This is a genomic window from Psychrobacillus sp. FSL K6-4046 (genome assembly GCF_038624605.1).
GTDB lineage: Bacteria > Bacillota > Bacilli > Bacillales_A > Planococcaceae > Psychrobacillus.
This window is the reverse complement of sequence record NZ_CP152020.1, coordinates 1210724-1672096: the sequence shown is the minus strand read 5'-3', so window position 1 is coordinate 1672096 and position 461373 is coordinate 1210724. Positions and strand designations below refer to the sequence as shown.

The 461373-nt window shown below is 37.4% G+C and carries 434 protein-coding genes, 22 tRNA genes, 3 rRNA genes, 1 other RNA gene, 2 pseudogenes, 2 riboswitches and 10 other annotated features (1 of these 474 running past the window's edge); of the genes and pseudogenes, 86 read left to right on the top strand and 376 right to left on the bottom strand.

The window, feature by feature from the left end; genetic code table 11:
- The 4 genes from MKY09_RS08170 to MKY09_RS08155 all read right to left on the bottom strand — a co-directional run.
- Positions 1-2206, bottom strand: partial view of a penicillin-binding protein 2 gene (locus MKY09_RS08170; RefSeq protein ID WP_342568038.1) — the 5' portion only. The gene continues 35 nt to the left of window position 1, outside the view; 2206 of the gene's 2241 nt are visible here — the first part of the coding sequence; its start codon is at positions 2204-2206; its stop codon lies beyond the left edge, outside the window.
- 116 nt (positions 2207-2322) lie between these two features.
- Complete coding sequence (locus MKY09_RS08165; RefSeq protein ID WP_169358095.1) at positions 2323-2931, bottom strand: superoxide dismutase; 609 nt, start codon at positions 2929-2931, stop codon at positions 2323-2325.
- Positions 2932-3047: 116 nt separating this feature from the next.
- Positions 3048-3527: a DUF456 family protein gene (locus tag MKY09_RS08160; RefSeq protein WP_342568223.1), complete on the bottom strand. Its 480-nt coding sequence runs from the start codon at positions 3525-3527 to the stop codon at positions 3048-3050.
- Positions 3527-5158, bottom strand: a complete 1632-nt coding sequence (locus MKY09_RS08155) for a Na/Pi cotransporter family protein (protein ID WP_342568037.1) — start codon at positions 5156-5158, stop codon at positions 3527-3529. Before MKY09_RS08155 ends, MKY09_RS08160 begins: the two co-directional genes overlap by 1 nt.
- Positions 5159-5332: 174 nt before the next feature.
- On the opposite strand from MKY09_RS08155, the gene MKY09_RS08150 reads away from it, so the two are divergent.
- The 5 genes from MKY09_RS08150 to MKY09_RS08130 all read left to right on the top strand — a co-directional run bounded on the left by MKY09_RS08150 (position 5333) and on the right by MKY09_RS08130 (position 8779).
- A complete protein-coding gene (locus tag MKY09_RS08150) occupies positions 5333-5833 on the top strand; it encodes a DUF1189 family protein (protein WP_342568036.1) in 501 nt (166 codons plus the stop codon).
- A 48-nt stretch (positions 5834-5881) separates the two neighbouring features.
- Positions 5882-6217 (top strand): hypothetical protein, encoded by a 336-nt coding sequence (locus MKY09_RS08145; protein ID WP_342568035.1) that lies wholly within the window; start codon positions 5882-5884, stop codon positions 6215-6217.
- Positions 6218-6310: 93 nt separating this feature from the next.
- Complete coding sequence (gene ispG, locus MKY09_RS08140; RefSeq protein WP_342568222.1) at positions 6311-7429, top strand: flavodoxin-dependent (E)-4-hydroxy-3-methylbut-2-enyl-diphosphate synthase; 1119 nt, start codon at positions 6311-6313, stop codon at positions 7427-7429.
- Positions 7430-7441: 12 nt separating this feature from the next.
- Complete coding sequence (locus tag MKY09_RS08135; protein WP_169358090.1) at positions 7442-8020, top strand: hypothetical protein; 579 nt, start codon at positions 7442-7444, stop codon at positions 8018-8020.
- 141 nt (positions 8021-8161) lie between these two features.
- A complete protein-coding gene (locus tag MKY09_RS08130) occupies positions 8162-8779 on the top strand; it encodes an NAD(P)-binding oxidoreductase (protein ID WP_251555561.1) in 618 nt (205 codons plus the stop codon).
- A gap of 269 nt (positions 8780-9048) precedes the next feature.
- Here the strand turns inward: MKY09_RS08130 and MKY09_RS08125 are convergent, their stop codons facing one another.
- The 3 genes from MKY09_RS08125 to MKY09_RS08115 are packed head-to-tail and all read right to left on the bottom strand — an operon-like array spanning position 9049 to position 11068.
- Positions 9049-9459, bottom strand: coding sequence for a Fur family transcriptional regulator (locus tag MKY09_RS08125; protein ID WP_342568034.1), 411 nt, complete (start codon positions 9457-9459; stop codon positions 9049-9051).
- Entirely contained in the window at positions 9456-10304 is an 849-nt protein-coding gene (locus tag MKY09_RS08120; RefSeq protein WP_342568033.1) for a metal ABC transporter permease, read from the bottom strand. Before MKY09_RS08120 ends, MKY09_RS08125 begins: the two co-directional genes overlap by 4 nt.
- Positions 10301-11068 carry a metal ABC transporter ATP-binding protein gene (locus tag MKY09_RS08115; protein WP_169358086.1) on the bottom strand — a complete coding sequence of 256 codons (768 nt, stop codon included), beginning with the start codon at positions 11066-11068 and terminating at the stop codon, positions 10301-10303. Before MKY09_RS08115 ends, MKY09_RS08120 begins: the two co-directional genes overlap by 4 nt.
- A gap of 102 nt (positions 11069-11170) precedes the next feature.
- Here MKY09_RS08115 and MKY09_RS08110 point away from each other — a divergent pair, with 102 nt between their 5' ends.
- Positions 11171-11431 carry a hypothetical protein gene (locus MKY09_RS08110; protein WP_169358085.1) on the top strand — a complete coding sequence of 87 codons (261 nt, stop codon included), beginning with the start codon at positions 11171-11173 and terminating at the stop codon, positions 11429-11431.
- Positions 11432-11458: 27 nt separating this feature from the next.
- Here MKY09_RS08110 and MKY09_RS08105 read toward each other — a convergent pair whose 3' ends face one another.
- Together MKY09_RS08105 and MKY09_RS08100 are read right to left on the bottom strand one after the other, a co-directional pair.
- The gene (locus tag MKY09_RS08105) at positions 11459-12346 is read right to left on the bottom strand and encodes a deoxyribonuclease IV (protein WP_342568032.1); all 888 of its coding nucleotides are present in this window, start codon (positions 12344-12346) and stop codon (positions 11459-11461) included.
- 12 nt (positions 12347-12358) lie between these two features.
- Positions 12359-13657, bottom strand: a complete 1299-nt coding sequence (locus MKY09_RS08100) for a DEAD/DEAH box helicase (protein ID WP_342568031.1) — start codon at positions 13655-13657, stop codon at positions 12359-12361.
- A gap of 107 nt (positions 13658-13764) precedes the next feature.
- Between MKY09_RS08100 and vrrA the strand changes: the two genes are divergently transcribed.
- Together vrrA and MKY09_RS08090 are read left to right on the top strand one after the other, a co-directional pair.
- A complete protein-coding gene (vrrA, locus tag MKY09_RS08095; protein ID WP_342568030.1) occupies positions 13765-14463 on the top strand; it encodes a VrrA/YqfQ family protein in 699 nt (232 codons plus the stop codon).
- A gap of 68 nt (positions 14464-14531) precedes the next feature.
- Positions 14532-15509, top strand: a complete 978-nt coding sequence (locus MKY09_RS08090; protein WP_169358081.1) for a 4-hydroxy-3-methylbut-2-enyl diphosphate reductase — start codon at positions 14532-14534, stop codon at positions 15507-15509.
- Between the two features lie 117 nt (positions 15510-15626).
- On the opposite strand, the gene MKY09_RS08085 is transcribed toward MKY09_RS08090, so the two are convergent.
- The 9 genes from MKY09_RS08085 to MKY09_RS08045 form a co-directional block, all read right to left on the bottom strand.
- Positions 15627-16745 (bottom strand): Nif3-like dinuclear metal center hexameric protein, encoded by a 1119-nt coding sequence (locus MKY09_RS08085; protein ID WP_342568029.1) that lies wholly within the window; start codon positions 16743-16745, stop codon positions 15627-15629.
- Positions 16746-16747: 2 nt separating this feature from the next.
- On the bottom strand, positions 16748-17440 hold the full coding sequence (locus MKY09_RS08080) for a tRNA (adenine(22)-N(1))-methyltransferase TrmK (protein WP_342568028.1): 693 nt from the start codon (positions 17438-17440) through the stop codon (positions 16748-16750).
- A gap of 83 nt (positions 17441-17523) precedes the next feature.
- Positions 17524-17907 (bottom strand): cytochrome c550, encoded by a 384-nt coding sequence (gene cccA, locus MKY09_RS08075; protein ID WP_169358078.1) that lies wholly within the window; start codon positions 17905-17907, stop codon positions 17524-17526.
- Between the two features lie 141 nt (positions 17908-18048).
- A complete protein-coding gene (locus MKY09_RS08070) occupies positions 18049-19188 on the bottom strand; it encodes an acyl-CoA dehydrogenase family protein (RefSeq protein WP_169358077.1) in 1140 nt (379 codons plus the stop codon).
- 296 nt (positions 19189-19484) lie between these two features.
- Positions 19485-20054 carry a hypothetical protein gene (locus tag MKY09_RS08065; RefSeq protein WP_342568027.1) on the bottom strand — a complete coding sequence of 190 codons (570 nt, stop codon included), beginning with the start codon at positions 20052-20054 and terminating at the stop codon, positions 19485-19487.
- A 175-nt stretch (positions 20055-20229) separates the two neighbouring features.
- Positions 20230-21357 (bottom strand): RNA polymerase sigma factor RpoD, encoded by a 1128-nt coding sequence (gene rpoD, locus MKY09_RS08060; protein WP_169358075.1) that lies wholly within the window; start codon positions 21355-21357, stop codon positions 20230-20232.
- Positions 21358-21385: 28 nt separating this feature from the next.
- Positions 21386-23227, bottom strand: coding sequence for a DNA primase (gene dnaG, locus MKY09_RS08055; RefSeq protein WP_342568026.1), 1842 nt, complete (start codon positions 23225-23227; stop codon positions 21386-21388).
- A gap of 215 nt (positions 23228-23442) precedes the next feature.
- Positions 23443-24252, bottom strand: coding sequence for a pyruvate, water dikinase regulatory protein (locus MKY09_RS08050; RefSeq protein ID WP_169358073.1), 810 nt, complete (start codon positions 24250-24252; stop codon positions 23443-23445).
- Between the two features lie 11 nt (positions 24253-24263).
- Positions 24264-24902 (bottom strand): helix-turn-helix transcriptional regulator, encoded by a 639-nt coding sequence (locus MKY09_RS08045; protein ID WP_169358072.1) that lies wholly within the window; start codon positions 24900-24902, stop codon positions 24264-24266.
- A 341-nt stretch (positions 24903-25243) separates the two neighbouring features.
- Here MKY09_RS08045 and MKY09_RS08040 point away from each other — a divergent pair, with 341 nt between their 5' ends.
- The 3 genes and pseudogenes from MKY09_RS08040 to MKY09_RS08030 all read left to right on the top strand — a co-directional run bounded on the left by MKY09_RS08040 (position 25244) and on the right by MKY09_RS08030 (position 27715).
- Positions 25244-26626, top strand: a complete 1383-nt coding sequence (locus MKY09_RS08040; RefSeq protein ID WP_342568025.1) for a glycine--tRNA ligase — start codon at positions 25244-25246, stop codon at positions 26624-26626.
- 87 nt (positions 26627-26713) lie between these two features.
- Positions 26714-27003, top strand: a pseudogene (locus MKY09_RS08035) (IS1595 family transposase); the annotation flags it as partial.
- 187 nt (positions 27004-27190) lie between these two features.
- Positions 27191-27715: a hypothetical protein gene (locus tag MKY09_RS08030; protein ID WP_342568024.1), complete on the top strand. Its 525-nt coding sequence runs from the start codon at positions 27191-27193 to the stop codon at positions 27713-27715.
- 200 nt (positions 27716-27915) lie between these two features.
- Here MKY09_RS08030 and recO read toward each other — a convergent pair whose 3' ends face one another.
- The 22 genes from recO to hemW all read right to left on the bottom strand — a co-directional run bounded on the left by recO (position 27916) and on the right by hemW (position 50585).
- A complete protein-coding gene (recO, locus tag MKY09_RS08025) occupies positions 27916-28698 on the bottom strand; it encodes a DNA repair protein RecO (protein ID WP_169358070.1) in 783 nt (260 codons plus the stop codon).
- Between the two features lie 32 nt (positions 28699-28730).
- Positions 28731-29651 carry a GTPase Era gene (gene era, locus MKY09_RS08020; protein WP_251555575.1) on the bottom strand — a complete coding sequence of 307 codons (921 nt, stop codon included), beginning with the start codon at positions 29649-29651 and terminating at the stop codon, positions 28731-28733.
- Positions 29635-30045 (bottom strand): cytidine deaminase, encoded by a 411-nt coding sequence (locus MKY09_RS08015; RefSeq protein WP_169358068.1) that lies wholly within the window; start codon positions 30043-30045, stop codon positions 29635-29637. The genes era and MKY09_RS08015 overlap by 17 nt, the downstream gene beginning before the upstream one ends.
- A gap of 14 nt (positions 30046-30059) precedes the next feature.
- On the bottom strand, positions 30060-30425 hold the full coding sequence (locus MKY09_RS08010) for a diacylglycerol kinase family protein (protein ID WP_298472930.1): 366 nt from the start codon (positions 30423-30425) through the stop codon (positions 30060-30062).
- Entirely contained in the window at positions 30412-30897 is a 486-nt protein-coding gene (ybeY, locus tag MKY09_RS08005) for an rRNA maturation RNase YbeY (RefSeq protein WP_298472855.1), read from the bottom strand. The genes MKY09_RS08010 and ybeY overlap by 14 nt, the downstream gene beginning before the upstream one ends.
- 19 nt (positions 30898-30916) lie before the next feature.
- Positions 30917-33025 (bottom strand): HD family phosphohydrolase, encoded by a 2109-nt coding sequence (locus MKY09_RS08000; RefSeq protein ID WP_298472858.1) that lies wholly within the window; start codon positions 33023-33025, stop codon positions 30917-30919.
- A gap of 415 nt (positions 33026-33440) precedes the next feature.
- Positions 33441-34394 (bottom strand): PhoH family protein, encoded by a 954-nt coding sequence (locus MKY09_RS07995; protein ID WP_298472861.1) that lies wholly within the window; start codon positions 34392-34394, stop codon positions 33441-33443.
- On the bottom strand, positions 34391-35500 hold the full coding sequence (locus MKY09_RS07990) for a sporulation protein YqfD (RefSeq protein ID WP_169358064.1): 1110 nt from the start codon (positions 35498-35500) through the stop codon (positions 34391-34393). Before MKY09_RS07990 ends, MKY09_RS07995 begins: the two co-directional genes overlap by 4 nt.
- A gap of 289 nt (positions 35501-35789) precedes the next feature.
- Positions 35790-36257, bottom strand: a complete 468-nt coding sequence (locus MKY09_RS07985; protein ID WP_298472864.1) for a hypothetical protein — start codon at positions 36255-36257, stop codon at positions 35790-35792.
- 27 nt (positions 36258-36284) lie between these two features.
- Positions 36285-37271: a flotillin-like protein FloA gene (gene floA / locus MKY09_RS07980; RefSeq protein ID WP_298472933.1), complete on the bottom strand. Its 987-nt coding sequence runs from the start codon at positions 37269-37271 to the stop codon at positions 36285-36287.
- A gap of 11 nt (positions 37272-37282) precedes the next feature.
- Complete coding sequence (locus MKY09_RS07975; RefSeq protein ID WP_298472866.1) at positions 37283-38611, bottom strand: nodulation protein NfeD; 1329 nt, start codon at positions 38609-38611, stop codon at positions 37283-37285.
- Positions 38612-39009: 398 nt separating this feature from the next.
- On the bottom strand, positions 39010-39993 hold the full coding sequence (locus MKY09_RS07970) for a phosphotransferase (protein WP_298472869.1): 984 nt from the start codon (positions 39991-39993) through the stop codon (positions 39010-39012).
- A 403-nt stretch (positions 39994-40396) separates the two neighbouring features.
- Positions 40397-40570: a 30S ribosomal protein S21 gene (gene rpsU, locus MKY09_RS07965; RefSeq protein ID WP_004227078.1), complete on the bottom strand. Its 174-nt coding sequence runs from the start codon at positions 40568-40570 to the stop codon at positions 40397-40399.
- 113 nt (positions 40571-40683) lie between these two features.
- Positions 40684-41355 (bottom strand): deoxyribose-phosphate aldolase, encoded by a 672-nt coding sequence (gene deoC / locus MKY09_RS07960; protein ID WP_169358060.1) that lies wholly within the window; start codon positions 41353-41355, stop codon positions 40684-40686.
- A 105-nt stretch (positions 41356-41460) separates the two neighbouring features.
- On the bottom strand, positions 41461-42801 hold the full coding sequence (gene mtaB / locus MKY09_RS07955) for a tRNA (N(6)-L-threonylcarbamoyladenosine(37)-C(2))-methylthiotransferase MtaB (RefSeq protein WP_251555584.1): 1341 nt from the start codon (positions 42799-42801) through the stop codon (positions 41461-41463).
- A gap of 15 nt (positions 42802-42816) precedes the next feature.
- Positions 42817-43557, bottom strand: a complete 741-nt coding sequence (locus MKY09_RS07950; RefSeq protein WP_298472890.1) for a 16S rRNA (uracil(1498)-N(3))-methyltransferase — start codon at positions 43555-43557, stop codon at positions 42817-42819.
- 13 nt (positions 43558-43570) lie between these two features.
- On the bottom strand, positions 43571-44515 hold the full coding sequence (gene prmA, locus MKY09_RS07945; protein ID WP_298472893.1) for a 50S ribosomal protein L11 methyltransferase: 945 nt from the start codon (positions 44513-44515) through the stop codon (positions 43571-43573).
- Positions 44516-44528: 13 nt separating this feature from the next.
- Positions 44529-45650 carry a molecular chaperone DnaJ gene (gene dnaJ / locus MKY09_RS07940; RefSeq protein WP_298472896.1) on the bottom strand — a complete coding sequence of 374 codons (1122 nt, stop codon included), beginning with the start codon at positions 45648-45650 and terminating at the stop codon, positions 44529-44531.
- Positions 45651-45801: 151 nt separating this feature from the next.
- The gene (dnaK, locus tag MKY09_RS07935) at positions 45802-47631 is read right to left on the bottom strand and encodes a molecular chaperone DnaK (protein WP_169358055.1); all 1830 of its coding nucleotides are present in this window, start codon (positions 47629-47631) and stop codon (positions 45802-45804) included.
- A gap of 87 nt (positions 47632-47718) precedes the next feature.
- Positions 47719-48300, bottom strand: a complete 582-nt coding sequence (gene grpE / locus MKY09_RS07930) for a nucleotide exchange factor GrpE (RefSeq protein WP_342568023.1) — start codon at positions 48298-48300, stop codon at positions 47719-47721.
- A 17-nt stretch (positions 48301-48317) separates the two neighbouring features.
- On the bottom strand, positions 48318-49355 hold the full coding sequence (hrcA, locus tag MKY09_RS07925) for a heat-inducible transcriptional repressor HrcA (protein ID WP_298472902.1): 1038 nt from the start codon (positions 49353-49355) through the stop codon (positions 48318-48320).
- A 96-nt stretch (positions 49356-49451) separates the two neighbouring features.
- Entirely contained in the window at positions 49452-50585 is a 1134-nt protein-coding gene (hemW, locus tag MKY09_RS07920) for a radical SAM family heme chaperone HemW (protein WP_298472905.1), read from the bottom strand.
- 256 nt (positions 50586-50841) lie between these two features.
- Between hemW and MKY09_RS07915 the strand changes: the two genes are divergently transcribed.
- Positions 50842-51174, top strand: coding sequence for a DUF3889 domain-containing protein (locus MKY09_RS07915; RefSeq protein ID WP_342568022.1), 333 nt, complete (start codon positions 50842-50844; stop codon positions 51172-51174).
- A gap of 337 nt (positions 51175-51511) precedes the next feature.
- Here MKY09_RS07915 and lepA read toward each other — a convergent pair whose 3' ends face one another.
- The 3 genes from lepA to gpr form a co-directional block, all read right to left on the bottom strand.
- The gene (gene lepA, locus MKY09_RS07910) at positions 51512-53341 is read right to left on the bottom strand and encodes a translation elongation factor 4 (protein ID WP_169358050.1); all 1830 of its coding nucleotides are present in this window, start codon (positions 53339-53341) and stop codon (positions 51512-51514) included.
- A gap of 61 nt (positions 53342-53402) precedes the next feature.
- Positions 53403-54257, bottom strand: coding sequence for a stage II sporulation protein P (gene spoIIP / locus MKY09_RS07905; protein WP_342568021.1), 855 nt, complete (start codon positions 54255-54257; stop codon positions 53403-53405).
- 54 nt (positions 54258-54311) lie between these two features.
- On the bottom strand, positions 54312-55322 hold the full coding sequence (gpr, locus tag MKY09_RS07900; RefSeq protein WP_342568020.1) for a GPR endopeptidase: 1011 nt from the start codon (positions 55320-55322) through the stop codon (positions 54312-54314).
- 159 nt (positions 55323-55481) lie between these two features.
- Between gpr and rpsT the strand changes: the two genes are divergently transcribed.
- The gene (gene rpsT / locus MKY09_RS07895; RefSeq protein WP_169358047.1) at positions 55482-55730 is read left to right on the top strand and encodes a 30S ribosomal protein S20; all 249 of its coding nucleotides are present in this window, start codon (positions 55482-55484) and stop codon (positions 55728-55730) included.
- Between the two features lie 194 nt (positions 55731-55924).
- On the opposite strand, the gene holA is transcribed toward rpsT, so the two are convergent.
- Positions 55925-56929 carry a DNA polymerase III subunit delta gene (holA, locus tag MKY09_RS07890; protein WP_342568019.1) on the bottom strand — a complete coding sequence of 335 codons (1005 nt, stop codon included), beginning with the start codon at positions 56927-56929 and terminating at the stop codon, positions 55925-55927.
- A gap of 154 nt (positions 56930-57083) precedes the next feature.
- Between holA and MKY09_RS07885 the strand changes: the two genes are divergently transcribed.
- Positions 57084-57218, top strand: a complete 135-nt coding sequence (locus tag MKY09_RS07885) for a YqzM family protein (RefSeq protein WP_169358045.1) — start codon at positions 57084-57086, stop codon at positions 57216-57218.
- 50 nt (positions 57219-57268) lie between these two features.
- Here the strand turns inward: MKY09_RS07885 and MKY09_RS07880 are convergent, their stop codons facing one another.
- From MKY09_RS07880 to MKY09_RS07825, 12 genes are all read right to left on the bottom strand, one after another.
- Positions 57269-59419, bottom strand: coding sequence for a DNA internalization-related competence protein ComEC/Rec2 (locus MKY09_RS07880; protein WP_342568018.1), 2151 nt, complete (start codon positions 59417-59419; stop codon positions 57269-57271).
- Positions 59420-59532: 113 nt separating this feature from the next.
- Positions 59533-60114, bottom strand: coding sequence for a ComE operon protein 2 (locus MKY09_RS07875; RefSeq protein WP_169358043.1), 582 nt, complete (start codon positions 60112-60114; stop codon positions 59533-59535).
- Between the two features lie 68 nt (positions 60115-60182).
- Positions 60183-60803 (bottom strand): helix-hairpin-helix domain-containing protein, encoded by a 621-nt coding sequence (locus MKY09_RS07870; protein ID WP_342568017.1) that lies wholly within the window; start codon positions 60801-60803, stop codon positions 60183-60185.
- A gap of 79 nt (positions 60804-60882) precedes the next feature.
- Positions 60883-61623 (bottom strand): class I SAM-dependent methyltransferase, encoded by a 741-nt coding sequence (locus MKY09_RS07865; RefSeq protein ID WP_298470412.1) that lies wholly within the window; start codon positions 61621-61623, stop codon positions 60883-60885.
- Positions 61623-61976 (bottom strand): ribosome silencing factor, encoded by a 354-nt coding sequence (gene rsfS, locus MKY09_RS07860; protein WP_169358040.1) that lies wholly within the window; start codon positions 61974-61976, stop codon positions 61623-61625. The genes MKY09_RS07865 and rsfS overlap by 1 nt, the downstream gene beginning before the upstream one ends.
- The gene (yqeK, locus tag MKY09_RS07855; RefSeq protein WP_169358039.1) at positions 61973-62548 is read right to left on the bottom strand and encodes a bis(5'-nucleosyl)-tetraphosphatase (symmetrical) YqeK; all 576 of its coding nucleotides are present in this window, start codon (positions 62546-62548) and stop codon (positions 61973-61975) included. The genes rsfS and yqeK overlap by 4 nt, the downstream gene beginning before the upstream one ends.
- Positions 62538-63110, bottom strand: a complete 573-nt coding sequence (locus tag MKY09_RS07850; RefSeq protein ID WP_298470408.1) for a nicotinate-nucleotide adenylyltransferase — start codon at positions 63108-63110, stop codon at positions 62538-62540. The genes yqeK and MKY09_RS07850 overlap by 11 nt, the downstream gene beginning before the upstream one ends.
- The gene (gene yhbY / locus MKY09_RS07845; RefSeq protein WP_169358037.1) at positions 63107-63412 is read right to left on the bottom strand and encodes a ribosome assembly RNA-binding protein YhbY; all 306 of its coding nucleotides are present in this window, start codon (positions 63410-63412) and stop codon (positions 63107-63109) included. Before yhbY ends, MKY09_RS07850 begins: the two co-directional genes overlap by 4 nt.
- Position 63413: 1 nt before the next feature.
- Complete coding sequence (aroE, locus tag MKY09_RS07840; RefSeq protein ID WP_342568016.1) at positions 63414-64229, bottom strand: shikimate dehydrogenase; 816 nt, start codon at positions 64227-64229, stop codon at positions 63414-63416.
- Positions 64230-64241: 12 nt separating this feature from the next.
- On the bottom strand, positions 64242-65345 hold the full coding sequence (gene yqeH / locus MKY09_RS07835; RefSeq protein WP_342568015.1) for a ribosome biogenesis GTPase YqeH: 1104 nt from the start codon (positions 65343-65345) through the stop codon (positions 64242-64244).
- On the bottom strand, positions 65342-65863 hold the full coding sequence (locus MKY09_RS07830; protein ID WP_169358034.1) for a YqeG family HAD IIIA-type phosphatase: 522 nt from the start codon (positions 65861-65863) through the stop codon (positions 65342-65344). Before MKY09_RS07830 ends, yqeH begins: the two co-directional genes overlap by 4 nt.
- 37 nt (positions 65864-65900) lie before the next feature.
- Positions 65901-66683: a phosphatidylserine decarboxylase gene (locus tag MKY09_RS07825; protein ID WP_298470401.1), complete on the bottom strand. Its 783-nt coding sequence runs from the start codon at positions 66681-66683 to the stop codon at positions 65901-65903.
- Positions 66684-66773: 90 nt separating this feature from the next.
- On the opposite strand from MKY09_RS07825, the gene pssA reads away from it, so the two are divergent.
- Together pssA and sigK are read left to right on the top strand one after the other, a co-directional pair.
- Positions 66774-67313, top strand: a complete 540-nt coding sequence (pssA, locus tag MKY09_RS07820; protein ID WP_169358032.1) for a CDP-diacylglycerol--serine O-phosphatidyltransferase — start codon at positions 66774-66776, stop codon at positions 67311-67313.
- 115 nt (positions 67314-67428) lie between these two features.
- Positions 67429-68166 (top strand): RNA polymerase sporulation sigma factor SigK, encoded by a 738-nt coding sequence (gene sigK, locus MKY09_RS07815; RefSeq protein WP_169358308.1) that lies wholly within the window; start codon positions 67429-67431, stop codon positions 68164-68166.
- Here sigK and MKY09_RS07810 read toward each other — a convergent pair.
- The 18 genes from MKY09_RS07810 to MKY09_RS07725 form a co-directional block, all read right to left on the bottom strand.
- Positions 68163-68291 (bottom strand): hypothetical protein, encoded by a 129-nt coding sequence (locus tag MKY09_RS07810; RefSeq protein WP_340883194.1) that lies wholly within the window; start codon positions 68289-68291, stop codon positions 68163-68165. The genes sigK and MKY09_RS07810 overlap by 4 nt on opposite strands.
- 62 nt (positions 68292-68353) lie before the next feature.
- Positions 68354-69046: a 5'-methylthioadenosine/S-adenosylhomocysteine nucleosidase gene (mtnN, locus tag MKY09_RS07805; RefSeq protein WP_342568014.1), complete on the bottom strand. Its 693-nt coding sequence runs from the start codon at positions 69044-69046 to the stop codon at positions 68354-68356.
- Between the two features lie 84 nt (positions 69047-69130).
- The gene (locus MKY09_RS07800) at positions 69131-69802 is read right to left on the bottom strand and encodes a YrrS family protein (RefSeq protein ID WP_342568013.1); all 672 of its coding nucleotides are present in this window, start codon (positions 69800-69802) and stop codon (positions 69131-69133) included.
- A gap of 481 nt (positions 69803-70283) precedes the next feature.
- Entirely contained in the window at positions 70284-70757 is a 474-nt protein-coding gene (gene greA, locus MKY09_RS07795) for a transcription elongation factor GreA (protein WP_251555598.1), read from the bottom strand.
- Between the two features lie 112 nt (positions 70758-70869).
- Positions 70870-71508: a uridine kinase gene (gene udk / locus MKY09_RS07790; RefSeq protein WP_251555599.1), complete on the bottom strand. Its 639-nt coding sequence runs from the start codon at positions 71506-71508 to the stop codon at positions 70870-70872.
- Positions 71508-72782: a U32 family peptidase gene (locus tag MKY09_RS07785; RefSeq protein ID WP_169358307.1), complete on the bottom strand. Its 1275-nt coding sequence runs from the start codon at positions 72780-72782 to the stop codon at positions 71508-71510. The genes udk and MKY09_RS07785 overlap by 1 nt, the downstream gene beginning before the upstream one ends.
- A 55-nt stretch (positions 72783-72837) precedes the next feature.
- Entirely contained in the window at positions 72838-73767 is a 930-nt protein-coding gene (locus tag MKY09_RS07780; protein ID WP_342568012.1) for a peptidase U32 family protein, read from the bottom strand.
- A gap of 5 nt (positions 73768-73772) precedes the next feature.
- Complete coding sequence (locus MKY09_RS07775) at positions 73773-74405, bottom strand: O-methyltransferase (RefSeq protein ID WP_169358027.1); 633 nt, start codon at positions 74403-74405, stop codon at positions 73773-73775.
- 186 nt (positions 74406-74591) lie between these two features.
- The gene (gene mltG / locus MKY09_RS07770; protein WP_298470387.1) at positions 74592-75710 is read right to left on the bottom strand and encodes an endolytic transglycosylase MltG; all 1119 of its coding nucleotides are present in this window, start codon (positions 75708-75710) and stop codon (positions 74592-74594) included.
- A 97-nt stretch (positions 75711-75807) separates the two neighbouring features.
- Positions 75808-76101, bottom strand: a complete 294-nt coding sequence (locus tag MKY09_RS07765; protein ID WP_251555603.1) for a DUF1292 domain-containing protein — start codon at positions 76099-76101, stop codon at positions 75808-75810.
- An 11-nt stretch (positions 76102-76112) separates the two neighbouring features.
- Positions 76113-76532, bottom strand: coding sequence for a Holliday junction resolvase RuvX (gene ruvX / locus MKY09_RS07760; RefSeq protein ID WP_169358024.1), 420 nt, complete (start codon positions 76530-76532; stop codon positions 76113-76115).
- Positions 76533-76534: 2 nt separating this feature from the next.
- A complete protein-coding gene (locus MKY09_RS07755) occupies positions 76535-76801 on the bottom strand; it encodes an IreB family regulatory phosphoprotein (protein WP_053588802.1) in 267 nt (88 codons plus the stop codon).
- Positions 76802-76877: 76 nt separating this feature from the next.
- Positions 76878-79511: an alanine--tRNA ligase gene (alaS, locus tag MKY09_RS07750; RefSeq protein ID WP_342568011.1), complete on the bottom strand. Its 2634-nt coding sequence runs from the start codon at positions 79509-79511 to the stop codon at positions 76878-76880.
- 85 nt (positions 79512-79596) lie between these two features.
- Positions 79597-79813: a binding site (T-box leader), on the bottom strand.
- 37 nt (positions 79814-79850) lie between these two features.
- Positions 79851-82295, bottom strand: coding sequence for an ATP-dependent RecD-like DNA helicase (locus MKY09_RS07745; protein WP_342568010.1), 2445 nt, complete (start codon positions 82293-82295; stop codon positions 79851-79853).
- 20 nt (positions 82296-82315) lie between these two features.
- Complete coding sequence (locus MKY09_RS07740) at positions 82316-82975, bottom strand: tetratricopeptide repeat protein (protein WP_169358021.1); 660 nt, start codon at positions 82973-82975, stop codon at positions 82316-82318.
- Positions 82976-82989: 14 nt separating this feature from the next.
- The gene (gene mnmA, locus MKY09_RS07735) at positions 82990-84105 is read right to left on the bottom strand and encodes a tRNA 2-thiouridine(34) synthase MnmA (RefSeq protein WP_298470374.1); all 1116 of its coding nucleotides are present in this window, start codon (positions 84103-84105) and stop codon (positions 82990-82992) included.
- A gap of 18 nt (positions 84106-84123) precedes the next feature.
- Positions 84124-85257, bottom strand: coding sequence for a cysteine desulfurase family protein (locus MKY09_RS07730; protein WP_298470372.1), 1134 nt, complete (start codon positions 85255-85257; stop codon positions 84124-84126).
- 17 nt (positions 85258-85274) lie between these two features.
- Positions 85275-85697: an Rrf2 family transcriptional regulator gene (locus MKY09_RS07725; RefSeq protein WP_169358018.1), complete on the bottom strand. Its 423-nt coding sequence runs from the start codon at positions 85695-85697 to the stop codon at positions 85275-85277.
- Positions 85698-86183: 486 nt separating this feature from the next.
- Between MKY09_RS07725 and MKY09_RS07720 the strand changes: the two genes are divergently transcribed.
- A complete protein-coding gene (locus MKY09_RS07720) occupies positions 86184-87470 on the top strand; it encodes a replication-associated recombination protein A (protein ID WP_342568009.1) in 1287 nt (428 codons plus the stop codon).
- A 77-nt stretch (positions 87471-87547) separates the two neighbouring features.
- Here the strand turns inward: MKY09_RS07720 and MKY09_RS07715 are convergent, their stop codons facing one another.
- From MKY09_RS07715 to ssrS, 3 genes are all read right to left on the bottom strand, one after another.
- Complete coding sequence (locus MKY09_RS07715; RefSeq protein ID WP_169358016.1) at positions 87548-87742, bottom strand: hypothetical protein; 195 nt, start codon at positions 87740-87742, stop codon at positions 87548-87550.
- 69 nt (positions 87743-87811) lie between these two features.
- A complete protein-coding gene (locus MKY09_RS07710) occupies positions 87812-88573 on the bottom strand; it encodes a tRNA threonylcarbamoyladenosine dehydratase (protein WP_298470366.1) in 762 nt (253 codons plus the stop codon).
- Between the two features lie 724 nt (positions 88574-89297).
- Positions 89298-89484, bottom strand: a non-coding RNA gene (gene ssrS, locus MKY09_RS07705) — 6S RNA.
- 235 nt (positions 89485-89719) lie between these two features.
- Between ssrS and MKY09_RS07700 the strand changes: the two genes are divergently transcribed.
- On the top strand, positions 89720-90349 hold the full coding sequence (locus MKY09_RS07700; protein ID WP_340883184.1) for a LysE family transporter: 630 nt from the start codon (positions 89720-89722) through the stop codon (positions 90347-90349).
- 123 nt (positions 90350-90472) lie between these two features.
- Positions 90473-91681 carry an MFS transporter gene (locus tag MKY09_RS07695; protein ID WP_340885926.1) on the top strand — a complete coding sequence of 403 codons (1209 nt, stop codon included), beginning with the start codon at positions 90473-90475 and terminating at the stop codon, positions 91679-91681.
- Positions 91682-91827: 146 nt separating this feature from the next.
- On the opposite strand, the gene MKY09_RS07690 is transcribed toward MKY09_RS07695, so the two are convergent.
- From MKY09_RS07690 to hisS, 3 genes are all read right to left on the bottom strand, one after another.
- The gene (locus MKY09_RS07690; RefSeq protein WP_340883183.1) at positions 91828-92103 is read right to left on the bottom strand and encodes a YqhV family protein; all 276 of its coding nucleotides are present in this window, start codon (positions 92101-92103) and stop codon (positions 91828-91830) included.
- A gap of 358 nt (positions 92104-92461) precedes the next feature.
- Positions 92462-94234 (bottom strand): aspartate--tRNA ligase, encoded by a 1773-nt coding sequence (aspS, locus tag MKY09_RS07685; RefSeq protein WP_340885924.1) that lies wholly within the window; start codon positions 94232-94234, stop codon positions 92462-92464.
- Positions 94234-95511, bottom strand: a complete 1278-nt coding sequence (hisS, locus tag MKY09_RS07680; protein WP_340883182.1) for a histidine--tRNA ligase — start codon at positions 95509-95511, stop codon at positions 94234-94236. The genes aspS and hisS overlap by 1 nt, the downstream gene beginning before the upstream one ends.
- A gap of 54 nt (positions 95512-95565) precedes the next feature.
- Positions 95566-95799: a binding site (T-box leader), on the bottom strand.
- A gap of 113 nt (positions 95800-95912) precedes the next feature.
- On the opposite strand from hisS, the gene MKY09_RS07675 reads away from it, so the two are divergent.
- Positions 95913-97472, top strand: coding sequence for an SH3 domain-containing protein (locus MKY09_RS07675; protein ID WP_342559650.1), 1560 nt, complete (start codon positions 95913-95915; stop codon positions 97470-97472).
- Between the two features lie 125 nt (positions 97473-97597).
- Here MKY09_RS07675 and dtd read toward each other — a convergent pair whose 3' ends face one another.
- The 6 genes from dtd to MKY09_RS07645 form a co-directional block, all read right to left on the bottom strand.
- The gene (gene dtd, locus MKY09_RS07670; RefSeq protein WP_340883180.1) at positions 97598-98035 is read right to left on the bottom strand and encodes a D-aminoacyl-tRNA deacylase; all 438 of its coding nucleotides are present in this window, start codon (positions 98033-98035) and stop codon (positions 97598-97600) included.
- A gap of 42 nt (positions 98036-98077) precedes the next feature.
- Positions 98078-100270 carry a bifunctional (p)ppGpp synthetase/guanosine-3',5'-bis(diphosphate) 3'-pyrophosphohydrolase gene (locus tag MKY09_RS07665; protein WP_169358008.1) on the bottom strand — a complete coding sequence of 731 codons (2193 nt, stop codon included), beginning with the start codon at positions 100268-100270 and terminating at the stop codon, positions 98078-98080.
- A gap of 150 nt (positions 100271-100420) precedes the next feature.
- Complete coding sequence (locus MKY09_RS07660) at positions 100421-100933, bottom strand: adenine phosphoribosyltransferase (RefSeq protein WP_340883179.1); 513 nt, start codon at positions 100931-100933, stop codon at positions 100421-100423.
- Positions 100924-103278: a single-stranded-DNA-specific exonuclease RecJ gene (gene recJ, locus MKY09_RS07655; protein WP_340883178.1), complete on the bottom strand. Its 2355-nt coding sequence runs from the start codon at positions 103276-103278 to the stop codon at positions 100924-100926. Before recJ ends, MKY09_RS07660 begins: the two co-directional genes overlap by 10 nt.
- Positions 103279-103393: 115 nt before the next feature.
- Positions 103394-105664 carry a protein translocase subunit SecDF gene (gene secDF, locus MKY09_RS07650; RefSeq protein WP_340883177.1) on the bottom strand — a complete coding sequence of 757 codons (2271 nt, stop codon included), beginning with the start codon at positions 105662-105664 and terminating at the stop codon, positions 103394-103396.
- A 157-nt stretch (positions 105665-105821) separates the two neighbouring features.
- Positions 105822-106136: a post-transcriptional regulator gene (locus MKY09_RS07645; protein WP_169358004.1), complete on the bottom strand. Its 315-nt coding sequence runs from the start codon at positions 106134-106136 to the stop codon at positions 105822-105824.
- Positions 106137-106174: 38 nt separating this feature from the next.
- On the opposite strand from MKY09_RS07645, the gene MKY09_RS07640 reads away from it, so the two are divergent.
- Positions 106175-107755: an oligosaccharide flippase family protein gene (locus MKY09_RS07640; RefSeq protein ID WP_340883176.1), complete on the top strand. Its 1581-nt coding sequence runs from the start codon at positions 106175-106177 to the stop codon at positions 107753-107755.
- 63 nt (positions 107756-107818) lie between these two features.
- Here MKY09_RS07640 and MKY09_RS07635 read toward each other — a convergent pair whose 3' ends face one another.
- The 8 genes from MKY09_RS07635 to MKY09_RS07600 form a co-directional block, all read right to left on the bottom strand.
- The gene (locus tag MKY09_RS07635) at positions 107819-108457 is read right to left on the bottom strand and encodes a DUF421 domain-containing protein (RefSeq protein WP_340883175.1); all 639 of its coding nucleotides are present in this window, start codon (positions 108455-108457) and stop codon (positions 107819-107821) included.
- Positions 108458-108525: 68 nt separating this feature from the next.
- Positions 108526-108792, bottom strand: a complete 267-nt coding sequence (yajC, locus tag MKY09_RS07630) for a preprotein translocase subunit YajC (RefSeq protein ID WP_169358002.1) — start codon at positions 108790-108792, stop codon at positions 108526-108528.
- Positions 108793-108834: 42 nt separating this feature from the next.
- The gene (gene tgt / locus MKY09_RS07625; protein WP_340883174.1) at positions 108835-109974 is read right to left on the bottom strand and encodes a tRNA guanosine(34) transglycosylase Tgt; all 1140 of its coding nucleotides are present in this window, start codon (positions 109972-109974) and stop codon (positions 108835-108837) included.
- On the bottom strand, positions 109975-111015 hold the full coding sequence (gene queA, locus MKY09_RS07620; protein WP_340883173.1) for a tRNA preQ1(34) S-adenosylmethionine ribosyltransferase-isomerase QueA: 1041 nt from the start codon (positions 111013-111015) through the stop codon (positions 109975-109977). It abuts the gene before it with no gap.
- Between the two features lie 18 nt (positions 111016-111033).
- A complete protein-coding gene (gene ruvB / locus MKY09_RS07615) occupies positions 111034-112044 on the bottom strand; it encodes a Holliday junction branch migration DNA helicase RuvB (RefSeq protein WP_298470340.1) in 1011 nt (336 codons plus the stop codon).
- Between the two features lie 17 nt (positions 112045-112061).
- Complete coding sequence (ruvA, locus tag MKY09_RS07610; protein WP_340883172.1) at positions 112062-112682, bottom strand: Holliday junction branch migration protein RuvA; 621 nt, start codon at positions 112680-112682, stop codon at positions 112062-112064.
- A 91-nt stretch (positions 112683-112773) separates the two neighbouring features.
- Entirely contained in the window at positions 112774-113622 is an 849-nt protein-coding gene (locus tag MKY09_RS07605) for a phosphotransferase (RefSeq protein WP_169357997.1), read from the bottom strand.
- A 2-nt stretch (positions 113623-113624) separates the two neighbouring features.
- On the bottom strand, positions 113625-114830 hold the full coding sequence (locus MKY09_RS07600; RefSeq protein ID WP_342568008.1) for a LysM peptidoglycan-binding domain-containing protein: 1206 nt from the start codon (positions 114828-114830) through the stop codon (positions 113625-113627).
- A gap of 136 nt (positions 114831-114966) precedes the next feature.
- Here MKY09_RS07600 and MKY09_RS07595 point away from each other — a divergent pair, with 136 nt between their 5' ends.
- A complete protein-coding gene (locus MKY09_RS07595; protein ID WP_342568007.1) occupies positions 114967-115497 on the top strand; it encodes a transcription repressor NadR in 531 nt (176 codons plus the stop codon).
- 43 nt (positions 115498-115540) lie between these two features.
- Here the strand turns inward: MKY09_RS07595 and pheA are convergent, their stop codons facing one another.
- The 29 genes from pheA to MKY09_RS07450 all read right to left on the bottom strand — a co-directional run bounded on the left by pheA (position 115541) and on the right by MKY09_RS07450 (position 140196).
- Positions 115541-116419, bottom strand: coding sequence for a prephenate dehydratase (gene pheA, locus MKY09_RS07590; protein WP_342568006.1), 879 nt, complete (start codon positions 116417-116419; stop codon positions 115541-115543).
- A gap of 13 nt (positions 116420-116432) precedes the next feature.
- A complete protein-coding gene (locus tag MKY09_RS07585) occupies positions 116433-116888 on the bottom strand; it encodes an ACT domain-containing protein (protein ID WP_169359905.1) in 456 nt (151 codons plus the stop codon).
- 15 nt (positions 116889-116903) lie between these two features.
- On the bottom strand, positions 116904-118193 hold the full coding sequence (obgE, locus tag MKY09_RS07580) for a GTPase ObgE (RefSeq protein WP_169359904.1): 1290 nt from the start codon (positions 118191-118193) through the stop codon (positions 116904-116906).
- Between the two features lie 5 nt (positions 118194-118198).
- On the bottom strand, positions 118199-118732 hold the full coding sequence (locus tag MKY09_RS07575; RefSeq protein ID WP_169359903.1) for a Spo0B domain-containing protein: 534 nt from the start codon (positions 118730-118732) through the stop codon (positions 118199-118201).
- A 518-nt stretch (positions 118733-119250) separates the two neighbouring features.
- Positions 119251-119541 carry a 50S ribosomal protein L27 gene (rpmA, locus tag MKY09_RS07570; protein WP_144535725.1) on the bottom strand — a complete coding sequence of 97 codons (291 nt, stop codon included), beginning with the start codon at positions 119539-119541 and terminating at the stop codon, positions 119251-119253.
- 12 nt (positions 119542-119553) lie between these two features.
- Entirely contained in the window at positions 119554-119889 is a 336-nt protein-coding gene (locus MKY09_RS07565; RefSeq protein WP_298470325.1) for a ribosomal-processing cysteine protease Prp, read from the bottom strand.
- A gap of 1 nt (position 119890) precedes the next feature.
- Positions 119891-120199 carry a 50S ribosomal protein L21 gene (gene rplU / locus MKY09_RS07560; RefSeq protein WP_142538629.1) on the bottom strand — a complete coding sequence of 103 codons (309 nt, stop codon included), beginning with the start codon at positions 120197-120199 and terminating at the stop codon, positions 119891-119893.
- A 14-nt stretch (positions 120200-120213) separates the two neighbouring features.
- Positions 120214-120293 (bottom strand) — a sequence feature (ribosomal protein L21 leader region).
- 51 nt (positions 120294-120344) lie between these two features.
- Complete coding sequence (locus tag MKY09_RS07555; protein ID WP_169359901.1) at positions 120345-120941, bottom strand: site-2 protease family protein; 597 nt, start codon at positions 120939-120941, stop codon at positions 120345-120347.
- A complete protein-coding gene (locus MKY09_RS07550; protein ID WP_298470317.1) occupies positions 120931-121479 on the bottom strand; it encodes a hypothetical protein in 549 nt (182 codons plus the stop codon). Before MKY09_RS07550 ends, MKY09_RS07555 begins: the two co-directional genes overlap by 11 nt.
- Before the next feature lie 391 nt (positions 121480-121870).
- On the bottom strand, positions 121871-122236 hold the full coding sequence (locus MKY09_RS07545) for a histidine kinase (protein WP_251557263.1): 366 nt from the start codon (positions 122234-122236) through the stop codon (positions 121871-121873).
- Between the two features lie 227 nt (positions 122237-122463).
- Positions 122464-122802, bottom strand: coding sequence for a hypothetical protein (locus tag MKY09_RS07540; protein ID WP_342568005.1), 339 nt, complete (start codon positions 122800-122802; stop codon positions 122464-122466).
- A gap of 610 nt (positions 122803-123412) precedes the next feature.
- A complete protein-coding gene (minD, locus tag MKY09_RS07535) occupies positions 123413-124213 on the bottom strand; it encodes a septum site-determining protein MinD (protein ID WP_298470315.1) in 801 nt (266 codons plus the stop codon).
- A 1-nt stretch (position 124214) separates the two neighbouring features.
- Positions 124215-124886, bottom strand: a complete 672-nt coding sequence (gene minC, locus MKY09_RS07530; RefSeq protein ID WP_169359898.1) for a septum site-determining protein MinC — start codon at positions 124884-124886, stop codon at positions 124215-124217.
- 37 nt (positions 124887-124923) lie between these two features.
- Complete coding sequence (gene mreD / locus MKY09_RS07525; RefSeq protein ID WP_169359897.1) at positions 124924-125451, bottom strand: rod shape-determining protein MreD; 528 nt, start codon at positions 125449-125451, stop codon at positions 124924-124926.
- Entirely contained in the window at positions 125448-126359 is a 912-nt protein-coding gene (gene mreC / locus MKY09_RS07520) for a rod shape-determining protein MreC (protein ID WP_298470313.1), read from the bottom strand. Before mreC ends, mreD begins: the two co-directional genes overlap by 4 nt.
- A 13-nt stretch (positions 126360-126372) precedes the next feature.
- Complete coding sequence (locus tag MKY09_RS07515) at positions 126373-127392, bottom strand: rod shape-determining protein (RefSeq protein WP_169359895.1); 1020 nt, start codon at positions 127390-127392, stop codon at positions 126373-126375.
- A gap of 92 nt (positions 127393-127484) precedes the next feature.
- The gene (radC, locus tag MKY09_RS07510; RefSeq protein WP_342568004.1) at positions 127485-128183 is read right to left on the bottom strand and encodes a DNA repair protein RadC; all 699 of its coding nucleotides are present in this window, start codon (positions 128181-128183) and stop codon (positions 127485-127487) included.
- Entirely contained in the window at positions 128180-128782 is a 603-nt protein-coding gene (locus tag MKY09_RS07505; RefSeq protein ID WP_342568003.1) for a Maf family protein, read from the bottom strand. Before MKY09_RS07505 ends, radC begins: the two co-directional genes overlap by 4 nt.
- 93 nt (positions 128783-128875) lie before the next feature.
- A complete protein-coding gene (locus MKY09_RS07500) occupies positions 128876-129532 on the bottom strand; it encodes a hypothetical protein (protein ID WP_342568002.1) in 657 nt (218 codons plus the stop codon).
- An 86-nt stretch (positions 129533-129618) separates the two neighbouring features.
- Positions 129619-130374 carry a prepilin peptidase gene (locus MKY09_RS07495; RefSeq protein ID WP_342568001.1) on the bottom strand — a complete coding sequence of 252 codons (756 nt, stop codon included), beginning with the start codon at positions 130372-130374 and terminating at the stop codon, positions 129619-129621.
- Between the two features lie 9 nt (positions 130375-130383).
- Complete coding sequence (locus MKY09_RS07490) at positions 130384-131943, bottom strand: sensor domain-containing diguanylate cyclase (protein ID WP_342568000.1); 1560 nt, start codon at positions 131941-131943, stop codon at positions 130384-130386.
- Positions 131944-131985: 42 nt separating this feature from the next.
- Positions 131986-132708: a hypothetical protein gene (locus tag MKY09_RS07485; protein WP_342567999.1), complete on the bottom strand. Its 723-nt coding sequence runs from the start codon at positions 132706-132708 to the stop codon at positions 131986-131988.
- Positions 132705-133292: a hypothetical protein gene (locus MKY09_RS07480; RefSeq protein ID WP_251553470.1), complete on the bottom strand. Its 588-nt coding sequence runs from the start codon at positions 133290-133292 to the stop codon at positions 132705-132707. The genes MKY09_RS07485 and MKY09_RS07480 overlap by 4 nt, the downstream gene beginning before the upstream one ends.
- Before the next feature lie 2 nt (positions 133293-133294).
- Positions 133295-134272 (bottom strand): pilus assembly protein PilM, encoded by a 978-nt coding sequence (gene pilM / locus MKY09_RS07475; protein WP_251553469.1) that lies wholly within the window; start codon positions 134270-134272, stop codon positions 133295-133297.
- Positions 134273-134390: 118 nt separating this feature from the next.
- Positions 134391-134915, bottom strand: coding sequence for a type II secretion system protein (locus tag MKY09_RS07470; protein WP_251553468.1), 525 nt, complete (start codon positions 134913-134915; stop codon positions 134391-134393).
- Positions 134916-134946: 31 nt separating this feature from the next.
- On the bottom strand, positions 134947-136152 hold the full coding sequence (locus MKY09_RS07465; protein WP_251553467.1) for a type II secretion system F family protein: 1206 nt from the start codon (positions 136150-136152) through the stop codon (positions 134947-134949).
- A complete protein-coding gene (locus MKY09_RS07460) occupies positions 136152-137192 on the bottom strand; it encodes a type IV pilus twitching motility protein PilT (protein WP_342567998.1) in 1041 nt (346 codons plus the stop codon). The genes MKY09_RS07465 and MKY09_RS07460 overlap by 1 nt, the downstream gene beginning before the upstream one ends.
- A 10-nt stretch (positions 137193-137202) precedes the next feature.
- Positions 137203-138867: an ATPase, T2SS/T4P/T4SS family gene (locus MKY09_RS07455; RefSeq protein WP_342567997.1), complete on the bottom strand. Its 1665-nt coding sequence runs from the start codon at positions 138865-138867 to the stop codon at positions 137203-137205.
- 21 nt (positions 138868-138888) lie between these two features.
- On the bottom strand, positions 138889-140196 hold the full coding sequence (locus MKY09_RS07450; protein ID WP_342567996.1) for a VanW family protein: 1308 nt from the start codon (positions 140194-140196) through the stop codon (positions 138889-138891).
- A gap of 251 nt (positions 140197-140447) precedes the next feature.
- On the opposite strand from MKY09_RS07450, the gene MKY09_RS07445 reads away from it, so the two are divergent.
- Genes MKY09_RS07445 through MKY09_RS07435 form a run of 3 tightly spaced genes read left to right on the top strand, consistent with a single transcriptional unit; the run spans position 140448 to position 143029 of the window.
- The gene (locus MKY09_RS07445) at positions 140448-140849 is read left to right on the top strand and encodes a prepilin-type N-terminal cleavage/methylation domain-containing protein (protein WP_251553461.1); all 402 of its coding nucleotides are present in this window, start codon (positions 140448-140450) and stop codon (positions 140847-140849) included.
- A complete protein-coding gene (locus MKY09_RS07440) occupies positions 140842-141339 on the top strand; it encodes a hypothetical protein (protein WP_251553460.1) in 498 nt (165 codons plus the stop codon). Before MKY09_RS07445 ends, MKY09_RS07440 begins: the two co-directional genes overlap by 8 nt.
- 1 nt (position 141340) lies before the next feature.
- The gene (locus MKY09_RS07435) at positions 141341-143029 is read left to right on the top strand and encodes a hypothetical protein (protein WP_251553459.1); all 1689 of its coding nucleotides are present in this window, start codon (positions 141341-141343) and stop codon (positions 143027-143029) included.
- A 94-nt stretch (positions 143030-143123) separates the two neighbouring features.
- Here MKY09_RS07435 and MKY09_RS07430 read toward each other — a convergent pair whose 3' ends face one another.
- Positions 143124-144830: a sensor domain-containing diguanylate cyclase gene (locus MKY09_RS07430; protein WP_251553458.1), complete on the bottom strand. Its 1707-nt coding sequence runs from the start codon at positions 144828-144830 to the stop codon at positions 143124-143126.
- 97 nt (positions 144831-144927) lie between these two features.
- Complete coding sequence (locus tag MKY09_RS07425; RefSeq protein WP_342567995.1) at positions 144928-146091, bottom strand: folylpolyglutamate synthase/dihydrofolate synthase family protein; 1164 nt, start codon at positions 146089-146091, stop codon at positions 144928-144930.
- Between the two features lie 144 nt (positions 146092-146235).
- Between MKY09_RS07425 and MKY09_RS07420 the strand changes: the two genes are divergently transcribed.
- Together MKY09_RS07420 and MKY09_RS07415 are read left to right on the top strand one after the other, a co-directional pair.
- Positions 146236-147114: a RimK family alpha-L-glutamate ligase gene (locus tag MKY09_RS07420; RefSeq protein WP_342567994.1), complete on the top strand. Its 879-nt coding sequence runs from the start codon at positions 146236-146238 to the stop codon at positions 147112-147114.
- Complete coding sequence (locus tag MKY09_RS07415) at positions 147111-147920, top strand: ATP-grasp domain-containing protein (protein ID WP_342567993.1); 810 nt, start codon at positions 147111-147113, stop codon at positions 147918-147920. Before MKY09_RS07420 ends, MKY09_RS07415 begins: the two co-directional genes overlap by 4 nt.
- Positions 147921-148071: 151 nt before the next feature.
- On the opposite strand, the gene MKY09_RS07410 is transcribed toward MKY09_RS07415, so the two are convergent.
- Together MKY09_RS07410 and MKY09_RS07405 are read right to left on the bottom strand one after the other, a co-directional pair.
- Complete coding sequence (locus tag MKY09_RS07410; RefSeq protein WP_342567992.1) at positions 148072-148263, bottom strand: hypothetical protein; 192 nt, start codon at positions 148261-148263, stop codon at positions 148072-148074.
- Between the two features lie 235 nt (positions 148264-148498).
- Positions 148499-151141, bottom strand: a complete 2643-nt coding sequence (locus MKY09_RS07405; RefSeq protein ID WP_342567991.1) for a valine--tRNA ligase — start codon at positions 151139-151141, stop codon at positions 148499-148501.
- A gap of 45 nt (positions 151142-151186) precedes the next feature.
- Positions 151187-151413 (bottom strand) — a binding site (T-box leader).
- Positions 151414-151486: 73 nt separating this feature from the next.
- On the opposite strand from MKY09_RS07405, the gene MKY09_RS07400 reads away from it, so the two are divergent.
- Complete coding sequence (locus tag MKY09_RS07400) at positions 151487-151678, top strand: hypothetical protein (protein WP_169359874.1); 192 nt, start codon at positions 151487-151489, stop codon at positions 151676-151678.
- Here MKY09_RS07400 and MKY09_RS07395 read toward each other — a convergent pair.
- The 23 genes from MKY09_RS07395 to MKY09_RS07285 all read right to left on the bottom strand — a co-directional run bounded on the left by MKY09_RS07395 (position 151658) and on the right by MKY09_RS07285 (position 180553).
- Positions 151658-152344: a hypothetical protein gene (locus tag MKY09_RS07395; RefSeq protein ID WP_298470269.1), complete on the bottom strand. Its 687-nt coding sequence runs from the start codon at positions 152342-152344 to the stop codon at positions 151658-151660. The two genes, MKY09_RS07400 and MKY09_RS07395, sit on opposite strands and share 21 nt — an antisense overlap.
- Before the next feature lie 217 nt (positions 152345-152561).
- On the bottom strand, positions 152562-153854 hold the full coding sequence (gene hemL / locus MKY09_RS07390; RefSeq protein WP_342567990.1) for a glutamate-1-semialdehyde 2,1-aminomutase: 1293 nt from the start codon (positions 153852-153854) through the stop codon (positions 152562-152564).
- The gene (hemB, locus tag MKY09_RS07385; protein WP_342567989.1) at positions 153854-154837 is read right to left on the bottom strand and encodes a porphobilinogen synthase; all 984 of its coding nucleotides are present in this window, start codon (positions 154835-154837) and stop codon (positions 153854-153856) included. Before hemB ends, hemL begins: the two co-directional genes overlap by 1 nt.
- Before the next feature lie 5 nt (positions 154838-154842).
- On the bottom strand, positions 154843-155598 hold the full coding sequence (locus MKY09_RS07380; protein ID WP_342567988.1) for a uroporphyrinogen-III synthase: 756 nt from the start codon (positions 155596-155598) through the stop codon (positions 154843-154845).
- Positions 155591-156520: a hydroxymethylbilane synthase gene (gene hemC / locus MKY09_RS07375; protein WP_342567987.1), complete on the bottom strand. Its 930-nt coding sequence runs from the start codon at positions 156518-156520 to the stop codon at positions 155591-155593. Before hemC ends, MKY09_RS07380 begins: the two co-directional genes overlap by 8 nt.
- Before the next feature lie 16 nt (positions 156521-156536).
- Positions 156537-157367, bottom strand: a complete 831-nt coding sequence (ccsA, locus tag MKY09_RS07370) for a cytochrome c biogenesis protein CcsA (RefSeq protein ID WP_169359868.1) — start codon at positions 157365-157367, stop codon at positions 156537-156539.
- 83 nt (positions 157368-157450) lie between these two features.
- Positions 157451-158815: a glutamyl-tRNA reductase gene (gene hemA, locus MKY09_RS07365; protein WP_169359867.1), complete on the bottom strand. Its 1365-nt coding sequence runs from the start codon at positions 158813-158815 to the stop codon at positions 157451-157453.
- An 817-nt stretch (positions 158816-159632) separates the two neighbouring features.
- Positions 159633-160214: a ribosome biogenesis GTP-binding protein YihA/YsxC gene (gene yihA / locus MKY09_RS07360; protein WP_169359866.1), complete on the bottom strand. Its 582-nt coding sequence runs from the start codon at positions 160212-160214 to the stop codon at positions 159633-159635.
- Complete coding sequence (gene lon / locus MKY09_RS07355) at positions 160215-162530, bottom strand: endopeptidase La (RefSeq protein WP_169359865.1); 2316 nt, start codon at positions 162528-162530, stop codon at positions 160215-160217.
- Between the two features lie 160 nt (positions 162531-162690).
- Entirely contained in the window at positions 162691-163962 is a 1272-nt protein-coding gene (gene clpX, locus MKY09_RS07350) for an ATP-dependent protease ATP-binding subunit ClpX (protein ID WP_251553451.1), read from the bottom strand.
- 240 nt (positions 163963-164202) lie between these two features.
- Positions 164203-165483 carry a trigger factor gene (gene tig / locus MKY09_RS07345; protein ID WP_169359863.1) on the bottom strand — a complete coding sequence of 427 codons (1281 nt, stop codon included), beginning with the start codon at positions 165481-165483 and terminating at the stop codon, positions 164203-164205.
- 956 nt (positions 165484-166439) lie between these two features.
- Positions 166440-167624: an anhydro-N-acetylmuramic acid kinase gene (locus tag MKY09_RS07340; RefSeq protein WP_298471562.1), complete on the bottom strand. Its 1185-nt coding sequence runs from the start codon at positions 167622-167624 to the stop codon at positions 166440-166442.
- Positions 167625-167664: 40 nt separating this feature from the next.
- Positions 167665-168612 (bottom strand): GNAT family N-acetyltransferase, encoded by a 948-nt coding sequence (locus tag MKY09_RS07335; RefSeq protein ID WP_342567986.1) that lies wholly within the window; start codon positions 168610-168612, stop codon positions 167665-167667.
- Between the two features lie 9 nt (positions 168613-168621).
- Positions 168622-169599, bottom strand: a complete 978-nt coding sequence (locus MKY09_RS07330) for a BadF/BadG/BcrA/BcrD ATPase family protein (RefSeq protein WP_342567985.1) — start codon at positions 169597-169599, stop codon at positions 168622-168624.
- Positions 169600-169659: 60 nt separating this feature from the next.
- Complete coding sequence (locus MKY09_RS07325; RefSeq protein ID WP_251553447.1) at positions 169660-170526, bottom strand: MurR/RpiR family transcriptional regulator; 867 nt, start codon at positions 170524-170526, stop codon at positions 169660-169662.
- A 58-nt stretch (positions 170527-170584) separates the two neighbouring features.
- On the bottom strand, positions 170585-172429 hold the full coding sequence (locus tag MKY09_RS07320; RefSeq protein ID WP_342567984.1) for a metallophosphoesterase: 1845 nt from the start codon (positions 172427-172429) through the stop codon (positions 170585-170587).
- A 14-nt stretch (positions 172430-172443) separates the two neighbouring features.
- Entirely contained in the window at positions 172444-173364 is a 921-nt protein-coding gene (gene murQ / locus MKY09_RS07315) for an N-acetylmuramic acid 6-phosphate etherase (protein WP_298471575.1), read from the bottom strand.
- 10 nt (positions 173365-173374) lie between these two features.
- The gene (locus tag MKY09_RS07310) at positions 173375-174523 is read right to left on the bottom strand and encodes a DUF1343 domain-containing protein (RefSeq protein ID WP_342567983.1); all 1149 of its coding nucleotides are present in this window, start codon (positions 174521-174523) and stop codon (positions 173375-173377) included.
- Between the two features lie 16 nt (positions 174524-174539).
- Positions 174540-175157 (bottom strand): YesL family protein, encoded by a 618-nt coding sequence (locus MKY09_RS07305; protein WP_169359856.1) that lies wholly within the window; start codon positions 175155-175157, stop codon positions 174540-174542.
- Positions 175158-175314: 157 nt separating this feature from the next.
- Positions 175315-176205, bottom strand: a complete 891-nt coding sequence (locus tag MKY09_RS07300) for a carbohydrate ABC transporter permease (protein WP_298471584.1) — start codon at positions 176203-176205, stop codon at positions 175315-175317.
- Between the two features lie 12 nt (positions 176206-176217).
- The gene (locus MKY09_RS07295) at positions 176218-177174 is read right to left on the bottom strand and encodes an ABC transporter permease subunit (RefSeq protein WP_298471586.1); all 957 of its coding nucleotides are present in this window, start codon (positions 177172-177174) and stop codon (positions 176218-176220) included.
- A 79-nt stretch (positions 177175-177253) separates the two neighbouring features.
- Positions 177254-178855, bottom strand: a complete 1602-nt coding sequence (locus MKY09_RS07290; RefSeq protein ID WP_169359853.1) for an extracellular solute-binding protein — start codon at positions 178853-178855, stop codon at positions 177254-177256.
- Positions 178856-178957: 102 nt separating this feature from the next.
- Positions 178958-180553: a glycoside hydrolase family 3 N-terminal domain-containing protein gene (locus MKY09_RS07285; RefSeq protein WP_342567982.1), complete on the bottom strand. Its 1596-nt coding sequence runs from the start codon at positions 180551-180553 to the stop codon at positions 178958-178960.
- Between the two features lie 459 nt (positions 180554-181012).
- Between MKY09_RS07285 and MKY09_RS07280 the strand changes: the two genes are divergently transcribed.
- Positions 181013-182371, top strand: coding sequence for an IS1182 family transposase (locus tag MKY09_RS07280; RefSeq protein WP_342568221.1), 1359 nt, complete (start codon positions 181013-181015; stop codon positions 182369-182371).
- A 145-nt stretch (positions 182372-182516) separates the two neighbouring features.
- Here the strand turns inward: MKY09_RS07280 and MKY09_RS07275 are convergent, their stop codons facing one another.
- The 7 genes from MKY09_RS07275 to MKY09_RS07245 all read right to left on the bottom strand — a co-directional run bounded on the left by MKY09_RS07275 (position 182517) and on the right by MKY09_RS07245 (position 190069).
- Complete coding sequence (locus tag MKY09_RS07275; RefSeq protein ID WP_342567981.1) at positions 182517-184046, bottom strand: family 10 glycosylhydrolase; 1530 nt, start codon at positions 184044-184046, stop codon at positions 182517-182519.
- Between the two features lie 422 nt (positions 184047-184468).
- Positions 184469-185464, bottom strand: a complete 996-nt coding sequence (locus MKY09_RS07270; RefSeq protein ID WP_342567980.1) for a DUF3196 family protein — start codon at positions 185462-185464, stop codon at positions 184469-184471.
- 697 nt (positions 185465-186161) lie between these two features.
- The gene (locus MKY09_RS07265) at positions 186162-186329 is read right to left on the bottom strand and encodes a hypothetical protein (protein ID WP_298471596.1); all 168 of its coding nucleotides are present in this window, start codon (positions 186327-186329) and stop codon (positions 186162-186164) included.
- A 115-nt stretch (positions 186330-186444) separates the two neighbouring features.
- On the bottom strand, positions 186445-187002 hold the full coding sequence (locus tag MKY09_RS07260; protein WP_298471598.1) for an integrase: 558 nt from the start codon (positions 187000-187002) through the stop codon (positions 186445-186447).
- Positions 187003-187506: 504 nt separating this feature from the next.
- Complete coding sequence (locus MKY09_RS07255; RefSeq protein WP_298471600.1) at positions 187507-187722, bottom strand: KGG domain-containing protein; 216 nt, start codon at positions 187720-187722, stop codon at positions 187507-187509.
- 141 nt (positions 187723-187863) lie between these two features.
- Entirely contained in the window at positions 187864-188094 is a 231-nt protein-coding gene (locus MKY09_RS07250; RefSeq protein ID WP_298471603.1) for a KGG domain-containing protein, read from the bottom strand.
- A 118-nt stretch (positions 188095-188212) separates the two neighbouring features.
- Positions 188213-190069, bottom strand: coding sequence for a DNA ligase D (locus MKY09_RS07245; protein ID WP_342567979.1), 1857 nt, complete (start codon positions 190067-190069; stop codon positions 188213-188215).
- Positions 190070-190155: 86 nt separating this feature from the next.
- Between MKY09_RS07245 and MKY09_RS07240 the strand changes: the two genes are divergently transcribed.
- Positions 190156-190986 (top strand): Ku protein, encoded by an 831-nt coding sequence (locus MKY09_RS07240; RefSeq protein WP_342567978.1) that lies wholly within the window; start codon positions 190156-190158, stop codon positions 190984-190986.
- Between the two features lie 122 nt (positions 190987-191108).
- On the opposite strand, the gene MKY09_RS07235 is transcribed toward MKY09_RS07240, so the two are convergent.
- Positions 191109-191399: a hypothetical protein gene (locus tag MKY09_RS07235; protein ID WP_342567977.1), complete on the bottom strand. Its 291-nt coding sequence runs from the start codon at positions 191397-191399 to the stop codon at positions 191109-191111.
- A 310-nt stretch (positions 191400-191709) separates the two neighbouring features.
- Here MKY09_RS07235 and MKY09_RS07230 point away from each other — a divergent pair, with 310 nt between their 5' ends.
- Positions 191710-192105 carry a pyrimidine dimer DNA glycosylase/endonuclease V gene (locus MKY09_RS07230; protein ID WP_342567976.1) on the top strand — a complete coding sequence of 132 codons (396 nt, stop codon included), beginning with the start codon at positions 191710-191712 and terminating at the stop codon, positions 192103-192105.
- A 121-nt stretch (positions 192106-192226) separates the two neighbouring features.
- Here MKY09_RS07230 and MKY09_RS07225 read toward each other — a convergent pair.
- The 8 genes and pseudogenes from MKY09_RS07225 to MKY09_RS07190 all read right to left on the bottom strand — a co-directional run bounded on the left by MKY09_RS07225 (position 192227) and on the right by MKY09_RS07190 (position 201587).
- Positions 192227-193026, bottom strand: a pseudogene (locus MKY09_RS07225) (transposase).
- A 304-nt stretch (positions 193027-193330) separates the two neighbouring features.
- Positions 193331-194791: an amino acid carrier protein gene (locus MKY09_RS07220; RefSeq protein WP_342567975.1), complete on the bottom strand. Its 1461-nt coding sequence runs from the start codon at positions 194789-194791 to the stop codon at positions 193331-193333.
- A gap of 20 nt (positions 194792-194811) precedes the next feature.
- Entirely contained in the window at positions 194812-196407 is a 1596-nt protein-coding gene (locus MKY09_RS07215; protein ID WP_342567974.1) for an amidohydrolase, read from the bottom strand.
- A gap of 138 nt (positions 196408-196545) precedes the next feature.
- Positions 196546-197151 carry a YitT family protein gene (locus tag MKY09_RS07210; protein ID WP_342567973.1) on the bottom strand — a complete coding sequence of 202 codons (606 nt, stop codon included), beginning with the start codon at positions 197149-197151 and terminating at the stop codon, positions 196546-196548.
- Between the two features lie 147 nt (positions 197152-197298).
- On the bottom strand, positions 197299-198525 hold the full coding sequence (locus tag MKY09_RS07205; RefSeq protein WP_342567972.1) for an ATP-binding protein: 1227 nt from the start codon (positions 198523-198525) through the stop codon (positions 197299-197301).
- A gap of 436 nt (positions 198526-198961) precedes the next feature.
- Positions 198962-199399, bottom strand: a complete 438-nt coding sequence (locus tag MKY09_RS07200) for a tetratricopeptide repeat protein (protein ID WP_342567971.1) — start codon at positions 199397-199399, stop codon at positions 198962-198964.
- A gap of 23 nt (positions 199400-199422) precedes the next feature.
- The gene (locus tag MKY09_RS07195; RefSeq protein WP_342567970.1) at positions 199423-199875 is read right to left on the bottom strand and encodes a hypothetical protein; all 453 of its coding nucleotides are present in this window, start codon (positions 199873-199875) and stop codon (positions 199423-199425) included.
- An 806-nt stretch (positions 199876-200681) separates the two neighbouring features.
- Entirely contained in the window at positions 200682-201587 is a 906-nt protein-coding gene (locus tag MKY09_RS07190; RefSeq protein ID WP_342567969.1) for an HNH endonuclease, read from the bottom strand.
- Between the two features lie 223 nt (positions 201588-201810).
- Here MKY09_RS07190 and MKY09_RS07185 point away from each other — a divergent pair, with 223 nt between their 5' ends.
- Complete coding sequence (locus MKY09_RS07185) at positions 201811-202815, top strand: hypothetical protein (RefSeq protein ID WP_342567968.1); 1005 nt, start codon at positions 201811-201813, stop codon at positions 202813-202815.
- A 75-nt stretch (positions 202816-202890) separates the two neighbouring features.
- On the opposite strand, the gene MKY09_RS07180 is transcribed toward MKY09_RS07185, so the two are convergent.
- From MKY09_RS07180 to MKY09_RS07170, 3 genes are all read right to left on the bottom strand, one after another.
- The gene (locus MKY09_RS07180) at positions 202891-204123 is read right to left on the bottom strand and encodes a dicarboxylate/amino acid:cation symporter (protein WP_342567967.1); all 1233 of its coding nucleotides are present in this window, start codon (positions 204121-204123) and stop codon (positions 202891-202893) included.
- A gap of 416 nt (positions 204124-204539) precedes the next feature.
- Positions 204540-205721, bottom strand: coding sequence for a nucleoside transporter C-terminal domain-containing protein (locus MKY09_RS07175; protein ID WP_342567966.1), 1182 nt, complete (start codon positions 205719-205721; stop codon positions 204540-204542).
- 614 nt (positions 205722-206335) lie between these two features.
- A complete protein-coding gene (locus tag MKY09_RS07170) occupies positions 206336-207559 on the bottom strand; it encodes a DUF819 family protein (RefSeq protein ID WP_342567965.1) in 1224 nt (407 codons plus the stop codon).
- Between the two features lie 171 nt (positions 207560-207730).
- Here MKY09_RS07170 and dhaK point away from each other — a divergent pair, with 171 nt between their 5' ends.
- Positions 207731-209482: a dihydroxyacetone kinase subunit DhaK gene (dhaK, locus tag MKY09_RS07165; protein WP_342567964.1), complete on the top strand. Its 1752-nt coding sequence runs from the start codon at positions 207731-207733 to the stop codon at positions 209480-209482.
- A gap of 74 nt (positions 209483-209556) precedes the next feature.
- On the opposite strand, the gene MKY09_RS07160 is transcribed toward dhaK, so the two are convergent.
- From MKY09_RS07160 to MKY09_RS07040, 25 genes are all read right to left on the bottom strand, one after another.
- Positions 209557-210048, bottom strand: coding sequence for a glycosyl-4,4'-diaponeurosporenoate acyltransferase (locus MKY09_RS07160; protein WP_342567963.1), 492 nt, complete (start codon positions 210046-210048; stop codon positions 209557-209559).
- A gap of 34 nt (positions 210049-210082) precedes the next feature.
- Positions 210083-211207, bottom strand: coding sequence for a glycosyltransferase (locus MKY09_RS07155; protein WP_342567962.1), 1125 nt, complete (start codon positions 211205-211207; stop codon positions 210083-210085).
- A gap of 15 nt (positions 211208-211222) precedes the next feature.
- Positions 211223-212725 (bottom strand): phytoene desaturase family protein, encoded by a 1503-nt coding sequence (gene crtI / locus MKY09_RS07150; RefSeq protein WP_342567961.1) that lies wholly within the window; start codon positions 212723-212725, stop codon positions 211223-211225.
- Complete coding sequence (locus tag MKY09_RS07145; protein ID WP_342568220.1) at positions 212725-213609, bottom strand: phytoene/squalene synthase family protein; 885 nt, start codon at positions 213607-213609, stop codon at positions 212725-212727. The genes crtI (MKY09_RS07150) and MKY09_RS07145 overlap by 1 nt, the downstream gene beginning before the upstream one ends.
- Before the next feature lie 120 nt (positions 213610-213729).
- Complete coding sequence (gene crtI / locus MKY09_RS07140; protein WP_298471648.1) at positions 213730-215283, bottom strand: phytoene desaturase family protein; 1554 nt, start codon at positions 215281-215283, stop codon at positions 213730-213732.
- Between the two features lie 218 nt (positions 215284-215501).
- Entirely contained in the window at positions 215502-215639 is a 138-nt protein-coding gene (locus MKY09_RS07135) for a YfhE family protein (RefSeq protein ID WP_251553420.1), read from the bottom strand.
- A gap of 140 nt (positions 215640-215779) precedes the next feature.
- Positions 215780-216745, bottom strand: coding sequence for a tRNA-dihydrouridine synthase (locus MKY09_RS07130; protein WP_169361004.1), 966 nt, complete (start codon positions 216743-216745; stop codon positions 215780-215782).
- 377 nt (positions 216746-217122) lie between these two features.
- A tRNA-Arg gene (locus tag MKY09_RS07125) sits at positions 217123-217196 on the bottom strand.
- A 161-nt stretch (positions 217197-217357) separates the two neighbouring features.
- Positions 217358-218509 (bottom strand): Ger(x)C family spore germination protein, encoded by a 1152-nt coding sequence (locus tag MKY09_RS07120; protein ID WP_340830137.1) that lies wholly within the window; start codon positions 218507-218509, stop codon positions 217358-217360.
- Positions 218490-219956 carry a spore germination protein gene (locus MKY09_RS07115; protein WP_342567960.1) on the bottom strand — a complete coding sequence of 489 codons (1467 nt, stop codon included), beginning with the start codon at positions 219954-219956 and terminating at the stop codon, positions 218490-218492. The genes MKY09_RS07120 and MKY09_RS07115 overlap by 20 nt, the downstream gene beginning before the upstream one ends.
- Positions 219895-221067, bottom strand: a complete 1173-nt coding sequence (locus MKY09_RS07110; protein ID WP_342567959.1) for an endospore germination permease — start codon at positions 221065-221067, stop codon at positions 219895-219897. The genes MKY09_RS07115 and MKY09_RS07110 overlap by 62 nt, the downstream gene beginning before the upstream one ends.
- A 267-nt stretch (positions 221068-221334) precedes the next feature.
- Entirely contained in the window at positions 221335-221667 is a 333-nt protein-coding gene (locus tag MKY09_RS07105) for an antibiotic biosynthesis monooxygenase (RefSeq protein ID WP_169361001.1), read from the bottom strand.
- A gap of 45 nt (positions 221668-221712) precedes the next feature.
- On the bottom strand, positions 221713-222030 hold the full coding sequence (locus MKY09_RS07100) for a hypothetical protein (RefSeq protein WP_205964137.1): 318 nt from the start codon (positions 222028-222030) through the stop codon (positions 221713-221715).
- A 286-nt stretch (positions 222031-222316) separates the two neighbouring features.
- Positions 222317-223612, bottom strand: a complete 1296-nt coding sequence (locus tag MKY09_RS07095) for a cation:dicarboxylase symporter family transporter (protein ID WP_342567958.1) — start codon at positions 223610-223612, stop codon at positions 222317-222319.
- 676 nt (positions 223613-224288) lie between these two features.
- Positions 224289-224362: transfer RNA gene (locus MKY09_RS07090), tRNA-Arg, on the bottom strand.
- Between the two features lie 77 nt (positions 224363-224439).
- Positions 224440-224946 (bottom strand): metallophosphoesterase, encoded by a 507-nt coding sequence (locus MKY09_RS07085; protein WP_342567957.1) that lies wholly within the window; start codon positions 224944-224946, stop codon positions 224440-224442.
- Between the two features lie 16 nt (positions 224947-224962).
- Positions 224963-225556 carry an XTP/dITP diphosphatase gene (locus tag MKY09_RS07080; RefSeq protein ID WP_342567956.1) on the bottom strand — a complete coding sequence of 198 codons (594 nt, stop codon included), beginning with the start codon at positions 225554-225556 and terminating at the stop codon, positions 224963-224965.
- A gap of 7 nt (positions 225557-225563) precedes the next feature.
- The gene (rph, locus tag MKY09_RS07075) at positions 225564-226313 is read right to left on the bottom strand and encodes a ribonuclease PH (protein WP_342567955.1); all 750 of its coding nucleotides are present in this window, start codon (positions 226311-226313) and stop codon (positions 225564-225566) included.
- Positions 226314-226379: 66 nt separating this feature from the next.
- Positions 226380-227177: a glutamate racemase gene (gene racE / locus MKY09_RS07070; RefSeq protein ID WP_169360996.1), complete on the bottom strand. Its 798-nt coding sequence runs from the start codon at positions 227175-227177 to the stop codon at positions 226380-226382.
- 9 nt (positions 227178-227186) lie between these two features.
- Complete coding sequence (locus MKY09_RS07065) at positions 227187-227645, bottom strand: MarR family transcriptional regulator (RefSeq protein WP_169360995.1); 459 nt, start codon at positions 227643-227645, stop codon at positions 227187-227189.
- Positions 227646-227718: 73 nt separating this feature from the next.
- Positions 227719-227943 carry a LuxR C-terminal-related transcriptional regulator gene (locus MKY09_RS07060; protein WP_225215939.1) on the bottom strand — a complete coding sequence of 75 codons (225 nt, stop codon included), beginning with the start codon at positions 227941-227943 and terminating at the stop codon, positions 227719-227721.
- 61 nt (positions 227944-228004) lie between these two features.
- Positions 228005-228457 carry a thioesterase family protein gene (locus tag MKY09_RS07055; RefSeq protein WP_298471671.1) on the bottom strand — a complete coding sequence of 151 codons (453 nt, stop codon included), beginning with the start codon at positions 228455-228457 and terminating at the stop codon, positions 228005-228007.
- A gap of 532 nt (positions 228458-228989) precedes the next feature.
- On the bottom strand, positions 228990-229766 hold the full coding sequence (sdhB, locus tag MKY09_RS07050; protein ID WP_205964149.1) for a succinate dehydrogenase iron-sulfur subunit: 777 nt from the start codon (positions 229764-229766) through the stop codon (positions 228990-228992).
- Positions 229767-229768: 2 nt separating this feature from the next.
- Positions 229769-231529, bottom strand: a complete 1761-nt coding sequence (gene sdhA / locus MKY09_RS07045) for a succinate dehydrogenase flavoprotein subunit (RefSeq protein ID WP_298473104.1) — start codon at positions 231527-231529, stop codon at positions 229769-229771.
- Between the two features lie 46 nt (positions 231530-231575).
- Positions 231576-232187 (bottom strand): succinate dehydrogenase cytochrome b558 subunit, encoded by a 612-nt coding sequence (locus MKY09_RS07040; protein WP_277347138.1) that lies wholly within the window; start codon positions 232185-232187, stop codon positions 231576-231578.
- A 284-nt stretch (positions 232188-232471) separates the two neighbouring features.
- Here MKY09_RS07040 and MKY09_RS07035 point away from each other — a divergent pair, with 284 nt between their 5' ends.
- Complete coding sequence (locus MKY09_RS07035) at positions 232472-232885, top strand: YslB family protein (protein WP_169361113.1); 414 nt, start codon at positions 232472-232474, stop codon at positions 232883-232885.
- 456 nt (positions 232886-233341) lie between these two features.
- Here the strand turns inward: MKY09_RS07035 and MKY09_RS07030 are convergent, their stop codons facing one another.
- From MKY09_RS07030 to zapA, 13 genes are all read right to left on the bottom strand, one after another.
- Entirely contained in the window at positions 233342-234559 is a 1218-nt protein-coding gene (locus MKY09_RS07030; protein WP_169361112.1) for an aspartate kinase, read from the bottom strand.
- Between the two features lie 203 nt (positions 234560-234762).
- Positions 234763-234940, bottom strand: a riboswitch (Lysine riboswitch).
- A 43-nt stretch (positions 234941-234983) separates the two neighbouring features.
- A complete protein-coding gene (gene uvrC / locus MKY09_RS07025) occupies positions 234984-236774 on the bottom strand; it encodes an excinuclease ABC subunit UvrC (RefSeq protein ID WP_169361111.1) in 1791 nt (596 codons plus the stop codon).
- A gap of 52 nt (positions 236775-236826) precedes the next feature.
- Positions 236827-237141: a thioredoxin gene (gene trxA / locus MKY09_RS07020; protein ID WP_053588706.1), complete on the bottom strand. Its 315-nt coding sequence runs from the start codon at positions 237139-237141 to the stop codon at positions 236827-236829.
- A gap of 131 nt (positions 237142-237272) precedes the next feature.
- The gene (locus tag MKY09_RS07015; RefSeq protein ID WP_169361110.1) at positions 237273-238250 is read right to left on the bottom strand and encodes an electron transfer flavoprotein subunit alpha/FixB family protein; all 978 of its coding nucleotides are present in this window, start codon (positions 238248-238250) and stop codon (positions 237273-237275) included.
- Positions 238251-238328: 78 nt separating this feature from the next.
- On the bottom strand, positions 238329-239102 hold the full coding sequence (locus MKY09_RS07010) for an electron transfer flavoprotein subunit beta/FixA family protein (protein ID WP_169361109.1): 774 nt from the start codon (positions 239100-239102) through the stop codon (positions 238329-238331).
- Positions 239103-239123: 21 nt separating this feature from the next.
- Positions 239124-239897: an enoyl-CoA hydratase gene (locus tag MKY09_RS07005; protein WP_169361108.1), complete on the bottom strand. Its 774-nt coding sequence runs from the start codon at positions 239895-239897 to the stop codon at positions 239124-239126.
- Between the two features lie 16 nt (positions 239898-239913).
- Positions 239914-240495 (bottom strand): TetR/AcrR family transcriptional regulator, encoded by a 582-nt coding sequence (locus MKY09_RS07000; RefSeq protein WP_169361107.1) that lies wholly within the window; start codon positions 240493-240495, stop codon positions 239914-239916.
- An 88-nt stretch (positions 240496-240583) separates the two neighbouring features.
- The gene (locus MKY09_RS06995; protein WP_169361106.1) at positions 240584-242281 is read right to left on the bottom strand and encodes an AMP-binding protein; all 1698 of its coding nucleotides are present in this window, start codon (positions 242279-242281) and stop codon (positions 240584-240586) included.
- A 370-nt stretch (positions 242282-242651) separates the two neighbouring features.
- Positions 242652-243062, bottom strand: a complete 411-nt coding sequence (locus tag MKY09_RS06990) for a DUF350 domain-containing protein (protein WP_169361105.1) — start codon at positions 243060-243062, stop codon at positions 242652-242654.
- A gap of 192 nt (positions 243063-243254) precedes the next feature.
- A complete protein-coding gene (locus tag MKY09_RS06985) occupies positions 243255-245618 on the bottom strand; it encodes an endonuclease MutS2 (protein ID WP_342567954.1) in 2364 nt (787 codons plus the stop codon).
- Positions 245619-245629: 11 nt separating this feature from the next.
- A complete protein-coding gene (gene polX, locus MKY09_RS06980; RefSeq protein WP_342567953.1) occupies positions 245630-247336 on the bottom strand; it encodes a DNA polymerase/3'-5' exonuclease PolX in 1707 nt (568 codons plus the stop codon).
- 103 nt (positions 247337-247439) lie between these two features.
- Positions 247440-247982: a CvpA family protein gene (locus MKY09_RS06975; RefSeq protein ID WP_342567952.1), complete on the bottom strand. Its 543-nt coding sequence runs from the start codon at positions 247980-247982 to the stop codon at positions 247440-247442.
- Positions 247983-247986: 4 nt separating this feature from the next.
- Positions 247987-248247, bottom strand: a complete 261-nt coding sequence (gene zapA / locus MKY09_RS06970) for a cell division protein ZapA (RefSeq protein WP_169361101.1) — start codon at positions 248245-248247, stop codon at positions 247987-247989.
- 78 nt (positions 248248-248325) lie between these two features.
- On the opposite strand from zapA, the gene rnhC reads away from it, so the two are divergent.
- Both rnhC and MKY09_RS06960 read left to right on the top strand, forming a co-directional pair.
- Positions 248326-249267: a ribonuclease HIII gene (rnhC, locus tag MKY09_RS06965; protein ID WP_251553402.1), complete on the top strand. Its 942-nt coding sequence runs from the start codon at positions 248326-248328 to the stop codon at positions 249265-249267.
- Positions 249268-249282: 15 nt separating this feature from the next.
- On the top strand, positions 249283-249807 hold the full coding sequence (locus MKY09_RS06960; RefSeq protein WP_342567951.1) for a GNAT family N-acetyltransferase: 525 nt from the start codon (positions 249283-249285) through the stop codon (positions 249805-249807).
- A 490-nt stretch (positions 249808-250297) separates the two neighbouring features.
- On the opposite strand, the gene MKY09_RS06955 is transcribed toward MKY09_RS06960, so the two are convergent.
- Genes MKY09_RS06955 through MKY09_RS06935 form a run of 5 tightly spaced genes read right to left on the bottom strand, consistent with a single transcriptional unit; the run spans position 250298 to position 253704 of the window.
- A complete protein-coding gene (locus MKY09_RS06955; RefSeq protein WP_342567950.1) occupies positions 250298-251371 on the bottom strand; it encodes a nitronate monooxygenase in 1074 nt (357 codons plus the stop codon).
- Positions 251372-251389: 18 nt separating this feature from the next.
- Positions 251390-252385 carry a GrpB family protein gene (locus tag MKY09_RS06950; RefSeq protein ID WP_342567949.1) on the bottom strand — a complete coding sequence of 332 codons (996 nt, stop codon included), beginning with the start codon at positions 252383-252385 and terminating at the stop codon, positions 251390-251392.
- A 14-nt stretch (positions 252386-252399) separates the two neighbouring features.
- A complete protein-coding gene (locus MKY09_RS06945; RefSeq protein WP_298470255.1) occupies positions 252400-252942 on the bottom strand; it encodes a DUF402 domain-containing protein in 543 nt (180 codons plus the stop codon).
- Positions 252943-252954: 12 nt separating this feature from the next.
- Positions 252955-253284, bottom strand: a complete 330-nt coding sequence (locus MKY09_RS06940; RefSeq protein WP_342567948.1) for a hypothetical protein — start codon at positions 253282-253284, stop codon at positions 252955-252957.
- Between the two features lie 6 nt (positions 253285-253290).
- Positions 253291-253704, bottom strand: a complete 414-nt coding sequence (locus MKY09_RS06935) for an NUDIX hydrolase (RefSeq protein ID WP_298470251.1) — start codon at positions 253702-253704, stop codon at positions 253291-253293.
- 263 nt (positions 253705-253967) lie between these two features.
- Between MKY09_RS06935 and MKY09_RS06930 the strand changes: the two genes are divergently transcribed.
- Positions 253968-254159 carry a hypothetical protein gene (locus MKY09_RS06930; RefSeq protein ID WP_169361093.1) on the top strand — a complete coding sequence of 64 codons (192 nt, stop codon included), beginning with the start codon at positions 253968-253970 and terminating at the stop codon, positions 254157-254159.
- A 50-nt stretch (positions 254160-254209) separates the two neighbouring features.
- On the opposite strand, the gene MKY09_RS06925 is transcribed toward MKY09_RS06930, so the two are convergent.
- A complete protein-coding gene (locus tag MKY09_RS06925; RefSeq protein ID WP_342567947.1) occupies positions 254210-254926 on the bottom strand; it encodes a Fe-S oxidoreductase in 717 nt (238 codons plus the stop codon).
- Positions 254927-255055: 129 nt separating this feature from the next.
- Positions 255056-256477, bottom strand: a complete 1422-nt coding sequence (locus MKY09_RS06920; protein ID WP_342567946.1) for a sodium:solute symporter family protein — start codon at positions 256475-256477, stop codon at positions 255056-255058.
- Positions 256478-256972: 495 nt separating this feature from the next.
- Here MKY09_RS06920 and MKY09_RS06915 point away from each other — a divergent pair, with 495 nt between their 5' ends.
- Positions 256973-257404: a cytidine deaminase gene (locus MKY09_RS06915; protein ID WP_342567945.1), complete on the top strand. Its 432-nt coding sequence runs from the start codon at positions 256973-256975 to the stop codon at positions 257402-257404.
- Between the two features lie 633 nt (positions 257405-258037).
- Here MKY09_RS06915 and MKY09_RS06910 read toward each other — a convergent pair.
- The 5 genes from MKY09_RS06910 to MKY09_RS06890 form a co-directional block, all read right to left on the bottom strand.
- Positions 258038-258601: a hypothetical protein gene (locus tag MKY09_RS06910; RefSeq protein WP_342567944.1), complete on the bottom strand. Its 564-nt coding sequence runs from the start codon at positions 258599-258601 to the stop codon at positions 258038-258040.
- Between the two features lie 118 nt (positions 258602-258719).
- Positions 258720-259223 carry a hypothetical protein gene (locus MKY09_RS06905; RefSeq protein ID WP_342567943.1) on the bottom strand — a complete coding sequence of 168 codons (504 nt, stop codon included), beginning with the start codon at positions 259221-259223 and terminating at the stop codon, positions 258720-258722.
- 670 nt (positions 259224-259893) lie between these two features.
- Complete coding sequence (gene pheT, locus MKY09_RS06900; RefSeq protein WP_342567942.1) at positions 259894-262305, bottom strand: phenylalanine--tRNA ligase subunit beta; 2412 nt, start codon at positions 262303-262305, stop codon at positions 259894-259896.
- Positions 262306-262317: 12 nt separating this feature from the next.
- The gene (gene pheS / locus MKY09_RS06895; RefSeq protein WP_169360282.1) at positions 262318-263355 is read right to left on the bottom strand and encodes a phenylalanine--tRNA ligase subunit alpha; all 1038 of its coding nucleotides are present in this window, start codon (positions 263353-263355) and stop codon (positions 262318-262320) included.
- A gap of 47 nt (positions 263356-263402) precedes the next feature.
- Positions 263403-263635 (bottom strand) — a binding site (T-box leader).
- A 55-nt stretch (positions 263636-263690) separates the two neighbouring features.
- Positions 263691-264455: an RNA methyltransferase gene (locus MKY09_RS06890; protein WP_342567941.1), complete on the bottom strand. Its 765-nt coding sequence runs from the start codon at positions 264453-264455 to the stop codon at positions 263691-263693.
- 179 nt (positions 264456-264634) lie between these two features.
- Here MKY09_RS06890 and sspI point away from each other — a divergent pair, with 179 nt between their 5' ends.
- Positions 264635-264844 (top strand): small acid-soluble spore protein SspI, encoded by a 210-nt coding sequence (gene sspI / locus MKY09_RS06885; RefSeq protein ID WP_169360284.1) that lies wholly within the window; start codon positions 264635-264637, stop codon positions 264842-264844.
- Positions 264845-264870: 26 nt separating this feature from the next.
- Here the strand turns inward: sspI and MKY09_RS06880 are convergent, their stop codons facing one another.
- Positions 264871-265209 carry a DUF3221 domain-containing protein gene (locus MKY09_RS06880; RefSeq protein WP_342567940.1) on the bottom strand — a complete coding sequence of 113 codons (339 nt, stop codon included), beginning with the start codon at positions 265207-265209 and terminating at the stop codon, positions 264871-264873.
- A 16-nt stretch (positions 265210-265225) separates the two neighbouring features.
- Positions 265226-265816, bottom strand: coding sequence for a DUF2441 domain-containing protein (locus MKY09_RS06875; protein WP_169360286.1), 591 nt, complete (start codon positions 265814-265816; stop codon positions 265226-265228).
- Positions 265817-266005: 189 nt separating this feature from the next.
- Here MKY09_RS06875 and MKY09_RS06870 point away from each other — a divergent pair, with 189 nt between their 5' ends.
- Entirely contained in the window at positions 266006-267400 is a 1395-nt protein-coding gene (locus MKY09_RS06870) for an FAD-linked oxidase C-terminal domain-containing protein (RefSeq protein WP_342567939.1), read from the top strand.
- A gap of 1 nt (position 267401) precedes the next feature.
- On the top strand, positions 267402-268385 hold the full coding sequence (locus MKY09_RS06865) for a bile acid:sodium symporter family protein (protein ID WP_342567938.1): 984 nt from the start codon (positions 267402-267404) through the stop codon (positions 268383-268385).
- 254 nt (positions 268386-268639) lie between these two features.
- Here MKY09_RS06865 and argF read toward each other — a convergent pair whose 3' ends face one another.
- The 4 genes from argF to dut form a co-directional block, all read right to left on the bottom strand.
- On the bottom strand, positions 268640-269605 hold the full coding sequence (gene argF, locus MKY09_RS06860; protein ID WP_342567937.1) for an ornithine carbamoyltransferase: 966 nt from the start codon (positions 269603-269605) through the stop codon (positions 268640-268642).
- Between the two features lie 143 nt (positions 269606-269748).
- Positions 269749-270837: a M42 family metallopeptidase gene (locus MKY09_RS06855; RefSeq protein WP_251553378.1), complete on the bottom strand. Its 1089-nt coding sequence runs from the start codon at positions 270835-270837 to the stop codon at positions 269749-269751.
- 103 nt (positions 270838-270940) lie between these two features.
- Complete coding sequence (locus tag MKY09_RS06850) at positions 270941-272863, bottom strand: DUF2207 domain-containing protein (protein WP_342567936.1); 1923 nt, start codon at positions 272861-272863, stop codon at positions 270941-270943.
- Between the two features lie 496 nt (positions 272864-273359).
- A complete protein-coding gene (dut, locus tag MKY09_RS06845; RefSeq protein ID WP_169360294.1) occupies positions 273360-273794 on the bottom strand; it encodes a dUTP diphosphatase in 435 nt (144 codons plus the stop codon).
- A gap of 146 nt (positions 273795-273940) precedes the next feature.
- Between dut and MKY09_RS06840 the strand changes: the two genes are divergently transcribed.
- Positions 273941-274327, top strand: a complete 387-nt coding sequence (locus tag MKY09_RS06840; protein WP_251553376.1) for a sigma-w pathway protein ysdB — start codon at positions 273941-273943, stop codon at positions 274325-274327.
- Positions 274328-274557: 230 nt separating this feature from the next.
- On the opposite strand, the gene MKY09_RS06835 is transcribed toward MKY09_RS06840, so the two are convergent.
- The 17 genes from MKY09_RS06835 to hflK form a co-directional block, all read right to left on the bottom strand.
- Positions 274558-275100, bottom strand: coding sequence for an AAA family ATPase (locus MKY09_RS06835; RefSeq protein WP_342567935.1), 543 nt, complete (start codon positions 275098-275100; stop codon positions 274558-274560).
- Positions 275097-275867: a hypothetical protein gene (locus tag MKY09_RS06830; RefSeq protein ID WP_342567934.1), complete on the bottom strand. Its 771-nt coding sequence runs from the start codon at positions 275865-275867 to the stop codon at positions 275097-275099. The genes MKY09_RS06835 and MKY09_RS06830 overlap by 4 nt, the downstream gene beginning before the upstream one ends.
- A gap of 581 nt (positions 275868-276448) precedes the next feature.
- Positions 276449-276733: a DUF1294 domain-containing protein gene (locus tag MKY09_RS06825; protein WP_342567933.1), complete on the bottom strand. Its 285-nt coding sequence runs from the start codon at positions 276731-276733 to the stop codon at positions 276449-276451.
- 358 nt (positions 276734-277091) lie between these two features.
- Entirely contained in the window at positions 277092-277451 is a 360-nt protein-coding gene (rplT, locus tag MKY09_RS06820) for a 50S ribosomal protein L20 (protein WP_169360298.1), read from the bottom strand.
- Between the two features lie 47 nt (positions 277452-277498).
- Complete coding sequence (gene rpmI / locus MKY09_RS06815; protein ID WP_053588661.1) at positions 277499-277699, bottom strand: 50S ribosomal protein L35; 201 nt, start codon at positions 277697-277699, stop codon at positions 277499-277501.
- A 30-nt stretch (positions 277700-277729) separates the two neighbouring features.
- Positions 277730-278251 carry a translation initiation factor IF-3 gene (gene infC, locus MKY09_RS06810; RefSeq protein WP_251553479.1) on the bottom strand — a complete coding sequence of 174 codons (522 nt, stop codon included), beginning with the start codon at positions 278249-278251 and terminating at the stop codon, positions 277730-277732.
- Between the two features lie 81 nt (positions 278252-278332).
- Positions 278333-278479: a sequence feature (ribosomal protein L20 leader region), on the bottom strand.
- Positions 278480-278550: 71 nt separating this feature from the next.
- Entirely contained in the window at positions 278551-280479 is a 1929-nt protein-coding gene (gene thrS, locus MKY09_RS06805) for a threonine--tRNA ligase (protein WP_342567932.1), read from the bottom strand.
- A gap of 119 nt (positions 280480-280598) precedes the next feature.
- Positions 280599-280825, bottom strand: a binding site (T-box leader).
- Positions 280826-280875: 50 nt separating this feature from the next.
- Complete coding sequence (dnaI, locus tag MKY09_RS06800) at positions 280876-281817, bottom strand: primosomal protein DnaI (RefSeq protein ID WP_342567931.1); 942 nt, start codon at positions 281815-281817, stop codon at positions 280876-280878.
- 9 nt (positions 281818-281826) lie between these two features.
- Entirely contained in the window at positions 281827-283182 is a 1356-nt protein-coding gene (locus tag MKY09_RS06795) for a DnaD domain protein (RefSeq protein WP_169360329.1), read from the bottom strand.
- 30 nt (positions 283183-283212) lie between these two features.
- Positions 283213-283677, bottom strand: a complete 465-nt coding sequence (gene nrdR, locus MKY09_RS06790) for a transcriptional regulator NrdR (protein ID WP_169360301.1) — start codon at positions 283675-283677, stop codon at positions 283213-283215.
- 118 nt (positions 283678-283795) lie between these two features.
- Positions 283796-284179: an adenosylmethionine decarboxylase gene (speD, locus tag MKY09_RS06785; RefSeq protein ID WP_169360302.1), complete on the bottom strand. Its 384-nt coding sequence runs from the start codon at positions 284177-284179 to the stop codon at positions 283796-283798.
- Positions 284180-284455: 276 nt separating this feature from the next.
- Positions 284456-285460, bottom strand: a complete 1005-nt coding sequence (locus tag MKY09_RS06780; protein ID WP_169360303.1) for a glyceraldehyde-3-phosphate dehydrogenase — start codon at positions 285458-285460, stop codon at positions 284456-284458.
- 124 nt (positions 285461-285584) lie between these two features.
- Positions 285585-286172: a dephospho-CoA kinase gene (gene coaE, locus MKY09_RS06775; protein WP_342567930.1), complete on the bottom strand. Its 588-nt coding sequence runs from the start codon at positions 286170-286172 to the stop codon at positions 285585-285587.
- 13 nt (positions 286173-286185) lie between these two features.
- Positions 286186-287061: a bifunctional DNA-formamidopyrimidine glycosylase/DNA-(apurinic or apyrimidinic site) lyase gene (gene mutM, locus MKY09_RS06770; protein ID WP_342567929.1), complete on the bottom strand. Its 876-nt coding sequence runs from the start codon at positions 287059-287061 to the stop codon at positions 286186-286188.
- A gap of 12 nt (positions 287062-287073) precedes the next feature.
- Positions 287074-289701 carry a DNA polymerase I gene (polA, locus tag MKY09_RS06765; RefSeq protein WP_342567928.1) on the bottom strand — a complete coding sequence of 876 codons (2628 nt, stop codon included), beginning with the start codon at positions 289699-289701 and terminating at the stop codon, positions 287074-287076.
- A gap of 427 nt (positions 289702-290128) precedes the next feature.
- On the bottom strand, positions 290129-291100 hold the full coding sequence (locus tag MKY09_RS06760; RefSeq protein ID WP_169360307.1) for a protease modulator HflC: 972 nt from the start codon (positions 291098-291100) through the stop codon (positions 290129-290131).
- The gene (gene hflK, locus MKY09_RS06755; RefSeq protein ID WP_342567927.1) at positions 291100-292089 is read right to left on the bottom strand and encodes an FtsH protease activity modulator HflK; all 990 of its coding nucleotides are present in this window, start codon (positions 292087-292089) and stop codon (positions 291100-291102) included. Before hflK ends, MKY09_RS06760 begins: the two co-directional genes overlap by 1 nt.
- 294 nt (positions 292090-292383) lie before the next feature.
- On the opposite strand from hflK, the gene MKY09_RS06750 reads away from it, so the two are divergent.
- On the top strand, positions 292384-293058 hold the full coding sequence (locus MKY09_RS06750) for a permease (protein WP_342567926.1): 675 nt from the start codon (positions 292384-292386) through the stop codon (positions 293056-293058).
- A gap of 590 nt (positions 293059-293648) precedes the next feature.
- On the opposite strand, the gene MKY09_RS06745 is transcribed toward MKY09_RS06750, so the two are convergent.
- From MKY09_RS06745 to citZ, 8 genes are all read right to left on the bottom strand, one after another.
- The gene (locus MKY09_RS06745) at positions 293649-295025 is read right to left on the bottom strand and encodes an IS4 family transposase (protein ID WP_169360310.1); all 1377 of its coding nucleotides are present in this window, start codon (positions 295023-295025) and stop codon (positions 293649-293651) included.
- Positions 295026-295381: 356 nt separating this feature from the next.
- Positions 295382-296596: an ATP-grasp domain-containing protein gene (locus tag MKY09_RS06740; RefSeq protein WP_298471395.1), complete on the bottom strand. Its 1215-nt coding sequence runs from the start codon at positions 296594-296596 to the stop codon at positions 295382-295384.
- 12 nt (positions 296597-296608) lie between these two features.
- Positions 296609-298141 carry an ATP-binding protein gene (locus MKY09_RS06735; protein ID WP_251553364.1) on the bottom strand — a complete coding sequence of 511 codons (1533 nt, stop codon included), beginning with the start codon at positions 298139-298141 and terminating at the stop codon, positions 296609-296611.
- Positions 298138-298848, bottom strand: coding sequence for a response regulator transcription factor (locus MKY09_RS06730; RefSeq protein WP_169360330.1), 711 nt, complete (start codon positions 298846-298848; stop codon positions 298138-298140). Before MKY09_RS06730 ends, MKY09_RS06735 begins: the two co-directional genes overlap by 4 nt.
- Before the next feature lie 71 nt (positions 298849-298919).
- Positions 298920-299351 (bottom strand): MaoC/PaaZ C-terminal domain-containing protein, encoded by a 432-nt coding sequence (locus MKY09_RS06725; protein ID WP_342567925.1) that lies wholly within the window; start codon positions 299349-299351, stop codon positions 298920-298922.
- A 280-nt stretch (positions 299352-299631) separates the two neighbouring features.
- The gene (mdh, locus tag MKY09_RS06720) at positions 299632-300570 is read right to left on the bottom strand and encodes a malate dehydrogenase (RefSeq protein ID WP_298471387.1); all 939 of its coding nucleotides are present in this window, start codon (positions 300568-300570) and stop codon (positions 299632-299634) included.
- An 82-nt stretch (positions 300571-300652) separates the two neighbouring features.
- On the bottom strand, positions 300653-301918 hold the full coding sequence (icd, locus tag MKY09_RS06715; RefSeq protein ID WP_169360315.1) for an NADP-dependent isocitrate dehydrogenase: 1266 nt from the start codon (positions 301916-301918) through the stop codon (positions 300653-300655).
- Between the two features lie 81 nt (positions 301919-301999).
- Positions 302000-303115 (bottom strand): citrate synthase, encoded by a 1116-nt coding sequence (gene citZ, locus MKY09_RS06710; protein ID WP_169360316.1) that lies wholly within the window; start codon positions 303113-303115, stop codon positions 302000-302002.
- Positions 303116-303306: 191 nt separating this feature from the next.
- On the opposite strand from citZ, the gene MKY09_RS06705 reads away from it, so the two are divergent.
- Positions 303307-304281 (top strand): AI-2E family transporter, encoded by a 975-nt coding sequence (locus MKY09_RS06705; protein ID WP_342567924.1) that lies wholly within the window; start codon positions 303307-303309, stop codon positions 304279-304281.
- Here MKY09_RS06705 and MKY09_RS06700 read toward each other — a convergent pair.
- From MKY09_RS06700 to MKY09_RS06675, 6 genes are all read right to left on the bottom strand, one after another.
- Positions 304259-304651: an FxsA family protein gene (locus MKY09_RS06700; protein ID WP_342567923.1), complete on the bottom strand. Its 393-nt coding sequence runs from the start codon at positions 304649-304651 to the stop codon at positions 304259-304261. The genes MKY09_RS06705 and MKY09_RS06700 overlap by 23 nt on opposite strands.
- Before the next feature lie 94 nt (positions 304652-304745).
- Positions 304746-306506, bottom strand: coding sequence for a pyruvate kinase (pyk, locus tag MKY09_RS06695; protein ID WP_342567922.1), 1761 nt, complete (start codon positions 306504-306506; stop codon positions 304746-304748).
- 37 nt (positions 306507-306543) lie between these two features.
- Positions 306544-307503, bottom strand: a complete 960-nt coding sequence (gene pfkA / locus MKY09_RS06690; RefSeq protein ID WP_169360320.1) for a 6-phosphofructokinase — start codon at positions 307501-307503, stop codon at positions 306544-306546.
- Between the two features lie 71 nt (positions 307504-307574).
- Positions 307575-308540: an acetyl-CoA carboxylase carboxyl transferase subunit alpha gene (gene accA, locus MKY09_RS06685; protein WP_342567921.1), complete on the bottom strand. Its 966-nt coding sequence runs from the start codon at positions 308538-308540 to the stop codon at positions 307575-307577.
- Complete coding sequence (gene accD / locus MKY09_RS06680) at positions 308534-309403, bottom strand: acetyl-CoA carboxylase, carboxyltransferase subunit beta (protein ID WP_169360322.1); 870 nt, start codon at positions 309401-309403, stop codon at positions 308534-308536. The genes accA and accD overlap by 7 nt, the downstream gene beginning before the upstream one ends.
- Positions 309404-310021: a GntR family transcriptional regulator gene (locus tag MKY09_RS06675; RefSeq protein WP_298471398.1), complete on the bottom strand. Its 618-nt coding sequence runs from the start codon at positions 310019-310021 to the stop codon at positions 309404-309406.
- Between the two features lie 401 nt (positions 310022-310422).
- Here MKY09_RS06675 and MKY09_RS06670 point away from each other — a divergent pair, with 401 nt between their 5' ends.
- The gene (locus tag MKY09_RS06670) at positions 310423-310827 is read left to right on the top strand and encodes a hypothetical protein (RefSeq protein WP_342567920.1); all 405 of its coding nucleotides are present in this window, start codon (positions 310423-310425) and stop codon (positions 310825-310827) included.
- A 373-nt stretch (positions 310828-311200) separates the two neighbouring features.
- Here MKY09_RS06670 and dnaE read toward each other — a convergent pair whose 3' ends face one another.
- Entirely contained in the window at positions 311201-314254 is a 3054-nt protein-coding gene (gene dnaE / locus MKY09_RS06665) for a DNA polymerase III subunit alpha (protein WP_342567919.1), read from the bottom strand.
- A 10-nt stretch (positions 314255-314264) separates the two neighbouring features.
- Positions 314265-315197, bottom strand: a complete 933-nt coding sequence (locus MKY09_RS06660) for a bifunctional oligoribonuclease/PAP phosphatase NrnA (RefSeq protein ID WP_342567918.1) — start codon at positions 315195-315197, stop codon at positions 314265-314267.
- Positions 315198-315288: 91 nt separating this feature from the next.
- Here MKY09_RS06660 and MKY09_RS06655 point away from each other — a divergent pair, with 91 nt between their 5' ends.
- Positions 315289-315597, top strand: coding sequence for a YtpI family protein (locus MKY09_RS06655; protein WP_169360326.1), 309 nt, complete (start codon positions 315289-315291; stop codon positions 315595-315597).
- Positions 315598-315919: 322 nt separating this feature from the next.
- On the opposite strand, the gene MKY09_RS06650 is transcribed toward MKY09_RS06655, so the two are convergent.
- Together MKY09_RS06650 and MKY09_RS06645 are read right to left on the bottom strand one after the other, a co-directional pair.
- The gene (locus MKY09_RS06650) at positions 315920-317227 is read right to left on the bottom strand and encodes a DRTGG domain-containing protein (RefSeq protein ID WP_169360952.1); all 1308 of its coding nucleotides are present in this window, start codon (positions 317225-317227) and stop codon (positions 315920-315922) included.
- 61 nt (positions 317228-317288) lie between these two features.
- Positions 317289-317972 carry a metal-dependent hydrolase gene (locus tag MKY09_RS06645; protein WP_340883031.1) on the bottom strand — a complete coding sequence of 228 codons (684 nt, stop codon included), beginning with the start codon at positions 317970-317972 and terminating at the stop codon, positions 317289-317291.
- Positions 317973-318087: 115 nt separating this feature from the next.
- On the opposite strand from MKY09_RS06645, the gene MKY09_RS06640 reads away from it, so the two are divergent.
- Positions 318088-319179 carry a Xaa-Pro peptidase family protein gene (locus MKY09_RS06640; RefSeq protein ID WP_251557230.1) on the top strand — a complete coding sequence of 364 codons (1092 nt, stop codon included), beginning with the start codon at positions 318088-318090 and terminating at the stop codon, positions 319177-319179.
- A 278-nt stretch (positions 319180-319457) separates the two neighbouring features.
- On the opposite strand, the gene MKY09_RS06635 is transcribed toward MKY09_RS06640, so the two are convergent.
- Both MKY09_RS06635 and MKY09_RS06630 read right to left on the bottom strand, forming a co-directional pair.
- On the bottom strand, positions 319458-319913 hold the full coding sequence (locus MKY09_RS06635; protein WP_169360949.1) for a hypothetical protein: 456 nt from the start codon (positions 319911-319913) through the stop codon (positions 319458-319460).
- 158 nt (positions 319914-320071) lie between these two features.
- Positions 320072-320659 carry a hypothetical protein gene (locus MKY09_RS06630; RefSeq protein ID WP_169360948.1) on the bottom strand — a complete coding sequence of 196 codons (588 nt, stop codon included), beginning with the start codon at positions 320657-320659 and terminating at the stop codon, positions 320072-320074.
- A gap of 596 nt (positions 320660-321255) precedes the next feature.
- On the opposite strand from MKY09_RS06630, the gene MKY09_RS06625 reads away from it, so the two are divergent.
- The gene (locus tag MKY09_RS06625; protein ID WP_251557253.1) at positions 321256-322491 is read left to right on the top strand and encodes an IS110 family transposase; all 1236 of its coding nucleotides are present in this window, start codon (positions 321256-321258) and stop codon (positions 322489-322491) included.
- Positions 322492-323071: 580 nt separating this feature from the next.
- On the opposite strand, the gene MKY09_RS06620 is transcribed toward MKY09_RS06625, so the two are convergent.
- From MKY09_RS06620 to ald, 4 genes are all read right to left on the bottom strand, one after another.
- Entirely contained in the window at positions 323072-323626 is a 555-nt protein-coding gene (locus MKY09_RS06620; protein WP_342567917.1) for a type II toxin-antitoxin system HicB family antitoxin, read from the bottom strand.
- Between the two features lie 178 nt (positions 323627-323804).
- The gene (locus MKY09_RS06615; RefSeq protein ID WP_169360946.1) at positions 323805-324158 is read right to left on the bottom strand and encodes a CrcB family protein; all 354 of its coding nucleotides are present in this window, start codon (positions 324156-324158) and stop codon (positions 323805-323807) included.
- Positions 324155-324511, bottom strand: a complete 357-nt coding sequence (crcB, locus tag MKY09_RS06610; protein ID WP_342567916.1) for a fluoride efflux transporter CrcB — start codon at positions 324509-324511, stop codon at positions 324155-324157. The genes MKY09_RS06615 and crcB overlap by 4 nt, the downstream gene beginning before the upstream one ends.
- Before the next feature lie 68 nt (positions 324512-324579).
- Complete coding sequence (ald, locus tag MKY09_RS06605; RefSeq protein ID WP_342567915.1) at positions 324580-325695, bottom strand: alanine dehydrogenase; 1116 nt, start codon at positions 325693-325695, stop codon at positions 324580-324582.
- A gap of 199 nt (positions 325696-325894) precedes the next feature.
- On the opposite strand from ald, the gene MKY09_RS06600 reads away from it, so the two are divergent.
- Entirely contained in the window at positions 325895-326350 is a 456-nt protein-coding gene (locus tag MKY09_RS06600) for a universal stress protein (RefSeq protein ID WP_298473291.1), read from the top strand.
- Between the two features lie 422 nt (positions 326351-326772).
- On the top strand, positions 326773-327471 hold the full coding sequence (locus tag MKY09_RS06595; protein WP_342567914.1) for a GIY-YIG nuclease family protein: 699 nt from the start codon (positions 326773-326775) through the stop codon (positions 327469-327471).
- 6 nt (positions 327472-327477) lie between these two features.
- Here MKY09_RS06595 and MKY09_RS06590 read toward each other — a convergent pair whose 3' ends face one another.
- From MKY09_RS06590 to sppA, 5 genes are all read right to left on the bottom strand, one after another.
- On the bottom strand, positions 327478-328668 hold the full coding sequence (locus MKY09_RS06590; protein ID WP_342567913.1) for an acetate kinase: 1191 nt from the start codon (positions 328666-328668) through the stop codon (positions 327478-327480).
- Between the two features lie 65 nt (positions 328669-328733).
- Positions 328734-329663, bottom strand: coding sequence for a class I SAM-dependent methyltransferase (locus tag MKY09_RS06585; RefSeq protein WP_342567912.1), 930 nt, complete (start codon positions 329661-329663; stop codon positions 328734-328736).
- A gap of 70 nt (positions 329664-329733) precedes the next feature.
- Positions 329734-330237, bottom strand: a complete 504-nt coding sequence (gene tpx / locus MKY09_RS06580; protein WP_169360937.1) for a thiol peroxidase — start codon at positions 330235-330237, stop codon at positions 329734-329736.
- Between the two features lie 35 nt (positions 330238-330272).
- A complete protein-coding gene (locus MKY09_RS06575; RefSeq protein ID WP_342567911.1) occupies positions 330273-330854 on the bottom strand; it encodes an RDD family protein in 582 nt (193 codons plus the stop codon).
- A gap of 12 nt (positions 330855-330866) precedes the next feature.
- Positions 330867-331880 (bottom strand): signal peptide peptidase SppA, encoded by a 1014-nt coding sequence (gene sppA / locus MKY09_RS06570; RefSeq protein WP_342567910.1) that lies wholly within the window; start codon positions 331878-331880, stop codon positions 330867-330869.
- A gap of 157 nt (positions 331881-332037) precedes the next feature.
- On the opposite strand from sppA, the gene MKY09_RS06565 reads away from it, so the two are divergent.
- Entirely contained in the window at positions 332038-332838 is an 801-nt protein-coding gene (locus MKY09_RS06565; protein ID WP_169360935.1) for an NAD kinase, read from the top strand.
- A 7-nt stretch (positions 332839-332845) separates the two neighbouring features.
- Here the strand turns inward: MKY09_RS06565 and rarD are convergent, their stop codons facing one another.
- The 7 genes from rarD to ezrA all read right to left on the bottom strand — a co-directional run bounded on the left by rarD (position 332846) and on the right by ezrA (position 341091).
- Positions 332846-333754, bottom strand: a complete 909-nt coding sequence (gene rarD / locus MKY09_RS06560; RefSeq protein ID WP_342567909.1) for an EamA family transporter RarD — start codon at positions 333752-333754, stop codon at positions 332846-332848.
- A gap of 117 nt (positions 333755-333871) precedes the next feature.
- Positions 333872-334429 carry a 2'-5' RNA ligase family protein gene (locus MKY09_RS06555; RefSeq protein ID WP_251557239.1) on the bottom strand — a complete coding sequence of 186 codons (558 nt, stop codon included), beginning with the start codon at positions 334427-334429 and terminating at the stop codon, positions 333872-333874.
- Between the two features lie 503 nt (positions 334430-334932).
- Positions 334933-336513 carry an acyl--CoA ligase gene (locus MKY09_RS06550; RefSeq protein WP_342567908.1) on the bottom strand — a complete coding sequence of 527 codons (1581 nt, stop codon included), beginning with the start codon at positions 336511-336513 and terminating at the stop codon, positions 334933-334935.
- Between the two features lie 164 nt (positions 336514-336677).
- On the bottom strand, positions 336678-336881 hold the full coding sequence (locus tag MKY09_RS06545; RefSeq protein ID WP_251557218.1) for an alpha/beta-type small acid-soluble spore protein: 204 nt from the start codon (positions 336879-336881) through the stop codon (positions 336678-336680).
- Positions 336882-336963: 82 nt separating this feature from the next.
- A complete protein-coding gene (gene thiI / locus MKY09_RS06540; protein ID WP_251557217.1) occupies positions 336964-338166 on the bottom strand; it encodes a tRNA uracil 4-sulfurtransferase ThiI in 1203 nt (400 codons plus the stop codon).
- 5 nt (positions 338167-338171) lie between these two features.
- The gene (locus tag MKY09_RS06535; protein WP_298473271.1) at positions 338172-339305 is read right to left on the bottom strand and encodes a cysteine desulfurase family protein; all 1134 of its coding nucleotides are present in this window, start codon (positions 339303-339305) and stop codon (positions 338172-338174) included.
- A gap of 85 nt (positions 339306-339390) precedes the next feature.
- Positions 339391-341091, bottom strand: a complete 1701-nt coding sequence (gene ezrA / locus MKY09_RS06530) for a septation ring formation regulator EzrA (protein WP_169360930.1) — start codon at positions 341089-341091, stop codon at positions 339391-339393.
- Positions 341092-341247: 156 nt separating this feature from the next.
- Here ezrA and hisJ point away from each other — a divergent pair, with 156 nt between their 5' ends.
- Both hisJ and MKY09_RS06520 read left to right on the top strand, forming a co-directional pair.
- Positions 341248-342045: a histidinol-phosphatase HisJ gene (hisJ, locus tag MKY09_RS06525; protein ID WP_342567907.1), complete on the top strand. Its 798-nt coding sequence runs from the start codon at positions 341248-341250 to the stop codon at positions 342043-342045.
- Positions 342046-342059: 14 nt separating this feature from the next.
- On the top strand, positions 342060-342539 hold the full coding sequence (locus MKY09_RS06520) for a GAF domain-containing protein (RefSeq protein WP_342567906.1): 480 nt from the start codon (positions 342060-342062) through the stop codon (positions 342537-342539).
- A 64-nt stretch (positions 342540-342603) separates the two neighbouring features.
- Here the strand turns inward: MKY09_RS06520 and megL are convergent, their stop codons facing one another.
- Together megL and MKY09_RS06510 are read right to left on the bottom strand one after the other, a co-directional pair.
- Entirely contained in the window at positions 342604-343776 is a 1173-nt protein-coding gene (megL, locus tag MKY09_RS06515; RefSeq protein ID WP_342568219.1) for a methionine gamma-lyase, read from the bottom strand.
- A gap of 90 nt (positions 343777-343866) precedes the next feature.
- Positions 343867-345726 carry a sensor domain-containing diguanylate cyclase gene (locus MKY09_RS06510; RefSeq protein ID WP_342567905.1) on the bottom strand — a complete coding sequence of 620 codons (1860 nt, stop codon included), beginning with the start codon at positions 345724-345726 and terminating at the stop codon, positions 343867-343869.
- A 369-nt stretch (positions 345727-346095) separates the two neighbouring features.
- Here MKY09_RS06510 and rpsD point away from each other — a divergent pair, with 369 nt between their 5' ends.
- Positions 346096-346698: a 30S ribosomal protein S4 gene (rpsD, locus tag MKY09_RS06505; RefSeq protein WP_169360926.1), complete on the top strand. Its 603-nt coding sequence runs from the start codon at positions 346096-346098 to the stop codon at positions 346696-346698.
- Between the two features lie 140 nt (positions 346699-346838).
- Here the strand turns inward: rpsD and dnaN are convergent, their stop codons facing one another.
- The 11 genes from dnaN to tyrS all read right to left on the bottom strand — a co-directional run bounded on the left by dnaN (position 346839) and on the right by tyrS (position 357581).
- Positions 346839-347969 carry a DNA polymerase III subunit beta gene (gene dnaN, locus MKY09_RS06500; protein ID WP_342567904.1) on the bottom strand — a complete coding sequence of 377 codons (1131 nt, stop codon included), beginning with the start codon at positions 347967-347969 and terminating at the stop codon, positions 346839-346841.
- A gap of 518 nt (positions 347970-348487) precedes the next feature.
- Positions 348488-349765 carry an IS110 family transposase gene (locus tag MKY09_RS06495; RefSeq protein ID WP_342566872.1) on the bottom strand — a complete coding sequence of 426 codons (1278 nt, stop codon included), beginning with the start codon at positions 349763-349765 and terminating at the stop codon, positions 348488-348490.
- 401 nt (positions 349766-350166) lie between these two features.
- A complete protein-coding gene (locus MKY09_RS06490; protein ID WP_169361298.1) occupies positions 350167-350394 on the bottom strand; it encodes a hypothetical protein in 228 nt (75 codons plus the stop codon).
- A 157-nt stretch (positions 350395-350551) separates the two neighbouring features.
- Positions 350552-351298 (bottom strand): alpha/beta fold hydrolase, encoded by a 747-nt coding sequence (locus MKY09_RS06485; RefSeq protein WP_342567903.1) that lies wholly within the window; start codon positions 351296-351298, stop codon positions 350552-350554.
- Between the two features lie 89 nt (positions 351299-351387).
- Positions 351388-351996, bottom strand: a complete 609-nt coding sequence (locus MKY09_RS06480; RefSeq protein ID WP_251556294.1) for a response regulator transcription factor — start codon at positions 351994-351996, stop codon at positions 351388-351390.
- 12 nt (positions 351997-352008) lie between these two features.
- Positions 352009-353049, bottom strand: coding sequence for a sensor histidine kinase (locus MKY09_RS06475; RefSeq protein WP_342567902.1), 1041 nt, complete (start codon positions 353047-353049; stop codon positions 352009-352011).
- 58 nt (positions 353050-353107) lie between these two features.
- Positions 353108-354232 carry a DUF418 domain-containing protein gene (locus MKY09_RS06470; protein WP_342567901.1) on the bottom strand — a complete coding sequence of 375 codons (1125 nt, stop codon included), beginning with the start codon at positions 354230-354232 and terminating at the stop codon, positions 353108-353110.
- 181 nt (positions 354233-354413) lie between these two features.
- The gene (locus MKY09_RS06465; protein WP_342567900.1) at positions 354414-355235 is read right to left on the bottom strand and encodes an alpha/beta hydrolase; all 822 of its coding nucleotides are present in this window, start codon (positions 355233-355235) and stop codon (positions 354414-354416) included.
- Positions 355236-355252: 17 nt separating this feature from the next.
- Complete coding sequence (locus tag MKY09_RS06460; RefSeq protein WP_342567899.1) at positions 355253-355630, bottom strand: VOC family protein; 378 nt, start codon at positions 355628-355630, stop codon at positions 355253-355255.
- Between the two features lie 124 nt (positions 355631-355754).
- Positions 355755-356003, bottom strand: coding sequence for a hypothetical protein (locus tag MKY09_RS06455; RefSeq protein WP_169361292.1), 249 nt, complete (start codon positions 356001-356003; stop codon positions 355755-355757).
- 312 nt (positions 356004-356315) lie between these two features.
- Positions 356316-357581 (bottom strand): tyrosine--tRNA ligase, encoded by a 1266-nt coding sequence (gene tyrS / locus MKY09_RS06450; RefSeq protein ID WP_342567898.1) that lies wholly within the window; start codon positions 357579-357581, stop codon positions 356316-356318.
- An 80-nt stretch (positions 357582-357661) separates the two neighbouring features.
- Positions 357662-357856 (bottom strand) — a binding site (T-box leader).
- 98 nt (positions 357857-357954) lie between these two features.
- On the opposite strand from tyrS, the gene MKY09_RS06445 reads away from it, so the two are divergent.
- Entirely contained in the window at positions 357955-360876 is a 2922-nt protein-coding gene (locus MKY09_RS06445) for a transglycosylase domain-containing protein (RefSeq protein WP_342567897.1), read from the top strand.
- Between the two features lie 430 nt (positions 360877-361306).
- Here MKY09_RS06445 and acsA read toward each other — a convergent pair whose 3' ends face one another.
- Positions 361307-363025 (bottom strand): acetate--CoA ligase, encoded by a 1719-nt coding sequence (gene acsA / locus MKY09_RS06440; protein ID WP_342567896.1) that lies wholly within the window; start codon positions 363023-363025, stop codon positions 361307-361309.
- A gap of 172 nt (positions 363026-363197) precedes the next feature.
- On the opposite strand from acsA, the gene MKY09_RS06435 reads away from it, so the two are divergent.
- Genes MKY09_RS06435 through MKY09_RS06425 form a run of 3 tightly spaced genes read left to right on the top strand, consistent with a single transcriptional unit; the run spans position 363198 to position 365689 of the window.
- Positions 363198-363830 (top strand): GNAT family N-acetyltransferase, encoded by a 633-nt coding sequence (locus MKY09_RS06435; RefSeq protein WP_342567895.1) that lies wholly within the window; start codon positions 363198-363200, stop codon positions 363828-363830.
- A 39-nt stretch (positions 363831-363869) separates the two neighbouring features.
- Positions 363870-364517, top strand: coding sequence for an acetoin utilization AcuB family protein (locus MKY09_RS06430; protein WP_342567894.1), 648 nt, complete (start codon positions 363870-363872; stop codon positions 364515-364517).
- Positions 364487-365689, top strand: a complete 1203-nt coding sequence (locus tag MKY09_RS06425; protein ID WP_342567893.1) for an acetoin utilization protein AcuC — start codon at positions 364487-364489, stop codon at positions 365687-365689. Before MKY09_RS06430 ends, MKY09_RS06425 begins: the two co-directional genes overlap by 31 nt.
- Before the next feature lie 47 nt (positions 365690-365736).
- On the opposite strand, the gene MKY09_RS06420 is transcribed toward MKY09_RS06425, so the two are convergent.
- From MKY09_RS06420 to MKY09_RS06400, 5 genes are all read right to left on the bottom strand, one after another.
- A complete protein-coding gene (locus MKY09_RS06420; RefSeq protein WP_251556309.1) occupies positions 365737-366156 on the bottom strand; it encodes a hypothetical protein in 420 nt (139 codons plus the stop codon).
- Between the two features lie 72 nt (positions 366157-366228).
- Complete coding sequence (locus MKY09_RS06415) at positions 366229-366936, bottom strand: DNA alkylation repair protein (RefSeq protein WP_342567892.1); 708 nt, start codon at positions 366934-366936, stop codon at positions 366229-366231.
- Between the two features lie 1747 nt (positions 366937-368683).
- Positions 368684-369157: a GNAT family N-acetyltransferase gene (locus MKY09_RS06410; protein ID WP_342567891.1), complete on the bottom strand. Its 474-nt coding sequence runs from the start codon at positions 369155-369157 to the stop codon at positions 368684-368686.
- Positions 369158-369391: 234 nt separating this feature from the next.
- Entirely contained in the window at positions 369392-370390 is a 999-nt protein-coding gene (gene ccpA, locus MKY09_RS06405; RefSeq protein WP_342567890.1) for a catabolite control protein A, read from the bottom strand.
- A 119-nt stretch (positions 370391-370509) separates the two neighbouring features.
- Positions 370510-371595 (bottom strand): bifunctional 3-deoxy-7-phosphoheptulonate synthase/chorismate mutase, encoded by a 1086-nt coding sequence (locus tag MKY09_RS06400; protein WP_169360027.1) that lies wholly within the window; start codon positions 371593-371595, stop codon positions 370510-370512.
- A gap of 166 nt (positions 371596-371761) precedes the next feature.
- Between MKY09_RS06400 and pilM (MKY09_RS06395) the strand changes: the two genes are divergently transcribed.
- The gene (pilM, locus tag MKY09_RS06395; RefSeq protein WP_342567889.1) at positions 371762-373897 is read left to right on the top strand and encodes a pilus assembly protein PilM; all 2136 of its coding nucleotides are present in this window, start codon (positions 371762-371764) and stop codon (positions 373895-373897) included.
- 111 nt (positions 373898-374008) lie between these two features.
- Here the strand turns inward: pilM (MKY09_RS06395) and MKY09_RS06390 are convergent, their stop codons facing one another.
- From MKY09_RS06390 to MKY09_RS06345, 10 genes are all read right to left on the bottom strand, one after another.
- The gene (locus tag MKY09_RS06390; RefSeq protein WP_342567888.1) at positions 374009-374602 is read right to left on the bottom strand and encodes a YtxH domain-containing protein; all 594 of its coding nucleotides are present in this window, start codon (positions 374600-374602) and stop codon (positions 374009-374011) included.
- A 20-nt stretch (positions 374603-374622) separates the two neighbouring features.
- Positions 374623-375081: a DUF948 domain-containing protein gene (locus tag MKY09_RS06385; protein ID WP_169360024.1), complete on the bottom strand. Its 459-nt coding sequence runs from the start codon at positions 375079-375081 to the stop codon at positions 374623-374625.
- A gap of 142 nt (positions 375082-375223) precedes the next feature.
- A complete protein-coding gene (gene murC / locus MKY09_RS06380) occupies positions 375224-376525 on the bottom strand; it encodes a UDP-N-acetylmuramate--L-alanine ligase (protein WP_169360023.1) in 1302 nt (433 codons plus the stop codon).
- Between the two features lie 112 nt (positions 376526-376637).
- Positions 376638-379292 carry a DNA translocase FtsK gene (locus MKY09_RS06375; protein WP_342567887.1) on the bottom strand — a complete coding sequence of 885 codons (2655 nt, stop codon included), beginning with the start codon at positions 379290-379292 and terminating at the stop codon, positions 376638-376640.
- Positions 379293-379417: 125 nt separating this feature from the next.
- On the bottom strand, positions 379418-380023 hold the full coding sequence (gene ytpR / locus MKY09_RS06370) for a YtpR family tRNA-binding protein (protein ID WP_342567886.1): 606 nt from the start codon (positions 380021-380023) through the stop codon (positions 379418-379420).
- The gene (locus MKY09_RS06365) at positions 380020-380835 is read right to left on the bottom strand and encodes a DUF1444 family protein (RefSeq protein WP_169360020.1); all 816 of its coding nucleotides are present in this window, start codon (positions 380833-380835) and stop codon (positions 380020-380022) included. Before MKY09_RS06365 ends, ytpR begins: the two co-directional genes overlap by 4 nt.
- A 139-nt stretch (positions 380836-380974) precedes the next feature.
- Positions 380975-381286 (bottom strand): thioredoxin family protein, encoded by a 312-nt coding sequence (locus MKY09_RS06360; RefSeq protein ID WP_169360019.1) that lies wholly within the window; start codon positions 381284-381286, stop codon positions 380975-380977.
- 10 nt (positions 381287-381296) lie between these two features.
- The gene (locus tag MKY09_RS06355) at positions 381297-381809 is read right to left on the bottom strand and encodes a hypothetical protein (protein WP_240949727.1); all 513 of its coding nucleotides are present in this window, start codon (positions 381807-381809) and stop codon (positions 381297-381299) included.
- A gap of 93 nt (positions 381810-381902) precedes the next feature.
- The gene (locus MKY09_RS06350; protein ID WP_342567885.1) at positions 381903-382454 is read right to left on the bottom strand and encodes a DUF84 family protein; all 552 of its coding nucleotides are present in this window, start codon (positions 382452-382454) and stop codon (positions 381903-381905) included.
- A gap of 74 nt (positions 382455-382528) precedes the next feature.
- Positions 382529-383602, bottom strand: coding sequence for a M42 family metallopeptidase (locus MKY09_RS06345; RefSeq protein WP_169360018.1), 1074 nt, complete (start codon positions 383600-383602; stop codon positions 382529-382531).
- 170 nt (positions 383603-383772) lie between these two features.
- Here MKY09_RS06345 and MKY09_RS06340 point away from each other — a divergent pair, with 170 nt between their 5' ends.
- Positions 383773-384087 carry a hypothetical protein gene (locus MKY09_RS06340; RefSeq protein WP_251556320.1) on the top strand — a complete coding sequence of 105 codons (315 nt, stop codon included), beginning with the start codon at positions 383773-383775 and terminating at the stop codon, positions 384085-384087.
- 70 nt (positions 384088-384157) lie between these two features.
- The gene (locus MKY09_RS06335) at positions 384158-384322 is read left to right on the top strand and encodes a hypothetical protein (RefSeq protein ID WP_169360016.1); all 165 of its coding nucleotides are present in this window, start codon (positions 384158-384160) and stop codon (positions 384320-384322) included.
- A 518-nt stretch (positions 384323-384840) separates the two neighbouring features.
- Here MKY09_RS06335 and MKY09_RS06330 read toward each other — a convergent pair.
- From MKY09_RS06330 to pepV, 9 genes are all read right to left on the bottom strand, one after another.
- Positions 384841-385491, bottom strand: a complete 651-nt coding sequence (locus tag MKY09_RS06330) for an HAD family hydrolase (RefSeq protein ID WP_342567884.1) — start codon at positions 385489-385491, stop codon at positions 384841-384843.
- On the bottom strand, positions 385475-386416 hold the full coding sequence (locus tag MKY09_RS06325) for an alpha/beta hydrolase (RefSeq protein WP_342567883.1): 942 nt from the start codon (positions 386414-386416) through the stop codon (positions 385475-385477). Before MKY09_RS06325 ends, MKY09_RS06330 begins: the two co-directional genes overlap by 17 nt.
- Positions 386417-386561: 145 nt before the next feature.
- Positions 386562-387410, bottom strand: a complete 849-nt coding sequence (locus MKY09_RS06320) for an MBL fold metallo-hydrolase (protein ID WP_298468273.1) — start codon at positions 387408-387410, stop codon at positions 386562-386564.
- A 31-nt stretch (positions 387411-387441) separates the two neighbouring features.
- On the bottom strand, positions 387442-388092 hold the full coding sequence (trmB, locus tag MKY09_RS06315; protein WP_342567882.1) for a tRNA (guanosine(46)-N7)-methyltransferase TrmB: 651 nt from the start codon (positions 388090-388092) through the stop codon (positions 387442-387444).
- Between the two features lie 4 nt (positions 388093-388096).
- Positions 388097-389035 carry a YegS/Rv2252/BmrU family lipid kinase gene (locus MKY09_RS06310; RefSeq protein ID WP_342567881.1) on the bottom strand — a complete coding sequence of 313 codons (939 nt, stop codon included), beginning with the start codon at positions 389033-389035 and terminating at the stop codon, positions 388097-388099.
- The gene (locus MKY09_RS06305) at positions 389028-390008 is read right to left on the bottom strand and encodes a nuclease-related domain-containing protein (RefSeq protein WP_342567880.1); all 981 of its coding nucleotides are present in this window, start codon (positions 390006-390008) and stop codon (positions 389028-389030) included. Before MKY09_RS06305 ends, MKY09_RS06310 begins: the two co-directional genes overlap by 8 nt.
- Positions 390009-390023: 15 nt before the next feature.
- Entirely contained in the window at positions 390024-390557 is a 534-nt protein-coding gene (gene thpR, locus MKY09_RS06300; RefSeq protein WP_342567879.1) for an RNA 2',3'-cyclic phosphodiesterase, read from the bottom strand.
- Positions 390554-391405, bottom strand: a complete 852-nt coding sequence (gene dat, locus MKY09_RS06295; protein WP_342567878.1) for a D-amino-acid transaminase — start codon at positions 391403-391405, stop codon at positions 390554-390556. Before dat ends, thpR begins: the two co-directional genes overlap by 4 nt.
- Before the next feature lie 17 nt (positions 391406-391422).
- Positions 391423-392814: a dipeptidase PepV gene (gene pepV / locus MKY09_RS06290; protein ID WP_342567877.1), complete on the bottom strand. Its 1392-nt coding sequence runs from the start codon at positions 392812-392814 to the stop codon at positions 391423-391425.
- A gap of 432 nt (positions 392815-393246) precedes the next feature.
- Between pepV and MKY09_RS06285 the strand changes: the two genes are divergently transcribed.
- Positions 393247-393468, top strand: a complete 222-nt coding sequence (locus MKY09_RS06285; RefSeq protein WP_169360007.1) for a DeoR family transcriptional regulator — start codon at positions 393247-393249, stop codon at positions 393466-393468.
- Between the two features lie 111 nt (positions 393469-393579).
- On the opposite strand, the gene MKY09_RS06280 is transcribed toward MKY09_RS06285, so the two are convergent.
- From MKY09_RS06280 to MKY09_RS06270, 3 genes are all read right to left on the bottom strand, one after another.
- Positions 393580-395151, bottom strand: a complete 1572-nt coding sequence (locus MKY09_RS06280) for an IS1182 family transposase (RefSeq protein WP_342566927.1) — start codon at positions 395149-395151, stop codon at positions 393580-393582.
- A gap of 158 nt (positions 395152-395309) precedes the next feature.
- Complete coding sequence (locus tag MKY09_RS06275; protein WP_169360006.1) at positions 395310-396011, bottom strand: pseudouridine synthase; 702 nt, start codon at positions 396009-396011, stop codon at positions 395310-395312.
- Entirely contained in the window at positions 396012-397637 is a 1626-nt protein-coding gene (locus MKY09_RS06270) for a polysaccharide biosynthesis protein (RefSeq protein ID WP_251556329.1), read from the bottom strand.
- A gap of 104 nt (positions 397638-397741) precedes the next feature.
- On the opposite strand from MKY09_RS06270, the gene MKY09_RS06265 reads away from it, so the two are divergent.
- The 3 genes from MKY09_RS06265 to MKY09_RS06255 all read left to right on the top strand — a co-directional run bounded on the left by MKY09_RS06265 (position 397742) and on the right by MKY09_RS06255 (position 401319).
- Positions 397742-399001: an NAD(P)/FAD-dependent oxidoreductase gene (locus MKY09_RS06265; protein ID WP_340882964.1), complete on the top strand. Its 1260-nt coding sequence runs from the start codon at positions 397742-397744 to the stop codon at positions 398999-399001.
- A 69-nt stretch (positions 399002-399070) separates the two neighbouring features.
- Positions 399071-399296, top strand: a binding site (T-box leader).
- Between the two features lie 65 nt (positions 399297-399361).
- A complete protein-coding gene (trpE, locus tag MKY09_RS06260) occupies positions 399362-400750 on the top strand; it encodes an anthranilate synthase component I (protein WP_342567876.1) in 1389 nt (462 codons plus the stop codon).
- Positions 400747-401319, top strand: a complete 573-nt coding sequence (locus MKY09_RS06255; protein ID WP_251556333.1) for an aminodeoxychorismate/anthranilate synthase component II — start codon at positions 400747-400749, stop codon at positions 401317-401319. Before trpE ends, MKY09_RS06255 begins: the two co-directional genes overlap by 4 nt.
- 482 nt (positions 401320-401801) lie before the next feature.
- On the opposite strand, the gene leuS is transcribed toward MKY09_RS06255, so the two are convergent.
- The 8 genes from leuS to MKY09_RS06215 form a co-directional block, all read right to left on the bottom strand.
- Positions 401802-404213: a leucine--tRNA ligase gene (gene leuS, locus MKY09_RS06250; protein WP_342567875.1), complete on the bottom strand. Its 2412-nt coding sequence runs from the start codon at positions 404211-404213 to the stop codon at positions 401802-401804.
- Positions 404214-404304: 91 nt separating this feature from the next.
- Positions 404305-404518: a binding site (T-box leader), on the bottom strand.
- Between the two features lie 86 nt (positions 404519-404604).
- Positions 404605-405258, bottom strand: a complete 654-nt coding sequence (locus MKY09_RS06245) for a 3-oxoacid CoA-transferase subunit B (protein ID WP_169359999.1) — start codon at positions 405256-405258, stop codon at positions 404605-404607.
- 13 nt (positions 405259-405271) lie between these two features.
- Complete coding sequence (locus MKY09_RS06240) at positions 405272-405961, bottom strand: CoA transferase subunit A (RefSeq protein WP_169359998.1); 690 nt, start codon at positions 405959-405961, stop codon at positions 405272-405274.
- A 179-nt stretch (positions 405962-406140) separates the two neighbouring features.
- Positions 406141-406536, bottom strand: coding sequence for a hypothetical protein (locus MKY09_RS06235; protein ID WP_342567874.1), 396 nt, complete (start codon positions 406534-406536; stop codon positions 406141-406143).
- Between the two features lie 67 nt (positions 406537-406603).
- Positions 406604-407170: a DUF4256 domain-containing protein gene (locus MKY09_RS06230; RefSeq protein WP_342567873.1), complete on the bottom strand. Its 567-nt coding sequence runs from the start codon at positions 407168-407170 to the stop codon at positions 406604-406606.
- Between the two features lie 239 nt (positions 407171-407409).
- Positions 407410-407667, bottom strand: coding sequence for a DUF2691 family protein (locus tag MKY09_RS06225; protein WP_342567872.1), 258 nt, complete (start codon positions 407665-407667; stop codon positions 407410-407412).
- A gap of 147 nt (positions 407668-407814) precedes the next feature.
- A complete protein-coding gene (locus tag MKY09_RS06220) occupies positions 407815-408126 on the bottom strand; it encodes a hypothetical protein (RefSeq protein ID WP_342567871.1) in 312 nt (103 codons plus the stop codon).
- Positions 408127-408680: 554 nt separating this feature from the next.
- Complete coding sequence (locus tag MKY09_RS06215) at positions 408681-409865, bottom strand: MFS transporter (RefSeq protein WP_342567870.1); 1185 nt, start codon at positions 409863-409865, stop codon at positions 408681-408683.
- A 123-nt stretch (positions 409866-409988) separates the two neighbouring features.
- Between MKY09_RS06215 and MKY09_RS06210 the strand changes: the two genes are divergently transcribed.
- The 4 genes from MKY09_RS06210 to MKY09_RS06195 are packed head-to-tail and all read left to right on the top strand — an operon-like array spanning position 409989 to position 413187.
- Positions 409989-410945, top strand: a complete 957-nt coding sequence (locus MKY09_RS06210; RefSeq protein ID WP_342567869.1) for a TIGR01212 family radical SAM protein — start codon at positions 409989-409991, stop codon at positions 410943-410945.
- Entirely contained in the window at positions 410942-411511 is a 570-nt protein-coding gene (locus MKY09_RS06205) for a class I SAM-dependent methyltransferase (RefSeq protein WP_342567868.1), read from the top strand. Before MKY09_RS06210 ends, MKY09_RS06205 begins: the two co-directional genes overlap by 4 nt.
- Positions 411512-411557: 46 nt before the next feature.
- Positions 411558-412640, top strand: coding sequence for a 3-oxoacyl-[acyl-carrier-protein] synthase III C-terminal domain-containing protein (locus MKY09_RS06200; protein WP_342567867.1), 1083 nt, complete (start codon positions 411558-411560; stop codon positions 412638-412640).
- Position 412641: 1 nt separating this feature from the next.
- Complete coding sequence (locus MKY09_RS06195; RefSeq protein WP_169359989.1) at positions 412642-413187, top strand: isoprenylcysteine carboxylmethyltransferase family protein; 546 nt, start codon at positions 412642-412644, stop codon at positions 413185-413187.
- Positions 413188-413216: 29 nt separating this feature from the next.
- Here MKY09_RS06195 and MKY09_RS06190 read toward each other — a convergent pair whose 3' ends face one another.
- Complete coding sequence (locus MKY09_RS06190; RefSeq protein WP_342567866.1) at positions 413217-414533, bottom strand: malic enzyme-like NAD(P)-binding protein; 1317 nt, start codon at positions 414531-414533, stop codon at positions 413217-413219.
- Between the two features lie 198 nt (positions 414534-414731).
- Between MKY09_RS06190 and MKY09_RS06185 the strand changes: the two genes are divergently transcribed.
- Positions 414732-414920 (top strand): DUF4083 family protein, encoded by a 189-nt coding sequence (locus MKY09_RS06185; protein ID WP_342567865.1) that lies wholly within the window; start codon positions 414732-414734, stop codon positions 414918-414920.
- A gap of 317 nt (positions 414921-415237) precedes the next feature.
- Here MKY09_RS06185 and MKY09_RS06180 read toward each other — a convergent pair whose 3' ends face one another.
- Positions 415238-416029 (bottom strand): alpha/beta hydrolase, encoded by a 792-nt coding sequence (locus MKY09_RS06180; protein ID WP_342567864.1) that lies wholly within the window; start codon positions 416027-416029, stop codon positions 415238-415240.
- 110 nt (positions 416030-416139) lie between these two features.
- Here MKY09_RS06180 and MKY09_RS06175 point away from each other — a divergent pair, with 110 nt between their 5' ends.
- Complete coding sequence (locus MKY09_RS06175) at positions 416140-416655, top strand: gamma carbonic anhydrase family protein (protein WP_298469684.1); 516 nt, start codon at positions 416140-416142, stop codon at positions 416653-416655.
- A gap of 212 nt (positions 416656-416867) precedes the next feature.
- Here the strand turns inward: MKY09_RS06175 and metK are convergent, their stop codons facing one another.
- On the bottom strand, positions 416868-418064 hold the full coding sequence (metK, locus tag MKY09_RS06170) for a methionine adenosyltransferase (RefSeq protein WP_169359984.1): 1197 nt from the start codon (positions 418062-418064) through the stop codon (positions 416868-416870).
- 191 nt (positions 418065-418255) lie between these two features.
- Positions 418256-418373: riboswitch (SAM riboswitch) on the bottom strand.
- 217 nt (positions 418374-418590) lie between these two features.
- On the opposite strand from metK, the gene pckA reads away from it, so the two are divergent.
- From pckA to MKY09_RS06145, 5 genes are all read left to right on the top strand, one after another.
- Positions 418591-420177, top strand: coding sequence for a phosphoenolpyruvate carboxykinase (ATP) (gene pckA / locus MKY09_RS06165; RefSeq protein ID WP_342567863.1), 1587 nt, complete (start codon positions 418591-418593; stop codon positions 420175-420177).
- A 268-nt stretch (positions 420178-420445) separates the two neighbouring features.
- Positions 420446-420646: a hypothetical protein gene (locus MKY09_RS06160; RefSeq protein WP_342567862.1), complete on the top strand. Its 201-nt coding sequence runs from the start codon at positions 420446-420448 to the stop codon at positions 420644-420646.
- Positions 420647-421277: 631 nt separating this feature from the next.
- A complete protein-coding gene (locus MKY09_RS06155; protein WP_342567861.1) occupies positions 421278-421754 on the top strand; it encodes a hypothetical protein in 477 nt (158 codons plus the stop codon).
- A 64-nt stretch (positions 421755-421818) separates the two neighbouring features.
- Complete coding sequence (locus MKY09_RS06150; RefSeq protein WP_342567860.1) at positions 421819-422337, top strand: RDD family protein; 519 nt, start codon at positions 421819-421821, stop codon at positions 422335-422337.
- Between the two features lie 10 nt (positions 422338-422347).
- Complete coding sequence (locus tag MKY09_RS06145; RefSeq protein WP_342567859.1) at positions 422348-422731, top strand: hypothetical protein; 384 nt, start codon at positions 422348-422350, stop codon at positions 422729-422731.
- A gap of 86 nt (positions 422732-422817) precedes the next feature.
- Here the strand turns inward: MKY09_RS06145 and MKY09_RS06140 are convergent, their stop codons facing one another.
- The 8 genes from MKY09_RS06140 to MKY09_RS06105 all read right to left on the bottom strand — a co-directional run bounded on the left by MKY09_RS06140 (position 422818) and on the right by MKY09_RS06105 (position 426567).
- On the bottom strand, positions 422818-423267 hold the full coding sequence (locus MKY09_RS06140) for a hypothetical protein (RefSeq protein ID WP_342567858.1): 450 nt from the start codon (positions 423265-423267) through the stop codon (positions 422818-422820).
- Positions 423268-424059, bottom strand: coding sequence for a prolyl oligopeptidase family serine peptidase (locus tag MKY09_RS06135; protein WP_342567857.1), 792 nt, complete (start codon positions 424057-424059; stop codon positions 423268-423270).
- Positions 424037-424510, bottom strand: coding sequence for an NUDIX domain-containing protein (locus MKY09_RS06130; RefSeq protein WP_342567856.1), 474 nt, complete (start codon positions 424508-424510; stop codon positions 424037-424039). Before MKY09_RS06130 ends, MKY09_RS06135 begins: the two co-directional genes overlap by 23 nt.
- A 114-nt stretch (positions 424511-424624) precedes the next feature.
- Positions 424625-425266, bottom strand: a complete 642-nt coding sequence (locus tag MKY09_RS06125) for a type II CAAX endopeptidase family protein (protein ID WP_342567855.1) — start codon at positions 425264-425266, stop codon at positions 424625-424627.
- A 60-nt stretch (positions 425267-425326) separates the two neighbouring features.
- Complete coding sequence (locus tag MKY09_RS06120; RefSeq protein ID WP_340882927.1) at positions 425327-425494, bottom strand: hypothetical protein; 168 nt, start codon at positions 425492-425494, stop codon at positions 425327-425329.
- Positions 425494-425817 carry a transposase gene (locus MKY09_RS06115; protein ID WP_342567854.1) on the bottom strand — a complete coding sequence of 108 codons (324 nt, stop codon included), beginning with the start codon at positions 425815-425817 and terminating at the stop codon, positions 425494-425496. Before MKY09_RS06115 ends, MKY09_RS06120 begins: the two co-directional genes overlap by 1 nt.
- Positions 425818-425890: 73 nt before the next feature.
- A complete protein-coding gene (locus MKY09_RS06110) occupies positions 425891-426067 on the bottom strand; it encodes a putative motility protein (protein ID WP_169359974.1) in 177 nt (58 codons plus the stop codon).
- A 50-nt stretch (positions 426068-426117) separates the two neighbouring features.
- Positions 426118-426567, bottom strand: coding sequence for a DNA starvation/stationary phase protection protein (locus tag MKY09_RS06105; RefSeq protein WP_342567853.1), 450 nt, complete (start codon positions 426565-426567; stop codon positions 426118-426120).
- A gap of 100 nt (positions 426568-426667) precedes the next feature.
- Here MKY09_RS06105 and MKY09_RS06100 point away from each other — a divergent pair, with 100 nt between their 5' ends.
- The 3 genes from MKY09_RS06100 to MKY09_RS06090 all read left to right on the top strand — a co-directional run bounded on the left by MKY09_RS06100 (position 426668) and on the right by MKY09_RS06090 (position 428164).
- Complete coding sequence (locus MKY09_RS06100) at positions 426668-426793, top strand: hypothetical protein (RefSeq protein WP_342567852.1); 126 nt, start codon at positions 426668-426670, stop codon at positions 426791-426793.
- A complete protein-coding gene (gene yidD / locus MKY09_RS06095; protein ID WP_169359972.1) occupies positions 426790-427023 on the top strand; it encodes a membrane protein insertion efficiency factor YidD in 234 nt (77 codons plus the stop codon). Before MKY09_RS06100 ends, yidD begins: the two co-directional genes overlap by 4 nt.
- Positions 427024-427126: 103 nt before the next feature.
- Positions 427127-428164 carry a zinc ABC transporter substrate-binding protein gene (locus tag MKY09_RS06090; protein WP_342567851.1) on the top strand — a complete coding sequence of 346 codons (1038 nt, stop codon included), beginning with the start codon at positions 427127-427129 and terminating at the stop codon, positions 428162-428164.
- Between the two features lie 230 nt (positions 428165-428394).
- On the opposite strand, the gene MKY09_RS06085 is transcribed toward MKY09_RS06090, so the two are convergent.
- The 6 genes from MKY09_RS06085 to MKY09_RS06060 all read right to left on the bottom strand — a co-directional run bounded on the left by MKY09_RS06085 (position 428395) and on the right by MKY09_RS06060 (position 435236).
- Positions 428395-428949 (bottom strand): AAA family ATPase, encoded by a 555-nt coding sequence (locus MKY09_RS06085; protein WP_298469645.1) that lies wholly within the window; start codon positions 428947-428949, stop codon positions 428395-428397.
- Between the two features lie 66 nt (positions 428950-429015).
- Positions 429016-430434 (bottom strand): o-succinylbenzoate--CoA ligase, encoded by a 1419-nt coding sequence (locus MKY09_RS06080; protein WP_342567850.1) that lies wholly within the window; start codon positions 430432-430434, stop codon positions 429016-429018.
- 108 nt (positions 430435-430542) lie between these two features.
- Complete coding sequence (gene menB, locus MKY09_RS06075) at positions 430543-431361, bottom strand: 1,4-dihydroxy-2-naphthoyl-CoA synthase (protein WP_169359968.1); 819 nt, start codon at positions 431359-431361, stop codon at positions 430543-430545.
- The gene (gene menH, locus MKY09_RS06070; RefSeq protein WP_342567849.1) at positions 431358-432182 is read right to left on the bottom strand and encodes a 2-succinyl-6-hydroxy-2,4-cyclohexadiene-1-carboxylate synthase; all 825 of its coding nucleotides are present in this window, start codon (positions 432180-432182) and stop codon (positions 431358-431360) included. The genes menB and menH overlap by 4 nt, the downstream gene beginning before the upstream one ends.
- Positions 432170-433882: a 2-succinyl-5-enolpyruvyl-6-hydroxy-3-cyclohexene-1-carboxylic-acid synthase gene (gene menD, locus MKY09_RS06065; protein WP_342567848.1), complete on the bottom strand. Its 1713-nt coding sequence runs from the start codon at positions 433880-433882 to the stop codon at positions 432170-432172. Before menD ends, menH begins: the two co-directional genes overlap by 13 nt.
- Positions 433875-435236, bottom strand: a complete 1362-nt coding sequence (locus MKY09_RS06060; protein WP_251557224.1) for an isochorismate synthase — start codon at positions 435234-435236, stop codon at positions 433875-433877. Before MKY09_RS06060 ends, menD begins: the two co-directional genes overlap by 8 nt.
- A 152-nt stretch (positions 435237-435388) precedes the next feature.
- Here MKY09_RS06060 and MKY09_RS06055 point away from each other — a divergent pair, with 152 nt between their 5' ends.
- Positions 435389-436300: a 1,4-dihydroxy-2-naphthoate polyprenyltransferase gene (locus MKY09_RS06055; RefSeq protein ID WP_251557222.1), complete on the top strand. Its 912-nt coding sequence runs from the start codon at positions 435389-435391 to the stop codon at positions 436298-436300.
- A 441-nt stretch (positions 436301-436741) separates the two neighbouring features.
- Here MKY09_RS06055 and MKY09_RS06050 read toward each other — a convergent pair.
- The 23 genes from MKY09_RS06050 to MKY09_RS05940 form a co-directional block, all read right to left on the bottom strand.
- Positions 436742-436813 (bottom strand) — tRNA-Glu (locus MKY09_RS06050).
- A 7-nt stretch (positions 436814-436820) separates the two neighbouring features.
- A tRNA-Ser gene (locus MKY09_RS06045) sits at positions 436821-436911 on the bottom strand.
- 7 nt (positions 436912-436918) lie between these two features.
- Positions 436919-436993 (bottom strand) — tRNA-Asn (locus MKY09_RS06040).
- Positions 436994-436997: 4 nt separating this feature from the next.
- Positions 436998-437074, bottom strand: a tRNA-Ile gene (locus MKY09_RS06035).
- 6 nt (positions 437075-437080) lie between these two features.
- Positions 437081-437154, bottom strand: a tRNA-Gly gene (locus tag MKY09_RS06030).
- An 8-nt stretch (positions 437155-437162) separates the two neighbouring features.
- Positions 437163-437238, bottom strand: a tRNA-Phe gene (locus MKY09_RS06025).
- Between the two features lie 143 nt (positions 437239-437381).
- Positions 437382-437457, bottom strand: a tRNA-Asp gene (locus tag MKY09_RS06020).
- Between the two features lie 3 nt (positions 437458-437460).
- Positions 437461-437537 (bottom strand) — tRNA-Met (locus tag MKY09_RS06015).
- Positions 437538-437731: 194 nt separating this feature from the next.
- Positions 437732-437824 (bottom strand) — tRNA-Ser (locus MKY09_RS06010).
- Positions 437825-437836: 12 nt separating this feature from the next.
- Positions 437837-437913, bottom strand: a tRNA-Ile gene (locus MKY09_RS06005).
- A gap of 6 nt (positions 437914-437919) precedes the next feature.
- Positions 437920-437993 (bottom strand) — tRNA-Met (locus MKY09_RS06000).
- A gap of 27 nt (positions 437994-438020) precedes the next feature.
- Positions 438021-438096, bottom strand: a tRNA-Ala gene (locus MKY09_RS05995).
- A gap of 17 nt (positions 438097-438113) precedes the next feature.
- Positions 438114-438190 (bottom strand) — tRNA-Pro (locus tag MKY09_RS05990).
- Positions 438191-438199: 9 nt separating this feature from the next.
- Positions 438200-438276: transfer RNA gene (locus MKY09_RS05985), tRNA-Arg, on the bottom strand.
- Positions 438277-438292: 16 nt separating this feature from the next.
- Positions 438293-438381, bottom strand: a tRNA-Leu gene (locus MKY09_RS05980).
- A gap of 15 nt (positions 438382-438396) precedes the next feature.
- Positions 438397-438471, bottom strand: a tRNA-Gly gene (locus MKY09_RS05975).
- 17 nt (positions 438472-438488) lie between these two features.
- A tRNA-Leu gene (locus MKY09_RS05970) sits at positions 438489-438573 on the bottom strand.
- 22 nt (positions 438574-438595) lie between these two features.
- Positions 438596-438668: transfer RNA gene (locus MKY09_RS05965), tRNA-Lys, on the bottom strand.
- Between the two features lie 6 nt (positions 438669-438674).
- Positions 438675-438750, bottom strand: a tRNA-Thr gene (locus MKY09_RS05960).
- A gap of 12 nt (positions 438751-438762) precedes the next feature.
- Positions 438763-438838, bottom strand: a tRNA-Val gene (locus tag MKY09_RS05955).
- A 36-nt stretch (positions 438839-438874) separates the two neighbouring features.
- A 5S ribosomal RNA gene (gene rrf / locus MKY09_RS05950) occupies positions 438875-438990 on the bottom strand.
- A 121-nt stretch (positions 438991-439111) separates the two neighbouring features.
- Positions 439112-442040 (bottom strand): 23S ribosomal RNA (locus tag MKY09_RS05945).
- A 205-nt stretch (positions 442041-442245) separates the two neighbouring features.
- Positions 442246-443799, bottom strand: a 16S ribosomal RNA gene (locus tag MKY09_RS05940).
- The 16S, 23S and 5S rRNA genes sit together here with 20 tRNA genes alongside, the layout of an rRNA operon.
- 560 nt (positions 443800-444359) lie before the next feature.
- Between MKY09_RS05940 and MKY09_RS05935 the strand changes: the two genes are divergently transcribed.
- Complete coding sequence (locus tag MKY09_RS05935) at positions 444360-445082, top strand: MgtC/SapB family protein (protein WP_298473744.1); 723 nt, start codon at positions 444360-444362, stop codon at positions 445080-445082.
- Positions 445083-445099: 17 nt separating this feature from the next.
- Complete coding sequence (locus MKY09_RS05930) at positions 445100-446092, top strand: cation diffusion facilitator family transporter (RefSeq protein WP_342567847.1); 993 nt, start codon at positions 445100-445102, stop codon at positions 446090-446092.
- A gap of 668 nt (positions 446093-446760) precedes the next feature.
- Here the strand turns inward: MKY09_RS05930 and MKY09_RS05925 are convergent.
- The 4 genes from MKY09_RS05925 to pruA all read right to left on the bottom strand — a co-directional run bounded on the left by MKY09_RS05925 (position 446761) and on the right by pruA (position 452139).
- A complete protein-coding gene (locus MKY09_RS05925; protein ID WP_251556593.1) occupies positions 446761-447924 on the bottom strand; it encodes an iron-containing alcohol dehydrogenase in 1164 nt (387 codons plus the stop codon).
- A 75-nt stretch (positions 447925-447999) separates the two neighbouring features.
- Positions 448000-449244: a Glu/Leu/Phe/Val dehydrogenase gene (locus MKY09_RS05920; protein ID WP_169359682.1), complete on the bottom strand. Its 1245-nt coding sequence runs from the start codon at positions 449242-449244 to the stop codon at positions 448000-448002.
- Between the two features lie 82 nt (positions 449245-449326).
- A complete protein-coding gene (locus MKY09_RS05915; RefSeq protein WP_169359681.1) occupies positions 449327-450520 on the bottom strand; it encodes an ornithine--oxo-acid transaminase in 1194 nt (397 codons plus the stop codon).
- 74 nt (positions 450521-450594) lie between these two features.
- On the bottom strand, positions 450595-452139 hold the full coding sequence (gene pruA, locus MKY09_RS05910) for an L-glutamate gamma-semialdehyde dehydrogenase (protein WP_342567846.1): 1545 nt from the start codon (positions 452137-452139) through the stop codon (positions 450595-450597).
- Positions 452140-452275: 136 nt separating this feature from the next.
- Here pruA and MKY09_RS05905 point away from each other — a divergent pair, with 136 nt between their 5' ends.
- Positions 452276-453586, top strand: a complete 1311-nt coding sequence (locus tag MKY09_RS05905) for a sigma 54-interacting transcriptional regulator (protein WP_240949710.1) — start codon at positions 452276-452278, stop codon at positions 453584-453586.
- A 125-nt stretch (positions 453587-453711) separates the two neighbouring features.
- Here MKY09_RS05905 and MKY09_RS05900 read toward each other — a convergent pair whose 3' ends face one another.
- From MKY09_RS05900 to MKY09_RS05885, 4 genes are all read right to left on the bottom strand, one after another.
- Positions 453712-455283 carry an IS1182 family transposase gene (locus tag MKY09_RS05900; RefSeq protein WP_144542062.1) on the bottom strand — a complete coding sequence of 524 codons (1572 nt, stop codon included), beginning with the start codon at positions 455281-455283 and terminating at the stop codon, positions 453712-453714.
- A gap of 162 nt (positions 455284-455445) precedes the next feature.
- Complete coding sequence (gene yugI / locus MKY09_RS05895; RefSeq protein WP_169359679.1) at positions 455446-455820, bottom strand: S1 domain-containing post-transcriptional regulator GSP13; 375 nt, start codon at positions 455818-455820, stop codon at positions 455446-455448.
- A 196-nt stretch (positions 455821-456016) separates the two neighbouring features.
- Positions 456017-457243 (bottom strand): hypothetical protein, encoded by a 1227-nt coding sequence (locus MKY09_RS05890; protein ID WP_342567845.1) that lies wholly within the window; start codon positions 457241-457243, stop codon positions 456017-456019.
- Positions 457233-457790 (bottom strand): RNA polymerase sigma factor, encoded by a 558-nt coding sequence (locus MKY09_RS05885; RefSeq protein WP_298473765.1) that lies wholly within the window; start codon positions 457788-457790, stop codon positions 457233-457235. The genes MKY09_RS05890 and MKY09_RS05885 overlap by 11 nt, the downstream gene beginning before the upstream one ends.
- 193 nt (positions 457791-457983) lie before the next feature.
- On the opposite strand from MKY09_RS05885, the gene MKY09_RS05880 reads away from it, so the two are divergent.
- Positions 457984-459321 (top strand): sodium-dependent transporter, encoded by a 1338-nt coding sequence (locus tag MKY09_RS05880; RefSeq protein ID WP_298473768.1) that lies wholly within the window; start codon positions 457984-457986, stop codon positions 459319-459321.
- A 122-nt stretch (positions 459322-459443) separates the two neighbouring features.
- The gene (locus MKY09_RS05875; RefSeq protein ID WP_169359675.1) at positions 459444-459656 is read left to right on the top strand and encodes a helix-turn-helix transcriptional regulator; all 213 of its coding nucleotides are present in this window, start codon (positions 459444-459446) and stop codon (positions 459654-459656) included.
- 86 nt (positions 459657-459742) lie between these two features.
- Here MKY09_RS05875 and MKY09_RS05870 read toward each other — a convergent pair whose 3' ends face one another.
- Positions 459743-460003: a DUF1871 family protein gene (locus tag MKY09_RS05870; protein WP_169359674.1), complete on the bottom strand. Its 261-nt coding sequence runs from the start codon at positions 460001-460003 to the stop codon at positions 459743-459745.
- Between the two features lie 76 nt (positions 460004-460079).
- Here MKY09_RS05870 and MKY09_RS05865 point away from each other — a divergent pair, with 76 nt between their 5' ends.
- Positions 460080-461249: a MalY/PatB family protein gene (locus MKY09_RS05865; RefSeq protein WP_342567844.1), complete on the top strand. Its 1170-nt coding sequence runs from the start codon at positions 460080-460082 to the stop codon at positions 461247-461249.
- Positions 461250-461373 lie beyond the last annotated feature (124 nt).

The following is a 461373-nucleotide window of genomic DNA, read 5'->3' as shown; positions in this document are numbered from 1 at the left end:
CATCAATTTGGTCATTTGTGAATGCCGGTTTGATAGGAGGTGTTGCCGTAGATTCGTTATTTTCTAACGTACTTTTCTTTTTCTGTATATTAAAGTAAGTATCTACAACCTCACGAGCCATTACACTCGTATAATTTGTTTTATAAGAGGATTCAGTGAATGCATGCGGTACAACAATCGCATAAGCAATTTCTGGGTTATCATAAGGTGCAAAACCTACATGAGTTAAATTAACTGTCCTAACTGATTCTTTCATCGTGTCATCCTTATAATATGACTGGGCCGTTCCTGTTTTACCTGCTGCTGTATAAGGTGCGTTACCAAAAGCTCTAGCACCTGTACCTTGCTTTCCAAAATAAACTCGTTGCATCCCTTTTCGAACATGATTGATCTCTTCCTGCGAATTATCTACCACATTTAAAACGGTCGGTTTAATTTCTTTTACTAACTTCCCTAGAGTGACTCCATCCTCTGATGGCTCACGAATTTCTTTTACGACATGCGGTTTAATGCGTTTACCACCGTTAGCAATAGTGGCAGTATATTGTGCTAACTGTAATGGCGTGTATGTATCATACTGACCAATACTTAAATCTAGTAATTTACCTGACTCTGTTTTACCGATAACACCAGTAGATTCTCCTGGTAAGTCTATGCCTGTTGGGACACCTAAGCCAAACTGAGCATACCCATTACGCATCTTCAAAAATGCATCTGCTCCAAAGCTAACCGGTTGATTTGGCTGATATGTCTTGCCGGCCAAAGCGTATGCTATTTTGAACATATACACGTTGGATGAGCGTTCTAAAGCTGTTAAATCGTTTAAGCGTATTCTTGAGCCTCTATTAAATACAGAGCTTTTTGGCGCTGAACCCTTAATACGAATAGGCTCATCTACCATATAATCCCCTACGCTAATTGCATTTTCTCTATAAGCTGTTAAAACAGTAGCAGGCTTAACAGTAGACCCAAGCTCATAGCCAGTTTTAAATGACCCATAGGCATAGTCTTGTACAGCCCATTTGCCATTCTCTTTTACTAGCCTTTTACCTACTAAAGATAAGACATCTCCCGTATATGGATCTAATATAACTAAGAATGCACTGTTTAAATAATCTGTTCCTGCATTATTATTTTTCATTTGAAGAAGCTGTCTTTCAATAATTCCTTCCATTTCTAGCTGAACTTGACTATCGATTGTCAATACGAGCTCATTTCCTGGCTTCCCATCATAAATGGTACTTACATCAATGACTCGACCTTTACCGTCTGTTATATTTTTTACTACCGTTTTTTGTCCTTGTAGTATTTCTTCATATTGTTGTTCGATATAAGAAGTTCCTACTCGATCATTACGAGTGTAGTCTCTAGATAAGAAATAATTTAGTCGCTCATTTGGAAGTCCTTTTTTAGGAGAGGATACGCTTCCTAATACTGCTAAGGTTGAGTTTTTTACACGTCTCCAGTCAGTTGTCGTGTTTACCCCGACCATATCTGGATCTCCCAGTCTCTCGGAAACTCTAGCAAATTCCTCAGCTGTAACCTCTTTTATGTCTCCTTCTTCCTTGTTCATTTCATCACCTTTAATAATTTGTGGTGATAAGGCATAGCCTGCAGCCATCTCTCGATAGATCGCAATAATTTCCTCTTCCTCGGGGGTAAAGGAATTGAGCTGTTCTTCAGTTAGCTTACTTCTTTGTAAACGGTCGATTGCTCTGTTCTTTTCGCTCGTCGTTAACTCTTCGTTAGATTCGATTTTATTTCGTTCTTTATCTGTCACGAGGTTTTTAGCTTCTTCTGCATTCTCTCTTAACCAATAGTCTTGACGATCACTTTTTGTAATATTGTCTGTATCCTTTTCAATTAACTTACTCAATTTCTTTGCAGTTTCTAACATATCCTCGGATTTCGTGGTCTGCATTTTTGTATAAGTTATAACCTTTTGTGGTTTATTATCGACTAGTATACGTCCTTCACTATCATATAATCGTCCTCTTGGAACGCTAGTGTTTACAGATGTCTCTTCCGTACTCTCCAGTTTTTTGACATACTCTTCCCCTTTTACAATTTGAAGATATCCTAGTCTTAGGATTAAAAGGGTGAACAAAAGAAATATGGAAAAGAAAAGAATGTTCATACGAAAAGTAATGTTTTTCCTTTGTTTTGCTTTTATACTTTGTGCACGTTTTTTTGAAATTTTTCGCATGATATCACCTACTTGTTAAATAATTTTCTTTACTTACAGTGTAACATAAAAAGCACACACTTTTAGACGAAAAAGTGTGTGCTAAGTTTCTTTTTATTTACTTTTTATAATAATAATTATTTTGCTGAAGCGTAACGTTTTGAAACTTCATCCCAGTTTACAACATTCCAGAAAGAAGAAATGTAATCAGGACGACGGTTTTGGTAATTTAAGTAGTAAGCATGCTCCCAAACATCTAATCCTAATAATGGAGTTTTACCTTCCATGATAGGTGAATCTTGGTTTGCAGTCGAAGAAATTTCTAACTCTCCGTTTGATACAGATAACCAAGCCCAGCCAGAACCAAAACGAGTTGTTGCTGCTTTAGCAAACTCTTCTTTGAAAGCATCAAAGCTACCGAATTTTGCATCAATTGCTTGAGCTAAATCTCCAGTTGGAGTACCACCACCATTTGGTGATAATAGTTGCCAGAATAATGAGTGGTTAGCGTGCCCACCACCATTGTTACGAACTGCTGTTTTAATGTCTTCTGGAAGAGCGTCAATATTAGCAATTAGTTCTTCTACTGATTTGTTTTCTAAATCAGCTTTACCAGCTACCGCATTGTTTAAGTTTGTTACATAAGTATTGTGGTGTTTCGTGTGATGAATGTTCATCGTTTCCTTGTCGATATGTGGTTCAAGTGCATCGTAAGCGTAAGGTAATTGTGGTAATTCGTATGCCATTATAGTTTCCTCCTAAAGAATAATATAGTAATTTTCTACCCATTTATTAGCGTATCAAAATATGATCAAACGTTCAATTAAAATAACCTATTATTGTTCTCCTACTTTTGACTGAGTTATACAAAGAGAACAAATACCACTAGCATTACAGTTAATATTACCACTTTAGCAATGGAAGAAGTTAAGAACCCGATTAAAGATCCTATACCAGATTTAATCGCATGTTTTAATCCTTCTCTTGTCACGATTAGCTCAGCTATTACAGCACCAAGGAATGGTCCAATTATGATACCAGCGACAGGAATAACAAAAGGTCCAATCAACAAGCCGATTGTACTGCCCCAAACTCCGGCCTTCGTTCCACCAAATTTTTTAACACCAAGCGCATTGGCAGCCATATCCGCTCCAAACAAAAGAATGACAAATAATATTTGTATTGTCCAGAACAGCCAAGTCAATTCAGTAAAAGAAAAGAACAATCCATACAAAATATAACCAAGTAGCATGAATACTACTGAAGGAATAATAGGATAAAAAGTACCGATATAAGCTATTACAAAACTTGCTATTATTAAAATCCAGCCAATAACCTCTATCATGTGCGTCTCCCCAATACGGCTTCTGCCACATTACAAGCATGGTCTCCGATTCGCTCTAAGTTACTTAAAATGTCGACGAACATTATACCTGCTTGACCTGAACATTTACCTTCGTTTACTCGTAGAATGTGATTTTTTCTAAATTGTCTTTCCATTTTATCTATAACATTCTCTTGTTCTGCTACTTCTTGTGCTAATTTTACATCATTAGTATTCAGAGCTTCTATTGCTTTTTCTACTGTTTTTATCGTTAACTCAAACATCTCAGAAACATCCTCTATTGCATCTGGAGTTAAAACTATTCGGTGAACTTCTTGGTATTCTATCAGTTCCAAAATGTTCTCAAAATGATCTCCAATTCTTTCAATATCCCGAACAGTATCCATTAGCATATTATGTCGGCTAGAATCTTGATCAGACAGCGGCTGCGAAGAAATTTTTACTAAGTAATCTGTAATTTTTTGATCTAAATTATTTAATGCGTCTTCTACTTGATAAGCCAAATCTGAATCACGCTTGCTCTTTGTTTTTAGGTAAGCATATGTTTTCTCTAATCCTTGTATACTTAGAGCTCCCATACGTAAAATTTCCTCTTTAGCCTGTCCGATAGCAATCGATGGTGATTGTTCGATAAAGTTAACATCTAAATGTTTAGGCTTATATTCTATGGAAACATCGTCTCCAGGTATTAACTTAGTGACAAGATACGCCCAAGCCCCAATCAGTGGAAACTGTATAATTGTATTTGCTACGTTAAAGGAACCGTGAGCAAAAGCTATTTGCATTTTGCTTTCTAAATCTAGCACTCCAGAAATCCATTCTATATAAAGAGTGAATGGGACCAATAAGATTAAGAAAATCACTGAGCCAACTACGTTAAATAATACATGGGTTGCCGCCGCTCTCTTTGCAGCAACAGATGCACCTAAAGACGCTAGTATTGCTGTAATAGTAGTTCCTATGTTATCTCCAAATAATACTGGTAATGACCCTTTTAAAGATAAAAGATCTTCTGCATATAGTCCTTGTAATATAGCAACAGTTGCACTGGAGCTTTGTACTATTAACGTAAAAATTGTTCCTGCCAATAAACCAAGGAATGAATGATCACTCATTGCGAGAGTGAAATCAGTAAATGCTTCTAACTCTCTTAAAGGCTTCATACCGCCACTCATTAGTTCAAGTCCGAGGAATAATCCACCAAATCCAAATATAACTTCCCCTACATTTTGTACAATATGTTTCTTAAAAAAGAAAATTAAAAAAGCTCCTACTGCCATAATTGGAAGTGCATAGCCTCCCACATCAAAACCGATAATAAAAGCAGTTATTGTAGTTCCTATATTTGCTCCCATTATTACACCAATAGCCTGACGCAGTTTCATAAACCCTGCACTTACTAGACCTACTGTAATTACAGTTGTCCCAGAACTAGATTGAATTAATACAGTTACAATGATTCCGACTAAAACTCCCATAAAAGGATTAGTAGTATAACGATCTAAAATATCCCTTAGTCGATCCCCCGCCGCTTTCTGCAACCCATCACCCATATACTTAATAGCGAACAAGAATATACCCAGTCCTCCAAAAAATTCAAACAACATTTGCTGCCAGTTCAATTCCACGATAACCTTCAGCCCCATTTCGACAAATTAATTCAACTTCTATTATGGTTAAATTATTAAGGTGATGTAAACACTTACTCACTATTCTTTACAATATCTTAACAAAGTAAAATTAAATTTACTTTGGTTACTTCATTCTGATGATGATAATATAGAATAGAAAGGGTGAAATTTATGAATTTATTTCAGCTATTTAAAGCAAGCCTACATAGCCCTAAAAAAATTGCTGCATTTCGACTTATTCCAATCGGAAAGGTAATGCAATACGTCTTTATCTACGTATTTTTCATGACTGCAATCTCCTTTTTCGGATTTATAAACGGTATTTCAGAACAACAACAAAATGTAGAAGGACTAATCGAATACTTTTCCGATATTCAATGGTTAATCTATCCCTTTGCATTTCTATTTTTATTTGTTTTAAATACTATGTTTATATTTGTCCGTATTAGTATCTTTGCCTATTTAGGTACCCTAATACTTCTCCTTTTAAAACGACGTGGAGAATATCGACACCTTTGGAGAACTACGCTGTTTGCTAGCACGGTGCCTATGGTCATTTCTATTGTCGTTGCAATCCTGCAATGGTCTAACGATTGGATTCAGCTAGGAATCTATGCTGTTACCTTTGTCTATTTATATATTTCTTTAAAATATTATCCTATAAAGAAATAGCATAATGTCCCCTCCTCCGACATAGAGTTGGTTAGGGGGGATTTTTTTATGAAACTATTTATAGCAACCATTATACTTTTTATATCGTTTTATATTATTAAGGTAGATTTGTTTGAAGGAACAATCCCATTAGCTTATTCAAGTGAAGTCTCAATAGAAGAATGTATGGAATCTCCAGAATATATAGTTGCTGAGATTATGCCCGGAGAAACAATCTATTCGTTGTTTGCCATTTACCCAACTAGTGAAGAAATTTCTTTTACTAAACGATTAAATGATTTTTACGAGCTTAATCCACACTTAAAAAAGCAATCATTTCATGTCGGAGAAAAAGTACTTTTACCTGTTTATACATCACAATCAAACTGTAAAAAAGAAAATTAGAGGTTTCTTCCTTGTCAATTCGTTTGAAAGACTGATAAAATGGTGGATAGTGACGGCATAAAGCCTCAAGAAGGAGAGAATTTCATGAGTGAAATAATTCATCGTTCCAAAACTCGTCCTGTACGAGTTGGAAACTTAACTATAGGTGGCAGTAACGAACTTTTTATTCAAAGTATGACAACAACTAAAACACATGATGTGGAAGCAACCGTAGCGGAAATATTACGTTTAGAGGAAGCTGGTTGTCAGGTTGTTCGTGTAGCTTGTCCAGATGAACGTGCTGCTTATTCGATCGGCGAGATAAAAAAACGTATTAATATTCCATTAGTAGTGGATATACATTTTGATTATAAATTAGCACTAATTGCAATCGAGCAAGGTGCCGATAAAATTCGTATTAACCCAGGTAACATTGGCCGTAAAGAAAAAGTAGAAGCTGTAGTTAATGCAGCTAAAGCAAAAGGTATTCCAATTCGTATTGGAGTTAATGCAGGTTCATTAGAGAAAAAAATCTTAGAGAAATATGGCTATCCTACTGCAGACGGTATGGTAGAAAGTGCTCTACACCATATTAAAATCCTAGAAGACTTGGATTTTCATGATATTATCGTTTCGATGAAGGCTTCTGATGTTAATCTTGCAGTCGAAGCATATCGTAAGGCTTCTGAAGCATTTGACTATCCGTTACACTTAGGGATTACTGAGTCAGGAACTTTGTTCGCTGGATCTATTAAGAGTGCTGCCGGCCTAGGAACACTCTTAGCCATGGGTATCGGAAACACATTACGTGTATCGTTAAGTGCAGACCCAGTGGAGGAAGTAAAAGTAGCTCGTGAGCTGCTAAAAGTATTTGGTCTTTCTTCTAATGCGGCTACATTAATTTCTTGCCCTACATGTGGACGTATTGAAATAGACTTAATTTCTATTGCAAATGAAGTGGAAGAGTATATCTCCCATATTAAAGCACCTATTAAAGTAGCAGTACTAGGCTGTGCAGTAAACGGCCCTGGAGAAGCTCGTGAAGCTGATATCGGAATTGCTGGTGCACGTGGCGAAGGTCTATTGTTCCGTAAAGGAAAAATAGTTCGCAAAGTGCCAGAGGAAACTATGGTAGATGAACTGAAGATTGAAATTGATAAAATCGCAGCTGAATATTTTGCGAAACAAGAGTTAGAAAAGCAACAAAAGGAAATTGAAGCTCAACAAGCTTAAGGAGAGATATAAATGACGAATGTACGTTTCGGCATTGATATAGATGGGACAGTAACTTGCCCTACTTCTTTGCTACCTCATATAAATGAAGCATTTAAATGCAACTTGCAATTAGAGGATATTAAAGAATATGACTTAACCAAAGCTTTTGAAGTAGACCAAAAGGAATTTTATGAATGGTTTAAATCCTCTGAGCCAGTCATTTACGCTACATCCCCTATCCAGGCTGATGCGAAAGCTGTTTTATCAGCATGGAAGGAAAAGTATGAGCTATACTTCATCTCAGCTCGTGGAGAAAACGTGATGGATGTAACGCTAAACTGGTTTAAAGAGCAAGAGCTCCTATATGACCATATCGAATTGATTGGTACGCATAACAAAATTGAAACTGCAAGAAAGCATGGGGTTCATGTATTTTTCGAAGACAAGCATGACAATGCTGTTGAAATAAATGAAGAGCTAGATATACCTGTATTATTGTTCAATACCCCATATAACCAGCAGCCAGCTCCTAAGGGAGTCATTCGAGTGAATAACTGGATTGAGGCTAACAATTGGATTGAAAAGGAATTTTCGATGACAATTAAATAAAAAGTTGAAGGGGTAACCTGTTAAGGGTTACCTCCTTTTTTTAGATATAAACCAACTTCATGACTTTGCATAAGATTGCAGAATGTTAATGGCTACAAAAAGCAAAACATTAACCAAAACAAATGAAAAGAGGAATTACGAATGGACATTATTATATTTGGAGCTAGCGGTGGAGTAGGTAAACATTTTACTAAATTGGCATTAGACAACGGTCATTCTGTCACTGCTTATATTCGTACACCTTCCAAGCTAGAGATTAATCACGAGAATCTAACTATTATTCAAGGAGATGCTTTTGACAAGCAAGCTGTCGAAGCTGCTATAAACGGAAAAGATGCCGTTGTTTCGTGTTTAGGCTCCACAACCGGGATGAAAAAATCAACGCAACTAGAGAATATGATGAAAAATGTAGTTGATGGAATGGTAGCAAATAATGTAAGCCGCATTGTTTATACTGCTTCGGCAGGTGTAGAAAATGAAATACCTGGATTAATGGGCAAGATGATGATGAAGATGCTTGGTAACGTGTTAGCCGATCATAAGAATGCGATTGAATATATCAAATCCAATAATTTAACGTATACGATTGTAAGACCTATGGGACTAACGGACAAAGCATTTACTGGGAATTACAAAGAGTCTGCTACAAGCGTTCCTAGTTCCGGAAAATCAATTTCAAGAGCAGATGTAGCTGATTTTATCTACAAGGCGTTAACGGACAGCTCGTATGAAAATACTTCTGTAGGAATTAGCAGCTAATATATATTTTAGCATAAGTAACTCTTTTTAAAGATTTGCCCGTCGACTCCTGGGAAATAGACCGAGCTGAAAGCCTAAGCAGGAGCAAAGCGACGAGGAGATTGATGTCGTGCCAAGCAGATAGCGACCTGTAAAGGAAAACAACTACAGGAATGCAAATAGAAGCCCCGAAAACTTTACTAGGTCGTAGAGTTTTCGAGGCTTTTTATGTGGAGGATAGTTTTGTCCAAACCTCATTTTGTTAGCGCTCTGCCTAACAGATTAAATGTTTAATGACACTCTGGACAGTTGCCGTAAATCTCGAACTTGTGATTTTCAATTTCATATCCTGGAATCGAATTTTGGAGCGTTTCCATCGGGCAATAATTAATTTCTTTAATGTTGCCACATCTTAAGCAAATAAAGTGATGGTGATGATGGTCTACTTCACATTGCATACGAAAGTTCTTTTCGCCGGCAAGCTCTGTTTCTTCTAAAATACCAAGCTCAACAAAAGTGCTAAGATTACGGTAAATAGTATCATAGCTCATGCCTGGATGCTCCTCCATCATGACGTCTAATATATCTCTAGCAGTAATATACTTGGTTGTTTTAGAAAAAATATCAAGAATTTGTTCTCGCTTGTCTGTTTTTTTAAAACCCTCTTTTTTAAGAATATCCCATGCTTTATCTATATTCACGTTGCCACCGCTCCCTTTCTACCCATCTTTTTAACAAAAATAGCTCCAAGTAAAATGACAATAGATGTAACTACAATGGTACCTCCCGGGGCTAAATCAAGGTAAAATGCACTTACTAATCCAATAAGGACAGCTAGCTCACCAAATACTACTGAAAGAATGAGCGCCTGTTTGAAGCTTTTTGACAATCTCATAGCAGCTGCTACAGGTAAGGTCATTAAAGAGGAAACAAGTAAGATCCCCACAATTCGCATAGAGGCAGCTATTACTAGAGCTGTGACGATCATAAATAGCATATGAATCCATTTAGCAGGAAGGCCAGATGCCTTTGCATACTCTTCATCAAAGGATAGTACAAATAGTTCTTTAAACAATAATCCTAAAAACAAGAAGACAACCGCTGCTATACAAATAACTATCCAAAGATCTTGTCTACTAACAGCAGACACCGATCCAAATAAATAACTAAACAAGTCAGAGCTGAAACCTTCGGCTAAGGAGATAAATATTGCACCAAAGCCTAAACCTGCTGACATAATTATTGGAATCGCTAATTCTTCATAGTGTTTATATAAACGACGAAGCCTCTCTATAAAAAGAGAACCAGTAACAGAAGCCACAATGCCTAAATATAATGGGTTTAGTAGCGCAAGTGCTCCTACAGATTGACTAAGGTAAAGACTGCCTGCTATTCCGGCAAGGGTTACGTGACTCAGTGCATCAGCGATTAAGGATAATCTTCTGACAACAATAAACACACCTAATAATGGAGCAATAATTCCAATAATCAACCCGGAAGCAAATGCATTTTGTAAAAACTCATATTGAAAAATAGACTCTATCATGACTGTACCTCACCCTGGTGTTCTACTTTACGGACCGAATGACCGTACCACGACTCTAATTGTTCCTCGCTCATCGATTCCATATCTTTTTTAAAGCCATGAAAATGAATTCTCTGATTTAGGCAAGCTACATGGCTAATACTTGTTGATACTGCGTCCACATCATGTGTAACTAATACGATGGAAATGTTATGTTCACGATTTAAGTGTACTAACATATTATAAAATGAACGAACATTTTTACTATCAATTCCAACGGTAGGCTCGTCTAGTATTAACACTTTTGGATTACTTATCAAAGCCCTTGCGATAAATACGCGCTGTTGCTGGCCTCCAGAAAGCTCTCCAATATTTTTTTGAGCGAAGTCTTCCATTCCTACTGCTTTTAACGCTTGACGAACTTGTATTTTAACATCATCCGGAAAACGCTTAAACAGACCTATTTGTTTAACCACTCCACTTCTAACGACTTCACTTACGGTTGCTGGAAAGCCAGTATTGAACGAATTGGACTTTTGGGAAACATATCCGATCCATTCTCTTTCCTTAAACTGATTAGCTGGCTTCCCAAAGAGAAGTACATTCCCGTTTGATGGCTTCAATAAGCCCAACATTATCTTTAATAAGGTTGATTTCCCAGAGCCATTGGGACCGATAATAGCTAGAAAATCGCCTTCCTTAATAACTAAATTTATATCGATTAAGGCTTGTGTTTGTTCATACTTGTATGAAATATTATGTAATTGAATTAATGGTAAGGCCAATTTATTTCCTCTATTCTAATTAAGAATGATTACGATTTACAAAATAAAAGTATAGAGGATAAATCGTATAGTGTAAATAAAAATGCTTGAAAGGATGTTCTAGTGGATATTGCTAAGTTTATTATTCAGCTACAAACCTGTTCAAAAAAAGAGTTTAAGAAAATACTCAAAGGGTTTGATGTGAAATTATCAGATAAAGAAATAGAGGGCGTCTACCCCTTACTGCAAGAAATATCTATTACTTGGTTGGTATTAGGTGTACCTAATGCTATTCAGCAAAAACTTATAAGCATTTTAGGAGAAAAACGTGCAATTGCTTTATATGAGCAATTGAAAGAAAAAGGCCCCTCTTCTTTTCAATGAAAAGAGAGGGTCCTAAATTGATTATATTTAAACAGTTAGTAGTTCTAATGCATTTGGGTCAAACATTTTCGAGCGTAGCATCTCAATCTCCATTTTATATGGAGCTTTCTTTGATTTGGCATCCACACCAACGAAAGGAGTCTCTAAAATTTTTGGGATATTTATCAGCTGTGGATGATGCACTACATATTGCAATGCCTCAAAGCCAATTTCCCCAAACCCTATGTTTTCATGACGATCTTTAGCTGCTCCACAAATATTTTTACTATCATTGATGTGTAGAACTTTTAATCGGTCAATTCCAACCAAATGATCAAAATGATTTAAGACGCCATCAAAATCGTTTACAACATCATATCCGGCATCATGTATATGACACGTATCCATACAAACCGACAAGCGATCATTATTTTTCACACCATCAAAAATTTGTGCAAGCTCTTCAAAAGTCTTACCACATTCAGAGCCTTTTCCTGCCATTGTTTCTAAAGCAATTTGGACAGGATAATCAGAGCTTAATACTTCGTTTAAGCCTTCGATAATCTTTTGTATACCAGCATCAGCTCCAGCACCAACATGTGCACCAGGATGCAATACGATTTGTGTAGCTCCTATAGCTGCAGTGCGCTCTACCTCTTTTTGTAGAAAGTCTACACCTAAAGCAAACGTTTCTGGCTTCGTTGTATTGCCCAAATTAATAATATAAGGTGCATGAACGACAATATTATTTATGCCGTTTTCCTTCATGTGCGCAAGGCCAGCTTCAATGTTTAACTCATCTATTGGTTTTCTGCGCGTATTCTGTGGTGCACCCGTATAAATCATAAATGTATTGGCACCATACGACGCTGCCTCTTTACTAGAAGCTAGCAACATTTCTTTTCCACTCATGGAAACATGTGATCCTAGTAGCATGGAAGTTCCCCCTTATTTCTTACGGTTTTTGATGCGACGTTCTCTTTTCTTAACTTTATCCATTTCCCATTTCATGTTTCGTTTATATCCTGGTTTAACCTTTTTAGGCTTTCTAACCAACGCTTTTGCTTTTGCATCTATCTCATTTTCGACTTTAGTTCTATTTTTTCTAGCATGTCTCTCTTTCAATTCAGACCATTCGCCATTACTTACATCTTTATGCTCAAATGTAATCCCCATCTTTTCAATACGGTTTAAAGCATCTTCATCAGATGGTTCAAATAAGGTAATAGCTGTTCCAGTTAGTCCTGCGCGGGCAGTTCTACCAACTCGGTGAATGAAAAATTCAAGGTCATCGGGTATTTCGTAATTAATGACATGGCTTACTCCTGGAATATCGATTCCACGAGCTGCTAAGTCAGTAGCCACAATGTATTGATATTCTAATTCGTGTATTTGCTTCATCACTCGTTTACGATCACGTGGAGAAACATCTCCGTGAACAACGCCAACTTTTATGCCGTTTCCTTGTAAATAGTGTGCTACTTCATCCGCATTCTGTTTCGTATTAGCAAAGATAATCGCTAAATAAGGATTAATACCTTCAATAACGTCTAATAATCTTTTTTTACGAGACTTACTACGTACAGGGACAACAGTAAAGTCAATTCCATCAGCGACCGGACGTTTGTCACCTATTTTAATATGCACAGGTGAATCCATGTATTTCTTAAGGAATGGTTGTAGTTTTTCTGGTATGGTCGCAGAGAATACGAACATTTCTAATTCATCTGGCATTTTTGATGCAAACTGATCGATTTCATTGATAAAACCTAAATCAAATGCAAGATCGGCTTCATCCACCACTAATATTTTTGCGGTATGAACTAAAAGTGCCTGCTCAACTGTTAAATCACGAAGTCGACCTGGAGTACCAACGACTATTTGAGGCTGTGTCTTTAACTTTTCGATTGAACGAGCTTTGTCAGTTCCTCCGATAAATAGCTTAGTTTGGATTTCAGTACCTTCCACTAATTTGTTCAACTCTTTATATATTTGAGTTGCGAGCTCTCTAGTCGGAGAAGTAATTATTGCTTGAACTGCTTGCTTACTAGCATCAATTTTTTCAACAATTGGTATTAAGAAACTATGTGTTTTCCCAGTTCCTGTATGCGCTTGACCAATTGCACTTTTACCTTTCAAGACAAGTGGAATCATTTCTTTTTGGATTGGTGTTGGTTCTTGGAAGCCTAATTTATTTATAGCTTCTAGTAAAAACGGTTGAAAATTATAATCTGTATATTTGGACATTTTAGTCCCTCCCTATCATACCTATATTGTAACATGATTTGTACATAAAACCGATAATTTGCATAGAATAGAATAGTCTGTTTGTTCGAAAGGAGATGAGAAATAAATTGCGCTATGAATCATTTTATCCATTTGCTCAGAGAAGAAATAATTTCTCTAATTTTGGCAATCCAAATTCTTTCCAAAACACGCCCCCTCCTCCACCCAATTTCAATCAAGCACCAAGTGGGCAAGCGAGTGGACCAATTTCAAATTTTATAAGACAATTCCAAAGTAATGGTGGTTCTGCAAATCCTGTTCCTACTCCACCAATTGGTGGATTTAACCAAGGAGGTCCACCGGTTCCGAATGATTTTGGTCAAGGCCCTCCACGTGCAGGAGGATTTAGTCCAGGAGGCCCGCCTAATTTCAGTCCTGGGCCGCAAGGGTTCGCTCAAGGTGCCGCTACAGCAGGTGCCGCAGCTACAGCGGGTGCGGCAGCAGCAAGTGCTGGAGGATTAAGCAGTAAAACCATGTCTTATTTGCAAACTGCTGATAAGTTTATAAATACTGCACAACAAATCACACCGATGGTTAAACAATGGGCTCCAATGCTTCAAAATGTACCTGCTCTTTTAAGACTTTACCGTGGATTCTCTGCAGCCCCTGCTGCAGGTGCCGCAGCTAGCGCAGCAACTACAGCGGCTACCGCGGCTACCGCTACTACAGCAGCTTCAGCGGCGGCTCCAGCTGTTGCCCGAGCAGCTAGTACCGTAGCATCTACTGGCGGTGTCTCTTTACCGCGAATTTTCCAGCCACCATTTTAATATTTTGTAATCATCTCTTTCCTCCGCTATAATATGAGTATGCTCGTATTGAAGGGAGTTTCTTAAAGATGATTGTACAAAAAATTTCGCCTAGAGGATATTGTTATGGTGTGGTGGATGCAATGGTTATTGCAAGGAATGCAGCAATGGATTCATCTCTTCCACGTCCAATTTATATATTAGGAATGATTGTTCACAATAAACATGTAACAGATGCATTTGAGCAGGATGGTATTATTACTTTAGATGGAGAAAATCGCTTAGATATTCTATCAAAGGTCGATACAGGAACGGTCATTTTTACAGCGCATGGAGTTTCACCAGAGGTAAAGGAATTAGCTCGCAAAAAAGGATTAGTTTCCATTGATGCCACATGCCCTGATGTTACCGTTACCCATGATTTAATAAAAGAAAAAACAGCAGAAGGCTATGATATTATTTATATCGGAAAAAAAGGGCATCCTGAACCTGAAGGAGCAATCGGGGTTGCCCCAACTAAAGTCCATCTTGTTCAAACAAATGAGGATATTGAAAGTCTTTCCCTTTCTAATACAAAATTATTAGTCACAAATCAAACTACTATGTCACAATGGGACGTTGTTCATCTCATGGAAAAGCTGAAAGAAAAGTTTCCTCACATTGAGGTACACAAAGAAATTTGTCTTGCCACTCAAGTTAGACAAGAAGCGGTTGCGGAGCAAGCAGGAGAAGCTGAGCTACTAATTGTTGTTGGTGATCCAATGAGTAATAACTCTAATAGACTTACACAAGTTTCAGAGGAAATTGCTGGCACTCCATCTTACCGAGTCGGCGATATATCTGATCTTAAATTAGAATGGCTAGACAATGTTAACCATGTAGCAGTGACTGCCGGAGCTTCCACACCAACACCGATTGTTAAGGAAGTCATCCAGTTTTTAGAGAAATACGATCCAAATGATCCTACAACTCATGATACAACAAAAAAAGTACTTCCCGAGAAAATTCTACCTAAGATTAAAGTTCCTAAACCAGTTACTAAAATAGAGCCTTATACAGTTAACTAACAAAGTAACTTAATTATGTAGAGGTCGATATAGAAGATACTCTAAAATAAGCTTCGAAAATTTACTAATAGTAAAATTTTCGAAGCTTTATTTTTTTGGTAGAATAGCACGTTATAGTCAAATAAGTTTAAAAGGTTCTGTAGATATCTTAGAAGCGATGAATTCACAGTCCAGTTTTTTATTTAGGCACTCCGCTTGCATATATTTTGCAACGCCAATTTTCATAATTTGTTCGATATGGTGGCCAGGATCAATAACAGCAAGTCCCATCGCTAATGCATCTTGTGCAATATGAAAATATAAGTCCCCGGTTATAAAAACATCTGCCCCTGCCCTTTTAGCAATCGAAATATATTTGTTACCATCTCCGCCTAGTACTGCCACCTTTTGAACGGGTTTATCAAGCGGTCCAACTACTCGAACAAAAGGTACGTTTAGCAATGATTTAACGGTATTTGCATAATCCGCCAAAGAAACTTTCTTTGGTAATAACCCTATTCTTCCAAGCCCCATTTCGTTGACCTGAGTATCCAAACTCATCAAATTGTATGCAGGCTCTTCATAGGGATGATTATTTAACAGGGCTCTTAATACTTTGTTTTTCTTAGATTCAGGTAATACTACCTCTATTTTTTCCTCTTTTACAACCGCTAACTCATTTGGCTTCCCGATATAAGGCTCTGCACTTTCCTCAGGCTTAAACCGGCCTTCTCCAGAGGTTGTAAAGCTACAGCTATTATAATCCCCTATATTACCTGCTCCAGCCTCTGCTAGAGCCTTTCTAACGGTTTCAGTAGCTTCTTTAGGAGTAAATACTTCAAGCTTCATTAAGTTTTCGGAGGTAGTTGGTTCTAATATAGAAATATTCTCTAGCTTCAGTGCTTCAGCTAATAGATCATTAACCCCTCCAGTAGCTATATCCAAATTCGTATGAGCAGCGTATACAGCAATATCATGCTTAATCAGTTTTTCAAACAGACGTCCTTGTGGCATATCTGTACGTATATTCTTAAGCTTACTGTAAATAGGAGGATGATGAGCAATGATTAGCTGACACCCTTGCTCAATTGCTTCATCAACCACTTCGTCGTTCACATCTAATGTCACAAGCACCTTCGTAACCAGCTTATCTAATCTACCGATTTGAAGACCTACCGAATCTCCCTCTACCGCTAAGGAGCGTGGTGCCCATTCTTCAAAGATAGAAATAAGATGTTGTCCATTGGTTTGCTTCATGTTTACAACAGCTCCTTCACTAACGAGATTTTATTCTCTATTTCCTCTACTTTTTGTAAAACTTCCGGAGATGGTGGAATATTTTTTAATTGAGTCAGTATTCTTTCCCATTCTTTCATTTCAACTGACCATTTTTTCTGAAATACACTTGTACAGCTTTGCATTAAAATTGGTCCTAATAAAAGCTCCTGTTCAGTAAGCACCATTTTTCCTTTTTTAAGTACAATTACTTCATAAATTTTGGAATGCTCCTCCAAAATTGTTTCTTGATCAATATTCCAGCCTTCTTTAATCGCCCATTCTCTAATTGCTTTTGCGTGAATGTTCGGTTGAAGAATGAGCGTGTGAACGTTAGTAAGTTTATGCTTACCTGCTTCTAGTATGGAAGCAATTAACGGACCACCCATCCCAGCAATTGTAACGGTGCCCACTTGGTCCTCGTCTTCAATCACTTGCAGACCGTCGCCAAAACGCACTTCAATTTGCTTATCCAGGCCTTCACTTTTCACTTGTTTCACTGCAGATTCAAATGGTCCCTTTACTACCTCTCCAGCAATTGCTTTAGAGATTATGGATTGGTGGACCAAGTAACATGGAAGATAAGCATGGTCACTTCCTATATCCGCTAAAATTGTATCCTGTTCGACAAAGGATGCCACAGTTTTCAGTCTATCTGATAAGTTTTTCGCATTCATTCTATACACCTCACCATTATTATAACAAAAATAAAAAAAGACCTCGATTCTTAGAAAGAATCTAGAGGTCTTTTCTTAAAATCTTATTCACCTAGAGATTTGACCCAAGCAGCCATTTCATCCAGGTTTGCTTCTGGTACTAAACCACCAGGCATTGAACCTTTACCATTAGCTAAAATGTCTTTAATTTCATCTTCAGACAATGCTGTACCCACTAATGATGGCCCCATTCCGCCTTCATAAGTGTTACCGTGACAGCTGATACATTTTCCTTGAGCAAGTGCTTCAGGATCGAATTCACCAGCAGTAGCTTCTTCTCCACCTTCAGCAGATTCTCCGCCTTCAGCAGCTTCATGTTCAGCCGTAATTTCTGCTTTATTACCTACTCCATCGATAGATAGGAAGAAAATTAAACCGATACCAAATGCCATAATAAGTATAAATGGGATAATTGGATTCTTTTGCATAGTTAACCCTCCTTCTTTTATACATTCTTTTCTAATATAGAATTAGTCAACACTCATATTGTACTCCATTGTGTCGAAAACGAAAAGTGTTATTGAAGAAAGTTTTATAGCTTTGTGACAAAATCGACATATTTTTAATGTTTAACAACCAATATGTCTAGCTATTACCATTCGTTGCACCTCGGAAGTACCTTCTCCAATTTCAAGAAGTTTCGCATCTCTCATATAGCGTTCTACTTCATATTCTTTCATATATCCATATCCGCCATGAAGCTGAATCGCTTGATCAGCAACCTCCATTGCAATTTCAGAAGCATATAGTTTACACATAGATGCCTCTTTACCAAACGGTCGTCCTTGGTCCTTTAACCAAGCAGCTTTATGCACCATCGTTCTTGCTAATTCAATCTTCATTGCCATATCTGCTAGTTTAAACTGTGTAATTTGAAACTCTGATAATGTTTTTCCAAACTGTTTACGTTCCTTGGAATATTGGAGAGCTCGGTCAAATGCAGCTTGAGCAATCCCTACTGCCATTGCACCTATTCCTATTCTTCCACCGTCTAACGTAACAAGAAATTGTCTGAAACCATTTCCTCGTTTACCTAATAAGTTTTCTTGAGGTACTCTAACATTTTCTATCACTAATTCAGTCGTGTTAGAGGCATTTAACCCCATTTTTTCATAGTTATCAATTACTGTAAAACCATCTGCATCAGTTGGAACTATAATAGCAGAAATCTCTTTTTTACCATCTGACATACCTGTAATAGCAGTCAGTGCAAGATGTTTTGCATAACTAGCGTTTGTAATAAACGCCTTGCTTCCATTTATAACAAAATCATTACCTTCTTCTTTTGCAGTTGTTTGAGTTCCCCCAGCATCTGATCCAGCATTTGGCTCCGTTAATCCAAAAGCACCTAAAGATTCTCCTGTACAAATTGGAACTAAGTACTTTTGTTTTTGTTCTTCTGTTCCGAACAAGCTTAGCGGTGCTCCGCCTAGTGATATATGAGCTGAATAGGTAATACCAGTTGATGCACAGGCACGACTCAATTCTTCAGTCACAATAGCAAAGCTAACTGTATCAGCTCCTGCTCCACCATACTCCTCTGAAAACGGTAAGCCCATCATCCCCATGTCGGCTAACTGTTTAAAGATTTCTTTTGGAAATTCCTTCGTTTTGTCTCGCTCAATTGCTCCGGGAGCTACAACCTCACTAGCAAACTCTCGAATCGTTTTACGAATCATTTGGTGTTCCTGCGTTAAATCAAAATTCATTTTATTCCATCCCCTTTGTAAATAAAAACGCTTACTTTTTTATTATACAAAAGATTATGTAAATAATCATATTAAAACGAATTTGAATCTATTTTTCTTTATTAATCTTTTAATTCCAATAGAGAAATATAAAATCTACATACATTTAAAGAAAGTACATCCACTCCTGTCAGAAGCTTTCTATGGAGCACTCTCTAAGCCATTATCCACCGCTTATGCGCATGTGTAGGTTCATTAACTCAAAAAAAAAGAAATTCCACTGGTCACGTGAAATTTCAATCATTAAAAATTGTATTCTATGTAAAAAATGTAATAGAGATGTATATAAATATCAATAATAGTCCCACAATACCAGAAATAGTAAAATAAATTAGCTTCAAACGTAAGCCAGAAAATAACCATAATATGCAGTTAACTGCAATCATAATTACTAATGTAGTAGGCTCCGTTATGAAAAAAGCTTCCCATATTTTAAAAGTAATTCCTAATAGTAATAACGCAGAAAATACTAATAGTAAGGGTGATAAGATTGAACTTTGACTAAACTTTTTAATAGATATGTACGTAAAAACTAGAATTGCAATTCCCGATAAAATAATAGGTATTATAATGGCCGTTGTTATGAAAACTAGTGAGCCTAAAAGTGCGAGCGTAATGAGACTTATAATAGAAGTAGTCGAGATTACTTTCAGCTTCGACTTTTTCGCTTCCTTTGCTAGTATACCTTCGTTGGTTCCTTTAGTTCCCTCTCCTTCCCCTTGAGCATAAAGAGCTGTAAGAAAATCACAGTAATGCTCGGGAAGTAGCTTATTTTGCTTCCAAAAAGCAATTTCATTCAATATTACTTTTTTTCGTTGAATAGACATATCCATCCTCTTTTCCCTATATCTCTTTATACTAATCTTTTCGGCTAGTTTCAAGTGCATTTTTACGAACACTTTGAAATAAAAGAAAAGTGAGATGGGTAATCCCACTTTTCAGAAGAAAAAAGGCACTAAAAAAAACTGTAAAAAAGACACCCTTTATCAGGATGTCTCTTGATTATTCTAAGAAATCTTTTAAACGTTTGCTTCTAGAAGGATGGCGTAATTTTCTTAATGCCTTCGCTTCAATTTGACGAATACGTTCACGAGTAACACCAAAAACTTTTCCTACTTCTTCAAGTGTTCTTGTACGACCATCATCTAAACCAAATCGTAAACGGAGTACATTTTCTTCACGGTCAGTTAAAGTGTCTAGTACATCTTCTAATTGCTCTTTAAGAAGCTCATATGCTGCATGATCCGATGGTGACTGTGCATCGGCATCTTCAATAAAATCACCTAAATGTGAATCATCTTCTTCTCCAATAGGTGTTTCTAAAGAAACAGGCTCTTGAGCAATTTTCAAGATTTCACGAACTTTTTCTGCTGGAAGATCCATTTCTTCTCCGATTTCTTCTGGAGAAGGCTCACGGCCTAAGTCTTGAAGTAATTGACGTTGCACACGAATCAGTTTGTTAATTGTTTCGACCATATGCACTGGTATACGAATAGTTCTTGCTTGGTCTGCAATTGCACGAGTTATGGCCTGGCGAATCCACCAAGTTGCATACGTACTGAATTTAAAACCTTTTCTGTGATCGAATTTCTCTACTGCTTTAATAAGACCCATATTTCCTTCTTGAATTAAATCTAAGAAAAGCATACCACGACCAACGTATCGCTTCGCAATACTTACAACTAAACGTAGATTCGCCTCTGCTAGACGCTTTCTCGCTTCTTCATCACCTTGCTCTATTCTTTCAGCAAGTGCAATTTCCTCTGATGCCTTTAAAAGGTCTACTCGACCAATTTCTTTTAAGTACATGCGTACAGGATCATTGATTTTAACACCTGGGGGAACACTTAAATCATTAAGGTCAAAAGTTTCTTCTTCCTTACCCTTCATCAAACGATCTAAATCTTCCTCATCTCCAGCTTTACGCCCAAGTTCAATACCCTTGCCTTCTAGCTGATCAATGAATTCCTCGATTTGATCTGATTCTAAATCGAAAGACGCTAATTTATCTGCTATATCATGATAAGTTACCTCACCATTCTTTTTACCTAACTCAATCAGTTGTTTCTTTGCTTCTAATAATGATAATTCGATGTCCGTTTCTTTTGTACGTTCAGACTTGTCCGCCATAAGAATTCCTCCTTTTACTACCGGATGATTATTGAAAATTTACTAAAGATTTTTTTAACTGAATGGCCTCTTGTGCCAGTTGGAGCGCTTTAGTTATATCCGTCATTTTTTCAGCCTCTTTAGCTTCATGTAACTTTTGCCCAATTTGCTGCTCTATCCGGTATTTTCTAATATGGCGCAAACAGTCCATGACTTCTTCAGTTTCATGTTCTGGATCACGTTCTGAGAGCGCAGCTTCCATTACTATTTTCCTTAATTCACCGTCGTTTAATACTTCTAAAAACCGTTGATAGTCACCTTCCGGATAATCTTCGTAATACCCCATCAAACGAACGTACGCAGCTTCGTATGCGTCCCTTATAAAACATGGGCCATCACTTATAGTTCTAATTGCAATGTCAATTACCTGCGGATTATGGAGCATATGTGCTAATAAAATTCTTTCTGCTCTTTCATCAGCTGAAAGAGTTCGTTTCTTTTTAGGCAGCTCTTGAGGAGCAGCTAAAGGAATGGAATTGTTGCTATGATTACTACTTTTAGTGTCTCTTGCTTTTTTCCCCTGTATTTTCCGTAAATGTTGATAGATAGCTTCTTCGGATACATTTGTTTCCTGAGAAAGCTGTCGAACATACAGATCCCTTTCTACAGAAGAGTTTCTCTCACTCAGTATTTCCAATATTTCTTGAATATACTGAAGGGTATCATTTTCGTTATTAAAATTCTTATCTCTTTTGGAAACAATCATCATAAATGAAAGATAAGAATGGGGCTTTTCAATAATTTTCTCCTTAAAAGCTTCTTCCCCATAATTCTTAATATAATCATCTGGATCCATGGCATCCGGAATAATCGCAACCTCTGTCTGAATATTTTGCCCTTGTAAAGAGATTGCTGCTCTTTTTGCTGCTTCCATCCCTGCCTTGTCTCCATCGAAACAAAGGGTAACATTGGAGGTTAATCTATTCAGCTTGGTTATATGTTGAGACGTTAATGCTGTTCCCATTGTTGCAACACCATTTGTTATACCCGCTTTAGACGCCGATATAACATCTAAAAAGCCTTCAAAAATAACCACGTTGCGTTTTTTCCTAATGTCTAGTCGCGCTTTATCTAAGTTATAGAGTATCTGGCTTTTTTGAAACATAGGGGATTCAGGACTATTTAAATATTTGGCTTCATTTTCTTTCTTACCAAGAATCCTTCCAGAGAACGCAACTACATGGCCAGTTTCGTCGAAAACAGGAAACATAATTCTTCCACGAAAGCGGTCAAAATACTTCAATTCATTTTCTTTTCTAATAATAAGTCCAGTTTTCTCAATTTCTTGCAAATCCATACCTTTTCTCTCTAATAAGGTAGTTAGGGCATCCCAGCTAGGCAATGACCATCCTATTTTATACTTTTCGATGAGTTCGGTAGAAAACCCTCTTTCTTGTAAGTAATGTAATGCATTTTCTCCTTCCTCCGTGTGAAGTAAAAGATGATGAAAATATTCGCTAGCAAATTCATGCGCTTTTTTCATAAGAGATACTTCTTTGGAGACCGGTGCTTTCTCTTCAGAAACTTCGGTTGCCTTATGTTCAATCTGCATTCCAAGACGGCTACCTAATTTACTAACAGCTTCATGGAATGAGAGATTCTCAATGTCCATTAAAAACGTAATTACATTTCCACCAGCTCCACAGCCAAAGCAATGAAAAATTTGCTTTTCTTGAGTGACAGAAAAAGATGGGGTTTGTTCACCATGAAATGGACAGAGACCGAAAAAGTTTCTACCTCTTTTTGTAAGCTGAACAAATTCACTAATTACATCAACTATGTCTGTATTATTTCTAACTTGTTCGATTACTTCTTCTTCTATACGATTCATGAATTCACCATCTTTACTTACTACTTAGTATTAATTCGAGAGACTTAAGAAAAATCCTGCAAGAATCGACAAAATATTTACATGATAATACGAAAAATTTCTTTTTTCCACAAATAAATATTATAAAACATTTCAATATATTAATCTATACATTTAATTCGCTTTCGTACATAAAAAAACCTTTTCACAATTGTGAATCGGTCCAAAATTTCAAATTATTTTTGTTGAATTTGAGTTATTACTAGATTTGCTGTTTCTTCTACCGCTCGATTTGTCACATCAATAACCTTACAGCCAATTCTTTCTACCACTTTTTGAAAATGCGCAATTTCTTCATTAATACGTTCCACTTTGGCGTAAGAAGCATCATCTTTAAGACCAATTGCGATTAGTCTTTCTCTTCTAATGGAGTTTAATTTGTCAGGAGTAATGATAAGACCGAAGCATTTCGAAGGATCTATTTGGAAAAGTTCTTCTGGCGGCTCTACTTCTGGTACTAATGGTACGTTGGCAACCTTATACCGTTTGTTTGCCAAGTATTGCGATAAAGGTGTTTTAGAAGTGCGGGAGACACCTATTAGTACAATATCCGCCTGCAATAACCCTCTTGGATCTCTACCATCGTCATATTTTACAGCAAACTCTACTGCTTCAATTTTTTTAAAGTAATCTTCATCCAGCTTTCGAACGAGACCAGGCTCTTCAAAAGATTTTTCATCTAGTTTCTTTTCGAGTAGATTAATTACAGGGCCGATAAGATCTACACACTCTAAGTCATATTCTTTGCAATACTTAACAATAGCTTCTCTCATTTCCTGTTGAACTAATGTATATAAGATACTTGCATTCTGGTCTTTAGCTAAAGCAGTAATTTCTTTTATATGATCCAAAGAATCGATATGGGTAAATCTTTTTAGTTTGGTATGCTGCAGACCTGGTCTAAATTGGCTTACTGCAGCTCTAGCTACTAGCTCGCCAGTTTCCCCAATGGAGTCTGAGACAATAAATAGGTTTAACATTTTCATTCTTTCACTCCTCATAAATCATGGTCATCAGCTAAAGATAAGAAGGCACGTGTAATATTTGTTTTAGTTATTCTTCCAACAATCTCTAGACCGTCTTTCGACTCTTTTACTACCGGTAACGAATCTATTTGCCGACTCATTAATTTATTAGCTACCTCAATTAATGTATCTTCCTTCAGACAATACGTAATATTTGGCATCCTAGTCATAATCATATGTACCGGCATTTTGGTTAAGTCTTGGTTTCCGATACTTGTTCGTAAAAAGTCTTTCCTAGAAAGCACACCGGATAATACTGATTTTTTATCAACGACAAACAAAGAGCCAACATCCTCTAAAAACATATGGCATATTGCATCGTAAACCGACATACTTTCTTCTACAACAACGGGGATAGACTGAAAATCCTTTACGAGCATTTGTGCAATGCTATCAGAGATTGCCTGACTGGTTTTCTTACCTGAGTAAAAATAACCTACACGAGGTCGAGCATCCAGAAAGCCAGCCATCGTTAATATCGCAAGATCAGGTCTTAGAGTTGACCTAGTCAGATTAAGTCGTTCTGCAATTTGTTCACCAGTAATAGGTCCATTCCCTTTTACAATGTCCAAAATTTCGACTTGCCGTTTGTTGAGTTCGATTGGACTCACCGCCTCAAAGTTTATACTTAGTTATACTTATTCTAAATAATTATATACCATTATCCATCACATTGCTAAATAAAGAAGCATATGATACAATCATCAATAATATTAAAGCGTTGAAGAGCATTATAAGTACTGTAACATAAAGCGAGTGGTGACAGTGAAAGACCACATCTACAGGAAACGGCAGCTTGGAGCTTAAGTTTTTAAAGAGGGTTGTCATACATACAACCAATCGGGGTGGAACCGCGGGTTATAAACTCGTCCCCGGGCTATTGAGGCCCGGAGACGAGTTTTTTTGTTTCATTTTTTCTTTAAAAGCTTTTATCAAAATGGAGGTATGTCAAATGGAATTTTCAATGGAAAATGTAGTAAGTTTAGCAAAACAAAGAGGCTTTGTATTCCCTGGCTCTGAAATTTATGGAGGTTTGGCAAATACATGGGATTACGGTCCACTTGGAGTAGAGCTTAAAAACAACGTAAAAAAAGCTTGGTGGAAAAAATTTGTACAAGAGTCACCATATAATGTAGGTTTAGATGCTGCTATTCTTATGAACCCAAAAACATGGGTCGCTTCAGGTCATATTGGTAACTTCAATGATCCAATGATCGACTGTAAAAAATGTAAATCACGTCACCGAGTGGATAAAATCATCGAGGATGCATTAGATAAAAAAGGAATTGAAATGGTAATCGATGGCCTTTCCTTTGAGAAAATGGAAGAAATCATGAAGGAGCATAATGTAGTTTGTCCTTCTTGTGGTGCATATGATTACACGGAAATTCGTCAATTTAACTTGATGTTCAAAACGTTCCAAGGTGTAACGGAATCTTCTACGAACGAAATCTTTTTACGTCCAGAAACAGCACAAGGTATTTTTGTAAACTATAAAAATGTACAGCGTTCTATGCGTAAAAAAATGCCATTCGGTATTGCCCAAGTAGGAAAAAGTTTCCGAAATGAAATCACTCCTGGTAACTTCACTTTCCGTACGAGAGAATTTGAACAAATGGAGCTAGAGTTTTTCTGTAAACCTGGTGAAGACATGGAATGGTTTGAGTTCTGGCGCAATTATTGCCGCGAATGGCTACTTAACTTAGGTGTTTCGGAGAATAGCATTCGTTTAAGAGACCACTCTGACGACGAACTTTCGCATTACTCGAATGCAACAACAGACATTGAATATAAATTCCCATTCGGTTGGGGTGAACTATGGGGTATTGCCGATAGAACTGACTTCGATTTGAAGCAGCATATGGAACACTCTGGTGAAGATTTCAATTATATCGACCCAGTAACCAATGAAAGATATGTACCATATTGCATCGAGCCATCTCTAGGTGCTGACCGTGTAACATTGGCATTCTTATGCGAGGCTTATGACGTGGAGCAGCTAGAAGGCGACGACCAACGAACAGTTTTACGCTTCCACCCTGCTCTAGCTCCGGTAAAAGCAGCGATCTTGCCTTTATCGAAGAAGCTATCTGAAGGTGCAACTGCTTTATTCTCTGACCTTAGCAAGCATTTCATGGTGGACTATGATGAGTCTCAATCGATTGGTAAACGTTACCGTCGCCAAGATGAAATCGGTACACCATTCTGTATCACGTATGACTTTGATTCCGAAACGGACGGTCAAGTTACAGTGCGTCATCGTGATTCAATGGAACAAACAAGAATGCCTATTTCAGAAGTAAAAGCTTATATTGAAGAGCAAATACAATTTTAATTAGAAGTATATTAATTTAAGCCTGCCTGCAAAACAAATCCAATTTCGGATACAATTTGCAGGCTTTTTTTGTTTATATTTTTTCCCAAAACGTATGCCACTGAAAAAGGGATAGAACACTACCGTATTAAATCAGATGATGGAAAACATGTTATCAAAGGTTTGTATCATATCCAAAATGATTAAAAAATTGGATAAATCGTTTTAATGAGGTAGCGTCAAAATATCTTGATAATTACCTAGCTTGGTTCTTATTCGTAGATGACCATAATAATGAAAGTACAAAACACAATATCAAAGAATTTCTATTGACATCTTTTATTTTTGAAATGACAGAAACCTATCAAAGTTTACGTTTATCGAAATACAATCTGTAATGCTCGTTTAGTTGTTAGGAATTTCATCCGGCAACGAGACTTACAGCGTTGGCCGAAATAAAATTACCAATCATCGCTTTGGGTATGATCTGGTTCATTTTCAAAGTTTCATTTGAATGAAACTATAATGTCAATGGAACGTATAAGAAGTACAACTTTAGAAATATGCTTAGAGAGGATATTTTCAATGCATACATATACATATCAATTGCCGTTAACAAAAGCGAGTACGAAAGCTATTCATATTTTTAATGCTGAACATGAACCTATATATACAATGAAACGAACTTATAAAACAATTTTCCATCAACTCTTTGATGCGTGGATTGGTAAATTTAAATTAATCTGTGAATATGAAGGTAGAAATCAAAATGGAGATGTTATTGTAAAATCAGGAGTTAAGCACGCCTTAATTAAACGTTCAGAGTCGATTTTAATAATGAAATCTGATGTAATTCGAGCACAAATTGAACTTGGGGATATGATTACACCAACTTACAATATAGAGAGTAAGAATCTTCAAATGAAGGTAAAAATAGACTTTAATAGATTCGTTCAATTTTATGAAAACGGCACCGTTATAGCGAAAATACAACTTAATTTCTTAAATAATAAAGAGAGCGAGTTAGTCATAGATGAACTAGCAACCATTCAATGTCCACTATTTTATACGATATACGCTCAAATGTTTTATTTTGTAGGTGAATACTAAAGGTTTATAGAGGGAGTTATTTAACTGGAGCGAATAAAGTATACAAAATAAACCTAATAAACGTTCCCAAATGCAAGTTTGGGGACAATATAAAGGCGCAATCGTTGATTCAACAGCGTTTCTCGCACTTTTTTTGAACATTTTAAAAAACCAACAATTAAATTTAACAGAGCCTTTCCAATAAAAAAACTCATTCGGAATTATTCTTCCGAATGAGAATCTTTTTTAGGCTGGAAAAACTCAGGTGTTTTTTCCATTTGGTCTAGAAACCCTTGAGATTTTAAACGAACTCCAACCTGCTCATTGTATATGGTACGGACGATTTTTTTTATAAAGCCCTTCGTCTCTTTTTTCAAAGTTAGCTTACCAACCTGGTCAATAGGAACAGTATAAAATGTTCGGATTAACTTCACCTGTGAGGGTGTTAAACGAATTAAATAAGGGTCAATTGTAAAACATCGATGACATAAAAAACCGATTTGAGCAAAAGAGAATGCAAATTCCCCATCTGTTGCTCCACAATTGGCACACTGATGAAGTACCGGATATATTCCAGCTACGGATAACATCTTCCACTCAACAAACAAGCTAATGGCTTCTGGATCATAGCCCTCTGATATTGCCTCTAATGCTTGCTGTAAAATTGTAAACACATGCGGTTTAGGAGATTCATCATCAATTAGTTTATCTACTAGCTCCATAATAAAACTAGCATAAGCTGTAGTAAAAATATCTTCTCGAATAACACGCATCGAGTCAATTATTTCACCTTGTTGAAGAGACCCCATCCCTCTCCCTTGTTGTATTAAAAAATAAGCATACGTAAAAGGCTGGGAGATTGAAGACAGACGGCTAGTTGGCTTTTTAGCTCCACGAGCCATCGCAGCCCTTTTACCAAGCTCTCGAGAGAATATAGTTACTACTTTATCTGTTTCTCCGTAGGAGGAGGTTCGTAAGACAATCCCTTCTACTTTTTGAAGCAAAAGCCTTCCCTTCCTTCTATGCTTCCTCTATATTAATATTCGTCTTCTCTAAATCCATAATCTTTTAGGTGGGCAGATTTATTGCGCCAATCCTTTTGAACCTTCACCCAAAGTTCTAGGAATACTTTAGTTCCTAAAAGCATTTCAATATCATGACGAGCTCTTGTCCCAACTTCTTTTAGAAGTGCACCTCTTTTACCGATTACAATACCTTTTTGAGAATCACGTTCTACAATAATAGTAGCCATAACACGGATCATATCTTTATCTGTATCTTCTTCTTTTTTTATCTTGTCAATTACAACTGCAATTGAGTGTGGTATTTCTTCTCTAGTCAAGTGCAATACTTTCTCACGGATCAGTTCAGAGATGATAAATCTCTCTGGGTGGTCAGTTACTTGGTCCGCTGGATAATATTGTGGACCTTCCGGTAAATATGATTGGATTGTTTCTAATAGTCTTTCTACATTATTACCTTGAAGAGCAGAAATAGGAACGATTTCAGCAAAGTCATATTTATCTTTATAAGACTCAATTATTCCGATTAAATCATCTGGATGTACTTGGTCTATTTTATTGATCACTAAAAATACTGGAGTTTCGTTTTTTTCTAAGAGATCAATGATAAATTCATCACCTTTACCTCTTGGCTCTGTAGCATTTACCATAAATATAATTACATCTACTTCACGTAGCGTATTTTTTGCAACTTTTAACATAAAGTCACCTAATTTATGCTTAGGCTTATGAATACCCGGGGTATCAATAAAAATCATTTGACTTTGATCTAAAGTAAGAACTCCTTGTACCTTGTTGCGAGTCGTTTGTGGCTTATCACTCATTATTGCTATCTTTTGCCCTATTACACGGTTTAGAAATGTAGATTTACCTACATTTGGTCGTCCGATTATTGATATGAATCCTGATTTATATCCTTCATTGTTTTGCAGCATAATTTAAATCCTCCGTTGTAAAAGCTCCAGGCAATAATTCTGATACCGTCGTTTCTGTTACATTTCCTTTTAAGTTTGTTAAATATACGGGCATATTAGGCTCGCAGAACTCCGCTAAAACTTGTCTACATGCTCCGCATGGTGAAATTGGTCCATCTGTATCTCCAGCGATAGCTATTGCTGTAAAGTCTTTTATACCTTCTGACACAGCTTTAAAAACGGCAGTTCGCTCCGCACAGTTTGTTAACCCAAAAGATGCATTTTCAATATTACAGCCTAATATAACTTCTCCACTTTTAGTAAGTAAAGCTGCTCCCACAGGAAATTTGGAATACGGAACGTATGCTTTTTCCATGGCTGTGATAGATGCTTTTAGTAATTCTTCTTTCTTCATATAAAATCACACCTTTAAAATAAGATTACCGACCATTTCGGTATGAATATAATTAAACCTACTATTACTGTGCAGAGCGCATAGATTAGACATGCGCCTGCAGCAAGATCCTTAGCCTGTTTGGCTAAAGGATGGAAGTCCGGAGAAGCAAGGTCTACAATTCTTTCTACGGACGTATTAACTAATTCTATCATGAACATCCCAAAAATGAGCATAACAACGATTATCCACTCCCATTTAGAGAGGCCAGTTAATAAACTTGCAAGGAATACTATACCTGCAGCAAGCAAATGTAGCCGGAAATTCTGCTCTGTCTTTATAGCATGTATAACTCCCTGTGTAGCATAGACAAAGGACTTCCCAAACTTATGAAAGTTCATGGCCTTCACGCTTCAAACCAAACTCCTGCAAAATTTTCTCCTGTAGACCAAACATTTCTTTTTCTTCTTCTTCTGTCCCATGATCATACCCTAATAGGTGTAAAAAACCATGGACGGCTAAAAAAGCAAGCTCGCGTTCAAAGGTATGCCCGTATGCTTGCGCTTGTTCAATCGTACGTTCTACAGAAATAATGATATCTCCAAGCAATGTGGGTATGTCAGCGTCTTTAATTTTTATTTCCCCTTCACCCATTTCTTCCATAGCAAAAGATATTACATCTGTAGGCATATCTTTGTTCCGATAATTTTTATTGATTTCTTGAATTTGATCATTTGTAACAAACGTAACACTTACTTCGCTCTCATTTTTTACATTCAATTGCCCTGCTGCAGATTGGAGTACTTTTTCTACTAGTGCAATAGCTTCTTTAGTTAAAGTATTTGTTTCGTCCATTAAATCTAGTTCTAACATATTATTGACTCCTTACTATTTATTTAGGGTATTCTATTCTCGAATGAAATGTGCCATTCATAGTAGAGCAGAAGCTTTCTTCAATTTTCTTTATTTCTTTGAATGATAAGTCGCATTCGTCTAATTGTCCATCAATTACCTTATCTTTAATAATGGATTTAATCAGACTGTGGATTTTCTCTCCATTTGGTTCCTTCATGGACCTTACAGCAGCTTCTACGCTATCTGCAATTGAAATAATTGCAATTTCTTTCGTCTGTGGCTTTGGCCCAGGATATCTATAGGACTCCTCAGTAGTATTAGGATTACTTTCTTTCGCTTTATAATAAAAGAATTTCAACAAACTAGTGCCGTGGTGCTGTTCCGCCACATCTACGATTTCTTTCGGCAGCTTATGTTTCTTTAAAATATTTGCCCCATCTGTTGCATGAGAAATAATAATATCCCTGCTAGCTTCTGGAGAAAGGTTATCATGTGGATTATAGCCGTTCACTTGGTTTTCTATAAAGAACCCAGGTCGATTGGTTTTTCCGATATCATGATAATAACATCCAACTCTAGCTAGCAAGCCATTCGCTCCGATTGCCTCACAAGCTGCTTCTGCTAAGTTTGCCACCATCAGACTGTGATGATACGTACCTGGGGTTTCAGTTAAAATTTTCTTAAGTAATGGATGATTTGGGTTAGAAAGTTCTATGAGCCTCATTGTGGATAAGATTCCAAAAAGCGACTCAAAGAAAGGCAAAATACCAAGTGTAAGAGCCCCGGATAATATACCAGATATTAATGCAGCGCCAATATAGAAAGCTACATCAACAAACTCATAAGTTGTCTTTGTCATTAACAGATAAAATAAGATAAACGTTAAATTTATAGACGCAACAATTAAGCTTGAACGTAAAATTTGAGAATTATTGTACATACGCTGTACGGCAAAAACCCCTGCTATACCACCAAAGAGTATGTATAAAGCAACTTCCATTTGAAAGATATTCGTATATCCTTCTTGAAAAATAATCCCTGCATAGGCCGCTACGACAAAGCTAGATATAAAAGCCGCTCTTTCATTGACTAGAATATAAACTAACATGGATACCATTGCAGTAGGAAACAAAAATGCAATAACAACATCAAAATTGTACGCTACTGATTGTAGCACTTTCATCATCAAGACGGATACAATAACACTAAAAGCCACAACAATCAGATTTTTCACGTTGATAACATTAGGGTCTTTGAAACGAATGGTTTGTCCGAAAAGCACCCACATTGTCATCAATACAAAAAGAGCTACACCTATATATTGTTTATAAGATGATTTATCAGTCAGCATTCCTAATAGCTCTAGTTGACGATACACATCTTTACTGACAATTTCCCCTTTTTGAACGAGTATTTGACCTTGTAATATTCTAGTTGGTTCAACGCTAGCTCTAGCTTGTTCCATGCGTAGCTCCGTTAGTTCATCGTTTTTTGTTTCTGTAGCTATAATGGAGCCCCGAGCAATAGATACTAAAACGCTCATAAAATTATCTGGATAATTAAAAGTAGTTCGGACTTTCTGAACAACCTTATCTCTTTCTGTACCTAAATTTTCATTCCTAATCGGTTCACTTAATGTTTCTTCTACTAGGATCGGAAGCTTTTCTTTAACATCATTTATAGTTGCTATGTTTTGACTTAATAATATACTCAGTGCATCGTCAGTTAACGGTACAAAGCTAGCATTTTCTGCTAGAACGTTCATTTCTTTTTTTAGTCTTTGAAGACTATCTGTTGCTGCTTCAGGCTCATCACTTGTGATAGATTGCTTAATCTCTATTACACTATCGAAAATAGACTCAATGATAGTCGCCTGATTTTCAGCTGTTTCATCCTGAAATTGATAGACGGGATTTACTTCTGAAGCAGCCTGGTCTTTTTCTTCTTCAGTTTTTATTGGGTCTTCCATCGTTTTAACTGAACGGATGGTTTCAGGTGCTAAGTTCATTAAAGATATATCATATGTATTTTCTTGCACGCTTCCCTTAACCAATAGAAACATACTTATGGAAGTTAGAAGGATAATAATTAAAGGGAGATATTTACTTTCTCGCCATTTTCTCCACTTGATCATTAAAGACTTCATCCTATCATCCCCTCGTCTACTATTCTCTTTATTATACCTTATATTTTCAAAATTTGACCAATTTATCTGAAATGACTGGTTTATAGTTAGAATGATGACGTTATCTGGCGGTAATTGGTTCATGTTCTATGCGAGGAAAATAAAAAACCTTAAAAATTCTACGATGAGATAAAGTTTTCGGGGCTTCTATTCCAATTATATGGTTGTTTTCCTTTTGGTAGGATACTTCCCTAGGGGCACGCCTTCCAAATTTTCGTGGCTTTTGCTCCTGCTTTGGTTTGGAGCTTGAGCTATCCCCCACAGAAGTTCTCTTCCTCACAAACAGCTAGTATGGAGAGGTTCTAAGAAATTAACTGCCTTTAAAAAGAAATAAAAACGTGAAATCAAGTTGATGATTTCACGTTTAACTTATTGACTACTGCTCTTCATATGCAGATATAATTTTAGCAACTAATGGGTGACGTACTACGTCGCCTTGCTCTAAATATTGGAAGTGTATGCCAGAAACTTGTTGTAGTATTTTTTCTGCTACTATGAGACCTGACTCTGCACCTTTTGGTAAATCTATTTGAGTTTTATCTCCAGTTATGACCATTTTTGAACCAAAGCCTAATCGTGTTAAGAACATTTTCATTTGAGCTTTTGTAGTATTTTGGGCCTCGTCCAGAATAACAAAAGCATCATCTAACGTTCTGCCGCGCATATAAGCAAGAGGAGCAATTTCTATTGTACCACGTTCCATAAGGCGATCCGTTTGCTCTGTTCCTAATACATCATGTAATGCATCATACAAAGGACGTAAATAAGGGTCTACCTTCTCTTTTAGATCTCCTGGTAGGAATCCTAGACTTTCCCCTGCCTCAACTGCTGGACGTGTTAAAATGATTCTCTTAACGTGTGCATTTTTTAAAGCTTGTGTAGCCATTACTACAGCAAGGTAAGTTTTTCCCGTACCGGCTGGTCCAATTCCAAACGTTAAATCAGTATGTCTAATACCGTGGACATACTCTCTTTGTCCAATGGTTTTTGCCCGTATTGCCTTCCCTTTAGTATTTCGAGCTATTTCTTCATCATAAAGACTTGCAAAATATTCAATTGTTCCATTTGCACTCATTTCTATAGCTGTGGTTACGTCTCGAAGGTTAATATTAATACCTTTTCGAATTACAAGTAGAAGTTGTATGATTAGCTGCCTTGCATCTTCTACATTTTGTTCTTCACCAGCAATTTGTATTAGTTCTCCTCTGGTGATCAACTGCACCTTCAACTCTTCTTCAATCAGTTTAATATTCTTATCTGAAATACCAAGCAGCATTACTGCTTCAGTTGGATCCTGTAGATTAATATCTAATTGTTTTTGTTGGCTCATGTGTCGTCTCCTTGGGGTATAACTTGTGGTGTTGCAATATTTTCATTTATTAGTAATAATATCTTTCCTTTAACTTTATCATTTTCTATAGACATCTGTAAAACTTTATCTTCTAAGATTTGAGTGCCCCTCGGTAAATCATTCATAATTTTTTGAAATAATAAAGGTCGAACTAAATGCTCTACCGATTCTTCATCTAAGTCATAGGTAACTTTTTCACTGCCCTGTACATAGCCCGCTTTAAAATATGGCTGTAAGAATCTAGGCATAGCTATTTCCTTCCAATATTCATTGCTGTTATTGGATTTTTTCTCAATCAGCACTTCTCTAGTAGTCGGCTTTACAATGGTCACTTTTTTGGGAAGTTCGAAGTTAAGCTCTATCCAATAACTTGCATAGACCTTGCCCTCTGCGCTAGTTATAATTCGTTTCTCTCCCTGAGTAACAAAGCCGTTTACAAGTATGTCACCTTTTTTTACAGCAGCATTCTTCTCGACTGCTCTAACTCCTTTTACTAACTCAAAGTCTGTAACAACGCCGCTTCTTTTAGCAATAAGATGAGATGCAGGAGCATTTTTCACTTCTCTCTCCTTCGTGATTGGAGCAAGCATCGGAGTCACTGTTAAAGTGGAACCTGATTGCGTGAAGTGTATCCAAGAGAACTCCTTATGCTTTAAAAGTAACTTTTGCCGAATTTCTTGTTCTGACGGTAAAGAAGAAATACGTATACGTTCTTTAATTTTCATTTCTTTCAGTTGTTCTGTAATTAGAATATTGCTTTCTGGCGTATAAGAGTCAATATTGATCTTCCATATAAATTGTGCCAAAACCACTGGTATTATGAAAAAAAAGATTACCCCGATTATGGAATATGAATATAAAGAAATCGTACGATTTTTTGTCTCATCTTTTAGATGCACAGGAATCTTCAATGTTTTCCTTATCTTTCTAAACTCTTTAAGATCCTTACGTTTGATAGAAAAGAACAAGCTTTCTTCTGTGCTATACACCCGATATACTTCAATTTGTTGTGATAACAGCTTTTGAAATAATAGAAACTGATCAGTAGAGCTTGGCAATTGGATCCTAATTAATTGTTGTGGCATCAGCTGCTTTCCTTCCTAATTAATTTAAAGTGAAGGAGTTTGTCTACCTGAAGATGAAGGCGCTCCATCGACATGGACTTTATAGACAAACGGTCTGCTTTTATTTCTAGAAGATAATGGTTGTAGGAACAGACTAACTCCGTATCTGTTAACCGAAGAAGAGAAATTTCATAATCTAATATAATGTCATCAAAGTTATCAATCATAATACTCGCATGGAGTGGAAATAATTGTTTGATAAAAAACACCCCTTTACATGAATTTATGCATGTAAAGGGGTGTTCATGAGTTATCTTTTAGATTTTGGCGGAGCTAATATCTCTGATAAGACAATGGCGCGCATTAGCTCTTCTTTTGTATCGGGCATTATTTCTTGAACGACCGATTTTTTTGTTATATTTGTAGGTCCCACTTGATGGACAGAAAGACGGCCTGTTGACCTCGGTACACCTTGATCTCTCCCTACTTCTCTTCCGACTTTTTCAACAATAGGAGGAGCTGCTGCCTGTACTACTTGTTTTGGAGCTTGCTTTCTAGGTGTTTGTTTTCTTTCGGGTCTAGCTTGTTGTTGCTCCTGCTGAAACTCTTTTGCTAAATCCCCTAAGCTTTTAAAGGGATTTGGGTTAACAGGTTTTTGCTGTGGAGCATTTTGGGTGTTACGAGGTGCAGGTTTGGGAGCCGGCTTTTCTTCCGGCTTCTTTCTGCCAAACAATGAACTAAGGATAATAATTATTAATGGTATTATTAAACCTTCCAAGGAGAAGTCCTCCTTCCTGAGCTAATACTAGTCTTTCAACTCATCCGTTGAAGGCTTGTCATTTCCTACCTTGCTAATTGAGTCTCTCATACCAGTGTCCGCTTTAATGTTGTTATAATTCATGTAATCCATGACACCCATGTTACCTTCACGAAGTGCTTCAGCCATTGCGCGAGGAACCTCTGCCTCTGCTTCAACAACTTTAGAGCGCATTTCGACAACTTTTGCTTTCATCTCTTGCTCAGATGCTACAGCCATTGCACGACGTTCTTCCGCTTTAGCTTGGGCAATTTTCTTATCTGCTTCAGCTTGTTCCGTTTGTAGTTCTGCACCAATATTTTTACCGACATCAACGTCCGCAATATCAATCGACAGAATTTCAAATGCAGTACCAGAGTCTAATCCTTTAGATAACACAGTTTGCGAAATTAGGTCAGGATTTTCTAATACACGTTCATGGCTAGTACTAGAACCTATTGTAGATACAATCCCTTCCCCAACACGTGCTACAATTGTTTCTTCACCAGCACCACCGACTAAACGATCGATATTGGCACGAACGGTAATACGTGCTTTTGCTTTTACTTCAATACCATTCATAGCTACACCGGCGATAAACGGTGTTTCAATAACTTTAGGGTTAACAGACATTTGTACTGCTTCTAATACGTCACGACCTGCTAAGTCAATAGCTGCTGCACGCTCAAACGTCAACTCGATGTTTGCACGATGTGCAGCGATTAATGCATTAACAACTCGGTCAACATTACCACCTGCTAAGTAATGGCTTTCTAATTGATTGATCGTTACATTTAATCCAGCCTTATGTGCTTTAATAAGCGGGTTTACGATACGTGACGGAATTACTCGACGTAACCTCATCCCTACTAATGTGAAAATACTAATTTTAACTCCTGCAGCCAATGCTGAAATCCAAAGTGCTATCGGGAAAAATGTTAAAAATACCGATAACAAAATGAATGCAATGACAATAATAACTATAGTACCAATCATGCCTGAAGAAATCATTGTGTTGCCTCCCCTTCTCTTGCTTCTCGAACAACAATTCGAGAGCCTTCCACCTTGATAATTACTACTTTCTTATCTTTGCCGATAAAACTACCATCAGATACCGCATCGATACGTTCATTCTCAATACGTATAGTCCCTGAAGGTCTAAGCTGTGTCATTGTCTCTGCTATTTTTCCAACTAAATCTAAACGATTTTGATTAGAAACGTACCCTTGTTCAGTAGTAGTAGCATCCGTCAAAATCATTTTATTTAACAATCTCACTCTTTTACCAAAGAATTTCACAATAATCACCATTCCTAATATAGCTACTGTTATTGCAATTAAAACAGCAACACTCATGTAAAAAAGATTACCACCTGCTAATATTATACTAAATAAAACAGCTGCTAAACCTATTATACCAATAATTCCTCCTGGTACAAAAAATTCAGCGATAATTAATATAATACCTAAAACCAATAAAATAATGGATTCATACCCTGCCAATCCTGCTACAAGATGCCCGTAAAAGAAAAGACCTAATGAAAGTAATCCTACCGTCCCAGGAAGACCAAAACCTGGTGAATATAACTCTAGGACCAAGCCAAGACTTGCTAGAGATAATAAAATAGGAACTACTACTGGATTTGTAACAATACGCGCGAGAGTTTCTACAAAAGCTTGCTCTGTTTCCACTACTTTTGCACCTTCAAGATTGCTTGCAGTTAGTAACTCAGCGAATGTCGCAACAGTTCCCTCGGAATAACCTACTTCTATGGCCTCATTTGCTGAAAGCGTTAACAATTCTCCCTTTCCTGCTCGGTACTGAGGAAGATCTACGGATTCATCAGCCATTGCCTGTGCATAAATAGGATTTTTCCCTGTTCTTTCCGCTGCGTTTATCATTTTAGCCTTCCAAGCACTCGTTGCTTTCATGTCTGCAGCATTTCCTGCATTGTCAATGACAGCTGCAGCTCCCATAGAACCATTTGGTGACATATAAATTTCATCTGTGTGCAGTGCTAAGTAAGCCCCTGCCGATAATGCCTCTGAATTAATATAGGCTATTTTGCGAATATCGGTAGAATCTAACAAGTTCACGATACTTTCTGCAGAATTTACAAACCCTCCTGGCGTGTTTATATCGAAGATGATGGCATCTGCTCCTGCTTCCTCCGCTTCCTTAATAGATCGCTTTAAAAAAGCATACAGACCATTCTCTACTTCCTTATAAACGGGAACTTTATAGACTAGCTTGGAGTCTGCAGAAAAAGCTGGAGTCAACATAGCAAAAGCGGCAAGCAGCAAACAAAAAGAAATTAACAGCCGCGATAATTTCACACTTAAACCTCCCTTCATCTATATGTATATTATTGTTTACGGATGAAAATCTTAAAAGTTTCATTTTATTAAGAAAAATATTTTGATTATGAGATAAATTTAATTGTTTATGTTCATGTCAATTGATTTGAAGACGAGATTACAGTGGTCCAAGAGTATAGTCTTAATACCTGGTGCAAGCCAAGAGAACGTGATTCGAAAAAAAATGCCCAGGCATAAAAGCCTGGGCATTTTCCTTGTTTTTTATACTGTTAATTCGGTTGCAATTCATATGCTAATACAGTTGTTAGTTACGTTTTCGTGTTTTCTCTCCATCAACCGAAACCACAGGCATAATATCCAGTCTCCTTTTTCGATTCCTACTAAATCATACCTTTATTTGTCCTACAACACTATATTTACCATGGTTTTTGAAAGGTCATTCTTAAGTCATCTTTCACGCGCATTAACTTTCCCCTTAACCCATCATACCAAGACGGAGCATCCATGATGACTTCATGATCTAGCGAAATCGATAACTTGTAGAATTTATATAAATTCGCATATCTTTGAAACCGTGGAAATTGAGCCACTATATCATTTTCTAGATTCATTTTAGAGCGATAACCATTCAAAAAAGACTGCATTAATACTTTTGAAGAAGGATTTTCTTCTCCAATAAAATCATCAAGGGCTATTACAATATCAATCGCATACCAATGGTACATTGCATCATCAAAGTCGATTACATGGAAACAATTTTTATTCTCTTCAAAAAAGATATTATCCAGCTGGAAATCATAGTGTATGAGTCCATACGTATCATTATCCTTCGGTAGCGATTGAAGCCATGACGTAACTTTATTTAGCTCCTCTAGGGCAATACGATCCGAAGGGTGCCTTTGAAACACACCTTCCATGAGCTCCACTGTGTCCAACCAACTTTTTCTTCTTACAAATCCAGGCTCGAATTTTTTCGACAGAGTGTGTAGTGAGCCAAGGGATTTTCCCCACTTCTCCATCTGTATTTCAGTAATATCATCCGAATCCATGTTAATCCCATTTGCTTTACTAAACACAACAGCCATATACGTTCCTTCAGGAGCCATTAGTGTTTCAATTAATTCTCCATTCTTTGAACGAATTGGTACGACAGATGGAAAACCATTTAAGTATACATATTGCATATACTCTAACTCAGCTTTTATTTGGTCCATAGTTTGATCCTGTTCAAAACTAAATCGTAAAAAATATTGATTTTGATTTTGTTTAAAAGCATATACAAAGTTTGAACTTGCGCGCCATAGTTCTAATGAACCCTCATCATTTTCCCACAATTCAACGAGGTTTTGAGCGACGGTATTTGAAGCTAATACGTGTACCATGTTTTCTAAATTCATCATCTCTTGTTTTTCCTCCCATTACCTTGAGAGGTTAATACCCTAGTTAAAAAGTAATGCCTCTCATTAGTATACTGTTTTGAAATTCTTTCATTTTCAATATGTCACCCCTTCCAGAAGTTTCGGCTATAAGAATTCAATAGCCATATATCTTCTTTACATTCTAGATATAATTACAAATCCCTTTTTTACGCAGAAAAGCAAAAAAAGCACTTGAACGATAATCGTTCGAGTGCTCAATTCTATTCGTTTATGGATTTTTTCGGTGCTCCCTATATTACATACAGCTAATCTCTTTTAAACTATAAATTAAAATAAACCGAGAAAATAAATTTTCTCGGTTTACATAATTGTAAATGTTAATCATACAGTACGTGTTTTGAACGTAGGGATGGTTGGGATTAAATTACCACTTACGTTTACGTGCAGCTTCTGATTTCTTTTTACGTTTCACGCTTGGTTTTTCATAAAACTCGCGCTTTCTAACCTCTTGAATTGTACCACTTTTAGATACAGTACGTTTGAAGCGGCGAAGAGCATCTTCAAGCGATTCGTTTTTGCGAACGACAGTTTTTGACATCTCTCTTTCCCTCCCTCCGAACACACGTCAGTACATAACCAAGTGTTATGTACTAAAAAATTATACCGTATATTATAGACTTGGTCAATACTTTGGTTTTAAATATTCACCAATTAATAATCTGACTTACTTTCTAAGCCATTTACAATATCTACACCAGAACTTGCACCAATTCTAGTAGCTCCTGCTTCAACCATAGCTTCTAAATCAGCAAGACTTCTAACTCCTCCAGAAGCTTTCACACCTAGCTCAGGACCTACTGTTTCGCGCATTAATTTAACTGCTTCGACAGTTGCTCCTCCAGTTGAAAAACCAGTAGAAGTTTTGACAAAATCTGCCCCAGCTAATTTAGATAGTTCGCTAGCTTTAGCTATCTGCTCATTTGTTAATAAACAAGTTTCTAAAATTACTTTTACAATAGCTTTGCCTTTAGCTGCTTGTACTACTGCTTCAATATCCTTTTGAACATAATCAAAATCGCCGTCTTTTAAAGCTCCAACGTTTAAAACCATGTCTATTTCATCTGCACCTTTTTCAATAGCATCCGTAGTTTCAAATGCTTTTACTTCGCTTGTGCTAGCCCCTAATGGGAATCCGATTACTGTACATACCTTAACCGGTGAGTCTTTTAATAGAGAAGCACTTAGGCTAACCCAAGTCGGATTAACGCAAACAGATGCAAATACATGTTGTTTTGCTTCCCCACAAAGTTTTTCAATTTGATTTTTAGTAGCATCTTGCTTTAATAACGTATGATCTATAAGTGCTGCTATATTATTTGTCATTTTAAAATCTCCTTCTTAGTTGTACGTACCTCTTAATATTACTAGTAAACATAAGAAAAGCCAAGCAACTATGTTTCTTCCAACAAAAAAAGCTAGTGACCTAAGTCAAACTAGCTCTTTAACTTCTTCTAACACACGAACAAATTGACCAATATTTTGAGGATAGCCTGCTCGCGTTATTTTTACTCTTACTAATTTTCCGATCAGTTCCTCAGAGCCAGGTATAGCAACTTTTAAATAATTATCCGTATAGCCTTCTACCATGGTTTCTCCCGTTTCTGAAGTGATAACTTCCTCTGGGATGATTTCAAGAACCTCTCCCTCGAAGCGAGATGCATATTCTACAGCCAGCTGATCATTTAAACTAATAAGTCTGTGTACTCGTTCGTTTTTAATTTCTTCATCCACTTGATTTTCCATTCTAGCAGCAGGGGTACCTGTACGTTTTGAGTAAGGGAAAACATGTAGTTCAGAAAATCTTTGGTCACGAATAAAGCTATATGTTTCCATAAATTCTTCTTCTGTCTCTCCCGGAAATCCTACAATTACATCTGATGTAATCGCCAAATCAGGAAGTGCATCTCTTAAACGGTCTAAGCGATTTGCAAAAAATTCCATTGTATATTTTCTACGCATTCTTTTTAGTACAGTATCAGAGCCTGACTGAATTGGTATGTGTAAATGCCTTACAACTATATTCGATTGCTTTAAAACATCGATTACTTCATCTGATAGCTGACTAGCTTCTATTGAACTAATTCGAAGACGTTTAAGTCCCTTTACATTTGTTTCAATATCTCTTAATAGTTGAGCAAGATTATAATCCTTTAAATCTTCTCCGTATCCACCAGTATGTATACCAGTCAAGACGATTTCTAGATAACCAGCATCAACTAACTGTTGTGCTTGTCTAACTACTTCTTGTGGGTCTCGGGATCTCATCAAGCCACGTGCCCAAGGAATGATACAAAAAGTACAGAAATTGTTACATCCTTCTTGTATTTTAAGAGAAGCACGTGTACGGTCAGTAAAAGCAGGTACATCCAGCTCTTCATATACACGATTTTTCATAATGTTTCCTACCGCATTAATAGGTTTACGCTCCATTTTGTATTGTTCAATGTAACCAAGCATTTTTGTACGCTCTTGGGTACCAACGACAATATCAACACCAGGAATCGCCATTATTTCTGCAGGAGAGGTTTGTGCGTAACAGCCGGTAACACAAATAACAGCATCAGGGTTTTGACGAATAGCTCTTCGTATAACCTGTCTACTCTTTTTATCACCAGTATTTGTTACAGTACATGTATTAATTACATAAACGTCTGATTTTTTTTCGAAGTCTGTACGTTCATAACCATTTTCTTTAAACAGTTGCCAAATGGCCTCTGTTTCATAATGATTTACCTTACAGCCTAATGTATGGAATGCAACGGATGACATATCCTTACACCTCTTTCATTCATATTCATAGGAAATAGCAGCAAGCGCATACAACGGCGCAGTTTCAGTTCTTAATATTCTAGGACCAAGTGCAATGGGTTGAAAATCATTGTCTAAAAGTTGCTTAACCTCATGTCTATCTAGTCCACCTTCTGGACCAAAAACAATCAGTATCGATTGTTTATCATACACCTTTTTTAATTGGTCAGCAAACTTTTGTCGCTCAGTTAATTTTGCATCCTCTTCATCAGCAACAAATTTAACGTCATATTGCTTAGAGACTTCTATTAGGTCTTTCAAGCTCTTAGGACTATGTATGTGAGGAATAGATGAGCGATGGGACTGTTCCGCCGCTTCTTTTGCAATCTTTTGCAGTCTTGCTATTTTTTTCTCGTTTTTTTGCTTGTCCCATTTCACGATAGAGCGCTTTGCTTCAAAAGGAAAGAGGGAATGCATACCAAGTTCAGTGGCCTTCTGTGTGATTAGTTCTAGTTTGTCACCCTTTGGTAATCCACAGGCAATAGAAACCTTAATTGGCATTTCATTTGTTTTTAACACTTTTTCTTTTGTTTCTAAAATGACTTCTTTGCTAGTTCCAGAAAGAATAGTCATAATATACGTTTCTTTAGCGGCCACTATATAAACTTCATCACCAGGTGACATGCGCATCACTTGAATCATATGATGCGCATCGTCTCCAAGAATTTTTATAGTAGAATTCTCATCTAACGGTTTTTCTGTAAAATAACGTTGCAAGACAACTACTCCTTTACTTAACAGGCTTTCTTGAAATGATAGTTACCCAATCTTCCATCATCATTATTTCATCTATTTCAAAACCAGAATTTTGAAGAGCAGTTTTCACATCATCTTTTTTAGTCGAAATTATTCCAGAAGTTATGAATAGCCCACCAGACTTAACAATAGTATAAGCGTCATCGGTAAATGTCATAATGATTTCAGCTAAAATATTGGCAACAACTATATCTGCTTGTTCTGTAATATTGTCTAATAGATTACCATGAGTAACTTTTACAATATCGCTCACTCTATTAATCGCGATGTTTTCTTGTGCAGATCTTACTGCAACTTCATCTAAATCAAGTGCGTGAACTGTAACTGCCCCTAGTTTAGCTGCTCCAATAGATAACACACCAGAACCAGTGCCTACATCGACAACTGATAGGTTAGGCTTCACTGTTTTTTCAAGTGCCTGCAAGCACATAACGGTAGTAGGGTGTGTCCCTGTACCAAACGCCATACCTGGATCTAACTCTATAATTAATTCATCAGAGTTCACTCTATTATATTCTTCCCAAGTAGGAACAATTGTAAATCTGTTAGAGATTTTAACTGGGTGATAGTACTTTTTCCAAGCAGTCGCCCAATCTTCTTCGTCTACTTCGGTTACGGTTATAATATTATGTCCAAGGTCAATATTAAAATTTAGTAAGTTGTTGATCGCAAGTTTGATCTCTTCCACCGTTTCTAATAGAAAGCTTGTTTCAGCCAAATAAGCTTTAATACGCACTCCGTCTACTGGAAAATCATCTGGATTTAAGCTGTAGATCTCTCCAAAAACATCTTCTCTATCTCTAGCCAACTCTTCTGAATCCTCAATTACTACTCCACTAGCACCAGCTTCATGCAAAATATTGCTTACTGCTTCCACTGCCTCATTAGTAGTATGAATGGATAGCTCAGACCATTTCACTTGCTCCAACTCCTTATTCGCCTTTTATCGTTCTCTTGATTTTGTCAAATAATGTACTACCTTGCTCTTCCGGTATATCACCGCTGATTTCTGCAAACTCACGTAATAATTGTTTTTGTTTTTCAGTCAGTTTCTTAGGCGTGATTACTTTTACGATTACATGCTGATCTCCCATGCCATAGCCATGCACATTTTTTACACCTTTTCCTTTAAGACGGAATTTCGTAGAAGACTGCGTGCCCGCTGGGATTTTTAATTTTACTTTTCCTTGGACAGTTGGAATCTCTACTTCATCCCCAAGTGCCGCTTGTGCGAATGTCAAAGGTAATTCGTAATAAATATCGTCACCATCACGTTCAAATCTTGGATCGGCTTTCACTCTAAATACAACGTATAGATCTCCTGCTGGACCACCATTTACACCTGGTTCACCTTGACCGCTAACTCGTAATTGTTGACCATCATCTACACCCGCTGGAATAGTGATTTTAATCTTCTTGCGCTTATTAACTGTTCCATTACCATGACACGTTGAACATTTATCTTTGATAATTTTCCCAGTTCCTTCGCAATAATTACATGCTCGTTTCGTTTGAATTCTTCCGAAAGGAGTGTCTTGCGTAACATTAACTTGACCGTTTCCGTTACAGTGTGTACATTTTTCTGGATGTGTGCCTTTTTTAGCTCCAGTACCATTACACGTATCACAAGTTTCTTCTTTAGCTACTTCAATCTCTTTTTCCATACCAAATACTGCTTCTTCAAATTCTATAGTCATAGAGTACTGAAGGTCATTTCCTTTTCTAGGAGCATTCGGGTCACGACGACGCGAACCTCCTCCTCCAAAGAACGAGCTGAAAATATCTTCAAATCCAAATCCATCCGCGCCACTAAATCCGCCACCAAAACCTTGGTTAGGACCTGCATGACCGAATTGATCGTATTGTGCACGTTTTTGATCGTCGCTTAATACTTCATATGCTTCTGAAATTTCCTTAAATTTATCTTCAGCGTTAGCTTCCTTATTGATATCTGGGTGATACTGTTTAGATAATTTGCGATACGCCTTTTTTATCTCATCTCCAGAAGCTCCCTTGGCTACTCCAAGGACTTCGTAATAATCACGTTTGCTCATAGTTCACTCTCCTGCTCTGTTAACTTACACATAAAGATAATTGTAACATGGATAAATTCCTAATAGCAAAACAAATAGCGTATTTCTCCATGCTACTAATTACATGGAAAAAGCCAAAGCCGAAAACGGTCTTTGACTTTTCCTGTTGACATTACTTGTCTTTATCGTCCTTTACTTCTTCAAACTCTGCATCGACTACACCGTCATCAGATGGCCCGTCTTCTTGTTGTCCGTTAGCCGCTGCATCCGCTTGTGCTTGTTCATAAAGCTTCATAGTCAGCTGTTGAACGATTTCGTTTAATTTATCTTTTTTCGCTTTAATATCTTCTAAATTTCCAGCTTCTAGAGCTGCTTTTAACTCTTCTTTTGCATCTTCAGCAGATTTTTTCTCATCGTCTGAAACTTTGCCTTCCAAATCTTTTAGTGTTTTTTCAGTCATAAACACTAATTGGTCCGCTTCATTCTTAACTTCTGCTTCTTCTTTGCGTACTTTATCCGCGTCAGCATTTGCTTCTGCTTCTTTTACCATACGTTCAATTTCTTCATCCGATAAAGATGAATTAGATTGAATTGTAATTGTTTGCTCTTTTTGTGTTCCAAGATCTTTCGCCTTAACATTTACGATACCATTTTTGTCGATATCAAACGTCACTTCGATTTGTGGTACTCCACGAGGTGCTGGTGGAATATCCGCAAGTTGGAAACGACCAAGCGTTTTATTGTCAGCTGCCATTGGACGCTCACCTTGTAATACATGAATATCTACTGCCGGTTGGTTATCAGCAGCTGTTGAGAAAGTTTGAGATTTAGAAGTTGGTATTGTCGTATTACGTTCAATTAACTTCGTAAATACTCCGCCCATTGTTTCAATCCCTAAAGAAAGTGGTGTTACGTCTAAAAGTACTACGTCTTTTACGTCACCAGTTAAAACTCCACCTTGTACTGCTGCTCCCATTGCTACTACTTCATCTGGGTTAACACCTTTATGTGGCTCTTTACCTGTTTCTTTTTTAATCGCTTCTTGTACAGCTGGAATACGAGTAGATCCACCAACTAAGATAACTTTGTCAATTTGTGAAGAAGATAATCCAGCATCTTTTAATGCTTGACGTGTTGGAACCATTGTACGCTCTACTAAATGAGCTGTTAAATCATCGAATTTAGCACGAGTCATAGTAACTTCTAAGTGAAGTGGACCTGCCTCACCAGCAGTGATGAATGGTAATGAGATTTGTGTTGAAGTAACACCTGAAAGATCCTTTTTAGCTTTTTCAGCAGCATCTTTCAAACGTTGCACTGCCATTTTGTCTTTAGAAAGATCAATACCGTTATCCTTTTTAAACTCTTGTACTAGGAAATCCATAACTACTTGGTCAAAGTCATCCCCACCAAGACGGTTGTCCCCAGCTGTAGCTAGTACTTCAAATACACCATCTCCAAGTTCAAGAATAGATACGTCAAAAGTACCTCCACCTAGATCATAAACAAGGATTTTTTCATCGTGATCCATTTTATCTAAGCCGTAAGCTAGCGCTGCAGCAGTAGGTTCGTTAATGATACGCTCAACTTCTAGCCCTGCGATACGCCCAGCATCTTTTGTAGCTTGGCGTTCTGCATCATTAAAATATGCAGGAACAGTGATTACTGCTTTTGTAACTTTTTCTCCAAGGTATTCTTCTGCGAAACCTTTTAAATATTGAAGGATCATTGCTGATACTTCTTGAGGAGTATAGTCTTTTCCTTCAGCACTTACTTTTTCACTAGTTCCCATTAAACGTTTAACTGAAGAAATTGTATTTGGGTTTGTAATAGATTGACGTTTAGCTACTTCCCCAACCTGTTTTTCGCCATTTTTAAAAGCTACTACAGATGGAGTTGTACGATTTCCTTCTGGATTTGGAATTACTTTTGGCTCTCCGCCTTCTAGTACAGATACACATGAGTTTGTTGTTCCTAAGTCAATACCGATAATTTTTGACATACAATTTTCCTCCTAATAAATACTGTTATATGCAATTTATATTATAACTGGCAACCTAATGGACACCAATAAAAATCAGTTTATATTTTATTCGTTTACTTTTACCATTGCTGGTCTAAGAATTCGATCCTTCAATTTGTAGCCTTTTTGTAGTTCTTGAAGAACAATACCTGAATCTTGGCTTTCGTCTTTTTCCTGCATAACTGCATGGTGAAGATTTGGATCAAAAGGTTTTCCCTCTGACTCAACTGATTCCAATCCTTCTTTTTCAACAGCTGCTACAAGAGAACGATAAACCATATCTACACCCTTAGTTAAAGAAATCGCTTCTTCAGATGTAGCTTCAACAGCAAGTGCTCGTTCTAAGTTGTCTAATACAGGTAACAAATCGCTAAGTAAAGATTGGGCACGATATTTATAGTCTGCTTCTTTATCCTTTTGAACACGACGTTTGTAGTTTTCAAAGTCAGCACGCAGTCTTACCGTACGATCTTGTTCTTCTTCTAATTGTTGTTTCAAAAGCGTTAGTTCGTCTACTTCTTCTGCTTCAGTAGCTTCTTCTGATACATCTGCTTCTTTAATTTCGATCGCTTCTTCAGTTACCATTTCTTGTTCTGCTGATTCTTCTTCAGTCGATACATCTTTTACTTCTTCTTTTTGATTTTCCATTTAGCAGCAACTCTCCTTTATTCGTGTTGACCTCGTAATATTCTAGACAACTCTCTAGATAAGTCCCCACTCATTACATCCAACAAAGATACTACACGTTTGTAATCCATTCTCGTGGGACCTATGATGGCAATAGAACCACTTTGCTCTTCTCCAATATCATAAGAAGCTGTGATTATACTGCAATTATTCATTCCAAATTGGTTATTCTCAGAACCAATACTGATATTGATGCCTTTTTTGTTCAAATGGAAAAGTCCAGGGAATTCATTGACGTGTTCCATCCAATACATAATGCTTTTTGCTTTTTCCACATCATTAAATTCAGGCTGGCTTAACAATTGCATTTTTCCACCATAGTACACTTTATCCTCATGCTCAATTATCATCGCTTGGTTTAGAGAACCAAGTAGGTCATTTAACCGACCGTTATTCTGACGTAAGACGAACTGAGTGACAGCTTCTAACTTCATTTGTAGCTCGTGTAAATATACACCAACTAAATGTTCGTTTATGATATTGACCATTTTTTCAATATCGGAAGCAGTAAAGGCCTCAGGAATAGAAAAAACTCGATTTTCAACATGACCACTGTCCGTAACGATTATAGCTACTGCAGAATCGTCTGTAAGAGGAACAATTGAAAATCTTTTGACTCGATGCTTTCTCACATCTAAGCCTAACATAATAGAGGTATAGCTCGTTAGTTCAGACAAAATATTAGCTGACTTACGAATTATTTGCTCCGTCTCAACCTTTCTTTCCTCGAAAACGGAACGAATTTGTTTAATCTCTTCTTTTGAAACCATTTGTGGAGTTAGTAAGTTGTCTACATAGTAACGATAGCCTTTTTCTGATGGCACACGGCCAGAAGAGGTGTGAGTTTTTTCTAAATAACCCATATCTTCTAAATCTGCCATTTCGTTTCGAATCGTAGCAGGACTAAACGGTACTTCCTCCTTTTTCGAAAGTTGACGAGATCCAACTGGCTGAGCGGTATCAATAAAATCATCTACCGTTACTTGCAATATTAATAATTGCCTGTTAGTTAGCATGATTATCACCTCTGTTAGCACTCATCTGTAGAGAGTGCTAATACTCATATAAAACTTATCAAATCTAAAGAAAACTGTCAACGATTATGCGCCAAATTATTTAAGGAAATATTGAAATACTTCATTACCTACAAAACGTCCTCGAGTTGTAAGGAAAATGTGGTCTTCTTCTAAAGCCACAAGCTCTTTATGAATTAACTCTTCGATTTCTTTCCCGTATACCTCATGCAAAGTCTTGCTGTATTTTTGTTCGAAGACGGTTAAAGAAACTCCTCTGTTTTTTCGAAGACCTAAAAACATCTCTTCTTCCATTTTTTCTTCATAAGTAACCTCTTTTTGCATCATAATAGGCTTTTCACCTAAATCTAACTGCTGCATATACTTTTTAAGAGGGCCATGATTAGAATATCGTATTCCATTTACATAACCATGGGCGCCAGCCCCTAATCCAACATATTCGTCATTGTTCCAATATAAAAGATTATGCTCGGAGGCTTTTCCCTCATGAGAAAAATTACTAATCTCATATTGGTGATATCCGTTCGCTTTCATTTCATCCATTAAGAATCCATACATTTCAGCTTCTAAATCTTCACCTGGTAATGATAATTTCCCTTTTGAAAGAAGGTTATAGAATATGGTCTTAGGCTCAACTAGTAACGAGTATGCAGAGATATGAGGTATCTTCAGCTTAAAAGCCTCTTGGAGAGATTCCTTCCATTGCTCCATCGTTTGATTTGGCAATCCATACATTAAATCAATGCTTATAGAGGGGAAATTTGTTTCCTTCGCATATTCAATTACTTTATATACATGTTCATTGGAATGGGTTCTACCTAATATTTTTAACAAGTCTTGATTGAAAGTTTGCACTCCCATGCTTAATCTATTCACACCAAATTTTCGCATGAGCTGCATTTTTTCCAGGGTAAGCTCATCTGGATTAGCTTCTGATGAGAACTCCTTTACATGATCCAGTGGAATATGCTCTTGGATAAGTGTTAACAACCGATCTAACTGTTCAAGTGATAAAGAAGTTGGAGTTCCTCCACCAAGAAAAATAGTTTCTATATGACCTTTCGATAAGTCGTCTTTCCAAAGAGCCATTTCTTTTCCTAAAGACTCAATATACTCATCTACTGGCTGATTATGAAAATAGAATTTATTAAAATCACAATAATTACATATTTGATGACAAAAAGGGATGTGTATATATACTCCGCGTACCATTAATAAGCCTTCTTTCTACGTTCTTTTATAAATACGAAGAAGGAGGCAAATAGTGCCTCCTTCTCCTAGTTATTTATCAAGCATCAAATATTGCACTAATTTGAATACTGTTTTCCGTAATTACCTACATAAATTATAGCTTATAATTCATGTTCCTTCAAACTATTGAAATTACACAGGGTTTTCCGATTTATTTATTAAGTTGGAATGATTTTAAGCAAGATAACCATCTTAAAGAAAAGGAGATGGTATGAAGATGATTAAAAAAGTGTTTATAGCCATAGGTATATGTATGTTAGCAACCACTGTGTCCATGAATATGTATTCAAGCACATATGCTCAAGACCAAGTTCCAGCATATGCGAAATGGGGAAAGCTAGCGGTAAAGGAGACACAAACTAAATATCCAAATGCGACTATTATTGACTACTTGCATATAGGAAGTGAAACAAAAGAGGATTCAACCATTGAAAGGTTTAAATTGTGGATGAAGGATGGCAATAAGGAATTTGGAGTTTTTATAAATATTAAATATACAACGGAAACAGGCAAATTAGTTAATATTGAATTTCAAGAAACTTCTCGATAATAAGAAAAGCGAAACCGCCTATGTCTGCCCCGACAGGCAAATGGAGAAAAGCGAGGAGGCAGTTCCCCAGCCACCGGAGCTTTTATCCATTTGACCCCGAGGGGCAAGGCGGTGGAGCTAGACATCTAGAAAAGCGAAACCGCCTATCCCTGCCCCGACAGGCAAATGGGGAAAAGCGAGGAGGCAGTACCCCAGCCACCGGAGCTTTTATCCATTTGACCCCGAGGGGCAAGGCGGTGGAGCTAGACATCAATTTCTCAATAGGTCCGAGTTTTATAATTTCCTAAACAAATAAAAGCCATGGAGGGTTTAAAAACCTCTCCATGGCAAACTAATATTATTTATTCGGCTCATCCATTTTAAGGACTGCCATAAACGCTTCTTGAGGTACTTCTACAGAACCTACTTGTTTCATACGTTTCTTACCTTCTTTTTGTTTTTCAAGAAGTTTACGTTTACGTGAGATATCTCCCCCGTAACATTTAGCTAAAACGTTTTTACCCATGGATTTAATCGTAGATCGTGCAATAATTTTTTGTCCGACTGCTGCTTGAACTGGTACCTCAAACTGCTGTCTCGGAATTAGTGCTTTTAGTTTTTCAACAATAAGCTTCCCGCGCTCGTATGCAAAATCTCTGTGCACGATAAAGCTTAAAGCATCTACTTTTTCCCCGTTCAATAAAATATCCATCTTTTGTAGTTTAGATTCCTTGTAACCGATAAGTTCGTAGTCAAAGGAAGCATAACCCTTAGTGCTGGATTTTAATGAATCAAAGAAATCATAGACGATCTCGGATAGTGGAATTTCATAGATAATATTTACACGAGCAGAAGATAAATAATCCATTGTGATGAAGTTACCACGCTTACGTTGGCAAAGCTCCATAACAGATCCAACATAATCCTCTGGAACCATGATAGAGGCTTTAACATAAGGCTCCTCTATTGCGTCTACCTTTTGAACGTCTGGCATCATAGAAGGATTATCAACTTTTAAAGTCTCTCCACTAGTCAACTTTACATTATAGATAACGCTTGGTGCTGTCGTAATAAGATCAATTTTAAATTCACGCTCGATACGTTCTTGAATAATCTCCATATGGAGCAATCCAAGGAAGCCACAGCGATATCCAAAACCTAGGGCTTGGGAAGATTCAGGTTCAAACTCTAGTGCAGAGTCATTTAGCTGCAGTTTTTCTAATGCATCTCGAAGATCATTATATTTAGAGTTATCAATTGGGTACAATCCACAGAACACCATTGGATTCATCTTACGGTAACCCGCTAATGCCACTTGTGCCGGATTATTCGCCAAAGTAATAGTATCCCCAACACTCGAATCGCCAACATCCTTCATAGAGGCTGTTAAGAAACCAACATCTCCGACAGTCAATTCATCACGTTGAGTAGTTCTAGGTGTGAAGACCCCTGTTTCTACAACATCAAATTCTTTGCCCGAAGACATCATTTTAATGCGATCTCCAGGTTTTACGGTTCCTTGCATAATTCGAATATAAACAATTACACCACGGTATGGATCAAATAATGAGTCAAAAATCAATGCTTCTAAAGGTGCTTCTGGATCACCAGTTGGCGCAGGAACTTTTTCCACGATTTGCTCTAAAATTTCTTCTATACCAATACCAGCTTTTGCTGAGGCATGAACAGCTTCTGAAGCATCTAAACCAATTACTTCTTCCACTTCTTTTTTTACACGCTCTGGATCAGCTGCAGGTAAATCAATTTTATTGATAACTGGTAAAATCTCTAAATCGTTATCTAATGCAAGATAAACGTTAGCTAACGTTTGTGCCTCAATTCCTTGTGCAGCATCAACAACTAAAATAGCACCTTCACAGGCTGCTAAGCTTCTAGATACCTCATAAGTAAAATCGACATGTCCAGGAGTATCGATTAAATGGAAAATATATTCTTCCCCATCTTGTGCCAAATACTTTAGCTGAACTGCATTTAATTTAATTGTAATTCCACGTTCTCTTTCAAGATCCATAGAGTCTAACAATTGGTCTTTCATTTCTCTAGATGTTAACGTCTTTGTTTTTTCTAAAATACGGTCAGCAAGCGTTGACTTCCCATGATCTATATGGGCGATTATAGAAAAGTTTCGTATCTTTTTCTGTCGTGCCAGTCTCTCTTCATTATTCATGCTTGTTCACTCCTAATTAAACTATTATGAATTATAGCAGTGAACAAGCGATACATCAATGTTAGGATGCATTTTGTTGATCAAAAACATTTGAAACTGCTTTCGCTAAGATTGCAATTGTCCTATTTAGTTCGACTTCTGTACTGTCAATGCCACCTAATTCAATAAGTATAGTGTTTTTATTTAGGTCTTGATTGTAGACTCCATCTACACCTTTTCCAGTTTTCAAGAAAACGCCTCTTGATATACCTGGCACTATTGTATTCATTTGTTCCGATAGTTTATTAGCTAGTTGCTCATTCCATTTATAGTTCGCATGCTCGCCGCCTACAACAAGCATGATTTTTGCATAGCTCTCTTCTCCAACTTTTAACGTAGTCACTTTTGCTTTTGCAGAGTCTCGGTGAATGTCTAGTACAATATCATAATTGTTTTGAGATAAGGCTTTCTGGACTAGAGGTCTAACCGAGTGATAATCTTTTGTACCATGTGGATTGTCGCTTGTTAGAAAATCAGTTTCTACATTATGAAAAGCAAACTGAGCAGTAATTTGCTCTTGAAAATTAGTAATATTTTTTTCTGGATGATAGATTTCAATTTTTTCTCCGCTGGCAGCTAATATTGGTTTAAAAGCTTCTTGCCAATGGGTAAAGTACACGAAAGCTTTTCTTGGCGGTTGCAAAATTTCTGCTACCGGATCGGCTATAGCTTCCGTTTCAGTTTCAGTTTCGGTCTCAGTTACCGGCGGTGTTTCAATTTGTGCCGCATAAACAACTGGGATATCCTCTTTTTTCTTTTCTACTGCTTTTTCAGTTGTTGCGTCCATGCTTAGAGGTGTTTGGACTGTTGCAATAATAATAGGCGCCAAAAATAAGAGTAATAAAATCGTAGTTAGCTTCTTTAACGTATTAGTCATAGGTTCCACTCTCCTCACACAATCGTATGAGAAGAGAAGGATTTTTAGAACGACTTATTTACTTACAAGCCAGGTTTCAATACCCGTAGAAAGCATGTAAGCATACTGTTCCACCCATAAATCTGTTTCCTTTGGCGTAACAAATAAGGATGGATTTTTTCCAACAAATACTTCCTCAAATAATTTTCTTTTTTCATCAGTTGACCAGCCAACCCATTCACCAAAGATAGGCTGTAGGACCTTTTTATCAATGTTCGTCTTATTAGAAACCATAGGAGTAACTGCTAAGGCAGAGGAAGGTTTCCCTTTTTCCTCTACACGTGCTGCAACATGATGAATAACCTGCTCTACCGCATCTGCATATAATACAGGTCCATCTACCACCATAGGTATACCAATTGCAGTAACCGGCACATTATATACCTCTTTAGAAATTTCCTTACGCTGGTTACCTACTCCTGACCCTGGATGAATACCTGTATTAGTTATTTGGATTGTCTTACATAAACGTTCGCTATTCCTTGCAGCAAGAGCATCCATCACTATAATTAAATCAGGTTGAAATGCTTCACTAATCGCACTAACAAAATCGCTAGTTTCGAAACCAGTCTGACCAGTAACACCCGGCGCATACATAACTACCTTTACTCGTTCATTGTTGGTCAAGGATGAATTTTGAAGATACTCGATTGCCTTGGGACCAATTGCATCAGGAGTAATAGTTGCATTTCCAAGTCCAATGATTAATATTTTAGATTGATCTGTGAGTTTAATTTCTTGATGCATATTCCGAAGATGGTCGACAAAGGCCCTGGCAATATTCTCAAAGCTCTTCTCATCATCTGGACTTAAGGTTAGATCGGTCAAGGTAATGTATTTCCCTTGTTTTTTACCTATTTGTTTCTCCCCTTCTGCATCCACTTCGATCGATGTAACCAATACGGCTCCATTCCTTGATTCCTCAAATTTTATACCTTTTGATTTTGCCAATGTATCTTTTTGATTTTCCGATCGGTGCTTTACCATTTCATCCGATTCATCGATTAAATCAGTTCTTCCCCACATAATTATCACCTCTGAAATAGTTTGTTCAAAGTGTCAAGTAAATATTCTTTGCATTTATATATTGCAATTTGTTTTTTCGTTTGTTAAAATAATGCTTGTTGTATAAATTCAGTTACCAACAAAATGTATCATCTCAGACCTTACTAGGAGGTGAAAGGTATGCCAAACATTAAATCTGCAATCAAACGTGTTAAGAAAAATGAGACTTTAAACACTCAAAATGCAAAGGCAAAATCAGCTATGCGTACTGCTGTCAAAAAAGCTGACACTGCTGCACTTAATAACGATGAAAACGCAAAAGAACTTATTAAAACTGCGATTCAACAAGTTGAAAAAGCAGCTTCTAAAGGTTTAATTCATAAAAACGCAGCTTCTCGTAAGAAAGCTCAATTAATGAAAAAAGCGTAAATAAAAAAGACTGTTCCGATGTCAAACTCGGTCAGTCTTTATTTTTTTTCATTAAATCATATTTTCTAAGAAGTTTCAGGAATAGAAAAAGAGCTTGGAGAACAATTTCCAAGCTCTCTATTATTTTTGTCTTAAAAATAATTCCTTATACTCCCTCGTCGAACTGACAAGTTAATCTTTCAAACCAGATGCCATTATTTTAACAAAAATAATTCAAGAATACGGTCTCTATTTGTATTCAAGGACTTTAACTGCAAATCTACTGTAGCCAAATCATTTAATGTATTTAAGAGCTTTTCCTCTTGATGTAACAGTGGATTGTCGAATAGTAATTTTACTCTGTAAGGGTGCACTTTTAATTGAGACGCAATTTGTTGCGCATGATAGCCTTTTTTCTTTAGATGACTCACCTGAATCATTAATCGCACTTGAGAAGCGATCAAGGCATTTAGCTTCAAAGGATCTTCCTTACGCTTAAGTAAATCATGATAAATCGCCATTGCTTCACTCTTTCGTCCAGATAAATACGCGTTCCCTAAAGTGAAAACGTCCTCCTCTAGCGTTCTAACAAGTAAAGATTTGACGGTATCTGCATCAATCTCATTCTCTTCTCCAATATATGTCGAAATTTTAGCAATTTCTGTTCTTAGGTGAACTAAATTTGTTCCTCCACTTTCAATTAGTCGTTCAACACCTTCATCTGTAATCGTTTTTCCTTCATTTGAAACTTCATGTAACACCCAGCTTTTTAAGTCATGAATTTGTAGACCCGCAGCTTCAATCACATTTGCTGTTTGCTTTATTGCCTTTGTTATCTTTTTGCGCTCATCCAGCTTTTCATAAGGTGCTACAAACACAACAATGGCAGTAGAAGAAGGATCTTTAAGCCAACTTTCTAGTAGAGCTGTATCGTGAACAATTTTTTCTTTGCCTTTTTCCGAGGCTTTTAAGAAAAATGCATTTTTTGCGATTATTAACTTTTTCTCAGAGAAAAAAGGAAGTGTGTCTGCCTCGTAAATGACATGTTCAATATTTTTTTCTTCTAGATCGAAGTAAATGACTTCTGCCTCTCCATCTTCTTCGAGTTTATTCTTTAATTTTTTTATTGTTTCTTCGATAAAATAAGCTTCCGTGCCATATAATAAATAGACGTTTGATATTTTACCATTAGAGATTTGCATCCATTTTTCTGAAATCATTTTGAATCTCCTTGCTCATCATTAGTATATTTATTATAACGCAATTGTAGTGAAAACTTTGTGACAATATGTATTAATACTGAAAAAGAAAAGTTTGTATGTAGATTTTTTTTTCGCTATCCTATATAATTATGTGGAAATAGGAGGGGTAACAATGAATGAATTTGAGCAAAATGTACAGTCGAAGCGTAATGACGCGATCGATTCTGGCGTAGGCTTTGTAGTCTCCTTTGGATTTTTTACAATTATGTTTGTAATTGCAGTAGTTATTGAGTTTCTTGCTCGATAATTCATGAGAAGGGTTTTGTCTAGTATATAGACAAGACCCTTTTCTCTATTCTAATGTGGAAAAATAGTTACTTCCCCTTTTTTCGTTATTATAACCTCAATAGACCCATCCTTCCCTGTTTGAAAATAGGGTATGTCCAATTTGTTAAGACGCTCTACAACTTCAGGGTGCGGATGTCCATAACGGTTATTCAACCCGGCAGAAACTATGGCAAATTTAGGATTAGCTCTCTCCAAAAAAAGCTGCGTACTAGAAGTTTTACTTCCATGGTGGCCAAGCTTAAGTATGGTTTGTCCCTCAATCTGCTTGGAATACTCTGTAGCTAACACTTGCTCTCCTTTGCTCTCTAAATCTCCTATAAACAACCCTCTAAAATATGCATTTTCCATAGAAAGCACTAAAGAATCATCATTCCCTTCATAGTTTACATCCTTTGGATATAAATAAATAAGCTGATAATAGGACGACTCAATCACTTCTCCCGCCCCTTTCTCAAAAACTGAGATTCTTTGCTTATTAATTTCTTCTCTTAAATCTGTCATAGCATCTTCTTCATAAGAACCTGGAGTAATATGTACTTCCTCAACTTTTATCTCTTGAAGAATTTCCTCTGCTCCCTCCATATGGTCTGCATCGGCGTGAGATAAAATCATTACGTCAATTTTACTGATACCTCTCCCTTTTAAAAAAGGGACGACGACTTGTCTACCAACCTCATACACATTTTTGTTTTCCATCCATTCTTCCTGATCAAATCTTAATAAACCACCAGCATCAATTAAAATAACCTTCTCCCTTTTCGGCATTTCGATAAGAATAGAGTCCCCTTGCCCTACGTTTAAATAAGTTATTCTAGTCTTAGTATCAAAATAGGGAGATAAATGGAGTATAACGATTGGTACAAAAAGAATGCAGAGTGATAGAGAAACCTTACATTTGTTCTCTACTAAAATGAAAAAAGTAAAAATACTTATATAAGCCATCACGACTAACCAAAGCTCAGGCTGTCCAGGATTCCACATTTGAAATGGCAATGCACCTAAAAAAATGATGAAATCATCTAGCCAAATTCGTAGTGGCTCATAGATTCGAAAGAAAATATTGCTGATTATGGGAGAAAGAAAAGTCAACGGGAGCATAAAAATATTAATTGGTAGTATAACAAATGAAAATAGAGGAACAAACAAAAGGTTGGCTAAAAAAGAAGAAAGAGAAATCTCATAAAATTGATAGATTAAGAGAGGGTATACCATCAGCTGACAAATAGCTGTAATAAGAAAGGACTGAGCTAAAGGATTATTGCTTAATCTTAACAAGCTTGAGGAAAATATAAGTGAAAATGCAGCTAAGTAGGATAATTGGAAGCCTGTTTGATAAACAACCCAAGGAGAGGAAAACAAAAATAAAATGAAACTTAAAGAAAATGCATCTGATATGATTAACTTATTTTTTATTAGACTACTGATCAACAAAATTTCTGTTACAGATACAGCTCTCCACACCGAGGGAGCTCCTCCTGCAATAAATCCGTATAAGGGTAATGCTAAAATTAGAAGCCAATTTGCGGTTTCTCTTCTCACACCTAGACGCACCATTACTTCATAGAGCAGCATAACTACTAATGCCACATGTAAACCAGAGATTGCAAATAAGTGAGTGATACCTAGTGTCAGATATGCATCCTGAAGATCTAGAGGCAAACTTTCTCTGCTCCCTATTAGTAAAGCCTCTGCTTCTGCTTGGAGGCTTGCTGGAAAAGTAAGTTGGATATGCTGCTTAAGTATGAAGCGTTGTTTAGCCATATAAGTACTAAATCCAGTCTTCAGAGTTAACATTTTATATTCTTCAACGGTTATTTGACCAATAGCTCCATGACTCTTTATATACTTTTCTATGTCAAAAGCATATTTATGAGAAGTTGGTCTTTCTATAGCCTTTTCTACCTTAACTTGTAACTCCATACCAGTTAAAGAGTTATTAGAAAAGTAGTCTTTATCGTCTTCGTTTAATATTTTTAGCTGAACATACCACTTTTGGTTTGTATCTGAAGTAGCAAAGCCTCTTATAAATCTCCCATTAATACGATAGTTATCCGTCCAAGTAATCGTTTTTACGTCGTTATGTTCGACCTTTTCTGGATTAATATGATCTACATAAAAAAAAGTAAAGAAGCCTATAGAAATAATAGTAATAGTTAACATTAACGAAATTTGCCTATAAATAAACCAACAGAATAATAGCACGAACAAGATTAGTAGCCTTGTCGATTCAAATGCTGCTAGAGTAGCAAGTAAAATGGACAAGGCTACATATATTACATTACCTTGGATTCCTCCAAACCGAATAATTCTGCCACCTTCCTCTCATAAGGCAGAAGTTCCTCCTCACTTGCTCCCTTGTCCCTTAGCTTCGTTATAAGCTCCATATAAAGGGTTACCTTCTCGTCACTAAGGAAATCAATCTTACGCTCGTCAAAGGGCACGTGAATGGTCTCTACGCCTGCTTTGTTCAGTAATTCTATTGCATAGGAATTATTTTTATAGTCTTGCGCATAGTACAATCTTGCAATACCAGCTTGAATGATTGATTTCGTACAAGGTAAGCATGGGAAATGGGTCACATATAAGTCTGCTCCACCGACTGTAATACCATATTTTGCACATTGTAAAAGTGCATTCATCTCAGCGTGCACCGTTCTAACACAATGGTTATCAACTACATAACATCCATCATCGATACAATGCTCCCCACCCGATATGGACCCATTATATCCTCCAGCCATGATTCTTCTATCTCTTACAATGGTAGCTCCAACTGCTAAACGCGTACATGTGCTTCTTAGTGCTAATAAGTGGCTTTGTGCCATGAAAAATTGATCCCATGTAATTCTCTCCATATTAAATACCCCCTAAATAATACTTCTTTTAGTTTAAATCTTTCATGGATAAACTTCAATCAAGCCTATTATTTAACAGTGATATAAGTTTCAAGCTTTTCAAAAGTCTTTTGACCGATTCCAGTAACCTCCATTAAATCCTGAACAGATTTAAAACCACCATTTTCCTCTCTATAAGAAATAATGGCTTCAGCTTTTGCCGGACCTATTCCTGGTAAAGAGGTCAAGCCTTGTATATCTGCTTTATTAATGTTGATCAGCTGATCTTTTGATGAACTGGTAGCGGAATTAGCAGGGGTTACAACCTCTTCACCAACTAAAGGGACATAAATTATCATCTCATCTTCTACTTTTTGAGCATGATTAATTGTTTTACTATCACCTTCAGGCAAATACCCACCCGCTAGTTCTATAGCAGTTAACACCCGATCACCATTTTCGAGTTCATAGACTCCTGGATTTTGGACAGCTCCTTTAACTTCTATAAATATGGAGTTATCTTCTTCAATGTTTATTATTTCTACAGTTTCTTGTAAGTTTGTATCGTCTAAAAGGGAGGGTTGTATTGGTTCAGCCGAGGGGACAGCTGAAAAAAATTGCTTTTGAAGAAATAGAAACACTAGGAGAGTTAATACTCCAATAGGGAGTATCAGCTTTTTAAGCTTACTAGATTTAATCTTGGGGATCATGCATCAGCCTCTTTTCTTAAAGAGGTAAATGATATGGAGATGTACAAAATATACCAAATTTACCTCTTCTTGAAAAGAGTTATTTCACTGCACGTATAAAATATCTTTCAATTTCATCGGTGGGCTGTTCGTCAAAAATATTTGTTTCCGTATAAACTTGCGAAAATCCTACACGCTCTAAAAGTTTTATATAAACTTCAAGAGGAAAACTTCTTTGATAATGGGATTCCTCAAATCTTTCGTAATAGCCTGATGCAGCATCACGGACGAAGAAAGTAATATCGTGGTAAATAGAATGTTCTTCTTCTCCTTGCTCCGTGTTCCATATATAAGCTACCTGCTCATCTTCATATGTAAATGGTCCATCAGGAAATATATGATTCATTTTATATTCCGAATGAATGTCAAAGAATAACTGACCTTCTTCATTCAATGTAGAATAGACCTGTAGAAAGGTTTGTTCTACCTCTTCTAAAGTTTCCAGATAGTTTAATGAATCTATCGCTATCACTGCAACGTCTACATCGGAAACACCATCTATATCGGTCATAGACTGGCACACAAACGTTATATCTGTATTCTGCTCGGTGCTTCTATTTTGGGCAACTGTCAGCATTGACTCAGATAAATCAATGCCGATCACTTCATACCCAGCTTTTGCAAAGCTGACACTTAGTACACCTGTGCCACAGCCTATGTCCATTAAACGTTTATTTTTCAAAATAGGTGCTTTAGCCAGCACCCATTCTGCATATTTATCATATGGTATATCTGACATCAACGAATCGTAGATGAAGGCGAACTGGTCGTAAGTAGACATTATGCGTCATGTCCTACTTCAATCATTGGAGCATCGCCCCATAGACGTTCTAGGTTATAATAAGAGCGCTCATCTTTATGGAATACATGTGCTACCACATCTCCCATATCAACTAATATCCAACGAGCCTCATCGAAGCCTTCCATACGTTTTACATTGAATCCAGCTTTATCTGCTTGTTCAAACAGTTCCTTTGCAATCGCTTGAACTTGACGATCTGAGTTAGCGTGACAAATTAGAAAGTAATCCGCAAGTAAAGATACGCCTTGCATATTTAAAATTACAATATCCTCCGCTCTTTTGTCGTCTGCCGCTTTATAAGCTATTTCTACTAATGATTTGTTTGAAGTCATTCTTTCACTTTTCCTCTCTTTTGTATCAAGTCATTATAACAATGAAATGAATCCGGAAAAACCGGCTGTCTTTTTTTGATCAAAAATGTCATGCTGTGCTGGACGCAACTAAGCATCCCTTCTTCTAAATCTTGATTTGCAATTTCCCTTAATACTTCTACTCCAGGGAAACTTCTACTAGGTTCAATCATATCTGCAATATAGACGATTTTTTCTAAGTTAGACATCCCTGCCCGGCCCGTCGTATGATACTGAATAGCATTAAGAATATCCGCGTCTTCAATATTAAACTCCTGCCTTGCTACATAGCTTCCCACAGGAGCATGCCATAATTCATGATGAAAATTTAAAAGCATCGGGTCCATTTGCTCTGAGATAATTATTTCTTTCAGCCAGGACTTTTCTGCATATTTTACACTGTCATGTAATATGCCAGCAATTTCAGCTTTTTCTATATCCTCACCGTATTTAGCTGCAAGCTGTGTAGCTGTCTCGGCTACACCTCTCGTATGGATAAAACGGCGCTCCGGCATTCTGTCTTTCATTTGAAGAAGCATAGATTCAAATTTCATACAGATTCTCCTTTTGAATGTATTCTCTAACCTGAGCAGGAATTAGAAATCTTGTTGTTTCTCCATTCTTCAGTCGTTCCCGTATGACAGTAGAAGAAATATCGATTTGGGGAATATCTAAGGTAATAATAGGATATGCAGACACGATAGAGGTATTTGGTCTTGCAACACCAACCAAACGCACTAATTTTAAAAGATCGTCAATACGGTGCCAGTTAGATAAATACTCTACCTGGTCTCCGCCAATAATGAAATAAAATTCGGTGTCTGCTTCTTGTTCTGTTAATATTTGCATCGTATCAACAGTATATGAGGTTCCCCCTCGAATAAGCTCAATCGTTTCAATAGCCATATATGGCACCTGTTCAATAGCAAGCTTTAGCATTTCTAATCGCTGTTCGGAAGTCACTCTTGTATCCTTTGATTTATGTGGAGGAATAGCATTCGGCATCAGTCTTACTTCATCTAAATGAAGTGCATGAAACACTTCATTTGCAATGATTAAGTGGCCAATATGTGGAGGGTTAAAAGTCCCCCCCAATATCCCTACTTTTTTTGTCATGCACGATTCACTTTTGGAAGCTCAATTCGTTTGTTGTTTTTAGACTGCTTGTACAAAACAACCGTTAAACCGATTAACTGGACAAGCTCTGCTCTAGTGCCTTTTGCAAGTGCTTCTGCCACCTCGTGCTTTTCATCCTCACAGTTTTGTAAAATACTGATTTTGATCAATTCACGTACTTCCAACGCTTCGCTAATTTGCTTAGTCATTGCATCGTTAACGCCACCCTTACCTACTTGAAATATTGGTGACAAATGGTGAGCTTGACTACGTAAAAATCTTTTTTGTTTACCTGTTAACATATTATCCTCCTAATTGCTCTGTCAATCGTTGAATCATATCATCTGTATTCGGATAACTTCCGTTCCAATATGAAAAAGCTAAGGCACCTTGATGTACAAGCATACCTAAACCGTTAATTGTTCGAACATTGTACTTTTCTGCTTCCTCTAAAAAAGGGGTAACTAAAGGATTATATACAATATCAGCAACAATTGTATACTCTTTAATACCTTTTAGTTGAATAGGAAGCTCTTTACTATTACTTTTCATACCAAGAGGAGTTGTTTGAACAACCACATCAAACGATTGTAATTGTTCCTCTGCCTCTAGGTATGTAATTGCTTGACCAAATTGAAGCTCATCTACAAGTTTTTTTGCATTTTCTAATGTACGATTTGCAACGGATAGATTTTTATATCCAAGCTGCTTAAAAGCAAATATAATTCCTCTAGCTGCCCCGCCTGCACCGAGCATCAATATATTATTGGAATGGTCAGTTTCTCCAAGCGAACGGATAAACCCTAATCCATCCGTATTATAGCCCACGAATTCCCCTTCATCTGTTTTGACGACTGTATTTACAGCCCCAATTTTGGCAGCTGATTCATCCAGACGGTCCAAAAAAGGAATGATGGCTTCTTTATACGGGACCGTTACATTCCATCCACTACACCCCAGAAGCTTTAAACCTTCGATAGCGTCCTTGAGCTTCCCTTCCTTCACATGAATAGGAATGTAGCTTGCATTGATATTTTGCTCCTGTAGCCAAGCATCATGCATATAAGGCGATAAAGAATGGGCAATTGGATTACCTATGACTGCAAACCATTTTTTCAAACTTACTTCCCCCTAAATAAGAGATGGACGAATAGAAACCTCTACACCAGCAGGAGCATGAGCTGCTATCACAACTCCGCCTTTTTGCACAGTTATCCAACCAAGTCCTGAAAATACGATATCCGTTTTATCATCTTTTATCTTAAATTCATGTCTTACTAAAGGTGGTAATAGGTCTATAAATTTCTCAGAAGGTGGTGACAACAATTGACCGCGATGTTCTTGCCATAAAGTATCAGCATTCTCAAGCTTCGTACGATGAATTGGAATATCGTTTGCTATATGACAAGTAAAGGCAGATCGTTCGCCCTTTATAAAATCAAATCGAGAAAGTCCTCCAAGATAGAGAGTTTGCTCACTATTTAGTTGGAAAACCTTTGGCTTCACTTCTTTTTTAGGTGTAATATATTTTAGCTCCGATGGATCTAAGAAATGGGCCATTTGATGATGATTAATGATTCCTGGAGTATCATATAGAGCTTTTTTATCGTCTAATGGTATCTCAATCATGTCTAAGGTTGTCCCAGGAAAATGAGAAGTAGTGATAACTGCTTCTACTCCGGTAGCCTGTTTAATAATCCTGTTTATAAATGTAGATTTACCAACATTGGTACAGCCTACTACGTAAACATTTTCACCTTTACGATAATGCTCTATGGCCTCCATAGCTTCTGGCATACCAGTACCTTTATGTGCACTGACAAATAGAACATCAATTGATGATAAGCCAAGTTTTTTTGCTTCTTGCTTCATCCAATTGATTACTTTGTTTTTCTTCACTGATTTCGGCAGTAAATCAGCTTTGTTTGCTACTAATAGTATCGGATTATTACCAACAAATCGGTGTAGGCCTGGTAGCCAGCTTCCGTTAAAATCAAAAATATCTACAATCTTCACAATTAGTCCTTTTTTTGTTCCTAAACCATTTAAGATTTTCAAGAAATCATCGTCGGTTAAAGATACCGGCTGCAACTCATTGTAATTTTTTAAACGAAAACAACGCTGGCAAATAATATCCTCTTTTTCTAACGAAGAAACAGGAGCATATCCTGGATCTCCAACTACCTCGGTTTGGATTACTGTTCCACAACCTATACATTTTGGTGCTTCTGTCACGCTTCTTCCTCCCATGTAACTTGTCCTTTTTTGTCCAAGTAACTAAAAATTCTTCTCTCCACCATACGATTGAACTTCGTCACGAAACCATCTGATTTTGCGACAGGTATCACTAGAATGGTATGGAGCTTTTGTCTATTTCCGCCAAAGACATCCGTTAATAGCTGATCACCAATAACTACAACTTCCTCTTTTTTAACGGACATTATACTAAGAGCATGACGAAAAGCCTTTCCTAAAGGCTTTTTTGCTTTATATATAAAAGGAATCCCTAATGGATCTGCAAATGACTTAACACGTAATTCATTGTTATTGGATACAATGGTTACTTGAATACCTGCTTCTTTCATATTAGTGAACCATTCTATTAGCTTAGGGGTTGCATCTGGTCGATCCCATTCAACTAATGTATTATCCAAATCTGTAATAATTGCCTTTACGCCTTTTTCCTTTAACATTTCCGGTGTAATATGAAAGACACTTCTAACAAATTCACTTGGTATAAAATTTGAATACAAAGACAAACACTCCACTTCGACACTTTTTCTTTAACGATTATAGCATATTTGCGACTCTCTCACCCATTCGAATAAACTTTCCGGGAGTTATTTCTCTTGAAAACTCTATACTGTCTTCTTCAAATAACAAAACTACTGTTGAACCGAAAGAAAAGTAACCTACCTCTTCTCCTTTTTTCCATTCTAACTCCCTGTTAGTGAGTTCAATGGAATTCACGAACATTGCCCCCACCTTAATGTGAAAACATCGTTTCTCATTAGGCATCAAAAGCTCTGTTAATAGCCGATAGTTGCCACTAATTGTTTCTTTGCCATAAGCTAGGCCCCATTTGTTCACTGGATAGGATTTCTTTCCTAGCACATACTGTCGAGTAACCTTACCATCAATTGGAGAATGGATTCGGTGATATTCCGCCGGGCTTAAATATAAAATGATAAATTTACCTTTTTCATATTCTTTACCTATTTTGTCGGAGCCGAGCATATCATATAGCGTGTATGGTTTTCCTTTTACATGAAAAATTCCATCATACGTTATATCCCCGAAAGTTTCAATAGTCGCATCTACTGGACTTATAATTCCGTTGACAGCAGGGTCTATATTTCTACTATTTTGTTTTAATGGGCGAACAAAAAAATCATGCAATGTAGAAAATTCATGGAGATGACATGGCATTTCAGAAGGATCTATATTAAAATGTTTCATATAGGCAGGTATTATTTTCTTACTGAGATTAGACTGAGCAAAGCCTTTGATTAAAGATGATGACCACCTACCATTGGTCAGCTCAATCATAGATTGATATATTTTTTCTTTCATTTCTTAGTCTCCCTATAAAAATTTACTTACAATTTTTGTTTACTCGAAGTATAATGAACAAATATGTTATTTGTAAAGGAGTGATTTGCAATGTATTTACAAAATGCTATGACTCAAACAATAAAAAAACTAAAAACGCAGGCTGCTAATATGATAACAATTGGTAATTTAGCATTCGGTGGAGCAGCAATTATGGCTACAGTAAATGAATACTACACGTTTAGCGTGTTATTTATATTTATAGCAGGCTTGTTAGATCGTTTTGATGGCATGGTTGCCAGAAGATTCAACTTAGAGTCAGAGCTTGGTAAACAATTAGATTCGATGAGTGATATTATATCATTCGGAATTGCACCTGCTCTTTTAATGTACTCCTTAGTTTTACAGGAATTTAGTATTGCAGGAATGATTATTACTGTTATATATATAGCTTGTGGCGCATTTAGATTAGCCCGCTTTAATATTTCTGAGTCAAATGGATTTTTTACAGGACTACCAATTACGGTTGCCGGAGTAATTTTAACATTATCATACTTCGCTATTAATTTTGTTCCGCCAGTTACGTACATGTTTTTATTTATTATTCTTGCATTATTAATGATTAGTACTTTTACTTTAAAAAAGGTCTGATATGCTTTAAGCAATTATATATTTCTTAAAAGGCGACTGCAAATGCAGTCGTTTTTTTCATATTTTGTCGTAATTCCACATATATTGAAAGTATAACTAGATGGAGGTGAACATAATTTCCGGTCTTCTAACCGCATTTATAAACATGGTCATCGATTTGCCACTTGTGCTTGGTTATTTAAAAGGGCAGGCGTTCCATCAGCCCCTTTCTCCGGAGGAAGAACAAGTAATGATTCAACGTTTTCTAGATGGAGACCTCACAGCAAGAGATGAACTTATCGAACGTAATATGCGGCTTGTTGCACACGTAGTTAAGAAATTTCACCCGAAGCATGAGCTTTTAGATGACTATATATCTATTGGAACAATTGGGCTGATGAAAGCTGTTAATAGCTATACACCTACCAAAAAAACAAAATTAGCAACATATGCTGCTCGCTGTATTGAAAATGAAATTCTTATGTATTTGCGTTCATTAAAAAAAGTTCAAAAGGATATTTCTTTACATGAGCCTATTGGAATGGATAAAGATGGACATTCTTTAGAAATCACCGATTTACTACAAGGGCTAGATAAAAGCTCGGACGAACAGCTAGTGGAAGAAGAAGATACCAATCGTTTATATAAACACCTATCCCAACTCGAGAAACGAGAGCTAGATATCATCGTTCGTAGATATGGATTATTAGGCCATGAACCAATGACTCAAAAAGAAATTTCTAAGCAATTAAAAATTTCAAGAAGCTATGTTTCTCGTATTGAAAAACGTGCGCTTGTAAAGCTCTATCAGTATTACATCCATGAAAAAAACTCTCTTGATGGATCAAACACCAAGAGAGCTAGAGAAAATTAATCTTCACTTGTTTCGGCAATCATTACAAATGCTAATACAGCTGTAACCAAAACAGACATAGCCATGATAAAAACCATCTGATCTCCCCCTAGACTATTGTGAAAAGCTTTTAATACTTTCATCATAGCACATATAGGAAATACTAATTACATGCATTCTATGCTATAGTTTGTCCAATTAATGACAACTAAATGTTTTCAATTACACGAAGCACTATTTGTGTGGAATGCTTAGCTGCAACTGGCAGAAACTCATCAAAGCTAATCGAGGATTCTTTTCCTGCTATATCGGAAAGAGCACGAATAACTACAAATGGTACTGAAAATTGATGACAAACCTGCGCGACGGCAGCAGCTTCCATTTCACAGGCTTTCATAGAAGGAAAATAACTCCGAACTAGTTCTACTCGTTCTGGATTATGCATAAAGGTATCACCAGTAGCAATTAAGCCTGTTGAGGCCTGATGCTCACCAATTTCATTTACCGCATCTTCTGCAAGCTTCATTAAACGCTCGTCAGATTTAAATGCAGGTGGCATTTGAGGAACCTGCCCCATCTCATATCCAAATGCAGTTACATCTACGTCATGATGTCTTACTTCATCTGAAATGACAATTGCTCCTACTTCTAGCTTAGGATCATATCCACCAGCAGATCCTGTATTAATGACATAATCTGGCTTATACTCATTTAAAAGAATAGCAGTAGACATGGCTGCATTTACTTTGCCAATTCCACTTTTCAACAGGATTATTTCATGGCTTTTATATGTACCAGTTGTAAACTCACTATTTGCAATTTCTATAGTCTTTGCATTTTCAACCGCATTTCTTAATAATTCTACTTCTTCTTCCATTGCTCCAATTACGGCAATCTTCATTATTAAAAACCCCTCTCTAAAAGTACTTCTTTTAAAGTAAAGGAGAGCGGCACTTTAGTCAAGTACCGCTCCCACATTGTATATTTATTTTGCTGATAACAGCTTTTCTTTTTTAGTTGGCTTCCACCCTTGACCGTCGACCCATTCTAAAGATATACGATAAATTTCTTTTCCATCTTTAGAAGTAACAGTTCCTATAGACTTTTGTGGACTTCCACCATTACCTAGAAATTGGACAATCATATTAGATGGGTCTAAGTTTGCCGCGTAAGCTAATGCGTCAACCTTCTCTTCCCAATCTACTGTTTCCTTCGTATAGCTAGAGACATGTTCTCCTACTTGAGCTGTCCCTATTGGTTCCCACGAAGGGTCTACTACAACAGCCTCCACATTTGGATCATCGGATTCTTCTATAATTTCATTTGAGTCGTTAGAAGATGTGCCTGACTCTGTGGTCGAATCATTTTCTTCAGTGGCTGTTTCGTTTTGTTCGTCCTCTTCGGCTATTTCCTCAGTAGTCAATTCAATATCTTCTGATTCCTCTTCTTCGACTTCACTACTCTCTGAAACGGATTCAGTTTCTTTTGGTTCTTGTGCAATATCTTTTTCCTCTTTATCACCTGTCACTAAATTAACAACAACTATAATGATTAACAGAAGTACTACTCCAATTAAGACATTCAGTATTGTATTAGTTTTTTTCTTGCGATTATTTTTGTTTAAACGTGAGTTAATTTTTTGATTTTGTTCTGACATACTCTTCCTCCTTTTAAAGATAGAGAACTATAAATAATAGACGTGATAATAGAAACTAAGTTTCAAAACTTTAGGTGCTAACTAATTTAATACATAAAAATGCTTTTAGCAAGTCTCATTTTTATTCCAAATATTATATCATAGGGATATAAAGAGAATGATACACTAATATCTACGATAATAGCTTTTTCCCACTACAGCGGACGATTTCATGAGAGCATATGAGCTAAGACATTACCTCCCTCTAGCGCTTGTCCTCAGGATTTTATAGCATTTCTGCCCTATCATTAATATGCATAGAAGAAAGAGTGAGTCCATCCACTTATACCCTTAGGAATATCAAAAATACATTACAGTTATAAAAATGAATAAACAATATGACAAAGGTCTTAACTATTTATACTTAAATTCTTTGTAAATTTAAAATGAGGAGCAAACATATAAATGTCTACTCCTCATTTATGAAAATATATTGTCCGTCTTATGAAATAGAAATAATTTCTACATCCATTTCTCCGCCTGGAGTAAGGATTTTCACTTTATCTCCGGTTGTCTTTCCAAGTAAGCCTTTAGCAATAGGAGAATCGTTTGAGATAAGCCCTTCTAAAGGATCAGCTTCAGCAGATCCAACGATAGTGTAGCTTTCTTCATCTCCATCTGGAATTTCAACAAATGTCACTGTTTTACCTAAAGAGACAACATCATTATTATCTTCCTCTTCGATAATCACAGCATTTCGAATCATGGATTCAATTGTAGAGATTCTTCCTTCAACAAAAGCTTGGTCTTCCTTAGCAGAATCATACTCCGAATTCTCCGATAGATCACCGAAGCTACGAGCGATCTTAATACGTTCTACGACTTCTTTACGTTTTACAGTTTTTAATACTTCTAATTCTTCTTCTAGTTTACGTTTACCTGCTACAGTCATCGGAAATTGTTTCTCTGTTGACACTTCCATACACTCCTTTAAAATCCCTCTTTATAAACATATATTTCCTATTCATATGCTTCGAGTTAAAATGATATGAATTTAATGAAATATTTGTAAATCTTTCATCATCATATTATACAATAGCATTAGTTTCAAGAATAGTTTTTATTTTTGTAACCATTAAATCGATTGCTACCTCATTTTGACCGCCTTCAGGAATAATTACATCTGCGTATCTTTTAGTAGGCTCTATAAACTGATTATGCATCGGGCGAACGACTGTTAAATATTGTTCTACTACAGATTCTACAGTACGGCCCCTCTCATGAATATCACGTAAAATTCTTCGAATAATACGTAAATCCGAGTCTGTATCTACAAATAATTTTATATCCATGAGGTTTCTTAAACGCTCGTCCTCTAGCACTAGGATACCTTCTAAAATAATTACATCCTTTGGTTGGATCAGGACTGTTTCACTTGAACGCGTGTGTTGTGCATAATCATAAATTGGTTTTTCAATTGCTTTGTCGTTCAGCAAATCATTTACATGCTGAATAAGTAGGTCATTGTCAAAAGCAAAGGGATGATCGTAATTTGTATTCAATCTTTCTTCAAAAGCTAAATGGCTTTGGTCTTTATAGTAATAATCTTGTTCAATAACTACTACAGAATGGTCTTTAAAAACTTCACTAATTGCTTGGGTAACGCTGGTCTTTCCTGAACCGGAACCACCAGTGATGCCTATGATAAGCGGAGTACGTTTAGCCATTAGTTTAACCCCTTTCTCATCATGTTGTTTGGATATAATTTAGTCGGACATGTAAATTGAACTATTTCTAAGGGATGTCTTGCTGCATCTAGAACTTTTCCCTTTTCATTTTTAAGTTCGCCAATTACTAATCGAACGTTGTCGATTTCGGGTCCAAAGAATTCTACTTCATCTCCTGGCTTGAAGTAGTTTCTCTGTTGTAATGTTACTACTTGTGTTTCATCGTTATAGTCTAGAACTAGCCCAACAAAGTCGTATCCCAGTTTTTTGTCATGAACGCCATACATTTGTTGTTCAACACCAGGTTCACCCTCAAAGAATGCTGTATCTGCTTCTCGGTTTGCACACTTTTCAAGCTCTTCCAACCATTCCTGCTTCATAACAAAGTTTTCTGGGTCCGCACAATAAGCATCGATGACTTTACGATATACACTAATAACTGTAGCTATATAGTGAATAGATTTCATACGACCTTCTACTTTTAGAGAATCAATTCCCATTTCAATCATTTTAGGAATAGATTCAACTAGCTTCAAATCTTTTGGACTCATAGCAAAAGGAGTATCTTCTTCTTCAAATAATGCTTTCTCTTCTCCATTAGAGCTTGCTTCATAGAGATCGTAGTCCCATCGGCATGATTGGCAGCAACCACCGCGGTTAGAATCGCGAGCAGTCATATGATTAGAGAGTGTACATCTACCGCTATATGCTATACACATAGCTCCATGGATAAATGTCTCAATCTCTATATCCACTTTTTCTTTCATTAGCTTTATTTCTTCACCGCTTGTTTCTCGAGCTAAAACAACTCGGTGTAAGCCTTCTTCCTTCCAATATTGGACTGCTTTCCAGTTAGAAAGGGATTGTTGAGTACTTAGATGAATTTCTAGCTTAGGAGCTGCCTCCCTACAGGTTTCTATAATTAAAGGATCTGCAACTATAATTCCAGTTACTCCTGCAGCCTCTATTGACTTTAAATACTCCTCTAGCCCGTCCATATTTTCGTTATGAGCAAAGATATTAGTTGTAACATAAATTTTTGCTCCGTATCGATTGGCAAACTCGACACCCTCACGCATTTCATCAATGGAGAAATTACCTGCGTTTGAACGTAAGCCAAACTCTCTACCACCTATAAATACTGCATCTGCACCATAATGAACAGCAATTTTTAATTTTTCTAGACTACCGGCCGGAGCCAATAACTCAGGCTTTTTCGTAATGACACGTTTGCCGTCGACTAATTCACTTATTTCATCTATTTTCGTGTTTATCACATGAATTCTGTCCTTTCTGAACCGAAAATAATTTCAGCTAAGAGCTACGCAATTAGTATACTGTTTCTTTAAAATAGAATCCGGTATCCAAGGGTCTAAGTGGAGGTTGAATAGCTTCAATTTTCTTAAATAGTTCCTTTTTAATCTCTTTATAGGCGGAACGTGATTCATAGTATGCATCAATTGCCTGACGATAGTAGCTAGTGACTTCCGTTACATATGACGTTTCATGGAGAATGCCATCAATCTTTAAGCTATCCACTCCTGCATCTAAAAACTCATCTAACTCATCAATCATACAAATATCATTCGGACTAAAAATATGGGTTCCATTTTGATCCTCGAAGATAGGGTACTTATTCGATCGCTCTTTATCATGTAAAAACATATTTTTATTTTGACAGCGGTTTTCCACTTCCATTGCTTTATCTTGAAAAAGAAAATAGTTGCCGATTAAAGATCGCTTAGACTGGAACATACACGTCATTCCGTGCACCTGTGCCTCTACTTCGACTTCTGCATTTTCTTTTATATCTATCACTTCTTCTAAGCTAAGCTCACGAGCTAAAACAGCTCTTGTAGAACCACGTTTTCCCCAATAGTTTGCTGTAAAGTAATTAGTAGCTGTTTGTTCAGTATTCCAATGAAGAGGTAGTGTAACTCCCGCCTCTCTCCTAGCAATAATTACCGCCGGGTCACCAAATACAATTGCATCTACACCAATTTCTTGTATTTTCTGCATATAAGGGCCAAGTTCATCTACTTTGTCATTGTGAAAAATGCCGTTCATGGCAACGTAAATTTTTTTATTATGTTCTTTTACTAGCTTTGTCGCTGCTTGAATATCATCTAGTGTAAATTCTCCTGCTAGCCTTAACCCAAAATACTGTTCGCCTACTAAAAAAGCATCTGCACCCGCCTGTATAAGCTCTCGAATGTGCTCTACATTTTTAGGTGTCACTAGTAATTCTGCTTTTTTCATGCTTGTCACCTCTTTATACTTACTAGCATTCCGTCTCCCACAGAAAAGAATGCTGTGTCATAGTCTGGATGCTGCATTAACCATTCCATAAACTGATGCTGGTTTCGCACCATGGTTCTTTTCCTTCTTGGAACCTCTTCTATTGGAAGCTCGGAGAGACCGTTTAACAATATATTATCACAGTAAATAACGCCCCTATCGTTTAACAAAGGTGCGTACTTTTCAAAGAATTTTTTATATTGTCCTTTTGCAGCATCAATAAAAATAGCATCAAATCTTTGATTATTCAAAGTATCCTCGTCTAACTCTAAGGCGTCTCCAATAATGACTCTGATGCGTTCCTCCAAGTTGGCTCGGTTAATATATTCCTTAGCTAACATCGCTTTTTGCTCATCACGCTCTACTGTGACAATAGAAGCATCTAGTTTGTCGGCCATGCGCATAGAAGAATAACCGATTGCTGTTCCAAGTTCTAAAATAGAGGTTGGCTTCTGTAAAGAGAGTAACTGTAGCAATACTTCCATTCCCGACAGTTGCATAATTGGTACATGGTTTTCTTTTGCATAGCTCTCCATTTCAATAAAGATAGGTTCTCTTGGCTTAATTAGATTTTTCATAAAATCTTCACTGATGTTCATAGCTTAACTCCTTTTAGATGCAAGGTTATTTCGTTATGTAAACTGGAGATATCTCTGCTTCCCGAAATTCTACTCCTAAGTACAAGGATAATCAACAGACAAATATAACCTGATACGTAAAAAACCCATCTTATAATAACATAGCAGGAGAAGGAAAGCGATAACCTTCCTTCTCCTGCATGCTAATTATTTTAAATGTTCGTCTATTTTTTGAAGATGTTCATCATATGTTTTAGAAAAATGATTTTTTCCTTCTTTATCAGCTAGGAAATAGAAGTATTCTGTCTTTTCAGGATCTAAAGTTGCCTCTATGGACATTTTCCCTGCATTTGCAATCGGACCTGGTGGTAATCCTTTGTTTTGGTAAGTATTATATGGATTATCAATTTCTAAGTCCTCAAATAATACACGATCTTTATGGCTTCCTAAAGCATAAAGTACAGTCGGGTCGGTTTGTAATGGCATATCAATTTCTAAACGGTTGAAAAAGACGCTAGCTATCTTTTCACGGTCTGTTTGAGCAGTTGCCTCTTCTTCCAATAAGGAAGCAAAGGTTAAAAGCCAATGAACAGACTTTTCTTCTGCTTGTAGCAATTCATAATAAGGTGCCAATGCTTTGTCCGTTTGAGCCAATAACATTTCTGCTATTTCTTCATTTGTCGGATTTTCCTCGTAAAATGGATATGTCGATGGATATAAATAACCCTCTAATGCGTAACGGATATTTTCCCCTTTGATTTCTTCTGTTAACAATGTAGGGTACTTACTCATCATGCGATCAACAAATTCAGCGTTCGTAACTAGTTCAAAGAATTCCTTGGAAGAATTTCCAGTCTTCTTCTCCACTACATCTCCAATTTGCTCTAGAGTCAATCCTTCTGGAATGGTTAAGGTTAGTAGTGGTTCCCTATAAATTTTACCAGTTTTAAGACTTTCGATAATTTCATCTAAAGTCATATCCTTAGACAAATCATATGTACCTGCTTGAAAATCAGATTGGTTATTAAACTTAACATAGTATTTAAAAATCTTTGCATTTTTAATTATTCCATTTTTTTCAAGAGTCGAAGATATGCTATCGATACCTGAGCCAATTGGAATTTCAACAGTCACTTTCTCAGTAGAGTCGGGATCCATTGGTTCAAGAGCCCCTTTCACATAGTTATAACCAGTGAATCCAGCTATAGCAATAATGATCAAGAGAACCAATGCTATTATCATTACTATTTTTCTAACAAGTTTTACTTCTTTTTTTTTGTTTTTCATCTGATCAAACATGATCTCTTTTTTTGATTTGTTTTCCACGGGCTTTCCCCCTTTATTCTCCCTTATTATACATGATGCTTCACAAAAAGAAAAAGGATGGAATGAGAATACTCAGTCCACCCTTTTTAGATTTGAATTAGTCTTCGTCTTCTTCTGTTTCATCTAAAAATGTGTTTAACATTTCTTCGATCATATCCCATTCAGCATCTGTCTCGATTGGATGTAAATCTCCATCTTCTCCGTTTTCATTTGGAGTGAAAGAAGAAGCATGAATTTCTATTTCTTCGTTCTCATCTTCTTCAGCACCGATAGGGTAGTAAAGTACATATGATTTACCGAATTCATCTGATTCAAATGTAAATAATACGTTACAAAGCTGTTCATTTCCGTTGTCATCAACGATTGTGATATTTTCTTGTCCGTGGTCCATTTGTGGTCACCTCATCTGTTTTTTCTATCAAGATATCCTTGTAAAATCATTACAGCAGCCATTTTGTCAATAACTAGCTTGCGTTTTTTACGACTAACATCCGCATCTATTAACATACGTTCTGCAGCCATAGTTGTCAATCTTTCATCCCATAATGTTACTGGAAAGTTATATTTGTCAGTTAACAGCTTGGCAAATTGTTCCGAAGCTTCTGCACGCGGTCCGATAGAATTATTCATGTTTTTAGGAAAGCCTACAACGAACTCACTCACTTGATGTTGTTTTACCAATTCATCAATTCGTTCCATCCCAAATTCTTGTGCATCTTCGTTAATTTTGATCGTTTCAATTCCCTGGGCTGTCCAACCGAGGGCATCACTTATTGCAATGCCCACGGTGCGAGAACCGACATCTAAACCCATTATTCTCATAATTACGCCTCATTATTCTTTTTAATATAGAACTTAACTAGCTCCTCTAAAATTTCATCTCGTTCTAATTTACGGATCATATTTCGAGCATCTTGATGGCGAGGAATATAAGCTGGATCACCAGAAAGTAAATAGCCAACAATTTGATTTATAGAGTTATATCCTTTTTCCTCTAATGCAGAGTGAACCTGAAGCATCACATGTTTGACTTCTTGTTCCATCGATTCCTCTGGGAAATTGAATTTCATTGTTTTATCAAATGAACTCATGATCAGCACCTCGCTTTCAAATTGGTAATAATGTTTGCTTAGTTATTTGTTAAGTATACCCTATTTTTGAAATAGTTTAAACTGATTTGATGTATTCGTAAACGGAGTTAAGTGCAAGCTCTAGCTTACTTGCGTCTTTAGCCCCAGCCATGGCAAAGTCCGGACGGCCCCCACCTTTACCTCCACATTGTTCAGCGACTAGTTTGACAATATTTCCAGCATGGTAGTTCCCACCTACTAAATCCTTAGTCACTCCAGCAGAAATCATTACTTTTTCCTCGTCTACTGCGCCTAAAACTATGACAGCATTATCCATTTTTTGTTTTAAATCATCCATCATTTGTCTTAGCTGATTATTATCCTTAGCCTCTACTTTTACAGAGAGCACCGTAATGCCATTAATAGTTTGAGCTGATGATAAAACGGAAGATGCCTGACTATTAGCGATTTTAGCAGATAATGATTCATTTTCTCTTTGAATGTTTTTCAATTCACCTAACAATTGAGAAACCTTCATAACTAAATCCTTTGGTTGAGCTTTTACTAGTGAAGCAGCTTCCGTAAGAAGCATTTCTTCCTCTTTAATAACCTCAAATGCACCTTTTCCAGTAACTGCTTCAATACGACGTGTTCCTGCACCGATACCGCCTTCAGAAAGGATTTTAAAGTAGCCTATCTCGGACGTGTTTTTCACATGCACTCCACCGCAAAGCTCTAATGAATAAGCTCCCATTTGAACTACTCTCACAATATCTCCATATTTTTCTCCGAAAAGAGCCATGGCACCCATATTTTTTGCCTCTTCAATATTGTGATATCCAGTTACTACCGGGATATTATCCCACACCTTCTCATTAACTATACGCTCAATTGTTTCTAGCTCTTCTTTCGTTACTTGCCCAAAATGAGAAAAGTCAAAACGTAAGCGATCTGGTCCAACATATGAGCCAGCTTGGTTTACATGTGTTCCTAGAACGTCTTTTAAAGCTTGATGTAGAATATGTGTTGCCGAGTGATTTTTTATAGTGTGACCTCTTAATGTTTGATCTACTGTAGCTACTATGTCAGCCCCAACCGTCATTTCTCCAGACTCAATAATAACAGTGTGTAGATTTTGACCATTTGGAGCTTTTTGAACATCCTTTACAAACCCACGGAAATTATCATTTTCAATTGTTCCATGATCTGCTATTTGACCCCCACTTTCCGCATAGAAAGGTGTCTGGGTTAAAATAATTTTCACTTCATCGCCTTCTTGAGCAGATTTAACTAATTCTTGCCCAAGTACAATAGAGGTAACCTTTGTAGTGACACTTAGCGTATCGTAGCCAACAAACTCACTTTCATCTTGTAAGTTACTAAAAACAGCAGATTGCACCTGCATAGAATCTACATTCTGACGAGCAGCACGTGCTCTAGAACGTTGAGCTTCCATTTCAGCTTTAAAGCCCTTATGATCAACTGTCATATTTGCTTCTTCTGCATATTCCTCTGTTAACTCAATCGGGAAGCCGTATGTGTCATAAAGTGTAAAAGTCGTTGTTCCAGGTATAAATGACTCGCCTTTTGAACGTTGCTCCTCAATTACTTTTTCTAAAATGCTAAGCCCATCGTGTAGTGTTTCATGGAATCTTTCTTCCTCTGTTTTAATAACACGCATGATGAAGTCTTTTTTCTCTGTAACTTCTGGATAGAAATCCTTCATGATTTCCCCTACTACAGGTACAAGCTCAAATAAAAAAGGCTGATCGATACCTAGTTGTTTTGCAAAACGGACAGCTCTGCGAAGAAGTCTTCTCAGTACATAGCCGCGTCCTTCATTGGAAGGTAAAGCCCCATCTCCAATAGCAAATGCAACGGTACGAATATGGTCAGCAATTACTTTGAAAGCTACGTCATTCTCCTTGTTTTGGCGATACTTCTTACCTGCAATTGTTTCAGTTTGCTCGATAATCGGCATGAATAGGTCTGTATCAAAGTTAGTTGGAACATTTTGTACAACACTAGCCATACGCTCCAAGCCCATTCCAGTATCGATGTTTTGCTTTGGTAATGGTGTATATGTGTGATCTGGATTATGGTTAAACTCAGAGAAAACTAAGTTCCAGATTTCTAAATATCGATCATTTTCTCCACCTGGATAAAGTTCTGGATCATTTACATCATTACCATAGGTTTCACCACGGTCATAGAAAATTTCTGAGTTAGGTCCACTCGGTCCTTCTCCAATATCCCAGAAGTTTCCTTCTAAACGAATAATACGCTCTTCTGGAATACCAATTTCATCCTTCCAGATAACATATGCCTCTTCATCTTCTGGATGAATGGTAATAGATAGCTTTTCAGGTTCAAAGCCCATCCACTTTTCATCAGTCAAAAACTCCCAAGCCCAATGAATTGCTTCTTTTTTAAAATATTCACCGATTGAGAAGTTTCCTAGCATTTCAAAGAACGTATGATGTCTAGCTGTCTTTCCTACATTTTCAATATCATTTGTACGAATAGATTTTTGTGCATTTGTGATTCTTGGATTTTCTGGAATTACACGTCCATCAAAATATTTTTTTAACGTAGCAACTCCACTATTGATCCAAAGAAGTGAAGCGTCATTAATCGGTACAAGTGGAGCAGATGGTTCTTGTGAGTGACCTTTTTCTATAAAAAAGTCTAAATACATTTGTCTAATTTGTGCACCAGTTAAATGTTTCATTTTTTCATTCCTCCTAATAATATTATTCCTCTTTAACAAAAGATTTGACGCTATGCAAAATAAAATAAAAAAAGCCTTCATCCCAAAAAGGGACGAAAGCTATTATTTCGCGGTACCACCCTAGTTACATAATAAAATACAACCTTATTATGTCTCTTAAGAATCCTTAACGCAGATTTACGGCAGGTATTAGCTGCACTCAGGAGTAGCTTTCCTAATTGTTATACGCTGGGGATTCTTTCAGCCAAAGGAATCCTTCTCTCTTCAGGTAACAACAGTACTTTCTCCGTCATCATGTTTTATATGCAATTTTGATTATAATTAACAATTTGTACTATGTCAATCGGTATCTAAGAACTCATATGGGGTAATACCCTTCATACCTATAAGAGGATCGATTAAATGATAATTATCTGCTGACAAATATGTTGAGTCCACTTCATCCGCCTCAACAGACAACGTCACTTCAGTACTACTTTTTTCTGTAGATACAGATGATGTAGATTTTGTCTCTATTTCTTCTTTTACTTCATCTGCTAAACGTTCTTTTAATGTAGTTAAACGCTGCAAGTCATCTGTTCGTTCAACGCCAAATTTAAATACCTCTGGATCTCCACAAAGAATTAAGAAATTTTTAGCACGAGTAATTCCAGTGTAAAGCAAGTTACGTCTAAGCATTTTCATATAGCTTCTCGTAACAGGCATAATGACTGTTTGGAACTCACTACCCTGTGATTTATGAACGGAGCAACAATACGCTAGAGTAATTTGATTTAAGTCATTCTTTTCATACGTAACTTCATTGCCATCAAAAGAGACAACAAGCATCTCTTTCTTCTCAACCGTTTCATTGGCTCTAAAAATAGCAACAACTTCCCCCATATCACCATTAAAAACGTTACTTTCCGGTTGATTTACTAGCTGAAGTACTTTATCGCCTATCCGATAAATTGTATCTCCAAAGGTCATTTCCTTACGTGTTCCATCGGTATTCGGATTGACCATCTCTTGAATCATTTTATTTAACGCATCTATTCCAGCAGGCCCTCTATACATAGGAGCTAGCACTTGTATCTCTCGAATGGATTGACCTTTAGACAATGCCGCCTTTAACACTTGTTCTACTACTTTAGGGATTTGTTCAGTCGTTGCCTTGATAAAGGATCGATCTTTTGTTTTAGCGGTAAGTGTAGCAGGTACACTTCCTTGTTTCATTTCATGTGCTAATTCTATAATGGAGGATCCCTCTGATTGTCGATAAATATCAACCAGTTCTACTGTTGGAATTCTTTTAGATGCCAGTAAGTCCTTTAATACCTGACCTGGACCAACAGGCGGGAGCTGGTCTTGGTCACCAACAAAAATAACCTGAGCATCCTTAGGGATAGCTTTTAAAAGCTGATGACCTAGCCAAGTATCTAGCATAGAGGTCTCATCAATAATAACTAGCCTTCCTTCAATTTCTTTACCTTCTGTATCGGTGTCCTCTTGGCCATTAAAGCCAAGTAATCTATGAATGGTCATTGCAGGCAGATCTGTAGATTCACTTAATCGCTTAGCTGCTCTACCGGTAGGTGCAGCCAGAACAATTGGAAAGGGCTTTTGCTCCTTCGCCCATTCCTTTGGATCTAAGGACAGCCCGTGCAGTTCAGAGTATAGTTCTACAATTCCTCGTACAACGGTTGTTTTTCCCGTCCCAGGTCCTCCCGTTAATAAGGTAATATTCGAATTAAGAGCTGTTTCAATAGCCTTGATTTGTGTATTGGCATATTTAACGCCAAGACGCTTTTCTAAAGGACCTAAATGCTTCTTAATTTCTTTTAAAGGAAATTGGTGAATATCTTTATCCATTAGTAAAGTTTCTACCTTGGAGCTGATTCCTACCTCTGAAAAGTATAGAGATGGGATATAAAATTTATTTACCTCACCAACAATCCTACTTTCCTCAGCTAGCTCTATACAACATTGTGTTATTGACTCGTAAGAGATTTCTTCTCTTTGTGCATTTTCAAGCATTCTTTTAACGTCTTCTAAAAGCTGCTCAGCATATTGAAAGACATGACCCTCACTAAGTGAAGAAGTTTGAAGTAAATGGTATATCGCTGCTTTTATACGATCCGGATGATTTCCTTTTATCCCGAGCTTATAACCTAACTCGTCGGCACGTACAAAACCAACCCCCTCTACATCTTCTATTAAACGATATGGGTTTTCTGTTAACTTAGCAATTGTTTCTTCTCTATATGCCTGATAGATTTTCATGGCAACTTGGGGACCAAAACCCCACTCGTTTAACTGAATCATCACTTTTTCTAATCCTAAATTTTGTTCTAATGTGGCTCTAATAGTTTGTTTTTTATCTTCACCTAGCTTTGGAATAATATCTAGAGACGCTGGATCATCTAAAATTCGATTAATCGCATTTTCTCCTAGTTTTTTAACAATAAGCTCCGCTGTCTTCCTACCTATCCCAGGAAACATATCACTAGATAGATAATGAACAATCCCTGTCTCTGTTGCTGGGACCTCCTTTTGGAACGTTTCGACTTGAAACTGTATCCCATACTTTGGGTGATTTTTAATAACACCTGTAAATTTATACGCTTCTTCTAAAACTAACTGGGGGAAATAACCTGTAACAATTATTTCTTTATCTGTGTATGTAGTATTAGTGGATTTTATCTTTAGTTTAATAATGGAGAATAGATTTTGTGGATTATGAAAGATAGAGACGATTGGTCGACCTGATATAAATTGTTTTTCGTTATTTATTTCATTTGTCATTTCAATCGTCTCCTAACTTCCTAATTGCGTAGTGAAATCATATCGTATACATATCTAGCTTGATCATAGTTTGGTTGTATTGTAAAAGCTGCTTTTAAATGTTTAAGAGCGCTTTCTGTGTCAGATGTAGACACTGCATATAAAACTCCCATGTTGTAATGGGCATCCGCGTTTTCTGGGTCTAGCTCTAATATTTCCTTAAAAATTGGTTCTGCCACATCGAACATTTCAAGGCTTGCCAGAGCGATACCATACGTTAATTTAATCTGAATATCTTGTGTCTCGTCTAATTCGTAAGCTCTTTGAAGATATGGAAGTGCAAGCTTCGTTTGATCAATCTTCTGAAAGCTTTTTCCTAGCATGAAATAAGCATCTGGACCTTCAATACCATTTGTAATTGCTTTTTCATAAAGCTTTGCTGCTTCTTCAAAGCGCTCTGTATTATAATACAAATTAGCTAGGCTATAAAAGGCTGTTGCAGCTTTTTCGTCTAATGTGATCGCCTTTTGAAAAAAGCGTTCTGCACGTTCATTTTCATTCATAGAAGCTAGTAGGTTTCCAAAGTTGATAAATCCGATTGATTCTTCTGGGTTTTCTTCAATTGCTTTGTTAAACCATTCTGCTGCTTTTTCATAATTTTCTTCTTGTATTGCTTGTATCCCTAGTTCATTGTAATTCAAATCCAATACCTCCATTAACCAACGTAATCCAATTTAAGTCCATCTTTAAAAACCTCGTCTATCGTCGCTCCACCAAGACACTCATCTCCTTGATAGAAAACAACTGCTTGTCCTGGAGTGATAGCGCGAACTGGCTGATCAAATACTACACGAACACGATTTTCAGACAGTAGCTCTACGTGAACTCCGACATCTTCCTGACGATAGCGGAATTTCGCTGTACACGTAAAGGAAGATGGTTTGTCTAGCGTAGTTGTAAATGATAAATCAGTAGCTGTAAGACTCGTAGAGAACAAGGCGTCATTATTAATATTCTGACCGACTAATAAAACATTTCTTGCTAGGTCTTTTCCGATAACAAACCAAGGGTCTCCAGCTCCACCAATACCTAAACCATGGCGTTGTCCAATTGTGTAATACATTAAGCCATCATGTTTGCCCATTACTTGACCGTCCATTGTTTCCATAGTACCTTGCTTAGCTGGTAAGTACTGACTTAAAAATTCTTTAAAGTTTCTTTCACCTATAAAGCAAATACCAGTAGAGTCTTTCTTAGTTGCAGTTGCTAGACCTTGTTCTAATGCTATCTCACGGACTTTTTTCTTCTCTAAATGACCGATTGGAAACATAACCTTTTCTAATTGCTCTTGGTTAAGTTGATTTAAGAAATAGGTTTGGTCTTTGTTATTGTCCTTACCACGCAGCATTCTCGTTTGGCCTTCTTTAACTTCTACTTGTGCATAATGTCCTGTTGCAAGATAATCAGCTCCAAGTGCCAATGCATACTCTAAAAATGCTTTAAATTTAATTTCCTTGTTACACATTACATCAGGGTTTGGCGTTCTGCCCGCCTTGTATTCTTCTAAAAAGTATGAAAATACTTTATCCCAATACTGTTTTTCAAAGTTAACGGCATAATAAGGGATACCAATTTGATTACAAACCTTTATAACATCTTCGTAATCCTCTGTTGCTGTACATACACCGTTTTCGTCGGTGTCATCCCAGTTTTTCATAAATATACCGATTACATCGTAACCTTGCTCTTTTAGCAGATAAGCAGCTACGGAGGAATCAACTCCTCCAGACATACCTACTACTACTCTTGTATCTTCTTTTTTCTTCATCATTTAACTCACTCTTTTCAGTTATCCAAGAATAATTTTACTTATTTTATTGGCCGCTTCTATTGCTTCTTCTTTTGTATTGTTTAATCCAAAACTGAATCGCACTGAATTTCTCAGTTCAGGTGTTTTTTCACCATACATCGCTACTAGGACGTGCGAAGGGTCAATGGAGCCAGCGGTACAAGCAGAACCACTTGACGCATCAATCCCAGCTAAATCTAACTGTACGAGAAAAGTCTCCACATCTGTTTTGGGGATACTTACATTTACTACATGAGGTAGTAAATTTTCTAGTGAGCCATTTATTTTAAACTCTACTCCATTTGTTTGTAATTGCTCAACAAATGTATCTCTTAACGTTCGATAATGCTCGTTGCTTTTTTCAATGTTTTGCTGCTTAATTTCCACTGCTTTTGCAAAGGCAACAATTGCCGGAACATTTTCTGTACCTGCACGTTTTTTGCGCTCCTGTTGACCCCCATACAATAATGGTTTAAGGTAAATATCCTTATTTTGATATAGAAAACCAATCCCTTTTGGTCCGTTAATTTTATGGCTGGAGACACTCAGCAAATCGATATAGGTCTCTTTTACATCAATTGAAACACTTCCGTATGCTTGTACTGCATCTGTGTGGAAATATGCTTGATGATCCTTTAATAGGTTGCCAATTTCTTTTATAGGTTGAATCGTTCCTACCTCGTTATTGGCAAACATAATGGAAACTAAAATAGTATCTTGTCTTAAAGCGTTTTTCAAGTCATCTATACTGATTAAGCCTGTTTCATCAACCGGTAAGTATGTTATTTCAAAGCCTTCTTTTTCAAGCTGCTGACATGCATGCAAGATTGCATGATGCTCAATCTGTGTCGTAATAATATGTTTACCTATAGCTTTACGGGCATAGGCAGTACCAAATAATGCGTAGTTGTCTGCTTCTGTCCCACCACTTGTTATAGTTATTTCAATTTCTTGTGCTCCAATTGATTGAGCTAATATTCTACGAGCATCATCTAATTTTTTTCGAGCAATTCTTCCTGTTTGATGGATACTTGATGCATTGCCATAAACATTATTCATCTCTTCTACTAAAGTATGAACAACTTGCTCTGCCATAGGTGTTGTTGCAGCATGATCTAAATATATTCTATTCATAATGAACTCTTAACTCCTTATATATAAAACATGTACCCTTCCAAATCAGGGTTTTCTTCAGTGTATTTGGACAAATCTTCAATCGTTGTCGTATCAAGCACATTTTTAACTGCATCACGAATTCTTAACCAAAGCTCGCGCTGTGGCGCTGCTTCCTCATCTATACCTTCTACAATTTGAATTGGACCCTCTAATACACGAATAACGTCGCCAGCAGTTATCTCATTTGGCGCTTTAGATAGCATATAACCACCATACGCTCCTCTAACACTTTTTACTAAGCCAGCATTACGTAAGGGTGATACAATTTGTTCTAAGTAAGCTTCAGATAAGGAGTGCTCCGTAGCAATTTGTCGTAAAGCATGTGGACCTTCTCCATACTGTTTCCCTAAAGCTACCATGATGGTAAGTCCATACCGACCCTTTGTTGAAAATTTCAACGTTTTCACCTCATTTTAATTTAACAAATTACTTATTTAATCATTCTTAAGTATAATTTTTGCGTTTAATGTTATATTCATCAGGGTATAAAAAATTCTTTCCCTAGTATAGCATAACTCATAGTGCTAACGACTTCAAAATGACTTTTCGTCCTATCTTCTATATAATAAAGGAACAAATGTACGTTTTAAAGCACTAAAAATCATTTGTTTCTTAAATGGCTGAGTTAAAATAATAAAAATGCAACTAGCCGAAGCTTTTAATTTACTGAAATAGCCAAATATATTCTAAAGTCAAAATAACTTTTCTCTTACAATACTTGGTTTTATCACCTTTCGGAGAGATTTTTCACTGTTCAGCGGGGTTTATCACCATTCACTGTACGATTATCTCCGTTCGTGCAGTTTTATCACCGCTTAGGCATAGCCCTGATCCACAAAAAAGAAAAAATCTAGATAAATACATAGAAAAAGGAGAGATTCATTTTGCAAAATGAACCATTAGCCTATCGAATGAGACCACAAACAATAGATGAAATTGCAGGACAGCAACATGTAATTGGGAAGAATACAGCCTTATATAAAATGATTATCAATGGGCATGTTCCCTCCATGCTTCTGTACGGAGATCCAGGTGTAGGCAAAACCTCTTTGGCTTTTGCCATAGCTGGAACAACCAAGCTCCCTTTTGTCGCCTTAAATGCAACTAAAGCTGGGAAGAAAGACGTGGAGGATGTTGTGGCCGACGCAAGAATCAGTGGAAAGATTATATTATTTTTAGACGAAATTCATCGATTCAACAAACTACAGCAAGATACTCTTTTGCCACATGTTGAAAATGGTTCTATCATTCTGATCGGTGCAACAACGGAAAATCCTTTCCATGATGTCAATCCAGCGATCCGCTCCCGTTGTGGAGAGATTAAACAGTTGAAGCGGCTTACTACGGAGGATGTAGACGTTCTTCTAAAAAGAGCTTTAGAGGATAGCGTTAAAGGTCTCGGTAAAACCCCTATTAAAATAACAGAAGAACAACGATTAAAGATTGCAGATGCCTCGAATGGTGATGCTCGTAAGGCTTTGACTCTATTAGAATCAACTATTTTTGCAAGCTTTGAAGAAGATGGTATTACCGTAGTAGAAGATTCTACGCTGGATAGCCTTATTGATCGCGTAGGTGTATTTGGAGATAAAAAGGGCTCTCACTTTTATAACTTATTATCAGCCCTTCAAAAATCAGTGAGAGGTAGTGATACGGACGCAGCTTTATATTATCTTGCACACCTTTTAGAAAATGGGGATTTGGTAGCTGTCAGTAGAAGACTTTTGGTAATGAGCTATGAGGATATTGGACTTGCCAATCCTGCAGTAGGACCACAAGTATTAGCAGCAATTCAATCAGCAGAAAGACTAGGGCTTCCAGAAGCGCGTATTCCCCTCGCTAATGCAGTAGTTTTAATGTGCTTATCCGAGAAATCCAACTCTGCATATGTAGCACTCGATAAGGCGATTAGCAGTATCCACGCAGGTAAAACCGGGGATATTCCAAGTCATTTAAAGGATACTCATTACGCTGGTGCGAAGGAACTTGGGCATGGGGGCTATGTATATCCTCATGATCATAAAATAGGAACGTTCGGCGGTTGGGTGAAACAAACCTATCTTCCAGATAGTTTAGTCGGTACAAGATTTTATGATCCGATAGATGCTGGAGAAGAAAAGCGATTGGCAGCTATTTATAATCGTTTGGAAAACTTTAAGAAGGAAAAATAAAGTCAAAAGAACACGAGTCATAAAAATTTAAAACGCTACCGAAAAACATCGGTAGCGTTTTGCTTTGCTTATAAGGATTATACACCCATTTTTCTGCGTGTATTGCTTACCTTTTTAGTTTGTTGACTTTTCATTTTTTGGTTAGCTGCTGGACCAGTTCCTTTTAAGTTACCACCACCAGCTTGGTTTTTCTTTTCTTCTAGCTTTTGTTTCACAGCTTCTTGAAGAGTCATTTTTTTCTTTGGCTCTTCCTGATTTTTTGTTTCAGTCATTTTAGATTCCACCTCGTTTGAAATGTGATTAGTTTTAGTATAAGTGATGTAAAAAAAACTGCAACCTATTTACTGCACTCTATTAATTGTAATATTTTTTGTAATGTCATTTATTACCCAACTAGCACAAATTAAGCCAACGACAGAGGGCACAAATGCATTAGAGGATGGTGGCATCTTAGCTTTACGGATAGCAGCATCTGGCTTTCCAACTGTTTCTACTACGTCTTCTCTTACTACAATGGGACTTTCATCTGAAAATACAACTGGAATTCCTTTAGTGATCCGATCTTCCTTACGTAACTTTGTACGGATTACTTTAGCAAGTGGATCGGTATGTGTCTTAGAAATATCAACAATTTTAAATCTAGTTGGATCTGTTTTGTTGGCAGCTCCCATACTAGAAATTATTTTAATGCCACGCTTTAAACATTCTTTCATCAAATGAATTTTATATATTATTGTATCCGATGCATCTATAACATAATCAATTTTCATATCAAAAAATTGTTCATACGTTTCTTCGGTATAGAACATATGCATATCAATTACTTCACAATCTGGATTAATGTCTGCGATTCTTTCTTTCATTACCTCAGACTTTGATCGTCCTACAGTAGACATGTAAGCTACTAATTGACGATTAATATTTGTTATATCCACATTGTCCTTATCTACTAAAATAATTCTACCCACACCACTTCGGGCGCATGCTTCCGCGGCAAATGACCCAACGCCTCCTACACCCAAAATAGCTACTGTTGTATTCTTTAACAGCTCTACTCCTTCTCTTCCTATCGCAAGTTCATTTCTAGAAAATTGATGTAACATAAAAAACACTCCATTTATATAAGATTAGTTGGTTTTATCTTTTCACTACTCAAATATTATCACATTAGTTCCAGTCGGGTACTATTCTATTAATATTTTACCCTCGAAAATTTATTATAAACGATGGAGTGTACTATGGTACACAGATAAAGTATTTACTAAATTCACTAATTTTATAGCGTTAGGAAATGCTAAATTGCATTAGAGTAACTCTAATTTCCAGTTGATTTATGATGCAAAGAAATCTTTAATCAGAGAGTAGAATTGATTTTTCGCCCCAGCTGGACGCTTTCCTCGGGGTGAGCGATAAGCCATCACCCATCGCTTACGCGCGTGGTCGTGATTTCTTATCTGTCTCACTCATCCCGTAGGAGTCGCCGTCTGGGCTCCAATCAATAAATGGGAACAGATTTAGCATCGATAAAGCGCTAATCAATTTACTCGCATAAGCGAAGCTGAAAAACTGACACCAACCCAATTTCGTCATCTATTTATGTTCTGAATAGCCATTTGAAAGTTCCTTTGTTTATGTTTACAGTCACTATAAAAAAGAATGGTTAGTCAAAATCAACCAATAACTTTAACAAAGCTTATTTTTATAAGAATAATGGAATCTAGATGCTTTAAATTATGAAAATATAATCAAGTTTTGTAAGAGCAAATGTATTTATTATTCATTCCACTAAAAAAGTCCCCTGCAAATACAGGGGACTTTTTTAAATAGACGAATCCCAATCGTGCCGACTAATAGTGCTTATCGTTTTGAACCCGCACAGAGCAGGTGGGTGTCCTCTTTACTGTCTTTGAAGTCCCTAACTAGAGGGCATGTCATCAACAATAAAAGTCAGACTCCCGACGATATAATTGTTCGGTCAAAACTGATTGGCGTTTCGCGAACACATCAGGATTCGTATTACTTGTATAATAGCATATCCCTTTTAAAACTTCAATGAATATACCATGATATTATTTGACTATTCAGAATCATGAAGGTTAGTAGATATATCATATATAACACCTTTCTTCCATATCCTTACCCTTCTTTCACACTTACAAACGTCGATAAAAATACTCTATAAAACTAGTCCTAGATATCCTTGTCTATGAATAATATACATAGACAAGACTTTAAACGGAGGGCTCTATGTGAATTCACTAACCACTTATTTTATATTAGGTATATCGTTGGCTGCACCAATCGGCCCTGTAAAGGCAACCTTGCTGAACACTGGCATAAAAAATGGGTTTTTTCATGCTTGGTTTTTTGGTTTAGGAGCAATTGCAACTGACATTCTCTACATGTTAATGGTGTACTTTGGTGTCGGACAATTTATTGACAATCCAATGATGAAAACGTTTCTTTGGTCTTTTGGATTTTTTGTCCTCATGTACACAGGGATTGAAAACTTGTTAACGGTAAATAATATTTCTATGGATGCAAAATATCGAAAGGTCGTAAGGTTAAGACATTCCTTTCTATCTGGGTTACTTATGGCTCTATTGAATCCTTTGACTATTTTATTTTGGCTTGGAATTTATGGTTCCATACTTGTTGGAGGAGCAAGTGGATCTTTATCAGGGATTGAGGTTATTTTGTATAGTATTACTATCTTATTAGGAATTACACTTGTCGATCTGACGATGGCTACTATTTCTAGTGGGTCTAGAAAATTACTATCTACGCCTCTTTTAAAAACTGTATCCATCATCTCTTCTATTTCCATGATAGGTTTTGGTATATACTTCGGAATTCAGGCTTACTATTCTTTATTTTAAACAAGAAGTCAATTCTTATAAACATATGCATAAAAAAATCCCTATAGGAGAACATACCTTTATTCTATAAAAATTGAGGTGTGTAGGTTGGGGAAGAAAGATGAAAATCTTATCGTAAGCAAGATGACTATTATTAGTATAGCTTCGATTCCATTAGTGATGACACTGGGGAACTCCATGCTTATTCCCGTGCTTCCAATACTGGAGAAAAAGGTAGATATTAGTTCTTTTCAATCAAGTATGATTATAACTAGCTACTCAATTGCTGCCATCATTCTTATTCCAGTCGCTGGCTATTTATCTGATCGATTTGGGAGAAAGAAAATTATATTGCCTTGCTTACTTTTAGCATTGATCGGTGGTCTTATAGCTGGAATGGCCTCCTGGAAAATGGACAGTCCTTACATGATGATCATTATTGGTAGGGTTTTGCAAGGTATGGGTGCTGCCGGTGCTATGCCGATTGTCTTGCCTCTAGTAGGTGATTTGTTTAAAGATGACCCCGAGAAGACAAGCTCCACCTTAGGTCTGATTGAGACATCCAATACTTTTGGTAAAGTTTTAAGCCCTATCCTAGGTTCAGCTATAGCTGCTGTATTATGGTTCTTCCCATTTTTCTCTATCTCTATTTTTAGCGCCATCGCCTTCATACTCATATTATTTTTCGTTAAAGTTCCTAAAGGAGATAACGAAGAACCAGATAAACTTAAGGAATTCTTAAACAAGGTCAAGGAAACATTTAAAGCTGAAGGTAAGTGGTTAACCTCGGTATTTTTAAATGGAATATTTGCGATGTTCGTTCTTTTCGGGGTTCTATTTTATCTATCAGAAATATTGGAGAAAATTCATGATATTAAAGGAATTAAAAAAGGGTTTGTATTAGCCATTCCTTTATTATTCTTATGTATTGCATCCTTTATTACTGGCAGAAAGATCAAGGGACAATTAAAAACGATTAAACGTCTAATGATTATTACACTCATCGTTGCTTCGGCAAGTGTTGTATTTATAGGATTTGTAAAAGACAGCATCTTTTTGTTAATCGCCGTTTCCAGCATTCTTGGAATCGCAATTGGTGCCATCCTTCCTGTTTTAGATGCGATTATTACTGAAAACATAAAAAAAGAAGAACGAGGAACCATTTCTTCCTTTTACAGCTCTGCTCGTTTTTTAGGAGTAGCAGCAGGACCACCTATCCTATCATTAGTCATGAAAAACTATATCAATCCTTTTTATATAGGCTGTGGTGTTCTAGGAATTATACTCACGTTTCTTGTCTTTAAGCTGGTTAAAGTTAGTGAAATCGAAAAAAAAGATGAAAAGCCCGCTTAAAATATTGTTAAATATAAAAATAAAACCGATAATGCCTTCAAGTTATCGGTTATTTAATAAATCCTCAAAAAAATTAGCACCAACTTCCATTCTCACTATTGAGAAGGAAACATGTGCTAGTTTTTTTAGCTTATAATTTGATAAACTCATTTTGAATTTACACTAAAGAGTATTAATAAAATACCTGCGAATAGGCATACGATTCGAGTCATAGATATTTTATCCGCTAATCCCATTAAACCTATACCTGTCGTAACGATCAAAATGCAAGGCCCTACTAGTGCAAGCATTGAATTAATATAGAATGCTTTTTCTAAGTCATTAAACTTTAGCATAAACATGGCTGCAGTAATTTCTATGCTACCAGATGCAAGTCTTAATAAAATTATAAAGAGTAATGCCTTTTCAATAACTCCAATCATCCTCCCAATTATGTATAATCTCTTAAAAGTATATGTGACCTCATCTTAAATTATTTTAGTTAGATTTTGTTATCTTCCAATTTTTATTTAGTTTTAGTATTTGGAAGAGTGTTTTAGGTATTACTTTCTCTACTTTTAATTGTGTCTTCACTTATTAGGTATCACTTTCTCTTCTTTATGTTGCACTTCCCTCCCTCTTACGTGCGGCGCCTCATTGTGATTTAGGTGTCATTTCCTCTACTTTTAGGTGCGATTCCCGCTGTTTTAAGAGGAACTTCCTTCCATCCCCTATATTTAAACTCACAAATAAAAAAACACCTTTTAAGCATAAATTTCATGCTTAAAAGGTGGTAACTATTTATTGTTCTTTTTTATTTAAGCTTAACTGTAGTTCATCAAGCTGTGCTTCTGCTACTGGACTTGGTGCTTGTGTCAGTAAGCAGCTAGCACTTGCTGTCTTAGGGAAAGCAATTGTATCACGAAGATTTGTTCTTCCGGATAGAAGCATAACTAAACGGTCTAATCCGAATGCTACTCCACCGTGAGGAGGTGTACCATATTCAAACGCCTCCATTAAGAATCCAAACTGAGCTTTTGCCTCTTCGTCAGAGAATCCAAGAATCTCAAACATTTTTTCCTGTACTTCTCTTGAATAAATACGAAGAGATCCGCCACCTAGCTCATAGCCATTTAAAACAAGGTCATAAGCTTGTGCTTTTACTTGGCTTGGATCAGTTTCCATTAACGGCAGGTCTTCGTCAGCAGGACGTGTAAATGGATGGTGGGCTGCGTAATAACGTCCTTCTTTTTCATCATACTCGAATAGTGGCCAGTTCACGACCCATAGGAAAGCATAACGACTTTCATCGATTAGCTTTAAATCTTTACCAAGCTTCAAACGTAACGCTCCAAGTGCATCTGCAACTACTGATTTCTTGTCAGCTACAAATAGCAATAAATCTCCTGCTTCAGCAACTAGAGTTTGAATAAGCGTACTTGCCGCTTCACCTTCAAAGAATTTTGCAATAGGCCCTTTAATGCCTTCCTCGTCAACTTTAAGCCATGCAAGACCTTTTGCACCATAACGAGATGCATATTCTCCAAGGGCATCAATATCTTTACGTGAATAGTTATCTGCTGCTCCTTTGACGTTAATAGCTTTAACCTGGCCGCCAGCTTCTACTGCAGATGCAAATACTTTAAAGGAGCTATCCTTCACTTGCTCTGAAAGATCTGTTAACTCTAAACCAAAACGAACATCTGGTTTATCTGATCCGAATCTTGCCATTGCTTCGTCATAATCCATTCGTGGGAATGGAATGCTAACATCTACTTCTTTAACATCCTTCATGATCTTTTGCATCATGCGCTCATTCATCTCAAGAATTTCATCCATGGACAGGAAGCTCATTTCCATATCAATTTGTGTAAATTCTGGTTGACGATCAGCACGTAAATCTTCGTCACGGAAACAGCGAGCAATTTGATAGTACTTTTCAAATCCTCCAACCATCAGCAACTGTTTAAACAATTGTGGAGACTGAGGTAAAGCGTAAAACTCTCCTCCATGTACACGACTTGGTACTAGGTAATCTCGAGCTCCCTCTGGCGTAGATTTTGTTAAGATTGGTGTCTCTACTTCAAGGAATCCTTCATCGTCTAAGAAACGTCTAACTGTTTTTGTAATATCTGAACGCATTTTAAACGTGTCATACATCACTGGTCTTCTTAAATCTAGATAACGATATTTTAAACGGACATCTTCCCCTGCGTCTGTTTGATTTTCAATTGAAAAAGGAGGATTTTTTGCCTCGTTGATAACGGAAATTTCATTTGCTTGAACCTCAATTGCACCAGAAGGGATGTTGCGGTTTATTTGATTTTCTGCACGTGCAACGACATTCCCTTTAATTTCAATGATAAATTCGTTTCGTAACGTATTTGCCACCTGTAGAGCAGTTTCTGAAATTTCTGGATTAAATACAACTTGCACAATACCAGTACGGTCTCTCACATCAACGAAAATTAGTCCGCCCAAATCTCTTCGTTTTTGAACCCAACCGATTAGTTGAACCGATTCACCTATATGTTGTTCGTTTAGTTGTCCACTTGTATGCGTTCTGTTCATGATTATTTTGCCTCCGTTAATTTTTTAACTTCATCTATTAAGGATGTAAATGGTACTAGCTGTTGAGTCCCGGTAGTTAAATCTTTCAACATAACACTTTGTTTTTCGAGTTCATCTTCACCGATTACAATCACTGCTTTTGCTTTTAATCGGTCCGCTGATTTCATCTGAGCCTTTACTTTACGGTCTAAATAGTCCATATCAGCAGAAATTTTGTTTTGACGCAGCTCAAAGGTAAGCTCCGTCACTTTTTTCTTAGCTTCCTCACCCATAGCCACTAGGTAAACATCTAGTGAAGTATGGTCTGGAAACGCAATTTTTTCTGCCTCCATCGCCAGTAGAAGTCTTTCAATACTCATCGCATAACCGATACCCGGAGAATCTGGCCCACCTAGCTCCGCTACTAAGCCGTTATATCTTCCTCCACCAGCTAGCGTAGTGATTGCACCAAATCCCTCAGCAGTACTCATAATTTCAAATGCAGTGTGATTATAATAGTCTAGTCCTCGTACTAAATTAGGATCTACCTCGAACTCAATATTTAACGTGGTTAAGTATTGTTTTACTTTTTCAAAATATGCTGCAGATTCTTCATTTAAAAAATCTGTTAAAGATGGTGCTTTTGCCATCAAAGGATTGTTACGATCTACCTTACAGTCTAAAATTCGCAGTGGATTTTTTTGCAATCTATTTTGGCAATCAGAGCAAAATTCCTCGATATGCGGTTCAAAATGGTTCACTAAAGCTTCTCTGTGAGCGATTCGGCTTTCTGTATCCCCTAGTGAGTTAATCACTAGTTTCAAGCTTTTTAAACCAGCTTTTTTATAGATCGACATAGCTAGAGATATTACTTCAGCATCGATTGCTGGGTCAGCACTACCGATTGCCTCCATACCAAATTGAACAAATTGACGATACCTACCAGCTTGTTGACGCTCATAGCGGAACATAGGTCCCATGTAATATAGCTTTACTGGCTGATCAGGATATCCGAACATCTTATGTTCTACAAATGATCGTACAACTGATGCTGTTCCTTCAGGTCTTAACGTAAGTGATCGATTTCCTCTGTCCTGAAACGTGTACATTTCTTTTTGGACGATATCAGTTGTATCTCCTACTCCTCTAGTAAATAGTTCAGTATGCTCAAAGACAGGTGTTCTAATCTCTTTGTAGTGAAACATACGACACTCGTCTCTTATTAAATCTTCTACTATCTGCCACTTTGCTGTTTCAGATGGCAAAATATCTTGTGTTCCTCTTGGTAATTTAATATCCATTATGTTGGACTCCCTTCAAATACAAATAAAAAAAGCCCTCATCCCTTGCATATAGCAAGGGACGAGAGCTTTTAAGCTTCCGCGGTTCCACCCTAGTTGGTTAATATAATTAACCCTCTCAACGCTGGATAACGGCCAGATCCGTTTTTGCCTACTAAAGAATACTCTTTCGACAAAAAACCTCTCGAATGTTGTTCACTGTAGGGGTCTGTAGGAAAGATTGCAGCCACGTCTTTCCCTCTCTTGTCATTCCTTATAAACAGTTACTTTTTCGGTCAATGGTTTGTTTAAATTTTTAATTATACTTTATCATAATAACGTAAATGAAATAAGTCAACCTTTTTAAATAAATGGTAGTAATTTTTTGTTAGACTATTTACAATAAAGAGAGAGGTGATCCAATGAATAACAAAATAGTCCACAAATTGGTAACATTATTACTAGTATTTTCGCTCTTCATACCTTTTGTTAATATACAGGTTCAAGCTCAAGAACAAGAGGCTGTAGTAAGTGTATCATCTTTAAAGGTGCGTAGTGGTCCGGGATTAACATATGACACAATTGGTTCAGTACATAAAAATGATAAACTCACAGTAGTTGGAAAAGAAAATGATTGGTTAAAAGTTAAATACAAAAATACTACTGGTTGGGTTGCTAGCTGGTATGCAACTATTGAAACGGAAGGATTAGACAATAAGCAAATTGTCTCCAAAGTAAATAATTTAAACGTTCGTACAGCTCCTTCAGTTTCTTCAGCCGTTATCGGTAAATTAAATGAAGGAGAAAAGTATGTTGCACATCAATCAGAAGATGAATGGGTTGAAATTGATTACAATGGACAAAAGGGATGGGTAAATAATACATATGTGACTATAGTTGAACATACGGCAACAAAAACCCCATCACCGGCATCATCGATAAAAGAAAGAAAGTTTGTTATTTCTGTGGATGCTTTAAATGTACGTGCTAAACCTGACTTATCTTCAAAAAAAATAGGTCAAGTTAACAAAGGAGACCAATTTAACGTACTTGCTACGGACCACCAATGGGTTCAAGTAGAACTTGAAACAGGAAAAAAGGGATGGCTTTACAGCTTTTATGGTAGTTTTACAAATGCAGTAGGATCTAGTTCAAAGACCACTTCATCAGAGTCCATTACTGTGCTATATAGTGGAACAAATATCCGCGCTGAGAGTAATACTAACAGCGAAGTAGTGAAAAGAGCTGCGGCCGGTGAATCATTTAAAGTCATTGAGACAATTAATGACTGGTTTAAAATCGATTTAGGAAACGGAAAAAATGGGTATATCGCTAACTGGGTAGTATCCTCCTCAGAAGAAACAAATACTCCGGAAACTTCAAAAGAAACAGAGAAAGAGCAAAAGAAAGAAAAAGTTACAAGAAAAAAAGGGACATTAAAAGGAGCAACAATTGTAATTGATGCCGGCCATGGTGGAAATGATCGTGGGACAACCGGTGCTTTAGGGACCGATGAAAAAGATATAACGCTTAAAACAGCTGAATTGCTCTCCTCTAAACTGCAAGCTGCAGGTGCTAATGTTAGGATGACCAGACAATCGGATGAATATGTAGACTTACGTAAAAGAGTTTCTATAGCGCATCAAGTGAATGCCGATGCTTTCATAAGTCTCCATTACGATGCCATTAATAATAGTTCCGTACGAGGCTATACAACGTACTACATGAATAGCCATCAAAAAGAGCTTGCTAACTACGTTCATAAAGGACTCGGTGACATGATTTCCTTAAAAAATCGTGGTGTTCAACCAGGTAACTATTTAGTACTTCGAGAAAATAAGCAGCCTGCTATTCTCATAGAATTAGGATATTTGAGCAATCCAACAGAAGAACAGCATGTGACTACACGAGCATTTAGGGAACAAGCAACTCATGGAATATATAATGGTATTATCGACTACTTTGATAGTCAATTGAAATAATTAAAAAGCTAATTGTCTTTTAACATTCATGAAGTAAACAAAATAAGTCCTGAAAATTTTACTGTTCGTAAAATTTTCAGGACTTTTAATATAAAGTAGGATTTATTTCAGTCTCGTTTTTAAGACTAAGCCTCAAGCACGATAGTTACTGGGCCATCATTAGTGAAAGTGACATCCATCATGGCTCCAAAAACCCCTGTTTCCACTTGGATTTCCTTTGCCTGTAACTTGCTATTGAACAGCTCCCAAAGTGGCTTAGCTTGTTCTGGTCTAGCGGCCTCTATAAAACTAGGACGTCTTCCTCTTTTAGTATCTGCATAAAGTGTAAATTGAGAGACAGAAAGAATGGAACCATTCATTTCTTGAATGGAATGGTTCATCTTACCATCTTCATCCTCAAATAACCGTAGACCCGCTATTTTCTCTACTAAATAATCGACTTCTTTTTCAGTATCTGTAGTTGTAATTCCTACTAATAACATATATCCACGATCTATCTGACCAGTAATTTCGCCATCTACTGTTACTTTTGCATTTTTACATCTTTGTAGAACTACTTTCATCTAAATTTACTCCCTTTAACTAAATTCAGTTTATAGTTTGTATTAGTTAATAATACGCTGAACAGAATAGACATCTGATAGCTGTTTAATTCGATCCACAACTTTGTGCAGATGTGCAATATTAGAGATTAAAATAGACAGATGGATGGAAGCTATATCATTATCTGATTTGCCACTAACTGCAACTATATTGGTTTTAGATTCGTTTACTACTTGGAGTACTTCGTTTAGCAAGCCTGTCCGATCAAAAGCAGATACTTCGATATCTACTTGATATTCCTTTTTCGACGGGCTATCTGATTGCTCCCACTCAACTTCAATGATACGAGAATGGGCATCGTCATTTTGAACATTCGGACAGTCCGCTCGATGAACAGAAACTCCTCTACCTTTCGTGATAAATCCAACAATCGCATCTCCTGGCACTGGACTACAGCAGCGGGAAAGACGAATAAGCAGATTATCGATACCTTTTACTACAACGCCAGATTCTGTTGTTTTCTTAATCGTAGGCGTTTGCATTTCTGTATTAATCTTTTCAAGCGCCTCTTCTTGGTCACGAATTTTGCGCATTTTTTCCGCTAAACGGTTTACTACCTGTTGAGCAGTTATTCCACTAAAGCCGACAGCTGCATATAAGTCTTCTTCCCCGGCAAAAGCGTATTTTTCGCATACTCTTTTAATGTTCTCAGAAGTAAGAACTTCCTTTATATCAAACTCTTGAGCTTTTATTTCTTTTTCAACAGCTTCTTTACCTTTTATAACATTTTCTTCTCTGAGCTGTTTTTTAAAGAATTGCTTAATTTTATTTTTTGCCTGCGATGATTGAGCAATTTTTATCCAGTCCCTACTCGGTCCAAAAGATTGTTTAGACGTCAGAACTTCAATAATATCTCCAGTTTGTAGCTTGGTATCCAGCGGTACCATTTTTCCGTTCACTTTAGCACCAATCGTTTTGTTACCGACCTCCGAGTGGACTCGATACGCAAAATCTATTGGAACAGAGCTAGCGGGAAGCTCAATTACATCGCCCTTTGGAGTGAATACGTACACCATATCAGAAAACAAATCGAATTTGAGGGATTCCATAAATTCTTCAGCATTTGATGATTCCTGCTGAAATTCTAAGATTTCTCTAAACCAAGTAAGCTTGGAATCAACGTTTTGCTTGCCTGCCTCTACCTTTTTGCCCTCTTTGTAAGCCCAATGCGCTGCAACCCCATATTCAGCAATATTATGCATTTCCTCAGTACGAATCTGAACCTCTAAAGGTTCTCCGTTAGGTCCGATTACCGTAGTATGGAGGGATTGGTACATATTTTGCTTAGGCATAGCGATATAGTCTTTAAATCGTCCGGGCATTGGCTTCCAAAGTGTATGAATAACCCCTAAAACGGCGTAGCAATCCTTAATACTATTTACAATGATTCGCATTGCTAATAAGTCATAGATTTCATTGAACTGCTTGTTTTGAACGACCATTTTGCGATATATACTGTAAATATGCTTCGGTCTCCCAGATATATCCGCTCCTACTTCCATTTCATCTAGCTGATTTCTTATATCATCCATAACATCCGTTAAATAAAGCTCTCGCTCAGTACGCTTCTTCTTCATAAAATTAACAATTCGATAATATTGCTGCGGATTTAAATAACGCAATGCTGTATCCTCTAGCTCCCATTTCACTGCTGAAATCCCTAGTCTGTGGGCAAGAGGTGCAAAAATCTCTAATGTTTCGTTAGATATACGTCGTTGTTTTTCCTCAGGTAAATGCTTTAATGTACGCATATTATGTAAACGGTCAGCAAGCTTAATCAAGATAATTCGAATATCCTGTGCCATTGCTATAAACATCTTCCGATGATTTTCAGCCTGCTGTTCTTCTTTAGACATATATTTAATTTTACCTAATTTCGTTACCCCTTCTACTAACAGGGCAACCTCTTCGTTAAATTCACGAACAATATCTTCTCGTGTATATTCAGTGTCTTCTACAACATCATGTAGAAAACCAGCGGCAACAGTCTCGGGATCCATTTGAAGATCAGCAAGAATTCCTGCTACTTGTATGGGATGTAGAATATATGGCTCCCCAGAATTACGGAATTGTTCTCTATGAGCATGCTCTGCCAATTCGTATGCTTTCTTAACGAAGTCAACATGTTCTTTATTCATATAAGTGGAAACTGTTTCAAAAACATCTTCTGCTGTCTTCACCTGATCTTTTGCCATGTTAACTCACCTGATTTCGTTATTTTTCAAAAATAGTATATAAGCTATATTTTATAAAAAAAAAGAGGGACTTGTAAAGTCCACCCTTATCTTGTATAGTCAATTACTTTCTTATTATGCACAATTTGTGTCAATAAAGAAAGAAGAATATTAGTATTGCATCAACGTGCGGATGTTATAGTCCTTAAGCTTGTCACGTCCATCTAAATAAGACAATTCGATTAAGAATGCACAACCTACTACTACACCACCAAGTTCTTCTACTAATTTGATAGTAGCCTCAATTGTACCACCTGTAGCTAACAAGTCATCTACAATTAGTACACGTTGCCCTGGTTTTACAGCATCTTTATGCATTGTCAAAACATCTTTCCCGTATTCTAATCCGTACTCAGCACGAATTACTTCCCGAGGAAGCTTGCCTTCCTTGCGAACTGGTGCAAAACCTATGCCTAAAGCATAAGCAACTGGACATCCAATGATAAATCCACGTGCTTCCGGTCCAACGATTATATCTACACCCACTTCTTTGGCATATTCCACAATTTGGTCAGTTGCATATTTATATGCTTCCCCATTATCCATAATTGTTGTAATATCCTTGAAACGAATACCTGGTTTAGGCCAGTCCTCTACAATTGTAACATATTTCTTTAAATCCATTTTTGCTCCTCCTCAGGAACGGTTTGTACTGCTCTTCGCTCTTCAAACCATTGTTTCAGCTCTTTATATGGTGCGTACAATAGCTTCTGCTCTAAATCAATTTGCTTTGTACGCTGTTGATAGATTGGTGCTTCCGATAAATCTCTTTTAGGTAGATTTTCATTCAACACCAATGTGCCACCCTCTATTCTAACAAAATTCAATTCAAAAAACACCTTTGACATAAAATTAATTGTATTTTGGCTCCATCCAGTATGCTTAGATAGCTGTTGTATATGCTGTTTTAAGGCAAATGTTTTTCTTTTTGCGATGAAAGAATAGTACCATTTAAACTGTTCTCGCGTAGGTAAGCCCTCAAAGTAAGTCGACTCCGATGCAAAAAAGTGAGCATAGATTCTTTTCCAATCGTGGTATTGTAATAAATTCATCAATTGCTCTTCATCTTCAGGCAAGTCTAAGAGACATAAACAGTTTGCTTTGACTTTTTCTTTTATCAAGCTATCCCATGACCATATATTTTCAGAAACAACGGATTCAAAATGGGAAATAGATTCTTTGTTAAAACAAACAAAAACAGTCTGAGAAACGGGAATGGTTGGTAACCATCTATTTACTTGTCTCACACCACGTATATCAAACAACTGCCATTCATTTGTTCTAGCATCCTGAATCATAAGCTGAGGTTTCTTACGACCATTCCACTCGTTAATTTGCAAGTCCCCTATAAAAGATAACTTCGTAGCTGGTGCTATCTCATCAGCTAGCTCTCCTTTTCCAAAACCAACCGCATCTAACAAGACTGCTCCCTGCATTAGCTCCATTTTGACATGATTTTGAGCAGACCCAATCTTTTTTACCGAATTTACTTGTATATTTTCTATACAATACACTGGCTTAGCAAACCCCATTCCAAATGGAGAAAGACGTTGAATAGACTCTATGGACTCGGTAGAGATTTCATCCATTTCTAATGGTACGTCTATGGATACTACAGGTATTAACTGTTCCTCTGTTAAGCATTCTCTTGCCTGCTCATTGAGCCTCTCTCTAAACTCATCTACATGTTCAAGTGGAAACGTCATACCTGCCGCCATCGGGTGACCACCAAAATGAGAAACAATATCGCTATTCTTAGCTAGTTCATTGTACATATGGAAGCCTTCGATACTGCGTGCAGAGCCTTTAGCAATTTGCTTATCCGGATCAAATCCAAGAACAATTGTAGGACGATAATATTTCTCTACTAATTTCGAAGCGACTATTCCTAAAACACCAGGGTTCCACCCTTCCTTACCAACTACGATGACACTTGGACCCTCGATAGTATGGTTTTGCTCTAGGAGTTCCACCGCTTCATCTGTGATTTGCTTAACAATGGCTTGTCTTTCCTTATTTTTATCATTCAGCATATTGGCAAGTGCAAGTGCTCGATTCGAATCTTCAGTTATGAATAACTCAACCCCTGGGGCTGCTTCACCAAGGCGACCTACAGCATTAATACGTGGTCCGAACATAAAACCTATTGTTTCTTCATTGATCGTGTTTATTTCTACGCCACTCACATTTGCTAAAGCTTCTATCGCTATGTTGGTAGTTTTTCTCATTTGCTTAATACCTTCTTGTACGAAGTATCGATTTTCTCCCTTAACCGATACAAGGTCAGCAATTGTACCGATAGCTACTAAATAAAACAAGTCTTTAGGTATTTCACCAAGTAATGCATGAGCCACTTTAAAAGCTACTCCTACGCCTGCTAAATGAGAAAAAGGATATCTTGTATCTTTTAAACCAGGATGTATGATAACATCTGCCGCTGGAAGCACATCTCCTGGTTCATGGTGATCCGTAACAATGACATCCATCCCTAAATCTTTTGCAAACTGAATCTGCTGGATCCCTGATATCCCATTGTCGACTGTAATGATAAGTTTTACACCCTCATCATAAGCTTGTTGGAATAAACGCTCACTTGGTCCGTAACCGTCTATAAACCTGTTTGGAATCTTAAAAATAACATCGGCACCAAGGGCCTCCAATGTTTTTATCATGACAGTAGTACTTGTTATTCCATCAGCATCGTAATCGCCATAAATCATTATTTTTTCATCAGCGTCTATTGCTTGATGTACTCTTGCTACCAATTTCTCCATTCCTTCAAAGAGAAATGGGTCATGTATATGTTCTTCCGTTATATATAAAAAGTTTTTAGCATCTTCTACACTATTAAAACCTCTGGAAACTAGTACTTTTGCACAGACGCGAGGTATGGTCAGCTCTTTTTCAAAAGAATTTACTAATTCGTCATTGGGTCTAGATATTCTCCATCTTTTTTGTGATTGGATCATTTTTCTTCACTTCCTTAATAGTTATTATAACGTATAAAACAAGAAAGGATGAATATATTACTGCAAAGAAAAAAGGGGCAGAGTATAAAATACCCTGCTCCCTTATTTTGTTTCATTATACTACAGGCTCATCTGAACCCCATTTTTTCTCTTCTTTTTCCACTTTAATACCACCAGTTTTACGAAGCTCTTTGGCTTTCAGATCATACCATAACTGAGCTGCGATAAATAATGATGAATATGTTCCTGCTAATAAACCAATTAACAGTGCAATAGAGAAGTTTCTAATACCTTCAGCACCAAATAATAATAAGGCTACTACTACAAGAACCACTGTCAACACAGTGTTGACTGAACGTCCTAATGTTTGGCGAAGAGACTTATTAACGATTGTTGCAAGTTCTTCTTCTGTAGTAATCGCTTTACTACGATGAAGGTTTTCTCGAATTCTGTCAAAAGTTACAATTGTATCATTTATCGAATAACCTACTATCGTTAATATAGCTGCGATAAAGGTAATATCAACTTCCAAACGTAAAATACTAAAAATAGCTACCATTAGGAAAACATCGTGGAGTAAGGAAGCTATAGCTGCAAGACCCATACGCCACTCAAAACGAAACGCCACATAAATTACTATACCCAACGCAGCGAAAAACAATGCTTTCATTGCATTTGCAGCAAGTTCCGTACCTACCGTAGGTGAAACTGTACTTACTTGTGGTTCCGCTCCAAATTGTTCTTTCATATCTGCTTTTAAATTTTTAATCTCTTCTTGAGAGAATTCATCCTTATAACGGACAACTGCTCCTTCGCTATTGTCACCTGAAATGACGATATCTTCAGTAGACAATCCAATAGCATCCAATTTCTCGGCAACTATCTCCTGAGTCAATGGTGTAGTGGAGTCAATCTGTACGCGTGTACCAGAAGAGAAATCAATTCCTAGATTTAGCTTAAATACACTTAATATGACAATTCCGGCAACTGTCAAAATAATAGAAGCTGTATAATAAATTTTTCGGTTATGAACAAAGTCTACTCGATCAAACTTCGTTGTTAAATCTAACGTATCTACTTCCTCTTCAGGAGAGTGAACACGTTTTTTTGAAATCCCAAACCAGCCTGGTTTATTGTCAAAGTATCCACTATGAACTAGCAGTCCTAAAAGAATACGTGACGCAAAAACTGCAGTTATAAATACAACCAAAATACTAATTATCAAAAGTGTCGCAAATCCTTTAACAGAACTTGTACCAAAATAGAATAATACAACTGCTGCTAAAAGGGTGGTGACATTCGCATCAAAAATCGCTGAGAATGAAGATTTCGCTCCGGCCTCAAATGATTTTTTCACCGATTTTCCAACTCTTAGCTCTTCCCTTATCCGTTCATATGTTAGGATGTTGGCATCGACTGCCATCCCTACCCCAAGAACGATGGCTGCTATACCTGGGAGAGTAAGAACCCCATTAATCCAATCAAATATGACTAGGATTAAGAAGATATATACGACTAAGGAAATTACTGCTACCAGACCTGGCAAGCGATAATAGAAAATCATAAATATGAAAATAGCCGCAACACCTATAATACTAGCAAGAATAGTGCTGTCTAATGCTTGCTCACCGAATTGCGCACCAACTGAAGTAGAGAAAATTTCGGTAAGTTTAACAGGTAATGCTCCCGCATTTAAAATACCAGAAAGATTTTTTGTTTCTTCTACTGTAAATGATCCTGAGATTTCCACACTATCTGAACTAATTCGTTGAGATACTCGCGGATTAGAAGTAAATTTAGGATCTTCCTTTAACACCTCTGCAGCATAGGAATCTACGCCTTCTTCAAAATCTAACCAAATTACTAATACATTGTCTGGAGCTGGTCTTGCTGCTATTTGCTCCGTTACTTCTGCAAATTTGCTTGCCTCTTTCAACTCTAATGTAACGATTGGTTGGCCTTGCTGGTTGAATGCCGCTTTAGCACCGCCCTCTTTAAGGTCCATACCATCTAGCATTATATTATCGTCAGAATCTCGGAATGTTAGATTAGCTTGAGTAGATAGCAATTCCCTTGCAGACTCCTGATCCTCTACACCCGCTAGCTGTACCCTGATTCTGTGATCATTCTCAATTTGAATACTAGGCTCACTTACACCAAGCACGTCGATGCGGCTAGTTAAAGCTGAAGCCGTATCTGCTACGATCTCATCTGTAATCTCTTGTCCATCCTGAAGTTCCTCAACCTGATAGAGAACCTCGAAACCACCTTGTAAATCTAGCCCTAATTTAATATTATTTAAAACTCCGCTAACTGTAGGGCTTATTGTCCCTGCAAAAATTACAAGAAGCAGTAAAAACGCAACTATGCGTCCTCTTGTTTTCATATGTACTTCCTCCTAAGAATAACCACAGACTTCCTTCGTCAGAAAGACTATTGCTAAAAACAATTATGAAATAGAATATTCCATCTATTTCAATTCCAAAAAAATGCAACACATTTATTATGAAACACGATGCCCTTACTGTCAAATGACTGTTTGCTTATTTTTTCTCATTTTGAGGATTTAATAAGACTTGTAATTCCTCTTGGTTAATGTCTGCAAACCAATTAGATGTTCGAGAGTTTTGAATTTGCTCGTAAGTCATATACTCTGCTGGTGTAATAGAAAGAACGTCATTGACAATCTGATGAAGAGATAAGGAAAGAACATCTAGCTTCCTCCATTTCTTTTCCACACAATACTTCCAAATATCTTGTTCTGTTACTGTTTCGTACTGATAAACTTTAAATTCACTCTTTTTGCTCTCTAAAGCTGGTAGCACGTGTAGAAAGATATGATTGTATGAGTTTTCCAAAATACTGCACCTCTTTATAGAATAATGTGGTAAGTGGCTTGCATATTATTATTGTAAACGAAGTTCCTGCATTTGAGAAGGAAGTGTTTAATTTGTCAACGTATTTAAGAGGGTCCATTGTATTAATGTTTGCCATTTTTTTGTCCAAGTTCTTAGGCTTTATTTACCGCATGCAGTTTGTTCGGTTGACTGGAGAAGAGGCAGTTGGTATTTACAGCACGGCGTATCCAGCCTTTATCTTCTTCTTATCCCTTATCCAATTGGGTATACCGATTGCTATAACTAAAATTATAGCTGAGCTTCGAACGAGAAACGCTATATCTGATTATTTCACAGTTATGCGAACTTCCGTAATTGTAACCGTAGTATCTATGATTATTTTTACACCAATCTTTATTTTTGTCACTCCGCTTATTTCTAGTAATCTTTTGAAAAACGATGCAATCACGATGACTCTCTATGTATCTATTGCTATTGTCCCGATCGCAGCGGCTGGTGGAATCTTAAGAGGATTTTTACAAGGAATTGCTAAATTAGAAGAAACAGCAATAGCCCAGCTAATTGAACAAATAGTTCGTATCTTACTAATCACTTTTGCCTTGCCTTTATTTTTAACATCTTCATCTCCACAGGAAGCTGCTGCATACGCCATGTTCTTAGCTTTGGTTGCAGAGGCAGCATCATTGCTTTATCTCAAATGGAGATATGAAAAGTGGAAAAAACAACAAACATATACAAAGTCTAAAAAGGCCTACCCACTACCACCTTTATTCGCTATAGCCCTACCTTCTTCTGGCAGTAAGCTTTTTGGTTCATTCACATGGTTTTTGGAGCCTATCATTTTTATCAAGGCTTTAGCTATTACGGGTATAAGCGCTGTTGCTGCTACAACGCTATATGGGGTAATTTCAGGCGTTTTAGTACCGTTACTACTCTTCCCATCCTTTATACCCTTTGCACTCTCTATCGTCCTTATACCTGCTGTAAGTGACGCTTATGCTAGAAAGAACTATAGTCTGCTTAAAGAGAGAATCCATTTATCTTTAAAATTTTCTACGCTAACGGGCTGTTATGCAGCTACCTTGTTCTATTTACATGGTGGTGAGCTAGTCTATGAACTGTTTCATGTTGAAAACGCAGAAGTCTATATGAAAATTCTATCTCCAATTTTTTTCTTTTACTATATTCAAAGCCCTTTGTTCTCTATCTTGCAGGCTCTCAATAGCTCTAATAGCGCATTTCTCAACTCGCTTTATGGCGGGGTAGGTAAACTACTATTACTATTTTTCTTAGCATCTCAGGCTGGCATCCAGGAGAAGGGTGCAATTGTTGCGATAGGATTTGGTGTTCTGATCACTTCATTTCTACATATCGCTTCACTTAAACAAAAGAAAGAAGCTCAAATTGGGTTCTCTTTCTTCGCTTTACCTTATGTCGTATTTCTTTTGACTATTATTACTCGACCAATGTTAGTGTCCATAGGTAGCCAATCATTGATAATAGATTGTTTACTTACTCTAGCTTATTTAACAATCGGCCTATTACTATTTGGACAAATCCGACGAAAAGAGCTAAGTGTGATTTTTAAAATAGCTAAAAGCTCTAAAAATAGATTTTAAGTCCAACAGTTAAAAAGTAAGAGTCCAAGATCCCCTTCAAAAGGGTGGTTTTGGGCTTTTTAATTAAAAAGATGTCTTGAGTTGAATATATAATTCTTCTTCCTCATAGGAACAATAGAATACTTTTTTATAATCATAAAGCATTTTCTTATTCAGTTCGTCCAATAACCATTCTTTACTTTTTCCAATTCGAATAAGATGATCCATTTGTATATCTCCATCAATAATTAAAGGAAATATAAACTGCTCCTCTTTCTTTTTGAAAACTGATAAGTTTCCCGATGGCTCTAAAAAGGCGTAGGAAACTGAACGAATAGAACCAATCTGCTGTTCTCTAAGCTGTTGGAGCAAATCATCTAGATTATATCTCTGTTTCCTCATCTCTTTTTCCACTATCACACCATCTTTTATAATAATGGATGGATGGCCCTCCATCATATCTCTAAATTTTTTACTCTTTAAGGAAGTATACGAGGCAATCAGTTGAATAATCAGCAAGATTCCCATTGGTAAAAAAGCATGCCAGAAATTACTTTCCGGATTATCAATTGCAACTGAACCCACTTCTGCAATCAACAAAAAGACAACTAAGTCAAAAATACTTAGCTCGCCGACTTCTCTTTTTCCCATAATTCTTAAAATAGCTAATATAATCCAATACAATGCTATTGTACGCAAAATGATTATGAGAGTATCATTCATAGAATTCACCTCAATTTTATATTGCCCACAAAAAAAAAACTTACTCATTAGAGAGTAAGTTCTTTTACTTAAATTGTAGAATCTGTAACCACTCGTCCAACTGCAACACGTTCAAATTGTAAACGAGTACCATCAGCTACGACTACATAAATTGTTTGATCATCCACTGCATCTACCTTACCGTGTAATCCACCTACTGTAATAATATGATCTCCACGCTTTAGATTACTTTGCATTTCGGCAGTGCTTTTCTGTCTCTTTTGCGCTGGTCGAATGATAAAAAACCACATAACGACGAACATAGCAATAATTGGCAATAAACCTACTAAATCCATTAATATTTCCCCTCCTTTGCCTCTTTATACAGTATACAAGAATCAGAAGTTTTTTGCATTTGGTTTGTTGTACCCATACTCTTCAAAAAACTCTTCTTTAAAATCTAACAGTCGATCTTCTCTTATCGCCTGACGTACATTTTCCATTAATTTCATCAAGAAATGGAGATTATGGTAAGATGCTAAACGCAGTCCAAAGGTTTCGTCTGCTTTGAAAAGATGACGAATATATGCTCTAGAATAGTTTTTACACGTATAACAATCACACTTCTCATCGATTGGTCCAAAATCTCTAGCAAATTTAGCTCCTTTAATCACTAATCTACCTTTGTGAGTAAAGAAAGTTCCGTTACGAGCAATTCGTGTCGGCAATACGCAATCAAACATATCCACTCCACGAATAGAGCCATCGATTAATGAGTCTGGAGAACCTACTCCCATTAAGTAACGAGGCTTGTTATCAGGCATTAAAGGAGTTGTGAAATCTAATACTCGATTCATAACGTCTTTTGGTTCACCTACAGATAAACCACCAATTGCATAACCAGGGAAGTCTAATGAAATTAAATCCTTCGCTGACTGGCGACGAAGCTCTTCATATTCTCCACCTTGAATGATACCGAACAAGCCCTGTTTATCAGTATTTGTATGAGCAGTTAAGCATCGTTCTGCCCAACGAGACGTACGCTCTACAGATGCTTTCATATATTCGAAAGTAGCTGGATAAGGAGGACATTCATCAAAGGCCATCATAATATCAGAGCCTAGTGCATTTTGTATCTCCATCGACTTTTCTGGACTTAAAAATAGCTTGTCCCCATTCAAGTGATTGCGGAAATGCACACCTTCTTCTTCTATCTTACGCATATCGCTTAAACTAAATACTTGGAAGCCACCTGAATCTGTTAAGATTGCTCGATCCCAATTCATAAATTTGTGTAATCCGCCAGCTTCACGAATAATATCATGTCCAGGTCGAAGCCACAGATGGTAAGTATTACTTAAAATTATTCCTGCGTCCATCTCTTTGATTTCTTCTGGAGCCATTGTTTTAACAGTTGCTTGTGTTCCAACCGGCATAAAGGTGGGTGTCTCGAATGACCCGTGAGGTGTATGTACAATACCAAGACGGGCTCCTGTTTGTTTATCTTTTTTTATTAACTCATACGTAATTGCAGTCATTTAATAGTTCCTTCCTTTTATAAACATCGCATCTCCAAAGCTAAAGAAGCGATAACGCTGCTCGATTGCTTCGTGGTATGCGGACAATATAAATTCCTTTGATGTTAAAGCACTTACTAGCATTACAAGTGTGGACTTCGGTAAATGGAAGTTAGTAATCATTCCATCGATACATTTAAATTCATATCCTGGATAAATGAAAATGGATGTCCATCCGCTATCTTCTTTTAATGTACCATCAAATTTTGTAGCGACAGTTTCCAATGTTCTTGTGGAAGTGGTACCAACTGCTACTACCTTACCGCCAGCTTCCTTCACTCCATTAATCAGTTCAGCAGTTTCCTGTGTAACACGGTAGAATTCCGAATGCATCTCATGGTCATCTATGGAATCAACGCTTACTGGTCTGAATGTACCCAATCCTACGTGAAGTGTTACAAATGCGATTTTAATACCTTTCGCTTTTATCTCCTCTAGTAGTTCGTTTGTGAAATGTAAGCCTGCCGTTGGAGCAGCAGCTGAACCTTGTTCTTTTGCATAAACCGTTTGGTAACGATCCTTATCTTCCAATTTTTCATGAATATAAGGTGGTAATGGCATCTCGCCGAGCTTGTCCAATACCTCAAAGAATACTCCAGTATACTCAAAACGGAATATTCTTCCTCCGTGATCTTTTAATCCGGTACATACTGCTGTCAATAATCCTTCACCAAACACTATTTTTGTGCCTATTTTCACTCGTTTAGCTGGTTTGACAAGAGTTTCCCATTCATCCCCTTCCAACTGAGTTAACAAAAGCACCTCAATATTGGCACCAGTATCCTCTTTAGTTCCCATTAGTCGGGCAGGCATTACCTTAGTGTCATTTAGTACCAAGCAGTCACCTTCATGCAATTCATCAATTATTTTCGAAAAATTTGTATGTGTCAGCTTTTGGTTCGCATAATCGGTAATTAATAGCTTACTGCTTGTCCGATCAGCTAACGGTACTTGTGCGATTAACTCTTCTGGTAAATTAAAATCAAAATCTTCTACTCTCATTTATAAGGACATCCTTTATTAATTGTTTCCATCGATTGGCAATGGTTTTCCTAAATGTTCATAAGCAAGTGGAGTTACAATTCTTCCACGAGGAGATCGTTGTATAAAGCCTATTTGCATTAAATAGGGCTCGTAGACATCCTCAATAGTTGTAGATTCTTCTCCAATACTCGCTGCAATAGTATCTAACCCTACGGGGCCACCTCTAAAACGCTCAATCATTGCATTAATCAGTTTATGGTCAATATGATCCAACCCTCTAGGGTCAACCTGTAATAGTTCCAACGCTTCTTTGGCAATAGTTATCGTAATGTTACCATTACCTCTCACTTGAGCATAATCCCTAACCCTTTTTAACAAACGATTGGCAATACGGGGGGTGCCTCTAGAGCGACGGGCAATTTCACCAGCTGATTCATGATCTATTGCTGCATTGAATAGCTCTGCGCTTCTTAATACAATTGACGTAAGGGCTTCTTCATCATAGTAATCCAAACGAAGCAGTACTCCAAAGCGATCTCGTAAAGGGGCAGATAGTGCGCCTGCTCTTGTTGTTGCTCCAACTAACGTGAAGGGAGGAAGATCAAGTCGTACACTTCTTGCCGAGGGACCTTTTCCTACTACAATATCTAAGCAGAAATCTTCCATAGCTGGATAAAGAACCTCTTCAATCGAGCGGTTTAAACGATGGATTTCATCAATGAATAATACATCGCCAGGCTCCAAAGAGCTAACGATTGCTGCCAAATCACCTGGACGCTCAATTGCGGGACCACTTGTCATCCTCATTTGAACATTCATTTCGTTAGCTATGACAGCAGCAAGTGTGGTTTTACCAAGACCCGGTGGACCATAAAGTAAGCAATGATCCAAGCTCTCATTTCTCATTTTTGCAGCTTCAATAAATATAGCCAAATTATGCTTTATTTTATCTTGCCCAATATACTGAGTTAATAACTGAGGACGGAGGGATTGCTCAAAAGGTTCATCATAGGAAGAAATTTCACTGGAAATAACACGTTCTGACAAACAAAACTCCTCCTTTCTTACTTACCAGAGAATAGTAGCTGCAATGATTTTTTCATGAATTCGTCAGTTGTAGTCAATTCATTATTTGCCTTAAGCTTAGGACGGATTTTGGATAATTCTTTTTCTGAATATCCTAGAGCTGTTAGTGCGAGCATAGCCTCTTCCATTTCATGAACAGTATCATGCTCAGTGAATAGGCTTGGCTCATCGTCCTCAAATTCTAGCTGTTCGATATCTATTAGGTCATTTAATTTACCTTTTAAATCTAGAATCATTTGTCTTGCAGTTTTTTTACCTACTCCGGGAAACTTGACCAAGAACGATTCATCTTCTCTTTCAATCGCTTGTATCACATGTGTCGGCTCACCACTTGCTAGTATGGCTAGTGCACCTTTAGGTCCAATTCCAGATACAAGGATCAATTTTCGAAATAGCTCTCTTTGTGCCAGGTTAGGAAAGCCCATTAATTGTTGGGCATCCTCTCTTACATGTAGATAAGTAAAGACTTGCGTTTCTTCCTCACTTCTTTGAAAGGCGAACGGATTAGGCGTAAACAATTGATAGCCAATTCCCTGTTGTTCTAACACAACGTATTCAGGTGTCACTCGAGTGACCTGCCCTTTTATGTAATCATACATACTTTATTTCCCACCAATCCTTCTAATCATTATAACATATCAAACAAAGAGGGCCGCCCATGTTCTTTGAGCGACCACTACATGTAAACTATTATAGCTGACTTAAATTATAGCATAAAATAGGCCAATTTGTTAAAGCTTTGTTCGTATACGGAATAAGCTGATTTATAAACTTCTGTTTACGTTCTTCTGGTAAGGCAAATGCATATAACCATTCTCTATACAATTCATTCGGATACATGATTGCTTCTTTGTATTTGGACATTATTTTTTCTAGTTCTGGAAACTCATTTAAAAATAACTCAATATTGTAGTCCATTTCAGGTAGTACTCGATGAATCCATAGGATAAACTCCATTTCCTTTGGACCTAGCACCGCTAAATCAAAATCAATCATCTTATACGTATCATCTCTTACTAGAAAATTATGATGAACGACATCACCGTGTAAAAGGGTTAAATTCTTCAAACTAAATGGTCGAATTTCACTAAGAGCAATCTCCCCATAATGTAAAAGCAATTTAGTCTGGTTATACCCAATATACGATTCTATAAATGGCACAATCTCTGATACCTTGAAGTACCTAGCTTGCCATTTAGAGATAAGGTTAAACGGATAAAGAAACGGGCTCTTTTCCCATTCTATTTTCCTTCTCGTTCCATGCATTCTTTTCAGTAACGTGTACGTCGCTAATCGATCTTTTTTATCTTTGTAGCTTACTGCACGACTATTTTCGAACCACGGCTGAATGATATACCCTTTTTGGGTAGTCGGGATAATTGGTAGGACAAATGGTTTTTTTAGTGCAGACAGTTCATCATGAATATAGCCTATCTTTGCAGCCTGTTCCTGGGAAGCATATTTCTTAACTGAAAAAATACCGTCTTCCTTTTTCCACTTCCACACATTCTTTTTGATTTGCTTTATATAAGTATCCACATTTAAAAGTGTCTATGAGGATATGGTGGGCAATGAAAATTTGGTTGGTAAAAATGTTGTGGAGGGCAAGGATAGCCACCTAGATATTGGTGATGTGCATACATTTCTGGCTGTGCATGGTTAGAGCCTCCACATGATGAACATTGGACCTGATTATATGCAGGATACTGTTGAAATTCCGGCTGAGCATATGTTTGGTGAGCTTGTGGCTGCTGAGTATGTTGCATATAATCATAAGCCATTTCCATTGCAGACGATGGATCCTCTACAAACATTTGCATTACCTGTTCATGAACATTTTCTTCCACTTGCATACGTGGATGACTAGGTGTTGCACTAAAGTCTACCTGACCCTCCGCTTCCATAGTCGTCGATTCAATTAGCATCCAGCTATTTGGCGATGGCATTTCAAATTCAGGCTTAGTCATCATATGCATTGGAGCGGGTGTCGTTGGTTGAACAGCCATTGGTTGCATATGCGGCAAATAGTGTACCGGATAATCTGGCGGACATGGCATCGGTGGGCAAGGCATTGGTGGACATGGCATTGTGTATACTGGTTGGTGCATTGGTGGACATGGAATTGGTATAGGCATTGGCATCGGTACTGGCATCGGTTGTACTTGAATTGGTTGTACCGGTTGTTGTTGAACTGGTTGAACTGGTTTTGGAGCTGGAGTTGGTTTAGGTTGAGCTATTGGCTTAGGTGCTGGTGTAGGTTTCGGCGCAGGTTTTGGTACTGGTTTCGGCGCGGGAGCTGGTGTGGGTTTGGATTCGCGAATTGGAATCGGAATTGGGATCGGGATTGGAATCGCTTTTTGTTCCGCCTTAGGTTGAATTGGTGGCATGGTAGGCATAGTCTGAATAGGTTCCGCTTTTTGAATTGGTGGTACTTGTGGTGCTGGTTGAGCTTTAGGTGTCGGTGCTACTTGAGCTGGTTGAGCTTTTTGCATATTTTTAAGATTTCCATCGTATGGCTGCGCCGTTCCATCCCCCATCATCCCCTTTTTGTTTGGACGATTATCTCCGTACGGATGAACCATAGTCTCTGCCTTTTTAGTTTCTGGGATGAAGATTTTCATGCCAGGTACTATATATTCTGGATTTGCTAAATGAGCGTTAATCTTTTTTAAATCATCAAAAGAAACTCCATACTCTCTGGAGATTTTCCAAAGGGTGTCACCCTTTTTGACAATATGAATTTGCAAAGTCTTCCTCCTTCCTTCACATTAAAATATGTGTAACATCAAAAATTGGTCACAGATTTTAAAACAATGTTACTTCCCTTCATGATAAACTTATGAATAGTAACTATACCGTTATGCAAGATTGGAGTGATTTACATTGAAAAAATTAAAAGGAGCAGCGAGAAGAGAATGGATTTTGACTTATTTAAAGGAACAGGACTCCCCAATCACTGGAGCTGATCTTGCGAAGTTAACTAATGTAAGTAGGCAGGTTATCGTCAGTGACATCACGTTACTAAAAGCTATTAACCATCCTATTTTGTCTACCAGTCAAGGTTACATCTTACTTCCCAATCAAGAGGAAAGTAATTTTATAAAAAGAAAAATTGCCTGTAATCATAAGTCAGAAGATACAAAAGACGAGTTACTGACATTAGTGGATGCAGGTGTCACAGTGGAAAGTGTAACTGTAGAGCATCCGGTTTATGGAGAAATCACCTCCTCTATCATGGTTTCTAATCGTCATGATGTTGAAAACTTTTTAAAAAAAGTCCAAGAAACAGAGGCGTCTTTTTTATTAGAGCTAACTGCTGGCCTTCATATTCATTTGTTATCTGCCCCAAATGAAGAGATATTACAACGAGGAATCGAAGCAATCCGAAAAAAAGGCTATGTGTTCGAGGGTTAATATTTAAATTTTGAAGAAAACAAATTAAAAAAGCGGAAGCATCTCAGTTAGAGGATGCTTCCGCTTTTGTTTCATATGTATAGTAGGAGCCGAGTGATTTTACTTCACACCCTAAAGCTATTAGCTCTTCCATCGCACCTTTCATCATAGGTGCTTTTTCATTTTCAAGCACATCGATAATAAAAAAGTACTGTCCTAGCCCCGTCTTCAAAGGACGAGATTCAATTTTACTTAAGTTCAGCTGACGCCAAGCGAATACGGATAGAACTTGATGTAAAGCACCAGACCGGTCATCTTTTGGCAATGTAATCATAACCGTCGTTTTAATTTGTCCGTTATGACCTATTTCTTCAATACTTGTTTTCGTCTTTGAAAGGACAAAGAAACGAGTATGGTTAAAATGGAAATCATGTATATTTTGTTCAACGATTTTCAGCCCATATTCTTCAGCAGCTGAAGTATTAGCAATTGCAGCAATACATTGATCACTGTGCTCCGATACATATTTGGCTGCGGCTGCAGTTGAGGATGCTTGCTCAAGTGGCACCTTACCAAATCGGTAATACAAATATTTATGACACTGGGCCAAAGCATGAGGATGGGAATAAATGTTAGAGATTTCTTCCCATCTTTTTTCATTATTTGGATGAACCATTAAATGTTGTGCTATCGGCGATAGAATTTCTGCAATCACAAAGACGTTAGCTTCGTGAAACAAATAATCTATTGTTAAAGGGACTGTCCCTTCTAGCGCATTTTCTAATGGCACTACTGCTATTTCAATTTGACCGTTGCTCACCATCTCAATACACTCTGGAATCGTACGGATAGGTAACAATGATGCCTCTGGAAATAATGCCTGTGTTGCTAAGTGGGTAAAAGATGCCTCAGGTCCAAGAAAAGCAACTTGGTGATTAATCATACACAAACACTCCTTAAAAAGCACCAGAACTAATTATTTCTGCTGATTCTACAAAGTCTAGTCGCTTCATTTCGTTTATAAACTCGTCTAATTCCTTTGCCATGGCTGTTACATCCAATGACAATGTCACGCTAGCTCGTCCCTGTATCGGGATTGTTTGGTGAATTGTTAAGACATTGCAAGCATAATCAGCCACTAGGGATAATAATCGTGCAAGCGTTCCTTCTCGGTCCTCTAACTGTAAAAAAACAGTTAAGATTCTTTCTTGTACAATAGAATGGAACGGAAAAACCGCATCACGATATTTGTAAAAAGCACTACGCGATAAATCGACTTCTTTCACAGCATCCCAAATCGAGGAAACTTTCCTCGATTGAAGGAGATGCTTAGCTTCTAAAGTTTTTTGCATTGCTTCTGTCAACACATCTTCTCTCACTAGAAAAAATCGTTGGCTTGTAACATCCTTCATGCGGTTCCCATCTCCCTATTCGATAAATTCAAACTCGAATTGTAATAGTCGTACAGTATCTCCATCTTTTGCACCACGTGTACGAAGAGCATCATCGATACCCATTCCACGTAATTGTCTAGAGAATCTGCGGATAGAATCTTCTCGACTGAAGTCTGTCATTTTAAATAATCTTTCTACAGTACCACCAGAAAGTACAAATGCACCATCGTCATCTCTAGAAATAACAAAGTCATCCTTAGAAGCTTCATGCTTGTACATGACAGATGTTTCTGTTTCTTCTTCTTGCATATGCTCTAATGGATACTCAGGAGCATCTTCTAAGATATCAGCAATAGCAAAGAGTAATTCCTGTAATCCTTGACGAGACACTGCAGAAATAGGGAATATTTTTGCATCTGCTCCCACTTTTTCTTTAAATGCTTTTAGGTTTTCTTCTGCTTCAGGCATATCCATTTTGTTTGCTACTATAATCTGAGGACGTTCTGTCAATCGTAAATTATATTGTCTTAACTCCTCATTAATTGTTACATAATCCTCGTAAGGCTCGCGACCTTCCATGCCAGACATATCAATAACATGTACAATTACACGAGTACGTTCGATATGACGCAGGAATTGATGCCCAAGGCCTACACCTTGATGAGCACCTTCGATAAGTCCAGGTAAATCAGCCATTACAAAGCTACGGTGATCTTCCGTTTCTACTAACCCTAAGTTAGGTACGATGGTTGTAAAATGATACGATGCTATTTTAGGCTTAGCAGCTGATACTACAGATAGTAATGTAGATTTACCAACGCTTGGGAAGCCTACTAGTCCTACATCAGCTAACACTTTTAACTCTAAAACAACGTTTAACTCGTTTCCTGGTTCTCCTTTTTCGGATAACTCAGGTGCTGGATTCGCTGGTGTTGCAAAACGTGAATTTCCGCGTCCGCCTCGTCCACCTTTAGCGATAACAGCTCTTTGTCCATGCTCCACTAGGTCAGCGATAACTTGTCCAGTTTCCTCATTCATCACTACAGTGCCTTCTGGTACTTTAACAATTAAATCATCCGCGTTTGCACCGTGCATATTCTTACTACCACCGTGTACTCCTCGGTTCGCTTTAAACTGTCGCTTATATCGGAAATCCATCAAAGTACGTAATCCTTCATCTACTTCAAAGACTACGTTACCTCCATTTCCTCCATCGCCCCCAGCGGGACCTCCCATAGGAACATACTTCTCACGACGGAAACCAACCATACCATCTCCGCCATCTCCACCTTTTACATACACCTTTACGTGATCGACAAACATTTATTTCACTCCAATCTTTCCTTTGCAACTAACTTAAATTGCAGGTATCCTACTGTGTTGTTCAGTCTTTCCATAGTAAATAATTCATGATTCGAATATTCTATCCAAGAGAATGGAGACCAATCTCCATTTACTTCAATTATAACTTCAAGTAATTCATTTGAATGGATATGAACCTTTAGAATCTGTTCTTGATAGCCTTGCAGCTTAGGATAAATTGTTTGCACAAAGCAATCGAGAATATTTTCTAATTCATAATCGAACATTTCTAATCCACGTTTGGACACAGATGTTTGAATTTCTAAAGTCATCTGACCATACGTTATAGGAAACGTTTGCAGCCATTCATTCGTCTTTAACAATCCTAAATTGTTTAAATCGAAGAATTGGGCGCACTTCTTTGAATACCTATGAATTAATTGTTTAGCCTCTTCGGGTCTACCGATATCCAAATTCATTTGAATTAAATGCATCTGATTTAAAAAATCATGCATGGAATGACGAAGTACTTCGTTAATTGATATATTTTTAGGATTCATATTAGTATACACGCTCCAACGTTTACTATCCTTCTAGTATAACAGGTATAGAATTATTTTGTGCAGGAGTATGATTACTTTTTTGTTATTTAAGAAGGTTATGTTAAAGTAGATTGATTTATAATGCAAATAAATCTTTAAATCAGAAAGTAGAATTGATTTCCGCACCAGCCGGACGCTTTCCGCGGGGTGAGCGATAAGCCATCACCCATCGCTAGCGCGCGTGGTTGTGATGTCTGATCTGTCTCACTCATCCCGCTGGAGTCGCCGTCTGTCGCTCCAATCATTAAATGGAAATGTAATTCATCGGTAAAGCGCTATTATAAAATTACTCGGATAAACAAAGCACAAAACTTTCTACATCCACATCATAATCTACTTATGTTCTTAATAGTCAACTTTTGTAATGTTTGCAGTCACTATAAAAAAGATTTTAGTCCAAATCAACCAATAACTTTAACAAAGCTTTTTAGAAAATAAAAAAGGACTGCATAAATGCAGTCCTCTTATTTTGTAAATTAAGCTTCTTGAGCTACAGGATATACACTTACTTTTTTCTTGTCGCGGCCGAAACGCTCAAAGCGCACTACACCGTCAACTTTCGCGAAAAGTGTGTCATCTCCACCACGGCCAACGTTTTCACCTGGGTGAATTTTTGTACCGCGTTGACGGAATAAAATTGATCCGCCTGATACGAATTGTCCATCAGCACGTTTAGCGCCTAGACGTTTCGATTGAGAGTCACGACCATTTTTAGTCGAACCTACTCCTTTTTTCGATGCGAAAAACTGAAGATCTAATCTTAACATATGTTCCACCTCCTACTTTTTGAAGGTTATTTTTATATACTTAGCGTAATCTTGCTCAATCGTTTGTAAAGATACAATCATTGCCTCCAATATTAACTGCATGCTTGCAGCTTTTTCAGAGCTTTCAATGCTAGGTACTTCCACGTATAAATACCCTCCGTCACCCTTTTGCTTAATAATAGGAGTAATTTTTGTAAGTGAGATAATGGCATTCACTGCACCAAATGATACAGCAGAAGCTCCTGCACAAACTAAATCCTTCCCATGTTCAGCAAAATCAGCATGTCCTTTCATTTCAAAGGAATGAATAAGACCTGATTGATCTCGTGTAACAGTCACTTTAATCATATTATAAGCTAATAGATTCTACTACTAATTTAGTATATGGTTGACGGTGACCTTGTTTTTTACGATAGTTCTTTTTAGCTTTGTATTTGAAAACGATGATTTTTTTAGCTTTGCCGTTTTTTACAACTTTCGCTGTAACTTTAGCACCTTCCACGAATGGAGCACCAACTTTAACATCATTCCCACCTACGAATAAAACTTTATCAAAAGTTACAACTTCATCAGCGTTTACATCTAATTTTTCAATATAGATTTCTTGCCCTTGTTCAACTTTGATTTGTTTACCACCAGTTTCAATAATTGCGTACATTTACCTGCACCTCCTCTTAGACTAAGACTCGCCTTACAAAAGGTGATTCGATCACTCGAATGCTTGAACCTTTTCAGAGCGGTTGTAGCAACGGGTGCTGCTACAAACAATAACATTAAAATGTTAACACATATAAAAAATCGAGTCAAGCGTTTTTCGTCATTCGATCAAATGCTAGCTTGTACTTTCTAAATCTCCAAGAAGAATAATTTTGTATAGCAATAAACAAAAAGATTAGCGATACAAATAAACCTTTAGGAAAGTAGTACAGACTGGTATAAAAGATTAGCATACTGATCCATAGAGAAAAACTGACTAACTCGATATAAAAGTTCGGAAATATTGAATAGATAACGCGTCCGCCATCAAGTGGATAAATAGGAAGTAAATTTAATCCTAGAATTACTAGCTGCGTATAGGTAAGTAGCTCCACCTGTGGAAAATGCAAAATTAGGCTTAATAAAAGAAGTAACAAAGTAACAAAGGGTCCTCCAAAAATAACAACAAGTTGCTCTCTCTTTTCCCATTTAGAAAATTGTTCGATTTTAATTTCTCCTCCATACGGGAGAATCGTACATGAATATATTTTCCCGCCAACTAGCTTTGCAGCTCCTAAATGACCTAATTCATGCAAGATGAGAGAGCCGAAAACGATAGCATAAACTGCAATCTCTCCAGATAAATAGAAAAAAAGAAGAAAGGGGATCATAATCGGATGTATACGGAAAAGCCTATTCTTCATAGTTTAAAGCTAGCCAGTCAACGATTTCCGTCGTATCTAATACTTCCCCATCTTTCTCTACTTGCACATACAGTATATCTCGCTTTACTGATGCAAATATTTCTCCAGCGCTTACAGAAGTATAGGGTAGCTGGAAGAAATCCTCCACAAATCCATAAGTAACTGTTTCTCCATTGTCGTACAAAATAGATATAGTCTTGCCAGTTTTCTTTTTGTAGCCAGTAAATATAATCAGACCATTTTCAGAAGCTCCAATTTCCTGTGAAGCAGAGAGCGACAGAACTGCCCCCTCACTATATGGTTGTATAGTGCTATACTCCAGTACTGGATTTTCTAAAAGCGGTCCACTCACTGTGACTACTTCCTCGTTTGGGGTAATCCATTCTCTTACTTTTTGATACATTTCGGTAGGCTTTTGAGGAGCTAAAAGTGTAGAAGCATAGTTAGTAGACAGTGCATCATTTTCTTCTAATTTGTCCATCGCGATAAAAGTAAATACTAATAGAAATGCAAGAACCCATTTTCTTTTCGATAGCATAACATTCCCCCTAAAAAAATATATGACTATCTGTCCCATTTCATGATAGAAAAATGGAATTGCTTATTAATTTAACCGTTCTTGTTTAAGAGATAAAGGTTATTTATGAAATTAATAGGGAGTAGACATTGATTTACGTTCCAGACGGGCGGTTTCCGCCGGCATGGCCTCAGCCTCCTCGTCGCTGTGTTCCTGCGGGGTTTTCACCTCATGCTTTTCCAGCTGGAGTCGCCGTCTTCCACTGCAATCAAGAACTAGGGAGGTTTTTGATGGCTATGTTAAAGGTAGAGGTTGATTTAAGACAAAAAATGAGCTGGGAGATCTCCTCCAAGCTCATTTTAATTTGATTTTCTCTTTACTAAAGCACCCGTAGTTGATGAAGAAATACAATTTATTCGACTTCTGCATCAAGTAGAAAACCAATAAATTCTTCGTGTAGTGCGATGTCGTCTTGCAACGATTCTTTGGTTTCTCTATCTATTAAATCAACCAACAACTTGTCTGCTTGGTCATCCCCGCCATCGACCATCACTAATATAGAATGAATAACTCCTTCTATAAGTTCATTTTGTATTTTTCGAAAGGCAAGCAGTTCTTCGTCCGAAGTGATTTTGTTTGCCAGCAACTGATACTCCTCTTCACAGTTAGAAGCGATTAAATCAGCGTCAGGACTTAAATGTTCAACCGCAGTGTGTGTCCAATAATCTTTAATGTTCTTTAAGTTTTCAAAAAGTAATTTCTGTTTATCGGTAAGCATTATGAGTTCTCCTTGATTAAATTAGTTCTTAAAATAATTATACTCACTCTTCAACTAAACTGCTGGTTTAGTTTAATTGTAACATTTCACAAAGCATGTCTGAGATCAACTTAAGAACAACTTAATGTTTTGAACATAAAAATAGACCATCGAAATGATGCCCACATTTTGTTAAAGCACCCGTTCATAATTTAAGGTTAGCCAGATTTTTCTGGTTGACCTTTAGCTTAATAAGAATAATCCGTTTCTATAGTTTCTGAGACACATCTTATCTCGTCCCCAGAGTTTAATGTAATTGTAGTCTTAATATATTCATCTTCTACTTCTAAATCAATTGAGTTGATATAAAAGCCACTTCCCCATGGTTCTAGCATTGGAACGTGTAAATTTCTTACCTCATTGAAATACAACTTAATTTCCCTTGTATTTGTGTCTTGGTTCGTCGCTGTAATTAGATTTATTTCTATTTCCTTTTTACTGTAATTAACCAATATATTTTGAAGTTCGGAATCGTGTAAATAAATGTCTTTTAATTTTTCGTAATTATTTATTGAATAAATAGCCACTTTGAACCCCTTTCTCATAACATTCTCAGATAAAAATATAGTACTTTTAACAAATTTTCTTATTGAACTAAACTGCACCTTCAGCTTAAGTGTAATATTTCACAAACTACATCGCTTCACGAATAAACAACCCTAGCCTTTAACATAGCCTTTTTAATTAGAGAAGCTTCTATTTATTAATTTCTATTTCATATACTTAAAGAGATTAATAGCGAGTATACTTTGATTTTGTTCCAGACTACGCTTTCCGCCGGCGTGGCTTCAGCCTCCTCGCTGCTGTGCTCCTGTGGGGTCTTCACCTCATGCTATGCCGGCTGGAGTAGCCGTCTTCCGTTTCAATCAATTAATATCATCCTTTTAGATCATTAAACATAAGGTACTTTCTATATAAGATAAAAAAGGCTACCAGGAGAAGTATAATGAGATAAGAAATAGCACAAAGTCGAAACATTTTCTTTACACTTTTTTCACGTAGAGAGATTAAGAACCACTATGATATAAGCAGTGAATCTTTAGCCAATTATGAAGTAAATCAAAAACAAAGAAGGCACTTCCTATTCAAAATAGAACAGAAAGTGCCTTCTTCTAATCACTTGAAGCTATTATTATCTTATTTAGCAAAAATAGATTTTATTTTAGAGATAACGCCTTTTTTAGGGGTATCCATTGACATAAGTGGTACGGATTCTCCTAAAATGCGTCTTGCAATGTTTCGATAACCAAGTGCAGCACGGTTAGATGGGTCCATTACTACAGGCTCACCCTTATTAGAAGATGTAATAACATTCTCATCATCCGCTATGATCCCTAATAAATCGATGGATAAATGTGTTGTGATTTCATTAATATCTAAAGCGTCTCCACTTTGCATAAGATGCTGGCGGATTCGATTGATAATTAATTTTGGAGGATCGATAGCTTCCTCTTGCTCTAACAAGCCGATTATACGGTCTGCATCACGCACAGCTGAAATTTCAGGTGTAGTGACAACAATCGCTTTATCAGCACCTGCAATTGCATTCTTATATCCTTGTTCAATACCAGCAGGGCAATCGATTAATACATAATCATAATCTCGTTTAAGCTCTGTAACCAGTTCTCTCATCTGTTCAGGATTGACTGCATTTTTATCCGTTGTTTGTGCTGCTGGCAAAAGGTAAAGTTTATCCTCAAAACGTTTATCCTTTACTAATGCTTGGTGAATCTTACAGCGACCTTCCACAACATCTACTAAATCATAAATAATTCTATTTTCTAGTCCTAGAACAACGTCTAAGTTTCTAAGACCTATGTCTGTATCCATTAAACAAACTTTCTTACCTTGCAAAGCCAATGCAGTACCAAGGTTAGCAGTGGTCGTCGTTTTACCGACTCCTCCCTTACCTGAAGTTATTACGATTGCTTCTCCCACATTAGCTTCCTCCTTTAAATGTCGATAAATTTGGTCTTATTAATCTAAGCTCCTGTAAACGGTCAATTGCGATAGAGCCATTAGTATGTAAATAAGCACATTCCATTTCGGGTTGCTCCGATAAGACACTTAACTCATCCGTCATCGTTTCTATAACATTATCAATTATTAGATGGGTTGCCTCTAGCCAGGAAGCTGCGATGACTGCATTTTTGTTGCCATTTGAACCAGCATGTGCGATGCCCTTTAGCCTTCCAAGAACAAACACATTTCCTCCAGCTACTACTCGTCCATTCGGATTGACATCTCCAATGACCACGAGGTCGCCCACTGCTTTGATGACTTGTCCAGACCTTACAATCCCAACATATGTCTCCGACTGATTTTCTAATAATCTTCTATTACAATCTTCAACGGTCATTACTTCACTCTGTATTTTAGAAACACGGAGATGTGCCGTCTGTTGTACACAATTTATAATTTCTTTTGCCTGTTCGTCATTACAATATCGATATCCAAGTTGTAAGAGTACTTCTGCCTGGCCTTCAAAACCTTCATCAGAAACCTTTTTCGTTAATTCTTCTAAAAGTTCTGTGTATGAACACTGATCGTCTAAACGTAATACAAGGCCCTCTTTCGTTCCTTTAATCGATATTAACTGCTTTTTCGTCAATCAAGTCACCTCAGATCTACTGTGAAACCAAAAAATATTATTTTTGAAGAAGTAATGCTTTTTGATTAAAACGGTATAGAAGAATATATTTAAATAACCATCCGAACATCAATATAAAGATGAGGTTCGCCAACATTGTTGGTAAAAGATTATGTTCATAAAAACTACTAAATGTCATGATTTTAATACCAATTGCTGTATAGAAAAAGAATAGCAATGTCTCTACTACTGCCACTAAAACTAGCGACAAGATAGTAGCTACCAGCAAGTGTTGGTGTATAAATTTTACTATAAAACTTGCTACCAAGCACATTAATGGGTAAATAAAAGAATATAATCCAATAATATCAATGAAAAAGACATCGTACAAGAGCCCAAACAACAATCCATATAACATTGCTCTTTTTTTATCATAATAAATAGAAACAAAAATCAAATATATAATTAAAAACCTTGGTACTAGTGTATAAAGTTCATTATTTAGCTCAATTGGCGAGAAAAGACCAAAAATCGGTTCCATATAAAATAATAGAACCGAAATGAGCACTACTAGATATCGCATCATGAGCCATCCCCTGCCTCTTTCTCGGCAGCCAAGTCAGCCTCCGTATTAGCACCATCAGAACCATCTACTACGTTCATAGAACGATTTGCGATGATTACATGGTCCAATATAGAGAAGCTTGCCTCTGGTTTAATGTAAGCGAGTTTAGTCAAACCATAATCATCAGTGGTAACCTCGGTTACCTCACCAACTAAAATTCCTTTTGGGAATATTCCACCCAAGCCTGAGGTAGTGACTTTCTGTCCTTTTTTCACCTCAAACTCCGAATCAATTCTCTTCAGAACTAATTCTTTTCGTTCTTCGTCAAAGCCTTCTATTAATCCGAACACTTCTCCCTCTTCGCTTGCAATGACAGCTGATACACGATAATTCGGGTTTTGTGTAGATAAAAGCTCAACCGTAGAGGTATATGGAGTAGTTAATATAACCTTACCAATTAGACCTTTGGCAGTCATTACGGCCATATTAGCTTCTACTCCATGAATCTCTCCCCGATTAATGATTATTTTCTCTTCCCATTGATCGGGATTACGAGCAATAACCGTTGCTTGGATAGGGTTGAAATCACGAAGGTCTTCTTTTTTATCAACTATTTCTTGTAATTCTTTTTTTTCGAGCTTTAAATCATTTACTTCTGCTTGTAAGGAGGCATAATCTTCTAATCTTGCTTTCAATCTTTTGTTCTCATCATATGTATTAAGTAAAGAATCTATATTATTAAAAACACCCGTTACATACTGAGTCGGTTTGGAAAACAACGTTTGTCCAAAACCGACTACATCTTTTACTAATTGTTCTGGCAATGATGCATGATTTCGATCGCGCAATGTAAAGCTGATAAGTGCCACAAGAAAAATCATCCCTACAAGTAGCAAGATTAATCGCTTATTTGAAAAAAACTGTGGCATATCTCACTTCCCCTTAACCTTTTGTTTGTTGACGTTTCAATAATCCCATATGATCTAACGCTTTACCAGTTCCGATTGCAACACAATCTAATGGGTTTTCAGCGATAAATACAGGCATATTCGTTTGATCACTAATCACTTTGTCCAGGTTACGAAGTAAAGCTCCCCCACCTGTAAGCATAATGCCGCGCTCCATTACATCTGCTGAAAGCTCTGGAGGAGTCTGTTCTAATGTTTTCTTCACTCCATCAATGATAGACGCAATAGATTCGCGCAATGCATTTGCGATCTCTTTTGATGATATTTCAATTGTTTTTGGTAACCCCGTCACAAGGTCACGACCACGAATATCCATAGACTCTTCTGCTTCCATAACACGTGCAGATCCAATTTCCATCTTGATTGCCTCTGCAGTACGTTCACCAATTGTTAGATTGTACGTCTTACGAACATAGCTTGTAATCGCTTGGTCCATTGCATCCCCGCCAACACGAACGGATTCACTCGTAACTACTCCACCAAGAGAAATAACAGCAACTTCTGTAGTTCCTCCACCTATATCAACGACCATACTTCCTGTAGGTTCCCAAACTGGAAGATTAGCTCCGATCGCAGCTGCAAACGGCTCTTCAATAGTCAATGCTTCACGAGCTCCTGCTTGCTTTGCAGCATCAATTACAGCGCGTTGTTCTACTGAAGTAATACCAAAAGGTACGCAAATCATGACATTGGGCTTGCTCCAAGACATGCCTGATGACTTCATCGCATTTTTCAAATAGTATTCTATCATGGCTGAGGTCGTATCAAAATCTGCGATAACCCCATCCTTCATTGGACGAATCGCCACAATAGAACCGGGAGTACGGCCAATCATATTTTTTGCATCGTTACCTACTGCAACAATGTCACCGTTTTGTACGTTTTTTGCTACTACGGAAGGCTCTCTTAAAACGATGCCCTTCCCTTTGATGAAAACAAGCGTATTCGCTGTTCCTAAGTCTATTCCTACATCTCTTGATCCAAATCCAAACACTATTTTTTACTCCCTTTCTAATCTAAACAAGTTTCACTTATTTTTTAAGTAATAACACTTATTATAACGGAAAGAAAGAAAAATGCACAGTGTCACATATACCCCTTTTCTTTTAAACTTATAAATTGATGGTCTCCTATGATTACATGGTCAAGAAGCTCAATACCCATAAGCTTTCCCGCCTCCATCAACCGTTTCGTTACATCTATGTCTTCAGTCGAAGGAGAAGGGTTTCCTGAAGGATGGTTGTGAGCACAAATAATGGATGCAGCGGAACGTTTTACCGCTTCTCTAAATATTTCCCTAGGGTGAACAATGGAAGCGTTTAAAGACCCGATAAATATCGTTTGCTTGTGTAGTATTTGATTTTTTACATTTAGGAATAAAGTTACGAAGTGTTCTTGCGTGAGGGAGGTCATATCTGGCATTAAATAAGTGGCTGCATCATTTGGGGACCTTATGGTAAACTTTTCATTCGTTTTTTGCTGTGATAATCTTTTTCCTAGCTCGACAGCTGCTAGAATCTGGACAGCCTTTGCTTGGCCAATTCCTTTAACCGTCATCATTTCTTCCAGTGTAGCATTTTTTAACTCTTGAATCTGTTCAAAAAAACCCAATACTCGATTGGCAAGATGAAGAACAGACTCTTGCTTCGTTCCAGTACGAAGCAAGATTGCAAGTAGTTCTTGGTTTGATAAACTTGAGGCGCCTTGTCTAATTAGTCTCTCTCTTGGTCTGTCCGCTATATGTACATCTCGGATCATGAGAGCGGGAGGAATTTTAACATTCATTCCGAAGTCTCCTTCTCTAATTGGATGACTTTCAATGTTAAAAGCGTCTGGAACAAACGGCCTAGTGGTAATCCGACTACATTGTTGTAATCGCCATTGATTTTTTCAACGAACATTCCACCCATTGTTTGTATACCGTAAGCGCCTGCCTTATCGAGTGAATCTCCGCTAGCAACATAAGCATCTATCTGTTCTTCTGTCAGTTCGTAAAATTGCACGGCAGTAGTTTCGGTAAAGCCAATAGAAATACCTGCTCCTTGGATGGATACTCCTGTGATTACCCGGTGCTCTTGACCAGATAGTGCTTGAAGAAACTCTTTTGCCTGATTAGAATCAACTGGCTTACTTAATAGCTTTTCGCCTAAATATACAGTAGTATCCGCCGCTATAACGATGGCATCCTCATTTCCTTGTACTACTTCATCTGATTTTTTGGTCGCTATCGCAAGTGTAAATTCCTCTGGAGATAGCTCCTGTTCAACTTCCTCGGATACACCAGAGGCTTGTATCTCAAATGGGATCCCTAATCTACCAAAAAGCTCTTTTCTTCTTGGCGACTCGCTTGCTAGAATAATTCTGTTATTTGTTGTTATTTTCATTGAAATTCCCCCTTTTTCTAAGCATACAAAAGAATGGAGAAAATGAAAATTGTGTTAAAAACGTGACTATTTGATTTTGAGCTGTTTTCTTATTTAAAAATTTAATTTTATACAATCGTTCTGTTCTAAATAGTGCGTAAAAACATGCAGTCGAATGACTGATGGACTGTCCGAAAACGTTGTGATAGCTTGAACAATTGTTGCTAGATCATCAGGATATTTCTCTTTACTGGCAATAGAATCAAAAAAATTTTTAGACAAATTTTCCTCGGTTAATAATGTCATCATGTTTTTAACTTTTGGATTCTCACAGCTACTAGTAGACACGTAAAAATTTTTTATAAAGGATGGCAATGCTTCTGTACTAACAGCAGCAGTTTCTTTTACATATAAATCACTCCAAATATAAAACTGCCCTTCTGCCTGAACAATACCGGCACGCTCTAGTGAGGGTTCAACTGCCATAAAAGAAATGGCACTCTCTTTTGTAGAGAACATTCCATATTGCTTGGCCTTGAAAGTTAGGGACGGCTCCGCAGATGTCTCTACCTTTTCTCCTCCCGTTTCCTTTCCATTTTCGGTAGCCGGCTTTTCCGTATTCTTACCTCCACTTGCTTCCCCTTCTACCTTCCGATCATTAGCTATATTTAATAACAAACCAAACAATAAAACCCCGACAACTCCTATAACAAGCCCTTGTAGTCCAGCCATTAAAATCATTTTCTTAGGATTTTTTTTTCGAAATGGCATAAATTCACCTCTTTTTTCACCACTTTACCATTTCCCAATTAAAAAAGGACAAGACCTTTGTCGGCTTGTCCTAAAAACTTATCGAGCTAAAAAAACAAATTAATGTACAAGTCGACAATTGCTTGACCATAGAAAAAAGAAATGATCGCTGCGATTGCTATAGAAGGTCCAAATGGAATAGGAGTTTTCCTTCCCTGCTTTGATATTTTCAACATAATAATACCCACTACCGTTCCTATAACTGAGGCTAAAAATAATGTCACTAAGGTGGATACCGTTCCTAACACGACACCAATAACAAAGAACAGCTTGATATCACCACCACCCATGCCACCTTTCGACACCATAGCGACTAAGAGTAATATTCCAAATCCAACAATTGCTCCGACTGCACTGTCCCACCAAGAAGTTAAAGGTGAGATAATGCGACCAATAATTAGTGGAATTAAAAAGAATAAAAGTATTTTATCAGGGATGAGCATATACGCAATATCGGAAACTGTAATGATAATCAATAAAGAAATAAACAATAGCGAAACAAAGAACTCCCACGAAAAACCTAGTTGGAAGTATGCAAATGTGAATAATACGCCTGTAGTTAGCTCGATGACTGGGTAAACCCAATGGATTTTAGTATCACATCCTCGGCACTTCCCCTTCAAAAAAACATAGGATAAGACCGGCACCAAGTCTTTAGCCGTTAAATTGCGATCACATGTCGTGCAATGAGAAGGCGGGCGAACAATAGATTCACCTTTCGGCACCCTTAGTCCCACTACATTATAAAAAGAGCCAAGCACTAAACCATATATAAATACAAATATTGCGATTACGATTTCCACTCAAACACCTTATTTCCTACTTTTTAAACTTTCTTTATCTGCATACATATTGAGGTCAGCTACATGAAAAAGATCCTCAAAGGAATCTCCCTGCTCAGGGCAGTAGGCTATCCCAATACTTGGTATTACCTTGATATGGATATCGTTATAAATAAAGTTTTTTTCCTCAAATGTCATTCTTAATTGAGATAGCCATCCTTCAAAGTCTTCACGGGTATTAAAGTCATCTAAAAATAAAACAAACTCATCTCCACCAAAACGGGCTACCAAATCGTTTTTATTCGTTGCATCTTTCAAAACTTCAGCAGTATATTGCAGTACTTGATCCCCCACCGAATGACCAAAGCTATCGTTAATAATCTTAAATTGATTTAAATCTAGTAAAACAAAGTATGCCTCTCCAGCTTCCCTCTGCGACAGTTCTACTAATTTTTTATTAATATGCGTGACAAAAAAAGCTCGATTATGTAAATCGGTCAGGACATCATGATAGGCCATATGCATAATCATCTTTTCCTTTTCCACCTCGCTCGTGACATCTCTAAGCATAGCGTAGAAGATTCTTTCCTTTCCAGTAACCACGTACTTGGCATCTATGGAGATGTGTATTCGGCCATCAAGGTATAGATTGTCTAGCGCCAAAGAATAGTCTCGTAAAGTACCTTTTAGCTGAAGTTGTTCGATAAGTTTCCGGAGAAGCTTTTTATTATGCTTGGTCCGCGCATATTTCATCAAATTCATATCTGTAGGATCACTGATATTCAACAGAAACTTACCTTGCTTGTTTATTTCTAAAATATCCAAGTTATTATCTAATATCATGATTGGTATGGGACTGATATCAAATAAGGTTCGATACCGCCGAGAGATGTTTGGCAGTAAATCGTTATGCAGGAAGGAAAAAGATATAAAAATAGAGAAAACAATTCCTTCGATAAGAAATGTATAGGGAGGTATATGTTCACCGAAATTTAGATAACCCATAGAAGCCTTTAAAGTAAACACAACCAAAGTACAAACCATTAAAAACTTTAATAGCTTGCGTTGCTGTAAATTTACGGTCTTTCGCAAGCCCATAATTAAAATAAAAACCATTATAAGGGTCAATATAGCTGATATCGTTAAAATGAAATAATATTCCTCATTATAAATAGGCACGTACCAGAAGCCCCTTGGCTCGTGTAAAATAAATGGAATAATCCTCCATTGTAAAATTTGAGCCACTAGAACAATCAAAAAAGGTACATAAAAGACGCTAGGATATACGATACGAGGGATATATATGTACAAGCTGGAAACGTGTATATATAAATGGAGAGTAAGACTCACCACTAACAAACTAATTAAACCAAGTCCAATACCAGAAACGGCTGAACTATATTCAATCGGTAACAGGTGCCGAAAAAACTCCCCAAAATAAAGGAAACTGTAGGCGACTAAAATAGCCGTAATCAATCTATTTTCCAATCTCCTGGACTGCTGTATTAGCACCACACAAGCTAAGCCAAACAAATATAAAGCCGGCAGCACATACACGGCTAGATACATACACAAATGAGATATCGACATAGATAGACTCCCTATCTAGTTATATTTTAAATGTTAGATGAATCATTCCTTATGAAAGAATGTAGTCAATTGAATAGTAGCTGAGGTAGCAGTCGGTGATTCTTCATTTAGCAGCTCTTGTTCCCCAGGAGCATTCATCGTAATTTGATCTACTCTCACTACTCGCTCTAAATTTTCAATTTCTTCTATTAAAAGAACTAAATGCTCATAATTTTTAGTTTGGACAGATACATTAAAGGTAATCAATTTCAGATTAGCTGGTAAAGGCGCATCAGCTACAGGTGAACTAGGAGGCTCCTCCACTGTGCCTTCAGTAACTTCCGCTGATTCTGATTCTTCTTCAGCTTCAATACCCTCTTCTGAATCCGTTACTTCTTCTTCCACACTACCTTCTTGGTATATCTCTAGCTGCATTTGGTCAAGTATCCCATCATAATTATTAAATTCTATAGCTTCAATTTTAGAATCACTAATTAATTCCACTTGTTCCAATGATAGCAAAAGCTCATCTAATTCACGTTCATATGGAACTTTAGACTCTAACGCAAATATATTATCAACCTTTACATCTGAAGCTTGAAACGAATTATATTGTTCTTTTAATGAAGCCACTTCCCCCTGAAGTACTTCGACAGAGATCTCTTTCGAATATTTTTCAGCCTTTAGTGGAGAAATAATAAAATAATAGATAGCAAATAACAATAACAAGACAAGGGCCCCTATTATTAAATAAGCATTTCTTTTATTGCTAACTAATTCATTCAAGGAGTTCCACCCCCATTTCTTAAGTAACCTGTATCTATTTCTAAAGTTAATGTAGCTGAATACCTAGGAATTATATTAAAATGTACTTCATTGTTTTCAGTATCATTACTTGGGTTGAAGTTAGCGATGCTTTCAATTTTCGCATCTGTAAAATACTCACTATTTAATAGATTGGTAACTAAATAGGAAAGAGAACTTAATGTTTCAATATCGACTACTAAAGTCATTCCTTGTTCTAAAAATCCATACTGTCGTAAGTATGTATGCTCCTCTATTAACGTATCTACTTCTATAAGTAAAGGGCTAACAGGATAAGAAATTGTTTCTGCAAAAGCAACAGAAGAAGGGAAGTCCCCTTCCGATGAAAGATCTACATTAGACATATAATCTGCTAGATCCGTCTTTTCTTCTATGGAGTAAATTTCTTCATTTTCTAAAAGCTCTATGTCACCCTTTAAACTCATGTATTGAATAAAAAACCACAAAAGAACTGTCACAATTAAAATAATTCCAATAACTAATACTAGTATGGAATTACTTTTTCTTCTCTCCATTTGAGGTAAGAGGTTTATATTTGGAACCATGGTTATACCTCCCTATAAATAAGCCCAATTAACGGAATATCTCTTGAATTAAAATTCGTATACTTGTTTTTTACCTTTGTGTCATCAAAATACTGGATAGGGGTAACTAAATTAGCTACCATTTCTGAATAGATATATTCCATTTCAGGACTGTCTCCAAATATAATAATCTCATCAACCGCTTTTTCTCCTTTGTACAAAGAAAAACGATAAAAGTTTAAAATGCGGTCAATTTCAGCAATTTGATCAATGAGTTGGCCCCGATATTCTTCAGGGTCTCCGGTATATTCATATATAAATTCCTCATCTTTAGTCTCGATAATCCATTTAGAACGTTCTGTTTCGATTGATTGATAACGCAGAAATTCAACTTTACCACCCGAATAAATACTGATAGAAACTCCAGCAATAGACCATTCCATTATTAAGTAGCTCTTAGTACTTTCTATATTCATTACTTCCTCAAAAAATCGTATAGAAGCCAATGCTCTTATTTCTGCAACAGAAGGATGTAAAGATAAATCATCTAATAGACCAGCCACTTTAATAATTTCTTCTGAGGGAGCAGCAAAAAGAGTAGCCTCTCCATCCCCTTGCTTAAAATCATAAACATCGAGTAAAGGCTGAGAATATGGTAGATGAATAGATCTCCCAAGCTCCATTTCTACAAATCCCTTTAAATTCTCAGTTGCAATATCATCTGGATGCTCAAAAGTTTTCATCATAACTGTACTTTCAGGGACAAAAAAACGAACATCTAAACGCTTCAACCCCCATTTTTCTAAGAGTTCCTTCATTAGCTCATAGAACGCCATCTCGTCTACTAATGTATCTCCGTCAAATATGCCATCCTCTAAAGGAGATTGATAAATTACAGCATTTTCAATTTGGTTTGTGTTTAACACAACAGCTTTAATTAAAAACTCATTGATATCCATAACGACAAATCGATTGGATTTTTTTTTGAATCGATCAAACATGACATTCTCCCCTATGTATAAGAATTAGTAACACTTTTCAATGAACGAAGATCGTTTGCTCAAAAGTTTTACTAAAAGCTACAGCAGCGCAGGGCTGCTGTAGTATCCAGATATCTAACTATTTTTTAGTTCCTACTATAGGCTTAATATCCCCGCTACCTTTTTGTGTATCTTTATTGATATCATCTAAAGTTGCATCAGTAAAAGTAATAGATTTACTTCCCGAGAATGTTATAGGGCCTGCACTGATAGTATTTGGACTTCCCTTCGTAACTGTACCGGTTTCAATTTTACCAGACGATTCTAAATAGTTTTCTTTTTTTAGTGTAGCTACATCTACTGTTAAAGTACCTGTTTTAGTTCCTCCATCAGTAACCTTCTCTTCCGGATTATCGATAAAATACATCTTCGCTGCATTCAATACATTTGTTGCATCTGCTTTTACTGCGCTATATCTACTATTTTCTATAATTCCACCGATTGCTGGAACTGCGATTGCTGATACGATTGCTAGGATTACAATAACTGCTAGTAACTCGACAAGCGTTAAACCTTTTTGATTTTTTAATAAGTGCTTCATCTTTTTCATTGAACTATCCCCTTTGTTTGTCATTTCATTTGATACATGTTGATTTATATCCATGACTTTTTCACCTCCTTTAAATGAGTTGTTTTTATATTTGTTCATACATGCTAAACATTGGAATCATGATGGCCATAACGATTGTTCCTACAATTCCTGCTAAAAGAAGGATCATTAATGGCTCGATAAGAGATTTTAAACTATCAACTGTTCTGTCAACGTCATCCTCATAGAAATCGGCTATTTTTTCCAACATATAGTCTAATGAACCGGTTTGCTCACCTATTGCAGTCATTTGTGACACTAGTGGAGGGAAAATCCAGCTTTTAGAAAGTGGAGCAGATAATGTACCCCCTTTTTCTAGGCTCGATCTTGATTCTTTTACCACTTTTCCTACTACTGGATTACCAATTACTCTTTCAACAATCGTTAACGCCTGAAGGATTGGAACGGCACTACTGAATAATGATGATAGAGTCCGTGTCATTCTCGCTATGGCGGATTTTTGTAGCAGCTTACCGAATACTGGAACTCTTAAAAGAAACAAATGTACGGAATAGTTAAACCTCTCATTGTTTTTAAAGAAGTAATGAAAGATAAAAACTACTAATATAATAAGTAATAAATAGATATACCACGATGCTTGGAGAGATTCACTTAACCCCATTACCGCTTTAGTGATCCACGGCAACTCTGCTCCCATGTCATCAAACATCGTCACGAATTGAGGGACAATCGTTAGCATTAAAAAGACCGAGACAATTAAGGTTAAACATAAAAGAATAATAGGATAAGCTAATGTCGATTGAACCTTTTTCTTTAAATTGAATTGTTTTTCGTAGGAAAACGCTAAACGATCTAATGCTGAATCTAAGTTACCGGTAGCCTCTCCAGCCTTAATCATGTTGACAAATAATGCAGGAAAAACTTTTGGATTTTTTGAAGCTGCATCAGAGAAGGAAATACCAGAGCGAACATCTTCCTCAATTGCTAGCAGCCCATTTTTTAAAGGCTTGCTTGAGGTCTGCTCGGCTAAAATTTTCGTAGATTCAAGTATCGATACACCTGCACGGATAAGTGTTGCAAATTGTCTGCTATAAATAACAAAATCTTCATTCTTCACCTTGCCGCCAAGCGATAATTCTTTATGAAGAATACTCTTCGATTCGTCAATCTCTCTAGCATTGATTCCTTGAGAACGCAGTTTGACAACGGCATCTTGTTTATTTGGTGCATCCACGATTCCTTTTTTAATGGTTCCTGTCGTGGTTCTCCCGACATATTTGTATACAGTCATTAAAATTCACCTGCATTCATAAACGGCTTCGCAGCCTCCAAAGTAATTTGTTTAGTGACTAGGAGCTGCTGAATAGATGATTCAAGGGTATGCATTCCTAACGCTCGACTAGTTTGCATCACATTTTTGATTTGATGAATTTTCTCGTTGCGTATAAGGTTAGTAACCGACGGCGTTTGGATTAAGATTTCAGTCGCTACAGCTCTGCCTGCTCCATTAACCTTAGAGAAGAGACGTTGGGACACAATTCCCTGTAGGACATTTGCAAGCTGGATTCGAATTTGACCTTGCTGATGCGGAGGAAACACGTCAATAATGCGGTCTATGGTAGTTGGTGCGCTACTCGTATGTAATGTAGCCATTACTAAATGACCCGTTTCAGCTGCTGTGATTGCTGTAGAGATAGTTTCTAAATCTCGCATTTCTCCTACTAGAATTACATCGGGATCTTGACGCAGTGCTGCACGCAATCCATTGGCAAAACTTTGAGTATCCGAACCAACCTCTCTTTGATTGACGATAGATTTCTTATGTCTATGAACATATTCAATCGGATCTTCAAGCGTAATAATATGTTTTGATTTAGTTGCGTTAATATAATCGATCATAGCAGCTAAAGTTGTAGACTTTCCTGAACCAGTAGGTCCTGTCACAAGAATTAGACCTTGAGGTTTATCGGCAAGTGAGTAAAGGACGTTAGGCATTCCCAAATCTTCAACTGAAGGTATGCTCGATTCAATTATTCTTATAGCAATGGCAACGTTATTTTGTTGGAGATACGCATTGATCCGAAATCTACATAAGTCCTCTAGAGCAAAACTAAAGTCCAGCTCTCCTTTTTGTGAAAACTCATGCAGAGCATCCGTATCTAACAGATCTTCCAGCATTTTTTTAGTGTCATTATTCTGCAACTGGTAATCTCCAAAGTTTTCAAGCTTCCCATGAACTCGAAAAACCGGCGCCAGGCCAACTGTTAAATGAAGATCAGAGGCTTTATCTTGATATGCTTTTTCTAATAAGTCAAAAATATTTAAATCCATCTCATTCACCTCAGTTAACAGTTGCTACTCTCAATACTTCCTCAGTAGTAGTTAGTCCGTCTCTAACCTTCATTAACCCGTCATCTAAAAGGCTAAGAAAACCAGTTTCTTTCATATGACTTTTTAAAACAGATGGGCTTTTCCCAGTTAAAATAATATCTTTGACGTATTCATCTACCCGTAGGACTTCGTGGATTGCGAGTCTGCCCCGATAGCCAGTTTGATTGCAGGCTGGACAACCTTTCCCACGTCGGATCTTGTCTATCTCTATTCCTCTTTCCATGAAAATCTCTTTTTCTCTTCCACTCGGAACTACACTTTCTCTACAATCTCTACATACTTTTCGCACAAGCCTTTGAGCTACTATACCTACTAGCGAAGAAGATAATAAAAATGGCTCGATTCCCATATCCTTTAAGCGGGATACCGACTCTACCGCACTATTAGTATGTAGAGTGCTTAAAACTAAGTGACCAGTCAAAGAAGCTCGAACAGCTATTTGAGCAGTCTCAAGATCTCGAATTTCTCCTACCATTACTACATCGGGATCTTGTCGTAATATAGATCTTAATCCGACTGCAAACGTTAAATCTACTTCTTCGCGGACTTGAATTTGATTTATCCCATTTAATTGATATTCCACTGGATCTTCAACCGTAATAATATTAATATGCTCATCGTTCAGCTTGTTAAGTGCTGCATAAAGAGTGGATGATTTCCCTGAACCTGTTGGGCCAGTTATTAAAACGATTCCGTTTGGATGTTCAATCATTTTCTTAAATGCAGCTAAATTTTTATCGCTAAAGTTAAGTTTAGTCACATCATTTAAGGCATTTGACATATCTAGTATCCTCATTACTACTTTCTCCCCGTAAATTGCTGGAAGAGTAGATAGACGAATATCAATCGACCTCATATTAACTGTTATTTTAATACGGCCATCCTGAGGTATACGATTTTCAGTAATATTAAGATTTCCCATAATTTTAATACGGGCCAGTACGACATTTTGCATGTATTTAGGAAGTGAGCGCTCTGTTTTAAGCATCCCATCCACACGATAACGTACTCGCAATTCCGTCTCTTGAGGATCAAAATGTATATCGCTAGCTCTTTGAGCAACACCATTAGCTATGATTTGATTGACTAGGCGAACTATTGGCGAATCCTCGTCCGTTATTTGCGTATCGTTTTCCATTTCCTTTGGAGACATATCAATTAACGCTTGCTCCATGGATTCCTGAAAATCATAATACTTTGTAATCGTGCGATATAAATCATCCTTAGCTGCAATGGCTGTCTCTATTTGACATCCAGTGGCCATTCGTATTTCTTCGATAGCGAAATAATCCATAGGGTCTGCCATAGCAATCAATAATTTATTTTTCGTTTTTCTTAAAGGCATTACATTAGTTCGCTTTGCTAATTCCTTAGGAACCAATTGGATGAGTTCAGGATTTATAGAAAACTGGTTTAAATTCACATGTGGAATACCTAATTGAAATTCTAGAACTTCTATTAATTGTTGCTCTGTAATTAAGTTCTCACTAATTAAATAATCTCCAAGCTTCTCTTCTCGTTTTTTGTTTTTTAACGCATGATCAAGTTGAGTTGAAGTTATAACATGTGATTCAACTAGTAGGTCTCCTAATAATTTACGAGTCTTGCTTTTCATTTTTTCTCACCTCGTATTTCTTTATTTCGGTGTAATAATATTTCCAGCCTTATCGTAATAGCTACCTTCTGGTAATTCACCAGTTTGCTCTGAATTAGGTGAATCTGGAGTGTTAGATGGACCTTTATCTGTTTCTTCTATATCTGGCAACCCATCTCCATTTAAATCTATGTCAGTCAAAGTATTAGATCCAGCACTTACTGAAGTTTTAATAGACGTAAGTACGATTCGATGCTTTGGTGGATAATAATCCTTGCTAATTACTTCTTGTAGTTCATAAGGGCCTATCTTATCCGCTACTGTACGATATACAGTAACTCTTAAACCTGGCTCCCCCTCCTGAACTAACTCCTCTTCTCCCTCTTTTAAACTGTTAGAGTAACGGTAGATTGTACGAGGATTAACAATTTCCTTTTCTAAAACTTCATAAGTGCCTTTTATTTCAGATTGAGCTATATAAAATTCAACTAATATTTCGTTTCCTTTTATACCAACCTTCAAGACAACCGGTAGTTGAATAGAATTTATAAATTTAAAGTCTTTACTAAAATCACTTTCTACATCAGCCTCAATACCAGGCTCTAAGTACGAAGGAATTATTCCTTGCGAGTGTCTCTCGACGATTTCAAAATTTGTTTGAAGGACAGTCGCATATAAGAGCGAAGCAATGAAGTCCATTGTGGCATCGTTATATGGAACATTTGACTCCTGTAGCTTAGTTAATAACGAAAAAGTCTGACCTTCGGGTATGACCACATCATTCAATGCTTCAATAATATCTGCCTGTCCCACTAAATTTTGAGTTACACTTTCAAGACTAAAGGCGATTCTCTCGGATTCTAAAATAGTATAATCGAGCTCTACAGCTTCAATTGGCGTTGATACTAGATTCTCTACACTTCTTTTTATATTTTCAATCGTTTTCTCTATATTTAGTGATGGATATTGAGCTAGCATTTCTATTAAAGATTCATCTATTTCAACTGTTAAAGGAAGATTCACCTCAGCATCTTTCTTCCAAAATTTAAACCAAGCATTGGAAGTTGCATCGATATAGGATTGAGAACTATATTCCACATTAAAACTAAAGCTATTTGGATCAAGTACAATTTCCTTGGCTAGAGTTTTTAAGATTATTGGTCGTTCTTTCCACTTTGCTATTTCTTCATTTAAAAGAGCAATGACCTCTTCACGATCTTTAGTTTCTATAGTTACGCCACCAATAGTGGAGCTACCACCATCTGTTTTCTTCTCGGCATTTGCCACACCGTTAAGGATAACTATTGAAAATAAGACAAATACTATAGATATTAAAATAATCTTCCTCATATTATTCACCCACTTCTTAATTCACTTATTATTACCTTTTTTAACCTATAAAATGGATTTTTTTCTTAAAAATAAGAGTATATTAAAGATAATAACGTAATTTAAGTAAAATTACACATGACTTTAGTAGCTATTTTTTCATAATTCTTCTAAAAACTCTATATTTGTATCTATTTATTCGAATTTTTTATGATAATATTGGAAGTATAATAGATTACTTTAAATATTAATAGGTCAAAGAGGGTGTTTTTTTGGTAAATCAAAAGGGGTTAACACTTGTTGAAGTTCTTGCATCATTAGCTATCATATCAATAGTTCTACTTTCGTTTTTTCAATTATTTATAAATACTAGTGTCAATACTGTTAAAAATAATGAGAAATTAGTCATGATTTATTTAGCTGAGGCTGAATTGGAAAGATTAAAAATTAACCCATTTGAACACATAGATAAGATTGAAAAAGACTCAAATTTGTTATACAACACGTCTTTTACTCGTGAAATAAAATTAAACGATGAAAATTACAAAATAGTAACTTATACATTTCAAGATATGAGAGAAAAGGAACTGCAAATTTTTAACGCCAAAGTCGAAATAAAATCTTTATCTAGTCAAAACAATAGCTCAGTAGAAGGGTATGTGGTTTATGAGTAAGTATCTATCTAATTCAAGTGGATTAACACTTTTAGAGTTATTAGCATCTCTACTTTTATACACTACAATAGCAATTTTTTCTTTTTCCTTAATAACAAAAGGAGTAGAGCATTATGAAAATATAAAAGTTTCTAATGCAATGAGAGATGAAGCTGATTTTCTAATAGCTACATTAACAAAAGAAATATATACAACAAAAGAAACACAAATCGAATCATTGCCCGATAAAGTCTCAAATAAAAATTATTTTTTAATAAAAAAAGATAATTCCCCTCCCAGAAAAAGTGGTTTTGACAATGATCAAATTGTTATAGAAGACAGTTACATTCGCCCTGAAAATAAACATATTGGTATCTCATCCAAATCATATATCCAAAAAACTGATAACAGTCTCTATAAAGTCATTCTCGTTCTAACTAATAAAAAAAATAATCAAGAGAAGATGTTTGAAACTCAAGTAAAAACTATAAATGATAGAGAGGAAGAATAAAATGGATGTTATTAAAAACAAAAAAGGAAATACCTTTATAATCACTATTGTTCTTCTCTTAATTTTTAGTATATTAGGCCTTAGTTTAATATCTTTAACTTTAAGTGGAGCAAGTAAAAATGAGGTAAGACAAGATGAGGTAAGAGCTTCTGCTTTAGCTGAAAAAGGTATAGACAGAATGACTCAAGAGATTAATTCAGAATTGATTGAAGGAATTGGAGATGGCGTTGAAAGGAAGATTTTTGAAAGTAATTTAAATAAAATTCCGTATATGCCCGATTTTAATAATTGTGAAACAGAAGAAAATTTAAAAGCAAATACTTATACAGCATGTATAACCAACTCAGCCCCTGTAGTTGAAGTAACCAATGGAATAGAAAAAAAGAATAACTTACGAAAACTGATAACAATTAAAAGTATAGGAAAATCAGGTGACCTTTCAAGGATTATCTACACAGATATTGAAATCGGTGCCGAGGTTTCACCAGAAGTTTTAAATTATGCTGTTGGAACAAATTTAAATAAAAAAGATGGAATTGAAGACGGAGAAGGAAATTTATTTCTTCATGGGGGCGTGTCTATAACAGGTGACGTGAAAATAGATGGAAATCTCATCACTTCTGAAAAAACATACTTGTACTTGCCTACTTGGGCACGAGATGAATTACCGACTATATCACCAACTAAGGGAAAAGAAAAATCTAAAATAATTCTTGCAGGGAACTCTTACAAGATACATGAATGGTTTAATATTAATTACAATAAACATATCAATAAAAAAGATTTTTTAGATAAAAGTTATTATACTAAAGAAAGAGACCTTAATAATCTTTTCTCTAAGTCTCAAGCCGAGTTTATAAAAAAAGAACCTTCTAGTAGTTTCATTAATATCACCGACCAAAAAAAGAACTTTATGATTAATTCACAAGGGAATTATTCGACGGGTAGATTTAATCTACCAATAAATCCTTCGACAAAAGAGATAGATACTCTCATACCTACAGTAACAAAAGACAGATGCTATTTTGAAGGTCTTCTTTTAAAATGTAGAGAAATAGAGGACCCAAACGCTTCCTTTAGTTTAACAGGAAATCATATTTTCAATAAATTCTCTACGATAGGTGATCTTCATATATATAATTCTGATATTACCTTTAAAAATGGTCTACATGTAGGTGGTAACCTACATGTAGGCAGTAAAGCTATCTTACTACCAGTTAATAAAAATATTTTAGATGGACCAATATATGTTGGAGAAAATGTCAATATTCAAGGAGCAGAATTAACGAGTAACTTACTAATATATGCAGAAGGTGATGTAGATATTCACTTTTCAAAAATTAAAGGAAAGCAATTAACTGATGACAAAATGGGAAATCTCATAATTTTTTCCAAAGGAAAAATCAGAATAAATTTTAACTCTGTATTAGAAAATACCCCTAGTGAAATAAATGGCTTCTTCTACTCAGAAAAAGATCTGGAAATTTTCGGTGTACTTTCTAATTTAAAAATTAAAGGAGGAGTTTCAGCACCTAAGGTTATTTTGAATGGCAACAAAGAAAGAAACGGAAACTCTAGACTTCAGATTATATACGACGAGGATATAATTGAAACCTTCTCTAACCTTAAACAACCTGAACCTATTATATATAAAGTCGAACCTCCTATAGTTAAGGATAGAGAACTATAAGTAAACTTGACCACCCTAATAGTACAGTTCAAAATGTTATAACAGATAAAGGCGAGTATGCTAGTTAACAGCATACTCGCCTTTATACTTGTTATTAAGACTTCACATACTCCGCAACCCTATTCCTACCTGCCTGCTTCGCTCCGATATACAGTGCCCGATCGGCATTACGGATAAGAGAGTTGCCCTCGTCGCTGTCCTCTGGAGCAGTCGAAACGCCAATACTAGCTGTAATAAAGATGATTTCTTCTCTTGTTACATCAGCTAGGTCTAGCTCGACCATAAATGGCGTTTGCTCGATTTTTAATCGCAGCTGCTCGGCGAGATTCATGGCTTGTAGCTTGGTGTAATTAGGAAGGATGACAACGAACTCTTCTCCACCGTATCTTCCTACAGTGCCTTCCTTGCCAATTTCACTTTTTATGAGCTGAGCAAATTCCTTAAGAATTAGGTTTCCACTATGATGTCCATACGTATCATTCACGGCTTTAAATTTATCTATGTCCAGCATGATTAATGACAGAGATTGATAAGCCCCTACCTCCATTTTTGCCATATCGCGCGCTATTTGTTTGTCTAGATATCTATAGTTAAAGAGTTTTGTAAGCTCACAAATTTCACTTTGTTCAACAGCTTCGCGAACAAATCTTGCTTTTTCAAGGGAAACAGCAAAATAGGAGCATAATAAATGAACTATATTTAACTGATATGGCTCAAATGCGAACTTACTCTTTGTTGCTAGAACCAATACTCCCTCAATTTTTTTGTTGCGGTAAATTGGTACACACATGACACTTTGCATTTCTGTTGATAAAAATGGAGGCTTTTGTGAAGTCCATTCTACCTGTTTATTAAACAGGGTTGGCTCCCCTTTATCGTAACACGCACCTACAAAGCTATTTTGAATTTCTTCATGAGGGAATTCTAGCTCTTTCATACTTCCATCTACCATTGCGCGTAAAATAATAAATTTGCCATTTAAATTATCAACAATAAAAGCACTATCAATAGGGAACATGTTAGAAACTCTTTCCACAAAAATATCTAGTATTTCATTAGATGTTAAACGTTCCGCTAACTCATGTCCAAATTCACTAGCCTTATTCAAATCATTATTGACTTTTTCTGAATCACTATATAAACGAACGATCACAGTTATTGTCATTAACGGGATTCCCATTAACAATAAAGCAATGGGACCTATTGCAGCTTCAAATAAATATAAGCTTAGCCCAAAAGGCAATGTCATTAAAAGACATGCAGTTTCCCAATAGAAATCTTTTGTAAGAAAAAGTGGTTTAAAGCCGCAAATTACTTCTCGCCCATATAATATAATATGGTTTATGAAAATATAAGAGATGGCATATAAGGAACCAAAAATAATAACGTCCATTATATTCACACTACCCACTTCAAATCCAAGTCCAATAATAAGACTTCCGCATATTACGGAAAGAAAGAAAAACATAGATGAGTTGAAGAAGTATTTAAATAACGTTTCACGTGTTATTTTCATGTGGTAGATAATAGGAAACATGCATAATTGCATCGAAATTAATTCTGCTAGTATACCGAACTGCATGAAAATTGCTACATTGACCCAAAGGACTAGAACAATGGTGGATCCGGCTATCACAAAAGGAAATACACTAGATAACAAGGCTAAAAGCAAATAGTAGCCGTAGTTTTCCCATTCGGTAGGTTTTGTTGGGGAATTTATATACACTAACAGAGTACCTAGTGGAACAAAGATAAACCATACGGCTATCATTATATTTTTTGCTCTCTGAGTGAATTCCATAGACCTTTAGACCTCCCTTCAACATATCTATTAATTTTACATATATTTGTATTATAAAGATTATAACATATATAAACTGAATAATTAAAATTACATTTTAACTGTTTATTCCTTTTAATTCGGTAATTAGATACAATGACCCTGATACAATAGTCACGCTTTCTTGTTTAGGTTTATGTAGGTCTATCAAATGTATATCTTTAGTTACACGTTTATCACTATGGGAACAGTGGTTAAATAATGTAGTAGCGGCTAAAGCACGTTCATGTTTGAAGTCAACGAATTCAAAGCTAGTCGCAACTTCTTCTAGTCTACTTAATATATATTTATAATCTTTATCTTTTAAAATACCAATAATAAAGTGAATATGTTCATTAGGGAAATACTGCTTAATGGTATCAACGAGTGCATCTATACTAGCTTGATTGTGTGCACCATCCATGTAAACATGGTCATTCCACTTTTCCATGCGACCAGGAAGTGAAGCTTTTATAACAGCTTTTCTAACGTTCTCTTCATTTAATATAAAACCAGTTTCTATCATTGCAGTGATGGCAAGGGCCATATTAGAAAGCTGATGCTTCCCTAGCATCTGAGGGGTTAGTTCGTCAAATGCATAGTTTTTATAATTATAGCTGTTTTTACGGATTTGAAAATCTTTATTTATCTCTATCAGCTCTGCATTTTGACTATTTACTTCTTTCCATATAACTTCTTTAGAAGACTGTAAAGTATCACCTAATATCAATTTGCCATGTTCCTTAATAATTCCTGCTTTGTGCCAACTAATTTCTTCGATTGTTTCCCCAAGGAAATTAGTATGATCTATAGAAATACTCGGTATTACCCCTACTGATTGTTTAATCACGTTTGTGCTATCAAATCTTCCACCCATACCGGCTTCTATGAATACTACATCCAATTCTTGTTCTGCAAAGACTATAAACGCAACAACTGTTAACAGTTCGAAGTCAGTAAGCATTCCACTAATACCCACATTCACTAGTTGTTCAAACGCGTGATCCATTTGAGCCTCTGTCACATTATTACCATTCAGTTGAATTTGATCATGTACGTCAATTAAACAGGGAGATGTGAAACTTCCGTACTTGAGTTTATGTTCAGACGCGATCGCTCTCATAAAAGCAATCGTTGAACCTTTTCCATTTGTTCCTGCAACATGAATTATTTTTTGTTTATCTTGAGGATTTCCAAGCAAATCCAAAGCCTTTTTTATCCTATCCAAGCCAGGTTTAATCATAGTTTCACTATTAATATTCCACTTTATCTTATAATTGTTAAATTTTTTTATTTCCAAGTCATTCACCCTATTCCGTCTTGGTTACTTTTCTGCTAAACTTCTTGTGAACACATTATAACACGTACCCGTGGAGGTCATTTAATTATGCAAACTTGTTGGATCATTTACAATGGTAGTCTTACACATGATAAGTTTCTCGATCAGGCTCTCCTCCTTAAAGAAGCCGCAGAGAAAAAAGGCTTACAAGCTATTTTAGTAAAGAATTATGAACTTCTGATGAACGTTCATGAAAGCTTATCAGCGAGGCCTGATTTTGTCGTCTTTCTTGATAAAGATATTTTGCTTGCGAAATATCTGAAGAATGCGGGCATACCAGTGTTCAATGATCCTAGTGTAATTGAGATTTGTGATAACAAAGCACATCAATATCTCGAGCTAGCAACAGCTGATGTACCAATGCCTATAACGATCATAGCACCAAAAGTTTATCCTGAATTCACTATTTTGCATACAGGTTATTACGAACAAGTGCTACAAATACTTCAACTGCCAATGATCATTAAAGAAGCGCATGGCTCCTTTGGTCAGCGTGTATACCTAATTGAAACAAGAGAGCAGTTCTTTGATAAAGTAGAAGAACTTAAGGGTGTAGAGTATGTCTTCCAGCAATTTATTGCATCTAGCAGAGGAAGAGACATACGGGTGAATGTGGTAGGTGGCCAAGTCGTTGCTTGCATGCATCGCCAATCAGCTACAGATTTCCGCGCTAATATTACTAATGGTGGAACTGCAACTGAAATTATTTTAACAGAAAGACAAAAGGAAGTAGCTATTCAAGCTGCTACTGCACTGAATGCTGAGTTCGCAGGAGTAGATCTTCTATTTGGGGAAAATGAAGAGCCCTTAGTATGTGAAGTTAACGGAGTAGCCCATATACGTAACATTTATAACGTCACAGGCATTAACGTAGGAGATGCGATGATCAACTACATTTTATCTAAAATTGGTGCTGTTGTTATATGAACGGCCTATTGATATATGAATATAAAGAGATTGAGCGAAATCAAAGCTTTATAGATCGGCTAATCCAAGCAGCAAAAATGCATGGCCATTCTCTTACCGTTATAGATGATAATCAAATCGAATTTCCTGATTGTGATTTCATTTTCTTCCGAGCAAGGAATCCTGAGCTTTCAAAAAAGCTAGAGCAACGGGGTGTTCCCATGTTCAACCGATCAGAGGTCAACGTCATTGCTAATGATAAGTGGAAAGCAATCCAGCTAGTCCAAATGCTTGGTATCGCTACAGTTCCAACCTATAAAATTAACGACGTTCAAGACATACGAGATTATCCGGTTGTACTTAAGACCACTGGCGGACATGGGGGAATGCAGGTAGAAAAGTTTACTGAGGCACAAGATGCTGATGTATTTCTAAATGACTTTTCATCCCAGACCATTATCGCCCAAGCCTATGTAGAAACGAATGCTACCGATGTAAGAGTATTTATGCTAGGTAGCGAGGTAATTGGAGCAGTAAAAAGAATCGGTGCTCCAAATAGCTTTAAATCCAATTTCACGCTAGGTGGAACCGTAGAAAAATATGAGCTCTCTGCAACTCAAGAAGCAGATGTAATTAAAATAGCAAAAGCCATTAAAAGCGATTACGTAGGAATTGATTTCTTACTTCTACCCGACGGCAGATGGCTTTTCAATGAATTAGAGGATCCAGTTGGAGCAAGATCATATTATCAAACAACCCAGACGGATATCGCTATACCGATAATGGAGTATATCGATGAGCAGCTAAGAGAGTACATTGAGCGATAAGCTTGATGTGCTTTTTTATAGAGTTATACCTTTGACTTTCCTTAAACTATCTCTACTCTGCTATATTTTCTGCAACACTTTGCCACGTCCCCGCAACACTTCTTCTCTTTCACGCAACACTTTCTCTATTTCCCGTAACACTCTCTACTGTCTACGCAACACTTTGCCTCATCTCCGCAACACTTTCTTCTATCTCTGCAATACTTTCATACCTTACTTCTAAAAACATGTCACTTGCAAGGTTCTCTCTCATCTCCGCAAGGTTTCTCCCCGTCTCCGCAAGGTTCTTCCCCGTCTCTGCAAGGTTCTTCCCCATATCCGCAAGGTTTCTCCGTCTCCGCAAGGTTTTCCTCCGTCTCCGCAAGGTTTTCCTCCGTCTCCGCAAGGTTCTCCTCCGTCTCCGCAAGGTTTCTCCGTTTCCGTAAGATTCTACCTCATCTCCGCAAGGTTCTTCCTCGTCTCCGCAAGATTCCCCTCTTTCCCCGTAAAAATCACTCCCCATCTATGCAACACCTCCCAATCCCAATAAAAAAAGTGTAGCCAGATACCTCATCGGTTCTGGCTACACTTACTTTGTTTTACAAGCTATTTAATTCCTCGATACGTTTTAGAACGGTTGCGTGTTTTTCCAGGTAGTCCTGTTCTTTTGCACGCTCTTCGGCTACTACTGCCTCAGGAGCTTTTGATACGAAGCGTTCATTGGATAGTTTCCCTTGAACTAGCTTCACTTCTTTTGCCCATTTTTCTAATTCTTTTTCTAGACGTGCTTTTTCAGCCTCAATATCGATTAAGCCTTGTAATGGAAGGTATAAAAGAGCACCTGTTACTACTGCTGACATCGATTGGCCCGGATCATCTAGGTCTTGACCGATTACTAGAGGCTCTGGGTTACAGAAACGCTCTAAGTATTTTGCGTTTGCTTCTAGTACTGCTAGCGTATCTGCATCTTTTGCAGAAATGTATAACGGTACTTTTTTGCTCATCGGTGTTTGTACCTCTGAACGGATGTTACGAACAGAGCGAATAATCTCTGCAAGTAGCTTCATGCTTGCTGCTTGGCTTTGATCAGAAAGCTCTTCGTTTACTGTCGGCCATGCCGCTACTGTAATGGATTCGCCTTCATGCGGTAGGTTTTGCCAAATTTCTTCTGTTATGAAAGGCATAAATGGGTGCAATAAACGCATTGTGTTGTCTAATACGTATGCTAGAACCGAGCGAGTCATATGCTTCGCTTCTTCGTCATCTCCGTTTAGTGGAAGCTTAGACATTTCGATATACCAGTCACAGAAATCATCCCAGATGAAGTTGTATAGGGCACGACCAACTTCGCCAAACTCATATTTCTCTGAAAGTCTTGTAACTTGCTCGATTGTTTCATTTAAACGAGTTAGGATCCAAGCATCTGCAACGGATTTTTTCCCATCTAAATTAATTTCCTCGTATTTCAATCCATCCATATTCATCAACGCAAAGCGTGAAGCATTCCAGATTTTATTGGCAAAGTTCCAAACGGCCTCTACTTTTTCTACTGAGAAACGTAAATCTTGTCCTGGAGAAGAACCAGTGCTTAAGAAATAGCGTAGTGAATCTGCTCCGTACTTATCAATTACGTCCATTGGGTCGATACCATTGCCAAGGGATTTAGACATCTTACGTCCATCTTCTGCACGAACAAGACCATGAATTAATACATCATCGAATGGGCGAGTTCCTGTAAATTCTACTCCTTGGAATATCATACGTGACACCCAGAAGAATATAATATCATAACCTGTAACAAGGGCATTTGTTGGGTAATACTTCTTCATTTCTTCGTTTTCTACATCCGGCCAGCCTAGCGTAGAGAAAGGCCATAAAGCAGAGGAGAACCATGTATCTAGTACATCTTCATCCTGCTTCCAATTTTCTTCGTCTGCTGGAGCCTCATGCCCAACATACACTTCGCCAGTTTCTTTATGGTACCACGCTGGAATTCTGTGTCCCCACCAAAGCTGACGTGAAATACACCAGTCATGTATATTTTCCATCCATCGTAAATACGTTTTTTCAAAGCGATCCGGTACAAAATTAACCTTACCCTCTGATTCTTGCAACTTAATCGCTTCTTCTGCAAGTGGCTGCATTTTTACAAACCACTGAGTAGAAAGGTAAGGCTCAACTACTGCTCCGCTTCGCTCAGAGTGGCCTACAGAGTGTGCATGCTCTTCAATTTTAAATAAAACACCTGCATCTTGAAGATCTTTTACGATTTGTTTACGGCATTCAAAGCGATCCATTCCTTCATATTTAGCTGCATTCTTGTTCATTGAACCATCTTCATGCATAACTAAAATACGCTCTAGGTTATGACGATTACCTATTTCAAAATCATTTGGGTCATGTGCAGGAGTAATCTTAACCGCGCCACTACCAAACTCCATATCTACGTAATCATCTGCTACGATTGGAACTTCACGGCCAACGATTGGTAATTTCACCGTTTTTCCGATTAAGTGTTTGTAGCGCTCATCTTCAGGATGTACTGCAACCGCTGTATCCCCTAGCATTGTTTCTGGTCGAGTTGTTGCAACATCGATTGAACCAGTACCATCTGCAAGTGGGTAATGCATATGATAGAATGCACCCTGTATATCTTTATGAATTACTTCGATATCAGAAAGTGCTGTTTTTGTAGCAGGATCCCAGTTGATAATGTATTCCCCGCGGTAAATCAAGCCTTTGTTATAAAGCTTAACAAATACTTCCTTTACTGCATTGGAAAGACCCTCATCTAAAGTGAAGCGTTCACGAGAATAGTCTAAGCCTAGACCTAGTTTTGACCATTGCTTGCGAATATGTCCTGCATATTCATCTTTCCATTTCCAAGTTTCTTCCACAAATTTTTCACGACCTAGGTCATATCTCGAAATATTGTCAGCACGTAATTTTTCTTCTACCTTTGCTTGTGTAGCGATACCTGCATGGTCCATTCCTGGTAGCCATAGAGCGTCATATCCTTGCATACGCTTCATGCGAATAATAATGTCTTGAAGAGTTGTATCCCAGGCGTGACCTAAATGTAGCTTCCCTGTTACGTTAGGCGGTGGAATCACAATGGTATATGGTTCCTTTTCACTTTCTGGATGCGCCTCAAAATATTTACCTTTTAACCACCATTCATAGCGGCCTTTTTCGATTGACTGCGGATCATACTTGGTTGACATCGTTGTCTCATTTGTCATATCGTTTCCTCCTTAAAAAAGAATATAAAAAAACTCCTATCATCACTAAAGGACGAAGGAGTTTGTTCGCGGTACCACCTTTATTCGCAGATGCAATATAACACATCACGCTCTCAATTAGATAACGGCTTCAAACCGGCAATTGCTACTGTTAGTTCACAAAAGCTGCTCTTGGGCTACCTTCAAATGGTGGCTAACGGAAACATTTCAGCAAATTGTTTCCTTTCTTTAGATAACCGTGTCATTTTACTCTTCCCATTCATAGCATCCATATATAGTTGTTTTTATTGTATAGGATATTATTATATGCCGTCAAGCATAGTCTTGTGAAAGGAGGAAAACACTATGAAAAGAGGATACAACCCCTATTTACTGCCCGACTGGTTACGAAGAACTCGTTTTTACGTGAAAGGAATCATTATACCAATCGGTTGCTTTCAACTTGTTCGTGTTTTAATTGTTCCAACAACATGGGATTTTCTCTTGCTAGTATTTCTAGCATTTCTTGGTTTTCTATTATTTAAGGACATTATTTGATGGAAAGGAAAGCTTGGTATAACCATCCTCCAAATTAAATATAAACTGTAGCTCAGAATCATCCTCAGCCGGGCTTTCCACTTCTCTATTTTTAATCGTCACATTAGTCTGCTCCTGAACTGGTTCCTGTACCGTACGTGGGGACTGCTGTTCATTACTTACAAAGGCCTCTCTATGGCTACTAGACTCTAATACTAGGGTTTCTTCTACTTCTTCAATCATTTCTTGTCTTACTTCTGCTACTACTTCCTCCGTTTTAGGACGATGCGTTTCATATTCACAATTGACTAGCCATACGATTTCAATACCATCTGACTCTGCCTTGCAATTTATAGTTTCTATACTTACTGTCGGTAACGTTTCGGCTTGTATTCTATCTTTACTAATCTCTACACTCATCGGTACCGCATATTCAAAATAACCAAGCTCACCGTTTAAATCTAGGTCTTCGATTTCCGTAAATTCACTTGTTGCGTGATGCTCCACTTCACCTTCCTCAAACTCCACGTGACAAGTAATATGATAAATACCGTTGATATGCACCATGTTGTCCATTTCCTCATGAAAATACTGAGGGGTTACATTAATTGTCTTTACTTCCTTAGGCACTCCAAAGCTTTGCGGAAAACAGAACTGTTCCTTAACTTCCCAACTTTTAACTTCCATTTTTCATCCTCCTTCATATAGGACAAATTATGTTTCAACGTAAGAAAATATGAAAAATACCATACGAATATGCCAGCTTTTCAAAAGTTTTACCCCCAGTCTTCGCTTTCTTTCAAGGAGTTTCGCCTCTTCTTACAGCTATTTGTAAATATAAAAGAGAATAAAAAAACAGACAAGCCATTCTAATTGCTTAGAACGTTTGTCTGTTCAATATTTATTATCGAGCTAACTTTTCAAACACTGTATGGAAGGCTTGAATTGTTTTTTCAATATGCTCCTCGGTGTGCGCAGTGGAAAGGAACATTCCTTCAAATTGAGAAGGTGGTAAATAGATTCCTTCCTCAGCCATTAGACGATAGTATTTTGCGAATAAGTCTAAGTCTGCTGTTCTAGCTACGTCATAATTCACTACATTTTCATTAGTGAAGAAGAAGCCGATCATAGAACCAGCACGATTTACTGTATGAGGAATGTTGTATTTGCTTGCAGCTTCTCTGAACCCTTTTTCAAGCATGTCACCAAGCTTTACGAAATACTTATACGTATCCTCGTTCAAGCGTGATAATGTCTCATAGCCTGCTGTCATCGCCAGAGGATTCCCTGATAGGGTACCTGCTTGATATACAGATCCTGCTGGTGCAATCATTTCCATGATTTCGCGTTTCCCACCGAAAGCTCCTACTGGTAGGCCACCTCCGATTACTTTACCTAGACAAGTCAAATCTGGAGTAATACCAAAATGTCCTTGTGCACAGTTATAATCTACACGGAAACCAGTCATTACTTCGTCAAAGATTAAAACTGTTCCATTTTTCTCTGTTAATTCACGCAATGCTTCGAGGAATCCTTCAATTGGAGGTACAACTCCCATATTACCTGCCACTGGCTCCACAATAACTGCTGCTAAATCGTCACCAAAGTTTTCAAACACATAGCGAACACTCTCAATGTCATTATAAGGTGCCGTAATCGTATTTTTAGCAATCGACTCAGGAACACCTGGGCTATCTGGAAGACCTAGTGTAGCAACACCAGAACCGGCTTTAATAAGCAGGCTGTCTCCATGTCCATGGTAGCACCCTTCAAATTTTAAAATCTTGTTGCGGCCAGTGTAACCACGAGCTAATCGCAAAGCACTCATAGTAGCCTCTGTACCAGAGGAAACCATACGGACCATTTCAATAGATGGCACTCGCTCCATAACTAATTTTGCAAGTTTGTTTTCAACTAACGTAGATGCTCCAAAGCTAGTCCCAGTTGCAGCTACATCTTGAATTGCCTTCACGACATTAGGCTCCGTATGACCTAAAATAAGTGGTCCCCAAGAAAGTACGTAATCAATGTATTCATTACCATCAATATCTTTCAAGATAGCGCCTTTTCCACTTTCCATGAAAATCGGATCCATGTCGACCGATTTAAACGCACGAACCGGACTATTTACGCCACCTGGCATTAAGTCCTTTGCTTCTGCATATGCTTCTTTAGATAATTTGTATGATTTAGACATTATTTCTCCTCCAACCAACGCGCTACATCTTTAGCATGATACGTTAAGATGATATCTGCTCCAGCACGTTTCATTCCTGTTAACGTTTCTAAAACTGTTTCTTTTTCGTTTATCCAGCCATTGATGGCAGCAGCCTTCACCATTGCATATTCTCCGCTTACGTTATATGCCACAATAGGGGCGTCGAAGCTATTTCTAACATCACGAATAATATCCAAATACGCTAATGCTGGTTTTACGATTAAGAAATCTGCTCCTTCTTCGATATCAGAAGTGGCTTCGCGTATAGCTTCCATTCGGTTAGAATAATCCATTTGATAAGTTTTACGGTCTCCAAATTTAGGAGCTCCATCTGCCGCTTCACGGAATGGACCGTAATAAGCGGATGCGTATTTAACTGCATACGACATAATTGGTACATCGTGAAAACCAGCTCTGTCTAATCCTTGACGAATAGCAGTTACAAATCCATCCATCATGTTAGAAGGTGCAATAATATCTGCTCCAGCTTGAGCCTGACTTACAGCTGTCTTTGCTAACAAGTCTAATGATGGGTCATTCAGTATTCTTTCATGCTCATCTACTACTCCACAATGACCGTGATCCGTAAATTCACATAGGCAAGTATCAGCTATAACAACTAAGTTTGGATGACGCTCCTTGATCAAGCGAATTGCCTTTTGCACTATTCCATGATCGTGATACGCTTGAGTTCCCTCCGCATCCTTTGTTGCAGGTAAACCAAATAAAATAACGGATGGGATTCCTAAAGAAACGACCTCATCTACTTCTTCACCTAAACGATCTAATGAAAATTGGAAAACTCCCGGCATGGAGTTAACGGGATTTTTAATATTCTCTCCATCCATAACGAAAATCGGATAGATTAAATCCTCTTTATGTAAGTAAGTTTCTTTTACCATTGCTCTAATACCAGCCGATTGTCTTAAACGGCGGTGACGTTGAAAATATAAGTCTGTCATTACATTCATCCCTTCCATTGAGCTAGCGCATTTACTACCTCTGTTAAAGTATAGGTTTTAGGCATTACCTGCACGGTAACACCTAATGATTTTAAATGGTTTTTCGTTATATGACCAATAGCACACACGGTAAAGCTATTATAGCCTAGATCCTTGCCAATCGTTTGATGAAAGGCATTCACCGAAGAAGGACTTGTGAACACTACCGAGCAGCTTTTCCCACTAGTTAAAAGCTCCTTCACCATCTCTACATTATCTTCTAGCATCACGGTCTCATAGACTGTCCATTCATCAACTGAATTGACCAGACCCTCTGTAATTGTATTTTTTGCAAGATTCCCTCGGAAATACAAACATGTATCTTCCGGTGCTGCTACGCGTGGAAATTCTTTAATAAAAACATCTGCACTGAAGGTAGTCGGCATAAAATCTATTTTAAATCCAATTTTCTCGAGAGCTGACGCCGTTTTTGAACCGACAGCGGCCATTTTAACCTGAAAAGCTTCTACACCTAAATGATAGGTAAGCATCTTTTGATGAAAAGCAGCTACACTAGCCTGACTCGTAAATATAAACCATTGGTAAGTTTTACTGTTTAAGAGTTTATCTTTGTCTTCGGGCTCCACAATTTCCTTAGTAGCTATGAAGGGTGCCACATAGGGAACCCCTCCTAAACTAGCTGTAAGGTTTGCTGCCTCATCTGATCTATTCACCCCTGTAAAAATGATATGCTCATTTTGTAGAGGTGAATTTTTAAACATTTAAATCAGCCTTAACCTTTTGGATTAAATCGAAAGCTCCTTGTTCCGTTAAAATTCGTGCCGCTTCTTTCCCTACTGTTACTGGGTTTGTTCCAGATACTACTTCTTTGTACACAACAGACGCATCTGGTGCTGCAATAAGTCCAGTGAACGTAATCTCATTGCCATTCATAACAGCATGCCCTGCTATCGGAACCTGACATCCGCCATCCATAGCAGCTAAAAATGTACGTTCAGCAAGAACGGTATCCCAAGTTTCTTTGTCTGAAAGTTTTTGAAGCTCATTTAGAAGCTCCTTGTCATCTTCACGACATTCAACTCCCAATGACCCTTGCCCTACCGCTGGAACACAATCCTCAACGGAAATATACTCTGTTACTACTTCGTCACTCCAGCCAAGTCGTTTAAGTCCAGCTGCTGCTAAGATTATAGCGTCATATTCTCCATCTTGAAGCTTTTGCAGCCTTGTATCCACGTTGCCTCGTATCCACTTAATCTCGATATCTGGACGTAATAATAGTAATTGAGCGCTTCTGCGTAGACTACTTGTCCCTACAATAGCTCCCTTAGGTAAATCCATTAGCTTCACATGTCCTGTAGAAATGAAAGCATCACGTTCATCGATACGCTTAGGAGTACATCCCATTACTAAGCCAGGAGGCAAGACTGATGGCATATCCTTCATGCTATGTACGGCAAAATCTATTTCCTTGTCAAATAACGCTTGCTCAATTTCCTTAACGAATAGACCTTTCCCTCCAACTTTGGAAAGTGTTACATTTAAGATTTGATCTCCCTTTGTAACAATCTCTTTTATTTCAAACTCAAATGGTGCGCCCATATCTTTCATTTGTTGAATAAACCATTTCGTTTGTGTTAGAGCTAATTTACTTCTTCTTGAACCTACAATAATTTTACGCATAAACACGCTACCTTTCTTAATACCAAAAATGGAATTGTGATAATTGACTACCTAGTAAAAAATTAATTATAACAAATAAAAATGCATATACGTGAATCCACGCATAATTCGTTCCTTTATATCGTACACCCTTTCTTATTAAAAGAACGACAATATATAGAACTAATAGAATAAAGGAATTAACAATCTTAAAATCAAATATAGAAAACTCATTTAAAGATATATAAGCCCATTGTAACCCAAGAACGAGACTTACAAACAATAAAGGTATTCCAGTAATAATAGACAGAGTCATTCCTGTTTCCGCATGCTGTAGTGAAGGTAATCTACTAAATTGCTTTGTCCACTTTTTCTTCTTCAACACTCTATACAATATCAAATAAAGAATAGAAAAAACAAACGATAAAGCAAATGCTGCGTATGCTAAAAATGCAAATGTAATGTGAATGAATAATAACTCCGATCGGAGTGCATCACCTACTGGAGATTGCTCCAATTGACTCGGGGCAAATGTATGGATAGTCATAAATATGAAACCAATAATATTTAAAAAGAATCCAGGCAAATCTGATTTGAAAACTAGCTGCATGACTAAGGAAAGCAAAATGATGAGCCATGCATAAAAGTAAATCCCTTCAAACAACGATAAAATTGGAAAGCGCTTCATTTCAACCATATACAACACTAAAAACACCGTTTGAAGTAGCCAGACGATGGAAAGAAGCCCTACCGCCAAGCGATGAACTTGCCGATCCTTATTAAGATAATCTATAAAATAGAAGACAAGGCTAACGGATTGAAGGACGACCATAATCTCGTGGAGCCGTGTCATCGTCAAATCAGCCATATAAATTTCTCCCTTTGTACAACAAAAAAGGCGTTTTTATATCTCTCTAGTTTCCATAAAGATACAAAAACACCTCCTTTAGATTAATTGAACGTTAAGTTCTCTTTTAAATCTTGATGCATTAACGCTTGCTTCAAATTAATTTTTGCTTTTTCAGCTTGGCTTTCTACTTCCTTCTTTACATCATCCTCAATACCAAAGATCTGTTGGAATAATTGAAGCTGTTCACCTGGATTTTTAGAAGTAGAAAGCTCTTTAGCTTGTAGTATTGGCTCTTTTAAAAGCTGATTAACAATTGATTTCGTATGTTTATTTAATATTTTTCGTTCACGATCAGATAAGTTCGGCATCTTGTTTTCAATAGAACTCATTGTTTCCATTTGAATTCTGTTAGCTTTTTGACGTAATGCAGATATGATTGGCACTACTCCAAGCGTAGCTACCCATTCATTAAACTGATCAATTTCTGTCTCAATCATTTTATTGATTTGGACTGCAGCACGTTCTCTTTCTGCAAGATTCGCTTCTACAATTCCTTGAAGATCATCAATATCATATAAGAACACGTTTGGTAAATCACCGATACGTGGATCTAAGTCTCTCGGTACAGCAATGTCTACCATGAATAAAGGCTTCCCTTTACGTAAACGGTCTACGAACTGCATTAGCTCCAGGTCAATTACATATTCAGTAGCACCTGTAGAGCTGATAAGAATATCCGCCTCTAATAATGCACATTGAAGTTCGTCCATCGGCTTAGCATTTCCAGCAAATTTAGAAGCAAGCTCCTTTGCTTTCTCATACGTACGATTTATAACGGTTACCTTTTCAGCCCCGCTACCATGTAGGTTTTGGATAGCTAACTCGCCCATTTTTCCGGCACCTAGAATGACCACGTGCTTATGATTTAACGAACCAAATATTTTTTTACCTAACTCAACTGCCGCATAAGAAACAGATACTGCATTTTCACCAATAGATGTCTCCGCATGAGCACGTTTCGCAAACGTCACTGCTTGTTTAAATAATTGGTTAAATATCGTGCCAGTTGTCCCATTTTCTTGCCCATTTAAAAAGCTCTTCTTCACTTGTCCCAAAATTTGAGTCTCGCCTAGAACCATGGAGTCGACTCCAGCAGTAACACGGAATAAGTGATTATTTGCTTCATTATCTTCATGAATAAATAAATATCTAGAAAGGTTCTCCATTGGGATATCGAACCAATTTGCTAGAAATTGTTTAACGTAGTATCTTCCTGTATGCAATTGATCTACAGTAGCGTAAATTTCAGTACGGTTACATGTAGACACAATAACGTTTTCTAAAATACTTTTCTGTTCTTGTAACGCCTGCATCGCATTTGGAAGCTCAGCTTCAACAAAAGAAAGCTTTTCACGAATCTCAACAGGTGCAGTACGATAATTGACACCTACCACTAGTGTGTGCATGGAGTCATGTCACCCTTTCACGTTCATTTCATAAGACCTATTATAGCATAGGTTCACAAGTAGAGAATTCGACATTTGTGAACAAGCTATGAAATCTTATTTAGAATTATTATAAATTAATAATAGCAAAAAAGATTGGCCAATACAAACATTCTGTCCAAGTTTATAAAAGATTAACTATTCAATTTTAATTTTTGACCATTATCATAATTCCTATTTTTAATTAAATCACGATAATTAATACTTTTTAATACTTTTAGCTTTGTTAAAGTTATTGGTTGATTTTGCTAACTATTCTTTTTTATAGTGACTGTAGACATAAACAAAAGAACTTTCAAATAGCTATTAAGAACATATATAGATGATGAAATTGAGATTGGTGACATTTTTTGCTATGTTTCTGGGAGTAAATTTGTTAGCGCTTTATGGATGCTAAAGCTGCTCCATTTATTGATTGGAGCACCAGACGGCGACTCCTACGGGATGAGTGAGACAGATAAGACCTCACAACCACGCGCGTAAGCGATGGGTGAGGGCTTATCGCTCACCCCGAGGAAAGCGTCCGGCTGGGGCGGAAATCAATTCTACTCTCTGATTTAAAATTTCTTTGTATTACAAATCAACCCTTTTGTTTAAGCTCTCGGCGGATGCCTTCCGCTCATCTAAACGACGCTTGCTAGTAATTGGTGCTTTATTAGATTAACTATTCGCACAAAAAAAGATTAACTAAGGATGGTATTCCCCAATTAATCTTTTTTAATCTTATCTAGACTTATTAACGACTTAATTTAAGGCAAAAAAAGTGTATATGAAAATACTACATTCTAGTTTCGATTTCCTTCCAAGCTGCATCGAATCCTAGCCCAGTTTCGGAAGAGAAAACAATTAGTGGATCGCTTTTATCCATTTGAAGTTCGTCTTTAACAATCTTCTTATGTTTGTCCCATTTTCCTTTAGGAATTTTGTCCGCTTTTGTAGCGATTACGATACATGGAATGTTGTAATGCTTCAAGAAATCATACATCATACAGTCATCTTTAGTAGGTGGATGTCTTAAATCCACTATTAATAGCACACCTTTTAGAACCTCACGAGAGGTAAAATAAGTTTCGATCATTTTACCCCACGCGGCACGTTCCGATTTTGATACCTTTGCATATCCGTATCCAGGTACATCGACAAATAGCAGATCTTCTTCTAGCTTATAAAAGTTCAGTGTTTGTGTCTTACCTGGCTTGGAAGAAATACGAGCCATGCTTTTTCTCCCAATCATCTTATTGATGAACGAAGATTTTCCAACATTGGAGCGCCCAGCAAGCGCAAATTCCGGTAAGTCACCTTCTGGATATTGCGCTGGCCTTACGGCACTTATTAATAGTTCGACGTTATGAATTTTCATTTATTTTGCCTCCTCTAATGCAAGTTGAAGCACCTCTTCAGCATCGGAAACAAAATGGAATGTTAATACTTCGCGAACACTTTCTGGAATATCTTCAATATCACGCTCGTTGTCTTTTGGACAAATAATTGTCGTCAAGCCAGCGCGATGAGCACTTAATGTTTTTTCTTTTAAACCACCGATTGGCAACACTCGACCTCTTAATGTAACCTCACCAGTCATCCCGACCTCACGTAAAATTGGTCGTTTAGATAGTGCAGAAACAAGTGCCGTCACAATCGTTATACCTGCAGATGGGCCATCCTTTGGAACAGCACCTTCTGGTACGTGAATATGAATATCCTTATTTTCATGGAAGGTAGGATCAATTCCGAAATCAGCTGCCTTAGAGCGAACGTAAGATAAGGCGGTTTGAGCCGATTCCTTCATAACATCTCCAAGTTTACCTGTAAGCTGTAATTTACCTGATCCGGCTGATAAGGAGACCTCTATTTGAAGTGTATCCCCACCAACTGTTGTATAAGCAAGACCAGTTGCAACGCCTACTTGATTTTCCGATTCAGCTTGTCCATAACGGAATTTTCGCTTACCAATAGTATCTTCCAAATTCTTTGTGGAAATAGTAACTCGTTTTTTATCACCTGAAACAATGAGCAGAGCTGCTTTACGGCAAATATTAGCTAATACTCTCTCTAAGCTACGAACACCCGCCTCACGAGTATAATAACGAATGACATCTATAAGTGCATCGTCCTTCACTTGAAGCTGAGTTTTCTTTAATCCATGCTCTTTAAGCTGCTTTGGTAGCAAGTGATTTTTAGCGATAGACAGCTTTTCAATTTCTGTATATCCCGCAATTGATATAATTTCCATACGGTCTCTTAATGGACCTGGAATTGTGCTTAAATCATTAGCAGTAGCAATAAACAATACATTGGATAAGTCATAGGTCTCCTCAATGTAGTGATCACTAAAGGAGTTATTTTGCTCTGGGTCTAGCACTTCTAGCATTGCAGCTGCAGGATCACCACGGAAGTCATTGGACATCTTGTCAATTTCATCTAAGAGAATTAACGGATTGATCGTTCCTGCCTTTTTCATCCCTTGAATAATACGACCAGGCATAGAGCCTACATAGGTTCTTCTATGTCCACGGATTTCTGATTCATCTCTTACCCCTCCAAGAGAGATACGAACGAATTTTCTACCAAGTGACTCTGCAATAGATTTAGCTAATGAGGTTTTCCCGACTCCTGGTGGCCCAGACAGACAAAGAATTGGTCCTCTTAGTGATTTAGTCAATTGACGAACTGCTAAATATTCTAGTACACGTTCTTTAACAGTTTCTAATCCATCATGATCGCGATCTAGAATTTGCTCTGAGCGTTTAATATCTAACTGGTCTTCTGTAGAATTAGACCATGGAATAGAGACAATCCATTCAATATAGTTACGAATTACTCCACTTTCTGGAGCTTGAGTTGGCAGCTTTTCATAACGGTCTAATTCCTTCAGTACATTCTTTTTAGTAGACTCAGGTAAGCCTGCTTTTTCAATTCGTTTTTTTAACTCGGCAACCTCGCCAGTCTTACCTTCTTTATCACCAAGCTCTGTTTGAATCGCCTTCATTTGCTCACGGAGGTAGAACTCTTTTTGTGTTCTTTCCATCGCATTTTTAACTCGATTGTTAATTTTTTTCTCAAGATTCAAAATTTCTTGTTCATTATAAAGCTGCACGATTAAAGTTTCCATGCGCTCTTTAACATCCATAATTTCCAAAATCTCTTGTTTGCCTGAAATCTTTAACGGCAGAGCTGCTGCAATCATATCAGCTAATCTACCTGGTTCTTCAATATCAGCTACTGAACGATATGTTTCCTCCGATACGTGCTTCGAAGCTTTAGAATACTTTTCGAAATTATGTAATAGAGTACGCATTAAAGCTTGATCTTCTTGATCAGCGTTTTTAGGCTCAATATAAGCCGATACAGTAACTTCATCAATTGTATCCGTCACTTTATATTCATCCCAAATTGCACGCTGTAAACCTTCCACTAAAACTCTCATCGTTCCGTTAGGTAGTTTAACCACTTGTTTTATGTGTGCAATTATTCCCACATCATAAATATCCTCTTGCACTGGCTGTTCAATACCTAAATCCCTCTGAGCAGAAAGAAATAGTTTTTCCTCACGTTCCATTGCTGTATTCAAAGCGGCGATGGAGCGCTCGCGACCTATATCTATATGAAGCACCATGGTAGGAAATATAAATAATCCACGAAGGGGTAATACCGGGTAATACGTCTTTTCTGCCATCTTGGAAGTCACCTCCATCATATTGTATCCTTTATATATCCTAATAATACAGTAAATCCTCTGGATAAAAAGAGGTAGATTTCACGTTATAAAGAGAAATAGCTGACATCCTTGCTCGCGCCTGTGCACGTAGTTTGGAAGCCAGCTTTTTCAATGGCTATTAAGCCGATGTTTTTTCGTTGTCTATTTCTTTAAGTTCAGACCCATCTTCCAATAAAAGCTTAGGACGAGAGTGTTGTGTAATTGTTTCTTTCGTAATCACACATTCCACAATATCTTCACGAGATGGTAATTCATACATAACGTCTAGCATTGTATTCTCAATGATAGAACGTAATCCACGAGCACCAGTCTTACGCTCAATAGCTTCTTTCGCAATCTCCACTAAAGCTTCATCTTCAAATGTTAACTTAACATTATCCAACTCAATCATTTTTTGGTATTGCTTCACTAGTGCATTCTTAGGCTCAGTAAGAATCTGTACTAATGCATTGTTATCCAATTGCTCTAAGCTAGCCAATACTGGAAGACGACCTATAAATTCTGGGATTAAACCAAACTTTAGTAAATCCTCAGGAATTAATTGGGATAATACTGATTTTACATCTACTATTGCTTTATTTGGATCTGCACCGAAACCAATTACTTTTTCACCTAAACGGCGTTTAATAATTTGTTCGATTCCATCAAATGCTCCTCCAACGATAAACAATATGTTTGTTGTATCAATTTGAATGAATTCTTGATGAGGATGCTTACGTCCGCCTTGTGGTGGAACGCTTGCAACAGTTCCTTCTAATATTTTTAGAAGTGCTTGTTGTACCCCTTCACCTGAAACATCTCTAGTAATAGAAGGATTTTCAGATTTTCGAGCTACTTTATCTATTTCATCTATATATATAATACCTTTTTCTGCTCTTTCAATATCATAGTCTGCTGACTGAATAAGCTTTAACAGGATATTCTCAACATCTTCTCCAACATACCCAGCTTCTGTTAATGAAGTCGCATCTGCAATAGCAAAAGGAACATTCAGAATTCTAGCTAAAGTTTGAGCTAGTAAAGTTTTACCGCTCCCTGTTGGTCCGATTAAAACTATGTTTGATTTAGATAATTCAACTTCATCAATTACGCTATTGGAATTAATACGTTTGTAATGGTTATAAACAGCTACTGCAAGTGATTTTTTTGCTCGCTCTTGGCCAATTACGTATTCATCAAGAATAGCTAAAATTTCTTTTGGTTTTGGAACTTCTTTGAACTCTACTTCTTCTTCTGTGCCAAGTTCCTCTTCCACTATTTCAGAACATAGATCTATACATTCATCACAAATGTAAACTCCAGGTCCTGCAACAAGTTTACGAACTTGTTCTTGTGGCTTGCCACAAAAAGAACATTTTAAGTTCCCTTTTTCATCATTGAATTTGAACAAAATATTCACCCCTATTCAAGCCATTATCTTACAAGATTCTTTGTCCAGAATCAAATAATAAGTTTGCTTAAGATTTATTCTATATACGCTGTAACATCGGATTGCATTACTCAAGGCAGTATTCAGACTAGATACAAGTGACAACGATAGCAACAGCGCCATACTAAAAAAGTTATGTATGTATAAAACAAGGCACAGACAGATGCTGTACCTTGTTATATTATAACGCGTTATGTGTAATTATGAAATTTTAGCGTTTTCTACTAAGAATTCCACAGTTTTTTGGAAGCGAAGGTCTTTTTCAAGAACTTCCGTACCACCAAGTGCACGTTTAATATCATCAGCTGACATATTGAATTGAGCACTCATTTTTTCTAGTTCAGCATTAACCTCTTCTTCAGAAGATTGAAGCTCTTCTTTTTCTGAGATAGCTTCAATAGTTAATTGTACTTTTACACGCTTTTTAGCATCTTCTGTCATTTGCTCACGTAAAGCAGCTTCGTCTTGACCAGAGAACTGGAAGTAAAGCTCTAAGTTCATACCTTGTTGCTCTAGACGTTGACCAAATTCTTGTAGCATGCGGTCTACTTCTGTTTCGATCATAGCTTCTGGGATATCGATAGTAGCGTTTGCTGCTGCAGCTTCTACTAGATCATCACGAAGGTTTTGTTCAGACATTTGTTTTTTCTCTTCAGTTGCTGCTTCTTTTAGCTTAGTGCGTAAAGCTTCAAGACCTTCAACCTCAGCATCAATTTCTTTAGCAAGCTCGTCATTAAGTTCAGGAAGTTCTTTTCCTTTTACTTCTTTAACTGTAACTTTGAAAGTTGCTGCTTTACCAGCTAATTCTGCTGCATGATATTCTTCTGGGAATGTAACTTCTACGTCTTTTGATTCGCCAGCTTTAACGCCAACTAATTGACCTTCAAAGCCTGGGATGAAAGAGTTAGAACCGATTTCTAAAGGATAATCTTGTCCTGCTCCACCTTCAAATGCTTCTCCGTCTACAAATCCTTCAAAGTCGATTACTGCAGTGTCACCTTCAACGATTGCATCTTCTTTTACAACTAATTCAGCTAAACGAGCTTGATGCCCTTTAAGTTGCTCTTCGATTTCTTCGTCTGTAACTGTTTGATCTAACTTAGTAACTTCAAGACCTTTGTAATCGCCAAGAGTTACTTCTGGTTTTACTACTACATTAGCAGTAAACACTAAAGGTTGACCTTTTTCCATAGTTACGATGTCGATTTCTGGACGATCTACTGGATCGATTCCAGCCTCATCAATTGCTGAAGCATATGCTTCAGGAAGAATGAAATCTAATGCATCTTGGTATAAAGACTCAACTCCGTACATTTTTTCGAAAATTGGGCGTGGCATTTTTCCTTTACGGAAACCAGGTGCATTAATTTGCTTAACCACTTTCTTAAAAGCTTGGTCTAAACCTTTGTTCACTACATCAGCAGCAACTTCAACTGTTAAAAGACCATTATTTCCTTCTTGTTTTTCCCATTTAACTGACATTTATTCTACCTCCAATAAATAAATTACAATAATTTAGTAGCCTGTATATTAAAAGTTTGAAACTTAACAGGACAGTTTTTCACTAATTATATTGACAACTTGTATATTATAGCATAACTGACTAGACTTTCAACATTATTGATATACAAGTAAGCTCGCCTATTTTCCTAGTAAACTATTTTCTATATGCTATGTAAAGGTTTTAAAACTATTACCTAACAGATAACCTTCATTACTTATAATCCTTTAATCCTTATAGGGTTGTCAACTATAAAATCGGAATTACTGTCTTTCCTATTCATAAAATGAATTGAATTTATAATTTGGCTATGTAAAAGGTTAGGAGAAATCTTAAATCAGAGAGTAGAATTGATTTTTCTTCCCGGTCGGACGCTTTCCTCGGGGTGAGCGATAAGCCATCCACCATCGCTTACGCGCGTGGTTGTGATGTCTTATCTGTCTCCCTCATCCCGTAGGAGCCGCTGTCTGGCGCTCCAATCAATAAACGGTAACAGCTTTAGCATCGATAAAGCGCTAACAAATACTAACATAAACAGCTGAAAAACTGTCACTAACCCCAATTTCATCATCTATTTATGTTCTTAATAGCCATTTGAAAGTTCCTTGTTTATGTTTACAGTCACTATAAAAAGAATTGTTAGTAAAAATCAACCAATAACTTTAACAAAGCTTATATTTTTTATTTTGATTTGCTAACGCAAGCTACAAATATAAGAATTATGACATTTAGAATGCTTTTATATTTATAGAGTAGAATTGATTATCCTTTATTCGGACGCATTTCACGTGGTAAGCGATAAGTCATCACCCGTCATTAACACGCGCAATTTTGATGTGTTAGCTGTCTCTTTCATCCCTACTTATATAGCACATGCAACTTTCGCAATCCGTACAGAAGAAATGCTTTTTGGTTACGATCCCTGTATTAAATCCACTTACACAATCGAATTTCCCCAAGCTATTTTGCCCATAACAACTGCTTTTTTAGCTCCGGTAGCTGAAGGGAGGTTATTTGTTTTTTTCTTTAAGCATTGATAGCCTAATAAAGCGAAAATTACCGCCTCTTTAGCATCTGCGCTTATTTCATATGCTTCCATTCCAACCACAGAAACACGATCTGACATATAAACTTGCAGGCTGTTGAAAAGGGTCAAATTATGTCTCCCCCCGCCACTAACAATTACTTCTTCTATCTGTGCAGATTCAATGAATTTCAAAATCTCTGTAGCAATCGTCCGTGCAGTTAATGCAGTAATGGTAGCAATCCGATCATCCAGACTAATAGCTAAATGTTCAGCTTCGTCCCACAGCATTCTCGCAAATTGACTTCCAAACATCTCTCTACCGGTGCTTTTTGGGTAATCCTGATGGAAGAACGGATAAGCAAGTAGCTTAGTTAGCCATTTTTCATTCACATTGCCGCTTGCTGCGATAGCCCCTTCGCGATCATAGTCACGCTTCCCATTTGTTGCCCAATGGACAAATGCATCAATGATCATATTTCCTGGACCGGTATCGTATGCAATAACCTCCGATGCTGTAGCTCCTTTCGGAAGGACAGTTATGTTAGCTATTCCTCCTATATTAACGAGCACTCTCCCATGACTCTTATTCGTATAAAGCATATGATCAGCATAAGGGACTAACGGAGCTCCCCCTCCCCCTACAGCCATGTCTCGTGTCCTAAAATCACCAACAGTTGTAATACCGGTACGTTCAGCAATTACTGCTATGTCCCCTATTTGTAGAGTAGATGTAACATCTCTTCCTTCAATGTTAATGGAAGTCGGCTGGTGAAAGATAGTTTGACCATGGGAGCTTACAAGTAAAATATCTTTCGGCGTTAAATTTGCTTGTTGAATAATAGATAAGGTAGCCTCAGAGAAGATTTCTGCTAAATACATATTCATCCCACTAATGTCTGCTACTTTTGCTATTTCAGGAGTGCAAATTTCTCTAAGCCTTTCTTTTAGTTCCCTTGAGTAAGGGACTGACAAATACGTTACTAAATCTATTTGCAAATTGTCATTAATATCAATAATGTTGATGAGAGCTGCATCTACCCCATCCAGTGATGTTCCGGACATAAGGCCAACTACATAGCTTGTTTGCTCTTCCAAATACATCTCTCCCTATAAAGAAATTTATAATAAAAGCATATTAGAGTACTTTTCTATAAGAGGTATAGCCTTTCCAAACCTTATAATCTAATTTACGATAAAAATCGACAAGCCCTGTCCAATCAATGACAATATGATTAATGTCTCTATTTCTTAGAAAAGCTATAGCAGCTTGTACGATTGCTATACCGTAGCCATTCCCGCGTTCCGCAGAATCGACCCCTAAAGGTCCTACCCCGCCTAATTCTTGGCTGAATAGCGGTGCCCAGTACACGTTTTGAGCGATTAAGGGCGAGCTATTATCGTTAATTCTTGAAAACCCAATAATCTTATTTTCTTTTTTAAGAACGGCAAATTCCCTACCATTCCCACCCTTTTGGAAATATTGATGAGCCTCGTATTCCCATCGTCCTGGGAAGCATCGATGTAAAAATGCAAGGAATGCCTCTTTTTCCTCATGCTTTAATATCGAAAACTCAACATTAGGAAGGGCAGGTAATTCTTTCGCTACCTCCCCTTCATATTTACAGAGCATATCGAACTCTTTTCCAAAAGAATGATAGCCTCTTTTTTCAAACCAATCTTCATAGCTATCTAATGGGACGCCAGGGAAATAGTGCCATGGGTCTTTTCCTAATAATATTTCCTGCATTCCAGCTAATTGAAAAGCGTCCTCTGCATGCCTTAATAGATTAGAGCCGACTCCCTTGTTTCGGTACTCATGATGAACAAGGATTACTTGAATCCAGCCTGTTTTATCCTTCATCGGTATCTCTAATTCTTCCTGCCACCTTTTACCTACTACAAACCCGATAATTTGACCTTGCTCATTTACAGCTATTCGCGAAGCATCATAGCAAATATTTTCATCCTTAAAACTATTTTGCTCAAATAGCTCCTTTCGCATTGGAAAATCTCTACCTAGCTCTTGATTCCACAAACTCACCAATTCATCTAGTCTATCTAACCGCCATTCTATCAACTGCATGCTTTCACCTCAATTATCATAGTTTGTTCTATTAAATGTTTCTAAAAAATACTCATCTATTTCTATATTTTCTTCTAAAAGAGCAGCAACTACTGCCCCACCAGCCGGTAATATTTTTGGAAAGATTATATCTACATGAATACCTTCATTTTTAATCGTTCTTTCGATTGATTCTTTCAAAATGTCATATCTATTAAAAAGTCCACCTACTAAAACAACTCGTATAACATCATTCCCTTGGCTGAATAGCTGTTTTACAATAGCAGATATCGCCATTCCAAGCTCTGCTCCATTATGATCGATGATATGCTTAGCCAATAAATCATTACGTTCTACCGCCTTCATAACAAGTACCGTGAGCGAGGATATCAGCTTTTTCGGATTGTCTGCCTGATAAATAACCGGAATAATATCCGGTAATTCTTCTTTATTGAAATGCTGGATAAGTAGGTCAGACAATAATGTTTGTTCCATGAGACCATCCCTCGCTTTAAAGGCAGCTTCTAATGCATCTCTACCAATGGCATATCCACTACCTTGATCTCCAAACAGATGGCCCCATCCTCCTACACGCGCTCGATCAGAGGCTTCATTCACACCGTATGTGATTGCTCCAGTTCCAGCAATTTGGACTATCCCTGGTTTTCCTATTGTCCCGGAATAAAGTGCTGTAATCGCATCATGGTCTATAGTAATACTTACCTCTGAAGAAAATAGAGGTTGTAGTATGGCTTTTAAGGCGTCTTGGTTGGTTATATTGCCCGCTCCTGCCATACCAGCAAATACACGCTTTACTAGTAAGAAATTTTGTGGTGCCAATTCTTTTAGTTCCCTTATAAGCTTTTGCAGTTCTGATTGGACAGCTATTTTCCCCATACTATTAATATTAGTTCCACCAACCGTCGCTTTTGCTACTACTTCACCTTTAGATGTAGCAATGATTCCAGTAGTTTTCGTTCCTCCGCCATCAATCCCTAACACATACATTCTCTACACCCCTTTTGACAATAAACAAGCCAACTCATAGAAGAGTCAGCTTATGAATAATTATTTCTTTGAATCCTTTGATAGAAAATTGACCGCATCTCGGGTAGCATCTAAATACTTAACCGTTTCTTCATATTGCAGAGAAGCAACTCCCATAAACAAAATATCCACCACTTGCAGCTGTCCAATTCGAGACGAGGTAGCGCCACTACGAAACGTTGATTCTCTAGTGGCAGACGTATATAGCTTAATGTCTGCAATTTTAGAAACGATGGAGTTACCATATTTCGTAATACTGATAATAGAGATACCTTTTTCCTTAGCAAGCTCTAAAACTCTAGCAACTTCTGATGTCTCTCCAGAAAAGGAAATTGCCACAACCACATCCCCTTTTTCCGCAGTAGCTACGAGTGTCATTGCTAAATGCATATCTGGAAAGGCATAAGAGTTCTTGTTAATGCGTAAAAACTTTTGTTGAGCATCTTGTGCAATGATATTAGAAGCACCTACGCCAACAAAATGGATTGTATTTGCCACTCTAAGCAGGTCAATAGCTTTTTCTAATTCTTCGGTATTTAGCATTTCTGCCGTTTCTCGAATCGTTTTAATACTATTGTTTGTCATCTTATCTATTATCGACATAATCGGTTCGTTCGGTTCAATATCTCTAAAACCATGCTCTGTTGTCTTTTGTAAATCTCCTGCAATTCTGAGCTTCAGATCTTGTAAGCCTTTTAAATCTAATGACTTACAAAGCCTGATGACTGCCGCCCCACTAGTAGAGCTTCTTTTCCCTAATTCAACTGCAGTTAAAGAAATTGCCTCTTGAGGATGATTTAATATATATCTTGCAATTTTCTTCTCAGAGGGTGGCAATGTATTCACCATTTCATTTAGCATAACTAGTCCACCGTTGGCAGATGACATAATTTATCCACTCATTTCTTCCTTGAAATAGCTTTTTAACTATACCTCTCCCTTTTTACTAGGTCACCGGAGGTATTAAGTTAAAAGGCTTGTATTCATAATACATACCGTTAGATTGTATATGGAGTAGTCCGTAACCAATGTTATTCTCCTGCTTCATTACATATTTTTTTGGTGAGGCATTGCCTGTAATAATGTATCTCACTCCGCTAACTTCCCATTGGTCTTGCGTATGTAAATGTCCAAATAAAACTACAATGTCTCTAGAAGGTAATTCACTTTTGTGTTCGGTAAGTATTTCTACTAATTGAACGGAATCTTCATATACCATTTCATGTGCAGTTCCAAAATGGTCCTTAGTAGGTACATGAGTAAGTACTACAATATGCTTTTGCTCATGGGTAGATAATACTTCCTTCAGGTAAGTTAATTGGGTTGAGTCTGAAAGCGTGAGACTTTGCCCTAAAGCACTATTTAAAATGATAAACAGTACTTTCCCATACGTAAAATGATAGGATGGTGAACCCATAAAGCTCTGATATAGCGTTAAGTTCCCTCGAAATGCTTCATGATTCCCAGCAAGCGTTAATATGGGTATATGTTTCTTCATATCCGAAAATAGAGATGTCTTCGCTAACTTAAATTCCTCTTCTGTTCCTTGATCTACAAAGTCACCCATATGTATGATAAACTCAGGTGCTTCCTCCAATAAATGTACTAAAGCAGCTTTTCCATGCTCCAGCGTATGTGTATCTGGAATTATGCCTACTATAAAGTTGTCCTCGTCTATTGGCCCTTTTATAGAGTGAACAACAAAATTTTGCTGATATGGGTCCATTTCATTTCCCGCTCGATCCTTTGTATGAATAGAAAGGTGATGTGGACCATCTATTAAATGACTACTAGATATTGCAAATCCCCAGCCGGTTTCTTCATCATAGAACACTTTTTGCTTTTCATTATTAATAGTAAGAATTATATCGTTCTTTTCAATCCCACTATGTTCATCACAAAGTCGAAAGCCAATTCGCGGTGTAGCTGTATGAATTACAGCGGAATCACTTGGTGTGACATCAGATATAATAGGACATTCATGATCTTCATTTAAATCTATTAAATAATTTTTTTCTAGATGCGGTACCGACCAATTACCAGCCAAATCTTTTACTTGGATGCTAACTTTACAATTTCCCTCTTGAAGCTCTTTTACATGATAAGATATTTTGTTCGCTTGAACAGAAGGAACAACCAATTTATTATTGATTTTCATGATTAAAGAATCGAAATCTACACCTGACATGTCATCGCTCACTACTGCAGAGAAGACAAAGGAATTTCTATATATCTTCTCATTTTGCGGTAATATGTCACTAAAAATTGGTCCCGTTAAGTCTTGATCATCTACATATACAAATGTAATATGATCCAAATAGAACTTTCCATTAATACTGGAGTCTTTTTGATTAACCAAATTTGTTTCAACTGCATATATTTGCTCCAACCTTAATGGAAGCTTCCAGTTTTGCTCCAACTCTACATCTAAGTATTTCCATCCATTCCAGCTTATATTTCCATTAGTTAAGTTAATTATCTTCCGTTCATTATCTCCATCAATTATGGTTGCTCGTAGCCATGGTGTTTTTCCATCACTATGGACCCACACTGCCAGCTTTTTTGGCATCTGCTGTGTCACTAACTTCTTTTTAAACTTGATATACATAGCTCCATTTCCTTTAACCCAACCTCCGTAATTAAAGCTAACCTCTAAGCTATACTTTCCATGCTTGACGTAATCTTTGTTTAAAGATAAATAATAGGAGGAGACAAAGGAATGATTGGTTTCATAGTCACTAAGATTGGCATTATTGAAATCGTCCAAGATTAGCATCTTATGTTCATTCATCCTTTTCCCTCCTCTTATAAATTCCTATCCGCCAATTCAATAGCCTTTCTTACAAAACCGTTTGCCTGTTTAATATAATCTATTGCCTCTTCATAATTCACATTAGCTTTCATCATTACTATCGCAGGTTTTACTTCATTATTTGCAAGTTCTAAAAATTCTTCTGCCTCTTGATATGACTGGTTAGTAATCGTTTGAATAATACCCTTCGCTCGCTCTTTTAGCTTTTCATTGCTAACGGATACATCTACCATTAAGTTTTCATAAACCTTACCTAGCTTAATCATAACCGTTGTTGAGATCATATTTAAAATGAGCTTATGTGCAGTAGCTGCTTTCATCCTTGTAGACCCCGTAATTACCTCTGGTCCAGTCTCTACTTCAATTTTAATAGTAGCATGTTCACTAATGGAGGAATTTTTGTTTGCAGTTAAACTGATCGTTTGTGCACCCACCTCATTAGCGTATTCTAATGCCCCAATTACATATGGCGTTCTTCCACTCGCTGCTATTCCTATCACTACATCATAACTAGACAAAGCTCTTTCTCTTAAATCTTCTTTACCTTTCTCTGGACTATCCTCGGCGCCCTCTACCGCTTTTTCGAAAGCTGAAAGGCCACCTGCCATAACAGCCTGCACTAAATTGGACGGTGTCCCAAAGGTGGGTGGACATTCGACCGCATCTAAAATACCTAGTCTCCCACTTGTTCCCGCTCCAACATAAAATAGTCTTCCACCAGATTTCAATGAGTTGAATACAGCCTCTGCAGCCCTTTCAATATCATCTATTTCATCCTGTACACATTCAGCGACACGTTTATCCTCTTCATTAATCATTGCTAAAATGCTTTTAGTAGACATATGATCAATGTTTATGGAATGGCTATTTCTCTGTTCGGTTGACAGTTTATTCAAATTAGATAAATCATTCATTTTAATCATCCTAGTTATATATGTCGTATATTTTCTTTTCTTTTTGAAAGCCTTCTATTAAAGATAGACAATTCTCTATATATTCTTTTGTCGTTCCATTCCAAATACGTTCCCTCATACTTTTAGATCCAGCCAACAAGTCAAAGAAATACTTCTTCTGCCCATTTTCTATAAATGAGAAATCCTTTGGATACATTTCTGCGATTGTCTCTATAAGCAAGAGACCAGTTTCCCAAGCATTTAATATGCGGCGATCGACAATATGTAGCTGAATTCCGCTGCAAATAACATTCATATGCTTTTGATAAGTTGGTTTAAAAGAAATGGGCCTTGCGATAACGCCTTCTATCTTTTTCTCATTAAATACCTTTGCTAGCCTTTGCCCATCCACATAAGGAGCACCGATCCATTCAAAGGGTCTTGTAGTGCCTCGCCCTTCAGATAAGTTAGTTCCTTCTATTAAACAGGTTCCAGGATATAATACATTCATATCAATATTAGTAGTATTTGGAGAAGGGGGTACCCACAATACAGGAGTGTCATCAAAGTACATGGATCGTAGCCAACCCTCCATTGGAACAACTGTTAAGTCACAATTATATCCAAACTTATATTTAAACAACTGTGCAAGTTCTCCTACAGTCATCCCATGTCTATTTGGAATAGGTAACAAACCAACAAAGGAGCGAACATCCTCTTCCACAAGGTTTCCTTCTATTCGGTCACCAGAAATTGGATTTGGTCGATCCAATACAACAAACTGTTTTCCTTGCTCTCCACAGGCTTCCATTACATATGCCATTGTATAAATGTACGTGAAGTATCTTGAACCAATATCCTGCAGATCAAAAACAATGACATCAACAGATTCTAACATCTCTTTTGTAGGCTTCCTTGAATCACCATATAGACTGTAAACGGGAAGATTTGTGTAAGGGTCTATCGAAGACTGAACTCCTTCTCCTTCTTTAGCATCTCCACGTATCCCATGCTCTGGACCATATAAAGCTGTAAGATTTATGCCAGGATGATCGACAAACAATTCAATAGTCGGTGTGAGCTTTTGGTTTACACCCGTCATATTCGTCACCAAGCCTATACGATTTCCGATAAAAGGTTTATAGCCATCTTCCAAAAACACTTCTACCCCTAGCTTCATTTGTTTCCTCCACTAATCAGACATTTGAGGGCTCATACTTTGTAAACGTTTTAGACGCTCCCCACGTTAGGATAAAGGCGGTTACACTTCCACCAAAGAAAAAGAGTAAAGCGGGAATGGTTATAAAAGTTACATAGTGAACAAATAATAATATTGCAATCAATGCAATTGTTAGTATAGGATGAATGACTCCTATTACAAACGCCCATTTAATATTTTGTAAGGTGCTTATATTGAAATGTACAAAGATTGGGAAAGAGTATAACAATACAATAAGTAAAACTATAAAAAGTGCTATTACCCCATAGCTTGCCACAAAGTAAACCATATTCTCCTGAGCTCTTAAAATTTGCAGCTCAATATATAGTAGATATCCTATACCGGCAAGTATGTATCCGAGTAGATTAGCTTTAAAAAATTCTTGGCGATAAGATTTCCAAAAGGTTTGAAATACGGGAATATCTGTATCTCCAGAAACCCATTTTCTTACTACAGCAAACATACCCGCTGTAGCAGGCATGAGTCCAAAAAAGAACAAGCCTACTAGTGTGAATACAAACCAAAGTATGTTCAAGTATGCTAACCTCATTGCCCACACCGCAAACTGATAGTATCCATTAACAAAACTGTTCATAGTAGACTCTCCCTTCTATGTTTAAATTGAAAAGCGTAGGCGCCTATCCCTGCCCCGACAGGCAAATGAAAAAAGCGAGGAGGCAGCTCTTCAGCCACCGTAACTTTTAACCATTTGACCCAAGGGGCAAGGCGCCGAAGCTAGACACCACGAAAAGCTATTCTTTAATCGAACCGATTAATACGCCTTGGACAAAGAATCGTTGTAAAAACGGGTAAACAATTAGTAATGGTAAAGAGGAAATGATGATGACCGCATATTTAATAAGACCACCTGTCCTCACCTGTTGGATGAGCGATTCCGTTTGTTCCCCAGACCCTTCGCCTAATTGTGCCTGATTTACTACTAATATCTCCCTCAAAATGAGCTGAAGAGGATATTTATCCCGATCAGACAGATAAATTAACGCATTAAAATATTGATTCCATAAGCCAACTGCATGGAACAATGCCATAACCGCTATAATTGGCAATGATAGTGGTAATACAATTTTGATAAACATATAAAAATCAGATGCTCCGTCAATTTTAGCCGCTTCTACTAACTGATCCGGAATACTGCTTTGGAAGAAAGTTCTCGCTACTAAAATAGACCAAGCCCCAACCACTCCAGGTATTACAATAGCCCAAATGGTATCAAGCATTCCTAACGTTTTGATCACTAAATAAGTTGGAATTAAACCACCACTGAACATCATTGTGAATAGAACAAACCATAAGATATACTTACTTCCCATTAACTCTTTTCTAGAAAGTGCATAAGCACATGGCAACAGAACAAATAAATGGAGAAGTGTTCCTACTGCGGTATATAAAATGGTATTGCGATACCCTAGCCAAATAGAGTCATTTTGTAATATTTTTCTATAACCTTCAAATGTAATATCGACTGGCCATAACCACATTTTCCCTGAGCTTACGGCTAAGGGATCACTTATGGAGGCACTAATAACGAAGACAAGCGGATAAACTATTAAAATGACGATGACCGTTAAGAATATTTTGTTTAGCACGTCAAAGCCTTTATCAGACAAACTAACTTTTTTCATTTGAACCCCTCCTTACCATAAGCTGTTATTGCTAGTTTTTCTTGCAACATAATTGAAGGTTATTAGTAAAGCTATGTTAATGATGGAGTCAAATAAACCAATAGCTGCTGCAAAACTATATTGACCTTCTAGTAATCCAGCTTGATATACATAGGTTTGTATGACATCTGAGGTTTCAGAGTTCAAGCTATTTTGTAATAGTAAAACCTTTTCAAATCCTACAGACATAAAGCTACCAATGTTCAATATAAGTAGAACGACAATGGTTGGGAAAATACCCGGTATGTTGATATGTAGAATTCGTTGTAATTTGGATGCACCGTCTACTTCTGCCGCCTCATGTAGTTCTGGATTAATGCCTGCTAATGCGGCTAAGTAAATTATGGAGCTCCAGCCTAATGTTTGCCATACCCCAGACCAAACAAATATATGTCTAAACCAACTAGCCTCATCTAAAAAGCGTATTTTTTCCCCGCCAAAGAGAGTGATGATTTGATTGACTAAACCATTTGCAGGATCTAAGAAAATGACAATCATCCCAACAACTACAACTACGGATATAAAGTGAGGAGCATATGTAAGTGTTTGAGCCCATTTTTTAAAAGCACCATTTTTCAGCTCGTTTAATGAAAGGGCCAAAATAATTGGCAAAGGGAATAATAACAATTGATATAGACTAAGAATGATTGTATTTTTTATTAATCTCCAAAAGTAGTATGAATCAAAAAAGCGCGTAAAATGATCAAATCCAATCCACGGACTTCCCCAAATCCCTTGATTAGCCATAAAGTTTTTAAAGGCTATTTGTACTCCATACATAGGAACATAGTGAAAGATTAAAAAATATAAAAGCGCAGGAAGTAAGAAAACATAGAGCTGCCAGCTTTTTAGGAAATTTCTTTTAATTTTAGCAAAACGACTCACTTTCGGAACAACCCCATGCTTTGCTTTTGTTTCATTAATGTGCATATTTTTACCCCCTTCTCCCCGTTTTTCTAATATTGCAGAGGAAGATACTTCCTCTGCAAATTAGAAAGCAACTCATTTATTAATCTTTGTATCTTTCATACGCCTTTTGTTGAAGCTCCATGAAGTCCTTTAATCCCATTTTTTCAATGGTTCCCACATAAGAGTCCCATTCAGTTAAAGGAGTTTCTCCTGTTATAAATTTCGCTTGCATTTCTTGTACGTATTTATCAATATCTGCTTTTAAAACTGATACTCGATCATTTTCCTCTGCAGTATAGGTAAAGTTAGGCCATACTTCATCTATTAAATATGGTTCAAGCTCTTTCGTAGCCTCTTTATCACCTGGTGCATTCTCTGAACCAGTGAAGTAATCATCTGTAATCATTACTGGATGATTTCCACCTGGATTGATTAAATATTTAGCTAGTTCTTGTGTCATCGTAAGTCCGTCTTTACTATTTGTGATTTTATCTAATAGCTTCGGTCCATCTGCTGTTTGTTCAAAAGTTTCTCCTTCAATTCCCATGAAGAACATCAAAGCTCCCTCATCACTGTAGAAATGATCTAACCATCTTACCGTTTCAGCAGGGTATTTATTTTCACTCGTAATAGCAAAGTTTCCTAAGTCTCTTAATGGAGAGGTAATTCCTGTGTATAATTTTTCCCCACTTGGGCCAGCAAGTGCATTTCCTACCACATAGTCCTTACCGATTTCTTCTCCAAAGAGTTCAACAGGGTTGTAGAATTGAGTAGCTCCATACAACTCCTCAGCTGCAGCAGCCAAATATTTAGGAACGTCAATGGAGTAAATACCTTGATCGATTAAGCCTTCTGAATATAATTTATGCATATACTCTAACATTTCTTTATACTCTGGAGCCGTTGGGAAGAAACGAAGCTCACCAGCAGAATCCGTATCAAGTAAAGTATGAAGAGATCCTTTGTTTTGTACACCGAATGCTCCGGAAATCCAATGTAGTATACGAGTCATAGAAACACTACTTAAAGGAATCTCGTCATTTTTTCCATTTCCATTCAGGTCAGTTTCTTTTACTGCCTTCAAGTAAGCATATAGCTCATCTAAATTCTCAGGATTTTTCATACCTAATTGATCTAACCAATCTTGTTTAATCCAAGGCTTAGCACCTATTAATAGAGACGTGAACTCTGGTGAATAAATAGTAGGGAACGAATAAATATTCCCATCTGGGAAAGTAAGCCCTTTCTTAATTTCAGGATTTGCTTCTAACACTTTACTTAGATTAGGTGCATAATCCTCTATTAAGTCGTTTAATGGAATAAATGTGCCTTGTTGGCCGTATTTCTGTAAATCCCCTACTGGAATAGTTGCCGCATAAAAAACATCAGGCAATGTTCCACTAGCTAAAGCAAGATTTCGTTTTTCTTGTAATCCATCGGCTGGTACCTGCTGCCAGGTAATATCTATATTTGACATTTTTTCATATTCATTAAGTATTAGAACGTCATTCCAATCATCAGCCGTAGTAGCTGACTTACCTGCAAAAATGTCCAACTTAATTGTTTCGTTTACAATGGGCATTCCTGTTTTGTTAAAATTTTTGCTATCTGGTTCTACAGTGCCTTTTGCTTCATCATCCGAACATGCTGCTAAGGCTAATGCGGCTATAAGTGCTAACGAAATTATCTTTTTACCTCTCATTTGTAATACCCCCTAGTTTTTTTAAAATAGTCATTGCTATGAAACAAAACAAACTATTCTTGTAAACACTTCTTCCCTCCCTGCTTATGTATCCCTCACCCCCTAAAATGTTGTCTTTGTTTCAAGTAAAGTTACTGGAAGTTTTCCACTAACCGAGACTTTTCCAAATATCGCTTGAGCTGCGGTTCTTAATGCAAGATAAGTAAATTCATAGGTTGCTAAATATGCCGTTACATCCGGGAAAAACCTTAAATCATACGGATTTCTCATGGCTACTCCAACAACCGGAATACCTAATTTCAAAAGTCTATTAAACAACTCTATCTCATAGCTAGTAGCCGATACAGATAGAGTACCAATAACAATTACATCAAATTCCTTTGCCCTTTGAATGAGTAAATCCATTTCCTTAAGAGTGAATGATGTCGGTAAATCATAAGCCTCTACTTGATTACTAAATTCCTTCATTGCATCACTTAGTGTTGTTTTTATTTCTTTTACATCCTCAACACCATAAATAGTTTGGTTAGGTGGATTAATGACTAATATATTTTGATCCATCTGTAAAGGGAGCAGGCCCTCATTTTTCACGATTGTAACGCTCTCTTGAAATACCTTCTCAGCTATATTTTTGTGTTCTTCACTACCAAGTGAAACAAACTCGGAATGGAAGGGAGTGTTTTCCCATGACAAATATTTTCCCTTCAGTTTATTAATGCGATTAAGGGAAGCCTTTAAGCTCTCTTCTTGTAATACACCCTGAGCTAAGGCTAGCTCTAATTCCTTTATCGTACGTAGCTGAACTTCATGTGTATGTGAGACCATTACTAAGTCTACACCTGCATTAAGGGCCTCAACGGCACCTTTTTCAGTACCAATTGTTTCTGAAATTGCCTTCATTTCCAGACAATCTGTTGTGACCACACCGTCAAATCCAAGTTCCTCTCTCAACAGCCCACTAATTACTTTTTTGGACAAAGTAGCAGGGACATTTTCTCTGTCCTCAATTGCAGGAAAATAAACATGAGCAGACATAATAGTATCTGCCCCTTCGGCAATGCAAGCTTGGAATGGTACAAGCTCTACTTCATCTAACCTTGCTCTTGTATGACCTATCACTGGAAGGGATAAATGGGAATCTACATTTGAATCACCATGACCTGGAAAATGCTTTAATGTAGTGATCACTCCTGCATTTTGCAAGCCCTTCATTGCATTTTTCCCAAATTCAGCTACTAAATGTGGATTTTCTCCGAAGGATCGAACCCCAATAACCGGATTATCCGGGTTATTATTTACATCTAGTACAGGTGCTAAATTCCAATTAACCCCTAACTCTTTTAGCTCTTTTCCAGTGGCAAGGCTTATATCAAAAGCATTTTCTGAGTTTGCCGTAGCTCCAATGGACATTGCTCCAGGAAATGTAGTTGCCCCTTTTCCCAATCTACGTACTACCCCATTCTCTTGATCCAGGCAAATCAGAAGAGGATATTCATAGCCTGCTTTTTGTGCTTCGCGTTGAAGAGAAGAGGTTAAACTTAAGAGCTCCTGAGGTGTACCAACATTATGACTAAACAATATAATTCCACCAATTCGGTGTCGATGGATCAGGTCAATGATACCCTCTGGTGCAATTTTCCCTTTAAATCCTACAACCATTAATTGTCCGACTTGAATAGATGCAACCCGTTGACTCAAATAAACACCTTCTTTATATTAATCAATTAAAAAAACAGTTCTCACAACAACGACTTTTCTATAAAGTCTGAATATTAAATAACATATCATATTTATTTTGAAAATGAAACATAATTTTTGAAATTTATAATTATTTTCGTTTTATTATTTCAATTAATGTTTTTATAAAGATAGATTTCATCCATATAAAAAACCTGAAGCCTAAACGGCTTCAGGTTTCAGACTGTAGACAAACTCCAAAAATTTTGGAGTTTGCCTACAGTCTTTTTTCTTTTAAAATAGAAGTAACGCGAGGAAGAGTTGATTTCCGCTACGAACGGACGCTTTCCGCGGGCACGGCTTCAGCCGCTTCCCTCGCTGCGCTCAGTCCAGGGTCTTCAGCTCGCGCTGTTCCCGCTGGAGTCGCCGTTCTTCGCTCCAATCAACGGGGCCTTCTAAAAAATGAATGAGGTGATGGATATGATGACGAAAAATCAAACCAATGAACGCGAACAATTAGAAATCTTGACTATTGAACAGTTGGTACCACAAGACCACCTTGTTCGTAAGTTAGATGAGGCAATTGATTTTTCCTTTATCTATCCATTGGTTGAAAATCTTTATTCGACAATAGGGAGACCTAGTATCGACCCAGTGGTACTTATCAAGATGACTTTTATCCAATATACCTTTGGTATACGGTCCATGCGCCAAACCATTAAAGAGATTGAAACCAACATGGCATACCGATGGTTTCTAGGCTTTGGTTTCCATACCGAGGTTCCCCATTTCTCAACTTTCGGGAAAAACTATGTCCGTCGTTTTGCAGACACAGATCTATTTGAGCAGATTTTCTACAGAGTATTAAAGGAGGTCGCAGATCGTGGGCTCCTAAGCCCGGATCATGTCTTTATTGATTCGACCCATGTGAAAGCTAGTGCGAATAAGAGAAAGTTTGAGAAGAAGGTTGTTCGTAAAGAGACGCGGGCTTATGAAAAGAGGCTCCAGGAGGAGCTCAACCTCGACCGGGAAAAGCATGGGAAGAAACCATTCCCACCTGAAAAGTTTGAAAAGGAAGAGTACAAGGAGATTAAGGAATCGACAACAGATCCTGAAAGTGGTTACTACGTAAAAGATGAACGGACAAAGCAGTTCGCCTATTCTTTTCATGCTGCAACAGACGAGAAGGGTTTTGTGCTTGCAAACATTGTCACACCTGGAAATGTTCACGACAGCCATATGCTTGAACCACTGGTTCAGAAGGTCATCGACCGGGTGGGACGCCCAGTCGTTGTTGCCGCTGATGCAGCCTACAAGACACCAGCTATTGCGAATTTCCTTTTAGAGAATCATGTCCTTCCTGCACTTCCGTACAAACGACCAATGACAAAAGAAGACTTCTTTAAAAAACACGAGTATGTTTATGACGAACATTATGACTGCTATCTCTGTCCCGAAGGACAGGTTCTTAACTACCGAACAACAACGAAGGAAGGTTATCGCCAGTATGCCTCAACTCCTTCTATTTGTGCCACGTGTCCAGTGATTGACCAATGCACGCAGAGTAAGAATAAACAAAAGATGATTCAACGTCATATCTGGCAAGATTATTTGGATGTAGCTGAGGACTTACGTCATAACTATGAAATGAAAGAAATTTATGGGAAGCGTAAAGAGACGATCGAGCGTGTCTTTGCCGATGCCAAAGAAAAGCATGGTATGCGATGGACAACCTTAAAGGGTCTTAAAAAATTGTCCATGCAGGCGATGCTAACTTTTGCTGCCTTAAATCTTAAGAAGTTGGCCAGCTGGACCTGGAAAATGCCAAAAATGGCGTAAAACAAAAAAATCGAGAGTTGAATTAGCTCTTTTTCCAGAATGTAAACTGTGATAATAGCAAAAGGGTTGGAAATCGTTTCGATTTCCAACCCTTTTGTCTACACTCTGAAACCTGAAGCCTAAACGGCTTCAGGTTTTGAATAGCTTACTTTTTGGTTTTTGTTTCCTCGGCATTCTTGCTTTCCATCCCTGTGTAAGAAATAGATGTTACACCATAAGTGTATCGCTTATTCGGATCCACTTTTTTATCTTGGAAAGTGGCAAAGCCATCTTGATCAAAAACAACTCCTACTATATTTTGGGGATTACTGTAATCCCCTGCTTTATTACCCTCGAAGCGGTAAATCACATATTTCCTAGCATCTTTCCGCTTCTTATTGTCGATTGAAATTTGAACAGAGTTCCCATCATTTTTAGCAGTAACTAGTATAGGTTTTTTAGGTTCTTCTGCTCCGTTCCATGGAGTAGGAGGGGTTAAGGATTTTGTCTGATAAATTTCATTTTCTACTATATCAGCATAGCCAAGCTTATTTGCAAGGATATCCCGGAGAGTAAAATGCATTTGGCCCATCGTCTTTCCATTTATACGGTTGTCCAAAATTTGCTCTGGTAATTCATACGGATTGTCCCACGCTGTATCAAAGTTAGCATTAACTTTGTAATCTGCCATTCCAATGTAAAGATTTATCGGATATCCTTCTGTTTGTCTGCTCCACCACTCTAGAAGCACCGAATAGTTTGCTATAGCCAACTGACGAGACCAGTATACTTGCGGTGTAATATAGTCTATATACCCTGATTGAATCCACTTTCTGCTGTCTGCAAAAAGTGAGTCATAATGAGCAGATCCATTTGTTTCGCTTCCATTCGGATCGTCCTTACTATTTCTCCAAATTCCTGATGGAGAAATACCAAATTGTACCCAAGGCTTAATTTGTTTGATGTTACTATTAATATGTTGAACTAGTTCATTGACGTTATTACGTCTCCAGTCACCGATGTCGTTAAAGTCAGCACCATACTGTGCGTAGGTTGCAGCGTCATCAAAATTAACTCCTGGATAGAAATAATCATCCATGTGAACCGCATCCACGTCATAATTTGTAACTAGTTCTTTTACAGCGTCAATTAAATAATTTTGAACTCCCGGAATTCCTGGATTTAAGTAATATTGAGTCCCATGCTTTACTACCCATTCTGGATGAATAGAAGCTATATTATTTGGTGCTAGTTCCTCTAGTTTTTGATTAGCCATCGTAACTCGGTAAGGATTGATCCAAGCATGTAACTCCATACCATGTTCATGTGCAGTATCTAGCATAATTTGCAACGGGTCGTAACCTGGGTTTGTCCCTTGTTTACTACCTGTAATATAACGTGACCAAGGTGCTAACTCAGATGGATATAATGCATCTGCAGTTGGTTTAACTTGAAAAACAACTGTATTAAAATTTTTTCGTTCTAACTCTTTGATGGTAGAGCGAGCCCATGATGTATAAGCAGCTTCATCCATACCTGGCTTCAAGTCTATATTTGCAACAGTAGAAATCCATGAAGCTCTCATTTCAACCTTAGGAGAGATTGTACTCACCGCACTTCCTGTTTCGATACTTGTAAAGAATAAGGTAAACGTAAGTAACACAGCAATAAAGGCTTTAAAATACCTTTTATTCATTCTTTTCCTCCTCTTTCCAATTCTTATTTTTATACAACTAATAAATGCCCTCCTTTTCCATAAAATTTATATAATACTAAGTTATTAGTGTGATGCTAGAGAAGAAAAATCTATAATACATGTAAGTGTGGTTTCTTATTGGCTCACTTTCTCCACTTTAGTGGCCCGTTGCCACAACAAGATGATTACTTTACAACACTATTTCTCAAAATAACTAAATTTTACAAAATATTAGCAATAATTTGTATATTATTTGAATTGATAAAAAAAGTCAATATAATTCTTTTTAAATAAAATATAGTTTCATTTTTTCCCATTAAAAAAACTCATTAATTACTACTTAAGCTTAAGCAGTAACGAATGAGTTTCTTATATTTATGAAATAAAGATTTATATTCCTTTAAAAGACGCGAGAAATTAACTTAAGGCTTTTCTATCGAATTTTCTATTGTCTCAATAAATTCCAACAAGGAATTTAAATGCACGTTTTCTTCCCCAAACATAATTTTAATAAAATCAATGTACGCCATTGCAACCTCTTCATTTTTGTACCCTTGCCAGTCAAAAGGAAAAAGAGCATAGGCATGGCGGTGTAAAAGCTCCGTCGTAAGCATTTGCTTAGATGGGTCTTTTTGAAGATATTCTTGTACATGCTGATTTATTTCTTCCATTCGATCTACACCTGTTTGAGGAGGAGGAGAAGAAGGATTTACCTGCTGAGTCAAACCAAACTTACTGATTGTGATCGTATCTGTAATTCCAGCACTACCCAATAGTAAAAGTGCTAGTGTTTGAACGGTCGGAGAAACGTCAGGATATTCTACAATTGCCTTAATTTCAGGAATAGCTGAATGGATGTCTCTATAAAAAGCTTGCTGTAGAATTTGCTCCTGTTCAACAAAGCTTAGTTGTTTAAACGTTTTTAACTCAAGTTGCTCCTTCTCAATAGGTATAAGAGCAGTTTCCTCATTATTATCTATAAGCGGTTGCTCATTAGCAAGGCGATTACTTAAATCTTTTAGCTGATTAAAATTGGTCTTTCTTTCATCTGAAAAATTATATTCAGTTAAAATTCGGTTAATTACTTGATTTAACTCGTAATACTCCTTTAAATCTAATAATATAGTCAAGTAAAGCTCTACTATCTGTTCAAAAACCGGAGATTTCTCTTCAAGTAGGCCCTCACATATTTGCTTTGCCTCTTTGGCCCTCCTAGTTTCTAATAAGGTAAGCACATAAACACTTAGAATCACATCATCGAGTACCACATATTTCTTCGCTTCGTCAAAGCAAGCTGCTGCTTTGACATAATTATTAGCCTCCGCATAGGCAAGCCCATCACTTATTAATGTGTCCACCATTCCCGGAAACACAATTACATTTTCATTTGTTTGAAGTTTATGTTTTTTCTTCTTCAATATATTCCGCCGCCTTTTATTTTCACTATGTATATGTATTATTTTATACTAACTCTTACTTATGTACTAACTACAAACTGTAAAAAAGGTAATTCATTTATAATCAGAAGAAATAAAACCAGCCTTGTCATATTTTACTTAATATAAAAATAACTATGTGAGAAATTACGTTATTAAGATAGGGTCATATTATTATATAAGGCTACGTTAAAGAGTAGGGTTGATTTATGATGTAAAGAAATCATTGAAATTGATTTTTCGCACCAGCCGGACGCTTTCCTCGGGGTGAGCGATAAGCCATCACCCATCGCTTACGCGCGTGGTTGTGATGTCTTATCTGACTCACTCATCCCGTAGGAGTCGCCGTCTGGCGTTCCAATCAATACATGGAACAGCTTTAGCATTATTTATAAATCGCTAAAAATTTACTCGCGTAAACAAAGCTGAAAAATGTCACCAACCCCAATTTCATAATTTATTTATGATTTTAGTAGTCATTTGAAGGTCACTTATATATAGTTAACAGTCACTATAAATAAGAAATGTTAGTCAAAATAAACCCATAACTTTAACAAAGCTTTATATAAAAATAAAAGGATATCCCTAAATAATTCTTTCAAGGAATACCCTTTCAAACACTCACTTATTTATTGAAGCTATCTTCTTGTCTACTAATTGTATCATTCATCGGAAAGTCTTAGTTTTCTTTGGCTTTTTGGGTGTGGTTTTTTTCCGTATTTGGAGGCTGCTCCTGGAAACTATTAGGCTGCCTAGTATCTTTTTCATCTTTGGGATGAGCAGAATTACCTTGCTCTTGAAAGCTATTTGGTTGTCTCATATCTTTTTGTTCGTTTTTTTGTTGCATTAAGATTTCCTTCTTTCTCTAGATGGATTTACTATATATATTCCCTTTTAGAGATTAGTGAAACCCTTAGAGAAAAAATTAAGCCATCTGTATATAGATTACAGATGACTAGGACTTACGCGATTTGTTCATTGTTTTCTTCCATAAGACTGTTATAAATAGAAAGATCAGCCTCGTATGAATTTATATAGGTAGACAAGCTATGTTTTTTAACAAATTCTAAATGAACAGGATCTACTATTTTATATGTTTCGTTAAGTGTCTCCGCATTAGTCCAGGCTGTTTCCTCAAAGACAAGATTCATTTCATGTTCTTCTAAAATCACAGATAACATTTCTAAATTATTGTAAATTTCTTTTATCGAATGATTTCGTTTCATATGAAAAATTTCTTTTGTTCGCTCCAGAGTATTCATTAATGCAACACGATCCATGGCATGACCTAGCTCATGCATTGTTAGTATTTTAACATATAACTCCATTGTTAAAGAGCAAGGCATCTCTTCTATGGCTATAAATAATCTGTGCAAATCTACTCCGATATAATTGCCTATAAAGTTGTAGCTCATATTAATCCCTGAATTGTCTTTATAAACCTCCATGGTCATGTTAACCGAGTGCACTGTTGAATGGATTATTTCTTCTATATTATTTTGTGTTTTAACATCTGTCATTTTGTTTCTTTTTTACCCCTTATGTATTTATTCTTAGGACAAGTTTTCAATGAGTAATACTATATAACAATAACTAAAATTTTACAATATTTTTGCATACAATCTTAAATCACAATTCAAGTAAGTAAGTACATAATGAACTGTATATGCTTTTTAATAAGCAATTAGAAGTGTTTTTCACTTATCTGTGTCCAGGGGCACGCTAGTTGTGATCTCTTTTTAATTTTTATAATTCTATATCTAACATTATGTAACATGTGGTTATGACGACTAATTAAGATGTAATTATACTTATATCATTTCCGAGGAAATAAACAGTATTCTTTCTTTGAATACAAAAAGGAATTCTTTATAAGTATTATTTTAAAACCTTTAACCTGCGTGTATAAATCTGATATATTGTTATTTACAATATGCTAATAACCAAAAATACCCGAGTCATAATCGACTCGGGTATTGCAGAAATGGTCTTTTTTTTGTATATCAGATTGAAGAAATTAGTAATTAGTTATTACCTTGTTGACGAGTTTCCCCGCCCTTACGTCCAATTTCCTTATAAAAGTCTTTGTTATGGTTATCGGATGTGGCTTCTCCGCCTTTGCGTCCGATTTCCTCGTAGAATTCTTGTCCGTGATTATTGGAGGTAGCTTCTCCGCCTTTACGTCCTGCTTCTTCTACAGACATTTTACCATTATTGTTTCCTCGATTGTTTGTAGCCATTAAAATCATCCTCCTAGTAATAGTTAAAACTCACTATTTAGATTCTCTTAATATTTCATTCGGATTATTTTTAGTTCGGTTTTTAGAACTTGGATTTTAGTTAGAGATTAACATTTTAAGTTTATTCATATAGCCTTGAGTTTAATTGTTGTTGGAGTTGCCTCGCGACTCTCCGCCTTTTTTACCAATTTCTTTGTAAAAGTCTTTGTCATGGTTGTCGGAATTGGCTTCTCCGCCTTTACGTCCGATCTCCTCGTAGAATTCTTGTCCGTGATTATTGGAGGTAGCTTCCCCGCCTTTACGTCCTGCTTCTTCAAACGACATGTTTCCATTGTTATTTCTTCCGCGATTGTTTTGGTTGTTGTTAGCCATATTAATTCCTCCTCTTACTTTGTTTTTGAGCTACTATCAAGCTCACTAATCATATTCCCACCTATTAAAGACTAAAACATTTTATCCTTAAAATAGTGCCTTCCTCTCAAGTATTTAGTTAAAATAATATGTTTTTTAACTGTTCTATTACTTTTTTGAATGCAAGTTGATTGTCTACGTGTCTAAACGAATGAAATATATCTCCATACTTGCTAACTCTTTCTAAAACAATTGGAATAGTAAACAAAGTAGGACTCAGCTCCTTATTTACCTCTTCCCAATATAATGGAGTAGCGACAAATCCGCCTTCATTACCGCGAGTAGAATAAGGAGCAATAATTGTCTTTCCTTCATGATGCTGAACATAATCTAAGTAAAGCTTGTTTTCTCGATTCTTTTTCATGCGTTCCGTCGTAAAAAGATTTGGCTCCTGCTCACACAGAAAATCGCATACAAACTTAGTAAATACCCTGGTATTCTCATAAGAGAAGATACCTTTAGGTATTGGAATATAGATTTGCAACCCTTTCCCTCCCGACGTTTTAATAAATGAAACAAGAGAAAATTCATCAAAAATAGCCTTCATTCTAATAGCTGCTTCGACTGCCATCCAAAAATAATCAACGGATGGCGGATCTAAGTCAAAGACTATTTCTGTTGGCATCTCTGTATCAATTGTTTGAAAAGGAATGTGAAATTCTAGTGCTATCTGATTCCCTAGCCAAAGAAGTGTTTGTATATTGTTGCAAATAACGTACCGATTATCTTCAACCAGTTTTGTTTCAACATATTTAGGAATGTTATCCTCCCAATTCTTTTGATAAAAACGCTCGTCTCTTATTGTGCCATGAGGATATCGAATTACAGTTAAGAGTCTATTTCTTAAAAATGGGATGATATAAGATGAAACTCGTTGAAGATAATAGAGATAGTCCTCTTTTCTAATGTCATTTGAAACCCATAGAGGCTTATCTGGATGAGTTACCTTTACATTTTCGGGTATCGAGTATAATTGGAAATTAAATTGTTTTCTTGTGCACTCGGCCGGTTCACAGTCAAAGTTAAAACGATAGAATCTAGGTTCTCTTAATCTTTTACCGTCAAAATCAATAGAAGCAATATCCACACATATGGAAGGTTCAATAATCCACTTATTTTTTCCAACTGCTTGACCATTTGTATAAAAAAAGGATTGAAGTGTTTGAAGCTCCTCTTCCTTTAGCCCATGACTAAAGTTAACTACTTCAATTAACGACCCTTGATCATAAATTGCACCAAAAAAATAATTATTAGTTTTATCAAACGCGGTTAAAATGATCGTTGTAATCTTCCAATTTTTGATTTTTAGCCAATCAGTTGAACGCTTGCCTATTGCCCAAAAACTCTTCTTTTTCTTTGCAACCATACCTTCTCCATTATAAGCTACAATTTTTCCCCATAGCTGTTTACTCACTTTACTTTGTTCAATTATTTGTAGTCGTTTATTACTTTCACTATTAATAGTAGGGAGTTTAAGTTTCTTAAACATAGTACTAAGCTTCTCTCTACGACCAACAAGTGGCAAGTTATTAACTACCTCTCCTTTAATAGTTAAAAGATCAAAGATAACAAGATGGCAAGGGAATTTAGCAGCATGCTGTTCAATTGCATCTTTAGTTCTCATCCTGCCTCTTGTTTGAACGACTGTAAAATTACTCTTATAATTATTTACTAAATGTACAATCTCCCCGTCCATCACTATTGGTAAGTATGGTTTTATTTTGTCCTGAATAGAAAGACAAAATTGGATAATTTCTGGAAACATTTTATTAAGAACGTTCTCATTTCTACTTTTTATTATAGGTTCCTCATACCATTCTAATATACATCGAAAACCATCATATTTAGTTTCATATATCCAATCCTTATCTAAAGGAATTTCATCACTAGGAGTTAAAAGCATCGGTTTAATATTTTTTCCTCCTTTCTTTTTCATTAGCTTTTGATAAATTTATCTTCCTCATACATAAAACCAGTCGAAAGATATCATAGTAAGGGAAAAGAAAAGCAGGTGTAACACATATGCATACAGTTTGGAAAGGAAGCATCAGTTTTGGACTTGTCAATATTCCTGTAAAGCTTCATACTGCAACTGATAATAAAGATATTAAATTACGCCAACTTCATAAGGAATGCATGAAGCCTATTTCCTATAAAAAGGTTTGTGAGGGCTGTAGTGAAGAAGTGAAACCTGAAGATATCGTGAGGGCTTACGAGTATTCTAAAAACAAGTTTGTCGTCTTGGATGAAGAGGAACTTGAAAAGCTGCGAAAGGAAAATGAGGATAAAGCCGTACAAATAATCGATTTTGTGAAACTAGAAGAAATTGATCCTATCTATTTTGAAAAAAGCTATTTTTTAGCTCCTGACAGTGGTGGCTCTAAGGCATACTCCCTTTTAACAAAAGCTTTAGAGGAATCTGGCAAAATTGGCGTAGCTAAAATTATTATAAGAGCTAAAGAACAGCTAGCAGTTGTGCGTGTATACAAGGAATTGCTCGTTATGGAAACCATTCATTTCCCTGATGAAGTGAGAAAGGCTTCAGACGTTCCAAATATCCCACTTGACCAAACAGTCGTACAAAAGGAATTAGAAACTGCCTTGCTATTAGTCGAACAGCTAACTACTGAATTTAACCCTGAAAAATACACAGATGATTACCGCACTGCACTTATGGAATTAATCGAAGAGAAAAAAGTTAGCAGTCCGCCTATTGAAACGGACAGTAAACAACAGCCTGCAGCAACATCAAATGTTACGGATTTAATGGCAGCGTTACAAGCTTCCTTAGATAAAACAAAAAAGAAAAAGACGCCTGCTCGGAAAAGAACTCCAAAGGCAAAGACATCTTAAGCTTATTTTATATCAAAGCATACTTCCTGGATTCAATATACACATAATTTATTGTTATCAGCTTAAGCTAGTCCCAAGCCCTCTATATATTACGAGGGCTTTGTTTGATTTTAGGAACTCCTTTAACCTACAATAAAAGGAGAGACAATCATAAAAACTGACACTGTTGCAATAACATAAGTAACTGAATTGGGTAATTTTTTTCTTCCTTCTCCTTTATACCAACCTGAGAATTGAAGTTTATTTCTATATAGTACAAATAGTAATAATAAAATCGCCACGCCACCTAACCAAGAATAAGTTCCAACTTCGAACTTAGTATAGATTGCATTTAGTAAACCACTCAAAATTACTCCAAGGATTGCAAAAATGAAAATGATACGAAGAATTTCTAAAAGCATTCTTAAAACCATTTAAATGAATCTCCCCTTTAAGATCACCTAGAAGGTCATCCTTTTTTTGTTTTACTTGTAGCCATAAAGATAATAATAAGTGCTATGATTGCTATAAAAGCAAGAACTAGAATAGTAAATAAAAAACCAGGTAATGCTATTGTTGGCATTCTGGCACCTCCATTCACCTAATAATAGCACAGTTATTTTACATTTTAAACCATATATCGATTCTCTGTGTAGCAAATAAACACGAAATTCGAATATTATCTTTATTTAATAACATGAATGTTTCTAACACAGGGTCAACTTCATAAAGGAGATGTTTTATTTGCGCTTATGGCATCAACATTTACTAAGCTCTTTACCGAAATCCCAACTGTTGGCACAATGGCGTGAGTTAAACAGTATTTTTGTGAAAGAAGATCGCCATATTTTAATAAACTATATTTATAACTACCCAAAAGATGATCTGTTTGCTTATACCCAATTGGTCTTACTGGAAATGCGTAAACGCAACATAAATATACGTACAGTAGATAAAATGGAAAAACATTTTGAAGGCCGCTCTTATAAAACGTTAGCAAATCCATTTGAGCATCATCATACGAAAGAATATTTAGAGATATGTTATTTTAATCTAAAAGAAAAATTTATGCGTGGGCAGAAGGATTTTAATACTGAACAGTATGAATCCTTAATGTCCGTTTACAAAAAGCAAACGTGAATGTATATACATTCACGTCAGAGTGTAGACAAAAGGGTTGGAAATCGAAACGATTTCCAACCCTTTTGCTATTATCACAGTTCTGGAAAAAGAGCTAATTCAGCTCTCGATTTTGTTTGTTTTACGCCATTTTTGGCGTTTTCCGGGTACAGTTGGCCAACTTCTTAAGATTTAAGGCAGCAAAAGTTAGCATCGCCTGCATGGACAATTTTTTAAGACCCTTTAAGGTTGTCCATCGCATACTATGCTTTTCTTTGGCATCGGCAAAGACACGCTCGATCGTCTCTTTACGTTTCCCGTAAATTTCTTTCATTTCATAGTTATGACGTAAGTCCTTTTTCATGCGGGAATGGTTTCTTCCCATGCTTTTCCCGGTCGAGGTTGAGCTCCTCCTGGAGCCTCTTTTCATAAGCCCACGTCTCTTTACGAACAACCTTCTTCTCAAACTTTCTCTTATTGAGCACTAGCTTTCACATGGGTCGAATCAATAAAGACATGATCCGGGCTTAGGAGCCTACGATCTGCGACCTCCTTTAATACTCTGTAGAAAATCTGCTCGAATAGATCTGTGTCTGCAAAACGACGGACATAGTTTTTCCCGAAAGTTGAGAAATGGGGAACCTCGGTATGGAAACCAAAGCCTAGAAACCATCGGTATGCCATGTTGGTTTCAATCTCTTTAATGGTTTGGCGCATGGACCGTATACCAAAGGTATATTGGATAAAAGTCATCTTGATAAGTACCACTGGGTCAATACTAGGTCTCCCTATTGTCGAATAAAGGTTTTCAACCAATGGATAGATAAAGGAAAAATCAATTGCCGCATCTAACATACGAACAGGATGGTCTTGTGGTACCAACTGTTCAATAGTCAAGATTTCTAATTGTTCGCGTTCATTGGTTTGATTTTTCGTCATCATATCCATCACCTCATTCATTTTATAGGAGGCCCCGTTGATTGGAGCGAAGAACGGCGACTCCACCGGGAACAGCGCGAGCTGAAGACCCTGGACTGAGCGCAGCGAGGGAAGCGGCTGAAGCCGTGCCCGCGGAAAGCGTCCGTTCGTAGCGGAAATCAACTTTCCTCGCGTTACTTCTATTTTAAAAGAAAAAAGACTGTAGGCAAACTCCAAAATTTTTGGAGTTTGTCTACAGTCTGACGTGAATGTATATACATTCACGTTTCCTCATACCTTCATGCGTGTTTCTCTCCAATGGCGAAAATCATTTTTTCTTCTTCAATCGATCCTCATAAAACACATTAAAATTTGGATCCACCACGCCTATATTTAAATATCTAGCCTTGTAATCTCTTAATAACTCAAAGAATTTCTTGCTTAAAAATAGTAAGACAACTAAGTTTACGAAGGTAGGGATCGCTGTAGTAATATCAGCAAAATACCATACCGCCTTCCCAGGCAGGTTATACATCACAGCATAAACAACCATTAGGAACCCAGGTATTGGGTAAAGCCATTTAAACCAAAGCAAAATCTTATATTTTAACGTTAACTTCTTTTCATCCCCAAAGACTTGTCTTAACAAAATTTCATAGTACGTATACCAGCCTGTAGATGTAGTTAGACCGAAAAGGAAAATAGAAATAGTGATTACATATCTGCCAAATTCACCAATTCCAATTTCAAAAGCCGACAGTGTTAACGCAGCACCATCTAATCCTGAAGACCAGACACCAGTGATAATTATAGTAAATGCTGTTATTGTACAAACGATAATTGTATCTACAAATACTTCTACTGCTCCCCACATTCCTTGTTTAACCGGATGACTAGTTTTAGCCGTAGAGTGAATCATTGGAGATGTACCCCAGCCTGCCTCATTACTATAGACGGCTCTTGCTACACCCATGCGAATCACTTGAGCGATTGCTGCTCCAGCAAACCCGCCTACTGCAGCAGTTCCAGTGAAGGCACTATCGAATATTAAAGCAAAAACGGGAATAATCTCCGTGTAATTTTTAAAAATAATAAACAGTCCGGCCAGCACGTAGAAAATACACATAAAAGGTACAAGCCGCCCAGCTATTTCTCCAATTCGTTTAATTCCTCCATAAATAATAATATAAATAAGAATTAGATAGATGAAGGATGCCGGAATCATGTCTATATTAAATGAAGAGCTTAAAGCCTCGGAAATCGTATAATTTTGAAGCGTGATGAAGAATGTAGTAAATATTCCAACACCAAAAAGAATAGCAGGTACCTTCCAAAACTTAAAGTTCTTCTCTTCTCCTAAGCCTTTCTCCATATAATAAGTGGGTCCACCAAATGGTTGGCCTTTTTCATCTGTATTTCTGTAATGGACAGATAGAGTTACTTCTACTGTTTTCGTGATCATTCCTAATAAAGCGGTAAGCCACATCCACAGGACAGCACCAGGTCCTCCAATAGCTATAGCAGTTGCAACACCGCCTATATTCCCTACTCCTACACTGCCACCTATTGCAGTGCTTACTGCTTGAAATGGTGTTAATATACCCTTCGCATCAGCCGATTTGTCTCTTTTTTTAAACAAGTCCCCGAAAGTCACCTTGAAAATATGAGGCAAATAGCCAAATTGAAACAACTTACTTCCTATCGTAAAGTAGAGTCCTACAAAGAGAACTGTAAATATTAAAGGTAATCCCCATAGCCATCCAACTATTGTTTCCAACCATGCTTCCATACTGTAACCCCCTTATTTTATTATTTTCTATATTTTATTTCTCCACCGATAATAGTCATTTCTACTTCAGTTTCTAAAAGTTCATCCGCATTTTCCATACTAAACGGATTTTTGTTTAGAACAGTCATGTCCCCATACTTTCCTCTTTCTAAAGTTCCTTTCGTGTGTTCCTCATTAGTTGCGAAGGCCCCTCCAATGGTAAACATTTTAAACGCCTGGTACATGGAAATTTTCTCAGCTTCATTATAGCCTTGATGTACTTCTCCTATCTTTTTACGCGTAACGGCAGCATGAATGCCTAATAAAGGATTCAGTGGCTCTATTGGGGCATCAGAGCTACCGGCAGTGATTACACCTCGTTCTAGTAAAGTTTTAAATGGATAAGACATATTGGCACGAGTCTCTCCAAGTCGATCCACAATCCACGGATAATCGCTTGCTACGAATCTAGGTTGTACATCTATTATTCGATGAGGGCTTGCCAGACGTTCAATTAGTTCATTGTTTAAAATAGACACATGTATTAGCCTATCTCTATAAGCAACCGGCTTTAAATGATCCAGGTTGTCCAAAACGTCTATTAATGCCTGATCCCCTATGGTATGAACTGCAATAGGCATATTAAATTCTCTACAGTTTTTCATCAGCTCTAACAGTTCTTCTTTTTCATACATGGAGCTTCCATAGTTACTCGGACTATCAGCATAAGATTGGGATAATAGCGCCGTTCTTCCACCCAATGCTCCATCTGCAAAAAACTTTATTGCTCCAATCATCACTTTGTCGTTTCCAAATCCTGCAGGCATACCTGCATCCTTAAGTTCTTCTAGATACTTATAGTCAATTAAAAGATTACTTCGAGGACCCAAGCCCTCCTTATTGATAAGTTCATCAAACAATTTGTATGTTTGTTTAGCTCCATTTAAATATGTAGGATCGTTCGTATGTATACTGGTCATACCAACTTTTAATGCTGCCTCTAATCCCCATTTTAAAGCAGACTTGAGCTGTGCATAGCTTTTCGCTGGAATTCGGTCAGTAATTAGGTTAGAAGCTGTCTCAAGCAATAATCCAGTCGGTTTATTGGTTTCCAAACTAGTTACGACTGTTCCTCCAAAGGGTACTGGCATATCCGAATGATACCCACTTTGCTCTAAAGCCTTTGAATTTACTAGGAAGGCATGCCCACAAATTCTTGGTAAAAATAATGGGGAACCCGGTGAGACATAGTCTAATTCTTCAATGGAAGGAATTTGCTTGTCGGGGAAGATGTTTTCATCCCAGCCCCTACCTAGGATCCATTCACCCGGTTGAATAGAGCTAGCCTTGTTACTAATAACATTTAGCAACTTTTCTTTACTTTCAATTCCGGTCAGGTCTAACTCCTGTGCATTAATCCCTACACTCGAAATATGTAAATGACTGTCTATCAATCCTGGAAATACGTACTTACCATCCAAATCAATTACAGTCGCATTGTCTCTTCCCCAATGAAGGAGCATATCTTCATTCGTGCCTAAATCTACAATTTTCTCATGTTCTATTACAATAGTCTGAACTAGCGGCTCCCCTAAATTCATTGTAAAAATATTGCCGTTTGTATAGATTATTCTCATCTGCATTTTCCTCCCTTTTTCAACAAGATTTTTAGTCTATCAATTTATTTTAATATTCAGATATATATTATTCAATTTTATTTGTTATTTTAATAAATAAAAGCATATTAGAACTATACAGAAATACCGTTGTTGAATCTAATGTACTATACTTTCCTTGGGAATCGGCTTAGGCATTGTCTTTCTAGCAATTAGACTTGTAGTCATTGCCACTGATAATATAGTCATGATTGAGAGTAAAAAAGAATCCATGGAAAGTAAAAGTCCTCCCACTACCAAAACTAATGAATCGATTACAAAGATATTAATCCCTACATTTACACCTGTTTTGGCACTTATAAACTGCGCTATTAAATCCGTTCCACCTGTACTTGTCCGGTACCTAAGCATGAAACCTATCCCGATGCCTACCATCGAACCACCGACTATAGCACTTGGAACAGAATCGAAAACTACTATTGTACTGAATGGTTTAAGTAAATCAATAAAAAAAGAAGAAATAATCATTCCGTGCAAACTATTATAGAAATACTCACGGTATTTAAACCAAGCGATTACAAATATGGGAATACTAAAAAATATAATAGTAGCACCTGTTTTAAAACCCCATAAATAATTTAAGATTAACCCTATACCTATTACTCCACCGTCTAATATCTCATAGGGTACTAAAAACATATTTATTCCAAGTGCGATAAAAATACTGCCAAAGATAATTACTAATCCCTTTTTAAATAAATACATATGGACCTCCATTGTCTGGATATGTACTTAATTTATGTACAGTAGGAGGACAACATGTCTAAATCTTATTTGTTCTAAACAAAAAGAAGGTTAGTAGCGTCGAAACACTACTAACCTTCTTTTTTAAATGAATTATTTTAAACCAGTTTATATACTTCGACTATGCTTTTGGAGATACTTTTCTATGTCGTTATATAATCCACCCTGATTGGAATATCTAACATAATTCTTGGCTGTTCGTAGCCAATCCAATGTAGATGGCTGCTGATTACTTAGTGCCTCCAGCATATCATCTGTATTTAAAGGTCTTTCGTTCCCAGTAGTTAAAATTTCAGAAAGGACATTTTCTGATGCAATTTCTATGACGTTTTCAATATCTGCTCCAGAGAAAAACTCTGTTTTTTGGGCTAACAGCTCTACATTAATATTTTCCGCATACCGATCGCTCAGCTTAAGCTGGAAGATCTGCTTCCTCGCTTCTTCATCTGGAGGTGCTACAAATATGAGTCTGTCAAATCTTCCTGGACGCTTGAGTGCATTATCTACATCCCATGGAGTATTAGTAGCAGCCATGACTAGCACTTCATCTGTACTTGTATCAATACCCTCCATTTCGGAAAGAAATGTATCAATTATCCCCCTATGAGTTGCAGAGGATTTTGAACGGCTAAAGCCGATTGTATCTACCTCATCAAAGAACATAATGCTTGGTTTCTGAAAGCGCGCTTTGTCAAAGATGCCCTTTAAATTTCTTTCGCTAACACCTATGTAAGGATCAATGATGTCTGTAATATGCACCGGATAGAAGTTTGCTTTACATTCTCCCGCTGTTGCTCTCGCAATAAATGTTTTACCGCATCCTGGAGGACCATAGAGCAGCACCCCACCACCTGATTTTTTCTTAAACTTCGCAAACAACCCTTTATTGTAAAAGGGACTAATAATACGGAGCGTGATCGTTTTCTTTAAATCCTCTAAGCCAGCAACGTCTTCAAAAGTAATATGGTGAGATTTCTTATTAACCGTCTTAGGCTTTTCCTCTCCATCAATTACCTTTAGTTTTGTCTTTAATAAACTCAAGTTATCTTTTTGTTCAACTAAATAATCTGCTTCTACTGCTTCTTCCTGCAAACTAGTAGGTACAGCAGTTTGAGTGCTCTCAGTATTTTGCAGATTCATACTTACGATAGATAACTCTTGAATTATTTCCTTTCGAAGTTCATCGTCTTCACAGCAAGAAAGAGCAGTAGATAGGGATTGCACTGCCTCAAAAAGATTGCCACTTTCTGCTTGTTCCTTCGCTAGCCAATAATGTGCTTGAGGGTCTTGAGGGCTTTGTTCTACCATCTGATGGAGCCATTTTATTTTTTCCACTTACTCACCTTCTTCTCTTTAATAATAATTTCACTATTGGTTCTGACACCCAAATATAAATACAAAATACAACGTATAAAGAAAATAAAGCTCCACCTGCAGTATCAAAATCTAATGAAAACAAAAGAATAGATAAGCCAATCCCCACAATCCATGTATAGTGCATACCTATTTTATGAGCCCAGCGACTAATGGCTAGTAATGGATGGTTTATAATCTCTAATTCTTGAAGAATATTTAATAGCTTCTCATTATTCGGATCTAATGCAAATGCCTGGCGAAAATATTCCTCTGCCTCTTTTGTTTTATTTCGATTTTTGGCCGTTACCCCTAAGTGAAGAAGTTTGTTCAGTTCGTTATCATTTGAATTAATATAAGTTTGAATGGTATCTAAATGATCTTTTTCTTTTTTTTCGTCACCTTCGATTAAATAATGTTACCGTAGAATACGTCCGTCCTCAGGATCTAATTCAATCGCTTTTTTTATTAACCTCGAAGCCTTTTTGTTTTGACCTACACTCTTCATCAAATATGCATAGCTAGCATGAATATCTGCATTATTAGGATTCAGTCGAAGTGCTTCAAGAAATGCTTTTTCAGACTCCGGCCACTCTTCCATGGAATAATAGATTAAACCCAACAGATGAAAAGCAGATTCCTCGTTTATACCTAATCGTAGAGCTTCCTTTACTTCCTTCTCAGCTAACTCAAAATTGTTTAGACTATAATGACTGTATCCAAGATAATACCAGGCTTTTTCATTATTCATGTGCTCATCCATATTATTCTCTAGCATTTCTATAACCTGTTCATAACGGTCCATCTGAAAATAATGTTCTATTAAATCAAATGAATTCATCTCTTTCTGAATCATTCTATAGTCACCTTCCCCAGCATCTATATAAGAGAAATAGTTATTATTAATATCATTTCTACTGCCACACTGGTAATACACCAAATGATGCCAGGAACAACAAGTGACTTGGTATCACCCTTTGTAGACACATGTAAATTAAATGAGCCCTTTAACAAATTATAAACAGCTGCGAAGCATACAATTGCCATTACACTCCCCATTAATCTATAAGTAGATCTTTCAATATCAATCATTTGATGGGTATAGGCATAGATTAAAAAAAATTTCAAAATAAACAGCACAGAAATTATGCTTAAAAGTGTATACAAAACCTTCTTTTTAACTTTAAGCCAAATAGCATTCTGTAAACCAAGTGCGCTAATCGCTACAAGCTGCCCAAGAGCCGCCACGACAAATAAACTCGATAAATTATAGCTTTTCGTTTCCTCTATTTGTTCTCCTGATAAACTAGGAGAATAAAGATCTCCCTCCATTTAGTATTTCCTCCCTTCCTACTTATGGTATATACATAATTTTCTATTTATTCCATTGTAAAGTCAAATGATTTCCTATCCATTTTCATTAATATAAAAAGCTTTCCACCCTCGTAAGAGTGGAAAGCTTTTCGTTTTATATCACCATTTGCATTATATAAACCGTAGTCATTGACGATTAAAGAATGACTTGTATATCATTGGTACCACTATGGTAAGAAATAGAATTCCAACTATAAGACTAATAGCCCACACAAGTCCGTAAGACTCATAGATAAAAACCGCTAACATGGTAAAAGATATAGCAATTATAACACTTATTAAGCTGCTCATGACAATCGACCATCACCCTTTTGTTGAATTTCTCACATCAAACCCTAAATCAAGTCACTTAAAATCCCATTCTATTTATTTTTTCCTTAATCATTCTTCTAAAACTTCACGTAGATCCCGACAACTTTTACAGCATATTAAGAGTTCACCATACATAGCCTTTGAAAGATCATAGGTATTCATTTTATATCTCCATCTACATTATGAAAACCGTCTTTATATTCAAGGTTTCCAACATCTAAATGATATCCTAAATACAATCCAATAGTGACAAAACTTGAATAACAGCTATCCATTTCCCGCTCTTTAATGAAAGATAGAGCTAGTCTTCCTTTAGATTAACGTTGCAATTTTCCATACCCCATGTTTTATAAACTGCATCAATACATTCATTATATAGATTTTTATAAACCTTTGGAATATCAAAATGAGCTTTTCCTAGACAAAACTCAACCAAAAACTTTAACATAACCTTACTTTAAAACATTTTTCTTATGCCACTTAAGATACTTTTTATGCTCTTCCTGTCGTTTTATACGTATTTTCGAATGAATCATATACTTTTCGTAATCCATTTCTTTTATGCGATCTGAAATATGGATTTTACCTTGACCATCAAATGCAATATACCCCTTTGAATATAATGCATCATGGTTAGAGCAAAGCAAGATTCCATTAAAGGGATCCATTTTTTCTTCCTCTGTACTGTCTTTCCAAGCCTTTGCTGGTGAAGCATGTAACAAATCTGAAGAATTAATGCTACAGATAGCACATTCATTATCCCAGATCGGAGAAAGGGCTAGCTTAAACCTTTGCTTACCTTTACGGATTTTTGACTTTGCCTCCGACTCCATTATTGCTATGATTTGTAGTAGGAGATTGCGTTCCTTAAACAGAACTGGACTGATCGCAAATTCCAGCTGTTCTTGTTTTTCCAGGTTTACATTCATCTCGGCTATTAACTCTAGAAGCTTGATAGCCAATAGCTCGTTACAGGGATAAAGATACCCTTGGTTCCCATCCCCGTTTTCTTGAAAAGCTGAATACTTTATTGGGAGTAATAACTCTATCTCTTGAAAATGTTCCTTAATGCTTAAAGGGTTATGTAATTCCTCATAAGATGTTTCTACTAGATATCCCTTTTTCTGATATTCCTCATCATAAGGATTAGCTGCTTCGTAGTAATCTCTTTTAGCAATACTAACTGCCACAATGTCCCCTTTTACATAATGGAAAATACAGTCCCCTGCTTGCACTTCTTTCATACGCTCCCAAAATGGCAGTCGCATCCCACTCTTATCAACCTGTTTGGACCAAATAATACTGTGCTGTTTTTCTTCTATATACGTTTGTCCTTGCATGACAATATAAAAATTCATTTAAATACCTACCTCTACTCTCCATCAAAACCATATTTTCATTATAGCAAAAAAATATCAGTATTTTATACAATTAGCTCACTTCCAATATTAGTATGTGCAAATTTATATTCTTTCTCTTTACTTTCCATCATTAACAAAAATAAGAGGAAAAATATATGAAAATAACTTCTATAATATGATAAGGTATAATATCTAGAACTCTAATTTAGAAGGTGAAGATGTGTTAGAAGTAAACGAAAGTAAGTTAGATCAATATATCGTACATTATGTAGGTGAATCTCTCATTTTAGGTGATGAAGCTTATGTGCAGCCTGAGGTAATGCTAGAAGCTACTTTTACTCAGTTGGCTTTTAATAAGGTGGATTTTGAGCAGCAATATGAATTTTTTCATCAAACAGATTTGGGATTAAACGAAGTCTACACATATATCAATAGTATTTTTGATAATAGTAATAGTTTCCTTGAGCAATCCAAAAATATAGCGGTTCATCTCCAAAGTGTTTCCCAGCATCCTAATATAAAGCACGGTGAATTATTTATTGGATTATTTGATAACTGCATATGGAATAATGAGTCTAAAAAAGCCATTTCAATCGTGAAGATTGATGAGAAGGAAATGTATTTAGACATAAAAAATGAACAACAAAAAGTCACGGTAAATGGTGTAGATGGGATCAACGTAAAGAAAATAAATAATATAGCAGTAATTGTCGATATGGGGCCAGACAATCCTCCTGCAGTTTTTATGAAAACGAAGAAAAAAGAAGATGTTGTTTATTGGCAAGAACGTTTTCTAAATATAAAAATAGCGGATGAGCACTTCCATAAAACTAATTTAGCTTTAACTGAATGTAAAAAGCTGATTGTGAAAGAAGAAAACTTTTCAAATACAGAAAAGCTTGGGCTTCTAAATAAGACCTTAGATTATTTTAGAAATGAAGAAGCATTTGAAGTGGACGAGTATATTGAAACAGTATTCGAAAAAGCTGATCAAGTCCAAAAAGACATTATCATTAACTCCGTAAAGCCTTATGAAACAGTAATATCTGAAAGTGCCATAGCTAAAGCAGAAAAGAATTACAAACGAAAGATCAAATTAGATTCTAATATCGAGATACAAGTTAACGTGCGGGATATCGAGCAGGTGGATCAGCTAATAGAGGTTGGTTATGATGAGGTAACTAATCGAAAATTTTATAAGATCTATTTCCAAGAAGAGCTTTGATAATAGATTATATATAACTTAAAAGGCTATATTCAGTGGGAGTTCACCACTGATATATAGCCTTTTTGTTTCAAATTAATTTTCTACAACTTCTGTTTTTTGATGTTTCTTTTCACTTTCCGTTACGTATAATGCACACGTTAAGTCACCTGTACAATTTACCATCGTACGTGTCATATCAAGTAAACGGTCAATACCTAAGATTAATGCGATTCCTTCAACAGGTAAGTTAACGGACTCAAGCACCATTGCTAGCATAATCATACCAGCTCCAGGTACTGCTGCAGTACCTATAGATGCAAGCACAGCAGTTAATACTACCGTTAGCATTTGGATAAACGTTAAGTCTACTCCATATACTTGGGCAATAAAAATCGTTGCTACACCTTGCATTATAGCTGTCCCATCCATATTAACCGTCGCCCCTAAAGGCTGAACAAAGCTACTAATACCTTTTGGTACGCCTAGTTTTTTCTGAGCGATTTCCATAGAGACAGGTAATGTTGCACTACTGCTGGACGTACTAAAAGCAACAGTTAAAGCAGGTAAGTATGCTTTTATGACCTTCAAAGGATTTTGTTTAGCTAAGAATTTCAACGAAGCCCCATAAACGACAATGGAATGAACAGCTAAGGCAAGGAAAACTACTAGCATGTACATAAACATTACTTTTAAAGCATCAAAGCCTTGTTTCCCTACTGCGGAAGCAATTAATCCAAATGTTCCGATTGGAGCAAATTTCATTACTAAAGTTACTAAGAACATCATTAATTCATTTGCCTGCTCCATAAATCTTTGTACACTCTCTACTTTACTTCCGAGATAACTAATACCTAAGCCTATAAATACAGCAAAGAATATAATTTGAAGCATGTCCCCACTAGCCATTGCATCTATAGGGTTCGCAGGGATTATACCAAGTAACGTTTCAGAAACAGGTGGTGCTTCTGTCGCCTCATAGTCAACAGCCTTAGTTTCAAAATTTCCGCCTTTTCCTGGTTGTATAGCTAAAGCCAAAATGATTCCGATAGTAATTGCTAAAGCAGTTGTTGCTAAAAAGAATGTCATTGCCTTGGCACCCATTCGACCGAGCGATTTAGGATCACCAATATTTGCGACCCCTACAACAATCGAGAAGAATACAAGAGGTACAATTAACATCTTAATTAAGTTTAGAAAGATAGTTCCAAGCGGTGTAAATAAAAAGCTATCTGCTGTCGAGAAAAATTCCGGTGCTGTTATATTTAACACTACCCCTACAATTGCACCTAACACTAACGCCCACAATATCTTAGTCGCTAATTTCATCTGATCACCCTTTACTATTATTATATAAATAATTTATTAGTTTTTTAATTATGCTAAGCACACTAAATCAGAGTAACCGTGTTTTCAATTGAACAGAGAAGAATCATTAAGTATTAATGATATTTTATTATGTATTTCTAATTAAAAATTCAATATTTTCTAAAAACACGATATCCTATTAACTAAATTGCTAGCCTAACTAATAAATTTTTATTATTTCTTAACTTCACTTTATATTCCACAAATTGAACCATTCTAATCCTAATATAATAAAAATTTTATATTATTTTTAAAACATTTGATTTATTAAAAAAATCAACTATCTGTTCTACTTGTTCCTCATCCTAAATCTAGATTCTTTTATATTAAAATAGCATCATTCCCAATAAAGAGAGTGACGCTATTTATGATGTAATTTAAATGAAGATACCAACTAACGTTGCTGTTAGGAAAGATACCATAGTAGCAGCGACTAATAACTTAAGACCATGTTTTGAAATGATAGAAGCTTTCTCGCCATTAATTGCTTGAAGAGAACCGCTGACAATTCCAATTGAACTGAAATTCGCAAAACTTATTAAGAATACAGATACGACTGCAACTGTTTTCTCAGATAAGTTAGGAATTTGATCTCTGAATTGTAGCATTGCTACAAATTCATTAGTTGCAAGCTTCGTCCCCATCGTTTGTCCAGCTATTAAAATCTCGCTTGCAGGTACACCCATTAACCAAGCAACTGGTGCAAATACATATCCTAAAATCTCAGTAAAAGTAATACCCATTGCAGCTTGGAACCCTGCATCTATTAACGCCATTAAACCTACATAAGCAACAAGCATAGCAGCAACGATTAATGCTACTCTACCACCATCTAAAGCGCCCATTGAGATAGACTCAAACAATGATTTAGCCTGTGATGCTTCCTTGATGTCAATAACTTCTTCTTCTGTTGAAGAATCCGGAGCAATAATTATACCGATGATCAAACCTGATAAAGCATTTAAAGCCATGGCACCTAAAACATATTTAGCTGGCAGCATCGTAATATATGAACCCATTATAGATGCGGATGCAGATGCCATAGATGTAATAGCCATCACAAATAATTTGTTTTTATCCATCTTAAGGACATGTGATTTAATAGCTAAAATACCTTCTGATTGACCGAAGAAAATATTATTTACCGCATGGAAAGTACTTACACGAGATAACCCTGTAATTTTAGATAAGAATCCACCTAAATACTTAATAATGATTGGTAGAACACGTAAGTAAGTTAAAACCGAAAGTAGCATAGATGTAAAGATAAGAATCACTAATACATTGATAAAGAATACGGATCCACCTTCTGGTACCCATCCACCTACTACAAAGTTAACCCCTTCTCGTCCAATGTTAATGACTTTAGTAAACCCATTCCCAATTCCTTCTATTACAGTTAATCCTACTGTAGTTTTAAACATGATTAATGTTAAAACGACTTGAAGAACCAACATAACCCCAACAGCTCTATAATTAATTGCTTTCTTATTATTGCTTATGAGATAAGCTAATCCTAAGACTACAACTAACCCCAGTATTCCAATTAAAATTGACATTCTCTCTACCTCAATTTTTCTATATTTTAGTTTCAACAGCTATTACTTGTTGTTTTTTGTTAGTTCGCAAAAGCACTAAAGTCTCTTTCTAAAGAAGTACAGAGTAAGTTCTAAATAATTTTAGAAAACGTGATTGGGACCGCTTTCAAAACCATGTGAAATGTAGATTGATGTCTCAACTGATTTCCATTATCGTTTAAAATTAGTAAACAAAAACGCTTTCAAAAAATAATATTTTAAAATTACTGGATGTGCTTCTTCTGCGTTGCTTCTAGTACTTTTACTCGTTTTGTCATTCTACATTGAAAATATTATTTTAGTCAAATAATTAATATTTTAAAATTTTTAAAACAACTAAATGCCTAATATTCAAAATTTTCCCTTGAAATAAGTATTAGGAACTACGGAACACTAATAATTTCTATTTAATAGAAATTTATATAGGTCATATTTCTCTCCACAAAAAAAGAAAGAAGGAGTTGTTAGTAAACTCACTTCTTTCTTATGGAAGTTAATAGTAATATTAAACAATATTTCAGTGTTTATCAGGAAGGTATTACCACAATATAATTTTAGATTCTTTGCTTTACGCCCATATCTTCACCTTCATAATCTTATATAAAACCACCTAGCCACAATCCTAAGAAAGTACCTACATAGTTTCCAATAATATATCCTAATGTCCCAACTATTAAAATTGGGCCTACTAAATTACTCCATCCCTTCGCTATTGCCAGCGCTGCAGCTGTGGTTGGTCCTCCAATATTGGCATTTACAGCGAGTAGCGTTTCTTCTAATTCGAATTTGAAGACCTTCGCCCCTACTAAAGAAATAGTAAGATTGATAGCTACGATGATAAAAGCAAAAACTAACAATAAAGGAGCATTATTAATAATTAATGGTATGGACGCTGGAATACCTATTACAACAAAGAAAATATGAATGAGATAAGTTCCAATTTCTTGGCTTCCTCTTAACGAATCAAAGAATTTTGGAAACAATAATAGAGCAAGGAAAGTAAATGTCGTTAACAACAAATACTGATCTCCTATTAATCCGTTCAAAAGATTGAAAAGAAAATTTACATCTTCTCCTGATGGGATAAGCGTATCAAACCAAGTTGATACCTTTTTTGCTAAAATCACTAATGCAAATGCTATTCCCACTGACAGAGCTATATCTTTTAATGATATCTCTTTCGGTTTCCAGTAAGTCTTCGCTTGATTATCCTTGTCGTTATTCCCTCTAGATTCTAACTCATCAATATGAGGTGTCTTATACTTTTTACGGAAAAATTGCATGGTAGGAATAATCATTAAGATGACAAATAAAAGTGCCATGTTCAAATTATCAGCAACTACTGCAGAAGATACAAGCTCACCAGGTGTTTCAAACTTAGCAGACATAGCTGCAAAGTTAACTCCACCTCCTATATAACTAGCACTAAACATTCCAGCTAGCTTATCAAGCAGTGGTATATGTTCCTTTAATATAAAAAATGCAATAATCGTTCCAGCAACAGTCCCAATGGAGCTTATTAAGAAAATCATTAAAAGCCTGCCACTTTCTTTAAATAGCTTCTTGATATTTACATGAAAAAGGAGCAGTGGTATAGCAAGAGGAACAATTATAGTCCATACCGAATCATAAACAGCTGATTCCGTTGGTATGATGCCTGTATTAGAGAGTAGTATAGCAATCAATAATGCGATAATGGCTCCAGTTATTTTAGCTGCCCAGCTGAACCTCTGCTCTAAAAAGATACTTAATGAAGCCACGATAATAATGATTCCCCACAGTGTAAGCGTATCATCCGCTTGTATTAATGTATTTCCCATATTCTCCTCCTCATTTTCTTTAATCATGATACTTTTATTTAATCTATTATATTATTAATATTTAAATTTTCAAAATATATACCATATCGAAACATTGGATAGCTTTTAATGGATGTATTATAATTTACTGTGCTACATCAATGAAGATAATTAAATGAGGAGCTATACATAATGAAAAAATTTATGAACCAACCCGAGAATATGGTGATGGAAATGTGTAACGGATTAGTCCTAGCACATCCAGAGCTAGAATTTTTAAAGAAGTATAAAATTATTAAAAAGAAAACGATTGATCATAACAAAGTTAGCTTAATTAGTGGTGGAGGTAGCGGACATGAGCCTGCACACGCTGGATTCGTAGGAAAAGGCATGCTAGATGCTGCTGTTTGCGGAGATGTATTTGCCTCCCCTTCTCAAATCCAAGTGTACCAAGCTATTAAGGCAACAGCTGGTGAAAAAGGTCTTTTAATGATCATCAAAAACTATAGCGGTGATATGATGAATTTTAAAAATGGAGCTGCTTTAGCCAAAGAAGATGGTATACAAGTGGACTATGTGAAGGTAGACGATGATATTGCTGTAGAAGACAGCTTGTATACAGTAGGAAGACGAGGAGTTGCCGGTACTGTTTTTGTACACAAATTAGCCGGAGCTGCTGCAGCGGAAGGTAAAGATTTAAATGAAGTCAAAATTGTGGCCGAAAAAGCTGCAACTAACGTACGGAGCATTGGTGTAGCTTTTACGTCTTGTACCGTGCCTGCAAAAGGAACACCAACCTTTAAATTAGCTGAGGACGAAATAGAATATGGTGTAGGTATCCATGGAGAGCCAGGTATAAAACGAGAAAAAATGCTTTCTGCAGATGAGCTAGCAGATCGAATGACCACTGACCTTATAAAAGATTTAGGTATTAACGAAGAGGATGAGATTGCAGTATTAGTAAATGGCTTTGGAGCAACTCCTTTACAAGAATTGTACTTGTTAAACAACTCAGTTACACGAGTACTATCACAAAAGAACATTAAAGTGAATCGCATATTCGTAGGAAATTATATGACGAGCATCGACATGGCCGGGGCTTCTCTAACATTTTTAAAATTGGATGATGAACTAAAGGACTTGCTGTCTAAACCTAGTGATACACCAGCCTTTAAAGTAGGTGGACCAGTTGATCCAATTGAATATACGGAAGTGCTAGAGGAAAAGACAGAAAAGCAAGTATCCTTTAAAACTGAAACTGATGAAGATTATGCGTTAATACAGAATGAAAAATTAACCTTACACAACATGATTTACTTAATAGACAAAATGAGTGAAGTTATTATACAAAACGAGGTGCCCTTCTGTGAATTAGATTCCCATGCTGGAGACGGTGATTTTGGGATGAGTGTGGCTAAAGGTTTTAAGCAATTGAAAAGAGAATGGAATGACATTATTCAGCAGCGTGACCTAAACATCGGATCGTTTTTACACAGTTGTTCCCTAGTAATTATGGAATATTGCGGAGGAGCATCAGGACCTATTTGGGGATCTGCATTTAGAGCGGCTGGAAAAGAAACAATGGGTAAGAATGACTTGTCTATAGCTGAGTTCGCTGACATGCTCCAGGAAGCTGTAAAAGGAATTCAAACTACTGGAGAACGTTCCTTTGGGCGAGGTGCAGAGGTTGGAGATAAGACACTGATTGATGCTCTAATACCTTGTGTAGAGTCCTGGATGGATAGTGTCTCTACAGAAATAACATTTAAAATAGCGTTTGAACAAGGAGCTGCTGCTGCAGTTGAAGGTGCCGAAAAGACAAAAGACATTGTAGCTCGTATGGGACGAGCAGGCACAGTAGGTGAACGAAGCCTAGGTTATCCTGATGCAGGAGCCTATGGGTTAGGAGTAATCTTTACCGAGCTTTCCAACTCTATCAAATAACTATAAACGACCTATCTCTCCATAAGGAGGATAGGTCGTTTTAAATTATATTCTTTATATTTTTACATTGGTAATCAATTCAATACTTTTTCTCTTTTTACTACGCTTTTTCTCTTACTAGATAAGATTCTCTCTAATCGATTACGGTTATACCGTTGTGCGATTATAATTGGACCATTGAATAAAAAGGCATACAGAACCATGACCCATCCTGCCCACAAAGGATTCCAAAGAAAAAAGAAAACGGAAGGTAAAATAGATAGCCAATGGGTTAGTTCTGCCCTTCTTGACTCTATTAAAAACTTGAAAAGGTAATCCCTATTTTTACTTATAAGACTCTTTTTCTCAAAGCCCTTTTGGATGATTTTTGTTCCATCTGGTATCAGATGCTTCCATTTTTTAACTTGGAAAAGTCGTGACCATAGCTGATTTGATTTTTCCCATTCTCTAATACGATATAAATTATTATCATTTTCAAATTTACTTGAAGGAATAGCCGCCATGCAAAGCGATATAGCTATATGAAAAAAAGTCCATGCTACTATATCTATTAAAATAGTTTCCATTATAGGTAACTCTACCAGCTGTATTGGATTCCCCTTATACATTTATTTTTCTACCCTTCCAAGTAACCGTACGAAACAGCTTTGTTCGCACCAGTGACCAGGAAAAGATTCCAATAAAAAAGAAAAATAATATTGGATAAATTATAAATACATAAAATCTAAAGTTACCAGTACGGCGTGCCATTAAATAGACTTGTATCATAAATCCTACATAACAAATACAGGCAATAGCAATCCATGAGACAGAACCAATATAAAATCCTAATATCAGTAATGCAATGGGAAGAAAGCTTCCACTGATCCAAGTACTTATTAACGACATTACAAGTGGATGCGTAGACCGAGAGGCAGTACCAAAATTTTTTGTCCATCCTTCTATTAATGAGTTCATGCCTTCCGGATACATTTGAAAGTTAAGTACTCCTCTACCGCTAATACATCGCACTGGTATACCAATTTTTTTAAAAGCCTTCGCAAGCTCAAAATCATCCATAATCGCTTCACCAACAACAAAATGTCCTCCAGCATCCATATAGTCCTTTCGAGCGGTTAAAATACAGGGACCAAATGCGCCTGCACTTTCCAATCGAGTACTCCACACAGTAAAAATATTCATACCAGTCATAACAATAATATTGAAAATGGCAGAAAAGTTTTCATACAGCTTTTTGACCTTATGATAAGGCTGGACTGATAAAATTCCACTCGCTCCTTGCGACTGATAATTTAATGCTAGAGTTTTTAAACTATTCTCATGCTCCAGCCTTGTGTCAGCATCTAAAAATAATAACCAATCTCCAGCTGCAGCCTTTGAGCCGATCCAGCAAGCGGCAGATTTTCCCTTCCAGCTAAGGTCTCCCTCATGGGTTTGTATAACCCTGCCTCCAAAGTCATTCGCAATTTGTACTGTCCTGTCAGTGGATTCATCATCAACAACAATAATTTCCTTCGGCTTTAGAGACTGTTTTTGTAATGATTCAAGCAATGGCTGTAAGCGCCCTGCCTCATTTCTTGCTGGAATAATAACTGTGATAGAAGGGTTTCCAGATAGTTCTTCTTTTATTTGTCCCGGTACTGGGATTTTCCAAAGCATCAAAACACCACAAATCATTGCTAGGATGAGAAAAGCAACTATAATCATAAAAAGTAACTGTAACATAAGCCCACCTCTTCCTTATGATTCTTTTCTGTCTCTCTCCTCAATCATCCCGCTCACCTGCTGACCACTTAGTGTAACCATAGGCATACCGCCACCTGGATTCACTGTGCCACCTACAAAGTATAGATTATCGTAAAGCTCACTATGTTTAGTATTCTTAAATCCGTGATTTTTCTTTTTCGAGGAAACTGTTCCATAAATAGAACCTCGATGGGAATAATACGTACGTTCAATGTCATGTGGTGTCCACATATCCTCCGTGACAATATGCTGTCGAAGCCCTTCCAATCCCATTTTTTCAAGCTTAATCAATACTCGTTCTCTTAGCTCTAAATAATCGTTATCCGTAAAGGGCTTATCTTGTATATAAGGAATATGAGGTAATATTTTTATATTTTCATGTCCAGGAGGCGCCTGACTTGGGTCTGTTTTATTTGTATTTACCAAATAAATCGTTGGATCATCAGGTAGCTCATAGCGATGGAAAACCTGATCCATTTGTTCTTTCAAGTTATCCGAAAAGAAAAAGTTATGGTGAGCTAATTGAGGATATTTTTTATTAACCCCTAGATGTAATACTAAACCCGAGCTTGAAGGTTCAAACTTATTTTCTAGTTTTTCTACATAGGCTGGTTCTTCTTCTAGTAACTTTTCATATGCTGGAATTACCTCCATATTAGAGATAAAATAATCTGCACTAACTCTTGTTCCATCGGCAAGCTCTGCAGAAGCAATACGCTTGGCTCCGTCTCTATGTAATTGCTTTACCTCTTTTCCAGTGTGGAAGGATATGCCAAGCTCCTTACCAAGCTTCACCATCCCACGGGCGATTCCATGCATACCGCCTGGAACATACCATACACCCTGTGCATGCTGCATATAAATCATCATATTTAATACTGCGGGTGCATCATACGGAGATGAGCCAACATACTTAATAAAGTAAGAAAGCATAGTTCTTAAATTAGGATTGCTTATTCTCTTTTTTATCCCAGCATACATAGTAGAAAAATAATCAAAGCCTTTTAGTGACTCTATGAATCCATGCTGCTTAAACACGTCCATGGTGTTATCTAATCCTTTGCCTAAATACCCTTCTTCTGTTACTTCATATATTCTTTTTGCATATAGAAGGAATTCCTCATACTCTCGTATATCCTTTGCTGACAAGCTCATATTTTCCTTTGCCATCTTTTCAAGATCCCCGTATAGATCAATAGTTGTTCCATCTGTAAAAAAGGAACGCCACTCATGCTCTAATCTAAATGTCGATATATAATCCGACATATTACGGTCACTACGTGTAAATAGTCGGTTAAAGATATGTGGCATGGTAAGAATAGAGGGTCCTAAATCAAATCCAAAACCATCTTGTTCTAGTCGATTTAGCTTTCCGCCTAGATGATTGTTTTTCTCATAAAGGGAAACAGAATAACCTGCCTGTGCCAATGAAATAGCCGCAGATAATCCACCTAATCCCCCACCTATTATTACGACAGTTTTTTGTTTTTCTACCATTATGAAAGCACCTTCCTATTCACTACAAAACGAGCTGCCTGATGGATTTTTTGCATCTCAATTGGTGAAACATAATTTTTTACATGAAAACAATCATAATTATTTTTTCTCACCGCATTTAATATTCCCCGATAAACCTTTGCTGCTAGTAATACCTGAAAACGACTATCCTCATCAAAATAAAAGATAGAATGAAAGAAATTGTCGTACAACTCCTCCGCATGTTGCGCTAGGGATTCCCAAATGCGAATAAAACTGGAGTTAATAGTGGCATTCTTTAAATGATCCGCGCTGTATAACTCTGAAGCTAAAAGAGACTGAGGTATATAAATTCTATTTTTTATCTGGTAATCTTCGCCGATGTCTCGCAGAATATTCGTAATTTGCATAGCTATACCGAGGCTAATAGCCTGCTCTGTTAAATCTATGCTACTGCCTTGTGCAAGGACAGGCAAAAGCATTAAGCCAACTGTTCCAGCTACATAATAGCTGTATTTCTCCAATTCCTTAAGCGTCATTGGTTCAGTAAAATTTATATCCATCCGCTGACCCTCCAATTGCTCATAAAAGGGTTCAATGCTCATGTTATATCTATTAAATACGTCCCGAAGTGCTAGCCACATTGGATGTTGAATTTCTTCCCCTTTCTCAAAAAGCTGCAGCTCCTTTTTTAAGCGTTCCAGTTCTTCCTGTTGTCTAACCTTGGAACCATTCTCGTCGACACTGTCGTCTGCTCTCCTGCAAAAAGTATAAATAGCAAATACAGCATTCGCTTTGTCCTCTGGCAGCTGACTAAAAGCGAAATAAAAGCTCTTCGAGTTCTTTTTAATGATTTCTTCGCAATACCGATAGTAATCCTTTACTGTTGTATCCTGTTTTCTCACCAAATCCTTCGCCTCCTTCTAATATTTATAGGACTTGCGCATCCTCTCTCATAGCCTGCTAATAACAATAGCTGGACAATAATTGGAGCAAGCGAACAAGATTTTCATAGTTTCACTTTTTTAATTGGTCACAAGTTCTGGAAAGCCCGCTTTATTTTTTTCTTTTATTCCATCATCCAATAACAGTTCTTCGGTTGCGATCTTAGCAGAGAGTAAGACGATAGGCACTCCTGCTCCTGGATGCGTGCTACTTCCAGTAAAATATAGATTTTCACAGTTTTTTGCTTTACTCTGTGGACGCATATGGTTGCTTTGCGTCAGTGTTGGCTGTAGACCAAAGCAAGCACCGTTATATGCATTAAATTTAGACTCAAAATCTAATGGAGTCATATACGTTTCAGAAACAATTTCCTCTTCAATATTTTCTAACCCTTTAACATTCTTTAGAGAATCCATTACTTTTTTCCGATAATATTGAACCGTTTCATCTGTCCATTCATACTTCGAGGAAGATAGCTCAGGAACTGGCACAAGAATATAAAGCCCGTCCTTTCCTTCTGGTGCAAGACTAGGATCTAATTTAGAGCCTACGTAAACATAGAAAGAAGGCTGCTCCAACTTGTTCCCATCAAAAATATCAGTGAGGTTCTTCTCTAACTCTTCAGTGATAAAGAAATTGTGTACATTGTCCAGTTCATCGTATTTTCGATCCATTCCTAAATACATCACGAAGCAGGAACAGGAATATTTCATACTATCTATTTTTTTATCCGTATACTTTCCTTTGGATTTAGTATCCTTGACTAAATTTTTCATTGCATAAGGGAAATCAGCATTGCACATAACAAAATCAGAAAGAACTTCTTTTCCTTTTACTCGGATACCATAAGCCTGTTGATCTTTTATAAGAACCTCATCTACAGATGCATTGTAATAAACTTTGCCACCTAGTTCCTTAAATAACCGCTCCATTGAGGAAGCCATTGTATACATTCCACCTTTGATAAACCAAACTCCATAAAGCATTTCTATCATTGGGATAATTGTGTATAAAGAAGGTCCATTGTATGGCGACACTCCTATGTATAACGTTTGAAAGCTGAGAATTTGCTTTATGCGTTCATTCTTTACATACTTCCCGATAAAATGGTCTGCACTATCAAACGTTTTTAGCTTAAGCATTTGACGAATCGTATTTGGATTATAAAAATCAGTGAAGTTACGGAAAGGTCTTTGAAGAAAATGATTTTTTGCTACAAGATAACGTTGGTAAATTTCCTGAAGATAGTTTAAAAAGCCTTTTGAATCTTCCTCTGATATATTCTCTAGCGTCTTCATAAGCTCTACCAAATCAGAAGAGATGTCGTATTTTTCCTCCGCCTTTGCTCCGAAGTAAGTTGAATACATCGGATCAATTTTTTGCATAGGGATATAATCGTCCGGATCTCTTCCAGTTAACTCAAATACTTCCCTATATAGCTCAGGCATCATCACAATACTCGGCCCAAGATCAAATTGATAACCATCCATGTCAATTCGATTCATTTTGCCACCTGGTAAAGCCTCCTTTTCATATAACTCCACTTCATATCCAGCATGCTGAAGGCGAATGGCACTTGCTAATCCAGCTACCCCTGCTCCAATAACTACTACTCTCTTTTTACTTTTTGGCATTATTTATTCTTCCTCTCCGTCAAATATTGTCTTTATCCTACAAACGTTATTTGTTTTAATTATTCACAAACATTATACAAAAGTCAATCAATTTGTATAACCTTTATTTGTTTTACATTATACAAACATTATATAAAATTATTTCTTTCTATTATAAAATTAAAAAAACCCCCTTGTGCTCCTTTAGCACAAGAGGGTTCTATACTATGATTTATTATTCACTTTTTTCGTGAATTATTTTTTTGTGTCGCTTGATCAGCCTTTTTAAATTCCTGCTGATACAAAACTTCTTGAGTTGATGTTAAACCATTGTCTTTTACAGTTAATTGCTCATGTGGCGGTTTACGGTCTGGCATCATACCACTCCTTTCAAAGTATATTATTATGTTGTTCTTTGAAAGGAGAGATATACTACATCATGCTAATTTTAAAAAAGTATAATAATCCTGTCAGGGATATGTTATCCAACTTTTACTTATATCATGCACTTCAGCTATTAATCTTGTTTTAATTCAACATTATCGAGCAACGTACGAACTTCATCCGTTGACTTTGTATTCATCAATTGATTTCTTAATTCACTTGCCCCTGGGAAGCCTTTAACATATATTTTGAAGAAACGATGAAGTGCCGAGATGGAGCGTGGCAATTCCTCTGCATATTTGTCCTGTAAATCCAGCTGCAACCTTAAAAGGTCAAGGTATTCCTGTGTACTATGCTCTTTTGGCTCTTTTTCAAATGCAAACGGATTTTTAAAAATACCGCGTCCAATCATAACTCCATCAACGCCATATTGTTCTACTAGCTTAAGCCCTGTTTCTCTATCAGGGATATCACCGTTTATAGTTAAAAGCGTGTTTGGCGCAATACGATCACGTAGCTTTTTAATTTCTGGAATCAGCTCCCAATGTGCGTCAACTTGGCTCATTTCCTTTCTAGTACGTAAATGAATAGAAAGGTTCGCAATATCCTGTTCAAGAATATGCGTTAGCCATTCTTGCCATTCATCTATTTCTGTATATCCAAGTCTTGTCTTAACACTTACTGGCAATCCACCAGCTTTAGCTGCTTCTATAAGTTCTGCTGCTGTGTCTGGTCGAAGAATTAGACCACTGCCCTTTCCTCTTGTTGCTACATTCGGTACAGGACAGCCCATATTAATATCAATACCTTTAAAACCTAGCTCAGCCATTCCGATACTCATTTGACGGAAAAATTCGGGTTTATCTCCCCAAATATGCGCAACCATTGGCTGTTCGTCCTCAGTAAAAAGTAATCTTCCGCGCACACTTTTTTGGCCCTCTGGATGACAATAGCTCTCCGTGTTTGTAAATTCCGTAAAGAAGACATCAGGTCTACCTGCTTTACTAACAACTTGACGAAAAACTACATCTGTCACATCTTCCATTGGTGCAAGTACAAAAAAAGGTTTAGGCAATTCCTGCCAAAAATTTTTAGTCATATTTATATTCCAACCCTCTCGTAATGGGATTCATCTTCAACCACAGATCCCAGTGTTATTAAAAATTATGATTTAATTTACATATAAAAAGTTATTGCACATATAAAGAGAGCTATAAAGATCTCGTTTGGCTAGGCAATAAAGTCATTTTTATAGTATAACCTAGCTTTTTCAATTTATCTTCATACATGTTTCTCTTATAAAGATTTTCATTTTGCAAGAAGTAAATTTGGTAGTTCTGCTCTTTATTTATTTCGTTTAGTGACACATTTAAAACAAGGAGTCAAAAGACAGAAAAAATGCCCCAAACCCCTTTATATAAAAGGATTTGAAGCACTTTTAGTTAGGTTCAAACTTCGATCACCTGAACCAATCTACGTCCCAGGAGAGATTCGAACTCCCGACCGACGCCTTAGAAGGGCGTTGCTCTATCCAGCTGAGCTACTGAGACAATATTTTCTTTCCGAATTAAAATACTGGAAAGACAATATTTATTATCATGTATATTTGATTTATTGTCAAGGGTATTAATCATTTTTTATAAATTAATAAGGAAAAAAGAACATTATTTCCTATCCTATCCCCTTATTTCCTACAGAACAAGCAATTAAGCTACTCAATTGTTTCTTTAAATGCTTTTCTCCCTGTATAAACTTTATTAACATCTATTGTTATGCTGCTAATAGAGTTTTCTGTCAAGGGGACTTTGCCATCCTTCTGTACTTTGTTCCAATTCTTCACATCACTTCTGTACAAATATTCTGATAGACGATAAATATCCACGTCTTTTTCCAGTCCTTCTAAATAGGTTTCTTCGATTTCTTTCTTTATTTGTTTCTTCACAAATTGGCGAATCTCTTTCTCAGTAATTTTTCCTTCAAAGCTACTTAGTAAAGCATTCATATTTAATTTTACTTCAAATTTTACATCATTGCCTTGAACTTTAGGTTTTACTTTTATTTTTAGATTATCTATAGTAATCGAAACAAACTTATCTTCACGAGGAATTGTAATTTCCCCTTTTTTAGTTTCCTTAGTCATCCACTGTAATCCATTAATCTTTTCGCCTGAGATAAAGCCTTTAAATTCATCTGGAGTAACGACACCTACTCCCTCGAATTTCGGTAGTTTATCTTTTTCTTTTTCATTCTCCCAATTATCGTCTATTTTCACATAGGGTATGTTTACTTCGTAACTAGGTTCATTTAAACGGATAACGAGCTTCCGAAAATCTATTGGTTCTACAAAGGACTCTTGTTGGTATGAACTCATAGGATCTGCTAGTTTAAGTCTAGTCATGGCGCTGTTAAAAAGAGGATTTAGCAACATAATTTCACCGATAGGATCATTCGTTGAATATACCCACGTTTGATATCTAATCTCCCTAAATCTTAAAAAGGCGTTAATAACAACATTAGCTCTTCCTTCTTTAAGCGCTTCCTCTGAAAGTACCATATATGTCATATGCCCCCAGAATAACTTCAAATCCGTCGATTTATACAATTCAAAGAATGCCTCTTCTATAGTGTCTCCTTTAGCCTTGCCAACTTCCACCTGAATAGCATCCTGGTTTGGTTGCTCCGTTTTTGCAATATTGATGAAGTCGATGATTTGAGCATGTATTTCATACTTATCCTCTTTATAATCTATCCCTATTGCATAGATGTATCGTATTCTATTTGGTTCATCCACATCCCAACAGCTGGTAAGTAGAGGTAGAACTAAGCAAAGAATGCACAATTGTTTAGTTATTCTCTTCATCATCTTCTCCTCCAATTCGAGTAGAATCCTGAGGGTTTAAAGAATGAGGACGTTCTTTATAGTTTTTGGGCGCAGGCCTTATAAGAGATCTTTTAATAGTTGACCAGCTCAAATCCGTTGCAATATTCATATAAGGAACTCCAAATATTCTGATATTTGATAAATAAAGCAGTAAAAAATATAAAGCAATAAAAAATCCAAACAATCCTAGAATAGATGTAATCAGTATGAGTATGATTCGAACTATACTTACAGCAGTGACAAGCGACTGATTCACTAAAGTGAAGGTGGCGATTGTGGATATAGCTATCACAACAATCATTGCAGGGCTAGTTAAGCCTGCTCTTATAGCTGCATCCCCTATGATTAGACCACCTACTACACTTATGGTTCCACCAATAACGCTTGGCAATCGTAAGCCTGCCTCCCTAAATAACTCAAACATACCAAGCATCGTCAGCATTTCAACGGCTGAGGGCAACGGTAGTCCGGAATTATTTTGAACAACGGTGGCTAGTAATTGAAAGGGTAGTTGGTCCTGATGAAAAGTAGTAAGCGCTAGCCAAAAGGCTGGCAAAGCTAATCCTATCATTAGACCAATTATCCTCAGCACTCTTTCCGCACTACTAAAAGCGATTGGATATTCCACGTCTTCCCCTGATTTTAATAGCAAAAATAAGTTGACTGGGGTTATTACTACATAAGCCACGCCATCAACTAGAATAAGAAACCTTCCCCTTACCAAGGCTTGTACAGCAAAATCTGGCCTTCCAGTATAATCATTTCTAGGGAAGATGGGAGATTTTTTATTTATTTTTTCCAGCAAAAGTTCTCCACTAAAAACAATATCAATATCAACTTCCTTTAATTGACTCATAATATCCTTTAGGATGTCCTTGCTAGCAATATCATCCATATAAAGTACAGCAACTGTTGTCTTTGATCTTTTTCCTAGTTCCAGTTTTTCCACATTCAAGGAGTTTGTAGGTAATCTTTTTCTTATTAAAGCAATATTAACCGAAATATCCTCAATAAAATTATCCCTTGGCCCCTTAATAAGTACTTCCATCCTGGATTCCTCAGGACTTCTATTAGGCTTTTTAGCAATATTACTTGAAAATGTTAGATTTTCATTCTCAATATGAAGAATTAGATAACCATTAAATATTCTAGTGATTATATCTTCTTTTGCCTCTACCTTTTGTAAATCTGGTATATGAAGCTTATTCAAAATGAACTCCTCAAGTGGTTCCTCGCCAACCTCAGTGCACATTTTTTGTATCCGAGGAACAATGGTTTCATTTAGTAGTTGGAGATCGGTCATAGCATCACAGGTAATGAAATGGACTTTATATTTCCCATAGTTATACAACTGAAAAATGACATCTTCATTCTTCTTGAATAGTTCTTTTATTGTTTGAAGATCCAGTTTCTCCTCCGTTGGTTTCACTTTGTTTCCCTCCTTTCATACGTCTTTTCTCTTTTTTTGTTGTTTTTTTATGAAAAAAAGCTATCAAGAACAAGAAGATTGATACTAGTAAAAAGAACACGAAAGTAGTTATAAGAAAGTAGTTACCTTTAATGAAAAGAAATAAATTGTCGTTTATTAACGTTAAAATCATACAAATGATAAAGAACGCTGGGGCTAAGATGAACCATACAGGCTTCTTGTTTTTCATTTTAAGAAGGTCAATTGTGATGAATAAAAGCAGCCCAACACGTATAAAGGCACCAGTTAACCATTGGTAGATGGGAAAAAAGTCAAGATGTTCGATGAACTGCCCAATAGTAACTAAACCCCATTCCTCATATGCCGGATAATTTTGTTCCGCGGCCTCGTGTGGACCAAACTCTGTAATGGCTCCCAGTAAAGGGCCTAAAGTTAGCCCCATTAACAAGAAAAGGATAATGGCAAAATGGTACCATCTCATTTTGTCTTTAATATGTTGCTGTAAAAAGAGAAGTAGTATTAGCTCGATATAACCTGCAGCAGGAAATATACTGGCTTTTAGCACAGGCTCCCAGCCATGCTCTAAAAAAGGTCGGATCAATGAATAATCCTTCACCTGAATGTTCACAAAGGCAACAAAAAATCCTAAAACTAAAACACCAAACAAGACCATAACATTTACTATTGCAATAGTTTGGATATTACTAGTTGCTAATAGGATGCACAAAACAATATAAATTATTAATAAGACGATGATGGATGTCGTAGGCAAGAAGGTGGTTTTCACCCACTGCATCGCTTCACGCATGGTAAAGGCTGCCAATACGAACAGATAGATCCCTACTACGTAACGAAAGATTGTACTAGTTTTGGGACCTGTTGCCTCCTGAAGCCACTCCATCAAGGGCCTTTGTTTCGCTTGCTTATAAATATAAACAAGTATAAAAATCCAGAAGCTCATAACTACTGCAGCCAGTATGACAGACATCCACCCATCTCTACCCCCAACCTCTAAAATGGGTGGTAGAATAGTGACATGATTTTTTAATCCAATCATCGTCATGGATAAAGCAACAATATGTAAAATACTTATCGGACCGACTCTTTTCAAATTCATACCTTCTAACGTTTTATAATACTTTCTAGTTTTGACAACTTTTAAAGCGTTTATAAGGTAAAATAGATATAAATTTGAGAACTATTCTTAAGCAACTATATTAGCTATGTTAAAGGGTAGGGTTGATTTATGATGCAAAGAAATCTTAAATTAGGGAGTAGATTTGATTTTTCGCCCCAGCCGGACGCTTTCCTCGGGGTAGGGATTCTTCTAAAACAAAAAGAGCAAGCTACATTAATAGCTCACTCTTTTGCAAAATACTTATTCAACTACTGAATAGTTTCCGTGCTCCATGGAAATTACATATTCAGGCTTCGGTGGTTTTCCACCGTGTTCTTTAATTTTATTTTTGTGACCAGCGATATGTTCAGGGCTCTTTTCCCATGCTTTCCATGCCTCTTCTGATTCCCAGCGAACGATCATTACTACTTCTTCTTCACCACGGCGAACGTTTTTCACTAAAAGTTCACGTCCGATAAAACCTTCTCTTTGTTCAATTAAAGATGGTCCTTGATCTGGTTTTTTCTTAAAGCGTTCTAGTACCTTATCTGAGTTTCCTTCTGTTACTGTCCATTTGCGAATTTGTACGAACATTGTCATCCCTCCAAATTATTACGAATATATGTAATATCTTTCTTATTACTGTCCTGATTCTTCCACTTCATTCTGTTGATCTTTTTCGTCAACTTCTACTAATTCAAATAACTGGGCAAATTCATCCATTAACATTTCTACAGCCTTTAGCTCCCCCACTAACACTGAGTTCACGGATTGTAGCTCTGGAGTAGCGAGCTGTCTTTTTAGAGAATTAGATTTCGTTTGCATTATCTCATAGAAGGCCAAAGCTCTTCCCCGACGAAACGTTTTTGCTCCACGTCTTTTTCCACTACCTCTACAAGGACCATTTCGGTCTTCACAGTGATCCGTGAGTCTTTCTCTATGGGAATCATTTTTCATTTTTCATCCCCCTAATGTATACATTCGTATACATAAAATTGTATACGAATGTATACATCCTGTCAATTTTAAGTAATGAAATCTGTATGTTTTGCTACCAGAAAAACAGATGCCATTAAAGCAGTGGATTACAGGCAAAGAAGCAAAAAGATAATAATTTCTTGTATTTAACGACTTCTCAAAAAAAGAAAAGCGCCTAAGACCCCCAACGTTAAAGGATTTTAAGCGCTTTTCTACCACGGTACCAACTTTCTAAACCTTGATACATCTGTTTACTTTTATACAATTAATCCTCTTTAACTGAAGCATCAACTGTTTCGTTATTAAAGTAGTTATTATACTTGTCCATGTCAAGACGGCCTTCCCATTTCGCCATGACTAATGCTGCTAATGTATTACCACATATGTTAACAACTGTACGCATCATATCTAATAGACGATCAATTCCAAGAATGAAAGCTAGCCCTTCTAAAGGAATACCTACTGCACCAAGTGTTGAAAGAAGCACGACAAACGATACTCCCGGCACACCTGCTATGCCTTTCGATGTGACCATTAACGTTAAAACTAAAATAATTTGATTTGATAAAGACAAATCAATATTGTACATTTGTGCAATGAATAATGCTGCAATTGCTTGGTATAAAGTAGAGCCATCTAAATTAAACGAATAACCTGTTGGAATAACAAATGACCCAATATCTTTTGGTACACCTGCTTTTTCTGTTTTCAGCATAATACGCGGCAATACAGTTTCCGAGCTTGCAGTGGAAAATCCTAATATGAGCTCGTCTTTAATCATTTTAATAATGCGGAATATGCTTAACCCAACAATTTTAGCCGTTATACCCAATACAACTACGATAAAGAAAATCATCGCAAAATAAACTAAGATCATTAGTTTCCCTAATGGAATTAAAGAAGATAACCCAAACGTGGAAACAGTCGTTGCGATTAATGCAAAAACACCAATTGGCGCAAACTTCATAATTAAATTCGTTACCCAGAACATCGCGTCAGCTACACCATGTGCTAATGCTAATACCGGTTTGCCTTTATCACCAATAGCTGCGACCCCTAGACCAAACAGTACGGAAAAGAAGATGATTGGCAACATGTCCCCTGCTGCCATTGAGGAGACAATGTTTGTAGGTACAATATTTACAATTGTATCCATTATGCTATGGTCTTCTTTAGACATTTCTTCTGTTGTTTCAACATACGAAGTAATGTCTCCTTTTGTTAACTCATTCATATCGACACCGCTACCAAATTGCGTTATATCAGCTAATAATATACCTAGAATAATGGCAACCGTTGTAATGATTTCAAAATAAACAAGTGTTTTAACACTAAGTTTTCCAACCTGTTTTAAAGAACCTTGACCGGCTACACCAACAATTAATGTCGAAACAATAATTGGGACTACAATCATTTTAATCATATTCATAAAAATCGTTCCGAAAGGTGTGATGTATTTTAAAATATTATCGTTTCCATAAAATATACCGCCAACAATAATACCTAAAATCAAACCGATTAAAATTTGCCAAGCCAACCCAATTTTTTTAAGCTTTTTCATTTCTTTTAATACCCCTCAATACTGAAGATAAAGAATAAATTATCTTAATATAATATATCGTTTTCATTATACTAGTATACTAACGAAAAGTTAATTTTTATATCCTATAAAATAATTGGTAAGAATAATTTCATTCTTACGATTATAAAAACCAATGCATCAACAGATGATATTAACATGATCAACAGTTGGTACCGCAAATAATTTAGAATAACCTACTGGATATGTCACGGTTATTTTAACAGTAGGAAATTTTTTTATTATTGATGGTCATATTTCTATGACTTGTACTCGCTAGTATGTTTTTTTCGTTTGGTAATATACAAATGACTTCTCATAAAGCCTCTTATTGGTATGGCAATTGGCAATGGCTTTAAACGTATGCCCTACAAACAGGTGCTGCAAATAATGTTTATTATGTAATTGTTTAAATGCATTAATGGTTGAATTATAAGCATCTTTTTGTTTAAAGATTACGGATGTCGACTTCAACCGATAGAGATTACTTAAGCTATAGTTGGAATATCACCATGAAATGTAGGTTTTTAATAGTAAAAGGGTCTGACCTGAATTAACTCTGTGGTAAAAACCAAGAATAAAAAGCACCTCAAATCCTTGAAAATAAAGGATTTGAGGTGCTTTTTAATTGATTTAAAATTATTTCTGAACCCATTTACGTCCCAGGAGAGATTCGAACTCCCGACCGACGCCTTAGAAGGGCGTTGCTCTATCCAGCTGAGCTACTGAGACCAAGTACTCCCCCACCACACAGATAGGAAAGACAAGATTTATTATATAATGATAACAAATGAATGTCAACACTACTTTTACGAAAAATTGAAAGTGACTTCTTCTAACAGTTTATGGTCAGAGGAGAAGAATAGAACTTGCCAACGATCTTTTTGTTTTTCTATAATTGAATAGCTCTTTTCCTTACGTCCCCTTGGTTGATGAAGACTTCCTGGGTTCACAAACAAGATACCGTTTTGAAGCTCTGCACCAAGTAAATGTGAATGGCCAAAGCAGACAATCGTCGCTCCTTCTTCCTGCGCCCTATAATTGAGAGGCAATATTGTGGATTTGACTTGATGACGATGGCCATGAACGATTAAAATGGTTTGGTCTTCCAACGAAATAATTTTTTCCTCTGGAAATCCAAGATCATAATCACAATTCCCTTTAACAACGGAAACAGGTTTGTCCTCAAAAAAGGAAGCCTCTAACTCACTATCCCCACAGTGAATGATGGCATCGACCTTTTCTGTATATAAGCGGATTACCTCTTCCATAGCCATTATATCCTTATGCGTATCACTCATGACTAAAAGCTTCATCGAACAGCCACCACCTTTATAGTAAATCAGGTAATTTTGACTTCAATTGCTTAATAGCATTTCCACGGTGAGAAATAGCCCCTTTTTCTTCTGCAGATAATTCGGCCATCATTTTATTCTCGGACGGAACAAAGAAGACTGGGTCATAGCCAAAACCGTTATTCCCTTTTCTTTCTTGAGCGATAACGCCTTCGCATGTTCCTCTGACTGTGAATGGCTTCATCGTTGGAGATGCCACTGCAATCACACAAACGAAGCGGGCACTTCTTTCGGATTCTTTTACGTTTTTAAGCTCTTCTAACAGTTTGGTGATGTTTGCCTCATCACTCTTCTCTTCTCCCGCATAACGCGCAGAATAGACACCAGGACGACCGCCTAAGGCATCCACTTCAAGGCCGCTGTCATCCGCAATTACGATCGATTGTAAATGTTCAGCTAATGCAGTCGCCTTTAACAAGGCATTTTCTTCAAAGGTTGTACCTGTTTCTTCAACATCCATTTCCTTTGCAACGTCATGTAGGGTTAGCACCTCATATCCAAGGGGATTAAATAATGCTTCAAAATCCTTTGCTTTCCCCTTATTTTTAGTTGCAATAATTATTTGATTCATGTTCAAATCATCCTTTCTCATCAATTTTAGAAGCTAAATCTCCTAATGCAGCTCGTTGGATATCCATTAACTGCTGGATTCCAGCTTCACCATACTCTAGAAGCTCCAATAGCTCATTTTTTGAGAAAGTTGCTTCTTCGCCCGTACCTTGAAGCTCAACGTACTCACCACTGCTAGTTTGTACTATATTCATATCCACAGTTGCGGAAGAGTCCTCTACGTAATTTAAATCTAACACTACTCCAATTTCATCAACTATTCCTACACTAGTAGCAGCTAGGTATTGAATTACAGGAAATTTAGGAAGCTGCTTTTGCTCATACAGTTTTCCTAGTGCAATGGTTAATGCAACAAACGCCCCAGTTATACTAGCAGTTCTTGTTCCTCCATCGGCCTGAATGACATCGCAGTCAATCCAAATTGTTTTTTCCCCAATTACTTCGAGGTCTACTACCGATCGCAAAGCTCGTCCTATTAGACGCTGTATTTCCATCGTACGACCAGTAACCTTCCCTTTAGACGACTCACGCTGTGTACGTGATTCTGTGGCGCGTGGAAGCATAGAATATTCAGCTGTAATCCAACCCTTACCTTGTCCTCTTAAAAAAGGAGGAACTCGATCTTCAATTGTTGCATTACAAATAACTTTGGTATTACCTACCGTGATTAATACAGATCCTTCTGGGTGCATTAAATAATCTGTCTCGATCGTTACCTTTCGCAATTGCTTTGTTTCTCTTCCATCAAATCTAATCATATATTTCTCCTTTTTATGTACCTGAACAGAAGAAAACCCCGCTATTCGAGGATTCTCTTAACAGGGTTAATGAAATGAAATTGTCCGTATATCTGCATTCGACAAGTTTAACCATTTTTCGACAATTGTTTTAAAGATGGGCACCGAACCGGTCGTATAGAAAATAGGTTCTTTCTCTATCTCGGTCGGATTGCGTAAATGATGATAATCTAAGTACTCCAATACATCCTGGGCGGTTTCCTCAGCTGATGATAGTACATTTACATGTTCACCAACTGCATCCTCAATATGCTTTTGCAATAATGGGTAATGCGTGCAACCAAGGATAACCGTATCAAAATGCTCTGATTTTAAGGGTTGCAAGGCTTCAAAAACCATTTTTCTCGCAAAGTCACCCTCATATTCATTACTCTCAACAATTGGAACAAAAGTAGGGCATGCAAGCGGAATGATTTTACTAGAAGTATTCAGAGCTGCAATCGCTTTTTCATAAGCCCCACTTTTAATTGTACCGCTTGTACCTAACACTACAATTTCATTTTTTTTCGTTGCTTTAATAGCCGCTCTTGCTCCCGGGAAAATAACACCTATCACTGGGAAAGGCATTTTCTTACTCAAGGAGTTTAGAGCTACTGCTGTCGCAGTATTACATGCTATTACAAGCATTTTAATTTTCATTTTAGACAAGGCAATTGCCATTTGCCATGTAAATTTACGAACTTCTTCACTAGTTCTAGGTCCATAAGGACATCTAGCTGTATCACCAATATAAATAATTTCTTCGTTTGGGAGTAGATGCATAATTTCTTTTGCAACTGTCAAACCTCCCACACCAGAGTCTATCACACCGATTGGGGCTTTCACGTCAATTCCTCAGTTCTTTTTCATCTCAAGATGTAATTTTGCTAATAAAGTTGATAATGTTTGTGCTTCATCTTGGTCAAACTGTTTCAGCACATCTTTTAAGTATTGCTGTCGTTTGTCAATTACCTCTTCGATGATACGCTCGCCTTCTTTTAATAAATGTATTCGTACAACTCGACGATCTTGCTCGTCTCTTACTCGCTGTACTAGTTCACTTCTTTCCATCCGGTCAATTAAGTCCGTAGTGGTACTAAAAGCTAAATACATTTTATTAGATAAATCCCCGATTGTCATGTCTCCAATCTCGAAAAGCCACTGAAGAGCTACAAACTGGGGAGGCGTTATCGTATAAGAATTTAAGATTTGTCGCCCTCTTTGTTTGATAATCCCTGAAATATGCCGAAGTTCTTTTTCTAAAAAAGCAACATCTTCGTGGTTAAGTTCCACTTGGTTCTTTTCTTCTGCCATGAATCTCACTCCTCAAAACAATACGTCCTCTTATTATTGTGACTTGTTCTGAGGAAAATGGCAAGGATTCAAATCAATTCAATGATAATTCGCCTAGTCTTAATAGTTCAACAATTGCTTGAGATCTACCAGATACGCCTAATTTTTGTATCGTGTTAGATATATGGTTTCGAACTGTTTTTTCACTAATAGACAGCTGAATTGAAATGTCTTTTGTAGAATTGTCTTCTACTAATAATTGAAATATTTGACGCTCTCTGCTCGTCAAAATTGATCTTTGCTGATTACCATCGTACAATGCCATAGCCCCCTATCCACTCTCCTACTAACGTATGTAGCAAAGGGATGGTAGGTGACGGCTAGTAAATACTCTTTTGAAAAACTTCTTTTTCTTGTTCGGTCCATTTTGCAGATTTTCCGGTTTTCTTATCAATTTGAACAATGCTTCCTCTACCAGTAAACACTATATCCCCTTTAGTATTCTTTGCCATGTAATGGATGTCAACGGAAGAACTACCAACTGAATTGGCTTTTACATAAATACGAAGCTTCTCATCAAAAAATACCTGTTTCTGATAATCACATTGTAGATCAGCAACTACTGGTATCTTTTCTCCTTTAGGATTAAGCCAATCATTCATAAGCATAACCTTTTTAAAGTATTCAATACGAGCATATTCAAAGTAAGTGAATGGTATAGTATTATTTAAATGTCCGTACATATCTGTTTCTGAAAAACGTACACTGACCTCCGTATAAAAAGAAAATCCCTTTTCCCATGCTTCTAGGTCTTCTATGTATCCTGCTCTCATATAATAATCCCCTTTATATTTAGAATAGATATTCATTTAAAAATGAATAATCATTCATTTATTATATCAGAAAATTAAAAATCCATCTAACAAATTATTAGTGAAAGGAATACACATTTCATCCGGTTTCTTTGTCGTATTTTGACGAACGGACAATACTTGAAAAAAGCCTTAAACATCGCCGGGAACTTTCCAACAAGAAAAGCGCAATCGCCTGTCTCTGCCCCGACCGGCAAATGGGGAAAAGCAAGGAGGCAGCTCCTCAGCCACCGGAGCTTTTATCCATTTGACCCCGAGGGGCAAGGCGGTGGAGCTAGACATCCAGAAAAGCGCAAGCGCCTATCTCTGCCCCGACAGGCAAATGGAGAAAAGCGAGGAGGCAGTTCCTCAGCCACCGGAGCTTTTATCCATTTGACCCCGAGGGGCAAGGCGGTGGAGCTAGACATCAATTTATCCACAGGTTCAGTATTTTGTAATTTCCTAAACAATAAAAAAAAGCCCAGAATTTGCATTCTGAGCTTTTACATATTTATTAGTCTACCATGTTGTCGCTTCCGAAGAAGTTTCTAAACATTTGAACTGTAGTATCACGGTTTAATGCAGCGATAGAAGTTGTAAGTGGAATACCTTTTGGACATGCAACTACACAGTTTTGTGCGTTACCACAGTTTGCAAGGCCTCCATCTCCCATGATCGCATTTAAACGCTCGTCTTTATTCATAGCTCCAGTTGGATGCGCATTGAACAAACGAACTTGTGAAAGCGGAGCTGGTCCGATAAATGAAGCATTATCATTTACGTTTGGACAAGCCTCTAAACATACACCACAAGTCATACATTTAGACAATTCATAAGCCCATTGACGTTTACGCTCTGGCATACGTGGACCTTCACCAAGGTCATAAGAACCATCAATTGGAACCCATGCTTTAACTTTTTTCAAAGCATCAAACATACGGCTTCTATCTACTTGAAGGTCACGTACGACAGGGAAAGTGCTCATAGGTGCTAATGTAATCGGTTGAGTCAATTGATCAATAAGTGTTGAACAAGATTGACGTGGACGACCATTAATAACCATTGAACATGCACCACATACTTCCTCTAAGCAGTTCATGTCCCATGTTACAGGAGTAGTAGCTTTACCATCTGTGTTAACTGGTCTTTGACGAATTTCCATTAATGCAGAAATTACATTCATATTTGGACGCCAATTTACTTCGAATTTTTCCCAATAGGGTTTGGATTCAGGAGTATCTTGACGGTAAATTTCTATTTGAACCTTTTTGGTTTCTGTTGCCGTCACCATGATTATTTTGCTCCTTTCGATGATGAGTAATCACGTTTACGAGGAGCAACAAGAGATATATCAATATCTTCATAATGAATAATTGGAGCCCCTGTAGCTGGATCAAACTTAGCCATAGTAGTTTTCATGAATTCTTCGTCATTACGTTCTGGGAAATCAGGTTTGTAATGTGCTCCACGGCTTTCATTACGTTGAAGTGCTCCTAACGTGATAACACGTGCTAAGTATAACATATTTTTCAATTGACGAGTAAATGATGCGCCTTGGTTTGACCAGCGTTGCGTATCATCCATGTTAATGTTTTCGTATCTTTCCATTAACTCTTGAATTTTTCTGTCAGTTTCCTCTAGCTTGTCGTTGTAGCGAACTACTGTTACGTTATCAGTCATCCACTCACCTAGCTCTTTATGTAAAAGGTAAGCGTTTTCTGTACCTTTCATAGCTAGTGTTTGCTCCCATTTCTCTTGCTCAAGCTTCACTTCATTTTCATAAATAGAATCATCTAAGTCTTCTGCATGAGTGGAAAGCCCTTTCATGTATTTAACAGCATTAGGACCAGCCACGCTTCCACCAAATACAGCTGAAAGTAATGAGTTAGCTCCTAAACGGTTAGCTCCATGTTGAGAATAGTCACATTCGCCAGCAGCAAATAGACCAGGGATGTTCGTCATTTGATCATAATCTACCCATAATCCACCCATTGAATAATGAACAGCAGGGAAAATTTTCATAGGAACTTTACGAGGGTCGTCCCCAGTAAATTTCTCGTAGATTTCAATGATTCCACCAAGTTTTACGTCTAATTCATGTGGATCTTTATGAGAAAGATCTAGATATACCATGTTTTCGCCGTTAATACCTAATTTTTGATTAACGCAAACGTCAAAGATTTCACGAGTAGCGATATCACGTGGTACTAGGTTACCGTAAGCAGGATACTTTTCTTCTAGGAAATACCAAGGTTTACCGTCTTTGTACGTCCAAATACGACCACCCTCACCACGAGCTGATTCTGACATCAGACGAAGCTTGTCATCTCCAGGAATTGCCGTTGGGTGAATTTGAATAAATTCTCCGTTTGCATAGTAAGCGCCTTGTTGGTAAACGATACTTGCAGCAGATCCTGTATTAATAATAGAGTTAGTTGTTTTACCAAAAATGATCCCAGGACCACCAGTAGCCATGATTACAGCGTCTCCACGGAAAGCACGGATTTCTGATGAGTTAAGGTTTTGCGCTTTAATACCGCGACAAGCACCCTCGTGGTCTTTGATAATACCTAGGAATTCCCATCCTTCGTATTTTGTTACTAGACCTTCTACTTCAAAGCGACGAACTTGTTCGTCAAGCGCATAAAGTAACTGTTGACCAGTTGTTGCACCAGCAAATGCTGTACGGTGCATTAAAGTTCCTCCGAAACGACGGAAATCTAATAGACCTTCTGGTGTACGGTTGAACATAACTCCCATACGGTCAAACAAATGAATGATTCCTGGAGCAGCGTCTGCCATTGCCTTAACAGGAGGTTGGTTTGCTAAAAAGTCTCCACCATAAACAGTATCATCTAAATGAACTGCAGGTGAATCCCCTTCACCTTTTGTATTTACAGCCCCGTTAATACCGCCTTGTGCACATACAGAGTGTGAGCGTTTAACAGGAACTAATGAGAATAGATCTACTTGTGTGCCTTCTTCGGCAGCTTTCATTGTTGCCATTAATCCGGCTAATCCACCGCCGACAACAATAAGTTTATTTTTTGCCATGCTATTTCACTCCTTAAATTTATAGTAGCTTAGGTGTAGAAGGGTCTTATACGAATGCTAAAAGTGCTTGTACACCAACTACAGATAACGCTAAGAAGATTACTAATGTTACATAAGTTGAAATTCTTTGAGATTTTGGTGATTGAGTGATTCCCCAGCTTACAAGGAATGACCAGATACCGTTAGCTAAATGGAAGGTTGCAGAAATTACACCTACAATATAAAAAGCTAACATCCATGGGTTTGATAAAATTTCATTCATCATGTTAAAGTTAACTTCCTTAGCTCCAATTGCAGCTTGGAAACGTGTTTCAAATACATGCCATGCGATAAACACAACAAGGAATATTCCAGTAAAACGTTGTAAAATAAACAACCAGTTTCTTAGAGTACCGTATCTGTTAGGATTGTACTTAACAGTAAATGCAATATAGATACCATAGAATGCATGGAACAACAAAGGAATATAAATTACAAACACTTCCAGCATTAGTCTAAAAGGTAGACTCTCCATGAAATGTGATGCCGTGTTAAAGGCTTCTTCACCTCTTGTAGCAAAATGGTTTACTACTAAATGTTGCGCCAGAAATAATCCAACTGGAATAATACCAAGTAAAGAATGTAATCGACGCATGAAAAATTCGCGATCTTTCGACAAAACAGTAACCCCCCTCAAATTTCCAATTAGCGATGATTAAACTATTGTAATAGAATAATAAATCATCACATGTTCACACCTTCTTGTTACGAATTTATGACATATCCATTGTACTCTCAACATTTTAGAGCGTCAAGGTATGTTTCCTGATTTTGTTCATCTTTCTGACACTCACCTATATAATGATTAGTTTATTTTTTCACAAAGTATTCTCTCCCAGTGAAAATATTTTATGCTAGAATAGATTATAGTTTTTATTTATCTTTGGAAAGAAGGGTTGCTGTTTGAATGAAAGAGAACATTCACATGTAACTTCCTTTGGATATGAAATAATAAGAGATCACGTGCTCACTTCTATTCTCGGAAAACATGAAAAAGAAATATTGTACTGGGCAGGTAAGGACCTTGCACGAAAGTTTCCACTCTATTCAATGGAAGAAGCCATCTCTTTCTTCCAAGAGGCTGGCTGGGGAAGGCTTGAGTTAGATAAAACATCAAAAGATTCGGCCTATTACACGCTAGAAACATACAATCTTCCTCAAAGTGGAATTAATAGATGTCACCGATTAGAGGCTGGCTTTCTTGCAGAGCAGAAGCAAAAAATAGATGGCTATGAAACTGAATGCTATGATGAGTTTGTAAAAAAAACTGGGTTGGTCACCTTCCATATTAAATGGGACTTAAAAAGTAAACGCTAAAGATACATAAAGAGGAGGATGGAGCAATTTCCATCTTCCTCTCTTTTTTTAATAAAGCTTTGTTAAAGTTATTGGTTGATTTTGACTAACAATTCTTTTAATAGTGACTTTAAACATAAACAAAGGAACTTTCAAATGGCTATTAAGAACATAAATAGATTGTGAAATTGGGGTTGGTGACAGTTTTAAGCTTTGTTTATGCGAGTAAATTTATAAGCACTTATCCATGCATTAAAGCTGTTCCCATTAATTCATTGAAGCACCAGACGGCGATTCCTACGGGATGAGTGAGACAGATAAGCCATCACAACCACGCGCGATTGCTGTGGGTGGTGGCTTATCGCTTACCCCGAGGAAAGCGTCAGGCTGGGGCGAAAAATCAATTCTACTCTCTGATTTAAGATTTCTTAGTATCATAAATCAACCCTGCCCTTTAACATAGCCTATAATTATTACTTAATTTATAGCCAAATCAAATTCATCATGGAGTGCATTCGCTGCTTGAATCATATTGCCTTGAGGCACTACAACTGAAACCTTTATTTCTGAGGTACTAACCATTTTAACTGGTATGTTTTCCTTGCTTAATCGGTCGAACATTTGTGCAGCGACACCAGGATTAGATACCATCCCTGAACCTACAATAGATACCTTAGCTAAACCCACCTCAAAATCCGCAAAGGTAAAACCTAGATTCTGTTTCGTTTTCTCTAAAACGTGAATTGCTTCCGAAAGAGATTCTTTTTTTATAGAAAAGGAAACGGTAGGCTTCATTCCTTCGACAATCGACTGAACAATAATATCTACATCAATATGGTTATTGGCAAGGGTAGTAAATATGGAAGCGAGTGAACCATTAAAAGGCACTGTATACTCAATCGTTAAACGTACTATATCTGATTCAAAAGCTACCCCTCGTACTACTAAATTATTCTCCACATCTACTTCCTCCTTTAAAATGGTTCCTTCCGTTTCTTCATAGCTTGAACGTACTCGTAATGGAATCTTATAGTTTTTTGCGAATTCCACTGCTCTTGGGTGCAGCACTCCAGCTCCTAAATGAGCTAACTCCAGCATCTCATCATATTCTAGCTGTTCTAGTTTTCTTGCATGAGATACGTAGCGTGGATCTGACGTATAAACACCATCTACATCCGTATAAATATCACAAATGTCTGCTCCGATAGCTGCAGCTATGGCGACGGCTGTAGTGTCTGACCCTCCTCTCCCTAAAGTAGTAATCTCCCCTAATTCCGACATACCTTGAAAGCCGGCCACAATTACTACTCGATTAGCGATTAAATGCTCATTTATCTTCTGGCCATCCAATTGCTTAATTTTTGAATTTCTATGTACTTCATCCGTAACTATCCCTGCTTGCCAACCTGTTAAAGAGAGCGTCTCTACTCCAAGTGCATTTAACTGAATAGCTAGTAAGGACATAGTGACTTGTTCTCCTGTAGCAAGCAACATATCCATTTCTCTTTTTGTTGGATTGTTAGTGATTTTACTAGCCATTTCCGCTAAGTCATCTGTTGTTTTTCCCATTGCAGATACAACTACGACGATATCATGTCCTTTCTCCTTTTCTAGTTGTACCCTTTTTGCTACGTTACCAATTAACTCTATGGAGCCTACAGAGGTTCCACCAAATTTCATCACAATTTTACTCATTAACCTATCTCCCCTTTATCTCCTTGAGCGGACAACAAGAAAAGCGCAAGCGCCTATCCCTACCCTGAGGGGCAAGGCTGCTTGCGCTAGACATCAACTTATCCACAGGTTCATAATCTTATAATTTCCTAAACAATAAAAAAAGCTTTCCACATATTTGCGGAAAGCTAACTCTTCTCATACACGGTCAACAATGATTGCCCATGTGAGATAGCCCTCCAGAATATATATATTCTGACAGTCCTGCATCTCTTAAATACAGAACCAACATAGGAAAGGAAAAGCTTTTCTATGTTTCGGCGAACAACCCTTTCTTAATCGGTCGTAGGATCTTTCATCCTCACGATTAGTACTCTTGCAATTCGCACCTCTACCTTCACTGTTTGAATAGTGAATATTAAATTGTTTTAAAGATAACATAAGATTATTCAGAAGACAATAAATTTTTCTGAAAATGAGCCATTAGATTATCGGCTAATTTACTAGGGAGTCCAGATTCTATTAGTTCTTCTCGTGATGCAGCTTGCATTCGTTTGAGGGAGCCAAAATGCTTAAGAAGCATTTTCTTCCGTTTTGGACCTATTCCTTCAATTCCATCTAACGAGGAGGCAATTGTATGTTTCCCTCTCTGTTGTCGATGGAAAGTAATTGCAAATCGATGGACCTCATCTTGAATTCTTTGAAGAAGATAGAATGCTTCACTTGTTCTTTTCATCGGGATAATCGCTAATGGGTCACCATATAACAAGGAGGATGTTTGATGTTTGGCATCTTTTGCTAGTCCTGCAATTGGAATATCTAAGCCAAGTTCATCCTCTATAATTTCTCTCGCTGCTTCTATTTGTCCTTTACCTCCATCAATAATGATTAAATCAGGTAGAGGCAATCTCTCTTTTAGCACACGAGTGTAACGTCTACGAACGACCTCACGCATCGCGCCATAGTCATCATGCTTTGCTGCAGTTTTCGTTTTATACTTCCGATAGTCTTTTTTGTATGCTCTGCCATCAACGAATACAACCATGGCAGAAACCGCATCGGTACCGTGAATATGAGAATTATCAAAGGCCTCAATTCTGCTTGGCATAGCAATTCCCATAAGACTACCTAGTTCTTCTACTGCCCCTACAGTTCGTTCCTCTTGTCGTTCAATCAAGTGGAACTTTTCTTTCAAAGCTATCGCAGCATTTTTTTGCGCTAAATCCACTAGGTTCTTTTTGGAACCCTTTTGAGGAATAATAACCTTCATTTCCAACAACTCAGAGGCTAACTCTAAATCAGTCGTATTAGGTACAAATATTTCCTTTGGTTTAATATGCTCTGGTTTGGAGTAGAACTGACCTAAAAAGGTAAGAAATTCTTCCTCCGGGTCACGGTAAATTGGGAAAAGAGAAACATCTCTTTCTATCAACTTTCCTTGACGTACAAAAAACACTTGGACACACATCCATCCCTTATCTACTGTGTATCCGAAAATATCACGATTTGTGAAATCATTCATCGTCATTTTTTGTTTTTCCATCACTTGATCAATATGTGCTATTTGATCGCGGTACTCTTTTGCACGTTCAAACTCCAGCTGTTCTGCTGCTGCATTCATTTTTTCAGTTAGCTCTTTCTTGACCGCTGCATGGCCACCGTTTAAAAAACTAGAGATTTCATGAATAATTTCGGTGTACGTTGCCTCTTCAATTTCTTTCACACAAGGGGCAAGGCATTGTCCGATATGATAATACAAGCAAACTTGGCTAGGTAGCTTTTGACACTTTCTTAATGGATATAATCTATCCAGTAATTTTTTTGTTTCATGAGCAGAATGAGAATTTGGATATGGTCCAAAATATTTACCCTTATCCTTTTTTACCTGTCTCGTAATGATGAGCTTAGGATTCTTTTCCGCAGTAATTTTTATATATGGATACGTTTTATCGTCCTTAAGCATGACATTGTATTTTGGATCATGCTTTTTAATGAGATGGAGTTCTAAAATGAGTGCCTCTAACTCGGACGATGTAACGATATATTCGAAGTCGACTATTTCTTGTACTAATCTTTGAGTTTTTCCGTCATGTGATCCCGTAAAATAAGATCGTACACGATTTTTTAATATTTTTGCTTTACCTACATATATAATGACGCCTTGTCGATCCTTCATCAAATAACAGCCTGGTTGATCTGGCAAAATTGCACACTTTTGTTGTATAAGTTCGTTCATCTCATCACCTGTTTAAAAAAACCGGGAACCATAGAGGACCCGGTTTTTATTATTATGCGTTTTTCTCAACGAATTGAACTAGTGCTTCTTTTGGTTGGAAACCAACAGCTTTATCTACTGGTTGACCATCCTTGAATAACACTAATGTTGGAATAGACATGATTCCAAATTGACTTGCAGTTGCTTGGTTCTCGTCAACGTCTACTTTTACGATTTTAACTTTATCGCTCATTTCAGCGTCCATTTCTTCTAAAACTGGAGCAATCATTTTACAAGGTCCGCACCATGTTGCCCAAAAATCTACTAATACTAATCCTTTTTCTACTTCTTGTGAGAAGGTTTGATCTGTTCCATGTACAATTGCCATAAATAATTCCTCCTTTAGTAACTCTAAACTGATTATAGCAGACAAAAAAAGCTACATCTACAATTTAGCTTACACACTTCTATATAACCATATCCATAAAAAACTCGGCCCAATAGGAGCCGAGTATTTTCTTATGCATTTACTTTAAGCTTTTTGAATTCTTCTGTAAGCATTGGAAGAACTTCAAACAAGTCTCCAACAATTCCATAATCAGCAACCTTGAAAATGTTTGCTTCTGGATCCTTGTTAATTGCTACAATGATTTTCGAGTTAGACATTCCTGCTAAATGCTGAATTGCCCCTGAAATACCAACAGCGATATAAAGATCTGGAGTTACCACTTTTCCTGTTTGACCGATCTGTAGTGAATAATCACAGTAGTCAGCGTCACAAGCTCCACGAGAAGCTCCAACTGCACCGCCTAATACGTCAGCAAGCTCTTTCAATGGTCCGAAGCCTTCCTCACTCTTCACTCCACGTCCTCCAGCAATAACAACCTTCGCTTCAGATAAGTCAACACCTTCAGAAGATTTGCGTACCACTTCTTTAATAACAGTACGAAGGTTTGTAATTTCTACTGATAACGATGAAACGTCGACAGATTTACTATCGTCTTTTGCAAGTGGAGCAATGTTATTAGGACGAACAGTTATAAAATCGATTCCGTCTTTTACTTTCACTTTTTCAAATGCTTTTCCAGAGTAAATCGGACGAATATAAACTGCATCATCCCCTTCTCCTTCAATAGCTGTTACATCAGAAACTAATCCGATTTGTAATTTACCAGCAATTTTTGGTGATAAATCTTTTCCTAAAGCAGTATGACCAAAAACAATAGCTTCTGGATTTTCTTGTTCAACTACTGCCATAAATGCTTGACCATAGCCATCAGAAGTATATTGCTTTAAATGTGGATGTTCTACCGTAATAACACGGTCTGCACCATATTTCCCTAGCTCAACAGCTAAGTCTTGGACTGCATCCCCCAATAATACTGCTACTACTTCTCCACCATCAGAAATTTGCTTTGCTGCAGCGATTGATTCATATGATACGTTACGAAGTGCACCTTCACGTGCTTCCCCTAAAACTAATACTTTTTTAGACATGATTTGTTCCTCCCATTTTATAAATGATTCGAACCCTCTTTAATTTCGAGATGTTCATAGATTACTAGAAACTAAATGTTATACTACTTTCGCTTCTGTATGAAGAAGACTCACTAGCTCTTTCACTTGATCAGCTAGATCTCCTTCTAATACTTTTCCAGCTTCCTTTTTAGGAGGTAAGTAAATTTCGATTGTTTCTGTTTTAGCCTCTACATCATCTTCGTCAATATCAAGGTCATCTAATTCTAGTTCTTCTAAAGGTTTTTTCTTCGCCTTCATAATACCTGGTAAAGAAGGGTAGCGTGGTTCGTTCAAACCTTGCTGTGCAGTAACTAAAAGAGGTAATGATGCCTCTAAAATTTCTGTATCTCCTTCAACGTCACGTTTGATTGTAGCAGTTGTTCCATTGATTTCAAGGTTTGTAATCGTAGTTACATAGTTTATACCTAAAAGCTCTGCAACACGTGGTCCAACTTGACCTGAACCGCCATCGATCGCAACGTTACCTGCTAAGATCAAATCTGCATCCTTGTCTTTTAAGTATTCGGATATAATATGAGCCGCTGTGAACTGGTCCATTTCTTCTATGTCGTCTTCTGTATTGATAAGTACTGCTTTATCAGCACCCATCGCTAAAGCTGTACGTAATTGTTTTTCTGCATCCTCGCCGCCCATTGTGATAACCGTTACTTCTCCGCCATGTGCGTCGCGTACTTGGATTGCTTCCTCTATTGCATACTCATCGTAAGGGTTGATGATGAACTCTGCACCATCCTCTTGAATTTTCCCTCCGCTTACAACAATTTTCTCCTCTGTGTCGAACGTGCGTTTAACTAGAACATAAATATTCATGTTGAAGTCCTCCCCATATTGTTATTTACCTTTAAAGTCAGGCTGTCTTTTTTCGATAAATGCTGAAATACCTTCTTTTGCATCCTCTGAAACAAAAACTGTTCCGAAGGCATTCGCTTCTGCTTTTACACCCTCGTGATAAGATGCAGGCTTCACATATTGAAGCATTTCCAATGCTGCCTTTACTGCAACTGGGCTTTTCTTTGCAATTTTAGCTGCTAGCTCCCCAGCCTTTTCAAACAATTCTTCCTCAGGGTAAGCATGGTTTGCTAGCCCGTATACAGCTGCATCCTTCCCACTGATAGGATCGCTTGTTAAAAGCATTTCTGCTGCTTTAGCAAACCCAACATAGCGTGGTAGACGCTGGGTGCCGGCAAAGCCCGGTATTAATCCCAACTGTAGCTCTGGCAATCCAAGCTTAGCATTTTCAGCAACTAGTCTAATATGACAGCTCATTGCCAATTCCAATCCCCCACCTAGTGCTGCACCATGAATGGCAGCAATAATTGGTTTAGAGAATGTTTCGACTCTTTCAAATATAGTTTGTCCACTAGAAGCTAGCTTTGAAAACTCTTCTCCAGAAGTCACTGTGGTAAATTCCTTAATATCTGCCCCTGCTGAGAAAAATCGTCCTTCTCCTTTTAGAAGGATCACACGAACGTTATCGTCGTGCTCCACTTCGTCTAACAAGCTATTAACTTCTAAAATAACACCCCTTGCTAGTGCATTTGCAGGAGGACGATTCAAAGTAACAGTTGCTACATGATTTTCGACATTCCATGACAAAAACTCCATTTACCCACATCCCTTTTTAGGTTGTTATCCCTTTTAATAATAAACGATGTACTTTCTCTGTAAGTCCGACCAAGTCATATTTATACTCATTCATCACCCAGGAAGTAGTCGTCTCATCAATTGTACCAAAAACCATTTGTCTTGCTAAGCGAATATCTACAGAATTTTCGAATTCCTCATTTTTTATACCTTCTTTTAAGATGGTGTCGAGCAATGTCAAATAATTTTTTAAGATAGCATTTATTCGTAAACGCAAGGCTAGATTGGATTGACGGAGCTCCAGTTGGGTTACAGTTGCTAGATGCTTGTTACTTGCCAGTACCTTAAAATGATTTTCAATCATCTTATATAATTTTTCAGAGGCACTGATGTCCTCTTTCAAAATTTCTTTCAAGTTATCCGCAAATACTTCCATTTTTTCTTCAAAAACCGATATTAAAATATCTTCCTTGTTTTTAAAGTATAAATAGATGGTTCCATCTGCAACACCAGCTTGTTTAGCTATTTTAGAAACCTGAGATTGATGGTATCCGTTTTCAGCTATGACGATGATTGCTGCGTCAATAATTTGTTTATACTTAGGTTTGTCTTTCTTCAATGAATTCACCACCAAAAAATAAAAATATGAATGATGATTCATTCATATTTTTATTTTATATTCAATTTTTTATATTGTCAATAAACAATTAACTCTCAACCGCTACCTTCTTCAACTTTTCTCTTTCTTCCTCTATTAAGTTTCTTCTTAAAATTTTCCCGATGGCAGTTTTAGGAAGCTCATCTCTAAATTCATAAATTCTAGGAACCTTAAAGGAAGCAAGGTTATCGCGACAATGTGTATTGAGGTCTTCCTCTGTTGCAGTCATACCCTCTTTTAATACGATGTATGCCTTTACTGTTTCTCCACGATATGGATCTGGTACTCCAGCTACTACACATTCTTGAACAGCTGGATGTTCGTATAATACTTCTTCTACATCACGCGGATAAATATTATATCCACCAGCGATTATAAGGTCTTTTTTGCGGTCTACAATATAAAAGAAACCGTTTTCATCCATGTACCCTAAATCACCTGTTAATAACCATCCGTCTCGCATCGTCATTTCTGTATCTTCTTTGCGATTCCAATAGCCTTTCATTACCTGTGGGCCTTTGACAGCGATTTCACCTATTTCTCCATGTGGCAATGACTCAGTAGATTCTGGTCCAAAAATGGTAGCTTCTGTATCTGGCCAAGGAACACCAATGGAGCCTTTTACCCGGTCCTCACTGTATATTAAATTTGCATGTGTAACAGGAGATGTTTCAGTTAAACCATAACCTTCTACTAGTCTTCCACCTGTTATTTCTTCAAACTTTTCTTGAACCTCGGCTGGTAGGGCTGCTGAACCACTTAAACAAGCTACGATAGAAGATAAGTCATACTTTTTAACATCTGGGTGATTTAAAATACCGATGTACATAGTTGGAGCGCCTGGAAACAGTGTGGGTTTTTGTTTATCAATTGTTTTTAGTGCCGTCTCCACATCAAACTTAGGTAATAATATCATACGATTGCATTGCATGACAGAAAAAATCATTACAGTAGTCATGCCATATACATGAAAGAAAGGTAGGATACCTAAAATCGACTCTTCTCCTTCACGACATTCATGCAACCATGCTCTACTCATAGAAACGTTTGAAATCAAATTCTTATGCGTGAGCATAACGCCTTTAGGGAAGCCAGTAGTACCACCAGTGTATTGAAGTAAAGCTAGATCCTCTTCAAAATCGAATGTTAAGTCAATGGTATTCGTCTTACCGACCTTCATAATTTCAGTAAATAGATGGTTCATACCTCGATGCTCAACTTTTACACTAAAGCCATATTGCTTCTTCTGTATAAATGGATAGATAAGATTTTTAGGAAAGGGTAGGTAGTCCTTAATTCCTGTGATGATGATATTTTCTAAATCTGTTTCTTTAATTACCTTAGTAATTCTAGGAAAAAGAATGTCCATAGCTAAAATGATTTTTGCTCCTGAATCCTTTAACTGGTACGCGATTTCTCGTTCAGTGTACAGAGGATTTGTTTGTACAACAATACCACCTGCATATAAGGTCCCAAAATAACCTATAACCCCTTGCGGACAGTTTGGCAGCATAATTGCTACTCTGTCCCCTCTTTGCAGGCCTAATGACTGCAAATAATTCGCAAACTTCATCGATGATTCGTAAAGCTCTTTGTAAGTTACATCTCTCCCCATGAAATGTATGGCTATCTTCGCTGGAAATTTCTTGTACGCTCTCGTAAGATACTCTTGGACAGGAATAGTTTCATAGTCAAGCGTGTGTGGAACTTCCGGCGGATAGTGAGAAAGCCATGGTTTTTCAATCATTTGTTTGCCCCCTTTGTATGATTTTAATAGAGTGAATATTCCTATTTTTTATTATAGATAAAAATGAATGACAATTCAATTCATAAAAAAAGAAAAGTAGTAGTCACTTTGCATTCCAATCCAAATTAAAGAAGGTAATAGGCCTGACAAAACATAAACGTTAGTGAAATCAACTTAAAACAGATAAAAAAAGAGACTGTACTAATTCGTTAATTCATTCAATTGAATTTACTAACGCATTATTACAGCTTCCCGTGGAGCTTAAATAACTCTATGAATTTTTTACTATATATATTATGCCAATTGCTAGAAAAAATATTCCAACTACAATTAATACCTTTGATAATTTCTCCATCTTTATCTCTCCTAATTAAATACTCGCACCAATAACAAATGATAATCCTACAGAAATAATTAACGAAATAAATCCAACGGATCGATTATCATTTTCTATTTCTTTATCCACATTAAAGCCGGGAGTAAAAAATTCAAATAACCAATACGCGATAATTAGAAGAGCGAATCCATATAGTCCCCAACCAATCATCTCAAAAAGTGTATTATGCTCTTCAATTGAATATTTAAAGATATTACATACACCAAATATCTTCCCACCCGTGGCTAGTGCCACTGCGACATTTCCATTTTTAATTTCCTGCCAGTTTTTATATTTGGTCACGATCTCAAACATAACCATGGAAACTATTAAACATAATATAACCACACTAAAATAACCTGCAGATTCTACTAATGGATTTGACCAAAAACTACCTAGCAGCATGATATAGCCCCTTTCAAACTTTTCTATCTTTACGATTTATAAAAATGAAAGTTTCATTTTTTATATAGCTGAATAAATTTCCATTTCCCGTGCTTTTGTTAAAAAGAAAACAACGAGTTATATCTACTTTACTAATAAGGGGAAGAAAGAGAATACGGATTAAATGACATCTATTTCTCCTTCCTTCCAACATTACTTCAATTCAACGACAGTAACGCCGTGTCCACCTTCGCCAGCCTCACCGAATCGATAGCTTTTTACTCGCGAATGATTTTTCAAGTACTGCTGAATAGCCTGTCTTAGGACACCTGTTCCTTTTCCGTGAATAATAGAAACTCTCGGATAGTTCGACAATATCGCATCGTCTAAATATTTTTCTGTTCGAATAATAGCATCCTCGTAGCGCTCTCCACGTAAATCCAACTCAAGCTTCACATGTGCATCTCTACCTCTTACTGCATTCACTGATACGCTCTGTTTCTGCTTTTCTGGTTTTATAAATTCTAAGTCTGATTCATCTAGCTTCATTTTGAGCATTCCAATTTGTACGGACCATTCGGATTTAGACACTTTTTCTAGTAAGGTTCCTTTTTGGCCAAAGCTTAACACCTTTACTTCGTCGCCCGACTGTAATTCTTTCACACGTTCATTTATTTTTTTCTGTTTTTTCAATACAGGATTGTTCGGAAGGGCTTCTTCTAAACGTTTCTTAGCATCTATTAATTCATGTTCCTTTACAAGTTTATGTGTATTAGATTGAATTTTTCGTAGCTCGCTAATAATTTCGTCCGCTTCTCTTCTTGCCTCTTCCACTATTTTTCTAGCTTTGTCTTTCGCTTTTTGTTCTAGTTTTTCTTTTTTCTCATCGTATTCTGCAAGTCTCTGCTCAAGATCATCCTTTAAATGCTTAGCCTTTTCTAACTCAGCCTCGGTTTCCTCTGCATCTCGCTCAGCTTGTCTACGACTATCCTCTAGGGAAGCAATCATAGAGTTTACTTCTCCACGGTCAGTTCCTGTATACGTCTGTGCCTGTGAGATAATATGGTTTGGCAAGCCTAAACGCTCTGAAATTTCAAATGCATTGCTTCGTCCAGGTACTCCGATTAATAGCTTATAAGTCGGACTAAGCGTTTCAATATCAAATTCCACACTTGCATTGGCCACACCAGGTCGGTTGTAGCCATAGGCTTTTAGCTCAGGATAGTGTGTAGTTGCCATGACACGGGCTCCAGTTCCATGGACCGCATCTAGAATTGAGATAGCTAGAGCTGCTCCCTCCTGAGGGTCGGTTCCTGCACCAAGCTCATCAAACAAGATTAATGATTTATCGTTATATTTTTTTAGAATATCCACAATGTTGACCATGTGAGAGGAGAATGTACTTAGGCTTTGCTCAATAGACTGCTCGTCGCCAATATCAGCAAACACGGACTCAAATAGCGCAAGCTCCGACCCATCTAATGCTGGAACTGGTATCCCGCTTTGAGCCATTAAAGTGCAAAGACCAACCGTTTTCAATGTAACGGTTTTTCCTCCCGTATTTGGACCAGTGATTACTATAGCAGTAATATCCTTTCCAAATTCAATTGTATTAGGAACAGCCTGTTCTACTGAAATAAGAGGATGTCTCGCCTTCACCAAACGGATGTATCCATTGTTATTAATCAATGGCATCGTACATTTTTCTGCTTGTCCATATTTAGCCTTTGCTAATATGACGTCAATTTCACCAAGTATATTAACTAACAGGAATATCTCATGTCCAACAGCCTCTACCTCGCCTGACAACCGAATAAGAATACGTTCAATCTCTTCTTGTTCTTTTACCTTTAATGCACGAATATCATTGTTTATTTGGACTACCGCTGATGGTTCAACAAAAAGTGTTTGTCCAGAGGAAGACTGATCATGTACAATTCCACCGTAATGGCTGCGATATTCTGATTTTACAGGTATAACATAGCGGTCGTTTCGAATGGTAATAATAGAGTCGGAAAGCATTTTAGATGCATTGGCCCCACGTGTATAGCTCTCTAGCTTCTCACGTACGCGACTCACTTGAATTCTTAACTGCTGACGGATGGAGCGCAGCGTGCTGCTTGCACTATCAAGTACACTTCCATTCTCATCGATACAGTCGTTTATCTCATGCTCTAAAGCCGTTAAAATTGGCAAAGAGTCCTTTTTAGATAGAAAATGTGGGATTGCTACTGACTCTGCTTCTGCGACGTTCTCTAAGAAATTTCGAAGAATTTTACTAGCTCTTATCGTGCTCGCAGTCTCCATCAGCTCCATCGGACTTAGCATTCCACCAATTTGAGCCCGTTTTGCATGAGGACGTATATCGACGATTCCTCCCATCGGAACATTTCCTCTTAGCCGTAGTATGGTAAGTCCCTCATCCATCTCCTCTAAAAGCTTAGTTACTTCCTCGTAATCAACAGATGGAACTAACTTTTCTATATGCGTTTTTCCGATAGAGGAGGTACAATATTTCCCTACCTCTTCTCTGATCTTATAATATTCTAAAGTTTTCAGTGCTCTTTCGGCTATCACCTTGGCACCTCCTATTTATTCTTCAAATACTGTTTGAATTTATCAAATGTCCATGTATTAACAATGTTGTCCTTTTTCAGCCATGCTTTTTGAGCATATTTAACCCCTACATCCATATATCTTAATTGATCGATATGGTGGGCATCTGTATTAATGGCTATCAGAACGCCTTTTTCCTGTGCTAGCTTTAAGTATTCTGTCTCTAAGTCGAGACGATGTGGGTTTGCATTGAGCTCTAGTATTTTTCCAAATTCACTAGCCCACTCTATTAACGTTGGCACATCTGGATCATAACCTGTACGACTTCCAATAATTCTTCCCGTAGGGTGAGCAATCATATGAACGTGAGGGTTTTCCATTGCGGTACGAAGTCTTGCCATAATTTTATCTTGTGACTGACTAAAGCTAGAGTGTATAGATGCGATGACGAAGTCTAGCTGCTCTAGTAACTCGTCATCAAAGTCCAGCGAACCGTCAGGAAGTATATCCATTTCTGTTCCAGCTAATATTTCAATATCGTTATATTTTGCATTTAATCCTTGTATCGTTTGGATTTGCTGTAACAGTCTCTCTCTTGAAAGACCATTAGCAACTTTTAAGTAGTTAGAGTGGTCTGTTATCACCGTATGGGAATACCCTTTTTCACGACAAGCCTCTACCATTTCTTCAATAGAATGAGCTCCATCTGACCAAGTGGAGTGCATGTGAAAATCGCCCTTAATATCCTCCAGCGTTACAAGACTTGGAATCTTTTCTAGCTTATCTAGTTCTGTCCCATCCTCTCGTATAGTCGGAGGTATAAATGGTAAATCGAAAAATGAATAAAACGCTTCCTCTGTTTCAAAGGACTGTACGGAGCCGTCCTCTTGCTCCACACCATATTCACTTATCTTCAGCCCTTTTTCTTTGGCAATTTGTCTCATTTTAATATTATGATCTTTAGACCCTGTAAAGTGATGTAAGGCAGAAGCATATTGATGAGGTTCTACTAACCTAAAGTCTACATCCACTTCGTTTTCAACATCTAAAGTAACTGATACCTTAGTGTCTCCAGCTGCAATAATTTTTAGGAGGGGAAGCTTTTCTAGTAATTCCTCTCTGACCTTTTGATGGGAATTCGTCGCAACGATAAAATCGATATCCTTACTAGATTCTTTCACTCGTCTATACGACCCTGCAACAGAATATTTCACCACTTCTTCTATATCTGCTAATGTATTTTCTATAAAAGCCACTATCGGCTCAAGCTGCCAAATAGCAGTTCTTTCCGGTTTGGTTTGAAACACTTCGAGCTGAGCTAGTATCTTTTCCTCGGTTTTAGCCCCAAATCCTGCAAGTCCGCGAACCTTCCCTTCCTCACAGGCAGTCTTTAACTGTTCGATGGATTCAATACCTAATTCTTTGTACAGCTTGGCAATTTTCTTTCCTCCAAGACCTGGGATTTTTAGCATAGGCAACAGACCACTTGGCACTTTTTCTTGCATTTCTTTGAGAAGAGAGGATTGTCCAGTTTCCATTAAATCAGTGATTACGGATCCAGTTGCCGCACCAATACCCTTAAGCGAAGTTATATTATCCATTTCAGACAAGCTACGATCATCTAGCTCTAAAACTTGTGCTGCTTTTCGAAAAGCAGATACCTTAAAAGGATTTTCTCCTTGAAGCTCCATATATAATGCAATTTTTTCTAATGTTTTAATTATCGTCTTTTTATCCATTAGTAGACCTCCTTTAAGTAAGAAAACATAAGTCCTTCATAACCTATAAGCTGACTATTTAAAAAAACTTCCCTCTACTGAGAGAAGTTGATCATAGACATTGTTACTTTTCCAAATAAATATACCACCAGTTTTTGACCATTTCAGATAAAATTGGCGTATGCTCAAGCATCCATGAAGTTAAGAATGAGCCTGATACAGCATTTTGGATGAAATCAATCGGTAAAAGCACAACGACGTATAGAAGTACGAATAAAATGAAATAGAATTCAATAAACCCTAGAATCGCACCAGTTACAGTGCTGACAAATCCTAGTATAGGCAAGTACTTTAAGAAATCAAACATAGAGGCTAATAATTGTAACCCGAACTTAACTACCATGAATATCAGTGTGAATGCGATAATACGGTAAAACGTTTGATCGAGATCCAAAGTCTCTACTGCTATTGTAAATGTGGACTCTGAGGTTACTGCAGGAAATGGAATCCAGAGAACAAATTTATCCGCCAGTGGTTTATAATAAGTGTAAGCAACGAATAGAGCAATGATGAAGCCTACCATATGAATGAGCTGTACTATCAGCCCACGTCTAGCACCAGTTACAAAACCGGCAATTAATAAAATCAGGATAATTAAATCTAACATTTTTTCAGTCCTTTAGCCTTTTCAATTCTTCTTCTAGAAGTTCTAATTGTTCTTTTACTTTTATGTAATCGTTTACTGCATTAACAGCGGTAAGCACTGCCAATTTTGCGATGTCTAGCTGTTGATTGTGAGAGTGTATTTCTCTCATTTTATCATCTACCATGGAGGCAACGAGTCTCATATGACCAGAAGTTTCTGTACCTACCATTTTATAATTCTGTCCATAGATATCAACAGAGATTCTTGTTTTCTCTTGTTCTGACAAAGACATACCCTCCCCCAGAAAATCCTATGTATAATAATAACACGAAATAGATTACGATGTGAAGAAAGGAACATATGAATGTCAAATGAAGTTTTACTAATGCCCGCAAATGAAATAGAAAAAGTAAAGGCACATTACTTAAAATACAAAATCGAACGCTCGGCACCTGGAGTCGTTTTCGCTGCTAAGCTATCAGATACAGCAATCACTATCTATAAATCTGGGAAGGTAATGTTCCAAGGAAATGGCGCTTCTAGGGAGGCAGCTCTATGGAATGGTGGAACCTCCTCTACATCAACCACTGTAAAAAGCCCCCTAACTAAAGGTGACACGCTCCCGGAACACTTTGAATTACAATCTGTAGTTGGTTCAGACGAAACCGGAACCGGGGATTATTTTGGACCTATTACGGTAGCAGCCTGCTTTGTACCTGCTCATCAAGTAGAGCTTGTAAAAGAGCTCGGTGTGAAAGATTCTAAAATGCTTACAGATGAGCTAATGCGTCGTATTGCTCCAGATTTGATGAAAACCTTAACACATAGTGTGCTCGTATTAAAAAATGAAAAATATAACGAAATCCAAGGACGTGGCTGGTCACAAGGTAAAATAAAGGCTATGATGCATAACCAAGCATTGAAGCATGTTTTGAAAAAAATGGAGCCCGAAAAGCCATCATTCATCCTTATTGATCAATTTGCTGAGCGTGGTATTTATTATAACCATATTAAAATGGAAAAGGAGATCATTCGTGAAAATGTTTTGTTTTCCACAAAAGCAGAGCAATTACACGTTTCCGTTGCCGCTGCCTCTATTATAGCAAGATATGCTTTCTTAAAGGAAATGGACCGCCTCACAGAGATAGCCAAAACTGCCATTCCTAAGGGTGCTAGTGCAAAAGTCGATGAGATAGCGGCAAAAATTTATTTAAAGCATGGCGAGGAATTCCTCAAATCCATTACCAAATGGCATTTTGCCAATACACAAAAAGCCATGAAGCTTGTGCAAAAAAGGAAATTTTAAAGGATGGGATCATAAATGAACATTATAGGGGACACAGAAAGATTACGCCTTGTTGTATTTGAGGAAAGCCATGCAGAACCAGCAAAGCTTTTTTGGGGAGACAAAGAAGTGATGAAATTATGTGGTGGCTCGGCTTCCGTCGAGACATTGCCTAAAACTCTCGAGTTTTATCGCCACTGTCATGAAAATAATAATCTATCCGTTTATGCAGTGATGGAAAAAAATACAGGAGAAATAATTGGAGCAGCTGGCTTCAATGTTGAAAATACAATAGAGGAAGTAGAATTGATTTATCATTTCAATAAAAAATCTTGGGGGAAAGGGTATGCAACGGAAGCAGTGGGAGCTTGTATGAACATTGTAAAACTTCATCCAAAAGTTAAACTTGTCTCAGCTTCTGCAAGCAAAGAAAATGTTGGATCCCTCAAAATTTTAGAGCGAGTGGGCTTTACTTATATAGGGTTGAAATGGTTTGAAGATACCCAGCAAGAAGAACCAGTATATGAATGTAGATTGATTAAGGAAACTATATCACAATAGATTATTGTATCGATTAAATGGAGGATTTTCATGGTATTACTGTGAAACTCCTCTTTATTTAATTGGCTATGTTAAAGAGTAGGGTTGATTTATGATACATAGAAAAAGAAATCTTTAAATTCGAGAGTAGAATTGATTTCCGCGCCAACCGGATGCTTTCCTCGGGGTGAGCGATAAGCCATCACCCATCGCTTACGCGCGTGGTTGTGATGTCTTATCTGTCTCCCTCATCCCGTAGGAGTCGCCGTCTGGCGCTCCAATCAATAAATGGGAATAGCTTTAATGCATCGATTAATTGCTTATAAATTTACTCGCATAAACTAAGCCAACTGTCACGAACTCCAATTTCATAATTTATTTTTGATCTTAATAATCATTTGAATATCACTTTTATAATGTTTACAGTCACTATAAAAAAGAATTGTTAGTCAAAATCAACCAAAAAATTTAACAAAGCTATTTCATTTAATGTCACCATATTTCTTAAAGCCTACTTATTTAAGATTAGGTTAGCCTCATTTACAACACGACGAACAAGCTGTTCAACCGTTTCCTCTCTAGCTAATGTTGGACTTTGGCCCGACCAGAGAGACATGAAATCTGCGTCTTTTTGCTGAGTGGCCGCTTTTCTTAAGTTTTGTGTAAGTGCATTTTGGACGGGAAAGGGCGGTAGCTTGTTTTCATGCACATGCATTTCTTTCATAAAACGATTTTCAATTCCTCTTGCTTCCTTCCCGGAAAATGCTTTCGTACTCACTATGTCCTCGCTTTTTGCTTGCAGTACGGCTTGTTTATGCACTGGGTTTGCCCCACTTTCTTTGGTGGTTAAGAAGGCTGTTCCCATTTGTACAGCATCTGCTCCTAAACATAATGCGGCAGATAGTCCTCTACCGTCCATTATTCCTCCTGCTGCAATAACTGGTATTGACACCTGATCAGTAACCTGGGGAATTAGTGCCATTAAGCCAATCATGCTGGTAGGGGAATCTACTAAAAAGTTTCCACGATGCCCTCCTGCCTCACTACCTTGTACAACTACCGCGTCCATCCCCGCCCGTTCGATAGCAACGGCTTCTGACACAGTAGTAGCTGTCCCTATTGTCATAATCCCGTTTTGTTTAAGACTTTCAATCGTTTTTTTGGAAGGAATTCCAAATGTAAAGGAACAAGCAGCCACTCTTTCTTCTATAACAATCTTTAGTAGTTCCTCATATGTTTGCTTTTCAATTTCTTTTGTAGGTAAGTCCGGTTCTTTCATTTTATGATTTAAAAGAAGCTTATAATTGTTTATTAGCTCCTTAGATTTTGCAACCTGGTCCTCATTCAATTCAAAATGCTCAGGAACGAACAAATTTACTCCAAAATTTGCATTCGTAAGTGCCTTCACCTGATTTATTTGAACTCGTAATTGATCAGGCTTTAAATATCCTGCACCAATCATTCCAAGTGCACCTTGATTGGAGACTTCACTGACTAGCACAGGAGTTGTAATTCCTCCAGCCATTGGAGCTTGAATGATAGGGCACTTTAAATCTAATGATTTCATAAAATTATTTCCCATCATCGAAAACCTCTCCTTATTTCAGTTTCCTTTAACTTTCCACTGTTCATAATAAGTAGCTTCAACAGATATCTTTTTTGTTCGCAACCATTCAAACGCCTTTAAGACTAAGGGCGAGGAATTTTCCATCGATGTTTCCTGTTCCGAAATCCATACAGCTCCTAGTGAGTCCTGTCCTTCAAACTGTAATGGTTCAGATATCGACCCTCCTACATGCTCAACTTCATAAAAAACGGCTACATGGTGTACAGCCGTGCCTTCTCTCCAATCGGTGTGAATAATAAAGTCAGCTGCTCCAATCTGTTTACGCACATCGATTAATAACCCTGTTTCTTCATGGAATTCTCTTTCAATTGCCTCCTGCAGCGATTCACCTGTTTCTAAATTCCCACCTGGAAGGTCATAGCGGTTGATATAAGGACCACCATTTTTCTGAATAACTAGAAGCTTGTTTTCATGTATACAAATACCATACACTCCAAACGCTCTATGAAAATTCAACTGAATTCTATTATTCCATTGCATAGCTTTTTCCTCTAATGATTGCACAAACTTGTCCTTACCATTAATATAACTCTCCACATCATAAGGAAACTGTTGGGCAAGAGCTCTCTTTAGCTCACCATATTTCTTTGCCTCCACAGAATGTTTTCTTAAATAATCTCTAAAAATAAGATGTCTCTCTATTTCAGGATTCCCTTGTTCATAAATATGTACATGATGAGTTCGATTGTCACCCCCTTTTTGAAAATAGCGTCGACCTGGTAAACCGTTTTCTCCTTTTGGGGTATAGCCAAGTTGAATCATTTGCTCATCGTATGCATCAACTCGTTTAATATCCCGGACAACAGGCATTATATCTATAATCGGCTTTGCAGAAAGCCCTTCTATAGAAGTGCTCCCTATATGGTAAATTTCTACTATTTCTTCCTTGAAGATATCATTCAAAGACTTTGATTCTTGTTGAAAATCAGTAGCCCATTTCTTTGAAAACTCTTTAACTTCAACTTTTCTCATTATAATCCCCACTTTTATTTAAGAAGTGCTGTCAGCTCGTTTTTATGATGTACGGATAATCCTAAAAGGTTCATGTTATTTCCCTTTAGCTCATCCATGATTTTATGAGCTACATGTTTAGCCAGCTCATATTTTTCTTGATTTATTCGACCAGAATGTAGAGCCTCTTCAAGCTCCTCTTCATCCACGAGAAAGTAATCACCAGATGGAAGGACTATAATGTCTAAAAATAAATCATCCCACCAAGGACCTTGATCGTCTATACCATGTTTATCGCATATATCTATATACCATTGAACTACTTTTCCGTTTTGATCAAACATGGTCGTTACCGTATAGTTTTCTGCCGTTGGAAAGTGCTGCAGCCACATATACCCGTGGTCGACAATACAAATTTTCTTTGCATCATAACTAACCCATAAAGGTTTTGCCGTCTCTACTAAATGTAAAAGGGATGCCCCTCCCGTAAACTGTTCGGAATTAATCTCTACAAAAGTATATCGTCTTTTTAAAATTCTTGACCATCCCGGGCGTTCCCCATATTTTCTTATAACCATCCTAATTCTCCTTTAATAGGATAATGTTACTTCTATAGTGATTAAAGGTAAATCCAAATTGTTTAATCCATATAAATCAATTATCTCTGGGATTTCACTTCTATTATTTAGAGTGATAGATACACTGTTGCCTTCTACAATGATTTCTCTGTGTTTAGAATCATACAAAGTATCTCCTTTTTCTATAAGTATATCGGTAGATAAATACATATAAGTGGCAATTGGAGTAAAGTGGATGAGTATGCCAACTCCTAAGTCATCGTCATCGTGTATCCTATCTACCTTACTTCCTACATTTTCTTTGCTGGGACTAATATTTTTAAATAAATGAAACACTTCCATTCCCTCCTAATTGTTTTGAAACGTATAGGGTGCTGCTGAATTTAACAAGCTTTTTATTCCTCCTCGGTGATAGGGCATCCATTTATTAGCGGTTTCATGATCCACCCATTTTAGCTCTTCTATTTCATCTGGATATTGTATGCTACACTCTCCATTAAGTACGTTCATTTTGAAGGTTACGAACAATACCTGGCTATCCTTGTGTGTAAAAAATGCTTCATTTAGTGCGACTACTCTCTCTACTTCCGTTATTAAACCAGTTTCTTCTTGAATTTCTCTCCTAATTGCTTGCTCCAATGTCTCGCCATGCTCGACTGTTCCACCTGGAAGTGTCCAGCCTGCCCCCTTATTTTTGACCATTAGTATATTTTCTTCATTCCTATCCGTTATTAAGCCGTATACCACGTCTACTCTTTTCAATATATGATTCTCCCTTACATATATTTTAGGACGAGGGCTTGGCACTCAATCCTTTAACTATCGATCAGCCTCAATAAAGAAATTATAACAAAATAGATAAATTTATGTTCTGAAATTTTAGAATATTCATCAAACAAACGTTCCGAGTCTTTAGGATTATCTTTTTCTAATAAGGGTATATATTAATATATTTATTTAATAATTAATACGTCTCACTAAGCGTTTTTCTTTGCATGGAAGAGCTTTTGGTGGGAGGTGATTAGTTGAGAAGAGTCTATGGAGTAAAAAAATTAACGACATATTTAGATTCTGTTGGCTACCCGCTTACAGAAGAACAAATCCATCAATTGATTCTAAATAAAGAAATACCACATCTTAGACCAATCGGAGATATTATAGCCTTTAATTTAGAACACATAGATTGGTGGATTAGTCACAAAAAAATTTCTCCATAGAACAAGCCCTGCCTTTTATGGCAGGGCTCTAAATTTTTGGAAGTATAGTTTTACAAGTTGGTCTTAGGACAGTAACCGCAAGCCCCTTGCCCGGGTATATCCATTGACATACAACAGCTCCGTCGGATCGGCTGATTGACTAGCACTGCTGGATTTCTCCCTTTTGTATATTCATAAAAAAGAGATTTAGTAGAAAATGATTTCCAAGCCTCAGTACTCTCTAAAATTTCAATATCATCCATCGCCTGAGATGCAGTAGATGGATTCTCTAAAAGTTTTTCATACATTTTAACAATGGAAACAAAAAAGCTTTCCCAAATAACCAATGGCGAGATACTTGTTGTCTTTCTCAAATACTGAACAATCTCGTACCCTTGCTTCTGTAATATTTTCATAATCACGTCTTTTCGTTCTGTTTCTTTCACATAACGAAAATCATTTGGATTGATGAACATAGCAATGGTATAGGCATCATACTCCTTGGTGACATCGAAATGAAGCTCAGTATGCTTACCATCCCAAATCATGTCATAAGCTGCTAACATATAAAATTGATTGGCAAAAAACATACCATATCTTTTAGAAAAATGAGAAACAGCTGCTACCTGATTTTCTGCTTCTGTAATTCCTTGCATCAGTTTTGCAAAATCATCCTGGAAAAATTCTTTGCTGAGACGTTCTAACGTGAATAGTGTACGAAGCGGCCTAGTCGTATATATTCGGTGTTCATTTAATATAAATTCTTGTTCAAACGTAATTGCTGGCATATTCTCACCTATTCAAATAATTTATTCAATACTTCTATTTTATCGGAAGAGACCGTCATTGCAACATTTCCAGCTTGAACGAGAGAAAACCCCTATATCGATTGCTGAATCGGTATAGGGGTGCATTCGTTATACCTCTAAAGATGTCTCTGTTGGAGTAGGAACCATTTTGGAGATGATGATAGTTAACAATACAGATACTAAAACACCCCATAAAATTCCTAATGCAAGTGAGGCAATAGAGCCAGCAACTATACCAACTCTTGCTCCCCAAACGGAAACCTGACTGTTACTTGAACCCATTGAAAATTCTTGACCCTTTTTCTTTTTCCAAAGTAAGCCGACAACTAAGACTGGCACAACTCCTCCACCAGCCATTGAATAAGCCAAGGAGAATAAATCTATAATAGAGTCGGCCCAAATAGCTGTCCCAATTGTAAAAGCCCCAATTACGATAACTCCTATTCTCGTTAATTTTAAATAATAGGAATCTTCCTTAGGTTTCATATTTGGGATTACTAAGTCGTTTACAATGACGACTGCAGCGGAATGCAAAAGAGAAGAAGCACTGGAGATTGCTGCTAGGAATATCATGATAAAAAACGCTAGAGCAGCCAGTTGCGTCATTTCCTCAAGGATAAGCCACGAAATAGCTTCGTCTGCAGCTAAATTAGGATTTTGTATTTTTACTACCATTCCGGCAATTGTTGCAAAAACAGTAAATACAATAGCTACTATTCCACTGATTAGCATAGCTCTGCTTGCTGCCTTCGGGTTTTTCGAAGCAAAACACCGCTGCCAATATACTTGAGCAGCCAGTATCCCTAAAGTTCCTGTAACAAATAGAGAAATAACCTCCATAGCAGAAAGATTCATTTGAGCTAACTCGATCGCCCCTACATTTTCCAACCCACTTTTTAGGGTCGTAAAACTAAAATCAACTTTATCGAATACTTGTATGTAAAACCAAACAGCGATAGCAATGAGTATTCCTCCCTGTATGAGGTCAGTCCATACAACAGAATACATACCGCCAACTGCCGTGTAAATGATAAACACCGCAGAAAAAACTAATATCATCATAAGAGGATCTGCTCCAGTAAAGGCTGAAAATAGCGCCCCCATCCCCATTGCTTGTCCACTTACCCAAGCTATCATTATAGAGGAAGTTAAAATGGCTATTAAACCACGAGACAATCTATCTCCTATGATTAAATCATTCATCATTTCTGCTAGTGTATTATATGTAAACCTTGCCGCAAAACCTGCAAATACCAGCGCAAATAATATTTTTGCACCCTGCTCTCCAATGACGAATGGCACATTAGCTATTCCAATCTCGTACCCCTTTGAGGAATGGCCTACGAAATTGCCGACTCCCATGATGGTTGCAATGTCCGTAAACAATAATAAGAAAAATGGCAACGTTCCACCAGCTATTGCATAATGCGCAAAGCTCGTATCTGCTTTTTTCTTAAATAGGAAAGACATCCCTATAAAAGCTAACGATAATATAATCGTAACTGTCCATGTCCAAAACGATAAACCCATTAAATCCCCTCTCCTTCGTTGTTAATACAAATTTTGTTAATAAAATAAGTAAATTATTAAAAATTTGCTATTACTTTACTACCCAATACTTGATAGATATAAACCAGAAAAAAGAACGAATAAATATCTACTTATCTAATAGTAAGATTAGAAATTTCCATAAAAAATTGGGAGTCTCTCTTTTGCTAAAGAAATAGGCTCTGTTAAAGATTAGGGTTGATTTATCACGCATAGAAAAAGAAATCAGAGAGTAGAATTGATTTCCGCACCAGCCGGACGCTTTCTCAAAGATACAACCACTTACAGCCATCTGATTTGGATGAAGCTTTTATCCAAATAAAAGTTAATTTCTCTTTTAAATATTAAAGGCTATGTTCTATGGTTGTGTGTGAAATGTTACACTTAAACGAACTAGAGAGGTTATTCGTATAAGGGGTGTATTTGAAAAGGCGACGAAGTAGTAAATAAAGTTGAATTATTGAGAGGAAGATTATTATGTTAGAAGTAAGACCTTTAGAGAGCAAAGATTATGAATTGATTAAGGAGGCAGAAAATGTTATTGAAAAGAATTATAGATATGAACGACATCACATTGGTTCAGCGGTAAGAACGAAAACGGGAAAGATATACTCGGCAGTACACCTTGAAGCGAATGTAGGAAGAATTACCGTATGTGGAGAAGCAATGGCTATTGGTAAGTCTATCTCTGAGGGAGACCATGAATTTGAAACGATTGTCGCAGTAGCCCACCCTCATCCACACGAGGATATAGAAAAATGTTGGGTAGTTGTACCATGTGGCATGTGTCGTGAGTTAATAAGTGATTATGGGACTGATACTGATGTAATCATTTCTTATAAAGGTGAGTTAGTAAAGTGTAATGTAATGCAATTATTACCAGAAAAATATACAAGTGATCCTGAATGACCTTCTTTAATGTAGTGTAGTGAATTAATTTGAAAATCGTATAATTGAATACAAAGAAAAACCCCTTCTTTCAAATAAAAGCAGGGTTTTTTTTGCGTCTTAATAGACTTAGGGATATGTGAAAACTAGGTGACTTTTTTAAAGTAAAGCTCTTGTTAATGAAACAATGGTTGAACTCTTTTTGAAGTAATAGCGATTATGCGAGGGGAATAAATTCTCTGTTTCAGGTTTCCTTCTTGAAATAACGCATCCTTTAATACAACGATTAATTTTTATTTTTTATGAAGTTAACTATACCAATGCTAAATATCAAAACACCGACTAACATCAATGAATATATAAATCCGTTAAGAATTGGTACATATTCTCCAGCTAAATTTTTGTTTCTATACACGATCTTAACTAAACTGTACCCTAATGGTGTACTTATCAGTATGACACTTATTCCTGAGATAAAATAAGTTACCGCTTGTTTATTCATAAATTCTCCCCTTAAGCTAGTATCGATATATGGACACAAGTTAGCTAAGTCCTCTCCTATAAAATAGAGAGGACGTTCCGAAATTAGACAAAGGCGTTATAATCAAGCTATTAAACTCTTGCTCTCTTTTAAAAGAATATGATTAAAACAACTTACGGATACCAGGACAGCTTAGTGTCACTATCTAATGGCAAATCTTTGATTTCAACACTTAATGTATCAAACCATTTATTTAATATTTCGTCCTTAGCTAGCTTTGAGTACTCGTCGTCTTCCCATATTATATGTGAAAACCAAGCGCTAGTTTGCCATTCAAATTGCAGCTCCGCATATGCAATGGTTGGGTGATCGGCTTGAATGAAGTTATCGTTTACTGCTTTCACAACATCGGTTGCTTGAGGTAGCAGTTCATATTCTATTTTTTCTTTTATATCCTGATCCTCAAGCTGATCCCACATAACTAAACTTCCCTCTACTTGATAAAAGATATCAAAAGAAGGTTTTTCTCCAAAATCGATGAGGACAAAAGCTCGTTCAACAGAATTGTTTGTTGCCTTAACCGTGTTCACAATAATATTTTGAGCCATTTCCACCCAATAATCCTTTGCTTCTTCTACAGGCGACTCAAGATAGAACTCGGATTTCAGTTCAGAAACAGCTACTTCTCCCTTATTAATATCTTCCACTTTTTTAAATAAGCGATTAAAAAAACCCATTTTTACACATCCTCAACAAGTTATTTTTTTCCAAGGATTAGCTATATTATAGCTTTCATGATTTCGAGTAATTTATAAATTCTGTTTATTTCTTCCTAAGAAGCTTTCGATTTCTATTCTACATTGGTCCACCCTCAAACCCAATTGGCCAACCATTTTCTTTGAATTTCACCTTGTATTGAAATTCATGCCGTTGTTCGCTATAAAAACCTATTGTAAAACCTGTAAAAAGCTGATCATCAAAATTAATCATTCTTCCAAAGGAAATCGTAGATAAGTAATAGTCCTCCGATTGTTGAGCAGGAAAAAATTCTTTCAAGTAATTTAATGCACGATTAATATGCTGAGGAATAGCTTTTAGTATTTTCTCGGCCATTTCTATACAGCTGACATAAGGCTTTTGATCATCACCTTGTATAAATATTTCTACCTCTTCCCACTCCCCTATATCCGCACGACAAAACCACTGCTTCGGTAGGAAGTTATCCTCTTCATTTTTAAGATTGTTGTTTGCTAAGTTCAATTCCTCTACTTCATTTTTAGTTAAAGGCTTCGATAGGATTAGCTGTTTCTCTAATATTTCTTTCGTGTATGTACTGTTGTTTGGATCAAAGGTACCCACTCGCTAACCTCCAATTTCGTAACTTTTTATACCTATTTTAACATAAATATACTTCTACTCTCAGAGTTCAACAAAAAGGAGCAACACCTATTTTGGTGCTGCTCCTTTTTCATTTATTTAATTCTTTTAGTTATTCTCTAAAAGTTTTTTGGCTGTTTGCAAGGTTTTGACTCGTTTCCGCAAGGTTTTAGCCCATCTCTGCAAGGTTAGCTATTCTCCGCAAGGTTGTGACTCATTTCCGCAAGATTTGGGGTCATCTCTGCAAGATTCTGACTCGTTTCCGCAAGGTTTTGACTCGCCTCCGCAAGGTTTAGAGTCATCTCTGCAAGGTTAGCTATTCTCCGCAAGGTTGTGACTCATTTCCGCAAGATTTTGCGTCATCTCCGCAAGGTTTAGAGTCATCTCTGCAAGGTTCTAGCTCATCTCTGCAAGGTTAGCTATTCTCCGCAAGGTTGTGACTCATTTCCGCAAGATTTTGCGTCATCTCCGCAAGGTTTAGAGTCATCTCTGCAAGGTTCTAGCACATCTCCGCAAGGTTCTAGCTCATCTCTGCAAGGTTAGCTATTCTCCGCAAGGTTGTGACTCATTTCCGCAAGATTTTGCGTCATCTCTGCAAGGTTTTGACTCGTTTCCGCAAGGTTCTAGCCCATCTCTGCAAGGTGATCAGCGTTTATCCTCGCAGCTCGGCTCCTGCTTGCTCAGCTAATGCTTTTAGAACTTTGTTATGTGCATTAACTACTTCTTCATCCGTTAATGTACGCTCTGGATCGAAATACGTTAGAGAGAATGCAACTGATTTTTTGCCTGGTTCCATTTTTTCTCCTTCATATAAATCGAATAAATGTACTCCCTTAAGCAATTTCCCACCTGATTGTTGAATAATTGCTTGCAGCTCTCCAGTAGCTTTTTCCTGATCCACTACTAATGCGATATCGCGAGTAATAGAAGGGAATTTAGAAACTGGTGAATAATACAATGTTCCAGCATCTTTGTTTAATACCTTCATTAAATTCAGCTCGAATACATACGTATCCTTTAAGTCACGTGCTTTTTGTTCCGCCGGGTGTAATTGACCAATAATACCGATCTCTTCCCCTGCCAATTGGATAGTTGCAGTTCTTCCTGGATGCATTCCTTCCATTACTGTACGTTCAAAGGTTAACTCACTTGTATGACCAAGTAAATCCATTAAACCTTCTACAATTCCTTTTAAAACAAAGAAATCTACTGACTTTTTCTCTCCTTGCCAGCTATGCTCAACCCATTTACCAGCAATAACGCCTGCTAAATGCTCTTGCTCATGAGGTAATCCAGATGCTGTTTCTCCTAAGAAAACAGAACCAATTTCATACAATGCAACGGTATCTGCTTGGCGAGCAGTGTTATACGTTACAGCCTCTAGCAAATGAGGGATTAAGCTTTGACGTAGCGTGCTACGCTCCTCACTCATTGGCATTAATAGTTCCGTTACAGGAGCAGTTTCTAAAGCAAACTTTTGTGCTACTTCTTTAGAAGTTAATGAGTACGTAATTGCTTGGTAAAGTCCTGCACCTTCCATAAAACCACGCACTTGGCGACGTTTTGCTTGGTAGGATGTTAAACCACCTGGTTTAGACTCTTCCACAGGTAACGTCATTGGAATCTCATCATAACCATACATACGAGCTATTTCTTCCACGATGTCCTCCGGAATTTTAATATCCTGACGTCTAGTAGGTGCTTTAATATATAAATATCCATTAGCTGCTTGGAATTCAAATTTCAAACGAGACAGAATAGATGTCATATCCTCTAAAGATATCTTCATTCCTAAACGACTGTTAATGAAGTCTGGAGAAACGATAACTTCAGCTGGAGATTTATCTAACTTATCTACAACTACGGAACCAGCTAGTACTTCACCATTTGCAAGCTCTGCTAATAGGCTTGCTGCACGCTCTGCTGCCATATTTACACGATTTGGATCCACACCTTTTTCGAAGCGAGCACTTGCATCACTACGTAGGTTATGGTCTTTCGATGTTTGACGTACAGATCCAGCTGCAAAGTAAGCTGACTCGATTACAACGGTTGTCGTGCCTTCATGAACCTCTGAATTAGCCCCACCCATTACTCCAGCAATAGCAACCGGCTCTTTACCGTTAGTTATTACTAAATGGTTAGATTTAAGTGTTCGTTCTTGGTCATCGAGTGTAACCATCTTTTCTCCTTCAGCTGCAAGGCGAACAACGATTTCCTTTGTTGCTAAACGGTCATAGTCAAATGCATGAAGTGGTTGACCAAATTCCATTAATACATAGTTAGTAACATCTACTACGTTATTATGAGGACGAATTCCAGCAGCCATCAGACGATTCTGTAGCCATAATGGAGATTCTTTTACTTGTACGTTTTTAACAACCTTAGCAATATACAGAGGATTTTCTTCTATTGCATCCACTTGAAGCTTTAAATAGTCCTCTGCTTTTTCACTGCTTTCAGTGTAAGAAGCTTCAGGGTATTTCATATCCTCTGAAAGAATAGCCCCTACCTCATAAGCAACTCCTAGCATACTTAGTGCATCCGAGCGGTTTGGTGTTAAACCTAGCTCTAGCACTACATCGTCCAGGCCTAATAAAGGAAGTGCACTTTCACCTGGTACAGCTGTTTCAGGAAGAACATAAATCCCTTCTGCATACGCTTTAGCTACTAGGCGACCTTCAATACCTAGCTCTTGAAGAGAACAGATCATTCCATTAGATACTTCTCCGCGTAGCTTTGCTTTTTTAATTTTAATGCCACCTGGTAGCACAGCTCCAGGACGTGCAACGATTACCTTTTGACCAGCGTCAACGTTCGGAGCACCACAAATAATTTGAGTGATTTCATCTCCTACATCCACCTGACAGATGTTTAGCTTATCTGCTTCTGGATGCTTCACTTTTTCCTTTACATATCCAACTACTACATTTGTCATGCCTAGAGAGCGATCATTCACTGCGTCCACTTCTATTCCTGAGCGAGTAATTTTCTCACCTAAGTCTTTCGGGTCCAACCCTTGTGTGTTTACATATTCTGATAACCATTTCGTTGATACTAACATGTCATTTCCTCCTTACACTTCTGTTCGGTGGAATTGCGATAAGAAACGCACATCATTTGTATAGAAATGACGAATATCTTCCACTCCATATTTCAACATTGCAATACGCTCTGGTCCCATACCAAACGCAAAACCAGAAAGCTTTTTAGAATCATAACCAGCCATCTCAAGAACATTAGGATGAACCATACCTGCTCCTAGGATTTCAATCCAACCTGTTTTCTTACATACGTTACAACCACTTCCTCCACATTTGAAGCAAGAGATATCCATCTCTACAGAGGGCTCTGTGAATGGGAAGAAACTTGGACGCAGTCGAATTTCACGATCTTCTCCGAACATTTTTTTCGCGAATAAAGATAAAGTACCTTTTAAATCACTCATACGAATATTTTCACCGATGACTAAACCTTCGATTTGAGTGAATTGATGAGAATGGGTAGCATCATCATTATCACGACGATATACCTTACCAGGACAAATGATCTTAATTGGTTGCCCTTCTTTTGCTTCCATCGTGCGCGCTTGAACTGGAGAGGTATGCGTACGCAATAGAATATCCTCTGAAATATAGAAGGAATCCTGCATATCACGTGCTGGATGACCTTTTGGTAAATTCAATGCTTCAAAATTGTAATAATCCTTTTCTACCTCAGGACCTTCTGCAATTTCATAACCCATGCTTAAAAATAGATCTTCGATTTCCTCCACTACACGAGTGAGTGGGTGATGATTACCTGTTTTCACTGGTCTTCCCGGTAATGTTACATCAATAGACTCTTTTGCAAGCTGTTCTTGAATCGCTTGTTCTTGAAGTAATGTCATACGTGCTTCTAAAACGGCAGTTACTTCTTCACGCACTACATTGACAAGTGCTCCCATTTTTGGACGTTCTTCAGCTGGGAGTTTACCCATACCCTTTAATAAATCTGTAATCGGTCCTTTTTTTCCTAAATACGCTACTCTCACATCATTTAATTCTTTTGTGTTTTGTGAAGCTTCAATTTTTTGTAATGCTTCTTCTTTTAACTGTTGAAGTTGTGCTTCCATTTGAAAAATCCCTCCTAATTGACAAAATAAAAAATCCCCGCCCCTATAAAAGGGACGAGGACTAATTTCGCGGTACCACCCTGATTATTGCACAACTAAACGTGCAATCACTCAATTCGAATAACGGCTCTACACCGGCACACCTTTACAGTAAACACTGGTCCCGGTGGCAGCTAACGGGGTGAACTTCTATATGAATTCTCCATTTACGCTTCCAGTCTAGGCGCAAAATCCCTACATTCGAATAATCATATATACTTTTCCCGATGACAGCTTTTCTTATTTATCAAATTATTATCTATTATACGGACTTTTAAACATTTCATCAAGGGTATTTATCTCAATGTAAGCCCATAAAGAAGAATTCCTGTTGCGACTGCGACATTTAAAGATTCCGCTTGGCCCAATAAAGGAACAATAATATTTTGGTCCGTTTGTTCTAAAAGACTTGCTTGTATACCGCTACCTTCGTTTCCTACTATTAATGCAAACGCATCACTTTTCTCTACCTCATGAAACGGCGTTGAATTTTCAAATGCCGTGCCATATACTTTTACATTTTTCTCTTTTAGCTGATCGACCCAATAGCTTAAGTCACCTTTTAATATAGGTATGTGGAAATGAGAGCCTTGAGCAGAGCGAAGCGTTTTAGAATTATACGCATCAGCTGATCCCTTTCCAAGAATAACAGCGTCTATCCCTGCAGCATCAGCCGTACGGATCATCGTTCCAATATTCCCAGGGTCTTGAACCGCATCGATTAATAAAAATTTACTCCAATTTTCTTGTTCATCTGCTTGAGCCGCATTTTGTTTACAATGTGCAAAAATGCCTTGGGTATGCTCTGTTTCTGCAAGCTCTTTTTTAATAACATCATTAATTTCTACTATTTCTAGATTGTCTACATCCCAACTGGCAGGAATTTCACTTGTATCGCTTAACATGATTGTTAAGACAAGTTCTTTTTGTTTGATTGCTTCTTCTACTAAATGATAGCCTTCAATAATAAATTCACCAGTTTTATCTCTTTCTTTTCGAACACTGAGTAATTTTTTCCAATGCTTCACTAAAGAGTTTTGAGGAGATTCGATTCGTTTCATATTTTGTACCGCCTTTTTCTAAAATGCTGCAAAACAAATAGTTTAGCATCTTTTCTTTGTAGAAGATTATATCATGTTCCTCGATTAGTTCATATGTTCATATTTATCTTCCGTCAATTCAAAAAAATTATGTATAGTTGACGAGACGTGGGGAAAGATGAAGACAAGGAGTGATGAAAATGGATTTTCAAATTCGAGAAGCAATAGCAGCTAACCTAAAGGGTAATTCAGCTACTGATATTAAAGAAGTGGTAGAAGATGCAATTAACCGAGGAGAAGAACATTTACTACCTGGTCTAGGCGTAATTTTTGAAAAATGGTGGAAATCTGCTGATGAATCCAGCAAACAAGCAATGCTAAATAATGTTTCTACTGCATTTGCTCAATAAGTATTGGCTAACGGAGACCGTAGATACTACGGTCTCTTTATTAATTCAATTTTAGTACCATGACCAGAGCTTGGTAAGCTTGTGTCCAAGGCATCATACCAAACTTTCACCTTGTCCCCAACCTCTATATTAGAGATTTGTTCGTCAAATCCAAAGGAAGAAGATTGAATAGATTTAGATGTAACTTCCTCCTTTGTTAGAATTCTATCTATTCCTGGTTGCTCTTCATAAATAAAAACATGAGCATCAGAGACCTCTGCTACTATCCCTTCCCTCACAAATTGATTTTCCTGACTTTCTTCTTTACAACCCCATAAACTAACTACGGATACAAGTATTATAAGAAACCCAAAATATCGAATCATTGTTAACCTCCCAACATTATTCATACTCTTCTAGAATTTCTACAACTTCTATTTTTCCGTCCACTAACATCTCAGGTAGTCCACTGATTACATTTCCTTGCCAATACTCTCTTGCCTGCTCTATTTTCTTTGCAAAAGATATACCATCTTCCTTTGGCAAAAAGCTAGCATCTCCCTCAAAAGTTTTACCATCAACTCGAAGCTTAACAAGCTGCAACACCTGCCGATTATAGGAATTAAATAAGTCTGCCCATTTGAGTGCATCCTCTAAGCTTTTTGTAGCATATAGACAGGATAATCTAGATGGGTAATTCGGATATTCCTCTAATCTAACCATTTCTACTATCGTTTCACGAATTGCTCTAGTCGTTTGGTCCAAATATTTATGGCCAACTTCTGCATCCTCTTTAGTTAAGTTCACCCCTTCATTTGTATATTGGTTTTGAAAAATTTGAACAAAGTCTTCTCCCTTGGAATTTAATTGTTCTTTTTCAAAAAAGAAGTGATATAACGTATTCTTTTGGTTCTCACTAAAATCAATTATCTGTCCTACTCTCATCTTGTTTCGTGTAACAATATGATATACAACTAGTTCATTCTCCGTCATTTTTTTCTCCTTTTATTAATAAAATAGAAAACAAAACATTTCAATTCACTAAACTACTAAATTATTTTATTTATTAGATAATTTGTTCTTGATTTATATAATATACTGTATATAATTACTCTATGAGTTTGAATAATTAGAAAAATCATAAAAGTTATACATCTAAATTATAGCAAAGAGGCGAAGCGAATGAAGATTTTAATGGAAAATATTGTGGAAGCATTGCAAGAACACCTAGAGCAAGACCAGATCTCCACCAACCAAACTATCCGAGAATTACATGGAAAAGATGAATCCTACCATTCTATTAGCTTGCCAGACATTGTCGTTTTCCCTAAAAACTCGGCAGATGTCAGCAATATCATGAAGACTGCTAATAAACTTGGAGTTCCAGTCATACCATTTGGTCGTGGCACGAGTTTAGAAGGGCATGTGATTCCCTATGATAATGGAATAACGATCGATTTTTCTTTAATGGATAAAATTTTGGAAATAAGAGAACAGGATTTACTTGTGATAGTCCAGCCAGGTGTAACGAGAACACAGCTGAACATGGAGTTAAAAAAGTATGGTTTATTCTTCTCGGTTGACCCTGGTGCTGATGCTACTCTAGGTGGAATGGCCGCTACAAATGCGAGTGGGACTACAACTGTAAAGTACGGAGTTATGAGAGATCAAGTTCGAGATTTAGAAGTAGTGCTTGCGGATGGAACAGTCATACATACAGGAAACTTGGCAGCTAAATCTGCCTCTGGATTTCACTTGAATGGGTTGTTTGTTGGTTCGGAAGGTACATTAGGCTGTTTTACAGAACTCACTTTAAAGGTGTATGGCATCCCGGAATTCACGACTGCTGCTAGAGCAACATTCCCTACTGTCAAACATGCAGTGGAGGCAGTAACCTCTATTTTACAGGCAGGTATACCGATTGCTCGCGTAGAGCTAGTAGATGAAAGCTCTATTCGTCAGGTAAATCAATTTTGTGAAACTAACTACGCTGAAAAGCCTACATTGTTTTTGGAATTCCACGGCAATGAAGCTGGACTTGCTCAAGATGTAGAATTTACTCAAGAAATTGTGAAGGACCATGGCAGTGAGGATATTCAATTTGAAACCGATAACGCTGCTCGAAACAAGCTTTGGGACGCAAGACATAATCTAGCCTATGCTTACATTCATGGAAACGTAGGAAAGAAGCTCATGGTGACCGATGTTTGTGTTCCTATTTCCGAGCTAGCTGACGCTGTCATATTTGCACGTAAGGAACTTGATGCTATCGGGTTGATAGGAGGCCTTACAGGTCATGTCGGTGATGGAAATTTCCATGCCCTTATCATGATTGATATGAACGATCCGGAAGAAATACAGAAGGCCGTGACCTATAACGAAAAAATCGTACGATACGCTCTGGAACGAAAAGGTACTTGTACAGGCGAGCACGGGGTAGGTGTAGGGAAGCAAAAATACCAGGCAGCAGAACACGGGGAGGCACTTCAAGTTATGGAAAAGATTAAAGTTGCTTTAGATCCCAACAATATTTTAAATCCAAACAAAATTGTAAAACTTGAAAGAGAAGGTGAGTAATATGAAAACATTAGAGAAAATCAGTAGCTTTGCTGGCAAATATTTTGCCCTCTTGGTTATCTTAATTGCTGTAATAGCTTACTTAATACCAGAAACCTTCCTGCCATTTCGTAGTTATATAACTCTCCTACTAGGGGTAGTTATGTTTGGAATGGGCCTAACGCTTAAAGCAGTAGATTTTAAGCTAATCTTAACTAATCCTAAACCAGTATTAATCGGTGTAGCAGCACAATTTGTCATCATGCCATTAGTTGCTTTTGCAATAGCCTACATGCTACAGCTTCCTAATGAATTAGCTGCCGGCCTTGTACTCCTAGGCTCTGTACCAGGTGGAACCGCATCAAATGTAATGGTTTACTTAGCGAAAGGAAATGTACCACTTTCTATTACAATGACGTCCTTCTCTACTCTCTTGGCGCCTTTAATGACACCAGTTTTACTTTTATGGTTAGCTGGGCAATGGATGCCGGTAAATGTAATGGATATGTTTATGTCCATTGTCCAAGTAATTATCGTTCCGATTGTTCTTGGTCTACTTATTAAAAAATTATTACCAACGGTTGTAGAAAAAAGCGCAAACGTTGTACCATTAATCTCTGTATTAGCTATTATCATCATTGTTTCAGCAGTAGTCGCAGGTAATGTTAATAACATCGCTTCTGCAGGATTATTAGTTTTTGTTGGGGTCTTCCTTCATAATGGTGCTGGTCTATTGCTTGGCTATTTCACTGGGAAAATGATGAAGCTATCTAGATCTGACTGCCGTGCCATTTCAATTGAGGTTGGTATGCAAAACTCAGGCTTAGGTGTTGCACTAGCAACTGCCCATTTAGGACCGTTAGCTGCACTTCCAAGCGCTCTAGGAGCTGTTTGGCACAATATCTCAGGCCCAATTATAGCAACTATTTGGTCAAAAAATGCAGCAGATTCCGAGGAAGAAGAGATGGAAGCGATCCCGTTAGAAAGTAAGCCTTCACAGGTTTAAATTTGAATAGGAATGGTGGTGGATTAATCCACTGCCATTCCTATTTTTTTCATCATAACGAAAAAAAGACAATACAGTTTTAGTAATACATCACTATTAAATTCTTTTCTTGTATAAACGTAATAAAAAGCGATCCCAGCGTCTCCCGGAATCGCTTTTCCTATGTAGCGATGAGGTCATCCTTCTAGATAAGCAACATCGCATATATATAAACTGTAGGACACACCCTGTCGTTACAGCTTATTCAAAGATTTTTAAGCCATCAAAGAAGCAAGTACGGCTTTTTGTGCATGCAAGCGATTTTCTGCCTGCTGGAATATATATGAGTTAGGTCCATCTATAACAGATGTGGCAACCTCTTCTTCTCGATGAGCCGGAAGACAATGAAGGAATATATAATCTGCTTTCGCATTGGCTACTAGCTTGTCATTAATTTGATAATCCTTAAATTCCTCCAAACGCTTAACAGCTTCCTCCTCCTGCCCCATGGAAGTCCAAACATCTGTATAAACTACATCTGCATTCACCGCAGCTTCTAGTGGATCATTAGAAACAAACAAGGAACCTTCGTTTGCAAGAGCAATTGCCTTTGCCTTTGCCATAATCTCTTCATTCGGCTCATAGCCGACTGGCGTTGCTACAGCAATGTGCATGCCCATGTATGCAGCAGCAATCACTAAGGAATGTGCAACGTTGTTACCATCACCAATAAAAGCCAGCTTCAGCCCTTTTGTATGACCTTTCACTTCTTGTACTGTTAATATATCTGCTAACGCCTGACATGGATGGTAGAGGTCTGTTAGGCCGTTTATAACAGGTATACTCGCATGCTCCGCAAGTTCTTTAACCATAGCGTGTGAATTAGCACGAATCATAATGCCATCTAGATAACCCGAGAGGACATGTGCTGTATCATAGACAGATTCCCCACGACCAATCTGCAAATCTCTAGCGTTCATGAACATACCATTTCCACCTAGCTGCTTCATCCCCACCTCAAACGAAATCCTTGTACGAGTAGAATGCTTTTCAAATATCATTCCTAATGTCTTCCCTTCTAACAATGGAGGACATTTACCAGCCTTCGTTAAAGACTTTAAGTTTGTTGCTAGTTCTAGTAATTCAGTCACTTCTTCCTTAGAGTAATCCAATAGTGTTAAAAGATCCTTTCCTTTTAAACTATCAACTAATTTAAGATTTACCCACTCCAATAATTTCATACTCATAATCCCCTTTACCCGTATCTTCTGTAATTGTTATTATAAGTATGAATATTTATAAAGTCAAGCGAATTTATATACATTTTTTATACATAAAAAAACTAATGAGGAATACTGCTGTATTCTTCATTAGTTTTGTTTAATTAGTTAAAAGTTATATTGTTTACTGTATCACGATCAAGCTTTTTAATAACTTCAACAATCAATTTAACTGTATTCTCGTAATCATCTCTATGCAGAATTCCTGCATGTGAATGAATATAACGAGTAGCTACACCGATTGACAAGCAAGGTACACCATTTAAGGAAATATGCATAGAACCTGCATCTGTTCCCCCACCAGCAATTGTTTCAAATTGATAAGGGATATTGTTTGCTTCTGCTGTATCCACTACAAAATCGCGTAATCCTTTATGGGATACCATAGATGCATCAAATAGGACGATTTGAGGGCCATCTCCCATTTTACTAGATGATTCTTTTGGAGTGATTCCTGGAGTATCACCAGCAATACCCACATCAACTGCAAAGCCGATATCAGGGTTAATTTTTGCTGTAGAGGTTTTAGCTCCGCGAAGACCTACTTCTTCTTGAACATTCCCGACACCATATACGATATTTGGATGATCTTGGCCTTGTAAATTTTTCAATACATCTATTGCAATAGCACAACCAATACGATTATCCCAAGCTTTTGCAAGTAGAAGTTTATCGTTGTTCATTACAGTGAATTCAAAATATGGAACGACCATATCCCCTGGTAATACTCCCCATGACATAGCTTCTTCTTTAGAGGAAGCACCAATATCAATAAACATTTCTTTAATATCGACAGGCTTTTTACGTGCTTCTGGGCTAAGAATATGTGGTGGTTTAGAACCGATAACACCTGTAATAGTTTCGCCCTTACGAGTAACGATCGTTACACGTTGAGCTAGCATTACTTGTGACCACCAGCCTCCCACTGTCTGAAAACTCAAGAATCCCTTGTCATCAATTTTGGAAATCATAAAACCAACTTCGTCTAAGTGACCTGCAACCATGATTTTAGGTCCGTTAGCATCTCCCACTTTTTCAGCGATTAAGCTACCAAGGTTGTCATATTCAATTTTGTCTGCATAAGGGGCAATATATTTTTCCATTACTTTACGCGGTTCACGCTCGTTACCGGGAATCCCTTTTGCATCTGTAAGTTCTTTTAGCATTGTTAATGTTTCATCTAATTTTGTCATTATTTCGCCCTCCTAAATATACTCACCAGTTAATTATATGATAAATTGAATGCTTATTCAAAATATATTTTTAAAATTCTAAAGATACACAAATACACCTGCATTAATCGGCACCGGCGCCGCCACCACTATCCCCGCTGCCACCTCCGTAGCTTCCTCCGCTATCTGAATATGTAGCGGAGCCTCCAGAAGAACCATCTCCAGAAAATAGATATCCTTTTGTCCATCTCCATGAATCCTCTACATATTTCATAGGGTCTGTGTCTGTTAACAGCAATCCAGCCAACGGGACAGCACGCGCTGTTTCTAGTGGATAAGACTGGCGACTTCGTTTAAACAAATAAGCTCGAATGATCCACTTATCTTCCTTGTGCAATACAGTATGATCTTGTTTGCTTAGTGCTTTTCTAAAAGCCCTTATAGAATCCTTAGCTCTGACTGCATTCATCGATAAAATATTTCTTGGTACAGTAAAATATAAAACAATAAATGCAAGTAACAAATCATTCGTTTGGTGAAGTAATGCTTCATCTACTAAATTTACGCTAGCAAAAAACATGAAACCCATATATAAGAATAATAATCGTTTTGATTTTTTCTTCCACCATAGCATTCCGATATATATAAGAGATACTGTTATGATGCATACAATTCCCCAGATGCTTCTTAAGTCTGCATAATATGCAATAGAAAATAGTATAGCCAATATAATGGTCGCTATACTTAAAATCATAAGTGGGATACGGTTATTTAAGGCACCAGCCTCGATCATCTCTGATTCAACTGCTAGCTCCCATTGCTTCTGCTTTTCTTTAAATATTTTTTTCCGCTGAGCAAAATAGCCATTTTGCCTTTTCTCATCTCTTGCTGCTCCAGCAACATCGTGTAAGTTAAACGTCCATTTGTTTGATCCATTTTTTACTCCAAATAGCCAATCTATCATTGTATTTTCGAAATTGGCATTCACTAGACTTCGATTCACCAGTTGAAACTCTAATGTCTCTCTAGGAGCCTTTGTATCATTTTGAAAACGAACTGCCGCTTTTCCTTTGCTTACCTTTACTGCTCCTTTTTCTACTAATGAAAATAACCCTGCCAAAAAGCTTTTTTTATGAGTATTGCCAATTTGATCAACAAAAAACATATATAAAGCATCCGTCTCTATCACATTTGTTTCAGAGTCAACCCTCCAAAAATGTCTCTGTGGTAATAAAACAATTAATAAGACAGCGACAATAAGCATTCCCATCATAACTTTTGGGATGAGACTCTTTACCATTTCATTGTAATCTAAACGACTCAGCATCTGATTAAATTGTTTTTGCTCTAAAGCAATGGCCCCACTTAAAGTTTGTGCGGACTTAATTTTCGGCATTGCTGTCATTACGGAAGAAGGAAAATAGAAACTAGTCTCCGTAGTAGAATACGCCTCCGATTTAGGAGTCACAAATCGTATACCATATTGGTTTTTTTCTCGATTTCCTGCATGTCGATCAAACATAAATCCATCGAAAGTATCAGGATTTAGTGGTTTCGGAAGTATAAAATCTATTGTCACATTCTCGTAAGCTTGATCATGTGCATCCCCGCTAAAGTACGTCACCTTTACCTCACTGTAATTGTCATATGTCTTAACAGCATTCTTTAAGGTATAAGCATAGAAGTAAGATACCTTCTCATTAGTTTTCTTGATGTTTGTTCGAAAATGGCCTTCCTCAAAGGAGACAGTTAATGGAATCATCGATTCTGCTCCCACAAAGCCTGGCTCCATGTCTAAGCTAGTAAGCTCATAGGAATAAAAATCTACTACCTTCCCATTGTATGTGTCAGGAAATTCTCTATAAAGGTTATGAAAGGAACCATCAAAAGTATAGGTAAATACCTCGTTAACTAATAAGTCACCGTTTGGTTGAATCCATGACTTTATATGTACTTTGTCAATGCTATAAGACTTTGCTTCCCCTATAGGGCTAAAGGAAAGGAAAGCTAACATGAATAACAAGAATGGAATAATAAACTTTTTCATATGACAACCTCCCCCTACTTCCAAGATAACTATCGTACGGAAAGTAAAACAAATAAGTTTCAGTTTTAATAAATAAGCTACTACATTTAAAGGCCATAAATAGGTAGGAACACTATAGATTTTCTTTTATTTCGCATATAGAGTTCTCCAAAATCAAAAAAATACCTCGAAGAATTCATATTCGGGGTATTTTTTATTGTTAAGGAAATTATAAAACTCGGAACCTGTGGATAAATTGATGTCTAGCTCCACCGCCTTGCCCCTCGGGGTCAAATGGATAAAAGCTCCGGTGGCTGAGGAGCTGCCTCCTCGCTTTTCTCCATTTGCCTGTCGGGGCAGACATAGGCGCTTGCGCTTTTCTTGATGTCTAGCTCCACCGCCTTGCCCCTCGGGGTCAAATGGATAAAAGCTCCGGTGGCTGAGGAACTGCCTCCTCGCTTTTCTCCATTTGCCTGTCGGGGCAGACATAGGCGCTTGCGCTTTTCTTGTTTAAGCTCTACTTCCCAGATGAACCAAAGCCCCCTCTTCCTCTATCAGATTCGGTTAAGCTTTCCGTTTGCTCTATTTTCACTTGTAAAACTGGAGCTATAATCATTTGAGCGATCCTCATATGTTTTTCTACTGTAAAGTCTTCTAAACCATGATTTATTAATATGACTCTAACTTCTCCCCTGTAGCCCTCATCTATCGTTCCAGGACTATTTAAAACGGTGATGGAATGCTTTAACGCCAAACCACTTCTTGGTCTAACCTGTGCTTCTGTTCCTTTGGGCAGTTCCATCTCAATTCCTGTTCTGATTAATGCTGATTTTCCAGCTTGTATTACCTTTTCTTCAATTGAATACAAATCCATTCCTGCATCGCCTTCATTTGCTCGGTTCGGTACCATTGCATCTTCATGAATTAATTTTACTTTTAATGTTTGTTCCATTTAAATCCTTCTTTCCTTTGTATAGATTTATATGTATTGTGAAAAAATATATTTATTTTCTTTCAAAAAAAATAAATTATTTTGAAACCAAACTACTTCTTCTATCGTATAGCAGGTATCATGTATTTTACAAGGAGGACATTTTAATGGTCCATATTATACGATTACTAATAATTATACTTATTATATATGTATTCTATAGAATATTACGCTATTTATTTGATCCGAGACGAAAGCTGGACGAAGCAAATGAAAAAGAACAATATTATTTCTATGACGATATAAAAAATGTACGCAAAAATTTCTTTATTACGTATAAAGGTGCCATGTTTGAGGGCGAAAAATATCTTGGTACTACTGATCAGGCTTTCGAGGTAGTATCTATTTTCATTTGGATTAAAGATCCTTCTAAACTACAGGGATTCACAAAAGAGGACTTTTATTTCCTGCAAAATGAAATACGAATGAATTACCCGAACGCTAAAATAAATTGGAAGAGTCCAATTGAACAGTTGATGAAGGAACAGGATTAAAAGCATTTCATTTTTGAAATAATGTCGGTAGATTAAGTAATCAGGACTAAACTACCTTGTAAAAAAATAACTCGACTTTGCTGGTTGCTATCAATCAACAAAGTTGAGTTATTTTAGAGTTAAATCAAAAATTAAATAATGTTGTAATCGCAAAATACACTACGATTCCCAGAATAAATATACCTGCCAATTTCTTAATAGATAATCCCCCTTTTCATCACGAACAACAGTTAAGCTAATCGGACAATTTCTGAAATGACGGTTTGAACGTCTTCGGTATTCTTAATCACGTATAAATAATCCGCTTCCTCTTCAGATGGATCAGTAACGTCTTCTCCATTTTGACGCATCAAGACTTCCTCAAAATTTAAGGCAGTCCTTAAAATAGAAGTACTTCTCTCACTATTCTTCACTCTTTCTAATAATACCTCTTCTGGTATATCAAAGTTCAAGACAATTGTCGTAAAGCCAAGACTCTTATAATACTCTAAAAATCTTACTCTACCACCAATACCTCTATTAGAGTTACATAAAATTAGATGGCAATCCGTTTCATTTACTGCATAATCAACAATCATTTGGGTTAGTCCATATTTTAAATTATTGCTTGCAGTCTTAGGTAATAAGCTTTTATAATGAGTATTCAGAAATTCCGCATGATTGTCCTGATCAATCACGACTGAGTTTGGTAGATGCACTTCTAATGCCTTGGCAAATGTAGTTTTTCCACTATGTGTTTTTCCAACGGTCATTATAACAATTCTTTTTTTCATATGATTGACTCTTTATCTAATGAGATCAATAAGTTCTCGACGTTAAAATATGTACTAAGAGGCTCTTTTCTCCCTGCCTCATGCCATTGATTGTATCGTTTAAAGACTTCCAAAGGATTATTATTCGCTTGTTCTTCCACTAGGTATTGGATGGTTAAAAAGCTCCTACAGTAATCAAACATGATGCTAGTTATATCATTAGAATAAGAGTCAGTTCCAAATTGATCTATACTTCTACTTCCAAACTGTTCGTTGAAATAAGCCACGACTGCACTTTCTACTTTAGTGATTGTTTCAAACGATTCAGGGGTCATTAAATTTTTTCGAGCAATATAGTCGCACATTCCTTCTTCAAACCATATACTTTCTCTTTCTTCATCAAATTCATCTGGGAATAAATCGATATGGTGAACCATCTCATGGCCAGCTATTGTCAAAATATCCTCTTCTTTAAAATTCCGGTAAAAATCCTTTATAAACTCATCTTCGACGTTCTCATATATATTCATAAAAAAAATTCGCCATTCCATAATATCTGGAGTCATATAGACTAAGTGCCGATTTGTATACGCTGGTATGGGAACATCTGAAAAGACACTGGTTGCTATGTCCCCCGGAGTCCAAATGAATCCTCTCGGAGAATCATTTAATTCATATTCTTTTTCTAATAAAGCTTTAAATTCATTCAGTTTAACTTTAAAGGATTCTATGACTTCTAGATATTTAACTGCTTCATATGGCGTTTCAAATGCATAAATATGCTTCATTTCATCCATCACTCCATTTTATTGTTAATTGAATCAATCATTAATATGATTTTTATAAGAATGTAGAATTGATTTCAGCTATGGCGACGTCTTCTCTATCTCACTACGCGCGTTGCCGCTTATTGCTGCAATCCATAGTTAAATTATATATTAATTTAATTAAAAATTCATATTTTTGTAAAAACCTATATCTCTAGTTATACTTTTCTACCAGCTCTGCGCTCTTTTTTCTGGTTTTTATTATTTTTTCCAATAAAAAAAGAGCCTAACAATCTAGGCTCGTCCCAAGGCTTCTATCATTTCTTACACTCAAAGGAATAATCACTTGTTAAGTTATTATGTATTACCAAAGCCGAAGCTCCCTCTGCTTCAGTGCAACCGCTAGTGAGTAAGTTAATTTCCTTTGTATGAAAATAACTAGATGTAACAATTATTAAAAGGAGTCCTGTTATAGTCACTCCTATTAGACCTATCATAGGTAGCAAATACTTATTGTATTTAGTCATCTTCTCAGTCCTCTCATTAGTTTTATACGATTTACTAAGTGAAAGGTTTCAGGATTATATTTTCTACCACTGAATCTAGAATACTATGGGACTATTATCCGTTAATAGCCAAACTATTAGAAAGACATACACGATCATTAGCATAAGAAAGCCTACACGAAAGCTAGTATGCAATGTTTTATGACGAAATAACTGCATTCCCAAATAAGCACCTATGCCTCCACCAAAGATTGCAAAAGTCCATAATGTTTTTTCCGATATTCTTTGTCCCCTTTTCTTTGCTTGGGACTTATCATAGCCCATCAATAGGAACGCTGACACCGACATTAAAAAAATTAAAATAAGAATCACATTAACCATAATAATCCTCCTTAGAAAAGCGTAGGCCCCTATCTCTGCCCCGACAGGCAAATGGGGAAAAGCGAGGAGGCAGCTCTCCAGCCACCGCAGCTTTTATCCATTTGACCCCGAGGGGCAAGGGGCTGGAGCTAGACAATATGAAAAGCATAAGCCCCTATCTCTGCCCCTGACAGGCAAATGGGGAAAAGCGAGGAGGCAGCTCTCCAGCCACCGCAGCTTTTATCCATTTGACCCCGAGGGGCAAGGGGCTGAAGCTAGACAACAAGAAAAGCGTAAGCCCTATGTCTGCCCCGACAGGCAAACTAAATTAGATTGTAAAAAAAGGCTGATAGAAAATCTATCAGCCTTTTCATCTAACTTATTTGTTGATTGCTTTTTTTGCTAAATCAGCAATTTGTGTAAATGCTGCTGCATCAGTTACAGCTAATTCAGCTAACATTTTACGGTTTACTTCGATTTCAGCTAATTTCAATCCGTGCATTAAACGGCTGTAAGAAAGTCCGTTCATACGAGCTGCCGCATTGATACGTGTGATCCATAGTTTACGGAATTCACGTTTCTTTTGACGACGGTCACGGTATGCATACATTAAAGATTTCATAACCTGTTGGTTTGCTACTTTATATAATGTATGTTTAGAACCGTAATAACCTTTAGCTAATTTTAATACCTTTTTACGACGCTTGCGCGTCACTGTTCCGCCTTTTACGCGTGGCATGTTCATTACCTCCTGCTATTCTTTCGAATAATTTGATTTCGTTTAAATTATTTCATGTAAGTAAGTAAAGTTTTGATACGTTTGTAATCGCCTGAAGAAGCTACTTTAGTTTTACGTAGTTTACGTTTAGCTTTAGTAGATTTGTTAGCGAATAAGTGGCTTCCAAAAGCACGGTCATGTTTTAATTTACCTGTACCCGTTTTTTTGAAACGCTTTGCAGCTCCACGGTGAGTTTTCATTTTCGGCATGTCGAATTCCTCCTAAACAATTGTACTCTATTACTGTTTTTCGTTCTTCGGTGCAAGCACCAAGAACATACTGCGTCCGTCCATTTTCGGTTTTGACTCGATAGTGGATACTTCCGCACAAGCTTCTGCAAATCTATCTAAAACTCGTTGTCCGATCTCTTTATGAGTAATGGCACGACCTTTAAAGCGAATAGATGCTTTCACTTTGTCTCCTTTTTCAAGGAACTTGATCGCGTTTTTCAATTTCGTTTGGAAATCATGCTCATCGATAGTCGGGCTCAAGCGAACCTCTTTCATTACGATAACTTTTTGATTTTTACGAACTTCACGATCTTTCTTTTGCTGCTCAAATTTGAATTTACCATAGTCCATGATACGAGCGACCGGTGGCTTGGCTTGAGGAGCCACAAGGACAAGATCCAAATTTACACGACCTGCTATTTCAAGTGCTTCGTTACGTGTTTTTAAACCTAATTGATCACCATTTTGATCAATAACGCGTAGTTCGCGTGCTCGAATGCCATCGTTCACATACATGTCTTTGCTAATAATGATCCACCTCCAGATAGTGTCGCGAATACATGGTTTGGGCATAAATTCCGTAGAAACGAATCAGTCACGCCGTTTTCGATCCAATAAAAAAGCGAGCAGACATCTGTTAATGTCTGCCCGCCGATATGAGAAATATGTAGCAACTACATATTACAGTCGATCGTGTGCTTACCAGTCAACAACCAATGTGTCGAGCAGGTGAGAAGCGGGCAGCCTCTTCTTATACCACAAACTTGTATTCAATAACCTAAATAACTATACCATCCACAAAACTATTTGTCAACAATATAATTATATAATTAATTATGTGCTACTTCTTCTTGCAGACGAGCTAAAAATTCGTCGAACGGAATACTTTCGGATTTTTGCTCTCCATATTTACGAACGTTTACATTACCTGATTCTAACTCTTTATCTCCTAGCACTAGCATATAAGGAATCTTTTGCATTTGTGCTTCGCGAATCTTGTAGCCAAGCTTTTCTTCACGGTCATCCATTTCTACACGGAACCCAGCTGCAACTAATTGCTCTTCAATTTGCTTAGCATACTCGAAATGTACTTCATTAGAAACTGGAATAATCTCAACTTGCACTGGTGCCAACCAAGTCGGGAAAGCTCCTTTGTATTCTTCTATTAGGAATGCAACAAAACGTTCCATAGTAGAAACTACTCCACGGTGAATAACGACAGGACGATGTGGTTTTCCATCTTCCCCTACATATGTTAGATCAAAGCGCTCTGGTAGTAAGAAGTCTAATTGAACTGTTGATAATGTTTCTTCCTTACCAATAGCAGTTTTTACTTGAACATCTAGTTTTGGACCGTAGAATGCAGCTTCGTCTTCTGCTTCAATATAATCTAATCCTAATTCATCCATAGCTTCTTTTAGCATGCTTTGAGCTTTTTCCCACATTACATCATCATCAAAGTACTTTTCTTTATTGTTAGGATCTCTGTAAGATAAACGGAATGAGTAATCTTTCAAGTCAAAGTCTTTATAGACAGAGATGATTAATTCAACAACCTTTTGGAATTCCAATTTAATTTGATCTGGACGTACAAATAAATGGGCATCGTTCAACGTCATCCCACGTACACGTTGAAGTCCTGATACTGCTCCAGACATTTCATAGCGGTGCATTGTTCCTAGCTCCGCGATTCGTAGAGGAAGGTTACGATAAGAATGCATACCGTTTTTGAATATCATCATATGGTGAGGACAGTTCATTGGACGTAATACTAGTGTTTCGTTATCCATCTCCATAGGAGGGAACATAGAGTCTTGGTAATGCTCCCAATGTCCTGATGTCTCATAAAGTTCTTTAGACCCTAAAACTGGTGTGTAAACGTGTTTGTAACCAAGCTTTAGCTCCTTGTCTACGATATAACGCTCAATTACGCGTCGGATAGTTGCACCATTTGGTAACCATAGAGGTAAACCTTGTCCAACCTTTAAAGAGTTAGTGAAAAGCTCTAGCTCCTTACCAATTTTACGATGGTCACGTTCTTTTGCCTCTTCCAACATTTTAAGATGCGCTTGAAGGTCCTCTTTTTTAAAGAAGGCAGTTCCGTAAATACGTTGAAGCATTTTATTGTCACTGTTACCTCTCCAATATGCTCCTGCAATGCTTAGCAGTTTAAACTCTTTTAGCTTTCCTGTAGAAGGAACATGAACACCACGGCAAAGGTCAAAGAAATCTCCTTGCTCGTAAATCGAAACTTGTTCTCCAGCTGGTATCGCTTCAAGCAGCTCTACTTTATACTCATCATCCTGAAACTTTTCAAAAGCTTCTTCACGAGAAACGTCATGACGAATAATTTCGATGTTTTCACTAATAATTTTTTTCATTTCTTTTTCTATTAAAGGTAAGTCATCAGCTGTTATTGGTTCTGGTGAGTCAATATCATAGTAGAAACCATTTTCAATGACTGGTCCAATTCCTAGCTTAACATCTTTAAATAGACGCTTTACAGCTTGTGCCAGTAAGTGAGCTGAACTATGACGCAGAATTTCTAACGCTTCATCTGACTCAGGAGTAATAATCGCAATCTCTCCATCCTCAGTAATCGGTGTTTTAAGATCGATCAGCTGACCGCTTAATTTACCTGCTAAAGCTTTTTTTCGAAGCCCTGGACTAATAGATTGTGCTATTTCTTCTGTAGTTGTTGATGAAGGAAACTCTTTTACTGCTCCATCTGGAAATTGTAACTTAATAACATCTGCCACTTTGAACACTCCTTAATAATTTTGGATTAAGTATCAGCCTAAAATCGCTCTTCCCTTGAGCAGATTAGCTGGTTTAGGTAAGACGATTATTTTAGACAAAATAAAAAACCCCGTCCCGGTAAAGGGACGAGGTTTAAATCGTGGTTCCACCCTTCTTCTATCTATACGAATATAGACGAAGCTTTGCATCGGTTAACGGACCGGTGACCGGCAAGCTGCTACTACAATTTCACAGCTGCTGCTCGGAGGTGGTAAATCGATTGCCGGTGCTTAAGAAGCTTTCAGCCAAGGCTTCTCTCTCTAAAAAGTCGTACAAACTGATTATTATCCTCTTCAACGCATCTACTTGTTCTTATGAAAATGATTATACGCCACGACTTTAGCATTTGCAAGTAGTTATTTATGCTCTCTCCAGTTCTTCCCTTGAAGAGCAACTGGGATAGTCAGCGCTTTGATCCGTTCCATAATACGTCCTGCTTTTACTACCTCTTTTTCTCCTCGTTGCGTATAAGAAAGATGATGCTGTAATTCATCATAGTTAAAGTTAGAAGACATAAAGGTTGGAAGCTGTTCTGACATCCTGTAGTGGAGAATAGTTCCTATAATTTCATCACGCGTCCAGCTAGACATTGTTTCTGCACCAATATCGTCTAGCATAAGCACAGGTGCTTTTTTTACAAACTCTACTTTTTCAGGAAGAGATTGATCTTGTATAGCCTGTTTCATTTCGCGAAGAAATTCAGGGACGTATACAACTACTGAATGAATATGTCTAGCTGCTAGTTCGTTTGCTAGTGCGCCCAATAAGTAGGACTTACCGACTCCAAACTTTCCGTAAATATAAAGTCCTTTTGCAGGTAATTTATTTGTTCTTTCCCATTCATTTAAGAAGTCCTTAGCAGCTCGAACTGCTACAACACGACTATCATCTTGTAAGTCTAAGCTTGAGAGACTAGCCTCCATCACCTCTTTAGGCATATGAATACTGTCTATCATAGAGGTCACTTTTTTACGCTCATCCTCTATACCCCCTCGTTTACACCTTACATACTCAACATCTATTAGGCTTCGGTCTAACACTAGCTTCGGCTCATAGCCCTTCATAAAATTCGCACATTCGTCTAAGGAAGGACAGCCCTTGCAATCATGAGACTGTGATTTATATTCATATAACTTACTCAAGCTCCGATTGATTACCTGTTTAGATATTTCATCTGAGTTTTCCTCTATAAATGCTTGTATATTTGGTTCCTCTAATACTTCCTGCTGCAGCTCATCCAATCGAGAAGTAAATTCAGGAGTGACTACTCTTTTGAGCGTTTCATTAATCCGTTCCATTTCCTTCACCTACCTTTTCATCATTCCTAGTTCTTCTAATAGCTTTTGTCTTTCAGCATCTATATCTTGTATGCCATTCGTTTCTTTTCCTGTACGCTTTAACTCGTCATCTTTTTTATAAAACCAATCTGGCACCTTTTCTTCTCTAGTCGGTTTTTTCGAATATGTCTTTTGCTTAGATCCTTCGCTTTTCCATTTCATGTACTGCTCGTGCTCGTTTCTTGCTAATTCCATAGCTTCCTTAGCTGTCTTAACGTCCTTACGCATCCAGTGAGAAGCAATCTTTTCAGCATAATTCTTCGTCAGCTTCATGTCTGTACGAAGAAGCACATACTGTAACAGAACATTAACTACCCCGATTGGCATTTTATAATGCGTGACAAAATAATTGGCTAACTGAACGTCTGCAAGTATAGGTTCTTTCCCATTAGCAATATCCTTCAAGACCTTTGCAGGAGCAGTCGTTTCCAAATATTGAATCAGCTCTTCTTCTTTGGTTAGTTTCTTTTCGTCTGTTTGTACTACTTTCGAAGCTGGTTCTATTTTTTGAATAACTGGGGCAGTGCGAGAGACCGTTAGCTTATAATACTCTGCACAAGCTTTTTTCAATCTAGCATCCGAAAGACGAAGTTCATCATCCAAAGCTAGAATAACGACCTTTTGCATTTCTACTGGCGATAGATTATACAAAAATGCAAGCTTTGCAATTACTTCCTTAGCTTCTGTTGTCATGGCAGACTTCGGAACCAGTTGCTCAGATAGGCCATCTTGCAGCAAGGAGAAATCGAAATCCTCGTAATAGAAAGGTACAGAACTATTTCGTGTCTTTGACTGGAAATTTTCTTCCGTTGATGCAGGTAAACCTGTTTTAGTAGTTGGTTTAAAAACATCCACAAAGGTTCTTGAGACGTCTGTATACTCATGTTGCCAGTTAGACGTTTGAATGTAACGGCTTCTAAGCTGTTTATATGCACTTTCCCCAATTTTGTTTAGTAGGAACATGGATAACAAAGGATCCTTTAGAAAAGATTCCGCATCTAGAGGAGCTTCAAGTTCATAGCAGAAGCTGCGTCCATCTCCATTGGGCTTTTGCCAAGTGCGCAGCAGACCAATTGCTTCTAGTGCTATTCTCGCTTGAAAAACTTTCCCCAATGATAAGCCAAGAACATTTAATAAATGATAATGTGTCCATTGGTTTTCACTTTGCATTTCTCCATCAGCCCATAACGTCAAATAAAGGCTCATGCTTTCTGCTCCGACTAGTGGCTGATAAAATAACGTTAGCAGCTGACGATCATAATCAGAAAAAGAATACGGCAAGCGAATCATATATGTATCTGTCGAGTGTAGCTCCTTATATAACATCACTTGTTTACCTACTCCTTAAATAATTGCTTATAATGAAGGATTCTTTTTTAAGATTTCCTTTAACTCATCAATGAAAACATTTATGTCTTTAAACTGGCGATATACGGAAGCAAATCTTACATAGGCAACCTCATCAATCTCAGCAAGCTTGTCCATGACCTTTTCGCCAACTTCCTCTGATTTAACTTCAGAGTTACCTGTTCTTCTTAGTTCCTTTTCAATATAAAACACAACTTCCTCTAATTGGTCAAGTGCAACAGGTCTCTTCTCACATGCACGTATTAGCCCTCGCAATATTTTCTCTCGGCTGAATTCTTCACGAGATCCATCTTTCTTTACGACAATTAAAGGAGTTTCCTCTACCTTTTCAAAGGTCGTGAAGCGAAACCCACAATCCTCACACTCTCTCCTTCTTCTAATTGCCTTATTATCATCTATCGGTCTGGAATCGACCACTTTAGTGCCATTAAATTGGCATGCTGGGCATTTCATAGAACCTCTCCTAAACGTTTGCTTTAATTTTGTATACCTATTATAACAACTTTTCCTCATAAAATCGAAAAAGCAGAGGAATAAATTCCTCTGCTCACTCAGTTTTGTTCATGTTTCATTACACTTGAACTGTCATGCGTTCTTTAGGTGCCTTGACTGGACCCATTCCACGTGGCATTTCGAGCGTTTCGCGTGTTCCAGCATTAAGAGCATCTGCAATATAGTTAGCCGCGATTGATGGATCTAAATCACCACAAGTATACACATCAATGCTTGCATAACCGTGCTCTGGAAAGCTGTGAATCGTTAGATGCGACTCGGAAATTATAACGACTCCACTTACACCTTGTGGTGCAAATTTGTGAAATGCAACTTCTCTAACTTCTGCACCTGATTTTAGTGCAGCATCAACAAATGTTTGTTCGATAAATTGCATATCGTTAAGTTTGTCGAAATCGCACTCCCATAGTTCTGCAATAATGTGACGTCCCATTGTCTCCAATGTCCGTTTCCCCCTTTGATAAGTTTTATTTTTAACATCAAAGTTGACTACCACGGGGGAAAGTTAGTCCTAAGAGGTCCTAACCCTTTAAGTAGTCTATGTACTAGAAGTACACGATTTCCATTATAAAACATTTTAACTAATAGTGCAATATAAAAAAACCTCTTTCTAGTAATACTAGAAAGAGGTAGGTATTATGTTAATATTAGGAAAAAATATTCATTAGTAAAGCATAATGTCAGACTCAATTAAATTAAATAATAAGTTATTCCGATATTACAATCCACTTGCAACTTTTTTAGCTAAGTCTACCACTCTTGCAGAATAACCCCATTCATTATCATACCAAGCAAGTACTTTAACTTTTGTTTTACCCATTACCATAGTAGTCAGTCCATCTACAGTACTAGAATTAGTAGTTGTATTGAAATCAATCGAAACCAATGGCTCATGCGTAATTCCCAAAATGCCCTTCATAGAGCCCTCGGCTGCTTTTTGGAACGCAGCATTTACTTCTTCCGCTGTCACTTCTTGTTGAACATCCACAACTAAATCTACTAAAGAAACATTAGGAGTAGGAACGCGTAAAGCCATTCCATGAATCTTTCCTTCTAGCTCTGGCAATACAAGTGAAAGGGCTTTCGCTGCACCGGTCGAAGTAGGAATAATAGATTGCCCGCATGAACGCGCACGTCTTAAATCTTTATGGGGATTATCTAAATTATTTTGGTCATTTGTATAGGCATGAACTGTAGTCATTAAACCGTTTTCAATACCAAAGGCATCGTTTAATACTTTTACTACTGGTGCCAAACAATTAGTTGTACAGCTTGCATTTGAGATGATTTGGTGATTTACTACGTCTAGCTTTTCATCGTTTACACCAATGACAATCGTTGCGTCTTCATTTTTGGCAGGCGCTGTAATAACAACCTTCTTAGCCCCAGCTTTTATGTGACCAGAAGCTTTTTCTCCATCATTAAATTTACCAGTAGATTCAATTACGATATCTACATTCAATTCTTTCCATGGAAGCTTTTCTGGCTCACGCTCGTTGACGATCTGTACATGTTTACCATTTACGATTAGAGCATTATCCCCAATCTCAATTTCTCCAGAGAAAGTTCCATGTGTAGAATCATATCTTATTAGGTGAGCTAAAGTTTCTAATGGGTATCTAGCATTAATAGCTACTACATTAAGTTCCTCTTGTACGATCGCTTGGCGAAATACCATTCTACCGATTCTTCCAAAACCATTGATTGCAATTGAAGCTGACATATAATAAGTCCTCCTATAACGTGTGATACTTTTTCTTTTATATTCATGCATTAGTATAACACAATTTTAGAATTATGTAGCCTTAAAATACCCTGTTTTTAAATTCGTTATTTTCAAATAATTATTACTTCCAAGCTCTAAGAATTTTTTCTAGCTGCTCCCTAGTTGACTCCAAAGTGCCGTTATTATAAATGACAGCATCTGCACCCTTTTCCTTAATAGAAAGTGGCAATTGTGATTGAATTCTTGCTTTTGCTTCCTCTTTGGAATAATTATTTCTAGCCATTAGCCTGTTCAGTTGAGTTTCTTCTGATACAGTAACGACAATAATTTTATCCACGTAAGATTGGAGCTTACTTTCAAAAAGCAATGGGATATCCATAATAATAACCGGGTGACCCGCTAGTAACATCTTCTCTTTTTGGCTCATCATTTCCGCACGAATGGCTGGATGCATGATATCATTCAGCTGCTTTCTTTGGGCGGGAGAAGAAAAAATTATTTCACCTAGCTTTGGGCGATTCAGTTCTCCATCCGGAGTAAGTATCTCTTCTCCAAAAACCTCCGTAATTGCCTGAAGAGCATCTGTTCCTTTTTCCACAACGATTCTTGCTACAAGATCTGCATCAATAATGGGATATCCCATTTCCTTTAACATATTTGACACCGTACTTTTGCCGCTAGCGATACTTCCAGTCAATCCAATGATCATGATGAATCCTCCGTTACTTTTGGCACGAACCACAATAGGTAGATGTTCGGCCAGCTATTGTTTTCTGCTTGGTAGCCTTCCCACAGATTGGGCAGCTTTTTTTGCTATACATTTGTAGTCTATGCTGCATCGTTCCTGCTCCGCCATTAATAGAACGATAATCTGAAATAGTACTTCCACCATTTTCAATGCTGTCTAATAGCACTGCTACAATTTCATGGAACAACTGAATTTTTCTAGCTTTACTAATTCTTTTTACTGTCCGTGCAGGATGTATTCTAAGATTAAATAATGCCTCTGTAGCATATATGTTGCCACAGCCTGAAACGACATGACCATCCATGATGAACTCCTTGATAGCTTTGTTTTCATAGCGCGGCAAGAGACTCATCTGTAGAAAATGCTCTAATGCTCCATCGTCAAAAGGCTCGGGAGCCATCAAAAGTAAAGGTGGGTAGTCTGCTTCGGTTTCTAGCAGACGTAGCTCGCCAAAGCGACGTATGTCCGCATATACAAGCATTTCTCCTTCTTCAAAATGAAGAGTAACATGACTATGCTTTTTAAACTTTTCCTCTAAGATGTCATCCAAGGTCCTTACATAGAACCAAGCACCAGACATGCCCAAATGCGAAACGAGTAGAAATGGTTCTCCATTTTGGTTTTTCAAATGAAAATAAATATATTTCGAGCGCCGTTCAATTCGAGCGATCACCATACCAGGAAGAGCAGCCTGGAATGACTCCACGTCTGCTCCCTTGATAATAGCTTCCTTTCCAACTTGCTTTGATTTTATGATGGTTGGAGAAACATCCACTGATTGAATCAATTTACCTGTGACAACAGGCTGAAGTCCTCGAACAACACCTTCCACCTCTGGTAATTCTGGCATACATAAAACTCCTTACTTTGTATCGTACCAAGATGATCCAAACGCATACTCCACTTTAAGAGGAACGTTTAGCTCAATCGCAGATTCCATTACCTCAGGAACGATTTTCTCAAGCAGTGCAATCTCTTCTGGAGGAGCCTCGAATATTAGCTCATCATGCACTTGAAGAAGCATCTTGGTTTGCATGTTTTCTTTTTTAAGTCGTGCTGCCATATCAATCATCGCTTTTTTAATGATATCTGCTGCGCTTCCTTGTATAGGCGTATTCATAGCTGTGCGTTCAGCAAAGCTTCTCAGATTAAAATTAGAGCTAGTTATTTCCGGCAAATATCTTCTACGGTTCAAAATGGTCGTAACGAAACCTTTTTGCTTAGCTGTTTGAATACTGTCATCCATATATTCCTTTACTCCAGGGAAGCTTTTCAAATACTTCTCGATAAATATAGCAGCTTCTTTACGAGTAATATCTAAGCTTTGAGATAGACCGTAATCACTAATTCCATAAACAATACCAAAGTTAACTGCTTTTGCTGCACGGCGCATATTAGAATCAACTGCGTCAGCCTCGACATGAAATACATCCATAGCTGTTTTAGTATGGATGTCCATATTATTTTTAAAGGCTTCCACTAGGTTTGCATCCTCTGCCATATGGGCAAGCACTCGTAGCTCTATTTGAGAATAATCGGCTGCAAACATTACCCATTCAGGATTACTTGGAACAAACGCTTTACGAATTTTTCTACCTTCCTCAAGACGGATTGGAATGTTTTGTAAGTTAGGATTGATAGAACTTAAGCGTCCAGTTGTTGTAAGCGCCTGTTGGTATCTAGTATGAATTTTCCCGTCACTCTCATGGATTTCTTTTAAAAGTCCTTCGATATAGGTTGAATTTAACTTCCCTAATTGACGGTACATTAGAATTTGTTCAATAATTTCATGCTCACTAGCTAGTTTCTCTAACACATCAGCTGCAGTAGAATAGCCAGTCTTCGTTTTCTTAATAGGTGGCAGCCCTAGTTTTTCAAAAAGGATAACGCCAAGCTGTTTTGGTGAATTAATATTAAATGCTTCTCCCGCTAAAGCATGGATGTCACCTTCAATTTGCTTCAGCTTGATTTCTAAATCATGGCCCATCTCAACAAGTACTTGCTTATCCACCTTTACTCCATCTGATTCCATTGTTCCTAAAATAGATGCTAGTGGTAATTCCAACTCCTTGTATAACTTAAATTGTTCATTTTCTTTTAATTTCTTTTCAAGTATAGGTTTTAAATGCCATAAAGCCAGTGCTTTTCTAGTGGCATGCTCCGCAAGCTTCTCTTGCTCGGGAACAGACTTTTTGGCTCCTTTTCCGTAAATTTGCTCATTGCTTAATACGTTATAATAACCGTACTCTTTTCCTATCGTTGCAACATCATCTGCAGTCAAAGAAGCATTATCTATATAGGCTGCCAGTGTTAGGTCAAACTCCACCCCAGCAATGCTTACTCCATGTTTTCTGCTTACTGCTTGCGTTGCTTTTGAATCCACCACATATTTTATTTTGGACTCATCCTCTAGCCAAGCACAAAATTCTTTTGATTGGAAAGCTGTTTCGCCAGGAATAAAATAAGATTTTTCCCCATCTGACAATGCAATGCCCAATAAATCCGCTCTATGGTACTGTTCATCATATAATTCTAAGTGCAGGGACATTTCATCTACTAAGAAACTAGAGTTCACGTTCTCTACAATTTCAAAAGTCGTTTCCGTGGTAGAATGCTCCTCCGCCACATACTCCGTTTTTTCCAATAAAGTTTTAAAGGATAGCTCCTTCCATATGGAAATAACGTCATCCATGTTTGGACCACTATAAGTGATATCCTCAAGTGACACCTCGATAGGAGCGTTTATTTCAATAGTTGCAAGCTCCTTACTCATCTTCGCCTGTTCTTCATTGGCTATAAGCTTTTCCTTTAGCTTAGCACCACTAACTGAATCGAGTGCTTGGTATAGTTGCTCAACAGATCCATGCTCCTTTAAAAGTTTAATGGCTGTTTTTTCACCAACGCCTGGAACTCCCGGAATGTTATCAGAGGAATCCCCCATTAATCCCTTCATATCGATGATTTGAAGTGGTGTAAGGCCGTATTTTTCTTGAACGTGCTCTGGTGTATATTTCTCTATGTCTGTTATTCCTTTTCTCGTAATATACACTGTAGTCGAATCAGTAGCTAGCTGAGTTAAATCCTTGTCACCTGACACAATGACAACCTGCTGTCCCTTCTTTTCAGCCTGTCGACTTAGCGTCCCTATAATATCGTCTGCCTCGTACATTTCCAGCTCATATCGTTTTATGCCATAAGCATCTATAAGCTTGCGTAAATATGGAAATTGCTCTGAAAGCTCGGGTGGAGTCTTCTGTCTTCCTCCCTTATATTCTTCAAAAGTGGAATGGCGGAAGGTAGTTTTTCCTGCATCAAATGCCACGAGCATGTGTGTAGGATTCTCTTCATCCATAATTTTTTGAAGCATCATTGTAAAGCCGTAAACAGCGTTTGTATGTATTCCATGTTCGTTGGTTAATAAAGGAAGGGCAAAGAATGCACGATAAGCTAAACTATTCCCATCTAATAATAGAATTTTTTCAGATGACATGAATCATTCACTCCTTAGTTATATTGTTTTCCATTAGCTTGTACAAAGAAAAGCGCAACCGCCTATCCCTGCCACGACAGGCAAATGGAGAAAAGCGAGGAGGCAGCTTCTCAGCCACCGCAAACGCTTTAGTTTGCGACGAGCTTGCGCAGGAGCAGTATTTTCCCATTTGACCCCGAGGGGCAAGGCGGTGAAGCTAGACATCAAGAAATGCGCAAGCGCCTGTCCTGCCCCGACAGGCAAATGGGTAAATGCGAGGAGGCATTTTTTCAGCCCCCACAGCTTTTAACCATTTGACCCGAGGGGCAAGGCGGTGAAGCTAGACATCAATTTATCCACAGGTTCAGAACTTTAATTTCCTAAATAAAAATAAAATCGTCATTCCCTATATCTTACCACGACAGTAAGGGGAATGACGATTCATATACTATTCTAAGTATCCAGATAGGATGTTGGCATAAGGTGAATCAGACGGAATAACAATCATCGTATCTTCACCGATTGTCTTCTTATAGGATTCTAATGTTCTATATAAAGAATAAAATTCAGGGTCCTTTGAAAAGCTAGTATTATAAATTCTTGCAGCCTCCGCATCCCCTTCAGCTCTTAGAAGAGCAGCCTCTTTTTTAGCTTCAGCTATCATCTTCGTAACTGTACTATCCGTTTCAGCTTCAATTCTTCTCTTATCAGCATCTCCAGTAGATAAAAACTTTTGAGCAACACTTTCACGGTCGGAAATCATCTCGTTATATACAGACTGCTCATTTTCTTCTGGCAGGTCGGTTCTTTTAATACGGACATCTACTACTTCTATTCCATATTTATCTTTAGAGAGAAGTTCATTTACTTCTTTAGTAATCTGGTCATTTAAACTACCACGCGATGAATTTTCATCGTTAATGATTTCACTATAATTTAATTGACCTAGCTCTGATCGCACTACTGAATAAATAAATTCCTCCATACGAGAGCTTGCATTTACTATGTTACCTGCATTAGAAATCATGTCCTTTGGATTGACTACTCTCCAAACTGCATAATTATCGATAATTATACGTCGTTTATCCATTGTATTGATCTCTGCCTCAGATAAATTATGATTCATTTGGTATTTTGGAATGGTCGTTACACTTTGTATAAATGGTATTTTCATATGCAGGCCTGGAGAATCTTTAATACTTTTAATCTCACCGAACTGACGAATAACTCTATATTCCCCCTCCTTGACTACATATATATTAGCGAGGGCAATTACTGCAAGTACAAAGACTACAAAAATTGAAATGAACGATTTAGTATGCTTTTTATAATCAATGGGAGTCTTTTCTTTTTTAGGTTTGTTAGGCACAGTTTTAAACTTAGACTCTAAATTTGCAAAAGGGTTATTGTTATCTGACATTATTGTCCACTCCCTTCTTCAGGCTTTTTCTCAGTAGTAGTGCTAGGCGGTGGTGCACTTTGTTTAGAGGACTCTATTTGTTGAAGTGGTAAATACTTCATCGTCCCACCTTCATCATTCATTATATAAATTTTAGCATTAGGCAAAACAGCTTCCAATGTTTCCATTACTAATCGCTGTCTAGTGATTTCCTTATTATTTTGATATTCGGCATATAGCTTATCAAATAAGGCAACATCTCCTTTTGCCTGTTCAATACGTGCTGTTTGGTAGCCTATAGCCTCTGATTTAATAGCATCCACTTCACCTTCAGCCACACTAACCTTTTCATTTACATACTTTTCTGCCTGGTTTACTTTTGTATTTTTAGTTTCTTCCGCATCCGTTACAGCTGTAAATGCAGCCCTAACTTCTGCATTCGGAAGCTCTACGTCTTGTAGCTTTACCGTCAACACAGTAATACCAATTTCATATTTATTAATCAATGAAGCAAGCAACTCATTTGTATCTGCTTCAATTTGAGCCTTACCTGAAGTTAAAGCATCATCAATTTTCGAATTTCCGATTACTGAACGAATAGATGCTGAGGTTGCATCATGTAACATTTCCTTTGGATTTTCAGAATTAAACAAGTATGCTTTAGGATCTGTTATTTTATACTGAACAACCAAGTCTGTTAAAACGATATTGTCGTCTCCAGTAATCATTTTAGTATCCTTGTCATAGGAAGTGATTTCCCCATTCGCGTCTTGCTTATAACCAAACTGTAAACTGAAGGTTTCTTTTGATAGCTTTTCTACCTTCTGTATTGGCCAAGGAAACTTAAATTTCAACCCTGATTCTGTTATTGGATCGCTTGCATCTCCAAATGTAATCACTATTGCTTGTTCGGATTCATCTACTGTATACCAAGATGTAAATACTGCGGATAGAAGAACAATGCCAACAATAGATACAGCGATAATAGTCAACAATCTTTTTGTACTCATATTTTTCCCCCTTCTCTATGTATAGTTATTTTACGGACCTGACGAAGGAAAGTTTCAAAAATTTCAAAAATGCCTATTTCTTTTTGGCTCGGCTTAGATAAGGGGTGTTTATCGTAGCGTGGGAATCATTCGTGAAATGTTACATTTAAATGGGCGGAAGCGGGCTAGTAAAAAGAGGATATTTGCCTATTAATATTTAATAGTTAATGAACATATTAAAAAAGAATAGTCAATTAATAAAATAAGAGATTAAAACGAGTAGGGGACAAATTTTATTTGTAGGGTGATAAATCGATGATCGGAATAAGCATTGCAACGAAGTGGGAATACGAAGCGACCTTGGAATACTTTAGCATAAAAAATAACGAACGTTTCAGTTACCCATACGGTGAGTATTTCATAAGAACAATCAATGATACTGAACTTGTTTTTTATAGTACGGGTGTAAGAAAAGTAAATGGTGTTAGTGGCAATCAGTATATGATTTCTAAATTTAATTTAGCTAAAGTCATCGTTGCTGGAACATGTGCAGGAATAGACGAGAAGTACAGTAATTTGGATATTTTTGTACCCAATAAAGCCGTTCAATATGATTGTACAGTAAAAGAAATTGAGCCATTTATTAAACAATCCTTCATAGTCGATATTGATTTAACTAGATATGGAGGAGATGATTTTTATACAGGAACAATTGGCACTGCTGATAAAGCAGTAGTCATGTGGGAGGACTATTTAGAACTTAAAGAAAACGAAATAACAATAGCCGATACAGAAGCGAGTGCAATTGCTTATATCTGTAAGAAGAATGATGTTGAATGTATTATTATTAAAGGAATATCTGATTTTCCAACAGATGAAAGTAACACTGATAAACTCCAATCGAACATGGAACAAATTAATGTTTATTTAGAAAATACGCCCAAGGTTATGAACAAAATATTTGGAAACTATTTAAAAAGATTTATTTAAATAAATTTCAAGTTTCTTAGAACTTCATTGCAAGGGAAACGTATTTAAATAAATTGGTAGGCTAGTTTGGAGGGGGATTTATGCTCTATGATAACATCAGTCAGTTCTTAATAAATTTATTCATTTGGTGGGGTTTCCTACTCATCTTTCAAAGATTGAACAATCGTTATCCCAAAAATAACACTTGGAAAAAAGATATAATATCAACTTTCATTCAAAGTATGGTAGTCTTACTTGTTTTGTTTCCTGTTTTATCTTTCATTTTATAATCGTGTGTTAGATATACTTTGATAATTTTGGTGAAGTTGCTTGTTCAAATGAGGAGCATTTTAATAGATGAAGTTAAAGTAAACTTAAAGATAATGTTTGTAGCAAGCAATTTATAATGTTTTCTTTTGGGCCACCCCTCCTATGATTGTAGCGCAGGCGGCGACTCCTGTGGGATGACATAGCTATCAAGTTAAGAAAAATTTACGTCATTCACTCTCATATGAACTGGTATTTTTGAAAATTAGACCATATGAAATTAACACTTTTTGGTTTAACCAAAAAATGTAAGTTTAATTTCTTTCTATACAGGGCATAGAATACTAACTGTAATTTGCACCGAGTATAATCAATGGATCCTTTTCAGGTGGCCCTTTTGTTTTCAATGCATGTTTACAAAGAGCACCATGAAACCTTTTCAGTACCCCATTGGTAAGCTTGGTGTATTTTTTTATGCTTTCAAACATCAAGCGAATAAAGCGTAGTGCAACTGAGATGCCCTTTTGAATGCTTATCTCTATTCTAGATTTCTCTAGCAAGAATAAACGTGCCTGATAAGTTGTTGTAGTTGTGATTAGAAACAATAATAAATGAGCGAAAAAATGACATAGGACACGTTCTTCCTTTATCTGTTTATAAAAAGTGGTCGGGAAATTAGATTTCCATCCTTTAAACAATAACTCGATCTGCCAGCGCAATCGGTAAAGGTCCATCACTTTCTCAGCTGGGATAGTATCCGGGAGGTTTGTCATAATAATCGTCGCCCCATCTAGCGCTCTTACGTGCTCCTTTGTCTGGTAACGTGAATGTTTACGTTTATACTGATCACTTTTATCTTGTTCCTCTGTATGGCGATACAAAATTAAACGGGTAGGGAATTTATAGTCATACCCCACATAAACTTCCTCCCATTCCCTTACGGAGCCACGCTCCATTTGTTCCAGGTGCTCTGCCAAAGATTCCTTCTGATAAAAAGAGGATTTGACGACCCTGCCATCGGCATGGTAACGAGGGTTGGGATTCCCTGTATAGATAGAACAATCTGGTCGAACTCTAGAGACGAAATAGCCCCCGGACTCATCAATTTTTTGGAAGGTGGGTAGATGGAAATAACCCAAGTCTTGTAGAAATAAATCGCCAGGTGAGACCGTCTCTAATCGATTCTTCCCATATAGAGAATCGTTTTCCTTTCCGTTCATCCAGTCAGCCAATATGAACTGTCCTGTCAGGAATTCATACTCCAGTTGGCATTTTAATTCGGCTCGATAGACGCCAGGAAAAGTCTCCTTCAAATCCGAAGGAAGGGAATGGATGGTCGCGTCTATTATACGGATCCTCTCACAAAATTTTCGTAGTTCGTCACTGATCGGCAACTGATAATTTAACTCCACTTGTATAAAATGTTCCAAACACTTTTTTAGAAATACAATTAATTCTTTATTTAAACGTTGGTTTATTGCCTCTGGAGTCATAGAAATATGACAGGTTTCTTCTAATGACAGGCTGAGCTCGCGTAGCGAACTGCCGGCCAGGTTTCCGCAATGATAAAGAAGGATGTGGAGAAATGAATACGCATCAAGCTTTCGTTTTCGTTTGATCCATCCTGATTCTTTGGCCCAACAATCCAACTTATCTGGGGAAAATAGTTTATACAATTGTTCCATTAAGAGTTTCCATTCGTCTAAATCTGTTTTTTTCATGTGAAGCACCTCCTGTTGGTTAGTTTTCTATACCAACCTCGAGGGTTTTTATAAACTTCTTAACTTGATAGCTATGCTGTGGGATGAGTGAGACAGATAAGACATCACAACCACGCGCGTTAGCGATGGGTGATGGCTTATCGCTCACCCCACGGAAAGCGTCCGCCTAGAGCGGAAATCTGCCTCACTACCTCCTACTTTTCATTTAAACCTAGTACTAGACTGAAATCCATAGCCATAATTAAAAGGCCAGCAATAAATGCTAGCCTTTTAAAGTATTTCATTTGGAAAAGGGGGTCTATCTAAACTCTATCAAAGCAATGTAAATGGCATGTGAATTTCTTGTAAAAATTTACTTACCACTGATTATTTTTGTACTTTTTATAATAATTCACCTGACGAGCCATCAAATATAACTTACGTTTGAAATGCTTGTCCCCTTTATAAAACAACGGGTTACCCCACTTACCTTCCCCTAACAGCAAACGAATTTCCTGCTGGATAGATAGATTATCCACAAATTTCTTCAACACTATTTTAGGAACAACCGTAAATAGGTAATGTTCATTTAATAGCGTCAAAGGCTTTTCTTTGTTATAAATAACGTCATCCACAATATATCGTGCCATATTATGTCCCAGTGCAGTTACATAATAGCTTGATCTACCTTGTCTAATATTTACTTCAAAAACTTTATATTTTCCGTCTCGCTCATCGTATTTTAAGTCGAAGTTAGCAAAGCCAACGTATCCAACTGCCTCTAAGAAGTGTTGAAGCTTTTTCATTAACTCTTCATCGTAACGAGTAATAAGAGCAGTATAATTTCCGATTGCAGTCACTGTATGCTCTTGTAAAACTACTTGAGCAAGTGTACTTAGCTGTGCCTGCCCTTTTGAGCTAACATAAAATACAGAATCCCACATGTAAGTATCGTCTCCAGGAATATAATCCTGGATGATCAAATCTTCCTCATAGCCGCTCTCATTTACTTTGCGAATAACTTCATCTAATTCTTGCTGAGACTCTACTCGGTATACTTTTTGTTGACCAGCAAATTTATGCTTATAATATTCTACGCCGTTACTAGGCTTAATGATTAACGGGAAAAGCACCTCTTCAGTAAAAGGTTGTTTTTTAGAGCATGAGTAGAAATATGTTTTAGGTGTGTCGATTCCATGCTCTTCACAAAGCTTATAAAAGTTCGATTTTACTAAAAGGTTGTTCATTAGATCCTCGGTCATATAGTTAAACACATACATTTCTTTTAAAACGTCTGCATTCTCAATGATTAAACGAACATAAAAATCATTCGTGCCGATTAATAGTAACTGCTTATCTGCTGTTTTATATTTTTTTGCTACTTCTGTCAAAACGGATACAAAAGCAGATTGGTCCCATAAGTTTGAGTGTATTTCAATATGTTCAATGACACTGCTTAATTTAGTGAAGGACATTTCTTCTTTACCTACTAAAATTGGTTTAATACCATACTCCTCGTGAAAGGAAATGGACATATTGTATGCGTTCATATCTGTCCCAATTATAATAGGGATAAAGGGTTGATTATTCATGATGGACCTCCATTAACTTTTCGTGAGTGGAATATACACAGTAAAAGCCGTACCTTTTCCAATCTCACTTTCAACTTTTATTAAACCATGATGAGCTTCCACAATATGCTTGACGATTGCCAAGCCTAATCCTGTACCACCTGAATTACGACTTCTTGCACGGTCCACTCGATAAAAACGTTCAAATATGCGTTCTACCTCTTCTTCCTTAATACCAATTCCTTGGTCCTTAATTGTGAAGTAACCATATTTTTTGTCTTTTCCTATATTCACCGTGATGAAGGTATTTTCTGATGAGTAGGTAATAGCATTGGTCAATAAATTCATCATAATTTGCATAATTCGGTTGGAATCTCCCAGTACCTCTACCTTCTCATCTAAGGTTAGAGTTAATTCCATATTTTTTTCTTCTAATAAATGATTAGTCATTTCCATGCTTTGCATGAGTACATCATATAGTCTTACTTTACTTAACTTAATTTCATACCCTGCTTGTTCTACTGTTGATAGGTCTAATAAATCATTAATAAGCATTTGAAGACGATTGCTTTCCTTGTATATGATTTCTAAAAATGATAATAACGTATCTTCTTTTTTATAGGCACCATATAAAAGGGTTTCAGAAAATCCTTTAATGGAAGTCACAGGAGTTTTTAATTCGTGTGAAACATTCGCAACAAAGTCTTTTCTTACCTGCTCCAGTTTGATCAATTCAGTGACATCATGAAATACTACGACAATCCCAAGCCATCTTCCATGCTCCCCAATTACAGGAGCACCGTATGCTACGAGGTGGTATGTACTTAAATTACGTTGTATTTCAATTTGTTCCTTGCTTAGCATTTCCGTCAAAAACAGCTTTTCTATAAACGTTTCTATTTGTTCGGGTAATCCAATTTTACGAAATTGTTTTCCGTCTACTTGTTCAAAGCTTAGCTGCAACTGGTTAAGAAACGAGCGATTAACTATACTCACTACTCCGCTGCGGTCTATCATGATTAATCCGCTTCCCATATTCTCAATGAGCGTTTTTAATCGTTCTTTTTCGGTTTCACGCATGATAGATATATCTTGAAGATTTCTAGCTAATATATTAATCGAATTTGTAAGCTTGGACATTCCTGAAAAACCATCCTCAAAAGCTCGTATTCGATAATTTCCTCTAGCTAGCTCCATTGCAGTTTCCGTTAAGTGCTCAACTGGCTGCGAGTATCTTTTCATTATATTAAAGCTAATGATTAAAGCAATTAGATAAGCTAATATAAGGATAAACGCTAATGCAATCCATAAATTCATTTGAATAAAATTCACATCTTCTTCTAACAAAGAAGCATTTAAATGATTAATGATTTCTTGTCTTTCCTCGGAAGTGATATTTGTTGTACTTATATAACTTTCGATATCCTCAATTTTCCCATCAATACTCGTACTAGTAGTACGCTCGATAAAAATAGGAAATATTTGAGCCAATACTAAACCGACTCCAAGTAAAATTAGTCCGATTAAAATAGAATAAATACGAAATATTCTATTGTGAAAACTCATATTGACTTTGGCTCCTCAAACTTGTATCCAAGCCCTCTAATGGTTTTAATATACATAGGCTTACGGCTATTTTCTTCAATTTTATCTCTAAGGTGACTAATGTGAACATCTACAATCCTTGTATCACCCGCAAAATCGTAATTCCATACTGAGCTTAACAGCTGATCACGAGTTAACACTCTATTTTTGTTTTCAATTAAATACACTAGCAGCTCAAATTCTTTTGGGGTAAATTCTAAGGGCTGGTCATTCAAAAGAACTTCAAAGCGATCAGGAAATATTTTTAAACCGCCAAAGGTATAGTTGTCATCCGCATTTTTCTTTTGATGCTCGGATGTTAATACACTTCTACGAATCATCGCCTTTACTCTCGCAGTAACCTCTCGAGGGCTAAATGGCTTTGTCATATAGTCATCTGCTCCTAGTTCGAGTCCAAGCACTTTATCAAACTCTTCCCCTTTGGCTGTCAGCATGATTATAGGTGTTTGTATCTTTCTTAGCCTTAGCTCCTTACACACTTCCATACCATCTAGATACGGTAACATCCAGTCCAGAACGATTACATCTGGCTTTTCCTCCACAGCATAATTCAAGCCTTCACGCCCATCAGCAGCAGTAATAACTTGAAAACCAGCTTCCTCTAAATTATATTTCAATAAAGTTACAATCGAACTTTCATCATCTACTACTAATACTTTTTTCATTATCCTAGCCTCCATAGTCGATTTGAAACCCCCATTCCAAATCAGCCAACTAAACCGATACTTATTATAGTATGTTAAGGTTGTAAAGTGGGAGGAGCTACAAGAAACTTACCTTGTAAGACTGTTTCCTTTTCCTCGTTACGGTCTTCAACTTCTATACTAACTTCATTTTTATGTACATTAATATCGGTAATTACAAACGTAAATGTTATTAAGGAATAATGGTACGCAGGTACAGGAAACGTAATCTCTTGCCTATAAACATGAGAACCTGGACCAGGAAGATATTTGGATATTGCAGAAGTTACAATACCAGTCAACATAATCGTAGGTACAATTGGTTTTTCATATTCTGTTTTGGAAGCAAAATCATGTTGAATATAAAGAGGATTGTTATCATTTGTCAATCCTAAGTATAGTAGTATATCTTTATCCTCGATTTTCTCTGTGATAGACAGTTTTTCTCCGATGATTAAATCTTGTATACTCTTTCCGATTCTAGACATTCTCCCTAGCAATTATGTTTCAACTCCCTACATTTAAGTTACCTATATCTTATCAATAATTATTAGAGGAACGCAACAAACGATACTACTATATTCACGTATGGCTGAATACACTCTTTTCAACAGACGTTCCTTAGGAAGAAATGTTGCATTAGGTTACGTCCATTAAACAGAAAGTGTTTCATATTTAATTGAGAATGCGCCATATATTAAAATGATTAAGTTTAACTGCATAACAAAAAATGAGTGAGAAATTAATCTCACTCATTAGATCAGACTATTAAGCTAAAACCTTCATTACTGCTTTTACTGCATCAGCAGATTTACTTAACAGATTTTTTTCTTCTTCCGTCAGATCAAGTTCTATAATCTTCTCAATGCCACCTGCTCCTAGAACGGTTGGAACTCCAAGGTAAATACCTTCCATACCATATTCCCCTTCTAAGTATGCAATGGATGGAAGAACACGTTTTTGATCCTTTAGGATAGCCTCTGCCATTTCTACAAGTGAAGCAGCGGGTGCATAGTATGCAGAACCATTGCCTAAAAGGTTAACAATTTCTGCTCCACCTTTACGAGTGCGATCCACAATAGCCTCCAGGCGATCTTTATCCATTAGTTTTTCTAAAGGTATGCCGCCAGCATATGAGTATCTTACAAGTGGAACCATGTCATCGCCATGACCTCCAAGAACAAAACCAGTTACGTCTTTAACAGATAGGTTTAATTCCTGTGCAACAAATGTACGGAAACGGGCAGTATCTAACACTCCCGATTGACCGATCACTCTTTCCTTCGGTAGACCGGATTCCTTAAAGACAGTATATGTCATAGCATCTACTGGGTTGGTTAATACTAAAATCGTTGTATTTGGAGAATATTTTATAATTTCTCCAGTAACAGCTTTCATTACTTTTTGGTTTGTCTGAACTAAATCGTCACGGCTCATGCCAGGCTTACGTGCAATACCTGCAGTAATAATTACTAAATCCGAATTCTTCGTATCTTCGTAATTAGAAGTACCGATAATACTAGCATCGAATCCTTGAACTGGTCCAGCCTCCGCCATATCTAAAGCTTTGCCTTTAGTAGGGCTTTCAGCTTGTGGTATATCCACTAATACGATATCTCCCAATTCTTTTTGTGCCAATAGGAACGCTGTAGTAGCACCTGTAAACCCGCTACCGATAACTGAGATTTTATTACGTTTCATTGTCATGTCGTAACTCTCCTTTTGTCCAAAATTGGAAAAGAGAGGAATTAATCCTCTCTTTCGTTAAACCAAATTTCATAACTTCCGATTAAAGATTTTTAATCAATTCGTCAGCAAACTCTGAACACTTAACTTCTTTAGCGCCATCCATTAGACGAGCAAAGTCGTAAGTTACTACTTTAGATTCAATTGTTTTTTCCATGGAATCCATGATTAGTTTAGCAGCTTCGTTCCAGCCAAGGTGTTCAAGCATTAATACACCAGAAAGGATTACTGAAGATGGGTTAACTTTATCTAAACCAGCATATTTTGGAGCTGTACCGTGAGTAGCTTCAAAAATAGCATGTCCAGTTACGTAGTTAATGTTAGCTCCAGGAGCGATACCAATACCACCAACTTGTGCAGCAAGTGCATCAGAGATATAATCTCCATTTAAGTTCATAGTAGCAACTACATCGAACTCTTTTGGACGAGTTAAGATTTGTTGTAAGAAGATATCAGCGATTGAATCCTTAACTAGGATCTTACCAGCTGCAATTGCATCCGATTGAGCTTTGTCAGCTGCTTCAGTACCTTGTTCTTCTTTAATTTTATCGTATTGGTTCCAAGTGAATACTTTGTCACCAAATTCTTGTTCAGCCACTTCATAGCCCCAAGTTTTGAAAGCTCCTTCAGTGAACTTCATGATATTTCCTTTGTGTACTAATGTTAAAGAAGTACGACCTTCTTTAATAATGTAGTTTAATGCAGCACGCACTAAACGTTTAGTACCTTCTTCAGAAATTGGTTTAATACCGATACCTGAAGTTTCTGGGAAACGGATGTTTTTAACACCGAATTCTGTTTGTAAGAACTCGATTAGTTTTTTAGCATTGTCTGTACCTTTTGCATATTCAATACCAGCATAGATATCTTCTGTGTTTTCACGGAAAATAACCATATCAGTGTCTTCAGGACGTTTAACTGGAGATGGAACACCAGTGAAATAACGAACTGGACGTAGGCAAGTGTATAGGTCTAATTCTTGACGTAGAGCTACGTTTAATGAACGAATTCCTCCACCGATTGGTGTTGTTAAAGGTCCTTTAATAGCGATTAAGTACTCATTGATTACGTCTAAAGTTTCTTGTGGTAACCATTCACCAGTTTGGTCGAATGCTTTTTGTCCTGCAAGTACTTCTTTCCATTCAATTTTCTTTTCGCCGTTATAAGCTTTTTCTACTGCAGATTCTAATACGCGTGAAGCTGCTGCCCAGATATCAGGACCTGTTCCGTCACCTTCGATAAATGGAATGATTGCTGTGTTTGGTACGTTAAGTACACCGTTTTCTACTGTAATTTTACCAGATGTCATTATTATTTCCTCCTACTATCATAATCATAGGGCCAATAACACACCATGTGTTTTAGCCCTAATCTTTACAAACAATTGATATTATCGTTCTTCGATTGGAACGTATTTTTGCATACCAGGTCCAACGTATTCTGCACGTGGACGGATTAAGCGGTTGTCTGAATATTGCTCAAGAATATGAGCTACCCATCCAGATACACGAGAAACTGCAAAAATAGGTGTAAATAAATCATGATCAATATTTAATGAATGATACACAGATGCTGAATAGAAATCTACATTTGGTGGTAAGTTCTTTTGACCAGTTACGATTTCTTCAATGCGTACAGACATATCATATAATTTTGACTCTCCGCGAAGAGCTGTTAGTTTTTTAGACATTTCACGTAAGTGTTTTGCACGAGGATCACCTTTTCTATAAACGCGGTGACCGAAGCCCATGATTTTCACTTTGTTGTCTAATTTATCTTGAACATAGCTATCTACGTTTTCAAGAGTATCAATTTCAGTTAACATTTTCATTACTTGTTCGTTTGCTCCACCATGAAGTGGCCCTTTAAGAGCACCGATAGCTGAAACAACACCTGAGTAAATATCAGAAAGAGTTGCTACACAAACACGTGCAGTGAATGTAGATGCATTTAATTCATGGTCTGCATGAAGTACTAATGCTTTGTTAAAAGCTTCTACTTCAATTTCTTCTGGCATCTCACCAGATAGCATATATAAGAAGTTTGCAGCGTAGCCTAAATCAGATTTAGGAGCTACTGGCTCTAATCCTTTACGTACACGAGAAAATGCAGTTACTAAAGTAGACATTTTAGCTTGTAACTGGATAGCTTTAAGGTAGTTTGCTTCCTCGGACATATCCTCTGCAGAATCATCATATAATGCTAGCATAGATACAGCTGTTCTAAGAGCAGTCATTGGATGAACTTTATCAATAGGATATGTTTTGAAATGATTTAAAACTTCTTGAGGTACTGCCATGTTATCAGCAAGTTGCTGTTTTAGCTCTGCTAGTTCTGAAGCATTTGGCAGACGTTTATGCCATAAAAGGTAAACTACCTCTTCAAAACTTGCATTGTTCGTTAAATCATCAATATCATAGCCGACGTATGTAAGGGTGTCATCAATAATAGAGCTTATTGCTGACTGTGTCGCTACGATTCCTTCTAAACCACGAGTTGACGTCATTAGTAATCTCCCCTTCTACAGAAAAACTGCATTATCTACTTGTCTCGTAAATAGAGTTTTACCTGTATTTAATATGTACCTTTAAATTGCTTACTCTCGTATTATAATCAATTTTGGCTATTTTGTGAATGAAAACGCTTAAAATTATTAAAAAATAACTTTTCAATCAATTTATACTGAGAAAAGAATGGATGAATATAGTTAGTTTTCAAATAAACAAGAAAGATATTATATCTTATTGGATGCCAATTGGAATCATTGGATTAATCCTTTTCATTGCTTACCCTTTAACGTTATCTATCCTGTGCGGTTATCTATTATTTCCAACGTCTAATTTCTTTCACAAGAAACTCAGGCTGCCAATTATAGTGAGTGTACTATTAACAGAGGTAATTATATTAAGTAGCTTTTTACTTTTCGTATATTTTATCTTTCAATCATTAGTCACGCTTATACCTCTTCTGCATGAGCATCTTTTATATTTACCTTTTGATGACTTGCAAAAGCATCCTATATTTCTAATGTTTGAAGACAAGTTCCAAGAGCTATTAAACACCATTTTAAATAATTTATTGGTGAATCTTACTCATCTGCCTACCTATGTTTTTGAAGTACTTCTTTTTAGCATTGGACTTTTTTTTTCGTTGTATGAGTCTACAAAGAATAGACTTTGGTTCCTGATCTATTTCCCAGTGAAAACAAGAGAATTCTTTCATAAAGTAGTCATGAAGTCTTCGGAGGTAGTTAATAGCTTTTTGGGCGTGGAAGTGAAGTTATTGTTAATTACATTTATTTTACTTTCTATAGGCTTTAACGTGCTTGGTCTACATAACCCGATAAAAAATGCTTTTTTAATTTCTTTAGTAGATAGCATACCTTTTCTTGGGACTGGCATAATTTTAATACCTATGAGTATTTATTTCTTCCTGCTAGACGCGAAACTATTTGGCAGTATTATTTTATTGCTTTATATTTTTGTGCAGCTTACAAGACATATAGTAGACAATTTACTTTGGTCGGCTTCTATGCAGATTAAAGCTGTCCATGTATTCTTTTTAAGTGCTGCGGCAGTATTAATATTTGGCTTTGTTGGTATTCTATTCAGCCCATTCATCTATTTAATAGCTAACAAATGGGGAGGGTCTATGAAGACTTCATCACGATGACTTGACCATTTTTCATCTTTTTCTTAACCCATCTATAAAACAAAGGTTTGAACAGCTTACGCGTTGGTGAGAACAACAATAAAAACCCAAGAATATCAGAGATAAATCCTGGTAGTATTACTAAAATAGCACCAATGAAAATACATATTCCATTAATCGCTGATTCACCCGGTGCTTGGTAGTTTTTCACACTATCCGAAACCTCGCGGAAAGCTTTCATACCTTGACGCTTTGCTACAAAACCACCAATAATTCCAGTGGCCATGATTAGTAAAAGTGTATTGAAAGCTCCTAATGACTTACCTGCTAAAAGTAAAATATACAACTCAACTGCAGGAACTACTATAAACAAACCTATGATCCATTTCATAAAGACACCGTCCTTCTATACTAAGTATAAAACAAGTGCCTCACTTTATGTGAGGCACTTGTCTTGAAAATATATAAATTCTTAGAATATCTAATTAAATAATGCTAGCTTGCCCGCTGTAGATTACACCACTTTCAGCATCTAACGTAAGCTCTTGACCATTTTCTATTAGTTTCGTTGCATCTTGAACCCCAACTATTACAGGAATTCCAAAGCTTAAACCTACGACAGCAGCATGACTTGTTAAGCCACCTTCTTCTGTGATCAAGCCTTTGCAATTCTCAATAGCAGGAACCATATCTTTGTCAGAACCAATGGTCACGATAATACTATTACTTGTATCTTGACCTTCTAGTTCCTTTGCGTTATTAACAACGATTGCTTTACCAAAGGCAGTTTTCTTTCCGATACCTTGCCCCTTAGCCACCATGTCTCCAATAACATGAACTTTCATTAAGTTAGTAGTACCTGCTTGTCCAACTGGAACTCCTGCAGTGATTACCACTAAATCTCCGTGTGTCACATAATGCTGTAAAATACTTTCCTCCACAGCAATTTCTAGTACCTCATCCGTGGAATGTGCTTTCTTTCCAACTATCGGATACACTCCCCATACTAATGTAAGCAATCTAGATGGTTTTACAGTAGATGTCACAGCAATAATAGGCACACCAGGTCTAAATTTAGAAATCATTTTAGCTGTATGTCCACTTTCTGTCGGAGCAATAACCGCTTTAACCTTTAAGTTAATGGCAGTATGAGCAACCGCTTGCCCTATTGCATCTGTCAGATTAACTTCTCTTGCCTTGCTTAGTTTGTTAACAATAGCACGATAATCAATTGCATTTTCGGTACGTTTTGCGATTTTATCCATCGTCTGAACTGCTTCAAGTGGATATAGCCCAGCAGCTGTCTCACCAGAAAGCATAATAGCATCTGTACCGTCAAAGATTGCGTTTGCCACGTCACTTGCTTCTGCACGTGTAGGACGAGGATTTCTTTGCATAGAGTCTAACATTTGTGTCGCAGTAATAACCGGCTTACCTGCTTCGTTACATTTTTGAATAAGTGATTTTTGTACTAGTGGAACTTCTTCCGCAGGAATCTCTACTCCAAGATCTCCCCTTGCAACCATTAAGCCATCAGAAACTTGAAGGATTTCATCAATATTATCGACACCCTCTTGGTTTTCAATTTTAGGTATGATTTGAATATGAGATCCATTATTATTTTCTAAAAGTTCACGGATTTCCTGTACATCTTTAGCTCTACGAACAAAAGAAGCAGCAACGAAATCCACATCCCGTTCAATACCAAAGAGAATATCTTTTGCATCTTTTTCTGTAATACCTGGTAATTGCACAGAAACTCCTGGTACGTTAACACCCTTGTTATTCTTTAAAGTTCCAGCGTTTTGTACATACGTATGAATAATTCCATTTTCTAAATCTATTCCCTTCACGATAAGCTCGATCAGCCCATCATCAAGTAATATAATAGACCCTTCCTGTACATCCTCTATTAACTTTTCATAGGAAATAGAGAAACGCTCATTATTGCCTAGCACTTCTGTCATAGAGATATCAATGGATTGCCCAGATGCTAGTTCAATTCCATCATTTTCCATCTTATGTGTGCGAATCTCAGGACCTTTCGTATCCAGTAAGATTCCAACAATTTTGTCTAATCTTTTAGCTACTTTTTTAATACGTTCGATTCTTCCAGCATGTTCTTCATGGCTACCATGAGAAAAGTTTAAGCGAGCAACATTCATGCCAGCTTCTATTAGCTTTTCTAATGTTTCCTCTGATTCACTTGCTGGTCCAATTGTACAAACTATTTTAGTTTTTCTCATACATCTAATCCTTCCTATTGCTGTAATTTATGTAATCTTAAATAGACAACTCTTTAGATAAGCGATACATTGCTTGATCAAATTCTTCCGTTTTTTCAAAGGCTTCCGTCATATCATAGTCTACCACTTGATGATTTTGTATTCCAATTGCACGGCCTCCAGTACCAGCCATTAACACTTCTACAGCTTTTGCCCCAAATAAACTCGCCAACACACGATCTCGTCCTGTAGGAGAACCACCGCGTTGAATATGCCCTAACACTGAAACTCTCGTCTCAATATTAGCATGCTCCTTAAGTTTTGCAGCAAATTCCTGTCCACTCATTACACCTTCTGCTACTACAATAATACTATGTTTCTTTCCACGTGCCGTTCCACTTTCTAAGCGTTCCACTACCTCTGTAATATCCATCTCTACCTCAGGAACGATAATGGTTTCTGCTCCTCCTGCAAGCCCAGCCCATAAAGCTAAGTCTCCAGCATCTCTTCCCATGACTTCAATGATAAAGGTGCGATCATGTGAAGTGGCAGTGTCTCTAATTTTATCAATACATTCAATTACTGTATTAAGCGCAGTATCAAAACCTAATGTATAATCAGTTCCTGGAATATCATTATCGATAGTACCTGGAATCCCAACACATGGGAACCCGTTCTTTGTAAGAGTCATAGATCCACGGTAGGATCCGTCTCCCCCAATAATCACGAGTCCATCAATTTCATTAGCCTTCAACTGTTCAATTGCCTTTAATTGGCCTTCTTCTGTTCTAAATTCTGGACATCTCGCAGAGTAAAGCTTTGTTCCACCTCTTTGGATGATGTCACCAACAGAACCCAGATCCAGCTTTTCCATTTTTCCTTCTATTAATCCTTGATAGCCATGTAAAATACCGACAACTTCAATACCTTCAAATATGGCCTTTCTTACAACTGCTCGAATTGCAGCATTCATACCTGGAGCGTCTCCGCCACTAGTTAATACACCAATACGTTTCATCTCTCTATCCCCTCCAAACTTACCTCTATTAACTATAAGTGTAACATGAGAAACTTTCAAAAAAAATGCGTCTATAAAGACGCATTTTCTTTAAATTGACCAATTTGCTTAAATTTTTTGTAGCGTGTTTCTACTAATTCTTCTGGTGAGAGCATGGATAGTTCTCTTAATGAGCTAACAAGCACGTCCTTCATGTACTCTGCTTGCTTTTCAATATCTTTATGTGCTCCTCCATGAACCTCTCTTATAATTGTATCAATTATATTCATTTTTTTTAAGTCTGGAGCGGTAATTTTCATCGCTTCTGCTGCTTCCTTCGCGAGCGAGGCATCCTTCCAAAGAATAGACGCAGCTCCCTCCGGTGAGATAACAGAGTAGGTAGAGTTTTCAAGCATATGAATATGGTTAGACAAACCTAACGCTAACGCTCCTCCACTTCCTCCTTCTCCGATAACAACGCTAATTACAGGTACCTTTAGGCCAGCCATCTCTACTAAATTTCTAGCAATTGCTTCACTTTGCCCTCTTTCTTCAGCAGCCTTACCTGGATAGGCACCCTTTGTATCTATAAAACAAATGATCGGACGATTAAACTTTTCTGCTTGTTTCATCAAACGAAGTGCTTTGCGATATCCTTCAGGATGAGGCATACCGAAATTCCGTTTTATATTTTCCTTTGTATCTATTCCCCGCTGATGCCCAATTATAGTAATTGGATTTCCGTTCAACAGTGCTATTCCAGCTATAATAGCAGCATCATCGCCGTATGAACGATCTCCATGAAGCTCTATGAAATTAGTAAACAACCGTTGTATATAATCTCTAGTAGTAGGACGGCCTGGATGTCGAGCTACTTGTACTCTATCCCATGGCTCCATATTCTCATATATATCCATCTCTAGTTTTTTTAGTCTCTCTTCCAGCTTTTCAATCTCAATAGACATATCTACTTCTGCTGTTGCAGTGTACTCTTTAATTTCTTCTATTTTATTTTTAAGCTGTACGATTGGCTCCTCAAATGGAAGTACCTTTACCATACGACTACCTCCTTTTGAACATGTAAGTTAACTAGATTCGCTACCGTGTCTCTCATTTCTTGTCGGTGTACAACTGCATCCAGCTGACCATGCTCCATTAAAAATTCAGCTGTTTGAAAATCGTCTGGCAGCTTCTCACGAACGGTTTGTTCAATGACTCGTCTTCCAGCAAATCCGATAAGTGCACGTGGTTCTGCTAGATTAATATCTCCGACTGAGGCAAAGCTTGCGGAGACTCCTCCAGTAGTTGGGTGAGTTAAAATAGAAATATATAATAAACCATGGTCGCTATGTCTTCTTAAAGCAACAGATGTCTTTGCCATCTGCATTAAAGACAATACGCCTTCTTGCATTCTTGCTCCACCGCTCGCTGTATAAATGATAAAAGGAACTTTCAGCTCCGTTGCTTTTTCAATTGCTCTCGTAATTTTTTCGCCGACTACCGATCCCATAGATCCCATACGGAAATGGGAGTCCATTACTGCCACTACAACCGTATGTTCCTTCAGTTTCCCAATGCCAGTTAACACTGCCTCATTCAAGCCTGTTTTGTTAGAATCTGATTTAACCTTTTCCGTGTAGCTAGGAAAATTTAATGGATTTACTGTTTCTAAATGATCATCCATTGAAACAAAGGTGTCTTCATCTAGAAAAATATCAATACGTTCTTGAGCTGTCATTTTCATATGATGTTCACAGGAAGGACAAACCTTTAAGTTTTTCATAAGATCCTTGGTGAAAACATTCTTCCTACACTCCGGACATTTAACCATAATTCCTTCAGGAACATCATGTGCTTTCTCCGATGGTATAGTCGCATATTTTCTTTTTTGGTTCTTTCTAAATATATCTCGAATGCTCATTTAAACATCTCCCCTGTTTAGTAACAATAGCCAATCCTCAAAAAAAGAAATTCCTTTTTTCTCATCTCCTAGCTTTATACATTCTAGCAATTGAGTCCAAATTCCTTTCTCTTCTAAAGTCATGTAGCTACGATAAGGCTCTCCACCATATTGCTTCAATAAAAACCAAATTTTCAAGCCAAGGCGATTGTCCGATAAGATTAGGATTTCTCTAATAATGTCTTCTCTTTGCACTTCTTCCACCTGCAATTTTTCTATAAAAGCATCCCAAATTAAAAGTTTATGTAGCTTTTCGGAAAGACATACCTTTCTAATAGCATCTTTTTCAAGTGCCTCTCTTGTGATATGGACATCTTCCTTAGGCTTAGCCTCCTGCAGAATAAAGGTCGATAGCACTTCTACCAGTTTATGTTTTCGATAATCTGAAAGAAAAGTTCCTTCTCCCCTTCTAGTCTCTATTAAGCCTAGTAATTCCATGCTTCGAAGTGCTTCTCTTACGGAAGATCTTCCAACTTGTAGTCGTTCTGCAAGCTCTCTTTCCGAAGGTAATTTTCCACCAATAGGTACTTTTTCATCATGAATAAGCTGTCTCAGTTGTTTTACAATTTCCAGAAACATTTTTCTTGAGGCCTTATCTGAATTCAAACTACATCACTCTTCCATAAATTACAAAGTGGTCAGACCACTTATAAATAATAGGATACATAAAATCTTCCATTACGTAAAGAAAAAACATTAATTACTTTATTTATCAAAGATTATTTGAGTGCAGAAAACAAATGTTGTGGCAACTAATTCACCAAACGTCGGCAAAAATAAAAGTATCTCATTGATTAACAGATATGGTGACACGTATACCCTACGTCTGTTTAAAATCAGCTCACGTCAACTGGATATTTATGTTAAAATTAAATCGAGTTTGTGAAGTAGAAATTGAGTAATTGAGCGTTTTTTCTTTTAAGGAAAAGTTCTTTATAGGTATGAAAAAGAGTGAGATTCATTGAAGGGGGAATATATATATGAAACTTAGTCAAATTATATCTTTTACAATCAGTGTATTCTTTTCAATAGTTTTACTTATTTTGTGTTTTTTGAGGAAACTATTATTGACTACCTATACACCAGTCACTTATAGCATGGAAGAGTTGAAATTATTCATTTTTTTAGCAGCATTAACAACTTTTTTTTTCGTATTAACCCTGATATTTGCGTCAAAAATACAATTGATAGTAATGACGGTTATTTACTGGATTTTATTTGTTCCTAATTTCATAGCATATATTAAAAGAAATATTAATTTCCCAGATTATGAAATGCTTAAATTCCTGGATGAAACGATGTTAGTAATATATTTATTTCCTTGTATTTTAGGAATTATTTTATTAGTAATCAATAAATCAGATAAAAAAATGGCTATCCGATAAGAATATTCTAGTTAATCAGGAAGGGTGCAAGGACAATGAATAGATTTGTATTACCACACATGTATTTGTTTTTTGGAATCATATTATTTATTTTGGCGCAGTTCACCGTTCCAGCAGGAAGCTTTTATTGGCTTACATTTTTCCTTTCAATAATATGCATTGTTATTGGGTTGATATGGAATGTCATTTTGTTATTTAAAAAGAGAAGTTAATCGAATAGCATAAGTACCGGACGCGTGTGACACTTTTCCCTTTAACAATAGCCTTATGAACAACAAAAAAAATAAGCCATCACCGTCGCTATGCGCACGTGGTGATGGCTTATCTTTCTACACTAAGTAACCATATCCAAAATCGTTGAAGATATTAGTAATCAACAGGTAGAGATATTCTTCGCAATTATTTGTACTCTACCATTTCTAGTCTCTTTCTTACCTTCTATAAAAAGAATAGCTTGTTCTTTTAGAAGGGTATTAAATTTAGCAAAATCATCCGGAAATAAAGTGATAGAAACTGTCCCGGTATCATCTTGGACGGTGACAAAAGCCATTGCTTCACCTTTTTTTGTCCGAATCCTTCTAATATCCTCCACCATTCCAATAACCTTCACATAAGAATCCTTCGAAGACTGTTGAATATCCCAAATATGCTGGATGTTATTATCCATCTTTTTCTTAGAGACTGTTGGATGCTCTGAAAAATATTGACCAAGCACTTCTTTTTCAAATTCTAACTTTGACATGATTGGTAACGGATCCATTTTAATATATTTTGATTTTCCGAAAGGAGAAGAGTCTCCTTCAAATAAATCCGTTTCCTCTGTAGGACTGACAAGCTCCGCATATTTTACGGCAGCATCTATAGTTGCTAATAACGTAGAACGTTCCACTCCAAATTCATCCAAAGCTCCAGCCTTTACAAGTGGCTCGATATTTTTCCTAGTAAAGAAAACAGCAGACAAATCAGAAGCCATGTCAAAAATATCTTCCCATTTCGCTGGCCGTTTATGCCTTTGCTGTAGAAGCTTTTGCGTGAATGGATACGAGATCCCCTTTATCGCCTGAAGGCCAAAGCGAATTCCATTGTTCTCTACACTAAAGGATGACTGGCTTTTAAAAATAGAAGGAGGTAACACAGCTATACCTCTTTGTTTCATCTCGATTACAAGCTGATTAATCTTTTCCTGATTCCCTATCGCAGTACTTAAGAGAGCACCGTAAAATTCTAATGGATAGTGAGCCTTTAAATAAGCCATTTGATAAGAAATAACGCTATATGCAACCGCATGGCTTTTTGGGAACCCGTAATCTGCAAAACGGACGATTAAATCATAAACAGAAGTGGCTGCCTGGTCCTCATGACCGAGCTGTTTGGCTTTTTGGACGAAGTGATGACGTTCCTTTTCTAAAACTTCTCTATTTTTTTTACTAACGGCTCTTCTAAGCAAGTCAGCCTCGCCAAATGTAAAGCCAGCCATTTTGGAGGCAATTTGCATGATCTGTTCCTGATACACAATAATTCCATATGTTTCTCTTAATATCGGCTCTAAAACTGGGTGCTCGTAAGTAATAGGTGCCTGTCCAAGCTTACGTTTTGCATATAGAGGGATGCTATCCATCGGGCCTGGTCTGTATAGTGCATTAACTGCTACAATGTCTTCAAATCTAGTCGGTCTAATTTGTTTTAATGCATTACGCATACCAGCTGACTCTAACTGGAATACTCCCGTTGTATCGCCTTTTTGAAGAAGGCTAAACGTTCGTTCGTCATTTAATGGTATATCCTTTAAAGAAATAGAAGACTTCTTACCATGAATCGATTTAAGAATTCGCTCAATTATTGTTAAATTTCGCAATCCTAAAAAGTCCATCTTTAATAAGCCTTTTTCCTCCACTTCCTTCATTGGCCATTGCGTTAAATAAATCTCATCATGCCCCTTTTGAATTGGGACAGTATTTACTAAAGGTTGTGGGGATAACACTATTCCTGCGGCATGGGTAGATGCATTTCTTGGTAGTCCCTCTAATTTTAGAGCAACTTCAAACCACTTTTTACGCATATCTTCTGTTTGGATAAATTCTCTTAGTTTAGGTGACTGGTCGTAAGCCTCTTTTAAAGTAATTCCTAGTTTGGAAGGTATAAACGAGGAAATGGCGTTCATGGTGCTAGCCTCAAATCCAAATACTCTTGCTACTTCACGGGCAGCTGCTTTCGCTGACAAGGTACCAAATGTAATAATTTGAGAAACATGATTTTGTCCATACTTTTCCGCTACATAGCGAACTACTTCCATTCTTTTTGAGTCAGCAAAGTCAATATCTATATCGGGCATCGTGATACGTTCAGGGTTTAAGAATCGTTCAAATAGGAGTCCATATTGGAGAGGATCTACATCTGTAATATATAAAGTATAAGCTACAAGGGAGCTGGCAGAGGAACCCCTTCCAGGTCCTGTTAAAATATTGGAACGCTTTGCATACTTCATGAAATCCTGGACGATTAAGAAGTAATCTTCATATTGCATCTGACTTATAACGTCTATTTCATATTGCAAACGATCTAAATAAGCTTGGGTATAATGTGGTACTCGCTCTTTTAGTCCTTCCTTGCAAAGAGATACTAAATAATCCTTGGCATTCACATCTACTGGCAAAGGATATTTCGGCATTATATGCTTTTTCTTATCGAATACAACCATACAACGCTCTAACATTGTTTTTGTATTAGAGATCCACTCTGGGACATCTGCAAACCATTCCTTCCATTCCTCGTAAGAAAGTACGTGAGCGTCTGGCTTTGGTTTTTTTCTTTGAAAATCTGTCATCTTTACGGACTGGTCCATTGCATGCAGTACTTCAAAAGCAAACGCATCCTCTTTATCTACATACCGACACTCGTGATAAACAGTAAGCGTAATGTCTAGTTCTTCAGCTGTTTCTCTAACTAAACTCTCTTCCTCCGTTGGCTTGCCACTAGGACGCTCTATCCCAATGAATAAGCAACTCGGTTTAAATATGGCCATTAGTTCTATCAGATTATCTTTTGAGAGCAAGGGATCCGCTTTATACACTGCTATTAATCCTTCTTTATAAGCACTCAGCCATTTCTTTGGTAGTAAATCTAGCTCTCTCGTTTCCATTGCACTTGAAATTTTTAAGATGTTTTCATAGCCTTTATTATTCTCCGCATAAACTACTAAAGACACCGGGCCATTGTCTAGCTGCACCTTGATGGTTAGCCCAATGACCGGCTGTATGTCATTTTTAATAAGCGTATGCCAAAAAGGCAACACACCATACAACATACTGTTTGTAATGGCTGCCACCTTTGTATTATTTTTTTTCAGCTTTTCAATGAGCTGCTCCAATTGAATTGTACTTTTCAGCATATCCGCTGAGGTTACAATTTGGGGATATACTGTTTGCATTCATAACACCTCAATTTACAGCTTTTTTTAAGTCCACTAATACTTCGTCTGCTTCCTCCCATGAATAAGCAGTAGCTCCAGCAGCCAAAGGATGTCCCCCGCCACCATACTTTTTAGCCACTCCATTAATAACTGGACCCTTGGAACGTAATCGAACGCGGATTTCCTTTTCGTCTTCTATAAAGAAAACCCAGCATTTCATCCCTTTCACGTCTGACAAGGCACTTACCAATAAGGAAGCCTCAGATTCTGACACTTGGTATTTTTGCAGAAGTTCTCTTGTTAATTTCATATGTCCTACGCCATTTTCCATTTCAAAATTAGCGTAAATATAGCCTTTTAACTGAAGCATGTTGCTCTCTACTTCATACATACCATTAAATAGTTCTGTTCGATCAAAACCGTAGGAGATTAGTTTACCTGCATAAAGCATTGTTTGTTCTGTTGTGCTTTGGAACATAAATCTTCCAGTGTCCCCTACAATTCCTGCGTATAATAGGCGGGCAATAGTCGAATCCATTTTCCATCCCTTATATTTCTCTCCATCGAAGAAGAGCTCACAAATCATTTCACTTACAGAACTCGCCTCTGTATTTACCCATAATAGGTCTCCGTATGCATCTTCGTTCGGATGGTGATCTATTTTGATTAAAAATTTACCTAAATTATATCTACTGTCATCTATTCTCTCTGTATTGGCTGTATCCGTCACAATAACTAGTGCATCCTTAAAGTCCTCGTCTGTAACAGTATCAGGCTTTGCTAGGAAGTCTAATGTACTATCATGCGTGCCTGTTGCCCATATCTTCTTGTTCGGGTAATTTAAAGCAAGTAATTCCTTTAAGCCAATTTGGGAGCCATAGGCATCAGGATCTGGCCTCACATGGCGATGTATAATAATCTTGTCATAGCTCTCGATTGTGTCAATGATTTGTCTTTTCATAATTTTTCCTCCATAGAGACGCATTACTATTCGCCTTTTTTTAAGTTTACCTTTACAATAAAAATAGCATTACTTTTATTGGAGGTACATCATGATATTAAATGGAATATTAGTTTTAGGTATAATCGTCTCGTTTGTATGGTATTTTTATTTTAAAACAAAACAGCTTCGTGCAACACTTCCTATTCGCAAAAAATGGTATACTGCGAAGGCTTCCGTTTGTCTTGGAGCGTTTATATTGTTTTTCGGCTTTAACTTTATGTTGATTTATCAATCAACACTCACTTATGTAGTATCTATCATCTTTGTATTAATCGGTGGGTATTTTATGTACCATCATTATAAAGCAGCCAAACACTACGGTCAGTTTGTACAAGAAGAACTTAGTTTAAATCAATGATGCGGCAAAATGCCGCATCTTTTTTTGTTGTTTAGGAAATTATAGAATGATGAACCTGGGGATAAATTAATGTCTAGCGCAAGCAGCCTTGCCCCTCGGGTCAAATGGATAAAAACTGCGGTGGCTGAGGAACTGCCTCCTCGCTATTCTCCATTTGCCTGTCGGGGCAGACATAGGCGCTTGCGCTTTTCTAGTTGTCTAGCTCCACCGCCTTGCCCCTCGGGGTCAAATGGATAAAAGCTCCGGTGGCTGAGGAACTGCCTCCTCGCTTTTCTCCATTTGCCTGTCGGGGCAGACATAGGCGCTTGCGCTTTTCTAGTCATTATCTTTCTAATAATTGATAAGTGACCATAGCCTTACCAACTAATTGTTTATCGTGGAAAACCTCAATATCCATCTTCGCTACTTTCCTACTCATTTCTAATACCCTCACCTGGATGCGCAGGATACTTTCTAATTGAATAGGCTTAGTGAAATAAATCGTCATGTTTTCAACGACAGATTCACCACGCTTTTTAATTTTTAACGCTTGTGCTCCTGTTTCCGTTAAAAGGATCGCAAAAGCGCCATAAGACATTGCCCCGTAATGGTCCGTCATTTGAGGCGTCACGACAAATTCAAACATAAACTCCTCAGATGAAACTACTTTAATCTGCTGCTTTACTATATCATCAATCGTTTCACCGTTTTGAGGCTGTCGAGAAGCAGCCTGCAAGGCCTTTAATACATCCTGCCTACTGATGACACCTTCTAAATAATTGCTCTCTTTAACAACAGGTAGAAGATCTATTCCTTCCCAAATCATACGATGGCTAGCAGAAGCAACGCTCGTTTTCATCGTAATGGCAATAGGATTCTTCGTCATAACCTTTTCAATCATCTCATTGCTATTTCTTCCGATAACATCACGAGCCGTCACTATTCCAACGAGCTTATTGGATCGATCTACTACAGGGAATCCCCCATGAGAGGTCATATTATTTAAATCTCTGTATTGTTTTACAAGGTCTGTTGCGTATAAATAAGACGTCTCTTCTAGTGGTACATATATATCCTCAATTAGTAAAACGTCTTTCTTAATAAGCTGGTCGTCAATCGCTCGATTAATCATCGTGGCAACTGTAAAGGTATCATAGCTCGTGGATATAACCGGAAGTTCTAGCTCATCCGCTAATTTTTTAGTGTTCTCCAAAACATCAAAGCCACCCGTGATTAATACTGCAGCTCCAGCCTTTAAAGCAGTCTCATGTACCTTCAAACGATTACCAACGATCAATAGATTGCTTGGCTCTACGTAGCGCATCATATCATCCAGCTGCATGGCACCAATAACGAATTTGTTCAATGTCTTGTATAACCCAGCTTTACCACCAAGTACTTGTCCATCTACTATATTAACTACCTCTGCGAATGTAAGGCGTTCGAAGTGCTCTTTTTTCTTAAGCTCTATACGAATCGTACCCACTCGTTCAATAGTACTAACTATTCTTCTATTTTCTGCTTCCTTAATGGCTCTATAAGCTGTTCCTTCACTTACCGATAAATCTTTTGCAATTTGCCTAACCGATATTTTATCACCAACGGGAAGGTTTTCAATGTAAGCCAAAATCTGCTCATGTTTTGTTGTCATGTAGTCACATCCAAACGTTAGTTATACGCTTATTGTAACACATTTTAATAATTTTCTTATGCTAGGAGAGTGCAACAAATTCTCCAGCTGAAAGTATTTGTACCTCTGCCTTTTTAACTAAGCCTTCAAAGTACTTTGGATCTTGTTTGATAGGTGGAAAAGTATTGTAGTGAATAGGAACTACAATTTTAGGCTGAAGTAATTCTGTAGCATAGGCCGCATCCTCTGGTCCCATTGTGAAATTGCTACCTATAGGAAGGAAAGCAACATCAATATCGTGTCGATCACCTATAAGCTTCATATCACCAAATAAACCAGTATCCCCAGCATGGTATAGGGTAGTTCCCTCTGCACTGAAGAGAATACCAGTAGGCATCCCTAAATAAATGACCTGGCCTTCCTCATTTGTAGTAGAAGAGCTATGAAAAGCTTGAGTAAATTTTACTTTTCCAAACTCAAATTCACGCTCGCCTCCGATACCCATAGGATGCACTTCTACCCCTTTAGATTGTATATAATTTGCCAGTTCAAAAGGTGCTACGACAATGGCATTGCATTTTTTAGCAATCTCCACTGTATCTCCGACATGGTCGTCATGACCATGTGTTAAAAGAATAGCATCCACTTGTTGTTCAGCTGCGTTCAAGTCTGTTTTTTCATTCCCCGTTATAAAAGGGTCAATTAAAATAGTGTGAGAATTTGTTTGAATTTTTACTACTGAGTGTCCATGATAGCTAATTTTCATTTTGACATCTCTCCTTAAAAATTATTTTAAATCTACTTATTGTTCATTCAACGCTAATGCAAGAATTCCTTTATTCTGCTATCCTTATAATATAAATAAAAAAGAGGTGCTTTACTTGGAATCTATAAAAAAAATTCAGTCATACCTACAAATTAACAGCATAGACGCTGCTTTCGTAACTACTCCTGATAACGTCTTCTATTTTACCGGATTTAAAAGCAATCCGCACGAACGTTTACTTGGAGTGATGATTTTCAAAGATGCTCCCCCGTTTATCATTTGCCCTAAAATGGAGATGCCGGACGCTAAAGCAGCTGGATGGTCAGGGACTATTATTGGTCATCAGGACACAGACAATGCATGGGACGTATTAGCGTCAGCAGTGAAAGAAAGCGGACAATCAATTCAGAGCCTTGCAATTGAAAAATCTCATATGACGGTTGAAAGATTAGAAGCAATAACGAAAAGATTTTCCTCCCTTCAAATTAATCGTTTAGATGAAAAAATCAATGAGCTACGTGTTATAAAATCCGAGGCAGAATTAGCTAATATGCGTAAAGCAGCAGAGCTAGCAGATTATGCGATTGAAGTCGGTTGTAAAGAGATTGCTGAAGGTAAAACGGAGCTAGAAATATTAAATGCTATCGAGTTAGCCGTGAAAGAAAAAGGCGCAGCTCAAATGTCATTTGATACGATGGTATTAAGTGGACCGAAGACTGCTTCTCCTCACGGAACTCCAGGAGATCGCAAAATTCAAAAGGGTGATTTCATCCTGTTTGATCTTGGTGTAGTGTATAACGGCTATTGTTCTGATATAACTCGTACGGTAGCTTTCGGTGAACCTTCTCCGGAAAAAAGAGAAGTATACGAAACAGTGCTTAAGGCAGAAATGGCAGCTGTAAATGCAGTGAAGCCAGGTGTCACTGCTATGGAATTAGACAAAACGGCTCGTGATGTTATTACGGAGGCTGGCTATGGTGAATACTTTACGCATCGCCTTGGTCATGGCTTAGGAATTTCAGTTCATGAATTCCCTTCGATTACAGGTGTTAATGAAATGGTATTAGAAGAAGGAATGGTATTTACGATCGAGCCTGGTATTTACCACCCAGATATTACGGGCGTACGTATTGAGGATGATGTAGTGGTTACTGCTGACGGAGTGGAAGTGTTAACTAAATTCCCGAAAGAGCTGCAAATACTTTAAAATAAGCAGGAAACTATGACTTCTCTCGCTGTGCCCCAGGAGTCGTAGCCTTCTCTCCAATCAACTAGAATGGAGAGGTCTCTACAAGAAAGCAACTAGCTTTAAAAATTAGTGAAAACGTGAAATCAACTGATGATTTCACGTTTTTTTATTTGCTTTGTTAAAGGTAAAGGATGATTTTAAATACATATAAACAATGAGCGATGATATTTTCTCCTGGATTATTTTTCTTCACTTTTCATCTTCAAATAACGCAACGTTACTTGAATAAGGAATTGTTAATTTTGATGAAAACTTGTTTCACCGGGAATTATACTTTTGATTAATGCAACATCACTTTTTAATGCATTAGGTACAAAGAATTCCGTCCCCCAGTGTCCCGAATGAAACACAGACATCATATCCTTCTCTAAATTAACTGTGAACCACTTGAATTCTCCTATTTTATTTAAATAGTCATTCAATAAATAATCTGAAACGATAAAGTGTTTTCGCCACCTAAATATAGTGAGATTTTCTCCTTTAACAATTTCTAATTCATTTTTATAGAGAGATTTAATCTCTGAAATAGTTTCAATCTCTTTATTCCAACAATGAATTTCAATTGTATTTGAACTTTTTAAAAAGTGTTCGAATAATGCAGTCCAATAATCGTAATTTCCGATTACTGGCTTTGGAAAGGTTGATTCATCATCTGTAAAGGTTGGTATATTAAAAGCTACATTATATTGCATACATTCCTTCCTCCTATACCGTTTTGTAGCTAACCCCAATTTTTATACAATAGAAAATAGGTATTAGTTAAGAAACATCCATCTTAGCTAAAGCACTACACTACATTTAAGAAGAACAGAGACGCTTATTAACAATCGCGCCCGATTGCTTCAAACTCTTATTTGTGAGACACATCATAAAAAACGGTGGTATAGTAATTAAAACCTGTCCAGAAATCTCCGTGTAAATTACCTAACATCCTTTGCAAATCACTTCTCGAAAAATATTTTCCGTTTCTTATAAATCTAATACGCTCTTCCAAGTGCAGGAAATTATTTATACTATCAACCAGGTATCCCCTTTCTTCTCTGGAATAATCTCCTTCAGAAACAAGGTCTAACAGGGTATTTCTTGCCTGTTGTACATCGAAAAGCATTCTATCCAGTTTATCTTTGTCAATTGTTTTGGAGTCCGTGCCGATCAGCCATTCTTGTTCAAAAATCGGAAGAATAAATTGAGTTCTATTTACCGTAGGATTGTAATTATCACTTTTTAAATCCTTTTTTAGATCCTCCTCATAGGTAGCTTTAAACTCGCCAATCTCTTCTTCGTAGGTTTTGCCATTATGAGTATTCGAACCAGGATGATATGTAAAGCTTTGATGGACGCTAAAAAGCGATAATGGATAATACCAAGATATGAAAGCTATAACAAGTACAATAAATACTCCTGAACCTATGACCTTCCTTTTACGTTTTGTATTCATATAAATCCCCCTCGTATATTAGTAATAAGAGCTCTTTCCGATAGAATTTCCAGTTGATCCGGACAGCTGGAGGATCTGTTGGATTTCCTATAGGAAGTGGTCGCCTCTTGGCTCCCTCACCCTTTTTATGTTTTACCTGTTTGACCCCTGCTTTACCGAGGGAGCCAAAAAGGAAAAGTCTATTTTTAACATGACTAAATAAAGCTGACAGGTGCTTACCTGCTTATTTGAGTTGCCTAACTTCATATCGTTTGGACGAAGATTGGAGGATGCTCCATTTCAGTACTTCGTCCTTTTTTATTTCAATCTACTTTTCTCTCAGACCGTGCCCATGAGACAATGGAACGGACAAGGTTGACACAGGAAATAGCTTTTCCCCCTTGCGGGCACTTAGTGCACTGCTTAATAAGCCTGCTACCCATCGTTCATTATGGAAGGTCTAACCACTGGCTGCGACGCTGAGGAAGAAGAGAGTGTAGCGCTCATTTTGGTCTTCTTTCACTTTGATTGCTAATAACGAGGCAGACATCGATGATTCTGATGGGCACCCAGGTCTGAGACAATCTTGATTAATCCCACCTTAGGAGGTGATTGGCATGTCACAAATGCTAGTCGGTATCGACGTGAGTTTGCGCTCCCATCATGTCCATTTCATGCATGGAGAGGGACATACGCTCGCTGATTTTTCTGTTTCCAATGATACAGAAGGTGCGAACACCTTAATTCAAAAGCTTTTAGGAACAGCGGAAAAAAATCAGTGCGAACATATTAAAATTGGATTAGAAGCGACAGACCAGTATAGCTGGCACGTTGCTCATTATTTAAAGAATCAATTGCACAATTATGAACCAACGTTTCAAACAGCGGTTTATATGTTAAATGCACGTAAAGTATCTCGCTTTAAAAAGGGGTACGATACGTTACCGAAAAACGATCGAATTGACGCCTGGGTAATTGCGGATCATTTACGCTTTGGACGTCTGCCACATGAAATGCAAGAAACCTTACAATATGAAGCACTTCGTCGTTTAACACGTACCCGATTCCATCTAATGCATGAAGTTGCACGTAATAAAACCTACATGATGAACCAACTGTTTTTAAAGTTTAGTGGCCTACGCCAAGATAACCCGTTCTCGAATACATTCGGTACGACCAGTCTCGCTGTCATTGAAGAGCTAGATCCGGAAACCATTGCCGAGATGCCTTTAGAAGAACTGGTTGAGTTCTTACAGGAGAAAGGCAAAAAACGTTTTGCCGAGCCAGAAGAAATCGCTAAATATCTTCAAAAGCTTGCACGTAATTCCTTTCGATTAGACAAGGCCATGGCTGATCCCGTTAACATCTCACTATCCGTGATTTTAAGTACGATTCGCCATATGGAATCCCAAGTCAAACGTTTGGATAAGGAAATCGAGCGTATGATGAAAGGTTTCACCCAAACATTAACTTCCGTAAAAGGCATTGGACCCGTGTACGCAGCCGGCTTGCTCGCCGAAATTGGAGATATCAAGCGTTTTGATGACCACCACGCATTAGCGAAATATGCTGGACTCGTTTGGACACAGTATCAATCTGGCGAATTTGAAGCCGAAAATACTAGCCGGATGCGAACCGGCAATAAATACCTACGGTATTATCTTGTACAAGCAGCAGATGCGGTACGTAAATATGACACTGAATATAAAGCCTTTTATCAAAAGAAATACCAAGAAGTAACCAAGCACCAACATAAACGCGCTCTCGTCTTAACCGCTAGAAAACTAGTACGCCTCGTGCATTCGCTACTACGCACGAATCAGCTGTACATACCACCAGAAAGGAGAGACTGAGTTAACCAACTCACAACCTTTCACCCGTTAAATAACTTCCATTTTTTTCTTTTTTAAAAGCAGAAAAATGAGAGGTTTATTTGGTATGCGCAAAAAGTGTTCATTTGGAAAGTATCACTTAAGTAATTTCCAATTCATTTCTTTTTTTCGCTTGACATATTACCACTGGGCTTTATCTTTAGACTAATCACTTGTTTATTCAGATGGTTATATAACAATCTGGCCCGATTGTTGAATACAAGTTAAACAACTCTCTTAAACTAACCGGCTACTTAGTTTAAGAGTGACATTTCACAAAGTATATTTAGAATCAACTTGATATTTGGGACATAAAAATAGATCATCGAAAGGATGGCCATATTTGGCAAAAGCATCGGCTTGTTTAAGTATAGTAATTCACAAACTTTATTAAATTCCTTAAGTAAAAAACTGAAACAAAATCGCCCTGTTTATTTATCGAAAATTATAATTATTTTCAATAAAAATTTAGTAGAAAATTAATACATGTAATTACAAATTATTATTACATGCTAAAATAAATCGCCTGTAATTTTATTGCTATAGGAGCAATATTTAAAAATCACAATTTCTTTTTTATCTCTTCTACTCTGAGTACTAGACTATCGAAAGCTTCTTCCGCTTCAACTCGACGTCGTACAGTACAAATAACAGGATATGTAGGACAAACTTGGATCAACTTCTCCTTTGCTATTTCAATTGGTAAATTACCATCTACCTTTACATCCCAAAGTCCTTCTCTATTCTTATATGCAACAGCTTGAAAATCACTTCTCTCATCTCTGTTAAAATAGATATGCCAATGACGGAATGGTAAATGCTCTTCAATTTCTTTTGCATAATCACTATATGATGTTTTAATAAAAACAAGTTCCATCTCTTCCGTCACAAGATTAGTAGGAATCTGTTCCTGACTTGGTAAATCTTCATTATCATATAAAGCACCGGCTAGCAAATAAGCTAAGGCCTTCTTTGCATTTTGAATTGCTTCCTTTTTCGTGGGACCATAGCTTAACGGAGTCTCCCACCCGTACTTTGGAAGCAAAGTTGGGAAATGAATACTGAAACTTTCTTCTTGCTTAATAAAAGCTGGATATACTACATTCTCAAATGCCATATCATCTATACCTGCCCTTTATTTATAGGAAAAATCTAGAAATTAAAAGTATCCTTCTTCAACTAATTTGTGCGTTTAGTTTAAGTAACTAGTTGTGTGTCAGCCTCATTTGATAGTTTTCCGGTGGATTCGCCGTCTGCTGCTCCAAACAATACAGGCAACCCCAAAAATTAGAGAGCTAAAATATAGTTCCAAAAAAGTAACCTATAAAAGCTACGAACAACCCACCTACATAAGTAGAAATCAAATAAAAAAGGTATTGTTTTCGTTTTTCCTTTAGTTTTATCAATTCAGCGTTCAACGTTGAAAAGGTTGTCAGTGCTCCTAATAGCCCAATACCAATGAGCAGATAATAAATTCCTTCCACGTTCACCCCACACAGTAACCCAAGTAGAAAAGATCCTATTAAATTCACAAAAAGCGTTCCATAAGGAAACTGGCTATGCTTATTTAGTTTTTCAGCAGTATAAAATCTCAGTATTGCACCAAGGAATCCCGCTCCTCCTACTGCTATTAAAGAAATTAGAGTCATTCTTTCACCTCTTTTTTCCATCCAAGATTACTACTAATCATGCCGCCAATTATACTGCATATTAGATAAATCAGTGCCAAAGCATATTCGGATTGTTCTACTAAAAGTATAGTTTCCACACTAAAGGCTGAAAAGGTAGTAAAGGAACCGAGGAACCCGGTGCCTAAGGCGAGGCGTAATTTGTAGGAGAACCTCTCTGTACGAGACAAAATAAAAGCAAGAGCAAAACACCCAATTAAATTTACAAGTAACGTGGAAAAAGGGAAAGAAGATGAAGGAGCTATATAAAATCCAATCACATACCGACATATTGCACCTAGTCCACCTGCGAGGCCAACGTATAGATAACTCACTATTCCACCCCACTGTCTAGAAATTTAGAAATCACCCAAACTCTTTAGAGCTGGGTGATTGAGTAATGTTATTTTAAAAGAGTTGTTACATCTGTATATGGTAAGCCTTGTGCTTCTGCAACTGCTGCAAATGTAACATGACCGCCTAATGTATTAATCCCTTTTTGAAGAGCTAAATTATCCAGACATGCTTGCTTGTACCCTTTGTTTGCAATTTGCACTGCATAAGGTACTGTTGCGTTCGTCAATGCCATCGTAGATGTTCTTGGAACAGCTCCTGGCATATTCGCAACTGCATAATGTACTACGCCGTGCTTTTCATAGGTAGGGTTATCATGCGTTGTAATTCTGTCAGAAGTTTCAAAGATTCCTCCTTGGTCAATGGCAATATCAATTACAACTGAGCCTGGAGTCATTGATTTAATCATATCCTCTGATACCAGCTTAGGAGCTTTGGCACCAGGTATTAATACAGCACCTATTACTAAGTCTGCTTCCTTCACCGCTTCTCCAATATTGTAAGGGTTAGAGATTAGAGTTTGAACATTGCTTCCAAAAATATCTTCTAATTGACGTAGACGATCCACGTTTAAGTCGATGATAGTTACTTTCGCACCCATTCCTATTGCCACTTTTGCAGCATTTGTACCTGCGATCCCACCACCAATAATTGCTACATTAGCACGTGGAACCCCTGGAACTCCACCAAGTAAAATTCCTTTACCTCCATGGATTTGCTCTAGGAATTGAGCGCCAATTTGGGTAGCCATACGACCTGCAACCTCACTCATTGGTGAAAGAAGAGGTAAAGAATTGTTTGGTAATTGAACTGTTTCATAAGCAATCGCTGTCACTTTCTTCTCTAATAACACTTTTGTTAATGCTTCTTCAGGTGCTAAATGTAGATAAGTGAACAGGACCGTTCCTTCTTGAATTAAGTCAAACTCCTGATGTGTTGGTTCTTTTACTTTCATTACCATTTCTTGATTCCATGCTTCGTGAGCAGTTTGAACAATCGTTGCTCCTGCTGCAATATAATCTTCATCGGTAAAGCTAGAACCTAATCCTGCTCCTGTTTCAATAAACACTTGATGATTATGTAGAGTTAAGCTTACAACTCCCGCTGGTGTCATTGCGACACGGTTTTCATTATTTTTAATTTCCTTTGGAACTCCTATACGCATGTCTATATCCCCTTTAACAAGATTAAATAGATTAGTGAAACAAGTATATTTTAGCATTAATAATTCTAAATTGCTCATCAATTCGTTCTTATAATTAGCCTTTGTTCACAAATTAGACTAAATAACTATTAAAAGATAGCAGGAATTAGAGATTAAGTATAGAAATATAATAGTATAACAAACCCAGGAGGGATTTAGAATGACATTAAAATACAATCAAATCTTAGTAGCAGTAGACGGTTCAAAGGAAGCAGAATTTGCTTTTAAAAAGTCTGTTTCTATTGCTGAAAGAAATAACGCAACTTTAAATCTAGTTAATATCATTGATACTCGTTCTTTTGCAGCTATTGAGGCGTATGATCGTTCTATCGCGGAAAGAGCTCAAAAATTTGCAGAAGATTTACTTGGTGGATATAAAAAAGAAGCTCTTGCTGCAGGCGTGGCAAATGTAAATATTATTGTTGAGTATGGCTCACCTAAGACAATGATTTCGAAGGATCTAGCTAATAAGGTAGAAGCAGATTTAATCATTTGTGGAGCAACTGGCCTAAATGCAATGGAAAGATTTTTAATTGGTAGTGTGTCTGAATATATTGTACGTTCTTCAACTTGTGATGTACTAGTAGTACGTACAGATGAAGTGCTAGAAGCTTAAATTAGATATTAAGATGTAGAGAATCATGGCTTTTGCCTTGGTTCTCTTTTTAATTTTGAACAATTTGAATGAGAGACCAGAGGAAAGTAGACGGAAAGCGTTAATGCCTTACGTAGAATAATGTAGAAGTTGATTTCCGCTATCGGCGGACGCTTTCCGTGGGGTGAGCGATAAGCCATCACCCATCGCTAACGCGCGTGGTTGTGATGTCTTATCTGTCTCACTCATCCCACTGGAGTCGCAACCTGTCGCTCCAATCAACAAGGAGTTATCCTTGCTTAGCAGTTAATAGCTGATCGTATCTAAACAGTTAAAGATAAAACCAATTATTACTTTTCAACTATAAAAATATTCATCAATACACTATAATGGAAAATAATACTATATTTTATACTATCCATATAGAAAGAGACGTGAGTTTTTTGATCAAACAACTTGTAGAACGAATATTTATGAAAAACTCTTACACAAAAGAAACAACAGATATACCCACTTATACTCAACCCCAAAAGATATATCTTTTCGATTCAAATCAAGAAGAATTAGAAGCAGTTCAAAAATTTCCTTTTCCAGAAGGCGATGCCCCAGGTTATGTTTACTTCGTACAAGAATATATGAATGGCACTTTTAAAATTGGAAAAACAAAGCACATCGAAAAACGAATGAATCTTTTTAACATTAAGCTTCCATTTGAGAACAAACTTATCTACCTGATTAAGACTGGAAATCACCACCAGACAGAGGTGGTGTTTCATAAGCATTTTGCTTCTAAACGATTAGAAGGAGAATGGTTTAGCCTGAACAGAGAAGATATGAATTGGATTAAGTCAGGTAAATATACAGATGAAATTAACTACACTATTAATAACAAGAAAGAAATAGATGAAAATGATAAAGAAAAAATCGCTGAAGAACATTTAAAAAAAGAAAAACCATTAACTAAAAAACAAATAGAATATGCTAAAACAATGATTCAAAAATTAGATCAAGAGTATGAGTTAATGATTGATTATTCATCTTTAACGAATGAAGATTTGAGTAGATTAAGTGTTTATTTTAGATTTAAAAACATTGGTGCTTTAAACAACCTTGTTAAAAAAGGTGTGTTAAAGAAGACATAATATTAACTACATCTCCGCCACCCGTATCACATCTCTCGCAATCATGATCTCCTCATTCGTTGGGATGACGATGACTTTTACGGGTGAGTGTGGGTAGTTGATGAAGCCTTCTTTGCCGTGCAGCTTGTTTAGGTCCGGATCCATGTAGACGCCCATGAATTGGAGGCCGGAGAGTACCTTTTCGCGGATAACCTCGCTGTTTTCTCCTATGCCTGCTGTGAAGATAATAGCGTCTACTCCATTCATACGGGCAGCGTAGGATCCGATGTACTTGTGTATTCGGTTGGCAAAGACGTCTAGTGCTAGTTGGGCACGGTCATTACCTTTGGTTGCTTCTGTTACAATATCTCGTAGATCACTAGAAAAGCCTGATACTCCGAGCATTCCTGATTTCTTGTTTAATATATCTAGGATGCCTTCTGCACTTTTCCCTGTCTTCTCCATTAAGTAGGGTATCAGTGCCGGGTCAATGTTTCCTGATCTTGTGCCCATTGTTACTCCTGCAAGTGGAGTGAAGCCCATGGAGGTGTCTATAGATTTCCCTTTGTGAATAGCAGCAATGCTTGCCCCATTTCCGAGATGGCAGGAGATGAGACGAGTTATTTCTAGTGGTCTATTTAATAATTCTGCTGCTCGGTGAGCGACATATTTATGAGAGGTTCCGTGAAAGCCATATTTTCTAATACTATACTTTTCGTAATAGTCATACGGAATCGAGTATAAATAAGAACTTTCAGGCATCGTTTGGTGGAAAGCAGTATCAAACACAGCGACAGCTGGTATATTGGGCAAAACTTTTTGAAATTCTATGATTCCTGTAACGTTTGCCGGGTTATGAAGTGGAGCAAACTCTGCTAATCTTTCAATATTTTTGGTTACGTCCTCGTTTATTAAAATGGAGTCATTGTATGTTTCTCCTCCATGTACGACACGGTGGCCAATTCCTTGTATATCTTCTAACGATTGAATTACTTTGCGATCAATCAGCATTTTAATGAGCAATTTAACCGCCTGTTCGTGATTATCTACTTGCTCTATTAAGTGGATACGTTCATCGTCAAAGTTCATCGTAAACACAGGATTTGATAACCCTATCCTTTCGATTAATCCTTTTGCTATTACTCTCTCTTCGGGCATTGAGTACAACTGAAATTTTAAAGAAGAACTACCTGCATTAACCGCTAAAATATTTGGCATAAGAAAACGCCCCTTCTTTATACTGATACAATAATTGTACCTTGCATAAAAGGGGCGGGCAAATTTTACCTATTATTTTCTTCTTGCCATATGTCGATCTTTTTGAAGAATAGCTCCATTGCTTCTCGATTTGTCATACTTGGTACCTTCGCAAGCAAGACCTCTCGTGGAGCCTTTAAGTCTTCGCTTTTCTTTTGTAAAATAAGGAGACTCTTTTCTTGCGCTTTGTTCTTAAAGATAGAGTCTGGAAGTTGAATGACTGCTTGTATCCAGCCATTTTCTTTTATAAATTTATGCAGCTGTGGTGCTTGTTTTGACTCGAAGATTGTAGCTGGGACTAGAAAATATAGATATCCACCCGGTTTTACATGCTTCATCGCTTGTTCCATGAACAAATGATGGGCATAAGGCATTTCATCCTCGCTATGAAGGAAATAATCCTTCGAGGCCTCTTCGTCTGGATAATATCCTACTGGCAAGTCACTTACAACTATATCGACAGGATCAATCATCAATGGACGAATTGCATCCTGTCTAAATAACTGGATGTCCTGCTCCAGTAGTTCCCCAACCTGCGCAGCAAGCTGAATAAGTAACTCGTCTATCTCCACTCCAAACGCATGGGAAGTATTTGGAATGACGTTCATTAAGGTGAATAGAAGGTTTCCAGTCCCTAATGCTGGATCTAAAAAGGACAGCTCCTTTTTCTCCTTGTTCATTTCTTTTACGAAATAGCTTAGTAGTAAGCCAATTGCGTCCGGTGTCATTTGGTGATTTGCTTGAGTTGACTTGCTCATCCCTTTTAAAATAGCGAGCTGGATAGCTTTACGAATCTCTTCTTTTTTAGGATTCACAAGGTCAGGAGCTTTTTTATTTTCAAGCCATAGCTCAAGTGCATAGACGATTCCTTCTAAATAAGGAGCAGATTCCTGCTCTTCTATAAATGTGGCTTCTTGATCGATAAATGAAAAGATTTTTTCTACATTTGTTTGCATACTGATCCCTCAAATGAAAACCCACTCGAAATAGAGTGGGTTTACTTATTTTTTATAGTGTTAGTGTTATTTATTGTGCTGCTTTAACAGCCTCAAGCGCTTTTTCGTAGTCAGGATGGTTAGTACCTTCACTTACGATTTCCTTGTAAGTTACTACACCATTCTTATCTACTACAAATACCGAGCGAGCAAGTAAGCGTAACTCTTCCATTACTATTCCGAATGCTTTCCCGAAAGAAAGGTCGCGGTGATCAGATAATGTCTGAATAGAATCTGCTGCATTTGCTCCACACCAACGAGACTGTGCAAAAGGTAGGTCAACAGAGATTGTTAAAATAACAACATCATCACCAAGACTTGCAGCACTTTCGTTAAACTTGTTAGTTTGTGCTGAACAAACACCAGTGTCAAGGGAAGGTACTACACTAATCAGGCGAGTTTTTCCAGCTGAATCCTCAAGAGTAACCGGCGATAGGTTATTTGCCAAGACTGTAAAGTTTGGAGCTTTTTCCCCAACCTCTACCTCTTTGCCTAATAATGTTACAGGATTATTTTTAAATGTTACTTGTGTCATAATTATGTAGCCTCCTTTTCGATACTCTCATCTTACTAGAATTCGTTTGTCTCTTGCAACTCATTTGCAACAGGAGTGCGCTTATATTCAACAATTTCCTTTTTGTCATAGGAAGATTCGTGTATGACGAGTGTATCTGCGATAAAATCATGGATTGCTTGCTTTTGTGGTGTAAAGGCCGCAACTACATACGGAAGGTTAAATGGTATCACTGATATTAGACGTCCTACCCATTCTCTGAATAAAACCGTACCCCATGTTAGCTTTCCTTCTCCTTTAGATACAACACGAATGCCAAAAATCATTTTACCTATTGTTTGTGAAAAGAACTTCGTCATAAGAACAAAGTACAAATAGAAAAGAATTGCTGTTACAAGTGATATCGGTGCATACCAGCTTGAACTGCTTACATCCAATGAGAACAAGCGGAAAACTGGTTTGATTAACAGCATGCCCACAGAAGATAGCACGAGCAAATCTACTATATAAGCCCAAAAGCGTATCCAAAAACCAGCAGCCTTTTGTACGTAGCTTTCTGTTTTCGAAACGGCCATTGTTTGACGAACAGGCGGGCTTTCTTTTACAAGCTCATGGTTATTTGGTTCTAACTCACTCATTGTATTCCCTCCTTATTCATTTCCATAAAGATACATCATTTTTGGTGCAGAATTATCTGCAATTAGCTTAGCAATCAATTTAGATTCAATGTCTACTCCAAAAAATGATTGTGCCTTCATCGCAAATAATGAAGAGAAGCTAGGAGAAAAACCATACTCAAACACTTCTGCGCCTTCTAGGTCATAGTCAGTTTGAATGGACGCTATAGCATCCTCTAAGAAACCAAGCTCATCCGCAAGACCCGACTCCACGGCCTGTCTTCCGTTTAATATTCTTCCATCTGCTACTTTCTTAACTTCAGCCTCTGTCATATTTCTTCCTTGTTCAATAATATCAACAAAGTCCTCATAAGAATCATTTAGCATATCTTGTAGCATTGCTCGCTCTTCTTCTGTCATGTCTCTCGTTGGACTCATAATGTCTTTATATGGTCCTGATTTGATCGTCACAAATTCCACGCCGTACTTTTCAGCAAGGCCGCCATAGTTTATGCTTTGCATAATCACCCCGATAGAACCTGTCAGTGTTTCTTTGTTAACAAAGATTTTATCGGCTGGTGCAGATATGTAATATCCTCCTGAAGCTGCCATGCTTCCCATCGAAACATAAAATGGTTTGCCGGTCTCTTCTTGAATTTCTACTATTTCCTTATAGATCTGTGCTGATTCCACTACCCCTCCACCTGGGGAGTTTACTTGAAGAACGACTGCCTTAACAGAGTCGTCATTTCTCACTTGATCTAATTGTTGAAGGAAAAACTGATGATTATATCCTTCTGTTCCAAACAAGCTAGTAGTTCCACCGGTATCTTGAATGGTACCATCTACTGTAAGTACAGCCACTCGTTTATTCATACTTCCTGGCTGTAGGACTGTTTCATAGAACTCTGTATTAGCTGTAGAGCTTACATCTTCCATAAATGTAGACCAATCTGTTGAGAATATGGATGATGCAGTATTAACAACCAAGGATATGGCTAACAAAATTGCAGCTCCTACAATGGCCAACCAACGTTTCATATTCATATTACTAATTTCCTCCTTTTTCTTTCCTTCTTACATACGTTATAAATGTCTAAATGTTTCACTAAATGATAAAATAATAATACATAGACTAAAAGTACATGTAAACTTAATAGATTCTGTGCTTCGCAGTCTAAGCCCTATAAAAAGGAGCATGCTTATGACTTCAAGAAATAATATCTACCTATACACAAAGAATGACGCACACTCTCTAAAACGTAAAGAATCGATACAAAAAGTTATTCATCAGCATGGTTTTGTAGCAGTGGAAAATTTTGAAGAGGCTTCTATTATCGTTAGTATCGGTTCCGACGCGACCTTTTTACAGGCGGTAAGAAAAACTGGATTTAGACAAGATACGTTGTACGCGGGTATCTCGACTACTGACTCTTTAAATATGTACTGTGATTTTTTCGTTGATGACATAGAGAAAATGGCTGAAGCGGTATTAAAAGATAAGATTGTTGTACGTAAATACCCTGTTTTAGAGGTATCTGTTAATAGCAACCCAAAATTCTATTGTCTTAATGAGTTTACCATTCGTTCCAATATCATTAAATCTTTTGTTTTGGATATTTTTATTGATCACAAGCATTTTGAAACCTTTCGTGGGGATGGAATGGTTATTTCCACGCCGACTGGAAGCTCCGCCTATAATAAGTCATTAAACGGAGCTGTCGTAGATCCACTCTTACGCTGCATCCAAGTTGCCGAGATTGCATCCATGAATAGTAATGAATACCGAACTCTTGGGTCTCCCTTCATATTAAGCAGCGATCGAACACTTGAACTTCGCCTTCAACAGGATTGGAATGATTATCCATCCATGAGTACAGATAACGAGGCGCTAAGTATTCAGCATGTAGATACTGTGGCCCTTTCCTTAAGCGATAAGGTAGTAAAGACGGTTAAATTAAAAAATAATAGCTATTGGGATAAGGTAAAACGTTCGTTCCTATAATTCCTACTTATACTATTAACATTTTCTTTCTTCTTAATTCGATTATTTTTGAAAAAGTAAATAGTAATAGAGCAGCCCATATGAATGAAAATGAAATAAACTCTATTTTGCTAAATTTCTCACCGTAAACAAAGATACCTATTAATAACATTAGTGTTGGTGCTATATATTGAATAAAACCTGACATATATAGAGGCATCGTTTTTGTTCCCTTTGCAAAAAGCACAAGCGGTACGGCAGTAGCGACTCCAGTAAGTACAAGGAGTATGGTTGTCGTGAAACTACTTGAGAAGAATACTGCTTGATCTGATACAACCAGGTAGCTAAAGTAAGCTAATGCAACAGGGAGCACAAATAATGTCTCAATTGTCAGCCCTCTTAAAGGATCGATTGTGATTCTTTTCTTGATCAACCCATAAAATGCAAAGGTGCTTGCTAATAACATGGCAATCCATGGAACCACTCCGTAGGAGATTGTTAGTAAGACTACCCCTGTAGCGGCTATTAGAACGGAAATCTTTTGTGCCAAAGAAAGCTTTTCCTTCAAAAAGATTATGCCAAGTAGAACCGATAGTAATGGGTTGATATAATACCCGAGGCTTGCTTGTACGATATAACCTTCATTTACTGCAAATATGTATAAAAACCAGTTACCTGTCACTAAATAAGAGGCTAAAACAAGACTCCAAAATGACTTTTTGTCCTTCCATAAATTTTTTAGGTCTTCTCTTAAAACAGAAAATTTTCGACCTATTAGTACTAACATTAGCGTAAAGACAAATGACCATATTACTCGTCCAGATAATATTTCACCGCTAGCAACATGATCGAGGAGCTTCCAATAGATGGGCATGAACCCCCACCAAGCATATGCCAACACAACTACAATAATTCCTTGCTTTTCTTCTGCGTTCAAAATGACACCTTCTTTACATACTTTGACACTCGAAATAATAAAATCATTATATTACTTTATCTTACTAAAGTAAATGTCTGGATAAGTATTTGAAGGTATAATTCACAGACCTCAGATTTAAGATCCCTTGCTTAAAGGAACATCTAAATATTTTTCATATCTTTGCTCTTCAATATTTAGTTCATAAATTCTTATAAATTTCACTTCAAAATTAGGATAAGGCGTCAATTCTATATTTGCTAATTGTTCCATTTCTTTTACTTCTTTTTTTGACAGTCCAGTAGATATGCTTCCATCGAAGTATTCTTTCCCCAATGTTAAGTGGGGAACAAATGCATTAAGTTCAAAGTACTTTTTTATTAAGTATTCTGAGGGTGAAATTTCTTGTACTATTTTTTGATGTAAATCGTGTAGATTACTTGAGTTAATGCTCAAATATAAAATGTTATCTCCAAAATACTTTGGTCTATTTATTGAAACTTGAAAAGGCTTGAAATTGTCACATACTCTCTGTACTTTGTCTATCCACTTCTTATCTGGATTTAATCCCCCTTGTGCCTTCAAAGTTATATGTGGTTCGACGCCTAATTTGTGAATCCATCTACTTTGAAACTGCTTAATTCGCAATAAATATTCTTCTGGAGGGACAATTCCTATGAAATACTCTACTTTCATTCTTCTACACCCCTTTTTTTCAGCTCACATAATTATAGCTAAATATTTTTAGCCTTCCAGATTGATATTCATGGAAGTTGTAAATAAACAATAAACTCTATCTTCAAGCCCATGTACTTTAATACTCCAAGTAATAATATGAATGGTGAAAATTTTAAAAAGTAGCTAGGGCATAAATAGGTAATAAATTAAAAAACGTGAAATCAATAAACTTGATTTCACGTATTCACTACTTTTTAAAGCTAGCTTATCTCTTGTAAGAGACCTCCCCATTCTAGTTGTTTGGAGAGGAGGCGGCGACTCCTGGGGGAACAGCGCGAGCTGAAAGCCCCGCAGGAGCAAAGCGACGAGGAGATTGAAGCCGTGCCCCCGGAAAGCGTCCGCTGGAGCGGAAAACAACTACCGGAATTTAAATAGAAGCCCCGAAAAATTTACCAGGTCGTAAAATTTCGAGGCTTTTTATTTTTTCTATTACATTTTCCTTCATTAATAGTCAAACCACTCTATTTAGTCTTTAACAATTCCTTTTGTCTAAGCTCAATTCTTCTAATTTTTCCAGAGGTTGTCTTTGGAAGCTCAGATATAAATTCTATTTCTCTAGGGTACTTGTAAGGTGCAGTTAGCGCTTTTACGTGGTCTTGAAGCTCCTTAACTAAATCATCCGTTACTTGCAGCGAAGGATCTCGTAGCACCACAAATGCTTTAACAATAGTCCCTCTTATTTCATCTGGACTACCGATGACTGCACATTCTTGTACTAGTGGATGCTTTGTTAAAGCGTCCTCAACCTCGAACGGTCCAATGGTATATCCAGAGCTAATGATTATATCGTCACCTCTACCTTCAAACCAGAAATAGCCGTCTTTGTCCTTCCTAGCTCTGTCTCCGGTAATATAATAATCCCCTCTAAACTGCATCGAGGTTCTTTCCGGATCTTTTAAATATTCCTTAAACAATGCAGGAGTTTCTACATGAACAGCAATGTCTCCTACTTCTTCTACGTCACATGGCTCTCCTTGGTCGTTGACGATTTCTACTTTGTTTCCTGGAGTAGGTTTACCCATAGAACCTGGCTTAGCCTCCATCCCTTTCATCGTACCGACTAGCAATGTATTTTCAGTTTGGCCATATCCGTCTCTCACTTCTAGGTCAAATAATTTTCCAAACGTTTCTATAACCTCTCTATTCAATGGCTCACCAGCAGAAACAGCACTATGGAGACTAGATAAGTTATAATCAGCTAACCCATCTACCTTTGCCATGATTCGATATTCCGTAGGCGTGCAACATAGAACATTTACCTGTTGTTCTTGGATATTACGAAGATATACTTTTGCATCGAATTTGCCGTTATAAACGTATCCGGTTGCACCGCTTCCAAGCGTAGCTAAGAAAGGACTCCAGATCCATTTCTGCCAGCCTGGACTTGCTGTAGCCCATACAACGTCACCATCTTCAATCCCTAACCAGTTGGGAGCTGATGTCCGTAGGTGCGCAAAAGCCCAACCGTGTGTATGTACAACACCTTTAGGATTACCGGTTGTTCCACTTGTATAAGATAAGAAAGCCATGTCATATTTTAAGGTTTCAATTGTAGAAAAATCCTCGCTTTCCTTTTCCATTTCATCTGTAAGAGATATCCATTGATTTTGACTTTGTCCAATGACAAATAGTAGTTTGTTCTCTAAATTGCTTACATCGTCGTATTGGGATAGGAACGGTTCAAAAGCTATGATTGCTTTTGCTTCACTATGGGTTAATCGATATTCAATATCCTTAGCTCTAAGCATCTCGGAGCTTGGGATTACAACTAATCCTGCTTTTAGCGCTGCAATATATACTTCATATGCTTCGATCAGTCTAGGAACCATAATAAGAACGACATCGCCTTTTTTAAGACCTTTGCTTGTAAATAAATTGGCAATTTTATTTGCTCGGAGGAGTAAATTTTTATAGGTGATTTGTTTCTTTTCCCCTTTATCAGATTCCCAAATAAGAGCTAACCTACTTTCATCGGTACTATACTTTTCGAACTCGCTTACTAGGTTATAGTGTGATGGTGCGATTAAATCCATTTTGTTCATGAATCATTTCCCCCTTCTTGTTCTAATTTAAAGTATAGGGGATTTTTTTACTTTTTTATATAATAAATTTAATTTTTAGAAATTTTGTAATATATGTACCACGAAAAATGATGCATAAAATAGGAAAAAGCCGGCAGTTTCCTGCCGACTTCTTTTTTATATGATTAGCTGTTTGAACCGTTCATTTGTTGTTGAGCTCTTTGCACTAAACGCTTAGTAATTTCTCCGCCTACGGATCCGTTGGCACGCGCTGATGCGTCTGCTCCTAAATTCACACCAAATTCTTGAGCGATTTCATATTTCATTTGATCAAGAGCTTGCTTTACACCAGGAACTAAAAGTTGGTTGCTGTTGTTGTTTGAAGACATTGTAATCACCTCCTTGTGAAATTAGAATGGTCGATTTCATTCTTTTTATGTACACAAGATATGAGGTATATTTTGTTATTTTTTACAATAGATCTTCAAAGACATTTTCTTTTTTCTTTGGGAATGAAATCGTCTCTCTATTTTCAACTGCTTCTTTTATCAATTCATCAAAATCCTTGAAGCTTTCATAGTATTCCACTTTCTCTAGCTTCGGTTTAGTCTTTGGACAAGAAGGAGTGAAAATAGTACAGCAATCCTCATATGGAAGAATTGATGTGTCATAAGTCCCGATTTCCCGGGCAATATCTATAATATCTAGTTTATCCATTGATATTAATGGTCTAAAAATAGGTGTAGATGTCACTGCATTTATAGCTGTTAGGCTTTCAAGCGTTTGGCTAGCTACTTGGCCTAAGCTTTCACCAGTCACAATTCCTAGTGCTCCAATTTCTTCGCGAACTAGATCTGCAATTTTCATCATAATTCTTCTAGTCGTAGTCATGGAAACATTTTCGGGAATTTGAGCCTGAATACTTTGTTGTATATCAGTGAAAGGTATGACATGAAGACGCACAGTTGCTCCAAAATGGCTTAACTGATTGGCAAGATCCATTACCTTTTCTTTTGATCGTTCGCTTGTAAATGGCGGACTATGAAAATGAATCGCATCTAATCTTACGCCACGCTTCATTAGCATATAACCAGCCACAGGACTATCAATTCCACCTGAAAGCATCAGTAAGGAACGACCATTAGATCCTAATGGCATTCCACCTGCTCCGGGAATTACTTGAGCCATCATATATACAGCATCGGTCAAGACTTCAATACGTAAATCGATTTCAGGCTTTTTCATTTGAACCTTTAAGGCTGGATATTGTCTTAACACATGGCTAGCGATAGTAGTTTGTAGCTCATACGTATCCATTGGAAAGCGCTTGTCAGTACGTTTTACTGTAACTCGGAATGTTTTATCTTCCGTCTCAAGACTTTCCATGATCTCTAATGCTGTTTTTTTAATATCTTCTATATCTTGTGAACAGGAAGCAACCGGACTAAACGATTGAATACCAAAAATTTTAGGTAAACGTTTGATTAGCTCTTGAATTTCTTCATCATCCGTAGAAGTTAAAAACATGCGATCTCGCTCAGCATGTACCTTTATATTTGGTAAGTCCACAAAGGAAAACTTAATATTATTTCGTAAATGATTAATAAACTGTTTTCTGTTCTTACCCTTAGTTGAAAGTTCTCCGTACCTAACTAAAATTTTCTCCCATTTCATTGCATTTAATCTCCTTTTATAACATTCATCACTTCGGTGAATATTTTTTTAAATGTCTCTATTTCTTCCTCGGTCGTTAGAGGACTGATACTTAAACGGATAACACCCTTTATATAGTCATCTGATATATGCATCGCCTTTAACACGTGGCTTGTTTTTGTTTGTCTAGAAGAACAAGCACTACTAGTAGAGACAATGACATCTTTTTTTTGTAATGCATTGATTATAACCTCTCCCTTGATTTTTCGCACAGAAAAAGTAACGATATGGGGAGCACGATTCTCTGGAGAAATCATTTTAATGCGTTCGAAGCCATGGAGAAACTGAACAAGCTCGTCAGTTAGATTTTTCATGTGTGTTGAATTTTTCTCCAAGCCAGTACTAGCAATTCTCATTGCCTTTGCTGTGCTTACTGCCAATGGAACTGGAGTTGTGCCACTTCTAATACCCGATTCTTGTCCTCCGCCGAACAATATAGGCTCTATCTCTCTTGTTTTTGAAAGTGCAAGTAAACCGGAGCCTTTTATACCGTGAATTTTATGAGATGAAATAGTTATTGCATCTATATCATACCGTTTAAAGTCTATCGATAATTTACCAAAGCTTTGTACTGCATCGACATGAATGACTGCCTTACTTTCTCTTCTCACAATTGTGCTCAATGCTTTAAGTGGCTGCACAGCACCCGTTTCATTGTTAACATGCATAACACTCACTAGCATCGTTTCTGCGCGAATCAGTTTGGAAAACTCATTTAAATCTATTATTCCGCTAGCATCGACCGGAATCCATTCCACCTCAAAGCCCATAACAACCAGTTGTTTAGCAGCTTCTATAATAGAAGGATGTTCAATTTGAGAAATAAGTACGTGCTTTCCTCTAAATTTATATTTGTTTGCAAGTCCAAATATCGCTAAATTATTGGACTCCGTACCACCAGACGTAAAGTATATTTTAGCACTAGCAGTGTGCAGAATTTCTGCTATTTGTTCTCGCGCTGATTGTAATAACTGGTTCGTTTTATGACCAAATTCATGTATAGAGGATGGATTTGCCCAATATGTTTCGTTCACAGCGACAAAAGTATCCATTATTTCCGGTAATACTTTTGTTGTTGCGCTATTATCCAAATAAATCAAAGTATTCTCTCTCCTTCTTAGGAAAAAGACCACCATCACAAATAGTGAGGTGGTCTACATTTCTATCTGTTTTTAAGATACCATGTTATGTACGCCAAGCTGCTTCTTTAATCATCATTTCGATTTTCTTTAAAGCTCCTGGTTCCACTTCTTCTACTGCAGTTGCCGCATCTTCCAATGCCTTAGCATAGCGCAATTGTCTGAATGCTTCCTCTGCTTCGAGTAAACGTGCATGAACATTTGGATGCGACGCACGATAACGATTTCCATACTGAATAATTTTTTCAGTTAGCTCTACATTTTCTAACATTTCTTTTGCTTTATGATGTACATCTTCCATGCATGCCTCTGCCTTTTCCAAATAACCATCGACCAATGTCATATTTAAAGGAACTTCCTGCAAGCTTTGCATAGCAACATAAATATGCTCTTCCGCTTCTTCTAATCGGACATCCATTTCTTCTGGGATACCTGGAATATTGGCTTTTTGAATCATACGATCCGTATCATGCAATAATATTTTTAAGTCATCTAGCTTTTCTCGAGCCTTGTTTTCGTCAATGCGCAGATTTTTTAGACGGTTTGCGAAGCGATCCTGCTCTTCGTATAATCGATCAATCTCTTCCGCAATTTCGTTCAGTTCTTCCTGAAGACTTGAATAGGCAGATTTTTCTTCCTCTACTCGGAGAGCAAGCATGCTAAATTTTTTATCTAGCTCCTCTAGCTCTTTTAGACAGCTCTGAGGTATTTCAGCTTCTTTTTCAGGTAAACGATAACTTTGCTGTACATATGTCGCTTCTTCATTGATCGCTCTAGTAGCTGTAGTTACTTCTCTCAAACGAATAGCTGTCTGATCCTTATAGCTATCCACGTACTTTTTAGCTATGACTTCTTTTTCCAATAGATCATAGAACGTTTCAATTTCTTCTTTTATCTCTCCCACACGAATCAATGGCTTAGCAACATCCAGACTAATAATAGAGGTCTTTAACTCTGCAAGCTCTGCTTCTAAATCATCTAGCTTTTTAGTCATTTCTAAATGCTGCAAGTAATAAGAACTAGCTTCCATTTCCTTTTGACCGTTTCGCAGCTCATGTATCGTAGCAGGGATTTTATGCTGAATCTCAGTAAGTAAAGTTGGAATTTCATGTATTTTATGAAAGAACTTTTGTCCTTCATCTTGTATGTTGATCACTATTTCTCTAGCGCTTAAGTAGTTCCCAGTATCCGTTAGCTGGTCAAATTCCTCAAAGAGTGGTAAGAAGGATTCTAATTTAGCCTCTAGAGCAGGAGCTGCTTCGCCAAAAGAATATTGATGGGCTAACAATGTTTTTCTTGCTGAACGATGTTGGTCCTTAAGCTGTTCTATTTCTATGCGGTTTTTTTCCTCGCTACCGATTAGTTCCTCTAACTCTTTGATAATACCTGACATTTTCTCATCACAAGTAGATATCAAAGTTTGAAGTTCTTTTTCGATTTTGGTGGCCTTCATAAAAAGGAACTTATCTACATATTCTTCCGCATCAAACAAAAGAACGTCAATCTTAGGCATATGTACATCCATTACTTCGGTCCAATTATTGCGCCATCTTTCAAACATTTCTTCTGTTTGTCCATTCATATTTAGCTGTTTAACTTTAGTCATTTCCTCTAAAATAGGCTTGTTTTGAATTTGGTGCTTTTCATGCTCTAAGCGAGCTATTTCTGTTTGGTGTTTCTTTCGTATGATAAATGCAATGATTGCAATTACTAAAAGTACAATGACTGCTGGGATGATATACCTCATCGTAAGCCCCCTGTTCCTGTTCCAAAATCAAAAAGTGCGAATTGTATCTTACTATATATATTACCATGCTTTTTATGTTATTGTTTCATTAAATAAGAATAAACCTAAGAAATGTTAAAAAATAATGTAACTTTCTACAAAAGGAGCCCAACTGCTATGAAAAAAGATGGACATATACATACCCCTTACTGTCCTCATGGAACACTGGATAGTTTTAACCAGTATATTGAAAAGGCTATTCTAAATGGTTTTCAAGAAATCACTTTTACCGAGCATGCTCCGTTGCCTTCCAGCTTTATAGATCCCACGCCAGATAAAGATAGTGGTATGGATTTTCATCGCTTAGAGGCCTATTTAACGGAACTAAATCAGTTGAAAAAACAGTATAAACGAGATATTGTTATATCTACAGGCTTAGAGATTGATTATATTTCAGGTTTTGAATCAGAAACTACGGAGTTTTTAAACAATTATGGAAGTTATTTAGACGATTCCATTCTATCCGTACATTTTTTACTCGATCAAAATCAATATGTATGTATCGATTATTCTAAGGAAGTTTACCTGAGATTCGTCGAAAAACTTGGTAGTCCTATGTCTGTCTATAAATTGTATTACAAAACGTTGATGGATTCAATAACGAGCGACTTAGGAATATATAAGCCAAAACGGATCGGACATATTACACTTGTACATAAGTTTCAGCATGCACTTTCTGAAATTGTTGATGATCATGAAGACATCTTAGGTATATTAGTAGAAATGAGGAATAGATTGTTAGAGTTAGATGCAAATAGTGCGGGTCTTGCTAAGCCTTTTTGCAAAGAGAGCTATCCTCCAATTCCCTATATTTCTCTGGCAAAGGAATTAGGTATACCTATAGTTTTTGGATCAGATGCGCACCAAGCAAAAGATTTACACCAGTATTATAAATGTTTTAATAATATCTTGTAGATTGGAGAATGTATATGTTTCAAACAACTAACTATTCAACTGACTTGTCCGCTAGCTATTCATTATTGTGTAAACAGCTAGATGCTCTTTTAGAGGGCGAAACTAATGAAATTGCCAACTTAAGTAACGCCTCTGCTCTTTTAAACCAGTTCTTCGACAAAATTAATTGGGTTGGGTTTTACCTAGTCGAAGATGGTGGACTTGTGCTCGGACCATTCCAAGGTCTACCTGCTTGTGTTCGTATTTCACTTGGTAAAGGCGTATGTGGTACAGCAGCGGAAACACAGGAAACAATTATCGTACCTGATGTTCATGCATTTCCTGGTCATATAGCTTGTGATGCCGCTTCGCAATCAGAAATTGTTGTTCCTATTGTAAGAGAGGGTAAACTTCTCGGAGTTTTAGATATTGATAGCCCTATAAAAGATCGATTTACTGCTGAGGATGGAAAAGGACTAGAGCAGTTCGTAGAGGTCCTTATTAAGCATATATAACTTCTAGTTAACTAGATTGAAAGAGGATGTGATGACTTCTGTCATTTCATCCTCTTTCGTTTTTTTACAATTTATCTAAGGCTTGCTCTAAATCTCTAATAATGTCTTCTGAGTTTTCAAGACCAACTGACAGTCTTAGTAATCCATCGGTTATACCCATAGCAATTCTCTCTTTGCTAGGTACAACAGAGTGGGTCATAGTTGCTGGATGTTGGATTAGTGTCTCGGCATCTCCTAGGCTTACTGCGATTTTAATGAGCGAAAGAGCATTCATAAACTGCTGGGCTTTTTCCTTACCACCCTTAATAGCAAATGAAATTAGTCCTCCCCCGTTTTTCATTTGCCTTTTTGCTACCTCATACTGAGGATTTTTTTGATCGAAAGGATAATAAATGGACTGAATAGAAGGATGGGACTCTAAAAATGTAAATACTTTTTCAGCGTTACTAGAATGTCTATCCATTCTGACATGTAACGTTTTTAACCCTCTAATTAACAGCCACGCATCAAATGGTGATATGATGCCTCCAAAGTCCTTCTGAACAGTCGAACGAATGATGTCCATTTGCTCTTTTTCCTTACCTACTAGAATCCCAGCTATCACATCACCATGGCCGTTAATATACTTCGTTGCACTATGCAGCACGAAGTTTGCTCCTAAGTCTAACGGATTTTGTAGATATGGAGAACAGAAAGTGTTATCCACTACTACCGGAATATTGTGTTTCTGTGCAATCTTGACGATTAATGCGATATCCACGATTTCCATCGTTGGATTGATCGGTGTTTCCACGTAAATACATGTCGTATTTGGTTTAATAGCTGCCTCAATTTCTTCTTCGGTTGACAACTTTTCCAAGCTATGCGAAATATTATATTTTTCCTCCATTATGTTCAGTAACCCAAATGTACAACCATAAATTCCTCTTGTGCATAAGATATGGTCACCCGCTTTAGTCAAATATACTAGGATTGTACTTACTGCGGCCATCCCCGACCCAAAAGCAAGTGCACCCTCTCCATTTTCTATTGCTGCCATTCTTTGCTCTAGCACTTGGACAGTCGGATTACCCAACCGGGAATAAATACCGCCTGCTTCCTCTCCTGCAAACCGTTTCGCACCTTGCTCTGCATTTTCAAATGCAAATGTAGAAGTTTGATAGAGTGGAACCGCTAAACTGTCACGATGGTCCTCTGTGGCGTATCCTTGATGAATAAGTGATGTTTCTTTTTCCATTGATGATTTTCCCAAAATCGTGCACCCCTTTTGTAAACGCTTTCAAATATAGTGTACACATATTTCCAAAAAAAGAAAAGGCAACTCATCTTAATGACAAGTTACCTCGTAAATACATAGCTGGTTTTTTCCATTATTTTTCGCTTCATATAGTGCAATATCTGCATGATGAAACAAATTATGAAAGTCAGCATTCCCTCTTTTACTCCACCCAGATAAACCAACAGAAACGGTCACACTTGGATTTGTATAAATAGGGATTATTTCTAAGAGGTCGGCACAAATTCTCTTACCATCCTCCACAGACATCTGGGGAAAATAGAGAGCTAGCTCTTCTCCACCCCATCTTGCACCTATTCCTACTTGTTCTACTTTTTTATCAATAACCGTTGCAATTTGTTTAAGAATACTGTCTCCGACCTGATGGCCATGAGTATCATTCACTTGTTTAAAGTTGTCGATATCCATTAGTACGAATATCCCACTAGTATCATTAATCATAGACTCCTCTACGTATCTATCTAAATAGCTTCTTGCATAGAGATTGGTCAGGTGGTCACGATCAACCATTTCTTGTAATTTATTGCGCAGCGCGGAATTAGTAAGGGCCAAGGAGGAATGCTGTATTAAGGATTGCATCAATTTGAAGCTATCGAAGGAAAAATAGTACGGATCGCTGTGCAATACTATGCTAAACCCAGTAATCTTTTCTTGTTCTCTTAAAGGAATTGCCACAAGAGATCGATATGCAACGTTCGTATTACTTAGTCGATTGAAATCAGCCACAAACAGTGAATCCTTAAGCTTTTTAAATTGGTTTCCTACATGTTGAATATACATTTGGCCTTCTAATGTGTAAAAATAATCAGAGCTAGCTACACTGATCGAGTATTCATCATCCTCTATAAATACAAAACAAACATGCTCTGGCTGAAATGATTTCATTAATTGATTTTTTAAGAATATGACCATGTCTTCTTGCGATAAATTCATATTCAATTTATGAGTCGTCTCATTGATTAATTGTAAGTCACCAACTAAACGGTGAGATTGAATAAACAACTTAGCATTTTCTAGGGCGTTTCCAGCAGTAGCAGCAAGCATCTTCATAAATTCCTTCTGCCTGATTGAAAACAGATAATCCATCGGGGTAGATACTTGTAGGATACCGTAGATCCCCTGCTTCCCCTTTATTGGTATATTTAATAGTTTCATCTTCGAATTTTCTACTAAATCTGAAGTTATTTCTCCGGATACGTACGCTTCCACAGTACTAGGTCTCTCCGAGGTATAATCAAATAATTTATATGGAACAGAAGTTTTACGATCTTGATCGTTAGAGAGAATCAATGTATTTTCAAAGTCAGGAAAAGCATCCTGAACAGCCAATAATGTTCCTTTTAAGATTTGATCTACCTCAAGTGTAGAATGGAACATTTTTGTCACGTTAAAAAGATTTCTGTATTGGTGCTCCTGTTCTGTTAAGAAGATAGATTTTCTAACCATTCTTACTAATTTGCTAATGATTAGTATAAATTCATTTACTTCAGATGTCTTCGCGAATTTTTCCCATTTCTCTGTTGCTTCCATTACTAACATCCCTAGAATCTCATGATCCTCACTTCTAAACAAAATAGAAACTTCACCACACTGTTTTTCTCCTTTTCTTATAAAAGGAATCTCTGCATAGTCTTTTTCATAGAAGAAACCTTCTATTTCTATCCATCTAATGGCTTCTCTTTTTTTAATGAGTGAGTGATTCCAATTCAGTTGAATGAAAGTATGGGCATCCTGTTTATAATAGGTGGCAAACCTAACGTCAAAAAACTCAGCCAACAATACTTTGAGTTCTTCAAACCAATTAATCTCACTGTCTTGACTGAAAGTATAATCGGTCCATAAGTCAAAAACTCTACCTTTAAATTTTGTTAAGTCTATATCGTTTGCCATCTATTACACCTCTTAGCTTTCGGAGAGAAGTTATGATACTTTTATCCCAATACCCTTATAATTCAATTTGACTATAAAATTACCGTCTTGTCAATATATTCAATTTACCAAAATAGCTATAATATTAATTAACTAATGTATATGATTGACTTTCAACAGTGCACGAGATACAATAGTCTTTGTGTAAAATAAATGCAGCAGTTGTATGGATTAGATTGTTCATTTTGTTCCTCTATTTAAATAGATGGTGTATCCCGTAACCCTCGGCTGCTAGGGCGATGATACATGAAAACGAAATGGCTGCTAGTCTGAATGCATCTGGTTCTTATTTTACAACAAAATAAAACCAATACAAAGGAGGAGTCATTCATGGCTCGCTATACAGGTCCAGCATGGAAATTATCACGTCGTCTTGGTATCTCACTAAGTGGTACTGGTAAAGAATTAGAAAAACGCCCATACGCACCAGGACAACACGGTCCTAACCAACGTAAAAAATTAACTGAGTACGGTCTTCAATTACAAGAAAAACAAAAACTTCGTCACACTTATGGTGTTAACGAACGTCAATTCCGTACTTTGTTTGATAAAGCTGGTAAAATGCAAGGTAAACATGGTGAAAACTTCATGATCCTTCTTGAAACTCGCCTTGATAACATTGTATACCGTTTAGGTCTTGCTCGCACTCGTCGTGGAGCTCGTCAATTAGTTAACCATGGTCATATTATGGTTGACGGTAAACGCGTTGATATTCCTTCATACCGTTTAAAACCAGGTCAAGAAATTTCACTTCGTGAAAAATCTCAAAACCTAGATGTTGTAAACGAATCTATGGAAGTTAATAACTTCGTACCAGAATACCTTACATTTGACGCAGACAACAAAGTTGGTACTTTCGTTCGCCTTCCAGAGCGTAGCGAATTATCAGCTGAAATCAACGAATCTCTAATCGTTGAGTTCTACTCTCGTTAATTCTGTCGCTTAGTAACCGACAAGCAAAACCCTAGGAATGTTGTTAATTCAACCTCCCTAGGGTTTTTTCTTATGTTTATCCTTCTCCATATATCCGAAGAGAGAAAATCGGGTCCCTCTTACTAGACGGTCTTAACATCTTAGTATGTACGTACGGGTGAAATCAGATGTAAATAAGAAATATTGCCGATTGGTTCCATTATGATCGGTCTCATGGAGCCAGTAAAACGTATTCTAACCTCTTCTTCCTTGATAGCTTTTAAAGCGTCCATTAAAAAACTACCATCTAGCGAAATATTTAAGCTTGTCTCACCAGAAATCTCCTTAATGGGTAAGGTTTCTTCAATTTTTCCTATCTCTGAGGAGTTGGAGGAAATTTTTATTTTTGAACCATTCATTATTTCAAGATGAACATTGTTATTCTTCCATTCGCTTGCAAAAAGGCAAGCTCTATCTATCCCCTTTAATAGCTGATTGGTATTAAGGGTGATTATTGTGTTCGAATTACTTGGGAACAATCCGCTGACGTTAGGATAATTGCCATCGATCAATCTAGAAAATAGGGAGATTGTATTTGATTTAAATGTCATATACCGGTCTGATATAAAAATATGTATTACACTATCTTCATTACTTATTATTTTGGCTAGTTCATTCAAACTTGTTCCTGGTACGTTGAAAGACCCCTCTATATTTGATTTTATTTCAATATCTCTTAAAGCCAAACGTTGGGAATTGGTTGCCACACACTTTAATCGCTGATCTTTAAACGACATATTCACTCCGGTTAAGACAGGCCTAGACTCACTCTTTGAAACCGCAAACACAGTTTGTTTAATAATCTCCAGTAATTCAATACTTGGAATTTTAATATATTTAGCCTCATCGATTTTAGGCAGACTAGGGTAATCATCTGCATGAAACCCGTATAATTTCGTTACAATTTCATCGGATTGAATGGTTACTACTTGTTTCTCATCTACATTTATATGTATTTTTCCAGGTAGCTTCTTAACAATTTCACTTAAGTATTTTGCTGAAATTACAACACTCCCTGGTCTATAAACTTCCAGCACTTTTACTCCATCATTCATTAAAGGGATAATTGTCTCAATAACAATATCAGAATTACTTCCGACTAGCGTTAAGCTATTTTTATCAGCAGTAATCTTAATACCTGTAAGAATTGGAAAAGGCGTTTTGAAAGTCACGGCTCTATTAACATCTGAAATTGCTTTACTAAAGAAATCATTATCAATTATAAATTCCATCTAAAGGTCCACCTCGTTTTAATCATAAGTATTCCTAATTCGACAAACTCCTTCCCAATACCTCCTTCATACTTTTCTCCCCTTTTATGTATAAATGTCTTTGTGATTTACATGTGGTGGCGTTTGGAGAGCAGGCGACGACTCCCTCTTAAAATGTAGTCATACCAATGGTTCATTACGTATTTTTAAAGTGAAAAAATTTTTTCTGAGTTCATCTAATTGACTTTCGATACCTCAATAAACCACTTATTAAAAATATTGGAAACAAAGGCTGTGCTCCGCTAAATAATTTGGTTAAAAATCCCATAAATATGTTATTCTTGGATGCACTCTGTTTCTCTGCAGAACTTATGATGACGTACCCTCCCATATCTCTTTGCGTCGCGCGCATACATTCCTTCGTTCGGTCTAGTCATAAGGCAGAGGCCGGCTATGCTCCAGCAGGGACTTGAAGTCGAATGTCGCGGTTGTGCCAGCTCTCTATGTCATCCAACTAAGTTAAAAGCTAATGAAAGTGTTCACGCTGCCGTTTGAAGAACGGTCAGGTCTTGTATCATGCGTTCTGATTGAAACATCTGTTTTTTTGTACAGAGGCCATGTGCGATTTTTAATAGTTTTCCACATAAGACCACCATGGCTTCTTTCTTTCTTAAAGGGTTTACTGGGCGTTCAATATAATAATGATATAGTGCCTTAAAGGCAGGGTTGTAACGAATCATAGGCAAGATGGCTCGGAAGAGGGCTGCACGCAATCTTTTGCGACCTCGTTTAGAAATCTTCTTTTGTCCTTTTTGCTCACCCGAGGAGTTTTCACGTAATGTTAGTCCCGCTAGTTTGATGATTTGGCGTGGACTACGAAAGTTTGTGAAGGGCCCTACCTCTGATAACAGCTCGATGGCTGTATTGGAGCCGATCCCCTCGATAGATAACAAAAATATATAATCGGGCATATCTTGAGCGATTTCTTGTAACCGTTCTGCCAGTAATTCATACTGTTGTTCCACGAGCCTATATTGCATCACCAAGGAATGAATCTCAAATCGAGCCATTTCCAGGCCTTCGGTCAACCCAATCGAGATTTCGGCAGCTTCCTTGAGTTTTATTATTTTGGGAGAAGAGACACACTTTAACCCTTCAACCTCTTTGTAGAAAGGGAGTAGCTCCGCCACTTCTTTTTCTCGAAGGTCCTCTGGTAATGGTGTTTTCTCCAGCACAGCCAGGGCGGTTTTCCCGATGTCTTTAAAGACATGTTGGAATTCTGGGAAGAACCGATCTGTCCATCGAATGATTCGATTTGTAATGATGCCAAGCTCTTTCTGAAGCGAGGCGCGATGGGATGCACCATTGCGCAGTTCCGCTTCGATGCCTTCTAAAATGCGTGGGAAGCTGAACCGTCCATCGCGGATCAACTTGGCGATGACCATCGCATCCTTCACATCGTTCTTTGTCTGCAGATTGTCATCCAATTCTTTGGATTTCTTCACGTGACTAGGATTCACGAACACATAGCGGATGTCATGCGCGGTTAAATGGGCCGCTAGGTTCATCCAGTAGTGTCCTGTTGGTTCGAACCCAACAAGGATTTCTGATTTCTCATGTTTGTTTTGTAATACAAGTAGCTGTTCATAGAAGGTCGTAAATCCTTCTGCCGACTGTCTGATGGGAAAGGACTTATGCAATACTCGTCCACGGTCGTCTACAGCACATGCGTAATGTTTGCGTTTGGCGATATCGATTCCGATGACCAACGTCTTTTCAGTCACTTGATTAATTTTATGATTCGTACTATTATTCATAAGGGGCCCTCCTATATATGTTTTGAGTATTCATTGGTTGTTACTCTAGCATCATATAAGAGGGTTCTTTTTTTTTCAAGTGCCTTTAAAGTTATAATACAGGAATGCTCCAGCGGGAATAGCGCGAGCTGAAGACCCTGGACCGAGCACAGCGAGGGAGTTTCAAGGAGAGAAAACTAAGGACGTCACATCGTGTGACAACGTTTTCCTGACCAACATCCTGTTGGCCTAAGCCGTGCCCGCGGAAAGCGTTCGCCGCAACGGAAAACAACTTCTTTGCCAGATTGTAGAACTTACGAAAATTTCTAACTACACAAATAACAAAAACAAAAAATGAAGATCACTCATTTGAGTAATCTTCATTTTTATATATGCTAAATATCATTATTTAGTAGGCATTTCTATGTCCACATATTTGTTGTGCTATTTAGTGTACTTAACAATCCTTGATTATATTCTACCCATTTCTTCATTTCTCGCTCTACCGCTTTATTTTGCCATTCGAACCAAAAGGTCGGGCACTCGCTGCAATGGCTTTCGACACCTTTATTATTGCGCAAATCCCTACATGTAAATAACGTTTTTTTACGGCAATTATAGCAATAAATTTCTTTTTCATCTAATAGCATTATACGTCCCCTCCAATTACAATAAATTATTGACCATAAAGTGGATATTAATACCTTTAAATGGTTGTATTGGAGATTTAAAATCATTTAATCTACTTCATTTATACTATGCCTAAATGAAAAAAGTCTCGAAACCAATGGCTCCGAGACTAGCAAGTTATATTCTTGCATTTATAAACTGTATACTTCTATCTGCGATTAGCTCCTTATCGGCGTCTAACGTAGCAACATGGTAGCTATTTTCTAACTCCACAATTTCCTTCCCAACAGAGGAAATTGCTTCATATATTTGAAAGGAATTCTCTGGTGGAACTACATGATCCTCTGTAGATTTAAATATTAGAGCAGGTGCAGTAATTTTAGACAGATTATCACGTACTAGCCTAGATAGCAGAAGAATATCAGACATAGACTTTACAGGGGTTTTTGAATAAGCTAACTCCTTTATCCCTGCCTGCTTAATGTCAGAACCAATCCCCTCTACAAATCGAGTCTCACTTTGAGAAAGAGTTTCATAATTTTCAATCATGTCCGGCATATAGACGGCAGCATTAATCGGCATAATGCCTTTAATTTCAGGGTAGTTTTCAGCCAAGTATAAAGTAAGCGTACCACCCATTGATAGTCCACAAACAAATATGTCTGAGCATGTTTCTTGAAGCTTGGTCAATCCTTTTTCTACGTCTTTCATCCAATCCTCATAGCTTGCACGCTCCATATCCTCTGGATCTGTACCATGGCCGGTGAGTCTTGGTCCAAAAACCGTAAAACCAGCTTCGGCAAACCTTTCCCCTAAATAATGCATACTTTGAGTGGATCCTGTAAATCCATGTATCACTAACACCCCTACATGATTTCCCTCATAGAAAAATTCCTCTGCACCCTCTAGCACTTCATAATTCACGTTCCCATCCCCCTTCTACGTTTTTACTTACTTAACGACATTTCATACCATTATTCCTTACCACATTTCTATCTCATTTAAACTCTATTTCACTCCAACCAACCGTTTTCATTTGCTTTGTTTACTGCTTGTTGTCTGCTTTCCACGTGAAGCTTTTGGATAGACGAGGATAAATAATTTCGGACAGTACCCTTCGTTAAAAATAATCGCTTTGTGATTTCTGAAGTAGTTAACCCTTCTTTAACAAGACGGAGGACGTCCCTTTCTCGATCATTCAGAGGATTCTCTACTTTCATGAAAAGAGTGGCTGCTAAATCTCTGCTCACAACCCTTTCGCCAGCAGCCACCTTTCGAATAGACTCTATTAACAAATCAATTGGCTCGTCCTTCAGTAAATATCCAGTTACGTTACTGTCAATCGCTTTTTGTAAATATCCCACTCGTGAAAAAGTAGTGACAATCATAACTTTGCTTGGAATCTGTTCCTCTTCTATTTTTCGAGCGAGCTCCAGTCCCGTCATATGTGGCATTTCAATATCTAAAATACATACATCAGGTGTTTCCTTCACAATTAGTTCCCAGGCTGTCTGACCATCCTGTGCCTCACCAACGACTTCTATATCTGCTTCAAAGGATAATAAAGAAGAAAATGCACCTAGAAGCATTTTCTGATCCTCAGCAATTACTACTCTTATCACGATGTATCCTCCTTACGAATGAATTGGTAATGTAATCGTTATGATAGTGCCTCCAGAGGAACCCTCTTTTACAAGTACGTCGCCTTGTAAAGAATGCATCCGCTCCTTCATCGAGACTAGACCATTTCCAAATCGCTTCATCTCTAAACCAATTCCATCGTCCTTGATATGTACGTAGAATACCTTATCTTTAAACTCTGTATAGATTTCACAACATTTCGCCTGACTATGTCTAAGTATGTTTGTTGTCGCCTCTCTCACACAAAGAGAGATCATGGTTTCCTCTACATTAGATAATGGTTGGCGACAATCATGATTAGATTGAACATTAATTCCCGCAGATTTTAGTACTTGCCCCGAACGTTCTAGCTCACTTTCGAGAGATATAAATTTCATATCCGTCACCAGTTCACTTACCTGCTTCATAGCAGTTCTTGTAGTTGCTAAAATATCGTCTAACTCCCTCTTAACCTTAGCTTGTTCCGTGCCTACTAATTTGGAAGCAAGCTCTGTCTTCAGCTTAATAATCGTTAAAGTATGGCCAATTGTATCATGTAGATCTCTCGCAATTCTCTGTCTTTCTTCTTGCTGAACAAGCTGTTTATTCACTTCATTTAATTTTGTTTGCAGATTAGATGTTTTTAAAAGAAAATACCTTAGTATGGGCAATGCAAGCTGAATAATCATGAAGGCTACTAAGACAGAAAAATCTAAACCATGGAGCTGCTCCTTCCAAAGAAAAAGGATAAAAAGGCAGGCAACTCCTGCTATTCCAAGCCCTATATGAAACTTAGACTTAGCTCTCCCTAACAAATCTGCAAACAAAAAACCAAAAGTAATAATTACAGAGCCCTCGAAAAAGCTTAATATTATAAGAAGCGAGTAACCAACAAGTACAGCACATAGAAGGATCCAATCCTTATTCCACAATGCAATATAATAGGAAATAACAATGAGTAATAGAAGGATGATCTGTATTCCGGGATGCAAGGCTGAATCAGATAGCATTACTAAGGTAAAAAGAAAAATGATGGAGGCTACATCAATGATCAAGTATTTGGTCGCCTGATCTTCGGGATAAAATTTTATATTTGTCACCTCTATTCACGAATTATTTGGAGACAGCTGCTACAGCTCTTCTCCTAACCCACTCCAATGGTCCAGTCTGCAATGTCCGTATACAAACATAGGCAAATAAGAATTGAAATAAAGTAATGCAGAGCCATATAGCGACTATAGTAAAGCTACCTATTTTCTCACCTAATCCTAGACCCCAGCCATAAAATATAATAGAAGCTAAAAGGTTTTGTGAGACGTAGCAGCTTAGTGACATTTTCCCGACTTCTTCTAATCGAGACCAAAGCCACTCTACCTTTCTATATTCTACTAATATACCAAATAATCCTATATATCCAAGAGACATAATAGGTGCAAATAAATAACGAACAGGCAAATCAAATGCACCACCTGGTATAAATATAAGAAGATTTAATGGAACACCTATATACATACCTAATTTAAATAGTTTTTTACGCTTCTTTTTACCAATCTCTGTTTTAGAAAAAGTACCAGATCGCATAAGAAAAACACCTAGTAAAAACAAGCATATATTCATTGGTACGATTAAAATCACTTCTAATCTATAATAAATAAAATTGACCAAACGGTTTTTAACCTGCTCGAGCCATGTACCGCTTTCATAGAGGGCAGCTCCCTCATAAGTCCCCAATGACATGTTTAATCCCCCTAGTAGAGAAGCTACTAAAACTAATAGAATAGTGACAGCATGAAAGCCACCTAACCCAATCATTATTTTTTTCATAAAGGAATCTCCTCGTTTAAGCACAAAAGCAACGATTAAACCAGTGATTGCATAGCTCATCAGGATGTCATATTCCATTACTAGGGAAAAATGAATAAAGCCCTCGACAAGTAAGAATAATAATGTCCATACATACACGCCAGGCCATGCATTCCCTTTACGTTTCGCCTGCTGGTATTTTATCTCTAGACCTACTCCAAACATAATAGTTAATAACCCTAGAAACTTACCGTTTACGAAAAAAAGAACGAGCATCCTCAGAAAATCGTCTAATGACCACCACCCGGTATAGTTAAAAGTTGTTGTATAAGCCAGGTCTCCCAAATAAGCAAAAATCCAAATATTAGTCCCTAATGTTCCAAGCACAGCAAAACCACGAAGAATATCTATTAAGCGCAATCTTTCATTTGTCATCAAATAACCCCCTCTTTCTTCTGTAAAAACTCATTCCCTTATATAAAATAATAAAGAGAAATCACGGATGCTAACATTCACAGCAGTCAGAAGTATAAGATGACACTTGTCATAACTAATCAAAAAAAGACAAGTAATGAACCATCTCGAACATCTCCGAAATGGTTCATTGCTTGTCTTTTCATCTAAGCTTTCTATCGTGAATGCGTTTTAACCAATCATCTAAATAGGCATCAAACAAAATCGGCCTTTCAATCTGTAGGTTATGTCCAGCACCATCTAGAATGGCGTAGGTTGCCTGAGGGAAATTGTCTTTTAAATGGAACGCATCCTCAAATCCTACTACATCATCCTGCCTCCCAAGTAAGAAAACGGACGGTTGTTCAAAGTTTGGTTCTTCAAACCAGCTACTAAAAGAATAGTTACCCGCAATTTTCTCTAAAAATGGTTGATTTGCTCGATTCATTCCACTGACAATTTCTTTCATCCAACGATTGTAGGTGTATTCATTTAATACGACGCAGTTCTCCTCGAATGCCACTTTTATATCGCTTCCCAAGGTTTGTAAGAATAGCTCATCCTTTGCTGCTGTTTGTTTAACAGGAAGTGTTCTTTTATCACGAGCGGCATAAATAACGGGGCAAATAAAGAAAGCACCTAGAATAGAAAAACTTTCCTTAGCGATTACTCCGCGTGCCAAATAACCTCCATATGACTCTGCTGCTATTAAAAATGGCTCATTTTGGATTTCCTTTTCTATAAAACCAATGACTATATCTAACATATCATCGGTATTGTTTAGATGAGCGAATTGCTTGGATTTACCCATTCCAGGTAAGTCTATGTATATTCTTTTATAGGAAGCTCCTGACTTTTGAAAGAAAGGCTCCATACATCCCTTCATCAGCTCCATATCAGGCGAAAACCCATGAAGCATTAAAATAGGGGTTCCTTCTCCGTATACTTCATAATAGATTTCTACGTCCTTTATTGATGCGTACATACTATTGTTCTCCTCCATTACTGACAAGCGCCAAGTGGATTACCATCCGGATCAAAAAACGTAAAGTACTTCTTATCACCATCTCCGTCTAGTGAGTTTACCGCAATTCCTTTAGACTTTAACTCATCATAAAGCGTCTCTATATCCTCGGGTATAAAGTTAATATATTTCCCTACGCCAAAATGGTTCGAAGGAAATTTCATAGGAATATGATATTCTACCTTGACTAAACAAACGACAGTCGGTGAATCACTTGATATTTTCATGACTGCAGCTTCTTCCTCTATATAGTTTAGCTGGAAACCTAGTACCTCCTCGTACCAGCGTGCTGAAACCTTAGAGTCCCTTACAGGGATAAAAATCCCCTCTACACCCTTAAGTAATGACTTGTTCAAGTTGTATCCTCCTCTCTCTTCTTCTGTATAACTATTCGGTGGCTCACTGGATTTTCCTTCTTTATTTGATAACCTTTCGTGAAAGAAAAAAACTTGAAGCTGTTAAATATCAGCTTCAAGTTTTTTAGTTCTTTTCCATATTCTCGATTAAGTCTAATAATCTTTGTCTTTTGTCATCGGCTTCTTCATGAATGATTTTAAATTCATAGCCAGTCTTTTCTTCATTAATTGAAATCTCTAGAAGATCTCCTTCTTTAGCGTCAATTGTAAACTTTTCTTTTAAAATAACTAGCTTGTCCGATTTATCATTCTTACCAAAAAGAATAACAAAAAAATCGTCGAAATGATCAAGTATATATTTTTTCGCTTCCATGTATTCTAACCCCCTTTTTTAAAAAGCTTATGTATTTAAAAATAATAAGAATTTATTTTATTTATTTTCAGAGTAAAGTTCCTAAATCTTATTCTATACTATATACTTACTTATTTTCACCTATTTTGTCTACTATTTATATAAACTTTTTAAAACGTTCATAATTCCACCTTTTTAATGAAACAGAAGAAATTTTTTCTATTTTCCTTAAGTATTTGTTATCTTTTATAAAAAGTTGACTAAGACATTATAAATTAGACGTTTTTTGACAAAAAAAGTTACTTCTCAATAGTATGAGAAGTAACTTAAAAATTATACGAATTTAATCATTTTATAATTTTTCTTTCCTCTTCTAATAATCATAAATTCATCTTCTAGTCTATCCTCTTGCCCTACAACATAACCAATTTCTGTAATTCGCTCTCCATTGATCGAGATAGCCCCATTTGTTACATCTTCACGAGCCTGTCTTTTAGATGGAGACACTGTGGCTTCCACTATAAAGTCAACTATGTTTTTATCCTCTTTTTCCATTTCCACGGTTGGAACATCCTTAAAAGCATCTTTCATTTCACTTGCTGTAAGTGCTTTTAAGTTTCCACTAAATAGCGCCTGAGAGATTCTCACTGCTTGGTCTAATGATTCTTGACCATGTACTAGGCGAGTCATTTCTTCTGCAAGTGTTATTTGGGCTTTACGTAAGTGCGGCTCATTTTGCACGGTTACTTCTAATGCTTCAATTTCAGCTCTCTCTAGGAAAGTGAAAATCTTCAAGTATTTAATCACATCTGCATCAGCTGTATTAATCCAGAATTGGTAAAACTCATACGGTGAAGTTTTTTGAGCATCTAACCACACAGCACCAGAGGCAGATTTACCGAACTTCGTACCATCCGCTTTCGTCACTAATGGAATTGTAATACCATATGCCTTAGTTTCCTCTTCATGTGTTTTGCGAATCATTTCTAAACCAGTCGTAATATTCCCCCATTGATCGGATCCACCTACTTGAACACGGCAGCCATAATGATTGAATAAGTGGTTGAAGTCGATACCTTGGATTAATGTGTACGTAAACTCTGTGAATGACAGTCCTGAATCTAAACGTGATGCAATAGAATCCTTCCCAAGCATGTAATTGATATTAATAAGTTTTCCGTAGTCTCTTAAAAATTCAATAACCGACATTGGTCCAATCCAGTCTCGATTGTTTACCATCTGTGCTCCATTTTCAGATTGAAAATCAAAGATTCGTTCCATCTGCTTTTTAATCCCTTGGACATTTAAATCAATTTGATCAGTAGTTTGCAGTTGTCTTTCCTCCGAACGACCTGAAGGATCTCCAATCATTCCGGTAGCTCCTCCTACTAAAAGAATAGGACGATGTCCGTGCATTTGAAATCTACGAAGTGTTAGGAGTGGAACGATGTGCCCAATGTGCATACTGTCTGCGGTTGGGTCAACTCCACAATATAGAGAGATTTTTTCAGTAGATAGTAGTTTTTCCATTCCTTCTGCATCCGTTTGTTGATACAAAAGGCCTCTCCATTGTAGGTCTTCAATTAATGAGTTTGTCATTTTGTTTCCTCCTTTTATTGGATTGAGCAATACCAAACAAATTGCCTATAAACAAAAAAGTCCCTACATGATAAAAATCATGCAGGGACGCTTAGTCATTAGCGCGGTACCACCCAGCTTGAAGGATCAATCCTTCCGCTTTTTCACATGTAACGTTGTGAAAACGTATAACTCCAAGCCTGTAATTCGCTTTTATACACTGACTAACTTTCACCGACCGTTAGCTCTCTAAACAGTATGTATAATCACTACTTCGGACTTTTCTTCGTTAAATGATATACCTATTTTACCTAATTTGTTTCGGATGTCAATAAGTATCGTCTAACATATTGGACTATGATATAATATTCATGATTTGGAGGTCGAGAAATAAATGAATAAATGGATGGAGAAATTCCACTTATATAAAGAGAAAGTAGATGCCTGGCAATCAACCAAGTGGGCAAGAAGGTTACGTATATCTTCAAGTGTCGTATGGAATTTATGCTTAATATTTTTAGTAGTCGGCCTCATACTTGGAGCATTTGCTACAGCTGTGGGAGCAGGCTATTTCACTTCTTTAATAAAGGATGAACCTTTAAGAAAGAAAGAAGAAATGCGAGCAGCCGTGTTTAATTATGAAGAGACTTCTGAAATTTACTTTGCAGGGGATGTCTACCTTGGGAAGCTAAGAACAGATTTGGAAAGAACTGAAACAGATCTTGCAAATGTCTCCCCTTATGTCATTGATGCAGTGTTAGCTACGGAGGACGAATACTTTAAAGTCCATAACGGGATTGTTCCTAAAGCCATCTTCAGAGGTCTATTACAGGATATGACGAACTCAGATACTCAAACGGGCGGTTCTACATTAACCCAACAGCTGATTAAAAATCAAATCCTTACAAATGAAGTTTCTTATGAACGAAAAGCTAAGGAAATTCTTTTAGCAATGCGACTAGAAGAGTTTATGAGCAAGGACGAAATATTAGAGGCTTATCTTAATATTATACCGTATGGTAGAAATGCAAACGGTCGTAATATCGCTGGAATCGAAACTGCAGCACAAGGAATTTTTAATGTGAAGGCTAAAGACCTGACTCTCCCACAGGCTGCTTACATTGCAGGTATTCCACAAGCCCCTTTTAAATACACCCCTTTTAGTAATGGTGGAGTATTAAAGGAAGGCGAATCGTTAAAGCATGGTATAGATCGCATGAAAGTCGTACTATATCGGATGAAAGAAACCGGATATATAACAGAAGCGGAATACCAAGCAGCAGTTAACTATGATATTACAAAAGACTTTAGACAAAAGGAAACGTTGCCAGAGGAAAAGTATCCATGGCTTACCTTTGAAATTGAAAAGAGAGTTAGAGATATTTTAAGTGTTCAGCTAGCTGAAAAAGACGGAGTGGATTTAGAAGCTCTAGAAAAAGATGATCCTCTAATTGAAAAGTATAATATTATGGCACAGCGTGCTGCTAGTACGGGTGGGTATCGTATCCATACTACTATTAACAAGGACATGTATGAAAAAATGCTGCAGGTAAGAGATGCGTTTGAGTCTTATGGACATACGTATACGAATATTAGTGTTAAGGATCCTATTACTGGAGAAACAGTCACAAAGGATTTCCCTGTACAAGTTGGAAGTATGCTAATAGAAAATGGAACTGGCCGTATTCTCTCGTTCTTAGGTGGTCGAGATTATAATGTAGAGCAATATAATCATGCTACTCAGGCAGTACGCTCCATGGGTTCTACGATTAAGCCATTGGTAGTTTATGCACCAGCTATTGAATACGGTGTAATTGGAGCAGGAAGTCCTCTTGCAGACGTTAAATTTAATATAAATGACAATGGAAATAAGTGGTCGCCTTCTAACTATACAACGGAACAAGAGCTTGGAATTATTTCCGCTCGACAAGCAGTAACAACTTCCCAAAACTTATCTACCATTAGACTTTATGATCAAATAAAAGATAAAAAGCCAACTGATTTCATGATGAAAATGGGCTTTGAAAGCATTGAAGAAGATGAATATGCTAATCTTGCCCTTTCTATTGGAGGCATGAGAAAAGGTGCTTCTTTAGAAGAAAATACAAATGCATACGGAACTTTTGCGAATAATGGTCAATTTGTTGATGCATATATGATTGAGAAAATTGTAGACGTGGAAGGCAATGTTGTTTACCAGCATAAAGTAGAGCCTGTCGATGTTTTTAGTCCTCAAACAGCATATATTATGACTGATATTTTAAGAGATGTTATGACACAAGGTACTGCTAAGCTGGCAAGCTCTCGTTTAAAATTCCAATCTGACTTTGGTGCGAAAACTGGTACAACACAAGGTCATAGTGATTCATGGTTAGTAGGGTACAATCCAAATGTTTCATTGGGTGTTTGGCTTGGTTATGACGAGCAAAAGCTTACATTATTCCATATGAACAATCGTTATGGGCACCCAAGTGTTCGTATCAATACACTTTGGTCGAACATGATGAATGCGATGTATGACATCAATCCCGAGCTAATGGATGCACCAAATGCTTTCCAAGCACCTGAAGGAGTCGTTTCCAGATCTTTCTGTGGTATTTCCGGTCTAGCACCTTCTACTGCTTGTGAGCAGGCAGGTCTTGTAAAATCGGATTTATTTAATGCGAAGGTTATGCTTCCTACGCAGGCAGACGATAGTCTAGTATCCTCATCTTATGTAGTCATCGACGGTAGTAAATACCGATCATTGGATTCTACTCCAAGCGAATTTGTTACTGCAGGTGGTCACGGAGTAAGTGAGGACTTTATAAAACGAATGCTAGGTCGATTTGGTGGAGACGCTAGTAAGCTATTCCCGAATGATTCATCATTTGCTAGCAATGTAGTTTCAGAAAAGGTATTTGAGGCAGACGGAACTCCCCCTGCTCCAGTAACTACCTCTCTGACAGGTAATACAATGACATGGACGAAATCGGCTTCTAGTGATGTAGTCGGATATCGTGTATACCAAGTCGTTAATGGTAACAGAGTTCTAATGGCAACTAAGAAAGAGGCAGAAAATTATAGCTATCAAATCACCTCTCCAGGTCAATATGTAGTAGTAACAGTTGATATTACCGGATTACAATCTGGTGCATCTAACATAGCTACTATTAATGCTCCAGAGCCTGTGATACCAGTTCTTCCCCCGGAGGAACCAGTAGAAGAAGTGCCTGAACAGCCTGTCCCAGGTGATGGTAATGGCGGTGGCGGTGAGGTAATCATTACACCTCCAGTCGAGCCTACCCCACCACCGGAAGAAGAATCTACACCATAACAAGAAAAGCGCAGGCGCCTGTCTCTGCCCCGACAGGCAAATGGAGAAAAGCGAGGAGGCAGTTCCTCAGCCACCGGAGCTTTTATCCATTTGACCCGAGGGGCAAGGCGCTGGAGCTAGACATTAATTTATCCACAGGTTCAGAATTTTATAATTTCCTAAATAAAGAGAAAAAGCGGTGACTAATAGTCATCGCTTTTTTGTTTCGATAAAAAAGAACTTCAGACACCACAACTAGTAATTGAAAAAAATAATACATGCAGAATAAAAATAGTGTGATTTCCATTTTTCCCCTTCCAATATATTTTTTGCGTGACCACCAATAAAACTAAATAAAAAAGGAGCACTAATTCATATGCGAATTAGTGCCCCTAATTTGAATAACAATTAAAATTTCCTAACAATATTCCAATGTGCTTTTGTGAAAAAACTAGTCTTCCATCGTAGATAAATCACCAGTTGGAAGCTGTAATTCCCATGCCTTTAATACTCGGCGCATAATCTTACCGCTTCTGGTTTTAGGTAGCTTATCCTTAAACTCAATTTCTCTAGGAGCAGCATGAGCGGCAAGACCCTTCTTCACAAATTGCTGAATATCTGCAATGAGCTCATCAGAAGGCTCATACCCTTCATTTAAAGCAACAAATGCTTTAATAATCTCTCCACGGACTGGATCTGGCTTCCCTATTACTCCTGCCTCAAGAATTGCAGGATGCTCTAACAATTTACTTTCCACTTCGAATGGACCTACACGCTCACCTGAGGTCATAATTACGTCGTCTACTCTTCCTTGAAACCAGAAATAACCATCATCATCCATATATGCGGAATCTCCTGAGAAGTACCATTCATCATTAATAAAATAGGATTCAAACTTTTCTTGGTTTTTCCAAACCTGACGCATCATAGATGGCCATCCTTTTTTAATGGCAAGGTTACCCATTGTGAATGGTGGGACCTCTACTCCATTGTTATCAATAATTGCAGCCTTAACGCCTGGCAATGGTTTCCCCATGGAGCCTGGCTTAATAGGTAGGCAGCCATAGTTACAAATCATTTGAGCGCCTGTTTCAGTCATCCACCAAGTATCATGAATTCGTTTATTGAATACCTGCATTCCCCACTTAATAACCTCAGGGTTAAGTGGCTCACCAACTGATAATACATGACGCAGGGAGGTTAGATCATATTTCTTCACGATGCCATCCCCGGCTCCCATTAGCATACGAAAAGCAGTTGGAGCACTGTACCAAACCGTAACCTTATATTCTTCTATTGCTTTATACCAAGCATCTGGTGAGAAACGTCCACCTAAGATTAAGGAAGTTGTTCCAGCAAGCCAAGGTCCAAATATTCCATAGGAAGTTCCAGTAACCCAACCTGGGTCTGCCGTACACCAATAGATATCATCTTCTCTTATATCCATAACCCATTTCATGGACTGATAGTGTTGAACCATCGCATAATGAACATGTAATATTCCTTTAGGCTTACCAGTAGAGCCAGAAGTATAATGCAGTATAAGTCCATCTTCTTTATCTACCCATTCTATTTCAAATTCATCAGAGGCATTGTTTAACGCCTTATTAAAATCTACAAATTTATCATCCTCTTGAATATTGTCTCCCACTAGAAAAACAGTTTCCAAATCTGGTAGACGATCTAAAGGTATTCTTCCTAGCAATTCAGGTGTAGTGACAATTGCCTTCGCTTCGCTATCTAGTAAACGATCATATACTGCCCCTTCCATAAAGGCTTCAAACAATGGACCAACAATTGCGCCCATTTTTACTGCCCCTAGCAAAGCAAAATATAATTCCGGAGATCTTGGCATAAAAATAAATAGGCGGTCCCCTTTTGCTAAATTAGAGTGCTCTTTGTAAACGTTTGCAGCTTTGTCTGTCCAGGTTTTCATGTTAGCAAATGTATATGACTCCTTGCGATCAACATCTTGATAATATAAGGCTACCTTGTCCTTAATATCTGATGCTGCATGACGGTCAATCGCTTCGTATGCCATATTCACCTTGCCTGTCTCATACCAGGAAAAAGACTTTTCAGCTTCCTCCCATTGAAAATCCTGAGCAGTTTTCTCATAGTCCTTTAATTGATACTCCTCTTGTACTACTGGTAACGCTTCGATTTTCATCCCAATTCACCCTTTCTAAATATACTCTCTTATATTCTACAATACTCTCACAAAGTAATGCTAATGTTTTAACTTTTTTGAATGTTTTGTTACATAACTGAAGTAATCGCTTTCTTCTTAAAAAATCATGTATAATAGTGGCAACTGTAACTAAATTATAGGTGGTGAATATGTGGAACATAAAAAAGTATTTTATTCGATAGAGAAAGAGACAAAGCATGGTCCAATTACTATTGAAGGACCCGTAGCATCTGAAGAATTAGCCAAGTTGACTTTCCATGAGGATTTAATAGCATTTCGAAATCCTCAACAACAACAGAAAGCAATTATCGAAATTGCAAAGTTACCAGAGGGTCGGATTATCATTGTTAGAGAAAAGGACATGATTGTTGGGTACTGTACATTTCTTCACCCAGACCCACTAGAACGTTGGTCCCAAGGGAACATGGAAAACTTAATAGAATTAGGGGCTATTGAAGTTATTCCAAAATACCGTGGAACTGGAGTCGGAAAAGAATTACTCAGAGTCTCTATGATGGACGATGCGATGGAAGATTATATAACGATAACAACTGAATACTACTGGCATTGGGATTTAAAAGGAACTGGTTTAAATGTATGGGAGTACCGAAAGATGATGGAAAAAATGATGATGGCTGGTGGCCTTGAATATTTTGCAACAGATGATCCAGAGATTAGCTCTCATCCAGCCAATTGCTTGATGGCCAAAATCGGTAGTCGTGTGGACAATGAATCCATCCAGCAATTTGATCAATTACGTTTTATGAATCGCTTCATGTATTAAGGAAGATGTTTTAAATTTCTCACAAAGGGGTTTGGTTTTATGCTTGTAGAAGAAATCATGAATACATCAGTACCTACTTTAACACCGTCACATACTATAAATGATGCTTTAAAAGTCTTAAAGGAGAAACGTATTAGGCACATACCAATTGTTAATGAGGAACGTGAAGTTTTAGGGGTGGTAACAGACCGTGACTTAAAGGAAGCAACCCCCTCCTCTCTACAGGATAGAAAGGATGCGGAAATTTTAGATTTGCCATTAGAAAAAATTATGACTAAGAACCCTATTACTGGGCACCCGCTTGATTTTGTCGAAGAAACAGCTAGTATTTTCTACGATAATCGTATAGGTTGCCTACCTATAGTGAGTCAAGGAAAGCTAGTCGGCATGATTACAGAATCGGATCTTCTCTATAAATTTATCGAGCTGACAGGTGTGCATCAGCCGGGATCTCAGATGGAAATACGTGTACCCAACCGACCAGGCGTCTTATTTGAAATATCTAAAGTAATTTATGAGCAAAAAGTGAATTTACTTAGCGTCTTAGTATATCCCGATAAAAATGATAGTGAATACAAAATTCTCGTTTTACGTGTCAAAACGATGAATCCTCTGAAATTGGTTCAAGCAGTAAGAGATGCCGGCTTTGAGGTTTTATGGCCAAGCCAGCCGGGATTGAATGTATGAAAAAGAATGCTGTTTTTATCTTCTCAGAAAATCAGCTTGGTTATAAATTTTCAGAAACTCATCCCTTTAACCAAAAACGCCTGACACTTACTGTTGACCTTTTAATGGAAATGAATTCACTATCACCTTCGGATATTGTGGCACCCCGTATAGCAACGGATGAAGAACTATGTTTAGTGCATGACCCTAGTTACATTGATATTGTTAAAAAAGCTAGTCAAGAGACAGAGAGCACCTCCAAATATGAGAGTTATGGGATTGGAACGGAAGATACCCCAATTTTCCCCCAAATGCATGAAGCAAGTGCCAGCTTAGTTGGAGGCACACTGACTGCTGTAGATTATGTAATGGAGGGAAAATCGAACCATGCGATAAATTTAGGTGGGGGACTGCATCATGGTTTTAAAGGCAGAGCCTCTGGATTTTGTGTCTATAATGACAGTTCCGTGGCGATTAAATATATGCAGGAAAAGTATAATGCTCGTGTACTTTACATAGACACGGATGCTCATCACGGTGATGGCGTGCAATGGAGCTTCTATGACGACCCTAATGTTTGTACTGTTTCTATTCACGAAACCGGAAGATACCTTTTCCCTGGAACCGGAAATATTACCGAAAGAGGAACTGGTGAAGGCTATGGAACTTCTTTTAATTTCCCCATCGATGCCTTTACAGAGGATGATTCTTTTCTGGATATTTATCGGACAAGCTTAACGGAGATTGTCGAATGGTTTAAGCCTGATGTTATTTTAAGTCAAAATGGTGCCGATGCTCATTTTTTTGACCCCCTCACGCACTTGTATGGAACGATGAATATCTATAGAGAAATACCTAAACTTGCCCACGAGCTAGCACATAAGTATTGTGAAGGTCGTTGGATAGCGGTTGGTGGTGGTGGATATGATATTTGGAGAGTCGTCCCAAGGGCTTGGTCTTTACTTTGGATGGAGATGAATGACATTCCATCGCCAACTGGGAATCTTCCAAAGGCCTGGCTCGATAGATGGAGCGCAGAGTCACCTATTCCCTTTATCCCAACGTGGATGGATCCAAATCCACTATATGAGCCTATACCTAGAAAGCTAGAGATAACGGAAAAGAACAAGCAAATGCTAGATAAAGCTTTGTATCAGCTGCGAAGCCAAAAGTCATACAAAAAGCTAGACTAATAATTTAATCATAAAAAAACAGGGTGGTTATTAACTCCACTCTGTTTTTATTTCTCTGCATTATTTAAAATGGCAAAGAACTCTTCCCCACCCTTCATCTCATAGTTTTTCTCTGAACTGATAACATAAAGGGAACTCCTCTTTGAATCAAGGAACATCGCATAGCCTGTATTTAGTGTGATATTAATTCGATAATCATGATCAGCAGTTGATTCGGCTGGTATAAATTTTGCATTCTTAAAAATCTTTATGAGATCGTGCTGTCTTTCTAATGGAATTTCAACTTCTTCAAATATATTTTCTCTTTCTATATCAATACTATGAACATTTAAGAATTGGTTATCTACATTAAAGTTTGCATTTTCTAATATGTCTGTCGCAGAGTACTCCTGGTTGCCCATTCCAAATCTCATAAGAATTATACCTATAGTTACGACAATAACCGCTATCCATGCAATTTTCTTCACAGAACGCCTTCTCTCTATACTTTTTAGAAGTCATCATCTTATTAATGAATACTCAAGAAGGATTTTTATAAATTAGCATCTTACATATTTTCTTTTAAAACCAAGTCTATCCCTATCTATTTCTTTTTGTATATTGCTATATGCATCCAGAAGGCTACTTTTTTTCTTATGCTGATTTATTTCTATTGTTCCTATTGATTTAGCAGTTTCTATAGCCTTTTCATGAAGCGGCAAATAGGAAACCCCCACGGTGTAAATAAAATTATTCATAGAGGATTTAACTCGCTCGGGCGAATCATGTATGCTTTTACTCACCATATCCAACATATTAGATATCTTACTCTTAGAAAATTCCTCATCTTTTCTATTTCCTAATAGCCAACAATAACAGCTCCAACCAGCTGAGCTTGTTAACTCTTCATCACTTGCAATCCATTGATCGGCAACGTCTTGTGCAAGATCAGACTCGGACAATGTAACGGCTACAACGTAATCAGACAGCATATAAAAATATGCCCCCTTTATCCAACGCTCAAAATCAGACACCTTCATCGCTTTAGGATCTGCAATAATTCCTGCGAAGTACATCGCATCGTAATTGCCTGTCGCATAAAGCTCCTCCGCTAACTGCTGATTAATTTTAATCTTCTTTGCAATTGGCTTCATTGCCCCTGTAGCTACCCCAAAAAGCGGTTCCCGGGCACCGTTAGAAAGGTAATTTTTTTTAGTTCGTTCCTTTCCTAACGCTTCGAGCTCCTGCATTACCATTTCCATATTCATGATATTGCTTCCCCCCACTTTATATTTTTGACATACGCTTATTTCTAACATTCATTTCATCTTAAACATAATAGATTTCTAATTTATAGAGATTAAATTATAATAAACTGTAAGAAAAAGTAATTTTTAACTACTGTGTTAGATATAATTTCGTAAGATTTATAGCTAATACTATTAAAGATTGCCGAGAAAAGAGGTATACATTTGGGTTTTACCATTTTAATGTTTATTGGTTTGTTATTCTTTGTTTTCTGTTTTATCGTAGGTGCTTTCTATTGGTTTAGTGATAGAGGAAATAAATTTTAAATTTTACAAAGACTTTTACTATCACTCTTTTGCACCCAAGCAAATAAGAGCATCTTACCTGATCACCTTCTTGTACTTTGCCCATACTTAGATGTTTCTAGACCTCTGCGTAAATATACCGATAACTATGATAATCGTACCATTAAGCGCAAACAAAAAACTGAAAAATACCATAAGCATCCCAGTTGCAAACCCACCAGGGTCAAAGGGACTCACACTTGCATAAGTAACAAAAAAAACTAAAGGCGTTAAAAGTAAGACAATTATTCCAGCCCAGATTCTTTTCCTTTTATTTTTTCCAGTAATTTTGAATGCCATCAAGTTTGTTATACCCAAGACAATGAAGAATATTAAAAGAATTATAATTCCTATCTGAACCAGCTCCTTTTTACCTAAATAATACCATATTTTATTTGTTAATGATTCTTTATTTAAGGAGTCCAATAATATGAAGACTAGGAAGTGTAAAACCAATAACCAATTTTTTGACTACTTGGATTTTCACGACTGCGTTATATCGTACAACTTTTATTATGTGAAAACGTCTGTGTAAGAAGTAACAAAAAAATGGGGTGATATTATGGTATTTATGTTCAATAAGATAACACTTTTTAGCATAAGCTTTATATCAATTTGTTTAATAGTAATTGGATTTATATTACAAACCATCCTTATCCCTTTACAAGATATCGATCTTATAAGTGATAAAGAACTTTTGGAATATCAAAAAGAATATGCAATCAACTATCCCTTAGGAACAGGGCTGCTCCTTTTAGGTCAGTTTCTTATGGTTTTAGTTATAATTCTATTCATTATTAAGTTTATAAAATCTAAAAGTAATAATCAAAAATCAAATGTATAACTATCCAACTAAAATATTTGTTCTTCAACTAACGCGTCCTTTATCAAAATATGGCCATCATTTCGGTTGTTTATTTTTATATCATAAATATCAAGGTGATTATAGCTTGGGGGATTTTTATGATAATTCAAGGGATAAGTCATCTAAAGAAAAGTGACTATTTCATAGGGGAGGATATAAGGACTTTTTTAGGTGACGAAAAATTCCAATCCTATCAAAGAGGTTTGGTTTTTCCATTTTTATTATTAGGTACGATTATGATTTGTATGGGAATGATTGAAAATACATTAAATATACCAACACTACTTTTTTTAACAATCTTTCTCTCTCTTAGTCTGATTCCAATAATATTAATTTTCTATAACAATAAAAAATTCACAAATCGATATATTTTTTATAAGAAATAAATAAGTATATTGTTTTTCAACTAAGGGTGTAGTTTAGTTTAGTTTAATTAGTATCAACCTGTAAGGGGCATAGAAATTTAGAGTTGCATTCTTTGACAGAGCTGGCACTATAATTGAGGATTATCCAGACCATGATTGGGCTGGAATAGTCCAAAAAGCCAATTTTTATGTACTACAATATTTTCTTTAATACTAACTCATCATTCAATGGGATCCCATCATGTCCAATTAAAGGTATGGAAGGTTTTAAATTTCGTGCCTTGTTTACACCATTAGGAATAATAGATGTAATTCTATAATTTCTTTTTTGGTAAAATCTCAAAGCGTTCAAATTATCATTTGTCGTTACTAGACTTACTACATGTAGCTTCTTTTGCATTGCTATGTATTCGACCTTTTCCATTAATGAAGAGCCAATGCCCTTTCCTTCTTGGAGACTATCTAATGAAATAACCTCAATTTCATTATCTTTCAAAACATAGGTAACTAAACCAACAATCTGATTATTGTCCTCGAAAATGAAGCCATCCAATTGATCACATAGATAGATACCTGTTGAAACTACCATCTCAGTACTTCCCCAATTTTCCTTAAAAAATGAAACAACCTTTTCTCTATTTTCTATCGTTATTTCTTTAATACTCATTTGCTAATACCTCATTTCTCTCCATTAATTGTTTAAGATTAATACAAAAAATATTAGTCCTTTTTCCAAAACATTCCGTATAAAACTGCCCTTGCTTTAACAAAGCTTTTAACTTAAAATATATTATCCTAAACTAGTATTATTTTACCTTTAGTGTATCATTTTTTTAAAAAACAAACTAATTATTCCCACAAAAAAAAGAGCCATGAAATTCATGACTCTTCCTCCTTATATTTATTTTACTGTTTTTCTTTCTTCAATCCGATAAGGAAGCACTACATTTTGTTCCTCGATTTTTTCCTTATTCATAAACTTCGTAAGGAGTCTCATAGAAACTGCTCCTATATCATACAAAGGAAGCACAACGCTAGTTAGTTGTGGACGAACCATTCGAGCAAGCTTAGAATTCTCAAAGCTAATAATTTCGATATCATTAGGAACATTTAACCCACTATCCTGCGCTCCGTGAATAAGCCCGATTGCGAGTTCGTCACTTCCAGCAAAAAATGCTGTTGGTGGATTCTCTAATTTTCTTAGCTGCTCCCACGCTATTAAACCATCGTCATACGTGTTATCGACACCTACTATTAAATCCTCATCTACATCGATACCTGCATTTTCTAACGCCTCTTCATACCCTGCTAGCTTAAAGTCACGATTAATAGGAGAAGAAATGGAACCCGATATAAAAGCGATCCTATTGTGTCCATTTTGGATTAGTCGGTTTACTGCATCGATAGCTGCCTCACGATACTCTATATTTACAGAAGGGAAAGAATTAGAATGCTCCACGGTGCCTGCCAAAACAACTGGCACATTGGAACGGTTCATCTCATGTAGCATTTCCTCTGAAATATAGTCACTCATCATAACGACACCATCTACCTGTTTACTTAAGAGGGTCGTCAATAACTGAACTTCTTTTTCTTCCTGTTGATCCGAATTGGTTAAGATAATATTATAGCGATACATCGTAGCAATATCTTCTATCCCTCGAACAAGCTCGGCATAGAACACGTTTGATATATCAGGAATAATAACCCCTACCGTTTTTGTTTTTTTACTTGCCAAGCCTCTTGCCACTGCGTTTGGTCGGTAATCTAATCGTTCAATCACAGCCAACACCTTTTGTCGAGTTACTGGTTTTACGTTTTGATTGCCATTAACTACACGGGAAACAGTGGCCATCGATACGTTTGCTTCTCTGGCTACATCATAAATAGTGATAGTCATTGTATTCCCTCCTTTACTTATCTAATTTATAGTATATATGTAAATAATACTTTATATCCTTAATAACTTTCAATTATATAATAAAACCGACTCTAATTTAGAGTCGGTTTTGTGTCAATTTATGCGTGAATCTCATGATTTTTCATGAATTTTTGGATGGAATCGTAAAACTCATCAAATTGTTTTAAGTTCATCTGTTGAGCAGCATCAGATAATGCTACCGCTGGATCTGGATGTACTTCAGCCATTACCCCGTCTGCACCAATGGCAATTGCTGCTTTAGCGGCTGGTAAAAGAATATCACGACGTCCAGTGGAATGTGTTACATCTACAAATACTGGCAAGTGCGTTTCTTGTTTTAAGATTGGCACTGCTGAGATATCTAAGGTGTTTCTAGTAGCTCTTTCATATGTGCGGATACCACGTTCACATAGGATGATTTGATCGTTTCCTTGTGACATAATATATTCTGCAGCATGGATAAACTCATCTAACGTAGCTGCAATTCCTCGTTTTAAAAGGATTGGCTTATTAATTTGTCCAACTGCCTTTAATAGCTCAAAGTTTTGCATATTACGTGCTCCGACCTGTACGACATCTACATAGTCAAGTGCCTCATCTAAATGACTTGGAGTCACAATTTCAGAAACAACCGCTAAACCAAATTCTTCAGAAATTTGTTTTAAGATCTTTAATCCTTCTAATCCAAGCCCTTGGAAGTCGTAAGGAGATGTACGTGGTTTGTATGCTCCACCGCGAATTAGCTTTAGACCTTTAGATTGGATTGCAGCAGCAACCTCTGCAACCTGTGTATATGATTCTACAGCACATGGACCAAATACAAATGATGGTGCTCCTGTACCAATTTGTTCACCGTTAATCGTTACGATCGTGTCCTCTGATTTCTTTTTACGAGAAACAAGAAGCGCTTTTTTCTGATCATCGACTTGTAATTCTAGAGCCGTTTTAAAAATTTCTTTAAAAATATGCTCCACAGTAGATTGTGGTAAAGGACCATCATTATGTTCTTTAAGATGATCTAGCATATGTCTTTCACGAAGAGGATCATATCTATTAACACCTTGCTTTTCTTTTACTCTACCTATTTCTTGTACTACTCCAGCTCTTTCATTGATCAAACGTAAAATTTCTACATTGACCTCATCAACTCGGCTTCGTAAAGCCTCTAAATCCATTTGATTCATAGATATTTCTCCTTTCGTTTCAGCTACGACTCTTTCTATCGCCTGAAAATTGTGATACATTTTAAGATATAAAATATATTATAATCAATTAATCTAAGAATGTCACGCTTTTTATTTTAGCGATTCAACTCGCTAAAGTGTTTTATCCAACAAAGGAAGTGAGAACTTGTCATCAACCCTATTTGCATTAGATATTGGAACCCGTTCGGTAGTAGGTATTATTTTAGAGGAACGAGATGGGTCTTTCCATGTGGTAGACATCCTCGTAGAAGAACATAAGGATCGTGCGATGCTGGATGGTCAAATACATAATGTGCTCAAAGTTGCTGAAGTTATACAATCTATAAAAGAAAAGCTAGAAGAAAAGCATGGTCCTCTAGAGAAGGTAAGTGTGGCCGCTGCTGGACGTGCTCTAAAAACAGAACAAGCTGAAGTGAAAATGGATATAAAAAATCGTCCAATTTTCTCTGAAGAGGACGTGAGCAGGCTGGAACTCTCTGCAGTGCAGCATGCACAGAATAGTTTGGTGCATCCTGATATCGATAAACAATCCAGCCATTACTATTGTGTTGGCTACAGTGTACTTTATTACAGGTTAGATGGTGATGAAATTGGCAGCCTCGTAGACCAGCAAGGTGATGAGGCTTCAGTAGAAGTAATTGCTACCTTCCTACCCAGAGTAGTTGTAGAGTCCCTTATATCAGCTTTAAAGCGTGCAAATCTTGAGATGGAAGCATTAACACTCGAGCCAATTGCTGCTATTAATGTTTTAATCCCCCCTTCTATGCGACGACTGAACGTAGCACTAGTGGATATTGGGGCAGGAACATCAGATATCGCTATAACTGATTTTGGAACTGTCGTTGCTTACGGCATGGTTCCGTATGCTGGAGATGAAATCACGGAAGCATTAAGTGAGCATTATTTGTTAGACTTCCCTCTTGCTGAAAAAGCTAAACGAGCGATTAATAATAATGAATACATACAAATTCAGGACATACTTGGCTTTGAACAGGACGTAGCAAAAGATGAGGTAATTGCAGCCTTAAAACCAACGATCACAGAACTTGCTAGTGAAATATCAAAAGAAATTTTAAGGTTAAATAATAATCGATCACCAAAGGCTGTCATGCTTGTAGGGGGTGGTAGCTTAACACCTACCATTACCACTTCGCTGGAACAGGCTTTGAGTCTACCAACTAACCGAGTGGCTGTAAGAGGTATTGATGCGATACAAAATTTAACGAAGGAAGAACATATCCCTGTCTCTCCTGAGCTAGTTACACCTATTGGAATTGCTATTGCTGCCAAAAAGTCTCCTATTCAGTATATGTCAGTAAAAGTGAACGAGCAGGTTGTTCGTTTATTTGAACTGAAGGAAATGACAGTGGGTGATGCACTTTTAGCCGCTAATATCTCTACGAGAAAGCTTTATGGGAGACCAGGGGTGGCCTTATCCATTCAACTGAACAACCAAACAATCCATATTCCTGGTGGTCATGGTCAGGCTGCAATAGTCAAAGTGAATGGCATGGAAGCTAATACGAAAACAATTATTAAAAATTTGGACATCATAGAGTTAATGGAAGGTAAGGATGGAACTCCAGGAACTGCAACGGTACGAGACCTACTGGATGAGGCAGTAGCTCAATCCTTTAGCTTTGAAGGTGAAACTCATATAGTAGAGCCAAGGATTTTTATCAACGGGGTACCATCTTCCGCTGACACTGAATTGAGGGAAAGAGACAAAATTACTATAGAGACTGTTCAAACAGTCGAACAGCTTTTACATTCTATTGGCAAAGAAATGTCTATTCATAAGTTAAAACCATACACCATAACGATAAATGAAAAGAATCATTATATCCCCACTTTAACTCCTACACTTCTCATTAACGGAGTAAAAGGAAAACTGGAAAGTCCCATAAAGGACAATGATGTAATCACAATTAGCTCTAGTGAAGCTCCGACTTTAGAAATGCTTGCTAATGCATTAGATAAAAAATTAGATGCTCAAATAGAAATCACCTTTCAAAACGAAACAGTAAAACTTTATAAGGAGTGCTCAGTTGTTAAGATCGGTGAAGTTACAATTCATGCAAACGAGGTTGTGCGTACGGGTTCAATACTTGTATGGGAAGAAATAAATACTACACCATGGATTTTCCAGGACGTTTTTCGATTCTCGGAGTGGACCCTTCCCGAGAATGCCGGTTCTTTTCAAATCTTAAGAAATGGACACCCCTCTCGATTTGATGAAGAAATTTTCGGTGGGGATCATTTAGAAATACTCTTTAATTAGTGGAGAAAATATTATGGTTTAACTTAAATCCCTATAAAAACACAAAAGTGAAATTGCGATATGCAATTTCACTTTTTGTATGGCATGAGATTAAAAATCTCCGGCCTATCTTTATTTTGTTGTATTAGTTTTAGAATCTGAAGTTTCTTCTGCAATTGCTTCTTTAATAGCTTCCGCTACTGCTGTCGCATTTTCTTCCTCATCTGTTAGCTCTTCTGTCGTTTTAGAAATGGTTTCCATGAATTCCATTGGCTCTTCGCCCTCGGAAGAAGCAGTGCCATCATCTAACGGAGAAGCAGGAGAACCTTTAATGTTTTTCACTTTTTCTACAAGCTGTCCAGATTGCTCCTGTAGCTGTTTAGATAGCTGAGTTGTTTTCTCTTTAGCAGTGGAAGAAAGATCCATTGTTTTATCCTTCAACTGACCTGCTTGTGTGCTTAACGTACCACGAAGCTCAGTCCCAGTCTTTGGTGCTAATAATAGAGCAGTTGTAGCACCGATAATACCACCGATCACTACACCCATGATAAAGTCTTTACCGTTTACTTCCTCGTCCTTATACACATTGTGACGACTCTCGTTATAGGAAGGCATTGGTGGATAGCTAGGCTGTCCTTGTCGATCATACGAAGATTGGTTTGCATAGTACTCTTGATTAAATTTTGCATCATTGTAATTTGGTTTGTTTGATTCGTAATTTGTCATATTCCATTCCTCCAGTAAGATTATTTTACATTATCTTTTTCAAATGTATAAAAGCCTGCTTGCTCCATTGCTTTTCGCTCTTTCCATTTGTCGCGGATACCTAAGAAAATACTACTCCACTGAACAACCTGAGCGATTTTATCTTCGTTTTTTTCTACCTCTGTTGTAACAGAAGTAGATAAACGTTGAATCGAATTGTTGAAGCCATTAACAGATACTCCTACGTTCTTAACTGCGTCTACCACAGTATTTAGCTTTTCAGATTTATCTTGAATATCTACAGCTAATTCATTCGTTTTATGCAAAAGCTCTGCTGTTTCTTTTGTCACATTTTGTAAATGCGTTTCTAAGCCATCCAATGTTTCTGCAACATTGTTTAAGGTCTTTTTCACGGAAGACAAAGTTACCGCCAGGCTTATACATAAGATTAAAAAAGCAATGGCTGCTACAATTGCCGCTATGTATAAAAGATTTTCCATGTGGACACTCCCCATTTCTTGTTATGTAATATTTTTACCCCAAATGAATCAAACTAAACTTCTTACTCTATATACTATACTACTTTTTTTTGAAAACTCCTCTAAAAAATGCTTAATCTACATAAGAGATTAAGCATTTTTATTAATTATTTAGTTTTTTTTCAAATGCTTGTTGATATTTTTGGACATCTCCTGCGCCCATAAACATATACACCGCATTTTCATGATTAAGTAATTGCTCCACGTTGTCTTCCTGAAGGATATGACTACCTTCTATAAGATCACCCAGCGTTTCAATCGTTAATGTACCAGTATTTTCTCTAGCAGAGCCAAATATGTCACATAGGTATACTTCATCAGCCAGGCTTAAGCTTTCCTTAAATTCATTTAAGAACTTTTGTGTTCTAGTGTACGTATGAGGCTGGAATATTACTACAAGCTCTCGGTCTGGATACTTTTGACGAGCTCCTTGGATCGTTACTGAAATTTCTGTAGGATGATGAGCATAGTCATCAATTATCACACGATTTTCTATAACAGTCTCAGTGAAACGGCGTTTTACACCTTCAAATGACTCCAAGCCACTCTGAATTACCTCTGCAGGTACTCCTTCATAATGACATAGAGAAATAACTGAAAGTGTATTTAAAATAACATGATCTCCGTACATTGGGATGGTGAAGCGATGATAGAACTCGTTTCTTACAAATACGTCAAAGGAAGTTCCCTCTGTCGTCTTTTCAATATTACGAGCAGCAAAATCATTGTGTTCGCCAAATCCGTAGTAGACTACTGGCACAGATGCTTTAATACGTTGAAGATGAGCATCATCCCCACACGCTATAATACATTTTTTAACCTGCATAGCCATTTCCTGAAAAGCATTAAATACGTCTTCAATATCGCTAAAATAATCTGGATGATCAAAATCGATATTGGTCATAATCGCATAGTCTGGGCTATATGCCAAGAAATGTCTGCGATACTCACAAGCTTCAAATACAAAATTAGAGGCGTTTTCAATCCCTTTACCTGTACCATCACCAATTAGATACGCTGTTGGACTATATCCACTTAAAACATGCGCCAAAAGCCCTGTAGTTGATGTTTTCCCATGAGCACCAGTGACAGCTATGGATGTAAACTGGTTCATATATTCCCCTAAGAATTTATGATAACGGACTACTTCCAATCCTAATTCCTTCGCTTTGACGATTTCTGGGTGAGTATCAGGGAATGCGTTCCCAGCGATGATTGTCATATCTTCTGAAATGTTATTCTCATCAAAAAGCAACACATTTATATTGCGTTCATGTAATGGTTTTTCTGTAAAAAAGTACTTTTCAATATCTGATCCTTGCACTTCATGACCTTCATCATGAAGGATTTGTGCCAACGGGCTCATACCCGATCCTTTAATCCCTGTAAAATGATACTTTGTCATACGTTGTAAACCTCCTGGGATTATTCCCACTTATATACATTGTCTAAACGTTCGTCTATTAGACGTATTCCCCATTATATCACTTTTTAGTACGTAATATTAATAAATATATTTAACTAAAAATTTGGTCTAAAGTGTCGTTTTTCAGTAACACTTCTCTCGCCTTACTGCCTCTTTGCTCCGAAATGAATCCAGCCTCATGCATAGCATCGATTAGTCTAGCAGCTCGGTTATAGCCTAAATGGAATTTTCTTTGAAGCAAGGACGTCGAAGCAGTGCCCTGTTCTACAACAAATCGGCAGGCTTCCTCAAATAAATCATCTTGCTCAGCTGCAACCTCAGACTTTTGAATTAACTCATCCTGCTCAAATATATATTCAGGAGTACCTTGACTTCTAGCAAATTCAATAACACTTTCAATTTCCTCATCCGTTACATAGGTACCTTGAATACGGACTGGACTTGACATACCATTTCCTTGATATAGCATATCCCCGCGACCAAGCAATCGTTCGGCACCCTGTTGATCTAAAATAGTACGTGAATCAATTTGAGAAGATACCGAAAAAGCAATTCGAGTCGGTATATTCGCTTTGATCAGACCTGTAATGACATCCACGGAAGGACGTTGAGTTGCCAAAACGAGATGAATACCACAGGCTCTAGCTTTCTGTGCAATACGGCATATAGCATCCTCGACTTCTGTTGGCGCCATCATCATTAAATCAGCCAACTCATCTATAACAATTACTAGGTATGGCAGTTTTTGAGCAAACTGTCTTTTTTCAGTCGCCAAAGTATTATATCTGCTAATGTCACGCACACCAATATGAGCAAATAACTGATAACGTCGTTCCATCTCCTCGACTGCCCATTTAAGTGCTGCTGTTGCTGCCTTAACATCTGTAATAACAGGGCTCACTAAATGAGGAATATGGTTAAATGGAGCAAGCTCTACCATTTTGGGGTCAATTAACAATAACTTAAGCTCATTAGGTGTTGCTTTATAAAGGAGGCTTACAAGTAAGGAATTAATAAATACAGATTTCCCTGATCCTGTTGCACCTGCAATTAAACCATGTGGCATTTTTCTTAAATCAATAGTCACTGGTTTACCAGTCAAATCTAAACCAAGCGCTGATTCTAAAGGAGAATCTGATTCCTTAAAGACATCTGTATTAAGTACCTCCGAGATTCGAACAGCACGTGATTTTCTATTAGGTATTTCAATACCAATAGAACGCTTCCCCGGAATAGGAGCTTGTATACGAATATCCTTAGCAGCTAGTGCAAGCTTTAAATCATCTGCCAGATTACGGATTTTACTAACCTTCGTACCATGTCCAACTGTGATTTCAAACTGTGTAACTGCTGGACCTTGGACCATTTGGACAATCTCTCCACTTACTTGAAAGTACGAAAGTGCTTCTACTAATGTAAAAGCTTGATTTTCCATCCATTCTTTATCCTCATCCTTAATTTCGGGTGGTAACAGGTAACTAAAGGAAGGTTTTTCATACGTAGATTGAGGTTCCTCCTCTAATGGTGGATTAACAGCAATTGTTTCCTCAATGACTACTTTCTCCTGTGTAGGAGCTTCCATTGGTTTTTCTTCCACGACAGAACGGTTAGATGTTGGACTTTGATAAAGAGGGATTATTTTATTTTCTAGTTTATTCAACTTTTCCTTATCTGACTTCAGCATCAATACGTTAAAAGGTCTAATTTTTTCTTTTGACTTAGTTTCAGTAACTTTAACGTCTTCTTGTTGTGGTTGCAGTTTCTCTACTTCCATATATTGTGGCTGATTTTCGTCCTCTAATACCTGTCCTTTCAGGTCCTCTACTTCAATTGCTTGTTCTAGCACTTCCTCTAATGGAACTTCTATAACCGATGAAGGAGAATCTAGTATTTCAACAGCATCCTCTTTCTCTAATACTTCTGTAGCTGCTATCATTTCCACCGCTTGTTCTTCTTTTAAGCTAGGAACATAGCTTTCTACTTCGTTATTCATCGGCTCAAGTTCTTCTTTTTTACCTTGCTGCTCTAGATCAGAAACAGCATATTCTTCTATATTGTCAGTTTCCTTCTCCAATATTTCGTCTGATGTTGTTACCATTTCCACCGCTTGCTCTTTTTCTTTTGGTGTAGGTACATAACTTTCTACTTCTATACTCTTTGATGTAGTTTCTTCTTTTATTGTAAGTTCGTCTAAAACAGGAACTTCTGGCTCTACGATCACATCACCTTTTGGCTCGTATAATTCTGTAGTCGTTACTAATTGTTCCGATTTTTCTTCTTTCAAAATAGGAACAACTGGTTCTACTTTTTTATTCGTTAAAATAGTAACTTCTTCTTTATCAACTTGTTCCTGCTGGTAGCTGTTACGAAGATTACCTTTTGGCTTATTATAGCCGTACACAGGAGAAGGCACCTGCGTAGGAGTGAAAGGCCGTTTTTTCTTTTCTATAATAGGCTCGTCCACTATTACTTTTTCCACTCTTTTAGTAGTTGGTTGTAATTTTCGTTGCTGCCATCCCTCATAAATGGGAGGTGCTTCATATATTTTCTTCTCAGGCTTTATCGGCTCAGGCTCTATAATTTCCTTTTCTTCCTTTGACCCGTACAAAAATTCATTTTTTTCGCTGTCCGATATTAATGGAAAACGGAAAGGAGTACGTGGTTCTCTTGGAGATATCTCCTCTACTTCCTGTTCTTCTATATGTTCTTCCTCATTATTAGAAAATAACTTTTTAAACCAATTCATTTACATCACTCTTTCTACTCGATACCTCTATTTTACCAATAATTAAGGTATACGTCTGTTAAAAAATAAAAGATAGTAGAAAAAAAGCATACCTATTAGGCATGCTTAAGAACTTCTTCTTACTTTTATGATACAAAGGCACTTCCTATTTCATTGTTATCTTCCAAAACAAGAATCCCTTTTACTTCTGGAGCGTTCGGTAAAGCTAGCTCTCTTGCAGAGCAAAGCATACCACTAGAAGCGATGCCACGAAGCTCTGCATCTTTGATCACCATACCAGACGGCATGACTGCTCCTACTTTAGCTACTACTACCTTTTGTCCAGCATCCACGTTTGGAGCTCCACATACAATTTGTAGCGTTTCATTGCCCACGTTTACTTGACACACCTTTAGTTTATCGGCGTTTGGATGTTGTTCTAATGATTCGACTAAACCAACTACAAACTTAGGAGATAAATCGACCTCTAATTGGTAGTTTACATTATTAGTATTCAATACCTCTTGAATTTTAGCCACAAGCACTTCATTTAGATCAACTTGTCCGTTTGCTTCTAAACGTGCATATTTACTGAAGCCAAATATGTTAATGGCAAGAATCTCAGAAGTTTGCGCGTCCTTGACAAGCGTCACATCTCCAATAATGTCAGTAGTAACCTTTTCTGTTTTTTCAGGCGTGATTTGGATTAACAAAACGTCACCTACACCAGCTGCGTTGTAAAAAATATTCATTTGTCTTCTTTCTCCTTTGTTACTCGATTTTTAGCCAAGATAAAAATAGGCTCTAAATCTCCCTTTTCGTATATAAAAGATAATGAGGTGATCGGCACAGTTCCTACTGTAAAGAAATGCATAGTCATTTGAGCTAATACATCGTAGCCTGTCTCATTTCTTATATCACCAATAATCATAACATCTTGATGGGGTACAGAAACAGTCATATCTCCAGAAATCTGTTTTTTCATATCTTTTAGAAGCGATTCGTTCAAGATTCTGCTCGCATCATAGCCATCATTATTGTTAAAAAAGTAAAAAGTATTACCGGCAACTTCATCTGTCTTATAATTTGTTTTTAAGTTTCTGACTTGGAAAAGAGCTCTCTCACGTATTTCAGTCTCACGCAAGCCCCAGCCTGATAACATTTTCTCATCTATTAAACGATACGTGTTACCTAAATCTAATACATAATAGATTCTTGTTTCTGCTGTATGATCCTTCGTAACAAAACGATTGCCCTCATTTGATTTTAAAGGAAAGGATGTTGAACGAATAACTGGGTACACAGCAAAATTCGGGTCCAGCAGTCCCTCCATCTCCTTTTCCATCGCTAAAAACGTTTCTAATATCGTGTAAACTACCTCATCTATTGCCTTTTCTTTTTTGGTCTCATATCTTGCTAAAATCGGAGGAATGGATAGATCTATTCCTTTTCCTAGTTCCTTATGCGTTAGGCGCAGTTTGTTTGTTTCACGATTGTAATCATACGTATATTTATCTTCTGAAATTTTTGTTTTAAATATGTTTATTAACTCAAGAGCTTTCAAAGTATCCTTCCTTTCACAATTCTTTCGCTACCTATGTGCATTCTATCTTTGGGGAGCATATAAAAACAACTATTATGTACTAAGTACTACTCCTATTTACAAAATGTAAAAACGGTTCACAAATGTGAACCGTTTTCTATTAAATAGATTGAAGAAATGATTCAATTTCTTCTCTTGTTTTGCGATCCTTGCTTACAAAACGACCTACCTCTTTACCACGGTCATAGGCGACAAAGCTCGGAATACCTAGAATATCTAACTCCACGCATAAATCTATAAACTTGTCCCGATCAACTGAAATAAATTGAAATTCAGAAAATTGTTCTTCTATTTCCCCCATAAAAGGATCAATAAAATGACAATCAGGACACCAGTCAGCTGTAAATTTAAATACAACTCTTTCATTGTCTCTCAATTGTTTAAATTGTTCTATAGAATTTAGATTTTCCATGTTAGCCCTCCTACTTCGTTTGAATAGATCTTACAATCGTCATCATCTGTTCTAGATTATCTGATACGTCTTTCTCTTTTGAAATCGTAGTTAACTTAGTTCCACCTATACTGGATACCAACTCATATCTATCTTCACTATTCTTCAGAATCGCTGCATAACCAAAACGATTGTCCGCTTCAAAGGTCTCTTCCTTAATAATATTAATATTCTTATTAGACATCATTAAGTCGTAATACAATTTACTCGTAGACAATTCATTTGGGTTTATAAACAAGATATAAGAGTCTTTTCCTTTTGATAGTAGAATATTAGTTTCATCAGAATCTTCTTCAACAGAATATCCACTTGGTAAAAATAGTTTAATGTCATTTACTTCTTTGTTAGGATCTTCAGCATCCTCCGTAAAAGCCTTCTCTGCTTTTTCTAGGCCTTTTACAGCTTGTTCATCTAAAGATGCACAGCCTGCACATAAAATGACAACTAGTGACGCGAGAATTCCTCGCATCCATTTTCTCGTCAATTTCGTTCCTCCATTCAAAGCATAACTGCTATATATTTTATCGATGATTTAATTTACTTGCAACTAGTATAGCTTATTGTTCTAGATAGGATTTCATTCATATAAATCTATTTTATCATGCTTTAGCTTTAAAAAGAGTTCATATTGACCTATAAGTAATAACATGATGTGCTCAAACATATCATTTCTTTTTATTATACCATTAGTAAATACACCAATAGCTCCTTCGTTGTGACGAATCCCCTGCTTGTTGGTATAGACGTCCATTATAGGACCTAGTTCCCCTCCAGCTCTCAGCTGCTCTGCAATTTCCACGGGTAATGGTACACCAGCTCCAGTAGCAGTAAACACTTCCCCTGTTTTGATTGCTAGTGCTCCCCAGTTGCAAATGTACATAGTTCCATCGATTTCTTGTACTCCACCCTCTAATCCAATACTGAATGTTCCATCTAAAATATCCATTGCATGTTTGGCTCGGTTGATAGCACCTTGTCTAGTCTCCTCATTACTCATTGGTTGGTCGGACACTAAAGAGGGCACGTCCTGATTTATAAAAATAGCATTGGGATAATATAATCTCCCTACTGTTTCTACTGCCTTAGTTTTAGCTCTATTATTAGTTGCAATCAGTATTTTATGCATCATTTCATTTCTCCTTCTTTAAAACAGAAACTGTCTTGGCCATAACTCTAAAAAAAAAATGCCACAAGGGCATTTTTTTATACATTAGCTTTAATCGTTTCTAGAGTAGTGCGGTCACACGCCTTAACTAGCTTCACGATTAATTCTTTCGCTGCAGCGTAGTCATCAGTATGAATGATAGATGATGATGTATGAATATAACGTGAACAAATACCAATAACTGCGCTCGGAACGCCTTCTAGTGAAGTATGGACACGTCCTGCGTCTGTACCACCTTGGGAGATAAAGTACTGATAAGGTATGTTATTCGTTTCAGCCATATCTAATACAAATTCTCTCATACCACGATGAGTAATCATAGATCGGTCAAAAATACGTAGAAGTGTACCTTTCCCTAATTGACCAAACTCATTTTTATTACCAGAAGCATCATTAGCTGGACTAGCGTCTAAAGCAAAGAATAGATCCGGCTTAATCATATTTGTCGAAGCTTGTGCACCGCGAAGTCCAACCTCTTCCATTACGTTTGCACCGGAATATAGCATGTTCGGTAATTGTTCATTTTGAACTTCTTTTAATAATTCGATTGCCAGACCACAGCCATAACGGTTGTCCCAAGCCTTCGCCATTATTTTCTTATCATTTGCCATTGGAGTGAACGGGCAGACAGGGACAATTTGATCGCCAGGCTTGATACCCATACGTTTAACATCCTCTTTGTCATCTGCACCCACGTCAATTAGCATATTTTTAATATCCATTGGTCTATTACGAACCTCATCACTCAACAAATGAGGTGGAATGGAGCCTATTACTCCTGGAATTGCTTGGTTATACGCAATGATTTCTACACGTTGAGCAAGTAAAACTTGGTTCCACCAGCCTCCCAGTGGCTGAAAACGAATCATACCGTTATCCGTAATACCGGAAACCATAAATCCTACCTCGTCCATGTGTCCAGCAACTAAAATCTTCGGTCCATTTTCGTCACCTTTTTTTACCCCGAATATCCCACCTAAATTATCCTGTACAATTTCATCTGAATATTTAGTTAGTTCACTTCGCATAAAGGCACGAACCGCATGCTCATTTCCTGGCGCTCCTGGTAACTCAGTTAACGTTTTAAATAACGCGCGTGTTTCTTCATTCATTATTAAAGCCTCCTAAAGCCTCGTAAAGTTAATATTCACTCTTTAAATACATTCCCTCTCTATTGTAATAAAAGATTGAAGGGTTTACTACTAATAAATTTCGACATACGAAAAATTTTACGAATTCCATTTATATGATAAACTAAAATAAACACAAGGGAGGAATTAGAATGAAATTAAGAGACTATATGATGGGATTAGGTACAGGAGTTGTATTAGGTATTGTTGCAAGTCAGGCTGCCACTAAAATAAATCCAAACAAACCAGCAGATCTAGTGCTTAATAATATAAAGAACTCCTTTAAAGAAGAAGGTCCAATCGATGGTTCATGGATTTATATGAGTCCAGAGCCGTTCCAAAAAGAAGCAATCCGTTTTGAAGTGTATAAGGGCGGAATATCTAGAATTAAAAATGGAGAACTAGAGCAATTTGAATTTGCAGCTGACTCTAAAACAGGTTCTGTAGTAGACATAGCAAAGGTTTAATCATGTCCTTTTAGTAATAAAGCATAAAACCTCTTATTAGGTGTAAATTATCAGTAGGAGGTGATGTTTCATGAGTAGTAAGAACAACAAAAAAACCATGAATAAAAGAACACATAACAGCCAGGAGCTATACAAAAACCCTACAGTTAACCCCGACACAGAACTCGGGATAGACTTTGCCGAAGTCTCTAAAAATAAGGTGACAAAACATATTACAAAAGAATCGAATAAATAATGCAAAGGTGAGTTTAATAACTCACCTTTTTTTAATTGTGGAAGTGTTGCGCATATGGGACGAAGTATTGCGGGAATTGAGTGAAGTGTTGCGCCTTTACTCCAAAGTGTTGCGGGAAATGAGTGAAGTGTTGCACTAATTAGAAAGTGCTGTGGGGTGCTCGTGAGCATTATTATCCAAATAATTGAAACATTCCTTCTCTTTCTAACGTATCCCTTATTAGAAAGCGAGGTGAATTTATCAATGGGTAAAAGTACAAGTATAATTTTTGTAGTCCTTCTGAGTTTTGTGATCAGTTACATTTTATCATCAGCATTTGCTCATTATGGTTTAAACACAACAAATTTAATCACCGGGTTCATTATAATTGGTTTGACTCTCTCTGCCGTTTCTTTGTTTGGAAAAATATTTCCTGAAAAAACAGTTGTAGAAAATTAATAATTTTTTAAAGAGTTTGGGAGTGTTTTTTAAAAAACTACTCCCAATTTTTTTTCATAATTTTCAAATCGTGTTACTGTTTAAAAAAACCAAATTTGATACTCCTTTAATAACATTTCTAAATCTTGTTTGCTTCTATCAAGATAGAGACCTTTTATACCAGCTTGCTCGGATCCGTATATATTTTCTTTTTTATCGTCAATAAAAACACTTTCCTCGTTACAAACTGATAGCTTCTTTAACGCAAGTTCATAAATAGCTACATTTGGTTTCTCTAACTGAACGGAGGAAGATAAAATAATAGCTTCAAAATAGCAACGTATTCCTAAACGATCAAAAACCAAGTCCATACTTGGCATTGCATTAGATATAACAGCTAATCTGTATTTTTTACTTAAATTCTCTAATACCTGTTTAACCTCTACGAACAATTCACAGTTTACTGCGTAATGAGTAAAAAGAAATAATTCTTTGGCCACTTCTTTATTTTTCAAATACTTAGCAATGGTCCCATAATAACGCTCATAATATTGTTTCTCTTCCTCCCAAGTAGTGATAAATTGCTTTTCAATTTCATTAGCAATATGTATGGCAGCTACAACTTCAGAACGTGTATATCCTCTTTCCAAGAGTAAATTAATAATTCTTTGCTCCCCTTTTACAAAGGTATCAAATAGGACTCCGCCTGCATCAAGGAAAATTACTTTTGCATCTCTACTCAGTTTGCTCATATTTTCTCCCTTTACTTCTAATCTCTGCTTCTATCTTTTTAACAGAATTTATTATAATATCTGGTCGATCTAAATGAACGGAGTGATTAGAACCTTTAGCAAAAATCAAATTACTCTTTTTAGTCAAATAAATTTGTTCCTTAATCAGTTGCTCCCACTTATCTTCTAACAAAGTTATCTCTGTTTCTGGTAATCCTTCCCGTATCCCTATCGATACACAATGTTCTTTGTCTCTGCCAATTACTATTAAAGGTAGGTCTGGACAGACCTCCATATTTTTAATTACTTGAGCATCGTGCTTCCAGTTGCTAATTTCCAAATACATCGCCTTATAAAGAGTTGGGTTTAATGGAAATTCCAATAACCTTTTTTGTATTTCTGGAGGAAAGCTAAGTTCTTTTTGAGTCAGAATGATTGGTTCAATCAATGACTTGATTTCATCTGTCTTCATAGTGCTATAAGATAAACACTTTTGAAGCCAAGCATCATCTGTAGAGTCTTCATTCATAACAGGTAAATCTAATTCATCCAATACTCCAAAATCGACAGAAGTAGAATCCACTAAGACTACCCCTAGAACCTTTTCAGGATACTGCTTCATAAAATGCTGAACACATAATCCCCCGTAAGAATGTCCAACCAAGGTGACAGGTTCAGTGATATGAAGTTTGTGAATAATCTCCACCATTTCATTTACCACCTTTTGTGTATTGCGCTCTTTTCCACACAATTCACTTGTTCCAAGTCCTGGTCTATGAAACATAATGACACGATTTGATTTACTTAGTGCTTCTGTTAACTCATACCACTCATCGAATGAGGATGCCATCCCAGAAACGATTAGTATTGGGCTACCTGTTTTTCCTTTAATGATGACTTCAATTTTCTGATGGCTTAAACTTAAACATCTCCTAATAACTCTCACCTCACCAATTTTTTAGTGTAATGTTACTTACTTCTATATGTTTAGCCAAACCCCTGCTCCGAGTTGCTAAAAACTACTCTTCACACCATTTTTATATAAAAAAACCAGCTATAAATGCCAATAGACATTTATAGCTGGCGTATTTTTAAGAACGCGTTCTCTCTAATTTTTCTACAACTTCCTTGCCATCCGTGGACCATTTAATCATACGGTGATAGGCATCATGGTAGAAGCTGAACCAATAATTGTTTTGCAACGCTTCATTGACCCATTTTTGCTTAGCAAATACCGAGGTCATTGGGTAGTCATCGTAAGCCAATACCCATAATGGATTTTGATGTGCATGTGTTGGCATAAGGTCTGCCATATGGATGATTGTTTCATCCTTTTGCTTTAATAGCACAATACTGTGACCATCACTATGACCACCTGTATGAATCATCTCAATATCTTCTAAAAGCTTAATAGAATCCTTGAATGTAATGACCTGTGATTGAATGGGCTCCCAGTTTTCCTTCCAATATGTATTGCTTGAACGGACATTTGGGTTCTTCATTTCATTCCACTCTACCTCTGAAACATAGATGGAAGCATTCGGAAAACTGGAAACTAATTCTCCATTTACCCATTTAGTTAGTCCACAAGCATGATCGAAATGTAAATGAGTCATTAAAATGATGTCGACATCCTCTGCAAGAAGACCTAGCTCGACCAGATTGTCATCTACCACTGACTCATCTGTAATGCCATAATTTCTGATTTGCTTGTCTGAGAACTTTCCAAATCCTAGGCCCGCTTCTAGCAAAATGTTCTTCCCTTTATGTTGAATCAATATTGGATCTGAAGGAAGTTCAATTTGATTTTTTTCATTGACCGGATATTTCTTTTCCCATAAAGGCTTTGGCACTACTCCAAACATGGCTCCCCCGTCCATATGTGTCGTACCACCTTTTAACCAAGTTAATGTCATCTCGTGAAATTTATACGTATCCATACTTTCATCCCCTTTGAATAGTATTGATCTTTTATTCTTGGCTAATAAATCTAGCCTCTAGACGATAGATTGGTTGACCTTTTGCAGAGAACTTCTCTTCATATTCAGTCATAATATTATCTTCTGGCATATTCGCATGTAAATCAAGCGATACATACGTTAACAGCATTCCATAGGCTGACATGCTTGTTAGAGAATATTCGAATAGACCTCTATTATCTGTTTTAAAATGAATCTCTGCATTGTCTACTAAAATAGATTCATAAAGCTTTAAAAAGCCTTCATGAGTTAAACGTCGCTTTGCATGTCTAATTTTTGGCCATGGATCAGAGAAGTTTAAATAGACGCGATGGACATCATTTTTTTGAAAATATTTTGCTAAATCAGCGCCATTTACCTTTAATAGGCGTAAATTTGGTAATGGCTGAGCTTCTAATGCATTTTCTAATGCAGAGACAATGACACTGTCATAAAGCTCGATTCCTATATAATTGATGTCGGGATTTTGTTTTGCCATTCCAGTTACAAATTGGCCTTTCCCAGTTCCTACTTCTATATGAAGTGGATTTTCGTTATCGAACACTAAATTCCATTTTCCTTTTTGTTCTTCCGGATTTGGAATCACTATTTCTGGATGAGAATTTATAAAATCCTCAGCCCAAGGTTTGTTTCTTAATCTCATTACCTTAACTCCTTTTACTTGGTGGTTTTGCTAATTTCCATGCATGATGCTCTACTCTAAATGTATAGATGCTGCCCGGAATTGTCATGCAGGAAAATTCTCCGTCAACGTGCCCATACACTTGATCATTCATTTGAATGGCAAACTCGCTTGCCTGAATTTGTTTAACTTCTTTATAAGCCGTGTGTTTGCCATAAAACACTGTGCCAAATATAAATAACAGCTTAGCCCGCTTCAAATGATGCACAACGGTTAGTTCAATTAAAGAATCGTTTGGTATAGAGGAAGGAGAGATTTTCATGCCTCCTCCAAAATAGGGTTGATTACACACAGTAATAAACCAAACATCTTCAAACTTTATCGTATCTCCTTGATTTAGTAAAGAGAAAGAGAATTTTTTAAACTTAAATAACTCTTTCACAAGATACAGAATGTACACTAATTTACCTAATCCTAGTCTATTTAACCACTTTTTCCATTTAGATTGATTGGCTGCGTATACAACATGTGCATCAAAGCCAAAGCCCGCATTATTTATGAAATGAAACATATCTGAATTAGTGTTTAATACACCGATGTCCATCTGTTCTGCCGTCTGATACTCTAAAACATATTCTGTTAGCTGCTCGAGTGTTTGAAACACAAAAAAAGCCCGAGCAAAATCATTTCCACTTCCAGCAGAAACAACTCCAACTCGAACATGATTATACCCTATAGTACCTGAGAGGATTTCGTGCGCGGTACCGTCTCCACCGATTGCAATAATAAGAAGAGGGTCTTGGCTAGCTTCTGCATATTTTTTCGCTATATCGGTTGCATGCCCACTATATTCAGTTTTAAGAAGCGTAAAAGCGAAAGGGAGATGGTCTTGCCATGACTCCCAAAGCTTTTTAGCTCTCCCCTGACCTGCTATTTCATTAACAACAATTAGTACATCATTCATTTTCTATCTCGCTTTCCAGCTCCCAGCTTGCCCTAGAATAGGAGGTTGTCTGAACCAGATTAAGTAATGCCTGCGCTGCCTTAAACTGCATATGCTTCATCGGAGATGGAGACGATTTTAAAGCTTGAAACCATGCAGGAAAGCTTCTAGTATCTACTAATTGAGTCTGATAGGCAGAGCCTGGATAATCGATGTAACCATTTCTGGATAAAACTACTTTTCGGATAGGCAAATCAATATCTTCCTTTTTAAAAACTTGCAATAGAATAGATTCCATTCTATTAAGACTGATCATCGGACTTAATACCTTACTTTCGCTCTTTCCACTTTTCTTCACCCAAAAACGATCCCCACTTCCGATAAATGCATCTAAGTCTCTGCCTTCTAACATTACTATACATATAATTTCTGTAGGCAAAACGATAATAACATCTAATTCCACAGGGGCTTTTTTCAGTTTAAGAATTGGGTAATAAAACAGAAAATAATTATCAGGTAATTGTAGTGTGAGAAGTCGTAACAAGCTATCTCTCATATACTTTGGATCTACATAGGATTTTTCCATTAAAGTAGAGCTAGCCCATTTTAATTGAAAATGAAATAATTGGTCTAAATACATTCGTCGTAGTTCTTCTTTAGAACTCGGGTTATAAACAATATTAGGTTCGAAAAAAAGAGTAGTAGATTCTTCTGGAACTTCTTGATTCTCTACCTCCTTTTCATCCAATATCTCTGTAGAGGTTTCTTCTTTGTTTCGAGAAAACAATTTAGAGATAAAGGATTTTTTTTCCTCTACCTCTAAATCCTCCTCCTGCTCCTTCTCTATCCACGATGTATCTAGAGCTCCTCTTTCATAAGAAGCGTTGACTCGCTCCCATTGTTGTTTTTTTAAACGAACAAATTGAGTAGGATACCGCTTTAAATCAATTTGATAGCGGGATATATAATCCTGTAATTTAACTAACTGAGCCATTCCATTACCTCCCTCTCACACGTTTATACTGGCAAATTGCTCGTAACGTGGAGTGCTTGCAGGATTTATTTTGTAAATGATAAAATCGCGAACTTCAAAGGACTGTTTCTCCAGGTTAAACGAATCGTACATACAGGTCTCAGTTGACTTCCATTTTTTCGCAACGGTTACATGGGCATGAAAGTCCTTTGAAACGTTTAACTCTATATACTCCAGAACTTTTTGCACAACTGCATGCTGAAGTCTTTGCAATTCCTCATTTTCATCGACAGCGACATAAACTACTCGAGGGGTTTTAGCACTCCCAAAATGGGCTAGTCCCGCTGTTGTTAAAGTAAATGTTTCCCACTTTATCTCTTTCAAGGATTCGATTAAGTCAGCTAATTTAGATTCATCTACTGCAGCTAAGTATGCCAGCGTAATATGAAGGTCCTCAAGAAGAGGCAACGTTTTATGTGTTTCATGCATATTAGTTGCCTTTCTAGCCTCTATAATAGACCTTCCTATTACCTCGGGAACTTTAATACCTACGAAATAATGGTTGCTCATACATTTAATGTCGTAGGAATTTTTTGTTCAAAGGCTTTCTGAAGCTTTCTTGTTAACTCTCCAGGTTTTCCGTTTCCAATAACATTCCCATCGATTGAGATAACTGGCATCACCTCTGCACTAGTTGAGGACATGATGAATTCATCCATTTTCAGTGCTTCTTCTTTAGTAAACGCCTCTTCCACTACCTTTAATCCAATCTCTTCACAGCAATCTAACAATACTTTTCTAGTAATACCATTTAAAATCAGGTTGCTCACTGGATGTGTATACAAAACACCATCTTTAATGCCGTACATGTTTGAGGAAGAACCCTCTGTTACCGTATCACCACGATGTAAAATAGCCTCAAAGCAATTTTTCGTAACAGCTTCCTGTTTAGCGAGTACATTGCCAAGTAGGTTTAATGATTTAATATCACATCTTAACCAACGAACATCCTCTACAAAACAAGCCTTAATCCCACTTTCAAGCTGAGCAAGTGGACGTGTTGTTTCTTTCGTATAAGCTGTCAGCACGGAGCTAACTGCTGGATTAGGAAAATTATGAATACGAGGGCTATCCCCACGTGTTACTTGTAAATAGATTTGACCATTTTGAACTTCATTCGTTTCAATTAGCTCATGTATCATTTGATGAAGTTTGTCTTTCGTATAAGGAATGACTAAGTTAATTTTATCAGCACTGGAATACAGACGATCAATATGCTCAGTCGCAGTAAATAAATCTCCGTTATAAATTTTAATAACTTCATAAATACCATCGCCAAATTGATAGCCTCGGTCTTCAAACCCAATCTTCACTTCATTTTTTTCTACGATTTGGTCGTTCCACAAAATTTTTGTCATAATTATTCATCCTCTCCTTATTTTTTACCAGCAAGCTCCACTATTGCATCTGCATAAATCGCAGTGGCTTTTATCAAATCCTCAATGTCCACATACTCATCTACCTGGTGAGCTATATCTGGTCTGCCTGGGAACAGCATCCCAAACGCAACGCCTTTTTTTAGCACTCGCGCGTATGTTCCACCACCGATAGATAATAGTTCTGCCTTTTCTCCTGTTTGACGCTCATATACCTTTTGAAGGGTTTGAATCAGTATATCCTCTTTATCGACATAATGTGGCGTAGAGTTAGAGCCTAAATCAAGTGTCATACCTGTATTTTGTAACTTTTCTCTACAAGCACTTAGTTTTTCCTCAAATGGATAGCTAACTGAATAACGTAGACTTACTTGAGTACAAGAGCCTTGGGCAGGTGCATAATGAATAACTCCCGCATTTAATGTAGTTTCACCAGACACTTCATCTGCATAGTTTAAGCCTAATGCATGACCTCTGCTTTCTTCCCCGAAAGCCATTACAAGGAACTCACAGAATGCTTTAGAATGTTCGGTTAAAGGCAATGATAACAAAAATTTAGCAAGGAGGATTCCAGCATTTACTCCATGGTCTGGCTCCATAGCATGAGCTGATTTACCACGAACTAGCACCTTAACAACTGGGCCTTCTAGAAGGACTTCGCCAGTAATTCCGTTTTCACTTGCAAAGTTATTAAATTTTTCTTTAATAGAATGAACCCCTCCAAAAATATAAGCGAATGCTTCATCTGGAACCATATTTGTACGCTTACCAGCCTGGAAAAACTGGATTGTTTCGGTCTCAGAAGAACCTGTCTGAGAAAAGATTAAATTAGCAATTCCTTTTTCTGCATTGATAATCGGAAAGTCCGCATCCGGAGCAAAGCCTAGGTCAGGCATCTCTTCTTTCTCAAAATAACGAGTCACACATCTAAATCCACTTTCTTCGTCTGAACCTATGATCAGCCTTACACGTTTCGAAAGCTCAATCCCAGATTCTTTTACTAGCTTCATCGCCATCCACGCCGCAATCGTAGGACCTTTATCATCAATTGCTCCTCGACCGTAAATGCGATCATCTGCAACAACACCTTCAAATGGAGGGTAAGTCCACCCTGTCCCTTCAGGTACTACATCCACATGACAAAGTATTCCTAACAATTCCTCGCCACTGCCCATTTCAATGTGACCAGCCATATTGTCTATATTTTTTGTAACAAAACCTTCTTTTTCCCCTTCGTTTAACATATATTGTAGTGCCTCTAGTGGTTTTACACCGAAGGGAGCTTGCTCTGTAGCTTCTTTTTCATCTAAAACACTAGGTATTTGAATTAAAGCCTGTAGCTCTTTTATAATATCCGTCTTTCTTTGTTCTGCTATATCTAACCAGTTCATTGTAATCCTCCTATGTACTATTGCATATTTCTTATTTTACACTTATTTTATTCAAACACACAGTAAAAAGAAGGTTTTTTTGACTGCTGTTTAGTTAATACATTATTTGTTCTCATTAACCAATAGAACCATTCAATACTCCACCTATTTGTGGTTATTCATTTATCAATATAATTTTATTTTGCTACATAGAAAATTCAGTTATAACGGCTTTTTCTACTAGTTTCATATAAATTTCATGTATTTTTTTGTAAATAATCAGTAATTTTTATAGAAATTTCTTTGCAATTCTACTATAATAAAATTGTCAGACAATATAATTCTGACTACCAAAATTGTAAAGGGGCTGTCATTTGCAATACTACTGTTGCTTTTCGCCCAAGTCGTCCGCTAGTCTTGCCACGAGATATCAAGATGAAGGAGTGGTTATTTTTGAAACCTACTACTGATCGGATGCTCACTCGAATCAAAGATATGTATATGTTCATCCGAAACAACGGAACTGTTACTACACAAGATCTGGTCGATGAATTTGGCATCACTCCTCGAACTATTCAGAGAGATTTGAATGTACTTGCGTTTAATGATTTAATCATTAGCCCAACAAGAGGCAAATGGACCACGACGAACAAACGAGTTAAAATGACATCTTAGATACACCATATGAAAAGAGGCTGGGACAAAACTAGCTTCTAATATTGGAAAAAGAGAAATTGAGCTCACTCAATTTCTCTTTTTCCTTATTTTTATGTATTTTTTATTCTTCTATCTAGTTTTTACCGTGAACTTACGTAAGTTCACGGCCATTAACGCAAGACCCATTTCATTTTCAACCTTCGGTTTCCCACGTACAGAAAATCGTGAGAAACGCAAATTAGCCTTCAAGAATCCAAAAACTGGTTCCACATCAATTTTTCTTTGACGATAGATAGAACCTGTCTTTTCCTCTGAAAGCTTCGCGCTCACATATTCTTTTTGTTGCTCCCACTTTTCGTTCACCATCAACTTTCTATTATTACCTTCTTTTGCTTTCGTACAGGAGGAGCGGAACGGACAACCTGAACAGTCCTCACATTCATAGATCTTAAACTCCCGTTTGTATCCTGTCTTGTCCTCGCGTATGGAATGATATTTAAAGGACAGCTGTTTCTGGTTCGGGCAGGTGTACGTATCGTTCTCTTCGTCGTACTTCCAATTTGCAGTATTGAACTTATTTTGTTTCTGTTTCTTCTTTTGCTCTTTGATGTACATGTTATAGGTGATCAGAGCTTCGCGTTTACGATTAGATAGTATATCGTCATAATTCTGTTCGCTTCCATAGCCTGCATCTGCCACGATATGCTTCGGTAGCTTAAAGTAATTTTTCTCAATCTCATCCAGGAAGGGGATCAAGGTTTTGGTGTCTGTTGGATTAGAAAACAAACTATAGGCAAGCGTGTATTGACCCTCTGTTGCGATTTGTACATTATAACCAGCCTTCAATTGACCATTTTTCATGTAGTCGTCTTTCATCCTCATAAAGGTTGCATCATGGTCAGTCTTTGAATAGCTGTTCCGGGTTCCAAAGATTTCAAAGTCCCGTTGATATTTCTGTTTACGGTAGATATAATCAATCAACTCTTTACGTACCTGCTTTGGATATTTTCGTTCTCTCCTCAAGCTCTTTCGTTCCAAAGCGTCTGACGACGCTTCTATTTGTTGGTCATATTCGGTGATGATATCCTCTACTTTTTGAACCATTTGAGTTAGTTCTTCCAGTGACAGGTGCTCTTCATCTTCTCGTTCCATTTGAGGGATGATCTCCTTTTCAAGCAGTTCGTTATATAACTGGTTCGATTTTTCTATCAATCCTTTGTTATATTTCTCTACGGATTTTCTCCAGACAAACGTGAACTTGTTAGCGTTTGCTTCAATCTTTGTACCATCAATAAAGATTGCCTCTTGGTCAATGAGTTTTTCTTGGACCAACTGACAGCGGAATTGTACGAAACATTGACGGATTAATTCGCTCACCTCTGGCTGCACACGAAATCGATTGATTGTGCGGTAGCTTGGTTGATAGCCCTGGGCCAGCCACATTATCCGGACACTATCGTATAAGAGTCCTTCAATTTTTCGACCTGAAAAAACAGACTGGGAGTAAGCACAAAGGATGATTTTCATCATCATGCGGGGATGATAGGCAGGGCAACCCGTATTTCGAAGAAATACTTTAAACGCTTCGTCAGGGATGCTTTCAACTAAATGGTGAATATGGAAGGCAATATCGTTTTCTTGTAATTTTACTTCTAAATCTAAAGGCAATACCACTTGATTCATGTTATAATCTTTAAACATAAGGACACTTCTTTCTGTTGGATTTGGTGTGGTAACTTAATTTTATCAGAAAGCGTCCTTTGTTTATGACAAAAAATATAAAGCCGGTGAAATTTTACTTATTGTAAAATTTCATCGGCTTTTTCATTTAAGAGGATGGTTTTGTCCCAGTCTCTTTGTTATAGACTTAATAATTCCTCTTCCGTTAGCTCTCTGTAGGACCCTTCTTCCAATGACTCATCTAGCTTCAAAGCACCCATAGACAACCGTTTTAAATATACGACTTCCTTATCTACTGCCTGGAACATTCTTTTCACTTGATGGAATTTACCTTCTGTGATGGTTAACTCAATTTCAGAAATTTGGTCACTCTTTAAAATAGTCAGGTAGCCTGGCTTCGTATGATACCCATCATCCAAAATGACTCCTTCTTTGAATGCTACTATATCTTCTTCTGTTACTCTACCTGCTACTTTCGCATAATATACTTTAGGGACATCCTTCTTAGGAGACAATAATCGATGTGTTAGCGCTCCATCATTAGTTAAAAGCAGCAGTCCAACCGTATCCTTATCAAGTCTTCCGACAGGATAGGGCTCAAAATGCTTAACATCATCATCTAATAGGTCAATTACAGTTTGATCTCTAGAATCCTCCGTTGCAGAAACTACTCCTGGTGGCTTGTTCATCATTAAGTAGATAAACTCTCTATATTCCACTATCTCTCCATAAACTGTTACTTTATCCTCTAATTCATTGACGTGATTAGATCCATTTTTAGCAACTACATCGTTTACTTCAATTGCCTTTGATTTAATAAGAACCTTTACTTCACTTCTTGTACCGTATCCCATATGAGATAGAAATTTATCTAATCGCATTTATTTCTCCTTAAAGCCTAATTTTTTCGCAATACGTGTAACTTTCTCACCTAGTAATTTCTGAGCTAATCCAAGACGAAGCGTCACATAGCCATAAAAGGCTGCTCCCACACCAGCACAAACTATAATAACTAGCAGCGCCTCCATTTTACTATCGATTACAAATAGGTTTTGTAACCCTGACTTTACTACATACACAAGTACAAGCATAACAGCATTGATGATGAGGATGAGAAGAATTCTTCTTGCTACCATCGTAGACTTATAATGCAACGTTTTTCGTATCGCAAACAAGTTCAATCCTATAGCTACTAAATAACCACATGCAGTCGCCATAATTGCACCATCTGTTTCAAATGCTTTGATGAAAGGTGTGTTTAACAACAGCTTTGTCAAAATACCTAATAAAAGATTTAAAATGATCAGCTTTTGACGATCAATACCTTGTAGGATTGCAGTAGTCACTGGATACAAGGCAAATAAAATGGCTACCGGAGCATAGTGTGCTAACACCGTTGAACCGGTTTCACTCTGTTCATAAAATAAATGATAAAACTCCCCTGATAATACAGCAATTCCCAGGGCTGCTGGAACAGTAAGAAATAATAATATTTGAAATGACTGATCGAGCGATTTTCTCACTTGAAGAAAATCTCGTTTTGCATAATAACTCGTAATGTAAGGTATTAAAGCCATGCTAAATCCAGTAGCCAACATCACGGGAATCATTACCAATTTATGTGCAGAGAAATTCAACATTCCTAATAAAATATTGGAAATATCCCCACTTATACCGATAATAGACATAGCACTGTTAAAGGTGATCATATCGATGAATTGGAAAAGAGGGTTAATAACCCCAACCAGAGCAAATGGAACCGTATAAACTAAGATTTCCTTGTAAATATTTCTAAGAGAAACATCCGAGCTCGTTTTACCAGAATTATTCATCATCACATTAAATTCGGGCTTCAGCTTCTTCCAATACCAATATAGAACTACCATACTCGCCAATGCACCAAGGAAGGCTGCAAATACTGCAAAGGAAACAGCTGTCTTTTCTGTGCCCTTCATTATGTATACTACAAAAAATCCTCCAGCTAACACAAACAGAATACGTACAATTTGTTCCCAAAGCTGAGAAATCGCAGTAGGTGTCATACGCTGATAGCCTTGGAAGAAACCTCTTATTAAACTCATAAGTGGAACAACTATAACCGCAAAGCTGACATATTTTATCACAGAAGCTACGTCACCTACAGAAAAATCAGCTTCATCATCCTTAATAATCATATGTGCAATAGGATCTGCTAAAAAGAAAAGCAGTAGAAATCCTAAAATACCAGTGATACTCATTAAAAGCATGCTGGATTTCATTAGCTTCCTACCTGTCGCATAGTCCCCTAATGCATTGTATTTCGATACAAACTTGGAAACCGCAACCGGTACCCCTGAAACTGCTATTGCTAGCATGATTGAATAGGGAGTATAAGCGTATTGATAAAGGGCAATGTACTCTTCGCCGATTATCTGATAAAAAGGAATTACATAAAGAACTCCTAAAATCCTGGATAATAAGAGACCAACCGTTAAAATCATTGTCCCTTTTAGTAAATTCGATGCCATCTAACCCGTCCAATCCTTTAAAATGTCTATATTACAGTTTACAACTGTCTCATCAAAACTACAATCATGTATAATAAAGAAAAAAGTGAAAGTGTGAATATACTATGTATGACGTAATAATAATTGGTGGGGGTCCCTCAGGACTTATGGCCGCTGCTGCAGCAGGTGCTGAAAACAAAAAGGTTTTATTGATCGAAAAAGGCAACAAGCTAGGAAAGAAATTAGCAATATCTGGCGGAGGACGATGCAATGTTACAAATAGGCTTCCTCAGGAGGAAATTGTAAAGAACATTCCCGGAAACGGTCGTTTTTTATTTTCCCCGTTTTCCGTTTTTAATAATGAGGATATTATCGCATTCTTTGAGAATTTAGGTGTCCCATTAAAAGAGGAAGACCATGGTAGAATGTTCCCTGTCTCTAACAAGGCAATGGACGTTGTGAATGCCCTTCTGGACGAATTAAAAAGATTGAAGGTAGATATTAAGCTAAACGCTCCCGTTGCTAAATTATTAATGAACGAAGAAAAGATAATCGGAATTCGATTGGCAACAGGCGAAGAAATTACTGCTGGAGCAGTTGTAGTGGCTGTCGGCGGTAAAGCTGTTCCTCAAACCGGCTCTACAGGAGATGGATACCCGTGGGCAGAGAAGGCTGGTCATACGGTAACTGATTTATATCCAACGGAGGTGCCTCTGTTATCTAGTGAGACCTTCATCAAATCGAAGGAGCTCCAAGGCTTAGCCTTAAGAGATGTAGCTGTTTCTGTTCTAAATAAAAAAGGAAAAGTAATCATTACCCATCAAATGGACATGCTCTTTACACATTTCGGCTTAAGCGGACCTGCTATTCTGCGTTGCAGCCAATTTGTTGTAAAGGAAATAAAGAAAAATGGTGGCCCGGTTTCTGTTAGAATTGATAGCCTTCCCCACTTGAACGAGGAAGAAACATTCCAAACGCTTCTGTCTTCTATTAAAGAAGAGCCCAAAAAAGCAGTTAAAAACGTCTGGAAAGGATTAGTTCCTGAAAGGTGGCTATTGTTTTTGTTAGAGCAAGCGAAAATTCAAGAAAGTGAGGATGGCCAAAATCTTTCTCACGAGAAGATAAGATCTCTTGCCCATCTTTTTAAACAATTTATCGTTAAGGTTCACGGCACCCAGCCACTAGAGAAAGCTTTTGTTACAGGCGGTGGAGTTTCCATCAAGGAAATTGAGCCAAAAACGATGGCATCTAAGAAAAAAGAAGGATTATATTTCTGTGGAGAAATATTAGACATACATGGATATACTGGTGGCTACAATATCACCTCTGCCCTTGTTACTGGGAAGCTAGCCGGGATGAGTGCTGCAAAAAGCCTTCTAAATTAATTGGATAAAATTTGGATTCTTTTATAAGAATGCATTGAATTTTTAAATTATTTATAATACAATGGTCTTTAATGAGCGATGACGAAGAGTAGTAATCATATGTGACGCCATAGAGAGCTGACGATTGGTGCAAGTCAGTGCAAAGCATATGATGAATGGGCTTCTGAGTTCCAAGGCCGAAATGGCAGTAGGCCTTGGCGTTTGTCTACGTTATAGGACTAGCAGCTAATCGCTGCAAACAAGTGGATTACAATAGTAATCAATGAAGGTGGCACCACGGCTCTCCGTCCTTTTTGGATAGAGAGCCTTTTTGTATTCTTTTGTAAATGAGCCGAGCTGAGAAAGAGGAGAGTGTAGAGAATGACAGTTGAGACGAGAAGCTATGAAATGAAAGAAATCCAAGGAGATATGATGACTCCCATCTTCATTTACCATGCACTAAAAGGAAAAAAGAAAATGCTATTTGAATCCTCTGCTAAGCATGAGGAGAGCGGTCGGTATTCGTTTATCGTACTTAATCCGGTTGCAGAAATAATAGGTAACCAGTATCACTATGTCTTTACAGATGAACACAGAAAGGAACACACAGGACATGGTATTTTAGAAAAACTAAAAACCATTCTCCCTGAACACAAGGAGCAATACCCCTTCTCTTTTTTTGGAGGAATGCTAGGTTATTTTGGTTATGAAACCGCATTTTACAGTGAACAGATTGGAGAGTATCTCCCCGATGATTTAAATATGCCTGATATACATGCTTTGTTTTATGATACCTTTCTTGTTTACGATCATTTGAAACAAACCATAACTATTGCAGCAATCGATTTGTTCCAGAACGGTCGCACTTCTAAAAATATGATGGATTCGATTAATGAAATATATGAGGATCTTCAAGCAAGTGCTTCCCACCAAGAGGAGGAGTTAGCACAGAAGCTTTCTTTTAAGCCTTCGATTCAGAAAGAAGAATTTAAACAAATGGTAGAGAAAGCTAAGCAACATATTGTACAAGGCGACATATTTCAAGTAGTGATTTCTCAGCGTTTTAGCTCCCCTTTCACTGGGAATCCTTTCTCTCTTTATCGACAGCTTAGAACTTCTAATCCGTCACCTTACATGTTTTATATGGATTTCGGAACGTACGTCGTTTTCGGCACCTCTCCCGAAAGTCTTGTAAAAGTAAAGAATGGATATGTCACGACAAACCCTATTGCTGGTACAAAGCCTCGTGGAAAATCTCCCGAAGAAGATCAGCAAAATGCTGCTAGTTTATTGATAGACGAAAAGGAAGTAGCAGAGCATCGGATGCTTGTTGACTTGGGAAGAAATGATATAGGTAAAATATCAGAAATTGGTACGGTCCAAGTAAACAAGTATATGCAGATTGAATTGTACAAGTACGTCATGCATATAGTTTCAGAAGTAACTGGTCGTTTAAGAAAAGACACTCATGCGTTAGACGTTTTGGCTGCTTGTTTACCCGCTGGTACCGTTTCAGGAGCTCCTAAAATCCGTGCCATGCAAATTATAAACGAATTAGAATCTATAAAGCGCGGAGTATATGCAGGAGCAGTTGGTTATATTTCCGTTACAGGAGATATGGACCTCGCCTTGGCCATCCGAACAATGATTGTAAAAGACCAGATGGCTCATGTTCAGGCAGGTGCAGGAATAGTATATGATTCCATTCCGGAAAATGAATATGAGGAAACCTTAAACAAAGCAAAAGCACTGTTGGAGGTGATTCGATGATCCTTCTAATAGATAATTATGATTCCTTTACGTACAACCTTTATCAACAATTAGGAATGCTTGGGAAAGATGTTATGGTTGTCAGAAACGACGCTATTACCATTTCAGATATAGATGAGCTTCATCCAGAAGCAATTGTCATCTCTCCTGGTCCAGGTAATCCATTAGATGCAGGTGTTTCTATTGAAGTGATTCAAGCATTATATAAGAAGTATCCTATCCTTGGAATCTGCCTAGGTCACCAATCTATTGGGGCTGCATTTGGAGCAAATATAGTGCAGGCTAAAACAATTATGCACGGTAAAACCTCCACTATATCGCATACACAAAATGAATTATTTTCCGTCTTTGATGGACCTATCTCCGTCATGCGATATCACTCTCTAGTAATTGAAGAGAACAGCTTACTAGATTGCTTTGAGGTACTGGCTAGAGCTGAGGACGACCTGGAAATAATGGCTATTAAACACAGTGACTACCCTCTGTATGGATTTCAATTTCATCCAGAGTCTATCGGAACTGAGCAAGGGACTCTACTGATGAAAGGTTTTATAGATACGTTAAATTAACCTTCGAAGGGAGATTTTCATGGTAGCTGCGATTGGTATAATTATAGTTCATGTTGTGGGGTTACTTTCATTGAAATTCATGTTTCGAAATGAAGAAGGCGCTTCCTGATTTCTTAAGTAGTTACAACAAGATAAGGCAGACTCACGTTCTAAGCGGACGCTTTCCATGGGGTTAGCAATCAGCAGGTGCTGCAATGTAATGTCCTCTTAACTAGAAAGCATGAATAATTTCATATTGAGGAAGAACACGAACAATTAATAGATGCTATGAAAAGTAAAGACTTTTATAAAAAGAAAGTAGAATTGATTTTCGCTTTCGGCGGACGCTTTCCGCGGGGGGAGCGGAAATCATCCATCTATTTGTTCATGTTTTCTTTGTAATTATATTTGAACTTTTTATAAAATCTCAATGATTTATTTCTCGCTTTACTTCACAAAAAAGCTGCTTATCTCACAAGGAGATTAAGCAGCTTTATTATTTATTAAATTACGATGTTCACCATTTTACCAGGTATTGCGATGATTTTTTTGATCTCATTGCCATCAATCCATTGTTGAACCTGTTCAGATGCTAAAGCTAATGCTTCTAGCTCATCCTTCGTAGCATCTTTTGAAACGACAAGCTTCGCACGAACCTTCCCTTTAATTTGGACAGGGATTTCAACTTCATTATCCACAAGCTTCGACTCATCGAATGTTGGCCAAGATTCATAAGCAACAGATCCCTCATGACCTAGTATGCTCCAAAGCTCTTCAGAAATATGAGGTACGATAGGAGAAATAAGCTTAATGAAGCCCTCTACATATTCTTTAGAGATTTTCTCAGCTTTATATCCTTCATTGATGAATACCATCATTTGAGAGATTGCTGTATTATAGTGCATTCCTTCGTAATCCTCTGTTACCTTTTTAACCGTTTGGTGATATACCTTTTCCATGTTGTCTGATGAAGTATCGCTTACTTTAGGACTTAGCGTTCCTTCCTCTGTTACGAAAAGTCTCCAAATACGATCTAGGAATCGACGTGAGCCGTCTAAGCCGTTTGTGGACCATGGCTTAGAAGAGTCAAGTGGTCCCATGAACATTTCATATAAACGAAGTGAATCTGCTCCATGGCTTTTCACGATATCATCCGGATTTACTACATTTCCTTTTGACTTGGACATTTTCTCGTGATTTTCACCTAAGATCATCCCTTGATTGAATAACTTTTGGAATGGCTCTTTAGTTGCTACAACACCAATGTCATAAAGGAATTTATGCCAGAAACGTGCATATAGCAAGTGAAGTACAGCATGCTCTGCTCCACCTACATAAAGATCCACTGGCAACCAGCGTTTTACTAGCTCAGGGTCAATAAGCGCTTCGTCATTATGTGGATCGATATAGCGAATATAATACCAGCAGCTACCTGCCCATTGAGGCATTGTATTGGTTTCACGACGTCCTTTTTTACCAGTGACTGGATCTACTACATTTACCCATTCTTCAATATTAGCTAATGGAGACTCTCCTGTTCCACTTGGCTTAATGTCTGTAGTCACAGGAAGCATAAGCGGAAGCTCTGATTCGTCTACTGGAGTTGAAGTTCCATCTTCCCAATGAATGATTGGAATTGGCTCTCCCCAATAACGCTGACGGCTAAATAACCAGTCACGTAGACGGTAAGTAATTTTCTTCTCACCTTTTCCATTTGCTTCAAACCATTCAATTGCTTTAGCGATTGCGTCTTGTTTATTTAGCCCGTTTAAGAAATCAGAATTAACAAGTACGCCATCCTCTGTGTAGGCAGCTTCTTCAACATTTCCACCAGAAACTACTTCTACAATTGGAAGATCAAATTGTTTTGCGAACTCATAATCACGCTCATCATGTGCTGGAACTGCCATAATAGCACCAGTTCCATATGTCGCTAAAACGTAATCAGCGATCCAGATTGGCATTTTTTCACCACTCACTGGATTAATTGCATAAGCACCAGTGAATACACCTGTTTTATGCTTAGCAAGATCAGTACGTTCTAAATCACTTTTCAATTTAACTTGATCTTTATATGCTTGCACTGCCTCCATTTGCTCTGGAGTTGTAATAGTATCCACTAATTTATGCTCAGGTGCCAATACCGCATACGTTGCACCAAAAATCGTGTCGGGACGAGTTGTAAATGCTTGGAATGATTGATCAGTATCCACAACTTCAAATGTAAGCTCTGCACCTTCTGAACGTCCAATCCAGTTACGTTGCATTTCCTTTAAGCTCTCAGGCCAATCAAGGTCATCTAAATCCTCTAACAATCTATCTGCATAAGCAGTAATACGAAGAACCCATTGACGCATTGGACGACGTTCTACTGGATGTCCCCCACGCTCGGATAGCCCATCGATTACCTCTTCGTTTGCTAACACTGTACCTAATGCAGGACACCAGTTTACCGGCACTTCATCCACATATGCTAAGCCTTTTTTATAAAGCTGGATAAAGATCCATTGTGTCCACTTGTAATAGGAAGGATCCGTTGTATTAATTTCACGATCCCAATCATATGAGAATCCAAGATCCATCATTTGACGTTTGAATGTTGCAATATTTTTTGCTGTGAACTCCGCTGGATCATTACCAGTGTCAATTGCATATTGCTCAGCAGGAAGACCAAAAGCATCCCAGCCCATTGGGTGAAGTACGTTATATCCTTGTTTGCGTTTATATGCACTTAAAATATCTGTAGCAATATATCCAAGCGGATGTCCAACATGCAGTCCAACTCCAGATGGATATGGGAACATATCTAATGCATAAAATTTTGGTTTGGAAGGATCGTCAATCATTTTATATGTTTTGTTTTCTTTCCAATACCTTTGCCACTTTTGCTCAATTGCTTCATGATTAAAGCTCATTTTTCTTCCTCCTTCAAGTAATGGTGTTGTCTAAACCGTCATTTCACCATTAAAAACAACACCAAATAAAAAAACTCGCCCCTTAAAAAACTTAAGGGACGAGAGATATACTCACGCGGTACCACCCAAATTAGTGAAAAATTCCACTCAACTTGTCTCCTTAACGCGGAAAACGGTATAAGCTACTAATCGTTCACTTATACAGACTCAAAGGCGAGTTCAATAATTCGTAACACTAACTTGCACCATACGTTAGCTCTCTTTAGAAACGAGTGTTATTTACTATTCCTTGTCTTAGTCGAAAATTATTTATGGTTATTGCATTAATTCTAATTGAAATGAAAAGAAAACACAAGATGCACTCTCATCAAATATCGAAAAAAACACTAAATTAAATAGCTACATTCTCTTTTACGTCTTTAATGATTAAATCAGCTTCCGTAGCATCTATAATATCCTGCACAGAATATCCCTCAAATACTTCTTTTAATTCTAGCCCATCTTCTGTTACTTCAATCATTGCCCGTTCTGTTATGATTTTATTCACAACGGCTTTACCTGTTAAAGGAAGCTCACATTGTTTTTTAATCTTTGCAGAACCATCCTTCGCGCAGTGGTCCATAATTACGATAATTTTTTTGGCACCATGCACTAAATCCATTGCGCCGCCCATTCCTTTAATCATCTTACCTGGAATCATCCAGTTAGCTAAGTCTCCCTTTTCGGAAACCTCCATTGCCCCTAAAATTGCAACGTCTACGTGCCCCCCGCGTATCATGGCAAATGACTCAGCACTTGAAAAGAAGGAAGAACCCGGAATGGTAGTAACTGTTTCCTTCCCAGCGTTGATAAGATCTGGATCGACTTCTTGCTCAGTTGGATATGGTCCGATACCTAAAAGACCATTTTCTGATTGAAGCACAACTGTTTTATCTGGAGATATAAAGTTGGCAACTAAGGTTGGAATACCTATTCCTAAATTCACGTAGTTCCCATTTTCAATTTCTTTTTCTGCTCTTCTCGCAATTTTTTCTCGTGTATTCATCCGAATCTCCCCCTTATGAACGTGTCGTTAGACGTTCGATTCTTTTTTCCTGTTCTGCTTGGAACAGACCTTGGACATAAATACTTGGCGTATGTATTTGAGCTGGATCTAAATCGCCTGTCTCAACGATTTCTTCTACCTCAGCAATTGTAATTTTCCCTGCAGCAGCCATCATTGGATTGAAGTTTTGAGCTGTTTTGTTATAGATTAGGTTACCAAATTTATCTGCCTTAGCTGCGCGAATCAACGCAAAATCTGCTCTAAGTGCTTCTTCTAGAACGTATTCCTTGCCGTCATACATTCGTACCTCTTTCCCCTCTGCAACAACCGTCCCTACACCTGCAGGAGTAAAGAACGCAGGTATTCCTGCTCCACCAGCACGAATTTTTTCTGCTAAAGTACCTTGAGGAGTCAACTCTACTTCAATCTCTCCTGAAATTACTTGTCTTTCAAACTCTTTATTTTCCCCTACATAAGAGCCTATCATTTTTTTGATCTGTTTATTTTTAAGTAAAAGGCCTAGACCCCAGTCATCTACTCCACAGTTATTAGAAATTACGGTTAAATCCTTTACCCCTTTTTCAACTAACGCTAAAATTAACTGTTCTGGAATACCAACAAGTCCAAAACCACCTACCATTAACGTCATGCCATCTTCAATACCTGCAACGGCATCTTTTGCTGAATTATATATTGGTTTCATGCTCCCCATCCCCTCTCAAAATAATTACTACTCTATTATATTCTCAAAAATCCAACAACTCCGCAAATTTTTTACATTAATCTCTAATTTTACAGTCGATTTCTTTAACATCAAAAAATGGAGGAAAACCCCATTTTTCACACAATACCAATTAAAATGAATCGGAATAGATAGATCATCTAATGACTAAGCTCGAATTCTTCCTTCATTTCATATAGCTGAAAATAATCCTCTTTAATCACAATGGATATAATAGTCCCTTCTTTACTAAAAAAGTGGACATGCCCATTTTGTTCACTTTTCAACTCTTCCCAACCCCAATTTTTAATTTCCTCAAAGTATTCTTTAGGTGGATAAAGCCCTTGTTCCCCACCAATATTCTTTAAAATATACTCTTCACCCTTTTTAATATTAGGATTGTCAAATTGATCTGTGCTTGATTGTGCATTAGCTGGTACTGGAATCTCTTCATTTATTCCTGCTTTTTTATAACCGCTAGCATCGTTAATCGATGGTGAACATCCGAACAACAACATTAGGCAAATGACGCATGTTACATATTTACTTATGTTCATTAAATCCCCCTAACATTACTTTAATAAGTTTCCTAGCTTATAAAGTTGATATAGAGCTCTTTCAATATTAGACTCTTAGCCAGCCTCGGAACCCCCTGGATCCATAGTAGGAATCTGCTCCATTGTGGTACATAAAGACAGTATCATAGCGACGATCACAAAAGATAGCTCCACCAAGTTTTCTAATATTGTCAGGTGTTTTTACCCAACTAGAAGTCTTTAAATCGAAATTTCCTAGTTCCTGCAAATCTCGGTATTGTTCCTCTGTTAAAAGCTCAATACCCATGTCTGCAGCCATTTCTACTGCGCTATTTTCAGGTTTATGTTTTTTTCTTGACTCTAGTGCTTCCCGGTCGTAACAAACACTTCGACGACCTTTTGGACTTTCTGATGCACAATCATAGAAAATATATTCGTCGTGTTTCATATCGTATCCAACGACATCCGGCTCTCCACCTGTTCTTTCCATTTCATGAAGAGACCACAGTTTTTCTGTATGAGCTTCCAGCCTTTCTTGAACGTTAGCCCATTTCACTTCTGTATGGCGTTTCATATTTGCCTCAAAACGATCTTTTAATATTTGGAGTAGCTCTTCACGTTGTTCCGATGATAGCTCTTTATTTTTTTGAGTCACAATCGTTTCTCCCCTTGTCATTAGTGATTTAACCATTTAGAAAGCTATTAGCGTTGAGTAAGTATCATTTTCATCAGTTATATATTCTATGTTTGTGTAGCCAGTAGCTAATGCCTTGGAGAATATATGCTGAATGGCTAGTTGATCCTTTGAATAAATGATTACGTCTGAGCAATCTACCAGCAGGATTAAAAACTGACATTCACTTTCCATAAATTCTTGATAAGTTGCGACTTCCCTTACATCAGCCCTTTTGGAAATCCCTTTAAATCAACAAATATAAGGTAATAATCTTTTTTTGAAATTTGTTTCCATAATTCTTCACCATTTAATGAGGAGCTATTTGGAAACAGAGGGTTTCCTAAAGTATTATTTTCAATAAAATATGATTCTCCATCACCTATTTTCCAAGTTAATTCCCTAATATTAATACACTCTAATATTTCCCATAAATGTTTGCCATAAGAATTTGGAATTTTAAATGATATACCTCTCACTAGTAATCACCCCTAGCTCTTTTTTAATTACATTTGGGCTATCGAAAAAAAGTCTATAAATCTTTGCTCAGGTCGGTGTTGATTATTAAAAAATGAAATAAGAACAGTGTTTTAAAAGTCATTCCTCTCCTTGCAGTAACGTAACCGTTAGCTTACCAAATTTCGCTTATTCAGCCTTTTTAAAATAAACCAAGCAACGATTAAATAGAGAACGTACAAGAAGATCGCAATTGCTTGATTTAATAGCCATGGTATAGTTGCTAAAAATACTTCTGATCCAACAGATTGGAACCAATCCAAAAGAAAAAGGAGCAATATAAGACTAAGAACAAACATAAAGAAAAAGCTGTTTTTGTGGTTTTTCGAGATTTTCATAATTGCAAAACCTGAAAAAAAACTAATAATACCTATGACCAATAAAATTATGAAAAATATATTCACAACCGTTTGTATATCCATATTCTACATCACCCTTCAACATAATTTATCAGTTACTTCATAGATTCCTCTCACCTACTTATTCGACTTGTGGACTAAATAACCTTTCATTTTATTTCCAAAGTTTATCTTTATATTCGAAAAAGGCCTAAGCCACTAAGGACTTAGGTCTAAAATATTTTAGCTTTGTTAAAGTTATTGGTTGATTTTGACTAACCATTCTTTTTTATAGTTACTGTAAACATTAAAAAAGGAACTTTCAAATGCCTAAAAACATAAATAGATGATGTAAATGGGGTTGGTGACAGTTTTTCAGCTTTGTTTATGCGAGTAAATTGATTAGCGCTTTATCGATCCTAAAGCTGTTCCCATTTATTGATTGGAGCGCCAGACGGCGACTCCAGTGGGATGAGTGAGACAGATAAGACATCACAACCGCGCGCGTTAGCGACGGGTGATGGCTTATCGCTCACCCCACGGAAAGCGTCCGGCTGGGGCGGAAATCAATTCTACTCTCTGATTTAATATTTCTTTGCATCCTAAATCAACCATAACCTTTAACATAGCCAATATTTTTAACCTTTCTCATTCAAGGCTGCTTGTTTTTTTAATGGTATATCGTATAGTAAGCTGGTAATAATTGAAATAAATATTAGACTGGCTAAAATTAATATCATGACTGGAGTGCCATGCGCTTCAACTAAAACTCCTCCTATTAATGGTCCAATCATACGTCCCACGGTCGCCATACTATTTACAATGCCTTGGTAGAAGCCTTCCCTGCCTTTTGGAGCCAGCTGGCTAGCAATAGTTGGAACTGCTGGCCAAACGAACATTTCCCCAAAAGTTAGAATAACCATCGCCGTGACAAACATCGTATAGTCTTCCGCAAATGCTACCACTATAAAGGAAATCATAAATATGACAAGCCCTAAAATCATCTGCGTTTTTATCTTATGTTCTAAACGATTAATAATTGGTTTAATAAGCGGCTGAGCAACCAAGATCAGTATCCCATTGACCGTCCATAAAAGACTATACTGCTTTAATGTAATTCCTAAATCTAGTACATAGGTTGATATAGTCGAAGTCCATTGAACATAAATGATCCAAGTAAGCATATAACCAAATGTTACAATCATCATTGCATAAAAAGGTGCCATTTGTTTAATTTTCTTCTCTTCTCCTAAAATAGAGGCCTGATGGTTTGAAACGTTAGACATGTTTCCATAGAACTGACGAGCGATAACAAAAAAGAACACATAGGCGAGTAGATTTGCTCCAAAAATATTATTTATATTATGATCTGCAACTATTCCAGCTAAGGCTGGACCAATGGCAACACCTAAGTTTTGAGCTAAATAAATAGCATTAAACGCTTTACGTCCACCTTCCGGCCATACATTCCCCACCATCGCATACATGCTTGGGAAGATGATACCACCACTAAACCCGAGAATAGCGACTAGCCATACATATTCTGGCCAATCATGCCAAACGGTTAGCGCTGCTAACGAGAGTATGGATAACAGAATTCCAAACACTATAGATTTATAGCCGCCTATTCTGTCAAATAAAAACCCGCCTAACAAATTACCGATCACACCGGTTCCAGCGTTTAGCATCAACACTAACCCCGCCATCGTTAACGATTGACCAAGGTAGTCATGCATATAGATTGTATGTAAAGGCCATAAAAATGAATTCCCCAGTGTATTAATAAACATTCCAATAATTAAAAGCCAGACTGCTTTTGGCATTAATATTCCTCATTTCCTTAGACACTCAAAATATTGTAGCTTTTTTTAAACTGCACTTCAAGATAATTAAATCTACCAAGTCAAAGTTTCATGATAAAATAATCCTGTTAAGGAGTGAAAATAATGAACAATAACTTTCCATTCCCTTCAGACGGGAAGAGATACTTTACATGGAACCGATATTTGCGTGATACCTTTGATATGAAAATTTTCAAGGTGGCGCTTGATGCAGGGTTTGATTGTCCAAATCGAGATGGCACGGTTGCTTATGGTGGATGTACATTTTGCAGTGTTGCTGGTAGTGGCGATTTTGCAGGTGACAAAGTAGATCCTATACCAGTGCAGTTTGAAAAAATTCGAGATAAAATGCATGAGAAATGGAAGAAAGGAAAATATATTGCTTACTTTCAGGCTTATACGAATACACATGCCCCCCTCCCTGTGTTAAAAGAAAAGTTTGAAGCTGCTCTGGCACTAGAAGGAGTTGTGGGGATTTCTATTGCGACTAGACCTGACTGTTTACCAGATGACGTAGTAGAATATTTGGCAGAGTTAAATGAACGGACATTTCTATGGGTTGAGCTCGGTCTACAGACAGTCCATGAGAGTACAGCAAGGCTAGTTAACAGAGCCCATGATTTTAATACTTATATAGAAGGAGTCTCTAAACTAAGAAAGCATGGTATCCGTATTTGTACTCACATTATAAATGGTTTGCCATTAGAAAATAGAGAGATGATGATGGAAACAGCCAGAGAGGTAGCTAAGCTAGATGTTCAAGGGATTAAGATTCACCTTCTGCACCTATTAAAAGGAACTCCTATGGTGAAGCAATATGAAAAAGGAATGTTAGAGTTTATGGGACGAGATGAATATATCCAGCTGGTAGCTGACCAATTAGAAGTTCTCCCGCCTGAGATGATCATTCATCGTATTACAGGAGATGGTCCTATTGATTTAATGATTGGGCCAATGTGGAGTGCCAACAAATGGGAAGTGTTGAATGGAATCGATGCTGAACTCGCTAATAGAGAAAGCTATCAAGGAAAACTATTTACGAAGACTGGTGAGTTATTATGAAGCTAAAAAGAATTCTTCCTTATGCAAAGGAGCTTCTTCAGGATGTGATAAAAGAAGGAGATACGGTAGTTGATGCAACTGCTGGAAATGGTCATGACACCTTATTCCTTGCCGGCTTAGTTGGCGATCAAGGACATGTATTTGCATTCGATGTCCAAACAGAAGCAATTGAATCGACCTCTGAAAGACTGAGTAATGCGGCTGTCAGAGATCGTGTCTCTCTAATTTTAGATAGTCACGGCAATGTAAGTAATTATATCGACAAACAGATTTCAGCAGCTGTCTTCAATTTAGGCTATCTACCTGGTAGTAATCATGAGGTAGTTACTAGGGGTAACTCCACTATTCAAGCAATTACATCCTTATTAGATCTTCTAAAAATTGGAGGTCTCATTGTTTTAGTAGTTTATCATGGACATGAGGGTGGTAAACAAGAAAAAGATGAAGTCATTTCTTTTGTTCAACAACTCCCTCAATCTTTCGTTCATGTATTATGCTACCAATTTCTAAACCAAGAAAATGACCCTCCATTTATCATTGCCATAGAAAAAATGAAGGAAAGGTGAATAAATGGATGAAGGGTGGAGAAACTAACATAAAAAGGAGATTACCATGCCAAAAATAGCTTCCGTTAGTACATATAAACCTCCATACTCCCTAGAACAATCCAACATAGAACAATTAACGAAAGAGCTTTTTCAAGATAAAATCCCACAGCTTGAACGCTTGCTTAAAGTATTTGAAAACGGTGATATCAAATCGAGAAATTTTTGTGTACCACTAGAGTGGCATCAAACGAATCATTCATTTGAAGAGAGAAATTCTCTGTATATTGAGCTTACTACCAAATATAGTGTAGAAGTAATCCAAGCCTGCCTTCAAAACAGTTCTTTCCTAGAGAAGAACGTCTCCCCTGAAGAAATTGATGCTATTATCTTTGTAAGCAGCACTGGTATATCTACTCCAAGTATCGATGCGCGGGTGATGAATCATCTTCCCTTCTCAGACAGGCTAAAACGTATTCCATTGTGGGGACTAGGCTGTGCAGGCGGGGCAGCAGGCATAAGCAGAGCATTTGATTACTGTAAGGCACATCCTTCTGACAAGGTGCTCGTTGTTTGTGTTGAGCTATGTAGCCTTACCTTCCAACCCAATGATTATTCTAAGAGTAATCTAGTCGGTGCCTCTCTTTTTGCAGATGGAGCGGCCTGCGTGTTAGTTTGCGGGGACGATGTGGAAATTGGAACCAAAAGACCCGTACCTCATATCATTAATACAGCGTCCAAATGGATGCCAGATTCTGAAGATGTTATGGGCTGGGAAGTAAAAAATAGTGGCTTACATGTAGTATTCTCGAAAAGCATACCGACGATTATCTCCAAATGGCTTGGCCCGTTTATGCACGAATTCTTGAGCGAGGAAAAGATTACGAGTGAGGATATCGTTAACTTTGTTGCTCATCCAGGAGGAAAAAAAGTGTTAAAGGCGTATGAGGATACCCTTCATCTATCCGAAGACCAAACCGCTACCTCAAGAGAAGTGCTAAAAAATCATGGAAATATGTCTTCTCCAACGGTTCTCTATGTATTAGAACAATTTATGCTTAAAGAAAATGCTCCTAATGACTATGGCATGCTAGTCGCTCTAGGCCCTGGTTTTTGTGGCGAAGCAGTGCTATTAAATTGGAGGGATTGATATGTTATTTTTCATCGTTATAGCACTAGTCATAATTCAGAGATTAGTCGAAGTAGCTGTTGCTAAGAGAAACGAGAAACGAATGCTAGCTCAAGGGGCCTACGAAGTGGGAGCTTCCCATTACCCTTACATGCTAGCACTTCATATAAGCTTCTTTCTTTTTCTAATTGCAGAGGTTGTTTTACTGGATCGAGGAATATCTCCATTATTCCCAGTATTTTTATTTGTTTTCTTGTTAGTCCAATTACTTCGCGTGTGGTGCCTGACATCTCTCGGAAAGTTTTGGAATACCAAAATAATTATACTTCCTGGCGCTAACGTAGTTACAAAAGGTCCATATCTATATTTCAGACACCCTAACTATATTGTTGTTTGTACCGAAATCCTGTTACTTCCCCTGATGTTCCAGGCATATTTTACAGCACTTGCGTTCACGCTATTAAACCTTGCAATGCTTTCCGTTCGGATTCCATTAGAAGAGAAGGCTTTAATAGAAGCAACAGATTATGAAGAAGCATTAAAAAAGAAGAAGATTTCAGCTTCCTAGCTGGTATTTTCTTCTTTTTGTTTTTCAGATTAAGCTTGTTTCATTACAGCCTCTTCCACTGCACGAGCGACAATATAATGGACTGCAGGATCTAATGGGTTTGGTATTAGCTCACCCGGTCTTGTATAATCCACAATTGCCTTCGCCGCTGCAATCAGCATTGGATACGTGATTTCTTTAGCCCCAGCATTTAAAGCACCTTTAAAAATTCCTGGGAATCCTATTACATTATTTACTGAGCGACCATCTGCAGCAAAAGCTGCTCCAGCCGCAATCGCTTCAGATGGAAGGATTTCTGGATTAGGGTTAGAAAGCGCTAATATGATTTGACCTTTTCGCACCATCTCTGGTTTTATCAAACCTTGAACACCAGTAGTAGCTACGATAATATCACAGTTCTCCATCATTTCTTCTAAAGAATTCATTGTCTGACCACCGTACTGAAGCAGACGCTCTTTTGCCGCTTCCTGACGATCCAATCCATATACATCTTCTACTCCATAGGCCATTAGCATACGGCATATAGCTAATCCTGCTGCTCCTAAGCCTATCTGACCAATCCTTGCCTTTTTGATATCTACCTCGGTAGCTCGACATGCAGAAAGTATAGCAGACAATGCTACCACTGCAGTTCCATGCTGGTCATCATGCATAACAGGGATCGGAAGCTCTGCTTTTAATCTTTCTTCTATTTCAAAACAATGTGGTGAACCGATATCTTCAAGCAATATTGCACCAAATCCTTGGTGAATATGCTTAATAGTTTCTACTACTTCGTCCGGATCGCTCGTATCTAATAGAATCGGTATACCGCTCAATCCTACAAACTGATCTAACAGTACAGATTTCCCTTCCATTACCGGCATACCTGCAACAGAACCGATGTTACCTAACCCTAATATAGCAGTTCCATCCGTAACAATAGCTACTGAATTTCCGATAGAAGTAAAATATTGAGCCTTGTCTGGTTCATTGACAATCTCCATGCAAACACTAGCTACACCAGGTGTGTAGATTCTTTGAAGGTCCCCTAGTGAACGAACGTCATATCTGCTCTTCATCGCAATCTTTCCACCTTCATGCGCTTTCAATACATCATCACTGATCGCTTGAATTTTCACACCGTTTCCAATAGCTTCTATATTACTTATAATTTTTTCAAAATCTTTTTTAGACTTGCTTGTAACAGATATGTCGCGAATAGTAGTTAAAGCACCACTTTTTAAAGTTGTAATATCCCCTATATCGCCTTCTCCCATACCAATGGCAGTTGCTACCTTAGCAAAGTTACCAGGTTTAGAAGGTGTTTCTACTATTATATTACGAATAATATGTTGGTTTTCCATAGTTTTCTCCTAATCTCTCACTATTTTTGAATTATATGATTATAACACAAAAATTCTATTTGTTTGATAATGAAACATTTAATATAGATAAAAGTGATAGTTAAGTAAGTACTTTCCTTATCTATGTAACCCTTCTCTTTAAAATTACTTTTTCCGCAATCATAAAGTGGTATAATTAGGAAAATATAGGAGGTCATTATGGATATTATTACGTTAATCATTATTTTGAGTTTAATCATGCTAGGAGTAATATCATTCACACTTTTTATAAGAAGACTATTAATAAATGCCACACCAAGATCGTCTCACACCTCTTCTGAATCCAATATTGACAAAAAATTGGACAAAATTATCATGTTGTTAGAAGAGAATAAATCTTCAAAATAGAAACGCTGAACATAATTAGTCTACCTTTCAGGTCTTGAAATAGTAAGCATATCTATTTGATATAGAGGGAAAAACTCGTTCGAGCGGAGAACTACAGCGAAGAAAAACCACTTAAATTCTACTGTTCGTAAAATTTAAGTGGTTTTTTATTTCTAAGGTGGCTTTGTCCTAGTCACTTATTAATGTTTATTTTATTTTTTTCAAATGATGGATTATTCGTTTGTATATTTTAAGGAATTGTAATTCAAATTAAACATGTCCTTCGTTTCGTTTGAATCATTTCTATTTGTACTTCAGTTTCTAGTGGCAGTTAATTATTACACGATATATCCGATGGATCGTAATACATTATTAATAAAGGAATGGGAATACGTAAATATTTCTTCTCTTTCTGGCTCTAGATACAAGTCATGAAAGCAATTCTTCCATTCCTTAAATTGATAATCCGAAAGCTCTTGCTTTTTCAGCCATACTTTAGCTGCGGTTGTATCCGTAATTTTATCTCTTTCCCCTGTCATCAATAGTAAAGGAACATTAGGAATAGATTCATGATATTGACTAACCGTTCTCATCTCATTTTCCAGTTCTTTATACCAGCCATGTGAAATTATTGTTCGATAATAAGGATCATCCACTAGATTTTGATAAGCGCCATAGTTTCTAGTGAGTTCCTTGAGCTGAATATCATGGTTTATCTTTTGCTGTACAGAAATTTTGGCTAAAGTTTTGGTCCATTTAGATGGAAGCTTGTTCAATTGTAGCCATGGCGATGTCAAGATGACACCAGCATACTGGACCTCTATTTTATGTAACATTTTCATCACCAGGGTTGCCCCAAGACCATGTCCAATGATGAATATAGGAAGGTCATAGGAAACTGCCACCTGTACTGCTTGTTTTATGTATTCTTTGTAAAGATCAAAAGATTCATCATGGATCGTTTTTGCTCTCACCAACTCTCCATGTCCTGGTAAATCTCCCATTACTATATGGCAATTAGAGCTTCTCAATTTTTCGATTAACCAAGCATAGCGTCTGTGATGTTCATAGGCACTATGAACAATTATTACTACTGCTTTTGCTTTTTCATCTGATTCCCATTTCCACATGTTCAACATACCTCATTTCTAAAACACTCTCCACGTACTATTTATTTCCTTCTTCCCATTTGTTTGATAGGATTAATTATATTCTAATAAAATAAAGGAGTGTGTCTATTTTGATTTATCCTTACAAAGATAAGAAACCTTCGATCGATGAATCAGTTTATATTGCTGATTATGTCACAATTACAGGGGATGTTACAATCGGACCAGAGACTACAATTTGGTTTAATACGGTAATTAGAGGGGACGTTGCCCCTACTGTGATCGGAAGTAGAGTAAGCATTCAAGATTTAAGTTGCCTACACCAAAGTCCCAATAACCCATTAATCATTGAAGATGAGGTCACTGTCGGCCATCAGGTCACTTTACATAGCTGCACAATCCGAAAAGGTGCTTTAATTGGCATGGGTTCCATTATATTAGATGGCGCTGAAATAGGTGAGGGTGCTTTTATTGGAGCAGGAAGCTTGGTTCCTCAAGGCAAAAAAATTCCACCTAATACGCTTGCTTTTGGAAGTCCAGCAAAGGTTATACGAGAACTAAATGAGGAAGATAAAAAAGATGTGCAACGAATTATTCATGAGTATGCTGAAAAAGGACAATACTATAAATCGATAAAACCAATTTAAAAATGATTAAAAAATTTAACCATACTTATATTTTATATAATTTATACCCATTAATCCATAAAGAGTAAACGCACCCAATTATTAATCTCCTTTAAATACACTTAGTTTTCAGATCATCTGTATAAAAGTATAAAAAGAACAGAAGGTATTAAGAGATCAATCTCTTAATACCTTCTGTTTTTATAAGAGGCATTCTGTAATAGAAGACTCTTTTATAGACCAGCCTTTTGCTTTAATAGCTCTGCTTTGTCTGTTCTTTCCCATGGTGCATCAATATCAGTACGTCCAAAATGTCCGTAAGCAGCAGTTTGCTTGTAGATTGGGCGACGAAGGTCTAACATTTTAATTATGCCAGCTGGGCGAAGGTCAAATAGCTCACGGATATAAGTTACCAAATCTGCTTCGGATACTTTACCTGTTTCAAATGTATCAATAGCAATTGATACAGGCTGTGCTACTCCGATTGCATAAGCAAGCTGTACCTCACAACGATCAGCAAGACCAGCTGCAACAATATTCTTTGCCACATAACGAGCTGCATAAGCTGCAGAACGGTCTACTTTTGTTGGATCCTTACCAGAGAAAGCTCCTCCTCCATGACGAGCATACCCACCGTAAGTATCTACGATAATTTTACGACCTGTCAAACCTGCATCCCCTTGTGGACCACCGATAACAAAGCGACCAGTCGGATTGATAAAGTACTTTGTTTCGTCTGTTATTAAATTAGTAGGAACTACTGGTTTAATAACATGTTCTTTTAAATCTTTTTGAATTTGTTCTAACGTTACTTCCGGATGATGCTGTGTGGAAATAACAATCGTATCGATATGAACTGGATTGTTATTTTCGTCATATTCTACTGTTACTTGTGTTTTACCATCTGGTCGTAAGTAATCTAATGTTTCGTCTTTACGAACCTCAGCTAATCGGCGAGCTAATTTGTGGGCTAGGCTAATTGGAAGTGGCATAAGCTCTGGTGTTTCATTACAAGCATAGCCAAACATTAAACCTTGGTCCCCAGCTCCGATTGCTTCAATATCAGAATCAGACATCGAACCTTCTCGAGCTTCTAGTGCTTGGTCAACTCCCATAGCGATATCAACCGATTGCTCATCGATAGCTGTAAGAACTGCTGACGTTTCTGAGTCAAAACCATATTTAGCTCGCGTATATCCAATTTCTTGAATAGTAGCTCGCACTACTTTTGGAATGTCTACATAAGTAGAGGTTGTGATTTCTCCAGCAACTAAAACCAAACCTGTAGTAACTGTTGTTTCACAAGCTACACGAGCGTTTGGATCTTCCGTTAAAATCGCATCTAAGATAGCATCTGATATTTGGTCACAAATTTTATCTGGATGACCTTCTGTTACTGATTCCGATGTAAATAATCGTCTTTGTGTCAAAAAAATTCCCTCCTATGTCCTGCGAGATTTCTCTCAGGAATTGATACGGTACTCATTCCCATGTCAAGCCTATAGTAAACTTGAAGCCGTTTCGGACTTGGCACACAAGGATTTAGGGCGATGTAATATAAAAAAACCTCTCACTCACGTAGTTACATGAGGAAAGGGATTAATATCATAAACACCTTTCACTCTTATCAATCAAGGAATTTCACCTTGTATCAGGTTTGGCACCTTTGTAACGTAAGTATAATTACAGGTTGCCGGGTTTCATAGGGCCTGAACCCCTCCACACGCTCGGAATAAGAGTATCCGTTCAATTCACCATCATACGTATATTAGCAAAATAAGTCAACAGGTAAATTTGTTATTTATTCACAATTACAAAAAAAAATCATTTTTTGAGCTTTAATTAGTGTAGACTATTTAGTTTAATGTGTTATACTATTTCACATATCAACGAAAAATCCTCTTTATGATGTTTCCGTGAAGAGCTAAAAACTTTAATAAAGGATGGTAATACTATATGAATTCAATCGATACTGTGAGCGAACTGAACGAATTGTTAGCTGGTAATAATATTAGCCTGCAATTATCAGTACCACAATTAGTGGAAAAAGCTACGTCAAGAGGAGAAGCAGTACTAACTTCCACTGGAGCTGTTAAAGCAGAGACGGGCAAATATACAGGACGTTCTCCAAAAGACAAGTATATAGTTGAGGAACCTATCTCAAAAGACAAAATCGATTGGGGATCTGTAAACCAACCTATCTCATCTTCGCACTTTGAAGCATTATATTCAAAAGTTATGAACTATTTAAAGGAAAAAAATGAACTATTCGTCTTTAAAGGATACGCTGGTGCAGACAAGGATTCACGTTTAAGCATCCAAGTAATCAACGAATACGCTTGGCATAACCTGTTTGCTCACCAATTATTCATTCGTCCTTCTGAAGAGGAGTTAATATCTCATAAAGCAGACTTCACTGTCATTAGTGCTCCGAACTTCAAAGCAAATCCTGCTGTTGACGGAACTAATTCAGAAACATTTATCATTGTATCCATGGAAAAACGCATCGTTTTAATCGGTGGTACGGAATACGCAGGAGAAATGAAAAAGTCTATATTCTCTATTATGAACTATTTATTGCCTGAACAAAATATTTTGCCTATGCACTGCTCTGCTAACGTTGGAGAAAAAGGTGATGTAACATTATTCTTCGGTCTATCAGGTACTGGAAAAACTACATTATCTGCTGATGCTGGAAGAAAACTAATTGGTGATGATGAGCACGGCTGGTCTGATAATGGCGTATTTAATATCGAAGGCGGCTGCTATGCAAAATGTATCGACCTAACAAGAGAAAATGAACCACAAATTTTTGACGCTATCAAATTTGGTACAGTTTTAGAAAACGTAGTTGTAGACCCTACTACTCGTACTGCTGATTATACGGATAGCTCATTAACTGAAAATACTCGTGCAGCTTATCCAATTCAATATATAGATAATATTGTTGATCCATCTGTTGCTGGTCATCCAAACACAATCATCTTCTTAACTGCAGATGCATTTGGAGTGTTACCTCCAATCAGCAAGCTTACTAAAGAGCAAGCAATGTATCACTTCTTGAGTGGATTCACTTCTAAGCTTGCTGGTACAGAGCGTGGAATTACTTCTCCACAACCTGCATTCTCAACATGCTTCGGTTCTCCATTCCTACCATTACATGCAACTGTGTACGCTGAAATGCTTGGGAAGAAAATCGATGAGCATGGTGCTCAAGTATTCTTAGTAAACACTGGCTGGACTGGTGGAGAATATGGTGTAGGAAGCCGCATGAAGCTTTCTTACACGCGTACGATGGTTCGTGCTGCAATCGAAGGTAAATTAACTGACGTAGAAACAACTAAAGATGCAGTATTTGGATTAGATATTCCTACTAGCATTGACGGAGTTCCTTCTGAGGTATTAATCCCTCGTAACGCATGGGAAAATAAAGCCGCTTATGATCAAAAAGCGTCTGAGCTAGCTCAATCCTTCCGCGAAAACTTCAAAAAGTTTGGAACTGTCTCTGAAGAGATCTCATTAAAAGGCGGTCCTACTGCTTAATACATTTTAAACTTAAGAAGCTAATACAATAAAGCCTACTTCTAAAAACAAAAAGCTCTGTCAATTTTACTCTGAATGTAAAATTGGCGGAGCTTTTTTTGATACAAAAATGTTATAAATGGTCTAATGGGTTTGTAGTTGGAGAGAAAACAACGAAAAACACAGTGCCGTTTTGATGTATTTCATCGATTGGAAATTTTTATAAACAAAAGAAAATTATGCTAGAATGTATTTAAGATTGTAATTAATTTGGAGGTGAAATTAATCTATGTTTATACTCCTTGTTATTTTTGGAGCTGTTTTAATGCCGATATTAGCTATTATTTTTTGTCTTAACCTAGTAGAAATAATAAAAAAAGTAAAGAACGAAGAATCTACTACTAAAAATACATTTTGGATGACAACATCTTTTATTCTAATTGTATGGAGCATCTCTTTTAGCGCTGTATCCAGTCTCGCTACTAATTAAAAAACGCTCAAATTTGAGCATTTTCCTGTTTTTAAATAGAGATTTTATTGTTGTAATATATGCCGTTTAAGCTAATTTCCCTCTATACTCAGCCTAACTATTTCCTAGGAAATCCCCTCTCCTGGATCGCTTATGCTTGGACTCCGATCTTAAACCTAAGCACTACATATTTAACTAGAATATTTTCCATAGTCATTAAATTAGATAAGCTTTATTAAAGTTATTGGTTGATTTTGACTAACAATTCTTTTTTATAGTGACAGTAAACATAAACAAAGGAACTTTCAAATGGTATTAATAACGTAAATAGATGATCAAATTGGGGTTGGTGACAGTTTCTTAGCTTTGGTTATGCGAGTAAATTTATTAGCGCTTTATTGATCTAAAGCTGTTCCGTTTATTGATTGGAGCGCCAGACGGCGACTCCTACGGGATGAGTGAGACAGATAAGACATCACAACCACGCGCTTAAGCGATGGGTGATGGCTTATCGCTCACCCCGAGGAAAGCGTCCGGCTGGTGCGGAAATCAATTTTACTCTCTGACCTAAAATTACTTTTCATCAAAAATCAACCCTAACCTTTAACAATACTAATCTCTTAAAATTTCACGAAAGATGGGAGTAGCAAAAATGAAAAAATGGTTGTTTCTAATGTTATTTTGCATCACCTTAATCCTATCTGCTTGTTCTCAAAGTGAAGAAGACAAACAGGAATATTTGGGGGTTATTAGTGAGGGAAAAGTTTCAGGTTATGAATACACTGTAATAAAAGAACAGAATAATTATTTATGGCAGATAGGATACAAAGAAAATATAACTATTATCGAAGAGAGTACTGCCAATAAAGAAGATTTATTAAAATTTATGCATGCTGTGATTGACAGTAAATTAGTATTAGCAAAACTTATTACATCGTTATCATATTTATTAATTGTTACTATAACAACGCTTATCCTTTATAAAAAAAATAGAAAGATGCTTAAAGATGGCAGTGCAATGATAACTATTTTTGTAGGCATTGCTGTGTATATTGCCTTTAAAGCGTCATTTGATTTAAGTCGTTTATTACACGACACTAAATACTTCTATTTGACCCTTACTATTTAAATTAAAATGTGAATGTCATTCGTCTTTATCATACGTACAACTCCATATGAAAGAGGTTATGTTAATGAGGATGAATGCTACCTTTCTACTCCGTTTTAAGGCCTTCATGATTGATTACATTTTTATATTAGTTTATTTAGCCCTTCTCTTTGTGATCAATGTATTCCTGTTCCCATCTTTACAAGCGTTTTTCAATGGTTCTTTAATAGTGGCTCAGGTTACAGGTTTTTTAATGGTAACTTTTCCAGTGTCGCTATATTTTATAGTTTTTGACTCACCTATTGGAGGGCAGTCTATTGGAAAAAGAAAAACTGGGATACAAGTGGTTAATAAAAACGGAGAAGCAATATCACTATTGCGAACAACTTTTCGAACCGTCCTAAAATTTTTACCATGGGAGTTGTCACATTACCTTGTTTATCGACTTGTTTATATAGGTGATGGCGAAATACCATTCTCCTACTACCTGATTGGTGGACTGATTTATATACTTATGTTTGCATATATTTTGACCGCCATTTTTACTAAGAAAAAACAGTCTTTGTATGATATTCTGGCAGGAACAGAGGTTGTTAAGAGATAGGAGAATTCGATTGAAAAAACTCTGCTTAGGAATATTCGCAATGGTGCTGATATTAGTCATCACAGGCTGTTCCAAGCTTGAACCTATGACTTTTGAGGAAATTTACTCAGGAGACTTATCAGAAGTATCCAAAATAGAGATTAGACACGGTAATGGAGAACTTAAAGAAATTACAGATCAATCAATTATAAACTCTTGGCTTGATAGTTTAAAAAACATCGTATTTGAGCCTTCTACAAACCAAGATGGGCAAGTTGGTTATCTATATAATGTAAGCCTTTTTGAAGAGGAAATTTTAACACTTTCCTTTTCTACTACACAAATAAATGATGTTTATTACAATGAGAATGAGCAAGTTTTGCAGCAATTACATTCGTTATTCAATGAAAATTAAACGATGCCACGAATCTGTAATAAACTGACAAAATAATAAGAGGTAACAGACTAAGTCCATTACCTCTCCCCATATATAAAGGAATACTATTCCTCAAAGTCGTCATGATATTCCATTTCAGTTGAAATTGGGAATATTGCTTTTATCTCTTCAGCCTTTTCTTCATCTACGTTTGAAAAAATGATTTCAGCTCCATATTGTCCAATCTCTAATTGTTCTTCCCCATTTGTGTTGAAAAACATGGTGAACCATTTCAGTCCCCCGATTGGATCTTGAGAATAATTTCGGAAAAATAATCTGTTCTCATCGGTTAAATTTACGGTAAAAACCTTCATTAACCCTTCATTCAGTGCCTCAAAGCTTTTTTCAGAAAGCTCATTGACTACTTCCTCTTCTTCAGCCCAGCAATGTATCACTACTTCCGAATACTCATTCGTATACTGATCCCATAAGTCCTCCCAAAAACTTAAATCTGTTGGGAACACCGTCTTCTCCTCTAAACTCATTGACTCTACTTTAACAACTAACTGACCCACTTATTTGCCTCCTCCATGTTTTTTCATCCATATACACACGTCCTTCACTACTTGTCGATTTACCTTCGAAGGAAAGTAATGTGTGAAGTCTGGATAATACCATGTCTCTACAATTTTGTTATACCCTATTAAAGCCTGTTCTAACACTTTTGCATGCTCAATTGATACATTCACATCTTCTCTCCCATGAATGATTAACACAGGTGCATGAATTTCTTCGATTTGATTTAATACATTTCTTCCCTCATATTCTTCCTCACGGTTGGAAGGAGTTCCACCTATTACGCGCTTCATCATTCTTCGCATATCCAGTCTTTCCTCATATGTGAGATAAATATCAGATACTCCAGCCCAGGAAACAAGCGAGCTGATGTCTTCCCTTATAACAGCTGTCCATAAGGCCATCATGCCACCCCTAGAAAAGGCAAAAAGATGGACTTTGTCGGGGTTGCAAAATTGTTTTAATACATCCACCGCATAAACGGCATCCCATCGATCCTCGCCACCAAACTCATCTCTTCCTTCTCCGCCACGATTTCCACGATAATAAGGGGCAAAGATAACAAGTCCTTGAGAAGCAAATTGAGCAATTCGTGCAGGGCGAACCATGCCAACCCCTTGGATCCCTCCTCTGCAATACAGCATTCCATCATAAATTCCCTCTTTGATCGGATATGCTAGCATTCCTTTTATCCGTAAGCCACAGGACCAGTATGTAATTTCTTTTAAATGCACATTCGGATTTGGAGATGGATATACACGAATTCTATCAATCGTTCCATCTTTCTTCATAAATCATCACCTTCTTAAGAATGACTTCCATTCCTTTGTCCTTCATATGAAAGCTTAAGTTAGGACAAGATTTTAGCTCCTTTGACGTGAGCCAGACTGCTCCATCTGTTTCATACTGTACTGCCTCTGTATGTATATCCTTCACCTCTGCTATAAATACCGCCTTACAAAATGGTTTCACATCATGAACTACATATTCGGCAAACCATTCTAATCGGTATACTGCTACATTCGTTTCTTCTAAAGTTTCTCGGATAGCAGCTTCCTCTATAGTTTCATATACCTCTTTTTTACCACCTGGAAACTCTATTCCTCTTTTAGGATGGTTAGTTAATAACCATTTATGATTTTTCTGTGCTAAAATGAGCACATGCTGAGGCACTATTGAAAAGTTACCTTTTTCAAAACTAAGATCCACCCTATATCCATTTAAATCATTAAAAGAAATCATATATGTACGCTCCCTTGTATTTCATTGCTTGATGTTGCTGTTTGACTTATATTTACTTTAAAAGTTTATCATAGGCAAATAAAAAAAGGTTTAGCATAAAACTAAACCAGGAGTCTAAATAATAATAAACAAGTAAACAAGCATGATTCCTAAATCCGCTATACTATGACTGACAATGGATGGAACAATAGTATGAAATCTTGAGCGAAAAATGCCCCACATAATTCCTGCAAGGAAAACCATCAAGGTAGCGAAAACAGGTATATGGAAAATAGGCATGACCACTACAAAATGATATAGGGCATAAAAAAATGCCGTTATAATAATTGTAAGCTTTGATCCAAGTCGATGTAGTAATCGGTCATACATAAACCTTCTCCAATAAAACTCTTCTAATATAGGGTTAATGAAAATAAGGAAAAGTACAAGGAAAATTACTTTCGCTCCTGTAAAATCCCATTGGACAAGAGCTACTTCCAAGCCTTCTTGATCTATAGCTATCGATTGAAGCAAGTAGGCAAAACTATAAATAGCTATTAAGCAAATAAATCCGCTTATAATCCCCACAGTCATCGAGTACTTCGGTTGAGGGAATATTAAACGAGTACGTGATTTCCTTCTATAGCTTACTAGGATTGGAACAACCAGTAACCAGCCATAGAAGAGCAAAAATGTAATGGCTATATTCTTTATAAGGACAAGACCTAAAATGATCATGATAGTAGGTCCAATTAGTAAAATCAGCTGTTTAACCATATAACCTCCTAATTATTTCTAATTTATCATAAGAAAAAAGACTTGGCAATGCACCAAGTCTTAACCTTCCCACTTTTCTTGCTCCTGTTGTTTATAATTTTTGCCGCCTTCTTGACTGTTTTGGCCAGCGTTAACCTTTGCCTTATCTTGTGGAGAAAGATTTAAAAGGGAGCTTGCATTGCGGTAAGTAGTTGTATCGTTACCTTTACCATTAACATTTTTAGTCATTACAGATGCCTACTTTCTTTAAAAAATGGAAGCTGTTCAATAAATGCTTGAGATTCTCTGTCACTAAACTCGTGGATTAGAGCATATAGCTTCTTGATTCGGTTGTCGTATTCTTCATTAGAAAAATCATTACTATAATACTTTAATGGCACATGGGCTCTCCAAAAGGTATTCATGTCTTTGTGATACAGTTGATAAAACAAAGTTTCAAAAACTGGGATAATATCCTGCCTTGCTGTTATTTCATATTCCCATGGCGATTCATCTGGATACAAGTATACTTTCCGTTGACTCAACGAAACGTAAGCTTTAATTTCTGTCATATCACACATCCTTTTCGTGTAGTATGTTCCCAAAACAAAAAAACATGCACCATATAAGGTGCATGTTTTTCTCTTACGCTTGTACGTCTACTACTGTTCCTTTAAAAGGATGTGTAGCAGGTTGAGGCATACTCTCTAGCATTTCCACTGCTGCTACAGTTTCCATATTAAGTGCATTTTTCATAACACTCATTTGAACTGTTTGTTGTAGCTGTGCTAGCTGAGAAGACATGATGGAGTTAATATCCAAAATAATTCCCCCTTACAAGCTTATTATCGACATAAAGTTCATTTATTCCATTATTTATTGGAATCCCCTAAAAAGGCATTTAACATCCATTGGTGTTTCTCAATTTTTTGATAGATCGCATTTAGAATGTCCTCTGTCATATCATCCTCGTCCTTAGCTGCCTCTTCCATCCCTTTTTTCAAGGATTTCATAATTTTATCATAGTCTTTCACAACTGCTTCTACCATTTCCTCAGCAGTTTCTTTATTGTTTGCTTCCTTCACGTCCGAAAGCTCTAGATGCTCTTTTAACGTAGCAGTTGGCTTTCCTCCTAAAGTTAATAAGCGTTCTGCTATTTCATCCATATTTAAAGTTGTTTCGTTGTATAGTTCTTCAAACTTTGCATGTAATGTAAAGAATTGTGGTCCTTTTACATACCAATGAAAATTATGTAATTTTGTATACATGACTGAAAATGTTGCTACTAGATTATTTAGTTCTTTATTTAATGCTGCTGACATAATTTTGACACTCTCCTCTAGAATTATAGTTGCTTTCTCTTTTCATATACCTCTTATTTTCTTACAATAAACATAAGACATTAAAATGGAGTGAGCTAATATGGTATTTTGGATCTTAGGTATAGCAATTATATTCAGTATTGTTGGTTTTACCTTTCTATATAAATTAGCAACAAAAGAAAATGTTCATGCTATTGACCCTAAACCGAAGGATACAGACGCATGAAGCGAATCCTATTAAGTATTTTTCGCTTTTATCAAAAATTTATATCACCATTGTCTCCACCTAGCTGCCGCTTCTATCCAACATGCTCTCACTATGGAGTGGAGGCTGTAGAAAAACATGGTGCTATAAAAGGTAGCTACCTAACGGTTAAACGTATATCTAAATGTCATCCATTTCATGAAGGTGGATTTGACCCAGTACCAGAAGAATGGCCTTTGAAGAAAAAATAACTCAAAGGCTATTTTTTCTTGCCTTTTTGAACATAATATTGTAAGCTAATAAAGTTCTTAATACATAAAACGTAATCATTACTATTTAGAAAGGTTGATAAAATTGAAACGTATTATCCTATTATGCATATTATCGTCTATTTTATTCATCGCTGCTTGTGGGCAGCAAGAAGAAGCAACCACAGCAGAAGGTGGCCAATTAGATATATATACAACTGTTTATCCGCTCCAATATTTCACAGAACGAATTGGAGGAAATGAAGTAAAGGTCCAATCTATTTATCCACCAGGTGCCAATGAGCATACATTTGAACCTACACAAAAGGATATGATTGCTCTGGCTGATGCTGATTTATTCTTTTACATCGGTTTAGGACTAGAAGGATTTGTGGAAAATGCAAAAAAGACTTTAGCTGAGGAAAATGTAGAAATGGTAGCCGTAATTGATGGCGTGCCAGACAGTGCTTTAGAAGTGAACGAGGATGAACATGATCACCACGATAAGGAAGGTACAGATGAACATGATCACGAAGGTCATGAGGAAGATTCTGCAGAAGCAGACGAACATAATCATGATTCGGAAGAAAATGGAGATGGACATGAAGGCCATGACCACGGAGATACGGATCCACACGTATGGATTTCTCCAAAAATCAGTCAAGATCTAGCTTTAACAGTAAAAAACAAGCTAGTCGAAGTTTCTCCAGAAAATGAAAAATTATTTGAAGAGAACTATCAAGCACTTGTTAGCGAGCTTCAACAATTAGATACTGACTTTGAAGAAATGTCTCACGCTGCATCATCTAAAACGTTTTTTGTTTCCCATGCAGCATTTGGTTATTTAGCTGACACATATGGCCTAGAACAAATTGCTATTGCGGGCTTAAACTCTCAGCAGGAGCCTTCTCAAAAGGAGCTAACTAAGATCATTGATATGGCTAAAGAGAAAAATGTAGAGTATATTCTTTTTGAACAAAACGTAAACTCTAAGCTAACAGAAGTCATTCAAAAAGAAATTGGAGCAGAAAGTCTAGTGCTCCACAATCTAGGTGTCCTTTCTAAAGAGGATATAGCAAATGAAGAAACCTACTTTACTTTAATGCAAAAAAATCTAGAAACTTTAAAAACGGCTTTAAATTAGAACACTTTTCTAGTTAGAAACGCGAGAATGTTGATATAACGACATTCTCGCGTTTCTTTTATTATGAAGAGTCACCTATATTAGTTGCTCTACTGATATTATTGGTGTGACCGACCGATTATTCGATGTGACCTACCGATTTTATTGGAGAACCGACCGATTATTCGATGGAACCGACCGATTTTGTGGCAGAACCGACCGATTCCTATTTTATTGCCATCCACTTCTTGTTATGAAAGTCTATTTAAGTTAATCCGTAAGTACTGTTTTATTTCATCGTATAACGCTTCGACTTCTTTAGAGCTGTCTAGCTGGAGGATGGGACTTTGTGATAATTCCATTTCATAGCGCTGTGCCACATATGTCCCTCCTTGACTTTTATCGGTTTCCGTTAAGTAGGTTTTGCACCATTCTATAAAGTCATTCGTATATAATCCATGCTCGTCTAGCCACGATTGTTTACCAGTTTTACGGGAAATTTCTCTTTTTCTTATGCGGTCCATTCTTTCATTCTCCGGTAAAGACAGAAAGACTAAAAGTTCCAGATCGGAAAAGCCATCTGGATGCCATGAAAAAATAGAGCCCGAGACTACATAACACTTATTAGAACTGATATCTCGCTGATACATTTCTCTTCTTATTTCAATTGGATTATTTTCTAGAAACGTATCGTCCTTCCACAGATAGGAATCGGTATCGATCCATTTTATTTGCTCTCGGTGTGCAAAATATTCACCTAATGTACTCTTCCCCGTTCCAGATCCGCCTATAATTTGAATTCTCATACGTTTCCCCTCCTCATAGCAAAAGAATAACCCGTAAAAAAAGCCGAGAAAGCTGTTCTCTCGGCTTTATAAATATTCATGAAGCTTTCTTCTTAAAATTTTATTGGAAGCATTTCTAGGTAGCTCCTCGATAAAATAATAACGGACAGGCTGTTTATATGTAGCAAGCTGGGGTTTCATAAATGATTTTAATTCTTCTTCGGTAACCTCGCTCTTCAACACAACAAAGGCAATCGGTACGTGCCCCCATTTATCATCCTGAATACCAGTTACTCCGGCTTCTTTTACAGCCCTATGCTTAACTATGGCCTGCTCCACTTCAGCAGGATAAATATTTTCCCCACCCGAAATGATTAAATCTGATCTACGGTCGACGACGTATAAATAACCTTCGTCATCTATATAACCCATATCTCCCGTATGGAGCCACCCATCATCCTGTGGATCCGTGGAAGCTGCTGCTCCAATATAACCCTTCGTAACATGTGGTCCTTTAATAAAAATTTCTCCTATCTCCTTTTCTCCTGAAATACGTATTTCTGCGAAAAATAGTGGCTTTCCTGCTGAGCCTAGCTTACGAATAGCATCCTCACTAGACAATGTCGTAGTTTGTGAGGACGTTTCCGTCATACCATATGTCTGTAAAACAGGTATCTTACATTTAATCGCTCGCTCCAAGTAATGGAGAGGAACAGGCCCTCCACCGACTAGCATAGATTGGAAAGTATCCGGGAATGTTTGATTCCGTTCCTCTAACACACTAATCAATCTTTCTAACGTTACAGCAACAACAGACATTCTAGTAACTGTTCCATTTAAAATTTCCTCTATAGACTTATTTGCATCAAACTTTGTATGGAGGCTGACTGTCATACCATATAGAACGGAACGCATTAGAATAGAAAATCCGCTAATATGAAACAAAGGCATTGCGCATAACCAGCAATCATTAGGCTGAACACCTAAATTTAAAGCAGATCCCATTGCACTCATCACATGATTTTCTAGTGTTTGTCGAACACCCTTTGGCTTCCCTGTCGTACCAGATGTGTACATAATAGTGATTGTTCTATCCTTTGGCCATTCAGCGTCTATTTGAAATCGCTTGTTTGAGGCTCCTGTAACCTGATTAAAGGATATCCGGTTACCATACATTAAGCTTCTATCTAACCGATCGACTAATAATACGTCAGACTGACTATCATTTAATTGATAAATCAGCTCGTCCTCTGTTAAACGTTCATTAAGCATGACTAGCTCACAGCCTAATTGCATGCAGCCATGTAAAACTGTCACTAGCTGTGGGCTGGACGACGCCAATATGGCAATTCTCATCCCTTTGTTAACACCTAATTTATGTAGCTTCTCGGCAAAGTCTATTGCCTCCTGCTGTAATTGTGAGAATGTCCATTGTTGGTCTTCAAATATGATAGCTAATCTATTTGGCGTAAGACTTGCTCGTTTAACCAAGAGATTAGGGTACATAATAAACAACTCCTTTATTAAGTAAAGCACAAGCAAATGCATTTCTATCTTTTAAAAAAAGCTGCCCTTAAAGGACAGCTTAGAGAAATCATAAAATATCTTACTAAATCACGGGAAACGTGGGAATTGACCGAAGTCTGGTTTACGTTTTTCTTTAAACGCATCGCGACCTTCTTTAGCTTCCTCAGTTGTGTAATAAAGAAGTGTTGCATCTCCAGCTAATTGTTGAAGACCAGCAAGTCCATCTGTATCAGCATTCATAGCTGCTTTTAAGAAACGAAGTGCGGTTGGGCTCTTTTCTAGCATTTCCTCACACCATTGAACAGTCTCGTCCTCTAATTGCTCATAAGGAACAACAGTGTTAACTAAGCCCATATCTAACGCTTGTTTTGCATCATATTGACGGCATAGGTACCAAATTTCACGTGCTTTCTTATGACCAATGATACGAGCTAAATAGCCTGAACCATATCCAGCATCAAAGGAGCCTACGTTTGGACCAGTTTGTCCAAAAATAGCATTGTCCGCAGCGATTGTTAAGTCACAAACTACGTGTAATACATGACCTCCACCAATTGCATATCCAGCTACCATAGCTACAACTGGCTTAGGAATTACACGGATTAAACGTTGTAGGTCTAATACGTTTAGACGAGGAATTTCATCCTCTCCTACGTATCCACCATGACCTCGAACCTTTTGGTCTCCGCCTGAACAGAAAGCTTTTTCGCCTTCTCCAGTTAGAATAATTACACCAACATTTTTGTCATCGCGAGCACGAGAAAATGCATCGATCATTTCCATCACTGTTTTAGGACGGAAAGCATTTCGCACTTCTGGGCGATTAATCGTTACTTTAGCAATTCCATTATAGAATTCATATTTAATGTCTTCATATGTATGTAATGTTGTCCATTCACGAGTCATCTTACATCCTCCTTCAAAATTATATCCTCTACTATTGTAGCAAACAATTTGGGATTTTCCACATGAATTGCATGGCCCACACCATTTATTATTTTCCAGTCAGCATTTGGTAATAACGTTAACATCTTTTTAGCAATTTCACAGAACTTCTTATCTAGCTCTCCCGTTAACATGATCACTGGAAATTCAAGAGAGCCCAGTTTATCCCATAAGGAAGGCTGCACTCCAGTGCTAAATCCCTTCAAGCTATTCGACAAGCCTATTGCTGTTTGAGACATTCGCTCTTCTCTTATCTGTTGTTGCTTCTTCAGTGATAAACTCTTTTGCGAATCAAACAAAGGAATCTGCTCCCAGTGATCTGTAAACGCAAGGACACCGTCTACTAGAATTTTTTCAGCCAGCCTGCTATCCGCTGATTTTCTTTGTATACGAGCTTCCTCATCCTTTAAGCCTGGAGAACTGCTTTCTAGTATTAAACAGTCGACCTCATACTTACTTGCATAGGCAAGTGCCAATCTACCACCCATAGAATACCCTATAAGCGTAAAATGATCCCAGCCTATCTGTTGGATTAGTGCATGGAGATCCTCCACCTGCTCCTGAGCAAAGTAACGGCTAGCATTTTCAGGCTTATCACTTTCCCCGTGGCCAATTAAATCAATGGTTAGCAATTCAATAGAAGGATCTAGAGAAGCGATAACTTCCTCCCATGTCCTACTAGATCCAGTAAATCCATGCAGAAAGACTGCCTTCTTCTTGGCACCTGTATTGTACCTTTTAACTTTCATCTGAATTGACCTAACGGTTATTAAGCTTTCCAAGTGACATCCAGCTCCTTAGTGATTGCTGCCCAAAGCTTTCGATGAGTTTCTGTATTGTTCTGTCTATCCGTACGAACTTCAATCATACGAATATTCTTCGTTTTATCCTTACTTAAGACAGCTTGAAAATCTGCCTTAGTATGTACTACATCGTATTGAGCATCGTACATAGTCGCAATAGCTGAAAACTCAAGCCCTGTAGGTGTCCCGAACAAATGCTCAAAGTAATTAGTTTCCGTAGATTGTGGCAAGTAAGAGAATATGCCTCCTCCATCATTATTCATAATAACAATGGTTAGATCTGTTTCGCTAAAACGAGTAACAATTAATCCATTTACATCATGGAGAAATGCCAGATCCCCGATTAATAGATAGCCAGGTCTTTTAGTTGCTGCTTGAATACCTAAAGCTGTTGATACCACTCCATCAATTCCGTTTGTACCTCTATTGGCATATACATGGACATCCTTAGAGGTTTTATTGAAAAAGGTGTCTACATCACGTATAGGCATACTGCTACTAGCTATTAAATCAGTTTTGTCTGGAAGCACCTCAAATAACGTTCCCGCTAACGCACCTTCATCTGTTTGCTCTGAAATATACGTCTTAATATGATTCGTTGCTATATCATTTGCCTTAGACCAATTTTCTAGATAGCCAGAAGATTGTTTTTCTTCTACCTGCAACCAAAGAGATGACGGATTTACTTGTAAGTGATGAGTTACAACATGAAGAGAATCTCTAAATATTGGACTTTCATCCACAGCTATAAAGGTTTTAGGAGGGTTTGCCTCTAGAAACTTCATGAGCGGCTTAGAAACCGGCTGGGCACCAAAACGAATTACTACTTCAGGGATAGCTGATTGCATAAACAGTTCACTTTTTAAAATTGCGTCATATTGGTCTATACACAAATGCATACAATCCATAGGTACATTACTTCTAAGTGTAGATAATGGATCCGCTAGTACTGGCCATTGTATAGCTTTCACAAACTCCCAGAAACCTACTGTTGAGTTTAAGGAATCCCCTGCAATAATAAGTCCCTTCTCTGTGTCTGTTATTAACTGAGTATACCAATTGATGCATTCTTTACTTGGCACAAGCTTCCCTAATTCTGTTTGCTGCATTTGAGGCACGGAAGCAGGTCGATCCATTTCTAACAATAATGGCTCCCGAAACGGCACGTTGATATGAACTGGTCCCATCGGTGCACTCCTAGTAGAAGAAGCTGCACGATGAATATGTCTCTCTATAAACGCGAGACTTTCTTCTCTTTCCTCAGGTAAGGGAAAATCGACCGACCATTTGACATGCTTACCAAATAGATGTATTTGGTCTATCGCTTGAGGAGCGCCAACCTCTCTAAGTTCATGTGGGCGATCCGCTGTCACAATAAGTAATGGTATTCTTGCATAATATGCTTCCACTATCGCCGGAAAGAAATTCGCAGCAGCAGTACCTGAAGTACACAATAGAACTACAGGGTTCTTTTTCGCTTTGGCAATTCCTAAAGCAAAATATCCAGCAGAACGCTCATCAATTTGTCTATATAAGTTAAAGCCTGTGGATTTTGCAAAACCATATGCTAAAGGAGTGGATCTAGATCCTGGGCATAGTACGATATCCTCTATGCCCGCTTGTCTAATAGTTTCTACAAATCGATTTACATAAGATGTTAGAAAGCTCGCGTTAGTCATTCATATTTCCTCCCAAAGTTCGAAGCATTGGTCGGAATTTGACTCTCGTTTCTTCAAACTCTTCAAAAGAGGTAGATTCTGAAACTAAACCGCCCCCAGCATATAAGTACGCGTATTGGTTTTCTATGAGAGCAGAACGAATACCTACCGCAAACTCTCCATCTCCCTCGGCATTCACCCAGCCGATTGGAGCGGCATAATAACCACGGTTCATTTGTTCAGATTCTCTAATAATCTCAATGGCCTCTTGTCGAGGTTCACCACCAAGTGCTGGTGTCGGATGCATAGCTTCCACAAACTCGAAAAGAGAAGAGCTTCCTTTAATTTTCCCCTCTATAGGTGTAAATAAATGCTGAATATCTCTTATTTTCATAAGCTTTGGTCTAGCTGGAATCTTAACCTGCTCACAATACTGCTCAAATACTTTTCTAATCATCTGAACAACATATTCATGTTCCATTAAGTTTTTATTATCCGATAATAGCGCATCTCCAAGCTTCTTATCTTCCACTTGGTCTTTTCCTCTTCGAACGGATCCAGCCAAACCAGCAGATTCAACCTTGCCATTTTCCAATTTTACTAATCTCTCTGGAGTCGCCCCAAAGAAAGTCTTGTCTTCTTTCTCAAGACCAAATAAATAACTTTCAGGTTGCTCCATCGATGCATTGTAAATTGCTGTAGATGGTGAAAAGATATCATCAAAGGTTAACTTTAGGGAGCGCCCAATAACTACCTTGTTTACTTCCTTATTACGAATTCTTTCCGTTACAGTTTCAACCGCTGATAAGTATTCTTCCTTTAATCTATCTTCTCGTTGAAGAAGCTGTGGCTTTTTATGGACCTTCAGTTCTTTCACTTGAGCTGTATGGATTAAAGTATCTCTTTCTATACGTAAGCGCTCAAAAGCAGCAGAGCTGTCCTCTTCCTCTGTAATATGATGAATACTTACAAAAGCCTGATCGTCCTGTATAACTAATTGAAATGTAGCCACGGCAAAAAAACTAGACGGGAAGCTATTCCATTCCGATGATATATTGTTTGAAGGATCGAAAGAGAATCCACCAAATAGAATTGGAGACACATCTGCTTTCTCTATTAATGAACAAGCACAAAGGTCGTCCCATTTTTGAGCTATATCGCTGTATCTATTTTTCTCTAAATCATTAGACAGTATATAGGCGTGTCCAAGTCCAACCAATGTGAACGTTTTCTCTTTGTTCTGCCAAAAGAATCGTTTCCCTTTATAGTAATCCTCCCCAGCTTCAAAAAAAGCATGAGCAGACATTCTAGATACTTCTATTGTTTCGGTATAAAAACGTAATGTTGATTTATTTTGCCCGGTGGTGTTCGGCATATATATGACCTCCGTATAAATTACCTGCTAATTTAAATTCATGTTTTATTACTCTACCCTTTATCATACAACTTTCTCCACGTTTCGGCACACATTTAGCTACAAATGTATGCTAAAATTGAAGTTGATTCTTTAAAAGGAGAGAAATTTATATGTCACAAGAACTACAAGCTGATAAAGGCTGGCGTATATGGTGGAAGTTAACAAGACCACACACGTTAACCGCTTCGTTTGCGCCTGTCTTTTTAGGTACAATGATTGCCCTTTATTACGTAAATATTGATTGGCCTTTATTCTTAGCAATGCTCATTGCGTGCTTGTTTATACAAGCTGCTACGAATATGTTTAATGAGTACTACGACTTTGAAAGAGGTCTAGATAGTGAAGAATCTATCGGCATTGGTGGCGCGATAGTCCGCAATGGTGTTAAACCAAAGACAGTGCTTCAATTAGCCTTAGTACTATACGTCCTAGCCGCACTGTTAGGTATTTATATTTGTTCCCAATCATCTTGGCTTTTATTGATCGTTGGAGCCGTTTGTATGCTCATTGGATACTTATATACTGGTGGACCTTACCCAATAGCTTATACACCGTTTGGAGAACTATTCAGTGGTGTGGTTATGGGAATGTTTATTGTTTTAATTGCTACATACATTCAGGTAGGTTCTATACCAAACTTTGCCTTGTTCCTATCTATCCCTAGCACTTTGCTTGTCGCTGCTATTATGCTTTCTAATAATATTCGAGATATTGTAGAGGATACAAAAGGCGGTAGAAAAACAATGGCTATCTTAATAGGTAGAGACAATGCTATTAATGTGTTAGCCCTATTTTTTATCGTTTCTTATGTATGGATCATCTTATTAGTAATACTTCAGATTCTTACACCTTGGGCTTTGCTAGTCTTACTAAGTGCAAAGAAACCAATAGATGCTATAAAACTATTTAAATCTAAAGAGAATCACCTCGAAGTCGGATTAGCAATGAAAAACACCGCACTTACGAATACCATTTTCGTATTTCTTTTAGGTATTGGCTTGTTAATAGGATTTTTACTATGATGGGTCAGTCAGGAAGTTAACTCTTCCTGGCTTTTTTATTTGTGAAGTTTAAGTTAGAGGTTGCAGAAGTGTAAACGAAGAAAGAAAAGTCTAACCAAATAATTGATTTCGCATAGTTTCTTTAGAATCGGACGGTTTTGTTTAATAATCGGTCGGTTAGGCAAAATAATCGGTTGGTTCTCTTCAATAATCGGTCGGTGGAAGAACTTTTAGAAGTAAATCTTTTCACATGAAGATAATGCCCAAATGCTATTATTGATCACTTTAGTGTAATCGTTCTGCTAACAATATTTGAAAGGAAATTCACAAATAAGTGCAGCATAGATTCACTTTTCTTGATACTTCTTCCCGCCTGGATTTACAATGTTATAACAATCCTTACATATCATAAAGGCACAATAAAAAAAGACAACCACCGAAGTGATTGCCTTTTTACAGTTATGACCCCTACGGGATTCGAACCCGTGTTACCGCCGTGAAAGGGCGGTGTCTTAACCGCTTGACCAAGGGGCCTTATATATGGCGGAGAAGGAGGGATTTGAACCCTCGCGCCGGTTGCCCGACCTACACCCTTAGCAGGGGCGCCTCTTCAGCCACTTGAGTACTTCCCCATATATATGGCTCCGAAGGTAGGACTCGAACCTACGACCAATCGGTTAACAGCCGATTGCTCTACCACTGAGCTACTTCGGAATAATGGTGGGCCTAAATGGACTCGAACCATCGACCTCACGCTTATCAGGCGTGCGCTCTAACCAGCTGAGCTATAGGCCCATTAATTGGAGCGGGTGAAGAGAATCGAACTCTCATCATCAGCTTGGAAGGCTGAGGTTTTACCACTAAACTACACCCGCGTGATAAATGGTGGCTCAGGACGGAATCGAACCGCCGACACAAGGATTTTCAGTCCTTTGCTCTACCGACTGAGCTACTGAGCCTCTTCGATTTACGCTAAGCAGCACAACTCTTTGTCAGCTTCACTCACTCATTCAGTCACGTACTTTAGTACGCTCCTTCTTTCGTTCGATTGCTTCCTCGATTTGCTTGCTTATCCTAAATCTCTAACATATTGAATAATAAATGGCGGTCCCGACCGGGATCGAACCGGCGATCTCCTGCGTGACAGGCAGGCATGTTAACCGCTACACCACGGGACCATTTGGTTGCGGGGACAGGATTTGAACCTGTGACCTTCGGGTTATGAGCCCGACGAGCTACCGAACTGCTCCACCCCGCGACAATAAGAGTAGTTGAAATTTAAATCAACTGCGCATTTAGTGAGTTTTACGTCTTCCACGCTTCGCTTGCGTCGACGTTAATCGCTTTCTTCGTGAAGCGATTTGCTCCACCCCGCGACAATAAGAGTAGTTGAAATTTAAATCAACTTTTCATTCAATTACTTGGTATGTATATTTCCCACTAACAATAAGATGGAGGAGGAAGAGGGATTCGAACCCCCGCGCGGTATGACCCGCCTGTCGGTTTTCAAGACCGATCCCTTCAGCCAGACTTGGGTATTCCTCCGAAAAATTATGTTGGTGGACCTTGCAGGACTCGAACCTGCGACCGGACGGTTATGAGCCGTCTGCTCTAACCAACTGAGCTAAAGGTCCTTAAGATGGCGGCAGAGGGAGTCGAACCCACGACCTTTCGGGTATGAACCGAATGCTCTAGCCAGCTGAGCTACGCCGCCAGGAACTTTAAAAGAAAATTTTATATTTGGTGGAGCCTAGCGGGATCGAACCGCTGACCTCCTGCGTGCAAGGCAGGCGCTCTCCCAGCTGAGCTAAGGCCCCAAATTTTTATTAATAACTGGTCGGGAAGACAGGATTCGAACCTGCGACCCCTTGGTCCCAAACCAAGTGCTCTACCAAGCTGAGCTACTTCCCGTATATATATTGGCGCGCCCGGCAGGAGTCGAACCCACAACCTTCTGATCCGTAGTCAGACGCTCTATCCAATTGAGCTACGGGCGCTAATGTTACTTAAAAGTGGTGCCGAGGACCGGAATCGAACCGGTACGGTAGTCACCTACCGCAGGATTTTAAGTCCTGTGCGTCTGCCAGTTCCGCCACCCCGGCACTTTAGTGAATCTTTGGAGCGGAAGACGAGGTTCGAACTCGCGACCCCCACCTTGGCAAGGTGGTGTTCTACCACTGAACTACTTCCGCTCGGTTATTAAATTAAATGGTGCGGGTGAAGGGAGTCGAACCCCCACGCCTTGCGGCGCTAGATCCTAAGTCTAGTGCGTCTGCCAGTTCCGCCACACCCGCATATTTATTTCACAAAAGTGAATGAGCCATGAAGGACTCGAACCTTCGACCCTCTGATTAAAAGTCAGATGCTCTACCAACTGAGCTAATGGCTCGGAAAATGGTGCCGGAGAAAGGACTTGAACCCTCAACCTACTGATTACAAGTCAGTTGCTCTACCAGTTGAGCTACTCCGGCAGGAGTAAGTAATGGTGGAGGATGACGGGCTCGAACCGCCGACCCTCTGCTTGTAAGGCAGATGCTCTCCCAGCTGAGCTAATCCTCCTGGGTATTAAAATGTTATTATGTATTTTTATTGCAAGCCCAGCGACGTCCTACTCTTGCAGGGGGAGACCCCCAACTACCATCGGCGCTGAAGAGCTTAACTTCCGTGTTCGGTATGGGAACGGGTGTGACCTCTTCGCCATCATCACTAGACTTGAATAATAATTGAAAGACAAGTTTTATTATATCAACTATGTAGATTATTACAAGCTTTTTTTAAATAAAAATTTATTCTTTCAAAACTGAATAAACTGACATCTTAGAAACAAACAATTTGGTTAAGTCCTCGATCGATTAGTATTCGTCAGCTGCACGTGTCGCCACGCTTCCACCCCGAACCTATCTACCTCATCGTCTTTGAGGGATCTTACTTACTTGCGTAATGGGAAATCTCATCTTGAGGGGGGCTTCGTGCTTAGATGCTTTCAGCACTTATCCCGTCCACACATAGCTACCCAGCGATGCCCTTGGCAGAACAACTGGTACACCAGCGGTGTGTCCATCCCGGTCCTCTCGTACTAAGGACAGCTCCTCTCAAATTTCCTACGCCCACGACGGATAGGGACCGAACTGTCTCACGACGTTCTGAACCCAGCTCGCGTACCGCTTTAATGGGCGAACAGCCCAACCCTTGGGACCGACTACAGCCCCAGGATGCGATGAGCCGACATCGAGGTGCCAAACCTCCCCGTCGATGTGGACTCTTGGGGGAGATAAGCCTGTTATCCCCGGGGTAGCTTTTATCCGTTGAGCGATGGCCCTTCCATGCGGAACCACCGGATCACTAAGCCCGTCTTTCGACCCTGCTCGACTTGTAGGTCTCGCAGTCAAGCTCCCTTCTGCCTTTACACTCTTCGAATGATTTCCAACCATTCTGAGGGAACCTTTGGGCGCCTCCGTTACACTTTAGGAGGCGACCGCCCCAGTCAAACTGCCCGCCTGACACTGTCTCCTACCCGGGTTACGGGTATGGGTTAGAATTTCAATACAACCAGGGTAGTATCCCACCGACGCCTCCTCCGAAGCTGGCGCTCCGGGCTCTAAGGCTCCTACCTATCCTGTACAAGTTGCACCAAAATTCAATATCAAGCTACAGTAAAGCTCCACGGGGTCTTTCCGTCCTGTCGCGGGTAACCTGCATCTTCACAGGTACTATAATTTCACCGAGTCTCTCGTTGAGACAGTGCCCAGATCGTTACGCCTTTCGTGCGGGTCGGAACTTACCCGACAAGGAATTTCGCTACCTTAGGACCGTTATAGTTACGGCCGCCGTTTACTGGGGCTTCAATTCGCACCTTCGCTTGCGCTAAGCACTCCTCTTAACCTTCCAGCACCGGGCAGGCGTCAGCCCCTATACTTCACCTTACGGTTTTGCAGAGACCTGTGTTTTTGCTAAACAGTCGCCTGGGCCTATTCACTGCGGCTCTTCTAGGCTATTCACCCAAAAGAGCACCCCTTCTCCCGAAGTTACGGGGTCATTTTGCCGAGTTCCTTAACGAGAGTTCTCTCGCTCACCTTAGGATTCTCTCCTCGACTACCTGTGTCGGTTTGCGGTACGGGCACCTCCCACCTCGTTAGAGGCTTTTCTTGGCAGTGTGAAATCAGGAACTCCGGACATACGTCCTTGCCATCACAGCTCAATGTTACAGAGTGCGGATTTGCCTACACTCACACCTCACTGCTTGGACGTGCATAACCAACAGCACGCTTACCCTATCCTACTGCGTCCCCCCATCACTCAAACGGTGGGGTGGTGGTACAGGAATATCAACCTGTTGTCCATCGTCTACGCCTATCGGCCTCGACTTAGGTCCCGACTAACCCTGAGCGGACGAGCCTTCCTCAGGAAACCTTAGTCATACGGTGGATGGGATTCTCACCCATCTTTCGCTACTCATACCGGCATTCTCACTTCTAAGCGCTCCACCAGTCCTTCCGGTCTGACTTCAACGCCCTTAGAACGCTCTCCTACCACTGATACCAAAGGTATCAATCCACAGCTTCGGTGATTTGTTTAGCCCCGATACATTTTCGGCGCAGCGTCACTCGACCAGTGAGCTATTACGCACTCTTTAAATGATGGCTGCTTCTAAGCCAACATCCTGGTTGTCTAAGCAACGCCACATCCTTTTCCACTTAACAAATACTTTGGGACCTTAGCTGGTGGTCTGGGCTGTTTCCCTCTTGACTACGGATCTTATCACTCGCAGTCTGACTCCCAAACATAAATCATTGGCATTCGGAGTTTGTCTGAATTCGGTAACCCGGGATGGGCCCCTAGTCCAAACAGTGCTCTACCTCCAAGATTCTAACGTTTGAGGCTAGCCCTAAAGCTATTTCGGAGAGAACCAGCTATCTCCAGGTTCGATTGGAATTTCTCCGCTACCCACACCTCATCCCCGCACTTTTCAACGTGCGTGGGTTCGGACCTCCAGTAAGTGTTACCTCACCTTCATCCTGGACATGGGTAGATCACCTGGTTTCGGGTCTACGACCACATACTCATTCGCCCTATTCAGACTCGCTTTCGCTGCGGCTCCGTCTTCTCAACTTAACCTCGCATGTAATCGTAACTCGCCGGTTCATTCTACAAAAGGCACGCCATCACCCGTTAACGGGCTTTGACTATTTGTAGGCACACGGTTTCAGGGTCTATTTCACTCCCCTTCCGGGGTGCTTTTCACCTTTCCCTCACGGTACTGGTTCACTATCGGTCACTAGGTAGTATTTAGCCTTGGGAGATGGTCCTCCCGGATTCCGACGGAATTTCACGTGTTCCGCCGTACTCAGGATACACTCTGGAGGGAATGAACTTTTGACTACGGGGCTTTTACCCTATCCTGCGGACCTTTCCAGGTCGCTTCGTCTAGCTCATTCTTTTGTAACTCCGTATAGAGTGTCCTACAACCCCAAGAGGCAAGCCTCTTGGTTTGGGCTCTTCCCGTTTCGCTCGCCGCTACTCAGGGAATCGAATTTTCTTTCTCTTCCTCCAGGTACTTAGATGTTTCAGTTCCCTGGGTGTGTCTCAGATGCGCTATGTATTCACGCAAATGTACTGCCCCATTACGGGCAGTGGGTTTCCCCATTCGGAAATCTTCGGATCGAAGCTCACTTACAGCTCCCCGAAGCATATCGGTGTTAGTGCCGTCCTTCATCGACTCCTAGTGCCAAGGCATCCACCGTGCGCCCTTATTAACTTAACCTAAAAGTTAAAAGTACTACACTTGCAATCACGTAAGTGATCACAATTTGAATATCTTGCGTTTGTTTCTTTTTTTGATGTCGTTTTATCCAGTTTTCAAAGAACAAGTTAAAAAGCTTTAAATGCTCATATAGAATGAACATTCAAAACTGAACTGCAAAACGTTAAGATACAGATAAAAATCTGTATTCCGAATATATCCTTAGAAAGGAGGTGATCCAGCCGCACCTTCCGATACGGCTACCTTGTTACGACTTCACCCCAATCATCTGTCCCACCTTCGGCGGCTGGCTCCCAAAAGGGTTACCCCACCGACTTCGGGTGTTACAAACTCTCGTGGTGTGACGGGCGGTGTGTACAAGGCCCGGGAACGTATTCACCGTGGCATGCTGATCCACGATTACTAGCGATTCCGGCTTCATGTAGGCGAGTTGCAGCCTACAATCCGAACTGAGAACGGTTTTATGGGATTTGCTCACCCTCGCGGGGTTGCGACCCTCTGTACCGTCCATTGTAGCACGTGTGTAGCCCAGGTCATAAGGGGCATGATGATTTGACGTCATCCCCACCTTCCTCCGGTTTATCACCGGCAGTCACCTTAGAGTGCCCAACTGAATGCTGGCAACTAAGATCAAGGGTTGCGCTCGTTGCGGGACTTAACCCAACATCTCACGACACGAGCTGACGACAACCATGCACCACCTGTCACCGCTGTCCCCGAAGGGAAAAGCCTATCTCTAGGCCGGTCAGCGGGATGTCAAGACCTGGTAAGGTTCTTCGCGTTGCTTCGAATTAAACCACATGCTCCACCGCTTGTGCGGGCCCCCGTCAATTCCTTTGAGTTTCAGTCTTGCGACCGTACTCCCCAGGCGGAGTGCTTAATGCGTTAGCTGCAGCACTAAGGGGCGGAAACCCCCTAACACTTAGCACTCATCGTTTACGGCGTGGACTACCAGGGTATCTAATCCTGTTTGCTCCCCACGCTTTCGCGCCTCAGCGTCAGTTACAGACCAGAAAGCCGCCTTCGCCACTGGTGTTCCTCCAAATCTCTACGCATTTCACCGCTACACTTGGAATTCCGCTTTCCTCTTCTGTACTCAAGTCCCCCAGTTTCCAATGACCCTCCACGGTTGAGCCGTGGGCTTTCACATCAGACTTAAAGGACCGCCTGCGCGCGCTTTACGCCCAATAATTCCGGACAACGCTTGCCACCTACGTATTACCGCGGCTGCTGGCACGTAGTTAGCCGTGGCTTTCTAATGAGGTACCGTCAAGGTACGAGCAGTTACTCTCGTACTTGTTCTTCCCTCACAACAGAGTTTTACGATCCGAAAACCTTCTTCACTCACGCGGCGTTGCTCCATCAGACTTTCGTCCATTGTGGAAGATTCCCTACTGCTGCCTCCCGTAGGAGTCTGGGCCGTGTCTCAGTCCCAGTGTGGCCGATCACCCTCTCAGGTCGGCTACGCATCGTCGCCTTGGTGAGCCGTTACCTCACCAACTAGCTAATGCGCCGCGGGCCCATCCTGTAGTGACAGCCGAGACCGTCTTTTAACATTTCCTCATGTGAGGTAATGGATTATTCGGTATTAGCCCCGGTTTCCCGGAGTTATCCCAATCTACAGGGCAGGTTGCCCACGTGTTACTCACCCGTCCGCCGCTAAATCAGAAGAAGCAAGCTTCTTCATCATCCGCTCGACTTGCATGTATTAGGCACGCCGCCAGCGTTCGTCCTGAGCCAGGATCAAACTCTCCATAATAGAGAACTTAAAAAGCTCATTTTGTTTTGCTGGCATCATCATTAAATGATGTCAAAAATTGTTTTGCGTCAATCAAGCCGAAGCTTGTTGATGCTATATGTCTTAACGTTTTGCATGTTCAGTTTTCAATGTTCATTGCGTCGTTTTGTTTTTGACGACTTTATTAGTATATCTCGCTTCAGTTAAGTTGTCAACAACTTTTTTTAATTTCTTTTAAGTCGTTACTCACATGTTCTGAAGGACATGTATTAATATACAATGATTAAAAACAAAAAGCAATACCTTTTATTAAAATTTATAGGTTTTTCTTTAATTATTTGATCTTTTCCTTCTCTTTTACGTTAAAAACACCGATTTATAAAGGTTTTACCTCACTTTCACTAGTTCCTGCTTATAAAAACATCTTTATTACTACTGGATTATCTATTATAAATGCCACCTTGGCTTCTGGAAAAAACTATTTTTATCTCTAAGTGATATTAAGCAGAAAACTGGGTATGTAAGTATAAGATTAAAATTTCCACATATTCTTAACTATCTATATGAAAGGAGGCACCACGGTGGATTGGATTCCCTATCTAAACGGATATGGTGAAATATTAATAAAATTAGGTTTGGCGGCAACCCTAAGTTTAGTTATAGGGATTGAAAGAGAATTAAAAAAGAAACCAATTGGCCTTAAAACAAGCATCGTCATTGCAACCTTTAGTTGTTTACTAACATACATATCAATAGAGTCAGCTTACAAAGCACATCATGGTCATGATGGAGTAAATATAACTATGGATCCTTTACGATTGGCCGCACAAATAGTAAGCGGTATCGGCTTTCTCGGAGCAGGTGTCATTTTACGCAAGGGCAACGACAGTATAAGTGGACTTACTACGGCAGCAATGATTTGGGGAGCAGGCGGAATAGGCATAGCCGTAGGCGCAGGTTTTTATCTGGAAGCTGCCCTTACAGTCGTTATCGTACTATTCGGTATAGAAGTAATTCCTCCTCTTCTATCTAAAGTCGGTCCTAAGCGTCTACGATCCAGAGAATTATCCTTAAAGGTTATTGTTTTAAAACAAGAAAGCATTTCTAAAATGTACTATTACTTAAAAGACTGTGGTTTTTATATCGATAGTATCCGGATAAAAGATATTAAATTAGAGAATGATGAGATAAAACATGAAATTCATATCCGACTATCTATCCTAACTAAGAAAAATACGGTAGAATTTTATCATTCTATTGCAGAATTGGAATTTGTGGAAAGTTTGGAATTAGAATCAATTTAAAAAAGGAGCAACTATCTATGGGACAATTTTTCACTTTACTAAAGGGTGGTAATAAGCCATCTTTAATCGCAGCTATTGTTAATACAATTATCGCAGCTTTAAAAGGTGGAGCATTTTTCTTAACAGGCAATGTTGCAATGTTTGCAGAAATGATGCACTCTATCGGAGATGCTGCCAATCAATTTTTTGTATTTATAGGATCTGCTCTTTCTAAAAAAGCGCCAACTCCAAAATTTCCGAATGGTTTTGGTCGATTGGTAAACCTTGTTTGTTTAGGTGCAGTTATATTAGTAGGAATCCTATCATATGAAACAATCAAAGAAGGCTGGCATCATATTCAGCACCCCGTCGCATCAGGTGGGCTAGCAATTACTTTAACCGTCCTCGGTATTGCAATAATTTTAGAGTTCGCTGTCTTATATAAGGCCGGAAAAGAAATATTACATGAAGTTGGTGTTAAAGGAACATTCCTTGCCCCTCTCACTACAAGCTTTGGTCATCTAAGTAGAGCAAAACCTGCAACAAAACTCGTTTTTATGGAGGATTTAGTAGCAACTGCAGGTGGGATACTAGCCTTTGTAGCTGTGCTTATCTCTCATTTCACAGGCTTTTTACAAGCAGAAGGAATCGCATCTATTCTTATTGGTCTAATGATGTTCTATGTTGTAGGAAAAGTATTCCTTGATAATGCACGAGGAGCTTTGGGAGAAACCGATGAACAGATGTTGCTGCACATCGCCCATGTTATTTCAGACGTAAAAGAAGTCAAAGATATTCAAGAGTTAGAAGTTATCAAAGAAGGAGAATATCTTCATGTGACATTAGTTGCTGAGATAGATGCTTCGCTTTCATTTGCAACAGTAGATGATATACACGATGTATTAAAGGACCTTATCTTAAGTCAACAAGGTGTTTCGGACGTTACTATCTCCTTTGATGAAGATGATGGAGTTAGAACATGGAAGCATCATAAGGATACTAAAACTGTTTTAAAAACTAAAAATAACTAAGTATGATTAGACATCCATTTCATTGGATGTCTTTTTGTTTCTATATATCTTTCTACTTTAATGAGGGTGCTCAGTCTCGAATCCAGTTGGTTGACTATTAGTCCCCCTCTCTTAAGTAAGCAAAATCTTCATTACTCGTTAATTTTATAAGCTTTGTTAAAGTTATTGGTTGATTTTGACTAACAATTCTTTTTAATAGTGACTGTAAACATTGAAAAAGGAGCATTCAAATGGCTATTAAGAACATAAATAGATGATGAAATTGGGGTTGGTGACAGTGTTTCAGCTTTGTTTATGTGAGTAAATTGATTCGATTTATAGTTTATATGCTAATGCTGTTCCCATTTATTGATTGGAGCTCCAGACGGCGACATAAGCAGGGATGAGTAAGACAGATAAGACCTCACAACCACGCGCGTAAGTCATGGGTGATGGGTGATGGCTTATCGCTCACCCCGCGGAAAGCGTCCGGCTGGGGCGGAAATCAATTCTACTCTCTGATTTAAAGATTTCTTTGCATTATAAATCACCCCTACCCTTTAACATAGCCAATTTATATAAGAATTCTCCTATCCCCTATCATTCAAAAAAGCACTGCAAATGCAGTGCTTTTATTGATTATACTTTTATATAGATTTAGCCTTTATACATGACTTCCTTCTATATAGTTAGAGGCAAGCTGTTAAAATTGCTTTTGTATCATCGGCATTTAACTTATTAAAATTACCATACTCGCCACGTACCATTGCTTTTTCTACCATTAAATCAATATTAGAATCATCTATATTATAATCTGACAGATTTTTCGGTGCACCTAATGAAGCCCAGAAAGCTGATAATTTTTCAATTCCTTCTAGCCCTATTTCTTCCGTTGTTTTTCCTGAAGGATCTACTTGAAATACTTTAACAGCTAGCTTAGCAAAGCGCTCAGGATTTACATGTAGGTTATGACGCATCCATCTTGGGAAAATGATTGCCAATCCCCCCGCATGAGGAATATCATAAACAGCTGATACAGCGTGCTCTATGTTATGGCTCGCCCAGTCACCGTTATATCCCATTTGCAAGAATCCGTTTAAACCTAGTGTTCCTGCAAACAGTATAGTTTCTCTTAGCTCGTAGTTTTCTAAGTCGTTCACAAGCTTAGGAGCCACATCGATAACAGTACGTAGAGTCCCCTCTATCATTTCATCTTGAACAGGGGTATTAGTTGCATTGTTATAATATTGCTCGAACATATGCGACATCATATCTACAACTCCGTAAACCGTTTGATCTAATGGAACTGTAAACGTGTTAACAGGGTCTAATATTGAAAACTTAGGGAAAACTAATGGACTTCCCCAACCGTATTTTTCTAACGTGTCTTCATTTGTAATAACAGAACCGGAATTCATTTCAGAGCCAGTTGCAGCTAAAGTTAAAACTGTACCAAAAGGAAGTGCTTCCTTTGGAATTGCTTTACGAGTAACTAGATCCCATGGATCCCCATCATACTTAGCCGCAGCTACAATAAGTTTAGTACAGTCTATTACAGAACCGCCCCCTACTGCTAGTACCACTTCAATTCCTTCAGCCTTACAAAGGTCGGCTCCTCGTTTTGCAGTAGACAGTCTTGGATTAGGCTCAACTCCAGCTAATTCGAAGACTTCCATGCCTGCCTCGTTTAAATGGCTCATTACCTCATCGTATAAGCCATTTCTTTTAATACTTCCGCCACCGTACACTACAAGAACTTTTTTTCCAAACACAGAAAGCTCCGTTGGAAGTTTCGATAATTGTCCTTTTCCAAAAACTAATTTAACCGGATTATAAAAAGAAAATGCATTCATATTCTTAATCCCCTTTCTTTACAGTCTAATCATATAAAAAACCGCTTGCAAAATACAAGCGGTTCAACCTATCGATTATACCCAACCACGGAAGCGTGATGCTTCTGCAGTTCTACGTACACCAACCATATATGCTGCTAAACGCATATCTATATTACGAGTAGAAGCTACTTCGTAGATATTTTCAAATGCATCCACCATTTTTTTCACTAACTTGTCGTTAACTTCGTCCTCTGTCCAGTAGTAACCTTGGTTATTTTGTACCCACTCAAAGTAAGATACAGTAACTCCACCGGCACTAGCTAATACGTCAGGAACTAGTAGAATTCCACGTTCATACAAAATTCTAGTAGCTTCAGATGTTGTTGGACCATTTGCTGCTTCTACAACTATATTCGCTTTAATATTATGCGCGTTATCAGAAGTAATTTGGTTTTCAATAGCAGCTGGCACTAAAATATCACAATCTAATTCTAATAACTCTTCATTAGAAATAGTGTTTTCAAATAAAGTTGTTACTGTTCCAAAGCTATCACGACGATCTAATAAATAATCTATATCTAAGCCATTAGGGTCATGTAAAGCACCGTAAGCATCAGAAATACCAATTACTTTTGCACCTTGATCGCTCAAGAACTTAGCAAGGAAGCTTCCTGCGTTTCCGAAACCTTGAATAACCACTCTAGCACCCATCATATCAATGCCGCGTTTCTTAGCTGCTTCATTAATAATAATTGTAACACCTTGTGCTGTTGCACGGTCACGACCTTGAGAGCCACCAAGAACTAAAGGTTTACCAGTAATAAATCCTGGAGAGTTAAATTGGTCCATGCGACTATATTCATCCATCATCCATGCCATAATTTGCGCATTTGTAAAAACGTCTGGAGCAGGTATATCTTTTGTTGGTCCAACAATTTGGCTAATTGCACGTACATAGCCGCGGCTTAGACGTTCAATTTCTCCCATTGACATTTCACGTGGATCACAAGCTACTCCACCTTTACCTCCACCGTATGGAAGATCAACGATTCCAGCTTTTAAAGTCATCCACATAGAAAGTGCTTTCATTTCTTCAGGTGTTACGCCTGGGTGAAAACGGACTCCACCCTTTGTTGGTCCAACCGCATCGTTATGCTGTGAACGGTAACCAGTAAATACTTTAACAGTATTATCATCCATTCTTACTGGAATTCTTACCTCTAACATACGAAGTGGTTCTTTTAACAAATCATACATTGCCTCGTCGTAGCCTAATTTTTGCAAAGCCTCTTTAATGACAGCCTGCGTTGATGTGAACAGGTTTAGATTTTCAGCCATTTATTATTTCGCCTCTTTAATTCATAATGATTTCATCGGAAATAATTGTAACACAATTCATTTCCGATGTGGGATACAATTATTAAATAGTAAATACTTTTTTAATTTTCTCAATTGCCCAGTCAAGTTCTTCTTTTGAAATTACTAAAGGTGGAGCAAAACGGATTACCGTATCATGCGTTTCTTTGCATAGTAAACCAAGCTCTTTTAGTTCTTCACAGTACGGTCTTGCTGCTTCTGTCAATTCCATTCCTATGAATAAACCACGACCACGAATCTCTTTAATAGAAGGATGTTTAATCTCTTTTAGAGCATCCATAAAATAATTTCCTAGCTCTAATGAACGATCAGCTAGCTTTTCATCTATTAAAACATCAAGTGCTGCAAGTGAAACTGCGCAAGCCATAGGATTCCCACCAAAAGTAGATCCATGTGAACCTGGATTAAACACTTCTAGAACATCACGGTTAGCTACGATACAAGAGATTGGGAATACTCCCCCTCCTAATGCCTTACCTAAAATATACATATCTGGTTCCATGTCTTCCCATTCGCAAGCAAACATTTTACCAGTACGACATAAGCCGGCTTGAATTTCATCAGCAATAAATAACACGTTATTTTCACGACATAATTCAAGTGCAGCTTTCATAAATCCTTCTGGGGGAATAATGATTCCAGCTTCCCCTTGAATCGGTTCAATTAGGAATGCAGCTGTGTTTGGAGTAATTGCCTGCTTAAGCGCTTCCAAATCACCGTAAGGAATTAAGTTAATACCCGGAAGCATTGGGCCAAATCCTCTTTTGTATTCTGGGTCTGAAGATAAAGAAACAGCACCCATCGTTCTTCCATGGAAGTTACCGTTACAAGCAATAATCTCAGCTTGATCTTCAGCAACACCTTTAACATCATAAGCCCATCTACGAGCTGCTTTAAATGCTGTTTCCACAGCTTCAGCTCCAGTATTCATCGGTAGAACCATTTCTTTGTTCGTTAACTGACTTACTTTTTCATACCATGGACCCAACTGGTCGTTATGGAATGCGCGAGAAGTTAAAGTAACACGATCTGCTTGGTCTTTTAACGCTTGAATGATTTTTGGATGACGGTGTCCTTGGTTTACAGCTGAATATGCAGAAAGCATATCCATATACTTTGTACCCTCTGGATCTTTTACCCAAACACCTTCAGCCTCAGAAATGACGATTGGAAGTGGATTATAGTTATTTGCACCAAACTTATCTGTTTGTTCAATCAATTTACTTGATACTGACATTTGTTTTCCCCCTATTAAATGAAGAGGCTGGACAAAATAAAACTGCCAGCCAATTCATTATTTAGTACAAAATATTAAAGCATTTCAGATGTTGTTTTAGCTTGCATATGAAGTTGAATATAATCTGGTCCGCCAGCTTTTGAATCTGTACCCGACATATTAAATCCACCAAATGGTTGGTATCCAACAATCGCACCAGTACATCCACGGTTAAAGTATAAGTTACCTACATGGAAATCTTCACGTGCTTTTTCTAAGTTCATGCGGTTATTTGTAATAACAGCACCAGTTAAGCCGTATTCCGTATTGTTAGCAATTTCAATTGCTTCGTTGAAATCTTTTGCTTTACAAACACCAAGAATTGGTCCGAAGATTTCTTCTTGCATAATACGAGCTGTTGGAGATAGATCAGCAAACACTGTTGGTTTAATGAAGAATCCTTTAGAATCATCGCCTTCTCCACCAGTGATTAAACGACCTTCTTCATTGCCAACTGGCATATAACCCATGATTTTCTTGAAAGCCGAGCCATCAATTACTGGACCTACATAATGCTCGTCTTCGTCTGGAACACCAACCGATAATTCCTCAGTCAATTCTTTAACGCGAGCAAGCACTTGATCATACACATCTTCTACGATGACAGCACGTGAACCAGCTGAACATTTTTGTCCACTAAATCCAAACGCAGATCTTACGATAGATTGAGCAGCTAATTCTAAATCTGCTTCTTTGTCTACGACAATTGTATCTTTACCGCCCATCTCAAGAATAGTACGTTTAATCCAAATTTGTTTTTCAGCTAATTTAGCTGATTTTTCTACGATTCCTAAACCAACGTCACGAGAGCCTGTGAAGCTGATTAAGCGAGTGCGTGGATGTTCAACTAAGAAGTCACCAATTTCCGCACCAGAGCCAGGAATGAAGTTAACAACGCCAGCTGGCATTCCCGCTTCTTCTAGTACTTCTACAAATTTATATGCAACAACAGGAGTTGTAGATGCAGGTTTTAGTAACACAGTGTTACCAGCAACCATAGCTGCTACAGTAGTTCCTGCCATGATAGCAAATGGGAAGTTCCATGGAGAGATAACAACAGATACTCCTAATGGAATATAATCGTAACGGTTATATTCGCCTGGACGGCTTTCTACCGGCTGACCGTCTTTAAGGCGTAACATTTGACGACCGTAATATTCTAAAAAGTCAATTCCTTCCGCAACCTCTACGTCTGCTTCAACCCAAGTTTTCCCTGCTTCTCTTGATAATAAAGCAGAGAATTCAAATTTACGGCGACGAATGATAGCAGCTGCCTTGAATAATACATCTGCACGTACTTCCGGTTTCACTTTTTTCCATGTATTAAATGTTTCATCAGCGATTTTAAGTGCTTTTTCTGCAATTTCTTGAGAAGCTTTTGATACTTTACCAATTACTTGTTCTTTTTTAGCTGGATTATAAGATACGATTTTACTTTCAGTAGTAATTCTTTCTCCACCAACGATTAATGGAAAGTCTTGACCTAAATAAGCATCAACAATTTTATATCCTTCTTTAATAGCTTTTTTATTTTCTTCTTTAGAAAAATCAGTAAAAGGTTCGTGTTTGTATGGTAACATGTAAATCCTCCTCTAAGTTTTAATGCAAAAAAAATTTGCACTAATAATACTTCTTCCCTTATAATAATGCAAAAGATTGTTGCGTTTTTCAAGTAAAATTAACTAAAATGTTAAAATTTTTTTTGAGGTGATAGGTTTGGATAGTATTTTCAGTAAGCTGCTTCCATTTTATAAGTTTGCTACAGAGCGGGTTGCTGTAGGCATTCATGCTATAGATTTAATGGGGAAAACCATTATATATAATGAAAAAATGAAAGAAATAGAAGGCTTAAACTCGATGGACATTGAAGATCGTTCCATTTTAGAACTATTCCAGTTCGAACAGCACGAAAGCACACTGCTAAAAGTTCTTCATAGTGAAAAGCCCGTCCTAAGAGCGAAACAAACTTACTGGAGCAGGAACGGCCAAGAAATCACCACAATAAATGACACATATCCTGTCTTTGAAGATGGTACATTAATAGGAGCAATCGAGTTCTCAAGAGATATTACAGCTCTAGAAAAACTATTGTTTCAGCCCTTAAAAAGATATAATGAGTCCATTACTCTTTCTACAATAACTGCCGAGTCCCAACTTATGAAGAATGTAAAAGAGCGTTCTATTAAAGCTGCTAATGTCCGCATGCCTATCCTATTAATTGGGGAAGCAGGAACAGGTAAGGATTTAATTGCGGAAGGAATTCATCATGAGCTTTCTCCGCCAAACGAGCAATTTATAACACTTTATTGCTATAGTGCGGACGATCAAATTATTAGTAAATTTGAAAAGGAAATTAAAAGCCTCCGTAACTGCACTATATTTTGTGAAAGAATAGACTTATTATCCATCGATTTACAAAAAAAGTTGATGGACGTATTAAAAGAAAATGGATCTAACCAAAACTTATTTATAGCTAGTATTGGAGAAGATCCGATTGAAATGATTTCTAATAACCAGCTGGCAAAAGAGCTTTACTATTACTTTACTTCCATCACTATCAATATTCCACCGCTACGTGATCGACCAGAGGATATAATGCCATTCGTACATGATTACTTCCAACGTCATTTAAGTCGCTATGCCTCGACATTAGAGGAGATTGATCCTCAAGTCATAAAAGTCTTTAAAAGTTACGACTGGCCCGGCAATCTAAAAGAATTAGAGCTCCTACTAGATGAAATAACTTCTATGGTAACTACAGAAAGCACCCTGAGCTTTAATATGTTACCTTTGCATTTCAAGTTAAAAATACAAGGATTAAATGAAACAATGAAAAATGCCGAAGACTTCGTTGTTTCAGCAGAAAAAGATTTACTTCCACTAGACGAATACCTTAGACAGGCTGAAACCTATTATTTACAAAAGGCATTAGAAAAATATAATAATAATATTACCAAAGCAGCTGAAGCGCTTGGAATGAGCAGACAAAATTTGCAATACAGATTACGAAAGATTAAAAATGCTTAAATCAAAGAATACATTTAAAAACACTAAAAAGAGGCTGGGACAAAACTAGCTTCTAATATTGGAAAAAGAGAAATTGAGCTCACTCAATTTCTCTTTTTCCTTATTTTTATGTATTTTTTATTCTTCTATCTAGTTTTTACCGTGAACTTACGTAAGTTCACGGCCATTAACGCAAGACCCATTTCATTTTCAACCTTCGGTTTCCCACGTACAGAAAATCGTGAGAAACGCAAATTAGCCTTCAAGAATCCAAAAACTGGTTCCACATCAATTTTTCTTTGACGATAGATAGAACCTGTCTTTTCCTCTGAAAGCTTCGCGCTCACATATTCTTTTTGTTGCTCCCACTTTTCGTTCACCATCAACTTTCTATTATTACCTTCTTTTGCTTTCGTACAGGAGGAGCGGAACGGACAACCTGAACAGTCCTCACATTCATAGATCTTAAACTCCCGTTTGTATCCTGTCTTGTCCTCGCGTATGGAATGATATTTAAAGGACAGCTGTTTCTGGTTCGGGCAGGTGTACGTATCGTTCTCTTCGTCGTACTTCCAATTTGCAGTATTGAACTTATTTTGTTTCTGTTTCTTCTTTTGCTCTTTGATGTACATGTTATAGGTGATCAGAGCTTCGCGTTTACGATTAGATAGTATATCGTCATAATTCTGTTCGCTTCCATAGCCTGCATCTGCCACGATATGCTTCGGTAGCTTAAAGTAATTTTTCTCAATCTCATCCAGGAAGGGGATCAAGGTTTTGGTGTCTGTTGGATTAGAAAACAAACTATAGGCAAGCGTGTATTGACCCTCTGTTGCGATTTGTACATTATAACCAGCCTTCAATTGACCATTTTTCATGTAGTCGTCTTTCATCCTCATAAAGGTTGCATCATGGTCAGTCTTTGAATAGCTGTTCCGGGTTCCAAAGATTTCAAAGTCCCGTTGATATTTCTGTTTACGGTAGATATAATCAATCAACTCTTTACGTACCTGCTTTGGATATTTTCGTTCTCTCCTCAAGCTCTTTCGTTCCAAAGCGTCTGACGACGCTTCTATTTGTTGGTCATATTCGGTGATGACATCCTCTACTTTTTGAACCATTTGAGTTAGTTCTTCCAGTGACAGGTGCTCTTCATCTTCTCGTTCCATTTGAGGGATGATCTCCTTTTCAAGCAGTTCGTTATATAGCTGGTTCGATTTTTCTATCAATCCTTTGTTATATTTCTCTACGGATTTTCTCCAGACAAACGTGAACTTGTTAGCGTTTGCTTCAATCTTTGTACCATCAATAAAGATTGCCTCTTGGTCAATGAGTTTTTCTTGGACCAACTGACAGCGGAATTGTACGAAACATTGACGGATTAATTCGCTCACCTCTGGCTGCACACGAAATCGATTGATTGTGCGGTAGCTTGGTTGATAGCCCTGGGCCAGCCACATTATCCGGACACTATCGTATAAGAGTCCTTCAATTTTTCGACCTGAAAAAACAGACTGGGAGTAAGCACAAAGGATGATTTTCATCATCATGCGGGGATGATAGGCAGGGCAACCCGTATTTCGAAGAAATACTTTAAACGCTTCGTCAGGGATGCTTTCAACTAAATGGTGAATATGGAAGGCAATATCGTTTTCTTGTAATTTTACTTCTAAATCTAAAGGCAATACCACTTGATTCATGTTATAATCTTTAAACATAAGGACACTTCTTTCTGTTGGATTTGGTGTGGTAACTTAATTTTATCAGAAAGTGTCCTTTGTTTATGACAAAAAATATAAAGCCGGTGAAATTTTACTTATTGTAAAATTTCATCGGCTTTTTCATTTAAGAGGATGGTTTTGTCCCAGTCTCTTTTTCTTTTATCGAATGGATTGTTGAATCCATCCTGCTAATTTTTCCTTCAGTGTATTAAAGCCTTCTTCATCATGCTCATCTACACGTGCCTGTAGGCTTTTACGTGGCTTGTCATCTCGTTTTGGAGTAGTAGGCTTTTCTTGAAGCTCTCGGATGGAAAGACTAATTTTACCTGCTTCCCCATCTATGTCTAAAATTTTGACCTCTACTTCTTGCCCTACCGTCAAGAATTCTCCTACTTCCTTAACATAGCCATATGTTATCTCTGATATGTGTACTAGACCTTGTGTTTGTTCATCTAGACTTACGAACGCACCGTATGGTTGAATACCTGTCACTTTACCAGTAACCACATCTCCTACCTTAAATGTTTTTGTCATATGCCGTCCTACTTTCTTATATACGATATTGTCATGTTAAATTATAACATATCAGAAAGTATATGACCAAAAATCACGGGAGGACCATGGAAAGGCCGACTACAATTTATGCACAAGTAAATTTGTAGCCTTAGCAGCTTCATACTCTTTTGCTTGTAGGTTCCTTACCATGCATAAGTATTTTCTATTTATACTGCTATTCAACAAACTGCTCCAAATCTCCATTACTTTCTAAGTCAATAGCGTCCATAATATCGCTATGATCTAAGTTATCCCAGCTTTCTGATTTAGTCCAGCCACTGGTTTCAAACTCATTGACTATCGGTTTCACCAAAAAATTAATGGTATTTGAACTATAAGATTCATTAACGATAGTACTCCAAATATCCTTATATTCTTTCTCTACAACACCATTATTAAACACAGAGTGATCGCTAGTACCTTTTACGATCGCATAAAATAATTCCGTATAGTACATTTTCAACAAATCCTTATCCCCATATAAATCGGAACTGTTTACAAGGAATTCATCTAGATACATTAATAACGCTACTGAATCATTCAAGCTATAAATTAATTCCCCTGCATAAGTAAAAGGCGCTTTTTCTAACATATGATTATATACCAAAAAGGTTGGTTCTAAAATATTTTTTAAATCGCCCAACTGTTCTTCGTTCAGCTTATACTGAATATTAACAACTGATCCTGGGTAAAGATTTTCCTTGTTTAAGGCTGCTAGTTGCTCTTCAGTAATGTCTTCCCTTTCACTAAAATACACTCTCAATTCTTTTATCTTCCTAGAATATACATTAAAGAATTCGGCTGTTTCTTCTTCATTTAACTTTTGACCATTGTCTATTACTTCCTGGACCATTTCCGATGGGAGGTGTAGAGATTGTATTAATTCTTTATATCTTATATTTAATGAATCTTTGTCCGAAAAGGAAGGGACGGTATTATATAATGATAAGCCGTTCTCTGAAATGTATCGCCAATAGAGAGAATCTGCCGTTTGAACAAATGGTAACTTTGAAAATTCTTCCTCCGTAAGATGTAACATCTCTCTACGTTTTTCTCGCTCTTTTTCGTAATTGTTTTTTAATCTTTCAATGAATTCTATAGAGGCATCTGCTAATGGAACGTTACCCTCTCCATCAATGTTCTCTAACTGATTGGCATTAGTAGGTTCGTTTTCTTCCTGAAAGCTTGCTCCTATTATTCCGATGACAAGTATTGCTGCAGCACTAGCTAACCACACTGCAACTCGTTGCCAATTAATTTTCTTGCGGTTAACCTGAGTTGGTTCAACAAATTTATCTTTATCTATATTTTTTAATATTTCGTCTGTATCGATCGTTGAAGGAAGCCGATCGTAGGATGATTTTAAAAGAGCTAGTCGATCTTCCAATTTTTTATCGTCCATGGTTTTCACCTCCACTTATTTGTAGAGCATTTTTTAAGTGACCCTTTCCTCTCATCATCCGAATCTTAACAGTAGACATGGGGACATTAAGTACTTCTGCTATTTGTCCATAAGACATATCATGGAAATAGAATAAGATAATAGGATGTCGGTATTTTTCATCTAAATGCTGTATCGCTTCATGAAGCTCTCGGTCTTCTTCAAATATTAAGACCTTTTCCTCTGCTGACTTCATTATGTAACTTTCATGTGAACTGCCTTGTAGCTTTGCTTCTTTTTGTACTTCCTTTGTTTCCTTACGATAATAGTCTCTCGTTGCATTTAATGTAATTTTATATAACCAAGTCGTAAATCGTTCTTTTTGGAATTGGTGTAGGAAACGGTAAAGCTTTACAAACACTTCCTGTGTGACATCAGGGATGTCTTGCACTCGCACGCCACATTGAAAAGCAAATTTTTCTACGGTTCGGTGATGTAAGCGAATGAGCTCCCCATATGCTAGTTGATCGCCCTGCTGTGCACGTTCGATCAAATCGTTCTCAACCATTGCTCCCCCTCGCTCTCTCTTTTGCTATAGGTGTAACGTAAGATCCTCTTTAATTGTTACACTTATCTTTTAATTTTTAAATAGCTTGTATATCGTAACGGGTTTCCGTTTAATATAAGTTACCATTTATTTTTTTGAGGTAAAATAGTATACTATCACTTTAAATCGTTAAAGTATCGAAGGAGGAATACATATGAAAGCTCGAGATCATTTCGGGTCAAAAATTGGATTCATATTGGCTGCGGCCGGAAGTGCTATTGGGTTAGGGGCGATATGGAAGTTCCCTTATATGGCAGGAACTAATGGCGGAGGCGTCTTCGTTTTACTTTTTATCCTATGTACACTTCTTATTGGGCTACCTATTTTATTAGCAGAATTTATCATTGGAAGAAAAGGACAGGCAGATGCAGTAACCGGCTTTAAAAAACTGGCTCCTAACAAGCCTTGGTTTTTAATTGGCTGGTCTGGCTTCTTCTTTTCGTTTATCATACTCTCGTTTTACAGTGTAGTCGGCGGTTGGATTTTATCTTACATAATCCGTTCTATTACACTTAGCCTAAACGGAAGCACAGATAATTTTTATGAGAACTTATTTAATACAGTTATCTCAAATCCATGGGAAGTATTAATTGGCCAGGGAGCTTTTATCTTTTTAACTATCTGGATCGTTCAAGGTGGGATTAAAGGTGGAATCGAAAAAGCTAGTAAGTGGATGATGCCCTTATTACTCATTTTCTTTGTCGTACTAGCTATACGTTCGTTAACTCTGGATGGAGCGATAGAAGGTGTTAAGTTTTTACTGATTCCCGATTGGTCTTACTTTACTTGGGAAACAGCACTGCTCGCACTGGGACAGGCATTCTTTTCATTAAGCGTCGGTGTTTCTGGAATGATTACTTACGCATCTTACCTTCCGAAGGAAACGAAGCTAGGCAGTTCTGCTTTAAGTGTTTCCGTGCTGAATATTGGTATTTCGATTATGGCCGGTCTAGTTATTTTCCCTGCAGTGTTTGCATTAGGATTCTCTCCAGATGCAGGACCAGGATTAGTTTTCATCATTTTACCTGCAGTATTCGAACAAATTATTTTTGGACAGTTTTTCTTAATCATATTCTTTATACTATTACTTTTTGCTACTCTAACATCATCCATCAGCATGTTAGAAATCGTTGTTTCCATCGGCATCAAGTCAAAATACGATCGAAGAAAACGAGCTGCTTGGATTTTTGGTTTCTTAATTTTCCTAGTTGGAATTCCTAGTGCGCTTTCCTTTGGTGTGCTACAGGATATCAAAATCTTAGACTTATCTATATTTGATTTTGCGGACTTCTTTACTAGTAGCGTTGGTTTACCTTTAGGAGCACTTTTCATCTCCATTTTTGCCGGTTACCACTTTACCAAAGCAGATATTTCGAATGAACTTGACTCCAAAGGCTTTTTATTAAATGCATGGAGAATCATTGTAAGATATGCAGCTCCAATTGCCATCTTAATCGTATTTGTACAAGGCGTTTGGAATGTTTTAAAATAGACGTATTATTAAGTAATCAAAAATTGTACTTTTTCTGACAATTGTTTGAAACTAGTTCTCAAAAAAATTATGCTATAATATGATGTAAGATGTGAAGAATTTTTAAAGAGGTGGATGGAGTCATGAAAAAAGAATTACATGAGCAATTGCGACAACTAAGAGAAGAACGCAATATTTCTTTAGAAACACTTTCCTTAAAAACAAGAATAGGCGCTGGAAAATTGGAAGCGTACGAATCAGGTAGTGAAGTCCCATCAACACAAACTATATTAAAGCTATCTAATGCTTTAGAAGTTCCTGCCTCCAATTTGATGGATGGCCTTCAAGAAGTATAAGAATAGTAATAGAAAAAAGCTTTCGATTCAATGAATCGAAAGCTTTTTCTTTTGTTAACCTATATTTGAAAGAGTGTAATAGCTCGTTAAATAATGCATTTCATTTCATATTTTATTGCAATAAGCTTATAAGAAATTTCGACACACTTTTCAAGTGGAATCCACTGTTCAAAGGAGTGTTCATAGATTTCTTGTATTTTTCTAGCAAGCTCGGATGGGTGATCGATATCGTGAAGAGCAGTAACTACATCAGCAATCTCCGTTTCGTATGCATCGATACCAAATTGGAAAGGATCCCATTCCTGTAGTATCCAAACTGCTTTTCTATTCATCTGTATTGTATCCATTATTTTTTCACCTTACTACTTTTATTAGTTAGGGTTATAATAACACAATAAGTTAAAATTGAAAGGGGAATTTACTTTGTCAGATTTTTCAACTATTTTCAATCGTCGTAACACTTTTTCCGCAAAATGGGATATGTTAAAACAGGTTTATGCAATTGAGGATGACACAGATGTACTCCCAATGTGGGTAGCAGACATGGATTTCGGCCTTGCGCCAGTTATACAGGAAGCTATACATAAGCGTTTGGAACATCCAGTTTTTGGTTACTCTATTGCGCCAGAAGCAGTAAAAGATGCATTATCTACCTGGGTATCTACTAAACACCAACTAGAAATACAGAATGAATGGATTCTTCTTCGTCATGGTGTAATACCTGGAATGGCGGAGGCAGTTGATGCTTTTTCCCAAAAAGGAGATAAAATACTTGTCCATACACCAATCTATCCACCCTTTAAAGGAATACCAAATAATTTAGAGCGAGAAGTCGTTACCTGTCGCCTTATAGAAAATGGTAATTCTTTCGAAATAGATTGGACAGCCTTTAAGGAATGCTTAAAGCAAGATATCAAGATATTCATCCTTTGTAATCCTCATAATCCTGGTGGGAAGGTTTGGGGTAGAGAGGATTTAACTAAAATGGCAGCCTTGTGCAAGCAGCATGATGTATTGATCCTTTCAGATGAAATACATTCAGACCTTGTTTTTAAGCCAAATAAGCATATACCTCTTCTCGTGGCAGCTGAGGAAACAGATAATATTATCACTTTCTTTGCTCCAACTAAAACGTTCAACCTTGCTGGTATTCAAGGTGCAGCAACAATTGTACCAAATGAAAAATTACGAAAAGTTTTAGAGAATGGTGCAACTAGACGTGGTGAGATGGGATTGAACGTGTTCTCACTTACAGCTATGCAGGCTGCGTACGAGCACGGAGAACAATGGCTAGAAGGTCTTTTAGAAGTTGTAGAAGGCAACATGAAATACGTAGTGGAACATTTATCTGCAATTGAAGGTGTGAAGGTTTCTATGCCTGAGGGCACCTATTTAATGTGGATTGATTATCGAGGAACTGGGTTGAACGAGAAAGATATGATGGACCTTTTATTAACGAAAGGGAGACTCGCTTTAGAGCCTGGCACGAAGTATGGAGAAGGCGGAGATGGCTTCCTTCGTATGAACGTGGCGTGTCCACGAGCAACAGTCGAAGACGGAGTGGCTAGATTCAAACTAGCATTATCGAAATAAATGAGAAAATCAAAGTTCCATTGAAGAACCTTTGTACAAGCTGATTGTGACTAACTTCATGATCAGCTTTTTTTATATGACATAAGTAACTAAACCTAGAGAATCGAAATGACCGTTACGTAAT

Excerpts from the sequence above, each read along its gene's own strand:
- MKY09_RS08165 (WP_169358095.1), bottom strand. The coding sequence starts at position 2,931 with ATGGCATACGAATTACCACAATTACCTTACGCTTACGATGCACTTGAA.
- MKY09_RS08150 (WP_342568036.1), top strand. The coding sequence starts at position 5,333 with ATGAATTTATTTCAGCTATTTAAAGCAAGCCTACATAGCCCTAAAAAA.
- MKY09_RS08145 (WP_342568035.1), top strand. The coding sequence starts at position 5,882 with ATGAAACTATTTATAGCAACCATTATACTTTTTATATCGTTTTATATT.
- MKY09_RS08135 (WP_169358090.1), top strand. The coding sequence starts at position 7,442 with ATGACGAATGTACGTTTCGGCATTGATATAGATGGGACAGTAACTTGC.
- MKY09_RS08130 (WP_251555561.1), top strand. The coding sequence starts at position 8,162 with ATGGACATTATTATATTTGGAGCTAGCGGTGGAGTAGGTAAACATTTT.
- MKY09_RS08120 (WP_342568033.1), bottom strand. The coding sequence starts at position 10,304 with ATGATAGAGTCTATTTTTCAATATGAGTTTTTACAAAATGCATTTGCT.
- MKY09_RS08105 (WP_342568032.1), bottom strand. The coding sequence starts at position 12,346 with ATGCTACTAGGATCACATGTTTCCATGAGTGGAAAAGAAATGTTGCTA.
- MKY09_RS08100 (WP_342568031.1), bottom strand. The coding sequence starts at position 13,657 with ATGTCCAAATATACAGATTATAATTTTCAACCGTTTTTACTAGAAGCT.
- MKY09_RS08090 (WP_169358081.1), top strand. The coding sequence starts at position 14,532 with ATGATTGTACAAAAAATTTCGCCTAGAGGATATTGTTATGGTGTGGTG.
- MKY09_RS08085 (WP_342568029.1), bottom strand. The coding sequence starts at position 16,745 with ATGAAGCAAACCAATGGACAACATCTTATTTCTATCTTTGAAGAATGG.
- MKY09_RS08080 (WP_342568028.1), bottom strand. The coding sequence starts at position 17,440 with ATGAATGCGAAAAACTTATCAGATAGACTGAAAACTGTGGCATCCTTT.
- cccA (WP_169358078.1), bottom strand. The coding sequence starts at position 17,907 with ATGCAAAAGAATCCAATTATCCCATTTATACTTATTATGGCATTTGGT.
- MKY09_RS08070 (WP_169358077.1), bottom strand. The coding sequence starts at position 19,188 with ATGAATTTTGATTTAACGCAGGAACACCAAATGATTCGTAAAACGATT.
- MKY09_RS08065 (WP_342568027.1), bottom strand. The coding sequence starts at position 20,054 with ATGTCTATTCAACGAAAAAAAGTAATATTGAATGAAATTGCTTTTTGG.
- rpoD (WP_169358075.1), bottom strand. The coding sequence starts at position 21,357 with ATGGCGGACAAGTCTGAACGTACAAAAGAAACGGACATCGAATTATCA.
- dnaG (WP_342568026.1), bottom strand. The coding sequence starts at position 23,227 with ATGAATCGTATAGAAGAAGAAGTAATCGAACAAGTTAGAAATAATACA.
- MKY09_RS08050 (WP_169358073.1), bottom strand. The coding sequence starts at position 24,252 with ATGAAAATGTTAAACCTATTTATTGTCTCAGACTCCATTGGGGAAACT.
- MKY09_RS08040 (WP_342568025.1), top strand. The coding sequence starts at position 25,244 with ATGGAATTTTCAATGGAAAATGTAGTAAGTTTAGCAAAACAAAGAGGC.
- MKY09_RS08030 (WP_342568024.1), top strand. The coding sequence starts at position 27,191 with ATGCATACATATACATATCAATTGCCGTTAACAAAAGCGAGTACGAAA.
- era (WP_251555575.1), bottom strand. The coding sequence starts at position 29,651 with ATGCTGCAAAACAATGAAGGATATAAATCAGGATTCATATCAATAATC.
- MKY09_RS08015 (WP_169358068.1), bottom strand. The coding sequence starts at position 30,045 with ATGAAGAAAGAAGAATTACTAAAAGCATCTATCACAGCCATGGAAAAA.
- MKY09_RS08010 (WP_298472930.1), bottom strand. The coding sequence starts at position 30,425 with ATGAACTTTCATAAGTTTGGGAAGTCCTTTGTCTATGCTACACAGGGA.
- ybeY (WP_298472855.1), bottom strand. The coding sequence starts at position 30,897 with ATGTTAGAACTAGATTTAATGGACGAAACAAATACTTTAACTAAAGAA.
- MKY09_RS08000 (WP_298472858.1), bottom strand. The coding sequence starts at position 33,025 with ATGAAGTCTTTAATGATCAAGTGGAGAAAATGGCGAGAAAGTAAATAT.
- MKY09_RS07995 (WP_298472861.1), bottom strand. The coding sequence starts at position 34,394 with ATGAGCCAACAAAAACAATTAGATATTAATCTACAGGATCCAACTGAA.
- MKY09_RS07990 (WP_169358064.1), bottom strand. The coding sequence starts at position 35,500 with ATGCCACAACAATTAATTAGGATCCAATTGCCAAGCTCTACTGATCAG.
- floA (WP_298472933.1), bottom strand. The coding sequence starts at position 37,271 with ATGATTGGTACTATAGTTATTATTGTCATTGCATTCATTTTGTTATCG.
- MKY09_RS07970 (WP_298472869.1), bottom strand. The coding sequence starts at position 39,993 with ATGATGAATTTAGAAAACATGGTACACGTATTAGCTTCAAATACCGTC.
- rpsU (WP_004227078.1), bottom strand. The coding sequence starts at position 40,570 with ATGTCAAAAACTGTCGTTCGCAAAAACGAATCGCTTGAAGATGCTCTT.
- deoC (WP_169358060.1), bottom strand. The coding sequence starts at position 41,355 with ATGACAAATAATATAGCAGCACTTATAGATCATACGTTATTAAAGCAA.
- mtaB (WP_251555584.1), bottom strand. The coding sequence starts at position 42,801 with ATGTCATCCGTTGCATTCCATACATTAGGCTGTAAGGTAAATCATTAT.
- dnaJ (WP_298472896.1), bottom strand. The coding sequence starts at position 45,650 with ATGAGCAAACGTGATTATTACGAAGTCCTTGGAGTAGCCAAGGGAGCT.
- dnaK (WP_169358055.1), bottom strand. The coding sequence starts at position 47,631 with ATGTCAAAAATTATCGGTATTGACTTAGGAACAACAAACTCATGTGTA.
- grpE (WP_342568023.1), bottom strand. The coding sequence starts at position 48,300 with ATGGAAAATCAAAAAGAAGAAGTAAAAGATGTATCGACTGAAGAAGAA.
- hrcA (WP_298472902.1), bottom strand. The coding sequence starts at position 49,355 with ATGCTAACTAACAGGCAATTATTAATATTGCAAGTAACGGTAGATGAT.
- hemW (WP_298472905.1), bottom strand. The coding sequence starts at position 50,585 with ATGGTACGCGGAGTATATATACACATCCCTTTTTGTCATCAAATATGT.
- MKY09_RS07915 (WP_342568022.1), top strand. The coding sequence starts at position 50,842 with ATGATTAAAAAAGTGTTTATAGCCATAGGTATATGTATGTTAGCAACC.
- lepA (WP_169358050.1), bottom strand. The coding sequence starts at position 53,341 with ATGAATAATGAAGAGAGACTGGCACGACAGAAAAAGATACGAAACTTT.
- spoIIP (WP_342568021.1), bottom strand. The coding sequence starts at position 54,257 with ATGACTAATACGTTAAAGAAGCTAACTACGATTTTATTACTCTTATTT.
- gpr (WP_342568020.1), bottom strand. The coding sequence starts at position 55,322 with ATGTGGGGAAGAACTGATTTAATCGATGAATCGGATGAAATGGTAAAG.
- rpsT (WP_169358047.1), top strand. The coding sequence starts at position 55,482 with ATGCCAAACATTAAATCTGCAATCAAACGTGTTAAGAAAAATGAGACT.
- holA (WP_342568019.1), bottom strand. The coding sequence starts at position 56,929 with ATGATTTCAGAAAAATGGATGCAAATCTCTAATGGTAAAATATCAAAC.
- MKY09_RS07885 (WP_169358045.1), top strand. The coding sequence starts at position 57,084 with ATGAATGAATTTGAGCAAAATGTACAGTCGAAGCGTAATGACGCGATC.
- MKY09_RS07880 (WP_342568018.1), bottom strand. The coding sequence starts at position 59,419 with ATGTTAACTATTACTATTATTTCTATAGGCTTCTTTACTTTTTTTTAT.
- MKY09_RS07875 (WP_169358043.1), bottom strand. The coding sequence starts at position 60,114 with ATGGAGAGAATTACATGGGATCAATTTTTCATGGCACAAAGCCACTTA.
- MKY09_RS07870 (WP_342568017.1), bottom strand. The coding sequence starts at position 60,803 with ATGATCCCCAAGATTAAATCTAGTAAGCTTAAAAAGCTGATACTCCCT.
- MKY09_RS07865 (WP_298470412.1), bottom strand. The coding sequence starts at position 61,623 with ATGTCTACTTACGACCAGTTCGCCTTCATCTACGATTCGTTGATGTCA.
- rsfS (WP_169358040.1), bottom strand. The coding sequence starts at position 61,976 with ATGACTTCAAACAAATCATTAGTAGAAATAGCTTATAAAGCGGCAGAC.
- yqeK (WP_169358039.1), bottom strand. The coding sequence starts at position 62,548 with ATGAAATTTGAATCTATGCTTCTTCAAATGAAAGACAGAATGCCGGAG.
- MKY09_RS07850 (WP_298470408.1), bottom strand. The coding sequence starts at position 63,110 with ATGACAAAAAAAGTAGGGATATTGGGGGGGACTTTTAACCCTCCACAT.
- yhbY (WP_169358037.1), bottom strand. The coding sequence starts at position 63,412 with ATGTTAACAGGTAAACAAAAAAGATTTTTACGTAGTCAAGCTCACCAT.
- MKY09_RS07825 (WP_298470401.1), bottom strand. The coding sequence starts at position 66,683 with ATGAAAGAAAAAATATATCAATCTATGATTGAGCTGACCAATGGTAGG.
- pssA (WP_169358032.1), top strand. The coding sequence starts at position 66,774 with ATGTATTTACAAAATGCTATGACTCAAACAATAAAAAAACTAAAAACG.
- MKY09_RS07810 (WP_340883194.1), bottom strand. The coding sequence starts at position 68,291 with ATGATGAAAGTATTAAAAGCTTTTCACAATAGTCTAGGGGGAGATCAG.
- mtnN (WP_342568014.1), bottom strand. The coding sequence starts at position 69,046 with ATGAAGATTGCCGTAATTGGAGCAATGGAAGAAGAAGTAGAATTATTA.
- MKY09_RS07800 (WP_342568013.1), bottom strand. The coding sequence starts at position 69,802 with ATGTCAGAACAAAATCAAAAAATTAACTCACGTTTAAACAAAAATAAT.
- udk (WP_251555599.1), bottom strand. The coding sequence starts at position 71,508 with ATGGCTAAACGTACTCCGCTTATCATAGGCATCACTGGTGGTTCCGGT.
- MKY09_RS07780 (WP_342568012.1), bottom strand. The coding sequence starts at position 73,767 with ATGAAAAAAGCAGAATTACTAGTGACACCTAAAAATGTAGAGCACATT.
- MKY09_RS07775 (WP_169358027.1), bottom strand. The coding sequence starts at position 74,405 with ATGAACATCAGTGAAGATTTTATGAAAAATCTAATTAAGCCAAGAGAA.
- MKY09_RS07765 (WP_251555603.1), bottom strand. The coding sequence starts at position 76,101 with ATGGACCACGGACAAGAAAATATCACAATCGTTGATGACAACGGAAAT.
- ruvX (WP_169358024.1), bottom strand. The coding sequence starts at position 76,532 with ATGAGAATAATGGGTTTAGATGTCGGTTCTCGCACCGTGGGCATTGCA.
- MKY09_RS07755 (WP_053588802.1), bottom strand. The coding sequence starts at position 76,801 with ATGAGTTCATTTGATAAAACAATGAAATTCAATTTCCCAGAGGAATCG.
- alaS (WP_342568011.1), bottom strand. The coding sequence starts at position 79,511 with ATGAAACATTTAACTGGTGCACAAATTAGACAAATGTATTTAGACTTT.
- MKY09_RS07745 (WP_342568010.1), bottom strand. The coding sequence starts at position 82,295 with ATGACAAATGAAATAAATAACGAAAAACAATTTATATCAGGTCGACCA.
- mnmA (WP_298470374.1), bottom strand. The coding sequence starts at position 84,105 with ATGATGAAGAAAAAAGAAGATACAAGAGTAGTAGTAGGTATGTCTGGA.
- MKY09_RS07730 (WP_298470372.1), bottom strand. The coding sequence starts at position 85,257 with ATGAATAGAATATATTTAGATCATGCTGCAACAACACCTATGGCAGAG.
- MKY09_RS07715 (WP_169358016.1), bottom strand. The coding sequence starts at position 87,742 with ATGACTGAAACAAAAAATCAGGAAGAGCCAAAGAAAAAAATGACTCTT.
- MKY09_RS07710 (WP_298470366.1), bottom strand. The coding sequence starts at position 88,573 with ATGTTACATCAATTTTCTAGAAATGAACTTGCGATAGGAAGAGAAGGA.
- MKY09_RS07695 (WP_340885926.1), top strand. The coding sequence starts at position 90,473 with ATGACTATTATTAGTATAGCTTCGATTCCATTAGTGATGACACTGGGG.
- MKY09_RS07690 (WP_340883183.1), bottom strand. The coding sequence starts at position 92,103 with ATGATTGGAGTTATTGAAAAGGCATTACTCTTTATAATTTTATTAAGA.
- hisS (WP_340883182.1), bottom strand. The coding sequence starts at position 95,511 with ATGGATATTAAATTACCAAGAGGAACACAAGATATTTTGCCATCTGAA.
- MKY09_RS07675 (WP_342559650.1), top strand. The coding sequence starts at position 95,913 with ATGAATAACAAAATAGTCCACAAATTGGTAACATTATTACTAGTATTT.
- dtd (WP_340883180.1), bottom strand. The coding sequence starts at position 98,035 with ATGAAAGTAGTTCTACAAAGATGTAAAAATGCAAAAGTAACAGTAGAT.
- MKY09_RS07665 (WP_169358008.1), bottom strand. The coding sequence starts at position 100,270 with ATGGCAAAAGATCAGGTGAAGACAGCAGAAGATGTTTTTGAAACAGTT.
- MKY09_RS07660 (WP_340883179.1), bottom strand. The coding sequence starts at position 100,933 with ATGGATTTAAAGAAATATGTTACAATTGTAGAGGACTGGCCTAAACCA.
- recJ (WP_340883178.1), bottom strand. The coding sequence starts at position 103,278 with ATGATCCAATCACAAAAAAGATGGAGAATATCTAGACCCAATGACGAA.
- secDF (WP_340883177.1), bottom strand. The coding sequence starts at position 105,664 with ATGAAAACAAGAGGACGCATAGTTGCGTTTTTACTGCTTCTTGTAATT.
- MKY09_RS07635 (WP_340883175.1), bottom strand. The coding sequence starts at position 108,457 with ATGAATGATACTCTCATAATCATTTTGCGTACAATAGCATTGTATTGG.
- yajC (WP_169358002.1), bottom strand. The coding sequence starts at position 108,792 with ATGGATTTAGTAGGTTTATTGCCAATTATTGCTATGTTCGTCGTTATG.
- tgt (WP_340883174.1), bottom strand. The coding sequence starts at position 109,974 with ATGACTGCAATTACGTATGAGTTAATAAAAAAAGATAAACAAACAGGA.
- queA (WP_340883173.1), bottom strand. The coding sequence starts at position 111,015 with ATGAGAGTAGAAGATTTTGATTTTAATTTACCAGAAGAGTTAATCGCA.
- ruvA (WP_340883172.1), bottom strand. The coding sequence starts at position 112,682 with ATGTATGATTACATAAAAGGGCAGGTCACTCGAGTGACACCTGAATAC.
- pheA (WP_342568006.1), bottom strand. The coding sequence starts at position 116,419 with ATGATTAATCACCAAGTTGCTTTTCTTGGACCTGAGGCATCTTTTACC.
- MKY09_RS07585 (WP_169359905.1), bottom strand. The coding sequence starts at position 116,888 with ATGAAGGATGTTACAAGCCAACGATTTTTTCTAGTGAGAGAAGATGTG.
- obgE (WP_169359904.1), bottom strand. The coding sequence starts at position 118,193 with ATGTTTGTCGATCACGTAAAGGTGTATGTAAAAGGTGGAGATGGCGGA.
- MKY09_RS07575 (WP_169359903.1), bottom strand. The coding sequence starts at position 118,732 with ATGAATCCTAAAAATATATCAATTAACGAAGTACTTCGTCATTCCATG.
- rpmA (WP_144535725.1), bottom strand. The coding sequence starts at position 119,541 with ATGTTAAGATTAGATCTTCAGTTTTTCGCATCGAAAAAAGGAGTAGGT.
- MKY09_RS07565 (WP_298470325.1), bottom strand. The coding sequence starts at position 119,889 with ATGATTAAAGTGACTGTTACACGAGATCAATCAGGTCTTATTCATTCC.
- rplU (WP_142538629.1), bottom strand. The coding sequence starts at position 120,199 with ATGTACGCAATTATTGAAACTGGTGGTAAACAAATCAAAGTTGAACAA.
- MKY09_RS07555 (WP_169359901.1), bottom strand. The coding sequence starts at position 120,941 with ATGAAGAATAGGCTTTTCCGTATACATCCGATTATGATCCCCTTTCTT.
- MKY09_RS07550 (WP_298470317.1), bottom strand. The coding sequence starts at position 121,479 with ATGCTATCGAAAAGAAAATGGGTTCTTGCATTTCTATTAGTATTTACT.
- MKY09_RS07545 (WP_251557263.1), bottom strand. The coding sequence starts at position 122,236 with ATGCTTACCGATAAACAGAAATTACTTTTTGAAAACTTAAAGAACATT.
- mreD (WP_169359897.1), bottom strand. The coding sequence starts at position 125,451 with ATGATGCGATATCTAGTAGTGCTCATTTCGGTTCTATTATTTTATATG.
- mreC (WP_298470313.1), bottom strand. The coding sequence starts at position 126,359 with ATGCCACAGTTTTTTTCAAATAAGCGATTAATCTTGCTACTTGTAGGG.
- radC (WP_342568004.1), bottom strand. The coding sequence starts at position 128,183 with ATGAATGTTAAAATTCCTCCCGCTCTCATGATCCGAGATGTACATATA.
- MKY09_RS07505 (WP_342568003.1), bottom strand. The coding sequence starts at position 128,782 with ATGAAAATAACAACAAATAACAGAATTATTCTAGCAAGCGAGTCGCCA.
- MKY09_RS07500 (WP_342568002.1), bottom strand. The coding sequence starts at position 129,532 with ATGCCATTTCGAAAAAAAAATCCTAAGAAAATGATTTTAATGGCTGGA.
- MKY09_RS07490 (WP_342568000.1), bottom strand. The coding sequence starts at position 131,943 with ATGTCGATATCTCATTTGTGTATGTATCTAGCCGTGTATGTGCTGCCG.
- MKY09_RS07480 (WP_251553470.1), bottom strand. The coding sequence starts at position 133,292 with ATGGTTCCAAATATAAACCTCTTACCTCAAATGGAGAGAAGAAAAAGT.
- pilM (WP_251553469.1), bottom strand. The coding sequence starts at position 134,272 with ATGTTTGATCGATTCAAAAAAAAATCCAATCGATTTGTCGTTATGGAT.
- MKY09_RS07470 (WP_251553468.1), bottom strand. The coding sequence starts at position 134,915 with ATGGATATAAATCAACATGTATCAAATGAAATGACAAACAAAGGGGAT.
- MKY09_RS07465 (WP_251553467.1), bottom strand. The coding sequence starts at position 136,152 with ATGACTGTATACAAATATGTCGGGAGAACCACGACAGGAACCATTAAA.
- MKY09_RS07460 (WP_342567998.1), bottom strand. The coding sequence starts at position 137,192 with ATGGATTTAAATATTTTTGACTTATTAGAAAAAGCATATCAAGATAAA.
- MKY09_RS07455 (WP_342567997.1), bottom strand. The coding sequence starts at position 138,867 with ATGAAAAGCAAGACTCGTAAATTATTAGGAGACCTACTAGTTGAATCA.
- MKY09_RS07450 (WP_342567996.1), bottom strand. The coding sequence starts at position 140,196 with ATGAGGAAGATTATTTTAATATCTATAGTATTTGTCTTATTTTCAATA.
- MKY09_RS07440 (WP_251553460.1), top strand. The coding sequence starts at position 140,842 with ATGAGTAAGTATCTATCTAATTCAAGTGGATTAACACTTTTAGAGTTA.
- MKY09_RS07435 (WP_251553459.1), top strand. The coding sequence starts at position 141,341 with ATGGATGTTATTAAAAACAAAAAAGGAAATACCTTTATAATCACTATT.
- MKY09_RS07430 (WP_251553458.1), bottom strand. The coding sequence starts at position 144,830 with ATGGAATTCACTCAGAGAGCAAAAAATATAATGATAGCCGTATGGTTT.
- MKY09_RS07425 (WP_342567995.1), bottom strand. The coding sequence starts at position 146,091 with ATGATTAAACCTGGCTTGGATAGGATAAAAAAGGCTTTGGATTTGCTT.
- MKY09_RS07420 (WP_342567994.1), top strand. The coding sequence starts at position 146,236 with ATGCAAACTTGTTGGATCATTTACAATGGTAGTCTTACACATGATAAG.
- MKY09_RS07415 (WP_342567993.1), top strand. The coding sequence starts at position 147,111 with ATGAACGGCCTATTGATATATGAATATAAAGAGATTGAGCGAAATCAA.
- MKY09_RS07405 (WP_342567991.1), bottom strand. The coding sequence starts at position 151,141 with ATGACAAATGAGACAACGATGTCAACCAAGTATGATCCGCAGTCAATC.
- MKY09_RS07400 (WP_169359874.1), top strand. The coding sequence starts at position 151,487 with ATGAAAAGAGGATACAACCCCTATTTACTGCCCGACTGGTTACGAAGA.
- MKY09_RS07395 (WP_298470269.1), bottom strand. The coding sequence starts at position 152,344 with ATGGAAGTTAAAAGTTGGGAAGTTAAGGAACAGTTCTGTTTTCCGCAA.
- hemL (WP_342567990.1), bottom strand. The coding sequence starts at position 153,854 with ATGTCTAAATCATACAAATTATCTAAAGAAGCATATGCAGAAGCAAAG.
- hemB (WP_342567989.1), bottom strand. The coding sequence starts at position 154,837 with ATGACAGACTTATATTTTCAACGTCACCGCCGTTTAAGACAATCGGCT.
- MKY09_RS07380 (WP_342567988.1), bottom strand. The coding sequence starts at position 155,598 with ATGTTTAAAAATTCACCTCTACAAAATGAGCATATCATTTTTACAGGG.
- hemC (WP_342567987.1), bottom strand. The coding sequence starts at position 156,520 with ATGCGTAAAATTATTGTAGGTTCAAGAAGAAGTAAATTAGCTCTAACA.
- ccsA (WP_169359868.1), bottom strand. The coding sequence starts at position 157,367 with ATGGCTGATTTGACGATGACACGGCTCCACGAGATTATGGTCGTCCTT.
- hemA (WP_169359867.1), bottom strand. The coding sequence starts at position 158,815 with ATGCACACACTAGTGGTAGGTGTCAATTATCGTACTGCACCTGTTGAG.
- yihA (WP_169359866.1), bottom strand. The coding sequence starts at position 160,214 with ATGAAAATTCATAACGTCGAACTATTAATAAGTGCCGTAAGGCCAGCG.
- lon (WP_169359865.1), bottom strand. The coding sequence starts at position 162,530 with ATGGCAGAAAAGACGTATTACCCGGTATTACCCCTTCGTGGATTATTT.
- tig (WP_169359863.1), bottom strand. The coding sequence starts at position 165,483 with ATGTCAGTTAAATGGGAAAAACAAGAAGGAAATAATGGTCTTTTAACA.
- MKY09_RS07335 (WP_342567986.1), bottom strand. The coding sequence starts at position 168,612 with ATGCAGTTGATAGAATGGCGGTTAGATAGACTAGATGAATTGGTGAGT.
- MKY09_RS07330 (WP_342567985.1), bottom strand. The coding sequence starts at position 169,599 with ATGTATGTGTTAGGGATTGATGGCGGAGGAACGAAAACTACTGGAATC.
- MKY09_RS07325 (WP_251553447.1), bottom strand. The coding sequence starts at position 170,526 with ATGTCATCTGCCAACGGTGGACTAGTTATGCTAAATGAAATGGTGAAT.
- MKY09_RS07320 (WP_342567984.1), bottom strand. The coding sequence starts at position 172,429 with ATGAATGAACATAAGATGCTAATCTTGGACGATTTCAATAATGCCAAT.
- murQ (WP_298471575.1), bottom strand. The coding sequence starts at position 173,364 with ATGAATGATTTATCTAATTTGAATAAACTGTCAACCGAACAGAGAAAT.
- MKY09_RS07310 (WP_342567983.1), bottom strand. The coding sequence starts at position 174,523 with ATGAAGCTAGGGGTAGAAGTGTTTTTGGAAGATGGCTATAAACCTTTT.
- MKY09_RS07305 (WP_169359856.1), bottom strand. The coding sequence starts at position 175,157 with ATGAACAGTTTTGTTAATGGATACTATCAGTTTGCGGTGTGGGCAATG.
- MKY09_RS07300 (WP_298471584.1), bottom strand. The coding sequence starts at position 176,205 with ATGAAAAAAGTTAGTTTGTCTGATAAAGGCTTTGACGTGCTAAACAAA.
- MKY09_RS07295 (WP_298471586.1), bottom strand. The coding sequence starts at position 177,174 with ATGCACATTAATGAAACAAAAGCAAAGCATGGGGTTGTTCCGAAAGTG.
- MKY09_RS07290 (WP_169359853.1), bottom strand. The coding sequence starts at position 178,855 with ATGAGAGGTAAAAAGATAATTTCGTTAGCACTTATAGCCGCATTAGCC.
- MKY09_RS07280 (WP_342568221.1), top strand. The coding sequence starts at position 181,013 with ATGATGACGAAAAATCAAACCAATGAACGCGAACAATTAGAAATCTTG.
- MKY09_RS07275 (WP_342567981.1), bottom strand. The coding sequence starts at position 184,046 with ATGAATAAAAGGTATTTTAAAGCCTTTATTGCTGTGTTACTTACGTTT.
- MKY09_RS07265 (WP_298471596.1), bottom strand. The coding sequence starts at position 186,329 with ATGCAACAAAAAAACGAACAAAAAGATATGAGACAACCAAATAGCTTT.
- MKY09_RS07260 (WP_298471598.1), bottom strand. The coding sequence starts at position 187,002 with ATGACAGATGTTAAAACACAAAATAATATAGAAGAAATAATCCATTCA.
- MKY09_RS07255 (WP_298471600.1), bottom strand. The coding sequence starts at position 187,722 with ATGGCTACAAACAATCGAGGAAACAATAATGGTAAAATGTCTGTAGAA.
- MKY09_RS07250 (WP_298471603.1), bottom strand. The coding sequence starts at position 188,094 with ATGGCTAACAACAACCAAAACAATCGCGGAAGAAATAACAATGGAAAC.
- MKY09_RS07245 (WP_342567979.1), bottom strand. The coding sequence starts at position 190,069 with ATGAAAAAGAAAGGAGGAAAAAATATTAAACCGATGCTTTTAACTCCT.
- MKY09_RS07240 (WP_342567978.1), top strand. The coding sequence starts at position 190,156 with ATGCATACAGTTTGGAAAGGAAGCATCAGTTTTGGACTTGTCAATATT.
- MKY09_RS07235 (WP_342567977.1), bottom strand. The coding sequence starts at position 191,399 with ATGGTTTTAAGAATGCTTTTAGAAATTCTTCGTATCATTTTCATTTTT.
- MKY09_RS07220 (WP_342567975.1), bottom strand. The coding sequence starts at position 194,791 with ATGGAAGCATGGTTGGAAACAATAGTTGGATGGCTATGGGGATTACCT.
- MKY09_RS07215 (WP_342567974.1), bottom strand. The coding sequence starts at position 196,407 with ATGAGAATAATCTATACAAACGGCAATATTTTTACAATGAATTTAGGG.
- MKY09_RS07210 (WP_342567973.1), bottom strand. The coding sequence starts at position 197,151 with ATGTATTTATTTAAAAAGGGATTAGTAATTATCTTTGGCAGTATTTTT.
- MKY09_RS07200 (WP_342567971.1), bottom strand. The coding sequence starts at position 199,399 with ATGATTCAGAAAGAGATGAATTCATTTGATTTAATAGAACATTATTTT.
- MKY09_RS07195 (WP_342567970.1), bottom strand. The coding sequence starts at position 199,875 with ATGGAGGGAGATCTTTATTCTCCTAGTTTATCAGGAGAACAAATAGAG.
- MKY09_RS07190 (WP_342567969.1), bottom strand. The coding sequence starts at position 201,587 with ATGAATTTTTATATTGTCATGCAAGGACAAACGTATATAGAAGAAAAA.
- MKY09_RS07180 (WP_342567967.1), bottom strand. The coding sequence starts at position 204,123 with ATGAAATTAGCGACTAAGATATTGTGGGCGTTAGTGTTAGGTGCAATT.
- MKY09_RS07175 (WP_342567966.1), bottom strand. The coding sequence starts at position 205,721 with ATGTCAATTTTAATTGGAATACTGGGGTTAGTTGTAGTCTTAGGATTA.
- MKY09_RS07170 (WP_342567965.1), bottom strand. The coding sequence starts at position 207,559 with ATGGGAAATACATTAATACAAGCGGATGATACGCTTACACTGTGGGGA.
- dhaK (WP_342567964.1), top strand. The coding sequence starts at position 207,731 with ATGAAAAAATTTATGAACCAACCCGAGAATATGGTGATGGAAATGTGT.
- MKY09_RS07160 (WP_342567963.1), bottom strand. The coding sequence starts at position 210,048 with ATGGAAACTATTTTAATAGATATAGTAGCATGGACTTTTTTTCATATA.
- MKY09_RS07155 (WP_342567962.1), bottom strand. The coding sequence starts at position 211,207 with ATGTTACAGTTACTTTTTATGATTATAGTTGCTTTTCTCATCCTAGCA.
- crtI (WP_342567961.1), bottom strand. The coding sequence starts at position 212,725 with ATGGTAGAAAAACAAAAAACTGTCGTAATAATAGGTGGGGGATTAGGT.
- crtI (WP_298471648.1), bottom strand. The coding sequence starts at position 215,283 with ATGCCAAAAAGTAAAAAGAGAGTAGTAGTTATTGGAGCAGGGGTAGCT.
- MKY09_RS07135 (WP_251553420.1), bottom strand. The coding sequence starts at position 215,639 with ATGCCAGACCGTAAACCGCCACATGAGCAATTAACTGTAAAAGACAAT.
- MKY09_RS07130 (WP_169361004.1), bottom strand. The coding sequence starts at position 216,745 with ATGACTAAAAATTTTTGGCAGGAATTGCCTAAACCTTTTTTTGTACTT.
- MKY09_RS07120 (WP_340830137.1), bottom strand. The coding sequence starts at position 218,509 with ATGATGAAGAGAATAACTAAACAATTGTGCATTCTTTGCTTAGTTCTA.
- MKY09_RS07105 (WP_169361001.1), bottom strand. The coding sequence starts at position 221,667 with ATGTTCGTACAAATTCGCAAATGGACAGTAACAGAAGGAAACTCAGAT.
- MKY09_RS07100 (WP_205964137.1), bottom strand. The coding sequence starts at position 222,030 with ATGAAAAATGATTCCCATAGAGAAAGACTCACGGATCACTGTGAAGAC.
- MKY09_RS07095 (WP_342567958.1), bottom strand. The coding sequence starts at position 223,612 with ATGAAAAAGCTTAAAAAAATTGGGTTGGCTTGGCAAATTTTAATCGGT.
- MKY09_RS07085 (WP_342567957.1), bottom strand. The coding sequence starts at position 224,946 with ATGAAGCTTTTAGTCATGAGTGATACGCATAAGGATATAATGGCTATG.
- MKY09_RS07080 (WP_342567956.1), bottom strand. The coding sequence starts at position 225,556 with ATGAATCAAATAATTATTGCAACTAAAAATAAGGGGAAAGCAAAGGAT.
- rph (WP_342567955.1), bottom strand. The coding sequence starts at position 226,313 with ATGATTAGATTTGATGGAAGAGAAACAAAGCAATTGCGAAAGGTAACG.
- MKY09_RS07065 (WP_169360995.1), bottom strand. The coding sequence starts at position 227,645 with ATGGCAGAAGAAAAGAACCAAGTGGAACTTAACCACGAAGATGTTGCT.
- MKY09_RS07055 (WP_298471671.1), bottom strand. The coding sequence starts at position 228,457 with ATGAGAGCAGGATACATAGAAGACCTAGAAGCATGGGAAAAGGGATTT.
- sdhB (WP_205964149.1), bottom strand. The coding sequence starts at position 229,766 with ATGGTGACGGCAACAGAAACCAAAAAGGTTCAAATAGAAATTTACCGT.
- sdhA (WP_298473104.1), bottom strand. The coding sequence starts at position 231,529 with ATGGCAAAAAATAAACTTATTGTTGTCGGCGGTGGATTAGCCGGATTA.
- MKY09_RS07030 (WP_169361112.1), bottom strand. The coding sequence starts at position 234,559 with ATGAGTAAAATTGTGATGAAATTTGGTGGAACCTCTGTAGGCTCCATA.
- uvrC (WP_169361111.1), bottom strand. The coding sequence starts at position 236,774 with ATGAACGAACTTATACAACAAAAGTGTGCAATTTTGCCAGATCAACCA.
- trxA (WP_053588706.1), bottom strand. The coding sequence starts at position 237,141 with ATGGCAATTGTACATGGAACAGATCAAACCTTCTCACAAGAAGTAGAA.
- MKY09_RS07015 (WP_169361110.1), bottom strand. The coding sequence starts at position 238,250 with ATGTCTAAAAAAGTATTAGTTTTAGGGGAAGCACGTGAAGGTGCACTT.
- MKY09_RS07010 (WP_169361109.1), bottom strand. The coding sequence starts at position 239,102 with ATGAATATTTATGTTCTAGTTAAACGCACGTTCGACACAGAGGAGAAA.
- MKY09_RS07005 (WP_169361108.1), bottom strand. The coding sequence starts at position 239,897 with ATGGAGTTTTTGTCATGGAATGTCGAAAATCATGTAGCAACTGTTACT.
- MKY09_RS06995 (WP_169361106.1), bottom strand. The coding sequence starts at position 242,281 with ATGATTGAAAAACCATGGCTTTCTCACTATCCGCCGGAAGTTCCACAC.
- MKY09_RS06990 (WP_169361105.1), bottom strand. The coding sequence starts at position 243,062 with ATGCTGCTAGGTAGTTTTTGGTCAAATCCATTAGTAGAATCTGCAGGT.
- polX (WP_342567953.1), bottom strand. The coding sequence starts at position 247,336 with ATGGATAAAAAGACGATAATTAAAACATTAGAAAAAATTGCATTATAT.
- MKY09_RS06975 (WP_342567952.1), bottom strand. The coding sequence starts at position 247,982 with ATGTTAGATTTAATTATCCTGATTTTATTAATTGCCGGTTTTGTAACT.
- rnhC (WP_251553402.1), top strand. The coding sequence starts at position 248,326 with ATGTCAAATGAAGTTTTACTAATGCCCGCAAATGAAATAGAAAAAGTA.
- MKY09_RS06960 (WP_342567951.1), top strand. The coding sequence starts at position 249,283 with ATGAACATTATAGGGGACACAGAAAGATTACGCCTTGTTGTATTTGAG.
- MKY09_RS06955 (WP_342567950.1), bottom strand. The coding sequence starts at position 251,371 with ATGATGGGAAATAATTTTATGAAATCATTAGATTTAAAGTGCCCTATC.
- MKY09_RS06950 (WP_342567949.1), bottom strand. The coding sequence starts at position 252,385 with ATGAGAAAAGTTGAAGTTAAAGAGTTTTCAAAGAAATGGGCTACTGAT.
- MKY09_RS06945 (WP_298470255.1), bottom strand. The coding sequence starts at position 252,942 with ATGGTTATAAGAAAATATGGGGAACGCCCGGGATGGTCAAGAATTTTA.
- MKY09_RS06940 (WP_342567948.1), bottom strand. The coding sequence starts at position 253,284 with ATGGAAGTGTTTCATTTATTTAAAAATATTAGTCCCAGCAAAGAAAAT.
- MKY09_RS06925 (WP_342567947.1), bottom strand. The coding sequence starts at position 254,926 with ATGCCAGCAATTACGTTTGAACAAGAATTTATATTAAATGAACACCGA.
- MKY09_RS06920 (WP_342567946.1), bottom strand. The coding sequence starts at position 256,477 with ATGGGTTTATCGTTTTGGACATGGACAGTTACGATTATATTATCGTTA.
- MKY09_RS06915 (WP_342567945.1), top strand. The coding sequence starts at position 256,973 with ATGTTAGAAGTAAGACCTTTAGAGAGCAAAGATTATGAATTGATTAAG.
- MKY09_RS06910 (WP_342567944.1), bottom strand. The coding sequence starts at position 258,601 with ATGGGTTTTTTTAATCGCTTATTTAAAAAAGTGGAAGATATTAATAAG.
- pheT (WP_342567942.1), bottom strand. The coding sequence starts at position 262,305 with ATGTTAGTATCAACGAAATGGTTATCAGAATATGTAAACACACAAGGG.
- pheS (WP_169360282.1), bottom strand. The coding sequence starts at position 263,355 with ATGGAAGCACAACTTCAACAGTTAAAAGAAGAAGCATTACAAAAAATT.
- MKY09_RS06890 (WP_342567941.1), bottom strand. The coding sequence starts at position 264,455 with ATGAAACGAATCGAATCTCCTCAAAACTCTTTAGTGAAGCATTGGAAA.
- sspI (WP_169360284.1), top strand. The coding sequence starts at position 264,635 with ATGGATTTTCAAATTCGAGAAGCAATAGCAGCTAACCTAAAGGGTAAT.
- MKY09_RS06880 (WP_342567940.1), bottom strand. The coding sequence starts at position 265,209 with ATGATTCGATATTTTGGGTTTCTTATAATACTTGTATCCGTAGTTAGT.
- MKY09_RS06875 (WP_169360286.1), bottom strand. The coding sequence starts at position 265,816 with ATGACGGAGAATGAACTAGTTGTATATCATATTGTTACACGAAACAAG.
- MKY09_RS06870 (WP_342567939.1), top strand. The coding sequence starts at position 266,006 with ATGAAGATTTTAATGGAAAATATTGTGGAAGCATTGCAAGAACACCTA.
- MKY09_RS06865 (WP_342567938.1), top strand. The coding sequence starts at position 267,402 with ATGAAAACATTAGAGAAAATCAGTAGCTTTGCTGGCAAATATTTTGCC.
- argF (WP_342567937.1), bottom strand. The coding sequence starts at position 269,605 with ATGAAATTATTGGAGTGGGTAAATCTTAAATTAGTTGATAGTTTAAAA.
- MKY09_RS06855 (WP_251553378.1), bottom strand. The coding sequence starts at position 270,837 with ATGACAAAATTAGATGAAACATTAACAATGCTAAAAGAACTTACAGAT.
- MKY09_RS06850 (WP_342567936.1), bottom strand. The coding sequence starts at position 272,863 with ATGAAAAAGTTTATTATTCCATTCTTGTTATTCATGTTAGCTTTCCTT.
- dut (WP_169360294.1), bottom strand. The coding sequence starts at position 273,794 with ATGGAACAAACATTAAAAGTAAAATTAATTCATGAAGATGCAATGGTA.
- MKY09_RS06840 (WP_251553376.1), top strand. The coding sequence starts at position 273,941 with ATGGTCCATATTATACGATTACTAATAATTATACTTATTATATATGTA.
- MKY09_RS06835 (WP_342567935.1), bottom strand. The coding sequence starts at position 275,100 with ATGAAAAAAAGAATTGTTATAATGACCGTTGGAAAAACACATAGTGGA.
- MKY09_RS06830 (WP_342567934.1), bottom strand. The coding sequence starts at position 275,867 with ATGAAGCATATTTATGCATTTGAAACGCCATATGAAGCAGTTAAATAT.
- MKY09_RS06825 (WP_342567933.1), bottom strand. The coding sequence starts at position 276,733 with ATGGTTAATGTGATTCTTATTTTAATTTTTTTAATGTCGGTGTCAGCG.
- rplT (WP_169360298.1), bottom strand. The coding sequence starts at position 277,451 with ATGCCACGCGTAAAAGGCGGAACAGTGACGCGCAAGCGTCGTAAAAAG.
- rpmI (WP_053588661.1), bottom strand. The coding sequence starts at position 277,699 with ATGCCGAAAATGAAAACTCACCGTGGAGCTGCAAAGCGTTTCAAAAAA.
- dnaI (WP_342567931.1), bottom strand. The coding sequence starts at position 281,817 with ATGGAACGGATTAATGAAACGCTCAAAAGAGTAGTCACTCCTGAATTT.
- MKY09_RS06795 (WP_169360329.1), bottom strand. The coding sequence starts at position 283,182 with ATGTTATATAAGGAGCTACACTCGACAGATACATATATGATTCGCTTG.
- nrdR (WP_169360301.1), bottom strand. The coding sequence starts at position 283,677 with ATGAAATGCCCAGCATGCCAATTTAATGGCACTAAAGTGGTCGATTCC.
- MKY09_RS06780 (WP_169360303.1), bottom strand. The coding sequence starts at position 285,460 with ATGTCAGCTTCAATTGCAATCAATGGTTTTGGAAGAATCGGTAGAATG.
- coaE (WP_342567930.1), bottom strand. The coding sequence starts at position 286,172 with ATGATCATTGGATTGACTGGAAGTATCGCTAGCGGCAAAAGTACGGTG.
- mutM (WP_342567929.1), bottom strand. The coding sequence starts at position 287,061 with ATGCCAGAATTACCAGAGGTGGAAGGTGTTGTTCGAGGACTTCAGCCT.
- polA (WP_342567928.1), bottom strand. The coding sequence starts at position 289,701 with ATGTCATCTGAAAAAATTCTATTATTAGATGGGAATAGTTTAGCTTAT.
- MKY09_RS06760 (WP_169360307.1), bottom strand. The coding sequence starts at position 291,100 with ATGTCAGATAACAATAACCCTTTTGCAAATTTAGAGTCTAAGTTTAAA.
- hflK (WP_342567927.1), bottom strand. The coding sequence starts at position 292,089 with ATGAGTACAAAAAGATTGTTGACTATTATCGCTGTATCTATTGTTGGC.
- MKY09_RS06750 (WP_342567926.1), top strand. The coding sequence starts at position 292,384 with ATGATCGGAATAAGCATTGCAACGAAGTGGGAATACGAAGCGACCTTG.
- MKY09_RS06745 (WP_169360310.1), bottom strand. The coding sequence starts at position 295,025 with ATGAAAAAAACAGATTTAGACGAATGGAAACTCTTAATGGAACAATTG.
- MKY09_RS06740 (WP_298471395.1), bottom strand. The coding sequence starts at position 296,596 with ATGAATAATCAACCCTTTATCCCTATTATAATTGGGACAGATATGAAC.
- MKY09_RS06735 (WP_251553364.1), bottom strand. The coding sequence starts at position 298,141 with ATGAGTTTTCACAATAGAATATTTCGTATTTATTCTATTTTAATCGGA.
- MKY09_RS06725 (WP_342567925.1), bottom strand. The coding sequence starts at position 299,351 with ATGTCTAGAATCGGAAAGAGTATACAAGATTTAATCATCGGAGAAAAA.
- mdh (WP_298471387.1), bottom strand. The coding sequence starts at position 300,570 with ATGACAATGAAACGTAATAAAATCTCAGTTATCGGTAGCGGGTTTACA.
- icd (WP_169360315.1), bottom strand. The coding sequence starts at position 301,918 with ATGACATCTGGTAAAATTACAGTAGAAAACGGTGTACTTAACGTACCA.
- citZ (WP_169360316.1), bottom strand. The coding sequence starts at position 303,115 with ATGACGTCAACTCGTGGTTTAGAAGGAATCGTAGCGACACAGTCAGCA.
- MKY09_RS06705 (WP_342567924.1), top strand. The coding sequence starts at position 303,307 with ATGAATATAGTTAGTTTTCAAATAAACAAGAAAGATATTATATCTTAT.
- MKY09_RS06700 (WP_342567923.1), bottom strand. The coding sequence starts at position 304,651 with ATGAAATGGATCATAGGTTTGTTTATAGTAGTTCCTGCAGTTGAGTTG.
- pyk (WP_342567922.1), bottom strand. The coding sequence starts at position 306,506 with ATGAGAAAAACTAAAATAGTTTGTACAATTGGACCAGCAAGTGAATCA.
- pfkA (WP_169360320.1), bottom strand. The coding sequence starts at position 307,503 with ATGAAACGTATTGGTGTATTAACTAGTGGCGGAGACGCTCCAGGTATG.
- accA (WP_342567921.1), bottom strand. The coding sequence starts at position 308,540 with ATGGTAAAGGTACTTCCATTTGAGGAGCCAATCGTACAGCTTAAAAAT.
- accD (WP_169360322.1), bottom strand. The coding sequence starts at position 309,403 with ATGAGCATTCGAGATATATTTAGAAAGAACCAAAAAAGAAAATATGCG.
- MKY09_RS06675 (WP_298471398.1), bottom strand. The coding sequence starts at position 310,021 with ATGTTTCTGGAAATTGTAAAACAACTGAGACAGCTTATTCATGATGAA.
- MKY09_RS06670 (WP_342567920.1), top strand. The coding sequence starts at position 310,423 with ATGAAACTTAGTCAAATTATATCTTTTACAATCAGTGTATTCTTTTCA.
- dnaE (WP_342567919.1), bottom strand. The coding sequence starts at position 314,254 with ATGCAAACAGTATATCCCCAAATTGTAACCTCAGCGGATATGCTGAAA.
- MKY09_RS06660 (WP_342567918.1), bottom strand. The coding sequence starts at position 315,197 with ATGAAAAGACAAATCATTGACACAATCGAGAGCTATGACAAGATTATT.
- MKY09_RS06655 (WP_169360326.1), top strand. The coding sequence starts at position 315,289 with ATGATATTAAATGGAATATTAGTTTTAGGTATAATCGTCTCGTTTGTA.
- MKY09_RS06650 (WP_169360952.1), bottom strand. The coding sequence starts at position 317,227 with ATGACAACAAAACATGAGCAGATTTTGGCTTACATTGAAAACCTTCCC.
- MKY09_RS06645 (WP_340883031.1), bottom strand. The coding sequence starts at position 317,972 with ATGAAAATTAGCTATCATGGACACTCAGTAGTAAAAATTCAAACAAAT.
- MKY09_RS06635 (WP_169360949.1), bottom strand. The coding sequence starts at position 319,913 with ATGCAATATAATGTAGCTTTTAATATACCAACCTTTACAGATGATGAA.
- MKY09_RS06630 (WP_169360948.1), bottom strand. The coding sequence starts at position 320,659 with ATGAATACAAAACGTAAAAGGAAGGTCATAGGTTCAGGAGTATTTATT.
- MKY09_RS06625 (WP_251557253.1), top strand. The coding sequence starts at position 321,256 with ATGTCACAAATGCTAGTCGGTATCGACGTGAGTTTGCGCTCCCATCAT.
- MKY09_RS06620 (WP_342567917.1), bottom strand. The coding sequence starts at position 323,626 with ATGGCATTTGAGAATGTAGTATATCCAGCTTTTATTAAGCAAGAAGAA.
- MKY09_RS06615 (WP_169360946.1), bottom strand. The coding sequence starts at position 324,158 with ATGACTCTAATTTCTTTAATAGCAGTAGGAGGAGCGGGATTCCTTGGT.
- ald (WP_342567915.1), bottom strand. The coding sequence starts at position 325,695 with ATGCGTATAGGAGTTCCAAAGGAAATTAAAAATAATGAAAACCGTGTC.
- MKY09_RS06600 (WP_298473291.1), top strand. The coding sequence starts at position 325,895 with ATGACATTAAAATACAATCAAATCTTAGTAGCAGTAGACGGTTCAAAG.
- MKY09_RS06590 (WP_342567913.1), bottom strand. The coding sequence starts at position 328,668 with ATGCCAAATATTTTAGCGGTTAATGCAGGTAGTTCTTCTTTAAAATTT.
- MKY09_RS06585 (WP_342567912.1), bottom strand. The coding sequence starts at position 329,663 with ATGCAAACAAATGTAGAAAAAATCTTTTCATTTATCGATCAAGAAGCC.
- tpx (WP_169360937.1), bottom strand. The coding sequence starts at position 330,237 with ATGACACAAGTAACATTTAAAAATAATCCTGTAACATTATTAGGCAAA.
- MKY09_RS06575 (WP_342567911.1), bottom strand. The coding sequence starts at position 330,854 with ATGAGTGAGTTAGAACCAAATAACCATGAGCTTGTAAAAGAAAGCCCG.
- sppA (WP_342567910.1), bottom strand. The coding sequence starts at position 331,880 with ATGAATATGAAACGTTGGTTGGCCATTGTAGGAGCTGCAATTTTGTTA.
- MKY09_RS06565 (WP_169360935.1), top strand. The coding sequence starts at position 332,038 with ATGACTTCAAGAAATAATATCTACCTATACACAAAGAATGACGCACAC.
- MKY09_RS06555 (WP_251557239.1), bottom strand. The coding sequence starts at position 334,429 with ATGAAAGTAGAGTATTTCATAGGAATTGTCCCTCCAGAAGAATATTTA.
- MKY09_RS06550 (WP_342567908.1), bottom strand. The coding sequence starts at position 336,513 with ATGAACAAAATGGATTTAATCGCACCATCACACTATAACCTAGTAAGC.
- MKY09_RS06545 (WP_251557218.1), bottom strand. The coding sequence starts at position 336,881 with ATGTCTTCAAACAACAACAGCAACCAACTTTTAGTTCCTGGTGTAAAG.
- thiI (WP_251557217.1), bottom strand. The coding sequence starts at position 338,166 with ATGAAATGGGAGAAAATTTTAGTTAGGTACGGAGAACTTTCAACTAAG.
- ezrA (WP_169360930.1), bottom strand. The coding sequence starts at position 341,091 with ATGAGGTATATCATCCCAGCAGTCATTGTACTTTTAGTAATTGCAATC.
- hisJ (WP_342567907.1), top strand. The coding sequence starts at position 341,248 with ATGAAAAAAGATGGACATATACATACCCCTTACTGTCCTCATGGAACA.
- MKY09_RS06520 (WP_342567906.1), top strand. The coding sequence starts at position 342,060 with ATGTTTCAAACAACTAACTATTCAACTGACTTGTCCGCTAGCTATTCA.
- megL (WP_342568219.1), bottom strand. The coding sequence starts at position 343,776 with ATGGAAAAAGAAACATCACTTATTCATCAAGGATACGCCACAGAGGAC.
- MKY09_RS06510 (WP_342567905.1), bottom strand. The coding sequence starts at position 345,726 with ATGGCAAACGATATAGACTTAACAAAATTTAAAGGTAGAGTTTTTGAC.
- rpsD (WP_169360926.1), top strand. The coding sequence starts at position 346,096 with ATGGCTCGCTATACAGGTCCAGCATGGAAATTATCACGTCGTCTTGGT.
- dnaN (WP_342567904.1), bottom strand. The coding sequence starts at position 347,969 with ATGGAATTTATAATTGATAATGATTTCTTTAGTAAAGCAATTTCAGAT.
- MKY09_RS06495 (WP_342566872.1), bottom strand. The coding sequence starts at position 349,765 with ATGAATAATAGTACGAATCATAAAATTAATCAAGTGACTGAAAAGACG.
- MKY09_RS06490 (WP_169361298.1), bottom strand. The coding sequence starts at position 350,394 with ATGCTATTAGATGAAAAAGAAATTTATTGCTATAATTGCCGTAAAAAA.
- MKY09_RS06470 (WP_342567901.1), bottom strand. The coding sequence starts at position 354,232 with ATGACAAATGAAAGATTGCGCTTAATAGATATTCTTCGTGGTTTTGCT.
- MKY09_RS06465 (WP_342567900.1), bottom strand. The coding sequence starts at position 355,235 with ATGTACGCATCAATAAAGGACGTAGAAATCTATTATGAAGTATACGGA.
- MKY09_RS06455 (WP_169361292.1), bottom strand. The coding sequence starts at position 356,003 with ATGGAAGCGAAAAAATATATACTTGATCATTTCGACGATTTTTTTGTT.
- tyrS (WP_342567898.1), bottom strand. The coding sequence starts at position 357,581 with ATGACAAACTCATTAATTGAAGACCTACAATGGAGAGGCCTTTTGTAT.
- MKY09_RS06445 (WP_342567897.1), top strand. The coding sequence starts at position 357,955 with ATGAATAAATGGATGGAGAAATTCCACTTATATAAAGAGAAAGTAGAT.
- acsA (WP_342567896.1), bottom strand. The coding sequence starts at position 363,025 with ATGAAAATCGAAGCGTTACCAGTAGTACAAGAGGAGTATCAATTAAAG.
- MKY09_RS06430 (WP_342567894.1), top strand. The coding sequence starts at position 363,870 with ATGCTTGTAGAAGAAATCATGAATACATCAGTACCTACTTTAACACCG.
- MKY09_RS06425 (WP_342567893.1), top strand. The coding sequence starts at position 364,487 with ATGGCCAAGCCAGCCGGGATTGAATGTATGAAAAAGAATGCTGTTTTT.
- MKY09_RS06415 (WP_342567892.1), bottom strand. The coding sequence starts at position 366,936 with ATGAATATGGAAATGGTAATGCAGGAGCTCGAAGCGTTAGGAAAGGAA.
- MKY09_RS06410 (WP_342567891.1), bottom strand. The coding sequence starts at position 369,157 with ATGAGTATTAAAGAAATAACGATAGAAAATAGAGAAAAGGTTGTTTCA.
- ccpA (WP_342567890.1), bottom strand. The coding sequence starts at position 370,390 with ATGACTATCACTATTTATGATGTAGCCAGAGAAGCAAACGTATCGATG.
- MKY09_RS06400 (WP_169360027.1), bottom strand. The coding sequence starts at position 371,595 with ATGAATCAAATGGATTTAGAGGCTTTACGAAGCCGAGTTGATGAGGTC.
- MKY09_RS06390 (WP_342567888.1), bottom strand. The coding sequence starts at position 374,602 with ATGACAAATTACGAATCAAACAAACCAAATTACAATGATGCAAAATTT.
- MKY09_RS06385 (WP_169360024.1), bottom strand. The coding sequence starts at position 375,081 with ATGGAAAATCTTTTATACATAGCGGCAATTGTAGCAGCCATTGCTTTT.
- murC (WP_169360023.1), bottom strand. The coding sequence starts at position 376,525 with ATGACAAAGTATCATTTTACAGGGATTAAAGGATCGGGTATGAGCCCG.
- MKY09_RS06375 (WP_342567887.1), bottom strand. The coding sequence starts at position 379,292 with ATGAATTGGTTTAAAAAGTTATTTTCTAATAATGAGGAAGAACATATA.
- ytpR (WP_342567886.1), bottom strand. The coding sequence starts at position 380,023 with ATGAATATTTTTTACAACGCAGCTGGTGTAGGTGACGTTTTGTTAATC.
- MKY09_RS06360 (WP_169360019.1), bottom strand. The coding sequence starts at position 381,286 with ATGGAAAATCTAAATTCTATAGAACAATTTAAACAATTGAGAGACAAT.
- MKY09_RS06350 (WP_342567885.1), bottom strand. The coding sequence starts at position 382,454 with ATGATGCATAAAATACTGATTGCAACTAATAATAGAGCTAAAACTAAG.
- MKY09_RS06345 (WP_169360018.1), bottom strand. The coding sequence starts at position 383,602 with ATGAATGAAGAAACACGCGCGTTATTTAAAACGTTAACTGAGTTACCA.
- MKY09_RS06340 (WP_251556320.1), top strand. The coding sequence starts at position 383,773 with ATGAAATTAAGAGACTATATGATGGGATTAGGTACAGGAGTTGTATTA.
- MKY09_RS06335 (WP_169360016.1), top strand. The coding sequence starts at position 384,158 with ATGAGTAGTAAGAACAACAAAAAAACCATGAATAAAAGAACACATAAC.
- MKY09_RS06330 (WP_342567884.1), bottom strand. The coding sequence starts at position 385,491 with ATGAGCAAACTGAGTAGAGATGCAAAAGTAATTTTCCTTGATGCAGGC.
- MKY09_RS06320 (WP_298468273.1), bottom strand. The coding sequence starts at position 387,410 with ATGGATACGTATAAATTTCACGAGATGACATTAACTTGGTTAAAAGGT.
- trmB (WP_342567882.1), bottom strand. The coding sequence starts at position 388,092 with ATGAGATTAAGAAACAAACCTTGGGCTGAGGATTTTATAAATTCTCAT.
- MKY09_RS06310 (WP_342567881.1), bottom strand. The coding sequence starts at position 389,035 with ATGAATGATGTACTAATTGTTGTTAATGAAATAGCAGGTCAGGGGAGA.
- MKY09_RS06305 (WP_342567880.1), bottom strand. The coding sequence starts at position 390,008 with ATGGCTCAGTTAGTTAAATTACAGGATTATATATCCCGCTATCAAATT.
- thpR (WP_342567879.1), bottom strand. The coding sequence starts at position 390,557 with ATGAGCAACCATTATTTCGTAGGTATTAAAGTTCCCGAGGTAATAGGA.
- dat (WP_342567878.1), bottom strand. The coding sequence starts at position 391,405 with ATGACAAAAATTTTGTGGAACGACCAAATCGTAGAAAAAAATGAAGTG.
- pepV (WP_342567877.1), bottom strand. The coding sequence starts at position 392,814 with ATGAACTGGTTAGATATAGCAGAACAAAGAAAGACGGATATTATAAAA.
- MKY09_RS06280 (WP_342566927.1), bottom strand. The coding sequence starts at position 395,151 with ATGTTTAAAGATTATAACATGAATCAAGTGGTATTGCCTTTAGATTTA.
- MKY09_RS06275 (WP_169360006.1), bottom strand. The coding sequence starts at position 396,011 with ATGCGATTAGATAAATTTCTATCTCATATGGGATACGGTACAAGAAGT.
- MKY09_RS06270 (WP_251556329.1), bottom strand. The coding sequence starts at position 397,637 with ATGGCATCGAATTTACTAAAAGGGACAATGATTTTAACGGTTGGTCTC.
- MKY09_RS06265 (WP_340882964.1), top strand. The coding sequence starts at position 397,742 with ATGTATGACGTAATAATAATTGGTGGGGGTCCCTCAGGACTTATGGCC.
- trpE (WP_342567876.1), top strand. The coding sequence starts at position 399,362 with ATGACAGTTGAGACGAGAAGCTATGAAATGAAAGAAATCCAAGGAGAT.
- MKY09_RS06255 (WP_251556333.1), top strand. The coding sequence starts at position 400,747 with ATGATCCTTCTAATAGATAATTATGATTCCTTTACGTACAACCTTTAT.
- leuS (WP_342567875.1), bottom strand. The coding sequence starts at position 404,213 with ATGAGCTTTAATCATGAAGCAATTGAGCAAAAGTGGCAAAGGTATTGG.
- MKY09_RS06245 (WP_169359999.1), bottom strand. The coding sequence starts at position 405,258 with ATGAATACACGAGAAAAAATTGCGAGAAGAGCAGAAAAAGAAATTGAA.
- MKY09_RS06240 (WP_169359998.1), bottom strand. The coding sequence starts at position 405,961 with ATGAAACCAATATATAATTCAGCAAAAGATGCCGTTGCAGGTATTGAA.
- MKY09_RS06235 (WP_342567874.1), bottom strand. The coding sequence starts at position 406,536 with ATGAACATAAGTAAATATGTAACATGCGTCATTTGCCTAATGTTGTTG.
- MKY09_RS06220 (WP_342567871.1), bottom strand. The coding sequence starts at position 408,126 with ATGGATATACAAACGGTTGTGAATATATTTTTCATAATTTTATTGGTC.
- MKY09_RS06215 (WP_342567870.1), bottom strand. The coding sequence starts at position 409,865 with ATGCCAAAAGCAGTCTGGCTTTTAATTATTGGAATGTTTATTAATACA.
- MKY09_RS06210 (WP_342567869.1), top strand. The coding sequence starts at position 409,989 with ATGAACAATAACTTTCCATTCCCTTCAGACGGGAAGAGATACTTTACA.
- MKY09_RS06205 (WP_342567868.1), top strand. The coding sequence starts at position 410,942 with ATGAAGCTAAAAAGAATTCTTCCTTATGCAAAGGAGCTTCTTCAGGAT.
- MKY09_RS06200 (WP_342567867.1), top strand. The coding sequence starts at position 411,558 with ATGCCAAAAATAGCTTCCGTTAGTACATATAAACCTCCATACTCCCTA.
- MKY09_RS06195 (WP_169359989.1), top strand. The coding sequence starts at position 412,642 with ATGTTATTTTTCATCGTTATAGCACTAGTCATAATTCAGAGATTAGTC.
- MKY09_RS06190 (WP_342567866.1), bottom strand. The coding sequence starts at position 414,533 with ATGGAAAACCAACATATTATTCGTAATATAATAGTAGAAACACCTTCT.
- MKY09_RS06185 (WP_342567865.1), top strand. The coding sequence starts at position 414,732 with ATGGATATTATTACGTTAATCATTATTTTGAGTTTAATCATGCTAGGA.
- MKY09_RS06180 (WP_342567864.1), bottom strand. The coding sequence starts at position 416,029 with ATGTGGAAATGGGAATCAGATGAAAAAGCAAAAGCAGTAGTAATAATT.
- pckA (WP_342567863.1), top strand. The coding sequence starts at position 418,591 with ATGAATTCAATCGATACTGTGAGCGAACTGAACGAATTGTTAGCTGGT.
- MKY09_RS06160 (WP_342567862.1), top strand. The coding sequence starts at position 420,446 with ATGTTTATACTCCTTGTTATTTTTGGAGCTGTTTTAATGCCGATATTA.
- MKY09_RS06155 (WP_342567861.1), top strand. The coding sequence starts at position 421,278 with ATGAAAAAATGGTTGTTTCTAATGTTATTTTGCATCACCTTAATCCTA.
- MKY09_RS06150 (WP_342567860.1), top strand. The coding sequence starts at position 421,819 with ATGAGGATGAATGCTACCTTTCTACTCCGTTTTAAGGCCTTCATGATT.
- MKY09_RS06135 (WP_342567857.1), bottom strand. The coding sequence starts at position 424,059 with ATGAAGAAAGATGGAACGATTGATAGAATTCGTGTATATCCATCTCCA.
- MKY09_RS06130 (WP_342567856.1), bottom strand. The coding sequence starts at position 424,510 with ATGATTTCTTTTAATGATTTAAATGGATATAGGGTGGATCTTAGTTTT.
- MKY09_RS06125 (WP_342567855.1), bottom strand. The coding sequence starts at position 425,266 with ATGGTTAAACAGCTGATTTTACTAATTGGACCTACTATCATGATCATT.
- MKY09_RS06120 (WP_340882927.1), bottom strand. The coding sequence starts at position 425,494 with ATGACTAAAAATGTTAATGGTAAAGGTAACGATACAACTACTTACCGC.
- MKY09_RS06115 (WP_342567854.1), bottom strand. The coding sequence starts at position 425,817 with ATGACAGAAATTAAAGCTTACGTTTCGTTGAGTCAACGGAAAGTATAC.
- MKY09_RS06105 (WP_342567853.1), bottom strand. The coding sequence starts at position 426,567 with ATGTCAGCAGCATTAAATAAAGAACTAAATAATCTAGTAGCAACATTT.
- MKY09_RS06100 (WP_342567852.1), top strand. The coding sequence starts at position 426,668 with ATGGTATTTTGGATCTTAGGTATAGCAATTATATTCAGTATTGTTGGT.
- yidD (WP_169359972.1), top strand. The coding sequence starts at position 426,790 with ATGAAGCGAATCCTATTAAGTATTTTTCGCTTTTATCAAAAATTTATA.
- MKY09_RS06085 (WP_298469645.1), bottom strand. The coding sequence starts at position 428,949 with ATGAGAATTCAAATTATAGGCGGATCTGGAACGGGGAAGAGTACATTA.
- MKY09_RS06080 (WP_342567850.1), bottom strand. The coding sequence starts at position 430,434 with ATGTACCCTAATCTCTTGGTTAAACGAGCAAGTCTTACGCCAAATAGA.
- menB (WP_169359968.1), bottom strand. The coding sequence starts at position 431,361 with ATGACTCGTGAATGGACAACATTACATACATATGAAGACATTAAATAT.
- menD (WP_342567848.1), bottom strand. The coding sequence starts at position 433,882 with ATGACTAACGCGAGCTTTCTAACATCTTATGTAAATCGATTTGTAGAA.
- MKY09_RS06060 (WP_251557224.1), bottom strand. The coding sequence starts at position 435,236 with ATGCCGAACACCACCGGGCAAAATAAATCAACATTACGTTTTTATACC.
- MKY09_RS06055 (WP_251557222.1), top strand. The coding sequence starts at position 435,389 with ATGTCACAAGAACTACAAGCTGATAAAGGCTGGCGTATATGGTGGAAG.
- MKY09_RS05930 (WP_342567847.1), top strand. The coding sequence starts at position 445,100 with ATGGGACAATTTTTCACTTTACTAAAGGGTGGTAATAAGCCATCTTTA.
- MKY09_RS05925 (WP_251556593.1), bottom strand. The coding sequence starts at position 447,924 with ATGAATGCATTTTCTTTTTATAATCCGGTTAAATTAGTTTTTGGAAAA.
- MKY09_RS05920 (WP_169359682.1), bottom strand. The coding sequence starts at position 449,244 with ATGGCTGAAAATCTAAACCTGTTCACATCAACGCAGGCTGTCATTAAA.
- MKY09_RS05915 (WP_169359681.1), bottom strand. The coding sequence starts at position 450,520 with ATGTCAGTATCAAGTAAATTGATTGAACAAACAGATAAGTTTGGTGCA.
- pruA (WP_342567846.1), bottom strand. The coding sequence starts at position 452,139 with ATGTTACCATACAAACACGAACCTTTTACTGATTTTTCTAAAGAAGAA.
- MKY09_RS05900 (WP_144542062.1), bottom strand. The coding sequence starts at position 455,283 with ATGTTTAAAGATTATAACATGAATCAAGTGGTATTGCCTTTAGATTTA.
- yugI (WP_169359679.1), bottom strand. The coding sequence starts at position 455,820 with ATGACAAAAACATTTAAGGTAGGAGATGTGGTTACTGGTAAAGTGACA.
- MKY09_RS05890 (WP_342567845.1), bottom strand. The coding sequence starts at position 457,243 with ATGGACGATAAAAAATTGGAAGATCGACTAGCTCTTTTAAAATCATCC.
- MKY09_RS05885 (WP_298473765.1), bottom strand. The coding sequence starts at position 457,790 with ATGGTTGAGAACGATTTGATCGAACGTGCACAGCAGGGCGATCAACTA.
- MKY09_RS05880 (WP_298473768.1), top strand. The coding sequence starts at position 457,984 with ATGAAAGCTCGAGATCATTTCGGGTCAAAAATTGGATTCATATTGGCT.
- MKY09_RS05875 (WP_169359675.1), top strand. The coding sequence starts at position 459,444 with ATGAAAAAAGAATTACATGAGCAATTGCGACAACTAAGAGAAGAACGC.
- MKY09_RS05870 (WP_169359674.1), bottom strand. The coding sequence starts at position 460,003 with ATGGATACAATACAGATGAATAGAAAAGCAGTTTGGATACTACAGGAA.